The sequence below is a fragment of the Denitratisoma sp. genome, from assembly GCA_032027165.1.
Lineage (GTDB): Bacteria > Pseudomonadota > Gammaproteobacteria > Burkholderiales > Rhodocyclaceae > Desulfobacillus.
In genome coordinates this window covers 2247155-2695745 of the sequence record JAVSMO010000001.1, presented here as the reverse complement: position 1 = coordinate 2695745, position 448591 = coordinate 2247155, and the positions used below count along the sequence as shown (strand labels likewise).

At 65.9% G+C, this 448591-nt stretch carries 425 protein-coding genes, 7 tRNA genes, 1 pseudogene and 1 riboswitch (1 of these 434 only partly in view); of the genes and pseudogenes, 267 read left to right on the top strand and 166 right to left on the bottom strand.

Features of this window, described 5'->3' with window-relative positions; genetic code table 11:
- Nucleotides 1-477: 477 nt before the first annotated feature.
- From ROZ00_13125 to ROZ00_13110, 4 genes are all read left to right on the top strand, one after another.
- The gene (locus ROZ00_13125; GenBank protein ID MDT3737162.1) at nt 478-1059 is read left to right on the top strand and encodes a hypothetical protein; all 582 of its coding nucleotides are present in this window, start codon (nt 478-480) and stop codon (nt 1057-1059) included.
- Nucleotides 1060-1065: 6 nt separating this feature from the next.
- Nucleotides 1066-1875: a hypothetical protein gene (locus tag ROZ00_13120; protein MDT3737161.1), complete on the top strand. Its 810-nt coding sequence runs from the start codon at nt 1066-1068 to the stop codon at nt 1873-1875.
- A 286-nt stretch (nt 1876-2161) separates the two neighbouring features.
- Nucleotides 2162-3541: a hypothetical protein gene (locus tag ROZ00_13115; GenBank protein ID MDT3737160.1), complete on the top strand. Its 1380-nt coding sequence runs from the start codon at nt 2162-2164 to the stop codon at nt 3539-3541.
- Nucleotides 3538-3933: a hypothetical protein gene (locus tag ROZ00_13110; GenBank protein MDT3737159.1), complete on the top strand. Its 396-nt coding sequence runs from the start codon at nt 3538-3540 to the stop codon at nt 3931-3933. The genes ROZ00_13115 and ROZ00_13110 overlap by 4 nt, the downstream gene beginning before the upstream one ends.
- 22 nt (nt 3934-3955) lie before the next feature.
- On the opposite strand, the gene ROZ00_13105 is transcribed toward ROZ00_13110, so the two are convergent.
- The 4 genes from ROZ00_13105 to ROZ00_13090 all read right to left on the bottom strand — a co-directional run bounded on the left by ROZ00_13105 (nt 3956) and on the right by ROZ00_13090 (nt 7661).
- Nucleotides 3956-4645, bottom strand: a complete 690-nt coding sequence (locus ROZ00_13105; protein MDT3737158.1) for an outer membrane beta-barrel protein — start codon at nt 4643-4645, stop codon at nt 3956-3958.
- Between the two features lie 124 nt (nt 4646-4769).
- Nucleotides 4770-5330, bottom strand: coding sequence for a DUF6036 family nucleotidyltransferase (locus tag ROZ00_13100; GenBank protein MDT3737157.1), 561 nt, complete (start codon nt 5328-5330; stop codon nt 4770-4772).
- Nucleotides 5327-6007, bottom strand: a complete 681-nt coding sequence (locus ROZ00_13095; GenBank protein ID MDT3737156.1) for a helix-turn-helix transcriptional regulator — start codon at nt 6005-6007, stop codon at nt 5327-5329. Before ROZ00_13095 ends, ROZ00_13100 begins: the two co-directional genes overlap by 4 nt.
- A gap of 94 nt (nt 6008-6101) precedes the next feature.
- Nucleotides 6102-7661 (bottom strand): Na+/H+ antiporter, encoded by a 1560-nt coding sequence (locus ROZ00_13090; protein ID MDT3737155.1) that lies wholly within the window; start codon nt 7659-7661, stop codon nt 6102-6104.
- Between the two features lie 106 nt (nt 7662-7767).
- On the opposite strand from ROZ00_13090, the gene ROZ00_13085 reads away from it, so the two are divergent.
- Both ROZ00_13085 and umuD read left to right on the top strand, forming a co-directional pair.
- Nucleotides 7768-8352: a LexA family transcriptional regulator gene (locus tag ROZ00_13085; protein ID MDT3737154.1), complete on the top strand. Its 585-nt coding sequence runs from the start codon at nt 7768-7770 to the stop codon at nt 8350-8352.
- Nucleotides 8349-8687, top strand: a complete 339-nt coding sequence (gene umuD, locus ROZ00_13080) for a translesion error-prone DNA polymerase V autoproteolytic subunit (protein ID MDT3737153.1) — start codon at nt 8349-8351, stop codon at nt 8685-8687. The genes ROZ00_13085 and umuD overlap by 4 nt, the downstream gene beginning before the upstream one ends.
- On the opposite strand, the gene ROZ00_13075 is transcribed toward umuD, so the two are convergent.
- Complete coding sequence (locus ROZ00_13075) at nt 8680-9657, bottom strand: homocysteine S-methyltransferase family protein (protein MDT3737152.1); 978 nt, start codon at nt 9655-9657, stop codon at nt 8680-8682. The two genes, umuD and ROZ00_13075, sit on opposite strands and share 8 nt — an antisense overlap.
- 96 nt (nt 9658-9753) lie before the next feature.
- Here ROZ00_13075 and ROZ00_13070 point away from each other — a divergent pair, with 96 nt between their 5' ends.
- The gene (locus ROZ00_13070; GenBank protein MDT3737151.1) at nt 9754-10788 is read left to right on the top strand and encodes a helix-turn-helix domain-containing protein; all 1035 of its coding nucleotides are present in this window, start codon (nt 9754-9756) and stop codon (nt 10786-10788) included.
- Here the strand turns inward: ROZ00_13070 and ROZ00_13065 are convergent.
- The 5 genes from ROZ00_13065 to ROZ00_13045 form a co-directional block, all read right to left on the bottom strand.
- Nucleotides 10785-11678, bottom strand: a complete 894-nt coding sequence (locus tag ROZ00_13065) for a DMT family transporter (GenBank protein ID MDT3737150.1) — start codon at nt 11676-11678, stop codon at nt 10785-10787. The two genes, ROZ00_13070 and ROZ00_13065, sit on opposite strands and share 4 nt — an antisense overlap.
- The gene (locus ROZ00_13060) at nt 11675-12484 is read right to left on the bottom strand and encodes a class I SAM-dependent methyltransferase (protein ID MDT3737149.1); all 810 of its coding nucleotides are present in this window, start codon (nt 12482-12484) and stop codon (nt 11675-11677) included. Before ROZ00_13060 ends, ROZ00_13065 begins: the two co-directional genes overlap by 4 nt.
- A gap of 89 nt (nt 12485-12573) precedes the next feature.
- Nucleotides 12574-14727 carry a molybdopterin cofactor-binding domain-containing protein gene (locus tag ROZ00_13055; protein ID MDT3737148.1) on the bottom strand — a complete coding sequence of 718 codons (2154 nt, stop codon included), beginning with the start codon at nt 14725-14727 and terminating at the stop codon, nt 12574-12576.
- 11 nt (nt 14728-14738) lie between these two features.
- Nucleotides 14739-15191 carry a (2Fe-2S)-binding protein gene (locus ROZ00_13050; protein MDT3737147.1) on the bottom strand — a complete coding sequence of 151 codons (453 nt, stop codon included), beginning with the start codon at nt 15189-15191 and terminating at the stop codon, nt 14739-14741.
- A gap of 41 nt (nt 15192-15232) precedes the next feature.
- Nucleotides 15233-16078, bottom strand: a complete 846-nt coding sequence (locus tag ROZ00_13045; GenBank protein MDT3737146.1) for a crotonase/enoyl-CoA hydratase family protein — start codon at nt 16076-16078, stop codon at nt 15233-15235.
- A gap of 89 nt (nt 16079-16167) precedes the next feature.
- Here ROZ00_13045 and rapZ point away from each other — a divergent pair, with 89 nt between their 5' ends.
- The 5 genes from rapZ to ROZ00_13020 are packed head-to-tail and all read left to right on the top strand — an operon-like array spanning nt 16168 to nt 19139.
- Nucleotides 16168-17007 carry an RNase adapter RapZ gene (rapZ, locus tag ROZ00_13040; protein ID MDT3737145.1) on the top strand — a complete coding sequence of 280 codons (840 nt, stop codon included), beginning with the start codon at nt 16168-16170 and terminating at the stop codon, nt 17005-17007.
- Nucleotides 17004-17381, top strand: coding sequence for a NusG domain II-containing protein (locus ROZ00_13035; protein ID MDT3737144.1), 378 nt, complete (start codon nt 17004-17006; stop codon nt 17379-17381). Before rapZ ends, ROZ00_13035 begins: the two co-directional genes overlap by 4 nt.
- A complete protein-coding gene (locus ROZ00_13030; protein ID MDT3737143.1) occupies nt 17362-17883 on the top strand; it encodes a Gx transporter family protein in 522 nt (173 codons plus the stop codon). The genes ROZ00_13035 and ROZ00_13030 overlap by 20 nt, the downstream gene beginning before the upstream one ends.
- Complete coding sequence (locus ROZ00_13025) at nt 17880-18488, top strand: flavin prenyltransferase UbiX (GenBank protein ID MDT3737142.1); 609 nt, start codon at nt 17880-17882, stop codon at nt 18486-18488. Before ROZ00_13030 ends, ROZ00_13025 begins: the two co-directional genes overlap by 4 nt.
- Before the next feature lie 21 nt (nt 18489-18509).
- Entirely contained in the window at nt 18510-19139 is a 630-nt protein-coding gene (locus tag ROZ00_13020) for an LON peptidase substrate-binding domain-containing protein (protein MDT3737141.1), read from the top strand.
- Here the strand turns inward: ROZ00_13020 and mutY are convergent.
- Nucleotides 19132-20151, bottom strand: coding sequence for an A/G-specific adenine glycosylase (gene mutY / locus ROZ00_13015; GenBank protein MDT3737140.1), 1020 nt, complete (start codon nt 20149-20151; stop codon nt 19132-19134). The genes ROZ00_13020 and mutY overlap by 8 nt on opposite strands.
- A 103-nt stretch (nt 20152-20254) precedes the next feature.
- Between mutY and ROZ00_13010 the strand changes: the two genes are divergently transcribed.
- The 6 genes from ROZ00_13010 to ROZ00_12985 all read left to right on the top strand — a co-directional run bounded on the left by ROZ00_13010 (nt 20255) and on the right by ROZ00_12985 (nt 27884).
- Nucleotides 20255-20779, top strand: coding sequence for a flavin reductase family protein (locus tag ROZ00_13010; GenBank protein ID MDT3737139.1), 525 nt, complete (start codon nt 20255-20257; stop codon nt 20777-20779).
- A gap of 73 nt (nt 20780-20852) precedes the next feature.
- Nucleotides 20853-22610, top strand: coding sequence for an ATP-binding protein (locus tag ROZ00_13005; GenBank protein MDT3737138.1), 1758 nt, complete (start codon nt 20853-20855; stop codon nt 22608-22610).
- Nucleotides 22611-22631: 21 nt separating this feature from the next.
- Complete coding sequence (locus ROZ00_13000) at nt 22632-24011, top strand: sigma-54 dependent transcriptional regulator (GenBank protein ID MDT3737137.1); 1380 nt, start codon at nt 22632-22634, stop codon at nt 24009-24011.
- Between the two features lie 118 nt (nt 24012-24129).
- Nucleotides 24130-25491 (top strand): ethylbenzene dehydrogenase-related protein, encoded by a 1362-nt coding sequence (locus ROZ00_12995; protein MDT3737136.1) that lies wholly within the window; start codon nt 24130-24132, stop codon nt 25489-25491.
- Between the two features lie 45 nt (nt 25492-25536).
- A complete protein-coding gene (locus ROZ00_12990) occupies nt 25537-25881 on the top strand; it encodes a c-type cytochrome (protein ID MDT3737135.1) in 345 nt (114 codons plus the stop codon).
- Between the two features lie 23 nt (nt 25882-25904).
- Nucleotides 25905-27884, top strand: a complete 1980-nt coding sequence (locus ROZ00_12985) for a cytochrome C (protein ID MDT3737134.1) — start codon at nt 25905-25907, stop codon at nt 27882-27884.
- A 222-nt stretch (nt 27885-28106) separates the two neighbouring features.
- Here ROZ00_12985 and ROZ00_12980 read toward each other — a convergent pair.
- Nucleotides 28107-28180, bottom strand: a tRNA-Gly gene (locus ROZ00_12980).
- A gap of 33 nt (nt 28181-28213) precedes the next feature.
- On the opposite strand from ROZ00_12980, the gene thiS reads away from it, so the two are divergent.
- Both thiS and ROZ00_12970 read left to right on the top strand, forming a co-directional pair.
- The gene (gene thiS, locus ROZ00_12975) at nt 28214-28414 is read left to right on the top strand and encodes a sulfur carrier protein ThiS (protein MDT3737133.1); all 201 of its coding nucleotides are present in this window, start codon (nt 28214-28216) and stop codon (nt 28412-28414) included.
- A gap of 7 nt (nt 28415-28421) precedes the next feature.
- The gene (locus ROZ00_12970) at nt 28422-29213 is read left to right on the top strand and encodes a thiazole synthase (protein MDT3737132.1); all 792 of its coding nucleotides are present in this window, start codon (nt 28422-28424) and stop codon (nt 29211-29213) included.
- Here the strand turns inward: ROZ00_12970 and ROZ00_12965 are convergent, their stop codons facing one another.
- The gene (locus ROZ00_12965; protein ID MDT3737131.1) at nt 29214-32678 is read right to left on the bottom strand and encodes an EAL domain-containing protein; all 3465 of its coding nucleotides are present in this window, start codon (nt 32676-32678) and stop codon (nt 29214-29216) included.
- Nucleotides 32679-32827: 149 nt separating this feature from the next.
- Between ROZ00_12965 and trmB the strand changes: the two genes are divergently transcribed.
- Together trmB and ROZ00_12955 are read left to right on the top strand one after the other, a co-directional pair.
- Nucleotides 32828-33502 carry a tRNA (guanosine(46)-N7)-methyltransferase TrmB gene (gene trmB, locus ROZ00_12960; GenBank protein ID MDT3737130.1) on the top strand — a complete coding sequence of 225 codons (675 nt, stop codon included), beginning with the start codon at nt 32828-32830 and terminating at the stop codon, nt 33500-33502.
- Nucleotides 33499-34791, top strand: a complete 1293-nt coding sequence (locus tag ROZ00_12955) for an HD domain-containing phosphohydrolase (protein ID MDT3737129.1) — start codon at nt 33499-33501, stop codon at nt 34789-34791. The genes trmB and ROZ00_12955 overlap by 4 nt, the downstream gene beginning before the upstream one ends.
- Here the strand turns inward: ROZ00_12955 and hemW are convergent.
- The 5 genes from hemW to ROZ00_12930 are packed head-to-tail and all read right to left on the bottom strand — an operon-like array spanning nt 34788 to nt 39196.
- Nucleotides 34788-35969 carry a radical SAM family heme chaperone HemW gene (hemW, locus tag ROZ00_12950; protein MDT3737128.1) on the bottom strand — a complete coding sequence of 394 codons (1182 nt, stop codon included), beginning with the start codon at nt 35967-35969 and terminating at the stop codon, nt 34788-34790. The genes ROZ00_12955 and hemW overlap by 4 nt on opposite strands.
- Before the next feature lie 23 nt (nt 35970-35992).
- Nucleotides 35993-36598: an RdgB/HAM1 family non-canonical purine NTP pyrophosphatase gene (rdgB, locus tag ROZ00_12945; GenBank protein MDT3737127.1), complete on the bottom strand. Its 606-nt coding sequence runs from the start codon at nt 36596-36598 to the stop codon at nt 35993-35995.
- Nucleotides 36599-36603: 5 nt separating this feature from the next.
- Nucleotides 36604-37323 carry a ribonuclease PH gene (gene rph, locus ROZ00_12940; protein ID MDT3737126.1) on the bottom strand — a complete coding sequence of 240 codons (720 nt, stop codon included), beginning with the start codon at nt 37321-37323 and terminating at the stop codon, nt 36604-36606.
- An 11-nt stretch (nt 37324-37334) separates the two neighbouring features.
- Nucleotides 37335-38255 (bottom strand): protein phosphatase 2C domain-containing protein, encoded by a 921-nt coding sequence (locus ROZ00_12935; GenBank protein MDT3737125.1) that lies wholly within the window; start codon nt 38253-38255, stop codon nt 37335-37337.
- A complete protein-coding gene (locus ROZ00_12930) occupies nt 38252-39196 on the bottom strand; it encodes a serine/threonine-protein kinase (GenBank protein ID MDT3737124.1) in 945 nt (314 codons plus the stop codon). The genes ROZ00_12935 and ROZ00_12930 overlap by 4 nt, the downstream gene beginning before the upstream one ends.
- A gap of 118 nt (nt 39197-39314) precedes the next feature.
- On the opposite strand from ROZ00_12930, the gene ROZ00_12925 reads away from it, so the two are divergent.
- Nucleotides 39315-40181: a YicC/YloC family endoribonuclease gene (locus tag ROZ00_12925; protein MDT3737123.1), complete on the top strand. Its 867-nt coding sequence runs from the start codon at nt 39315-39317 to the stop codon at nt 40179-40181.
- Nucleotides 40182-40184: 3 nt separating this feature from the next.
- Here the strand turns inward: ROZ00_12925 and ald are convergent, their stop codons facing one another.
- Nucleotides 40185-41303 carry an alanine dehydrogenase gene (ald, locus tag ROZ00_12920; GenBank protein MDT3737122.1) on the bottom strand — a complete coding sequence of 373 codons (1119 nt, stop codon included), beginning with the start codon at nt 41301-41303 and terminating at the stop codon, nt 40185-40187.
- A 146-nt stretch (nt 41304-41449) separates the two neighbouring features.
- On the opposite strand from ald, the gene ROZ00_12915 reads away from it, so the two are divergent.
- On the top strand, nt 41450-41902 hold the full coding sequence (locus ROZ00_12915) for an Lrp/AsnC family transcriptional regulator (protein MDT3737121.1): 453 nt from the start codon (nt 41450-41452) through the stop codon (nt 41900-41902).
- A 6-nt stretch (nt 41903-41908) separates the two neighbouring features.
- Here the strand turns inward: ROZ00_12915 and ROZ00_12910 are convergent, their stop codons facing one another.
- From ROZ00_12910 to ROZ00_12900, 3 genes are read right to left on the bottom strand one after another with little or no spacing between them, the layout of a single operon-like run.
- Nucleotides 41909-42394, bottom strand: coding sequence for a MarR family transcriptional regulator (locus ROZ00_12910; GenBank protein MDT3737120.1), 486 nt, complete (start codon nt 42392-42394; stop codon nt 41909-41911).
- 7 nt (nt 42395-42401) lie between these two features.
- On the bottom strand, nt 42402-43763 hold the full coding sequence (locus ROZ00_12905; GenBank protein ID MDT3737119.1) for an APC family permease: 1362 nt from the start codon (nt 43761-43763) through the stop codon (nt 42402-42404).
- Nucleotides 43764-43791: 28 nt separating this feature from the next.
- A complete protein-coding gene (locus tag ROZ00_12900) occupies nt 43792-45234 on the bottom strand; it encodes an NAD-dependent succinate-semialdehyde dehydrogenase (protein MDT3737118.1) in 1443 nt (480 codons plus the stop codon).
- A gap of 185 nt (nt 45235-45419) precedes the next feature.
- On the opposite strand from ROZ00_12900, the gene ROZ00_12895 reads away from it, so the two are divergent.
- The 3 genes from ROZ00_12895 to ROZ00_12885 are packed head-to-tail and all read left to right on the top strand — an operon-like array spanning nt 45420 to nt 48689.
- Nucleotides 45420-46784, top strand: coding sequence for an aminotransferase class III-fold pyridoxal phosphate-dependent enzyme (locus ROZ00_12895; GenBank protein ID MDT3737117.1), 1365 nt, complete (start codon nt 45420-45422; stop codon nt 46782-46784).
- Nucleotides 46781-48034: a Tm-1-like ATP-binding domain-containing protein gene (locus ROZ00_12890; protein MDT3737116.1), complete on the top strand. Its 1254-nt coding sequence runs from the start codon at nt 46781-46783 to the stop codon at nt 48032-48034. Before ROZ00_12895 ends, ROZ00_12890 begins: the two co-directional genes overlap by 4 nt.
- A gap of 4 nt (nt 48035-48038) precedes the next feature.
- Nucleotides 48039-48689 carry an HAD-IA family hydrolase gene (locus ROZ00_12885; protein ID MDT3737115.1) on the top strand — a complete coding sequence of 217 codons (651 nt, stop codon included), beginning with the start codon at nt 48039-48041 and terminating at the stop codon, nt 48687-48689.
- 7 nt (nt 48690-48696) lie between these two features.
- On the opposite strand, the gene ROZ00_12880 is transcribed toward ROZ00_12885, so the two are convergent.
- The gene (locus tag ROZ00_12880) at nt 48697-49710 is read right to left on the bottom strand and encodes a helix-turn-helix domain-containing protein (GenBank protein ID MDT3737114.1); all 1014 of its coding nucleotides are present in this window, start codon (nt 49708-49710) and stop codon (nt 48697-48699) included.
- 224 nt (nt 49711-49934) lie between these two features.
- Between ROZ00_12880 and ROZ00_12875 the strand changes: the two genes are divergently transcribed.
- From ROZ00_12875 to ROZ00_12770, 22 genes are all read left to right on the top strand, one after another.
- Complete coding sequence (locus ROZ00_12875) at nt 49935-51083, top strand: amine dehydrogenase large subunit (protein ID MDT3737113.1); 1149 nt, start codon at nt 49935-49937, stop codon at nt 51081-51083.
- Between the two features lies 1 nt (nt 51084).
- Complete coding sequence (locus ROZ00_12870) at nt 51085-51624, top strand: MauE/DoxX family redox-associated membrane protein (GenBank protein MDT3737112.1); 540 nt, start codon at nt 51085-51087, stop codon at nt 51622-51624.
- A gap of 4 nt (nt 51625-51628) precedes the next feature.
- A complete protein-coding gene (gene mauD / locus ROZ00_12865; GenBank protein MDT3737111.1) occupies nt 51629-52261 on the top strand; it encodes a methylamine dehydrogenase accessory protein MauD in 633 nt (210 codons plus the stop codon).
- On the top strand, nt 52258-52791 hold the full coding sequence (locus ROZ00_12860; protein MDT3737110.1) for a methylamine dehydrogenase light chain: 534 nt from the start codon (nt 52258-52260) through the stop codon (nt 52789-52791). Before mauD ends, ROZ00_12860 begins: the two co-directional genes overlap by 4 nt.
- A complete protein-coding gene (locus tag ROZ00_12855) occupies nt 52788-53222 on the top strand; it encodes a cytochrome c (GenBank protein ID MDT3737109.1) in 435 nt (144 codons plus the stop codon). Before ROZ00_12860 ends, ROZ00_12855 begins: the two co-directional genes overlap by 4 nt.
- A gap of 35 nt (nt 53223-53257) precedes the next feature.
- A complete protein-coding gene (locus tag ROZ00_12850) occupies nt 53258-54622 on the top strand; it encodes a DUF1329 domain-containing protein (GenBank protein ID MDT3737108.1) in 1365 nt (454 codons plus the stop codon).
- Nucleotides 54623-54648: 26 nt separating this feature from the next.
- Nucleotides 54649-56484 (top strand): DUF1302 domain-containing protein, encoded by a 1836-nt coding sequence (locus ROZ00_12845; GenBank protein ID MDT3737107.1) that lies wholly within the window; start codon nt 54649-54651, stop codon nt 56482-56484.
- Between the two features lie 90 nt (nt 56485-56574).
- Nucleotides 56575-58935, top strand: a complete 2361-nt coding sequence (locus ROZ00_12840) for an MMPL family transporter (protein ID MDT3737106.1) — start codon at nt 56575-56577, stop codon at nt 58933-58935.
- A 7-nt stretch (nt 58936-58942) separates the two neighbouring features.
- On the top strand, nt 58943-59416 hold the full coding sequence (locus ROZ00_12835) for a TerB family tellurite resistance protein (GenBank protein ID MDT3737105.1): 474 nt from the start codon (nt 58943-58945) through the stop codon (nt 59414-59416).
- Complete coding sequence (locus ROZ00_12830; GenBank protein ID MDT3737104.1) at nt 59413-60369, top strand: YCF48-related protein; 957 nt, start codon at nt 59413-59415, stop codon at nt 60367-60369. Before ROZ00_12835 ends, ROZ00_12830 begins: the two co-directional genes overlap by 4 nt.
- A gap of 51 nt (nt 60370-60420) precedes the next feature.
- Complete coding sequence (locus ROZ00_12825) at nt 60421-61851, top strand: aldehyde dehydrogenase family protein (GenBank protein MDT3737103.1); 1431 nt, start codon at nt 60421-60423, stop codon at nt 61849-61851.
- Between the two features lie 12 nt (nt 61852-61863).
- On the top strand, nt 61864-62208 hold the full coding sequence (locus tag ROZ00_12820; protein MDT3737102.1) for a hypothetical protein: 345 nt from the start codon (nt 61864-61866) through the stop codon (nt 62206-62208).
- A gap of 10 nt (nt 62209-62218) precedes the next feature.
- On the top strand, nt 62219-63304 hold the full coding sequence (locus tag ROZ00_12815) for a cytochrome c peroxidase (GenBank protein MDT3737101.1): 1086 nt from the start codon (nt 62219-62221) through the stop codon (nt 63302-63304).
- Nucleotides 63301-64464 carry a cytochrome c peroxidase gene (locus ROZ00_12810; protein ID MDT3737100.1) on the top strand — a complete coding sequence of 388 codons (1164 nt, stop codon included), beginning with the start codon at nt 63301-63303 and terminating at the stop codon, nt 64462-64464. Before ROZ00_12815 ends, ROZ00_12810 begins: the two co-directional genes overlap by 4 nt.
- Complete coding sequence (locus tag ROZ00_12805; protein ID MDT3737099.1) at nt 64461-66806, top strand: cbb3-type cytochrome c oxidase subunit I; 2346 nt, start codon at nt 64461-64463, stop codon at nt 66804-66806. The genes ROZ00_12810 and ROZ00_12805 overlap by 4 nt, the downstream gene beginning before the upstream one ends.
- A gap of 48 nt (nt 66807-66854) precedes the next feature.
- Nucleotides 66855-67472, top strand: a complete 618-nt coding sequence (gene gmk / locus ROZ00_12800) for a guanylate kinase (protein MDT3737098.1) — start codon at nt 66855-66857, stop codon at nt 67470-67472.
- A gap of 8 nt (nt 67473-67480) precedes the next feature.
- Nucleotides 67481-67687 carry a DNA-directed RNA polymerase subunit omega gene (gene rpoZ, locus ROZ00_12795; protein MDT3737097.1) on the top strand — a complete coding sequence of 69 codons (207 nt, stop codon included), beginning with the start codon at nt 67481-67483 and terminating at the stop codon, nt 67685-67687.
- Nucleotides 67688-67714: 27 nt separating this feature from the next.
- Complete coding sequence (locus tag ROZ00_12790) at nt 67715-69892, top strand: bifunctional (p)ppGpp synthetase/guanosine-3',5'-bis(diphosphate) 3'-pyrophosphohydrolase (GenBank protein MDT3737096.1); 2178 nt, start codon at nt 67715-67717, stop codon at nt 69890-69892.
- Between the two features lie 32 nt (nt 69893-69924).
- Entirely contained in the window at nt 69925-70107 is a 183-nt protein-coding gene (locus ROZ00_12785; protein ID MDT3737095.1) for a DUF3460 family protein, read from the top strand.
- Nucleotides 70108-70158: 51 nt separating this feature from the next.
- Nucleotides 70159-71562, top strand: a complete 1404-nt coding sequence (locus tag ROZ00_12780; protein MDT3737094.1) for an exonuclease domain-containing protein — start codon at nt 70159-70161, stop codon at nt 71560-71562.
- Nucleotides 71555-72295: an rRNA pseudouridine synthase gene (locus ROZ00_12775; GenBank protein ID MDT3737093.1), complete on the top strand. Its 741-nt coding sequence runs from the start codon at nt 71555-71557 to the stop codon at nt 72293-72295. The genes ROZ00_12780 and ROZ00_12775 overlap by 8 nt, the downstream gene beginning before the upstream one ends.
- Before the next feature lie 24 nt (nt 72296-72319).
- Complete coding sequence (locus ROZ00_12770) at nt 72320-73459, top strand: GNAT family N-acetyltransferase (GenBank protein ID MDT3737092.1); 1140 nt, start codon at nt 72320-72322, stop codon at nt 73457-73459.
- Nucleotides 73460-73474: 15 nt separating this feature from the next.
- Here ROZ00_12770 and ROZ00_12765 read toward each other — a convergent pair whose 3' ends face one another.
- From ROZ00_12765 to ROZ00_12750, 4 genes are all read right to left on the bottom strand, one after another.
- Nucleotides 73475-74590 (bottom strand): ABC transporter ATP-binding protein, encoded by a 1116-nt coding sequence (locus tag ROZ00_12765; GenBank protein MDT3737091.1) that lies wholly within the window; start codon nt 74588-74590, stop codon nt 73475-73477.
- Entirely contained in the window at nt 74587-75255 is a 669-nt protein-coding gene (modB, locus tag ROZ00_12760) for a molybdate ABC transporter permease subunit (GenBank protein ID MDT3737090.1), read from the bottom strand. Before modB ends, ROZ00_12765 begins: the two co-directional genes overlap by 4 nt.
- On the bottom strand, nt 75256-76035 hold the full coding sequence (gene modA, locus ROZ00_12755; protein ID MDT3737089.1) for a molybdate ABC transporter substrate-binding protein: 780 nt from the start codon (nt 76033-76035) through the stop codon (nt 75256-75258).
- Between the two features lie 71 nt (nt 76036-76106).
- Entirely contained in the window at nt 76107-76508 is a 402-nt protein-coding gene (locus ROZ00_12750) for a LysR family transcriptional regulator (GenBank protein ID MDT3737088.1), read from the bottom strand.
- Between the two features lie 221 nt (nt 76509-76729).
- On the opposite strand from ROZ00_12750, the gene ROZ00_12745 reads away from it, so the two are divergent.
- The 5 genes from ROZ00_12745 (at nt 76730) to ROZ00_12725 (ending at nt 81933) form a co-directional block, all read left to right on the top strand.
- Entirely contained in the window at nt 76730-77008 is a 279-nt protein-coding gene (locus ROZ00_12745) for a chaperone NapD (GenBank protein ID MDT3737087.1), read from the top strand.
- A gap of 20 nt (nt 77009-77028) precedes the next feature.
- A complete protein-coding gene (gene napA / locus ROZ00_12740) occupies nt 77029-79572 on the top strand; it encodes a nitrate reductase catalytic subunit NapA (protein MDT3737086.1) in 2544 nt (847 codons plus the stop codon).
- An 87-nt stretch (nt 79573-79659) separates the two neighbouring features.
- Complete coding sequence (gene napG, locus ROZ00_12735) at nt 79660-80538, top strand: ferredoxin-type protein NapG (GenBank protein ID MDT3737085.1); 879 nt, start codon at nt 79660-79662, stop codon at nt 80536-80538.
- Nucleotides 80535-81437 carry a quinol dehydrogenase ferredoxin subunit NapH gene (napH, locus tag ROZ00_12730; protein MDT3737084.1) on the top strand — a complete coding sequence of 301 codons (903 nt, stop codon included), beginning with the start codon at nt 80535-80537 and terminating at the stop codon, nt 81435-81437. The genes napG and napH overlap by 4 nt, the downstream gene beginning before the upstream one ends.
- Nucleotides 81438-81480: 43 nt before the next feature.
- Nucleotides 81481-81933: a nitrate reductase cytochrome c-type subunit gene (locus ROZ00_12725; GenBank protein MDT3737083.1), complete on the top strand. Its 453-nt coding sequence runs from the start codon at nt 81481-81483 to the stop codon at nt 81931-81933.
- Between the two features lie 59 nt (nt 81934-81992).
- Here ROZ00_12725 and ROZ00_12720 read toward each other — a convergent pair whose 3' ends face one another.
- The 13 genes from ROZ00_12720 to nosZ all read right to left on the bottom strand — a co-directional run bounded on the left by ROZ00_12720 (nt 81993) and on the right by nosZ (nt 93789).
- Nucleotides 81993-82277, bottom strand: coding sequence for a DUF1330 domain-containing protein (locus tag ROZ00_12720; protein MDT3737082.1), 285 nt, complete (start codon nt 82275-82277; stop codon nt 81993-81995).
- A 10-nt stretch (nt 82278-82287) separates the two neighbouring features.
- Entirely contained in the window at nt 82288-83232 is a 945-nt protein-coding gene (locus ROZ00_12715) for a prenyltransferase (GenBank protein MDT3737081.1), read from the bottom strand.
- An 11-nt stretch (nt 83233-83243) separates the two neighbouring features.
- On the bottom strand, nt 83244-83753 hold the full coding sequence (locus ROZ00_12710) for a TlpA disulfide reductase family protein (GenBank protein ID MDT3737080.1): 510 nt from the start codon (nt 83751-83753) through the stop codon (nt 83244-83246).
- A complete protein-coding gene (locus tag ROZ00_12705) occupies nt 83753-84580 on the bottom strand; it encodes an ABC transporter permease subunit (GenBank protein ID MDT3737079.1) in 828 nt (275 codons plus the stop codon). The genes ROZ00_12710 and ROZ00_12705 overlap by 1 nt, the downstream gene beginning before the upstream one ends.
- Nucleotides 84577-85041 carry a nitrous oxide reductase accessory protein NosL gene (locus ROZ00_12700; GenBank protein MDT3737078.1) on the bottom strand — a complete coding sequence of 155 codons (465 nt, stop codon included), beginning with the start codon at nt 85039-85041 and terminating at the stop codon, nt 84577-84579. The genes ROZ00_12705 and ROZ00_12700 overlap by 4 nt, the downstream gene beginning before the upstream one ends.
- Nucleotides 85038-85919, bottom strand: a complete 882-nt coding sequence (locus tag ROZ00_12695) for an ABC transporter ATP-binding protein (GenBank protein ID MDT3737077.1) — start codon at nt 85917-85919, stop codon at nt 85038-85040. The genes ROZ00_12700 and ROZ00_12695 overlap by 4 nt, the downstream gene beginning before the upstream one ends.
- 32 nt (nt 85920-85951) lie before the next feature.
- Nucleotides 85952-86935: a NapH/MauN family ferredoxin-type protein gene (locus ROZ00_12690; GenBank protein MDT3737076.1), complete on the bottom strand. Its 984-nt coding sequence runs from the start codon at nt 86933-86935 to the stop codon at nt 85952-85954.
- Nucleotides 86932-87816 carry a 4Fe-4S binding protein gene (locus tag ROZ00_12685; protein ID MDT3737075.1) on the bottom strand — a complete coding sequence of 295 codons (885 nt, stop codon included), beginning with the start codon at nt 87814-87816 and terminating at the stop codon, nt 86932-86934. Before ROZ00_12685 ends, ROZ00_12690 begins: the two co-directional genes overlap by 4 nt.
- Nucleotides 87803-89152, bottom strand: coding sequence for a nitrous oxide reductase family maturation protein NosD (locus ROZ00_12680; protein MDT3737074.1), 1350 nt, complete (start codon nt 89150-89152; stop codon nt 87803-87805). Before ROZ00_12680 ends, ROZ00_12685 begins: the two co-directional genes overlap by 14 nt.
- Before the next feature lie 5 nt (nt 89153-89157).
- A complete protein-coding gene (locus ROZ00_12675) occupies nt 89158-90141 on the bottom strand; it encodes a hypothetical protein (GenBank protein MDT3737073.1) in 984 nt (327 codons plus the stop codon).
- Between the two features lie 102 nt (nt 90142-90243).
- On the bottom strand, nt 90244-90975 hold the full coding sequence (locus tag ROZ00_12670) for a c-type cytochrome (protein MDT3737072.1): 732 nt from the start codon (nt 90973-90975) through the stop codon (nt 90244-90246).
- Nucleotides 90976-91101: 126 nt separating this feature from the next.
- On the bottom strand, nt 91102-91416 hold the full coding sequence (locus tag ROZ00_12665; GenBank protein ID MDT3737071.1) for a cytochrome c: 315 nt from the start codon (nt 91414-91416) through the stop codon (nt 91102-91104).
- 81 nt (nt 91417-91497) lie between these two features.
- The gene (nosZ, locus tag ROZ00_12660; protein ID MDT3737070.1) at nt 91498-93789 is read right to left on the bottom strand and encodes a Sec-dependent nitrous-oxide reductase; all 2292 of its coding nucleotides are present in this window, start codon (nt 93787-93789) and stop codon (nt 91498-91500) included.
- A gap of 247 nt (nt 93790-94036) precedes the next feature.
- On the opposite strand from nosZ, the gene ROZ00_12655 reads away from it, so the two are divergent.
- Nucleotides 94037-94462: a hypothetical protein gene (locus tag ROZ00_12655; protein ID MDT3737069.1), complete on the top strand. Its 426-nt coding sequence runs from the start codon at nt 94037-94039 to the stop codon at nt 94460-94462.
- A 76-nt stretch (nt 94463-94538) separates the two neighbouring features.
- A complete protein-coding gene (locus ROZ00_12650; GenBank protein MDT3737068.1) occupies nt 94539-95210 on the top strand; it encodes a c-type cytochrome in 672 nt (223 codons plus the stop codon).
- A 5-nt stretch (nt 95211-95215) separates the two neighbouring features.
- Here ROZ00_12650 and napF read toward each other — a convergent pair whose 3' ends face one another.
- From napF to ROZ00_12555, 19 genes are all read right to left on the bottom strand, one after another.
- Nucleotides 95216-95698 (bottom strand): ferredoxin-type protein NapF, encoded by a 483-nt coding sequence (gene napF, locus ROZ00_12645; GenBank protein MDT3737067.1) that lies wholly within the window; start codon nt 95696-95698, stop codon nt 95216-95218.
- A gap of 63 nt (nt 95699-95761) precedes the next feature.
- Complete coding sequence (locus tag ROZ00_12640; GenBank protein ID MDT3737066.1) at nt 95762-96358, bottom strand: NapC/NirT family cytochrome c; 597 nt, start codon at nt 96356-96358, stop codon at nt 95762-95764.
- 144 nt (nt 96359-96502) lie between these two features.
- Complete coding sequence (gene ccmI, locus ROZ00_12635; protein MDT3737065.1) at nt 96503-97375, bottom strand: c-type cytochrome biogenesis protein CcmI; 873 nt, start codon at nt 97373-97375, stop codon at nt 96503-96505.
- Entirely contained in the window at nt 97372-97845 is a 474-nt protein-coding gene (locus ROZ00_12630; GenBank protein ID MDT3737064.1) for a cytochrome c-type biogenesis protein, read from the bottom strand. Before ROZ00_12630 ends, ccmI begins: the two co-directional genes overlap by 4 nt.
- On the bottom strand, nt 97842-98366 hold the full coding sequence (locus ROZ00_12625; GenBank protein MDT3737063.1) for a DsbE family thiol:disulfide interchange protein: 525 nt from the start codon (nt 98364-98366) through the stop codon (nt 97842-97844). The genes ROZ00_12630 and ROZ00_12625 overlap by 4 nt, the downstream gene beginning before the upstream one ends.
- Nucleotides 98363-100321 carry a heme lyase CcmF/NrfE family subunit gene (locus ROZ00_12620; protein MDT3737062.1) on the bottom strand — a complete coding sequence of 653 codons (1959 nt, stop codon included), beginning with the start codon at nt 100319-100321 and terminating at the stop codon, nt 98363-98365. Before ROZ00_12620 ends, ROZ00_12625 begins: the two co-directional genes overlap by 4 nt.
- Nucleotides 100318-100764 carry a cytochrome c maturation protein CcmE gene (gene ccmE, locus ROZ00_12615; GenBank protein MDT3737061.1) on the bottom strand — a complete coding sequence of 149 codons (447 nt, stop codon included), beginning with the start codon at nt 100762-100764 and terminating at the stop codon, nt 100318-100320. The genes ROZ00_12620 and ccmE overlap by 4 nt, the downstream gene beginning before the upstream one ends.
- A complete protein-coding gene (ccmD, locus tag ROZ00_12610; GenBank protein ID MDT3737060.1) occupies nt 100748-100942 on the bottom strand; it encodes a heme exporter protein CcmD in 195 nt (64 codons plus the stop codon). Before ccmD ends, ccmE begins: the two co-directional genes overlap by 17 nt.
- On the bottom strand, nt 100939-101691 hold the full coding sequence (locus ROZ00_12605) for a heme ABC transporter permease (GenBank protein MDT3737059.1): 753 nt from the start codon (nt 101689-101691) through the stop codon (nt 100939-100941). Before ROZ00_12605 ends, ccmD begins: the two co-directional genes overlap by 4 nt.
- Nucleotides 101688-102371: a heme exporter protein CcmB gene (gene ccmB, locus ROZ00_12600; protein ID MDT3737058.1), complete on the bottom strand. Its 684-nt coding sequence runs from the start codon at nt 102369-102371 to the stop codon at nt 101688-101690. The genes ROZ00_12605 and ccmB overlap by 4 nt, the downstream gene beginning before the upstream one ends.
- Nucleotides 102371-102982: a cytochrome c biogenesis heme-transporting ATPase CcmA gene (gene ccmA, locus ROZ00_12595; GenBank protein ID MDT3737057.1), complete on the bottom strand. Its 612-nt coding sequence runs from the start codon at nt 102980-102982 to the stop codon at nt 102371-102373. Before ccmA ends, ccmB begins: the two co-directional genes overlap by 1 nt.
- 57 nt (nt 102983-103039) lie before the next feature.
- Nucleotides 103040-103561 (bottom strand): SCP2 sterol-binding domain-containing protein, encoded by a 522-nt coding sequence (locus tag ROZ00_12590; GenBank protein MDT3737056.1) that lies wholly within the window; start codon nt 103559-103561, stop codon nt 103040-103042.
- Between the two features lie 99 nt (nt 103562-103660).
- A complete protein-coding gene (locus ROZ00_12585) occupies nt 103661-105919 on the bottom strand; it encodes an MtrB/PioB family decaheme-associated outer membrane protein (protein MDT3737055.1) in 2259 nt (752 codons plus the stop codon).
- 18 nt (nt 105920-105937) lie between these two features.
- On the bottom strand, nt 105938-106906 hold the full coding sequence (locus ROZ00_12580) for a DmsE family decaheme c-type cytochrome (GenBank protein ID MDT3737054.1): 969 nt from the start codon (nt 106904-106906) through the stop codon (nt 105938-105940).
- Between the two features lie 101 nt (nt 106907-107007).
- Nucleotides 107008-107613, bottom strand: coding sequence for a NapC/NirT family cytochrome c (locus ROZ00_12575; protein ID MDT3737053.1), 606 nt, complete (start codon nt 107611-107613; stop codon nt 107008-107010).
- Nucleotides 107614-107840: 227 nt separating this feature from the next.
- Nucleotides 107841-108164: a c-type cytochrome gene (locus tag ROZ00_12570; protein ID MDT3737052.1), complete on the bottom strand. Its 324-nt coding sequence runs from the start codon at nt 108162-108164 to the stop codon at nt 107841-107843.
- A 278-nt stretch (nt 108165-108442) separates the two neighbouring features.
- Nucleotides 108443-109396 carry a helix-turn-helix domain-containing protein gene (locus ROZ00_12565; GenBank protein MDT3737051.1) on the bottom strand — a complete coding sequence of 318 codons (954 nt, stop codon included), beginning with the start codon at nt 109394-109396 and terminating at the stop codon, nt 108443-108445.
- Between the two features lie 187 nt (nt 109397-109583).
- Nucleotides 109584-110477, bottom strand: a complete 894-nt coding sequence (locus ROZ00_12560; protein ID MDT3737050.1) for a U32 family peptidase — start codon at nt 110475-110477, stop codon at nt 109584-109586.
- On the bottom strand, nt 110474-111487 hold the full coding sequence (locus ROZ00_12555) for a peptidase U32 family protein (protein ID MDT3737049.1): 1014 nt from the start codon (nt 111485-111487) through the stop codon (nt 110474-110476). The genes ROZ00_12560 and ROZ00_12555 overlap by 4 nt, the downstream gene beginning before the upstream one ends.
- A 199-nt stretch (nt 111488-111686) precedes the next feature.
- Here ROZ00_12555 and ROZ00_12550 point away from each other — a divergent pair, with 199 nt between their 5' ends.
- Complete coding sequence (locus ROZ00_12550) at nt 111687-113351, top strand: methyl-accepting chemotaxis protein (protein MDT3737048.1); 1665 nt, start codon at nt 111687-111689, stop codon at nt 113349-113351.
- Between the two features lie 80 nt (nt 113352-113431).
- Here the strand turns inward: ROZ00_12550 and ROZ00_12545 are convergent, their stop codons facing one another.
- From ROZ00_12545 to ROZ00_12435, 23 genes are all read right to left on the bottom strand, one after another.
- On the bottom strand, nt 113432-115336 hold the full coding sequence (locus ROZ00_12545) for a propionate--CoA ligase (protein MDT3737047.1): 1905 nt from the start codon (nt 115334-115336) through the stop codon (nt 113432-113434).
- A 147-nt stretch (nt 115337-115483) separates the two neighbouring features.
- Nucleotides 115484-116698 carry an HD-GYP domain-containing protein gene (locus ROZ00_12540; GenBank protein MDT3737046.1) on the bottom strand — a complete coding sequence of 405 codons (1215 nt, stop codon included), beginning with the start codon at nt 116696-116698 and terminating at the stop codon, nt 115484-115486.
- Between the two features lie 48 nt (nt 116699-116746).
- Complete coding sequence (locus tag ROZ00_12535; protein MDT3737045.1) at nt 116747-118369, bottom strand: NAD(P)-binding protein; 1623 nt, start codon at nt 118367-118369, stop codon at nt 116747-116749.
- Entirely contained in the window at nt 118362-119366 is a 1005-nt protein-coding gene (locus tag ROZ00_12530; GenBank protein MDT3737044.1) for a thiamine pyrophosphate-dependent enzyme, read from the bottom strand. The genes ROZ00_12535 and ROZ00_12530 overlap by 8 nt, the downstream gene beginning before the upstream one ends.
- 10 nt (nt 119367-119376) lie before the next feature.
- Nucleotides 119377-120639, bottom strand: coding sequence for a pyruvate ferredoxin oxidoreductase (gene porA, locus ROZ00_12525; protein ID MDT3737043.1), 1263 nt, complete (start codon nt 120637-120639; stop codon nt 119377-119379).
- Nucleotides 120608-121192 (bottom strand): 2-oxoacid:acceptor oxidoreductase family protein, encoded by a 585-nt coding sequence (locus tag ROZ00_12520; GenBank protein ID MDT3737042.1) that lies wholly within the window; start codon nt 121190-121192, stop codon nt 120608-120610. Before ROZ00_12520 ends, porA begins: the two co-directional genes overlap by 32 nt.
- Before the next feature lie 84 nt (nt 121193-121276).
- Nucleotides 121277-122413 carry an HPP family protein gene (locus ROZ00_12515; GenBank protein ID MDT3737041.1) on the bottom strand — a complete coding sequence of 379 codons (1137 nt, stop codon included), beginning with the start codon at nt 122411-122413 and terminating at the stop codon, nt 121277-121279.
- Nucleotides 122414-122549: 136 nt separating this feature from the next.
- A tRNA-Lys gene (locus tag ROZ00_12510) sits at nt 122550-122625 on the bottom strand.
- 57 nt (nt 122626-122682) lie between these two features.
- A complete protein-coding gene (locus ROZ00_12505) occupies nt 122683-123792 on the bottom strand; it encodes a YeeE/YedE family protein (protein ID MDT3737040.1) in 1110 nt (369 codons plus the stop codon).
- Nucleotides 123793-123909: 117 nt separating this feature from the next.
- Nucleotides 123910-124599, bottom strand: coding sequence for a 7-cyano-7-deazaguanine synthase QueC (gene queC / locus ROZ00_12500; GenBank protein MDT3737039.1), 690 nt, complete (start codon nt 124597-124599; stop codon nt 123910-123912).
- A 4-nt stretch (nt 124600-124603) separates the two neighbouring features.
- Nucleotides 124604-125257 (bottom strand): 7-carboxy-7-deazaguanine synthase QueE, encoded by a 654-nt coding sequence (gene queE / locus ROZ00_12495; GenBank protein ID MDT3737038.1) that lies wholly within the window; start codon nt 125255-125257, stop codon nt 124604-124606.
- 53 nt (nt 125258-125310) lie between these two features.
- A complete protein-coding gene (gene ybgF, locus ROZ00_12490; protein ID MDT3737037.1) occupies nt 125311-126048 on the bottom strand; it encodes a tol-pal system protein YbgF in 738 nt (245 codons plus the stop codon).
- 3 nt (nt 126049-126051) lie between these two features.
- Complete coding sequence (gene pal, locus ROZ00_12485) at nt 126052-126579, bottom strand: peptidoglycan-associated lipoprotein Pal (GenBank protein ID MDT3737036.1); 528 nt, start codon at nt 126577-126579, stop codon at nt 126052-126054.
- A gap of 19 nt (nt 126580-126598) precedes the next feature.
- Entirely contained in the window at nt 126599-127873 is a 1275-nt protein-coding gene (gene tolB / locus ROZ00_12480) for a Tol-Pal system beta propeller repeat protein TolB (protein MDT3737035.1), read from the bottom strand.
- Nucleotides 127874-127970: 97 nt separating this feature from the next.
- Nucleotides 127971-128723 carry an energy transducer TonB gene (locus ROZ00_12475; protein ID MDT3737034.1) on the bottom strand — a complete coding sequence of 251 codons (753 nt, stop codon included), beginning with the start codon at nt 128721-128723 and terminating at the stop codon, nt 127971-127973.
- Nucleotides 128720-129124 (bottom strand): protein TolR, encoded by a 405-nt coding sequence (gene tolR, locus ROZ00_12470; protein ID MDT3737033.1) that lies wholly within the window; start codon nt 129122-129124, stop codon nt 128720-128722. The genes ROZ00_12475 and tolR overlap by 4 nt, the downstream gene beginning before the upstream one ends.
- A gap of 31 nt (nt 129125-129155) precedes the next feature.
- Nucleotides 129156-129833, bottom strand: a complete 678-nt coding sequence (gene tolQ / locus ROZ00_12465) for a protein TolQ (GenBank protein ID MDT3737032.1) — start codon at nt 129831-129833, stop codon at nt 129156-129158.
- Nucleotides 129830-130255 carry a tol-pal system-associated acyl-CoA thioesterase gene (ybgC, locus tag ROZ00_12460; protein ID MDT3737031.1) on the bottom strand — a complete coding sequence of 142 codons (426 nt, stop codon included), beginning with the start codon at nt 130253-130255 and terminating at the stop codon, nt 129830-129832. Before ybgC ends, tolQ begins: the two co-directional genes overlap by 4 nt.
- 62 nt (nt 130256-130317) lie before the next feature.
- Nucleotides 130318-131355 carry a Holliday junction branch migration DNA helicase RuvB gene (gene ruvB / locus ROZ00_12455; GenBank protein ID MDT3737030.1) on the bottom strand — a complete coding sequence of 346 codons (1038 nt, stop codon included), beginning with the start codon at nt 131353-131355 and terminating at the stop codon, nt 130318-130320.
- On the bottom strand, nt 131352-132401 hold the full coding sequence (locus tag ROZ00_12450; GenBank protein ID MDT3737029.1) for an AI-2E family transporter: 1050 nt from the start codon (nt 132399-132401) through the stop codon (nt 131352-131354). Before ROZ00_12450 ends, ruvB begins: the two co-directional genes overlap by 4 nt.
- Nucleotides 132402-132430: 29 nt before the next feature.
- Nucleotides 132431-133006 carry a Holliday junction branch migration protein RuvA gene (ruvA, locus tag ROZ00_12445; GenBank protein ID MDT3737028.1) on the bottom strand — a complete coding sequence of 192 codons (576 nt, stop codon included), beginning with the start codon at nt 133004-133006 and terminating at the stop codon, nt 132431-132433.
- Between the two features lie 206 nt (nt 133007-133212).
- A complete protein-coding gene (gene ruvC / locus ROZ00_12440) occupies nt 133213-133734 on the bottom strand; it encodes a crossover junction endodeoxyribonuclease RuvC (GenBank protein MDT3737027.1) in 522 nt (173 codons plus the stop codon).
- A gap of 33 nt (nt 133735-133767) precedes the next feature.
- Entirely contained in the window at nt 133768-134496 is a 729-nt protein-coding gene (locus ROZ00_12435; GenBank protein MDT3737026.1) for a YebC/PmpR family DNA-binding transcriptional regulator, read from the bottom strand.
- Nucleotides 134497-134559: 63 nt separating this feature from the next.
- Here ROZ00_12435 and ROZ00_12430 point away from each other — a divergent pair, with 63 nt between their 5' ends.
- Together ROZ00_12430 and ROZ00_12425 are read left to right on the top strand one after the other, a co-directional pair.
- The gene (locus ROZ00_12430) at nt 134560-136056 is read left to right on the top strand and encodes a DUF853 family protein (GenBank protein MDT3737025.1); all 1497 of its coding nucleotides are present in this window, start codon (nt 134560-134562) and stop codon (nt 136054-136056) included.
- Nucleotides 136056-136943: a DMT family transporter gene (locus tag ROZ00_12425; protein ID MDT3737024.1), complete on the top strand. Its 888-nt coding sequence runs from the start codon at nt 136056-136058 to the stop codon at nt 136941-136943. The genes ROZ00_12430 and ROZ00_12425 overlap by 1 nt, the downstream gene beginning before the upstream one ends.
- A 23-nt stretch (nt 136944-136966) precedes the next feature.
- Here ROZ00_12425 and metF read toward each other — a convergent pair whose 3' ends face one another.
- From metF to metK, 3 genes are all read right to left on the bottom strand, one after another.
- Nucleotides 136967-137794 carry a methylenetetrahydrofolate reductase [NAD(P)H] gene (metF, locus tag ROZ00_12420; protein ID MDT3737023.1) on the bottom strand — a complete coding sequence of 276 codons (828 nt, stop codon included), beginning with the start codon at nt 137792-137794 and terminating at the stop codon, nt 136967-136969.
- 1 nt (nt 137795) lies between these two features.
- The gene (gene ahcY / locus ROZ00_12415) at nt 137796-139229 is read right to left on the bottom strand and encodes an adenosylhomocysteinase (protein MDT3737022.1); all 1434 of its coding nucleotides are present in this window, start codon (nt 139227-139229) and stop codon (nt 137796-137798) included.
- An 82-nt stretch (nt 139230-139311) separates the two neighbouring features.
- Nucleotides 139312-139387: riboswitch (S-adenosyl-L-homocysteine riboswitch) on the bottom strand.
- Nucleotides 139388-139482: 95 nt separating this feature from the next.
- Nucleotides 139483-140649: a methionine adenosyltransferase gene (gene metK, locus ROZ00_12410; GenBank protein MDT3737021.1), complete on the bottom strand. Its 1167-nt coding sequence runs from the start codon at nt 140647-140649 to the stop codon at nt 139483-139485.
- Nucleotides 140650-140843: 194 nt separating this feature from the next.
- On the opposite strand from metK, the gene ROZ00_12405 reads away from it, so the two are divergent.
- The 16 genes from ROZ00_12405 (at nt 140844) to ROZ00_12330 (ending at nt 154983) form a co-directional block, all read left to right on the top strand.
- The gene (locus tag ROZ00_12405; GenBank protein ID MDT3737020.1) at nt 140844-141698 is read left to right on the top strand and encodes a lysophospholipid acyltransferase family protein; all 855 of its coding nucleotides are present in this window, start codon (nt 140844-140846) and stop codon (nt 141696-141698) included.
- A complete protein-coding gene (locus tag ROZ00_12400) occupies nt 141692-142561 on the top strand; it encodes a lipid A biosynthesis acyltransferase (GenBank protein ID MDT3737019.1) in 870 nt (289 codons plus the stop codon). The genes ROZ00_12405 and ROZ00_12400 overlap by 7 nt, the downstream gene beginning before the upstream one ends.
- A 14-nt stretch (nt 142562-142575) precedes the next feature.
- Nucleotides 142576-143007: a CoA-binding protein gene (locus tag ROZ00_12395; protein MDT3737018.1), complete on the top strand. Its 432-nt coding sequence runs from the start codon at nt 142576-142578 to the stop codon at nt 143005-143007.
- The gene (gene dapF, locus ROZ00_12390) at nt 142997-143830 is read left to right on the top strand and encodes a diaminopimelate epimerase (GenBank protein MDT3737017.1); all 834 of its coding nucleotides are present in this window, start codon (nt 142997-142999) and stop codon (nt 143828-143830) included. The genes ROZ00_12395 and dapF overlap by 11 nt, the downstream gene beginning before the upstream one ends.
- Nucleotides 143831-143843: 13 nt before the next feature.
- The gene (locus ROZ00_12385; GenBank protein MDT3737016.1) at nt 143844-144494 is read left to right on the top strand and encodes a DUF484 family protein; all 651 of its coding nucleotides are present in this window, start codon (nt 143844-143846) and stop codon (nt 144492-144494) included.
- Nucleotides 144495-144496: 2 nt separating this feature from the next.
- On the top strand, nt 144497-145402 hold the full coding sequence (gene xerC / locus ROZ00_12380; GenBank protein ID MDT3737015.1) for a tyrosine recombinase XerC: 906 nt from the start codon (nt 144497-144499) through the stop codon (nt 145400-145402).
- 2 nt (nt 145403-145404) lie between these two features.
- Nucleotides 145405-146244 carry a DUF364 domain-containing protein gene (locus ROZ00_12375; protein ID MDT3737014.1) on the top strand — a complete coding sequence of 280 codons (840 nt, stop codon included), beginning with the start codon at nt 145405-145407 and terminating at the stop codon, nt 146242-146244.
- Nucleotides 146241-147434 carry a class I SAM-dependent methyltransferase gene (locus ROZ00_12370; GenBank protein MDT3737013.1) on the top strand — a complete coding sequence of 398 codons (1194 nt, stop codon included), beginning with the start codon at nt 146241-146243 and terminating at the stop codon, nt 147432-147434. The genes ROZ00_12375 and ROZ00_12370 overlap by 4 nt, the downstream gene beginning before the upstream one ends.
- A gap of 10 nt (nt 147435-147444) precedes the next feature.
- Complete coding sequence (locus ROZ00_12365; GenBank protein ID MDT3737012.1) at nt 147445-147777, top strand: hypothetical protein; 333 nt, start codon at nt 147445-147447, stop codon at nt 147775-147777.
- Between the two features lie 65 nt (nt 147778-147842).
- Nucleotides 147843-149240, top strand: a complete 1398-nt coding sequence (locus ROZ00_12360; GenBank protein ID MDT3737011.1) for a TonB-dependent receptor — start codon at nt 147843-147845, stop codon at nt 149238-149240.
- 10 nt (nt 149241-149250) lie between these two features.
- A complete protein-coding gene (locus ROZ00_12355; protein MDT3737010.1) occupies nt 149251-150144 on the top strand; it encodes a zinc ABC transporter substrate-binding protein in 894 nt (297 codons plus the stop codon).
- A complete protein-coding gene (locus ROZ00_12350; GenBank protein ID MDT3737009.1) occupies nt 150141-150914 on the top strand; it encodes a metal ABC transporter permease in 774 nt (257 codons plus the stop codon). Before ROZ00_12355 ends, ROZ00_12350 begins: the two co-directional genes overlap by 4 nt.
- Before the next feature lie 67 nt (nt 150915-150981).
- Nucleotides 150982-152193 (top strand): STAS domain-containing protein, encoded by a 1212-nt coding sequence (locus ROZ00_12345; GenBank protein MDT3737008.1) that lies wholly within the window; start codon nt 150982-150984, stop codon nt 152191-152193.
- A 38-nt stretch (nt 152194-152231) separates the two neighbouring features.
- Entirely contained in the window at nt 152232-152768 is a 537-nt protein-coding gene (hslV, locus tag ROZ00_12340) for an ATP-dependent protease subunit HslV (GenBank protein MDT3737007.1), read from the top strand.
- On the top strand, nt 152765-154099 hold the full coding sequence (gene hslU / locus ROZ00_12335) for an ATP-dependent protease ATPase subunit HslU (protein MDT3737006.1): 1335 nt from the start codon (nt 152765-152767) through the stop codon (nt 154097-154099). Before hslV ends, hslU begins: the two co-directional genes overlap by 4 nt.
- A gap of 8 nt (nt 154100-154107) precedes the next feature.
- The gene (locus tag ROZ00_12330) at nt 154108-154983 is read left to right on the top strand and encodes an AEC family transporter (GenBank protein ID MDT3737005.1); all 876 of its coding nucleotides are present in this window, start codon (nt 154108-154110) and stop codon (nt 154981-154983) included.
- Here the strand turns inward: ROZ00_12330 and ROZ00_12325 are convergent.
- Both ROZ00_12325 and ROZ00_12320 read right to left on the bottom strand, forming a co-directional pair.
- Complete coding sequence (locus ROZ00_12325; protein ID MDT3737004.1) at nt 154980-155516, bottom strand: response regulator; 537 nt, start codon at nt 155514-155516, stop codon at nt 154980-154982. The two genes, ROZ00_12330 and ROZ00_12325, sit on opposite strands and share 4 nt — an antisense overlap.
- A complete protein-coding gene (locus ROZ00_12320; GenBank protein ID MDT3737003.1) occupies nt 155513-156781 on the bottom strand; it encodes an ATP-binding protein in 1269 nt (422 codons plus the stop codon). Before ROZ00_12320 ends, ROZ00_12325 begins: the two co-directional genes overlap by 4 nt.
- 144 nt (nt 156782-156925) lie before the next feature.
- Between ROZ00_12320 and ROZ00_12315 the strand changes: the two genes are divergently transcribed.
- From ROZ00_12315 to ROZ00_12285, 7 genes are all read left to right on the top strand, one after another.
- Nucleotides 156926-157384 carry a copper chaperone PCu(A)C gene (locus ROZ00_12315; protein MDT3737002.1) on the top strand — a complete coding sequence of 153 codons (459 nt, stop codon included), beginning with the start codon at nt 156926-156928 and terminating at the stop codon, nt 157382-157384.
- A 120-nt stretch (nt 157385-157504) separates the two neighbouring features.
- Nucleotides 157505-158755, top strand: a complete 1251-nt coding sequence (locus ROZ00_12310; GenBank protein ID MDT3737001.1) for an exo-alpha-sialidase — start codon at nt 157505-157507, stop codon at nt 158753-158755.
- Nucleotides 158752-159240: a TlpA disulfide reductase family protein gene (locus tag ROZ00_12305; protein MDT3737000.1), complete on the top strand. Its 489-nt coding sequence runs from the start codon at nt 158752-158754 to the stop codon at nt 159238-159240. The genes ROZ00_12310 and ROZ00_12305 overlap by 4 nt, the downstream gene beginning before the upstream one ends.
- Nucleotides 159241-159271: 31 nt before the next feature.
- Nucleotides 159272-161716 carry a TonB-dependent receptor gene (locus ROZ00_12300; protein MDT3736999.1) on the top strand — a complete coding sequence of 815 codons (2445 nt, stop codon included), beginning with the start codon at nt 159272-159274 and terminating at the stop codon, nt 161714-161716.
- 6 nt (nt 161717-161722) lie between these two features.
- The gene (locus ROZ00_12295; GenBank protein MDT3736998.1) at nt 161723-162337 is read left to right on the top strand and encodes an energy transducer TonB; all 615 of its coding nucleotides are present in this window, start codon (nt 161723-161725) and stop codon (nt 162335-162337) included.
- Nucleotides 162338-162384: 47 nt separating this feature from the next.
- Nucleotides 162385-163113: a MotA/TolQ/ExbB proton channel family protein gene (locus ROZ00_12290; GenBank protein MDT3736997.1), complete on the top strand. Its 729-nt coding sequence runs from the start codon at nt 162385-162387 to the stop codon at nt 163111-163113.
- Nucleotides 163114-163127: 14 nt separating this feature from the next.
- Nucleotides 163128-163547, top strand: coding sequence for a biopolymer transporter ExbD (locus tag ROZ00_12285; protein ID MDT3736996.1), 420 nt, complete (start codon nt 163128-163130; stop codon nt 163545-163547).
- Here the strand turns inward: ROZ00_12285 and ROZ00_12280 are convergent.
- From ROZ00_12280 to lysA, 3 genes are read right to left on the bottom strand one after another with little or no spacing between them, the layout of a single operon-like run.
- Nucleotides 163538-166579 carry an efflux RND transporter permease subunit gene (locus ROZ00_12280; GenBank protein ID MDT3736995.1) on the bottom strand — a complete coding sequence of 1014 codons (3042 nt, stop codon included), beginning with the start codon at nt 166577-166579 and terminating at the stop codon, nt 163538-163540. The two genes, ROZ00_12285 and ROZ00_12280, sit on opposite strands and share 10 nt — an antisense overlap.
- Nucleotides 166576-167727, bottom strand: a complete 1152-nt coding sequence (locus ROZ00_12275) for an efflux RND transporter periplasmic adaptor subunit (protein MDT3736994.1) — start codon at nt 167725-167727, stop codon at nt 166576-166578. Before ROZ00_12275 ends, ROZ00_12280 begins: the two co-directional genes overlap by 4 nt.
- A 30-nt stretch (nt 167728-167757) precedes the next feature.
- Nucleotides 167758-169002 carry a diaminopimelate decarboxylase gene (gene lysA, locus ROZ00_12270; protein ID MDT3736993.1) on the bottom strand — a complete coding sequence of 415 codons (1245 nt, stop codon included), beginning with the start codon at nt 169000-169002 and terminating at the stop codon, nt 167758-167760.
- Nucleotides 169003-169214: 212 nt separating this feature from the next.
- Between lysA and cyaY the strand changes: the two genes are divergently transcribed.
- Entirely contained in the window at nt 169215-169535 is a 321-nt protein-coding gene (gene cyaY, locus ROZ00_12265) for an iron donor protein CyaY (GenBank protein MDT3736992.1), read from the top strand.
- Here the strand turns inward: cyaY and ROZ00_12260 are convergent.
- Entirely contained in the window at nt 169532-171859 is a 2328-nt protein-coding gene (locus tag ROZ00_12260) for a penicillin-binding protein 1A (GenBank protein ID MDT3736991.1), read from the bottom strand. The genes cyaY and ROZ00_12260 overlap by 4 nt on opposite strands.
- 279 nt (nt 171860-172138) lie before the next feature.
- On the opposite strand from ROZ00_12260, the gene ROZ00_12255 reads away from it, so the two are divergent.
- The 13 genes from ROZ00_12255 (at nt 172139) to glmS (ending at nt 192191) form a co-directional block, all read left to right on the top strand.
- Nucleotides 172139-173218: a pilus assembly protein PilM gene (locus ROZ00_12255; protein ID MDT3736990.1), complete on the top strand. Its 1080-nt coding sequence runs from the start codon at nt 172139-172141 to the stop codon at nt 173216-173218.
- On the top strand, nt 173215-173820 hold the full coding sequence (locus tag ROZ00_12250; GenBank protein ID MDT3736989.1) for a PilN domain-containing protein: 606 nt from the start codon (nt 173215-173217) through the stop codon (nt 173818-173820). The genes ROZ00_12255 and ROZ00_12250 overlap by 4 nt, the downstream gene beginning before the upstream one ends.
- On the top strand, nt 173817-174500 hold the full coding sequence (locus ROZ00_12245; protein MDT3736988.1) for a type 4a pilus biogenesis protein PilO: 684 nt from the start codon (nt 173817-173819) through the stop codon (nt 174498-174500). Before ROZ00_12250 ends, ROZ00_12245 begins: the two co-directional genes overlap by 4 nt.
- Nucleotides 174497-175024 carry a pilus assembly protein PilP gene (locus ROZ00_12240; GenBank protein ID MDT3736987.1) on the top strand — a complete coding sequence of 176 codons (528 nt, stop codon included), beginning with the start codon at nt 174497-174499 and terminating at the stop codon, nt 175022-175024. The genes ROZ00_12245 and ROZ00_12240 overlap by 4 nt, the downstream gene beginning before the upstream one ends.
- Nucleotides 175021-177141 (top strand): type IV pilus secretin PilQ, encoded by a 2121-nt coding sequence (locus ROZ00_12235; protein ID MDT3736986.1) that lies wholly within the window; start codon nt 175021-175023, stop codon nt 177139-177141. Before ROZ00_12240 ends, ROZ00_12235 begins: the two co-directional genes overlap by 4 nt.
- An 81-nt stretch (nt 177142-177222) precedes the next feature.
- Nucleotides 177223-177750, top strand: a complete 528-nt coding sequence (locus ROZ00_12230) for a shikimate kinase (protein ID MDT3736985.1) — start codon at nt 177223-177225, stop codon at nt 177748-177750.
- A complete protein-coding gene (gene aroB / locus ROZ00_12225) occupies nt 177738-178823 on the top strand; it encodes a 3-dehydroquinate synthase (GenBank protein ID MDT3736984.1) in 1086 nt (361 codons plus the stop codon). The genes ROZ00_12230 and aroB overlap by 13 nt, the downstream gene beginning before the upstream one ends.
- Nucleotides 178816-179937 (top strand): deoxyguanosinetriphosphate triphosphohydrolase, encoded by a 1122-nt coding sequence (locus ROZ00_12220; GenBank protein ID MDT3736983.1) that lies wholly within the window; start codon nt 178816-178818, stop codon nt 179935-179937. Before aroB ends, ROZ00_12220 begins: the two co-directional genes overlap by 8 nt.
- 15 nt (nt 179938-179952) lie before the next feature.
- Nucleotides 179953-182493 carry a PEP/pyruvate-binding domain-containing protein gene (locus ROZ00_12215; GenBank protein MDT3736982.1) on the top strand — a complete coding sequence of 847 codons (2541 nt, stop codon included), beginning with the start codon at nt 179953-179955 and terminating at the stop codon, nt 182491-182493.
- Nucleotides 182494-182780: 287 nt separating this feature from the next.
- A complete protein-coding gene (gltB, locus tag ROZ00_12210; GenBank protein MDT3736981.1) occupies nt 182781-187439 on the top strand; it encodes a glutamate synthase large subunit in 4659 nt (1552 codons plus the stop codon).
- A complete protein-coding gene (locus tag ROZ00_12205; protein MDT3736980.1) occupies nt 187439-188902 on the top strand; it encodes a glutamate synthase subunit beta in 1464 nt (487 codons plus the stop codon). Before gltB ends, ROZ00_12205 begins: the two co-directional genes overlap by 1 nt.
- 110 nt (nt 188903-189012) lie before the next feature.
- The gene (gene glmU / locus ROZ00_12200; protein ID MDT3736979.1) at nt 189013-190368 is read left to right on the top strand and encodes a bifunctional UDP-N-acetylglucosamine diphosphorylase/glucosamine-1-phosphate N-acetyltransferase GlmU; all 1356 of its coding nucleotides are present in this window, start codon (nt 189013-189015) and stop codon (nt 190366-190368) included.
- 2 nt (nt 190369-190370) lie between these two features.
- A complete protein-coding gene (glmS, locus tag ROZ00_12195; protein MDT3736978.1) occupies nt 190371-192191 on the top strand; it encodes a glutamine--fructose-6-phosphate transaminase (isomerizing) in 1821 nt (606 codons plus the stop codon).
- On the opposite strand, the gene ROZ00_12190 is transcribed toward glmS, so the two are convergent.
- Nucleotides 192178-193584 (bottom strand): heavy metal sensor histidine kinase, encoded by a 1407-nt coding sequence (locus ROZ00_12190; protein ID MDT3736977.1) that lies wholly within the window; start codon nt 193582-193584, stop codon nt 192178-192180. The two genes, glmS and ROZ00_12190, sit on opposite strands and share 14 nt — an antisense overlap.
- The gene (locus ROZ00_12185; GenBank protein ID MDT3736976.1) at nt 193581-194261 is read right to left on the bottom strand and encodes a heavy metal response regulator transcription factor; all 681 of its coding nucleotides are present in this window, start codon (nt 194259-194261) and stop codon (nt 193581-193583) included. The genes ROZ00_12190 and ROZ00_12185 overlap by 4 nt, the downstream gene beginning before the upstream one ends.
- A gap of 151 nt (nt 194262-194412) precedes the next feature.
- On the opposite strand from ROZ00_12185, the gene ROZ00_12180 reads away from it, so the two are divergent.
- From ROZ00_12180 to ROZ00_12145, 8 genes are all read left to right on the top strand, one after another.
- Nucleotides 194413-195606, top strand: coding sequence for a TolC family protein (locus ROZ00_12180; GenBank protein MDT3736975.1), 1194 nt, complete (start codon nt 194413-194415; stop codon nt 195604-195606).
- Entirely contained in the window at nt 195603-196133 is a 531-nt protein-coding gene (locus ROZ00_12175; GenBank protein ID MDT3736974.1) for a hypothetical protein, read from the top strand. Before ROZ00_12180 ends, ROZ00_12175 begins: the two co-directional genes overlap by 4 nt.
- A 21-nt stretch (nt 196134-196154) precedes the next feature.
- Complete coding sequence (locus ROZ00_12170) at nt 196155-197288, top strand: HlyD family efflux transporter periplasmic adaptor subunit (protein ID MDT3736973.1); 1134 nt, start codon at nt 196155-196157, stop codon at nt 197286-197288.
- Between the two features lie 2 nt (nt 197289-197290).
- Nucleotides 197291-200395 (top strand): efflux RND transporter permease subunit, encoded by a 3105-nt coding sequence (locus ROZ00_12165; GenBank protein ID MDT3736972.1) that lies wholly within the window; start codon nt 197291-197293, stop codon nt 200393-200395.
- Between the two features lie 30 nt (nt 200396-200425).
- Nucleotides 200426-200875: a hypothetical protein gene (locus ROZ00_12160; protein MDT3736971.1), complete on the top strand. Its 450-nt coding sequence runs from the start codon at nt 200426-200428 to the stop codon at nt 200873-200875.
- A gap of 32 nt (nt 200876-200907) precedes the next feature.
- On the top strand, nt 200908-201474 hold the full coding sequence (locus ROZ00_12155) for a Spy/CpxP family protein refolding chaperone (GenBank protein MDT3736970.1): 567 nt from the start codon (nt 200908-200910) through the stop codon (nt 201472-201474).
- Between the two features lie 43 nt (nt 201475-201517).
- On the top strand, nt 201518-201925 hold the full coding sequence (locus ROZ00_12150; protein ID MDT3736969.1) for a DUF411 domain-containing protein: 408 nt from the start codon (nt 201518-201520) through the stop codon (nt 201923-201925).
- 69 nt (nt 201926-201994) lie between these two features.
- Nucleotides 201995-203479 carry a M48 family metalloprotease gene (locus tag ROZ00_12145; GenBank protein MDT3736968.1) on the top strand — a complete coding sequence of 495 codons (1485 nt, stop codon included), beginning with the start codon at nt 201995-201997 and terminating at the stop codon, nt 203477-203479.
- A gap of 6 nt (nt 203480-203485) precedes the next feature.
- Here the strand turns inward: ROZ00_12145 and ROZ00_12140 are convergent, their stop codons facing one another.
- Nucleotides 203486-204259, bottom strand: a complete 774-nt coding sequence (locus ROZ00_12140; protein ID MDT3736967.1) for a tetratricopeptide repeat protein — start codon at nt 204257-204259, stop codon at nt 203486-203488.
- A gap of 186 nt (nt 204260-204445) precedes the next feature.
- Here ROZ00_12140 and ROZ00_12135 point away from each other — a divergent pair, with 186 nt between their 5' ends.
- The 3 genes from ROZ00_12135 (at nt 204446) to ROZ00_12125 (ending at nt 209022) form a co-directional block, all read left to right on the top strand.
- Nucleotides 204446-204769 (top strand): hypothetical protein, encoded by a 324-nt coding sequence (locus ROZ00_12135; protein MDT3736966.1) that lies wholly within the window; start codon nt 204446-204448, stop codon nt 204767-204769.
- On the top strand, nt 204766-205614 hold the full coding sequence (locus tag ROZ00_12130) for an HDOD domain-containing protein (protein MDT3736965.1): 849 nt from the start codon (nt 204766-204768) through the stop codon (nt 205612-205614). The genes ROZ00_12135 and ROZ00_12130 overlap by 4 nt, the downstream gene beginning before the upstream one ends.
- 153 nt (nt 205615-205767) lie before the next feature.
- A complete protein-coding gene (locus ROZ00_12125; protein MDT3736964.1) occupies nt 205768-209022 on the top strand; it encodes a methylmalonyl-CoA mutase family protein in 3255 nt (1084 codons plus the stop codon).
- 13 nt (nt 209023-209035) lie between these two features.
- Here the strand turns inward: ROZ00_12125 and ROZ00_12120 are convergent, their stop codons facing one another.
- On the bottom strand, nt 209036-209710 hold the full coding sequence (locus tag ROZ00_12120) for a Crp/Fnr family transcriptional regulator (protein ID MDT3736963.1): 675 nt from the start codon (nt 209708-209710) through the stop codon (nt 209036-209038).
- A 209-nt stretch (nt 209711-209919) separates the two neighbouring features.
- Between ROZ00_12120 and ROZ00_12115 the strand changes: the two genes are divergently transcribed.
- The 12 genes from ROZ00_12115 to ROZ00_12060 all read left to right on the top strand — a co-directional run bounded on the left by ROZ00_12115 (nt 209920) and on the right by ROZ00_12060 (nt 225793).
- The gene (locus ROZ00_12115; GenBank protein ID MDT3736962.1) at nt 209920-211884 is read left to right on the top strand and encodes an AMP-binding protein; all 1965 of its coding nucleotides are present in this window, start codon (nt 209920-209922) and stop codon (nt 211882-211884) included.
- A gap of 17 nt (nt 211885-211901) precedes the next feature.
- A complete protein-coding gene (locus ROZ00_12110; GenBank protein ID MDT3736961.1) occupies nt 211902-212690 on the top strand; it encodes an ABC transporter ATP-binding protein in 789 nt (262 codons plus the stop codon).
- Between the two features lie 15 nt (nt 212691-212705).
- Nucleotides 212706-213599, top strand: a complete 894-nt coding sequence (locus ROZ00_12105; protein MDT3736960.1) for a branched-chain amino acid ABC transporter permease — start codon at nt 212706-212708, stop codon at nt 213597-213599.
- Between the two features lie 18 nt (nt 213600-213617).
- Nucleotides 213618-214709, top strand: coding sequence for a branched-chain amino acid ABC transporter permease (locus tag ROZ00_12100; protein MDT3736959.1), 1092 nt, complete (start codon nt 213618-213620; stop codon nt 214707-214709).
- A 79-nt stretch (nt 214710-214788) separates the two neighbouring features.
- Nucleotides 214789-216099 carry an ABC transporter substrate-binding protein gene (locus ROZ00_12095; GenBank protein MDT3736958.1) on the top strand — a complete coding sequence of 437 codons (1311 nt, stop codon included), beginning with the start codon at nt 214789-214791 and terminating at the stop codon, nt 216097-216099.
- Between the two features lie 96 nt (nt 216100-216195).
- Nucleotides 216196-217026 carry an ABC transporter ATP-binding protein gene (locus tag ROZ00_12090; GenBank protein ID MDT3736957.1) on the top strand — a complete coding sequence of 277 codons (831 nt, stop codon included), beginning with the start codon at nt 216196-216198 and terminating at the stop codon, nt 217024-217026.
- Nucleotides 217027-217043: 17 nt separating this feature from the next.
- Nucleotides 217044-218276 carry an AMP-binding protein gene (locus ROZ00_12085; GenBank protein MDT3736956.1) on the top strand — a complete coding sequence of 411 codons (1233 nt, stop codon included), beginning with the start codon at nt 217044-217046 and terminating at the stop codon, nt 218274-218276.
- Nucleotides 218269-219444 (top strand): CaiB/BaiF CoA-transferase family protein, encoded by a 1176-nt coding sequence (locus ROZ00_12080; protein MDT3736955.1) that lies wholly within the window; start codon nt 218269-218271, stop codon nt 219442-219444. Before ROZ00_12085 ends, ROZ00_12080 begins: the two co-directional genes overlap by 8 nt.
- Before the next feature lie 20 nt (nt 219445-219464).
- Complete coding sequence (locus ROZ00_12075) at nt 219465-221258, top strand: adenylate/guanylate cyclase domain-containing protein (GenBank protein MDT3736954.1); 1794 nt, start codon at nt 219465-219467, stop codon at nt 221256-221258.
- A gap of 21 nt (nt 221259-221279) precedes the next feature.
- Complete coding sequence (locus ROZ00_12070) at nt 221280-222131, top strand: hypothetical protein (protein ID MDT3736953.1); 852 nt, start codon at nt 221280-221282, stop codon at nt 222129-222131.
- A gap of 5 nt (nt 222132-222136) precedes the next feature.
- Entirely contained in the window at nt 222137-224881 is a 2745-nt protein-coding gene (locus tag ROZ00_12065; protein ID MDT3736952.1) for a CHAT domain-containing tetratricopeptide repeat protein, read from the top strand.
- Between the two features lie 12 nt (nt 224882-224893).
- On the top strand, nt 224894-225793 hold the full coding sequence (locus ROZ00_12060; protein MDT3736951.1) for an AEC family transporter: 900 nt from the start codon (nt 224894-224896) through the stop codon (nt 225791-225793).
- A 1-nt stretch (nt 225794) separates the two neighbouring features.
- Here ROZ00_12060 and ROZ00_12055 read toward each other — a convergent pair whose 3' ends face one another.
- The 3 genes from ROZ00_12055 to ROZ00_12045 are packed head-to-tail and all read right to left on the bottom strand — an operon-like array spanning nt 225795 to nt 229579.
- A complete protein-coding gene (locus ROZ00_12055) occupies nt 225795-226166 on the bottom strand; it encodes a hypothetical protein (GenBank protein ID MDT3736950.1) in 372 nt (123 codons plus the stop codon).
- 31 nt (nt 226167-226197) lie between these two features.
- Nucleotides 226198-227988 carry an ATP-binding protein gene (locus tag ROZ00_12050; protein ID MDT3736949.1) on the bottom strand — a complete coding sequence of 597 codons (1791 nt, stop codon included), beginning with the start codon at nt 227986-227988 and terminating at the stop codon, nt 226198-226200.
- A 52-nt stretch (nt 227989-228040) separates the two neighbouring features.
- Nucleotides 228041-229579: a radical SAM protein gene (locus ROZ00_12045; protein ID MDT3736948.1), complete on the bottom strand. Its 1539-nt coding sequence runs from the start codon at nt 229577-229579 to the stop codon at nt 228041-228043.
- A 165-nt stretch (nt 229580-229744) separates the two neighbouring features.
- Here ROZ00_12045 and ROZ00_12040 point away from each other — a divergent pair, with 165 nt between their 5' ends.
- Nucleotides 229745-230395, top strand: a complete 651-nt coding sequence (locus tag ROZ00_12040; protein MDT3736947.1) for a response regulator transcription factor — start codon at nt 229745-229747, stop codon at nt 230393-230395.
- A 6-nt stretch (nt 230396-230401) separates the two neighbouring features.
- Here the strand turns inward: ROZ00_12040 and ROZ00_12035 are convergent, their stop codons facing one another.
- From ROZ00_12035 to ROZ00_12015, 5 genes are all read right to left on the bottom strand, one after another.
- Nucleotides 230402-231118: a hypothetical protein gene (locus ROZ00_12035; protein ID MDT3736946.1), complete on the bottom strand. Its 717-nt coding sequence runs from the start codon at nt 231116-231118 to the stop codon at nt 230402-230404.
- Between the two features lie 92 nt (nt 231119-231210).
- A complete protein-coding gene (locus tag ROZ00_12030) occupies nt 231211-231945 on the bottom strand; it encodes a class I SAM-dependent methyltransferase (protein ID MDT3736945.1) in 735 nt (244 codons plus the stop codon).
- Nucleotides 231946-231954: 9 nt separating this feature from the next.
- Nucleotides 231955-235467 carry an indolepyruvate ferredoxin oxidoreductase family protein gene (locus ROZ00_12025; GenBank protein ID MDT3736944.1) on the bottom strand — a complete coding sequence of 1171 codons (3513 nt, stop codon included), beginning with the start codon at nt 235465-235467 and terminating at the stop codon, nt 231955-231957.
- Nucleotides 235468-235583: 116 nt separating this feature from the next.
- A complete protein-coding gene (locus ROZ00_12020; GenBank protein ID MDT3736943.1) occupies nt 235584-236981 on the bottom strand; it encodes an FAD-linked oxidase C-terminal domain-containing protein in 1398 nt (465 codons plus the stop codon).
- Between the two features lie 16 nt (nt 236982-236997).
- Entirely contained in the window at nt 236998-237594 is a 597-nt protein-coding gene (locus tag ROZ00_12015) for a malonic semialdehyde reductase (GenBank protein MDT3736942.1), read from the bottom strand.
- 165 nt (nt 237595-237759) lie between these two features.
- Here ROZ00_12015 and ROZ00_12010 point away from each other — a divergent pair.
- The 47 genes from ROZ00_12010 (at nt 237760) to ROZ00_11780 (ending at nt 270895) form a co-directional block, all read left to right on the top strand.
- Nucleotides 237760-237844, top strand: a tRNA-Tyr gene (locus ROZ00_12010).
- A 49-nt stretch (nt 237845-237893) separates the two neighbouring features.
- Nucleotides 237894-237967: transfer RNA gene (locus tag ROZ00_12005), tRNA-Gly, on the top strand.
- 13 nt (nt 237968-237980) lie between these two features.
- Nucleotides 237981-238055 (top strand) — tRNA-Thr (locus ROZ00_12000).
- A 45-nt stretch (nt 238056-238100) separates the two neighbouring features.
- A complete protein-coding gene (gene tuf / locus ROZ00_11995) occupies nt 238101-239291 on the top strand; it encodes an elongation factor Tu (protein ID MDT3736941.1) in 1191 nt (396 codons plus the stop codon).
- Nucleotides 239292-239343: 52 nt separating this feature from the next.
- Nucleotides 239344-239419, top strand: a tRNA-Trp gene (locus ROZ00_11990).
- Between the two features lie 21 nt (nt 239420-239440).
- Complete coding sequence (secE, locus tag ROZ00_11985; protein MDT3736940.1) at nt 239441-239794, top strand: preprotein translocase subunit SecE; 354 nt, start codon at nt 239441-239443, stop codon at nt 239792-239794.
- Nucleotides 239791-240324: a transcription termination/antitermination protein NusG gene (nusG, locus tag ROZ00_11980; GenBank protein MDT3736939.1), complete on the top strand. Its 534-nt coding sequence runs from the start codon at nt 239791-239793 to the stop codon at nt 240322-240324. The genes secE and nusG overlap by 4 nt, the downstream gene beginning before the upstream one ends.
- A gap of 90 nt (nt 240325-240414) precedes the next feature.
- Nucleotides 240415-240846 (top strand): 50S ribosomal protein L11, encoded by a 432-nt coding sequence (gene rplK / locus ROZ00_11975; protein ID MDT3736938.1) that lies wholly within the window; start codon nt 240415-240417, stop codon nt 240844-240846.
- 1 nt (nt 240847) lies between these two features.
- Nucleotides 240848-241549, top strand: coding sequence for a 50S ribosomal protein L1 (gene rplA, locus ROZ00_11970; protein ID MDT3736937.1), 702 nt, complete (start codon nt 240848-240850; stop codon nt 241547-241549).
- Between the two features lie 266 nt (nt 241550-241815).
- Nucleotides 241816-242313 (top strand): 50S ribosomal protein L10, encoded by a 498-nt coding sequence (gene rplJ / locus ROZ00_11965; GenBank protein MDT3736936.1) that lies wholly within the window; start codon nt 241816-241818, stop codon nt 242311-242313.
- 38 nt (nt 242314-242351) lie between these two features.
- Nucleotides 242352-242732, top strand: coding sequence for a 50S ribosomal protein L7/L12 (gene rplL, locus ROZ00_11960; GenBank protein ID MDT3736935.1), 381 nt, complete (start codon nt 242352-242354; stop codon nt 242730-242732).
- 155 nt (nt 242733-242887) lie between these two features.
- Nucleotides 242888-246961, top strand: a complete 4074-nt coding sequence (gene rpoB, locus ROZ00_11955) for a DNA-directed RNA polymerase subunit beta (protein ID MDT3736934.1) — start codon at nt 242888-242890, stop codon at nt 246959-246961.
- A 90-nt stretch (nt 246962-247051) separates the two neighbouring features.
- Entirely contained in the window at nt 247052-251251 is a 4200-nt protein-coding gene (rpoC, locus tag ROZ00_11950) for a DNA-directed RNA polymerase subunit beta' (GenBank protein MDT3736933.1), read from the top strand.
- 136 nt (nt 251252-251387) lie between these two features.
- Nucleotides 251388-251765 (top strand): 30S ribosomal protein S12, encoded by a 378-nt coding sequence (gene rpsL, locus ROZ00_11945; GenBank protein ID MDT3736932.1) that lies wholly within the window; start codon nt 251388-251390, stop codon nt 251763-251765.
- Between the two features lie 24 nt (nt 251766-251789).
- Nucleotides 251790-252260: a 30S ribosomal protein S7 gene (rpsG, locus tag ROZ00_11940; protein MDT3736931.1), complete on the top strand. Its 471-nt coding sequence runs from the start codon at nt 251790-251792 to the stop codon at nt 252258-252260.
- 99 nt (nt 252261-252359) lie between these two features.
- Nucleotides 252360-254453, top strand: a complete 2094-nt coding sequence (gene fusA, locus ROZ00_11935) for an elongation factor G (GenBank protein MDT3736930.1) — start codon at nt 252360-252362, stop codon at nt 254451-254453.
- A 24-nt stretch (nt 254454-254477) separates the two neighbouring features.
- Nucleotides 254478-255668, top strand: coding sequence for an elongation factor Tu (gene tuf / locus ROZ00_11930; protein MDT3736929.1), 1191 nt, complete (start codon nt 254478-254480; stop codon nt 255666-255668).
- 49 nt (nt 255669-255717) lie between these two features.
- Nucleotides 255718-256029 (top strand): 30S ribosomal protein S10, encoded by a 312-nt coding sequence (rpsJ, locus tag ROZ00_11925; GenBank protein ID MDT3736928.1) that lies wholly within the window; start codon nt 255718-255720, stop codon nt 256027-256029.
- A 97-nt stretch (nt 256030-256126) separates the two neighbouring features.
- Nucleotides 256127-256765 carry a 50S ribosomal protein L3 gene (rplC, locus tag ROZ00_11920; protein MDT3736927.1) on the top strand — a complete coding sequence of 213 codons (639 nt, stop codon included), beginning with the start codon at nt 256127-256129 and terminating at the stop codon, nt 256763-256765.
- A gap of 9 nt (nt 256766-256774) precedes the next feature.
- The gene (gene rplD, locus ROZ00_11915) at nt 256775-257395 is read left to right on the top strand and encodes a 50S ribosomal protein L4 (GenBank protein MDT3736926.1); all 621 of its coding nucleotides are present in this window, start codon (nt 256775-256777) and stop codon (nt 257393-257395) included.
- On the top strand, nt 257392-257697 hold the full coding sequence (gene rplW / locus ROZ00_11910) for a 50S ribosomal protein L23 (protein MDT3736925.1): 306 nt from the start codon (nt 257392-257394) through the stop codon (nt 257695-257697). Before rplD ends, rplW begins: the two co-directional genes overlap by 4 nt.
- A gap of 3 nt (nt 257698-257700) precedes the next feature.
- Nucleotides 257701-258528 (top strand): 50S ribosomal protein L2, encoded by an 828-nt coding sequence (gene rplB / locus ROZ00_11905; protein MDT3736924.1) that lies wholly within the window; start codon nt 257701-257703, stop codon nt 258526-258528.
- 10 nt (nt 258529-258538) lie between these two features.
- On the top strand, nt 258539-258823 hold the full coding sequence (gene rpsS, locus ROZ00_11900; GenBank protein MDT3736923.1) for a 30S ribosomal protein S19: 285 nt from the start codon (nt 258539-258541) through the stop codon (nt 258821-258823).
- A gap of 9 nt (nt 258824-258832) precedes the next feature.
- Nucleotides 258833-259189, top strand: a complete 357-nt coding sequence (rplV, locus tag ROZ00_11895) for a 50S ribosomal protein L22 (GenBank protein MDT3736922.1) — start codon at nt 258833-258835, stop codon at nt 259187-259189.
- Between the two features lie 9 nt (nt 259190-259198).
- On the top strand, nt 259199-260101 hold the full coding sequence (gene rpsC, locus ROZ00_11890) for a 30S ribosomal protein S3 (protein ID MDT3736921.1): 903 nt from the start codon (nt 259199-259201) through the stop codon (nt 260099-260101).
- 5 nt (nt 260102-260106) lie between these two features.
- Nucleotides 260107-260520, top strand: coding sequence for a 50S ribosomal protein L16 (gene rplP, locus ROZ00_11885; GenBank protein MDT3736920.1), 414 nt, complete (start codon nt 260107-260109; stop codon nt 260518-260520).
- 2 nt (nt 260521-260522) lie between these two features.
- Entirely contained in the window at nt 260523-260717 is a 195-nt protein-coding gene (gene rpmC, locus ROZ00_11880; protein ID MDT3736919.1) for a 50S ribosomal protein L29, read from the top strand.
- Complete coding sequence (gene rpsQ / locus ROZ00_11875) at nt 260714-260980, top strand: 30S ribosomal protein S17 (GenBank protein ID MDT3736918.1); 267 nt, start codon at nt 260714-260716, stop codon at nt 260978-260980. The genes rpmC and rpsQ overlap by 4 nt, the downstream gene beginning before the upstream one ends.
- A gap of 186 nt (nt 260981-261166) precedes the next feature.
- A complete protein-coding gene (rplN, locus tag ROZ00_11870) occupies nt 261167-261535 on the top strand; it encodes a 50S ribosomal protein L14 (GenBank protein ID MDT3736917.1) in 369 nt (122 codons plus the stop codon).
- Between the two features lie 11 nt (nt 261536-261546).
- Nucleotides 261547-261864 carry a 50S ribosomal protein L24 gene (gene rplX / locus ROZ00_11865; protein ID MDT3736916.1) on the top strand — a complete coding sequence of 106 codons (318 nt, stop codon included), beginning with the start codon at nt 261547-261549 and terminating at the stop codon, nt 261862-261864.
- 10 nt (nt 261865-261874) lie between these two features.
- Nucleotides 261875-262414, top strand: coding sequence for a 50S ribosomal protein L5 (gene rplE / locus ROZ00_11860; protein MDT3736915.1), 540 nt, complete (start codon nt 261875-261877; stop codon nt 262412-262414).
- Between the two features lie 7 nt (nt 262415-262421).
- A complete protein-coding gene (gene rpsN, locus ROZ00_11855; protein ID MDT3736914.1) occupies nt 262422-262727 on the top strand; it encodes a 30S ribosomal protein S14 in 306 nt (101 codons plus the stop codon).
- Nucleotides 262728-262740: 13 nt separating this feature from the next.
- Nucleotides 262741-263136 (top strand): 30S ribosomal protein S8, encoded by a 396-nt coding sequence (gene rpsH, locus ROZ00_11850; protein MDT3736913.1) that lies wholly within the window; start codon nt 262741-262743, stop codon nt 263134-263136.
- 10 nt (nt 263137-263146) lie between these two features.
- Nucleotides 263147-263680 carry a 50S ribosomal protein L6 gene (gene rplF, locus ROZ00_11845; protein ID MDT3736912.1) on the top strand — a complete coding sequence of 178 codons (534 nt, stop codon included), beginning with the start codon at nt 263147-263149 and terminating at the stop codon, nt 263678-263680.
- Nucleotides 263681-263690: 10 nt separating this feature from the next.
- Entirely contained in the window at nt 263691-264044 is a 354-nt protein-coding gene (rplR, locus tag ROZ00_11840; protein MDT3736911.1) for a 50S ribosomal protein L18, read from the top strand.
- A gap of 12 nt (nt 264045-264056) precedes the next feature.
- Nucleotides 264057-264581 (top strand): 30S ribosomal protein S5, encoded by a 525-nt coding sequence (rpsE, locus tag ROZ00_11835; protein ID MDT3736910.1) that lies wholly within the window; start codon nt 264057-264059, stop codon nt 264579-264581.
- Nucleotides 264582-264584: 3 nt separating this feature from the next.
- Nucleotides 264585-264767, top strand: coding sequence for a 50S ribosomal protein L30 (gene rpmD / locus ROZ00_11830; protein ID MDT3736909.1), 183 nt, complete (start codon nt 264585-264587; stop codon nt 264765-264767).
- Nucleotides 264768-265205, top strand: coding sequence for a 50S ribosomal protein L15 (gene rplO / locus ROZ00_11825; protein ID MDT3736908.1), 438 nt, complete (start codon nt 264768-264770; stop codon nt 265203-265205). It begins immediately after the preceding gene.
- 75 nt (nt 265206-265280) lie between these two features.
- The gene (gene secY / locus ROZ00_11820) at nt 265281-266543 is read left to right on the top strand and encodes a preprotein translocase subunit SecY (GenBank protein ID MDT3736907.1); all 1263 of its coding nucleotides are present in this window, start codon (nt 265281-265283) and stop codon (nt 266541-266543) included.
- A 5-nt stretch (nt 266544-266548) separates the two neighbouring features.
- A complete protein-coding gene (infA, locus tag ROZ00_11815; GenBank protein ID MDT3736906.1) occupies nt 266549-266767 on the top strand; it encodes a translation initiation factor IF-1 in 219 nt (72 codons plus the stop codon).
- A gap of 21 nt (nt 266768-266788) precedes the next feature.
- Nucleotides 266789-266902, top strand: coding sequence for a 50S ribosomal protein L36 (rpmJ, locus tag ROZ00_11810; GenBank protein ID MDT3736905.1), 114 nt, complete (start codon nt 266789-266791; stop codon nt 266900-266902).
- Nucleotides 266903-266968: 66 nt separating this feature from the next.
- Nucleotides 266969-267331, top strand: a complete 363-nt coding sequence (gene rpsM, locus ROZ00_11805; protein MDT3736904.1) for a 30S ribosomal protein S13 — start codon at nt 266969-266971, stop codon at nt 267329-267331.
- Nucleotides 267332-267342: 11 nt separating this feature from the next.
- Nucleotides 267343-267738, top strand: coding sequence for a 30S ribosomal protein S11 (gene rpsK, locus ROZ00_11800; protein MDT3736903.1), 396 nt, complete (start codon nt 267343-267345; stop codon nt 267736-267738).
- 26 nt (nt 267739-267764) lie between these two features.
- Entirely contained in the window at nt 267765-268394 is a 630-nt protein-coding gene (rpsD, locus tag ROZ00_11795) for a 30S ribosomal protein S4 (protein ID MDT3736902.1), read from the top strand.
- A 40-nt stretch (nt 268395-268434) separates the two neighbouring features.
- Nucleotides 268435-269415, top strand: coding sequence for a DNA-directed RNA polymerase subunit alpha (gene rpoA / locus ROZ00_11790; protein ID MDT3736901.1), 981 nt, complete (start codon nt 268435-268437; stop codon nt 269413-269415).
- Nucleotides 269416-269445: 30 nt separating this feature from the next.
- On the top strand, nt 269446-269835 hold the full coding sequence (rplQ, locus tag ROZ00_11785; GenBank protein ID MDT3736900.1) for a 50S ribosomal protein L17: 390 nt from the start codon (nt 269446-269448) through the stop codon (nt 269833-269835).
- A gap of 73 nt (nt 269836-269908) precedes the next feature.
- Nucleotides 269909-270895: a D-cysteine desulfhydrase family protein gene (locus ROZ00_11780; protein MDT3736899.1), complete on the top strand. Its 987-nt coding sequence runs from the start codon at nt 269909-269911 to the stop codon at nt 270893-270895.
- On the opposite strand, the gene cysN is transcribed toward ROZ00_11780, so the two are convergent.
- Genes cysN through ROZ00_11755 form a run of 5 tightly spaced genes read right to left on the bottom strand, consistent with a single transcriptional unit; the run spans nt 270892 to nt 276694 of the window.
- Nucleotides 270892-272172, bottom strand: coding sequence for a sulfate adenylyltransferase subunit CysN (gene cysN, locus ROZ00_11775; protein MDT3736898.1), 1281 nt, complete (start codon nt 272170-272172; stop codon nt 270892-270894). The genes ROZ00_11780 and cysN overlap by 4 nt on opposite strands.
- Nucleotides 272172-273110, bottom strand: a complete 939-nt coding sequence (gene cysD, locus ROZ00_11770) for a sulfate adenylyltransferase subunit CysD (protein MDT3736897.1) — start codon at nt 273108-273110, stop codon at nt 272172-272174. The genes cysN and cysD overlap by 1 nt, the downstream gene beginning before the upstream one ends.
- The gene (locus ROZ00_11765) at nt 273107-273817 is read right to left on the bottom strand and encodes a phosphoadenylyl-sulfate reductase (GenBank protein ID MDT3736896.1); all 711 of its coding nucleotides are present in this window, start codon (nt 273815-273817) and stop codon (nt 273107-273109) included. Before ROZ00_11765 ends, cysD begins: the two co-directional genes overlap by 4 nt.
- A gap of 13 nt (nt 273818-273830) precedes the next feature.
- Nucleotides 273831-275909, bottom strand: a complete 2079-nt coding sequence (locus tag ROZ00_11760; GenBank protein ID MDT3736895.1) for a nitrite/sulfite reductase — start codon at nt 275907-275909, stop codon at nt 273831-273833.
- Between the two features lie 11 nt (nt 275910-275920).
- Nucleotides 275921-276694, bottom strand: coding sequence for a sulfite exporter TauE/SafE family protein (locus ROZ00_11755; GenBank protein ID MDT3736894.1), 774 nt, complete (start codon nt 276692-276694; stop codon nt 275921-275923).
- Between the two features lie 90 nt (nt 276695-276784).
- Here ROZ00_11755 and cysB point away from each other — a divergent pair, with 90 nt between their 5' ends.
- Nucleotides 276785-277729, top strand: coding sequence for an HTH-type transcriptional regulator CysB (gene cysB, locus ROZ00_11750; protein MDT3736893.1), 945 nt, complete (start codon nt 276785-276787; stop codon nt 277727-277729).
- Here cysB and ROZ00_11745 read toward each other — a convergent pair.
- The 6 genes from ROZ00_11745 to ROZ00_11720 all read right to left on the bottom strand — a co-directional run bounded on the left by ROZ00_11745 (nt 277726) and on the right by ROZ00_11720 (nt 283588).
- Complete coding sequence (locus ROZ00_11745) at nt 277726-278541, bottom strand: NYN domain-containing protein (protein MDT3736892.1); 816 nt, start codon at nt 278539-278541, stop codon at nt 277726-277728. The genes cysB and ROZ00_11745 overlap by 4 nt on opposite strands.
- Nucleotides 278542-278550: 9 nt before the next feature.
- Entirely contained in the window at nt 278551-279285 is a 735-nt protein-coding gene (locus ROZ00_11740; protein MDT3736891.1) for an amino acid ABC transporter ATP-binding protein, read from the bottom strand.
- A 14-nt stretch (nt 279286-279299) separates the two neighbouring features.
- Entirely contained in the window at nt 279300-279968 is a 669-nt protein-coding gene (locus tag ROZ00_11735) for an amino acid ABC transporter permease (protein ID MDT3736890.1), read from the bottom strand.
- A complete protein-coding gene (locus tag ROZ00_11730) occupies nt 279968-280708 on the bottom strand; it encodes an amino acid ABC transporter permease (protein MDT3736889.1) in 741 nt (246 codons plus the stop codon). The genes ROZ00_11735 and ROZ00_11730 overlap by 1 nt, the downstream gene beginning before the upstream one ends.
- Nucleotides 280709-280793: 85 nt before the next feature.
- The gene (locus ROZ00_11725; GenBank protein ID MDT3736888.1) at nt 280794-281705 is read right to left on the bottom strand and encodes an amino acid ABC transporter substrate-binding protein; all 912 of its coding nucleotides are present in this window, start codon (nt 281703-281705) and stop codon (nt 280794-280796) included.
- Nucleotides 281706-281767: 62 nt separating this feature from the next.
- On the bottom strand, nt 281768-283588 hold the full coding sequence (locus ROZ00_11720; GenBank protein ID MDT3736887.1) for an ABC transporter ATP-binding protein/permease: 1821 nt from the start codon (nt 283586-283588) through the stop codon (nt 281768-281770).
- Nucleotides 283589-283703: 115 nt separating this feature from the next.
- Between ROZ00_11720 and ROZ00_11715 the strand changes: the two genes are divergently transcribed.
- The 11 genes from ROZ00_11715 (at nt 283704) to ROZ00_11665 (ending at nt 298353) form a co-directional block, all read left to right on the top strand.
- On the top strand, nt 283704-284402 hold the full coding sequence (locus ROZ00_11715) for a TetR/AcrR family transcriptional regulator (GenBank protein ID MDT3736886.1): 699 nt from the start codon (nt 283704-283706) through the stop codon (nt 284400-284402).
- 90 nt (nt 284403-284492) lie between these two features.
- On the top strand, nt 284493-286820 hold the full coding sequence (locus tag ROZ00_11710; protein MDT3736885.1) for an acyl-CoA dehydrogenase: 2328 nt from the start codon (nt 284493-284495) through the stop codon (nt 286818-286820).
- Between the two features lie 13 nt (nt 286821-286833).
- Complete coding sequence (locus ROZ00_11705; protein ID MDT3736884.1) at nt 286834-288114, top strand: acetyl-CoA C-acetyltransferase; 1281 nt, start codon at nt 286834-286836, stop codon at nt 288112-288114.
- Nucleotides 288115-288158: 44 nt separating this feature from the next.
- Nucleotides 288159-289103 (top strand): DegV family protein, encoded by a 945-nt coding sequence (locus ROZ00_11700; protein ID MDT3736883.1) that lies wholly within the window; start codon nt 288159-288161, stop codon nt 289101-289103.
- Nucleotides 289104-289115: 12 nt separating this feature from the next.
- On the top strand, nt 289116-289988 hold the full coding sequence (locus ROZ00_11695) for a hypothetical protein (protein ID MDT3736882.1): 873 nt from the start codon (nt 289116-289118) through the stop codon (nt 289986-289988).
- 18 nt (nt 289989-290006) lie between these two features.
- Nucleotides 290007-291932, top strand: coding sequence for a 3-hydroxyacyl-CoA dehydrogenase NAD-binding domain-containing protein (locus ROZ00_11690; GenBank protein ID MDT3736881.1), 1926 nt, complete (start codon nt 290007-290009; stop codon nt 291930-291932).
- On the top strand, nt 291929-292327 hold the full coding sequence (locus ROZ00_11685; GenBank protein ID MDT3736880.1) for an acyl-CoA thioesterase: 399 nt from the start codon (nt 291929-291931) through the stop codon (nt 292325-292327). The genes ROZ00_11690 and ROZ00_11685 overlap by 4 nt, the downstream gene beginning before the upstream one ends.
- A 92-nt stretch (nt 292328-292419) precedes the next feature.
- Nucleotides 292420-294801 (top strand): 3-hydroxyacyl-CoA dehydrogenase/enoyl-CoA hydratase family protein, encoded by a 2382-nt coding sequence (locus ROZ00_11680; protein MDT3736879.1) that lies wholly within the window; start codon nt 292420-292422, stop codon nt 294799-294801.
- A gap of 11 nt (nt 294802-294812) precedes the next feature.
- Nucleotides 294813-296015, top strand: coding sequence for an acetyl-CoA C-acyltransferase (locus ROZ00_11675; protein MDT3736878.1), 1203 nt, complete (start codon nt 294813-294815; stop codon nt 296013-296015).
- Nucleotides 296016-296074: 59 nt separating this feature from the next.
- Nucleotides 296075-297556, top strand: a complete 1482-nt coding sequence (locus tag ROZ00_11670) for a M20 family peptidase (protein MDT3736877.1) — start codon at nt 296075-296077, stop codon at nt 297554-297556.
- Entirely contained in the window at nt 297553-298353 is an 801-nt protein-coding gene (locus ROZ00_11665) for an enoyl-CoA hydratase-related protein (GenBank protein ID MDT3736876.1), read from the top strand. Before ROZ00_11670 ends, ROZ00_11665 begins: the two co-directional genes overlap by 4 nt.
- Here ROZ00_11665 and ROZ00_11660 read toward each other — a convergent pair.
- Genes ROZ00_11660 through ROZ00_11650 form a run of 3 tightly spaced genes read right to left on the bottom strand, consistent with a single transcriptional unit; the run spans nt 298340 to nt 302431 of the window.
- Complete coding sequence (locus tag ROZ00_11660; GenBank protein MDT3736875.1) at nt 298340-299086, bottom strand: YdcF family protein; 747 nt, start codon at nt 299084-299086, stop codon at nt 298340-298342. The genes ROZ00_11665 and ROZ00_11660 overlap by 14 nt on opposite strands.
- A 1-nt stretch (nt 299087) precedes the next feature.
- The gene (locus ROZ00_11655; protein MDT3736874.1) at nt 299088-300821 is read right to left on the bottom strand and encodes a thiamine pyrophosphate-binding protein; all 1734 of its coding nucleotides are present in this window, start codon (nt 300819-300821) and stop codon (nt 299088-299090) included.
- On the bottom strand, nt 300818-302431 hold the full coding sequence (locus ROZ00_11650; GenBank protein ID MDT3736873.1) for an FAD-binding dehydrogenase: 1614 nt from the start codon (nt 302429-302431) through the stop codon (nt 300818-300820). Before ROZ00_11650 ends, ROZ00_11655 begins: the two co-directional genes overlap by 4 nt.
- 351 nt (nt 302432-302782) lie before the next feature.
- Between ROZ00_11650 and ROZ00_11645 the strand changes: the two genes are divergently transcribed.
- From ROZ00_11645 to ROZ00_11615, 7 genes are all read left to right on the top strand, one after another.
- Entirely contained in the window at nt 302783-303367 is a 585-nt protein-coding gene (locus ROZ00_11645; GenBank protein MDT3736872.1) for a polymer-forming cytoskeletal protein, read from the top strand.
- A 103-nt stretch (nt 303368-303470) separates the two neighbouring features.
- Nucleotides 303471-304757, top strand: coding sequence for an O-acetylhomoserine aminocarboxypropyltransferase/cysteine synthase family protein (locus tag ROZ00_11640; protein ID MDT3736871.1), 1287 nt, complete (start codon nt 303471-303473; stop codon nt 304755-304757).
- A 12-nt stretch (nt 304758-304769) separates the two neighbouring features.
- Nucleotides 304770-305183, top strand: coding sequence for a DUF2802 domain-containing protein (locus ROZ00_11635; protein MDT3736870.1), 414 nt, complete (start codon nt 304770-304772; stop codon nt 305181-305183).
- 10 nt (nt 305184-305193) lie between these two features.
- Entirely contained in the window at nt 305194-305883 is a 690-nt protein-coding gene (locus ROZ00_11630) for an SPOR domain-containing protein (GenBank protein MDT3736869.1), read from the top strand.
- A gap of 26 nt (nt 305884-305909) precedes the next feature.
- Nucleotides 305910-306290 carry a Rid family detoxifying hydrolase gene (locus ROZ00_11625; protein MDT3736868.1) on the top strand — a complete coding sequence of 127 codons (381 nt, stop codon included), beginning with the start codon at nt 305910-305912 and terminating at the stop codon, nt 306288-306290.
- Nucleotides 306290-308311, top strand: coding sequence for an ATP-dependent DNA helicase RecG (gene recG, locus ROZ00_11620; GenBank protein ID MDT3736867.1), 2022 nt, complete (start codon nt 306290-306292; stop codon nt 308309-308311). The genes ROZ00_11625 and recG overlap by 1 nt, the downstream gene beginning before the upstream one ends.
- 67 nt (nt 308312-308378) lie before the next feature.
- Nucleotides 308379-309275, top strand: coding sequence for a cyanophycinase (locus tag ROZ00_11615; protein ID MDT3736866.1), 897 nt, complete (start codon nt 308379-308381; stop codon nt 309273-309275).
- Nucleotides 309276-309307: 32 nt separating this feature from the next.
- Here the strand turns inward: ROZ00_11615 and ROZ00_11610 are convergent, their stop codons facing one another.
- The 5 genes from ROZ00_11610 to ROZ00_11590 form a co-directional block, all read right to left on the bottom strand.
- On the bottom strand, nt 309308-310039 hold the full coding sequence (locus ROZ00_11610; protein ID MDT3736865.1) for a phage Gp37/Gp68 family protein: 732 nt from the start codon (nt 310037-310039) through the stop codon (nt 309308-309310).
- Entirely contained in the window at nt 310036-311208 is a 1173-nt protein-coding gene (gene tcmP, locus ROZ00_11605; GenBank protein ID MDT3736864.1) for a three-Cys-motif partner protein TcmP, read from the bottom strand. Before tcmP ends, ROZ00_11610 begins: the two co-directional genes overlap by 4 nt.
- Before the next feature lie 285 nt (nt 311209-311493).
- On the bottom strand, nt 311494-313278 hold the full coding sequence (locus ROZ00_11600) for an N-6 DNA methylase (protein MDT3736863.1): 1785 nt from the start codon (nt 313276-313278) through the stop codon (nt 311494-311496).
- Between the two features lie 5 nt (nt 313279-313283).
- Nucleotides 313284-314081 (bottom strand): restriction endonuclease subunit S, encoded by a 798-nt coding sequence (locus ROZ00_11595; protein ID MDT3736862.1) that lies wholly within the window; start codon nt 314079-314081, stop codon nt 313284-313286.
- A gap of 414 nt (nt 314082-314495) precedes the next feature.
- Nucleotides 314496-316877: a DEAD/DEAH box helicase family protein gene (locus ROZ00_11590; protein ID MDT3736861.1), complete on the bottom strand. Its 2382-nt coding sequence runs from the start codon at nt 316875-316877 to the stop codon at nt 314496-314498.
- Nucleotides 316878-316936: 59 nt separating this feature from the next.
- Between ROZ00_11590 and ubiA the strand changes: the two genes are divergently transcribed.
- A complete protein-coding gene (gene ubiA, locus ROZ00_11585) occupies nt 316937-317830 on the top strand; it encodes a 4-hydroxybenzoate octaprenyltransferase (GenBank protein MDT3736860.1) in 894 nt (297 codons plus the stop codon).
- A 7-nt stretch (nt 317831-317837) separates the two neighbouring features.
- On the opposite strand, the gene ROZ00_11580 is transcribed toward ubiA, so the two are convergent.
- The gene (locus ROZ00_11580) at nt 317838-318386 is read right to left on the bottom strand and encodes a DUF3617 domain-containing protein (GenBank protein ID MDT3736859.1); all 549 of its coding nucleotides are present in this window, start codon (nt 318384-318386) and stop codon (nt 317838-317840) included.
- A 95-nt stretch (nt 318387-318481) separates the two neighbouring features.
- Nucleotides 318482-319081 (bottom strand): DUF938 domain-containing protein, encoded by a 600-nt coding sequence (locus tag ROZ00_11575; GenBank protein MDT3736858.1) that lies wholly within the window; start codon nt 319079-319081, stop codon nt 318482-318484.
- A gap of 188 nt (nt 319082-319269) precedes the next feature.
- Between ROZ00_11575 and ROZ00_11570 the strand changes: the two genes are divergently transcribed.
- A complete protein-coding gene (locus ROZ00_11570) occupies nt 319270-320568 on the top strand; it encodes an ATP-binding protein (GenBank protein MDT3736857.1) in 1299 nt (432 codons plus the stop codon).
- The gene (locus ROZ00_11565; protein MDT3736856.1) at nt 320540-321151 is read left to right on the top strand and encodes a response regulator; all 612 of its coding nucleotides are present in this window, start codon (nt 320540-320542) and stop codon (nt 321149-321151) included. The genes ROZ00_11570 and ROZ00_11565 overlap by 29 nt, the downstream gene beginning before the upstream one ends.
- A 56-nt stretch (nt 321152-321207) precedes the next feature.
- Here the strand turns inward: ROZ00_11565 and cyoE are convergent, their stop codons facing one another.
- Nucleotides 321208-322104 carry a heme o synthase gene (gene cyoE, locus ROZ00_11560; protein ID MDT3736855.1) on the bottom strand — a complete coding sequence of 299 codons (897 nt, stop codon included), beginning with the start codon at nt 322102-322104 and terminating at the stop codon, nt 321208-321210.
- A gap of 196 nt (nt 322105-322300) precedes the next feature.
- Here cyoE and ROZ00_11555 point away from each other — a divergent pair, with 196 nt between their 5' ends.
- The 6 genes from ROZ00_11555 to ROZ00_11530 all read left to right on the top strand — a co-directional run bounded on the left by ROZ00_11555 (nt 322301) and on the right by ROZ00_11530 (nt 331745).
- Nucleotides 322301-322861 carry a hypothetical protein gene (locus ROZ00_11555; protein ID MDT3736854.1) on the top strand — a complete coding sequence of 187 codons (561 nt, stop codon included), beginning with the start codon at nt 322301-322303 and terminating at the stop codon, nt 322859-322861.
- Between the two features lie 28 nt (nt 322862-322889).
- Nucleotides 322890-324419, top strand: coding sequence for a cbb3-type cytochrome c oxidase subunit I (locus ROZ00_11550; GenBank protein MDT3736853.1), 1530 nt, complete (start codon nt 322890-322892; stop codon nt 324417-324419).
- A 63-nt stretch (nt 324420-324482) separates the two neighbouring features.
- Complete coding sequence (locus tag ROZ00_11545; protein MDT3736852.1) at nt 324483-326867, top strand: heavy metal translocating P-type ATPase; 2385 nt, start codon at nt 324483-324485, stop codon at nt 326865-326867.
- Nucleotides 326868-327310: 443 nt separating this feature from the next.
- A complete protein-coding gene (locus tag ROZ00_11540) occupies nt 327311-328255 on the top strand; it encodes a DNA adenine methylase (protein MDT3736851.1) in 945 nt (314 codons plus the stop codon).
- A 20-nt stretch (nt 328256-328275) separates the two neighbouring features.
- The gene (locus ROZ00_11535; GenBank protein MDT3736850.1) at nt 328276-330363 is read left to right on the top strand and encodes a DUF87 domain-containing protein; all 2088 of its coding nucleotides are present in this window, start codon (nt 328276-328278) and stop codon (nt 330361-330363) included.
- Nucleotides 330363-331745, top strand: coding sequence for a hypothetical protein (locus tag ROZ00_11530; protein ID MDT3736849.1), 1383 nt, complete (start codon nt 330363-330365; stop codon nt 331743-331745). The genes ROZ00_11535 and ROZ00_11530 overlap by 1 nt, the downstream gene beginning before the upstream one ends.
- 121 nt (nt 331746-331866) lie before the next feature.
- Here the strand turns inward: ROZ00_11530 and ROZ00_11525 are convergent, their stop codons facing one another.
- The gene (locus tag ROZ00_11525) at nt 331867-333513 is read right to left on the bottom strand and encodes an AAA family ATPase (protein ID MDT3736848.1); all 1647 of its coding nucleotides are present in this window, start codon (nt 333511-333513) and stop codon (nt 331867-331869) included.
- A gap of 639 nt (nt 333514-334152) precedes the next feature.
- Between ROZ00_11525 and ROZ00_11520 the strand changes: the two genes are divergently transcribed.
- Complete coding sequence (locus ROZ00_11520) at nt 334153-335262, top strand: S-(hydroxymethyl)glutathione dehydrogenase/class III alcohol dehydrogenase (GenBank protein MDT3736847.1); 1110 nt, start codon at nt 334153-334155, stop codon at nt 335260-335262.
- A gap of 2 nt (nt 335263-335264) precedes the next feature.
- On the top strand, nt 335265-336143 hold the full coding sequence (fghA, locus tag ROZ00_11515) for an S-formylglutathione hydrolase (protein MDT3736846.1): 879 nt from the start codon (nt 335265-335267) through the stop codon (nt 336141-336143).
- Between the two features lie 48 nt (nt 336144-336191).
- Here the strand turns inward: fghA and gfa are convergent, their stop codons facing one another.
- Nucleotides 336192-336764, bottom strand: a complete 573-nt coding sequence (gene gfa, locus ROZ00_11510) for an S-(hydroxymethyl)glutathione synthase (protein ID MDT3736845.1) — start codon at nt 336762-336764, stop codon at nt 336192-336194.
- A 164-nt stretch (nt 336765-336928) separates the two neighbouring features.
- Here gfa and ROZ00_11505 point away from each other — a divergent pair, with 164 nt between their 5' ends.
- Nucleotides 336929-338575, top strand: a complete 1647-nt coding sequence (locus ROZ00_11505) for an NAD(P)H-dependent oxidoreductase subunit E (GenBank protein MDT3736844.1) — start codon at nt 336929-336931, stop codon at nt 338573-338575.
- Nucleotides 338572-341259: a formate dehydrogenase subunit alpha gene (gene fdhF / locus ROZ00_11500; GenBank protein ID MDT3736843.1), complete on the top strand. Its 2688-nt coding sequence runs from the start codon at nt 338572-338574 to the stop codon at nt 341257-341259. The genes ROZ00_11505 and fdhF overlap by 4 nt, the downstream gene beginning before the upstream one ends.
- On the opposite strand, the gene ROZ00_11495 is transcribed toward fdhF, so the two are convergent.
- The gene (locus ROZ00_11495; protein ID MDT3736842.1) at nt 341240-341857 is read right to left on the bottom strand and encodes a GNAT family N-acetyltransferase; all 618 of its coding nucleotides are present in this window, start codon (nt 341855-341857) and stop codon (nt 341240-341242) included. The two genes, fdhF and ROZ00_11495, sit on opposite strands and share 20 nt — an antisense overlap.
- A gap of 117 nt (nt 341858-341974) precedes the next feature.
- On the opposite strand from ROZ00_11495, the gene ROZ00_11490 reads away from it, so the two are divergent.
- The gene (locus ROZ00_11490) at nt 341975-342223 is read left to right on the top strand and encodes a hypothetical protein (GenBank protein MDT3736841.1); all 249 of its coding nucleotides are present in this window, start codon (nt 341975-341977) and stop codon (nt 342221-342223) included.
- Between the two features lie 44 nt (nt 342224-342267).
- Here ROZ00_11490 and ROZ00_11485 read toward each other — a convergent pair whose 3' ends face one another.
- Both ROZ00_11485 and ROZ00_11480 read right to left on the bottom strand, forming a co-directional pair.
- The gene (locus ROZ00_11485; GenBank protein ID MDT3736840.1) at nt 342268-343602 is read right to left on the bottom strand and encodes a DEAD/DEAH box helicase; all 1335 of its coding nucleotides are present in this window, start codon (nt 343600-343602) and stop codon (nt 342268-342270) included.
- Nucleotides 343603-343763: 161 nt separating this feature from the next.
- Nucleotides 343764-344669: a diacylglycerol kinase family lipid kinase gene (locus tag ROZ00_11480; GenBank protein MDT3736839.1), complete on the bottom strand. Its 906-nt coding sequence runs from the start codon at nt 344667-344669 to the stop codon at nt 343764-343766.
- A 106-nt stretch (nt 344670-344775) separates the two neighbouring features.
- Between ROZ00_11480 and ROZ00_11475 the strand changes: the two genes are divergently transcribed.
- From ROZ00_11475 to ROZ00_11460, 4 genes are all read left to right on the top strand, one after another.
- The gene (locus ROZ00_11475) at nt 344776-345951 is read left to right on the top strand and encodes a hypothetical protein (protein ID MDT3736838.1); all 1176 of its coding nucleotides are present in this window, start codon (nt 344776-344778) and stop codon (nt 345949-345951) included.
- A 134-nt stretch (nt 345952-346085) separates the two neighbouring features.
- Complete coding sequence (ubiD, locus tag ROZ00_11470) at nt 346086-347549, top strand: 4-hydroxy-3-polyprenylbenzoate decarboxylase (GenBank protein ID MDT3736837.1); 1464 nt, start codon at nt 346086-346088, stop codon at nt 347547-347549.
- Nucleotides 347546-347953: a hypothetical protein gene (locus tag ROZ00_11465; GenBank protein MDT3736836.1), complete on the top strand. Its 408-nt coding sequence runs from the start codon at nt 347546-347548 to the stop codon at nt 347951-347953. Before ubiD ends, ROZ00_11465 begins: the two co-directional genes overlap by 4 nt.
- The gene (locus ROZ00_11460) at nt 347950-348516 is read left to right on the top strand and encodes a phosphoribosyltransferase family protein (protein ID MDT3736835.1); all 567 of its coding nucleotides are present in this window, start codon (nt 347950-347952) and stop codon (nt 348514-348516) included. Before ROZ00_11465 ends, ROZ00_11460 begins: the two co-directional genes overlap by 4 nt.
- A 6-nt stretch (nt 348517-348522) precedes the next feature.
- On the opposite strand, the gene ROZ00_11455 is transcribed toward ROZ00_11460, so the two are convergent.
- From ROZ00_11455 to ROZ00_11440, 4 genes are read right to left on the bottom strand one after another with little or no spacing between them, the layout of a single operon-like run.
- Complete coding sequence (locus ROZ00_11455) at nt 348523-350517, bottom strand: C1 family peptidase (protein ID MDT3736834.1); 1995 nt, start codon at nt 350515-350517, stop codon at nt 348523-348525.
- Nucleotides 350518-350760, bottom strand: a complete 243-nt coding sequence (locus ROZ00_11450; protein ID MDT3736833.1) for a hypothetical protein — start codon at nt 350758-350760, stop codon at nt 350518-350520.
- Nucleotides 350760-352202, bottom strand: coding sequence for a D-alanyl-D-alanine carboxypeptidase/D-alanyl-D-alanine-endopeptidase (gene dacB, locus ROZ00_11445; GenBank protein MDT3736832.1), 1443 nt, complete (start codon nt 352200-352202; stop codon nt 350760-350762). The genes ROZ00_11450 and dacB overlap by 1 nt, the downstream gene beginning before the upstream one ends.
- A 29-nt stretch (nt 352203-352231) precedes the next feature.
- Nucleotides 352232-353533 carry a PAS-domain containing protein gene (locus ROZ00_11440; protein MDT3736831.1) on the bottom strand — a complete coding sequence of 434 codons (1302 nt, stop codon included), beginning with the start codon at nt 353531-353533 and terminating at the stop codon, nt 352232-352234.
- Between the two features lie 427 nt (nt 353534-353960).
- On the opposite strand from ROZ00_11440, the gene ROZ00_11435 reads away from it, so the two are divergent.
- Both ROZ00_11435 and ROZ00_11430 read left to right on the top strand, forming a co-directional pair.
- Nucleotides 353961-354353, top strand: a complete 393-nt coding sequence (locus ROZ00_11435) for an MbcA/ParS/Xre antitoxin family protein (protein MDT3736830.1) — start codon at nt 353961-353963, stop codon at nt 354351-354353.
- Nucleotide 354354: 1 nt separating this feature from the next.
- A complete protein-coding gene (locus tag ROZ00_11430) occupies nt 354355-355056 on the top strand; it encodes an RES family NAD+ phosphorylase (protein MDT3736829.1) in 702 nt (233 codons plus the stop codon).
- A 55-nt stretch (nt 355057-355111) separates the two neighbouring features.
- On the opposite strand, the gene ROZ00_11425 is transcribed toward ROZ00_11430, so the two are convergent.
- The 5 genes from ROZ00_11425 to ROZ00_11405 form a co-directional block, all read right to left on the bottom strand.
- Nucleotides 355112-356137 carry a hypothetical protein gene (locus ROZ00_11425; protein ID MDT3736828.1) on the bottom strand — a complete coding sequence of 342 codons (1026 nt, stop codon included), beginning with the start codon at nt 356135-356137 and terminating at the stop codon, nt 355112-355114.
- Nucleotides 356138-356322: 185 nt separating this feature from the next.
- Nucleotides 356323-357360, bottom strand: a complete 1038-nt coding sequence (locus tag ROZ00_11420; protein MDT3736827.1) for a TniQ family protein — start codon at nt 357358-357360, stop codon at nt 356323-356325.
- The gene (locus ROZ00_11415) at nt 357360-358214 is read right to left on the bottom strand and encodes a TniB family NTP-binding protein (protein MDT3736826.1); all 855 of its coding nucleotides are present in this window, start codon (nt 358212-358214) and stop codon (nt 357360-357362) included. Before ROZ00_11415 ends, ROZ00_11420 begins: the two co-directional genes overlap by 1 nt.
- Before the next feature lie 95 nt (nt 358215-358309).
- The gene (locus tag ROZ00_11410; protein ID MDT3736825.1) at nt 358310-360418 is read right to left on the bottom strand and encodes a hypothetical protein; all 2109 of its coding nucleotides are present in this window, start codon (nt 360416-360418) and stop codon (nt 358310-358312) included.
- On the bottom strand, nt 360415-361212 hold the full coding sequence (locus tag ROZ00_11405) for a hypothetical protein (protein ID MDT3736824.1): 798 nt from the start codon (nt 361210-361212) through the stop codon (nt 360415-360417). Before ROZ00_11405 ends, ROZ00_11410 begins: the two co-directional genes overlap by 4 nt.
- 605 nt (nt 361213-361817) lie before the next feature.
- Between ROZ00_11405 and ROZ00_11400 the strand changes: the two genes are divergently transcribed.
- Entirely contained in the window at nt 361818-362732 is a 915-nt protein-coding gene (locus tag ROZ00_11400; protein ID MDT3736823.1) for a hypothetical protein, read from the top strand.
- Between the two features lie 99 nt (nt 362733-362831).
- Here the strand turns inward: ROZ00_11400 and ROZ00_11395 are convergent, their stop codons facing one another.
- Genes ROZ00_11395 through ROZ00_11380 form a run of 4 tightly spaced genes read right to left on the bottom strand, consistent with a single transcriptional unit; the run spans nt 362832 to nt 366239 of the window.
- Nucleotides 362832-363626: a metallophosphoesterase gene (locus tag ROZ00_11395; protein ID MDT3736822.1), complete on the bottom strand. Its 795-nt coding sequence runs from the start codon at nt 363624-363626 to the stop codon at nt 362832-362834.
- Between the two features lies 1 nt (nt 363627).
- On the bottom strand, nt 363628-364392 hold the full coding sequence (locus tag ROZ00_11390; protein MDT3736821.1) for a metallophosphoesterase: 765 nt from the start codon (nt 364390-364392) through the stop codon (nt 363628-363630).
- Between the two features lie 15 nt (nt 364393-364407).
- Entirely contained in the window at nt 364408-364875 is a 468-nt protein-coding gene (locus ROZ00_11385) for a hypothetical protein (GenBank protein MDT3736820.1), read from the bottom strand.
- 20 nt (nt 364876-364895) lie between these two features.
- Nucleotides 364896-366239, bottom strand: a complete 1344-nt coding sequence (locus ROZ00_11380) for an AAA family ATPase (protein MDT3736819.1) — start codon at nt 366237-366239, stop codon at nt 364896-364898.
- Between the two features lie 421 nt (nt 366240-366660).
- On the opposite strand from ROZ00_11380, the gene ROZ00_11375 reads away from it, so the two are divergent.
- Nucleotides 366661-366903, top strand: coding sequence for a hypothetical protein (locus ROZ00_11375; protein ID MDT3736818.1), 243 nt, complete (start codon nt 366661-366663; stop codon nt 366901-366903).
- A gap of 627 nt (nt 366904-367530) precedes the next feature.
- On the opposite strand, the gene ROZ00_11370 is transcribed toward ROZ00_11375, so the two are convergent.
- Entirely contained in the window at nt 367531-368925 is a 1395-nt protein-coding gene (locus ROZ00_11370; GenBank protein ID MDT3736817.1) for a heavy metal sensor histidine kinase, read from the bottom strand.
- On the bottom strand, nt 368925-369605 hold the full coding sequence (locus ROZ00_11365; protein MDT3736816.1) for a heavy metal response regulator transcription factor: 681 nt from the start codon (nt 369603-369605) through the stop codon (nt 368925-368927). Before ROZ00_11365 ends, ROZ00_11370 begins: the two co-directional genes overlap by 1 nt.
- Before the next feature lie 219 nt (nt 369606-369824).
- Here ROZ00_11365 and ROZ00_11360 point away from each other — a divergent pair, with 219 nt between their 5' ends.
- From ROZ00_11360 to petA, 18 genes are all read left to right on the top strand, one after another.
- On the top strand, nt 369825-371003 hold the full coding sequence (locus ROZ00_11360; protein MDT3736815.1) for a TolC family protein: 1179 nt from the start codon (nt 369825-369827) through the stop codon (nt 371001-371003).
- Nucleotides 371000-371524 carry a hypothetical protein gene (locus ROZ00_11355; GenBank protein ID MDT3736814.1) on the top strand — a complete coding sequence of 175 codons (525 nt, stop codon included), beginning with the start codon at nt 371000-371002 and terminating at the stop codon, nt 371522-371524. Before ROZ00_11360 ends, ROZ00_11355 begins: the two co-directional genes overlap by 4 nt.
- A gap of 21 nt (nt 371525-371545) precedes the next feature.
- Complete coding sequence (locus tag ROZ00_11350; GenBank protein MDT3736813.1) at nt 371546-372778, top strand: efflux RND transporter periplasmic adaptor subunit; 1233 nt, start codon at nt 371546-371548, stop codon at nt 372776-372778.
- Nucleotides 372779-372780: 2 nt separating this feature from the next.
- A complete protein-coding gene (locus ROZ00_11345; protein MDT3736812.1) occupies nt 372781-375927 on the top strand; it encodes an efflux RND transporter permease subunit in 3147 nt (1048 codons plus the stop codon).
- Between the two features lie 22 nt (nt 375928-375949).
- Nucleotides 375950-376429, top strand: coding sequence for a hypothetical protein (locus ROZ00_11340; protein ID MDT3736811.1), 480 nt, complete (start codon nt 375950-375952; stop codon nt 376427-376429).
- 39 nt (nt 376430-376468) lie between these two features.
- The gene (locus tag ROZ00_11335) at nt 376469-378274 is read left to right on the top strand and encodes a copper resistance system multicopper oxidase (protein MDT3736810.1); all 1806 of its coding nucleotides are present in this window, start codon (nt 376469-376471) and stop codon (nt 378272-378274) included.
- Nucleotides 378275-378303: 29 nt separating this feature from the next.
- The gene (locus ROZ00_11330) at nt 378304-379317 is read left to right on the top strand and encodes a copper resistance protein B (GenBank protein ID MDT3736809.1); all 1014 of its coding nucleotides are present in this window, start codon (nt 378304-378306) and stop codon (nt 379315-379317) included.
- Between the two features lie 49 nt (nt 379318-379366).
- Entirely contained in the window at nt 379367-379909 is a 543-nt protein-coding gene (locus ROZ00_11325; GenBank protein MDT3736808.1) for a cupredoxin family protein, read from the top strand.
- Nucleotides 379910-380103: 194 nt separating this feature from the next.
- The gene (locus tag ROZ00_11320; GenBank protein ID MDT3736807.1) at nt 380104-380667 is read left to right on the top strand and encodes a hypothetical protein; all 564 of its coding nucleotides are present in this window, start codon (nt 380104-380106) and stop codon (nt 380665-380667) included.
- A gap of 18 nt (nt 380668-380685) precedes the next feature.
- Entirely contained in the window at nt 380686-380898 is a 213-nt protein-coding gene (locus ROZ00_11315; protein ID MDT3736806.1) for a YHS domain-containing protein, read from the top strand.
- A 204-nt stretch (nt 380899-381102) separates the two neighbouring features.
- Entirely contained in the window at nt 381103-381486 is a 384-nt protein-coding gene (locus tag ROZ00_11310; GenBank protein ID MDT3736805.1) for a cytochrome c, read from the top strand.
- A 21-nt stretch (nt 381487-381507) separates the two neighbouring features.
- Nucleotides 381508-383859, top strand: a complete 2352-nt coding sequence (locus ROZ00_11305) for a heavy metal translocating P-type ATPase (protein MDT3736804.1) — start codon at nt 381508-381510, stop codon at nt 383857-383859.
- A gap of 9 nt (nt 383860-383868) precedes the next feature.
- On the top strand, nt 383869-385233 hold the full coding sequence (locus ROZ00_11300) for an HD domain-containing protein (protein ID MDT3736803.1): 1365 nt from the start codon (nt 383869-383871) through the stop codon (nt 385231-385233).
- Between the two features lie 118 nt (nt 385234-385351).
- Entirely contained in the window at nt 385352-385588 is a 237-nt protein-coding gene (locus ROZ00_11295; protein MDT3736802.1) for a hypothetical protein, read from the top strand.
- A 48-nt stretch (nt 385589-385636) separates the two neighbouring features.
- A complete protein-coding gene (locus ROZ00_11290; protein ID MDT3736801.1) occupies nt 385637-385888 on the top strand; it encodes a DUF2933 domain-containing protein in 252 nt (83 codons plus the stop codon).
- A complete protein-coding gene (locus ROZ00_11285) occupies nt 385885-386511 on the top strand; it encodes an isoprenylcysteine carboxylmethyltransferase family protein (protein ID MDT3736800.1) in 627 nt (208 codons plus the stop codon). The genes ROZ00_11290 and ROZ00_11285 overlap by 4 nt, the downstream gene beginning before the upstream one ends.
- A 115-nt stretch (nt 386512-386626) precedes the next feature.
- Complete coding sequence (locus tag ROZ00_11280) at nt 386627-386869, top strand: SHOCT domain-containing protein (GenBank protein ID MDT3736799.1); 243 nt, start codon at nt 386627-386629, stop codon at nt 386867-386869.
- 31 nt (nt 386870-386900) lie between these two features.
- Nucleotides 386901-387509 carry a ubiquinol-cytochrome c reductase iron-sulfur subunit gene (gene petA, locus ROZ00_11275; protein ID MDT3736798.1) on the top strand — a complete coding sequence of 203 codons (609 nt, stop codon included), beginning with the start codon at nt 386901-386903 and terminating at the stop codon, nt 387507-387509.
- Nucleotides 387510-387600: 91 nt separating this feature from the next.
- On the opposite strand, the gene ROZ00_11270 is transcribed toward petA, so the two are convergent.
- On the bottom strand, nt 387601-387930 hold the full coding sequence (locus ROZ00_11270) for a CzcE family metal-binding protein (GenBank protein ID MDT3736797.1): 330 nt from the start codon (nt 387928-387930) through the stop codon (nt 387601-387603).
- A 108-nt stretch (nt 387931-388038) separates the two neighbouring features.
- Between ROZ00_11270 and ROZ00_11265 the strand changes: the two genes are divergently transcribed.
- Nucleotides 388039-388284: a GDCCVxC domain-containing (seleno)protein gene (locus ROZ00_11265; protein ID MDT3736796.1), complete on the top strand. Its 246-nt coding sequence runs from the start codon at nt 388039-388041 to the stop codon at nt 388282-388284.
- A 10-nt stretch (nt 388285-388294) separates the two neighbouring features.
- Here ROZ00_11265 and cadR read toward each other — a convergent pair whose 3' ends face one another.
- A complete protein-coding gene (gene cadR / locus ROZ00_11260; protein ID MDT3736795.1) occupies nt 388295-388777 on the bottom strand; it encodes a Cd(II)/Pb(II)-responsive transcriptional regulator in 483 nt (160 codons plus the stop codon).
- 81 nt (nt 388778-388858) lie between these two features.
- On the opposite strand from cadR, the gene ROZ00_11255 reads away from it, so the two are divergent.
- The 14 genes and pseudogenes from ROZ00_11255 (at nt 388859) to ROZ00_11190 (ending at nt 402923) form a co-directional block, all read left to right on the top strand.
- A complete protein-coding gene (locus ROZ00_11255; protein ID MDT3736794.1) occupies nt 388859-391000 on the top strand; it encodes a heavy metal translocating P-type ATPase in 2142 nt (713 codons plus the stop codon).
- A gap of 106 nt (nt 391001-391106) precedes the next feature.
- Nucleotides 391107-391343, top strand: a pseudogene (locus ROZ00_11250) (ferredoxin--NADP reductase).
- On the top strand, nt 391340-391702 hold the full coding sequence (locus ROZ00_11245; protein ID MDT3736793.1) for a hypothetical protein: 363 nt from the start codon (nt 391340-391342) through the stop codon (nt 391700-391702). The pseudogene ROZ00_11250 and the gene ROZ00_11245 overlap by 4 nt, the downstream one beginning before the upstream one ends.
- Before the next feature lie 4 nt (nt 391703-391706).
- Nucleotides 391707-392066 (top strand): cytochrome c, encoded by a 360-nt coding sequence (locus ROZ00_11240; protein ID MDT3736792.1) that lies wholly within the window; start codon nt 391707-391709, stop codon nt 392064-392066.
- Between the two features lie 57 nt (nt 392067-392123).
- Nucleotides 392124-392363 carry an SHOCT domain-containing protein gene (locus ROZ00_11235; protein MDT3736791.1) on the top strand — a complete coding sequence of 80 codons (240 nt, stop codon included), beginning with the start codon at nt 392124-392126 and terminating at the stop codon, nt 392361-392363.
- A gap of 193 nt (nt 392364-392556) precedes the next feature.
- Nucleotides 392557-393606, top strand: a complete 1050-nt coding sequence (locus tag ROZ00_11230; protein MDT3736790.1) for a DMT family transporter — start codon at nt 392557-392559, stop codon at nt 393604-393606.
- Complete coding sequence (locus ROZ00_11225; GenBank protein ID MDT3736789.1) at nt 393581-394030, top strand: cobalt-zinc-cadmium resistance protein; 450 nt, start codon at nt 393581-393583, stop codon at nt 394028-394030. The genes ROZ00_11230 and ROZ00_11225 overlap by 26 nt, the downstream gene beginning before the upstream one ends.
- 142 nt (nt 394031-394172) lie before the next feature.
- Complete coding sequence (locus ROZ00_11220; protein ID MDT3736788.1) at nt 394173-395426, top strand: TolC family protein; 1254 nt, start codon at nt 394173-394175, stop codon at nt 395424-395426.
- A 50-nt stretch (nt 395427-395476) separates the two neighbouring features.
- Entirely contained in the window at nt 395477-396706 is a 1230-nt protein-coding gene (locus ROZ00_11215) for an efflux RND transporter periplasmic adaptor subunit (protein MDT3736787.1), read from the top strand.
- A gap of 9 nt (nt 396707-396715) precedes the next feature.
- Nucleotides 396716-399808, top strand: a complete 3093-nt coding sequence (locus tag ROZ00_11210; protein MDT3736786.1) for a CusA/CzcA family heavy metal efflux RND transporter — start codon at nt 396716-396718, stop codon at nt 399806-399808.
- A 16-nt stretch (nt 399809-399824) separates the two neighbouring features.
- Entirely contained in the window at nt 399825-400166 is a 342-nt protein-coding gene (locus tag ROZ00_11205) for a P-II family nitrogen regulator (GenBank protein ID MDT3736785.1), read from the top strand.
- A 101-nt stretch (nt 400167-400267) separates the two neighbouring features.
- Nucleotides 400268-400693, top strand: a complete 426-nt coding sequence (locus ROZ00_11200; GenBank protein ID MDT3736784.1) for a hypothetical protein — start codon at nt 400268-400270, stop codon at nt 400691-400693.
- Between the two features lie 102 nt (nt 400694-400795).
- The gene (locus tag ROZ00_11195; GenBank protein MDT3736783.1) at nt 400796-401476 is read left to right on the top strand and encodes a hypothetical protein; all 681 of its coding nucleotides are present in this window, start codon (nt 400796-400798) and stop codon (nt 401474-401476) included.
- Nucleotides 401477-401802: 326 nt separating this feature from the next.
- Nucleotides 401803-402923, top strand: a protein-coding gene (locus tag ROZ00_11190) for an IS3 family transposase (GenBank protein ID MDT3736782.1) whose coding sequence is annotated in 2 segments (ribosomal slippage) — nt 401803-402061 and nt 402061-402923 — 1122 coding nt in all. Because the reading frame shifts where the segments join, the coding sequence is not laid out codon by codon here.
- A gap of 473 nt (nt 402924-403396) precedes the next feature.
- Here the strand turns inward: ROZ00_11190 and ROZ00_11185 are convergent.
- Complete coding sequence (locus tag ROZ00_11185; GenBank protein MDT3736781.1) at nt 403397-403966, bottom strand: ImmA/IrrE family metallo-endopeptidase; 570 nt, start codon at nt 403964-403966, stop codon at nt 403397-403399.
- Nucleotides 403926-404330, bottom strand: a complete 405-nt coding sequence (locus tag ROZ00_11180; GenBank protein ID MDT3736780.1) for a helix-turn-helix transcriptional regulator — start codon at nt 404328-404330, stop codon at nt 403926-403928. Before ROZ00_11180 ends, ROZ00_11185 begins: the two co-directional genes overlap by 41 nt.
- A 115-nt stretch (nt 404331-404445) precedes the next feature.
- Here ROZ00_11180 and ROZ00_11175 point away from each other — a divergent pair, with 115 nt between their 5' ends.
- The 11 genes from ROZ00_11175 to ROZ00_11125 all read left to right on the top strand — a co-directional run bounded on the left by ROZ00_11175 (nt 404446) and on the right by ROZ00_11125 (nt 414927).
- Nucleotides 404446-404622 (top strand): hypothetical protein, encoded by a 177-nt coding sequence (locus tag ROZ00_11175; protein MDT3736779.1) that lies wholly within the window; start codon nt 404446-404448, stop codon nt 404620-404622.
- An 8-nt stretch (nt 404623-404630) separates the two neighbouring features.
- Entirely contained in the window at nt 404631-404948 is a 318-nt protein-coding gene (locus tag ROZ00_11170; GenBank protein ID MDT3736778.1) for a hypothetical protein, read from the top strand.
- A 31-nt stretch (nt 404949-404979) separates the two neighbouring features.
- A complete protein-coding gene (locus ROZ00_11165) occupies nt 404980-406008 on the top strand; it encodes a CBASS cGAMP-activated phospholipase (protein MDT3736777.1) in 1029 nt (342 codons plus the stop codon).
- Between the two features lie 9 nt (nt 406009-406017).
- Nucleotides 406018-407172: a CBASS cGAMP synthase gene (locus tag ROZ00_11160; GenBank protein ID MDT3736776.1), complete on the top strand. Its 1155-nt coding sequence runs from the start codon at nt 406018-406020 to the stop codon at nt 407170-407172.
- The gene (locus ROZ00_11155) at nt 407165-408856 is read left to right on the top strand and encodes a ThiF family adenylyltransferase (protein ID MDT3736775.1); all 1692 of its coding nucleotides are present in this window, start codon (nt 407165-407167) and stop codon (nt 408854-408856) included. The genes ROZ00_11160 and ROZ00_11155 overlap by 8 nt, the downstream gene beginning before the upstream one ends.
- Nucleotides 408841-409332 (top strand): Mov34/MPN/PAD-1 family protein, encoded by a 492-nt coding sequence (locus ROZ00_11150; GenBank protein ID MDT3736774.1) that lies wholly within the window; start codon nt 408841-408843, stop codon nt 409330-409332. The genes ROZ00_11155 and ROZ00_11150 overlap by 16 nt, the downstream gene beginning before the upstream one ends.
- Before the next feature lie 320 nt (nt 409333-409652).
- Nucleotides 409653-409946, top strand: coding sequence for a co-chaperone GroES (gene groES / locus ROZ00_11145; GenBank protein MDT3736773.1), 294 nt, complete (start codon nt 409653-409655; stop codon nt 409944-409946).
- A 24-nt stretch (nt 409947-409970) separates the two neighbouring features.
- Nucleotides 409971-411620 (top strand): chaperonin GroEL, encoded by a 1650-nt coding sequence (gene groL, locus ROZ00_11140; GenBank protein MDT3736772.1) that lies wholly within the window; start codon nt 409971-409973, stop codon nt 411618-411620.
- A 182-nt stretch (nt 411621-411802) separates the two neighbouring features.
- Nucleotides 411803-412621: a hypothetical protein gene (locus ROZ00_11135; protein ID MDT3736771.1), complete on the top strand. Its 819-nt coding sequence runs from the start codon at nt 411803-411805 to the stop codon at nt 412619-412621.
- Nucleotides 412622-412790: 169 nt separating this feature from the next.
- Entirely contained in the window at nt 412791-413462 is a 672-nt protein-coding gene (locus tag ROZ00_11130; protein MDT3736770.1) for a response regulator transcription factor, read from the top strand.
- Complete coding sequence (locus ROZ00_11125; protein MDT3736769.1) at nt 413452-414927, top strand: sensor histidine kinase N-terminal domain-containing protein; 1476 nt, start codon at nt 413452-413454, stop codon at nt 414925-414927. Before ROZ00_11130 ends, ROZ00_11125 begins: the two co-directional genes overlap by 11 nt.
- On the opposite strand, the gene ROZ00_11120 is transcribed toward ROZ00_11125, so the two are convergent.
- Nucleotides 414928-415236 (bottom strand): hypothetical protein, encoded by a 309-nt coding sequence (locus ROZ00_11120; protein ID MDT3736768.1) that lies wholly within the window; start codon nt 415234-415236, stop codon nt 414928-414930.
- 35 nt (nt 415237-415271) lie between these two features.
- Between ROZ00_11120 and ROZ00_11115 the strand changes: the two genes are divergently transcribed.
- Nucleotides 415272-415886: a tetratricopeptide repeat protein gene (locus ROZ00_11115; GenBank protein MDT3736767.1), complete on the top strand. Its 615-nt coding sequence runs from the start codon at nt 415272-415274 to the stop codon at nt 415884-415886.
- A 97-nt stretch (nt 415887-415983) separates the two neighbouring features.
- On the opposite strand, the gene ROZ00_11110 is transcribed toward ROZ00_11115, so the two are convergent.
- Both ROZ00_11110 and ROZ00_11105 read right to left on the bottom strand, forming a co-directional pair.
- Complete coding sequence (locus tag ROZ00_11110; protein MDT3736766.1) at nt 415984-418074, bottom strand: sodium:solute symporter family protein; 2091 nt, start codon at nt 418072-418074, stop codon at nt 415984-415986.
- A 1-nt stretch (nt 418075) separates the two neighbouring features.
- Nucleotides 418076-418339, bottom strand: coding sequence for a DUF4212 domain-containing protein (locus ROZ00_11105; GenBank protein ID MDT3736765.1), 264 nt, complete (start codon nt 418337-418339; stop codon nt 418076-418078).
- Between the two features lie 491 nt (nt 418340-418830).
- Between ROZ00_11105 and ROZ00_11100 the strand changes: the two genes are divergently transcribed.
- The 5 genes from ROZ00_11100 to grxD all read left to right on the top strand — a co-directional run bounded on the left by ROZ00_11100 (nt 418831) and on the right by grxD (nt 422614).
- A tRNA-Phe gene (locus ROZ00_11100) sits at nt 418831-418906 on the top strand.
- Between the two features lie 130 nt (nt 418907-419036).
- Nucleotides 419037-420290 carry a glutamyl-tRNA reductase gene (hemA, locus tag ROZ00_11095; GenBank protein MDT3736764.1) on the top strand — a complete coding sequence of 418 codons (1254 nt, stop codon included), beginning with the start codon at nt 419037-419039 and terminating at the stop codon, nt 420288-420290.
- A gap of 52 nt (nt 420291-420342) precedes the next feature.
- Nucleotides 420343-421428 carry a peptide chain release factor 1 gene (prfA, locus tag ROZ00_11090; protein MDT3736763.1) on the top strand — a complete coding sequence of 362 codons (1086 nt, stop codon included), beginning with the start codon at nt 420343-420345 and terminating at the stop codon, nt 421426-421428.
- Nucleotides 421425-422228: a peptide chain release factor N(5)-glutamine methyltransferase gene (gene prmC / locus ROZ00_11085; protein ID MDT3736762.1), complete on the top strand. Its 804-nt coding sequence runs from the start codon at nt 421425-421427 to the stop codon at nt 422226-422228. The genes prfA and prmC overlap by 4 nt, the downstream gene beginning before the upstream one ends.
- A gap of 59 nt (nt 422229-422287) precedes the next feature.
- Nucleotides 422288-422614: a Grx4 family monothiol glutaredoxin gene (gene grxD, locus ROZ00_11080; GenBank protein MDT3736761.1), complete on the top strand. Its 327-nt coding sequence runs from the start codon at nt 422288-422290 to the stop codon at nt 422612-422614.
- A gap of 25 nt (nt 422615-422639) precedes the next feature.
- Here grxD and ROZ00_11075 read toward each other — a convergent pair whose 3' ends face one another.
- Genes ROZ00_11075 through argH form a run of 4 tightly spaced genes read right to left on the bottom strand, consistent with a single transcriptional unit; the run spans nt 422640 to nt 427547 of the window.
- Nucleotides 422640-423521, bottom strand: a complete 882-nt coding sequence (locus ROZ00_11075) for a fructosamine kinase family protein (GenBank protein ID MDT3736760.1) — start codon at nt 423519-423521, stop codon at nt 422640-422642.
- Nucleotides 423521-424810 carry a protein kinase gene (locus ROZ00_11070; GenBank protein ID MDT3736759.1) on the bottom strand — a complete coding sequence of 430 codons (1290 nt, stop codon included), beginning with the start codon at nt 424808-424810 and terminating at the stop codon, nt 423521-423523. Before ROZ00_11070 ends, ROZ00_11075 begins: the two co-directional genes overlap by 1 nt.
- A 7-nt stretch (nt 424811-424817) precedes the next feature.
- Nucleotides 424818-426098: a serine/threonine-protein kinase gene (locus ROZ00_11065; protein ID MDT3736758.1), complete on the bottom strand. Its 1281-nt coding sequence runs from the start codon at nt 426096-426098 to the stop codon at nt 424818-424820.
- Nucleotides 426099-426152: 54 nt separating this feature from the next.
- A complete protein-coding gene (argH, locus tag ROZ00_11060) occupies nt 426153-427547 on the bottom strand; it encodes an argininosuccinate lyase (GenBank protein ID MDT3736757.1) in 1395 nt (464 codons plus the stop codon).
- A 36-nt stretch (nt 427548-427583) separates the two neighbouring features.
- Between argH and ROZ00_11055 the strand changes: the two genes are divergently transcribed.
- The 3 genes from ROZ00_11055 to ROZ00_11045 are packed head-to-tail and all read left to right on the top strand — an operon-like array spanning nt 427584 to nt 430902.
- Nucleotides 427584-428594, top strand: coding sequence for a histidine kinase (locus ROZ00_11055; protein ID MDT3736756.1), 1011 nt, complete (start codon nt 427584-427586; stop codon nt 428592-428594).
- Entirely contained in the window at nt 428591-429361 is a 771-nt protein-coding gene (locus tag ROZ00_11050; protein MDT3736755.1) for a LytTR family DNA-binding domain-containing protein, read from the top strand. The genes ROZ00_11055 and ROZ00_11050 overlap by 4 nt, the downstream gene beginning before the upstream one ends.
- Nucleotides 429361-430902, top strand: coding sequence for a mechanosensitive ion channel family protein (locus ROZ00_11045; GenBank protein MDT3736754.1), 1542 nt, complete (start codon nt 429361-429363; stop codon nt 430900-430902). The genes ROZ00_11050 and ROZ00_11045 overlap by 1 nt, the downstream gene beginning before the upstream one ends.
- 22 nt (nt 430903-430924) lie before the next feature.
- On the opposite strand, the gene ROZ00_11040 is transcribed toward ROZ00_11045, so the two are convergent.
- A complete protein-coding gene (locus tag ROZ00_11040) occupies nt 430925-431473 on the bottom strand; it encodes a hypothetical protein (GenBank protein ID MDT3736753.1) in 549 nt (182 codons plus the stop codon).
- Between ROZ00_11040 and hemC the strand changes: the two genes are divergently transcribed.
- The 4 genes from hemC to ROZ00_11020 all read left to right on the top strand — a co-directional run bounded on the left by hemC (nt 431436) and on the right by ROZ00_11020 (nt 435444).
- Nucleotides 431436-432371 carry a hydroxymethylbilane synthase gene (gene hemC, locus ROZ00_11035; GenBank protein ID MDT3736752.1) on the top strand — a complete coding sequence of 312 codons (936 nt, stop codon included), beginning with the start codon at nt 431436-431438 and terminating at the stop codon, nt 432369-432371. The genes ROZ00_11040 and hemC overlap by 38 nt on opposite strands.
- On the top strand, nt 432368-433150 hold the full coding sequence (locus ROZ00_11030) for a uroporphyrinogen-III synthase (protein MDT3736751.1): 783 nt from the start codon (nt 432368-432370) through the stop codon (nt 433148-433150). Before hemC ends, ROZ00_11030 begins: the two co-directional genes overlap by 4 nt.
- Nucleotides 433151-433252: 102 nt before the next feature.
- Nucleotides 433253-434266 (top strand): uroporphyrinogen-III C-methyltransferase, encoded by a 1014-nt coding sequence (locus ROZ00_11025; GenBank protein ID MDT3736750.1) that lies wholly within the window; start codon nt 433253-433255, stop codon nt 434264-434266.
- Nucleotides 434266-435444 carry a heme biosynthesis HemY N-terminal domain-containing protein gene (locus ROZ00_11020; protein MDT3736749.1) on the top strand — a complete coding sequence of 393 codons (1179 nt, stop codon included), beginning with the start codon at nt 434266-434268 and terminating at the stop codon, nt 435442-435444. The genes ROZ00_11025 and ROZ00_11020 overlap by 1 nt, the downstream gene beginning before the upstream one ends.
- A gap of 7 nt (nt 435445-435451) precedes the next feature.
- On the opposite strand, the gene hemF is transcribed toward ROZ00_11020, so the two are convergent.
- The 9 genes from hemF to ROZ00_10975 all read right to left on the bottom strand — a co-directional run bounded on the left by hemF (nt 435452) and on the right by ROZ00_10975 (nt 444803).
- Nucleotides 435452-436348, bottom strand: coding sequence for an oxygen-dependent coproporphyrinogen oxidase (gene hemF / locus ROZ00_11015; protein MDT3736748.1), 897 nt, complete (start codon nt 436346-436348; stop codon nt 435452-435454).
- Nucleotides 436349-436350: 2 nt separating this feature from the next.
- A complete protein-coding gene (gene purD, locus ROZ00_11010) occupies nt 436351-437619 on the bottom strand; it encodes a phosphoribosylamine--glycine ligase (protein MDT3736747.1) in 1269 nt (422 codons plus the stop codon).
- A 7-nt stretch (nt 437620-437626) separates the two neighbouring features.
- On the bottom strand, nt 437627-439210 hold the full coding sequence (purH, locus tag ROZ00_11005; GenBank protein MDT3736746.1) for a bifunctional phosphoribosylaminoimidazolecarboxamide formyltransferase/IMP cyclohydrolase: 1584 nt from the start codon (nt 439208-439210) through the stop codon (nt 437627-437629).
- Nucleotides 439211-439287: 77 nt separating this feature from the next.
- Complete coding sequence (locus ROZ00_11000; GenBank protein MDT3736745.1) at nt 439288-439539, bottom strand: Fis family transcriptional regulator; 252 nt, start codon at nt 439537-439539, stop codon at nt 439288-439290.
- Nucleotides 439536-440543 (bottom strand): tRNA dihydrouridine synthase DusB, encoded by a 1008-nt coding sequence (dusB, locus tag ROZ00_10995; protein ID MDT3736744.1) that lies wholly within the window; start codon nt 440541-440543, stop codon nt 439536-439538. The genes ROZ00_11000 and dusB overlap by 4 nt, the downstream gene beginning before the upstream one ends.
- 110 nt (nt 440544-440653) lie before the next feature.
- Nucleotides 440654-441790 carry an FAD-dependent monooxygenase gene (locus tag ROZ00_10990; GenBank protein MDT3736743.1) on the bottom strand — a complete coding sequence of 379 codons (1137 nt, stop codon included), beginning with the start codon at nt 441788-441790 and terminating at the stop codon, nt 440654-440656.
- The gene (gene pepP / locus ROZ00_10985; protein MDT3736742.1) at nt 441790-443088 is read right to left on the bottom strand and encodes a Xaa-Pro aminopeptidase; all 1299 of its coding nucleotides are present in this window, start codon (nt 443086-443088) and stop codon (nt 441790-441792) included. Before pepP ends, ROZ00_10990 begins: the two co-directional genes overlap by 1 nt.
- A 36-nt stretch (nt 443089-443124) precedes the next feature.
- The gene (locus ROZ00_10980; GenBank protein ID MDT3736741.1) at nt 443125-443808 is read right to left on the bottom strand and encodes a nucleotidyltransferase family protein; all 684 of its coding nucleotides are present in this window, start codon (nt 443806-443808) and stop codon (nt 443125-443127) included.
- A complete protein-coding gene (locus ROZ00_10975; GenBank protein ID MDT3736740.1) occupies nt 443808-444803 on the bottom strand; it encodes a phosphotransferase in 996 nt (331 codons plus the stop codon). Before ROZ00_10975 ends, ROZ00_10980 begins: the two co-directional genes overlap by 1 nt.
- A 559-nt stretch (nt 444804-445362) precedes the next feature.
- On the opposite strand from ROZ00_10975, the gene ROZ00_10970 reads away from it, so the two are divergent.
- Both ROZ00_10970 and ROZ00_10965 read left to right on the top strand, forming a co-directional pair.
- Nucleotides 445363-447693 carry an LPS-assembly protein LptD gene (locus ROZ00_10970; protein ID MDT3736739.1) on the top strand — a complete coding sequence of 777 codons (2331 nt, stop codon included), beginning with the start codon at nt 445363-445365 and terminating at the stop codon, nt 447691-447693.
- Between the two features lie 21 nt (nt 447694-447714).
- Nucleotides 447715-448591, top strand: the 5' portion of a protein-coding gene (locus ROZ00_10965; protein ID MDT3736738.1) for a peptidylprolyl isomerase. Its footprint extends 440 nt past the window's final position; the window shows 877 of its 1317 coding nt (coding positions 1-877); the start codon lies at nt 447715-447717; the stop codon falls past the right edge of the window.

The window sequence follows — 448591 nt, the reverse complement described above, 5'->3', positions numbered from 1 at the left end:
GATGAGCTTCGTCCCGCAGGGCGCCCGCGCGGCCGGCGAAGACCGGCCGGCGGAAAGCGAAGACGGCGCGGCGCGCTGAAAACAAAAGTCAGTCGCCGGGGTACGGCGAAAGCAAGTGCCGCTTCTGGGAAAAACCGCGGCATGTGTATCTAGCTACGGCTGGTCCTCGGCCGAAGCGGTCAGTCAATAGATTAGGCCGGTATGCCGCTTTCGGCCAGGAGCGGACGGTTGTCGGATAACCAGAAAGCGGATTCGGCGATGTCAATCGCATTGCTTACTCCCTCCTTCCGGGGCACAATTGGTCTCCTAGTGATTCATGGGCGCCCTGTCCGTATAAAAATTATATAGGTCGTGAGGCAAGGAATGGACATTCGACAGGCGCTAACGGACGTGGAAAATTAAACAGACACCTATTTCGTTAATTCAAAGTTAGGCAGCACAGACAGAACCGACTAGTCCAGACGGAGGTCGCTATTCATGACACACGCACAATCTGACGACTTCGACATCGCGAAGGCGATCTTCGATCAACTCAAGGATCTCCCGTCCGAGCGCCAGCAGCGAGTCCTCCGTTGGATTGCCGAGGGACTTGGGGTGTCTTCAGCCGCACCGCAGGCCCCTCCTCATGGAAGTAGCGTGCCTACGAATCCAGCAGCGCTACCAGTTCTTCCTCTTGTCGGCAACGCGGGAGCCACGGATATTAAGACTTTCATCGCCGGGAAATCACCAAAGAGTGACCAGCAGTTTGCTGCGGCCGTTGCGTACTACTACCGATTTGAGGCGCCACCCGCAGAAAGACGTGATTCTGTGAACGGTGACGTCCTGCAAGAAGCAGCTAGGCTGGCTGGCCGTAAGCGACCCGCAAACCCTCGCGTAACTCTCAACAACGCCAAGGCGGCCGGGTATCTCGACAGCTCTTCTCCGGGCGACTTCACGATCAACAGCGTGGGTGAGAATCTAGTCGCCATGACTCTTCCTGGCGGCACAGAGGCACCCACTAAAAAGAAGAGACAGACCAAGAAACAGGCTACGACGAAGTCGAAAACTAAGCGCCGGTAACTTTCCGTGTCTGATTTGCACAGCCAGATCGAAGGCGCCATCGCCGAACTGGACCGCGCTCGCAAACTCCTGAGCAAGACCAAGGCGCCCCAGATTCGGAATGCTGAGCAAAAGGACTTTCTCAAAGCTACCGCCCTCAGTTGGTTCCGGACTCGGCGCATGGTGCTCGCTCCGGGTGTGCGCCAGCAGGTGCTCGCTTCCATTGATGATCCCTATCGCACCATTCTCGATGCCACCGATAGGAACTCCGCAAAGAGCACCTATGTCACCGCTGTCAGTCGCGCAAAAGCAGCGCTGCTCGACGCTCGCAATGATGCTCTCGTGGTCACGCCAACGATCCGAACAGGGGATGCCTCGCCAACCTTCGCACCACTTGCCGCTGATCCGCAAATGCAGGCAATCCTGAGTCGCCGCTGGGAGGAGTGCACGCGGTGCCTGCAAGCTAATGCGCCACTCGCCGCAACTGTGATGATGGGCGGGTTGCTCGAGGCGCTCTTCGTATCGAGGGCTAATAAGCTTTTGGACAAAAGCTGTCTATTTCGCTCAAATGCCGCCCCAATTGATGCAAAGACAAGAAAGCCTCTCGATCTGCGCCAATGGACTTTGGCCCCGTACATTGACGTTGGCCACGACCTTGGATGGATTTCACGTTCAGCCAAGGATGTGGCGGTTATCCTCCGCGACTATAGAAACTACGTACATCCAGAGAAGGAGCGTGCGCATGGTGTAACGCTCTCGACAGATGATGCTGCGATGCTTTGGGAGGTAACCAAGACGTTGAGTAAGGAACTGTTGGCGATGAAGGGTGCAACGTGAGCACCACTGCCCAACAAACCGTAGCAGCGGACTGTGCTGCGCGCCGCCGCTGAACCGCGGCGTTGAACGTCCGTATTGGGTCGGTAACGGCGGTTCGCGCTTGAGCGATTGAACTTCCGCTTCGGCCGAGAACCGGCCGATCAATGCAGCCTGCCTGGAATCAACTCTTCGCCGAATTCGCCCACCCGCATCGCCGCCTCGCAGCGACTGACTTTCCCCGCCGCGCCGGCGGCGAGGGGAGTACGATAGCCGCCGTTGGCGATTCCCGAATTTACGAGGAGAGATCATGGCATTCAAGGGTGCCCTGCTGTTTTTGGTTTCCATGCTGGTGACGGTTCCCGCGGCGGCAGGCATCGACAGGCCGGCGCGGGCCGAGGTCATCGAGGAAGTTTCCCGGTTTACCGGGCTTGGCAAAGACGCCGTATCGCTGGTCTTCAACGAGAACCCCGACCTGCTGGCCGGCATGGACGAGGCGGTGTTCGCCATAAAGGTCATCAACGGCTTTTGCGAGGCGCGGGACACCGAAGCCCTGGCGGATCTCCAGGACTACGCGCTCGGCAAGGCCATTGACAAGATGAAGGACAAGCTGCTGCCGCAGGCCATGAACGGCTTCCTGCTGGCGTTCGGCGTGTACAAGACCTCGCTGGAGGTCATGCGCGACTACTACTACATACCGAAGTTCGACGGCAAGATATACCAGGCATACAAGGCGGCGCGCCTGGAGGATTTGCGCCGGGGCGACACCAGCTTCGAGTCGAAGCAGACCGCCTTTTCAAGGGCGACGACGCAGAAGAGCAGCGGCTATTTCGTCGTCAAGGACCAGATGTATGAAAGGATGATCAAGGCCAAGAACTACCAGAAGGAACAGATCGGCGAGAAGCTGGAAAAAAAGCTGCGCAGCCAGATCGACGATTTCTGGCGCGACCGGCTGGAGCTGAAGCTGCAGCAGGAACAGCTCCAGGCGGGCAGGAGCGAGATGATTGCCGCACTGTGGCAGAACAGGAGCGCCCAGGTGGATGCCCTGCGCGCCAAGGCGGGCCGGGCCGCCGGGCCGGAAGGCTTCTTCATCACCCAGCGCGACCTGCCTCCCGGCTGGAAGCTGAATGTGCGCGAAAGGACAAAACCCGAGGAAATGACGCCGCGCAAGCGCTCGGATGGCGCCTTTGCGCAAACGGTCAAGCTGACGCCGACCGGCTACCGGGAGAAGGACGGCCGCTTCTACGATGCGACCGGCAAGAAGATCCTGACCTTCATGCACAACTCCGTCAGCGTTGCGATCGCGCCGGCGGTCCAGACCACGCCGACCGGCTACGTCTTCAGCTTCAAGGAGCGGGTCAAGGAAAACATCCTCAAGAACAAGTCGGATTACGCCAGTGCCGCCAGGATTCTCAGGACTTGGACGGAAAACGGCGTCGAGACGGGATATCTGGCGCTGGAGGACCAGGCCGATTTTCGCCGGGGGGACAAGTACGTCGCCGTCTTCATCAAGGGCAACTGGTATGTGACCATCGAGATTTACGGCTTCTCGCTGCGCGACCTGGAGCGGCTTGCCCAGGACGAGGAGGCGCGCAGCAAGGGGCGGGGAAGCGGATACATCCTCAAGACGCCGGCCAGCGAGGAGACGCTGGTGCATCTCGCCAGGGCCATTGCCGGGAAAATCAGATGACCGGCCTGGCAATGCTGCTCGCCGACGAGCTGGAAGCGTGCGGTTGGCGGGTCGAGCGACGGGACGACATGCTGCTGGCCGAAAAGCAGGCCATCGCCGCCAAATGGTTTCTCGGCAGCCGCAAAGTGAAGCAGCGCATCGTCATCCGGCTGGATGCCGCCAGGCGCGAACTCCTGCTCGAGGAAACCGCCACGGAAATGGCCGCCGGCATTCCGCCGCCGTCCTTCATCGGGGCCGGATGGAAGCAGCAAGGAATGTCTTATGCGGAGGACCGCTCGGACCAGGGCTGGGGCGGGGGCAGCCTCCACTACGGAGAGGCGCGGCAATCGATCGAGGCGCTGTGTGCCCGCGAAGGCTGGACATTCAGGTTGCGAACGGGAACTGCCGCGTGAGGTTGCGCGGAGACTGGATCCTTCAGAAGCGGTAGTTCACCCCGACGCCGAGGAAGTCCATGCGCTGGCGGAAGGGATAGCGGAAGGTGAAGCCGTCGCTGTAGTCGATGGTGACGGTCTTCTTGCCGAAGTCCATGTGGGTGTACTCGGCGAAGGCCGACAGGTGCCGGCCGTAGCGGTGCTCGACGCCGAGGCCGAGCAGCCAGCCGCGGCGCGTCGCGGTGGTGTCGCCGGTGTAGGGCACGCCGAAGAGCGGCGCGGGATCGCTGTCGTCGTGGTTGGTGCGCGTCCACGCGGCGCCGGCGCGCACGTAGCCGAGCGTGTCGGGCCGGAAGAGATGGCCGATGCGCCCCGTCAGCGTCGCCAGCGCGCCGATGTCGTAGGCGACGCGGTCGTTGGGGCCGCTGCCGAAGGGCTTGTAGCGGTGGCTGCCGGTAATGTCCGCCAGGCCCAGCGACGCTTGCGCGCCCCACACCCAGTTGCCGGCCTGCAGGTCGCAGCCGGCCTGCCCGCCGAGCGCGCCGCCGGTGGCGGTCGTCGAGCCGATCGACGGTTGGCCGGGCGGATTCGTGTCGGACCAGCCCTTGAGGTTCGCCCGGCCGTAGCCGGCCTGGCCGCCGGCGAAGCAGCCGCTCCAATTGGCTGACTGGGCCAGCGCCGGCAAGGCGGCCGCCAGGCAGAGCAGGCCCGAAACGATCTTGAGTGTGTGCATGGTCGGTTGTCCCTCGTGCCTTGATTCGCCGGAAAGCGCCATGCTAATGCATTCCGCCGTTCTCCAGCGACTGACTTTTCTCGCCGCGCCGATAGCGAAGCAATGGTGGCGGCCTTTGCTTCGCTCACTCCTCCGGAATGTTGTGACCGGCGTCTCGTACGGCCCGCGCCCATCGGCGAATCGTTGCGCGCAGCGTTCGCTTTTCCTTGTCGTCGACGGGCATGGTCTCCGCCGCCTTCAGCACCTGTGCCGGGGTAACGTAGCCATGCTCGAACAGCGCCATGCAGAACTCGCGGTCCTTCTCGCGTCCGGCCGCGGCTTTCGAGAGGAAGAGGTCGAGCACGTCCAGGCAGTAACCCACCCGACCTTGGGTTCTGTCGTTCTGGACGCGATGCACGCGTTGCATCCAGTCCTTTGGCAGCATGGCGGTACCCGGGGCCACGCCTTGTGCGTAGTAGCCGAATTTCTGGTGGAACGGCGAGCCTTCGCCGATGGCGCCGTCGATCCTGTCGGCCAGTTCGGGAGCCTGGAGCGGATAGATATCGGCCTCCATGGACACCGTGAACACCTTTTCCGGATTGGGAACGGAGCCAAGCATCGACTGGCTTCCGACGATCACGAATTCGTACTGGTCCGTGATGTCGCCGCTGGCGCGGATGATATGTTCGAGTTCTTCTCGCGTCATGACGTCTCCCGGGAATCTTCCCCGTCGCCGATCACGACCCCTTTTTTGAGGTTGCGCACTTGCTTCAGGATGCGCTGGCGCACTTCTTCCGGAAGGATGGTGACGAGCGGCGAGGCCTGCCGCAGTTGCTGTGCATGTCGCGTGCGGCCGAGCACCTTGCGCCAGGCGCCCGCACTCAGAATGCGCTGCCACTCGCGCCAGAGGCTTGCCGAGCGCGCGTCGCCGGTGGCCAGCCAGCGCTTGGTGGTTTCCTGGGCCTGCAGCACCAGGGCCGGGTCGGCCTTGGCCAGCCGTACGGCCTCTTCGTGGAGCACCAGGCTTTGCAGGTCCTGAAGCCGATGCCTTGCGTCGTCCGCCGAAACGCGCACCTGCACGACCGGCGCCGCGCGCCGGGATCGTGCCGCGGCGGAATCCGCCGGCGCCGGCTGCAGGGTGTCTCCGGCCAACAGCGCCAGCTCGCCGCCGATGCCGAGGATGGACATGACGCGCAGGTAGGTGCCGATGGAGGGGGCCGGATCGCCGGCTTCGACTGCCCGCAGGGTGTTGCGGGTGATCCCGGCGCGCGCGGCCATTTCGACCGTGCCCACGCCCTGCGCCTTGCGCAGTCGCTTGAGCCGGTCACCCAGTTGCAGCAACAACTGGCGTTCCAGGATGGCGCTGATTTCCGAAGTGCTCATTTGGTCACAATATTAACCATAATTTCCAATATTGGTCAATATATTGCCCAATTTCTCAGCCCGTCACGCGCCGTGCCGCGCAGACTGACTTTCCCTAGATATGCGCTTCCTGGTAGTCGAGGATTTCCTCGAGGTGGTGCAGCACCTCGTCGCCGATCTCGTTGTCGCGCCAGAGGCGGATCAGCTCGGTGCGCTCGGCGCGCAGCGCGGCTCGGCGCAGGCGCAGCAGCAGCTCGGCCTGCGGGTTGGCTTCGAGGCCCTGCGGTGCGGCCAGCGCGATGCGGCCGCGGATTTCCGCGCGCAGCGGGTCGGCCCAGGCGTCGGGCGCGCCCTCGCGGGCGATGAGGTCGTCGATGGCGGCGATCGCCGCCGCGCCGATGGCCGCGCGCACGCGCTGGCTCTCGGCCTCGATGCGCCAGTCCGAGCCGACCTTGAGGCGGCGGATCAGCGCCGGCAGCGTCAGGCCCTGGCCGACCAGCGTGACGGCGATGACGAAGAAGGTCAGGAAGACGATGAGATCGCGGTGCGGGAAGGCGCCGCCGCCGGGCAGCGTCGCCGGCAGGGCGAGGGCCGCCGCCAGCGAGACGATGCCGCGCATGCCGCACCAGCTGATGATGCCCATTTCGCGCTTGCGCAGCCGCGGCTCGGCCTCGCGCAGGCTGCCGCTCAGCGCGCGCGGCAGGTAGGCGGCGAAATACACCCAGGCGAAGCGCACCAGGATCGCCACCGCGCTGATGGCGAGGCCCCAGCCGATCAGCTGGGCGGCCGAGTAGCGGGCGAGGCGGTCCGGCATGTCGGAGAGCTGCAGGCCGATCAGCATGAAGACCAGGCTGTTCAACAGGAACACCAGCACGTTCCACACCGAGCGCGCCATGATGCGCATCTCGGCGGAGACGATCTCCGGCGCATGGCGCCCGCGCACGAGTCCGGCCGCCACCACGGCGAGCACGCCGGAGACGTGCAGCGATTCGGCGGCGATGTAGGCGACGTAGGGTGAGACGAGGGCGGTCAGCACCTCGATGAAGGGGTCGCCGAGGCGGCGGTGGATGGCGATGAAGGCGTAGGCAAGGCCGACGCCGAGGACGATGCCGCCGGCCGAGACGGCGGCGAACTGCAGGCTGGCCTCGGCGAGCGAGAAGGCGCCGGTGAGCGCCGCCGCGACGGCGAACTTGTAGAGCACCAGGCCGGAGGCGTCGTTCACTAAGCTTTCTCCCTCGAGGATGGTGACGATGCGGCGCGGAATGTTCAGTCGCGACAGGATGGCGGTGGCCGCCACCGCGTCGGGCGGCGAGACGATGGCGCCGAAGGCGAAGGCCGCCGCCCAGGGCATGCCCGGCACCAGCCATTTCAGCGTCGCGCCGACGGCGAGCGTGGTGGCCAGCACGAGGCCGATGGCGAGCAGGCCGATCGGGCGGATGTTGGCCTTGAAGTCGCTCCAGGAGGTGAGCAGCGCCGCCTGGTAGAGGATCGGCGGCAGGACGATGACGAGGATCAGCTGCGGGTCGAAGGGGAACTGCGGCAGCTTCGGCAGCAGGCCGAGCAGCGCGCCGCCCGCCACCAGGGCGATCGGATAGGGAAAACGGAAGTGGCGGGCGACCCAGCCCAGCGCGACGGCGCACAGGAGCAGGAAGAGGACGAGTTCGAGCAGCAGCATCGTTGTTATGGGGGCGGCAAAAAGCCGCCATTATTCATGCTTTCAGGCGGCCCCTTTACAAACGAATGTTCGTTCGCTAGGATGCGAATGAACATTCGGAGGTGCCATGCCCCCAGCCTCACACGATTCGGATTACCTCGGCCGCCTGCAGGACTACTTCGCCGCCCATCGCAGCCTGCCCTCCTTCTCGCACATGGCGCGGCTGCTCGGCCTGCGCTCTGTGGCTTCGGCCCACGCCGTCGCCGGCCGCCTGAAGCTGGCCGGCTTCCTGCAGACCACGCCGGACCGGCGCCTTGCTCCCGGCCCGCGCTTCTTCGACCGGCCGGTGGCCGACTCGGTGCGCGCCGGCCTGCCCGCCGCCGCCAACGACGCCGGCACCGAGACGCTCACCATCGACGAGTTCCTCGTCGACGCGCCGAGCCGGACGATCCTGCTCACCGTGAAGGGCGACTCGATGGTCGACGCCGGCCTGCAGCCGGGCGACTACATCGTCGTCGAGAAAGGCCGCTCGGCGCGCGTCGGCGACATCGTGGTGGCCATCGTCGACAACGAGTTCACCCTGAAGTATCTCGCCCAGGACAAGCGCGGCGTGTACCTCAAGGCCGGCAACCCGGCCTACCCGCCGATCCGCCCGCAGGGCCAGCTGGAGATCTTCGGCCTCGTCACCGGCAGCTTCCGGAAGTACGCATGAGCGACGCATCCGCCGACAACAGCCTCGACCTCAACGAACATCTCGTCGCGCACCGCGAGGCGACCTTCTTCATCCGCGTGCACAGCGAGTCGATGGCCGGCGCCGGCATCCATGACGGCGACCTGCTGGTGGTGGACCGCGCCCTCGAGCCGGCCGACGGCGATCTGGTGGTGGCGGAAGGGGACGGCGGACTGACGCTGAAGCGCCTCTGCAGGCGCAACGGCCATGTCCGCCTGCTGCCGGAGAATCCCTGCCAGCATCCCGCCGCATTCCCCGACGACGCCGAACTGTCGATCTGGGGCGTGGCGACCAGCGTGGTGCACCGCCTCAAATAGCCGCCGCGGGCTCGAGGCAGGCCTCGCAGATCGCCTCGATGTGCCGGTGGTCGGTGCCGCAGCAGCCGCCGACGACCGACAGCCCGGGCAGCAGGCTTCTCAGCGCGTCGTAGGCGAGGCCGAGCTCGCGCGGATCGCCGATGTCGAGGTCGCTGCTCTCGTCGAGCTCGGCATGGCTGCGCTTCGAGGCGTTGGCGCGCAGGCCGCGGATGCGCCGGCGCCACTCGCCGTCGCGCAGCACCGCCTCGAAATGCGTCGGGTGCGCGCAGTTGATCATGTAGTAGGCGGCGTAGCCGTCGGTGTCGTCGTCGGTGCGGCGGATGGCGTCGGCGAGCGTGTCGCCGGAAGGCAGCCGCCCGTCGGTCTCCAGCGTGAAGGAGATCGCCACCGGCATCGCCGCCTCGCGGGCGGCCAGTACGACGCCGACGGCCTCCTCGACGTAGTTCATGGTGAACGCCGCCACCATGTCGGCCGCGGTCTGCGCGAAAGTGCGGATCTGCGGCGCGTGATAGTCGCGCGCCTCCGCCGCACTCATGCGCGATTCGGCGCGGTAGCCGTCGCCGCGCGGGCCGAGGTTGCCGCTGATGACGATCTTCGTCTCGCGCGTCTCGTACGTCTCGCGGATCTCGCGCATCAGGCCGATCGCCTTGCGGTTGGCCTCGGCCAGCGCCGGCGCGTCGTAGCCGAGCTTGGCCGCCCAGTCGGGATTGGCGCGCCAGGTCGGCGCCTCCAGCACGATGCCGAGGCGGCGGGCGCGGGCGATTTCCGCATAGCGGACGTAGTAGCGGCGCAGTGCCGCGGTGCCGGCCGCGTCCTTCAACAAGTCGAAGGCGGCGAAATAGGGCAGGTCGATGCCGTCGTGGAAGATCAGCGTGGTCTCGAGGCCGCCGTCGGTCATGAACAGGTTGCTGCCCAATTGCGGCAGGCGCTGGCGGTACTTGGCGGCGGTGGAGGTCGTCGGGGTTGTCATCGGGTCACCTCTTTGGGTTTAATAGGTGACGTGAAGGTACGCCCGCCGCGCCCGGGCGACCAAAGCCGTTTGCGCAAGAAACCGGACGGATCGGCCATGAACCCTGCCAGCGCCCCGACCCGCATCGCCATCCTCGTCTTCCCCGAGACCAGCGCCTCGGTGGTGTTCGGCATGTACGACCTGTTCATGTCGGCCGGGCGCGACTGGGGCGTGATCGTGGACGGAAAGGCCGGGCCGGCGCTGATGCAGCCGAGCATCGTCTCGGCGCGGGCGGGCGCCGTCACGGTGGGCAACGCCGTGATGGTTTCGCCGCAGGCCGTCCTGGCGGAGTGTCCGCCCCCGGACATCGTCTGCGTGCCGGAGGTGACGATCCCGCCCGGCGAACCGTTGGCGGGGCGTTTCGACGCGGAGATCGCCTGGCTGCGGCAGTGTCACGCCGCCGGCGCCACGCTGGCCACGGCGTGTTCCGGCGCGATCCTGCTCGCCGAGGCCGGCTTGCTCGATGGCTGCGAGGCGACGACGCACTGGGCCTGGTGCGAGGTGATGAACAAGCGCTACCCCGCGGTGAAGGTGCATCCGCAGCGGGCGCTGGTGGTGACGGGCGAAGGCCAGCGCCTCGTCATGGCCGGCGGCGGCACCACCTGGCTCGACCTCTCGCTCTACCTGATCGCGCGCCACGCCGGCGTCGAGGCGGCGATGCAGGTCGCCCGCCTCAACCTGATCGACTGGCACGCCATCGGCCAGCAGCCTTTCGCCCGGCTGGCGCGCTCGCGCCAGGTCGAGGACGCGGCGATCGCCCGCTGCCAGGCCTGGATCGCCGAGCACTATGCCGAGCCCAGTCCGGTCGCCGCCATGGCGCGCCTGTCCGGCCTTCCCGAGCGTTCGTTCAAGCGCCGCTTCCAACTCGCCACCGGCATGTCGCCGCTCGAGTACGTGCACACCCTGCGCTTGGAGGAGGCCAAGCAGATGCTCGAGTCGGGCAACCTGCCCATCGAGGCCATCGCCAACGAGGTCGGCTACGAGGACGCCGGATTCTTCAGCCGCCTGTTCCGCCGCAAGGTCAGCCTGACGCCGGCCCAGTACCGCAAGCGCTTCGGCGGGATGCGCAAGGCGCTGGTCGTCGGCGCCTAGGCGGCGCGCAATCGACCGCCTGAAGCGATCGCTTGCGCGACCAGGGCGGCGAGCACCAGGGCGCCGCCGAACAGCGCGTGCGCCGTCGGCACTTCCCCCGCGCCGAGCCAGGCCCAGACCGGGCCGAAGACGCATTCCGTCAATCCGATCAGCGCCACTTCCGTTGGCGACAGGCTGCGCGCCGCCACCACCGCCAGCGCGCAGGGCAGCGCCAGCTGCAGCGCGCCGAGCAGGGCGAGGATGGCGAGATCCTGCCCACTGGCGAGGAAGGGCCAGGCCAGCGGCAGCGTGACCAGCGCAGACAGGAGGCCGCCGACCAGCACGGCGGGAATCAGGTTTACCCGTGCGCCGGTCTTGCGCATGAGGACGAAATTGAGTCCCGCCGCGAGCGGCACGCTGAGCGCGATCAGGTTGCCGGTCATGCGTCCGCCGCCGGCCTCGCCGCCGAACATGACGAGGATGCCGGCGAAGGCCACGCCGATCAGCAGCCAGGTGCGCAGCGGCACGCGCTCGCCGAGCAGCAGCCAGGCGAACAGGCTGGCGGTGAGCGGCGAGATGCTGGTGAGGATCAGCGTGTTGGCGGTGCTGGTCTGCGTCAGCGCCAGCATGAAGCCGGTGAACATCACGGCCCACAGCGCGCCCGAGGCGAGGCCGACGCGGCCGAGGCGCATGACTTCATCGACGGCGCGGCGGCGGTGCAGCGCGGCGAGGATGACCAGCATCGCCAGCGCGCAGAAGAAGGAACGCCAGAAGGTGGTCTCCCAGCGCGGCGCCTGCTCGACGTGGCGGGTGAACACGCCGGCGATGCTCCACAGCAGCCCGGCGCAGAACATCAGCGCCACGGCGCGGCGGTGGCGGTTCGGCTCGGCGGCCATGACTCGGGCCGTCACGCCGCCGTGGGCTTGCCGGCGACGACGACGTCCTGGTAGGAGAGGTACTTTTTCCGGCCGCACCAGGAGCCGTAGCGCACCGGCGGCTCGACGGCCAGACCGCAACGCTCGAAGAACCGCAGGGCGACCTGCTCGTCGTAGGCGATGGCGGCCTCCGGGTCGGCCGGCTTGGTCGTGAAGTAGCCGTCCATCTCATGCACGAAATCGAGGTCGCTCTTGCCGGCGCGGATCAGGCCGGCGGATTCCCCGTTATGCAGCAGGAAGGTGATCAGGCACTTGCCGCCCGGTTTCATCACGCGGGCGATCTCGCGCAGGTAGTTCTCCAGGTCGGCCGGCACCATGTGGGTGAACACCGAGGTGAGGAAGACGAAGTCGAAGAGATCGTCCTCGTAGGGGAAGCGGTAGTCGCAGGCGCGCACCCGGCCGTCCGGGTTGTAATGCTTGTTGTAGACGTCGCTGTGCTGGAAATGGAAGTTGGGGAATTTCGGCGTGATGCGCTCGCGGCACCAGTCGATGCCTTTCTTGACGATGTCGAAGCCCCAGTAGCCGCCGGCGGGAGAGAGGTACTCCGTCAGCGGGATCGCCATGCGGCCGATGCCGCAGCCGACGTCGAGCACGCGGTGTTCCGGCCGCAGGCCGGCCAGGTCGATGAAGTGCCGGCGGAATTCCCGGCCGATCTTGACGAAGTCGCCCTTGCCGACGAAGCTCATCGACTTCGGCGGGATCATGTCGTTGCGGTAACGCAGGCCCTCGAAAAAGGGTCCCCTCAGGAATTTCGGTACGAACCGCTTCAAACGCTTCTTCAAGGCAAATCTCCGGTGGTTGCGCCGACGGACAGCGGCGAGATTGTGCCATCGTTTTCACGCCGGCCGCTGGCCGTCGGCAAAATTGGAGATTACGCCTTGCGCAAATCGTGGTGCTTCAGGGGCAGGGAACGGATGCGCCTGCCGGTGGCGGCGAAGAGCGCGTTGCAGACGGCGGGGGCGAGCGGCAGGATGGCCGGCTCGCCGTGGCCGCCCCAGAAGCCGCCGGTGGGCACCAGCACCGTCTCCACCTTCGGCATTTCCGATATCTGCGGCAGGCGGAAGTTGCGGAAGTTGGTCTCGGCGATGCGCCCGTTCTTCACGGTGTTCTCCTGGTAGAGGATGGTGCCGAGGCCGTAGACGACGTTGCTCTCGGCCTGGGCACGGCAGGTGTCCGGGTTCACCACGTGGCCGGAATCGATGGCGACCACGATGCGGTGCACCTTGAGCGTGCCCTCCGCGCTCACCGAGACTTCCGCCACCATCGCCGTGAAGCTGCCGAAGCCGTCGGCGACGGCGACGCCGCGGTGCGCGCCCGCCGGCAGCGGTCCGCCCCAGTTGGCGGCCTTGGCCACCGCTTCCAGCACCAGGCGGTTCTTGTCGCCCGCCGGCAGCATGGCCAGGCGGTAGTCGACCGGGTCGCGGCCGGCGGCGACGGCCAGCTCGTCGATGAAGCACTCGCGATAGAAGCCGTTCTGCTGGCCCGGCGCGCGCCAGAAGCCGACCGGCACATGGCCGTTGCGTTTGGCGTATTCCACCCGCTGGTGGGGCACCGCGTAGCAGAGATCGCTGAAGAAGCGCACCGCCGTGAAGTCGATGCCGTCCCGGCCGAGCAGGCGCGGCAGCAGGACCTCGAGGATCGACGGGCAGGCGATCTTCGTGTGAATTGCGACGAGATTGCCCTTCGCGTCGAGGCCGGCCTTCATGCGCACGATGCTGGCCGGGCGATAGAAACCGTGCTGCATGTCCTCCTCGCGCGACCACATCAGCTTCACCGGCACGCCGGGCAGGGCTTTCGCGATGAGCACGCCCTGGCGCACGAAATCCTGCGGGGCGCCGCGGCGGCCGAAGCCGCCGCCGAGCATCATCTTGTGCACCTCGACCTTCTCCGGCGGCAGGCCGGCGGCCTCCGCTGCCGCGGCAAGCGAGGCCTCGCCGTCCTGGGTGGAGGTCCACACCTCGAGGGTGCCGCCGGACTTGAACCAGGCCGTGCAGGTCTGCGGCTCGAGGGTGGCGTGGTTGAGGTAGGGCGAGGCGTACTCCGCCTCGATCGTCTTTGCCGCGGCGGCCAGCGCCGCCGGCGCATCGCCGACATTGCGCGCCAGCGGCAGGCTGGCGGCGGCGAGGCCCTCGCGCAGCATCGCCGCGATGGCCGCGCTGTCGATGCGGCCGTGGCCGGCCTCGTCCCATTCGATTTTCAGTTTCTTCAGCGCCTCGTCGGCGCGCCACCAGCCGTCGGCGACGACGGCGACGAAATCCTTTTCGCGCACGACTTTCTTCACGCCGCGCATCTTCAGGGCTTCGGCCGCGTCGACGTTCTTCACGCTGCCGCCGAACACCGGGCATTGCGCGATGGAGGCGTGCAGCAGGCCGGGCAGGGCGACGTCGACGCCGAACACCGGCTTGCCGAGCACCTTGTCGGGGATGTCGAGGCGGTGCAGCGGCTTGCCGGCGATCTTCCAGTCCTTCGGATCGCGCAGCTTGACGTCCTTCGGCGGCGTGAGTTTCGCCGCCGCCGCGGCGAGCTCGCCGTAGCGCAGTTTCTTGCCGCTCGGCCGGTGGGTGACGACGCCTTTCTCCGCGGCGCACTCGGAAGCCGGCACGCCCCAGCGCGCCGCCGCCGCGGCGACGAGCAGCCCGCGGGCGCCGGCGCCGGCACGGCGCACGTAGTCCTGCGAAGTGCGCACGCCCATGCTGCCGCCGGTGGACATCGAGCCCCAGACGCGGTTGCGGCGGAGGTTCTCGTTGGGCGAGGCGAATTCGGCGCTCACCTTGGCCCAGTCGCAGTCGAGTTCCTCGGCGACCAGCTGGGCCAGCGCGGTGAAGGTGCCCTGGCCCATCTCGGAGCGGGCGATGCGGATGACGACGCGGTCGTCGGGGTGGATGACGATCCAGGCGTTGACCTCGGTGGCCGCCTGGCCGGCGGCGGCGCGGGCCGCCCAGGGGAAGCTGAACTCGAGGGCCAGGCCGCCGCCGACGGCGGCGGACACCTTGAGGAAGTCGCGGCGGGAGAGTTTCGTGCTCATCGTGTTCCCCCTCAGGCCTTCTGCGCGGCGAGGGCGTGGATCGCCGCCCGCACGCGGGCATAGGTGCCGCAGCGGCACAGGTTGGTCATCGCCGCGTCGATGTCGGCGTCGCTCGGCTGCAGCTTCTTCTCCAGCAGGGCGACGGCGGCGAGGATCATGCCGGTCTGGCAGTAGCCGCACTGCGGCACCTCGTGCTCGATCCAGGCCTGCTGCACGCGGTGCAGGCCCTTCTCGGAGAGGCCCTCGATGGTCAGAATGTTTTTGCCGGTGGCCTCCGCCACGGTCACGGCGCAGGCGCGTACCGCGGCGCCGTCGACCAGCACCGTGCAGGCGCCGCAGACGCCGATGCCGCAGCCGTATTTGGCGCCGGTCAGATTCAGGTGGTCGCGCAGCGCCCACAGCAGCGGCATCTCCGGCTCGACGTCGACTTCGCGGACGCGGCCGTTCACGTTCAGTTTCGGCATGCGGGCCTCCTTTGGCTCACCTATTCAATATAGAACATCCCCTATCGCTTCGAGCCCGGGATCGGCTCGCCCGAGTCGCGCAGGCGCACCGCTTCGTGGAAGCCATGCTCCTCGGAATAGGCCTTGAACCACATGCCTTCCGGCGAGTGGCGCGTGATGCCGTCGAAGAGGGTGGCGATCATCTGCGTCGAGGCGAGGCCCATGTTCTCGTAGGCCTGGTTGATCATCAGCTTCTGCATCATGAGCTGGTTCTTCGGCACGCCGGCCATGCGGTTGGCCAGCGCATCGACCGCGGCGTCGAGTTCCGGCGCCGGCACGGCGTCGTAGACCAGGCCCATCTCCTTCGCCGCGCGGCCGTCGATCAGGTCGCCGGTGAGCAGCATGCGCTTGGCCTTCTCGGCGCCGATGCGGAACACCCACATCGCCGTGGTCGGGCAGCCCCAGACGCGCGCCGGCGGGTAGCCGATCTTCGCGTCCTCGGCCATGATGACGAGGTCGGCGCACAGGGCGATGTCGCTGCCGCCGGCGACGGCGTAGCCGTGCACCTTGCAGATCACCGGCTTGTAGGAGCGCCACAGCGAGAAGAAGTCGTCGGTGCACCGCTTCATGAAGCGGTAGTCGACCATCGGGTCCCACGGCATCGACTGCACGCCGGGGTTTTCGCCCTTCGTCTCGGCGAAGGCCTTCAGGTCGTAGCCGGAGCAGAAGCCGCGCCCGGCGCCCTGAAGAACGATGACGTGGATGCCGTCGTCGGCGTTGGCCCGCTCGACGGCGGCGCGGATATCGCCGGGCATCTTCTCGTCGATGGCGTTGAGCCGCTCGGGCCGGTTCAGGGTGATGCGGGCGATGCGGCCGGCGGTTTCGTAGCTCAGGGTCTGGAAAGTCATGCTTGCCTCCGTGGGTTTTTCCAGCGTGGATGATGGCAAGAAGCGGGGCTTTTGGCTATGCTTGGCTTCCCTTTGCAGCGGTGATTTTCATGCAGCTCATCCTCATCAGCGGCCTCTCCGGCTCCGGCAAGAGCATCGCGCTGCGCGCGCTCGAGGACGCCGGTTACTACTGCGTCGACAACCTGCCCGCCACCCTGCTGCCGCCGCTGGTGCGCCAGCTGCGCGAGGAGGGCTATGAGCGGGTGGCGGTGGCCATCGACGTGCGCGCCGGCACCTCCATCGCCGCGCTGCCGCAGCAGCTGCGCGACCTGCAGACGATGGGCATCCCGACGCGCTTCGTCTTCCTCGAGGCGCGCGACGAGACCCTCATCGCGCGTTTTTCGGAGACGCGGCGCGGCCATCCGCTGTCGAACGCGGACACCACCCTGGCCGAGGCCATCGTGCGCGAGCGCGGCATGCTGGAGAACGTCGCCGGCCTCGGCAACCGCATCGACACCAGCAGCCTCAATCCCAACGCCCTGCGCGCCTGGGTGCTCGACTTCGCCGAGACCGCCGTCTCGCAGGGACTGACTTTGCAGTTCGAGTCCTTCGGCTACAAGCACGGCATCCCGCTCGACGCCGACCTGGTCTTCGACGTGCGCTGCCTGCCCAACCCGCATTACGACCCCCAGCTACGTCCGCTCACCGGCCGCGATCCGGAGGTGGCGCGCTTCCTCGAGGCGCAGGCCGAGGTGCGCAAGATGGCCGAGGACATCCGCGGCTTCCTTTACGAATGGCTGCCGGCCTACGTGCGCGACAACCGCAGCTACCTCACCGTGGCGCTCGGCTGCACCGGCGGCCAGCACCGTTCCGTGTACCTCGCCGAGTGGCTGGCCGGCCAGTTCCGCGACCGCGCCCGCGTCCTGGTGCGCCACCGCGCCATCACGTGAAATCCTTCCGGCGCTTCATGAAGCCCGGCGACTGGGCCGTGCTGCTCGGCTTCGCCGCCGCCACCGCCGCGCTGGCGCCGGTCGCCTTCCAGGGCGGCGCGGCCGAGAAGGCGGTGGTGCGCCGCGACGGCGTCGTCGTCGCCGAGCTGCCGCTCACGCGGGCGGCCCGCATCGAGGTGCCGGGCGCGCTCGGCACCAGCGTCATCGAGGTGCAGCCGGGCCGCGCCCGCGTCGCTGCCGATCCCGGCCCGCGCCAGTACTGCGTGCGCCAGGGCTGGCTCAGCCAGCCCAACGCCATCGCCATCTGCGCGCCCAGCCACCTCAGCCTGTCCATCGCCGGCCGCGCCTCCAGCCATGACAGCCTCGCCTATTGAACTGACGCCCACCGCCGACGACCACCGCATCGCGCGCTATGCGGCGGCGGCCATCGCCCTGTCGGTGGTGGAGGCGGCCATCCCGATGCCGCTGCCGGGCGTGAAGCCGGGCCTCGCCAACATCATCACGCTCGTCGTGCTGGCGCGCTACGGCTGGCGCGACGCCGTCTGGGTGTCGCTGCTGCGCGTGGTGGCGGGCAGCCTGCTGATCGGCCAGTTCCTCGCGCCGGGATTCTTCCTCAGCCTGGCCGGCGCGCTGTCCAGCCTCGTCGCGCTGGGCCTCGCCATGCACCTGCCGGCGCGCGCCTTCGGCCCGGTGAGCCAGAGCCTGATCGCCGCCTTCGCCCACATTGCCGGCCAGCTCGCCGTGGCGCGGCTGTGGCTGGTGCCGCACGACGGCCTGTTCTACCTCGTGCCGTTCTTCGCCCTCGCCGCGTTACTATTCGGTCTCGCCAACGGACTCGCCGCGGCGAAGCTGCTCGAGGAAACGCGCCCCGCATGAAAACCGTCGTCGTCGCCTTCACCGGCGCCTCCGGCCTGCCTTACGGCCTGCGCCTGGTGGAATGCCTGATCGCCGCCGGCGTGCAGGTGCAGCTGCTCTATTCGCAGGTGGCGCAGATCGTGGCGCGGCAGGAGATGGACCTCGCCCTGCCGTCGCGCGCCGCCGAGGCGGAGCAGTTGCTCACGGAGCGCTTCGGGCCGGCGCCCGGCCAGCTCAAGGTGTACGGCCGCGAGGAATGGTTCGCGCCGCCGGCCTCCGGCTCGAACCCGCCCGACGCGATGGTGATCTGCCCATGCACCATGGGCACGCTGGCGGCGGTTGCCGCCGGGCTCTCGAAGGACCTGATCGAGCGCGCCGCCGATGTCGTGCTGAAGGAGGGCCGCAAGCTGATCCTGGTGCCGCGCGAGACGCCGTTCTCGCAGATCCACCTCGAGAACATGCTGCGGCTGGCGCGCGCCGGCGCGGTGATCCTGCCGCCCAACCCCGGCTTCTACAACCGTCCGCAGAGCGTCGCCGAACTCGTCGACTTCGTCGTCGCGCGCATCCTCGACCAGCTCGGCGTGCCGCATGCGCTCGCCGCCCGCTGGGGCGAGGGCGGAGACTGATTCCTTACCCGAGAGAACGACTTGGCCATCCTTCCCTTTTCCCCGCGGCGCGAGGCCGCGCCCGAAGCCGCCCTGCTGCCGCTGTTTCCGCTGAATGCCGTGCTGTTCCCCGGCGGCATGCTGTCGCTGAAGGTCTTCGAGCAGCGCTACATGACGCTGGTGAAGAACTGCTTCAAGCAGGACGGCGCCTTCGGCATCTGCCTCATCGCCGAGGGCGCCGAGGTCGGCGCACCGGCCGTGCCGCACCCGGTCGGCACCGAGGCGCGCATCGTCGCCTGGGACATGACCCAGCCGGGCATCCTCAACATCGCGGTGCGCGGCGAGGGGCGTTTCCGCATCCTCTCCAGCGCGGCCGACGCGACCGGCCTGCTGCAGGCGCGCGTCGAGCCGATCGCCGCCGAGCCGGCCTTGCCGGTGCCGGAGGCGCTGGCGGCCCTGGTGCCGCTGCTGCAGGCGATGGCGGCGGATGTCGGCGCGGATCGCCTGCCGCCGCCGCACCGCTTCGACGATGCGGCCTGGGTCGGCTACCGCTTCTGCGAACTGCTGCCGATCCCGGCCATCGCGCGGCAGAAGCTGCTCGAGCTGGAGGACCCAATCTCCCGCCTGGAGATCGTCTTCAAGTTTCTCGCCCAGCGAAACCTGGTCAAGTAATCCCTTGCAGGATCTTCCGGATCGGCGCCGGCAGCGGCGCTTCGTCCAGCTGCTTCAGGCTCAGCCAGACGCCCTCCGGCGCCGTGTCCCGGCGACTGACTTTCATGGCGAGCGGCGCGATGTCGAGGCGGAAGTGCGTGAAGGCGTGGCGCACGACGGGCAGCGGCACTGCATCGGCGTAGCGTCGCGGCAATTTTCCATCGGGCAGTTCGGGCAGCGACAGCAGCCCGCCCCAGATGCCGCGCGGCGGGCGCCGCTCCAGCCGCACGCAGCCGCGGCTGAGCAGCACCAGCACGCGCACCGCGCGCTGCGGCACGGCGCGCCGGGCGCGCGGCTCCGGCAGTTCGCCGACGCGGTCCTCGCGCCGCGCCACGCACTGCGCGGCGAGCGGGCAGTCGCCGCAGCGCGGCTTGCCGCGTGTGCACAGCGTCGCGCCGAGGTCCATCAGCCCCTGCGTATAGGCGACAAGGTCGCGCGCCGGCAGCAGCGATTCGGCCAGCGCCCACAGGCGCGCCTCCACCGCTTTCTCGCCGGGAAAGCCGCCGATGCCGAATACCCTTGCCAGCACGCGCTTGACGTTGCCGTCGAGGATGGCGGCGCGTGCGCCGAAGGCGAACACCGCGATGGCGGCGGCAGTAGAGCGGCCGATGCCGGGCAGGGCCTCGATGTCCTCGATGCGGCGCGGGAAACAGCCGTTATGTTGCGCGACGATCGCTTGCGCCGCCCGCAGCAGGTTGCGCGCCCGCGCGTAGTAGCCGAGCCCGCTCCACAGCGCCATCACCTCTTCCGCCGGCGCCGCGGCGAGTCGGGCGAGGTCGGGAAAGCGGTCGAGGAAGCGCCGGTAGTAGGGGATCACCGTCGCCACCTGCGTCTGCTGCAGCATGATCTCGGAGAGCCAGACGCGGTAGGGATCGGCGCGGCCCCTCTGCTGCCAGGGCAGGTCGTGGCGGCCGGCGGACTTCTGCCAGCGGATCAGGGATTGCGCGAAGCCCGCGGAATTGTCATTAACCATGCATGGAGAGTGGGTTCCCGCCGCCGAACTTGCCTTACCGGCGCCGGGCGGTTAGTCTCATTCAATTCTAAAGTAATCGCAGACTTCGCCCGTAACCCCCTTGATGAACAAGCCTTACGAACCGCAATCGGTCAGCCCGTGGAGCACCGCGGAGGACGGCCATCGCGCCCTGCGCGACACGCTCGGCGCCTTCGCCACCGGCGTCACCGTCGTGACGACGCTCGATCCCGACGGCCGCGCCATCGGCCTCACCGTCAACTCCTTCAACACCGTTTCGCTCGAACCGCCGCTGGTGCTGTGGAGCCTGTCGCTCGCCTCGCCGAACCTCGAGGCCTTCCGCCGCGCCAGCCACTTCGCGGTGAACGTTCTGGCCGCCGACCAGCAGGCGCTGTCGGAACGCTTCGCCCGGCGCGACAGCGACAAGTTCGCCGGCCTCGACTGGCGCGAGGGCCTCGGCGGCGCGCCGCTGCTGCCCGGCTGCTGCGCCGTCCTCGAATGCCGCAACGAGGCGCAGCACGCCGGCGGCGATCATCTCATCTTCATCGGCCGCGTCGAAGGCTGCAGCCGGGAGAACAAGGCACCGCTGGTGTTCCACGGCGGGCGCTACAGGGTTCTGGGCGACGCGTAGCAGCGCCTGCCAAGAGGCGCCAGGCGCTGACTCTCCGTTGTTTCGTCGGGGTGACTCGGGCACACTTCCGGGCATGAGCGCCGTTTCGCCCGCCCGTCCGCCCAAGCGTATCAAGGCCCGCTTCATCGGCCCGCTGGCCGTCACGCTGGCGTTCATCATGTGCGTGTTTGCCGTAGCCATCTACGGCATCGAGACGCGGATCCGCGACCGCGACCTGGCCGAGCGCTCGGCAGCGGTGGCCAAGCTGTTCGCGCAGAAGCTCGACAAGGACACCAATCTGATGATGGCGACGCTGCGCGCCATGATGGACAACGAGGCGATGCAGGCTGCCTTCCGCCGGGGCGATCGCACGGCGCTGGCGCAATTGGGCGGCGAGCTGTTCCGCAGCCTGAGCACGGCACACCGGATCACGCACCTGTACTTCATCCGCCCGGACCTCGTCAGCCTGTACCGCTTCCACAGCCCGGCCGTGTTCGGCGACGAGATTCAGCGCGTCACGCTGCAGCAGGCCAGGGAAGAGCAGAAGCCCGCCCACGGCCTGGAGCTGGGCCCGATGGGAACGCTGACGCTGCGCCTGGTCATGCCCTGGCGGCAAGGCGGCGAACTGCTCGGCTATCTGGAGATCGGCGAGGAGATCGAGCACATGCTCGACGAGATCCGGCATAGCCTGGCGATCGATTTGCTGGTGCTGGTGGACAAGCGCCACCTGACGCCCGAGCAATGGCAGCGCGGCCTGGACCTGATGCAGCGCAGCGGAAACTGGGAGCGCTTCGGCACGCATGCCGTGCTGGCGCAGACGGCGGAGCTGCTGCCGGCAGCACTGGACGAACGCCTGCTGCAGCGACTGCTTGCCGGCCGTACCGCCGAGATAAGCGATTTCGGGCGATCCATCCACCTGGCCGGCGTGCCGATCCGCGATGCCGGCAAGCGCCATGTCGGCGACCTGGTGGTGATGCGCGACATCACCGCGCTGGAGTCCACTTTCCAGTGGTCGATCATCGCCGTGATCCTGATCAGCCTGCTGGCGGCCGGCGGCGTCCTCGGCATCTTCTATCTCGCGCTCGACCGCGTCGAGCGCGATTACCGGCGCCAGCATGATCTCGAGCACCAGCTGCTGCGCCTCGACAGCGAGCATCGCCGCATCCTCCAGCTCGAAAAGCTGTCCGCCGTGGGCACCATGGTCGGCGGCATCGCGCACCAGCTCAACAATCCGCTGGTAGGCGTGGTCAACCTGACCCAGCTGGCCGAGCGCGAGGCCGACGATCCGGCGCGCACGCGCGAGCTGCTGCGGGAAATCCGCAGCGCAGGCGAGGACTGCCGCGACTTCGTCAAGCGCATGCTGGGCTTCTCCAAGGTGTCCTGCTTCGAGAGCAAGCCGACCGACATGGCCGGGCTGATCGAGGACACGGTGCTGCTGTTCCGCCAGGCCGAGAGCCGGCATCTGCCGGTGGAGGTGAAGCTGCCGGAGGCACCGGTGGTGCTGACGGTCGATCCGATCCTGATCCGTCACGCCTTGTTCAACCTGCTGCTGAATGCGGCGCAGGCGACGGCGGAAGGCGAGGGCGTCATCGAGATCAGCCTCGAGCGCGGCGAAGACAAGGAGCGGAACCTGCCCGGCTGGACGTTGGCGGTGACCGACTGCGGCCGCGGCATGACGCCGGACGTCATGAAGAAGGTGTTCGAGCCTTTCTTCACCACACGCAGCGACGGCACCGGCCTCGGCCTGCCGGTCGTGCAGCACGTGGCTTTGCTGCATGGCGGCCAGGTGACGGTGGCGAGCGAGCCGGGACATGGCACGCGTTTTGCAATTTGGTTGCCCGACACGGTTTAAATGCGCCAGAAACGGCCCGACATGCCGCAGAAAATCCTGGTGGTCGACGACGACCGCCACACCCGCATCCTGCTCGACAGACTTCTTGCGAAGTCGGCGAACGTCAGGCTGGCCACCAATGGCGTCGAGGCGCGCCGGCTGTTCGCCGCCGAGGATTTCAACCTGGTGCTGATGGACCAGCGCCTGCCCGACGCCAACGGCATCGACCTGCTGCGCGAGTTCCGCGCGATCAAGCCGCACCTGGTCGGCATCCTCATGACCGGCTTCGCCGAGGTGCGCGATGCGGTGGCGGCGGTGCGCGAAGGGCTGTTCGATTACTTGACCAAGCCCTTCGACGACCTCGAGGCCCTGGAGGCCGTCATCGGCAAGGCGCTCGAGCTCGACCGCGCCTATCGCGAGATCGACGGCCTGAAGGCGCGGTTGACGACCGAGTCGGATGCCCTCATCGGCCAGTCCGCCGCGATGGAGCGCGCGCTCGGCCAGCTACGCCAGGTCGCCGGCCTCGACACCACCGTGCTGCTGGAGGGCGAGAGCGGCACCGGCAAGGAACTCGCCGCCAGGCTGATTCATGCGCTCAGCACCCGCGCCGACAAGCCGTTTCTCGAAGTCAATTGCGGCGGCTTGCCGGAGAGCCTGCTGGAAAGCCTGTTGTTCGGCTACGAGAAGGGCGCCTTCACCGGCGCCAGCCAGGCCAGCGCCGGCTACTTCGAGAAGGCGCACGGCGGCAATCTCTTCCTCGACGAGATCGCCGACATGAGTCCCAAGCTGCAGAGCAGCCTGCTGCGCGTGCTGCAGGACCACAGCTACGTGCGCATCGGCAGCACGCAGCCGCGCAAGGCCGATTTCCGGCTGATCTGCGCGACCAACCGGCCGCTGCTCGACGAGGTCAGGGCGGGGCGCTTCCGGGAGGACCTGTATTACCGCATCGCCGTGGTTTCGATCACCCTGCCGCCGCTGCGCGAACGCGAGGGCGACATCGTCGCGCTGGCGACGCATTTCCTCGACCACTACAACGCCAAGTTCGGCAAGGCCTGCGGGCCGTTCACGCCGGCCGCCATGCGCGCGCTGGAAACCTGCCGCTGGGAAGGGAACGTGCGCCAACTCCAGCACTGCATCGAGCGTGCCGTGGCCCTGCATGCGGGCGGCCCGGTCGAAAGCGTTCACCTGTTTCCATCGGGGGTGCCGAAACAGGCGGAGGCACAACAGACGGGCAGCCATGCGCCGGAAGCCGGCCTGACGTACCAGGAAGCCCGCGCGGAGTTCGAGCGGGAATACCTGCAGCGCCTGCTGGAGGCGACGGGGGGGAACGTATCGGAGGCGGCGCGCCTCAGCGGGATTCCCCGGCAGAATTTCTACGTGAAAGTGAAGCGTTGGGGATTGTCACTAAAAAGCGACAGCTGACATAAATCAGCGACAGTTTTATTGCAGCGCAAGGAGGATTCGCGAAGGGATCGGTGTGGCATAGGGATTGCATTGAAGCGGGTATCCGTACGACAACCTTACTCGAGAGGTGATCAAAATGGGTCAACGCAATGCAAGCTTTTCCGATCTGAAAGTGAAAATCCTGGCGGCCAGCGTGGCCGCGGCCGTCGCCGCCGGGCTCGTGGCCTGCGCCGGCGGGCCGACCCGGGGCGCCGACACGACGGGCATCGACTGGAACAAGGTGCCGGCGACCAAGCTGGTGCTGTTCTATCCGGGCAAATCCTCCTACGAATGGCTGCGCGACCCGGCGGCGCACAAGGGCGCCGCCAGCGAGACGGCGCGCGGCGATTCCTGCGTCTCCTGTCACGACGATGCCAAGGAGGAGCAGCGCCAGGGCGCCAAGATCCTGCGCGGCAACCATCCGCTCGAGCCGATCGCCCTGCCGGGCAAGCCCGGCCACGTCGACCTGAACGTCCAGGCGGCCTACGACGACAAGAACGCCTATCTGCGCTTCCAGTGGAAGACCGAAAGCAAGGAGAGGCCGGGAATCGATTATCCGGGGCGTCGCTTCGACGGCAAGGAGTGGGTGGCCTATGGCGCTCCCCGCCTGAATGCCGCCGCGGTTTCCGGCAAGACGCCGCCGGTCTACGAGGATCGCATGTCGGTCATGCTCGACGACGGCAAGGTGCCGGGCTTCGCCAATCAGGGCTGCTGGCTGACCTGCCATGAAGGCGAGCGCGACCTGAATCCCGCAACGAAGGATGAAGTTGCCGCCAACGCACTGATGAAAGCCATCAAGAAGGGCGACGTGCGCAAGTATCTCCCCGCCACACGCACCAACCCCTCGGACTGGAAGAGCGGCAGGTCGCTCGACGAGATTGCCAGGATCAAGGCCAGCGGGGGATTCCTCGATCTCATGCAGTGGCGCGCCCATCGCTCCAATCCGGTCGGCGGCGCCGATGACGGTTTCGTCCTCGAGTACCGCAACTTCGATGCCGGCAAGAACCATTTTGCCGCGAATTGGGATGCCGCGAAGAAGCAGCCGAAATTCATGTACGACCCCGCCAAGTTCGGCGCCAGGGCGCTTGTCGCCGGGGACTACGGCAAGAAAGAGCAGTTCCTCATCAAGGGCGAGAATGCCGTGCCGTTCGATCCGAATGCCGGATGGAAGGAGGGCGACATCCTGCCGCAATACGTTCTTTCCGCCGAGGACGCCGCCGGTTCCGCCAAGGACAACAAGGGCTTCGGCACATGGAGGGATGGCATGTGGACGGTCGTGATGGTTCGTCCGCTGGCTCTCGCCAATCCCGACGACAAGGCCCTCAAGCCGGGTGGCGTCTACAACGTCGGTTTCGCCGTCCATGACAACAACGTCACTTCGCGCGGCCACCACGTGTCCTATGTCAAGACGCTCGGCATCGGCGCCAAGGCCGACATCGTGGCGGTGAAGCTGCCCTGACCGTGCATGTCAGCCACCCTTGAAACCTGAAATGGAGAATCCGAAATGTCGCACCGCGTTCACCCCCTGATCGCCCTCGTCGCCCTCGCCGGCCTCTGCCTGTCCGTCCCGGCCTCCGCCCAGTTCGATGCCGAAGAGGCGGAAAAGGTGTTCAAGGACAACGACTGCCACAAGTGCCACCACCCGACCAAGGCGAAGAAGGGCCCGGCCCTGAAGAAGATCGCCGCCAAGTACAAGGAGAAGAAGCTCGACGAGAAGGAGGCGATCAAGCACATGACCGCCGGGCAGAAGGTGAAGCTCGACGACGGCAAGGAAGAGGATCACAAGATCATCGACACCAAGGACGTCAAGGTGCAGACCAACGTCGCCCGCTGGATGCTTTCCCACTGAGATAGAAGAAGGGAGGCGGGACCATGAAAAGGGGATCGTTCCTGGCGCTGTTCCAGGCCGGCGCGGCCTGCCTCGCCTTCCTCCTGGCGGCGCCCGCATTGGCCGACGCCGCCAGGCTCGACAATGCCGGCTGCCTCGAATGCCACGACAGCAGCAAGAAGAAGATCGAGGTGCCGGGCAAGGACGACGAGAAGCGCACGCTTGCCCACATCAACGCCGGCAAATTCGGCAAGGGCATCCACGCCGACATGCAGTGCGTGGCCTGCCACAAGGAGATCACCGACAGCAAGGCCAACCACGCCAAGGCCAAGGGCATCAAGCCGGCCAACTGCGTCGATTGCCATCAGGCCCTGTGGGAAGCCGCCCGGCAGGAGAAAGGCGCCGACGAGAAGAGCCGCCTCGGCCTGGTCGTGCGCAACATCGAGGCCTACAAGAACTCCTTCCACGCCAAGCCGGACAAGGACGATCCCTCGCACCCGATGGCGACCTGCGAGGATTGCCACAACTCGCACGAATTCAACGTGCCGCCCAAGGGCAGCGAGCGGCGCACCGTCTGGCACAAGGGCATTCCCGACACCTGCGGGGCGAAGTGTCACGAAGACCAGCTGGAGGCCTATGCCGCCTCCATCCACGGCGAGGAACTGCTCGACAAGGGCAACATGAAGAGCGCGGTGTGCACCGACTGCCACACCTCGCACAACATCGCCGGCACCGCCTCGGAAACCTTCAAGCTCGCCAACGTCAATGCCTGCGGCAGCTGCCACGAGAAAGAACTGCAGAGCTTTGCCGACACCTATCACGGCCAGGTGAACCGCCTCGGCTACGCCTACGCGGCCAAGTGCGCCGACTGCCACGAGAGCCACAAGATCCTGCCGGCCGACCATCCGAAATCGACGATCAACCCGAAGAACCGGCTGAAGACCTGCACCAAGTGCCACAGCGACAAGAAGCCCGGCATGCGCGACGCCACCCCGGGCTTCGTCACCTTCGGCCCGCATGCCAACACGCACGACTTCGACAAGTATCCGCAGATGTACATCGCCTCGAAGTTCATGGTGGGGCTGCTGATCTTCGTCTTCGCCTTCTTCTGGGCGCATTCCGGCCTCTGGTATTACCGCGAGTGGCAGGACCGCAAGGCCGGCAAGCCGCATGCGCGCATCGACACGCGGGGCATGAACCTCGACGAGAACCGGCAGCACTTCCGCCGCTTCCACTGGGGCTGGCGCCTCGGCCACCTGGTCTTCGCCCTCGTCACCATGACCCTGGTGCTGACCGGCACCACCGCGCTGTATGCCGAGAGCGTCTGGGCGCCGGTCGTCGCCAAGGCCCTCGGCGGGCCGAAGATGCTCGGCCTGATCCACCGGGTCTGTGCCGCGCTCTTCGTCGGCATCTTCCTCATCCACTTCGCCTACGTGATGCAGAAGCTGCTGCGCGACAGGAGCTTCCGCTGGTTCGGGCCGGATTCGCTGATCCCGAACTGGAAGGACTTCGCCGACTGCTGGGGCATGTTCAAGTGGTTCGTCGGCAAGGGCCCGAAACCGCTGTTCGACCGCTGGGCCTACTTCGAGAAATTCGACTACTGGGCGGTGTTCTGGGGCGTGAACATCATCGGCTGGAGCGGCCTGATGCTGGCCTTCCCGCACGTGACGGCCACCTACCTGCCGGGCTGGGTCTTCAACGTCGCCACCCTGGTGCATGGCGAGGAAGCCTTCCTGGCGGCGGTATTCCTGTTCACCGTGCATTTCTTCAACAACCACTTCCGGCCGGACAAGCTGCCGCCGCCCGACGTGGTGATGTTCACCGGCACCCAGTCCCTGCGCGAGTTCCGCCACGACCACCCGGCGCACTACCAGCGCATGGTGGATTCCGGCGAACTGCAGAAGTACCTGGTCGAGGCGCCTTCGCCGGCGATGACCCGCGGCTCCAAGATCCTCGGCCTGGCGCTCATTGCCGTCGGCCTGATACTGCTGGTGCTGGTGGGGATCGGGTTCTTCAGCGGCTAACGTCGGCCTGACAGGCAGGAAACGAAAAGGCCAACCTTGCGGTTGGCCTTTTCACATTCTGGAGCGAAGGGATTGGCTACGGCCGCGCCTGCGGCGCTTAACTTGCCGGGCGGCAAGTTAGCCTCCGCTGAAACTCTCTGCGCTCGTTTTCGAACCGGAGGGCTCTCAACCCGACACCCACAACAAGACACAAAAGCCAGCGCGGGGCTGGCTTTTGTGTCTTGGAGCGGGTGAAGGGAATCGAACCCTCGTATGCAGCTTGGGAAGCTGCCGTTCTGCCATTGAACTACACCCGCGAACGGCGCCATTCTACCTGTTAGAATTCCCCCATGGAAATCAGCGTCAACGGCGAGCGGCGCAGCGTCGCGGCCGCGCTTTCGGTGGCGGAACTGCTGCGCGGGATGGGGCTGGAAGGCAAGCGCCTGGCGGTCGAGCGCAACGGCGAGATCGTGCCGAAGAGCGCCCACGCCGCCACGCAGCTCGCCGAGGGCGACCGCATCGAAATCGTCATCGCCGTCGGCGGCGGATAAGGGAATCATGCAGAACGACCAGCTCATCATCGCCGGCAAGGCGTACAACTCGCGCCTGCTCGTCGGCACCGGCAAGTACAAGGATTTCGCGCAGACGCGCGAGGCCATCGAGGCTTCGGGCGCCGAGATCGTCACGGTGGCGATCCGCCGCACCAACATCGGCCAGGAGCCGGGCCAGCCGAGCCTGCTCGACTACCTGCCGCCGTCGAAGTACACCCTGCTGCCGAACACCGCCGGCTGCTACACGGCGGAGGACGCCGTGCGCACGCTGCGCCTGGCGCGCGAGCTGCTCGATGGCCACGACCTGGTGAAGCTTGAAGTCCTCGGCGACGCGCAGACGCTGTTTCCCGACATGCCGCAGACCCTCAAGGCGGCCGAGACACTGGTGAAGGACGGCTTCAAGGTGATGGTGTACTGCGCCGACGACCCGATCCAGGCCAAGCGCCTGGAGGAGATCGGCTGCGTGGCGGTGATGCCGCTCGCCTCGCTGATCGGCTCGGGGATGGGCATCCTCAATCCGTGGAACCTGCGCCTGATCATCGACAACGCGAAAGTGCCGGTGCTGGTCGACGCCGGCGTCGGCACCGCTTCCGATGCGGCCATCGCCATGGAGCTGGGCTGCGACGGCGTGCTGATGAACACGGCGATCGCCGGTGCGCAGGATCCGGTGCTGATGGCCTCCGCCATGAGGAAGGCGGTCGAGGCCGGCCGCGAGGCGTTCCTTGCCGGGCGCATGCCGAGGAAGCTCTACTCCGCCACGCCGAGTTCGCCGACCGGCGGCCTCATAGGCAAAGCCTGATCAGGCCGCCAGCGCGGTCTTCTGCCTGAACAGGGCGGCGAGTTCCGCCGCCGGCAGAGGTTTCGAGAACAGGAAACCCTGCATCTCGTCGCAATCGCTGTCCACCAGGAAGGCCCGCTGCGCTTCCGTCTCGACGCCCTCCGCCACCACCGACAGGCCCATGCTGTGCGCCAGCGCGATCACGGCGCGGGTGATGGCGACGTCGTCGGCATCGTTGGGCACGTCGCGCACGAAGGAACGGTCGATCTTCAGGCAGTTGACCGGGAATCGCTTGAGCACCGCCAGCGAGGAATAGCCGGTGCCGAAATCGTCGATGGCCAGATGCACGCCGAGCAGGCGCAGTTCCTGCAGCATGGCGATGGCGCGCTCGACGTTCTGCGTCACCATGCTCTCGGTGATTTCCAGCTCGAGGTAGTCGGGCTGGAAATCCGGCTGGTCGATGAGGCTGCGGATGCGTTCGGCGAGGTTGCGCTGCTGGAACTGGCGCGGCGAAAGGTTGACGGCGATGCGCAGCGGCGGCAATCCCTGTTCCCGCCACAGCCGCGCCTGGCGGCAGGCGCGTGCGATGACCCATTCGCCGACTTCCAGGATCAGCCCGGTTTCCTCGAGGATGGGGATGAACTTGTTGGGCGGCACCAGGCCCAGCTGCGGGCTGCGCCAGCGCAGCAGGGCCTCCACGCCGGTGATGGCGCCGCTCTTCAGGTCCACCTTGGGCTGGTAGTGCAGCTCGAACTCGTTGCGCTCCAGCGCATAATGCAGCTCCGCGCCGACTTCCAGCCAGTCGGCGGCGGCGCGGTTCATCTCCGGGTCGAAGAAGCGATACTGGCCGCGGCCGGCCTGCTTGGCGGCGTACATGGCCTTGTCGGCGCTCATCATCAGTTCCTGCATGTTCTCGCCGTCCCGCGGATAGAGCGCGATGCCGAGGCTGGCGGCGGGGAGCACCTCGCGGCCGGCGAGCAGGCAGGGCGGCGCCAGCGTGTCGAGCATCTTCTGGGCGACGAAGGCGGCGTCCTCGGCCTTCGCCAGGTCGGTCAGCAGCACGACGAACTCATCGCCGCCCTGGCGCGCCACGGTGTCGCCCTCGCGCAGGCAGCCCGAGAGGCGCCGGGCGATTTCCTGCAGCAGCTGGTCGCCGGCGTCGTGGCCGAGGGTGTCGTTGATGATCTTGAATCGGTCGAGGTCGACGAACACCAGGGCCAGGATGCGGTTGGTGTAGCGGTGGTGGGCCAGACCCTGCTCGAGGCGGTCGTTGAGCAGGTGCCGGTTGGGCAGGCCGGTGAGGGCGTCGTGGCTGGCGAGCTGGGACAGCTTTTCCTCGAAGCGCTTGCGCTCCGAGATGTCCTGCAGGACGCCGACGACGCGGTAGGGGCCCTCGTCGTGGAACTCCACCTCGGCCTGCATGTGCAACCAGCGCATCGTGCCGTCTTCCCACAGGATGCGGTGATCGCACATCACCGAACTGACCCCGCCGCCGCGGGCTGCCTGCAGGCAGCGCTTCAGCTCGGCGCGATCGTCGGGATGGGTGTGCTCGAGGACCAGGCCGAGGCTCGGCGCCACTTCGTCGGCCTCGAAGCCGAACAGGTGGCAGGCCTCCTGCGACCAGCGCACGGCGTCCGTCTCGAGATCCCATTCCCAGCTGCCGACGTGGGCGATTTCCTGCGCGCGGGCCAGCGTCGCCTCGCTCCGGCGCAGGGCCGTCTCGGCCTGCTGGCTGTGTTCGGCGGCACGCAGGGCGCCGATGCCGTAGCCGATGTCGGCGGCGAGGTCATCGAGCAGGGCGCATTCCTCGACACCGAAGGCGTCCTCGGTTGCCGCATAGATGACGAGGACGGCCTGCACGGCGCCCTCGATGCGCAGCGGGAACGCGGCCACCGAGGCATAGCCGCGTTTCAGCAGGATGTCGCGCCACGGCGCGAGGGAGTCATCGTTGGCGATGCTGCGCACGACGACATGGCGGCCGCTGCGGATGGCGGTGCCGGCGGTGCCGCGGCCGGTGGGCGAGTCGTCCCAGGTGACGACCAGCTCGTCGAGGTAGCCGTCCTCGAAGCCGCTCCAGGCCACCGGGTGCACGCTCTTGCGCGCGTCGTTGTCGGCGAAGCCGATGAAGGCGAAGCGGTAGCCGCCGACCTCGATGACGATGCGGCAGAGCGTCTCGAGCAGTTCGACCTGGCTCTGTGCGCCGCGCATGGCCTGGTTGGCGGCCGAGAGCAGGCGCAAGGCGCGGTTTACCCGGCCGATCTCCGTTTCCCGCTGCACGATGTCGCTGACGTCGTGCACGATGGCCGTCACCGTCAGTCCGTTGCGGGTCTGGCGCGGGCCGAGGCTGATGCTGGCGTCGAACTCGCTGCCGTCCTTGCGGCGCGCGCGCAGCGTCGAGGCGTGGCTGAGGCCCATGCGGCGCTGCGCCGGCTTGCCATGGTAGCCGGTGCGCAGCGCCGTGTGGCTGCCGCGCAGGCTGTCCGGCACCAGTGCCTCCACGGCGAGGCCGGCCATTTCGTTTTCGCCGTAGCCGAAGATCTGCTCCGCGCGGCGGTTGGCCATCATGATGTTGCCGGCGCTGTCCGCCACGATGACGCCGCCCGGCGCGGTGTCCACGATGGACTGGTAGCTCTGGCCGATTTCGTCCTTGTCCGCTTCCAGGCGATTGATGCCGGACGCCGCCTCCAGCATGAGCAAGAACAGGATGGCGAAGCCGGAGCCGGCGAAGAGCGCGCCGCCCTCGGCGATGCCGAACCATTGCCTATCGACCCCGAGGACGAACAGCCAGGCGCCGAGGGTGGTGACGACGAAGGCGGCGGGCAGCAGGCGGCGCAGCATGATGCTGCCGGCATGATTCGAGGCGATCGGGCTGTTTTCGTCGTAGGTCGCCAGCAGCATGGCCGCGCCCAGCGCCAGGAAGGCGATCATCGCGGCGGCCGGGGTCGCGGCGAAGCCGCGCATGAGGAGGATTTCCTTTGCCCCGAAGGCATAGGCCTGCATGCCGACCAGTCCCGTCAGGAAAATCAGGAAGGCGGCCCATTCGGCGACATGCCAGGCGCGGCCCCAGCGGAGGGCCGCCAGCAGCAGGGCCGCCCCGGCCAGCAGCAGGTTGAGCGCCGTCTGCGGCGAAGGCGGCAGCTGATAGGGGGGCTCCGGCAGCAGGTTGAAGTGAAAGGCGGGGCTGCCCAGCGCGAATGCCGCCGCAATTTCGGCGCTTTGTGCGGCGCCGACCAGGAACAGACCCGCTGCCGCGGCGAGCGCAACGCGCCGCGCCCCCGCGCCGGGGAGGGCCAATGCGGCGACTGCGATGGCGCCCAGCATCAGGCCGAGCGCCGTGTCCGGCAAAGTCGCCACGCCGCCCAGGAAGCTGCGCTTCAGTTCCTCATGGTCGAGCAGCCAGCCCGCCATAATGGACGCCGCCAGGACGAATACCAGCACGGCGCTGGAGAGCGCGATGCGGGCGGCGAACTGGGGCGTCATGAACATGTGGCGATGCATCCTTTGGCATGTGTGCTGGCGGCGTTCTTGTCCTTTTCAGGAGGCACCGCTAAACTTCGTCCCTGATTTAACGGAAAAAAAATCCCAGACTTGAGGCTTCAAGCTTCTCCGGGCGAACCCCCATCCAGCGCCATCCCATGTCCGATACCCGTCGACCCGTCCGCAGCTACGTGCTGAGGCAGGGGCGCGTTTCCAACGCCCAGGCGCGCGCGCACCACGAATTGCTCCCCCGGTTTGGAATAGCGTATTCAAATCAACGGATTGACCTGAACGACGCATTCGGGCGGACAGCGCCGAAGATCCTCGAAATCGGCTTCGGCATGGGCGAGACGACCGCCTCGATTGCGGCGGCGCACCCAAAAACCGACTATCTGGGCATCGAGGTGCACACGCCCGGCGTGGGCAGCCTGCTCAAGCTGATTGACGAGCGCGGCTTGTCGAACCTGCGCCTGATCCAGCACGATGCCGTGGAAGTGCTGCGGGATATGATCGCGCCGGGCTCGCTCGACGGCGCCCACATCTTTTTTCCGGACCCCTGGCCGAAAAAACGCCACCACAAGCGCCGTCTCGTGCAGACTGACTTTGTCGCCCTGCTGGCGAGCCGGCTCAAGCCGGGCGGCTACCTGCATCTGGCGACCGACTGGCAGGAGTATGCCGAGCAGATGCTGGCGGTCCTGTCGGCCGAGCCGCAACTGGAGAACACGGCGGACGGCTACGCACCCCGCCCCGACTACCGGTCGCAAACCAAATTCGAGACGCGCGGTCTGAAGCTCGGGCACGGCGTCTGGGACATCGTATTCAAGAAGAAATGAACGAACATTACGACGAGCACTACATCAGCAGCGTCACCGCCCTGGGCGACACGCACGAGGTCGTCGCCAGCCAGGCGGTGTTCACGCGCAACGGCATCAAGCTGGTCGAGCGCGGCACGCGCGTCAATTCCGCCCTGCGCGAGAAGCTGCTGCAGCACAAGCTGCAGCCGGCGATCGACCAGTGCCTGAGCGTCGCCGGCGGCGTCACCCAGGCGAGCCTGCGCGACCGCGCCCGCGAGATCCTCGACACCGAGCCGCGCTTCCAGCTGCTGCGCTCGGCCCTGCCCGGTGTCGAGCGCCTGCTCAACGCCTTCTACGCCATGCCGCTGGCGCCGGCGCTGGCCTTCAAGCTGACGGTGGCGCGCGAGAAGCGTCCGGAGGTCTACGAGCACAGCCTGCAGATGACGCTGATCGCGCTGTTCCTCGCCATCAAGAACCGGCTGCCCGACCGCGATCTCGCCACCGTTGCCGCAGCCGGCATGCTGCACGACATCGGCGAACTGCACATCGACCCCGAGCTGTTGCGCCCCGGCCGGCGCCTCGACGCCGCCGAGATGCGCCACGTCTACGCCCACCCGATGACGGCCTACCTGATCCTGCAGGAGTATCCGCAATACCATCCGGAAATCAGTACGGCGGTGTTCGAACACCACGAGCGCCTCGACGGCAGCGGCTATCCGCGCGGCCTGAAGGGCGAGGAGATTGGCCCCATCGGCCAGATCCTCATGCTGGCCGAGGCGGTCACCACGCTGTTCGAGAAGAGCTGGCGCACGCACGGTGCCTCGCGCCTGTCGGTGATGCTGAAGATGAACCGGCGCAAGTTCAACCGCGAGCTGATCGACCACCTGGTCGGCCAGCTGCACGGCGGCGAGCCGGCGGGGTTGGACAGCATGGGCGAGGTCTCGGCCGAGGTGGTGGTGGCCCAGCTCGACCAGCTGGCCGAAATCTTCCGCAACTGGCACGGCGGCTACCAGGCGTGCATGGTGGACACGCCCGAGGTGGCCGAGGCGCCGCTGGTCGATTTCGTGAATCAGCGCATCACCGGCCTCGAGCGCACCCTGCTGGAAACCGGCTTCCATCCCGACGAGCTGGCGGCGCTGACCGTCGGCATCGAGGACGACGCCGTGGCCCTGGCCGAGATGCAGCTGATGGTGCGCGAATCGCGCTGGCAGGTGAGCGACATCATGAACGAAGTCGGCCGCCGCGGCGCCGAACTCTCGGCCGATGCCGCCGGCCGCGCCCTCGTCGACAACTGGACCAAGCGCACCGGGGCGCTGCTGCAGGGCTAGTCCCGCAGGAAAACCTGCAGCAGGTCGTTGAGGAAGCGCCGGCCCCGATCGGTCGGCGCGATGCGCTCCGGCGTCGATGCCAACAATCCCCGCGAGACCGCCTCGTCCAGTTGCGGGCGGATCGAATCCAAAGTCAGTCCCGTCCGATCGGCGAACAGCCGCGGCGGAAAGCCTTCCGTCAGGCGCAGGGCATTCATCATGAATTCGAAGGGCAGGTCGTCCGCGCCGACGGCGTGCTGCTCCTGCACCGCGTCGCCGCGCGCCGTGCCGTCGAGGTAGGCCAGCGGATGCTTGTGCTTCATCTGGCGCACGATGCCTTCGTGCGAGGAAATCTTGCCGTGCGCGCCGGCGCCGATGCCGAGGTAGTCGCCGAACAGCCAGTAGTTGAGGTTGTGGCGGCACTCGGACCCCTTGCGTGCGAAGGCGGAGGTCTCGTAGTGGCCATAGCCGCGCGCGGCGAGCGTCTCCTCGACGGCATCCTGCATCTGCGAAGCGAGGTCGGCGTCGGGCAGCGGCGGCGGCGCGCGGTGGAAGGCGGTGTTCGGCTCCAGCGTCAGGTGGTAGGCGGAGAGGTGCGGCGTGCCGAAGGCCGCGGCCGTCTCGATGTCGGTACGCGCTTCCGCCAGCGTCTGGCCGGGCAGGGCGTACATCAGGTCGAGGTTGACGTTGTCGAAGTGCGCCAGCGCCAGCGCGACGGCGCGGCGCGCCTCATCGGCGTCGTGGATGCGGCCGAGCGCGGCGAGGTGGCGCGGGCTGAAGCTCTGCACGCCGACGGAGAGGCGGTTCACGCCCGCGGCGCGGTAGCCGGCGAAGCGCGCCGCCTCGACCGTGCCGGGATTGGCTTCCAGCGTGATTTCGGCGTCCGGCAATAAAGTCAGTCTGGCGCGCACGGCGCCGAGCAGGGCGTCGACCGATTCCGGCGAGAGCAGGCTTGGCGTGCCGCCGCCGATGAAGACGCTGACGACCGGCCGGCCCCAGACCAGCGGCAGCGACTGCTCCAGGTCGGCGACGAGGGCTTCGAGGTAGCGCGCTTCCGGAATGCCCTCGCGCGCCTCGTGCGAGTTGAAGTCGCAGTAGGGGCACTTCTGCACGCACCAGGGGAAGTGTACGTAGAGCGAGAGCGGCGGCAGGCTCGCCGGTCCGGCCGGCGCGCCGCCGCCTTCGGAAGCGATCGGGATGACGCGGCGCGTCACGGAAGGAATCAGAGTCCCGTGCGCAGGCGCTCGGCGAGCCTGGCGAAGGCGAGGGCGCGGTGGCTGATGCCGTTCTTCGCTTCCGCCGTCAGTTCCGCCGAGGAACGGTTCGCCGAGGGCACCAGGAATAGCGGGTCGTAGCCGAAGCCGCCCGAGCCGCGCGGCGCCGTCAGGATCTCGCCGTGCCACTCGCCCTCGGCGATCACCGGCTGCGGGTCCTCGGCGTGGCGCAGCAGCACCAGCACGCAGACGTAGTGGGCGCGGCGGTCGCTGCGTTTGGCCAGCTCGGTCAGCAGCCTGGCGTTGTTGCGCGCGTCGCGCGTGTCGCGGTCGCCTTCCTTGCCGGCGTAGTAGGCGGAGTGCACGCCCGGCTCGCCGCCGAGCGAGGGCACGCACAGGCCCGAGTCGTCGGCGAGCGCCGGCAGGCCGGAGAGCTTCGCGGCATGGCGCGCCTTGGCCAGGGCGTTCTCGAGGAAGGTGCAGTGCGGCTCCTCCGCCTCAGGAATGGCGAAGGCCGACTGCGGCAGCACCTCGATGTCGAAGGGTGCGAACAGCGCGGCGAACTCGCGCAGCTTGCCGGGGTTGTTGGAGGCGAGGACGAGCTTGTCGAACATCTGGGCTAGATACCGAGGACGGCCTTCTGCGCCGCGACGAGTCGCTCGATGCCGCGCTCGGCCAGGCCGAGCAGGGTGTCCAGCTCGGCGCGGCTGAACGGTGCGCCTTCCGCCGTGCCTTGCAGTTCGATCATGCCGCCGGAGGCGGTCATCACCACGTTCATGTCGGTGTCGCAGGCGGAGTCTTCCGGGTAGTCGAGGTCGAGCACCGGCACGCCGTCGTAGATGCCGACGGAGACGGCGGCGACCAGCTCGCGCAGCGGATGGCGCGCGATGGCGCCCTCGGCGACAAGCTTCGAGAAGGCGTCGTGGGCGGCGACGCAGGCGCCGGTGATGGAGGCGGTGCGCGTGCCGCCGTCGGCCTGCAGCACGTCGCAGTCGATCTGCACGGTGCGCTCGCCGAGCGCCTCGAGGTCGGTGACGGCGCGCAGGGCGCGGCCGATCAGGCGCTGGATCTCCAGCGTGCGCCCGCTCTGCTTGCCCTTGGCCGCCTCGCGCGCGCTGCGCGTGTGCGTCGAGCGCGGCAGCATGCCGTATTCGGCGGTGAGCCAGCCCTGGCCGAGGCCGCGCAGGAAGCCCGGCACGCCCTGCTCGACGCTGGCGGTGCACAGCACCTTCGTGTCGCCGAACTCGACCAGCACCGAACCCTCGGCGTGGCGCGTGTAGTGGCGCGTGATCGTCACGCGGCGCAGTTCGTCCGGATTGCGGCCGCTCGGTCTGTTCATTTGTGAAGTCGTCATTTCGAGAATTTCTTGATGGCCGCGTTGATTTCCTGGATGGCGCGCTCGATGTCCTCGTCCGACAGGTTGGGCAGCGGCTGGGCGCCCTTGCGCGCCTTGGCGAACGCTTCCATCTGCGTCGTGAAGGAGTCGATCGGCATGGTCTTGGTCGACACGCTGCCGAGGGTGTCCTCGGCGTAGCTGTCCTCCCAGCGGATGGCGATGATCGACAGGTTGTCGGCGTTCTCGCCGCCGCGCGCCTCGGCCTGGTTGAGCAGGGCCGGCGAGGCCTGCAGGACGTTGCCGGTGCCCATGGCGCGCGGGATCACGTCGGCGGGCAGCGGGCCCCAGACGCCGTCGCTGCACAGCAGGATCACGTCGCCGGTCATCAGCGGCGTCTTCTTGGAGAAGTCGATCTGCGGCGCGCTGGTGCCGCCGAGGCAGCTGAAGATGCGGTTGCGCGCCGGATGGCGGGTGGCGTCCTCGGCGCTGATGAGGCCGTCCTCGACCATGCGCGCGACGCGCGAGTGGTCGCGCGTCTGGGCGAGGATGCGGCCGCCGCGGAGGGCGTACAGGCGCGAGTCGCCGGCGTGCGCCCAGTAGGCGATCGAGTCCTGCACGATGCAGGCGACGCAGGTGGTGCGCGGCGCATCCGGCAGGAAGCGGTCGGCGGCGTAGTCGAGGATGGCGTGGTGGGCGTTGTTGATCGCGCCGGACAGGAACAGGAACGGGTCCTTCAGGTCCGGCTTGGCCTCGCGCTGGAAGGATTCGGTGATGTACTGCACGGCGATCTGCGCCGCCACCTCGCCGTGCAGGTGGCCGCCCATGCCGTCGGCGACGACCATCAGCAGCGCATCGCGCGAATAGCAGTAGGCGATGCGGTCCTCGTTGGTCGGGCGTTTGCCCGGCCGGCTTTCCTGGTAGATCGTGAATTTCATTTGATCAGCGCCTTGACCTTCTTGCGCAGGTGGCCGAGCAGGGTCTGCCTCGGCACGATGCGATCCTTGTCGGCAAGAGCCTTCTGCAGGGCGAACACGCTCTGCGGCCGCTCCAGGTAATTCAGGTGCATGCACCAGTCGACGGTTTCCAGCAGCTGCCGGGAATACTTGTCCGGCCAGCGCCTGACGGCCGGCACCAGCTGGTCGCGCTCGATGCGCTGGTCGGCCGCCTGCGGCGCCGCCGCCGCCATGCAGGCGTACATGCTGGCGCCGATCGAGTAGATGTCGGTCCACGGCCCGAGCAGTTCGCGCCGGATGCTGTTGTACTGCTCGGGCGCGGCGAAGCCGGGCGTGTACATCGGCTTGAGCAGCGGCGTGTCGGTCGACAGCGTCTGGCGCGCGGCGCCGAAATCGATCAGCACCGGCTGCCCGTCGTTGCGCAGGTAGATGTTCGAGGGCTTGATGTCCAGGTGCAGCAGCTTGTGCGTGTGCACCTCGCGCAGGCCGTTGAGCAGGCGCGCGAAGACGGTGCGGATGAAGCTCTCGCGGATCTCGCCCTTGTGCTTCTGGATGTGCTCCTGCAGGGTGCGGCCGCGCTCGTAGTGCATCACCATGTAGACGGTTTCGTTGGCGCGGAAGAAGTTGAGCACGCGCACCACATTGGGGTGGGAAATCTTGGCCAGCGCGCGGCCTTCCTCGAAGAAGCACTTCATGCCGTAGCGGAAGGTGGCGACGTTTTCCTCGGCGATCGAGGGCAGGGCGTCGCCCGTGGAGCGCAGGGCCAGCGAGTTGGGCAGGTATTCCTTGATGGCGACCGGCGTGTCCTCCTTGTCGAAGGCCAGATAGACGATGGAGAAGCCGCCCAGCGACAGCTGGCGTTCTATGCGGTACTCATCGAGCTGATAGCCCGTCGGCAGCGGAACGTTGGCTTGCGGTGGCATCGGCGGGCGAGGCGGTCGGCCGGGCGATCGCGCGCCCGGCGGCAGTTCAGGTTAAGATTGGGAACCCATTGTCTTTTTTTATCGCCGCGCTGTAAAGCCGCGGATCGAGAACACAGCCATGATCTACAGCATGACGGGATATGCCGTGCAGATGCGCGACATCGGGCGCGGCATTCTCCATCTCGAGCTGCGCACGGTCAATTCGCGCTACCTCGACATGAATTTCCGCATCGCCGAGGAGGTGCGCATCGTCGAGCCGGCGCTGCGCGAGACGATTGCCGCCCGCCTCAACCGCGGCAAGGTCGATTGCCGGCTCAACCTGCTGGCTTCGACGGCGGCGCCGCGCGAGGCGAGCCTCAACCGTGCCCTGCTGCTGCAGCTGGCCGACCTGCAGTCGGGCGTGCGCGACCGGCTGCCCGATGCCGCCCCCCTCAGCGTGAACGAGGTGCTGCGCTGGCCGGGCATGCTCGGCGACGACCAGCTCGCCCCCGACACCCTGCAGGCCGAATGCGCCGCGCTGGCGAAGGCCGCCCTCGACGAACTGATCGCCACCCGCGCCCGCGAGGGCGGGAAGCTGGGGGCGATGATCCTCGAGCGCGTCGAGCGCATGCGCGCGCTGGTGGCGCAGGCCGCGCCCCTGCTGCCGCAGGCGCTGGCCGACTACCAGGAACGCATGGCCACGCGCCTGCGCGAGGCGGCCGCCAGCCTGGACGAGGAGCGCATCCGCCAGGAAATGGGCCTGTTCGCCACCCGCGTCGACGTGGCGGAGGAGTTGAACCGCCTGGTCGCCCACCTCGACGAGGTGGCGCGCGTCGTCGGCAAGGGCGGCGCCATCGGCAAGCGGCTCGACTTCCTCATGCAGGAGCTCAACCGCGAGGCCAACACCCTGGCCTCGAAGTCGGTGTCGACGGAGATCACCGCCATCGCCGTCGACATGAAGCTGCTCATCGAGCAGATGCGCGAGCAGGTGCAGAACATCGAATAGCCGTCAGGCCGCCAGCGCCTCCCGCACCGGCCGGTGCGCCACGCCCAGCGCTTCGGCCACCGCCCCGCAAGTGACCTCCCCGGCCTGCACGTTGAGGCCGTTGCACAGATGGGGGTCGTCTGCACAGGCCCGTCGCCAGCCCTTGTCGGCCAGCGCCAGAACGTAGGGCAGCGTGGCGTGGTTGAGGGCGGCAGTGGAGGTGTGCGGCACGGCGCCCGGCATGTTGGCGACGCAGTAGTGCACGATGTCGCCGACGGCGTAGGTGGGCGCTTCGTGGGTGGTCGGCCGGGAGGTCTCGAAGCATCCCCCCTGGTCGATCGAGACGTCCACCAGCACCGCGCCCGGCCGCATGCCGGCGAGGTGCTCGCGCCGGACCAGCTTGGGTGCGGCCGCGCCCGGCACCAGCACCGCGCCGACGACGATGTCGGCTGCTATGACCGCATCCTCCACGGCCTGGCGGGTCGCATACAGCGTGCGCAGCCGCGCGCCGAACACGTCGTCGAGCCGGCGCAGGCGCGGCAGCGACGTGTCGAGCACCGCGACCTCGGCGCCCATGCCGATTGCGATGCGCGCCGCCTGGGCGCCGGCCGTGCCGCCGCCGAGGATGGCGACGCGCGCCGGCGGTACGCCCGGCACGCCGCCGAGCAGCATTCCGCGCCCCCCGGAGGCCTTCTGCAGGCAGACCGCGCCGACCTGGACCGACATGCGGCCGGCGACCTCGCTCATGGGGGCCAGCAGCGGCAGGCCGCCGTCCGCGCCGGTGACGGTCTCATAGGCGAACGCCGTGCAGCCGGACTGGCGCAGCAGCCGGGCCTGCTGCGGATCGGGCGCCAGATGCAGGTAGGTGAACAGCACCTGTTCCTCGCGCAGCATCGCGCACTCCGCCGGCTGCGGCTCCTTGACCTTGACGATCATGTCGGCGCGCGCGAAGACTTCCTCCGCCGTCCCGACGATCTCCGCCCCCGCCGCCAGATACTGCGCGTCGTCGTATTCCGCGCCGGCCCCGGCCGCGGCCTGCACCAGGACGGCATGGCCATGGGCCACCGCCTCGCGCACGGCCGCCGGCGTCATGCCGACGCGGTATTCATGGTTCTTGATTTCCTTCGGTACGCCGATCCGCATCGCTTCCTCCCGTGGTTGAAAGACCGTGGACGATAATGACGCGGAGCGCGCGCAATGGGCTTGCAATCCGGCCGGCGCAGGCGCGCCGCCATGCAATAATATTGCGTGCCTGACGAAAAAAAGGATGATTCATGCGGCAGATAGACTTGGACAAGACAGATCGTAAGACGCTCGCCCTGCTCCAGGCCGACGGGCGCATGACCAACGCCGAGCTGGCGCAGCGCATCAGCCTGTCGCCTTCGGCCTGCCTGCGCCGGGTGCAGCGGCTGGAAGCCGCCGGCGTGATCGCCGGCTACGTCGCGCTGGTGAGCCAGGAGGCGGTCGGGCGGCCGACCAGCATCTTCGTCGAGGTGACGCTGAAGAGCCAGAGCGAGGAGGCGCTGAAGGCCTTCGAGCGGGCCGTGCGCGCCTGTCCGGACGTGATGGAGTGCTACCTGATGTCGGGCGATGCCGACTACCTGATCCGCGTCGTGGCGGCGGACACGCAGGATTACGAGCGCATCCACAAGCAGCACCTGACCCGCCTGCCCGGCGTCGCCCGCATCCGCTCCAGCTTCGCCCTGCGCGCCGTCTGCAAGCGCACGGCGCTGGACGTCTGAGCCGGCTCAGCCGCCGGTGTCCTCGTCCGGCTGGCGCAATTCCCGGCTGCGCGCCAGGAGGCGGGACAGCGCCTTGTCGAGGACCTTGCGCTCGCGTTCGGCCAGCGCGGACAGGAACCAGGCCTCGGTTTCCCGCGCCGCGGGGATGATCGCCTCGCACATGCCGGTGCCCTTGCGCGTCAGGAACAGCACCAGCCGCCGCCCGTCGCGCGGATCGTCGCGCACGGCGACGAGGTCGAGGTCCGCCAGTCGGCGCTGGGCGCGGCTGACGCGCGCCTTGTCCATGCTGGTGTGCTCGACCAGCTCGTTGGGCGACAGCGGCCCGCAGCTGTGCAGCGCCATGAGGATGCGCCACTCCGGGATCTGGATGCCGTAGCGCTGCTCGAACAGCGAGCCGATCGACTGGCTCAGGCGGTTGGCCACCACCGCCAGCTTGTACGGCACGAACTCCTGCAGCGACAGCCTGGCCGGCTTCTTCCTGGGTGCGGGCATCGGCGTCTCAGCGCTCCTGTGCGTCGTTCTCGTTCAGCGCGCCGGCCAGGTCGGGCCGGAACGGATTGCGCCGCCGGACGAGCAGGGTCCACGCCAGGCTGTAGGCGAGGGTCGCGCCGAGCATGATCGCCACGTTGCGGTAGATCGGCTCCGCCAGCTCGGGCGCGGGCGCGATGTTGAGGAAGACATAGCCCATGCCGAGGATGCCCAATGCCTGCGGCAGCGGGAAGAACGGCGAGCGGAACGGCCGCGCCCGCTGCGGCAGGCGCAGGCGCAGCACGATGTGGTCGAGGTGCACGATGATGTAGGCGACCAGCCAGCAGCCGGCGGCGGCCACCGTCAGGGTGAGGATCGCCGAGGCGTCCATGCCGAGCGGCGCACGCACGGCGGCGATGGCGGCGGTGAACACGGCGAGCGCCCAGGCCGGCGCCCCGCGCGCGTTCTCGCGCTCGAGCCAGGCCGGCAGCTGGCCGCTCTGCGCCATGCCCTGGATCATGCGCGAGACGCTGGCCAGCACGGTGTTGAGCAGGGTCGCGCTGCCGAGGATGGCCAGCACGGCGAAGGCGGTCTTCGCCGCCGGGCCGAAGATGGAGAGGGCGAGGTCGACGTGCGGGGTCGCCGCCGTCAGCTTGTCGGCCGGCAGCATGGCGATGCCGGCGAGGCAGAACACGCAGTACACCGCGACGATGAGGACCAGGCCGACCAGCATGGCGCGCGGCAGGTTGCGGGTGGGGTTGCGCGCATCCGCGATCATCGGGCAGACGAACTCCAGCCCGACCAGGCCCCAGAAGGCCAGCGCCACCAGCGACAGCGCCAGCGAGGCGTCGAAGGCGGCCGGCGCGGCGGCCGCCGCCGCGCCGCCGCCGGACAGACCGGCGAGGCCGATGAGGAACAGGCCGCCGAACATGATGGCGACGAGCGCACTCTGGATGCGCGCGAAAAGGTCGATGCCGCGCAGGTTGAGCAAGCAGAACAGCAGCAGCAGGACCAGGCTCGGGTAGGGCAGCGCCGCGACCAGCCCGGGCGCCACCTGCGCGAGCAGGGTGTCGACCAGGATCAGCTCGGCCGGGATGCCGAGCAGGGCGACGGCGACGTAGCCCGACAGCGTGGCGACGATGGCCAGCCCCGGCCCCAGCGCCGCCTGGGTATACGCGCTGACCGAGCCGGAGCGCGGCAGCATCAGCGCCAGCTCGGCGAAGGACAGCACGTAGGTCAGCGCGAGCAGCGCCGAGACGCCGATGGCGACGAGAAAATTGTATTGTCCGATGCCGGCGCCGTTGAGCATGGTGATCATCGTGCTCTGCACGACGACCACGCCGACCGCGGTGGCGACCAGCGCCGGCAGCGGCAGGGCCTTCCCCTTTTCCATGTCCTCCTCCTTTTGTCCTTGTATGTATTTATGGAATGGCGAAACTGGTCAGCTTGGTGTCGAGATACGCCGCCAGCCCCTCCTGGCCGCTCTCCGAACCGTAGCCGCTTTCCTTGACGCCGCCGAACGGCGTTTCCGGCTGCGAGACGCCATAGTGGTTGACGCCGACCATGCCCGCCTCCAGTCTTGCGGAGACCGTGTGGGCCAATGCCAGGTCGCGCGTGAACAGGTAGGCCGAGAGGCCGTAGGGCAGGGCATTGGCCTGCGCGATCGCCGCTTCGAGATCGTCCCAGGCATTGATGACGGCGATCGGCCCGAACGGCTCCTCGCGCATGATGCGGGCGGTGTCTGAAACATCGACGAGCACGGTCGGCTCGAAGAAGTGGCCGGGGACGTTCAGCCGCCTGCCGCCGCAAGCCAGGGTGGCGCCGCAGGCCAGCGCGTCTTCCACCAGCGCCTCCATGGCGCCGATGCGCCGGGCATGGATCAGCGGCCCCATCCCGGTTTCGCTTTCCAGGCCGCTGCCGACGCGCAGCCGGCGCGCGCCGGCCACGAAGGCATCGACGAAAGCCTTGAACAGCGACTGGTGTACGAGAAAGCGCGTCGGCGAGGCGCACACCTGGCCGGCGTTGCGGTACTTGGCCGCTACCGACTGCAGAGCGACACGGTCTGCATCGGCATCGCCCAGCACTAGCACCGGCGCGTGCCCGCCGAGCTCCGCCGTATAGCGCTTGACGCCGCGGGCGCACAGCTCGCCCAGATGCTTGCCGACCGGGATCGAACCGGTGAACGACACCTTGCGAATGCTTTCGCTGGCGATCAGGTGCGCCGAGACCTGCGCCGGATCGCCGCAGACCAGGTTGAGCACGCCGGGCGGCAGCCCCGCATCGTGGAAGGCGCGCACCAGTTCGATGGCGCTGCCCGGCGTCTCTTCCGCCGGCTTGAGGATGGCGCTGCAGCCGGCGGCGAGCGCGGCGCCGACCTTGCGCGCCGGCAGGTTTATCGGGAAGTTCCACGGCGTGAACAGTGCCGCCGGGCCGACCGGCACGCGCGTGACGGCCTGGGCGAGGACGGTGTCCGAGCGCGGCGGCACCAGCCGGCCGTAGGCGCGCTTGCCCTCCTCGGCGAGGAAATCGATGATGTCGGCGCTGAGCAGCACCTCGCGCCGGCTCTCGGCGAGCGGCTTGCCCTGCTCGAGGGTCATGACGCGGGCGATGGCGTCGGCGCGCTCGCGCAGCAGGCGCGTGGCGCGCGCGATGGTTTCCCAGCGCGCGTGGGCCGGCACCTTCTTCCAGGCCTCGAAGCCGCGGCGCGCGGCGGCGACGGCGAGGTCGAGCTCCGCGTCGCCGGCCAGCGGCAGCAGGCCGAGCACCGATTCATCGGCGGGATTGACGACGGGCCGGCTGCCGGCGCTGCCGGCGTCGAGCCAGCGGCCGTCGATGTACAGGGCGGGGGCGGGATAATCGTTCACGATGTCGTCTCGTTGCAGGGATGCGGCGTGGTGTTGTAACACCGGAAAGTTGCAAATGCAACGGTTTTGCCCAGCACCGCAACGAGCTTTTGAAATTTTCCTCGGTTTGCCGATTTGGGATATTGGTTGCACGGACAACCAATGTAAGCTGGCCGCCCCACGCGTATTGTTTGGCCGGGACGTCCATGACCTACAGCACCGAACAGCTCAAGCGCGCCAACGCGCGCCACCTCTGGCATCCGATGGCGCACCCGAAGGCCATGCTCGACGCGCCGCCCGACATCATTGCGCGCGGCGAGGGCGTCTGGGTCTGGGACATCGACGGCCATCGCATGATCGACGGCGTCGGCGGCCTGTGGAGCGCCAACTTCGGCCACAGCAACCGCCGCGTGCGCGACGCCATCGTCGCCCAGCTCGACGAGCTGCCCTACTACAACACCTTCCGCGGCACCACGCATCCGCGCGCCATCGAGCTGTCCGAGGCGCTGGTGCGCATGATGGCGCCGGAAGAGGTCGGCGCCGTGATGTTCGGCAGCGGCGGCTCCGACGCCGTCGAGGCGGCGCTGAAGATCGCCCGCCAGTACTGGAAGGTGCGCGGCCAGGCCGACCGCACGAAGTTCATCTCGCTGCGCCAGGGCTACCACGGCGTGCACTTCGGCGGCATGTCGGTGAACGGCAACACCAATTTCCGCCGCGCCTACGAGCCGCTGCTGCCCGGCTGCTTCCACGTCGACACGCCGTGGCTCTACCGCAATCCGTACACCGACGATCCCGCCGAGCTGGGCCGCATCTGCGCCGAGCTGCTCGAGCGCGAGATCGTCTTCCAGGGGCCGGACACCGTCGCCGCCTTCATCGCCGAGCCGGTGCAGGGCGCCGGCGGCGTCATCGTGCCGCCGGAGAACTACTGGCCGGCGGTGCGGGAGGTGTGCGACCGCCACGGCGTGCTGCTCATCGCCGACGAGGTGGTGACCGGCTTCGGCCGCACCGGCGCGCTGTTCGGCACGCGCCTGTGGGGCGTCAACGCCGACATCTGGTGCCTGGCCAAGGGCATCTCCGGCGGCTACGTGCCGCTCGGCGCCACCGCCGTCGGCCGGCGCATCGCCGACGCCTTCCTCGAGGCGCCGGCCGGCATCGGCGCCATCACCCACGGCTACACCTACAGCGCCCACCCGGTGGCCGCCGCCGCCGCCCTGGCGAGCCTGACTTTGGTGGAGGAGCTCGACCTGCCCGGCAACGCGGCGCGCGTCGGCGCGCATTTCCAGGCGCGCCTGCGCGAGTTCGTCCGCCACGCCCATGTCGGCGACGTGCGCGGCGTCGGCCTGATGGCGGCCATCGAGATGGTCGAGTCGAAGGCGAGCCGCAAGACCCTGCCGCGCGGCAACGAGCTGCCGCTGAAGGTGGCCCGCGCCGCCTACCGGCGCGGCGCCATGGTGCGGGTGTCGGGCCCCAACATCATCCTTTCGCCGCCGCTCGTCATCACGCGCGAGGAGATCGACATCCTGGTCGACGCGCTCGACGCCGCCTTCGCCGAGGCGGAGGCGGCGGCATGACGACGGACGTGCCGAGAATCCTGCTGGTCGGCACCGCCGACACCAAGTCGGACGAACTGCTGTTCATGCGCGGCCGCATCGAGGCGGGCGGCGGCGAGGCGCTCGTCATGGACGTCGGCATCCTCGGCCACGCGCCCTTCGCGCCGGACATCGCGAATGCCGAGGTGGCCGCCGCGGCCGGCGCCACGCTCGCGCAGCTCGCCGCCCTCGGCGACGAGAACGCCGCCATGTCGCGCATGGCGCAGGGCGCCGCGCGCCTGACCGCAACCCTGCATGCCGAGGGCCGCATCGACGGGCTGCTGGCGATGGGCGGCACCATGGGCACCGACCTGGCGCTCGACGCCGCCGCGGCGCTGCCGGTCGGCGTGCCGAAGGTGGTGGTGTCGACCATCGCCTACTCGCACCTGCTGCCGCCGGAGCGCATCCCCGCCGACCTGGTCATGCTGCTGTGGGCGGGCGGCCTGTACGGCCTCAACGACCTGTGCCGCTCCTCGCTCGCCCAGGCCGCCGGCGCCGTGCTCGGCGCCTGCCGCCTGGCGCAGCCGCCGTCCCTGGCGCGTCCGCTGGTCGGCATCACCTCCCTCGGCTCGAGCGTGCTGTCCTACATGAAGCGCCTCAAGCCGGCGCTGGAGGCGCGCGGCTACGAGGTGGCGGTGTTCCACACCACCGGCATGGGCGGCCGCGCCTTCGAGGACCTGGCGGAGCGGGGGCGCTTCGCCGCCGTCTTCGATTTCAGCCTGCAGGAGCTGGCCAACCACCTCGGCGGTTCCTGCGTCACGGCGGGCGCCTCGCGCCTGACCGGGGCGGGGCGCGCCGGCGTGCCGCAGATCGTCGCGCCCGGCGCCACCGACATGGTGGACTTTCCGGCCTGGGCGCCGCCGCCGGCGCGCTTCGCCGGCCGGCCCAGCCATGCGCATAACCGCCTGATCGCCTCCGGCATGTGCGATGCGGCGGAGCGCCGCGAGATCGCCGGCGAGATCGCCCGCCGCCTGCGCGCGGCGCAGGCGCCCAGCTGCCTGCTGCTGCCGCTGCGCGGCATCGAGGAGTGGGACCGCGAAGGCCAGCCGCTGCACGACGCCGACGGGCTGCGCGCCTTCGTCGACGCCCTGCGCGGCGAAGCGTGGGCGCCGGCCGAATGCGTCGAGGTCGACGCCCACATCAACGATGCGGCGTTTGCCGATGCCGCCCTGGCCGTCTTCGACCGCTGGGCGGCCGCCGGCCGCATCGCCCCGGCGCCCGTGCCGCGCTGACGGCATGACGCAGGCCCTGGTGCTCGACTTCGGCGGCGTCGTCACGCGCACGCTGTTCGAGACGCATGCCATCACCGAGGCGGCGCTGGGCCTCGCGCCCGGCACGCTGAAATGGCGCGGCCCCTTCGACGCGCAGAGCGACCCGCTCTGGCGCGACATGGAGGCGGGCCATCTCACCGAGCGGGACTACTGGCTGGTGCGCACGCGCGAAGTGGGCGCCCTGCTGGGCGAGGACTGGGATCGCATGGAGACCTTCGTCGTGCGCGCGCGCGGCGCCGACCCCGACGCCGTGATCCGCCCCGAGGCGGTCGCCGCCATCGAGGCGGCGAAGGCCGCCGGCTGCCGCATCGCCATTCTCTCCAACGAGCTGGACCTCTTCTACGGCCGCGAACTGCGCAGCCGGGTGGCCGTGCTGCGCCACGCCGACTGCATCGTGGACGCCACCTACACCGGCATCCTCAAGCCCGACCCGCGCGCCTACGCGCTGTGCCTGGAGGCGCTCGGCCTGCCGGCCGCCGCCTGCGTCTTCGTCGACGACCAGCGGCGCAACGTCGAGGGGGCGATCGAGGCGGGGATGTGCGCGGTGCGGTTCGATATCGCCCGCCCGGCCGAATCCTTCCGCCGGGCGCTGGAGCTGCTCGGCGTATCGCCGTGACTGACTTTTAAACCAGCCGCGCCGGGTGCGCGGAGCTGCGCAAGGTTTCCGAGGGCAGTTCGCCGAACATGCGACGGTAGTCGTTGGCGAAGTGGGAGAGGTGCCAGAAACCCCAGCGCGCCGCGATGTCCTGAACGGAGTGGCGCTGCGGGTCGGCCGACTTGAGCATGCGGCGCACGCCGTTCAGGCGCATGGCGCGCAGGTAGCTCACCGGGTTGAGCTGCAGGACTTCCTGGAAGCTGTACTGCAGCGTGCGCCGGCTCACGCCCAGCACGCGGCACAGGTCTTCCACGGTGAGCGGTTCCTCGACGTGCTCGCGCATGTAATCCTGCGCGCGCGAGACGATGGCGTGCCGCGCCGTCGGCGAGGCGGTCGAACGGGCATCGTCGGTGTGGCCGACGGCCTTCACCACGCTGGAGAGCAGGGCGTGCTCCAGCCCCTTCTGCATCGCCGGGTATTGCAGCATCGCCGGCGTGCGCGAGACGGACTCGAGCGCGGTGAGCAGGAAGCCGCGGAATTCGTCGACGGCCGCCTTCGTCGACTGGAGCACCGCGACATCCTGCAGTTCCTGTTCGATGTCGCGGTGTTCGATTTCCCTCGCGTAGCGCGTCAGCACATCCACCGGAACGGAGACGGCGACGATGTCGAAGTGTTCGGGCGCGCGGAAGTCCAGTTCGTCGCCGCCGCGCATGGTCATGATGGCGTCGGGCGCAATCGGCCGGCCGCAGAAATAGCCCTGGCCTTGCATCGCCACCGGCACGCCGAGGACGCGCTCGCCGGCGCGCATCAGGCCTTCCTCGTGCACCGACTGGTTGGTGACTTCGCGGAAGAGCTGGATGCCGCGGAACCAGATTTCCATGAAGCGGCCCTCGAACTGCCCGGGCGAGAGCTGCTCGTAGACCTGGTCCCAGTCGCGCAGGCAGGCCGCCTGCTCGTCGGCGTCGCGCGTCTCGCGACGAACCAGCGAATAGAGGGCATTCTCGTCGAATGCGCCTAGCGAGTCGGTGAGGGCGGTTTCCATACCTTTCCCTGAAGGGCATTGGGCGATGGCGATGGCGCAGTAAAGCGGAATGCCGATCCGTTTGCAAGGGGCTGACGGCAACTAAATGCTGAATAACCAACATTTTTGTCCGGCTTGCCGATTTGGGCTAACGGCCCCAGCGGAACCCTGCCTAGAATCCGCTCCCATTGCATGCCGCAGACTCATCGAAAACAAATATTGCGGCGCAACAAGGAGGAGCCATCTTGTCGCGTTTAACCCGCGTCGTCGTCGCTTTTGCGTCCACCGCCTGCATGGCGACCGTCGCCATGGCCGAGCCCAGGTACGAGACGCTCACGGTTGCCAAGCTGCCGGAGCCGACGCCGCATCGCCTCTACATTTCCGACATCGCCATCAATCACATCATCGATGGACGGCTGCACGTCATCGACGGCGACGGATTGAAATACCTCGGCATGATTGCGACCGGCTATGCCGGCAACGCCACGCTCTCGCTCGATCGCAGGGAAGTCTACGTCGCCACCACCTACTATTCGCGCCTGTCGCGCGGCGAACGCACCGATGTCGTGGATATCCACGATGCCCAGACGCTGGAGCACAAGGGCGAGATTGCCATTCCGGCGCGGCACGCCCAGGCCTTGCCCTACAAGGGCCTGAACCGCCCTTCGTCCGACGGGCGCTGGCTGTTCGTGCAGAACGCCACGCCCGCCTCCTCGGTGACGGTGGTGGATCTCAAGGCGCGCAAGTTCGCCGCGGAAATCCCCACGCCGGGCTGCTGGATCGTGATTCCGTCGCAGACCGACGGCAGCCGCTTCGCCACCCTGTGCGGCGACGGCACCTTGCAGAGCATCGTCCTCAACGACAACGGCAGCGCGAAGTCGCGCACGCGCAGCGCGCGCTTCTTCCATCCCGACGAGGACCCGGTATTCGTGCACACCGACAACATCGGCGACCGGCACTACTTCGTTTCCTACAAGGGCAAGGTGTACGCCGCCGACCTGTCCGGCGACGAGCCGAAGGTGGAGGCGCCGTGGCCGCTGGCGAGCGGCGCGGAGGCGCGCAAGGGCTGGCGTCCGGGCGGCTATCAGCTGCTCGCCCTGCATCGCAAGACGGGGCGGCTCTTCGTCGGCGTGCATGCCGGCGGCGTGGAGGGCAGCCACAAGAATCCGGCGAAGGAGATCTGGGTCTTCGACCTCGAGAAGAAGAAGCGCGTGGCCCGGCTGCCCGGCCACAACGCCATCGCCATCGCCGTCAGCCAGACGGATCAGCCGAAGCTCTTCGCCATCGACGGCATGAACATGGGGCTGGCGGTCTACGACGCCGGCGACAAGCCGCGCTTCCTCAAGCGCATGGAACAGATCGGCGAGGCCGCCACGCTGATGGAGCTGCACTGAGATGGATGCGCTGGATCCGACCCTGCCGCACATGTTCGCCGCGCTGCTCGCGATCGTGTTCCTCGGCGGCGCCTGGCAGAAGCTGCGCGACATGGACGGCTTCGTCATGGCCGTCGAGCAGTACCGCCTGCTGCCGGCGTCGTGGGCGATGCCGGCCGCCTGGGCCTTGCTCGCGGCGGAGGCCGTCGCCGGCCTGCTGCTCCTGCCGCTGGCGACGCGAACCGCGGGCGCCGCGCTCGCGCTGGCCGTGCTGGCGGCGGTGACGCTGGCGGTGGCGATCAACCTGCTGCGCGGGCGCCATGCCATCGACTGCGGTTGCGGCGGTCCCGAGGGCGGGCAGCATCTTTCCTGGGGGCTGGTGCTGCGCAACGGCCTGCTCGGCCTGGCGGCAGTGCTGTCGCTCGCCGCCGAGGCGCCGCGCGACCTGGTCTGGCTGGACGGCCTCACGCTGGTGGCGGGCACGCTGGCGCTGTATGGGCTGTACGCGGCGGCCAACCAGCTGATGGCGAACCGGCCGCGCCTGATGAAACTGAGGGGTTGAACGCATGATCGATGCACTCGCCGTATCCAACGTCATTCTCTGGGCTGTCGTGCTGGCGCTGCTGGTGGCGGTCTTCGCCCTGGCGCGCCAGGTCGGCATCCTTTACGAGCGCGTGGCGCCGATGGGCGCGCTGATGATCGATTCCGGCCCGGCCGTCGGCGAGGCGGCGCCGCGCTTCGACCTGCCGGCGCTGGGCGGCGGCCGCGTGGCCGTCGGCGCGGCGGCGGCGCGCAGCCAGCTCCTCTTCTTCCTCTCGCCCACCTGCCCGGTGTGCAAGAAGCTGCTGCCGATCCTCAAGTCGATCGCCGCCGCCGAATCGGCCTGGCTGGACATCGTCTTCGCCAGCGACGGCGAGGCGGAGGAGCACGCGGCCTTCCGCCGCCGTGCCGCGCTGACTGACTTTCCCTACGTGCTGTCGGCCGAGCTGGGCATGGCCTTCCGGGTGGGCAAGCTGCCCTACGCGGTGCTGCTGGACGAGGCCGGACGGGTGCGCGCCAAGGGTCTGGTGAATTCGCGGGAACAGCTGGAAAGCCTGTTCACCGCCAAGGAAATGAACGTGGCCTCGGTGCAGGAGTTCGTCGGCGGCCAGGCCGGAGCCGGAGCCGGAGCCGGGCAAGGAACAGGAACGGGAATATGAAATGGCTTGACGAATTCTTCGAGCGCTCGAGCCGCCGCGCGGCGCAGCGCGTGTCGCGCCGCAGCGCGCTGGTCGGCATCGGCCGACTGCTGGTCGGCGCCGCCTTCACGCTGCCGGTGCTGCCCTTCGACCGCATCGCGCGTGCCGCCGCGGGCGGTTCCGGCGGCAAGAAGAAGGAGCCGGACGTCTACCAGTGCGACTACTGGCGCTATTGCGCGGTGGACGGCTTCCTCTGCTCCTGCTGCGGCGGTTCGATGTCCACCTGCCCGCCGGGAACGGAAGTGTCGAAGGTCGCCTGGATCGGCACCTGCCGCAACCCGCAGGACGGCAAGGACTACCTGATCAGCTACAACGACTGCTGCGGCAAGACCGCCTGCGGCCGCTGCCTGTGCAACACCAACCTCGGCGAGCGTCCCGGCTACCGCATGGGCCTGCACAACGACGTCAACTGGTGCATGGCCAATACCAGCAGCACCATGTTCCATTGCACCACCGCGGTGCTGATCGGCCTGGCGGAGAAGGATTCGTGAGGCTCGTGCTGCTATCGGGGCTCGCGATGATCGCGGCGACGGCGGCTTGCGCGCAGGATCGCGGCGCGGCGCTGTTCGAGCAGCACTGCGCCGTTTGCCATCAGCAGAAGGGCGAGGGCATTCCCGGCTTCGCGCCGCGGCTGGCAGGCAACCTGGCCGAGCGCGCGAAAAAGCAAACCGGCCGCGCCTACCTCGCCCAGCTGGTGGTGAGCGGGATGATGGGCCCGATCGTCTCGGGCGGCGAAAAATTCAACGATGCCATGCCGCCCTTTGCGGCGCTCACCGACGAGGAGATCGTCGCCGTGGTTGGCCATGTCCTCGGGGATTTGAACGGCGTGCCGGCCGAACAACGCGTTACGCCGCAGGACGTGGCGGCCGCCCGCAAGCGGGCTTTGCCGCCGAACGAAGTGCGCCGCCTGCGAGAGCAGTAGGCGTCGGAAGAATCGTTTCAAGAGGAGGAGCACGGATGAAGTCGATTACAAGAACGACGATTGCAGCATGCCTGGCCTGCGCCTGGGGACTGGCGGCCGCCGCCGCGACCGACGCGGAGGTCGCCCGCCTCGGCAAGGACCTGACGCCGGTTGGCGCAGAGAAGGCCGGCAACAAGGACGGCTCCATTCCCGAGTGGACCGGCGGCATCACGAAACCGCCGGCCGGCTGGAAGGCGGGGCAGAAGCGCATCGACCCCTACAAGGACGACAAGCCGCTGTTCTCGATCGACGCGGGCAGCGCGGACAAATACAAGGACAAGCTGTCCGAGGGCCAGATGGCGCTGCTGAAGACGCTGAAGGGCTATCGCATGGATGTCTATCCGACGCGGCGCTCCTGCGGCTTCCCCGACTTCGTCTACGAACGCACGAAGACCAACGCCAAGGAGGCGAAGCTCGCCGCCAACGGCTGGGGCCTGGAGAAGGCGATCGGCGCGGCGGTGCTCTTCCCGATTCCCAAGGCCGGTGCGGAGGCCATGTGGAACCACAAGCTGCGCTACCAGGGCGAAGGGCGCATCGAGTACTACTCGACCATCTTCTCCAGCAAGTCGGGCGACTTCACGCCGCTGGTGCAGGACCAGTGGGTGACGATCCCCTTCCACAGCCGCAACAACAAGGGCGTGGATGAGGTCGGCGGCGTCGAAATGAAGCTGCTCAATGCGGTCGTATCCCCGGCGGCGCGCACCGGCGAACTGATCCTCGCCCACTGGTCCATGAACGCGGCGAGCGACGCCTGGCTCTATTTCCCCGGCCAGCGCCGCGTGCGCCGTGCGCCGACCTTCGCCTACGACAACCCGGTGCCGGGCTACGAGAACCTGGAGACGGTGGACCAGTACCCGATGTACGCCGGCGCCATGGACCGCTACGACTGGAAGCTGGTCGGCAAGCAGGAGCTGTACATCCCCTACAACAGCTGGAAGTGGGTGGACAAGGGCCGCAAGTACAAGGACATCTACGGCCCGGACTACGTCAACCGCGACCTGGTGCGCTACGAGCTGCACCGCGTGTGGAAGGTGGAGGCGACCCTCAAGGAGGGCATGCGCCACATCTTCCCGAAGCGGATCTTCTATCTCGACGAGGACAGCTGGGGAATCATGGTGGTCGACAACTACGACGCCCAGGGCAAGGTCTGGCGCGTGCAGGAGTCGAGCCTCATCGTCGCGCCGGAAATTCCGGCCTGCGTCGCCCAGGAGAACATGGGCTACGACCTGAACGTCGGCCGCTACATCGCCGAGAACGCGACGCAGGAGCGCCCGGAAACCGACTGGCTGGCCGGACGCGAGGGGCGCATCGAGAAGAGCCGGTTCAATCCGGATGAACTACGCCGCGTCGGCGACCGCTGAGCGCGACGACACCAGAGGAGGAGAACATGAAAAAGAGCCAAAAAGGCATCGGAACCAAACGCAGGGCGGTCCTGGCGGCGACGCTGGGCGGATTGGGTCTGCTCGCCAGCCAGCCGGCGGCGGCGTTCAAGTTCGAGGGCGAATCGGTGTCGGGCAGCTTCGACTCCACCATCTCCCTCGGCTTCCGCCAGCGCCTGGAGTCCACGCATTGCAGCGTGATCGGCAACGACAACGGCGGCTGCACTCCCGTGACGGGCACGCTGGGCGAGAAAATGTTCGGACCCGGCGGCGGCATCGCTTCCCCGCCCGACTTCAACTACCTGCAGTCCGACAACGGCAACCTCAACTACAAGAAGGGCGACGTCGTCTCGGTGGCGCTCAAGGGCACGCACGAGCTGTACCTGAAGGCGCCGGCCGGCCTCACCGCGCTGGTGCGCGCCTCCTGGCTGAAGGACTTCAAGGCCGACGATACGCGCCGCACCCCGCTCTCCGACGAGGCGAAGGATCTGGCCGTCAAGAACTGGACCTGGCTGGACGCCTGGATCGCCAAGGAGTTTCATATCGGCGACCGGCCGGCCAAGGTGAAGCTCGGCAACCAGGTCATCAGCTGGGGCGAGGACGTCTTCATCTACGGCGGCGTGAACATCACCAACGCCATCGACCTGCAGCGCTTCAGCATTCCGGGCACCCAACTGAAGGAAGTGTTCCGGCCGGCACCGATGATCTCCCTCAACGCCTCGATGACCGACAACCTCAGCTTCGAGGGCTATTACCAGTGGAAGTGGAACGCCTTCCAGTTTCCGGCCGTCGGCACCTTCTTCTCGCCGGCCGACGTGCTCGGCAAGAGCGCCGGGAACGCCTACGTGCCGACCTCGATCGCCAACAACTTCGGGCTCCCGGGCGCGCCATTCCCGAACGGCACCGTCGGCGACCCGGGCGGGCCGCACGGGCTGACCGATGCCCAGCTGGCGAACCCCCTGTTCAACCCGGCCTATGGCGCAGTCGGCACGGGCTCCGTCGCCTACCGCGAGGGCGTGCGCGATCCGAAAGGCGGCCAGTTCGGCGCGGCCTTCCGCTACAAGTCCGATGCGCTGCACAGCGATTTCGGTTTCTACTACATCCGCTACCACGACAAGATTCCCTTCATCGGCTTCCGGAACGCCGGCTCGCCGACCAACCTCCTCGGCGTCACTTACTTCGAGGACTACGGCGAGAAGCGCAATCTTTTCGGCGTCTCGATGAACACCAACATCGGTCCGGTCGCGGTCGGCGCGGAGCTTTCCTACCGTCCGAAGGACAGCGTCGCCGTCGATCCGACCGTGCCGGCTGCCGGCAAGTACTCGGTGTTCGAGTACGCCGGCAAGGTGGCGCGCGGTTTCACCACCGAGCGGAAATGGCAGGCGCACCTGACCGGCTTCTACCTGGTGGCCCCCTCCAGCCCGCTCGGCGCGGTCATGACCGGCCTCGGCGCGGCGGAAGGCTACATCCTGGCGGAGGCGGCGGTGGCCTACTATCCCGGGCTCGACCGCTCCGGCAACGTGCCCTACCTGCTGTCGAACTACGAGATCCCGAACAAGACCTCGTGGGGCTACGTCGTGTCGATGGGCCTGACCTATCCCAACATCTTCGGCAGCGGCTGGAACATGCTGCCCCAGCTCGATTTCACCCATGACGTGAACGGCACCACGCCGAACGCCCTGCCCTTCGTCGAGGGGCGCAAGTCGGCGGCCTTCTCGCTCAACTTCGACCGCGAGAGCCGGTGGAAGGCCAATCTCGGCGTGACGCGCTACTGGGGCGGCGGCAACAACAACACCATGCGGGACCGCGACTTTGCCTTCGGGAGCGTTTCCTACACCTTCTGAGCAGGCAGCGGCATTGCATGATCGGCCCGATGGCCCGGGGCGGCTGAACGCCCCGGGCGCATTCCGCCCTCCTTCCGGTAACACATCAAGATGATCGCATCACTGGTCCAACGGCTCGAAGACCTGTTTTTCGGGCGCCGCGCGCTGACGCTCGGAACGCTGCTCGCCTTCACCCTGCTGATGGCGTTGTTCGCCGTCCAGCTGAAGATGGACGCCGGTTTCGACAAGCAGCTGCCGCAGGGCCACGAGTACATCCAGACCTTCAACCAGTACCGCGACGAGGTGTTCGGCGCCAACCGCATCATCGTCGTGGTGCATCCGCGCCAGGGCGATATCTGGACCGCCGAGGGGCTGCAGCGCCTGCACGAGGTCACCCAGTCGGTGATGTTCCTCGCCGGCGTCGACCGGCGCACCGTCTCCTCGCTATGGACGCCGACCACCCGCGTGCTGGAGGTCACGGAGGAGGGCTTCCGCGCCGAGGACGTCATCGGCGGCGACATCACGCCCGACCAGCTCACGCCGGACAAGATCGCGCGCATCCGCAACAACGCCCTCGTCGGCGGCTACATGGGCAGCCTGGTCGCCAACGACAGCCGCGGCGCCATGGTGGTCGCCGACCTGCTCGAGCACGACCCGAAGAGCGGCGAGAAGCTCGACTACCTGGCCTTCGCCAAGCGGCTGGAGCAGGACGTCCGCGCCCGCCACGAGGATGCCGGCTTCGAGATCCAGATCATCGGCTTCGCCAAGCAGATCGGCGACATCGCCGAGGGCGCCAAGAGCGTGGTGCAGTTCTTCGCGCTGGCCTTCCTGCTCACCGCCGCCGCGGTGTTCTACTACTCGCGCTCGCTGGCGCTGACCGTGCTGCCGATGGCCTGCTCGCTGGTCTCCCTGGTCTGGCAGTTCGGCACGCTGCAGCTGCTCGGCTACGGCCTCGACCCGCTCGCCGTGCTGGTGCCCTTCCTGGTCTTCGCCATCGGCGTCTCCCACGGCGTGCAGCAGATCAACTACATCTCGAAGGAGGTCTGCGCCGGCAACGACGTCGGCACCGCGGCCCGGCGCAGCTTCAGCGGCCTGTTCATCCCCGGCACCATGGCGCTGGTGACCGCCTTCGTCGGCTTCGCCACGCTGACCCTGATTCCGATCCCGATGATCCGCGAGCTGGGCATCACCGCGTCGATCGGCGTCGCCTACAAGATCGTCACCAACCTGATCATGCTGCCGGTGGCAGCCTCGTATTTCAGCTTCGACCAGCGCTTCATCGACCGCGCCCTGCGCCTGCGCGAGCAGCGTGCCCGCATCATGGCCTTCTTCGGCCGCATCGCCACCACGCGCAACGCCGCCATCGGCACGCTGGCCAGCGTCGTCCTGTTCGGCATCGCCTTCCACGAAAGCCAGAGCCGCCACGTCGGCCACCTCATGCCGGGCGCGCCCGAGCTGCACGCCGATTCGCGCTACAACCGCGACGCGGCCGAGATCGTCAAGCGCTTCGACCTCGGCCTCGACGTCCTGACGGTGGTCTTCGAGACGCCGCGCGACGGCTGCTACCAGACCGAGGTCATGGCCCACATCGACCAGTTCGCCTGGCAGATGTCGAACGTGCCCGGCGTGCTCTCCGTCGCCTCCGTCGCTCAACTCGGCAAGCAGGCCTATGCCGGCACCAACGAGGGCCATCCGAAATGGACCGCCCTGGCGCTCGACGAGCGCTCGCTGGCGAATTCCGTCGGCCTGATCCCGGAGGGCACCGGCCTGCTCAATCCCGGCTGCACGGTGCTGCCGGTAAACATCTACCTGACCGACCAGAAGGCCACCACCATCAAGGCGGTGGTGCAGGCGGTGCGCGACTTCCGCGAGCGCGAAACCCAGGCCGACGTCAGGCTGCGCCTGGCGAGCGGCAACTCCGGCGTGCAGGCGGCCACCAACGAGGTGCTGGAGAGCACCGAGCTGCCGATGATGCTCTACGTCTACGCCACCATCATCGTACTGGTGCTGCTGACCTACCGCGACTGGCGCGCCATGCTGGCCTGCTGCCTGCCGCTGACGCTGGCGACCTTCCTCGGCTACTGGTTCATGAAGGCGCTCGACATCGGCCTGACTGTGGCCACCCTGCCGGTGATGGTGCTGGCGGTGGGCATCGGCGTCGACTACGCCTACTACATCTACAACCGCCTGCAGATCTACCTGGCGCAGGGCGTGGACATCGCGACCTCGTTCCGCCAGTCGCTGATGGAGTCGGGCATCGCCACCTTCTTCACCGCGGTGACGCTCTCGGTCGGCGTCGCCACCTGGTCGTTCTCTGAGCTGAAGTTCCAGGCCGACATGGGCCTGCTGCTGACCTTCATGTTCATGGTGAACATGCTGATGGCGATCACCCTGCTGCCCTCGCTGGCGGTGATGATCGACGTGCTGATTCCGCGCACGCGTCCGGTGCGCGCACCGTTCCTGGCCCACTGAGTTCCCTATGCCGAAGAAATCCCTTCTCGAGAAGCTGCGCGGCGCCCCGGCTGCGGCGCCGTCTTCCCTGCCCTATCCAGCCATCGACCTGGCGGTGGCGGCGCTGCTCGTCGAGGCGGCCCAGGTCGACGGCGCCATTCCGCCCGCCGAGCGCGAGCTCATGCATAGCCTGATGCGCGAGCGCCTGCGCCTGCCCGAGGAGGAGACGGCGCAGCTGCTGCGCATCGCCGAGGGCGAGTTCGCCGCCGCGCTCGACGACTGGGTGTTCACCCAGACGGTGCGCGAGCACTATGCGACGGAAGAGCGGCAGCGGGTGCTCGAGATGATGTGGCGGGTAGTGTATGCCGACGGCCGGCTGGCGAGGCTCGAGGATGCGCTGATGGGTCGCGCCGCCGCCGCGCTCGGCCTGACTCAGGCGCAGGCCGACGCGGCGCGGATGCTCGCCTATGCGCGCTCCAGCAGGGGCGGGGTGGGAGCATGATGCGCGCGGCGCATCTGCTGGCCGGCTGCGCCCTTGCGCTGATGGCGTGCGCCTCGACGGCGCAGGAGAGGGGCGCGCAGTCCGGTTTCCGCGACACCGAGGCCTACCAGGCTCCCCTTGCGCAGCGCGCACCGCTCATGGCGGCCGTGCGTGCCGGCGAGCGGATTGTCGCGGCGGGGGATTTCGGCACCATCCTGGTTTCCGACGCCGGCGGACGCAACTGGCGCCAGGCGCCGACGCCGACGCGCGCCACGCTGACCGCGCTCCACTTCATCGACGCGCAGCACGGCTGGGCGGCCGGCCACGGCGGCGTGCTGCTGGAGACGCGCGACGGCGGCGCGCGCTGGACGCGGCTTGCCAGCCTCGGCGCCGACGTGGTGCCGTTCGACCTGCATTTCGAGGACGAGCGGCGCGGCATGGTCGTCGGCGCCTTCGGCTTCGCCGCCATAACCGAGGACGGCGGCAGGAACTGGAAGCCGGTCCGCATCAGTGCGGGCGAATACGCCGACCAGCACCTCTACGCGATCTTCTCCGGCCCGGACAGGCGCCGCTGGATCACCGCCGAGGGCGGCGGACTGTACCGCGCCGAGGGGGATGCCTTCATGCCGGTTTCGTTGCCATACAAGGGATCGATCTGGGGCGGCATGACCCTCGCCGACGGCACCGTGCTGGTGTGGGGCATGCGCGGCAACGTCCTGCGCAGCGAGGACGGCGGGCGCAGCTGGCTCGGCGTGGCCAGCGGCACCCGGCAGGCGCTGACGGCCGGCGTGCAGCGGGCCGGCGGCGAGGTCGTCCTCGCCGGCCTCGGCGGCGCGGTCGTCCGCAGCAAGGACGCCGGCCGCAGTTTCGGCGCCCAGACCCGGCCCGAGCGGCAATCGCACACGGCGCTGGTCGAGGCGGGCGAGTCGCTGCTCAGTTTCACCCTCGCCGGCATCGGCGGGGACATCAAGTGACGCAGGCGGATCACGTGTGACGTAGTTCAACCAACGCAAGGGAGCGAGCTCATGAACACCTATCTGAACACCATCAACGGCAAGGCCGTCGGTTCCGACAAGACCTTCGAGTCGATCAATCCCGCCACCGGCGAGTCGATCGGCCGCGTGCCCATCTCCAGCCAGCAGCAGGTCAAGGACGCCATCGCCGCGGCGCGCGCCGCGCAGCCGGCCTGGGCGGCGCGGCCCGACGCCGAGCGCAAGGCGCTGATGATGAAAGTGGCCGAGGTCATCAACAAGAATTCCGCAACCCTCGCCGAATGGGTGACGCGCGAGCAGGGCAAGCCGCTCGGCGGCGTCGGCCCCGACCAGGTGCCGGGCGCGCGCTTCGAGGTGTGGGGCTGCGAAGTGTGGACCCAGGTGCCGGCCAGCCTCGACCTGCCGGTGGAACTGGCCTTCGAGGACGACACGCGCCGCGACGAGGTGCACCGCAAGCCCTACGGCGTGGTCGCCGCCGTCGCGCCGTGGAACTGGCCGCTGCTGATCGCCATCTGGCAGATCATCCCCTCGATCCGCGCCGGCAACACCGTGGTCATCAAGCCTTCCGAGTACACCTCGATCGGCACGCTCGAACTGGTGCGCCTGATCAGCGAGGTGCTGCCGGCGGGGGTGGTGAACACCGTGAGCGGCCCGGGCGAAGTCGGCGCCTGGCTCACCTCCGATCCTGGCATCGACAAGGTGATGTTCACCGGCTCCGGCCCCACCGGCAAGAAGATCGCCGAGGCGGCGGCGAAGAACCTGGTGCCGGCCACGCTGGAACTGGGCGGCAACGACGCCGCCATCATGCTGCCGGACGCCGATCCGAAGGCGATGGCCATGGGCCTGTTCTGGGGCGCCTTCATCAACATGGGCCAGACCTGCGCCTGCGCCAAGCGCCTCTATGTGCCGGAAAACCTGTTCGAGCCGACCGTGCAGGCGCTCAAGGAACTGGCCGAGATGATGCCGATGGGCGACGGCCTGCAGGAAGGCATGGTGATGGGCCCGATCCAGAACAAGATGCAGTACGACAAGGTGGTCAAGCTGGTGGAGAGCGCCAAGCAGCAGGGCGGCACCATCGTCTGCGGCGGCGCGCCCAAGGGCGGCCCCGGCTACTTCTATCCGCTCACCCTGGTGACGGGGCTGAAGGACGGCGACCGGCTGGTCGACGAGGAGCAGTTCGGCCCGGTGCTGCCGATCATCAAGTACCGCGACATCGACGAGGCCATCGCCAGCGCCAACCGGCTCGACGTCGGCCTCGGCGCCTCGGTGTGGTCGACCGACGTCGAGAAGGCGAAGCAGGTGGCCAGCCGCATCCAGGCCGGCACGGTGTGGATCAACCAGCACGGCATGATCCACCCGATGGTGCCCTTCGGCGGCGTCAAGGGCTCGGGCTACGGCGTCGAGTTCGGCCTCGACGGCCTGAAGGCCGTCACCCAGCCGCAAGTAATAAGCATAAAGAAGTGAGGTAGCGCCGGTGTGATCGCCGTGCTGGGGAGACTGACTTTTGCGGCGGCGCTGCTGGCGCCGCTGGCTGCCTCGGCCGGCGAGTCCGCCGCGACCCTCTACGCCCTCAACTGCATGGGCTGCCACCAGCCGCCCGACGAGGCGAAGAAGCTGGCACAGCCCCTGCGCGGCCAGTTCGCCCACAGCGACACCGGCCGCGTCTTCTTCATCAGCGTCCCCGCGCCCGGCGCCCGCCCGCTGACGCCCGCCGAGGACGCGCGCCTGCTGAAGGAAATCCTCGACTGGAAGCGCAGCTGCAGCGTGATCCTGCAGCAGGCGCCGCTGGTGCGCTACGGCGGGGAGGCGCACGTCAAATGAGGCACGCCAAATGACCTGGCTGCGGCGCATCCTGCTGCCCGGCGCTCTGGCCGTCGCCGCCGCATCGGCATCCGCCGCCGACATGCGCATCGTCCCGCTGCCGCCGCCGGCGCCGGTGAGCGCGGCGCTGGCCGAGTTCGGCCGCCACCTGTTCTTCGAGACCCGCCTGTCGGGCGACGGCAGCCGCAGCTGCGCCAGCTGCCACCTGCCGGAGAAGGGCTTCGCCGACGGCCAGCCGCTGTCGCGCGGCTACAACGGCACCGAGCACTTCCGCAACGCGCCCGGCCTGCTCTCGGTGCGCCTCAGGACGCGCCTGATGTGGGACGGCCGTGGCACGGACCTCGCCGGCGCGGTGCGCGAAATGGTGCTCGACGCCCAGTTCATGAACGGCGAGACGCGCATCATCGCCGAGCGCATCCGCCAGATCCCGCCCCTCTTCAACCTCTGGCGGCGTGCCTTCGGCGAGAAGGCCGAGCTGCGCGGCGAGCAGGCCTTCGAAGCCATCGCCGAATACCTGAAGACGCTCGATTTCGGCGAGAGCGCGGTCGACCGCGCCCTGCGCGGCGAGGCGGCGCTCGAACCGCTGGCCGAGGAGGGCCTGCGGCTGTTCGCCGGCCGGGCCGGCTGCATCCAATGCCACCACGGGCCGCTGCTCAGCGACGGCAAGCCGCATCGCCTCGGCGTGCCCGAGCACCCGGCGATCGCGCGCGAGCCGCTGCGCGCCATCAGCCTGCTGCGCCACCACGCCGAGCGCGGGCTGCCGCAGCCGATGGCCGAGCGCGGCGACGTCGGCGCCTACGCCGTCAGCAAGAACCCGGCCGAGCGCGGCGGCTTCGTCACGCCGCCGCTGCGCGGCCTCGCCCACACCGGGCCCTACATGCACAACGGCCGCTTCGCCAGCCTCGAGGACGCGATCGACTTCCACGACCGCGGCGGCGGCCCCGGCAGCGTGCTGCGCCCGCTCGACCTGAGCGCGCGCGAGCGGCAGGCGCTGGCGGCCTTCCTGCGCGCGCTCTCCGCACCGCTGGCGCCGGTGGCGGAGCCGCCGGCCTACGATTACGGCAGCGTCGCCAACGCTGGAAGGGTGCGGCGATGAGGCGCCCGCTGATCCTGTCCCTGCTGGCTGCCGCCGTGCTGCTCGCCGGCGCCTGGGCGACCCTGACGCCGGCGCCCGCGCATCCGCCGCTCGCCTCCCTGCCGGCGGTGCCGGTGCCGGCAGGCAACCCGATGAGCGAGGACAAGCTGCGCCTCGGCCGCATGCTGTTCTTCGATCCGCGCCTCTCCGGCGACGCCTCCACCTCCTGCGCCTCCTGCCACGTGCCGCAACTCGGCTGGACGCACAACGACGCGCTGGCGCGCGGCTATCCCGGCCATCGCCTCTGGCGCAACAACCCGACGGTGCTCAACGCTGCGCACTACACCCGCCTGATGTGGGACGGCACGCTCGACAGCCTGGAGATCCAGGCGCGCTCGGCGATGCAGGCGCCGGTCGAGGGCAACGGCAAGGCCTCGATGGTGGAGATGCGCCTGCGCTTCATCCCCGAGTACGTCGCGCTGTTCCGCCAGGCGTTCGGCGACGAGTGGCCGCAGCTCGACCACGCCTGGCAGGCCATCGCCGCCTTCGAGCGCACGCTGGTGTCCGATCCGCGCCAGGTGCCCTTCGACCGTCATCTCGCCGGCGACGCCTCCGCGCTCTCCGAATCGGCGCGCCGCGGCCTGGCGCTGTTCGAGGGCAAGGCCGGCTGCATCCAGTGCCATCACGGTGCGCTCGCCAGCGACGAAGGCTTCCACGCCCTCGGCGTGCCGCGCCAGCCGCTCTACGATTCCCATCCGCTGGTGCAGATCGCCGTGCGCTGGCAGAACGTCCAGCGCGACGTGCCGCAGGCGGTGTATCGCGGCCACGAGGAGGACCTCGGCCGCTACTACCGCACGCGCGAGCCGGCCGACATCGGCAAGTTCCGCACGCCGACGCTGCGCGAGCTGAAGTACACCGCGCCCTACATGCACAACGGCGCCTTCGCCACGCTGCGCGAGGTCGTCGACTTCTTCGACGCCGGCGGCGGCAGCGTGCCGAACAAGTCGCCGCTGCTCAAGCCGCTCGGCCTCAGCGAGGAGGAGAAGAACGACCTGGTGGCCTTCCTCGAGTCCCTCAGCATGGAGCGGCCGCTGATCGTCGAGGCGCCGGTGCTGCCGCCGACCCTGCCGCTCGACGGCAGCGGCGAGCAGTGCGAGCAACCCGTGCAAGGACGCATATGATCGAAGGCGCATTCGAGAAGATCGGCGGCATGTGGAACCGCCTGGTGATGAACCGGCGCAACTGGTGGCTGCCGCTGGCACTCGTGCTGGCCGTCGGCCTCGGCAGCATGATCTACGTCGGCACGCGCACCTACCAGGACGCGCCGCCGATCCCGGATTTCGTGACCGAGTCGGGCGAGACCGTGGTGGCCGCCGCCGCCGTCACGCGCGGCCAGCTGGTGTTCCTCAAGTACGGCCTGATGAACCACGGCTCGATGTTCGGCGACGGGGCGGGGCGCGGCCCCGACTTCACCGCCGACGCCCTGCAGGCCATGGCGCGCGCCATGCGCGACCACCATGCCTCGCGCGACGGCGTTGAGCCGGCCGCCGCCCTGGCGCTGGCCCAGGCCGAGATCCGCCGCAACCGCCACGACGCGGCGAGCAACCGGGTGACGGTCGGCGAGGCGCAGGCCTACGCCTTCCGCGAACTGGAGCGCCGCTACGCCGCCATGTTCCGCGGCGAGGGCGCCGAGGCCTTCCACCCCGCCGGCTACATCACGGATGCCGGCGAGCTCTCCGATCTGGCCGCCTTCTTCTTCTGGGGCGGCTGGGTCTGCGGTGCCCAGCGGCCCGGCGAAGAGTACAGCTACACGCACAACTGGCCCTACGACGAGCTGGCCGGCAACCGGCCGACCGCGCCGACCCTGATCTGGAGCGTGGCAGCGGCGCTCGGCCTGATCGCCGTGCTCGGCGTCGTGCTGTTCCTCTACGGCCGCTACAGCGGACTGGCCGGCTGGCGCCAGACCGGCCAGACCGACGAGATGGCGCGCCTCGCCGCCCTGACGCACGTCGAAGCCTTCGATCCGGGCGCGCTGCAGCGCGCCACCTACAAGTTCTTCGCCGCCGCCGCGGCGCTGTTCGTGCTGCAGATCGCCGCCGGCGTGCTGACCATCCACGATTTCCTGCGCTTCACCCATGTCTTCGGCGTCGATCTGGCCGAGGCGCTGCCCATCACCATCGTCCGCGCCTGGCATCTGCAGCTGGCGCTGATGTGGATCTCCGCCTGCTGGGTCGGCGCCTCGATCTTCGTGTTGTCCACGGCGCGGCGCGAGGCGCCGGCGGGGCTGCTGCGCGAGATGAATCTGCTCTTCGGCCTGTTCGTCGTCTGGGTCGCCGGCAGCCTGATCGGCATCGCGCTGGGCAGCAAGGGCCTGCTCGGCGAGCACTGGAACCTGCTCGGCAACCAGGGCTGGGAATTCGTCGAGATGGGCAAGCTGTGGCAGGGCGTGCTGTTCGGCGTCTTCGCGCTGTGGCTGCGCATCGTCTGGCGCCTCGCGCGCGGCGTCTGGCGCGAGGGCGACGCGTGGACCCTGCCGAAGTGGCTGCTCTACGCGGTGGCCTGCGTGCTGCTGCTGTTCGTCTCCGGCTTCGTCGCCCGCCCCGAGACGAACTTCGTCGTCGCCGACTTCTGGCGCTGGGCGGTGATCCACATGTGGGTGGAGGCCTTCTTCGAGGTGTTCACCACCGCGCTGCTGGCGTACTTCATGGTGCTGATGGGCTTCGTCAATCATGCCGCCGCCTCGCGCATCGTCTATCTCGCCACGCTGCTGTTCCTCGGCTCGGGCCTGCTCGGCATCTCGCACAACTTCTACTGGAACGCCAAGCCGGTGGCGACCCTGGCCATCGGCAGCATCTTTTCGACCCTGCAGGTGGTGCCGCTGATCCTGCTCACGCTGGAAGCCTGGCAGTTCCGCAACGCGCCGCAGCGCGCGCTGGCGGCGGGCGCCGGGGCCGGCCGGCCGGCGGCCTTTGGCCAGGCCGAAGCCTTCCTCTTCCTGCTCGGCGTGAACTTCTGGAATTTCCTCGGCGCCGGCGTGTTCGGCTTCATCATCAACCTGCCGATCGTGAACTACTACGAGCACGGCACCTACCTGACGGTGAACCACGGCCACGCCGCCCTGATGGGCGTCTACGGCAACCTGGCCATCGCCGCCATCCTGTTCTGCAGCCGCTACCTGGTCGCGGCGCAGGCCTGGGATGCTCGCCTGCTGCGGCGGGCGTTCTGGTCGCTCAACCTCGGCCTGCTGCTGATGGTGGCGATCGACCTGTTCCCGGTCGGCATCGCGCAGCTGAACGACGTGCTGGCGCACGGCCTGTGGCACGCCCGCTCGCAGCAGTTCGTGCAGGGCAGCCTGTTCCAGACGCTGACCTGGGCGCGCATCGTCGGCGGTGCCCTGTTCGTGCTGGGCGGCGTGCTGCCGCTCGCCTGGTTCATGCTGAGCCGGCTGGCGGCGCTCAAGCCGGCCGCCGCCGCGCGCGACGCCGCTCCCGCCGGAGCCGGAGTGGCGCCGGCCCTCGACTGATTATTTCGCGGCATCGCTCCGGCCGCCGGGGATCGGTACAATTCGGTCATGAGCGGAAACCTATTCATCGTCGCAGCCCCCTCCGGCGCCGGCAAGACCACGCTGGTGAAGATGCTGCTCGAGCGCGACGGCGGCATCCGCCTGTCGGTTTCGACCACCACCCGCGCGCCGCGGCCCGGCGAGGTGAACGGCCGCGAGTACCATTTCGTCGATATTCCGACCTTCCTCGCCATGCGCGAGCGGGGCGATTTCCTCGAGAGCGCCGAAGTGCACGGCAACTTCTACGGCACCTCGCGCCGCTGGATCGTCGAGCAGATGGAAGCCGGGCAGGACATCCTGCTCGAGATCGACTGGCAGGGCGCGCAGCAGGTGCGCGGGCTGTTCCACGGCTGCACCGGCATCTTCGTCCTGCCGCCCTCGGTGCAAGAGCTCGAGCGCCGCCTGCGCGGGCGCGGCCAGGACAGCGACGAAATCATCGCCCGCCGCGTGGCCGCCGCCGTGGACGAAATGCGCCATGTAAACGAGTTCGATTATGTTATTATTAACAACACGTTGCCGGAGGCCATCGAAGACCTCCAGACCGTAGTGCGTTCGGTTCGTTTGCGCTACGCCTCGCAGCTGGACCGCCACCGCGCGCTTTTCTCGTTTCTCGAACAGGACATTTAGGAAAAACCATGGCCCGCATCACCGTAGACGACTGCCTCAAACGAATCCCCAACCGCTTCCAGCTCACCCTGGCCGCCACCTACCGCGCCCGCCAGCTGACCATCGGCGCCTCGCCCCTGATCGAGGGCGAGAAGGACAAACCGACCGTCGTCGCCCTGCGCGAGATCGCCGCCGGCCTGGTCGGCCTGGAAGTGCTCAACCGCGGACAGGCATAGGTTCCGTTCGGGAGAGGATGGTGAGCCATGCATGCCGCCGCATCTTCTCCCGGCCCGCAAACCCCGCAAGCCTACGACACTGAGTTCACCCTCCAGCTCGAGAAGCTGAAGGAGCTGCTCGGCACCTACCTCAAGCCCGAGGACATCGAGCGCGTCGCCGACGCCTTCCGCTTTTCGGCGGAGGCGCACAAGAACCAGTTCCGCATCAGCGGCGATCCCTACTTCTCGCACCCGCTCGCCGTCGCCGGCATCCTCACCGGCTGGCACCTCGATGCCCAGGCGCTGATGGCGGCGCTGCTGCACGACGTCACCGAGGACACCGAGATCGGCAACAAGGAGATCGGCGAGCGCTTCGGCAAGGTGACGGCCGAGCTGGTCGACGGCGTCTCCAAGCTCGACAAGATCGAGTTCCAGTCGATCGAGGACGCCCAGGCCGAAAACTTCCGCAAGATGCTGCTGGCGATGGCGCGCGACGTGCGCGTCATCCTCATCAAGCTGGCCGACCGCCTGCACAACATGCGCACGCTCGACACGCTGCGGCCGGACAAGCGCCGCCGCATCGCGCGCGAGACGCTGGAGATCTACGCGCCGATCGCCAACCGGCTGGGGCTGAACAATCTCTACCGCGAGTTGCAGGAGCTGGCCTTCCGCCACGTCTTCCCGCTGCGCTACCGCGTGCTGTCGAAGGCCATCAAGGCGGCGCGCGGCAACCGGCGCGAGGTGGTGAGCAAGATCCTCGGCGGCATCAAGGCGCGTCTCGAGGAGGCGCAGATCGAGGCCGAGGTGATGGGCCGCGAGAAGCACCTGTTCGGCATCTATCGCAAGATGCGCGGCAAGTCGCTGTCCTTTTCGCAGGTGCTCGACATCTACGGCTTCCGCGTCATCGTCAAGGACGTGCCGACCTGCTACCTCGCGCTCGGCGCGCTGCACAGCCTGTACAAGCCGGTGCCGGGCAAGTTCAAGGACTACATCGCCATCCCCAAGGGCAACGGCTACCAGTCGCTGCACACCACCCTGATCGGCCCCTACGGCACGCCGGTGGAAGTGCAGATCCGCACCACCGAGATGCACCACGTCGCCGAGTCGGGCGTCGCCTCGCACTGGCTCTACAAGGACGACAAGAGCCTCTCCGAGCTGCAGCAGCGCACGCACAAGTGGCTGCAGTCGCTGCTCGAGCTGCAGTCGGCCTCGGGCGACTCGGCGGAATTCCTCGAGCACCTCAAGATCGACCTCTTCCCCGGCGAGGTGTACGTGTTCACGCCGAAGGGCAAGATCCTGCCGCTGCCGCGCGGCTCGACGGCGGTGGATTTCGCCTATGCCGTGCACACCGACATCGGCAACCGCTGCGTCGCCTGCCGCATCAACCACGAGCTGATGCCGCTGCGCACCGAGCTCCGGAACGGCGACCAGGTCGAGATCATCACGGCGACGCATGCCAATCCGAACCCGGCCTGGCTGTCCTACGTCAAGACCGGCAAGGCGCGCTCGCAGATCCGCCACTTCCTGAAGACCATGCAGTTCGAGGAATCGGCCGCCCTCGGCGAGCGCCTGCTGGCGCAGGCGCTGCGGCCGCTCGAGCTGTCCGCCGAGCGCATCGGCGACGTCGTCTGGGACAAGTTCGTGCTGGAGTGCGGCGCCAAGTCGAAGATGGAGGTGCTCACCGACATCGGCCTCGGCAAGCGCCTGCCGGCCATCGTCGCGCGCCGCCTGGCCGAGGGCATCGAGAAGGACGAGCCGGCGGCCGAGCCGAAGCCGCAGGGACCGATCCTGATCCGCGGCAGCGAGGGCATGGCGGTGCAGCTGGCCCACTGCTGCCGGCCGATCCCCGGCGACCCCATCGTCGGCGTCATCAAGAAAGGCCAGGGCCTGGTGGTGCACCTGGCCGACTGCCCGAGCATTTCCCTGCGCGGCCGCGGCGAGCGGGCCAAGTGGGTCGACGTCGAATGGGAGCGCGACACCGGCAAACTGTTCGAGGCGGCCATCAAGATCGAGGCGGAAAACCGCCGCGGCGTGCTGGCCAAGGTCGCCGCCGAGATCGCCGAGGCCGGCTCCAACATCCAGCACGTCACCATGGACGACGAGCACGGCGTATATACCGCCCTCTACTTCGTCCTGCAGGTCTCCAACCGCGTGCATCTGGCGCGCATCCTGCGTGCCCTGCGCCACATCCCGGAAGTGGTGCGCATCTCCCGCGTGCGGGAGTAAAATTCGCCTTTTCCGAACCGAAGAGCATCGACATGGCCCAGTACGAATCCGAGCATACGAAGTTCATGCGCGAGTGGTTGGCGCAGCACCCCGAGGAAGTCGAGGAGCAGAAAAGCGGCCGCGCCCTCTGGTGGGACAAGGCGCCGCAGACGCCCGACGAACAGCAGCGCCTGAAGGAATCGCGGCTGCCGCAAAAGCCCTACGTCTACCGATAAGGAAAAGTCAGCCGCCGTGCCGCGGCGACTGACTTTTGCCTGACACCCCGCTTGCTCGACTCCCCCCTCGTTTTCGTCGACCTCGAGACCACCGGCGCCAATCCGGCGTTCGATCGCATCATCGAGGTCGGCATCGTCAAGGTGACCGCCGGCCGGCTCGAGTACGAGTGGTCCACGCTGGTCGACCCGGGCGAATCCATTCCGCCGGTCATCCAGGGCTTCACCGGCATCACCAACGACATGGTGCGCGGCGCACCGTCCTTTGCCGACATCGCCGACGAGGTGTTCGAGAGGATCGAGGGCAGCCTCTTCATCGCCCACAACGCGCGCTTCGACTACGGCTTCCTCAAGAACGAATTCAAGCGCCTCGAGCGCGCCTTCCAGCCTCGCGTGCTGTGCACCGTCAAGTTCTCCCGCGCCCTCTACCCCGAGCATCACCGCCACGGCCTCGACGCGCTGATCGCGCGCCACAACCTCGGCTGCGACGCGCGCCACCGCGCGCTGGGCGACGCGCGCGTGCTGTGGGACTTCGTGCGGCTGGTGCATGCCGAGAAGCCGCCCGAGGCGATCCGCGCCGCGCTGAAGAAGGCCATGAAGGCGCCGAGCCTGCCCTCGGGCCTCGAGGCGACGGCGGTCGACGCCGTGCCGGAAGCGCCGGGCGTCTACCTCTTCCACGGCGAGAATGAACTGCCGCTCTACATCGGCAAGGGCGTCAACATGCGCGCGCGCGTGCAGTCGCACTTCGCCGCCGACCACAGTGCCGGCCGCGCCATGCGACTCGCGCAGGAAACCAAGCGCATCGACTGGATCGAAACCGCCGGCGAGCTGGGCGCCCTGCTGCTGGAGGCGCGCCTGATCAAGGATAAATCGCCCATCCACAACCGCCACCTGAGGAAGAACGCCGAGCTGTGCGCCTTCCGCCTGAAGGAGGGCGGCGACGTTGCCCTCGAGCTGGTGCCGCTGGCCGGTGCGGCGCCGGAAGAACTCGGCGGACTCTACGGCCAGTTCAAGTCGAAGCGCGAAGCCAACAACACCCTGCGCGAGCTGGCCGCCGAGCACGGCCTGTGCCTGAAGCGCCTCGGCATCGAGCAGGGCAAGGGCCCCTGCTTCAACCACCAGATCAAGCGCTGCAAGGGTTTCTGCGTGGGCAAGGAAAACGCCCTGACGCACGACCTGCGCCTGAAGGCGGCGCTGGCCGTGCTCAAGCTGCGTGCCTGGCCCTTCCCCGGCCGCATCGCCATCCGCGAGCGCGACGAGGCCGGCGCGCGCTGCGAGTGGCACCTCTTCGAGCACTGGTGCCACCTCGGCACCGCCAGGAGCGAGGCCGAGCTGTTCGATGCCGCGCAGACGCGCTTCGACGCCGCCTTCGACCTCGACACCTACCGCATCCTGCGCCGCGAGCTGGAGAAGCGCGCCGGCTCGGCGGACATAGTGAGACTGGAACGCCATGAGTGACGACGGCAAGGTCCGCATTTCGAAACTGATGTCCGAGCAGGGCCTCTGCTCGCGCCGCGAGGCCGACGCCTACATCGAGCGCGGCTGGGTCTTTGTCGACGGCGTGCGCGTCACCGAGCTGGGCAGCCGCGCGCTGCCGACGCAGATAATCACGCTGAGCAAGGAAGCCAGGTCGAACCAGCTCGCGCAGGTGACCATCCTCCTCAACAAGCCGGTCGGCTACGTCTCCGGCCAGGCCGAGCAGGGCTACAAACCGGCGGCGACGCTGGTCACCGCCGCCACGCATCACGACGCCGACCGCTCGCCGCAGCGCTTCAACCCGGCGCACCTGAAAGGACTGGCCCCGGCCGGGCGCCTCGACATCGACTCCACCGGCCTGCTGGTGTTCACCCAGGACGGCCGCATCGCCAAGCTGCTCATCGGCGAGGATTCGCGCATCGAGAAGGAATACCTGGTGCGCGTCGAAGGCAAGCTCGACGCCAAGGGCCTGGCGCTCCTGAATCACGGCCTCTCTCTCGACGGCGCGGCGCTGAAGCCGGCCAAGGTGAGCTGGCAGAACGAGGACCAGCTGCGCTTCGTGTTGCGCGAAGGCAAGAAGCGCCAGATCCGCCGCATGTGCGAGCTGGTCGGCCTCAAGGTGACGGGCCTCAAGCGCGTGCGCATCGGCAGCGTCAAGCTCGGCGACCTGCCGCCGGGCAAGTGGCGCTACCTGCGCGAGGATGAGCGCTTCTGAACCGTTGCCCACCGCGGAGGGAGAATGCAGCCGGAAATCCTGCACGGCGCACTGGACCTTGCCGAATCCGACTGGCAGCGCCTCGCCACCGATAACGATCCCTTCGTCAGCCGCGCCTTCCTCGGCGCCGCCGAGCAGACCGGCGCCGCCGGCGAGCGGATGGCCTGGCGGCCGATGCATCTTGTGCTGCGCGACGATGCCGGCCGCCTCGCCGGCCTGCTGCCGCTCTACCTGCGCGAACACTCCTTCGGCGACTTCTCGCGCGACTGGAACTGGCCGGCGGCCTGGGAAAGGAGCGGCCGCGCCTACTACCCGAAGCTCGTCACCGGCGCGCCCTACACGCCTTCGCCCGGGCCGCGCCTGCTCGCTGCGCGCGATGCCGACGCGTGCGTGAAACCTGCCCTCGTCGAGGCCGCGCTGGCGCTCACCGCAGAGCTCGGCGCCTCGTCCTGGCAATGCCTGTTCGTGCGTGAGGCGGAAAGTCAGCCGCTGCGCGACGCCGGCCTGCTCCTGCGCCGCGGCGTGCAATTCCACTGGCTGAACCGCGGCTATCGCGACTTCGCCGACTTCCTCGATGGCTTCACCGCCGAGAAGAGGAAGAAGCTCAAGCGCGAGCGCCGCGCGGTGGCGGAAGCCGGCCTGCGCCTCGAGGCGCGCCACGGCGACGGGATCGACGCCGCGCTCTGGCCGGCCATCCACCGCCACTACCGCGACACCTTCCGGCGCCACGGCAACCATCCCGCCTTCCCGCCCGAGTTCTTCCAACGCGCCGCCGCCGCGCTCGGCCGGCGCATGGTCGTCTTCCTCGCCTGGCAGGACGAGCGGCCGGTCGCTTCCGCCATCTGCTACCGCGACGACACCGCGCTCTACGGCCGCCACTGGGGCGCCGACATCGACTGCCCCGGCCTGCACTTCGAGCTGTGCTACTACCGCGGCATCGAGTACGCGCTCGAACACGGGCTGCAGCGCTTCGAGCCCGGCGCGCAGGGAGAACACAAGCTTGCGCGCGGCTTCGAGCCGGTGCCGACCTGGTCGGCCTACTGGATCGCCGACCCGCGCATGCGCGATATCGTCGCGAATTTCCTCGCGCGCGAGGGCGAGGCGATGCAGGACTACGAAGCGGAGACGGCGCGACACCTGCCGTACAAAAGTCAGCCGCCGTGACGCGGCGCGCGGTTTCTATTCCCCCCGTGTTTCAGCGGGCGCTTCCCACGGCATGAGGTGAATGCTCCCGGCGAGCAGGGTGACGCGCGCCGCGGCGCCGGGGGCAATGTCGTTGCGCTCGGCGACGTGGGTGGGCACGGAGAAGGCGAGCGGTTCGCTGCCGCCGTCGGGCAGCAGGCGGATCTGCGTGAAGGGGCCGAGGCGCAGGCAGTCCTGCACGGTGCCGGAAACGGGGTTCTCGGCTTCGCCGCGCGAGGGACGCTCGCGGCGGTGCAGCAGCACGCCCTCGGGCGGGATCACCCAACTGACGCGCTCGCCGGGCTTGCCGGCGCTGCGCGCGACTTCCAGCGTGCGCCCGAGCCATTCCAGCCGCGTCGCGCCGCCATCCTCGACCAGCGTGCCCTCGAAGAGATTGTGCAGGCCGACCAGGCGGGCGATGGCGGCGCTGGCCGGCCGCGTCATCACCTCGTCGGGCGTGCCGGCCTGGAGCGTCCTGCCCTTGTGCAGGATGACCATGCGGTCGGCGAGCATGCGCGCCTCGTCGAGGTCGTGCGTCACCAGCAGCATCGGGATGTTGAGGTGGGCGCGCAGGCGCGCCAGTTCCTGCTGCAGCTTGCGCCTTGTGACCTGGTCCACCGCCGAGAAGGGCTCGTCGAGCAGCAGCACCGCGGGATCGCGCGCCAGGGCGCGGGCGACGGCGACGCGCTGCTGCTGGCCGCCGGAGAGCTCCGCCGGCTTGCGGTTCTCCAGGCCGTCGAGATGCACGCGGGCGAGCAGCGCGCGCGCCCGCGCCGCGCGCTCGGCCAAAGTCAGTCCGCCCAGGGCGGCGGCGACGTTCTCCAGGGCGGAGAGGTGCGGGAAGAGGCCGTAGCTCTGGAAGACGAAGCCGATGCGGCGCGCCTGCACCGGCCGGTTGGCCGCGGCGGCGGCATCGAACCAGGTCTCGCCGTTGCAGCGGATCGTGCCGTTCTCCGGCGCGTGCAGTCCGGCGATGCAGCGCAGGATCGTCGACTTGCCGCTGCCGGAAGGCCCGACCAGCGCCAGCAGCTCGCCCGGCGCGCAGGCGAGTTCCGCGTCGAGGGGGATCGGTGCGCGCTGGCGCAGCTGCACCTGGAGGCCGGTGGCGCTCACTGTTCCTTCTTCCCGATGCGATGGGTGAGGAACTGGATCAGCATGATCGCCGCGAAGGAGAACGCCACCAGCATCGCGGAAAGGATGCCCGCCGCGCGATCCTCGAAGGCCTGCACGTGGTCATAGATGGCGATGGAGACGGTGCGCGTCTCCTCGGGGATGTTGCCGCCGATCATCAGCACCACGCCGAATTCGCCCAGCGTGTGGGCGAAGGTGAGCACGATGGCGGTGAGCAGCCCCGGCCAGGCCAGCGGCAGCTCGATCTTCCACAGCGTCTGCCAGCGCGTCAGGCCGCAGCACCAGGCCGCCTCGCGCACCTCGCGCGGGATGGCTTCCAGCGCGCGCTGCACCGGCTGCACGGCGAAGGGCAGGTTGAAGACGATGGAGGCGGCGAGCAGGCCGTCGAAGGAGAACACCAGGCTGCGCCCGGTGAGCGTGTGATAGAGCTGGCCGAGGGCGGCGTGCTGGCCGAAGGCCACCAGCAGGTAGAAGCCGAGCACGGTGGGCGGCAGCACCAGCGGCAGGGCGATCAGGCCTTCCGCCACCAGCCGGGCGCCCGGGCGCATCGTCAGCAGCGGCCGCGCGATCAGCACGGCGAGCGGCAGCAGCAGCAGCGTCGTCGCCGCCGCCAGCTTGAGCGAAAGCGTCCAGGCCGAGAAATCCATCTACGGCGACGCGTAGCCGTGCTGGCGCAGCAGCGCCTGCGCCTGCGGCCCGAGCAGGAAGTCGTAGAAGCGGCGCGCCGTCTCGCCGGCGCCCTTGATCAGCACCATGCGCTGGCGCAGCGGCGCGTGCCAGGACTCCGGCACCGTCGCCCAGGCGCCGCGCGCCTTCAGTTCGGGGCCGGCGGCGAGCGCCAGCGGGATGAAGCCGGCCTGCGCTTCGCCCGTGGCGAGGAAGCGCGCCGCCTGGCCGACGTTCTCGCCGAGCACCAGCTTGCCTTTCACGCTGCTCCAGAGATCGACGCGCTCCAGCGCCTCGCGCGCGGCGCGGCCGTAGGGCGCGAGCTCGGGATTGGCGATGGCGAGGCGCTTCAGCCGCCCGTCGGCCGCCGCCGCGCCGAGGTCCTTGAGCTTGTTGTCGATGCCGACGGGCGAACCTTGCGGCACGTAGAAGGCGAGGCGGCCGACGGCGTACACCGCGCCGACGCCCTCGGCATGGCCGTCCTTTGCCAGCGCCTCGGCGTATTCCTCGTCCGCGGAGAGGAACAGCTGGAAGGGCGCGCCCTGGGCGATCTGGCGGCGGAAGTTGCCGGACGAGCCGTAGGCGATCTTGACCCTGCGGCCGGTGGCCTGCGCGAAGGCCTCGACGACCGCCGGCATCGCCGCGCTCATGTTGGCGGCGACGGCGATGTTGGGCGCGTCCTGCGCGGACGCCGGCTGCGCCAGCGCGGCGGCGGCCAGCCACAGCGCGGCCAGCGCCTTGCGCAAGAATGGTGTTCGCATGCGATCCCCTTTGCGTTTCGTTATGACGTAGCGACTATAACGAGAGCGCCGTGCAGCGTCAATCGGGCGGATCAATCCTTCGCCGGCGGCGCGGCGAGGCGCTGCAGCGCGCGCAACTCGGCCTGGATGGCCTTCGCCGCCTTCGCTTCCATGTTGCGGTAGTGCGCCAGCACTTCCTCGCCGTCCGGCGTCAGCCGCGCGCCGCCGCCGCGCGCGCCGCCCTTGGCGGCCTCGACCAGCGGCCGGCGGAAGCAGCGGTTCATCGATTCGACCATTAGCCAGGCGCGCTTGTAGCTCATGCCCATCAGCCGTCCGGCGGCGGAGATGGAGCCCGTCTCGCGGATCCGTTCGAGCATCTCGGCCTTGCCCGGGCCGAGCGCGATGTCCGGCTCGAGCACGAAGCGCAGCCGGGCGCGCAGGCTACCCGCCTTTTTATCGGCGCGCGCGGGAGGGGTTGTCCGTTTGGGCGACATCTTTCGCGATGAAATTGGTTGACCAAATCAGTCGGCGAAACTGTAGCACGCGCGAGTTTTTTATTTCGCGATCATGCCTTTGGGTGTTACCGGGCCGCTGCGGCCGGACCGAATAAGTATTTGTACCAAAAATTGACATTTATCAACGAATCGCGTGTCGATTGAGGAATAGCATGTCGTAAATTCCCTATGGGGCGTGAGGATTTTTCTCCGCGGGCAGCATGAACATCTCCAGCATCATCGTGAACGCGAAGCCGACCAAGCTCCCGTCGGTGCGCGGTGGTCTAGAGCAGATTTCCGGCGTGGAAATCCACGCCGCCACGGACGACGGCAGGCTCGTCGTCACCATCGAAGCCGCATCCGACGGCGAGACCACCGGCATCTTCGATCGCATCAATGCGATGGACGGCGTGCTGTCGGTCGCCATGGTCTATCACCAGTTCGAATCCGATCCCGAAAACGAAGTATCTGTGCAGGCCAACCGCGAGGTTGCGCCCTAACGAAGAAAAGGAGGCCTCAAATGTCTACCACCATGACGCGACGTGATTTCATCAAGGCGAATGCGGCCGCCGCCGCCGCAACCGCCGCCGGCATCGCCCTGCCGGGCGGGCAGGCCCTGGCCCAGGCCAACGACGGCGTGCGCTGGGACAAGGGCGCCTGCCGCTACTGCGGCACGGGCTGCGGCGTGCTGGTCGGCGTCAAGGACGGGCGCATCGTCGCCACCCAGGGCGACCCCGATGCGCCGGTGAACAAGGGCCTCAACTGCGTGAAGGGCTACTTCCTGGCGAAGATCCAGTACGGCAAGGACCGCCTGACGCAGCCGCTGCTGCGCATGAAGGACGGCAAGTTCGACAAGAACGGCGAGTTCCAGCCGGTTTCCTGGAATCAGGCCTTCGACATCATGGAGCAGAAGGCCAAGGAGACGCTCAAGACCATGGGTCCGACCGGCATCGCCATGTTCGGCTCCGGCCAGTGGACGGTGTGGGAGGGCTATGCCGCCGCCAAGCTGATGAAGGCCGGCTTCCGCACCAACAACATCGATCCGAACGCGCGCCACTGCATGGCCTCCGCCGTGGCCGGCTTCATCCGCACCTTCGGCATCGACGAGCCGATGGGCTGCTACGACGACATGGAGCACGCCGACGCCTTCGTGCTGTGGGGCTCCAACATGGCGGAGATGCACCCGATCCTCTGGTCGCGCATCACCAACCGCCGCCAGACCGCGTCCCACGTCAAGCTGATGGTGCTGTCCACCTTCTCGCACCGCTCGACGGAGGGCGCCGACGTCGAGCTGCTCTTCAAGCCGCAGTCCGACCTGGCGATCCTCAACTACATCTGCAACTACATCATCCAGAACAACGCGGTGAACAAGGACTTCGTCGCCAAGCACGTCAATTTCGCCAAGGGCGTCACCGACATCGGCTACGGCCTGCGCCCGAACGACCCGCGCGAGCAGGCGGCCGGCAACAACGGCTATCCCGGTCCCGACGGCAAGCCCAAGGGCGATCCGAACAAGGCGGCGCCGATCAAGTTCGAGGACTTCGCCCAGTTCGTCTCCGAGTACACCCTCGACAAGGCGCACCAGATCTCCGGCGTGCCGAAGGACAAGCTGGAGGCGCTGGCCAAGGTCTACGCCGACCCGAAGACCAAGGTCTGCTCCTACTGGACCATGGGCTTCAACCAGCACACCCGCGGCACCTGGGTGAACAACATGATCTACAACGTGCACCTGCTGGTGGGCAAGATCTCCGAGCCGGGCAACGGCCCCTTCTCGCTGACCGGCCAGCCTTCCGCTTGCGGCACGGCGCGCGAGGTCGGCACCTTCGCCCACCGCCTGCCGGCCGACATGGTGGTGATGAATCCGAAGCACCGCGAGATCTGCGAGAAGGCCTGGAACATTCCCGCCGGCACGATCCCCGACAAGCCGGGGTACCACGCGGTTCTGCAGTCACGCATGCTGAAGGACGGCAAGGTCGGCTTCTACTGGACCTCGACCACCAACAACATGCAGGCCGGTCCCAACGTCAACGGCGAGATCTATCCGGGCTGGCGCAACCCGAAGGCCTTCGTCGTCGTCTCCGACGCCTATCCGACCGTCTCGGCCATGTCGGCCGACCTCATCCTGCCCTGCGCCATGTGGATGGAGAAGGAAGGCATGTACGGCAACGCCGAGCGGCGCGGCCAGATGTGGCGCCAGCAGGTGAAGGCGCCGGGCGAAGCGAAGTCCGACCTGTGGCAGTACCTCGAGTTCGCCAAGCGCTTCAAGACCGACGAAGTGTGGCCCGCCGAACTGCTCGCCAAGAAGCCCGAGTTGAAGGGCAAGACCTTGTACGAGGTGCTCTACGCCAACGGCGTCGTGAACAAGTTCCCGAAGGGCGATGCGGCGAAGGTGAATGCGCATGCCTGGGCCGGCTACACCAACGACGAGACGGAACACTTCGGCTATTACGTGCAGAAGGGCCTGTTCGAGGAATATGCCGCCTTCGGCCGCGGCCACGCCCACGACCTGGCCGACTTCGACACCTACCACAAGGTGCGCGGCATGCGCTGGCCGGTGGTCAATGGCAAGGAGACGCTGTGGCGCTTCCGCGAAGGCTACGACCCGTACGTGAAGGCCGGCGAGGGCGTGCGCTTCTACGGCAAGCCCGACGGCAAGGCGGTGATCTTCGCCCTGCCCTACCAGCCGGCCGCCGAGCCGCCGGACAACGAGTACGACCTCTGGCTGTGCACCGGCCGCGTGCTCGAGCACTGGCACACCGGCACCATGACGCGCCGCGTGCCCGAGCTCTACCGCTCCTTCCCGGACGCCGTGGTGTTCATGCATCCGAAGGACGCCGACAAGCGCGGGCTCAAGCGCGGCGACGTCGCCAAGGCGATCACCCGCCGCGGCGAAATCCAGGTGCGGGTCGAGACCAAGGGCCGCAACAAGACGCCGGAAGGCCTGGTGTTCATCCCCTTCTTCGACGAGCACCGCCTGGTGAACAAGCTGACGCTGGACGCCACCTGCCCGATCTCGAAAGAGACCGATTTCAAGAAGTGCGCGGTCAAGCTCGTCAAGGCCTGATCGAAAAAGGCATCAGGGAGCGCCCGGGCGGGCAGCCAAGGTGGTTGGACCGTAACTGCCCGCCCGCCAGCGTGACCGGAATTCATCATGGAAGCCGAGAAACCGAGGAAGGCGTCCGCCGCAGCCACGCGGCGGCAGTTCCTGCTCGACTCAGCCCGCATGGCCTGCGGCGTCGGGCTGCTCGGCATCGGCATCGGCCTCTACGCCAAGCAGGCAAAGGCGCTGCCGCCGCTCGCCGTGCGCCCGCCCGGCGCGCTGGCGGAGAAGGACTTCCTCGGCGCCTGCATCCGCTGCGGCCTCTGCGTGCGCGACTGCCCCTACGACATCCTCACCCTGGCCAGGCCGGAGGAGCCGGTGGCGACGGGCACGCCGTATTTCGTCGCGCGCCAACTCCCCTGCGAGATGTGCGAGGACATTCCCTGCGTCAAGGCCTGCCCGACCGGCGCGCTCGACCATTCGCTCACCGACATCAACCAGGCAAAAATGGGCCTGGCGGTGCTGGTGGACCAGGAGAACTGCCTCAACTTCCTCGGCCTGCGCTGCGACATCTGCTATCGGGTCTGCCCGGTGATCGACAAGGCCATCACGCTCGAACCGCGCGTGAATGCCCGCACCGGCAAGCACACGCTGTTCATTCCGGTGGTGCATTCGGACGCCTGCACCGGCTGCGGCAAGTGCGAGAAGGGCTGCCCGCTGGAAGTGGCGGCGATCAAGGTCTATCCGACCGAGCTGGCCAAGGGCGAGCCGGGCCAGCACTACCGCCTCGGCTGGGTCGAGAAGGAAAAGGCCGGCGGCAGCCTGGTCGCACCCGACGTGCAGCACCAGTACAACCTGCCGGAGGGCATGCGCTACGAGTCGGGCAAGGGCCTCCTGCCCGGGGGCGCGGCGCCGGCTGCGCCCCCGGGCTCCGCCGCGCCCGGATCGCAGCCGGTCCTGCCGAAGGCGCTGCAGGGAGGTCAATTGTGAGCACCGAGCGCATCGGCGCCGAAGCCGTAGTTGCCAAGGGCTGGCTGGGCGCCCACAAGTGGCTGCTCCTGCGGCGCGTGTCGCAGCTCTCCATCCTGGCCCTGTTCCTGCTCGGGCCGCTGGCAGGCGTGTGGATCGTGAAAGGCAACCTGAGCTTCAGCTACACGCTGGATGTCCTGCCGCTGACCGACCCCTTCGTCCTGCTGCAGACGCTGTTGACCCGGCATATGCCGGAGGCGAAGGCCTTCGTCGGCGTCGCCATCGTGCTGGCGTTCTACATGCTGGTGGGCGGCCGCGTCTTCTGCTCGTGGGTCTGCCCGGTGAACATGGTCACCGATGCGGCGGCCTGGCTGCGCAGCCGCCTCGGCATCAAGGGCGGCGCACACGTCTCGCGCAGGACGCGTTACTGGATTCTCGCCATGGCGCTGGTGCTGGCGGCAGCCACCGGCACGCTGGCCTGGGAGCTGGTGAACCCGGTGTCGATGTTTCACCGCGGCATCATCTTCGGCCTCGGTTCGGTGTGGGCCGTGATTCTCGCCATCTTCCTGCTCGAACTCTTCGTCATGCAGGACGGCTGGTGCGGTCGCCTTTGTCCGATGGGCGCTTTCTACAGCCTGCTCGGAAAAATCAGCCTGGTGAGGGTGTCGGCGCTGAAGCGCAGCGCCTGCAACGACTGCATGGACTGCTTCGCCGTCTGCCCCGAGCCGCAGGTGATTCGCCCGGCGCTCAAGGGGGTGGATGGCGCCGGGCCGGTGATTCTGGCGGCGAACTGCACCAACTGCGGGCGCTGCATCGACGTCTGCTCGAAGGATGTGTTCGCCTTCGGCACGCGGTTCGGCAACAAGGCGGAACGGGGCTCGTCGCCGGTCAAATCCATGACGCCGGCGACGTGCAAATGAGTGGGCTGGATTTTTTCAACTTTTGACGTGAAGGGAGACGATCATGAATAGGACCGTCAAGGCAACAGTGGCCGCGGCGCTGGCCGCGGTGGTGTTCGGATGCGCCCAGTACGGCGGGGTGTCAACCTTGCGTGGCGCCGACGTGGCGATGGCCGACAAGGCCCCCGACTCATCGCTGGAGTACGTCGGCAAGAAGCCCGGCCTGCAGAAGCCGATCGAGCGCACCTTCAGCACGCAGCCGCCGCTGATCCCGCATGCGGTGGCGAACTTCGACGAGATCACCGTCTCCGAGAACCAGTGCCTCGACTGCCACAGCCTGGAGACCTATCGCAAGAAAAACGCGCCCAAGATGGGCGACAGCCACCTGGCGTTCAGCAAGGACGGTATGAAGAAGGTGGTGACGATGGACCGCTACCAGTGCAACAGCTGTCATGTGCCGCAGGTGGACGCCAAGCCGCTGGTGGACAACACCTTCGTCGGCAACGTCCAGAAGTAAGCCAGACGACCCTTCGCGCCCCAGCAGGGCCGCGGCCGGCCGCGCCGGCTGCGGCCTTTTTACGTCTCGTAGCCGACCAGCACCACGTCGGCGGCTTCTTCGCGCAGGGGAATCAGGGCCTGGTAGGCCGGCGAGTCGAACCAGCGGCGGACGGCGGCCGGATCGGGGAAGCGGATGACGACGGTGTCGGCGTGGGGGTGCGTGCCGCTGAACACTGCGAATTGCCGTCCGCGAAATACCAGTTCGGCGCTCCACGGCGCCAGCGTGGCCGGCACCTGGCTGCGGTAGGCCTCCCACTTCAGCGGATCCTTGATGGCGATATGGCCGATCACGTAGGCAGCCATTGCGACGCCTTCAGTGCAGTCCGGCCAGGCGCGCGGCGACCAGGCCGACGGCGAGGAGTATGCCGTGCAGCATCGCCGCGCCGATGGTGGCGCGGATGGCCGGCACCAGCTCCGCCGGCTTTGCGGCATGGGCGAGCAGCTGCTTCGTCGCCGCCAGTGCCGGTGCCAGTGCGACCAGGGCGAGCAGCGCGGTCCACGGCAGGGCGCCCAGCGCCACCGCGCCGGCCAGCCAGCCGTAGGCGACGCCGACGATGAAGGGATAGCCCCAGCGCGCACGCATGGGGCCGAGGCGCACCACCCAGTTGCGCTTGCCGGCGGCGGTGTCGGCGCGATAGTCGGGAAACTGGTTGATGAAGAGCACGTTGGCGACGTGCAGGGCATAGGGCAGGCCGGCGACGAAGGGCAGGGCGGAGAAGGCGCCGCGCTGCACGTAGTCGGCGCCGACGACGACGATCAGCCAGCCGCAGGCCACCGCCAGCTCGCCGAGGCCGCGGCTCATGAACTTCAGCGGCGGCGCCGAGTAGGCCCAGCCGACGAACATTCCGGCCAGGCCGATCAGAATCAGGCCGCCGGCCGAGGTCCACGCCAGCCACAGTCCGGCGGGAATCACCGAGGCGAGCAGGGCGTAGCCGAAGAGGCCGGCGGCGCGCAGGCTGAGCACGCCGTTCTGGATGAAGCGGCTGCCGCCGGTGAACGGGAATTGGCGCTCGGTGTTGGCGGCGTCGCTGCCGTTGAGCGCATCGTAGTAGTCGTTCAGCACGTTGATGCCGGCGTGCGCCACCAGCGCGAAGAACACCGTGAAGAAGGCTGCGGCCGGGCGCAGCATGGCGCCGTCGAGTGCCGCGGTGGCGAGCCCGACCAGGCAGGCGGCGAAGGTCACGCTGAGGAAGGGCGGCCGCGTCGCCGCGAAATAGCGCAGGAAGGGGTTGGGGAAGGCGGCGAGCGTCGGTTCCATCGGCGGCGGCATCATTGGGCTCCCAGAAGCTGTTTCGCGGCAGCCTCGATTTCTTCATGGCTCATGGCGCCGAGTTTACTGCCGATGACATTGCCCTTGCGGTCGATGACGAGGGTAAACGGCACCACGGCCTTGGGGTTGCCGCTGGCCTGCATGAGGGCGATGCCGCCTTCCTTGGCGAGCAGGCCGGTGTAGCGCATTTCGTAGGCCCTGGCGAAATCGCGCACCGCCTCGACCTTGTCGTCGAGGGCGATGCCGACGACGACCAGCCCGCGCTTCGCATGTTTGTCGTGCGCGGCGGAAAGTTCCGGGATCTCCGCCCGGCAGGGGCCGCACCAGCGCGCCCAGAAGTTCACGATCAGCGGCTTGCCGCGCAGCTGTGCGAAGGCGAATGGCTTGTCGTCGGCGTCGTGCAGCGTGGCGGCGAAGAGCGCCGCGGCCGAAGGCTGGGCGGGCGCCTGCGCCCAGGCGGCCGGCGCGAGCAGGAGCAGCAGGCTGAGCAGGACGGACAGCCGGGCCATCAGGGCAGGTCGCCGCGCCGGAAGAACAGGTAGCCCGCGCCGGCGCACAGCGCGCCGACCGCGACCGGATACAGCACGGCGAAGAACCGGTAGCCGGTCGCGCCGAAATTGTCGAGGATGACGAAGGCCGAGGGTCCCAGCACGATGAGCTGCGGGTCGAACAGCGCCAGCGCGGCGGTGCGGAACACCTGCAGCGGATTGGCCAGCGCGATGCCCACCGCCACCTCGGGCCGAACATGCTCCTGGATCATGACGCCGAGCAGGATCAGGTCGAGGAACAGCAGCAGCGTCAGCCAGACCATGAAGGCCATGCCCTGGGCGACGTCGGTGCTGCGCGCCAGCGCCGAGATCAGCATGCCGATGCCGAGGAAGCACCAGCCCATCGCGGCGAGCAGCGCCGTGTAGTAGGCGAACATGCCCCACGGCACTTCGATGCCGCGGATCAGCGCCCACAGCACGGCGCCGGCCATGGCGGCGAACACCGGCAGGAAGATGATCAGGTAGCGGCCGACGATCTTGCCCCAGAACCAGGCGGCCAGGCCGACCGGCAGGGAGAGCAGGTACTCGAAGACGCCGGCCTCGCGGTCGCCGGCCACCGAGCGCACCGTGGTGATGAGCACGAAGATCGGCAGGATCGCCATGGTCAGCTGGATGAAGGTGACGAGCAGGCGCGACAGGCCGATGAAGCCGAGCACGCGCGACTCGGTCAGTCCGAAGAGGAAGAGCAGCGCCACCAGGCCGCCGAAGACCAGGCAGTAGATGGCGAACCAGCGTGCGCGCAGCGATTCGACGATGTCCAGTTTCGCGGTGAGCCAGAGTTCTTTCATTTCCCTTTGGCGAGAATTTGCTCTCGCATCACAACATAAGTCACGCTGCCGGGAGCGGCATCGCGCACGGCGGCGAAGTTGTAGCCCATCGGCGAGAGCCGGCCGCCCAGGTAATGCGCCTGGCGCGCGTCGAGCCAGGTGGTGCCGCTCATGTCGGTCGAGTCGGCCACCCACATGCGCGTGGCGGGCTCGGCCATCCAGGGATACTGCGCCGCCTTGTCGCGCAGCCAGAAGACGAGGCAGCCGACGTCGTCGAACTTGAATGCCGCGTTCTTCTCGCCGCCGCGCATCTGGGCGGCGAAGCGCGGATCGCTGATGACCATGTTGCAGCGGACGCAGGTGTCGCGGTCCCACTTGATCTCGGCCATGCCCTCCGGCCAGCTTTCCTTCCGTCCGCAGGCCGCCAGCGGCGCGAGCAGCAGGCCGCCGGAAAGCAGCAGGAATTCCCGGCGGCCGATCATGCCGCCGTCTCCGGGAGACTGACTTTTTCCGCCTCGCTGAGGGAGAGGTCGGCGATCAGGGCGACGTAGCGGCTGGTCATGCCGAGGAAGCGCAGGCGGTCGGGGCCGGCCACCTCGCCGGTCCATTCGAGGCCGTCCGGCGAGGCGCGGAAGTCCCAGGCCGACAGCGCCTTGTCGAAGGCGGCATCCGCGCGCTTGATGCGGATGCGGCAGTCGAGCAGGCCGGAGAGCGAGACGTCGTCGGCGACGCGGTCGTCGAGCACCACCTTGCCCATGTCCAGCTCGACGACGCGGTTGACCAGCGCGGCCACCTCGTTCAGGCGATGGCTGGAGATCAGCATGGTGGTGTCGTGCTGGCGCTCGGCGAGCAGCTCGAAGAAGATCTTGCGCGCTTCCGGGTCGAGGTTGGCGGCCGGCTCGTCCATCACCAGCACCTTGGCGTCGCGGCCCAGGGCGATGGCGATGAGGATCTTCTGCTTCTGGCCGCCGGAAAGCTTGACGAAAGGCTGCTGGCGCACGCGCTCGACGTCGAGGCCGAGGCGCAGGGCCAGCGTGGCGATGCGCTTCTCGTCGGAGTGGCACAGCGCGGCGGCGAAGCCGATCAGCTGGCCCACCGGCATCTTCAGCGGCGGCGGCAGCTGCGGCACGAAGCCGACCGAGGCGAGCACGCGGGTGCGTTCGGCGCGCGGCGACCGGCCCTCGATGGCGACCGTGCCCTCGTGGGTGTACTCGCCGAGCAGGCAGCGGATCAGCGTCGTCTTGCCGGCGCCATTGGAGCCGATCAGGGCGACGCGCTCACCCAGCCCGATGTCGAGGCCGATGCCGTCGAGGACGCGGTTGCGCTTGAAGGTCTTCGAGACGTTCTGGAAATGAATCATGGACAGCGGATTATAAGGGGACCGGGCGGCCGTCAGAGCAGTTTGGAGAGCCCCTTTATGTCGTAGGTCAAAGAGCCGGTCGGGCAGACGTCCACGCACAGGCCGCAGCGCGTGCAGTCCGGGCCGATCGGCACCTCGGTGTGCACGGCGCGGCCCTTGATCACGGTGTCGAGGACGTGCGGCACCAGGCAGACCTTGCGGCAGTTGCCTTCGTGGAAGCAGCCCTCCAGCGTGTACTTGATGCGCACCGGCGAGAGGATGCCGACGACGCCGTAGGTCAGTCCGATCGGGCAGGCATAGCGGCACCAGGCGCGGCGTACGAAGAAGACCTCGAACACCAGCAGGGCCAGCACCCACAGCAGGGCCAGGCCGGGGCCGTAGATCAGCGCGCGCGAGACGATGCCGGTCGGCGAGATCGACTCGTACACCGTGTAGCCGGTGGCGAAGGCGAGCAGGGCGAAGACGATCCAGAACACCGTGCGCAGGCGGCGGTCGACCGGCTGGTCGATCACCAGCTTCTTCTTCACCAGCCAGAGGTGGATCTTCTCCGCCCACTCGGCGAGCAGGTGGTAGGGGCAGACCCACGAGCAGAAGGTGCGGCCGCCGAAGAGGACCCAGAGGACGAGCACGGTGCCGGTGCCGATCAGCAGGTTGGTGATGATGTGCTTGTGCGCCAGCATCACCTGCAGCGCCGAATTCAGGTCGATCAGGTGGAAGCCGATGAAGCGCGAGGCGGTGAGCGCGCCCTCGAGGATCTGGATGTCGAAGTAGAAGGAGACGACGAACAGCAGGTTGGCGGCAAGCAGCACCGCCCAGCGGCGGTTGCGCCACTTGTGCGAGGTGCTCATGTGCGCTTCGGCGTGCGCCGCCGCGGCCTGCAGCTTTTCCTTGTTGCTGGTGCGTTTGAGCAGGTGGATCTGCTTGGCCGGCTCGCTGACGGCCTCCGGCTTCTTCGGCTCGCGGCCGAACATCACCAGGATCTGTTCAAGGAAGCGCTTCTTGAGAATCGAGTTCATGTTCTCCATACCTCCCTGGGAACGATTTCGATGCTGGCGGCCTCGGTCGGGCAGATCATCTCGCAGACGCCGCAGCCGACGCAGGGCTCGTGCACCACCGGCGACTTGCGCTGGCTGCCGTCCGGGGCGTAGACCGTCTCGATGGAAATGGCGCCCTTGATCGGGCATTCGCGCACGCAGAGGTCGCACTCGGCGACGTCGTAGGGATGCTCGGCGACGGGGATCGGCTTCCAGCGGTCGACCGCCATGTAGCGCATGCGGCCCTTGAAGTCGGCGCCGCGCGCCTGGCCCTTGAAGCCCTTGCCCTTGATCGCCAGGCACAGTTCCGGCCGCGTCAGGCGCGCCACGCCCATACGCTCGGTGAGGTTGATGGTCGGTTCGGGATCCTTTTCCTTGGCGAGCAGGACCGGCTTGGTCGCCAGCGCCGCGCCGGCCCGCACCTGGAAGAATTCCGGCTTCCTGTAGGTGAGCGAGCCGGTCGGGCAGGCGAGGACGCACTGCACGGCGTCGCAGGAGAAGTCGCAGGCCTGGTCGCGCGCGTCGATGTAGGGCACGCCGACGCCGAAGCCGTCCACCAGGTCGGCCAGCTTGATGGCTTCCACCGGGCAGACCTGCACGCACTGGCCGCACTTGATGCAGGAGGCGAGGAAGTCCTTCTCGTCCAGCGCCCCGGGCGGACGCAGGCGCTGCCTTCGTGCATAGAGCATCGGCAGAAAGCCCGAGAGGCCGGCGCCGAGCACGCCGCCGGTGAGCAGCACGGTGCGCAGGAACTTGCGCCGCAGCTCCTGCCGCTTGCTGCGGGACAGCGGCGGCGGCTTGACCTTGCCGCCGGGCTTGGCGGCCGGGGCGGCGGGTCCCTCGGGTTTGTCAGCTTCGCTCATGGCCATTCCTTTCGGACTTCTTGAAGCGCGGTGCCTCGTCGCGCAGCATCAGCTCGGGCGAGGAGAAGGGCGCCAGGCGCTCGAGAAAGTCGAGCAGTTCCAGGGCGGGCGAGGTCTTGAAGAAGCGCGCCTGGGGGATTTCCATCCAGATGCGGTCGGCGAAGGCGTACAGCTCGTAGGGCGTGTCGCCCGTGCCGTCGCCGTCGCGGTCAAAGCCCTGGTAGTCGTCCCAGTGGTTGCCGCGCCACAGGTTCAGTCCGCCGGTGTTGCGGCCGGCCTGGGCGACGTGGGTGAGGTTGCCCTCGAAGGCGTTCCCCGTCGCGACGTTGCCGCCCAGCTCGGAGGTGAACAGCATGCCGATGCCGTTGTAGGCGATGCGGTTGCCGCGGAACTCGATTTTCGTGCCGGGCTGGAAGGGCGACAGGTCGGACTGCACGCCGACCGCGCAGTAGATGATTTCGTTGCCCTCGATGACGGCGTCGGAGGCTTCCTTGAAGCCAATGCCCATGCCGGTGGCGCCGGTGGCGTGGGAGATCACGTTGTTGCGCACGCGCACGCCCTCGGTGTACATCAGGTACACGCCGACGGCGTTGTCGTAGAAGCGGTTGCCCTCCACGGTGTTGTTGTCGGCGAACATGAAATGGATCGAATAGCGGCTGCGGCGGCCGAGGTTGTTCCTGAACAGGTTGCCGTTGGAGTACCACACCACCATGTCGCGCGAGTCGATGACTTCGTTGCCCTCGATGCGGTTGTCGCGGCTGTACCACAGGCGCAGCGCGTCGCCGCGCACGCCAAGCGGGAGGGGCTTGGAGGAGATGCGGTTGTTGCGCACGAGATTGGCGTTCGATTGCTTGAGGTCGATGCCGAACAGGCAGTCGGCGATGACCAGCGACTCGAGGGTGTTGCGATGGCCGCGCACGTCGAGACAGGAATCGTCGGTGTCGTGCGAGTCGCCGGAACCCTGCAAAGTCAGTCCGCGCAGCACGGCGTCGCTGGTTTGCAGCAGGAACACCGTGCCCTTGCCGCCGGCGTCGATGGTCACCTGCCCGCCGCCGTCGATGACGAGCGGCTTGTCGAGGTGCACCGGGCCGGCATAGCTGCCGGCGGGCGGCTTCAGGGTCGAGCCGGCCGGGGCGGCGTCGACCAGTTCCTGGAAGGGCTTGAGGCCGTGCACGCGCTTGTCGCGCTCGTGCAGCATGAAGACCGGCTTCGGCCGGTCGACGTCGGCGCGCACGCCGCCATGGGCGGCGGCGTCGACCTTGCGTTCGGGTTCCTCGCCGTTGCCGAGGGCCGTGGCGGCCACGGCCATCGTCAGCAGCGCGAACAGGCGCCGCATGGGCCCTACTCTACCGCGCCTTCGCGCAGCTGCTTGCGGCGGATGAGCAGCGCCAGCATCAGCGCGGCGAACACCACCAGCAGGAGGGCGTAGCCCCAGTAGGGATAGGAATAGGTGGAGAACTGCGCCACCTTGCCTTCGCCGAAGACGGTCGGCATGAAGGGTTTCACGGTGAAGGCGCCCCAGGGGTGCAGGTTGTGGCCGAAGAACCACAGCCAGCCGGCGTAGGTTACGACGAAATACACCGGCAGCAGCGCCGGCACCAGGGCCAGCAGCAGCTGGAAGCCGCGGACCTTCGCCACGCCGGCGACGACCACCGCCATGACGGCGACGAGACCGGCGATGACGATGTGGGTGATCAGGGTCACGTTGTCGCCCCAGGCCTTGATCCGCTCGGGCTCCTTGAAGAAGGTGCCGGCCTCGCGCACGTATTCCTCGACGTGCGTGGCCAGGTGGCCCAGCACATACTGGTCGACGATCATCCAGGCGGCGGTGGCGGCGAAGCCCGCGCCCAGCACGACCAGGCGCAGCTTCTTCTGCGCCACGGCGAAGGCCAGCATCATGGTGGCGAAGAAGGCGAAGAAGAACTTCGCCAGCGGCTTCTCCACCGGCGCGCCGGTGGCGATGGGAAACATGCCGACGTAGTGGTTGATGGTGTTCATCTCGTGCACGCAGTCGAGGCCTTGGGCGCCCTTGTCGTGGGCCTTGCCCTTGTCGAGGATCGGGTTGTAGCGTTCATCCTCGTGGGAAAGATCCTTCTGGATGATCTCTTCCGCCATGCGGCTGCCCTTGCCGGCGGCCTTGCAGCCGTTGTAGACGCCGTCGAAATGGAAGTGGATGCGGATGCCGTCGGGGAAGGCGTCCTTCGGGTAGTTCGGCGCGGTGAGCGACACCCACCAGATCGGCGCGAAGTAGGCGGCGATCATTGCCACGAGGGCGATGCCCGTCAGTGCGGCGACGATGAGGTTCGGATTTTTCTGGGCTGGCATGATCGGTTCTCTGTCAGGTAATGCCGCCCGGGGCCGGGGCGTTCCCGGCCGCGCGGCTTTGTAGACCTGCCGCCCGAGCGAGCGGGCGGCAGGAATGCAGCGTTACTTCTTCTTGGCGGCGCCCTTCGGCTTGCACATGGCGCCGGGCATGGAGAGGCTGGACTGATAGGCGGAGATCGCCACCAACTGGTCGTTGGTGTAGGGCTTGATGACCTTCACCATGTCCGGGTTGGCGTTGCGGCGGTGGCCGTCGCGGATTTCGGTCATCTGGCGCAGCAGGTACTTGTAGTGCTGCCCGGCGATGACGGGATAGAACTTCTCCTTGTTGCCTTCGCCGTTCTTGCCGTGGCACTCGACGCACTGCTTCTCGTAGAGGGCCTTGCCGGCGGCGATCTGCTTGGCGGCGTCGGCGCCTTCATACTTGCCGTGGTCGATCGGGATGCACAGGCTCTGGATGTAGGCCGAGGTGTCGGCCAGGTCCTGCGGGTCGGTCATTTCCTTGGCGAAGGGATACATGGTCGGGTTGTCGCGCAGGCCCATGCGGATGTCGGCCATCTGCTTGATCAGCACCGTGGTGTGCTGGCCGGCGAGCTGCGGGAAGGTGCCGTCGGGGCGGCCGGCGCCGGTCGGCAGGTGGCAGGCGCCGCAGATTTCGTAGGTGTCCTGGCCGCGCTTGACGTCGCCCTTCTTGGACAGCGCTTCCTTGAATTCGCCTTCCATCTTCGCCCACTGGTAATCCTTGGACTCGATGCCGGCGGCTTTTGGCGCGGGCGGACCGGCTAGTGCCAGCGCCGAAGACAAGGCAAGCGACAAGGCCAATGCGATTTTCTTCATCACGATCTCCTACAATGGAATATTAGGAATGCCTGAATTATCGCCGAACTGGGGAATGGGACATTGACTTGAGTCAATGGAAGACGGCCGCTCACAGGCGGCCGTCTAGGTCGGGCGGGCGGCGAATTACTTCAGCTTTGAAAGATACTCGGCGAGCGCCTTGATCTCTTCGTCGCTGACCAGATGCATGACGCCCTTCATGGCGGCGCTCTGGCCGTTGGCGCGGGCGCCGCTCTTGATGTCCTTCATCTGCTGTTCGGCATAGGCGGCGTTCTGGCCGGCCAGCTTCGGATAGTTCGGCGTCAGCGGCTTCTTGGCATCCTTGCCGTGGCAGGCGACGCAGGTCTTTTCCTGGTAGAGCTTGGCGCCGTCGAGGGCGAAGGCGTTGCCGGCACCGAAAGTCAGTCCCGCCAGCACGGCGAGCACGGTCGATCGTTTCATGTGGTATCTCCTGATTCGAATGTGAAGAAAACGGGGAGCATGTTGCCATGCTCCCCGTAACGGGTCTACCCGAAGATCGGTTTACTTGACCTTCTTGGCGCCGGCCTGCTCGAGGTAGGTCTTGGCGCGCAGGCCGAGGTCGGCCGCTTTCACCTGGTACTGCCAGACCTGCTCGGCCCAGAGGTTGGCCTGTTCCCAGTCCTTCTTCTTGGCGGCGTCCTCATGCTTGGCCTTGGCGTCCTTGATCTTGTTCAGCTGATCGGTGGCGTCCTCGACCATGGCCACGACATCCGGGAAGTCCTTGTAGTTCACCGAAGTGATGTAGCCGACCACGGAGTCGATCACCGCCTGGGTGTCGGCGATCTTCTTCAGCTGCTTCTTGTAGTCGTCCTCGGTGTAGGACTGCTTGGCGAGCGTCGTCTTGGTCGGCTTCCAGCCCTTCGGCTTGACCAGGAGGTAGCCCTGCATCTCGAGGTGCAGCGCCGAGCAGAACTCCGTGCAGTAGTACGGATAGACGCCTTCCTTGTCCGCCTTGAACTTCACCGTCACGGTCTTGCCCGGCTCGACCGAGGCGTGCGTGTTGTAGGTCGACACCGTGAAGCCGTGGGTTTCGTCCTGGGCGCGCTCGAGGTTGGTCAGGTGGATGGTGATCTCGTCGCCCACTTCCGCCTCGATGGTCTCGGGCGTGATGTGCGAGCGGATCAGCGTGCCCCAGACCGTGACCTTGTTGCCCTTCTTCTCGGTCTTCTCCTCGCCGGCGCGGACGGCGCCCGGGTGCGGCTTGTCGGTGCGGCTGTCGGTGCCGACCTTGTAGCGCACGCCCGGCTTCAGCTTGGTGGCGGCGATGGAGACGGCATAGTGCGGCTCGCCCAGCGGCAGCGGCATGTCGTAGAGGAGCTGCATCTTGTCGTTGCTGATGTCGATCAGCTGGTGGTTCTGCGGATGCAGGGGCCCGACCGGCACGAAGCGATCGATCGCCAGCTTGTTCAGCGCGACGAGGTACTTGCCGGCCGGCTTGGCGGAATCGCCTTCCATGGTCATCAGGTGGCCGATGTTGTAGTGCACGCTGATCTTGTCGAGCACCTTGCCTTCGCAGTAGTTCCACTTGGCGACCTGCGAGTCGACATACAACGAGGTGTAGGCGACGCAGGCTTTGGAGTCGTACTGCGTGTGCAGCGGGCCGAGGCCGAGCGGCACCTGTACGTGCACCGCATCCTTGAGGCCGATCACCGGAATGCCATACGGGTCCTTCGACTCGAACTTGCCGGCCTTGATGGCCGCCTGGATCTTCTCGAAGCTGTACACCGAGACATGGGTGTCGAGCTTGCCGGAGACGACCATGAACTTGCCGTCCGGGGTGACGTCGACGCCGTGCGGGGACTTCGGCTCGGGCACCAGGAAGAGGATGCCTTCCTTGACGGCCGTGTCCATCATGATCACGTTGTGGCCGTTGATCTTCTTGGCCTTGCCGGCCTTGACGATCTCGGCGGCCTTCTTCCAGTTGATCACGTGCAGGTAGTCGGTATCCTTCGCCGAGCAGCCGGCCTCATAGGGCGGACGGCCCTTCTCGATGCCGCCGACGTAGCGCTCCGAGCAGAAGGAGTTGGTGAACGACCAGCCGTCCGACGGGCCCTTGCCGAAGTCGGAAAGGTCCTGCGAGTAGGGCGGCAGCTCGAGGGAGAAGGACTCCTTCGCGTCGATGCGGCCTTCCTTGCGGTCGAACTTCCAGTAGGTGACGCCGCCGCGGTACTTCTCGTTGAACTCCTCGAGCGGGAAGAACTTCTTGTTCTCCAGCGGGGCGGCATATTGGGCGGCCTCGATGACGTAGTCGGTGTTCGGGCTGACGAAGGCGCCGCCGTGCTCGGACTTGAAGATCGGGTTGACCACGATCTGCTTGGTCTCGAAGTCGCGCAGGTCGATCACCGCCAGGCGCGGGTTGGCCTTGTCGTTGATGAAGAGGAACTGGCCGTCGTATTCGCCGTTGGTCTCGGAGATCGCCGGGTGGTGGGTGTCGCCCCAGGTGATGTCCTTGCCGTCGATCCTGCCCTGCGCCAGCACCGCTTTCGAGTTCTCGTCGTAGCCATAGCCCTGCCAGGGCTCGGGGGTGAACACGCCGATGTACTTGAGGATGCGCATCGACGGCACGCCGTAGACGATGATCTGGCCGCTTTGGCCGCCCGAACTGAAGGTCACGAATTCGTCGCGCTTGCCGGTCGGTACGTAGGTTTTGGCCGCAGCCAGCAGGTCCTGCTGCGACAGGTTGCGACGCTTCAGGACGTCCTGCAGCGTTTCCGCCGACCACGCGGCATTGGCGGTCATGCCGACGCCGGCCGCGAGCAGCAGCGATATCGCCCGCTTACTCATCTTTTTCATAGAGATTCTCCCTAGAGGACAACAACTTGATAATTTCTTACACTGCAACCAAGGCACTGGGCCGACGGGCACTTTAGCAGACATGTGCGACAAATCGACGCTGCGACACTTTGCCGCATCACTTTATTCCAGTAGCGTGCCAAATCCTTGACGAATGTCAAATAAGTTCCGAGTGCCGGGCAATGACAATGTCCCCATGGCAGGCATAGTTCTCGCTGTGAGCGACAAAAGAAATTTTTATCCACCCGTGGTGGTCATCGTGGCGATGCTGGTCGCTGCGGCGGCGGGCCTTTTATGGCTGCCGCGCGCCGACGTGCCCTTGCCGCTCGTGGAAGACTGCCGCCTGGATCGGCAGGCATGTTCGGCCGCCTTGCCCGGCGGCGGGCGCGTCGGGATGGCGCTGGAGCCGAGGCCGGTGCCGACATCGAGCCCGATGCGCGTCATCGTGACGGTCGAGGGTGCGCAGGCCGAGCGCGTGACCGTCGACTTCGAAGGCGTGGACATGAACATGGGCCTGCACCGCCTGCCTCTGGCTGCCAGCGAAGGCCGCCATGTCGGCGAAACCACCCTGCCCGTGTGCGTGACCGGCAGGATGGTGTGGCAGGCCACCGTGATGCTGGAGGTCGGGCGTAAGAACATCACCGTGCCGTTTCGTTTCGAAAGCGGCCATTGACCCCAATCAAGTCAACCCGAATCGGGTTTGAGCAGAATGACAGCCCTTCGGAAAACTCCACGAGTTCCCTGACATCATGCGCAGCCCGGCAGTCCGTTTCCTCGTTTTGCTTTTTGGGCTGAGTGTCGCCGCCAGCCATGCGCCTGCCGCCGAAGAGGACAAGGGCAAGGAGATCAATGGCGTCTGTGCCGCCTGCCACGGCGAGTTCGGCCAGGGCGGCAAGCGTGGCGAATATCCGCGCATCGCCGGCCAGCGGGCGGCCTACCTGAAGGACCAGCTGAAGTCCTTCCGCGCGCGCAAGCGCATCAACCTGCCGATGTATCCCTACACGCAGGAGCGCGAACTGCCCGACGAGGACATCGAGGCCGTTTCGGAATACCTGGCAAGGATCCAGCTGCCGACCAGGCCGCCGGCTTTCAAGGACAGCGACGATGCGCTGACCCGCCTGCTGGCGATGGAAAAGGTGATGATCGTGCCGCGTGCCGAAGGGGACATCGAAAACGGCAAGGCCATCTACCAGAAGGATTGCGCGTCCTGCCATGCACGGGACGGCCGTGGCCGCGGCAAGTTTCCCATGCTCGTCGGCCAGTACACCAATTACCTGAAGAAACAGGTCGACAGCTACCTCAAGGGCGAACGCCCGCACGACGAGGATGGTCCGGCGGGCATCCTCAACACGCTCAAGGAAAAGGATATCCAGGACGTCCTGGCCTATCTGACGAGCATTCAGGACCCCGGGAAGGAATAAGCGCTTCAGGCGATGCGGATCGCCTGCGCCGGACACGGCGCATGGCAGGCGCCGCAGCCCGTGCACAGTGCGTTATCCACCTCCGGCTGCGCGGCCGCCATCACAGCCGGGCGAAAGCGGATGGCCTGCACCGGGCAGACGTCCCCGCAGACGCGGCACACCACGTTGGTCCTGGCCAGGCAGTTGCTCTGAATCAGCGCCTTGAGCCGCCAGGGCGGCGTGCCTTCGCGTTTTTCGAGCGCCTGCGGCTGGCAGGCTTCCGCGCATTTGCCGCAGAAGGTGCACTCGCCGCGGCCGAAATCCACCGTCGGCCGCGCCTCCCGGTCGAGTGTCAGAATATGTTGCGGGCAGACATTGACGCAGTCGCAGCAGCGCGTGCAGGCGGCGACGAACGCCGCCTCGGGCCGCGCCCAGGGCGGGCGCGGCGGCGCGGTTTTTCTTCCGGAGAAATCGCCGCGCAGGAACTGGCGGCGGCTGATGTCGGCCATTTGCAAATTTTAAATAAAAAGGCGGAACCGGAGTTCCGCCTTTTTTATACCGGAGGAGAGCGCTTACTCCTCGTCGTCTTCCTTCATGCCCTTGGGCTTCTGGTGGGCGATGCCCTTGTGGCAGTCGATGCAGGTCTCGCCGTCGCGCTGCGCCAGCTCGTGCTGCTTCCTCGCCCGCGGCTTCTGCACCTCGCTGTTCATGCCCTCGAAGCCGTGGCAGTTGCGGCACTCGCGCGAGTCCGACGCCTTCATGCGCCGCCATTCGTTCTGCGCCAGCTCCAGGCGCTTGGCCTCGAACTTCTCCGGCGTGTCGATGGTGCCCATCGCCTTGCCGTAGAGCTCCTTCGTGGCCTGGATCTTGCGCGCCACCTTGTGCACCCAGTCCTTCGGCACGTGGCAGTCGGAGCAGATGGCGCGCACGCCGGTGCGGTTCTGGTAATGGATGGTCTTCTTGTATTCCTGATAGACCGTGTCGCGCATCTCGTGGCAGGAGATGCAGAACTCCAGCGTATTGGTCGCCTCCATCGCGGTGTTGAAACCGCCCCAGAAGACGATGCCGGAGAAAAAGCCGACCACCAGCAGGGTCAGCAGGGAGTATTTGGCGCTGGGGCGCTTCAACGCGTTCCAGCAACGTCCGATCATGCCTTGGTCTTCGGCCATGCTTGCTCCTTGTTCGTCGCTCCGCTTGTGGTGCGAGCTAACTGTAGGACTTTATTGGAAAAGCTGGCCGAATGATGGTTTATATGCTGCGCTGCGGCATTGATTTAGCGCAAACTTTCACCCAATTCCTGAAAAATTCTGGGGTTATGGGGCCTTGCCCGTCGCCGGCTTTTTCCTGGATTGCTTCTGTGCCAGGGCGCGGGCCTTCTTGATGCTGTCCGACAGGGATTGGGCGTCCTCCGAATCCGGCGGCAACTGCTTGAGCAGGCGTTCCCAGTAGGCCGCGGCCGCGGCATAGTCCTCGCGCTCGTAGGCGGCGGTGCCGGCGAGGACGAGGCCATCCGGGAACTCCGGATCGAGTTTGAGGGCGCGCGCGATCAGTTCGCTGGGGCGCCCACGCAGTGAGCCGCCGGTCGACAGGGCGAGCGCTTCCGCATAATCGGTCAGCAGATTGGGATCTTCGTTCACAAGCTTTTCGGCCTTGCCGAAGGCGCGCGCCGACTCCTCGTAGCGCCCCATCGCCTTGTAGGAACGGGCCAGCATGACCCAGCCCTTCGGATCGCTGTCCGGGTTCTGCTCCATGCGGGCGGCCAGGCGGGCGACCATGTCCTCGATCTCCTTGGCCGTGACCTTCGGCGGCTGCGCACTCTCGGGCGACAGCCCCGCCACGTTGCCCAGCGCGAAATAGATCAGGGCGCCGGCAAGCGGCAGCGCCAGGCCGATCAGCAGGGCGCTCTTGCGGGCCGGCTGCGCCTTGGCGCCGGCCGTATCGCCGCCGCCCGCGTCCTCGAGCAGGCGGCGCTGGAGCTCGCGCCGGCTCTCCTCGTAGTCGGCCTGGGTCAGGCTGCCGGAAGCGAAATCACCCTCCAGTTCCGACAGTTCGTCCCGATAGATGCCGGCATTGATGGCGGCGCGCGAAGCTTCCGCGCCGGGCGCGCGCTGCCTGAGCAGGGGCGGCAGCAGCAGCAACAGGGTGACGGCGACGAGGATCGCCGCGGCGATGAGGAATACGGTCATGGCCGGTTCTCGCTTTCGCCGAGCTTGAGCAGCGCCTCGGCTTTTTTCTGCTCATCGGCGCTCAGGCTGGCCTCGACGACGCGCTTGCCGCGCCGGCGCAGGTAGAGCACCAGGCCGATGACGCCGGCGACCAGCAGCAGGAACGGCCCGAACCAGAGCAGCAGCGTGGTGCCCTTCAGCGGCGGCCGGTAGCGCACGAAGTCGCCGTAACGTCCGACCATGAAGTCGAGGATTTCCTTGTCCGACTTGCCCTGGCCGATCTGCTCGCGGATCTCGCGGCGCAGGTCCTGCGCCAGATCGGCGCGCGAGGCGGCGAGGGATTCGTTCTGGCAGACCAGGCAGCGCAGTTCTTCGGAGATCGCCACCATGCGCTTTTCCACCGCCTCGTCCTGCGCCAGCGGCGCGGCTTCCTTGGCGAAACCCAGGCTGCTGGCAGCCAGGCAAATCAGGGCGAATGCGAGACGCTTCATTTCTGCAGTTCCTTCACCAGCGGCAGGATGGTCTTTTCCAGCACGTCCTGGGTGACCGGGCCGATCTGCTTGTAGCGGATGACGCCGGCCTTGTCGATGACGTAAGTCTCCGGCACGCCGTAGACGCCGTAGTCGATGCCGACGCGGCCCTCGACGTCGGCGATCGACAGCACGTAGGGATCGCCGAACTGCTTCAGCCACTTCAGCGCGTCGTCGCGCGGATCCTTGTAGTTGAGCCCGTAGATCGGCACGATGCCGGACTTGGCGAGCTCGACCAGGATCGGATGCTCCTGCCGGCAGGAAACGCACCAGGAAGCCCAGACGTTGAGCAGCCAGACCTTGCCCTGCATGTCCTTCGGCGCGAACTTCGCCTCCGGCTGGTGCAGCTGCGGGAGCTCGAAGGCCGGCGCCGACTTGCCCACCAGGGGCGAAGGCACTTCGCGCGGGTTGAGGTTGAGGCCGACGGCAAGGAAGGCCACCAGCACGACGAAGATGCCCAGGGGCAGCATGTAGCGCATCATGCCGGTGCTCCTTGCGCGGCGACCTTGCTCGCCGCAGCCTTCTTCAGTCGGTAGCGCCGGTCGCTGAGGGCGAGAAAGCCGCCCAGCGCCATCAGCAGGCAGCCGCCCCAGATCCAGTCGACGAAGGGCTTGTAATACACGCGCACGCTCCAGGCGCGCTCGTCGATCGGCTCGCCGAGCGAGACGTACACGTCGCGCAGGATCCCCGCGTCGATGGCGGCCTCGGTCATCGGCATGGCCGAGGAGAAGTAGCTGCGCTTCTCGGGGTGCAGGATCTTCAGCGCCTTGCCGTCCTTCAGGAGCTCCACTTCGCCGATCATGGCGCGGTAGTTCGGCCCCATGTCCGGGCGCACGCCGACGAAGCGGAAGGTGTAGCCGCCCACCGTCACCGTGTCGTCCGGCTCCATGCGCACGTCCTTTTCCTCCTGGTAGGCCGACACCAGGGTCACGCCGATGACGAAGGCGGCCACGCCGACATGCGCGAGGTGCATGCCCCACCAGCTGCGCGGCTGCGCGAAGGGCCCGCCCTGGCTGCCGCGCAGGCGGGCGACGATGCCGGCGACGCTGGCGCCGACGATCCAGGCGGCGAGCGCCAGGCCCAGCGCCACCAGCGGCGACCAGCGGCCGTAGGCGAAGGGCACGGCAACGGCAAAAGTCAGTGCCGCCAGCGCGGCGGGCCACAGCTGCTTCATGACGTCGCCGGCATTGCCGTGCTTCCAGCGCATCAGCGGCCCCGGCGCCATGAGCAGCAGTGCCGGCACCATCAGCGGCACGAAGACGGCGTTGAAGTAGGGCGGGCCGACGGAGAGCTTGCCCATGCCCAGCGCGTCGATGAAGAGCGGGTAGAGCGTGCCGAGCAGCACGCTGCCGGCGGCGACGACCAGCAGCACGTTGTTCATCAGCAGCAACGATTCGCGCGAGACGAGGCCGAAGGCGCCGCCGAGGCCGACCTTCGGCGCGCGCAGGGCGAAGAGGAACAGCGAGCCGCCGATGACCACGACGAGGAACAGCAGGATGAAGATGCCGCGGCGCGGATCGGTGGCGAAGGCATGCACGGAAGAGAGCACGCCGGAGCGCACGAGGAAGGTGCCGAGCAGCGAGAGCGAGAAGGCGGCGATGGCGAGCAGCACCGTCCAGTTCTTGAAGCCGCCGCGTTTTTCGGTGACGGCCAGCGAGTGGATCAGCGCCGTGCCGACCAGCCAGGGCATGAAGGAGGCGTTCTCCACCGGATCCCAGAACCACCAGCCGCCCCAGCCCAGCTCGTAGTAGGCCCACCAGGAGCCGAGCGCGATGCCGAGCGTGAGGAAGACCCAGGCCGCCGTGGTCCACGGCCGCGACCAGCGCGCCCAGGCCGCGTCGAGCTGGCCCGACAGCAGGGCGGCGATGGCGAAGGCGAAGGCCACCGAGAAGCCGACGTAGCCCATGTAGAGCATCGGCGGATGGAAGACCAGGCCGGGGTCCTGCAGCAGGGGATTCAGGTCGCGGCCGTCCTCGGCCGCCGGCAGCAGGCGATCGAAGGGGCTGGACGTCAGCAGGATGAAGAGCAGGAAGCCGGCGGCGACCAGGCCGAGCACGCCGAGCACGCGCGCCACCATGGCGTCGGGCAGGTGGCGCGAGAGGAAGGACACCGCCACCGTCCAGCCCGAGAGCATCAGCATCCACAGCAACAGCGAGCCCTCGTGGCCGCCCCAGACGCCGGAGATGCGGTACATCAGGGGCAGGTGGGAGTTGGAATGCTGGGCGACGTATTCAACGGAGAAATCGTTGGCGACGAAGGCCCAGGTGAGGCAGCCGAAACTGAACGCGACGAGCAGGAACTGCGCGCGCGCCGCCGGCCGCGCCAGGGCGATCCACGGCAGGCTGCCGCGCGCGGCTCCGGCCAGTGGCAGCGTGCCTTGGAACAGCGTGACGACGAGCGCCAGGATCAGGGCGAAGTGGCCGAGTTCGGGGATCATGGCTTTACCGTCTTCTGCGCCTTCTGCGCCTGGTCGACTGCATGCTGGGCCTCGGGCGGCATGTAATTTTCGTCGTGCTTGGCCAGAACCTCGCTGGCCGTGAACAGGCCGTCGGCGCCGAGCTTGCCCTGCGCCACGACGCCTTTGCCCTCGCGGAACAGGTCGGGCAGGATGCCCTGGTAGGCGACGGGGAACTCCTTCGCCGTGTCGGTGACGATGAAGCGCACCGTCAGGCCGTCGGGCTGGCGCTGCAGGCTGCCCTCCTTGACCATGCCGCCGATGCGGAAGGTCTTGCCGGTGGGCGCCTCGCCCGCTGCCACCTGGGTCGGCGTGAAGAAGAATACCAGGTTGCTCTGGAAGGCATTGAGCACCAGCACGGCGGCAATGCCGAGCACGGCGAGGCCGCCGCCGATGAGGGCGAAGCGTTTATGACGTGGTTTCATCTTGGGATTCGTTTCGGGCGCGGATCTCGCGCCGCAGTTCGTTGATGGCCTGGCTTCGACGCATCCTGGCGAGGATAGGTTCCACGATCATCAGGGCCGCGCAGGCGCCGAAGGAACCCCAGACGTAGAGGGCGTGGCCGCCCATGGCGAAGAATTCGGAAGCGCTGCCCCAGTTCATGGCTGTTTGATCTCCGTCAATTCCTCGACCCAGCCGGCGTGGCGCTCCCGTTCCAGGATGATGGCGCGCACGCGGGTGAGCGACACGGCGATCGAATACATCCAGAAGGCCAGCGCCATCAGCAGCATGCCCCACAGCATGGTCTGCGCCATCGAGGGCGACCGGGTCAGGCTCACCGAGGCGCCCTGGTGCAGGGTGTTCCACCACTTCACCGAGAAGTAGATGATGGGGATGTTGACGACGCCGACCAGCGCCAGCACGGCGCCGGCCTTGTCGGCGCGGCGCGCATCGTCGATGGCCGACTGCAGGGCGATGAAGCCGAGGTAGAGGAAGAACAGGATCAACTCGGAAGTGAGCCGCGCGTCCCACACCCACCAGGTGCCCCACATCGGCTTGCCCCACAGAGCCCCGGTCCACAGCGAGAGGAAGGCCATCAGCGCGCCGGTCGGCGCCAGCGCCGAAGCCATCATGCCGGAGAGCCGCGTGTTGAAGCCGAGGCCGAGCGCCGCCCAGAAGGCCATGACGAGGTAGATGAACATCGACATCCACGAGGCCGGCACGTGGATGAAGATGATGCGGTAGCCCTCGCCCTGCTGGGCGTCGGTGGGCGCGACGAAGAAGCCGATGTACAGGCCGGCAATGCCGAAGACCGCCGTCAGCGCCCAGAACCAGGGAATCATCTTCCCCGCCAGCGGATAGAAGGTCTGCGGCGAGGCGAACTTGAACCAGTTGATGAGGCGATTGTTCATTCCAGTGCGATTCTCAAAGCCACCGTCGTTGCCCACGGTCCGAAAAACGCCGCCAGCGCCAGGAAGGCCGCCAGCAGCGACAGGTGCGCCGTCGCGCCCAGCCCGCCGATGTGCGATTCCACCGCGCCGGCGCCGAAGATCAGCACCGGCACGTAGAGCGGCAGCACCAGCAGCGACACCAGCACGCCGCCGCCGCGCACGCCCAAAGTCAGTCCCGCCCCTACGGCGCCGATCAGCGACAGCACCGGCGTGCCGATCAGCAGCGCCAACACCATCACGCCGAGCGCGTCGGCGGGCAGGTCGAACTGCAGGCCCAGCACCGGCGCCAGCAGCGCCAGCGGCAGGCCCGACAGCAGCCAGTGGGCGAGGATCTTCCCCGTCACCAGCACGCCGAGCGGCACGGCGGAGAGCGCCATCTGTTCCAGCGTGCCGTCGGCATGGTCCGCCGCGAACAGCCGCGGCAGCGACAGCATGGTCGCCAGCAGCGCCGCCACCCACAGCACGCCGGGGGCGATCTGCCGCAGCATCGCCATCTCCGGCCCGATGCCGAGCGGGAACAGGCTGACGACGATGACGAAGAAGAACAGCGTCGTCAGCACATCCGACTTGCGCCGCAGGGCGAGCAGCAGGTCGCGCCGGATCACGGCGGCGAGGGCGGAAGAAAGGCTCGCCTCGGCCATCAGTCCAGCCGCAGATGCTCGACCCGCCCGGCGAGCGGAAGGTCCTGGTGGCTGGTCAGCACCGCCATGCCGCCGCCGGCAAGGTGCGCGTCGATGACGCCGCACAAATTCGCCACCGCCGCCTTGTCCAGCGCCGTGAGCGGCTCGTCGAGCACCCACAGCCTGCGTTTCTCCAGCAGCAGGCGGGTGAGCGCCACGCGCCGCTTCTGCCCGGCGGAGAGCACGCGCGCCGGCAGGTCCTCGCGGCCCTTCAGGCCCAGTTGCCGCAAGGCGGCCCGGGCGGCCTCCTCGTCGACCGGCGCTCCGGCCAGCGTGGCGCCGATGCGGGCGTTCTCCAGCGCCGTCAGTTCGTCCTTCACCGCGCCGGCGTGGCCGCAATACAGCAGTTTGCCGCGGTAATCCTCCGCCAGCCTGCGGATCGGCTCGCCGTTCCAGCGGATTTCGCCGGTTGCCGGCGGCGACAGGCCGCAGAGCATGCGCAGCAGGCTGGTCTTGCCGCTGCCGTTGGCGCCCTGCACCATCAGGCAGGCGCCGGCCTCGAGGCGGAACGACAAGCCGCGAAACAGGCTTTTCTCGCCGCGTACGCACTCCAGGTTGCTGGCTTCAAGCATGGGGAATTGTGCCTGTCCCCGCGCATGCGGGGCTTGCGAAAGATCAAAAACGCGATTTTATCTGCCGGACGGCCCCAGTCGCAGCCTGAGCAGGGCCAGCAGGCGGGCGGGGTGCAGAGAATCGGGGTCGAGGCGCGGCCAGTCGATGGCGTCCAGCGTGTTCTTCACCAGCAGGCCGAGGTCGGTATCGCCTTCCATGAGCAGGCGGCGGCTGAAGAACAGGGTGTCGGGGTCCTCCTCCCGCAGGGCGAGGGCAATGAAGTCGCGCGCCTTGGCGGAGATCATCAAATCCGGCTTGGCGCTGCTGACGGCTGGGCGAAATCCCTTTTCGGTCAAGGTGAAATTCAGGGTCAAGCCGCCGTCGGTGACGCGCAGGCAGACCAGCTTGCCGGTCAGCGGCTCGAGGGTCGCGCGCGGCAGGATGCGGTCTAGGGCAAGGTTTAGCGCCGTGGTCAGCCCCAGTGTGGGCGGCAGCTGCGGCAGGCGGGCGTTGATTGCGCCGATCGGCTTGGGCAGTTCGAACTGCGGCAACTTCAAGCCGCCCTTGAAAACGGCGCGGATTTTGTCGAGTGGAGTCATCAAATAATTTTAACACCTTGCCGTATCGCCGGCCCGCAGCCGGTGGCAGACGTAAAAACGCCCGCCAGGGCGGAAAGCCGTAGCGGGCGAGGAGAGGGATTACTGGAAGCGGTAGGAAGCGGATACGCCGATGAAATGCACCCTGTAGTCCGGACTCTCCTGGTTGGTGCCGATCACGTTGGCCATGCTGTTCGTCAGCACATTGTCGTAGGCCCAGTCCTTGGAGCGGAAGCGCTCGTAGATGTACTTCACGTTGACCGACACGTCCTTCTTCACCCAGTAGCGGCCGAACAAGTCTACCCGGTTGAGGCGGGAGGTGACGTCCGGCAGGGGCATCGCAGCGGGTACGGCCGCTGTACCTGACGTTGTGACCTTGATTTCCCCGTTCGAGTGGGAGTGCGAGAAGTCGCCGCCGAACTCGTAGCGTCCGCCCGGCTTGACGCGGAAGCCGAGGCCGACGGTGAGGGTCTGGTCGGAGATATCGGCTGTCCAGCGCCTCGCCGGGTCCGTATATTGTGTTCTGTCGGCGGCCAGCTGTACCGAGCGCTGGTCGCTCCCGTAATTTTCGAACGAGGCGAAGGCGTGGCCGGTGACGGCGTCGGTGGCCTGCAGGTTGGCGTCGATGTTGGCCGCCCAGCCCTTGGCGTGCCTCAGGCCCAACTCCGAGTCGTGATAGTTGTCGTCGTTGTAGTCGACGCCGAACTGCAGGTCCAGGCGCTCGTTTGGCGAGACGTTGGCGTGGGCGCGCAGCTTGTCGCGTTTGCGCGGGGCCAGGAAGAATTTCTTCTGGGTCGGCACGTTGTCCCAGCGCTGGTTTACTGGGAGTGTGGCGATATAGGCGGCGCTGGTATAGCTGGCAAGGAAAGGAGAGCCAGCGTTGTAGTTGGAGGTGTTACGGTCGGAATAGGCGTAGCTGACGCCAGCCGAAGCCATCTCGTTGAAGCGGTGGTCCACGCCGGCTTTGACCGTGTGTTCACGCTCCCAGTCGATGGCCTCGTAGGTCTTCTTGACCCAGTCGTACTCGTAGCCGAGCTTCAGCTTGGTGTGCGCGGCGAGCTTGTAATCCAGCTCGGCATGGGCCTGCTGCTTGGTGCTGCTGCCCGGCAGGTTGGTGCGAACCTTGCTGGTGCCGGCGGCGGCCTGGGTCTGCGAATCGCCGCCGATGTACCAGTACTGCGCCTGCGGCGTGTTGTTGTCGCGGTCGTCGTAGCGGTAAGCCGCCGTGAAGTGCAACTTCGGCATCAGCTTCGAGGTGAGCTTGAGGTCGGCGTGGGTGGTGTTGATCTTGCCGTTGAGCGAGGAGCGCGGCATCGGCGTGCCGATGGCCAGGGCCGGATTCACCGAGTAGGGCAGGAAAGTGTCGTCCTGGGTCATGCGGCCGAAGCTCAGGTTGCCGGCGATGCGCGTGTCCTTGCTGTAGTTGTAGCCGCCCGAGGCGTGGATCTGGTGGAACTGGTTGTCCGGCGGCAGCCCGATCTGTCCGAACCCACCTCCTGCATAGCCAACTGCGGCATTGCCCCATGTGGTACCTGCTGCATTGGCATAGGGGTTCTGCCAGGCCAAGGCGGCGTTGTCGTTCCGGAAGAAGGAGCCGTAGTAGCCGAACTGCAGCTGCAGCTTGGGCGTGGTGTAGCGGGCGATGGCCTCGAACTGGTCGGTCGTGTAGTCGACCGGCTCGGGCAGGATCGCTGCGCGCGGGTTGCCGCCGGAGTTGCCGATGACCGCGCCGATGAAACGGTTGCCGTCTTTCTTCTCGCGCTTGAAATTGACCGAGACGTCCCAGCCGGCCGGCAGCAGCTTGGTCAGGCCGAGGCCGATCGACTTGCGCATGGTCTCGACGTCGAAGGAGCGCATGCTGCTGTTGAGCCGGGCCATGCCCGGTGTCGTGTTCGACGCGACCCAGCCGGCCGGCAAGACCAGTCTGTTATCGCCGGGGTTTACAAAAGGCGTCTGGTAGCTGTCGGAGAACAGCTTGGGCAGCTGGTCGTACTCGAAGCGCAGGCCGAAGTTGCCCTGCTGGCCGCCCTCGACCTTGATGCTGCGCGAATCCAGGCCGAGATTGCGTGCATCGATTTCAAGATAGCCGGGATCGTTCTCGCCGCGGCGGGTGACGCGGACGTTGCCGATCAGATTGGTGCCGGTGTGGTCGAGGCCGGTGAAGTCGCCGAACTTGTTGTTGCCGTCGGAGGAAAGGTGGCCGACGCCCAGCTCGATTTCGCTGTCCGGGCGGATCAGGCGGCGTACCTCTTCCTCGCCCTCGTCAGCCCAGGCGGCATTCATTCCGGCATTCATTCCGATGGCCGCGATGGAGACGGCCAGGACATTGCGCGCGAAACGCTTTTCGATATTACGTGTCATGTCGGTTCTCCCTTGCGGTTAGCGGGTGTAGCGCGCACCGGACGGATGGTTCGTCCCGTGGACCTGGGTGTGGCAGTTCAGGCAGGCCCGCAGCAACTGCTGCTGGGCCGGCGCGACGCCGCCCTCGCTGATCGGCAGGCCGCGCCCGCTGTAGGCAGTGCTCGGATGGTGCGTGAAGTCGTGGCACTGCTGGCACAGGTAGGGCGGCTTCGTCTTCAGCAGCGAGTTGTGGTTGGAGCCGTGCGGCGTGTGGCAGTTGAGGCAGTTGTCGCTGGCCGGCGGGTGCTCCCACAGGAAGGGGCCGCGCTTCTCGGCGTGGCAGGTGTAGCAGGTCTCGACCACGGTGTTCTTCTGCAGCAGCTTCGGGCCGGTCGAGCCGTGCGGGTTGTGGCAGTCGGCGCAACCGACCTTGCCTTCCTTGATCGGATGGTGCGAGGCGCGGAAGGACTGGGCGCGCTGCTCCTTGTGGCAGGTGTAGCAGACTTCGCCCTGGGTCTTCTTGTCGCGCACCTTGTCGTGCTGGGTGTGCATCTGGTGGCAGGAGGTGCAGGCGACGTCGCCGCTGGCGTGCTGGCTGCCCGCCCAGTGCATGCGCTTGCCGCCCTGGTGGCAGCTCATGCAGGCCTCGTTCTGGACTTCGACAGGTGTGGTCGTGCCCTTCTTGAAGTTGCGGTCGACCTTGGGTCGATCCTTCAGTCCCTGCGGGTTTTCCTCGTGGGCCTTGCTCTCGCCGTGGCAGCTGGTGCAGGTCGGCGTGCGTCCGTCGGCCTTGACCCCATGCTTGGTCTTGCCGATCGACAGTACCGGATAGGCTTCGGTCTCGTCATGGCAGCGCGTGCACTTGGCATCGCCCTTGAGAACCATGTCAACGGGCGCGGCTTTCTTCTCGTCCGTCTTGTCCGCAGCGTGGGCGGCCGCTGAAATGCCGAACGCCAGGACCACGGCCTGGAGTGCGGCGACGAGCGGATGTCGCAGCTTTATGTTCATTTATTTACCCCCCAAGAATTGCCTTTTTCCACTACACCAAAAAAGTCCGCACGCTCTGGAACGCGCGGACAATCCCTTTTAAGTTCAAGTACAGAAACCGCTTACCTTTTTGCCAGTCTTTCTTGCTTCAATTCCTGCGGACCGGGGCCGCCCTCCGGCTCCTGGTGCGCGATGCCGAAGTGGCAGTCGATGCAGGTCAGGCCTTCCTTTTGTGCCTTCACATGGCGTGCCTTGGCCTTGTCGGACTGGCGATCCGGGTCCATCTTCTTGTCGTTGTGGCAGTAACGGCACTCGCGCGAGTCGTTATCCTGCATGTAGGTCCATACGCGCTTGGCCAGCTCGTAGCGCTTGGCCTCGAACTTTTCGGGCGTATTGATCGAGCCGGTGACGAAGTGGCCCCAGAGGTCGTTGACCGCGCCCATCTTGCGCACGTAGAGCGGAATCGGATCCTTCGGCACATGGCAGTCGCTGCAGGTGGCGCGCACGCCGGTGCGGTTCTTGTCGTGGATGGTGTCGCGGTGCTCGTTGGCGTTGTGGCTCATCTCGTGGCACGAGCTGGCGCAGAAGGACTCCGTATTGGTCCACCACAGGGCGGCCGAACCGGTGCTGAACAGCAGCATGCCGACACCGAGGCCGACGAGCAGCACCGTTATCGAGGCCTTGCCTGAGCACCAGCGACCGAGTGCGTTCCTGATCTTTCCTACCACCTGCCTCTCCTCCTTCGTGCAACCCGTCCCCTTGACCGGGGCGGATCAATATCTGATTGTTCGTTTTTCTCTCTGGAAGCTGGATCCGGCGCTTGGTCGTGGGCGGATCTGGCGGGCACGTTCCCGTGACGGACGCGCCTCTATTTATTGCTGCGTATCATCCGGCGGAGCCAGGCCGGAGCGATGCTGCCTGGGGCGGCCTCGGGGTCGCCCCAGGCGTTCTGCGTTCAGAGCGACAGGATCCAGCGCAGCGTGTTGCGGATATCCGCTTCACTGCCCTTGATGGCCTTGTGCTCTTCCTTCTTGCCGTCGATCTCGACCATCGGGCTGGTCGTCACGTGCTTGAACAGCTTTTCCTCGGCGTCGGCCTTGCCCTTGTGTTTTTCGGCCACCTTCTTGTAGGCGGGGCCGTCCTTCTTCTTGTCCATGGCGTGGCACTTGAAGCAGTCGTTCTTTTTCAGCATTGCCTTGGCGGCGTCGGCATCCACATCGGCGGCAAGCACCGGGGTGGACAGAAGGGCTACCGAGAAAATCAGGCTCAGTTTTTTCATGGGCTTGGATTCCATTCGTCGTGGTAATTTGGCTTTGCCGCAAGCAGCAAGCCCAAAACATCGCTTTATGGGCAGACAGTGGTTCTTGATGGGCGAAGATTAACTGCCGCCAGATGCGACGTCTTGTCGCGGAGTGCACGGGGCTTTGTCTGAAAATGCTCGCAACCTAAATGAAATGGCGCAAATTTTCAGGGTGCTGACGGCGGGAAGGCAGCCGGCGTCGGGGCGCTTGCGTCGGTCAGGCCGTCAGGCGCAAGGCATGTCCTGCGGAGGGAGTGCTACTGCTCGGCAGGGCGGGTGTCGGAGGGCCGGACTTCCCGTGGAGACAGGCCGAACTGCTTGCGGAAGCTGCGGGTGAAATGGGCGTGGTCGCTGAAGCCCCAGGCGTAGGCGACGTTGGAAACGGACTGGCGCGGATTTCCCTTGAGTTGGGCGTAGGCGCGCTCCAAGCGCTCCTTCATGATCCAGCGCATGAGCGGCTGTGGCTCGTCCTCGAAGAGGCGGTGCACGTAGCGAGGCGACAAGCCGACGCCGGCGGCAATGTAATCCACGTCGAGCGACGGCAGGTGCAGGTGGGCCAGGGCAAAACGTTTGACGCGTCCCAGATGGTAGGCCCTGAGGCCAAGGGACATGCCGGCTTCGCCGCCCTTCAGGGTTTGCAGGGTGGCGCGGACCAGGCCGATGGTGAAGGAAGTCAGTTCGTTGGCGCCGGGCTGGACGAGCACCTCGGAGTGGCCGGCGAGGGAACGCAGGTGGTCGGCGAGCACCGCCGCGGTCCCCGAATCCGTGGGAATGGCCGCTCCGGCAAGGCGCGACCAGTCCTTGAATTCGGATTCGAGCGACGCTTCGGGCAGCACGGCACAAATCTGCCGGTAATCGTCGTGGAAGTGCAGGTCGTTCGATTTGCTGACCCGGTGCAGGGTCATGTCCCCCGGCTTGAGCAGGGCCTCGCGCCCTTCCGCGCGGACGGTGCAGTGGCCTTCGATCTGGAGATGGACGACGACCTTGGCGTTGCCGTCGCTGTCGCTGCGACGTTCTGCACGATGTGCGCTGCCCTGTCCCTTGAACAAGACCAGCGGTTCGGCGTACTCGAGGGACAGCTCCATGTTGAACGGCGCCTGCCGGTCGGGCTCGATCCGGTACTGGGCGCCGAACAGCTCGGTGGCGCGCTCGTGCCACCATTCCACGCGCTCGTCGGGCGCGATCGATTCCGTCGTCAGCAACGCCGCCATTGCCGATCCTTCCTCCAAGGAAAAGATTTGCTACACCTACCCGTGTGGCCCTATCCGCTTGTCGCCCCGCTTACGCGGGAACTTTCTCTATGTGCGCCGTTCGCTGACCTGATACGGATAATTATGGAGCGCGGGAGATTCTGTCAAGGAATTTCCGGCGTTGCTGTATGCCGGAATGATTTAAGCTTCAAGCGGCGATCAGGTCGAGACCGGGTTTGCCGTACCAGAAGCCGTTGCAGGGCGCCGCCACTTCCAGCGCGGCCATGCGGCTGCGCGCCGCCGGCACGTCGAGCGTGCCGGTGAGGCGGGCGCGGAAGATGTCGATCAGCTCGGCGGTGTGGCTCGACTGCGGGCTGATGCGCAGCACATCGACGCCCAGCTCACGCAGGGCGCCTACTTCGCCGATCAGGCTGTACACCTTCGATGACTGCGTCTGGATGCCGTTCAGCGTGAGGAACTCTTCGCCCTCGCGCGTCTTGATGAGCAGGCCGTCGGGGAACTCCAGGCACTTGAACTGGCAGTCGTCCTTCTGCAGGTTGAAGTGGCGGGCGGTGAAGCAGCGTGCCGAGAAGGCCAGCGGCAGGCGGCCGTAGGCGAACACCTCGGTTTCCAGGCCGGCGGGACGGTTCGCCTGCAGGTCGCGCAGGGCCTCGGCCGACATTTCCACCGGCATCACCCAGCGCGTGGCGCCCAGTTTCGCCATCAGGCCCAGCGTGGCGCTGTTGAAGATATTGAGGAAGGGGCCGGCGACGAAGGGTCGCTTTTCGGCCGACAGCAGGCGCACGGCGCCCATGTCGTTGGCTTCGGTGAGGTAGCCGGTTTCGTCGATGACGCGGCGCAGGGTCTTCAGGTCGGACTCGGACTCGATCAGCGTCTGCGTGCCGAGGACGGCCTGCTTGCCGGCGGCGACGAGTTTTTTCGCGATGTCGGCCCAGTCCTGCACGCGCAGTTCGTGGCGGCGGGCGCAGACTGTCTCGCCGAGGTAGACGATGTCGACCGGAGCGCTCGCGATGGCCTCGTAGAAATCGAAGACCTGCTGGCGCGGCCAGTAGTACAGCAGGGGGCCGAGAGCTAGTTTCATTTCCAGGGCCGGTAGTAGGCGCCCAAGGTGTGCATGTTGCCTTCAGAGACCTTGTTCAACTCCGCCATCCAGGCGTCCCGCACGGCGTAGCCCTGGCGGTTGCGCAGCGCCGAGTCGATCGCCTCGCGCCACACTTTCGTCACCTGCGCGACGTAAGCGGGGCTGCGCTGGCGGCCCTCGATCTTGACGGCCTTGACGCCGATCTCCATCAGCTTCGGCAGCAGCTCGATGGTGTTGAGGCTGGTCGGCTCCTCGATGGCGTAGTAGGTCTCGTCGTTTACCTCGAAGCGGCCCTTGCACAGCGTCGGGTAGCCTGTCTTCTCGCCCTCGGCGAAGCGGTCGATGAGCACGCCGTTGAGGCGCGTCTCCATGCCGCGCTCGGTCTGCTCGTAGCGCACCGCCTTGCCCGGCGAGCAGACGCCGACGGTGTTGGGCGAGTCGCCGGTGACGTAGGCGGACAGCGCGCAGCGGCCTTCCACCATGACGCAGAGGCCGCCGAAGCCGAACACCTCGATCTCGACGGGCGTGCTCTTCACCACATGCTCGACCTGGGCCATCGCCAGCACGCGCGGCAGCACGGCGCGCTGGATGCCGAACTGCTCGTGATAGAAATTGATCGCCTCGTAGCTGGTGGCCGATCCCTGCACGGAGAGGTGCAGGCGCAATTGCGGATGCTTCGTCTTCGCGTATTCCATCAGGCCGGGGTCGGCGAGGATGATGGCGTCGACGCCGAAGTCGGCGGCCTTGTCGACGGCGGCGGTCCAGCGGGACCAGGTGGCGGTCTGCGGGTAGGTGTTCAACGCCAGCAGCACCTTGGCGCGGCGGTCGTGGGCGTAGCGGATGCCCTCGCGCAATTGCGCGTCGTCGAAATTCAGTCCCGTGAAGTTGCGCGCGTTGGTGTTGTCCTTGAGGCCGGTGTAGACGCAGTCGGCGCCGTTGTCCACGGCGGCTTTCAGGGCGGGCAGGGCGCCGGCCGGGCAGACGAGTTCGAAGGGTTTGCCGGTGAGCATGGGGGCGTGCGCTTTCGGAGAGTTGGAAGTCTATGGGCGGCCGGGCCGAACCGGCTTGACGTGGATCAACCCCTGTCGGCAAGTGGACTTGCCCCCTCATTGGACAGGGTTAAAGTCCCGCCGCCTTATGCCGATAAACCATGCTCAAAGGCCGGCACGCGTGTTGCCGATGTAGTTGAAGACAAAAGGAACAACAATCATGTTTGCGCTGATTCGCAGGACGGGCGTGGGTTTCCGGCTGTGGCTGCTGTTGGGCGTGCTGGTCGGTTTCTGGGTCATCGGGTTTACCCTGGGCATGTACGGCATGGCCCGCATCGAGGACAGCCTGAAGACGGTATTCGAGGATGACACGGCGCCTGCGGCCGATCTGGCACGGATTCTGGAACTGCGCAGCGACAACGCGGCACAACTGCTGCTCGCCTTCCAGCACAATCCGGCCCATGGCTATGCCAAGCTGCACGACCATCCGGTGAGCGAGCACCTCGATCGCATTGACGCGAACGTGCAGGAGATCGATCGCCTGTGGAAGAAGTTCGTGTCCCACGGCCTGGATGGCGAGGAGAAGCAGCTGGCGGACGAATTCGAACGGTCGCGCGCGGAATTTGTCGGCGGCGCCCTGCTGCCTGCAGCGAAGGCGGTGCGGGGCGGGGACTATTCGGATGCGAACATCGCGAGCTTCCTGAAAGCGGCGCGGGGGCCGGGCAAGGAGATGCTGGACAAGCTGCGAGCCCTGTTTGATCAGCAGGTAAAAATGGCCGGGGAGGAATATGCCGACGCACGCTCTTCGCAGGCGCTGGTGCGCAACCTTGCCCTGGTCGGCATGGCCTGCGCACTGGGCATCGGCTTGTTCCTCGCCTTCATCATCGTCCGTTCCGTCGCCCTGCCGCTGGCCGAACTGCGCAAGACCATGCTGGAGATCGCCGACCAGGGAGACCTGACGCGGCGCGCCGGAACCGACGGCAACGACGAGGTCGCCCAGACGGCGACCGGCTTCAACACCCTGGTGGAGTCGCTGCAGCGCGCGGTCAACAATGTGCGCGGCAGCGCCGAGCAGCTGACGACCGCCGCGACGCACCTGGTGACGAACTCGGACGAGGTGGCGCGTGCCTCCGCCGAGCAGAGCGACACCGCCTCCGGCATGGCCGCCTCGGTCGAGCAGATGACGGTCAGCATCACGCACATCTCGGACGGCGCCAAGGACGCCAACGCCATCTCGCAGAAGGCGGGCGACGATGCGCGCCAGGGCGGCGAAGTGATCGGCCAGGCGGCCGGCGAGATGGAGCAGCTGGCCCTGACGGTGAACAAGGCGGCGCGGACCATCGAGCAGCTCGGCGTGCAATCCGACCAGATCTCGGCCATCGTCCAGGTCATCAAGGATGTCGCCGATCAGACCAACCTGCTGGCGCTGAATGCCGCCATCGAGGCGGCGCGCGCCGGCGAGCAGGGACGCGGCTTCGCCGTGGTGGCCGACGAAGTGCGCAAGCTGGCCGAGCGCACCGGTTCCAGCGCCGGCGAGATCACGCGCATGGTCGAGGCGATCCAGAACAACGCCCGCCAGGCCGTCGCCGAAATGGAGACCTCGGTGGAGCGCGTGAACGAGGGCGCGCGCCTGTCGCAGGAAGCCGGTCAGTCGGTGACCCAGATCAAGGAGGGCGCCGCCCACGTCGTCGCGGTGGTCAATGATATTTCCAGCGCCCTCGTCGAGCAGAGTTCGGCCGCCACCGACATCGCCCAGCGCGTCGAGCGCATCGCCCAGATGTCGGAGACGAACAGCTCGGCCGCCAGCGAGGCGGCGGGCGAAGCCCGCAAGGTCGAGGAACTGGCGGTCGGCCTGCGCAACTCGGTGTCGCGCTTCCGCTGCTGAGCCGGCAGCCGCCCGATGAAAAAAGGCCCGGCAACCGCCGGGCCTTTTTATTGAAAAGTCAGTCCCTGCGGGACGGCGATTTATTTGCCCGCGACCGCGTCCTTCACCATCTGGATGCCGACCGGATCGTCCAGCGTGGTCAGGTCGCCGGGGTCGCGGCCCTCGGCGATGGCCTGGATCGAGCGGCGCAGCACCTTGCCGGAGCGCGTCTTCGGCAGCTGGTTGATGAAGTGCACGTTCTTCGGCCGGGCGATGGGGCCGAGCAGGCCGTCCACCGTGCCCATGACTTCCTTCTCCAGGGCGGCGCGCAGTTCCGGCGTGGCGATCTTCGCCGGGTCCTTGACGACGGCGAAGGCCATCGGCATCTGGCCCTTGAGCGGGTCGGCGACGCCGACCACGGCGACTTCGGCGACGGCGGCATGGGCGCTGATGGCCTCCTCGATCTCGCGCGTGCCGAGGCGGTGGCCGGCGACGTTGATGACGTCGTCGGTGCGGCCGAGGATGAAGTAGTAGCCGTCCTTGTCGCGGATGCCCCAGTCGAAGGTGGTGTAGATCTGCTTGCCGGGGAAGGAGGTGAAATACGTCTGCACGAAGCGCTCGTCCTGGCCCCACACCGTCGTCATGCAGCCGGGCGGCAGCGGCGGGATGACGGCGACGACGCCCTTCTCGTCGGCGCCGACCTCCTGGCCGGTGGCCTCGTGCAGCAGGCGCACGTCGTAGCCGTAGGCCGGGAAGGAGGGGCTGCCGAACTTGGTCGGATGCGCCTCGATGCCGGGCAGGCCGGTGAGCAGGGCCCAGCCGGTCTCGGTCTGCCAGTAATGGTCGTAGATGGGTTTGCCGAGCGCCTCGGCGATCCACTTCGCCGTCGGCTCGTCGAGCGGTTCGCCGGCGAGGAAGAGGTGGCGCAGCGACGAGAGGTCGTACTTCTTGAGGAAGGCCGGGTCCTGCTTCTTCAGCACGCGGATGGCGGTCGGCGCCGAGAACATCACCGTGACCTTGTGGTCCTGCACGATCTTCCACCAGATGCCGGCGTCGGGACGGATCGGCGTGCCCTCGTACACCACCGTGGCCATGCCGTTGATGAGCGGGCCGTAGACGATGTAGCTGTGACCGACCACCCAGCCGATGTCGGAGGTGGCGAAGTAGGTCTCGCCCGGGTTGGCCTGGTACACATGGCGCATCGAGGCGGCCAGCGCCACGGCGTAGCCGCCGGTGTCGCGCTGCACGCCCTTCGGCTTGCCGGTGGTGCCGGAGGTGTACAGGATGTAGGACGGATGCGAGGACTCGACGAAGGTGCACGGCACCTGCGCGTTCATGTGCTGCGCGCGCAGCTCGGCGTAATCGAGGTCGCGTCCGGCGACGCGCGGCATCTCCTTGTCGAGGCCGCGGTTGACGATCAGCACCTTCAGCGGCGGCGTCGCCGCCAGGCGCAGCGACTCGTCGACCAGGTGCTTGTAGGGCACCGCCTTGCCGCCGCGCATGCCGGCGTCGGCCGTGACCATCACCTTCGGCTGGGCGTCGTCGATGCGGGTGGCGAGCGAGTTGGCGGCGAAGCCGCCGAACACCACGGAATGGATGGCGCCGATGCGCACGGTGGCGAGCATGGCGAAGATCGCCTCGGCGATCATCGGCATGTAGATCAGCACGCGGTCGCCCTTGCCGACGCCGAGGCTCTGCAGGACGGCGGCCATGCGCTGCACCTCGGCGTGCAGTTCGGCGTAGGTGTAGGTTTTCTCCTCGCCGGTCTCGGTCGAGAGGTAGATCAGCGCCGGCTGGCCGGCGCGGTCCTTCAGGTGCCGGTCGACGGCGTTGTGGCAGAGGTTGGTCTCGCCGCCGACGAACCACTTGGCGAAAGGCGGCTTGCCATAATCCAGCACCTGGCCGAACGGCTTGTGCCAGTCGATCAGCCTGGCCTGCTCGCTCCAGAAGGCGTCGCGGTCCTCGATCGAGCGGCGGTGAAATTCCTGGTATTTCGTCCCCATCATCCCCTCCTTCTAGCAACTGGCTGCCAACGGCCGCTTATGCGCGGAAAAGCGTCAATTATAGGGGGACTGCCGCATGGAAGAATGCCGTTTAAGCGACACAGACCGGGATGCGAGGGTGAAACGGGTCTTATAGAGGAGTCGGCGGGTTCAGAGGAATCTCATCGGATCGATCTGCCACTTTTCCGGCAGCTCATGGCCGGTGATGCGGTCGGCGCCGCCCCGGCCCATCGGTTTCGACAGGTCTACGTCCTCGGGCTTCAGGTAGTAGTTGCGCCTGGCGTCGAACACGACCCGCACCAGCGGCTGCAGCATGCTTGCTTCGCGCTGCTCGACCACCACCGCCAGCCGTTCGCTTTCCAGGCGGACCAGGACGCCCACCGGGTAGATGCCGACCGCCTTGGCGAAGGCGTGCACCAGCTCCGGGTTGAAATGGAACTTGCTCCATTCGAACAGCTTGCGCAGGGCCTCGGTGGGGGCCATGCCCTTGTGGTACACCCGATCCGAGGTGATGGCATCGTAGACGTCGATGATTGAAGCCATCTGGCCGATGCGCGAGATCTCGTCGCCCTTGAGCCGGTTCGGGTAGCCGCTGCCGTCGTAGCGCTCGTGGTGCTGCGCCGCCACCTGCAGCGCCGTCTGCGAGATGTTCGGCGTGATCTCGAGGATTTCCCGGCTCGCCACGACATGGTGGCGCATGACGACGAACTCCTCGTCGGTGAGCTTGCCCGGCTTGTTGAGGATGCCGTCGGGCGTCCGCATCTTGCCGACGTCGTGCACCATGCCGCCGATGCCGGCCTGGTGCAGCGTCTCCTCGTCGAGGCCAAGCCCGCGGCAGAAAGCGATCAGCAGGGCGGCGACGCCGACGGAGTGCTGGAAGGTGTATTCGTCCTTGTTCTTGATGCGCGTGAGGGAAAGCAGCGCACCGCTGTTGCGCAGGATGGAGCTGGCCATCTTGTCCACCAGCGGCGCCATCTGCTCGACGTGCACCTGCCTGCCCAGGCGCACGTCGTGCATGACGCTGCGCATGATGAGGTTCGCCTCCGAGTGCACCTTGTGGGCGCGGCCCAGTTCCTCGCGGGTGGAGGCGCGCGGTGTCGCCGCCGATTCTTCGGCGATCTGCTGCAGCTTGCCGTCGAGTTCGCCGCGCACGTCGGCCGTCGTCGGCGCATCGGAAACGTCCGGTCCGAGGCCGGTGTCGATATACACCTCGCGGATGCCGGCCTCGACGATTTTCCGGAGGTCCTTGCCCGACTCCAGCTTGAAGCGGGTGGTGAGGAAAGGATGGTCCATCCAGCCGCAGTTGAGGTCGTGGATGAACATGCCCGGCTCGAGGCGGGCGACGGCAATTTTCTTGATGGGCATGGTTAACCGCTTGTGTCTCAAGCGGTTAACGGCTTGCCCGGAGGAAGCTTAAATGGTTTCCGGTTCGGTCCGGATGGCTCCGCAGGGGCACTCGGCGACGCAGATGCCGCAGCCCTTGCAGTAGTCGTAGTTGAAGCGGAAGCGCTTGCCCGGGCCGAGCTTGATGACGGCGTTGTCGGGGCAGACGCCGTAGCAGTTGTCGCATTCGAAGCAGTTGCCGCAGGAGAGACACCTTCTGGCCTCGAACAGGGCGTTGCCCTCGTCGAGCCCGCCCAGCACCTCCTCGAAGGTGCCCTGGCGGCGGATGATGTCCAGCACCGGCTGCACGGTCTTCGGCGCGTCCGCGTAGTACCAGGTGTTGAGCTTATCGAAGGTGGCGACCTCGTGCCTGGGCGGCGGAGCATAGGTTTCACCGCGCAGCCAGGCGTCGATGTTGCGAGCCGCCTTCTTGCCGTGGCCGATGGCCACCGTCACGGTGCGATCGCCCGGCACCATGTCGCCGCCGGCAAAAATCCCTGCATGGCCGGTCATCATGCCGGCGTCGACCACGACCGAACCGCTGTCGAAAGTCAGTCCCGGTACCACGGCGAGGAGCCCCAGGTCGACGTCCTGCCCCAGCGCCAGCACCAGCGAATCGGCCTCGATGGTCTCGAATTCGCCGGTCGGCTGCGGAAAGCCGTTCTCGTCGAGCGCCATCTTCTCCACGGTGAAACTGGCTTCGCCGGCTTCCTTGATGGTGGACAGCCACTTCATCATGACGCCTTCGTCGAGCGCTTCCTGCACCTCGAAATCATGTGCCGGCATTTTCTCGCGTGTGCGGCGGTAGACGATTATGGCCTCCTCGGCGCCCATGCGCTTGGCCGTGCGTGCCACGTCGATGGCGGTGTTGCCGCCGCCATAGACCACCACGCGGCGGCCGAGCAGCGGCTTCTCTTCGCCTTCCATGCCGCGCAGCACCGAGACCGCATCGAGGATCTTGTCGGCATCGCCGGCCGGGATGTAGGCGCGCTTGGCGAGGTGTGCGCCGACGGCGAGGAAGCAGGCATCGAAGCCCCCCGTTTCCATCGTCGCCAGCAGGTCGTCGACCTTGCTGTTCAGCTTCAGCTCGATGCCCAGGTCGAGGATGCGCTGGACTTCGGCGTCGAGCACCTTGCGCGGCAGCCGGTACTTGGGGATGCCGAAGCGCATCATGCCGCCGCTTTGCGCGTTGGCTTCGAAGATCGTCACGGCGTGTCCGGCGAGACGCAGGTGCCAGGCGGCGGCAAGTCCGGCCGGGCCGGCGCCGACCACCAGCACGCGCTTGCCGGTGTCGGGGCCGGGCGCGACGGTCCAGCCGCGCTTCAGCGCCTCGTCGCCGAGGAAGCGCTCGACGGCGTGGATGCTCACCGACTCGTCGAGCTGGCCGCGGTTGCAGGCGGTCTCGCAGGGGTGGTAGCAGACGCGGCCCATGACCGCCGGCATCGGGTTGTTCTTCACCAGCTCGCGCCAGGCCGCCTCGTAGTCGCCCGACTCGGCATGGAACAGCCAGCCCTGGATGTTCTCGCCGGCCGGACAGGCGTGGTTGCAGGGCGGCAGGCGGTCGACATACACCGGCCGCACGGTGCGCCAGGAGCCGGTGCGGTTGGCGAGCGAGGAGCCGGGATCGAGGGTGATGGCGAAGGGTTTATCCATGGCGGCGTTCATCCACCAAGCGATATTTGCGGATGTTGCGATCGGCCATGGCCTGGATGCGGGCGATGGTGTCGACAGCCTCGGTCTTGCCGAAGAGGTGGGCGAAGCGCTTCTGCGGCTTCAGGTATTCCTCCACCGGCACACGGCGGCGGATCGGCGTCGAGTGGGTGACTTCGCCGTGCTCGGCCTCGAAGAGCGGGAAGAGGCCGGTCTCCACGGCGAGCCGCGCCAGCCTGATGGTGTCGTGGGGCGCGGCGCCCCAGCCGAGCGGGCAGGGCACCAGGATGTGGATGTAGCGCGCACCCCGCGCCGTCATGGCGCGACTGACTTTCTCCTCGAGGTCGCGCAGGTAGGCGACCGAGGCGGTGGCGACGTAGGGAATGCCGTGCGCCATGGCGATCTCCGGCACGTTCTTGCCCTGGCCGAAGGCATTGCCCGGCGCGGCGCCGACCGCCATGGTGGTGGCGGTGCGCGCCGCCGGCGGCGTCGCCGAGGAGCGCTGCACGCCGGTGTTCATGTAGGCCTGGTTGTCGTAGCAGATGTAGAGCACGTCGTCGTTGCGCTCGAACATGCCGGAGAGGCAGCCGAAGCCGATGTCGGTGGTGCCGCCGTCGCCGCCCTGGGCGATGACGCGCACCTCCTTGCGGCCCTTGACCTTCATCGCCGCCGCCACGCCGGTGGCCACCGCCGCGGCATTGCCGAAGAGCGAATGGATCCAGGGGATCTGCCAGGAGGTTTCCGGGTAGGGCGTGGAGAACACCTCGAGGCAGCCGGTGGCGTTGCAGGCGATGACCTGGTTGTCCGCCGCGCGCATCGCCGCGTCGATGGCGTAGCGCGCGCCGAGCGCCTCGCCGCAGCCCTGGCAGGCGCGGTGGCCGGAGTTGAGCGAGTTGGTGCGCGCCATGTTGGCCTGCACGCTGCGCTGATCGGCGTCTAGCAGGCGGTTGCCGACGGTGAAGGTGCCGGTCTGGTAGAACTTGATCTGCTGCATTTCCATCGTGTTCTCCTCAGCGTATGCCCAGGTCGCGCAGGATGTTTTCCGCGGAAGGGCCGGAACGCCGCTGCGCCTTTTCGCGTGCCAGCTCGCGGTCGATGGCGGCCTGGTTGAGATCGAGGAAGGTGAGCGGTTCCAGCTCGTCGCGCAGCGCGCGCTCGAACAGGCTGCGCAGGCTGGCCTTGGTGATGGCGCGCCCGCCCAGCCCCGCCACCACCGTGTAGGCGTGCAGCGAGATGCCGGACAGCGCCATGCGCAGGTTGTGCGAGACGATGCCGCCGATGCCTACCGCCAGCGACTTCTCGATCACCACCAGGCGCTTGGCGTGCGAGAGCAGCTCGTGCAGCTCGTCGCTCGGGAAGGGGCGGAAGGAGACGATGGCGGCGGCGCCGATGGCGTAGCCTTCGTCGCGCAGCTCGTCGATGACGTCCTTGATGGTGCCGTTCACCGAGCCGAGGGCGACGACGATGGTCTTGGCGTCCTCGGCGCGGTAGGTGCGGATGAGGCCGCCGGAGTCACGGCCGAACACTTCCTTGAATTCCTGCGAGAGCCGCGGGATCAGCTCGAGGGCGCGCATCTGCTTGTGGTGGGCGAGGTAGCGCACCTCCATGAAGGCCTCCGGGCCGACCATGGCGCCGATCGAGACGGGTTCGCGCGTGTCGAGCACCTGGCGCGGCTCGAAGGGCGGCAGGTAGGCGTCGACCTGTTCCTGCGCCGGCACGTCGATGCGCTCGTAGGCGTGGGTCAGGATGAAGCCGTCGACGCACACCATGACCGGCATCGACAGCTCCTCGGCGAGGCGGAAGGCCTGGATGTGCAGGTCCGCCGCCTCCTGGTTGGTCTCGGCGTAGAGCTGGATCCAGCCGGCGTCGCGCATCGACATGGAATCGGTGTGGTCGTTCCAGATGTTGATCGGCGCGCCGATGGCGCGGTTGCCGATGGTCATGACGATGGGCAGGCCCAGCCCCGCCGCGTTGTACACCGCCTCGGCCATGAACAGCAGGCCCTGGCTGGCGGTGGCCGTGTAGGTGCGCGCGCCGGCGGCCGAGGCGCCGATGGCGACGGAGAGCGCGGCGAACTCCGACTCGACGTTGATGAACTCGCAGTTCTTGAGCTCGCCCGATTTCACCATCTCGCCGAGCCCCTCGACGATGTGGGTCTGCGGCGTGATCGGGTAGGCGCAGATCACCTCCGGCCGGCACAGGGCGACCGACTCGGCGATGGCGTGTGAGCCTTCCGTCTGTTTAAGCATGATGGCCGGCCTCTTCGCGTTCATGCATGACGATCTCGTAGGCCTCGCGTGCGGCGGCGACGTTGCCTTCTGCCACTTTGCCTGGAAATTTCTCGCGGATGGCGGCGAATACCGATTCCAGCCGGACCTGGCCGCACACCGCGGCGAAGCCGCCCAGCAGCGCCGCGTTCGGCAGCGGCCGGCCGACGTGTTTCAGCGCCAGCTCGGTGGCCGGCACGGTGCACAGCAGGTCGGGATGGAAGCCCTCGACGAACTCGCCGATGCCCAGTTCGGCGAAGCTGCGCGTGGAATTGATGAGGATCAGGCCCTCGGTGGTGACGCCGCTGAAGAGGTCGACCTGATGCAGCAGCGTCGGGTCCTGGATGATCAGCGCGTCGGGCGACATGACCGGCTCGCGCAGGCGGATCTCGCGGTCGGCAATGCGGCAGAAGGCCATCACCGGCGCGCCCATGCGCTCCGAGCCGAAGCTGGGGAAGGCCTGCGCGTGCTTGCCCTCGAGGAAGGCGGCGACCGAGAGCATTTCCGCGGCGGAAACGACGCCCTGCCCGCCGCGGCCGTGGATGCGCACCTGGAACATGTTGCCTCCTTGCCCGGAAGATACTGCGATTATGGGCGGGGAGCGCCCGAGGGGCAATTGCGGTTGACCGCCAGGCCCGGGATGTCAGGCGGCCTGCCGGGTGCGCAACGGGTCGCCGAAGAGGTTGAGGAGGTCGAGTCGGGTGATGATGCCGGCCAGGCGGCCGTCGGCATCGGTGACCGGGACATGGTTGATGCCGTGCGTGGCGAAAGTGCCGAAAAGCTCGGCGACGTGCGTCTCCTCGCCCAGCGAGATGACCGGCGCGGTCATGATGTCGGCGGCCGCGGCCGGATTCTTCCGCGCCGAGGCCAGCAGGCAGCGCAGGCGGCCGCGGCGGTTCCAGTCCCAGTCGGTGTTCTTGAGGAAGTCCGAGATGGCCACCATGCCGACGACGCGGCGCCCCTCATCCACCACCGGCACGCCGCGGATGTTGCGCTGGCGCAGGACGCCCCAGACCGCCGGCAACGGCGTCTCCGGCGATACCGAGGTGACGTTGCGGGTCATGATGTCGCGACAGAGGATGGAACCGAGGCTGCGCTTCTGACGGTTGATCGTCGCCAGAAGATAGATCCGCTCGAGGTCTTCCTCCGCCACGTCGATGAAGGCGTCCATGCTCTTCAGCGCGGCGACGATGTCATCGTGTTCCGGCCGCATGTCGCGCCCGGCCGGTGCACCGGCATCGGCCGGGGCCGGTCGCCGCATCGGATAGCGCCGGCCCGGCAGCAGGTTGTTGAGGACCATGGCGATGGCGATCAGCAGGGCGACATTGATGCCGACCACGGAGAAGACATAGCCCCAGCCGAGGGACTGGATGGGCTGGCCGCCGATGACGGCGAACACCGTCGTGGCGCCGGCCGGCGGGTGCAGGCAGCGCAGCCAGTGCATGGCCAACATGGACAGCCCCAGTGCGGCTGCCGCGGCCATGACGGGGTTGGGGATAGCCTGGGCGCAGGCTACGCCGATCGCCGCCGATATCAGGTGCCCGCCCACGACTGCCCAGGGTTGGGAGAGCGGGCTGTGGAAGACGGCGAACAGCAGGACCGCGGAGGAGCCCATGGAGGCGATCACGAACGGGCGGTGTTCCGCATGCGCGAAGAGCTGGCTGACCCAGATGACCAGGCCGATGGCCGCGCAGGCGGCCAGGGCGGAAATGACTTTTTCCCGCCGGCTGATCGGGGCTTGTTCGGGAAACAGGAATGAAGCAAGGGGGTCGAACCGCATCACATTTTCCGGGCTTGGCGGGCTGCACATCCTAGCGGGAGGCTTCTGCCGGGAAAATAACCTGAAGGGAGTACCCCGATCTCCTGCAGCGGGAAAGGAAAAGGGCCTGAGATTGCTCCCAAGCCCTTGTATTCCTTGGTAGGCCGTGGCGGATTCGAACCGCCGACCAACGGATTAAAAGTCCGCTGCTCTACCAGCTGAGCTAACGACCCCCGAAAGAGCCGCGCATTATAGAAGCCGGTATGCGCGGTGTCAATTTTTCAGGCGCCTCAAGCCTCCCGCATCATGCGCCAGTACTGGAGCTTCATGGTCGCGGCTGCGCCGGCGACGATGGCGATGAAGGTCAGGAAGGAGCCCATGGCCAATGTCGATACGCCGGTGATGGCCTGGCCGACGGTGCAGCCCATCGATAGCACGCCGCCGATGCCCATCAGCACGGCGCCGATGGCATGGTTGAGGAAGTCGCCGCCGGAGACGAACCACTCGAAGCGGAAATTGCCGCTGAGAAGCGCATACAGGAAGGAACCGACGATGACCCCGAGCAGGGCCGTGATGCCGAAGTTGATGTTGGCGAAATCGCCCGGGCTCATCAGGTAGCGGACGCTGTCGCCCATCGGGCTGATGAAGGTGAAGGACTGCACCTCGACGCGGCTCGGCACGGTGTCGGCCATTTCCGCCCATTCCTTCCAGGCCGTGCCCGTCGGGCCGGCGGTCAGGTACCAGCCGATGACCACGGCCAGGCCGATGATCACGCCGGCGAGGATGTTGTCGAAGCTGCCGCGAAACTCCTTCGAGGCGAAGGCGAAGCCGGCCAGGACCAGGCCGAGCACGACCCCGGTGGCGACTTGGGGGGTTATGCCGGCGCCGAAGAATTCGCTGACCGCTTGGCTCTGCATGCCCGACTTGCCGAGGTCGACAGTGGTGGCGGCGATCCAGGAATTGAAGACCTGGGCGTAGAAGTCGGTCCACAGCATGAGATAGGCGCAGACCGAGGCGATGACCAGGACGACGAGCGACTTGAGGTTGCCGCCGCCGATGCGCACCAGAGTCTTGTTGCCGCAGCCGGAGGCCAGCGTCATGCCGATGCCGAACATCAGTCCGCCGAGGAGATAGCGCAGCCAAGCGAAATTCGGCGTGCGGTAGGGCGGGAAGGTGCTGTTGCCGATGCTGGCCAGGCCCATGCCGGCCATGGCGGCCACGCCGAGCATCGCCACGGCCATGGCCAGCAGCCAGGCGCGCAGGCGTCCGGTGTCGCCCATGTTGACCCAGTCGGAGACGGCACCCATGGTGCAGAAGTTGGTCTTGTTCGCCACGGCGCCCATGACGATGGCGATGACGAAGACGGCCGTCAGCACCTGGTTGTGAATCGTGAATTCCATGCTTCCTCCTCGGTGTGCGCCTGACTTTTTCCGGCACAGTCAGCGGATTCTAAAGAAACAGCCGTCGCAGTGGATTAGTCTTGTTTCACTGCATATAACCAGCGTGAATTTCAGCCCTCAAGCAGTCATGTAGCGGGTTGGATCGGGCAACCCGGCCGCCTCGAAGCCGGCACGCCGCAGGCGACAGGAGTCGCACAGGCCGCAGGCCGCCCCCGAAGCATCGGCCTGGTAGCAGGAGACGGTGAGGCCGTAGTCAACGCCGAGGCTGCTGCCGCGGCGGATGATCTCGGCCTTCGACAGGGCCATGAGGGGGGCGTGGATGGAAAGCCGCGCGCCTTCGACGGCTGCCTTGGTCGCGAGGTTGGCCATGGCTTCGAAGGCGGCGATGTATTCGGGGCGGCAGTCCGGGTAGCCCGAGTAGTCGACAGCGTTCACGCCGACGAAGATGTCGCGGGCACCCAGCACTTCGGCCCAGGCCAGCGACAGCGACAGCATGACGGTGTTGCGCGCCGGGACGTAGGTGGCAGGAATGCCCGGCTGGACGCCGTGCATCGGCACGTCGATATTGCGGTCGGTGAGCGCCGAGCCGCCGAATTGGCCGAGATCGACATCGACCACACGGTGTTCGCGTGCGCACAGTGCCGCGGCGATGTTGGCAGCCGCGGCCAGCTCCGCCGCATGGCGCTGGCCGTAGGCCACCGACAGGGCGTGGCAGGCATAGCCCTCGCTGCGGGCGATGGCCAGGGTAGTGGCGGAATCGAGACCGCCGGAGAGCAGCACTACTGCACGCTTTTCCTTGTCCGTCATCCGTTCATCGCCCTCTCTCCGCCCCCCAGATGAGCTTGTGCAGTTGCAATTGCACGCGTACCGGGAGGCGGTCGCGCAACACCCATTCGGCGAGCTGCTTCGGATCGAGTTTCCCCGCCACCGGCGAGAGCAGCACCGGGCAGATCGCCTCCAGATTGCGTTCGCGGATCGTTTGGCGCGCCCATGCGTAGTCCGCCTCGTCGGCCAGCACGATCTTCAGCTCGTCGCGCTCGGTGAGCCGGGCCAGGTTCTCCCAGTGGTTCTTGTCGGCCTCGCCGGAGGCCGGTGCCTTGAGGTCCATGATGCGCGAGACGCGCGGATCGACGGCGGCGATGTCCAGCGCGCCACTGGTTTCCAGGGAGACCGAGTAGCCGGCATCGCACAGCGCGGCGAGCAGGGCCAGGCAGGCCTTCTGCGCCAGCGGTTCGCCGCCGGTGACGCAGACCTGGCGGGCACCGTGCCTGGCCACCTCGATCAGCACGTCGCCGAGCGTCATGGTTTCGCCGCCGCTGAAGGCGTAGTCGGTGTCGCACCAGGTACAGCGCAGCGGACATCCGGTCAGCCGCACGAATACCGTCGGCAGGCCGGCGCGGGTGCTCTCGCCCTGCAGGGAATGGAAAATTTCGCTGACGCGCAGCTTGGCGGAATGGTCGGTCACGCTGCGGGGGCGGGGATCGTGGGAACAATGTCCCGGCCGAACGCGGCTTGCGCCTATCGCCTCTTCGCGAGGCGCTGCTTGGCGACCGTGGCAGCGGCGCTGGCGGGGTACTTGGCGACAAGGGCTTCCAGCGTCTTGCGCGCCCCCCTGGCGTCGCCGGATTCCTGCTGGCAGTTCGCCTGTCCGAGCAGCGCATCCGGTGCCTTGGCGTCGTCCGGCCAGGTGGCAGCCAGCCTTCCGAAGAGCTCCATGGCCTTCTTGTACTCGCCGAGCTGATAGTGCGCGCTGCCGGCCCAGTAGTGCGCCGAGGGCAGGAAGGGACTGGCCGGATAGGCCTTGATGAAGGCGAGGAAAGCAGCCAGCGCGTCCTTGTGCTTGCCGGCCTTGAAGAGATTCAGTGCGGCTTCGTAGTCGCGCGTTTCCGCCGCCGGGTCGGCCGCCGGCCTGGCTTCGGCGGGCTTGCCCTCGGCGCCGGCCTGCGGCTCCAGCTTGCGCAGCCGGTTGTCGAGATCGACGTAGAAGTCCTTCTGCCGCTTCTGCGCCGACTCAATCTCGTAGGTCAGCACTTCGACCTGGCCGCGCAGCTTGGCCACCTCCGCCTTGAGCGCCTCGATCTGGTTGGCCAGTTCGATTTGTCCGCGCGAAGCTGCTTCCAGTTTCTCCATCCTGGCGGAGACTTCCGCGCGCAGCGCCTCGACGCGCTTGCGCGCCTCTTCGTCGTCGAAGAGGGCGCCGCGCGCCGGCAAGGCGGCCACGAGGACCAGCAGGGGCAGCAGGCGTCGGATGCGCATTGCTCAGAACTCGCCGGTGTAGAGCATGTCGTCGCGGCGGTTCTGCGACCAGCAGGCCTCGTTCGCCTCGCTGCAGCGCGGCTTTTCCTCGCCCAGGCTGACGGCCTCGACCTGCTCCTCGCGGGCGCCGAGCAGGGTGAGCATCTTCTTCAGTGCTTCGGCGCGTTTCTGGCCGAGCGCCAGGTTGTACTCGCGGCTGCCGCGCTCGTCGGCATTGCCCTGGATGAGCATCTTCACCTTCGGGTTGGCGACGAGGAACCTGGCGTGCGCCTCGACCAGCGACTTGAACTCGTCCTTGATGACGTAGCTGTCATAGTCGAAGTACACGCTGCGCTTGGCCAGCTCGCCCTGCCGGGTGGCGGCCAGTGCCGTGCCCATCTGGTCGTCGGCCGTCACCGGCTTGACCTGGGCACCGTCGATTCTTTTCGCGCTGCGGTCTTCCACATCCGCGCCGGGCTGTTCCGGCCCGCCGGTGGTGCCGCAGCCGGCGATCAGGGCGGCGCCCAGGATAATCATCAGTTTTTTGCGCATCGTCATCTCCACTAGGCAATCAATGTTTCAAAAAAGGGCCCCAGGCCGGTTCGCGGACGTCGCCTGCCTGGACCGAAAGCTTCTGCTTGACGCGCCCGTCGCTGGAAACGGCCGCGAGCACGCCGCGCCCGCCGATCTCGGAGGCGTAGAGGATCATGCGGCCGTTGGGCGCGAAGCTGGGCGACTCGTCCTTGTCGGAATCGGTGAGGACCTGCGTCTGGCGCGTGGCGAGATCCATCAGGGCGAGCTGGAAGCGCCCGCCGTTGCGCGTGACGAAGGCCATGCTCTTGCCGTCCGGCGACAGGCGCGGCGTGACGTTGTAGCTGCCCTCGAAGGTGATGCGCTGGGCGGCACCGCCGCTGGCCGGCACGCGGTAGGCCTGCGGGCTGCCGCCGCGATCCGAGGTGAAATAGATGAACTGGCCGTCGGGCGAGAAGAAGGGTTCGGTATCGATGCCGCTCGAGGAGGCCAGGCGCACCACGCCGCTGCCGTCGGCATTCAGGGAATACAGCTGCGAACCGCCATCCTTGGTCAGCACCACGGCCAGCTTGCCGCCGTCGGGGGACCAGGCCGGCGCCGAGTTGGAGCCCTTGAAGTTGGCGGCGACGTGACGCTTGCCGGTGGCGAGCGAGTGCACGTAGACCACCGGCTTCTTCGACTCGAAGGAGACGTAGGCGAGGCGGCTGCCGTCGGGGGACCAGGCCGGCGAGATGATCGGTTCGCGCGAGGCCAGCGCGGTCTGGGCGTTCATGCCGTCGGCATCGGCAATCTGCAGCTCGAAACGGCCGGCGCTCTTCACGACGTAGGCGATGCGGGTCGAGAAGATGCCCGGCTCGCCGAGCAGCTTCTCGTAGACGTAATCGGCGATGCGGTGGCCGGTGGTGCGCCCCTGCTGGGCCGTCATCAGGTAGGCGAGGCCGCCGAGGGAAGCCTGCTTCTGCACGTCATGCAGGCGGAAGCGCACCTCGAAGCGGCCGTTGGCGGCAGGCTGAACGCTGCCGACGACGAGGGCGTCGGCGCCGCGTGCCTTCCAGTCGGCGAAATTGACCGCGGCATTCTCGGTCAGGGGGGTGCCGGCCTCGACCAGCTTGAACAGGCCGCTGCGCTCGAGGTCGGCACGCACCACCATGGCGACGGCGCGGGCGACGCCCGGCTCGCCGGCGAAGTCGGCGATGGCGACGGGGATGCGGTTGGCGCCGGCGCCGGTGATCTCGATGGTGAGCTGGGCGCGCGCGGCGAAGGACAGCGCGAATACGACAAGGGCAAATGCGGCGCGGGTGAAGACGGTCATCATCGCTAGTCCGGCAGAATAATCGTGAAATTATACATTTTCGCTACGGCTGCCACGCCTGGCCTGTCTGCGCACGGCCGGCCTGCCTGAAACTGCGCGCTCATTCTTCCTCCAGCGGCCGGAATTTCAGTTCCAGACTGCGGCTGAAGAGGTCGCCCTGCGCGGGCTTCGGCAGCGGGCTCGACTTGAGGATGGCGCGCTCGATGGCATTGTCGTAAGCGGCATGGCCGCTGGATTTTTTCAGTTTGACGCTGAGGATCTCGCCGCTCGGAAGCTGTACGACATCGAAGATCGCCTCGGGGTTCCCCCTGATGTCGGGCGGCAGCACGATGTTGCCCTTGATCTTGCCCTTGATCTTGCCGATGTAGTCGGCCGTCGCCTTGCTGCGCGCAACCGCGGCCTGATCCGACTTGAGCTGTTCCAGTTCGCGTGCGGCCATCTGCTTTTTTCGCTGCGCCTCAAGGTCTTTGAGCTCCCTGTCCAGCAGGGGGTCGACCTTGCGGGGCTTCGGTTCGGCCTTCGGCACGGGCTTGGGCTCCGGCTTCGGCTTCGGCTTCTCCTTTTCCTTGAGGGCGATGTCCGGCTTGGCCGGCGCCTCGGGTTTCGGCTCGGGCCTGGGTTCCGGTTTTGGCTCGATCTTCGGCGGCGGCGCCGGCTCGGGTTCCGGCGGCGCGACGGCGGCAGGTGCCGGAATGGCGCGCACCAGTTCCACCTCGATCGCCTCCGGCGAGCGCGTCTGCCAGCGGACGCCGTAGACCAGCAGGACGATCAGCGCGACATGCACGGCGGCGGCCAGCGCCGCCGAGGCCTTCTTGCCGGGGTCTTCCCTGTCCTCGAAAAAAACCGCGTTCATTTGCCCTGCTGCACCAATAGCCCGACGCGGGCGACCTGCTGCTTCTGCAGATCGTCCATCACCTGCATGACGGCCTCGTAGCGGACGCTTTTGTCGCCGGCGACGACCACCGGCTGCTGAGGATTCTTCTTCTGGGCTTCCGCCACCAGGCGCAGCAGCTCGTCGCGTGAGACGTCGCGCGGCGTGGCGTTCGGCGTGGCACGGAAGGCCAGCGTCTGGTCGGCCTTGACGATCACCTGGATGGGGTCGGCCGGCGCCTGGGCGGCCTTGCCCACCGTCGGCACGTCAACCGAGGCCACCTGGATCAGCGGCGCCGTCACCATGAAGATGACGAGCAGCACCAGCATCACGTCGATGTAGGGCACGACGTTGATCTGGTTCATGAGGCGGCGCTGCCTCATGGGCGTTCCCCCTGAGCGGCTTCGCGCCTTCTCATCTCAACTGCCTTTGAAGAATGTTCGAGAACTCCTCCATGAAGCTCTCGAAGCGGATGCTGACGCGGTCGATGTCGTGGGCGAAGCGGTTGTACGCGACGACCGCCGGAATCGCGGCGAAGAGGCCGATGGCGGTGGCGACCAGCGCCTCGGCGATGCCGGGGGCGACGTGCGCCAGCGTGGCGGAACTGACGTTGGCCAGGCCGCGAAAGGCGTTCATGATGCCCCACACCGTGCCGAACAGGCCGACGTAGGGGCTGACCGAGCCGACCGAGGCGAGGAAGGCGAGGTGCGCCTCGAGGTGGTCCATCTCGCGCTGGTAGGTAGCGCGCATGGCGCGGCGCGAACCGTCCACGATGCTGGCCGGATCGAGCGACTTCTGCCCGCGCAGCTTGGTGAATTCGCGATAGCCGGCCTCGAAGATGCGTTCGAGGGCGCCGGCGCTGTGGCGGTCGTTCACCGCGCTCTGGAAAAGGGCGTTGAGGTCGCCGCCGCTCCAGAAGTCGCGCTCGAACTGGTCGGTCTTGGCGCGCGCGTCGCGGATGGCGAACCACTTGCGGAAGATCCAGTACCAGGACATGAAGGACACCGCCGCCAGCAGCAGCATGACGCCCTTGACGAGCACGCTGGCGTTGGCGATGAGGGAAATGATGGACAGGTCGGTGGTGACGTTCATTGCGCTCCCATCTTTCTTCTGATTACTTCCGGCAGGGCGGCCGGCTTCATTTTCTTCGCGTCCAGGCAGGCGACGCGCACGGTGGCTTCGACCAGGGTCTCGCCGCCGCGTTCAATCCATTGCTTGAGCGTGACCTGGGCGCGGCCGGCCAAAGTCAGTTCCGTCAGCACGGCGAGTTGGTCGTCCAGGCGCGCTGGCTTGAGGTACTCGATGTTGAGCGAGCGCACAGCGAAGACGAGACCGGCCTCTTGTGACAGGCGCAACTGCTCGACGCCCAGCGCCCGCAGCCATTCGGTGCGCCCACGTTCGAGGTAGCGCAGGTAATTTGCGTAGTACACGACTCCGGCCGTGTCGGTGTCCTCGTAATACACGCGCACCGGAAAGGTGAACGGTCCGGGCGCTGATTGGCTGACAGGCGGCATGGCGGCATTTTACCCCAGAGGGTGGCTCATGCCCGGTAAACGCCGACGGAAATGAAAAGGGGTTACTGGCCCCAGAGTTCGCCGCTGCCGTTCTGGCCGGGCGCGGCCAGGCCGAAGTGTCGCCAGGTGGCGACAGTGGCCATGCGGCCGCGCGGCGTGCGCTGCAGATAGCCCTGCTGGATCAGGTAGGGCTCGAGCACGTCCTCGATGGTGTCGCGTGCCTCGCCGATGGCGGCCGCCAGGTTGTCGAGGCCGACCGGACCGCCGGCGAACTTCTCCAGCACGGCGCCGAGCAGCTTGCGGTCCATGATGTCGAGGCCGACGTGGTCGACGTCGAGCATGGTCAGCGCCGCGTCGGCGACCTTTTGCGTGATGGCGCCCTCGGCCTTCACTTCGGCGAAGTCGCGCACGCGGCGCAGCAGGCGGTTGGCGATGCGCGGCGTGCCGCGGGCGCGGCGGGCGATCTCGAAGGCGCCTTCCGCGGCGATCTCGACGTTGAGCAGTTGCGCCGAGCGCGTGACGATGCGGGCCAGCTCCTCCGGCGTGTAGAACTCCAGGCGCGAGACGATGCCGAAGCGGTCGCGCAGCGGGTTGGTCAGCATGCCGGCGCGGGTGGTGGCGCCGACCAGGGTGAACGGCGGCAGGTCGAGCTTGACCGAGCGCGCCGCCGGTCCCTCGCCGATCATGATGTCGATCTGGAAGTCCTCCAGTGCCGGGTAGAGGATTTCCTCCACCACCGGCGAGAGGCGATGGATCTCGTCGATGAAGAGGACATCGTGCGGCTCGAGGTTGGTCAGGATGGCGGCGAGGTCGCCGGCGCGCTCCAGCACCGGGCCGGAGGTGTGGCGGAGGTTCACGCCCATCTCGTGGGCGATGATGTGTGCCAGGGTGGTCTTGCCCAGGCCCGGCGGGCCGAACAGCAGGACGTGGTCGAGCGCCTCGCCGCGCTTCCTGGCCGCCTCGATGAAGATGGAGAGCTGGTCGCGAATTTTCTGCTGGCCGACGTATTCCTCCAGCTTGCGCGGCCGCAGCGCGCGCTCGATCTGCGCTTCCTGAGAGGATTCGGGCGCGGCGGAGATCAGGCGGTCGGTCTCGATCATTCGCGCTCCGCGAAGGCCGAGGGGGCCGTCGTCCATTTTTCCGCCAGCACGAGACCGAGCGCCAGGAGGACGGGACCGAGGAAGATGCCGATGAAGCCGAAGGCGAGCACGCCGCCGAAGACGCCCAGGGCGATGAGCAGGATCGGCAGGCTGGCGGTGCGGCTGATGAGCAGCGGCTTGACGAAGTTGTCCACGCTGCTGATGACGGCCAAGCCGTAGACCGCCATGAAGATCGCCCAGCCGGTCTGGCCCTGGTCGTAGAGCCAGAAGGCGGCGCCGCCCCAGATCAGCGGCGGGCCGACCGGGATCATGGAGAGGAAGAAGATCGCCGCAGCGAGCAGCATGGCGCCCGGCACGCCGGCGATGAGGAAGCCGACCAGGGCCACCAGGGATTGCGCGGCGGCGGTGCCGACGATGCCGACCATGACGCCCATCACCGTGCTGCGCGCCAGCGCCAGCATCTGCCCGCCCAGCTCGCCGCCCAGCCGGCTGCTGCTGTCCTCGAGGCGCTTGCCCAGCGCCGGCCCGTCGCGGTAGAGGAAGAAGGCGATGAACAGCACCAGGACGATCTGCAGCAAGCCCTCGCCGGTCAGGGCGACGGTCTTCAGCAGCACCGTGCGCGCCGGGTCGTAGAGCTGCTTGAGCAGCTTGTTGAACTCCTCACGGCTCTCGGCGAGGCTGTGCCAGTAGGCATCGAGCTGGCCGCCGACGAAGGGAATCTTGCCCAGCCACTCCGGCGGCCCCATGGCGGCGCGCTGGACCACCCCGCGCAGCTTCTCGACCAGCGCCGGCACCGCATCGGCCAGGCTGATGGCGAGAAAGACCATCGGCACCAGCACCACCAGCATCAGCAGCAGCGTGGTCAGCGCCGAGGCGAGTGCCGGCCGGCCGCCCAGGCGGGCGAGCAGCCAGGCATGCAGGGGCCAGGTGGTGACGCAGACGATGGCGGCGAACAGAATGGCGGCGATGAAGGGCTGCAGGATCAGGAAGCAGCCGAGCGCCAGCAGCGTGACGAGGGCGATGCGGGCGAGTCGTTTGTTGTCCATGCGGTGGAGATTGTATCCGTATCCGCCGTTCAGGCCTTGGACAGCGACTTCAGCGCCTGGCGGATGCCGTCGGAGACGGACACGTCCGCGGGCAGGGCCTTCAATGCCGCCTGCGCCTCGCGCTCGTTGTAGCCGAGCGCGAGCAGGGCGTTGAGGATGTCGCCGGAGGGCGAGGCGGCCGCGGCCGGGGCGACGGCGACGATGCCTTTCATCCTGTCGCGCAATTCCAGCAGCAGCCGTTCCGCCGTCTTCTTGCCGATGCCGGGGATTTTCGTCAGGCGGCCGGCTTCCTGCGCCGCCACCGCCTGGGAGAGCTCGGCCACCGAGAGGCCGGAGAGCACCGCCAGTGCCGTGCGCGCGCCGATGCCGGAAATTTTCAGCAGCTGGCGGAAGGCGGCGCGCTCGGCTTCCGTGGCGAAGCCGAAGAGCTGGTGCGCGTCCTCGCGCACCGCCAGGTGGGTATGCAGGGTCACCTTCTCGCCATTGGCGGGCAGGTGGTAGAAGGTGCTCATGGGCACATCGACCTCGTAGCCGACGCCGGCCACGTCCAGCGTGATTTGCGGCGGGTTCTTTTCGACGAGGATGCCGGTGAGGCGGCCGATCATTGCCGAACTCCGAATGGGAAGGGGGCCATTGTAGCCGCGGGGGCAAAAAAAAGCGCCCTTGCGGGCGCTTGGCACACGGACGGCGTGTGTGAAAACTTGCAGGGGAGGAAGTACTTTCCTGCAAGCGCATTAGACCCGAATCCGGGGGCGGCGCGCATCATCCATTCGGATGATGTCTAAGGTAATAGGACTGTAATTTCCGAAAGCTAGCGCAGACGGCCGCGGCGCACGCTCAGGCCGGCGGTGGACAGGGTGCCCAGTCCCTGGCCGCCATGGGCGTGGCAGATGGCGCAGGCCAGCGCATCGGCGGCATCCGGGCTGGGGTCGCCCGGCAGGGCGAGCAGACGCCGCACCATGTGCTGCACCTGTTCCTTGGCGGCATGGCCGTTGCCGACGACTGACTGCTTGACCTGCAGGGCGGTATATTCGGCCACCGGCAGGGCGGCGTCCACCGCCGCGCAGATGGCGGCGCCGCGCGCCTGGCCGAGCAGCAGCGTGGATTGCGGATTGACGTTCACGAAGACGATCTCGACGGCGACCTGCTGCGGTTGATGTACGGCGATCACCTCGCGCAGGCCGTCGAGGATGGTCTTCAGGCGCAGCGGCAGGCCGCCGTCCTCGGGCGTCTTCACGCAGCCGCTGCTGAGGTAGGCGAGCCGGCTGCCGGTTTTCTCGATGATGCCGAACCCCGTGATCCTGAGACCGGGGTCGATGCCGAGGATGCGGATGGGCGAAGCGGCGGACGTCTCGCCGGCCACGACTCAGCCTTCGTTCATGACGGCAGTCGTGTAGACCTCCTGCACGTCGTCGAGGGCGTCGAGGGCGTCGAGCAGCTTCTGCATCCTGGCGGCGTCCTCGCCGGCGAGTTCGGTCTCGTTGAGCGGCTTCAGGGTGATGTCGGCGACTTCCGCCTGGAGGCCGGCCTCCTCCAGTCCGGACTTGACGGCATGGAAGTCCTGCGGGGCGCAGATCACCTCGACGCTGCCGTCCTCGTTGGCGAGCACGTCCTCGGCGCCGGCCTCCAGCGCCGCCTCCATCACCTTGTCCTCGCCGGTGCCGGGGGCGAAGACGAACTGGCCGCAGTGCTTGAACTGGAAGGCCACCGAGCCTTCCGCGCCCATGTTGCCGCCGTTCTTGGAGAAGGCGTGGCGCACCTCGGCCACGGTGCGCGTCTTGTTGTCGGTGAGGCAGTCCACCATCACCGCGGCGCCGCCGATGCCGTAGCCCTCGTAGCGGATCTCCTCGTAGGTGACGCCCTCGAGCTGGCCGGTACCGCGCTTGATGGCGTTGTCCATGGTGTCCTTGGGCAGGCTCTGCGCCTTGGCCTTGTCGATGGCCAGGCGCAGGCGCGGGTTGCCGTTGGGGTCGCCGCCGCCCATCTTGGCGGCGACGGTGATTTCCTTGATGAGCTTGGTGAAGATCTTGCCGCGCTTGGCGTCCTGGCGCCCCTTGCGATGCTGGATGTTGGCCCATTTGGAGTGGCCGGCCATGATGAACCTCTCGTCGAATCGCTGCTGATAAAATGCGATTTTACACTTACGGAGAGCCTGCCGATGGTCCCGCCGCTCGTCATTGCGAAATCCGGCGAACTCGATCTGGCCCTGCTGCCGCAGATGGCCAACCGCCACGGCCTCATCACCGGCGCCACCGGCACCGGCAAGACCGTCAGCCTGCAGACGCTGGCCGAGCACTTCTCCGGCATCGGCGTGCCCTGCTTCATGTCGGACGTCAAGGGCGACCTTTCGGGCGTCTCGCAGCCCGGCGGCGGCAACGCCAAGGTGGAGGAGCGGGTGGCGATGCTGAAACTCGAAGGCTTCGAACACCGGGGCTACCCCGTCACGCTGTGGGACCCGTTCGGCGAGTCCGGCCATCCGGTGCGCGCCACCGTTTCCGACATGGGGCCGCTGCTGCTCGGCCGCATGCTCGAGCTCAATGAAACGCAAAGCGGCGTGCTCAACCTGGTGTTCAAGGTGGCCGACGACAACGGCCTCCTGCTGCTGGATCTCAAGGACCTGCGCGCGATGCTCGCCTTCGTCGGGGAAAACGCCAAGCAGTTCACCACCGAGTACGGCAACGTCTCCGCCGCCTCCATCGGCGCCATCCAGCGCGGCCTGCTCGCGCTCGAATCGCAGGGCGGCGAGCAGCTCTTCGGCGAACCGATGCTCGACATCGCCGACCTCATCCAGACCGACCGCGGCCGCGGCATCATCAACATCCTCTCCGCCGACCGCCTGATGCAGGCGCCGAAGATGTACGCGACCCTGCTCCTGTGGCTGCTCTCCGAACTGTTCGAGAACCTGCCCGAGGCGGGCGACCTCGACAAGCCGAAGCTGGTGTTCTTCTTCGACGAGGCGCACCTGCTGTTCGCCGACGCACCGGCGGCGCTGGTCGACAAGATCGAGCAGGTGGTGCGGCTGATCCGCTCCAAGGGCGTCGGCGTCTATTTCGTCACGCAGAACCCGGCCGACGTGCCGGACAAGGTGCTCTCCCAGCTCGGTAACCGCGTGCAGCATGCCCTGCGCGCCTTCTCCGCGCGCGACCAGAAGGCAGTCAAGGCGGCCGCCGAGACCATGCGCGACAACCCCAGCCTCGACGAAGTCGCCGCCATCACCGAACTCGGCGTCGGCGAGGCGCTGGTCTCCTGCCTCGACGAGAAGGGCCGTCCCGGCGTGGTCCAGCGCGCCTTTGTCGTGCCGCCGCAGGGCCAGATCGGCCCCATCACCGATGCGCAGCGTCGCCAGCTGATGCAGAACTCCCTCGTCGCCGGCGTCTACGAGAAAGCGGTGGATCGCGAATCCGCCTACGAGATCCTCAAGGCGCGCGCCGCGCAAGCCGCCGCCGCGCCGCCGCCCCAGGCGCCGCCGCAGCAGCCAGGCGGTGGCGGCCTCCTCGGCGGGCTGGGCGACCTGCTCGGCGGCGGCTCGGGCCGGCGCCGCCAGTCGGTGGCCGAGGCGGCGGTGACGAGCGCTGCCCGCGCCATCGGCTCCAACCTGGGCCGGCAGATCGTGCGCGGCGTGCTCGGCTCGATACTGGGCGGCACCCGGCGCTGATGACATTCGGCGCCGGCAATGCCGGCCTGCTGCTGGCGGTGCTGTCGGCCGTCGCGTTTTCCTTCAAGGCCATCTTCGTCAAGCTCGGCCTCGCCCACGGCGCCGACGCCGTGACGTTGCTGGCGCTGCGCATGGGCTTCGCGCTGCCGGTGTTCCTGGTCATGGCCTGGCGCAGCGGCGCCGCCGGCCTGACGCAGCGAGACTGGCTGTGGCTGGCGGCGCTGGGCCTTGTCGGCTACTACCTGTCGAGCCTGTTCGACTTCCTCGGCCTGCAGTACATCAGCGCCGGCCTCGAGCGGCTGATCCTGTTCACCTACCCGACGCTGGTGCTGCTGTTCTCGGCGCTGTTCCTCGGCCACAAGATTCGCCCGGCGGCCTGGGGCGCGCTGGTGCTGTGCTACGCCGGCATCGGCCTCGCCGTGTCGCACGACCTGACTTTTGCCGGCGCGTCGCGCAACCTGATTGTCGGCAGCCTGTGGGTGTTCGCCAGCGCGGTGAGCTATGCGCTGTTCTGGATGGGCTCGGGCCACGTCGTGGCGCGCATCGGCGCGATGCGCCTGTCGGCCTTCGCCTCGATCTTCGCCTGCCTGTTCGTGCTCGGCCACTTCGCGGCGACGCGCCCGCTCGCGGCGCTGTCGGTGCCGCCGCGCGCGTACCTCGACGGCCTGGCCCTGGCCCTGGTGTCCACCGTGCTGCCGATCTGGCTGCAGGCCGAGGCGCTGCGCCGCATCGGCGCGCCGACCGCGGCGCTGGTCGGCACGCTGGGGCCGGTCATCACCATCTTCCTCGGCTGGGCGATCCTCGGCGAGGCGATGTCGCCCAGCCAGCTCGCCGGCGCGGGGCTGGTGATCGCCGGCGTGCTGCTGGTAAGCGTGAGGAAGGGTTAGCGCCGTACTGCCGAGACTGACTTTTACAAACCGAGCCGCTGACAGATCGTCGACGTCAGGCCGGCCTGGTTCAGCGTGTAGAAATGAAGGCCCGGCGCCCCGCTGGCCAGCAGCCGCTCGCACAGCTCCGTCACCACGTCGAGACCGAAGGAGCGCACCGACGCGCTGTCGTCGCCGAAGCTCTCGAACTTTTTACGCATCCAGCGCGGGATCTCCGCGCCGCAGGCGTCCGAGAAGCGGGCGATCTTGCTGAAGTTGGCGATCGGCATGACGCCCGGCACGATCGGCACGCTGACCCCCAGCGCCTGTGCCGCCTCGACGAAGTGCGCGTAGGCATCGGCATTGAAGAAGTACTGCGTGATGGCCGAATCGGCGCCGGCGTCCACCTTGCGTTTGAAGTTGAGCAGGTCCTCGCGCGGACTCCTCGCCTGCGGGTGGTACTCCGGATAGGCCGCTACCTCGACGTGGAACCAGTCGCCGGTCTCCGCCCGGATGAATTCCACCAGTTCGTTGGCGTAGCGGAACTCGCCCGGGTCGGCCATGCCCGAGGGCAGGTCGCCGCGCAGGGCGACGATGCGGCGGATGCCGGCTTCCCTGTAGCGCGCCAGCACGGCGCGCACGTTCTCCCGCGTCGAGCCGATGCAGGAAAGGTGCGGCGCCGCCGGCAGGCCCTCGGCCTGGATCTCCAGCACCGTTTCCAGCGTGCGGTCGCGGGTGGAGCCGCCGGCGCCGAAGGTGCAGGAGAAGAAGGCCGGCTTCAGCTGGGCAAGCTGGCGCCACGCGGCGCGCAGCTTGTCCATGCCTTCCGGCGTCTGCGGCGGGAAGAACTCGAAGGAAAGCGTCCTTTCCATCTCAGTACCGGTAATGCTCCGGCTTGTACGGGCCGTCCTTGGCCAGGCCGAGGTAAGTGGCCTGCTCGTCGGAGAGCTCGGTCAGGTGCGCGCCGATCTTCTTCAGGTGCAGGCGCGCCACCTTCTCGTCGAGGTGCTTCGGCAGCACGTAGACATTCTTCTTGTATTCGCCGCCGCGCGTGAACAGTTCGATCTGCGCCAGTACCTGGTTGGTGAAGGAGTTGCTCATGACGAAGGAGGGATGGCCGGTGGCGCAGCCGAGGTTCACCAGGCGGCCCTCCGCCAGCACGATGATGCGCTTGCCGTCGGGGAAGATGACGTGGTCGACCTGCGGCTTGATGTTCTCCCACCGGTACTGGCGCAGCGAGGCGATGTCGATCTCGGAATCGAAGTGGCCTATGTTGCAGACGATGGCGTTGTTGCGCATCGCCTTCATGTGCTCGTGGTCGATCACGCGCAGATTGCCGGTGGCGGTGACGAAGATGTCGGCGTGCGCCGCGGCCTCGTCCATGGTGACGACGCGGTAGCCTTCCATCGCCGCCTGCAGGGCGCAGATCGGGTCGATCTCGGTGACCCACACCGTGGCGCCGAGGCCGCGCAGGCTTTGCGCGCAGCCCTTGCCGACGTCGCCGTAGCCGGCCACCACGGCCACCTTGCCGGCGACCATCACGTCGGTGGCGCGCTTGATGCCGTCCACCAGCGACTCGCGGCAGCCGTAGAGGTTGTCGAACTTCGACTTCGTCACCGAGTCGTTAACGTTGATGGCCGGGAAGGGCAGGCTGCCCTCGGCGGCCATCTGGTAGAGGCGCTTGACGCCGGTGGTGGTCTCCTCGGTCACGCCCTGGATGCCGGCGAGCTGCTTCGAATACCAGCCGGGATGCTTGGCGAGGCGCTGCCTGATGGAGGCGAACAGCGCCGTCTCTTCCTCGTTGGTCGGGTGGGCGATCACCGAGGGGTTCTGCTCGGCCTTGGCGCCGAGGATCAGGAGCAGCGTGGCGTCGCCGCCGTCGTCGAGGATCATGTTGGCGCCCTTGCCGGCCGTCTCGTGGCCGGGCCACTCGAAGATGCGGTGGGTGTAGTCCCAGTACTCCTCCAGCGTCTCGCCCTTGTAGGCGAACACCGGCGTGCCGCTGGCGGCGATGGCCGCCGCGGCGTGGTCCTGCGTCGAGAAGATGTTGCAGGAGGCCCAGCGCACCTCGGCGCCGAGCGCCTTCAGCGTCTCGATCAGCACCGCAGTCTGGATGGTCATGTGCAGACTGCCGGTGATGCGGGCGCCGCGCAGCGGCTGGGTGGCGGCGAATTCCTCGCGCACGGCCATCAGGCCGGGCATCTCGGTCTCGGCGATGGCGATTTCCTTGCGGCCCCATTCGGCCAGATCGATGTCGGCGACCTTGTAGTCGGTAAAGCCGGAAACGGCTTTGGCTGTTGCGGTCATGCTTGGCTCCTTGTCAAAGCAGCCGGGGGGGGAGATGGGGGAGGGGTTTCGCACTCACCTGCCATCCCGTGCCCGGCACGGGTTGAGGTGAGCGCCGTTGAAACATTACCGAGCCTGGGGGCCGACTGATGCGGCGCCTCGCAGCGCTCCTCGGAAGCGGCGCATTATACGCCCGTACCGGCTTGGACAAAACCCCGGCGCGGGCAAAAAAGAAGCCGCCCGAAGGCGGCTTCTGCATTCCATGAAATGGGCATTACAGTCCGGCGTCGGCCTTCAGCGCCGCCACCTTGTCCAGCGCTTCCCAGCTGAATTCCGGCTCGTCGCGGCCGAAGTGGCCGTAGGCGGCGGTCTTCAGGTAGATCGGGCGCAGCAGGTCGAGCGACTGGATGATGCCCTTCGGCCGCAGGTCGAAGTGCTTGCGGATCAGTTCCTCGATCTTTTCCTCGGCGATGCGGCCGGTGCCGTAGGTGTGCACCATCAGCGACACCGGCTTGGCGACGCCGATGGCGTAGGCGACCTGCACCTCGCAGCGGTCGGCCAGCCCCGCCGCGACGACGTTCTTGGCGACGTAGCGGCAGGCGTAGGCGGCCGAGCGGTCGACCTTCGAGGGATCCTTGCCGGAGAAGGCGCCGCCGCCGTGGTGGGCGGCGCCGCCGTAGGTGTCGACGATGATCTTGCGGCCGGTGAGGCCGCAGTCGCCGTGCGGGCCGCCGACGACGAAGCGGCCGGTCGGGTTGACCAGGTAGCGCACGTTGCCCTGGAGCATCTCCTTGGGCAGCACCGGCTTGATGATCTCCTCGATCACCGACTCGGAGAGCTGGGCGTGGGAGACGTCGGGGTCGTGCTGGGTGGACACCACCACGGTGTCGATGGACACCGGCTTGTCGTCGACGTATTTCACCGTCAGCTGGCTCTTGGCATCGGGCCGCAGCCAGGGCAGGCGGCCGTCGCGGCGCACCTCGGCCTGGCGCTGCATGATGCGGTGGGCGTAGTAGATCGGCATCGGCATCAGCTGCGGCGTCTCGTTGCAGGCGTAGCCGAACATCAGGCCCTGGTCGCCGGCGCCCTGCTCGAGGTCGAGGCCCTGGCCTTCGTTGACGCCCTGGGCGATGTCGGGCGACTGGCGGTTGATGGCGGCGAGCACGGCGCAGGACTTGTAATCGAAGCCGATGTCGGAGTTGTCGTAGCCGATGCGCTTGATGGTTTCCTGGGCGATCTCGCGGTAGTTGATGTGCGCCGTGGTGGTGATCTCGCCGGAGATCACGACGAGGCCGGTGGATACCAGCGTCTCGCAGGCGACGCGGCCGTGCTTGTCGACGGCCAGGATGGCGTCGAGGACGGAATCGGAAATCTGGTCGGCGACCTTGTCGGGATGGCCTTCGGAAACCGATTCGGACGAAAAAAGAAACTCTCTGGACATGTGTCCTTCTCCTGGTGCGTTATTCCCGGTGCTCCGACGTTACCGGCCCCGGGAAAACGAGCAGGTGACGCTTTAGCAGAATTTGTTAACCGCCCTGCAAGTTGTCCTGGGGAACTCGTGAAGTCCCATTAACTCGGCGGAAACGCAATTATAATTTTCGATCCTTGCCGGGTCAAACCAAGGTATTTTGTCGAATGTCATTGCTTTTCCGTCTGCTGGGCCGCCTTCCCCTCCGCCTGCTGCATGCCCTCGGCGCCCTGTTCGGCTGGGCCGCCTGGCTCGCCTCGCCGACCTACCGGCGCCACACGAAGGAAAACCTGGCGCTGGCCTTTGGCCCCGCCGAGGCCGCGGCCATCCTGCCGGCGGCGGTGGCCCATGCCGGGCGCGGCGTGCTGGAACTGCCGTACTTGTGGACGCGGCCGAAAGCCGAGGTGCTCGGCCTGGTGAGGGAAGCCGCCGGCTGGGAACTGGTCGAGGCCGCCCTGCAGCGCGGCGACGGCCTTCTTTTCTTCACGCCCCATCTGGGCTGCTTCGAAATCACCGCCCAGTACATTGCCGTGCGCACGCCGATCACGGTGCTCTACCGCCGGCCGAAGCAGGCCTGGCTGCAGCCGTTCATCGAAAGCGGACGCGGCGGCGGCACCCATCTCCACCTGGCGCCGGCCGACCTGTCCGGCGTGCGCCTGCTGCTGAAGGCGCTCAAGCGCCACGAGGCGGTGGGCATGCTGCCCGACCAGGTGCCGGGCATGGGCGAGGGCCAGTGGGCGGACTTCTTCGGCCGGCCGGCCTACACCATGACCCTGGGGGCGCGCCTGAGCGAAACAGGCCGGACGACGGTGCTGCTGGTCTACGCCGAGCGCCTGCCGGGCGGCCGTGGCTACGACCTGCGCTTTTCCGCGCCGACGCAGCCGATCGCCGGCACGCAGGCGGAGCGCGTGGCGGCGATCAACCGGGCGCTGGAAGACCTCATCCGCAGCTGCCCGCAGCAATACCTCTGGGGCTACAACCGCTACAAGGCGCCGCGCGGCGCGGAGCCGCCGCCATGCTGACGAGAATCGGCCTCGGGCTGATCTGGCTGCTGCATTTCCTGCCGCTGAAGCGGCTGGCGCCGATGGGCGAGCTGTTCGGCGGCCTGCTCTTCGCCTTCGGCCGGGAGCGCCGCCACATCGCGCTGACCAACCTGCGCCTGTGCTATCCGCAGATGGCCGAGGCGGAACGCGAGCAACTCGCCCGCGCCCATTTCCGTGCCTTCGGCCGCAGCTTCCTCGAACGGGGCCTGCTGTGGTGGTCGCCGCCGGAGGATATCCGCCGCCTGGTGCGCGTGGACGGCCTGGAGCGGGTGCGCGGCCTGGCGGGCAGGCCGGTGATCCTCTTCGTGCCGCATTTCGTCGGCCTCGACATGGGCTGGACGCGGCTCACCCTGGAACTCGACATGGTGAGCATCTATGCCCAGCAGAAGAATTTCTACTTCAATGCCGCGCTGTACAAGGGCCGCCTGCGCTTCGGCCATTCGAAACTGCTGTCGCGCCAGGAGGGCGTGCGCCAGGCCATCCGCGGCATGAAGGCCGGGCAGCCCTTCTATTACCTGCCGGACATGGACTACGGCCAGCGCGACACCATCTTCGTGCCCTTCTTCAACGTTCCGGCGGCGACCATCACCGGCCTGTCGCGCCTGGCGCGCATGACCGGTGCCGCGGTGATCCCCTGCATCACGCGCATGCTGCCGGGCGAGGCGGGCTATGTCGTCGAGCTGGGCGAGCCGTGGCCGGACTATCCCGGCGAGAGCATCGAGGCCGACACGCTGCGCATGAATGCCTGGATCGAGCAGCGCATCGCCGAGATGCCGGAGCAGTACTACTGGGTGCACAAGCGCTTCAAGACGCGCCCCAAGGGCGAGAAGCGACCCTATTAAGGTAAGATTGCGGAATGTTCCGCAACCCCGATCCCGAGGCGATCTGCGCCCTGTTGCGCGAGGTGAAGACCATCGCCGTCGTCGGCCTGTCGCCGAATCCCGCCCGTCCCGCCTTCCGCATCGCCCGCGCCCTGCAGGGCTTCGGCTACCGCGTCATCCCGCTGCGGCCGAAGGTCGAGTCGGTGCTGGGCGAAAAGGCCTACGCCTCGCTCGCCGAGGTGCCCGAGAGCATCGACCTGGTGGACGTCTTTCGCGCGCCCGAGCATGTCGGCCGGATCGTCGACGAATGCCTGCAGCTCGGAATCAAGCGCCTCTGGCTGCAGGATGGCGTGATCAACGATGAAGCCGCCGCAAAGGCGGTCGCCGGCGGCATGACGGTGGTGATGGACCGCTGCATCTGGCGGGATTACACCAGCCTGTGCCCGGAGACGGCCGATGCGGATTAAGTTCACCAAGATGCACGGCCTCGGCAACGACTTTGTCGTGCTCGACGCCGTCACGCAGGCCATCGACCTGTCGCCCGGGCAGGCGCGCTTTCTTGCCGACCGCCACTTCGGCGTCGGCTGCGACCAGATCCTCGTCGTCGAAAAGTCGGCGCGGCCCGATGCCGACTTCCGCTACCGCATCTTCAACGCCGACGGCGGCGAAGTCGAGCAGTGCGGCAACGGTGCGCGCTGCTTCGTGCGCTTCGTGCACGAGAAGGGCCTGACGGCGAAGCGCGCCATCCGAGTCGAGACCCGGGGCGGCCTCATCGAGCCGCGCCTGGAGGACAACGGCCTCGTCACGGTGGACATGGGCGTGCCGCGCTTCGAGCCGACGCGCGTGCCCTTCGTCAGCGAAAGCGATGCGCTGGTGCAGCCATTGCAGCTCGACGGCGCCAGCGTCGACATCACCGCCCTTTCGATGGGCAATCCGCACGCGGTGCAGGTGGTGGCCAACGTCGATACCGCACCGGTCGCCGAGCAGGGCCCGCTCATCGAGAACCATCCGCGCTTCCCGCAGCGGGTGAACGCCGGCTTCATGCAGGTGGTCGACCGCCATGCGATCCGCCTGCGCGTCTTCGAGCGCGGCGCCGGCGAGACGCTGGCCTGCGGCACCGGCGCCTGCGCCGCCGTCGTGGCCGGCATCGCCCGCGGCCTGCTCGATTCGCCGGTGCGGGTGGCGACGCGCGGCGGCGAACTGGCGATTGCCTGGGGCGGGCCGGGACGGCCGGTGCTGATGACCGGCCCGGCGGTGACGGTGTTCGACAGCGAAATCGAAATTCAATAAGGGGAACACAAGAATGAAGGCCGACGAAATCGCCCGCTACCTGCAGGACCACCCGAAGTTCTTCGAGGAGTACGCCGACCTGCTGGCGCAGCTCTACATCCCGCATCCGCACGGCGGGCGCGCCATCTCCATCACCGAGCGGCAGATCCTCACGCTGCGCGAGAAGGCCAAGCTGCTGGAGGGCAAGCTGGGCGAACTGATCCGCTTCGGAGAGGAGAACGACGCCATCGGCGAGAAGGTGCACCGGCTGGCGACGGCACTCGCCGGCGCGGCCGACTTCGCCGCGGCGAAGCAGGCGTTGCTCACGCATCTGGGCGAGGACTTCGCCGTGCCGCACGTCGCCTTCCGCCTGTGGAATGTGCCGGCACAAGCCGGGGCGACGGAGTTCGCCGAGGTGAATGAACAGACGCGCATCTTCGCCGCCGGCCTGGCACATCCCTTCTGTGGCGCCAACGCCGGCTTCGAGGCGGCCGCCTGGTTCGGCGAGGCCGGCGAGCACGTGCGTTCGGTGGCGCTGGTGGCGTTGCGGCGCGATGCCGAGACGGTCGGCCTGCTGGCCCTCGGCTCGGAGGACGTGCAGCGCTTCTATCCCGAGATGGGCACGCTGTATCTCGGCCATATCGGCGATCTGGCGAGCGCGGCCTTGCTGAGAACGCTGGAGTAGCGATGTCCGGGCTGGCAGGCGAGGAAGCCAAGACCGCTGCGGCGGCCTGGCTCGACGAGCTGGCCCACCAGCGTCGCGTCAGCCGGCTGACCCTCGAAGGCTACGGCCACGACCTCGCCGCGCTGCTGGACCTGGCCGGCGCTGCCTCTCTCGACAAGCTGAAACACCACGACATCCGCCGCTTCGTCGCGCAGCTGCACGCGCGCGGGCTGTCGGGGCGCTCGCTGGCCCGCGTGCTGTCGGCCTGGCGCGGCTTCTTCAACTGGCTGGCGAAGCATCGCGGCCTGGAACAGAACCCCTGCCTCGCCGTGCGCGCGCCGAAGTCGAAGAAGGCCCTGCCATCGGTGCTCTCGGCCGATCAGGCGAATGCGCTCCTGGGAATGCAGGCCGACGGCCTGTTGGAACTGCGTGACAAGGCCATGTTCGAGCTGTGCTACTCGTCGGGCCTGCGCCTGGCCGAGCTGGCGGGCCTCGACTGCAACATGGCGCAGGACATGGCGGCGGGCGAGGTGACCGTCACCGGCAAGCGCGCCAAGACGCGCAGCGTGCCGGTCGGCAGCAAGGCGCGCGAGGCGCTGGCGGCCTGGCTGTCGCGCCGCGGCGAAATCGCCGCCGCCGACTGCCCGGCGCTGTTCGTCAGCCGGCGCGGCACGCGCCTGTCGATGCGCATGATCCAGCTGCGCCTCGAGCGCTGGGCGAAGAAGGCCGGCCTCGGCGCCCACGTCCATCCGCACATGCTGCGCCACTCCTTCGCCTCGCACGTGCTGCAATCCTCCGGCGACCTGCGCGCCGTGCAGGAGATGCTCGGCCACTCCAGCATCGGCACGACGCAGGTGTATACGCATCTGGACTTCATGCACCTGGCCAAGGTCTACGACGCCGCCCATCCGCGGGCCAGGAAAAAGTGAGCATGGCCCCCCCGGTACGCACATGGCTGCGCGAAGCCGCACGGCGCATCGATATGGCGCTGGGCCCGGCGCGCGTGAAGCACGTCGTGCTGCCGCCGCTGGTCGACCAGCCGGGCAAGGAGGGCGAGTTCTGCGCCGTGCAGCTCGACGACGGCAGCGTCGGCCTGGCGTTTACGCTGCTGGACGGCACGCTGGCGGCGCTGCATGCGCGCGGAGCGGATTCGGGCCGCGCGGCGATGGACCTGGTGCGCGGCTATGCGGAGGGCGACGGCGCCGCGCGCGCCTTGGGGCTGGCGACGATCAACGCCCTGACGCGCCGCCTCTTCGACCGCTCAGGCTTCGTGCCCGACGATTCCATCGACTCCTTCGGTTCGCTTGCCCTCCAGCCGGGCGACCGCCTCGGAATGGTCGGCCATTTCACGCCGCTCATCGCGCAGGCGCGGGCGCTCGGCATTCCGGTCACCGTGCTGGAGCTGAAGGCCGAGCTGGTGCGCGAGGAGCCGGGTCTGGTCGTGACGCTCGACGCGCAGCGCCTGGCCGGCTGCAACAAGGTCGTGTCGACCAGCACGCTGCTGCTCAACGACACCTTCGAGCGGGTGAGCGGGGCGTGGCGCGGGGCGGAGGCGGTGGCCATCGTCGGCCCCTCGGCCGGCTGTCCGCCCGATCCGCTCTTCGCCGCAGGCGTCTCGACGGTCGGCACCGCCTGGATCGCCGACGCCGACGCCTTCCTCGCGCGCGTCGCCGCCGGCGAGAAGTGGGGTGCGGCGTCGCGGAAAGTCACGCTGACGCCGCAACGCTATCCCGGGCTCGACGCCCTGCTCGCGAAAGTCAGTCGCCCGTGAGCGCCGCGGTCATCCTCAAGCCCGGCAAGGAGCGTTCCGTCATGCGCCGCCATCCCTGGATCTTCGAAGGTGCGGTGGCCCACCTGAAGGGCCGCGCCCGCGCCGGCGACACGGTGGACGTCTTCGCCGACGACGGCCGCCCGCTCGGGCGGGCGGCGTTCAGCCCGCACTCGCAGATCCGCGCGCGCATGTGGACCTTCGATAGCGAAGAAACGGTGGACCATGCCTTCTTCAAGCGCCGCATCAAAGCCGCCGTCGCCGCGCGCGCGGCGCTGCCGGAACTGCGCGATCAGCAGGGCCTGCGCCTCATCCACGGCGAGTCGGACGGCCTGCCCGGCGTCATCGCCGACCGCTATGGCGACACGGTGGTGGTGCAACTGAACAGCGCCGGCGCCGAGAAGTGGCGCGACGCCCTTGCCGCCGCGCTGGTCCAGGCGACCGGCTGCGCGAGCGTCTTCGAGCGCTCGGATGCGGACGTGCGCCGGCTCGAAGGGCTGGAAGCCCGCACCGGCTTCCTGCACGGCGCGGCACCTGCCGGCGGGCTTGTCATCGAGGAGCACGGCGTCCGCCTCGAAGTGGATATCGCAGGCGGCCACAAGACCGGCTTCTACCTTGACCAGCGCGAGAACCGCCTGCTGGCGCGCCAGCTCGCTGCCGGCCGCAGCGTGCTCAACTGCTTCTGCTACACCGGCGGCTTCAGCCTGCAGGCGCTGGCCGGCGGCGCGGCGAGCGTGCTCTCCATCGACAGCTCCGGCCCGGCGCTGGAGGGCGCGCGGCGCAACCTGGCGCTCAATCCGCAGCTCGACGCCGCGCGCGCCGAATGGCGCGACGCCGACGTCTTCGAGGCGCTGCGCGCGCTGAAGAAGGCCGGCGCGCGCTTCGACTTCATCATCCTCGATCCGCCCAAGTTCGCGCCCTCCGCGGCCCACGCCGAGCGCGCCGCGCGCGCCTACAAGGACATCAACCTGCTCGGCTTCCGCCTGCTCAATCCGGGCGGGCTGCTGATGAGCTATTCCTGCTCGGGCGGCATCGGCCTCGAGCTGTTCCAGAAGATAGTTTCCGGCGCGGCGGCCGATGCCGGCGCGGACGCGCGCATCCTGCGCCGGCTGGCGGCGGCGCCCGACCACCCCGTTTCGCTGGCCTTCCCGGAAGGCGAGTACCTGAAGGGCCTGCTCTGCCAGGCCGTATAATGCGCGTCCGATGTCCTTTTACCGCAGGCTGATTGCCGTCCTTGCCGTGCTGTGCCTTACCGGGGCGCAGCAGGCGGCGTTCGCCCATTGGGCGGCGCACCTCGGCGCGCCGGCCGAGGTCGGCCTCGAGTCGAGCGACGGCGAGCATGCCGCGGCAGCCGTCCTCGGCCAGTCCTGCACCAGTTGCGCCGCCTTCGCCGGCTTCGATGCGGCGCTGCCGGGCGCCAGGATCGGCCTCCCGGTTGCGACGACGACCGCCCCTTACGATGTGCCCGTACCGCCGGAAAAGTCAGTCCGCGCGATACGGCGCTACGATTCCCGCGCTCCCCCCGCCGTTCTCTGAAGCCTGGTTGTCGATCGTCCGCTGCGCCGTGCGCGGCGGCCGTTCCATTTGCTTTGGAGAATTCCATGTTACGCATTGGATTGCTTGTCGCCGCTGCATCGCTGGCCTTGCCGGCCGCCGCGGCAGATGAAGACCTGAAAGCCCTGCGCGAGGAAATCGCGCAGATGAAGAAAGCCTACGAATCACGCATCGAAGCGCTCGAGCAGCGGCTGGCCGCCGCCGAGCCGGCGCCCGACAAAAGTCAGTCGCCGCAGGACGGCGGTACGCGCGGTGCCGCCGCCGGCGGCTTCAATCCCGAAGTCTCGCTCATCCTGCAGGGCCAGTACCGCCGCTTGAAGGAGGTGCCCGAGCGCAACATCGCCGGCACCTGGCCGGCCGGTGGTCACGGTCACGGCGACCATGATCACGGCTCCGACGAGCGCGGCTTCTCGCTCGACCATTCCGAACTGGTCGTCTCCGCCAACATCAACCCGTATTTCCGCGGCCTGATGAACGTCGCCCTGAAGGATGGCGATGCCGAGGTCGAGGAGGCGTATTTTCAGACCCTGGGCCTGGGCCAGGGCTTCACCCTGAAGGGTGGCCGCTTCCTCTCCGGCATCGGCTATATCAACGAGCAGCATCCGCATGCCTGGGATTTCGCCGACGCGCCGCTGATGATGAAGGCGCTGTTCGGCGAGCACTACGGCCAGGACGGCCTGCAGTTGAAATGGGTGGCGCCGACGGACCTCTTCATGGAGTTCGGCGCCGAGATCGGCCGCGGCGCGGGATTTCCCGGCACCGACCGCAACAAGAACTCGGCGGGCGCTTCCGCGCTCTTCGCCCATGTCGGCGGAGACGTCGGCCGCTCGCACGCCTGGCGTGCGGGCCTGTCCTGGCTGACGACGCGGGCCAGGGAGCGCGAGGCGCACTTCGAGGACACCGACGCCGCCGGCCCGAACGAGGTGGAAGGCCTGTTCTCGGGCAGAAGCCGTACCGTGGTGGCTGACTTTGTCTGGAAGTGGGCGCCGGACGGCAACCCGAGAGAGCGCAACCTCAAGCTGCAGGCGGAAGTGTTCCGCCGCACCGAGCACGGGGACCTGGCCTGCGCCTCGGATGTCGCGACCTCGCCTTGCGTCGGCGGCCTCGGCCTGGGCAATCTGCGTTCCGCGCAGACCGGCGGCTATGCGCAGGCGGTGTGGCAGTTCATGCCGCGCTGGCGCGTCGGCTACCGCTACGACTGGCTGAACGCCGGCTCGAAGCGCTACGACCCGGCCACCGTGTTCGCTGCCCTCGACCCCGCCAATGCCTATTTCGCCCGCTACCGGCCGCAGCGCCACACGCTGATGGCCGACTGGTCGCAGGACGAGTTCTCGCGCCTGCGCCTGCAGTTCGCGCGCGACCGATCGATGCAGGGCGTCACCGACAACCAGGTGTCGCTGCAGTACATGATGAGCCTGGGCGCCCACGGCGCGCACAAGTTCTGAGGAGAATCCGATGATTCGAACCATCCTGTTTCTGGCGGGACTGGCGGCGGCCTGGCCGGCCGCCGCCGCCCTCAACGTCTTCGCCTGCGAGCCCGAATGGGCGGCCTTGGCGAAGGAGCTGGGCGGCGACAAGGTGAGCACCTACTCTGCCACCCATGCCCTGCAGGACCCGCATCGCGTCGAGGCGCGGCCTTCGCTGATCGCGAAAGCGCGCAGCGCCCGGCTGGTGGTGTGCACCGGCGCCGAACTGGAGGCGGGCTGGCTGCCGCCGGTGCTGCGCGAATCCGGGAACGCCGCCGTGCAGCCGGGCCGGCCGGGCTACTTCGAGGCGGCGCAGTTTGTGACCCGGCTGGAGATCCCGGCCAGGCTCGACCGCAGCGAAGGCGACGTGCATGCCGCCGGCAATCCGCACATCCAGCTCGATCCGCGCAACCTGCTGGCGGTGGCCGCGCCGCTGGCGAAGCGCCTGGGCGAACTGGACGCGGCGAACGCCGGCCACTACGCCGAAGGACACCAGGCCTTCGCTGAAAAAATGCGGCAGGCCATCGCACGCTGGGAGCAGGCGGCGGCGCCGCTGAAGGGCATGCGCGTGATCGCCCAGCACAGGAGCTTCAGCTATCTGTTCAACTGGCTCGGCCTGGTCGAGGCCGGCACGCTGGAGCCCAAGCCCGGCATCGAGCCGGGCAGCGCCCACCTGGCACAGCTGGTGGCGCAGGCGAAGACACAGCAGGTCCGGCTGATCGTGCGCACGCCCTTCGACTCGCCGCGGCCGGGCGAGTGGCTGGCCGAGCGCGCCGGGATTCCGCTGGTCATCCTGCCGTTCACCGTCGGCGGCAGCGAGCGGGCGCAGGATCTCTTCGGCCTCTTCGACGACACGCTGGTCAAGCTCAAGGGCGCGCCATGAACGAATTCGTCGCCCAGCTCGACCTGCTCTGGCCGGCCTTTGCCGCCGGCGTCATCGTCCTCGCCACCCATGTGCCGCTGGGCATGCAAGTGCTGTCGCGCGGCATCATCTTCATCGACCTGGCCGTGGCGCAAGTGGCCGGCCTCGGCGCCTTGGCGGCGCACCTGGCCGAGCGGGGGGACAACCCCTGGGTCGTGCAGGGCGCGGCGGTCGGCGCGGCACTGGCAGCGGCGCTGCTGCTGCAATGGAGCGAGCGGCGCTGGCCGCAGCTGCAGGAGGCGCTGATCGGCTTGCTCTTCGTGCTGGCGGCCAGCGGTACGGTGCTGCTGCTCTCGCACGATGCGCATGGAGGCGAGCACCTGCGTGACCTTCTGGTCGGCCAGATGCTGTGGGTGTCGCATGACCAACTGCTGGCCGCGGCTGCAGCCAGCGCCGTGCTCCTGCTGGTTTGGCGGGCATTGGGCCGGCAGGGCAGCGGCCTGGCGTTTTACGCGCTGTTCTCCGTGGCCGTAACGGTTTCGGTACAGCTGGTCGGGGTGTATCTGGTTTTCGCCAGCCTGATCGTTCCTGCGCTCGCCACTCATGGCATGCTGCGACGGCGGCTGGCGGCCGGCCTTGGCCTCGGCGTGGCGGGGTATACTGCGGGCCTGTCCCTGGCGGCGCTGGCGGATTTGCCGGCAGGGGCAACCAGTGTCTGGATGCTGGCTGCGGCGGGTCTCGTGTTCGTGTTCATCCGCTTCAGCGTTGCGCCTCCCCGGCCGATATGCTAAAAGCGATATCCGGTCCTGCCGCCTGGCCAAGCCGGGTTGGCACACTTAGACATTCCTGACAGAGATCGTGGCCTTTTCACTTTTCGGCAAGAAACCAGAGCCGCCGGCCAAGCCGGCAGCCAAGAAACCGGCGCCCGCCGCGCCGGCGCGCCCGGCTGCGCCCAAGCCGGCGCCCGAACCGCCGCCGCCACCGAAGGAAGAACTGGAATCCCTGGATTTCACCGCCCCCGGCGCGATCGAGGTGCATGAAGAGGACCATCCCGGCCACGTCGAGATTCGCGAAAGCTCGGCGACCATGCATCCGGTCGTCGAGGAGGCGGCCATCCTGTTCGCCAATGGCCAGGACGAGGTGGCCCTGGCAACGCTGGAAGCGGCGGCCGATGCCGGCGGCCTGGGTGCGGCAGCCGACCAGGTGTGGGCCATGCTGTTCGACCTCTACCAGATCGTCGGCAAGCGCGACCTGTTCGACAAGCGCGCCCTCGACTACTCGGTGAAATACGAGAAATCGCCGCCGACCTGGGTCGAACAGGCGAAGCAGTCGCTCGGGCCGGCGCTGACCACCGGCGGCACGGCCTTCGTGGCCTTTACCGGTGCGTTGGGCGAGAGCGCCGACAAGGCGGTCAGGCAATTGGAAAAGATCGTTGCCGGCAACCCGGTGGCACGCGTCGAATTCGGCAAGCTGCAGACTGTCGACCCGCTGGGTGCGGAGATGCTGCTGAAGGCGATGCAGGCGGCGCGCAAGGCCAAGTGCGAACTGGTGATGAGCGGCGCCGAAAAACTGGCCGAACTGCTGAAAGGCAAGCTCGAGGTCGGCAAGCGGGAGGACGAGCCGCTCTGGATGCTGCTGCTGGAACTCTATCAGCACATGGCGCAACAGGATCCCTTCGAGGAGTGGGCGGTGAATTACGCCATCACCTTCGAGGTATCCCCGCCGTCCTGGGAGAACCGGCCGCCGCCGAAGAAGCCGGCGGCGATGGCTGCGCCGGCGGCCTCGGCCGAGCCGGATGCCTTCCCCCTCGCGGGCGAGATGTACAGCGCCGGCTCCGACGCCTTCCGCCAGTTGGTGGATTTCGCGACCGGCCGCGAGCACGTGCTCATCGACTGCAGCGCGCTCAAGCGCATGGATTTCGTCAGCGCCGGGCTGTTCCTCAACACGCTGACCAACCTGCAGATCACCGGCTGCAGCGTGACGATCCGCAATCCCAACCAACTGCTGTACGCCCTCTTCGGCGTGCTCGGCATCAATCAGGTGGCCCACGTCGAACGGCGCAAGTTCTGACGTTTCCCCCGTTTTCCGCTTTTCTATCGGGCAGCCCCATGGAGCAATATCACGGCACCACCATTCTTTCCGTGCGCCGCGGCGCGTCGGTCGCCCTGGGCGGCGACGGCCAGGTGACGCTCGGCAACATCGTCGTCAAGGCGACGGCGCGCAAGGTGCGCCGCCTCTACCAGGAGAAGATCCTGGCCGGCTTCGCCGGCGGCACCGCCGACGCCTTCACGCTGTTCGAGCGCTTCGAGGCCAAGCTGGAGAAGCACCAGGGCAACCTGCTGAGGAGCGCAGTCGAGCTGGCCAAGGACTGGCGCACCGACCGCATCCTGCGCCGGCTCGAGGCCATGCTGGCGGTGGCCGACCGGCAGAGCTCGCTGATCATCACCGGCAACGGCGACGTGCTGGAGCCCGAGCAGGGCATCGTCGCCATCGGCAGCGGCGGACCCTACGCGCAGGCGGCGGCGCGCGCCCTGCTGGAGAACACCGACCTGGCGCCCGAGGAGATCGTCAAGAAGGCACTGACCGTGGCCGGCGACCTGTGCATCTACACCAACCAGAGCCACGTCATCGAGGTGCTCGAATGAGCACGATGACGCCGCAGGAAATCGTCCACGAGCTGGACAAGAACATCGTCGGCCAGGGGCGCGCCAAGCGCGCCGTCGCCATCGCCCTGCGCAACCGCTGGCGCCGCGCCCAGGTGGCCGAGCCGCTGCGCTCGGAGATCACGCCGAAGAACATCCTCATGATCGGCCCCACCGGCGTCGGCAAGACCGAGATCGCGCGCCGCCTGGCGCGGCTGGCCAACGCGCCCTTCATCAAGATCGAGGCGACCAAGTTCACCGAGGTCGGCTATGTCGGCCGCGACGTCGACACCATCGTGCGCGATCTCGTCGAGATCGCCATCAAGGACGGCCGCGAGGCGGCCATGCGCGCCGTGCGCGACCGCGCCATGGACGCCGCCGAGGATCGCGTGCTCGACGTGCTGCTGCCGCCGGCGCGCAGCGTCGGCTTCCATGGCGATGCCGAAGCCACGGAGGAGACTGCGACGCGGCAGAAGTTCCGCAAGAAGCTGCGCGAGGGCGAGCTTGACGCGCGCGAAGTCGAGATCGAGGTGGCGGCGCCCGCCGCGCAGATGGAGATCCTCGCCCCCCCCGGCATGGAAGAGCTGACTTCGCAGATCCAGGGCATGTTCCAGAACCTCGGCGGGGGCAAGCGCAAGACGCGGAAGATGAGCATCAGGGAGGCGCTGAGGGCCATTGCCGACGAGGAGGCTGCGCGCCTGGTGAACGACGACGAGATCAAGCTGGCCGCCGTGCAGGCGGTCGAGCAGAACGGCATCGTCTTCCTCGACGAAATAGACAAGATCGCGTCGCGGTCGGAGATGCACGGCGCCGACGTCTCGCGCCAGGGCGTGCAGCGCGACCTGCTGCCGCTGGTCGAGGGCACTACCATCGCTACCAAGTACGGCATGGTGAAGACCGACCACATCCTGTTCATCGGCAGCGGCGCCTTCCATCTGTCGAAGCCCTCCGACCTGATTCCCGAGCTGCAGGGCCGCTTCCCCATCCGTGTCGAGCTGGATTCGCTTTCCGTGGAGGATTTCGAGCAGATTCTCACCGGCACCGACGCCTGCCTGACGCGGCAGTACGAGGCGTTGCTCGCCACCGAGGACGTCGAGCTGGAATTCAAGACCGACGGCATTCGCCGACTCGCCGAGATCGCCTTCGCCGTGAACGAGAAGACCGAGAACATCGGTGCGCGCCGGCTGTATACGGTCATGGAGAAGCTGCTCGAGGAAGTCGCCTTCGATGCCGGCAGCCACGGCAAGGCGGCGTTGGTCGTCGACGCCGCCTACGTCGATGCGCGCCTGAAGGATCTGGCGCAGAGCGAGGACCTCGCCCGCTACGTCCTCTGAGCGGTTGCATGCTGCTCAGGATCGTCTCCATCATCTTTCCGCTGTTCGCCATCGTCATGGCGGGCTGGCTCTACGGCCGCGCGCGGCGGCCGGACATGTCCTTCGCCAACGAGATCAACATGGACGTCTTCGTGCCGGCGCTGGTGTTTGCCACGCTGGCCGGCAAGTCTTTCGACCTGGCGAGCTATCAGTCGCTGGCGTTGGGTGCGCTCGCCGTGGTGCTCGGCTCGGGGCTGCTGGCCTGGCCGCTGGCGCGGCTGATGGGGGTCGAGGCGAAGACCTTCGTGCCGCCGATGATGTTCAACAACTCCGGCAACATGGGCCTGCCGCTGGCCGTGCTGGCCTTCGGCGAGGCGGCGCTGCCGGCGGCGGTGGTGCTGTTCCTGGTCGAGAACCTGCTGCACTTCTCGCTCGGCATCTACATTCTCGACCATCGTGCCCGCCTGGCAAGCCTCTGGCGCATGCCGGTGGTGCTGGCCGCCCTGGCCGGCCTGGGCATCAGCGTTTCGGGTATCGAACTGTGGCCGCCGCTGCTGACGGCCATTCGCATGCTCGGCGAGATCTCGATTCCGCTGCTGCTGTTCTCGCTCGGCGTACGCCTGACCGACGCCAACTTCCACACCTGGCGCATCGGCGTCGCCGGGGCCGCGGCGCGCCCGCTGATCGGGATGGCCATCGCCTGGGTCGCGGCGCGCCTGCTCGGGCTCGATGCGCAGCACAGCGGCATGCTGCTGATCTTCGGCGCGCTGCCGCCGGCGGTGCTCAACTACGTCTTCGCCGAGCGCTACCGGCAGGAGCCGGAGAAGGTGGCCTCGATCGTCATGATCGGCAACGTCGCCGCGCTGCTCTTCATCTCGATGGCCTTGGCCATCGCACTGGGCTAACTCTTCACGGGGCGCTTCATCAGTTTGCGCTGCAGGGTGCGCCGGTGCATCTTCAGCGCCCGGGCAGTCGACGAGATGTTGCCGTCGTTTTCCTTGAGCACGCGCTGGATGTGCTCCCATTCCAGACGGTCTATCGAGAGCGGCTCGCTGGGCGGCGTGAAATCCGCCTGGGGCGCCTTCGCCTCGAAGCCGGCCAGGATGGCGTCCACATCGGTCGGCTTGGCGAGGTAGTGCGTGGCGCCGAGCTTGATCGCCTCGACGGCCGTGGCGATGCTGGCATAGCCGGTCAGCACGACGATGCGGCATTCCGGGTTGGCGGCCAGCAGCGGCGCGATCAGCGCCAGGCCGGAGGTGCCGCCGATGTTGAGGTCCAGCACGGCGCGCGCCGGGCGCGTCGCCGGGATGAGCGCGGCGGCTTCCTCCGCGCTGCTGGCACTGGCGACGTCAAAGCCGCGACTCTTCAGCGCGCGGCTGAGCACGCGGTTGAAGGCGGGATCGTCGTCGATGACGAGGATTTGCGGGGTTTCGGTCATGCTTTTTCTGCCCTGATTTTTTCCAAAGGAAGCTCGATGCGGGTGACGGCGCCGCCGCCCTCGCGGTTGGCCAGCACGATGCGGCCGCCCAGCCGCTCCACCGCGGCGTGGGCGAGGAACAGGCCAATGCCGGTGCCCTCCGCCCGTGTCGTGACGAAGGCGCGCCCGGCGGCGAGCAGGACGCTTTCGTCGAAGCCCGGGCCGCGGTCGCTGACCTCCAGCTGCAGCCGCCCGCCATCCCATTCCGCCTTGATGTCGATTTCACCGCCACCGGCGTCGGCGGCGTTGTTGAACAGGTTGAGGAGGGCCTGCTCGAGGGTGGCTTCGCCGACCACCCGCGGTGCCGGCGCCGTGCCATGGAGGCTGACTTTTGCCTCGGCGTGCGGCCGCAGCTGGCGCCAGCGGGCGATGACCTGCTCCAGCCAGCGGTCGAGGTCGATGGCGCCGCCGCCCTCGGCGCGCGTCTGTCCGGCGCGCGCAGCCAAGCCCGTGATGATGCCCTTGCAGTGCTCGACCTGCTCGCGCAGCAGGGCCAGGTCCTCCTGCGTCTCCGGGCCCAGGTCCGCATTGCGGCCCAGCTCGCCGGCGAGGATGGCCATGGTCGCCAGCGGCGTGCCCAGCTCGTGCGCGGCGCCGGCGGCCAAGCTGCCCAGCGCGATCACGCGTTCGTTGCGCAGGGCTTCCTCGCGTGCGGCGGCCAGTTCCAGGTCGCGGCTGCGGATGGCGGCGGCCATGCGCGCGACGAACCAGGCGATGAGGGCGGCGGAGGCGACGAAGATCAGCCACATGCCGGCCAGGTGCAGCCGCGTGGCGCGCTCGGCGTCCGGCACCGGCAGGGGAACGTTCCAGAACACCAGCAGCGAATAGGCGGCGACGCCGAGGAACACGACGCCCCAGGCGAAGCGCCCCGGCAACACCACCGCGGCGATGGCGATCGAGGGCAGGTAGAGGGAAACCAGCGGATTGGCGGCGCCGCCGCTGAAGAAAAGCAGCAGGGTGAGCGCCGTGATGTCCACGCAGAGCTGGGCGAACAGTTCGCTGTCGGCGACAGCCCCGCTCCGCGCCAGGCGCTGCCGCGTGGCGAGGTTGAATCCGGCGAGCAGGGCCACGATGGCCAGCATCGGCGCCAGCGGCAATTCGATGTCGAGCAGGGGCCGTGCCGCCGCGATGAGGGCAAGCTGCCCGGCGACGGCGAACCAGCGCATCAGCATCAGGCGCCGCAGGTGGTCGGCGCCCTTCTCGTGTGGGGTGGCGGCAGGGCTCATCGATTCGATCTTTCGCGGCCGATTCTAGCCGATGGCGCCCCCGTGCCGTGCGGCAATTTGCCGCAGGACGGCGAAAGGGACGCGCAATGGCAACCGGCGTAGAATCGACCCTGTGGAATTGGCTTAAATCTGGAGGCAACGAAAATGCGCAATACGACACTGGCCCTCTCCCTCATGCTCTTCGGCGCGATGGCGCAGGCCGAGGTGACCATCAAGGATTCATGGGTGCGCGGCACCACCCCGGCCCAGAAGGCGACGGGGGCGTTTTTTGAAATCACCAGCAGCGAGGCGGCTTCGCTGCTGTCGGCCAGCAGCCCTGTGGCCGGCGTGGTCGAGATCCACACCATGAAGATGGAAGAGGGCGTGATGAAGATGCGCGCCATCCAGAAGCTCGAGTTGCCGGCCGGCAAGGGCGTGAAACTGGCCCCCGGCGGCAACCACGTCATGCTGATGGACCTCAAGCAGCAGTTGAAGAAGGGCGACACGGTGCCCATCACGCTGAAGGTCGAGGGCAAGGACAAGAAAGTGCAGACCCTCGAGATCAAGGCCGAGGTGCGCGATCTTGCCGCGCCGGCGACGATGGACCACGGCCACAAGCACTGAGAGCATCTTCCGTTTCTCAAGACGGCGCCTGCGGGCGCCGTCGCCGTTTCTGCGACGATATGTCGCACGCTCGTCGCGCCGCATTTCGCTATTCTTCCCGGCTTTCCCGGGAGGCATTTCATGCGGTGGCGGACAGGTCGAATCGGTGTGCTGGCGATGGCGTTGCTGCCGCTTGTCGCGGCGGCCCAGCAGCACGCCGGCCACGCGTCGCAGGCCGACGATGCCGAGGCGCGCCGCCAGCGTGCCTGGGAAGCGCGCCTGGCGGAGGCCTCCCCGCTTTCCGTTGGCGCTACGCTCGATTCCCGTGGAAGACTCTGGCTGGCACGAGTGGAGAACCGCCACCTGCTGGTGTCGCACTCGGTCGATGGCGGCCGAAGCCATTCCGCTTCCGTCCCCGTCACGCCGCAGCCGGAAGCGGTGATGGCCGATGCCGAGAACCGGCCGAAGATTGCCGTCGGCGCCGACGGCACGGTGCATGTCTCGTGGACGCAAAGCCTCGGCAAGCCGATGTCGGCGCACATCCGCTACGCCCGGTCGACCGACGGCGGCCGCACCTTCACGCCGCCGATCATCCTCAACGACGACCGCCAGGTCATCAGCCACCGTTTCGATTCGCTCGCCGTCGATGGCCGCGGCCGCGTCGCCGTGGTTTGGCTCGATGCGCGCAGCCGGACCGACAAGACGGTCAAGAAATCCCCGCAGACCGACGTCGGCCTCTATGCGGCAGTCTCGGAGGATGACGGCGCGAGCTTCGGCCGCAATCGCAAGATCGCCGACCACAGCTGCCAGTGCTGCCGCACGGGCCTGACGTGGACGGCCGCCGGGCCGATCGCCTTTTGGCGCCACGTCTTCGGCAGGAACATCCGCGATTTCGCGATTGCCAACCTGAACGGCGGCCCCGTCCTGCGCGTCACCGACGATACATGGGAAATCGACGGTTGCCCGCACCACGGCGGCGGCATCGCCGTCGACGGCCGCGGCAACCTGCACATCGCCTGGTTCACCAACGGCGAGAAACGCAAGGGCATTTTCTATCGCCGCATTGCCGGGACTGACTTTTCGAAAGCGGATGCGCGCCTCGACATGAGCGCGCCGTTGCCGCTGGGCGATCCGGCGCGCCAGGCCGGACATCCCGCCGTGGCAGCGGCCGGCGACCGCATCCTTCTGACGTGGCGGGAATTCGACGGCCAGCGCTTTTCCGCCTGGGCCATGCTGTCGCGCGATGCCGGAACCAGCTGGAGCGCGCCGCAGAAGCTCGCCGAGGCGGCGCAGCAGGCCGACTACGCGCTGCCGCTCATCGACGCGCGGCAGGCGCTGGTGGTGTGGAACACGGCCGCCGAGGGCCTGCGCGTGCTGGAGGTCCGGCCGTGAGGCGCTTTGCCGCAGTACTGGCCGCGCTCTGGTTGGCGTTCGCCGCGGCCCCCGCCGCAGCCGGCGAACTGCACCCCTTCACCGGCGACAGCCTGCTGACGATCCAGAAGCAGTTCGCCGGGCGCCCCTTCATCCTGACCCTGTGGTCGCTGACCTGTCACCACTGCGTGAAGGAGCTGCAGACTTTGGGCAAGCTCGCCCGCAGCGAACGCAACCTGCCGCTGGTGATCGTCTCCACCGACACGCCTTCCGATGCGCGCGAAATCCGTGCCGCCCTGAAGCGCTTCGGGCTTGAGCGCTTCGACACCTGGGTGTTCGCCGACGGCGTGCCGGAACGCCTGCGCTACGCCATCGATCCGGCCTGGCGCGGCGAGCTGCCGCGCAGCTACCTGTTCGACCCAGCACACCGGCGCGAGGCGCATTCAGGAATGTTGAGCGAGGCACAGATCAGGAACTGGCTGCGGCAGAGCCGCCAGGCGAGGTAATCGGATTTCATTGCAATCACTGGGAAGCAACATGAGAAAGAAGAACAACGAGTTTCGGGGGAAGGGAAATGCCCGCGCCGACGGACGGCATGCTGCGACGGGCGGAATCGCGCTGGTTGTCGCACTCGCCTTGAACATTCCGCAATGCGCGCTGGCGGAAGAAGAGAAGCAACTCGACGAAATGCTCGTCAAGAGCGACAAGCCGGCGGTGCCGGCCCATGTGCCGTCGACCACCGAAAGCTTTACGGCCAGGCAGATCGCCGAGAGCGTCAACTCGGTCTCCTCGGCCGGCGCCCTGCAGTACGTGCCGAGCGTCCATGTCCGCGAGCGCTTCATCGGCGACGTGAACGGCGGCTTGGCGATGCGGATGTACGGCGTCAATTCCAGCGCGGAGACCATCGTCTACGCGGACGGCCTGCTGCTCTCGAACTTCCTGACCAACAGCTGCTGCCCCGGCCCGCGCTGGGGCATGGTGTCGCAGCACGCCATCGACCGCGTAGACGTCATGTACGGCCCGTTCTCGGCCCTGTATCCCGGGAACTCGGTGGGGGGCGTGGTGCTGATGACCACCCACATGCCGACCAGGTTCGAGGCGCATGCGCAGCTGGACGCCTTCACCGAGAACTTCAAGCTGTACGGCACTGACAAGAACTTCACCGGCGTGCACGGTGCCGCGACCGTGGGCAGCAAGGCCGGCGCCTGGTCGTTCTGGCTGAGCGCCGATCGCCTGGACAACCGCAGCCACCCGACGGACTTCACGTCGGCGACGGCCAAGACGGGCGCGCCTGCGGCGGCGGGGCAGTATACGGTCGTCAGCGGTGCGCATTTCGATCGGAACATCGCTGACCGGCCGAGGGTCATCACGGCCGCCACCAGCATGGACCATACGGTCAAGGACGACGCCACCCTGAAGATCGGCTACGACTTCACGCCGACCGTCCGCGCGGTCTACACCTTCAACGTCTGGCAGAACACGTCCGACAAGCGGGTCGAAAGCTATCTGAAGGATGCGGCCGGCAATCCAATCTACGGCACGAGCACGGCGGCGGGCCCCTACCGCTATGTCCGCATCAACGGCAGGGACTACTCCGTGACGGCGCCGAGCGCCAGCCACGCGGAGGCCGAGTATTTCATGCACGGATTGTCGGTGAAGTCGCAGACCGGCGGGACCTGGGATTGGGAACTGACCGGCAGCATCTTCAACCAGAACAAGGATGTCACCCGTGCGTCGTCGGGCAACTTCGGCACAACTCCGAGCTCGGCGGCGACGGCGGGGACGATTACGTTTGCGGACGGAACGGGCTGGCAGAACCTGGACCTGCGCGGCGAATGGCGTCCGGGCGGCAACCTGCGCAGCGAACACCAGGTCAGCTTCGGCTTCCACACCGACACGTATACGACGAAGACGGACCAGTACCGGCTGGGGGCGGGCAACTGGGAGACCAGCAGCCCCGCCACCTTGAACACGAATTCGAGGGGGGTCACCTCGACGGATGCGATCTACCTGCAGGACGCCTGGCAGATCTCGCCGAGCGTGAAGCTGGTCGTCGGGGGGCGGGAGGAGCGATGGGAGGCTTCCGATGGCAGCAACTATGCGAACGGGAGAAACGTCAGCTACCGGGACAAAACCCTGCGGGCCTTCTCCCCCAAGGGCTCGCTCTCCTATCAGGCGTCCGAGGTGCTGGCGCTGCGGGGCTCCGTCGGCCGCGGGGTCCGCTTCCCGACCGTCGGCGAGCTGTTCAAGAACGTCGGCATTACCCGTGTCGGCGGCGGCGCGCCGACTGCCGCGGAGATCGCTGCGTTTCCGGCACCCTACAACGTGGCGCTGACCAACAACCCGAACCTCAAGCCGGAGACCGCCGATTCCTGGGAACTCGTCGCCGAGCGGTTCCTGCCCAATGGCGTGTGGAGAACCTCGCTGTTCGGGGAGGAGAAAAAGGATGCGCTGGTTTCGCAGGCCGACATCACGACGCTGCCCGGGTTCAGCATCAGCAGCGTGCAGAATATCGACAAGGTTCGCACCTATGGCATCGAATCGTCGCTCCAGGTCAACGACCTGTTGGTGCGCGGCCTCGATGTCTATGGCAGCGTCGCCTACATTCATTCGAGAATCGCAAAAAACGTTGCGAACCCGGGGCTGGAGGGCACGCAGCTGCCGCTGATCCCGGTCTGGCGCGCCTCGCTGCTGGGCGTCTACCATGCGTCGGATGCGCTCTCGTACAGCCTGGGCTGGCGCTACAGCGGGCGGCAACACAGCGGGCTCTACGACACGGCAGCCGGGCGGTACCCGGACCCCAATCCGGACGTCTACGGCGGACGCAGCAATTTCAGTGTGTTCGACGCCAAGGTGCTCTACAAATTCTCGAAGCAGGGGACGGCTTCGGTCGGCATCGACAACATCGGCAACGTCAAGTACTTCACGCTGTACCCGTATTCGCAGCGGACCTTTTTCGCCGGTCTGAAGCTCGCCTTCTGACACGCGGTGGAAACGATCAGGAAACTCGGGGCGGAGCGCGCGGCGGGACTGCTGTTCGTCCTGGCCGCGCATGTCGTCGCCCTGTGGGGCCTGTGGAGCCACCGCATCCTGGTAGTGCCGGACGAGGTGGTGACGCTGTTCGTCGACACCATCACGCTGCCGCCGCCCCCGCCAAAGGAGGCGCCGAAACCGGCCCGACTGGAAAAGCCGCGGCCGATGGAGAAGCCGCAACCGCAGCAGCTGGTCGCCGAGGCGCCGGCCAACGCGCCGGGGGACGTGGTGGCGCCGCCGCCCCAGCCTCCGGCTGAGGCGGCGCCGGCGCGGCCGGCGGGACCGGTCTCGCTCGGCACCGAACTGGCCGTCGCCTGCCCGGAGCGCAGCGCGCCAGCCTACCCGCCGCTGTCGCGACGCCAGGGCGAGGAAGGCAAAGTGGTGCTGCGCGTGGAGCTCGACGAGCAGGGCGGCGTCGCCGCCGCGCGCATTGTCACTTCCAGCGGCTTTGCGCGCCTCGACGAGGCGGCGCTGTCCGCCGTGAAGACCTGGCGCTGCAACCTGGCGCGGCGCGACGGCCAGCCGGTGCGCGCGGTGGCCTTGCAACCGTTCAAGTTCGTGCTCCAGTAAGGATCGCCGTGTCACGCAGACTGACTTTTTCGCATTGAGGATTTGCCATGAATGAAAGCCTCGGCTTCGCCCATTTTCTTTCGCAGACCGATGCCGTCGGACGCATCGTGCTGTTCCTGCTGCTCGCCCTCTCGGTGGCGAGCTGGTACCTGATCCTGACCAAGGGGCTGGCGAATGTCCTCGCCGGCCGCCGCGCGGCGGCCTTCCTGCGGCAGTTCTGGGCCGCCGGCTCGCTCGCCGAAGTGAGCGCCATGCTGGCGCAGCGGCCGCTCGACAGCGCCTTCGCCGAGCTGGCGCAGCAGGCGCTGGGCGCCGCCGACGACAACAGCCAGCAGGGACTGCAGCGGCTCGCCGCCGCCGGCGGGCCGGGGGAGTTCCTCACGCGCGTGCTGCGCAACGGCATCGACCAGGAGGCGGCGCGCGTCGAGCAGGGCCTGACGCTGATGGCCTCGGCCGGCTCGGCGGCGCCCTACGTCGGCCTGTTCGGCACGGTGTGGGGCATCTACCATGCCCTGGTGCAAATCGGCATGAGCGGGCAGGGCACGCTGGACAAGGTGGCCGGCCCGGTCGGCGAGGCGCTGATCATGACGGCGCTCGGTCTTGCCGTGGCGATCCCGGCGGTGCTCGCCTACAACGCCTTCAACCGGCGCAACCGCATCTGGCTGGCGAAGCTGGATGCCTTCGCCCACGACCTGTATGCGCTGATGACCGTCGGCGCCAAGCGCAACAGCTCGGCGGGCGAAGTGCGCGCATTGCGCGCCGTGGCGCCGCGCTGAACGGAGGAAACGCGATGGCAATCGGAAGCTTCGACGGGCGCGGCCAGCAGGGACCGATGGCGGAGATCAACGTGGTGCCGCTGGTAGACGTGATGCTGGTGCTGCTGGTGATCTTCATCGTCACGGCGCCGCTGCTCACGCACTCGGTGAAGATCGACCTGCCGAAGGCTTCCAGCAGCCCCAACCTGACGCGCCCCGAGCATGTCCAGCTCGGCATCCGCGAGGACGGCAGCCTGCATTGGAACGGCGCGGTGGTCGCGCTGGAAGAGCTTGAATCGCACTTCTCTGCAGCGGCGATGCAGCAACCGCAGCCGGAACTGCACATTCGCGCCGACCGCCTGGTGCCTTATGAACGCGTCGCGCAGGTGATGAGCAAGGCCGCCAAGGCGGGCCTGGTGCGCATCGGCTTCGTCACCGATCCATCTCAGCGCTGACTGCGGCGCGATTCCACCAGGGAGTACACCGCCGGCACCACCACCAGCGTCAGCAGCGTCGAGGAGATCATGCCGCCGATGACGGCGATCGACAGCGGCTGGTTGGTCTCCGCGCCGGCGCCCAGGCCGAGGGCGGCGGGAAAGAGGGCGAGGATGACGGTGGCCGAGGTCATCAGCACCGGCCGCATGCGCGTCGGGCAGGCATCGCGCAGGGCCGCATCCACCTGCATGCCGCCCTCGCGGCGCTGGTTGGTGAGATCCACCAGGAGAATCGAGTTCTTCGCCACCAGGCCGATCAGCAGCACCAGGCCGATCATCGAGTAGATGTTGAGCGTCTGGCCGAACAGCCACAATGCCGCCACGCCGCCGATGATGGCGAGCGGCTGCGCCAGCATGATGATCGCCGGCTGCAGGAATGAGTTGAACTGGCTGGCGAGCACCATGTAGAGCAGCACCAGCGCCAGCGAGAAGGCGAAGGCCATGTATTTCTGCGTCTTGCCGAACTCCTCCGCCTGGCCGACGAGCTTGACCTGGTAGCCGGCCGGCAGGATCTCGGCGGCGACCTCCCGCAACTTGGCGACGGCCTCGCCGAGGGGGATGGTCGGCGAGGCGTAGAAGGTGGCCGCGTATTGCAGGTCGAAACGCCCGATCACCGCGGGGCCGAGGCGCTCGCCGAACGAGGCGACGCTGTCTAGGCGCACCAGCTTGCCATCCCTGGCCCGCAGCCAGATCTTCGACAGGTCGGACGGCTGCGTGAACTCGCCCTCGCGGGCCTTGACGCGGATGTCGTAGCGCTGGCCGTCGCCCGGCTCGTCGTTGAACTTGGCGATGTCCACGCCGCCGGTGAGCATGTTGACGGCGAGCGCCACGTCCTGCGAATTGAGCTGGGCGGCGGCGATGCGTGCGCGGTCGGGCTGGAAGACCAGCTGGGGCAGGTCGAGCTGCAGGTCGGTGTCGAGCCGGCCGATGCCGGCGACCTGCGACAGGCGCTGCTGCAGCTCGCGCGACAGGCGACCCACCTCCTGCAGGTTCTCGCCGGCCAGCACGAACTGCAGCGGTTCGCCGCGCTGGCCGCCGACGATCGGGTAGGGCGCTGCGAAGACGAAGGCGCCCGGCACGGTGGCCAGCTCCTTGCGCAGCTTCGGCAGCAGGTCCTGCTGCCGGACCCTGCGCTCCTGGCGCGGCGCCATGCGCACGACGACCAGTCCCTGGTTGACCTGGCCGGCCGAACCGAAGCCGATCAGCGCGAACTCGGTGACGATTTCCTTGTGGCGGTCGAGGATGGCCTCGACCATGCGCAGGCGCGAATCCGTGTACTCGATGCTCGAGCCGAGCGGCGCGCGCAGGCGCACCAGAAAGCGGCCCTCGTCCTGTTCGGGCGTGAAGGTCTTGCCGATGCTGGTGAAGAAAAAGGTGCTCGATGCGACTGCCATCGCAGTCAGCCCGACCACCTTCCAGCGATGGGCCAGTGAGGCATCGAGCAGGCGACGGTAGAACCGCTCCATGCCGCCGAGGATGCCGTCGAGCAGGTGGTAGATGCGGCCGTGGGACTTCTCCACCTTCAGGTAACGCGAGCACAGCATCGGCGTCAGCGTCAGCGAGACGAACAGCGACACCATCACGCCGAAGGTGACGACCACCGCGAAGGAGCGGAAGAACTGGCCGATGATGCCGGAGAGGAAGATCACCGGGGCGAAGATCGACACCAGCGACAGCGTTGCCGCGATGACGGCGAAGACCACTTCGCGGCTGCCGTTGACGGCGGCGGCGATCGGGTCGGGATCGATTTCCTCGCGATGGCGGAAGATGTTCTCCAGCACCACGATCGCGTCGTCCACGACGACGCCGATGAGCAGCAGCAGCGCCAGCATGGTGAGGGAGTTCAGCGTGTAGCCGAAAAAGTAGATGACGGCGATGGCGCCCATCAGCGAGACGGGAATCGCCAGGGCGATGATCAGGGTGGAACGCAGCGAGCGCAGGAAGAACCACACCACCAGCGAGGCGAGCAGCGTGCCCTCGATCAGGTGCTCCTTCAGCGAGCTGACGATCTCCTGGATGAAGACGGCGTCGTTGGAGACGATCGTGATGCGCATGCCCGGCGGCAACTGCGGGCGGATCTCGTTCTCCAGCCGTGCCAGCACTGCCTCGGTGATGGCGACCGTGTTGGTGTTGGCCACCTTGACGATGCCGAGGCCGACGGTGGTCTCGCCGTTGAAGCGGGCGAGCTGGCGGTTGTCGGCGAGTCCGTCCTCGACCTCGGCCACGTCGGCGAGCCGGATCGGATAGCCGCCCTTGTAGCCGAGGATCATGCCGGCGAGGTCCTCGATGCGGTGGAACTCCAGGTCGAGCTTGACCAGCGCCTCGGTGGCCTGGCCGACGACGAAGCCGCCGGCGAGCTGGACGTGCTCCTTGGCAAAGGCCTCGTTGATGTCCTGCGCCGTGATGCCGTGGGCGGCCATGCGCGCGGGCAGGAGGTTCACCCGGATGGTACGGTCGCGCCGCCCGCCGAGGCGCACCTCGCCGACACCGTCGATGCTCTCCAGACGCTTCTTGACGACGTTGGCGGCGTACTGGTTGAGCTGCTGCTGGGTGCGGTCGCCCTGAAGCGCCAGCCACATGATCGGCTGGGTATTGGTCTCCACCTTGGCCACCACCGGCGGGTCGGCGTCCTTCGGCAGCCGACGCAGCACCTGATTGAGCTTGGCCTGCACCTCGTTGAAGGCGATGTTGACGTCCTTCTCCAGCGCAAAGGTGATGTTCACCTGCGAGACGCCCGGCGACGAGGTGGACTGGATGTGCTCGATGCCCGGCACGGTGTTGGCGGCCGACTCGACGAGGTTGGTGACGCTGGCGTCGACGATGTCCGGGTTGGCGCCCTTCACCGTCGTCGTCACCGAGATGACGGGAAACTCGATGTAGGGAAAGCGGTCCATGCCGATGCGCTGGTAGGCGATGAGGCCGAACAGCACCAGCACGGCATTCAGCATCCACGCCAGGACGTGGCGCTTGATCGAAAGCTCCGGCAGCGTCATTTCTTGGCGTCGGCAGTTGCCTGGGCCGTGGCGGCGTGCTGCGGGGACTGACTTTCGGCAGGCTTGCCCGTGGCCGGCTTGTCGCGCTCCTGCACGGTGACCCGCGCGTCATGCGTCAGGAAGCCGGCGCCGTCCAGCGCGACGGTGGTGCCGGCCTGAAGGCCCTTGAGGACTTCCACCATGCCGGCGCGCCTGGCGCCGGCCTCGACGACCTGCTGGACCGCCTTGCCGTCCGCAATTGCGTAGACGACCTTGCCGGCAGGCCGCAGCACGATGCTCTGCTCGGGCACCTGCACGACATTCTCGCGGCTGTCGACGACGACGGCTGCATTCACCGTGCCGCCCGGGCGGAATTCCCCGGGGTTGTCGACGTCGACAATGACGTCGATCGCCCGGCCGGATTCGGAAACGCTGGGCTTGATGTCGCTGACGACGCTGCGGATTTCACGGCCGGTTTGCTGCGGCGAAGTGAGGATCGCAACCTGCCCTTTTCTCAGTCTCGCCGCAATCGACTCGGGAAAGGGCAGGTGGGCGCGCAGCTTCTGGCTGGAGACCAGCTGGAACAGCGGGTCGCCGACCTTGACGTAATCGCCGATCGAGGCGACCTGCGCCTCGACCACGCCGTCGAAGGGCGCGACGACACGCGCCTTGCCCCGGCTGCGCCGGCTCATGTCGCCGCGGGCGCGGGCGGCGGCGAGCTGCTCGCGCAGGGCGTCGCGCTGGGCGCGGGCATCGTCGGCGGCATTCTGCGAGATGAAGCCCTTCTGGACGAGCTGCTGCTGCCGCTCGACGACGCGCTCCTGTTGCGCCAGAAGCGCTTCGGTGCGCTTGTGGTCGGCTTCGTCGGCGCGATTCTGGATGGCGAAATCGGTGTCGTCGATGACCGCCAGCAACTCGCCCTTCCTGACGGCCTTGCCGGCGCCGGCAAGCACCTGGACGACCTTGCCCGCCACTTCGGCGCCGATCTTCGGGTCGATGACCGCTTCCAGGGTGCCGAGCGTCTCCTCGGTGATTTCCATCGCGCCGGCCCTGGCCTGGGTGACGGTGATCAGGGCGGGCGGCGGGCCGGAGGGTTTCTTTTCCTCGGCTTTCTGGCAGGCCGCAAGCGCGAGGGCGGCGGCCAGAACGGCAAGACGGCTTCTATGCATGAGATTGCGGAATGGGGTGCTCGGGTTCGATCAAGGAAGGACACGCTCGCCGGCGAAAAGTTGCTCGATCCGCTCGCGTTCGCGCACGAGGTAGGTTTGGCTTCCGTCGACGATCACCTCCGCGGCGCGCGGTCTCGTGTTGTAGTTCGAGCTCATCGCCATGCCATAGGCGCCGGCCGACATCACGGACAGCAGGTCCCCCTCGGTCACCGCCAGCGCGCGGGCGTGGCCGAGAAAGTCGCCCGACTCGCACACCGGCCCGACCACCTCGTATTCCGCCGTTGCCCCGGCAGCCTGCCGCACGGGCAGGATGTCGTGCCAGGCATCGTAGAGCGCCGGCCGCATCAGGTCGTTCATGGCGGCGTCGACGATGGCGAAGTTTTTTTCCTCGCCGTGTTTGAGGTGTTCGATGCGGGTGAGCAGGACGCCGGCATTGCCGACGAGGGCGCGGCCGGGCTCGAACAGGATTTTTTCCTTGCGCCCGGCCAGTTGCGCCAGGATCGGCGCCAGATAGCCGGCGACGGACAGCGGCGACTCGTCGCGATAGCGGATGCCGATGCCGCCGCCGAGGTCCAGGTGGCGCAGGACGATGCCTTCGGCGGCCAGCCGGTCGGCGAGGACGAGTATCTTTCCCGCCGCCTCGGCGGCCGGCGCCGGATCGAGCAGTTGCGAGCCGATGTGGCAGGCAATCCCGGCGATGTCGACGTTCGGCAGGGCGCGGGCGCGGCGGTACAGACCGAGTGCTTCGGCATAGGCGACGCCGAACTTGTTGCTGCGCAGGCCGGTGGAAATGTAGGGGTGCGTCTTCGGGTCGACGTCGGGGTTCACGCGCAGGGCAATCGACGCCCTCTTGCCGGCCTGGCCGGCGACTGCGTCGAGCCGATCCAGTTCCGCTGAGGATTCGACGTTGAAACAGAAGATGCCGGCCGCCAGGGCCTGAAGCATTTCGTCTTGCGTCTTGCCGACGCCGGAAAAAACCACTCTGGCCGGATCGCCGCCGGCGGCGATGACGCGCGCCAGTTCCCCGCCTGAAACGATGTCGAAGCCGGCGCCGGCGCGGGCGAACAGATTCAGGATGGCCAGATTCGAATTGGCCTTGACGGCATAGCAAAGCAGGGCGTCCCGCCCGGCCAGGGCCTGGCGGAACTCCTCGAAGCGCGACAGCAGCGCGGCGCGCGAATAGACATAGCAGGGCGTGCCGTGGGCGGCGGCAATCTGCGGCAACGGTACGTCCTCGGCATGGAGCATGCCGTCACGGTAGGCGAAATGGCTCATCGCGCAGCAGTGCCGCCGGCTTTGCTATCATCGGCAGCCGGTGTAGGTGTCGGTGCCGCTGGGGCGGCCTGCGTGGTGCCTGCCGGTGCCGGCCGGGGCGGAAGGGTAAGCGAGGTCCTGGTGCCGCAGGCGCCAATAAGCAGTAGAGCGAGTATTGTCCCGAAGGTACGCATGATGCCGGCAAAAATCATGATGTTAGCAGAAGGCCTGTAATGGAAGAAACCGAGTTCAACACCCTGGCCGGGGCGACGCTGGAAAGGATCGAGCAGGCGCTGGACGCCTGTGCGGCCGACATCGACTATGAGTTGCAGCCTGGCGGCGTACTGGAGTTGGAGTTCGGCGATGGCAGCAAGATCATCATCAATCGTCATGCGGCCGCACGCGAGATCTGGGTGGCGGCACGCTCTGGCGGCTTCCATTTTCGCCATGAGAATGGCCGCTGGATCGGCACGCGCGACGGAGCGGAACTTTTTGCTTGCCTCGAGCGCTTGGTTTCCGAGCAAGCGGGAGAACCCGTCTCCCTGTCAGGTTAGCCCGATGTGTTCATTGGAGGGTTGAAGAAATTTGGCGTTCCGCCGGACTCGCCGCTTTCAGGTGGGGCCGGTGGCAGGCTTTCCTTATAGATCAATTCCGAACCCTTGCCGGCGGTTTCTCCTGCGCCGCCCGCCGGAATCGTGACAGTGATCAGTCCCGGCGGGGTTGGCATGAAGGTTTCCGGCACATTCTTCAGGGCCTTGTCCATATAGCCGATCCAGATCGGCAGGGCGGCGGAACCGCCCGTTTCCCCGTTGCCCAGCTTCTTCGGCTGGTCGAAGCCGATCCAGGCGACGCCGACGATGGCGGGCTGGTAGCCGCAGAACCAGGCATCGACGAAGTCGTTGGTGGTGCCCGTCTTGCCGGCCAGGTCGCCGCGCTTGAGTTGCAGCGCGCGTGTTGCCGTACCGCGGCGGACCACATCATGCATCATGCTGTCCATCAGGAACGCGTTGCGCGGATCGATGACGCGCAGGCTCTCGTCGCCGGCCGCGACAGGCTGGGCCTCGGCCAGCACATTGCCCCTATCATCGAGTATCTGCTTCACGATGTAGGGCTGGATGCGATAGCCGCCGTTGGCGAAGACGGCATAGCCGGTCAGTTGCTGCCAGGGCGTCACTGAGCCGGCACCCAGGGCCATGGTGAGATAGGGAGGGTGCTTGTCGGCATCGAAGCCGAAGCGGGTGACGTAGTCCTGCGCGTACTGCGTGCCGATCGACTTGAGGATGCGGATGGAGACCAGGTTCTTCGATTTCGCCAGGCCCGTGCGCATGGTCATCGGCCCTTCGAACTTGCCGTCGTAGTTCTTCGGTTCCCACTCCTGGCTGCCGGTTTCGGCAGCGGAAACGATCAGCGGCGCGTCCTCGATGATGCTGGCCGGCGTGAAGCCCTTCTCCAGCGAAGCGGAATAGATGAAGGGTTTGAAGCTGGAACCCGGCTGGCGCCAGGCCTGGGTAACGTGGTTGAATTTGTTGCGGTTGAAGTCGAATCCGCCCACGAGAGCACGGATGGCGCCGTCCACGGGGCTGGCGGCGACGAAGGCGGCTTCGACCTCCGGCAGTTGCACGATCTGCCAGCTGTTGTTTTTGGTGTCCTTTTGCACATGGATGATGGCGCCCCGGCGCAGGCGCTTGTTGGCGGGCGCCTTTTCGTCAAGCATGCGCTGGGCAAACTTGAGGCCTTCGCCGGTAATTTGAACCGTTTCGCCGCCGCGCCGGTAGGCCTTCACCAGTTTCTGTCCGGCCTCGAGAATCACCGCAGCATAAATGTCGTCGGAATCGACTTCATCTTGCAGCGCCTCTTCCAGTGCCTCGTCCAGGGCCGTGCCCGACTGCCCAAGATCGACGTAACCCTTTGCGCCCCGATAGCCGTGCCGCCTATCGTAATCGAGCACACCGCGTCTCAGGCTGGCATAAGCCGCCTCCTGGTCCGCCTTGAGAATGGTGGTGACGACGCGCAGACCGCGCGTATAAGCCTCCTCCTGAAAGCGCTCGTAGGCCATCTGCCGGGCCATTTCGGCGACGTGGTCCGCCCTTACGGCGAACTCATTGACGTCGCGCTTGATGTGGAGATCCTGTTTCTGCGCCTGGGCCAATTGTGCGTCATTGATGAAATTCAGTTCATGCATCCGGCGCAGGACGTACAGCTGGCGCAGCTTGGCCCGCTTCGGATTGGCCACCGGGTTGAAGCTGGAGGGGGCTTTCGGCAGCCCCGCCAGCATGGCAGCCTCCGCCAGGCTGATGCTCTTCAGCGACTTGCCATAATAGATCTGCGCAGCCGCGGCGAAACCGTAGGCGCGCTGCCCGAGGTAGATCTGATTGATATAGAGCTCGAAGATCTCGTCCTTGGACAGGTTGCTCTCGATCTTGAAGGCGAGCAGCGCCTCATAGACCTTGCGCGAGAGGGTCTTTTCGCTCGACAGGAAGAAATTCCGTGCCACCTGCATGGTGATGGTGCTGGCACCCTGCCGCTTGCCGCCGCTGGTGAAATTGGCATAGGCGGCGCGCAGTACGCCAATCGTATCTACGCCGGGATGCTGGTAGAAGCGCTCGTCTTCTGCTGCCAGGATGGCCTGCTTCATGATGTCCGGCACGTCCTGGAAGCGCACCAGGGCTCGCCGCTCCTCGCCGAACTCGCCTATCAAATGGCCGTCTGCGGTATAGATGCGCAGCGGAATTTTCGGCTGGTAGTCGGTCAGCACCTCGAGCGAGGGCAACTGAGGGTAGGCCAGCACGACGATGATTGCCAGCAAGGCGATGCCTATGAGGGCAAGGCCTGCCAGAAAGAGAACCGGATAGGCGATCCAGCGCAGGGCGGTGGGCAAGGATGGGCTCGATGCAATTAGAGAAAGCGCGCAATTATATGCCTACCCAGTCGGCGATTGATTATCCAGAGAATTTGCCGTGACCTGCCCTGACAGGACCTCAGAATTACACGATTACAATCAAGTAGTTGGAGTCATCCCGGGAGGAGCCACGTGGCGTGTCGGGGAAAAGCGACACGCCACGGGAAAAAAAACTTTACACAGGCCATAGTTGTTGCTAGGATTTAATGTAAATTATCTGTATTGCGCCTAACTAACGAGAATTCAAAAGGATTTTCCTTGCAGATAGATCTCTCGATATTCAACCCGAAGGCCCGCCCGTTGTTTGGGCTCGATATCAGTTCGTCATCGGTCAAGATGGTCGAGCTGGCCGAGGCTGCGAAAGGGAGCTACCGGATCGAGCGCTACGCAATCGAGACGCTGCCACGCGACGCGGTGGTTGATGGGAACATCACCAATCTTGAGGCGGTGGCCGATGCGGTCAAGCGGGCGTGGAAGCGCATGGGCACGTCGACCAAGTTCGTCGCCATGGCCCTGCCGGCGGCTGCCGTGATCACAAAGAAGATTATCGTCCCGGCCGGATTGCGCGAGCGCGAACTGGAAGTCCAGGTCGAATCGGAAGCGAATCAATACATCCCGTTCGCGCTGGACGAGGTCAATCTGGATTTCCAGGTGGCTGGGCCGGCGCCGAGCAGTCCTGAGGAGGTGGAGGTTCTGATTGCGGCCTCGCGCAAGGAGAAGGTGGAGGATCGGGTGGCCGTGGCGGAGGCGGCGGGATTGAAGCCTTTGGTCATGGATGTCGAGTCTTATGCTGCGCAGGCGGCATTCGAACTGGTCGAGAGCCAGCTTCCCGGAGGGGGCAAGAACCAGACGATCGCGTTGGTTGATATCGGCGCGAATGTCATGAATGTCACGATCCTGCGCAACGACCAGCCTGTCTATGTGCGCGAACAGGCTTTCGGCGGCAGCCAACTCACGCAGGACATCGTCCGCCAGTACGGCATGAGCCAGGAGGAAGCCGAAACCGCGAAACGAACCGGCAACCTCCCCGAGAACTTCGAATCCGATTTGTTGCGGCCTTTCCTGGACAACCTTGCACTGGAAGTTTCGCGGGCACTGCAGTTCTTCTTTACCTCAACCCAATACAACCAGGTTGACCACATTGTTCTGGCGGGAGGATGCGCCGTGATTCCCGGCGTTGATGAAGCCGTGTCCGGGCGCACCCAGATCAGCACGGTCGTCGCCAATCCCTTTGCCAGCATGGCGCTTTCTCAACGAATCCGCCCGAAGAACCTGGCGACGGATGCGCCATCCCTGATTGTCGCCTGCGGGTTAGCGCTGCGGAGGTTCGACCAGTGATCCGCATCAATCTACTGCCTTACCGCGAGGAGAGGCGCAAGGCGCTGCGCCAGCAGTTTTTTGCGTTGTCCGGCCTGATTGCCATATTGGCGGTGGTGATCGTCATCATGGTGCATGGCGTGATTTCCGGCTATATCAGCCAGCAGGAGAGCAAAAACGCATTCCTCAAGAAAGAGATCGCCGCGCTGGACAAGGAAATAGACGAAATCAAGCGCCTGAAGGAACAGACCAGTGCCCTGCTGTCGCGCAAGGGGGTGATCGAAACTTTGCAGAGCAGCCGGGCCGAAACCGTCCAGCTGTTCAACGAGTTGGCGCGACAAATTCCTGCGGGCATATACCTGAAGGCGCTGAAACAGACTGGAGCCAGAGTCAACCTGACCGGCATCGCCCAATCGAATGCCCGGGTGTCCACTCTGATGCGCAATCTCGAGGCCTCTCCGCTGCTCGAAAGACCGGATCTCGTCGAGATCAAGGCAGTCAACCAAGGCAACCGACGCTATGCGGAATTCAGTTTGAATGTCGTTATTTCGAGGACTGCCCCAGCAGCCGACAAGAAACCGGCACCCGGTGCGCAGCCGCCCAAGCAGGACAAGAAAGCATGAAGAAGCCCAACATGCCCCAAATGCCCGCGGTACCGAAAATCGACTTCAAGGCGCTGGCCGAGGATTTCAAATCCCTAGACCCCAAGGACATCGGCACTTGGCCGCTCCTGCCGCGCGTGACCGTGCTTCTGGGTATTTTCGCCGCACTGCTGGTCGGCGGCTGGTGGTTTGACTGGAAGTCCCAATTGGAGGAACTGGAAGGCAAGCGGCAACAGGAAGCCAAGCTCAAGGATGAGTATCTCGACAAGAAGCGGCAGGCGGTCAACCTTGAAGAGCACCGCAAGCAGCTTGCCGAAATCGACAAGACGTTTGGAGCGTTGCTCAAGCAGTTGCCCAACAAGGCCGAAATGGAGGCATTGCTGATCGACATCAACCAGGCCGGGCTGGGGCGCGGCTTGCAGTTCGAACTGTTCAAGCCCGGCCGGGAAACGACCAGGGATTTCTATGCCGAATTGCCAATCACACTGAAGATCACCGGCACGTACCATGACCTGGGCGCCTTTTCCGCCGACGTCGCAAAACTGTCCCGCATCGTCTCCCTGACCAACATTGCCGTCGTGCCTGAGAAGGGGGGGCAACTCAAGATGGATGCCACTGCGATGACATACCGCTACCTCGACGAGGAAGAACTGGCAGTACAGCGCAGAGCCAAGTCCAAGGCCAAAGGAGCGAAGAAATGAGGCGGGCAGCCATCTTCCTGACTTGCCTCGGCCTGACTGCGTGCGGCGGCGAGGAACATCAGGACCTTCGGCAGTGGATGAAGGAGTCGACCAAGGATTTCAAGGGCAAGATCCCGCCACTTCCGGAAATCAAGAGCTTTCCGGTTGTCGCGTATGAACCGGGAGATCTGCTCGACCCCTACAATGCCGCGAAAATCGAACCCGAGCGGAAGGCTGGCGGGGGCGCTCTCAAACCTGACCTTGACCGCCGCAAGGAGCCGCTGGAGGCCTATCCGCTGGAGTCCCTCAAGATGGTGGGCGCGCTGATCAAAGGGAAAATGGTCCACGCCCTGATCCAGGCCGACAAGAATCTGCACCAGGTGAAGATCGGGAATTATTTGGGACAGAACTTCGGAATCATTACGGACATAACCGAAACCGAGGTCAAACTGAAAGAGCTGGTTCCCGATTCCCTGGGGGACTATATGGAACGCACGAGCACATTGCAATTGCAGGAAAAGCAGCAGCCGGAGGGCAGGAAATGAATACAGCCAAGACCATCATCAGACGATTGTTACTCCCGCTGTGCATGCTGCTGACGCAGTCAGCATGGGCACAGAATGCCATTGAGGCCCTGGGGGTAAGCCAGCAAGGCAGCGACCTCGTCCTGAAACTGACGACCACACAGCCGTTGGCCGCCGTGCCGGCGAGCTTCAGCGTGGCCAACCCGCCACGGATCGCTTTCGATTTCCCTGGTGTGAAGAATGCGTTGGGCCGGAATTCGCAGACCGTCAACGAGGGCGATTTGCGCAGCGTCAGTCTCGTGGAGGTGGGCGATCGCACGCGGGTCGTGCTGAATCTTAAGCAGGTACGCCAGGCGGATGCGCGCATCGAGGGGAAGGATCTGTTCATCACACTCGGTGGCGTCGCGGTCGGTACAGCGGCGAAGGCCGAGCAGGCCAGTACCCAGCACTTCGCAGAGGTCAAGCCGTCGGTAGAGCAAAGCAGTATTCGTGACATCAACTTCCGTCGCGGGACCAACGGCGAGGGGCGCGTCATCGTCGACCTGTCCGATAGCAATGTGGGCATCGACATTCGCCAGCAAGGCTCGAATCTGGTGGTCGAATTTCTGAAAACCACGCTCCCGGAAAGCTTGCGTCGACGCCTGGATGTGACCGATTTCGCGACGCCGATCACGACGGTGAATACGCAACCGCAGGGCGAGAATATCCGCATGGTGATTGCACCGAAAGGGCTGTGGGAACACAACGCCTATCAGAGCGACAACCAGTTCGTGGTCGAAGTGAAGCAGATGATTGAGGATCCGAACAAACTCGTACAGGGCGGACGCAAGGGCTACCAGGGAGAGAAATTGTCCCTGAATTTCCAGAACATCGACGTACGCGCCGTTCTGCAGGTGATCGCCGACTTCACGGACTTCAATATCATTACCAGCGACACCGTGGGTGGCAGCCTGACGCTGCGACTCAAGGATGTTCCGTGGGATCAAGCGCTTGACATCATTCTGCAGGCGAAGGGCCTGGACATGCGCAAGAACGGCAATGTCATCTGGATCGCTCCGCGCGACGAACTGGCCGCCAAGGAGAAGCTGCAACTCGAATCGCGTCAGCAGATCACGGACCTGGAGCCGGTGCGGACCGAGACCTTCCAGCTGAACTATCACAAGGCCAAATCGGTATTCGATTTCCTCAAGAACAAGGACCAGACAGCGCTCTCGAAGCGGGGATCGGTTATTGTCGATGAACGCACGAACAAGCTCTTCGTAACAGACTCGCCTTCCCGTCTGGATGATGTGCGCAGGCTGATTGCCGAAATCGACATCCCGGCTCGCCAGGTGATGATCGAGGCGCGCATCGTGGAGGCGGAGGACAACTTCACCAAGAACGTGGGAGCCAGGATCGGCTATCACGACATGAATCCTACAAGGTCGGCCAGCAGAATCGGCAACGTGGGATATACGCTGGGCGGCCGGGTAACTGTTCCAGGTTTCCATACCGGACAAATTGCCAGCCCGATACCGGATTTCACCACTGAATCTTTGGGGGTTAACCTCCCGGCAACCTCAATTGCAGGAAAGCAGGCCGGGCAGTTCTCTTTTGTCCTGTTCAATACTGCGGCCACGCGCTTCCTGAATCTGGAAATCAGTGCGCTTGAAGCCGACGGCAAGGGCAAGATCATTTCCAGTCCGCGCATCGTGACAGCCGATCAGGTCGAGGCACTTATCGAGCAGGGTGTTGAACTGCCATACCAGCAGGCGACCAGTTCCGGCGCTACGAGCGTTTCCTTCCGGAAAGCGAACTTGGCCCTGAAGGTCAAGCCGCAGATCACCCCGGACGGGCGGGTCAACCTGACCGTCGACGTCAACAAAGACTCGCCGAACACGCAGATTGCCACTGGCGCGGGCGTCGCCATCGACACCAAGCATGTCAAAACCGAGGTGCTGGTTGATAACGGCGGCACGGTCGTGATCGGGGGCATTTATACGCAGGATGAACGGAACATCACGACCAGAGTACCGGTTCTTGGAGACATCCCGTACGTTGGCTTCCTTTTCAAGCACAACGAGAAAAAGGACAACAAGACCGAGCTGCTGGTCTTCATCACCCCGAAGATCATCAGCGAATCGCTCAGCATGCGCTGAGCCTGCTGCAAAGCACTTCAGGGCCGGCTTTGCCGGCCCTTTCTTTTTTACGCCGGCACTGCCGCCTGATAAAATTCATTGGTGAAAACCTGCGACAACATCTATTTCGTGGGCATGATGGGCGCGGGCAAGACGACGATCGGCCGGCAGCTGGCGAGGCGCTTGAAGAAGCGCTTTGTCGATTGCGATCATGAAATCGAGGCGCGCACCGGTGTGCGTATTCCGGTGATCTTCGAGATCGAAGGGGAGGCCGGCTTTCGTCGTCGCGAGTCGCAGGTCCTGCATGCCCTGTCAGGAGAGCACGATCTGGTGCTGGCCACGGGTGGCGGGGTGGTGCTGGACCCGCAGAACCGCAAGCGTCTGGCAGAAACCGGACTGGTGATCTACTTATGCGTGCAACCGGATGAACTGTTTGCAAGAACGCGGCATGATCGTAACAGGCCCTTATTGCAGGTGGCGGACCCACTTTCGAAAATCCGGGAACTCCACGAACAGCGAGATCCGCTATATCGGGAAATAGCCGACATCGTGTTGGAGGGCGGAGGCCGGACGCCTCTGGCCGCATCGCGCCAGCTCGAACAGGAAATACGGAAACGATGCGAACCCTGAAGGTCGCGCTCGATGCGCGCAGTTACCCCATTCATATCGGAGACCGCCTGCTGGGGAGGGCCGACCTCATCCTGCCGCATCTGAAGGCGCCAATCGCAGCCATTGTCAGCAATGAGACAGTAGCCCCCCTCTACCTCCCTGCCCTGGCTGGTCCACTGCGGGCGGGTGGGGTGCGGGTCACCGAGATCGTCCTGCCGGACGGCGAAGAGCACAAGAACTGGCAGACACTCAATCGCATCTACGATGCGCTGCTGGAAAATCGCTGCGAACGCGCAACGACCATTATCGCCTTGGGTGGCGGCGTCATTGGCGATCTGGCCGGGTTTGCCGCAGCAACCTACCAGCGGGGGGTCCCCTTCATCCAGGTGCCGACCACCCTGCTGGCGCAGGTTGACTCGTCGGTTGGCGGCAAGACCGGGATCAATCACCCGCTCGGCAAAAACATGGTCGGTGCCTTCTACCAGCCGCGCCTGGTACTGGCCGATACGGCCACCCTGCAATCCCTTCCCGATCGGGAACTGTGCGCCGGACTGGCTGAGGTGATCAAGTATGGCCTGATCCGTGACTTGCCCTTCTTCGAGTGGCTGGAAGGGAACATGGAGCGCCTCCGCGCACGCGATCCCGAGGCATTGACCCACGCCATCGAGCGATCCTGCAGCAACAAGGCCGACCTAGTGGCGGCCGATGAAACCGAATCCGGCGTGCGTGCCCTGCTCAATCTCGGCCACACCTTCGGCCATGCCATAGAGGCCGGCCTTGGTTATGGGGAGTGGCTGCACGGGGAGGCAGTCGCTGCAGGAACAGTGATGGCAATGGAGCTTTCGCGCCGCCTGGGTTGGCTGAACGAAGCGGACCTTGCAAGAACCGTCTCGCTGCTCAAGCGGGCCGGATTGCCCGTGCAAGGCCCGAGCATGGGCGCAGCCCGCTACATGGAATTGATGGCGCTGGACAAGAAAGTGGCCGCGGGCAAGCTGCGCTTAATCCTGCTGGAAGCGATGGGTTGCGGCGTGGTCAGCGCCGATGCCCCAGAGTCGGAGATTTGCGCTGCCATCGAGGCTTGCTGCCGTGGCTGAACTGGCTCCTTATGCCGTATCAGAGGCACACTCGAAAGGGCGCCGCCATCCTGAGCCGACGCCTGCCGCGCGCAGTGAGTTCCAGCGGGACCGAGATCGCGTCGTGCACTCGACGGCGTTCCGCCGTCTCGAATACAAGACCCAGGTCTTCGTCAATCATGAAGGTGACCTGTTTCGCACACGCCTGACACACAGCATCGAGGTCGCGCAGATCGCGCGCACGCTGGCGCGTGCGATGAAGTTGAACGAGGATCTGGCGGAAGCCATTGCGCTGGCCCACGACCTGGGCCATACGCCGTTCGGCCACGCCGGCCAGGATGCGCTGAATGCCTGCATGCGGGACCATGGCGGCTTCGAGCACAACCTGCAGAGCCTGCGCACGGTCGATCTTTTGGAAGAGCGCTACGGCGCCTTCGACGGCCTCAACCTGACCTACGAGACGCGCGAAGGCATCCTCAAGCATTGCGCGCCGAAAAAGGCTCACGAGCTGGGTGAGCTTGGCCGACGCTTCATCGAGGGTACGCAGCCCTCGCTCGAGGCGCAGCTGTGCAACCTGGCCGACGAGATCGGCTACAACAACCACGATGTGGACGACGGCCTGCGCTCCGGCCTGATCACGCTGGAACAACTGGAAGAAGTGGGCATCTGGGTGCGTCACGCCGCCGAGGTGCGCCGCACTTACCCGCAGATCGGCGGCCGCCGGCTGATTCATGAGACGGTGCGCCGCATGATCAACTCCCTGGCGGTCGACCTGATCGAGGAGACAAGGCGCAACATCACGGCAGCGGGCGTTGAATCCGTCGAGGACGTGCGCAAGGCTGGGCCGCTGGCCGCCTTCAGCACCGCCATGCATGCCGAGCACAAGGAGCTGAAGCACTTCCTGCGCATGAATCTCTACCAGCACTACCAGGTGCTGCGCATGACCAACAAGGCGCGGCGCATCATCAGCGACCTGTTCGGGGCGTTCATGGAGGATCCGCGCCTGCTGCCACCCCAGTACCAGCAGATGGCCCGCACCGACAAGCCGCGGGCCATCGCCGACTACGTCGCCGGTATGACGGACCGCTACGCCATTCGCGAACACCGGCGGTTGTTCGCCGTGGGGGAAATCTAGCCGGCACCGTCGCACGTGAAGACCCCGCAATTTGCCCCGACCACCGGCCTGCCGGAACTCGATGCGGTCTTGTGCGGTGTGCAGCGCGGCGACAACATCGTCTGGCAGATCGAGTCGCTGGAGGACTACCTTGCCTTGGTAAGGCCCTATGCCGACGCCGCCCGGGCCACCGGCAGACGATTGATCTATTTTCGCTTCGCCGACCATCCGGCACTGCTGAATGATGCCGAGGCCCATTACCCCGATGCGGAATCCGGGTTCGACGTGTTTGTCGACCAGGTGCACTCGGTCATCGAAGCCGCGGGTCGGGAAACGTTCTATGTGTTCGACTGCCTCTCCCATCTGGCCGACGTCTGGCAGTCGGACCGCAAGATGGGCAATTTTTTCCGCCTGACCTGTCCGCGCCTGTTCGACCTCGACACGGTCACCTATTTCGGCGTCTATCGCAATCGCCACGCGAAGCCGGCCATGGGGGTGATCACCAACACCACCCAGTTCATGATCGACGTCTTCCGTTGCCGCGCGCGGCTCTATCTGCGCCCGATCAAGGTGCAGCATCGTTCGGCGGCCGCAATGAACCTGATTCATGCCTGGGAGCCGGAAGGCCGGTTCCGCCCGGTGCGGGACAGCGGCACGGTCGCCGAGATACTTGCCAACTCGCAGTGGCCGGGCCTGGAGGACAACCAGATCGCCAGCCACTGGCAGAAGCAGTTTGCCGCGGCGAAGCCGGTGGCGGCCGCGCGCCGGGCGGGATTTCCCGATCCGGCCGAATGGGAATGGTTTGCGCGCCTGAGCCGCCTGCTGTTCGTCGACGACCCGGCGATGTCGCGCCTGATCGACGAGTACCTGACGCTCGACGATCTGCTGACGGTGCGCAGCCGCATGATCGGCACCGGCACCATCGGCGGCAAGGCGCTGGGCATGCTGCTGGCGCGCGCGGTGCTGCGCCGCGACGCGCCGCAGCTCGACGCCCGACTCGAGGCGCACGACTCCTTCTACATCGGCACCGACGTGTTCGACACCTTCATGGTGCATAACGAGCTGTGGTGGATCCGACGCCGGCAGCGCGACCCGGCGGTTTTTCTCGAGGAGATCGACGAGGCGCGCCGGCGCGTTCTCGCCGGCACGTTCTCGCCGACGACGCTGCGCCAGTTCGAGGGCATGCTCGAGTACTTCGGGGAGTGGCCGTTCATCGTGCGCTCGAGTTCGCGCCTGGAGGACCGCTATGGCAACGCTTTTGCAGGCCAGTACGACAGCGTGTTCTGCGCCAACCGCGGCCCGTGGGAGGAGCGCATCGGCGACTTGCTCGCCGCCGTCCGCCAGGTCTATGCCAGCGCCATGAGCGAGCAGGCGCTGCGCTACCGCGAGCGGCGCGGCCTGCTGGGGGAAAACGAGAAGATGGCGGTGCTGATCATGCGCGTGTCGGGCACCGCCGGCGGGCGCTACTTCCATCCGCATGCGGCCGGTGTCGGACTGTCGGTGAATCCCTATCGCTGGAATCCGCGCATCGACATGAAGGCCGGCGTGATCCGGCTGGTGGCCGGGTTGGGCACGCGCGCGGTGGACCGCAACGACGATGACTATACCCGCCTGGTGGCGTTGAACGCGCCCGAGCTGCGCCCGGAAACCAGTTTCGGTGACATCGCCCGCCATGCCCAGCGACGCATGGATGCCATCGACCTGCAGGAGAACAAGATCATCAGCGGCCCTTTTGCCGAGATGGTGCATGACCACCCGGATTTTCCGCTCGACTTGTTCACCACGCGCGAAGACCTGGGCAAACCCGCTTTTCTGACCTTTGATCGCCTGATCAAGGAAACCCCATTCGTTGCCGACCTGCGTGCCATGCTGGCGCAACTGCATGCCGCCTATCGTTATCCGGTGGAGATCGAGTTCGCGCTGAATGTCCTGGCGGACGGCAGCTATCGGATCAACCTGCTCCAGTGCCGGCCCCTCCAGGTGCGCAGCCTGGACGGAACGGTCAGCGTCGAGCCGCCTGCGGATGCGCCGCACCTCTTCGATGCGCAGGGCGCGGTGATCGGCCCCAGCCGGGTTGTCCGGCCGGATCGGCTGATCTACGTCGTCCAATCCCGCTACGCTGCGTTGGGACAGGGAGAGCGCCTCGATGTCGCCCGCCTGATCGGCGCCCTCAATCGCATCAGCGCAGACCGGACCATGGTGGTGCTCGGTCCCGGCCGCTGGGGCACCCGCGATCCCTGGCTGGGCGTGCCCGTCAGCTTCAGCGAGATCAATCACGTTGCCGCTCTCTGCGAGATCGTCGCCATGAACGAAAACCTGGTGCCGGATGTCTCGCTGGGCACCCATTTCCTCAACGAGCTGATCGAGGCGGACATGCTCTACTTTGCGTTGTTTCCGGGCAGGGCCGGCAACCGCATCGACGAGGCCGGAATGCTGAGTCGCCACAACCGTCTCCTGGAACTGCTTCCCAACGCCCGGCAATTCGAGAATGTCGTGCGGGTGGTCGATTTCAATCAGGATTCCGTCACCCTTTTTGCGGATGCCGAAAGGCAGCGCGTGGTCATGACCGGTTCGTAGCCGAAACCGGAAATCACGCCCCAATTTGGTGCGTTCCCGTGGTCGAAATGGTTTCCTGTGCGACAATGGGAATGGGAGCCTTCCGCATTGTCCGGTAACCGGGCAAGTTGATCTTGAAAGAGGGGGTGTTTCTGGGTATATTTCCCGGTTCGCCCGAAAGGTTTCATGAGAAGGCCGGTGCGCATGACCCAGCACCGGCTTTTTATCGACCACGGCCCGCATGCCGACCCGGCATGGGCCGGGCGACCCGGCCGACATGCCGGTGCACTAGTGTCGAGGAAACTGAGATGGACCGCCCCCGGAAAGAAGGCCTCTACGACCCCCGCAACGAACACGACGCCTGTGGCGTCGGCTTCGTGGTCAACATCAAGAATCGAAAGAGCCATGCCATCGTCGAGCAGGGCCTGCAGATACTGAAAAACCTCGAGCACCGCGGTGCCACCGGCTACGATCCGCTGCTCGGCGACGGCGCCGGCATCCTGATCCAGACTCCGGACGCCTTCTTCCGCGAGGAGATGGCCAAGCAAGGCGTGACGCTGCCACCGGCGGGCGAGTACGGCGTCGGCATGGTGTTCCTGCCACGAGATGAAGCCAGTCGCCGCGCCTGCGAAGCGGCGATCGAGCGCACCATTCGCTATGAGGGACAGACGCTGCTCGGCTGGCGCGACGTCCCGCGCGACAACCGCGGACTGGCCCAGGCGGCGAAGGACATCGAACCGTCCGTGCGCCAGGTCTTCATCGGCCGCGGCCAGGGCGTCGCCGACGCCGATGCGCTGGAGCGCAAGCTCTACGTCATCCGCAAGGCGGCCGGCCATGCCGTGCAGGCGCTCAAGCTGCCCGAGGGGAAGATGTTCTACGTGCCGTCGATGTCGGCGCGCACCGTGGTCTACAAGGGCATGCTGCTGGCCAACCAGGTCGGCGAGTACTACCTCGACCTGCAGGATTCGCGCCTGGTGACGGCGCTGGCGCTGGTGCACCAGCGCTTCTCCACCAACACCTTCCCGACTTGGGATCTGGCCCATCCCTTCCGCATGATCGCCCACAACGGCGAGATCAACACCCTGCGCGGCAACGTCAACTGGATCCGCGCGCGGCAGAACGGCATTTCGTCGCGAGTGCTCGGCGAAGATCTCGAGAAGATCTGGCCGCTGATCTACGACGGCCAGTCCGATTCGGCCTCATTCGACAACGCGCTGGAATTGCTGGTGATGGGCGGCTACAGCCTGGCCCACGCCATGATGATGCTGATCCCCGAGGCCTGGGCGGGCAACCGCCTGATGGACGAGGAGCGGCGCGCCTTCTACGAATACCACATGGCTCTGATGGAGCCGTGGGACGGACCGGCGGCGGTGGCCTTCACCGACGGCCGCCAGATCGGCGCCACGCTCGACCGCAACGGCCTGCGCCCGGCGCGCTACCTGGTCACCGACGACGACCTGATGGTCATGTCCTCGGAAATCGGCGTGCTGCCGATCCCGGAGGAAAAGATCGTCAAGAAGTGGCGCCTGCAGCCCGGCAAGATGCTGCTGATCGACCTCGAGCAGGGCCGCGTCATCGACGATGCCGAACTCAAGCAGTCCCTCGCTTCCGCCAAGCCCTATCGCAAGTGGATCGAGCAGTCGCGCTATTTCGTGGACGACCTGCCCGAGGTCAAGCACAGTGAGCCGCTGTCGGGGCCGCTGCTGGACATCCAGCAGGCCTTCGGCTACTCGCAGGAAGACTTCAAGTTCATCCTCGAGCCGATGGCGACCCAGGGCGAAGAGGCAACCGGCTCGATGGGCACCGACACGCCGCTGCCGGTGCTGTCTGAAAAGAACAAGCCGCTGTTCAGCTACTTCAAGCAGCTGTTCGCCCAGGTGACCAACCCGCCGATCGACCCGATCCGCGAGGAAATCGTCATGTCCCTGATTTCCCTGGTCAGCCCCAACCCGAACCTGCTCGGCATCGACGACGAAGAGCCGACGCCGCGGCTGGAAGTCATGCAGCCGGTCGTCTCGCCGGCGGACATGGCCAAGCTGAAGCAGATCGACCGCCTGACCAAGGGGGCATTCCGCTCCATCGTGGTCGACATCACCACGCCTGCCGCCGAAGGAACCTCCGGCATGAGCCGCTCGCTCTACCGCGTGTGCACCCGCGTCGAGCGGGCGGTGCATGAGGGCTACAACGTGATCATCCTGTCCGACCGGGCCGTCGACAGGGGGCATGCGCCGATCCCGGCGCTGCTGGCCTGCTCGGCCGTGCATCAGCACCTGGTGCGGACAGGGCTGCGTACCTCGGTCGGCATGGTGGTGGAGACCGGTGCGGCGCGCGAAGTGCACCATTTCGCCACGCTCGCCGGCTACGGCGCCGAGGCGATCCATCCCTGGCTTGCCTTCGAGAGCATCGCCGCCATCGCCGACCGGTTGCCCGGCAAGCCGGGCGCCAAGGAGGCGCAGAAGCGCTTCATCAAGGCCATCGACAAGGGGCTGATGAAGGTCATGTCCAAGATGGGCATCTCCACCTACCAGTCCTATTGCGGCGCGCAAATCTTCGAGGCGGTCGGCCTGTCCTCCGATTTTGTCTCCCGCTATTTCACCGGAACCCCGACCCGCGTCGAGGGTATCGGCCTGAAGGAAGTGGCCGAGGAGGCGTTGCGCACGCATGCGGCGGCCTATGGCAACGACCCGGTGCTGGCCGGCGCGCTCGAGACCGGCGGCGAGTACGCCTGGCGCGTGCGCGGCGAGGACCACATGTGGACGCCGGACTCGATCGCCAAGCTGCAGCATGCGACCCGCTCCGGCAAGTACGAGACCTACAAGGAATACGCGCGCCTCATCAACGACCAGACGAAGCGCCACATGACGCTGCGCGGCCTCTTCGAGGTCCTGCCGGCCGGCGCGCCCGTGCCGCTGGAGGAGGTAGAGCCGGCCAAGGAGATCGTCAAGCGTTTCGCCACCGGTGCCATGTCGCTTGGCTCCATCTCGACGGAGGCGCACACCACGCTGGCCATCGCCATGAATCGCATCGGCGGAAAGTCGAACACCGGAGAGGGCGGCGAGGATGCGATGCGCTATCGCCCGGTGAAGGGCGGCGAAACGCTGTCGGGACTGATCGGCAAGAACCGCATCGCGCGCGACCTCACGTTGAAGGCGGGCGACTCGCTGCGCTCGAAAATCAAGCAGGTAGCCTCGGGGCGCTTCGGCGTCACCGCCGAGTATCTGGCTTCCGCCGACCAGATCCAGATCAAGATGGCGCAGGGCGCCAAGCCCGGCGAGGGCGGCCAGTTGCCCGGCCACAAGGTGTCCGAATACATCGGCTTCCTGCGCCATTCCGTGCCCGGCGTCGGCCTCATCTCGCCGCCGCCGCACCACGACATCTATTCGATCGAGGACCTGGCGCAACTCATCCATGACCTGAAGAACGCCAATCCGCAGGCCTCCGTCTCGGTGAAACTGGTATCGGAAACCGGCGTCGGTACGGTTGCCGCCGGCGTGTCGAAGGCCAAGGCCGATCATGTGGTGATCGCCGGCCACGACGGCGGCACCGGCGCCAGCCCGATCTCCTCGATCAAGCATGCCGGCACGCCGTGGGAACTCGGCCTCGCCGAGACCCAGCAGACGCTGGTGCTCAACCGCCTGCGCGGCCGCATCCGCGTGCAAGTCGACGGCCAGATGAAGACCGGCCGCGACGTGCTGATCGGCGCCCTGCTCGGCGCCGACGAGTTCGGCTTCGCCACGGCGCCGCTGGTCGTCGAGGGCTGCATCATGATGCGCAAGTGCCACCTCAACACCTGTCCGGTGGGCGTGGCCACGCAGGATCCCGCACTGCGCAAGAAGTTCACCGGCCAGCCCGAGCACGTCGTGAATTACTTCTTCTACGTCGCCGAGGAAGTGCGCGAACTGATGGCGCAGATGGGCATCCGCAGGTTCGACGACCTGATCGGCCGCGCCGACCTGCTCGACATGCGCGAGGGCATCGCGCACTGGAAGGCCCGCGGCCTCGACTTCACGCGCATCTTCCACATGCCGAAGGTACCGGCCGAGGTGGCGCGCCGCCACGCCGAGGCGCAGGATCACGGCCTCGCCGGCGCGCTCGACCACCAGTTCATCGCCAAGGCAAGAGCGGCGCTGGAGAAGCGGGATAAAGTCGTCATCGAAAGCGCCATCCGCAACGTCAACCGCACCTGCGGCACCATGCTCTCGCACGAAGTGGCGAAGCGGCACGGCCATGCCGGCCTGCCGGACGATACGATTCGCATCAAGCTGGCCGGCACCGCCGGCCAGAGCTTCGGCGCCTTCCTGGCGAAGGGCATCACGCTGGAGCTGACCGGCGAGGCCAACGACTACGTCGGCAAGGGCCTCTCCGGCGGACGCATCGTCGTCAAGCCTTCGCCCGCCTTCCGCGGCAAGCCGGAAGAGAACATCATCATCGGCAACACGGTGCTCTACGGCGCGATTTCCGGTGAGTGCTACTTCCGCGGCGTCGCCGGCGAGCGCTTCGCCGTGCGCAACTCGGGCGCCACGGCGGTGGTCGAGGGCCTGGGCGACCACGGCTGCGAATACATGACCGGCGGCACGGTGGTGGTGCTTGGCCAGACCGGCCGCAACTTCGCCGCCGGCATGTCCGGCGGGGTCGCCTACGTGCTGGACGAGGATGGCGGCTTCGCGAAGCGCTGCAATCTCTCCATGGTGGCGCTCGAGCCGGTTCCCGAGGAAGAGGCCGTCAGCGAGACCGGCGAACTGGAGTCGCACGGCAAGGTGGCGGTGCGCCACCTCGGCCGTGCCGATGACGAGCTGCTGCGCTCGCTCATCGAGAAGCATGCGCAGCTCACCGGCAGCGTCAGGGCGAGAACGGTCCTCGACAAGTGGGCTTCCTATCGCGGCAAGTTCGTCAAGGTGATGCCGCACGAGTACCGCCGCGCGCTCAAGGAAATGGCAGCGCAGAAGAAAGAGCTGGAGGCCGCGTAATGGGCAAGCCTACCGGATTCATGGAGTTCAAGCGCCTCTCGGAGGCCTACGAGGCGAAGGACGAGCGCGTGCAGAACTATCGGGAGTTCGTCCACCACCTGACCGACGAGCAGGCCGCCCAGCAGGGCGCGCGCTGCATGGACTGCGGCATTCCTTTCTGCTCGAACGGCTGCCCGGTGAACAACGTCATTCCCGACTGGAACGACCTGGTCTACCGTGGCAACTGGAAGCAGGCCATCGAGGCGCTGCATTCCACCAACAACTTCCCGGAAGTCACCAGCCGCGTCTGCCCGGCGCCCTGCGAGGCGGCGTGCACGCTGAACATCAACGACGACGCGGTCGGCATCAAGTCGATCGAGCGCGCCATCATCGACAAGGCGGGCGAGAACGGCTGGGTGCTGCCTCAGCCGCCGGCGAAGAAGACCGGCAGGAAAGTGGCGGTGGTCGGCTCCGGCCCCGCCGGCCTGGCGGCGGCGCAGCAGCTGGCGCGCGTCGGCCATGACGTCACCGTGTTCGAGAAGAGCAGCCGCATCGGCGGCCTGATGCGCTACGGCATCCCCGACTTCAAACTCGACAAGCGCCTGATCGACTGGCGCATGGCTCAGTTGGAAGCCGAGGGCGTGAAGTTCAGGACCGGCATGATGGTGACGAAGGCGGCATTGCCTCAGGGCGTCGCCAGCGACGCCGCCAAAACGATCGAGGCCGCCAGGCTGGTCAAGGATTTCGACGCGGTGGTGCTGGCCGGCGGCGCCGAGCATCCGCGCGACCTGCCGATTCCCGGCCGTGACCTGGCGGGCGTGCACTTCGCCCTGGAATTTCTCATCCCGCAGAACAAGGAAGTGGCCGGCGACCGCAAGAACCCGATTTCCGCTGCGGGCAAGCACGTCGTCGTCATCGGCGGCGGCGATACCGGTTCCGACTGCGTCGGCACTTCGAACCGCCACGGCGCCGCCTCGGTCACCCAGTTCGAGCTGCTGCCGCAGCCGCCGAAGCAGGAGAACGGCGAGCTGACCTGGCCCTACTGGCCGCTGAAGCTGCGCACCTCCTCCTCGCACGAAGAGGGCTGCAGCCGCGACTGGTCCATCGCCACCAAGGAGTTCATCGGGGAGAACGGCCGGCTGAAGGCACTGAAGGCCGTGCGCCTGGAGTGGAAGGACGGCAAGATGGCAGAGATCCCCGGCAGCGAGTTCATCGTCAAGGCCGATCTGGTCTTCCTTGCCATGGGCTTCGTTTCCCCCGTGGGCGGCGTGCTCGAGGCGTTCGGCGTGAGCAAGGACGCCCGCGGCAATGCCCAGGCGACAACCGATGGCGACGGCTGCTACCAGACCAACGTCGGCAAGGTCTTCGCCGCCGGCGACATGCGCCGCGGACAGTCGCTGATCGTCTGGGCGATCCGCGAGGGCAGGCAGTGCGCACGTGCTGTCGACGAGTACCTCATGGGCAGCTCGACCCTGCCGCGCTGATTCCCAGCAAGGCTGATTAGCGGACAAGGGCGGCTGCGGTCGCCCTTGCTTTTCCGGGCATCGACGGGCCGCGTGTTAAAATTTCCCATCGACATCCGGATTCCTGCGTCATGAACGTCGTCATACTCGCCGCCGGCCAGGGCAAGCGCATGCGCTCCGACCGGCCCAAGGTGCTGCACCGCCTGGGCGGCCGTCCGCTCCTGGCGCATGTCCTCGACACGGCGCGCGAGTTGGGCGCCGGAAAAATCTGCGTCGTCCATGGCCACGGCGGCGAATCCGTGCGCGAGGCCCTCGACGCCGCCGATCTCGTCTGGGTGAAGCAGGAGCCCCAGCTCGGTACTGGCCACGCCGTGCTGCAGACACTGACTTTCCTCGACGATGGCGTTCCCACGCTGGTGCTCTACGGCGACGTGCCCCTGATCGGCGCGGCCACCCTCGCACGGCTGGTCGAGGCGGCCGGCAGCGGGCTTGGCGTGCTGACCGAGGAGCTTGATAATCCGAGCGGCTATGGCCGCATCGTGCGCGACGGCGACGGCAACGTCCTGCGCATCGTCGAGGAGCGCGACGCTTCCGATGACGAGCGCGCCATCGGGGAGATCAACACCGGCTTCATCGCTGCGCCGACGGCGGCGCTCCGGCGCTGGCTGCCGGCGCTGGGCAACGACAACGCGCAAGGCGAGTACTACCTGACCGACATCGTCCGGCTGGCCATCGGCGAGGGCATGCCGGTGGCGACCGCCCAGCCCGACGAGGCCTGGGAAGTGCTCGGCGTGAACAGCAAGGTGCAGCTGGCTCAACTGGAACGCATCCACCAGCACCGCAATGCGCTGCTGCTGATGGAGCAGGGCGTCACCCTGCTCGACCCGGACCGAATCGACGTGCGCGGCGAGATCGACTGCGGGCGCGACGTGACGATCGACGTGAACTGCGTCTTCGAGGGCCGCGTCGTGCTCGGCGAAGGCGTCGAGGTCGGCGCCCACTGCGTGTTGAAGAACGCCGTCATCGGCGCCGGCACGCGCATCGCCCCCTTCAGCCATATCGAGGACGCCGAGGCCGGTCGCAACTGCCTCATCGGACCGTACGCGCGCCTGCGCCCCGGCACGAAACTCGGCGAGGATGTGCACATCGGCAACTTCGTCGAGGTGAAGAACAGCACGGTGTCCGACAAGTCGAAGGCCAACCACCTCGCCTACGTCGGCGATGCCACGGTGGGCAGGAACGTCAATGTCGGCGCCGGCACCATCACCTGCAACTACGACGGCGCCAACAAGCACCGCACGGTGATCGAGGACGACGTCTTCATCGGCTCCGACACCCAGCTGGTGGCGCCGGTCACCGTCGGGCGCGGCGCCACGCTCGGCGCCGGCACCACATTGACCGAGGATGCGCCGCCGGACAAGCTGACCATCACGCGCGTCAAGCAGCTCACCGTGCCGGGCTGGAAGCGCCCAATGAAAAAGAAATAACCATGTGCGGAATCGTCGCCGCGGTCGCCGACCGCAACATCGTCCCCATCCTGATCGAGGGTCTGCGCAAGCTCGAATACCGCGGTTACGACTCGGCCGGCCTCGCCGTGCATAATGGCGGCATGCATCGCCTGCGCGCCGTGGGGCGCGTGGCGGAACTGGCGACGCGGGCCGAGGGCCTTTCTGCCGGCACCGGCATCGCCCACACGCGCTGGGCCACCCACGGCGTGCCCTCCGAACGCAACGCCCACCCGCACGTCTCCGGCGGGCTGGCGGTGGTGCACAACGGCATCATCGAGAACTACGCCGAGATCAAGGCCCGCCTGGCCGGCCTCGGCTACGTCTTCACCTCGGAGACCGACACCGAGGTCATTGCCCATCTCATCGAGCACAAGCTGAAGTCGCAGGCCGATCTCCTCGCCGCCGTGCGCGCCGCCTGCGCCGAGCTGGTTGGCGCCTACGCCATCGCCGTGCTCTCCGAGAAGGAGCCGCAGCGCGTTGTCGTGGCGCGGCACGGCGCGCCCCTGCTTCTCGGGCTCGGCGAGGATGGCCATTACGCCGCCTCGGACACCGCAGCACTCCTGCAGGTGACGCGCACCCTGATCTACCTCGAGGACGGCGACATCGCCGAGATCGCCCGCGGCGGCGTGCGCATCGTGCGCGCCGACGGCTCGCCCGTCGAGCGGCCGAGCCACGAGAGCACGCTTGCGGCCGACGCCGTCGAGTTGGGGCATTTCCGCCACTACATGCAGAAGGAGATCTTCGAGCAGCCGCAGGCGCTCGCCAACACGCTGGAGATGATCGGCACGGCACAGTCGGCGGCGCCGCAGCTCTTCGGCGCCGGCGCAGAGGAAATGCTCGCCGACGCCAAGAGCGTGCTGATCCTTGCCTGCGGCACCAGCTTCCATGCGGGACTCACGGCGCGCTACTGGATCGAGCAGCTCGCCGGCCTGCCCTGCAGCGTCGAGATCGCCAGCGAGTACCGCTACCGCAGCTCTGTGCCGAATCCGGAGGCGCTGGTGGTCGCCATCTCGCAGTCGGGTGAAACCGCCGACACGCTGGCGGCGCTCAAGCACGCGCGCGTGCTCGGCCAGTCGCGCACCCTGGCCCTCTGCAACGTGCCGGAATCTGCCATCGTGCGCGAGGCTGCCCTGAAGTTCCTCACCCGCGCCGGACCGGAGATCGGCGTGGCGTCGACCAAGGCCTTCACCACCCAGCTGGCGGCGCTGTTCCTGCTGGCTGTCACGCTGGCGAAGGTAAATGGCCGCATCGACGCGCGCGAGGAGGCGGCGCACCTCACCGCCATGCGCCACCTGCCGCTGGCGGTGGGTCGCGTGCTCGAACTGGAAAAGGGCATCGCCGCCTGGGCGAAACAGTTCGCCGGCAAGCATCACGCGCTGTTCCTCGGCCGCGGCCTGCACTACCCGATCGCCCTCGAGGGCGCGCTGAAGCTGAAGGAGATCTCCTACATCCACGCCGAGGCCTATCCGGCCGGCGAACTCAAGCACGGCCCACTGGCGCTGGTCGACAAGGACATGCCGGTGGTTGCCGTGGCGCCCAACGACGCCTTGCTGGAGAAGCTCAAGTCCAACCTGCAGGAAGTGCGCGCCCGCGGCGGCGAGTTGTTCGTCCTCGCCGACGCCGGCAGCGAGATTGCCGAGTCGGAAGGCGTTCGCATCATCCGCATGCCCGAGCACTATGGGCTCCTGTCGCCCGTGCTACACGTCGTGCCCCTGCAGCTGCTGGCCTACCATGCCGCTCTGGTCAAGGGCACCGATGTAGACAAGCCGCGCAATCTGGCCAAGTCGGTCACGGTGGAGTGACGGCCGGGAACGCCATCTCGAATCGCGTCAGGCCATTTGCCGATGCCACGGCGATTGTTCCGCCGTGCGCTTCGACGATCGATCGGGTGATGGCCAGACCCAGGCCGGCGCCTTCATGCGATCTGTGCCGGGACGCGTCGGCCCGGTAGAAACGGTCGAACAGGCGCGGCAGGTGCTCGGGCGGAATCGTCTCACCGGGGTTTTCGATCGCCAGGCGGATTCTTCCCGGGGCCGGCCGGTCGATGCGAACTTCGATCGTGCCGCTGCGCGGCGTGTGGCGAAGAGCATTCGAAAGCAGGTTGCCGAGGGCGCGGCGAAGCATCAGCCGGTCGCCCTGCACCACCGCCTCGCCGGCTAGAGCCAGGCGAACTCCTTGCTCTTCCGACAGCGCCTCGTAAAACTCGAAAAGCTGCCGTACTTCCTCCGCCAGATCGATGGGCTCGCTGCGCGGCACGATCAGGCCGTTGTCCGCCTTGGCCAGGAACAACATGTCGCCGATCATGCGGGCGAGCCGGTCGTATTCCTCCAGGTTCGAATAGAGCACTTCACGATACTCTTCGGCCGATCTTGCCCTGGAGAGGGCCACTTCCGTCTGGGTCATCAGGTTGCTGATAGGAGTGCGCAGTTCGTGGGCCAGATCCGAGGAGAAATCCGACAGGCGCCGAAAGGAATCCTCCAGGCGGGCCAGCATGGCGTTGAAACCGGATGCCAGTTCGACCAGTTCCACCGGCACGCTATCGAGCGTCAGGCGGCTTTCAAGGCGGCTGGCCGAGATGCCGTGGGCCACCCGCGCCATGTCGCGCACCGGCACCAGCCCCCTGCGCGCGGCGACCCAGCCGAGCAGCCCTGTCAGCAGGATGCCGATGGCGACGGCCAGCCACAGGCTCTGGCGGAATGCCGCCAGAAATTCCAGGTGATGGCCGATGTTCAGGGCGAGGGCAACTGTGAAGAGGGGAGCCCCGGGAATTTCCGACGCCGCCGTGGCGACGATGCCGCGATAGGTCTGCCCGTCCTGCAACCACACCCTGGGCTTTGGCGATCCGGTTGCCTCGCGGTCGGCCCGGTCGTTCAGCAACGGAGCAAGAAGTGCCGCATCCGGCGTCGCGAACAGCATTCGCTTCCCCGGCCAGATGACCGAGACGGAAAGGCCGTGATGCCCGACGAGGGCGTCATCGAGCCGCTGGGTCGCGGCATCCAGATCGTTAGGCGAGTGCACCTTCGACAGAGTGTGACGGACCAGCGCCAGCTTGCCTTCGAATTCGTGCACATCCTGTTCCTCGAAGTGTGTTTCCACCGCCGCGCCGACCCAATAGCCGATCACCATCAGGACCAGGGTAGAGGCCGTGGAGAAGAACAGCGTGAGCCGGAAGGTGATCGACCGGGAGCGCTTCATTTCGCCTCGGGTTTTTCGAGGACGTAACCCATGCCGCGGACGGTGCGGACCAGCTTGGGCTCGAAATCGTCGTCGATCTTCGCCCGCAGCCGTCGCATGGCAACCTCGATGACGTTGGTGTCGCTGTCGAAATTCATGTCCCAGACCTGGGAAGCGATCAGCGAACGCGGCAGTACTTCGCCCTGGCGGCGCAACAGCAATTCGAGCAGGGCGAACTCCTTGGCGGTGAGATCGATGCGCCTGCCGCCGCGCGATACCCTCCGCCGCAGAAGGTCGAGTTCCAGGTCGGCCGCGCGCAGCGTTTCCGGTTCCTTCGATTTTCCGCGCCGCAGCAGCGTGCGCACCCGCGCCAGCAGTTCCGAGAAGGCGAAGGGCTTGACGAGATAGTCGTCGGCGCCCAGTTCCAGCCCCCTTACGCGATCTTCGACCTGGTCGCGTGCGGTCAGGAACAGGACAGGCATGTGTCGTCCGGCCTGGCGGATTTCGTGCAGTACGTGCCAGCCGTCGAGCCCCGGCAGCATGACGTCGAGCACCACAAGGTCGTAGTCTTCGGTCAGCGCCCGATGCTTGCCGTCGACGCCGTCGCGCACGAGATCCGCCACGAAGCCGGCTTCCGCCAGCCCCTGCCTGAGGTATTCGCCGGTCTTTTGCTCGTCCTCGACGATCAGAATTCTCATGTTCCTTCCTGTAGCCGACCCCGGATGCCGCCATTGTGCATGTCCGCCGCCGCCTTTTCCCGAAGATTACAAACTTGTAATGCCTCTGTCAGCTGTCTGTCGGGCGCCCGAAAGCATCATGGCAGCCATGTGGAAACGAGGACTGATCCCGATGAGCAAGCTGCCTATCCTGCTGGCCGGGCTGGCGGTGGTCCAGCCGGCTTTCGCCCAGACCCTTGGCGAAGCACTGGAGCAAGCCTGGGCGCGCCACCCCCAGGCCAGCGCGATTTCCGCGCGCGAGGACGAGGCGCGGGCACGCGCCGAACTGGCGGACAGCATCACGCCGGGACCGGCGGCGCTGTCCCTCTCCAGCCTGAACGACCGCCTCAATCGGAACCGCGGCAAGCAGGAATGGGAAGCCGAAATGGCCGTGCCCCTCTGGCTGCCCGGGCAGCAGACGGCACGCGAAGCCGAGGCGGAAAGTGCCTTGGCGGAAGTCGCTGCGCGAAGCAGGGCCCTGCGCCTGCAGCTTGCCGGCGAGGTGCGCGAGGCATGGTGGTCGGTGGCTGCCGCACGCCAGGCGCGAGACCTGGCAAGGCACCGGGCGGAAACCGCCCGCGCCCTGGATGCCGACGTGCAACGCCGCTACAAGGCCGGGGATCTGGCGCGCATCGATGCCAACCTTGCGCAAAGTGAGCGTCTCGCCGCCGAGGCGGAGGCCATCGAAGCGGAAGCCGCGCTGCTCGCCGTCGAGCAGGTCTGGCGCAATCTTACCGGCGCGCCGCCGCCGGCCCTGCTGCCCGAGGAGGGCACGGTCGCCTCGCATGAACCTTCGGACGACCATCCCCGGCTTGCCGCCGTGGCCGCCGCGGCCCGAACGGCCCGCAGCCATCTGCGCGTCGCCGAGGAAACCCGCCGCGACGCCCCGGAACTCGCCGTGCGCGTGGTGCGCGAACGGGGAGGGTTCTCGGAACCCTATGCGAATTCCGTCGGCGTTAAGCTGACGATTCCCTTCTCCTCCGGCCCGCGCGTGCGCCAGGAAAACGCGGCTGCCCGCGCAGAGAGCGCCCAGGCCGATGCGGAGCTGGTGCTGGCCCGGCACCGCCTGCAACTCGACGCGGGGAAGGCCCGGCTTGATCTCGCCGCGGCGCAACGTCAGCTCGCCATGGCACAGGAACGGCGGGCGCTCGCCGCCGACAACCTGCAGCTCACCGAGAAATCGTTCGCGCTGGGCGAGGCCGACCTGACCGTTCTGCTGCGCGTGCGCGCTGCGGCCTTCGAGGCCGAGACCTTTCTCAACCGTCAAAAGGTCGCGCATGCCGCGGCCCAGTCCCGTCTCAAGCAAACCCTTGGAGTCCTGCCGTGAAATACCTGATCCCGTTCATAGTGAGCGCTTTTCTTGCCTTCTCCGCCTGGGCGCATGGCGGCGAGGATCACGGCGACGGACCGGCGCCGGCGGCTGTCGCCGACATTGCGCCGCGCGCCGTGGCGCAAAGCGAAGACTTCGAACTGGTTGCCGTGCTGGCGGAGGAGAAGCTGACCCTTTATCTCGACCGCTACGCCGACAATGCGCCCGTGCCCGACGCCGAGCTCGAGGTCGAGAGCGGCGCCTTCAAGGCTGCCGCGGTCCAGATCGCGCCCGGCGTGTATTCGGTGCCGGGCCAGGCCTTCTCCCAGCCCGGCAAGCATCCGCTGACGATCTCCGTGCAGGCAGGCGATGCCGCCGATCTGCTCACAGCCACGCTCGACCTCGCTCCGCCGCTTGCCGGTGACGAACATGCCCGCGATTGGACCGAATGGACGGTATGGAGCGCCTCGGGCGTGCTTCTGCTGACCGGCGCGGGTCTCGTCGCCGTGCGCCGTCGCAAGATGAACAGAAAACAACACAACTAAGGGATGACATCGATGCCTCGAATGAATCTCGCGGCCGTCGTTACCGCCGCGTTATTGGGGCTTGCCGCCGGGCGCGCCATCGCACACGGAGGCGAGGATCACAGCCAGGACAAGAAGCCCGCCGCCAAGACCGCTGCGGCCGGGACGCTGCCCGCCGAAGCGACTGCGGCGCAGCGCCTGCCCGACGGCAGCCTGTTCGTGCCGAAGACCGTGCAGCGCCAGCTCGGCCTGCGCCATGTGCTGGCGGAAGTCGGCGAGCTGGCGGCCACCGTCGAGTTCAACGGCAGGGTCATCGCCGATCCGAGCGCCGGAGGCCGCATCCAGGCGACCCAGGCCGGTCGCATCGAGGCCGCCCCCGGCGGGCTGCCGACGCTGGGGCAGAAGGTGGCCAAGGGGCAGCTGCTGGCATACCTTCGTCCCGTGGCGAGCAGCATCGAACGCGGCAACCAGCAGGCGCAGCTTGCCGAGATCGACGCACAGCTCGCGATCGCCGAACGCAAGCTGGCCCGCTACGAGCAGCTCGAGGGCGCCGTCGCCAGATCCGCCATCGAGACGGCACGCTTCGAGGCCGAGGCACTGAGGAAGCGCCGCGCCGCCGTCGGCGCCAGTATCGGGGCGCCTGAAGCCTTGCGCGCGCCGGTATCCGGCGTGATCGGCGCCGCCAGCGTCGTGGTCGGCCAGGTGGTCGAGGCGAAAGAGATTCTCTTCGAGGTGATCGATCCCGCACGCCTCGCGGTGGAGGCGTTGGCCTACGACGCGGCGCTGGTCGAGGGCATCGCGCGTGCCTCGGCGCCGCTGCCCGGCGGGACGCTGGAACTGGCGTTCGTCGGCGGCGGCCGCCAGCTGCGCGAGCAGGCGCTGCCGCTGCTGTTCCGCGTCAAGTCGGCCAACGCGCCCGTCGCCGTCGGCCAGCCGCTCAAGGTGATCGCCCAGACCTCGCGCACCGTTAAGGGCGCCGCAATGCCACAGGCCGCGCTGGTGAAAGTCAGTGCCGGCGAGACGGCGGTATGGGTGCGCGACGGCGCCGAGCGCTTCGTCTTGCGCAGGGTCGGCGTGGCCCCGCTCGATGCGGACCGCGTTGCGGTAGTCAAAGGGATTCAAGACGGCGAACGCGTCGTCACGGAAGGCGCTGGCCTGTTGGCCCAGGTGCGCTGATCATGTTCGACGCCATCATCAACACGAGCCTGAAGCAGCGGCTCATCGTCCTCGGCGTGTCGCTGCTGCTGGTGATCTACGGCGCACTCACCGTGCGCCAGATGCCGGTCGACGTCTTTCCCGACCTCAACAAGCCGACCGTGACGCTGATGACCGAGGCCGGCGGCATGGCGCCGGAGGAGGTCGAGCAGCTGATCACGTTCCCCATCGAGTCGAGCATGAACGGCATGCCCGGGGTAACCCGCGTGCGCTCCGTATCCGGCGTCGGCTTGTCCATCGTCTATGTCGAATTCGAGTGGGGCTCGGACATCTACCGCAACCGCCAGCAGATCAGCGAGCGCCTCAACCTGGTGCGCGAGCAGTTGCCCGAAGGCATCGTGCCGCAACTCGGGCCCATCTCCTCGATCATGGGGGAGATCCTGCTCATCGCCCTGCCGGCCGATCCGGCCAAGGCGAGCCCGATGCAGGTGCGCGAGTACGCCGACTGGGTAATGCGGCCGCGCCTGCTGACCATCCCCGGCGTGGCCCAGGTGATCCCGATCGGCGGCGAGCTGAGGCAATACCGCGTCGAGCTCAAGCCGGCGCAGCTGGCGGCACTGGGCATCGAACGTGAGCGGCTGGAGTCGGCGCTGAAAGATTTCGGCGCCAACACCAGCGGCGGATTTCTCGAGGCGCAGGGACGCGAATACCTGATCCGCCAGATCGGCCGCACCAGCCGCCTCGAGGACCTGCAGAACCTGGTGGTGGCCATGAAGAATGGCCAGCCCATCCTGTTGAAACAGCTTGCCGAAGTGAAGCTGGCGTCCGCCATCAAGCGCGGCGATGCCGGCTACAACGCCAAGCCGGCAGTCATCCTCTCGGTGCAGAAGCAGCCTGCCGCCGACAGCGTACGACTGACGCGCGAGGTCGAACGGGCGTTGGCCGAGCTCGAAAGGGGGCGGCCTGCCGGCATCGAGGCGCCGCAGTTCCTCTTCAAGCAGGCAGACTTCATCGAACACTCGGTAAGCAACGTCGAGGAGGCGCTGCGCGACGGCGCCATCCTGGTGGCGGTGATCCTGTTCCTGTTCCTGCTCAACGTGCGCACCACGCTGATCTCGCTCACGGCCATCCCGCTCTCGCTGTTGGTGACGGCGCTTGTGTTCCGCTATTTCGGCCTGTCGATCAACACCATGACGCTGGGGGGGCTCGCCATCGCCATCGGCGAGCTGGTGGACGACGCGGTGGTCGGCGTCGAGAACGTGCTGCGCCGGCTCAAACTCAACCGCGCTCACCACGAGCCGCGGCCGGTGGCGGAGGTGATCGCCGCAGCGACTCTGGAAGTGCGCTCGGCCATCGTCTACGCCACCTTCATCATCGTCCTGGTGTTCGTGCCGCTGTTCGTCCTGCCCGGCATCGAGGGGCGCCTGTTCACGCCGCTCGGCGTGGCCTACATCGTCTCCATCCTCGCCAGCATGATCGTCTCGGTCACCGTCACGCCGGTGCTGGCGTATTACCTGCTGCCCCGCATGAAGCAGCTGCATGCCGGCGACAGCCCGCTGGTGACCCGCCTCAAGCGCTGGGACGCGAAGCTGCTGCACTGGTCCTTCACCCGCAGCCGAACCCTGCTTGCCGGCGCCCTGGTCGCGGTGGCCGCCGCTGCCGCCAGCATTCCCTTCTTCCCGCGCTCGTTCCTGCCGCCCTTCAACGAGGGCACGCTGACCATCAACGTCCTGCTCAATCCCGGCACATCGCTCGCCGAGTCGAACCGCATCGGCGCGGCCGCCGAAGCCCTAGTCGCGCAGGTGCCCGAGGTGATCCAGGTCGGCCGCCGCACCGGCCGCGCCGAACTCGACGAACACGCCGAGGGCGTGCATTACACCGAGATGGACGTCGACCTGAAGCCTTCCGAGCGTAGCCGCGAGGCGATCATCGGCGACATCCGGGCGCGGCTTGCCGTGCTGCCGGCATCGAGCAGCGTCGGCCAGCCCATCTCGCATCGCCTCGACCATCTGCTCTCCGGCGTGCGCGCACAAATCGCGCTGAAGGTGTACGGCGACGACCTCGACACCCTGCGCGGACTGGCTTCCGATCTGCGTGCGCGCCTGGCGAGGATACCGGGCGTCACCGACCTGGCGGTCGAGAAGCAGGTGCTCATCCCGCAGATCAAGATCCGCCTCGATTACGAGCAGGCGGCGCGCTACGGCGTGGCGCCGGGCGCGCTGCTGCGTTCGCTGGAGCAGATGATCGAGGGCGAGCGCATCACCCAGGTCGTCGAGGGCAGCAAACGTTTCGACCTCGTCGTGCGCCTGCCCGAGAGCGACCGCGGCTTGCAGGCGCTCTCCGGCCTGCTCATCGAGACGCCGGGCGGCCCGGTGCCGCTGGCGCGCCTGGCGGCTATCGAGGACGGCGAGGGGCCGAACCAGGTCAGCCGGGAGAATGCACGCCGCCGCATCGTCATCTCCGCCAACACCGACGGCCGCGACATGTCGAAGGTGATCGCCGACATCCGCGCCGAGCTCGCCGCGCGGCCGATGCCGGAGGGCTACTTCACCGCGCTGGAGGGCCAGTTTCAGGCGCAGGAGGACGCGGCGCGCCTGATCGCCCTGCTGGCGGCGGTTTCGCTGACCATGATTTTCCTCGTCCTCTACAGCCGCTACCGCTCGGCGGCGCTCACCGCGATCATCATGGGCAACATCCCGCTGGCGCTGGTCGGTAGCGTCGTCGCCCTGTGGATCTCCGGCCAGCCGCTCTCTGTGGCGGCGCTGGTCGGCTTCATCACGCTGACCGGCATCGCCACGCGCAACGGCATCCTGAAAATCAGCCATTACATCAACCTGTGCGCCTTCGAGGGCGAGCAGTTCGGCGACCGCATGATCGTGCGGGGCTCGCTGGAGCGCCTCACCCCCGTGTTGATGACGGCGCTGGTGGCGGCCTTCGCCCTGGTGCCGCTGCTGGTCTCGGCCGATGCGCCGGGCAAGGAAGTGCTGCATCCGGTGGCGGTGGTGATCTTCGGCGGCCTGGTCAGCTCGACGCTGCTGGATACGCTGCTGACGCCGGTGATGTTCCGCCTGTGGGGAGAGAAGCCCTTGCAGCGGCTGTTGGCATTGAAGGATCAACAAAGTTTCTGAACCCCGTGGTCTATTGTGAAAGGAGATTAAATGAAACACCTCAAGACGACCGCCGTCCTGCTGGGACTGACTTTTGCGGCGGGCGCCGTTCTGGCCCACGACGACGCTTATCTCGACACGCAGAAGGCGCCCAACGGCGGCCAACTGCGCATGGCCGGGCCGTATCACTACGAGCTGGTGGTAGTGAAGGACAGTAAGGAAGCGAAGGAAAATCCGGTCTTGGTATATGTAACAGACCATGCAGGCAACAAGGTTTCCAGCGCTGGTGCGGCTGGGACGGCTACTCTGCTGTCTGGGAAACTAAAGGCTTCGGCTACGCTCAAACCGGACGGCGACAACCGGCTGAAGGGGTTTGCCAAATATCCCTCGACTGCCGACATGAAAGTGGTGGTTTCGCTGGCCTTCCCGGGCAAGTCGGCGGAGCAGGCACGCTTTACTCCGCTGGCCGCGCCGGCCAAGCAGGCGCACGGCGGCCACTGACTGTGTCAACCTCGACTAGGAAGGAGAGACCGATGAGCACGATTCGCAAAGTAGCAGCGGTTGTAATGGTGGCGGGCATGGCTTTGCCCGGGCTGGCGATGGCCGACCCTTCGCGAGGCGGCATGATGGGCGGCTACGGCGGCATGGGCCCCGGCATGATGGGGGGGCAGTACGGTCCAGGGATGATGGGGGGGCAGTACGGTCCAGGGATGATGGGGGGCGGCTATGGCCACGGCATGATGGGAGGCTACGGTCCCGGCATGATGGGCGCGCAGGGCGGCCTCTTCGGCATCGAGCTCGACGACAAGCAGCGCAAGTCCGTCAACGCCATACAGGACGAGCTGCGCCGCAAGCGCTGGGAGCTGATGGGGCGCACGATGGACGAGCAGAGCAGGCTGCGCGACTTGTACGACGCGGAAAAGCGCGACCCCAAGGCGATCGGGGCCGCCTACCAGCGGATTTTCGACTTGCGCCGCCAGATGATCGAGGCGACGGTCGCCGCGCACAACCGCATCGAGGAACAATTGACCCCGGAGCAGCGCAAGACGGCACGCGATTACTGGGGGCGGAGTTGGCGCGGCCGCATGATGGGAAATTGACGCTATGGGGAAGACATTGCGAGCCGCCGTTGCCCTTGCGGCAATGCTAGCCGCCTTCGGTGCCGGCGCCGAGCCGCTGCCGGAGGTGGTGATGCACAAGGACCCGAACTGCGGCTGCTGCGGGAAGTGGGCCGAGCATCTGGAGGCGAACGGTTTCCGCGTGAAGACCGTGATGGAACGCGACATGCAGGCGGTGAAGGGACGCTTCGGCGTGCCGCAGCGGCTGGCTTCCTGCCACACGGCGAAAGTGGGGGGCTATGTCATCGAGGGCCACGTGCCGGCCTCGGCGATCAAGAGGCTGTTGCGCGAGAAGCCGGCTGTGACGGGACTGTCGGCGCCGGGCATGCCGTCCGGCTCGCCCGGCATGGAAGTGCCGGGCCGGAAAGACCCCTACGACGTGGTCTCCTTCGACGGCGCCGGGCGCAGCCGCATCTTCGAGCGCTACCGCTGAGCGCCAGTCGCATGGTTAAATCTGCGCTGGCGGATATTCCGCCAGCCGATCCACTCGAGGAGGGATGTCATGCACTTCGGAGTGCCGCTGATCGCCCTTGCCGCCGCGTTGCTGGCCGGCTGCGCAACCGTGACGAACCCGGTCACCGGGCAGCGCGAACTGACCGTCATGGACGAGCGCAGCGAGATCGCCGAAGGCCGCAAGGCGCACGAGGAGGTGTTGCAGGATTACGGCGTCTACGCCGACCCGCGCCTGCAGGCCTACGTGAATGAGCTGGGCCAGCGCCTGGCGAAGCAGTCCCACCGCAAGAACCTGGAGTGGCATTTCACGGTGCTGGACAGCCCGGAGGTGAACGCCTTCGCGTTGCCCGGCGGCTATGTCTACGTCACCCGTGGCCTGATGGCCTACATGGAGAGCGAGGCCGACCTGGCCGGCGTCATCGGCCACGAGATCGGCCACGTTACCGCCCGTCATGGCGCCCAGCGTGCCACGCGCCAGCGGACGGCGGGCCTCGGCGTGCTGGCCGCCACCGTCCTCGGCGCCGTGCTCGAGGTGAAGGGCGTGAGCGGCGCCACCGACATTGCCAGCACGCTGTCGCAGGGCGTGGCGGCCGGCTACATCGCCTCCTACAGCCGCGATCAGGAAACGCAGGCCGACCAGCTCGGCGCGGAATACTTGGCGCGCAACAACTACGATCCGAAGAACATGATCGATGTCATCCGCGTGCTGAAGAGCCAGGAGCAATACGTCTCCGACACCGCGCGCGCCGAGGGGCGCACGCCGACGGCCGGCGCGGGATGGCTGGCCTCGCACCCGAGCAACGACAAGCGCCTGCAGGACATCGCCCGGTTCGCCGCACAGTACAAGGGCAAGTACGGCGACGAGGGCCGCGCCCGCTACCTGCAGGCCATCGACGGCATGGCCTTCGGCGAGAGCCGCGAGCAGGGCGTCACGCGCGGACGGAACTTCTACCATGAGCCGCTCGGCATCGTGCTGACCGCGCCGGAGGGTTGGCGCGTGCAGAATTCTCATGAGGCAGTGGCGCTGGTGAATAGCGCCGGGGATGCCGGCCTGGTCGTGCAGGTGGTGCCGCCGAAGGCCGGCAATTCCCACGACGAGATCATCCGCAATGTCTTCCGGCTGGAGCAAGGGCGTACCGAGCGGCTGGCATTGGGCGGTTTTCCCGCCACCCACTTCGCCGGCATTGCCCGCAACCGGCAGGGACAGGCGCAGGCGGTCGAGGCGACCGTGGCGACCGGACCCGCCAACCGGTATTTCCTGCTGTTCTACGGCGCCCGTGATGCGCAGGCGCTTGCCCGCGCCCGCGGCCAGTTGCGGCAGGCGGAGGCCTCGTTCCGCGCCTTCACTGCGGCGGACCGGGCGGCGGCGCGCCCCTGGGCGCTGAAGACGGCGCCCTACCGGCGCGGCGCGTTCGGGCAGCTGGCGCGGCAGTCGCCGCTGGGCGGCAACGCCGAGGCGCAGCTGCGCCTGCTCAACGGCGTCTATGCCGGCGGGGAGCCGCCGGCCGGACAGCCGATCAAGGTGGTGGAGTAGGCGGGGTCAGCGCCGCAGCATGTAGCGCAGCGCCTCCTCCTGGCGCGGATCGAGCTGCAGCACCTGCCTGAAGGCGTCCAGCGCCTTGCCCCGGTCGCCGGTTTCCCAGTAGGCCTTGGCAATGTTCAGGTAGGCCTGCAGGTTCCTTGCGTCGTACTTGAGGTACTCCCTGAGCAGGTCGATCGACTCGCGGTGCCTGCCGCTGGCGAAGGCCTGCACGCCGCCGTCGAGGAGCTGGCGGACCAGCTCCTGGCGTTCCGCACCGCCGCCGGCGGCCAGCCCCTGGGCGAAGGCGCCGAGCGCCTGGCGGAAATCCTTCTGGCCGAGGTAGGCCTTGCCGACGTTGAGCCAGGCCTGGGTACTGCCGGGCTCGAGCTTGAGGTATTCGACGAAGAGGTTCACCGACTCGGCGAAGCGGCCGTTCTTCAGCGCATCGGCGCCGCCGCCGAAGAGGGCCTGGACGAACACCGGCAGCGTTTCCTTGTCCTTCGGCGCGAGCTCGAAAGCCTTGCGGCCGTTGGCGATGGCGTCGCCCCAGTTGCCCTTGGCGATGAAGGCGCGCGCCGCCCACAGGTAGGCCTGCCAGTAGGCGGGATCCTTGCCGATGACGATGACGAACTTGTCGATGGCCGCGTCGTATTTCTTTTCCGAATAAAGCTGCTGGCCTTCCTTCATCAGGCCGTCGATCTCGCTTTGCAGGGTCAGGCCGGCGCAGGCGGCGAGCAGGGTCGCAACCAACAGCAGCAGGGTCAGCCGGGTAAGCAGCAGCTTGGCAGTCATTGCTTGCTCCTCGTGTCGGAGTGGGGTAATAGGCATCATAGCCCTATGGCTTTCGCCAACCAAGGCGAGGTCAAGTTATGGCCGCATCCTGCCGATAAACCCATATGAAAGATGCTAAAAAGAATATGGGTTTGCCGCCTTTGCCAGCCGGACGAATGCTGGCGGGGTCTCATCGGAGGAGGCGCCATGAAAACGCGTCGGCTGGTCGTGCCGATCCAGGAAGCGCAAGCGGGCATGCGGCTTGCCGAGGAGGTGCGCAATGCCGCCGGTGCCGTATTGCTGACCGCCGGGACTGAACTCGACGATGCCGTCCTGGCCGGCTTGTGCCGGCGCGGCGTCGAGTGCATTGTCGTGGACAGGCCCGATCCGCGCTCCGAAGCCGAGATCGCCGATGAACTGGCGCGCATGGAAGCGCGCGTCCAGCACCTCTTCCATCGTCATCGCGGCAATCCGGAAATGCAGTCGCTGATGCAGGCCGTCCTCGACTACCGGCGGAAGGCTTTGGCATGAGCCCTGTCCTGAGCCGCGAAACCGTGCTGTCCCGGATCGCCGATCTGCCGGCGCTGCCGGCCGTGGTGGGCGACATTCTCGGCGCCATCGAGGACGAAACCGAGACCGTCGAACGGCTGGTCGGCCGCGTCAATGCCGATCCGGTCCTGGTTGCGCGCATTCTCGGTGCCGCGAATGCCGCCGCGCAGGGAGGACGGCAGCGCATCGGCAGCCTCATGGATGCAATCACCCTGCTCGGCTTCAATCGCGTGCGCCAACTCGTCCTCATGACTGCGCTGGTGCGCCAGTTTCAGCCTTTGGCGCCGGGGTTCGATCCGACCGCCTTCTGGCGGCACAGCTTCGCCGTCGCGGCATGTGCCGGTGCGCTGGCGCGGGAAACCGCCTTCGACGAGGAACTGGCGTTCAACGCCGGCCTGCTGCACGACATCGGCCAGCTGCTGATCGTGGTTGCTTTCCCGCGCGAATTCGAGGAGATCCTTGCCCGCATGGCGGCGCTCGACACCGACACCGACACCGTCGAGGCCGAGCGCGAGGTCCTCGGCCTCGACCATGGACAGGTCGGCAGCATCCTGGCCGGATACTGGCGTCTTCCCGAGGCGTTCGTCGAGGCCATCGATGGCCACCACCAGCCGGATGTGACGAACTACGAGGCTTATTCGAACATCGTGCACGTCGCCGAAGTGCTGTCCTACGCCCTGGACATCGGCACGGTGCCGCGCAGCGTGGTGCCGGCGCTTTCGGACTTCGCCCGCGCCCACCTGGGCGTCTCCTGGCCGGCCGTGGCCGGACGGTTCGGCGAAATCGAAGCCAGGTATCGCGCCGCCTGCCTGGATTTCGGGTTTTGAATCGTGGCCATGCCCCTGCCGCGCCTTTTCGGGGGATTGTCGTCGTTGCGACAAACCCCTTGCTCGACAGACACTTGGCTGCGGGCCCAGGTTGACGTTGACGTCAACGTCAGATAGATTGCCCTTTCCCTACTCGCTGCCAGAGTGCCCGCCATGACCGATTTGAGCGTGAGCCAGAAGATCAGTCCCTACAAGCCGAAGCACAAGGTGCGCTTCGTCACCGCCGCCTCGCTCTTCGACGGCCACGATGCCTCGATCAACATCATGCGGCGCATCCTGCAGTCCACCGGCACCGAGGTGATCCACCTCGGCCACAACCGTTCGGTCGAGGAGATCGTCACCGCCGCGCTGCAGGAGGACGTGCAGGGCATCGCCGTCTCCTCCTACCAGGGCGGCCACGTCGAGTACTTCAAGTACATGGTGGATCTGCTGAGGCAGCGCGGCGGCGAGGGCATCAAGGTCTTCGGCGGCGGCGGCGGCGTCATCGTGCCGGCCGAGATCCGCGAGCTGCACGACTACGGCGTAGCGCACATCTACTCCGTCGAGGACGGCCAGAAGATGGGCCTGCAGGGCATGATCAACGACATGGTCGCCCATTGCGACTTCGACCTGACCCAGGCCGCCCCGCGTGACCTGAAGGCGATCGAATCCGGCGACCGCCGAGCGCTCGCCCGCCTGATGACCGCCTTGGAGAACGGCGCGGTGGACGACAAGCTGAAAAGTCAGTTGCTGCAGGACGGCGCCAAGGCCAAGGTGCCGACGCTCGGCATCACCGGCACCGGCGGCTCGGGCAAGTCGAGCCTCACCGACGAACTGATCCGCCGCCTGCGCCTCGACCAGGACGACAAGTTGAAGATCGCCGTGGTGGCGGTCGACCCCTCGCGCAAGCGCACCGGCGGCGCGCTGCTCGGCGACCGCATCCGCATGAACGCCATCGGCCACCCCAACGTCTTCATGCGCTCGCTGGCCACCCGCGACACCGGCTCGGAGATTTCCGCCGCGCTGCCGGAAGTCGTCGCGGCCTGCAAGCTGGCCGGCTTCGACCTCGTCGTCGTCGAGACCTCGGGCATCGGCCAGGGCGACGCCGCCATCGTGCCGCATGTGGACGCCTCGCTCTACGTCATGACCCCCGAGTTCGGCGCCGCCAGCCAGCTCGAGAAGATCGACATGCTGGATTTCGCCGACTTCGTCGCCATCAACAAGTTCGACCGCAAGGGCGCCGAGGATGCCTTCCGCGACGTGCGCAAGCAGGTGCAACGCAACCGAGAGCTGTTCGCCGTGCCGCTCGAGGAGATGCCGGTGTTCGGCACCATGGCGGCGCGCTTCAACGACGACGGCGTCACGGCGCTCTACCAGGCGCTGCTGGCGAAGCTGGTCGCGCTCGGCCTGAAAGCCGCGCCCGGCAAGCTGCCGAAAGTGGCGGTGAAGCAGTCCTCGCGCGGCCGCGCCATCGTGCCGGCCGAGCGCGTGCGCTACCTCGCCGACATCGCCGATTCGGTGCGCGGCTACCACAAACATACCGCCGAACAGGCGACCATTGCCCGCGAGCGGCAGAGCCTGCGCACGGCCAAGGCGCTGTTCGAGGGCTGCGGCAAGGATGCGGCACAGTTCGACGAGCTGATCGCCTGGAAGGACGGCCAGCTAGATCCGCGCGCCAGGAAGCTGCTCGAGATGTGGCCCGACATGCAGCGCGCCTACGCCGGCGACGAGTACGTGGTGAAGATCCGCGACAGGGAAGTGCGCACCGGTCTGGTCTACGAGAGCCTGTCCGGCACCAAGCTGCGCAAGGTGGTGCTGCCGAAGTTCGAGGACGAGGGCGAGACGCTGCGCTTCCTCATGAAGGAGAACGTGCCCGGCTCCTTCCCGTATACGGCGGGCGTGTTCGCCTTCAAGCGCGAGAACGAGGACCCGACGCGCATGTTCGCCGGCGAGGGCGACGCCTTCCGCACCAACCGCCGCTTCAAGAAGGTCTCCGAGGGCATGCCGGCGCACCGCCTGTCGACCGCCTTCGACTCGGTGACGCTCTACGGCTGCGACCCGGACCTGCGGCCGGACATCTACGGCAAGGTCGGCAACTCGGGCGTGTCGATTGCCACGCTCGACGACATGAAGGTGCTGTATTCCGGCTTCGACCTGGTCTGCCCGACCACCTCGGTGTCGATGACCATCAACGGCCCGGCGCCGGTGATCCTCGCCATGTTCTTCAACACGGCGCTCGACCAGCAGCTCGACCGGTTCCGCGCCGACAACAAGCGCGAGCCGACCGAGGACGAGGCCGACAAGATCCGCGAGTGGGTACTCTCCAGCGTGCGCGGCACGGTGCAGGCCGACATCCTCAAGGAGGACCAGGGCCAGAACACCTGCATCTTCTCCACCGAGTTCGCCCTCAAGATGATGGGCGACATCCAGGAGTACTTCGTCCATAACGACGTGAAGAACTTCTACTCGGTGTCGATCTCCGGCTACCACATCGCCGAGGCCGGGGCGAACCCGATCTCGCAGCTGGCCTTCACGCTGGCCAACGGCTTCACCTACGTGGAAACGTATCTCGCGCGCGGCATGCACATCGACGACTTCGCGCCGAACCTGTCCTTCTTCTTCAGCAACGGCATGGACCCGGAGTACACGGTGATCGGCCGCGTCGCCCGCCGCATCTGGGCGGTGGCGATGAAGAACCGCTACGGCGCCAACGAGCGCTCGCAAAAGCTCAAATACCACGTGCAGACCTCGGGCCGCTCGCTGCACGCCCAGGAGATGGCCTTCAACGACATCCGCACCACCCTTCAAGCGTTAATTGCCATCTACGACAACTGCAACTCGCTGCACACCAACGCCTACGACGAGGCCATCACCACGCCGACCGAGGAGTCGGTGCGCCGCGCCATGGCCATCCAGCTCGTCATCAATCGGGAATGGGGCCTGGCGAAGAACGAGAACCCGAACCAGGGCGCCTTCGTCATCGACGAGCTGACCGACCTGGTCGAGGAGGCCGTGCTGAAGGAATTCGAGGCGATTTCCTCGCGCGGCGGCGTGCTCGGCGCCATGGAGACCGGCTACCAGCGCGGCAAGATTCAGGAGGAGTCGCTCTACTACGAGCACCGCAAGCACGACGGCTCCTACCCGATCATCGGCGTGAATACCTTCCGCAACCCGAAAGGCGACGCCCAATACGAAATCGAGCTGGCGCGTTCGACGGAAGAAGAGAAACAGTCGCAACTGAAGCGGCTGGCCGATTTCCAGCAGCGCCATGCTGCCGAAGCGGGCCCGATGCTGGCGCGCCTGAAGCAGACGGCCATCGAGAACGGCAACGTCTTCGCGGTGCTGGTTGAGGCGGTGCGCTGCTGCTCGCTGGGCCAGATCACCCAGGCCCTCTTCGAGGTGGGTGGGCAATACCGCAGGAGCATGTGATTCATCGGCGCCGTCAGGCGCCGAAGTTCCGCAGGCCGTCGAGGTCGAGCACGGTGATGCCGCCATACTCGACGCGCAACAGGCCGGCCTTCTCCAGGGCCTTCAACGCCTGGTTGGCGCGCTGGCGCGAGAGGCCGGCCAGGTAGCCGATTTCCTCCTGCGAGATCTGCAGTTGCGGACCGATGCCAGGGTAGAGGTGGGGGTTGAACATGGCCGCCAGGCTGCGTGCCACGCGGGCGTCCGGCTCGAGCAGGCGATCGTATTCCACCATGGCGATGAACTGGCCCAGTCGTTCGTTCAGCTGTACCAGCAGGAAACGGTTGAATTCGATGCTGGTGTCGAGCAGCCGATTGAAAGTGGACTTCGGCATGTAGGCGACGTGGCTATTGCGCAGCGCAACAACGTCGTAGCGGCGCGGTTCATCCTTGAACAGCGAGCCTTCGCCGAACCAGCCGCCGGCAGGCAGGCCGGTGAAGGTGGTAGGCTTGCCGTCGGCCGACAGGTTGGTCATCTTCACCAGGCCGTCGATCACCCCGACCCAGTGTTCGACCGGCTCCCCCTTGCGGCAGACGAAGCCGCCCGCCGGGATCTGGCGGGTGACGATCTCGCTTTCGATCCGCCGCAACTGTTCGGGACTGAGGGAACGCGACCAGAGGCTGGCCTGCAGCATTTCGCCCAAGGTAAGCATGAAACGCAGTTTACAGGATTGTCTGTCGGATGACAGCGCGGGAGAGGGTGCTTCAGTAACCTAGCTCGTTTATCGGGTACTGGTCCCGAACAGCCGCCCGGTTTGACTCGGCGGTGCGTCCGATGGAGAATCATCGGCCGCTGCATTGAACAGAACAGCGCCGGGCGGATTGCCGTCCAAGGCGCCAGCGCAAGCAACAGGAGGAGTCCATGTCGGACAACGTTCGACTGTCGTCGCTCAGCACGTTTCCTCGCCTTCTGAAACATCACGCCCAGGTGCGGCCGAACCATCCGGCGACGCGCGAGAAGGACATGGGCATCTGGCAGACCTGGACCTGGTCGCAGGTGGCCGAGGAAGTGCGCGCCATGGCCTGCGGCCTCGCCGAGCTGGGCTTCAAGCGCGGCGACAACCTGGCCATCATCGGCGACAACCGTCCCCGCCTGTACTGGGCAATGTATGCCGCGCAATGTCTCGGCGGCGTGCCCGTCCCCCTGTACCAGGACGCCGTGGCGGCCGAAATGGTCTTCGTGCTGCAGGATGCCGGCATCAAGTTCGCCATCGTCGAGGACCAGGAGCAGGTCGACAAACTCCTCGAAAACATGTCGCAGTGCCCCGACCTGCAGCACATCCTTTACGATGACCCGCGCGGCCTGCGCCATTACAATCAGGCTTTCCTGCACGGCCTCGACGAGGTGCAGGAGATGGGGCGCATTCACAACAGCAACCACCCCGAGTTCCTCGACGGCGAGATCGAGCTGGGCAAGTCCGAGGACGTCGCCGTGATGCTGTACACCTCGGGCACCACCGGCAAGCCGAAAGGCGTCTGCCAGACTCATGGCGCCTTCATTGCGGCGGCGCAGAGCGGCTGCGAGTTCGACAAGCTCGGGCCCGACGACAACATCCTTTCCTATCTGCCGATGGCCTGGGTGGGCGACCACCTGTTCTCCTTCGCCCAGGCTGCGTATGCCGGCTTCACCATCAACTGCCCGGAGTCCGGCGACACGGTGATGACCGACATGCGCGAGATCGGCCCGAGCTACTACTTCGCGCCGCCGCGCGTGTTCGAGAACCTGCTGACCCAGGTGATGATCCGCATGGAGGATGCCGGCGCCCTCAAGCGCAACATGTTCCACTATTTCATGGGCGTGGCGCGTCGCTGCGGCGCCGAGATCCTCGACGGCAAGCCGGTGAGCGGTACGGACCGACTGCTCTATGCGCTCGGCAACCTGCTGGTGTACGGGCCGCTGCGCAACGTGCTCGGCATGAGCCGCATCCGCGTCGCCTACACGGCCGGCGCCGCCATCGGACCCGACCTGTTCCGCTTCTACCGCTCGATCGGCGTGAACCTCAAGCAGCTCTACGGCGCGACCGAGACCTGTGCCGCGGTCTGCCTGCAGCCGGACGGCCAGATCAAGTTCGACACCGTCGGCCCGCCGGCTCCCGGCGTCGAGGTGAAGATCGACGACTCGGGCGAAGTGCTGGTGCGCGGTGCGGTGATGCTCAAGGAATACTACAAGCGTCCGGACGCCACCGCCGAATCGATCGACGCCCAGGGCTATTTCCACACGGGCGACGCCGGCTTCTTCGACGAGGACGGCCACCTGAAGATCATCGACCGCGCCAAGGATGTCGGCAAGCTCGCCAGCGGCGCCATGTTCGCGCCCAACTACATCGAGAACAAGCTGAAGTTCTTCTCCCACATCAAGGAAGCGGTGGCTTTCGGCGACCGCAAGGACGAGGTGTGCGCCTTCATCAACATCGACATGGGCGCGGTCGGCAACTGGGCGGAGCGCCGCAACATCGCCTATTCGGGCTATACCGACCTGGCGCAGAAGCCCGAGGTGTACGAACTGATCCGGGAGTGCGTCGAGCAGGCCAACGCCGAACTGGCGCACGACGCCATGCTCTCCGACTCGCAGGTGCACCGCTTCCTGATCCTGCATAAGGAGCTCGACCCGGACGACGACGAGCTGACCCGCACGCGCAAGGTGCGGCGCGGCTTCATCGCGGAGAAGTACGGCGTGCTGATCGACGCCCTGTATTCCGGCAAGGCCACGCAGTTCATCGAAACCGAGGTCAAGTTCGAGGACGGGCGCAAGGGCAAGGTCAGCGCCGACCTGCGCATCATGGAAGCGAAGACCTTCCCGTCGCAGGCGGCGAAGAAGGCGGCATAAGGACACTTAGGGAAATCATGAGCGAAGGCAGGCAGATCGGCGAGGTGATCCTCGACCTGAAGAACATTTCGCTGCGTTTCGGCGGGGTCAAGGCGCTGACGGACATTTCCTTCGATGTGCGCGAGCATGAAGTTCGCGCCATCATCGGCCCCAACGGCGCCGGCAAGAGCTCGATGCTCAACGTCATCAATGGGGTTTACCGGCCGCAGGAAGGCGACATCGTCTTTCGCGGCAAGCACCACCGCGACATGAACACCTACGCTGCCGCCAAGGCCGGCATCGCGCGCACCTTCCAGAACATCGCGCTGTTCAAGGGCATGACGGTGCTCGACAACATCATGACCGGCCGCAACCTCAAGATGAAGTCCAACTTCCTGCTCGACGCCCTCTACTGGGGCCCGGCGCAGCGCGAGGAGATCGCCCACCGCAGGAAGGTCGAGGAGATCATCGACTTCCTCGAGATCCAGCACATCCGCAAGACGCCGGTCGGGCGCCTGCCCTACGGCCTGCAGAAGCGCGTCGAGCTGGGGCGGGCGCTGGCCGCGGAGCCGTCGATCCTGCTGCTCGACGAGCCGATGGCCGGCATGAACGTCGAGGAGAAGCAGGACATGTGCCGCTTCATCCTCGACGTCAACGACCAGCTCGGCACCACCATCGTGCTCATCGAGCACGACATGGGCGTGGTGATGGACATTTCCGACCGCGTCGTGGTGCTCGATTACGGCAGAAAGATCGCCGACGGCACGCCCGAAGAAGTGCGTTCCAACCAGGACGTCATCGACGCCTACCTCGGCGTCGCTCACTAAGCAAGGCGAACGAAGATGCAATTCTTCCTCGAAGTTCTCATCGGCGGCCTGCTCTCCGGCGTGATGTATGCGCTGGTGGCGCTCGGCTACGTGCTGATCTACAAGGCCTCCGGCGTGTTCAACTTCGCCCAGGGCGCCATGGTGTTCTTTGCCGCGCTGACCACCGTCGGCCTGGTCGACTCGGGCATGTCGTTGTGGCTGGCGGTGCCGCTCACCATGGTGGCGATGGTCGTGCTCGGCCTGCTGACGGAGAAGATCGTGCTGCGCCCGCTGGTGGCCCAGCACGAGATCACCCTGTTCATGGCCACCATCGGTCTGACCTTCTTTGTCGAGGGTCTGGCCCAGGCGATCTGGGGCGCCAATGTGCGCAGCCTGGACCTCGGCATCGAAGACGTGCCGCTGGAATGGCTGCTGGAAAACGCGAACATGGCCGTCTCCCAGTTCGACCTCATCGCCTCCGGCATCGCCGCGGTGCTGGTCACCCTGCTGGCGATCTTCTTCTCGAAGACCAAGATCGGCCGGGCCTTGCGTGCGGTGGCCGACGACCACCAGGCCGCGCTGTCGATCGGCATCCCGCTGCAGCACATCTGGGGCATCGTCTGGGCGGTCGCCGGCTTCGTGGCGCTGGTGGCCGGCCTGCTCTGGGGCGCGCGCAACGGCGTGCAGTTCGCCCTGACCTTCGTTGCCCTGAAGGCGCTGCCGGTGCTGATCCTCGGCGGCTTCACCAGCGTGCCCGGCGCCATCGTCGGCGGCCTGATCATCGGCGCCTCCGAGAAGCTGGCCGAGGTGTATATCGGCCCGCTCGTCGGCGGTGGCATCGAGGGCTGGTTCCCTTATGTGCTGGCGCTGCTGTTCCTGCTGGTGCGGCCCGAAGGACTCTTCGGCGAAAAGATCATTCGCCGCATCTGACGCGAGAAGACGGACACTATGCTCTACAGAGAAGCCGGCCAGTTCAAGGCCACCTACGCCGAAGACAGCCAGATCTTCCCGATCCGGCAGGACAAGATCGGCATCGCGATCATCCTCGCCGCCGCCTTTGCCGGCGTCCCGCTGCTCTCGGTGATGGGCATCCTCTCCGACTACTCTTTTACTGCCATCCTGACGCCTTTCCTCATTTTTTCGCTGGCGGCGCTCGGGCTGAACATCCTCACCGGTTATGCCGGCCAGCTGTCGCTCGGCACGGCGGCCTTCATGGCGGTGGGCGCCTTCGCCTCCTACAATTTCATGCTGCGCATCGACGGCATGCCGATCCTGGTGGCTTTCATCCTCGGCGGCCTGTGTGCAGCGGCGGTCGGCATCGTCTTCGGCCTGCCCAGCCTGCGCATCCGCGGCTTCTACCTGGCGGCGGCGACGCTGGCGACGCAGTTCTTCATCGTCTGGTGCCTGACCAAGGTGGGCTGGTTCACCAACTACAGCTCCTCCGGCGTGATCACCGCGCAGAAGATCCAGATGTTCGGCTACACCTTCGACACCGCCTTCAGCAAGTACCTGTTCGTCCTCTCCGTGGTGTGCGTGATGGCGCTGCTGGCAAAGAACATGGTGCGCACCAACGTCGGGCGTTCCTGGATGGCCATCCGCGACATGGACATGGCGGCCGAAGTGATCGGCTTCCGGCCGATGCGCACCAAGCTGATGGCCTTTGCGGTGAGTTCCTTTTACTGCGGCGTGGCCGGCGCGCTGTTCGCCTATGCCTACCTCGGCACCGTGGAGCCGGAGGGCTTCAACCTCGATCTGTCGTTCCGCATCCTGTTCATGGTCATCATCGGCGGGGTCGGCAGCATCCTCGGCTCCTTCTTCGGTTCGGCCTTCATCGTGCTTCTGCCGATCGGCTTGAACGTGTTCATCCATTTCCTGGAAACGTCGGTCGGCATCAACCTGCCGTCCGGCATTTCGTCGAGCATCGAGCTGATGGTGTTCGGCGCGCTGATCATCTTCTTCCTGATTGTCGAGCCGCACGGCCTCGCGCGACTGTGGCAGATCGGCAAGGAGAAGCTCAGGCTGTGGCCCTTCCCGCACTGAGTGATCCATGTTCTAATAAATCGTTGTTACTACAATAAGTTCGGAAGTTGGTTCGTTTCACACACACTGGAGGTAGACAATGAAGTTCATGAAAAAAGCATTGGTGGCGGCGGCCTTCGCGACAGCGGCGCTGTCTGCTTCCGCCCAGGAGCAGTTCTTCCCGGCTCTGTCCTACCGCGTCGGTCCGTATGCGGCAGGGGGATCCGGCTTCTTCGGCGGCGTCATCGACTACCTGAGCCTGATCAATGCCCAAGGGGGCATCAACGGCGTCAAGATGGCCTGGGAGGAGTGCGAGACCGAATACAACGCCACGCGCGGTGTCGAGTGCTATGAGCGCCTGAAGAAGGCCCGTGGCGGCGCCACCATGGTCGAGCCGTTGTCCACCGGCATCGCCTATGGCCTGCTCGACCGAGTCGCGCAGGACAAGATCCCGATGACGACCCTCGGCTACGGCCGCTCCGATGCCGCCGACGGCCGCGTCTTCCCCTTCGTCTTCCCGCTGATCACCAGCTACTGGAACCAGGCCGCCGGCATGATGAAATACTTGGGCGACAAGGAAGGCGGGCTCGACAAGCTGAAGGGCAAGAAGATCGTGCACCTGTATCACGACTCGGCCTACGGCAAGGAGCCGTTCGCGGTGTTCGAGGCCTACGCCAAGCAGTACGGCTTCGAGCTCATCAAGCTTGCCGTGCCGCATCCGGGCAACGAACAGCAGTCGCAGTGGCTGCAGATCCGCCAGGCCAAGCCGGACTACGTGATCCTTTGGGGCTGGGGCGTGATGAACGCCACGGCGCTGAAGACCGCCCAGCGCAACGGCTATCCGAGCGGGAAGATCCTCGGCGTGTGGTGGGCCGGCTCCGAGGAGGACGTGATCCCCGCTGGTTCCGCCGCCAATGGCTACACCACCATGACCTTCAACACGCCGGGCAACTATCCGCTGCTCGACGAAATCAAGAAGAAGGTCTATGCCGCAGGCAAGGGCAACCTCGAGGACAAGAGCCGCATCGGCTCCACCTACCACATGCGCGGCGTGACCGCGGCGATCCTGTGGGTCGAGGCCATCCGCAAGGCCCAGGAGAAGTACGGCAAGGGCAAGGTGATGACCTCGGAACAAGTGCGCTGGGGCTTCGAGAACCTCAACGTGGATGAGGCTCGCCTGAAGGCGCTCGGCGCGCTCGGCATGATGCCGCCGGTGAAGACCACCTGCCTCGACCACGAGGGCTCGGGCGCCGTCAAGGTGCAACGCTGGGACGGCAAGGCCTGGAAGGCCGTTACGCCGAACTGGGTGGTCGGCGACAAGGCCATGATCCGCAAGATGCAGGAAGAATCGGCTGCCAAGTACGCGGCGGAGAAGAAGATCACGCCGCGCGACTGCTCGAAGGAGGGCTGATAGCAACAGCCAACCCTCTCCCTCGCGGAGAGGGTTGGCGTGAGGGAGCGGGCAGACCTGTTCCCTGACGCCAACCCAGCAAGACTCAGTCTCGACATGACCGCGCACACCGCAACCCAGACGGCCCCGGCCTACCTGTCCGTCAACAACGTGGAAGTGATCTACGATCACGTCATCCTGGTGCTCAAGGGCGTCTCGCTGGACGTGCCGGAAGGCAAGATCGTGGCCCTGCTGGGTGCCAACGGCGCCGGCAAGAGCACCACGCTGAAGGCGATTTCCACCCTGCTCAAGGGCGAGCGCGGCGAGGTGACCAAAGGCTCGATCGCCTTCCGCGGCGAGCGCGTGGATCAGCTGACGCCGAACGAACTGGTGAAAAAGGGCATGGTGCAGGTGATGGAAGGCCGCCACTGCTTCGGCCACCTCACGGTCGAGGAGAACCTGCTCACCGGCGCCTATACGCGCAGCATTTCGCGCGCCGAGCTGAAGGAGAGCCTCGAGCGCGTCTACCATTATTTTCCGCGCCTGAAGACGCGCCGCAACAGCCAATCCGGCTACACCTCCGGTGGCGAGCAGCAGATGACCGCCATCGGCCGTGCGCTGATGGCCAAACCGACCATGATCCTGCTCGACGAGCCGTCGATGGGACTTGCGCCGCAGATCGTCGAGGAGATCTTCGAAATCGTGCGCGACCTCAACCAGCGCGAGAAGGTGAGCTTCCTCCTGGCCGAACAGAACACCATGGTGGCGCTGCGCTATGCCGACTTCGGCTACATCCTCGAGAACGGCCGCGTCGTCATGGAAGGGGATGCCAAGGAGCTTGCCGCCAACGAGGACGTCAAGGAGTTCTACCTCGGCCTGTCGTCCGGCGGCCGCAAGAGCTTCCGCGACGTCAAGCACTACCGCCGCCGCAAGCGCTGGCTCGCCTAACAGCCGCGATCGTCCTGATGAAATATTTCGATACGCTGGAAACCCGCGACCCCGAACAGCGCGAGCGGGACCTCTTCGCCGCCCTGCCTAATCAGGTGGCACACGCCATGCAGCACGCCCCGGCCTTCGCCGAGCTGTACAAGGGCGTCGATGCGAAGCAGGTGAGCAGCCGCGCGGCGCTGGCTCAGCTGCCGGTCATCCGCAAGCACGAACTGATCGAACGGCAGAAGGCCCTGCCACCTTTCGGCGGGCTGAATGCCACGCCGGTGGGCCGGCTCGGCCGGGTCTTCAGTTCGCCTGGCCCGATCTACGATCCGGAAGGCACCGGCGAGGACTGGTGGCGCTTTGCCCGCTCACTCCACGCCGCCGGCTTCCGCGCCGGGGATCTGGTGCACAACACCTTCTCCTATCACTTCACGCCGGCCGGCTTCATGACGGAAGGCGCTTTGCGCAAGATCGGCTGCGCGGTGTTTCCCGCCGGCGTCGGCCAGACCGAGATGCAGGTGCAGGCCATCGCCGACTTGAAGCCGACGGGCTACATCGGCACGCCGTCCTTCTTGAAGATCATCCTCGAGAAGGCCGACGAGCTGAAGATGGACGTCTCCAGCCTGAAGAAAGCGGTGGTCTCCGGCGAAGCGTTCTTCCCGAACCAGAAGGCGCTGTGCGCCGAGCGCGGCATCAACGCGCTGCAGGCCTACGGCACGGCCGACCTCGGCCTTGTCGCCTACGAGACGGAGGCGCGCGAGGGCCTGGTGCTGGAGGAGTCGCTGATCCTCGAGATCGTCCGTCCCGGGACCGGAGACCCGGTGGCGGCGGGCGAGGTCGGCGAGGTGGTGATCACCAGCTTCAACCCGGACTATCCGCTGATCCGCTTCGGCACCGGCGATCTGTCGGCGGTGCTGCCGGGCATCAGCCCCTGCGGCCGCAGCAACGTGCGCATCAAGGGCTGGATGGGCCGCGCCGACCAGACCGCCAAGGTGAAGGGCATGTTCGTGCACCCGAGCCAGGTGGCGGAAGTCGTCAAGCGCCATCCGCAGGTGACCAAGGCTCGCCTGGTGGTGGACAACGAGACCGGCCAGGACCGCATGACCCTGCGCTGCGAAATCGCAGGCGCGCCCGACGGAGTTGCCGAGGCGCTTGCCGCCAGCATCCGCGACATCACCAAGCTGCGCGGCGAGGTTGCGCTGTGCCGCCCGGGCGAGTTGCCCAACGACGGCAAGGTCATCGACGACGCTCGCAAGTATGACTGAGTCCCGCGCCAAGCCGCTCGCCGGCCTGCGCGTGCTCGACCTCACCCGGCTGCTGCCCGGCCCCGTCGCCACCCAGCACCTCGCCGACCTCGGCGCCGACGTCGTCAAGATCGAGGACACCGGCGAGGGCGACTACGCCCGTACGATGGGCGCCCGGCCAGGGGAAACCAGCGCCTTCTTCAAGCTCGTCAACCGCAACAAGCGCGCGCTGCGCCTCGACCTGAAAAAACCCGAGGGTGTCGCCGTGTTCCGGCGACTGACTTTGTCGGCGGACGTCGTCATCGAGGGCTTCCGCCCCGGCGTCATGGACAAGCTCGGTATCGGCTACGCGGCGCTTGCCGAGATCAATCCGCGCATCGTCTTCTGCTCCATCAGCGGTTACGGCCAGGACGGCCCCTACGCCCAGCGCGCCGGCCACGACATCAACTACATCGGCTACGCCGGCGTGCTCGACCAGATCGGCGCGGCCGGCGGGCCGCCCGCCGTGCCCAACTTCCAGATCGGCGATCTCCTCGGCGGCGCGCTGGCGCCGCTGGTGGGACTGCTCGCCGCGGTGATCGATGCGCGCGCCACGGGCCGCGGCCGGAAGGTCGATGTCGCCATGACCGACGCGGTGTTCGCGCATGCCGTGTTTCCGCTGGCGGGGCTCCTGGCGCGTCTGGCGCCGCCGCCGCGCGGCGCGGACCTGCTCTCCGGCGGGGTGCCCTGCTACGGCGTATACGCCACCGCGGACGGCCGCCACATGGCGGTCGGCGCGCTGGAGAAGAAGTTCTGGGAGCGGCTCTGCGACACGCTCGGGCGGCCCGACCTCAAGCCCTCCCATCTCGCCTTCGGCTCCAAGGGCGAGCAGGCGAAGCGGGAGCTCGCCGCCGTCTTCGCCGGCCAGCCGCAAAGCCACTGGATCGAAAAATTCTCCGGCGTCGACTGTTGCGTGACGCCGGTGCTCACCATCGCCGAGGCGCTCGACAACGAACAGCTGCAGGCGCGCGGCATGGTGGTGGAGGCCGATGGCCTGCCTCAATTGGCGCCGCCCTACAAGCTGTCCGAATACGACTTCACCATCGAGCGCAGCGCGCCGGCACCGGGCCAACACAGCGATGAGATCCTGCGCGAGGCCGGTTATGTCGACGCGGATATCGACAGCCTGCGCGCGCGAGGCATAATCTAGTTTTTTCCGGCTGGAGGACCATGTCGGTCTCTCAGTCTTCCCAAGGCGGCATCCATGCAGTGCAGTTGCGCGTCGGCTTTGCGCTGGCGCTGCTCGTCCTGCTGGCCGCGCATTTCTCGCCGCCGGCGCGCCTGCTCGAGCTGAATTGGCTCGACCTGCAATTCCGCCTGCTGCGCCAGGTCGCGCCGCTGCCCGTTGCGCAGGAAGTGGTGGTGGTCGGCATCGATGACGCGACGATGCGGGAGATGAATCTGCCGCTCGCCACCATGCACGTCGAATTGGGCCGCTTCCTGGAGGCGATGGCGATGGCCAAGCCGCGCGCCGTCGGTCTCGACGTGACGTTCCCGCAGACCAGCTACGATGCCCTCAAGCCGGGCCTCGATGCCGCCCTGCTGCGCGGCATGCTGCGACTGCGCAGCGTGGCGCCGCTGGTGCTCGGCATCACCGTCGATGCCGCCGGGGCCGCCCGTCCGGTGCACCAGCCCTTCCTTACCGTGGCGGGGCGCGAAGGCGTCGGCTATGTCCTGGTGCAGCTCGACGAGGACGGCACCATCCGGCGCTTCGACGAGCGGCTGGGAGAGGGCGGCGCCGTCGTGCCGACCCTGGCCGGGCAGCTGGCCCGCCGGCTGGACGTGCCGGTCGAGTACGGACTCGTGCAGTTCGCCCTTGGCCCGGGCTTCGGCTACGTGCCGCTGCGCGAAGTGCTGGCCCTGCAGGCGGCCGGCGACGCCGCCGCCCTGGAGCGGCAGTTCGGCGGCAAGGTGGTGATGCTCGGCACCGTGCTTCCCTACGAGGACCAGCTCAAGCTGCCGGTCAAGCTGGCGGCCTGGGACCAGGATCGCGAGACGACGCATGGCGTGCTCATCCATGCCCAGCAGATGCGCAGCCTGCTCGAGGGGCGGGTGGTGAGGCCGCTGGACGGGACGGTCGCGCTGCTGCTGGTGTGCGCGGCGTCGCTGGTCTGGTGGTTGCGCCCCGGCGCCACCGGCGCGTTGCTGTTGGGGCTGGCGCTGCTGGCGGCGCTGGCGCTAGAAGCCCTGCTGCTGGTGCGCGGCGTGCACGTGCCGCTGGCCTGGCCGACGCTGGCTGCCGCGCTGGCTGCCTCGTCGCGCGCGGCCCTCGAAGCCTGGTTCGCAACGCGCGAGAAGCGCTGGCTGCGCGCGGCCTTTGCCGGCCTGGTCAGTCCCGCGGTGCTGGGCGAAATCCTCGGCGGGCGGCTGCAGCCGCAACTGGGCGGCGAGCGGCGCGAGATCTGCCTGCTGTTTTCCGACATCCGCGGCTTCACCACCTTGTCCGAATCGCTGCCGCCGGAAGAGGTGACGCGCCTGCTCGACCGCTATTTCAGCCGCATGGTGGCGGCGATCCATGCCCACGGCGGCACGCTCGACAAGTTCATGGGCGACGGCATCATGGCCTTCTTCGGCGCGCCGCAGCCGCGCGGCAATTCCTGCGCCGACGCCTTTGCCGCGGGGCAAGCGATGCTGGCTGCGCTGGCGGAATTCAATCGGGAACTGGCGGCAGAGGGCCACGCGCCGCTGGCGATCGGCATCGGACTGCATTACGGCGCGGCGGTGGTGGGGTATATTGGCGCAGCCGACCGGCACGAATACACGGCCATCGGCGATGCGGTCAACACCGCCTCGCGCATCGAGGGGCTGACCAAGGAAGCCGGCTATCCGCTGCTCGCCTCGCGCGCCGTGCTCGACCGGCTGCCCTGCCGCGACGGCTTTGTGCCGCTTGGCGAAAGGGCCGTGAAGGGCCGCGCTGCCGTGGAAGTGTACGGCTGGCGTCCCGCACCGTATTCTGCGGACTGACTTTTGATTGAGGAGATTGAAATGCTCAATGTCGTTCGGTTTTTCATTGCAGGACTGGGCGGCCTGATGGCACCTGGCGTCCTTGCCGCCGGCGTTGCCATGATCACGGATGCCAATGGCCGCATCGAGGCCGAGCAGGACGGCAGCGTTCTTGGCGTATTGGCCGAGTTGGAGGGTGGCGCCAGGCTGCGTCTTGCCCAGGGCGCTACCGCGACGGTGCTTTATCTGGCCAGCGGCGAGGAATACCGCCTGAAGGGGGCCGGCCGCTACCAGATCGGCGACAAGGCGCCATCCGCCCTGCAGGGGGCGAAGCCGGAGAAGCACAAGCTGCCGGTGGATGCCATTCCGCCGGTGCGGGTGAAACCGGCCTCGGTGCAGCAGGCAACCATCGTCATGCGCAGCCTTGGGCCGGCGGTCAACGTCAAGCTGCTCGAGCCGGTGTCGGTGCGGGTGCCGGAAGAGCGACCGCCCTTCCGCTGGACAGCCGTGCCGGGGGCGGAGACCTATCGCATCCAGATCATCGACAGCGCGGGCCAGCCGGTGGCGGAATTCGAGCAGAAAGGCGAGACGGGGCAACTTCCCGCGGGCGTGCGACTCAAGGCCGGCGAAGCCTACTCCTGGAGCGTCGAGGCGCGCCTGGCCAATGGACGTCGCATCAGCCGCAGCGCCGATTTCGCCGTGCTGGACGTGCAAACCTGGGCCAAGCTCAAGCGGCTGCAACCGGCCGCGAGTGCAAAGTTTTCCGATCGCGTTGCCTATGCGCTTGCGCTCGAACGCCATGAGGTGTTCCATCTGGCCCGCGAGGAATGGCGCAAGCTGCATGCCGAGCGCCCTACCGAGCCCCTTCTCAAGGAACGCGCCGGCAGCGAGTAGCCCAGATGCCGCGCCACCTCGGCCTCGTCCTTGCCTTGTGCGGCGCGATCTTGGCGACGCCCGCCGACGCCCAGCGGGGCCGGCGCGGCGGCGAATCCGGCATGGCGTTCCCGCGTGCCGCCGCCGAAATCCAGAACCAGCTCAAGGCCGGCGAGGTGGTGCGCGCCGAGGAGCAGTCGCGGCGCCTTCTGGAGCGGGCGCGCGAACGAGCCGGGGGCGAAAGCGGGCCGGTTGCGATCGGCCTCATCCTTCTCGGCAGCAGTCTGCACCTGCAGGGCCGCTACGAGGAAGCCGCCGTCGCCGGCAAGGAGGGCGTCGAGATATGCCAGCGTGTGCGCGGCGAGAATGCGACGCCCTGCGTGCGCGGGCTTTCGCAGTACGCCCAGACGCTCTACAAGCTGGGCCGCCTGAGCGAAGCGGAGGCGGCTTTGCGTCAGGCGCTCGCCTGGGCCGACGAACTCCCGGAAGAAAAAAGGCCGTTGCGCGTAACCATCTTCACGGGCGCGGCGCACGCCTTCGGCGACATGGGGCAGCAGCGTGAAGCCGGTTCACTGCTCGAAAAAGCCCTCGCCCTGACCGAAGGGCGCGACGAAGCCGCCTTGCGCAAGGTGCGCGCCGGCACCCTGTTCTTCCATGGTCGCCTGCAGATGCAGCAAAAGAACTTCGAGACGGCGGAGCGCAGCCTGCGCGAGGCGCTGCGTCTGAACGAGGAGTTGTTCGGCGACTCGCACCGGCTGACGGCGCGCACCCGCTACCAGATCGGCCACTTGCTGATGCTGCAGAATCGCCCCGAAGCGGTCGAGCAACTGCAGGCTGCCACCGAGCAGCTGATCCAGCGCGCGGGCGAGCGGGTCGAGGCGACCACCGGTGCCATGTCGGTACTGGCCCTGGCGCTCGAGGCGCAGGGCAGGATGAAGGAGGCCGAGCAATGGCACCGCCGCGCCGTCGACAACGCCCGCAGCAACGGCACGCCGTTTTCCCAGGCGCGCTTCGGACAGCGCTATGGCCGCTGCCTCGCGCAGCAGGGACGGCTGCCCGAGGCGATCGCCGCCTACCGCGAGGGCGTGGCCGCGGCGGAAAGGCTGTTCGCCCAGACGCGCGGCCTGCCGGAAGAGTTGCGGCACGGCGTGATCGGCCAGTTCCTGCTGATGTACCGGGAGTTGACCAACCTGCTGATGCGCCAGCACCAGCGCGAGCCGGCGTCCGGCCATGATCGCGAAGCGTTCTCCGTCACCGCCCTCACGCAGAGCCGCATCTTCAGCGAAATGCTGCGCCAGGCGCAGGTGAGCGAGTATGGACGCAGCGAGCGTTTCCGCAGCCTCAGGGCGCGGCGGGATAGCCTGCTCGACCGTCTGGAGGCGCTACGTCAGGGGGGGCGCCCGGAGGTGTCGGCCATCCTGGCCGACACCGAGGATGAGGCGATGTGGCCCGAGGGGCGGACGCCCGGCGCGAACGGGCGACAGCCGGATATCGAAGCGGCCCTGGCCGCGGCCGAAGCCGAGTTGTGGCGCGAGTTCCCGCAATACATGGAGCTGGTGGCGCCGCGCCGGATCGAGGCGGCGCGAATCCAGGCGCTGTTGCGGCCGGGCGAGGCGCTGCTGAGCTTTGCGCTGTTGCGCCAGCGCAGCGCGCTCTTCGTGATGACGCGCGAGCGCTTTGCCGTCGTGTCGATTGCGCCGGGACGGACCGCAGTCGCCGAGCGCATCCGCAACCTGCGCGCGCCGCTCGAAGCGGTTGCCGTGCAGGGAGATCTCGCCAGCCTGCAAGCCCTCGATCCGGAACCGCTCCACGCGCTCTACCGCGACCTGTTCGAGCCCGCCGCCGGGCTTCTCGGCGGAGTCTCCCGCCTCATCGTCGTCGGCGACGGCCCCTTGCACACCCTGCCACTGGGCATGCTGGTGGAGCGCTACGGCGAGGAGGAGCGCCGCCGTTTTGCCGCGGGACGGGTGGCGGGACCGCCGTTCGCCGAATACGCCGTACTGCCCTATCTGGGCGACCGCTACCGCATCGGCTACCTGCCCTCGACTGCCGCGCTGGCCGCACTGCGCGAGGCGCCGTCGTCGCCCCGGCGGCATGCGGAGCAACTGGTGGCCTTTGCCGATCCTCGCTTCGGCAAGGGTGCCGGCGCGCCGGCACCCTTGCGCGGCGGCCTGGCGCCACTGCCGGAAACGGCGGAGGAGGCGCGGCGCATCGCCGGCATCCTCGATGGCGCACGCACGCGCCTGCTGATCGGCGAGGCGGCGCAGGAACATGCGGCGAAGCAGCCGACGATGGCCGATGCCCGCTACGTTCTCTTCGCCACGCACGGCGTGCTGGGCGGCGAGTTCGTCGAGGAAACCGAAACCGCCGCACAGCAGCCGGCGCTGGCCCTTTCGACGGCGGGCGATCTGCGCGGCGAGGACGGCTGGCTGACCATGCGGGAAGTCGTCGAGGAGGTGCGCCTCGGCGCCGACCTGATCGTCCTGTCGGCCTGCAACACGGCGGGGGGCGCCGGCGGCGGCGAGGGCTTTGCCGGGCTCACACGCGCCTTCATGTATGCCGGTGCGCGGGGACTGGTCGTCAGCCACTGGGCGGTGGAGAGCGCCGCCACGCGCGACCTGATGGTGGAGATGTTCCGACGGCTGCGCGCCGGCGCCGATGCTTCCGTGGCGCTGGCAGAGGCGCAGCGTGCGTTGCGCGCCGGCGCCGGCCAACAGTTTTCGCGGGCCCATCCCTTCTTCTGGGCGCCGTTCGTGTTCGTCGGCGACTGAAGGCAAGGATATATGTCCTCCGTCCTGCTCCTGCTGCCCGACTTCGCCCTGATCCTGCTCGGCTTCGGCCTGCGCCGGCTGATGCACCTGGGCGACCATTTCTGGACCGGCCTGGAGAAGCTGATCTACTTCGTGCTGTTCCCGGCCCTGCTGTTCCATGCCATTGCTCGCACGCGCATCGACTTTGCCGCCGCCGCGCCCTTCGTCGCCAGCGGCATGGCGGCGATGTGCGGGGGCATGCTGCTGGGCCTGCTGGCGCGGCCGTTGTTCGGCCCGCGCCCGATGGTGTTCGCCTCGCAGTTCCAATGCGCATACCGCTTCAACTCCTACATCGGCCTGGCGGTGGCGGCCAAGCTGCACGGCGAGGCCGGCATCGCGGCGATGGGCATCCTCATCGGCGCCATGGTGCCGATGGCCAATCTCGCCTCGGTGTGGATGCTGGCGCGGCATGGCCAACTCGGGGTGATGCGCGAGATCGTGCGCAATCCGCTGATCCTCGCCACCTTCGCCGGCCTGCTGTTCAACCTGAGCGGCGCAACGCTGCCGGAAGTGGCGGGGCAATTCCTGGGGCGCCTGTCCGAGGCGTCGATCGCGCTCGGCCTGCTGGCGGTGGGTGCGGCGCTCAAGCTGCGCGGCGAATCAGGCAATCATCTGCCCTCGGCCTTCCTGCTTGGCGTGAAGCTGCTGGCCGTGCCGGCCATTGCCTGGATGGCGGCGCGCGCCCTGGGCCTGAAGGGCGTGTATTTCGACGTGGTGGTGATGTTCGGCGCGCTGCCGACGGCCAGCTCGGCCTACATCCTGGCGATGCGCATGGGCGGGGACGGCGCCGGCGTGGCCTGGCTGATCTCCGCCACGACCCTCGGCGCCATGCTGACGATGCCGGTCTGGCTCGTCGCGCTGGGCGCAGCCTGAACTAAGGTTTCTTCTTGCCTTCTTCCGGAGCGGTCTCCGGGGCCGATGCGGCGCCCGGCTGCATCATGTTCCACGGCCACAGAGAGGGATTGGCGAAGGGGTTGGCGTTCGCCTCGGGCGAGCTCGCCGACTGGCTGATCGCCTGCATGGCGGCGAGCGTGGCGCGCTGCATTTCCAGTCCTTGGATGCTCATCTGCAGCATGTTGAGGTTCATGCGCAGCCAGCCCTCTACGGTCTTCAGGTCGGCGATGCGCTTGTCGAGTTCGTTCACATCCAGCGTCGGCGTCACCATGCCGGGCACGGCGAACCCCATGCTGCTCCACATTCCCTTGAGGAATTCGAGCGGGTCGGCGTTAGGGTTTTCTGCGGACATGGGCTGCCTCTCCGTGTGCGATTGGCGAATCTTACGCCTGAAGCGTGGCATTGAGCAGGCTGCGCAACTTGGCCGGCATGACCGGCTTGAGCAGCAACTGGCAGCCGAGTGCCTGGGCTGCACCGGTGAGCAACTGCGACGTGCTGCCGGTGATGATGATGGCCGGGACCGGCTTTCCGAAGTACCCTCGCACTGCGAGGATGGCATCGGCGCCGACCATGCCTTCCTGCAACTGGTGGTCGGCGATGATGATATCGGGCGCGCGCCCGAGCCCGGCTATTCCGGCGAGCGTATCAGCCATGCCGGCGCAGGCAATCACTTCCGCCCCCCAGCCTCCGAGCAGGGTGCGCATGCCTTTCCGCACAGACTCGTCATCGTCGATCACCAGGATCAGGCGTCCGTCGAATCCGACCGGTGTCAGAGCCGCCTCTGCCGGGTGGGCTTCGGGTGCCGGCGCGCACGCCGCCGGCAACTCGAGTGTGAAGACGGTGCCGCGGCCCTGCCGCGAACGCAAGGCGAGGGTGTGTCCCAGCAGCTCGGCAAGACGACGGACGATGGACAGGCCGAGGCCGAGGCCCTTGCGGCGGTCGCGCTCCGGATTGCCGACCTGGTAGAACTCGTCGAACACCTTGTCGGCCTGCTCCGGCGCGATGCCGATGCCGGTGTCCCAGATCTCGATGCGCCAGTTGGCGCCGTGCCGCCGCACTCCGACCAGGATGCCGCCGCTTCGTGTATAGCGAATGGCGTTGTCGATCAGGTTGCGCAGCACCCGCTCGAGCAGCAGCGCATCGCTGCACACCGTAGCCCCGCTCCGGCGAACGCGAAAATCGAGCCCCTTCGCTTCCGCCTCTGCCTTGAAATCGATGCGCAGCCGTTGCAGCAGGGAATTGAGAGCGAGGGTCTCGGTTTTTGGGCGGATGGCGCCGGCATCGATCTTGGAGATGTCGAGCAGTTCGTTGAACAGCGCCTCCAGTGCGTCCACAGAGGCGTTGATGCTGGCGACCATGTTGCGCACCTCGCCGTCGAGTGCCTTGTCGGCCAGGGCGGCGGCGAAGAGCCCCATCGCATGCAGGGGCTGGCGCAGGTCGTGGCTGGCGGCGGCGAAGAACTGGGTCTTGGCCCGGCTCGCCAGTTCGGCGGTGTTGCGTGCCTCCTCCAGCTCCGTGTTCTGGATGGCCAGCTGCCGGGCCATGGTTTCGTTCTGGAAACGGCTGCGCAGCGATTCGGTGAGGAGTTGGTTGTACTTGCGGCCGAAGGAAAGGATGCCGAGCGTTACGGCCAGGCAGACGAAGGCCAGGATGATGTGGAGCTTGTCGACCACCAGCGCATTGCGCGCGATGATGGGCAGCAGGGCCGGGAAGATGAACACGTAGAACGAGGGAATGTGCGAGGCGATCAGGGGGGTTGCGCCTGCGGCGACGCCGAAAATCAGGATGGTCATGACGGCCAGGTGCAGCGGCGAATCGGCGGGGGACATCAGCAGGTATCCGCCCCCCCACAACACGCCGGAAACGCCCGATCCGATCGCCCAGATCCGGAGCGCACGCTCGACACTCGTTCCGCCCAGGCCGATGCGCCTGAAGCGCAGGCCCAGGAAGAGACGCCAGCCTTGGTTGGCGCACACCAGAGCGAACCATGACCAAAGCAACAAGGGGCTGACGACGCCGGCCAGCGTGGCGACGAACAAGCCGGCGCCGGCCATGGTTCCCGTGACGGAAACCATCAGCTGACTGTAGAGCATGTGCGCCTGCTCCGATCTGACGCGGGCATTGAGTTCGCCTTCCTGTTCGGACAGCTTGCTACCGGGGGCGGCTTGGCTCATGAGGCGGCCTTTTCTTCAGGTTGAACGCGAACGTCATTATGCATGCCGGACATCACGCCGGCGCAACGGCTGCGGTTCTGCGCGGCTTGACGGGGGCCTGCCGCGAAGCATGCCACTGCGGCAGAACACGGCCAAGCGCGTCGGTCACCCGCATCGGACTCAATATATCCTCCCGCTCCGCCTCGGAAGAGAAGTCGTCGCCCTGGAATGGAATCCGGCCGTATTCCGGATGCGGTAAATCCGTACCCGCCAGGAGGCTGCGGCCGGGCGCGATATGCGGGCTTTCCGATGCCAGTTCGACGAGGTCGTAGAGCAGGGGCATCAGCCGGCCGCGGGGGAGGAATTGCGCCGCATCATGCAGCAGCTTGCGCAGCCGGGCTCCCGGGGAAAAGATCGTACGTGTCAATTCGCGATAGGCGCCGACGAGGGCTTCGGGTGTGCAGTGCAGCGGCCGTGTGACCAGCGTGTAACCGTTGAAGTCCCGCAGCAGCGCGTTGGGCATGAATGCCGGTTCCGCTTCCCGGGCGAGGCGATGGAAGTGCGGCGTGCCCGGGAAGGGCGTCTCGAAGGATACGTAGGCCGGAACATGGAGGCCGGACTCCCGCAGCCGCCGCCCTATGCTGGCGATGTAGGCGAGGTCGTCCACGCGCGGACTGAGCATCAGGCCGGCAAACAGCAGCATGCCGTGTTCGTGGCAGCGGTCGACCGACTGGCGAACCTCGCGCAGCAGGTTCTGATGCTTGCCCATGTCCCGGATGGCGGCCGGATTGAAGCTCTCGAGACCGACGAAGAGGGCGCGGCAGCCGGCCTGGGAGAGGCGCCCGAGCAGATTGTCGTCGCGCAGCACGTTGAAGGTCGCGCACGCGCCCCAGTAGATGCCGAGCGGTGCCAGGGCGTCGCACAGGCTGCGCAGGTGGGTGAAATTGCCACCCAGGTTGTTGTCGTAGAAGATCACGACATTGCGCTTGTGCCATGCGGCGAGACGGCCCAGGGCCCTGCGCCCGGCGCGGATGTCGCGGATGACGGAGTGCGCCGGGCGGACGAGATGGCGCGTGCCGACGCCGGTCAGCGTGCAGAAGTCGCAGGTGAACGGGCAGCCCCGGGTTGCTTCGATCCCGATGGGCAATACCTGCCTGGCCAGAACGAGGTCGTAGCGCGGCGCCGGCGTTGATGCCGGATCGTAGGGTCCGGCGACATAGAGCGGTTGCAGCCGGTTCAGGCGGAAATCGGAGTAGAGGGCGGGCACCGTCGATTCCGGGTCGCCCACCACGACCGCATCGAAGTAACGGGCGCACTGATCGGGGTAGGTGCTGGCGACGATCCCGCCCAGGACGGTCTTGGCGCCGCGCCGGCGCCAGAAATGCGATATTTGGCGGGCGCGGTCGAAATCCGAATGAAGACAGGACAGAAAGAGCAGGTCGTAATCACGAAGCCAGTCCGGATCCTCCCAGGTATCGTTAACAACGTGGATATCGGCATCTTCCGGCAGCAGGGCGGCAATCAGCGGGCCGATCTGGGGTTGCAGTATTCCGCGGTGGTGACGGCCGCAGCGGTGGTAATCCGTAAATACCGAAATAATTCCAACCTTCACCTTCCACCCCCCCTTTTTTTGTGGTCAGCATAACGCGGGCGGCCGTCAATGTGCCCCTTTTCGGATCAGTTGGCGCAAGGGCAGCGTTCCCGTATCATTTGGCCCAGCATAAAACCAATAAACAGCGCGGCGCCTTGAACAACGCGTCGCCTTGAGGGGGGAAGGGTGCTGCTAAGACTGCTGGTGATCGACGATCACGCCATGGTCCGCGAGGGCCTGCTGCAGATCCTGCGCAAGCTCGGTCCGAATGTCGTCCAGTACGAGGCGCAGGACGCCGAGAGCGCCCTGCTTCTGCTGGAAACGGAGGAGGAGTTCGATCTCGTCCTGCTCGACCTCATGCTGCCCGGCACCAACGGTTTGTCGCTTCTGGGCATCCTGCGCAAGCGTTTTCCTGCCATTCCGGTAGTGATCCTCTCAGCACTCGATGATCTCGATACCGTCAACCGCGCCATGCGACTGGGCGCCTCTGGCTACGTAACCAAATCCGGCGACGGCGAGACGCTGCTGGACGCGCTGAAGCGGGTGCTGGCCGGCGAGATATATCTACCTGCCCATCTGCACGACAAACTGTCGGTCTCCCTCAGCAGCGGGCTCGGGCGCGGCCGCACGCCGGCCGACCGCTACGGACTGACCGAAGGCCAGCGCCGTGTGATGGAGCTTCTGAGGGAAGGCAAGTCGAATCGCGAGATCGGAGACTTGCTCGGCCTGACCGAGGGCACGGTGAAGGTTCACATCTCGAAGATTTTCCGCAAGATGGGCGTCGTCAGCCGCGCGGAAGCCATCGCCCAGCTCCAGCGCCAGCGCGGCAGGCTGTAATCCGCTTCAGTGCCGTGTCGGGCTGGCGCTGTCGAAAGCCTCGGCGGCGGAGGGCGCCGCTGACTCGTTCATGTTCTCCCCGGCCGCCTCGTCTTCGTTTTCCTCCTCGGGCGCTTCGCAGGCGACCTCCAGCATGTCCAGCACCGTGTAGGCCAGCGCGCGGCAGGCGTTGCCGAGCGGCGTCGGCAGCTTGTCGGGGATGTTCTTTTGCAGCAGCAGCTTGCTCGCCGAGAGGGTGTTGATCGGCTGCAGGAGGCGGTCGGCGTACTTGCCGAGCTGCTCGCGCATGGTCTTTTCCGCCGCCTCCTGCTGCCATGGGTTGGTCGGCCACTGCGAAGGAATCGCCCAGGCGCGCGGGAAGGTTTCCAGGTCCTGGATGACGGTGCGGATGTCCTCGTGCGAATCGCGGAAGGGCAGCAGCACCAGATTGGCCAGGCCGTAGAGCTTGCGGTCCATCTCGCTGCGGTTGCCGCCGCCGTCGATGACGCCGAGCCAGCCCTGCAGGGTGCGGATCTTGTCTACCACCTTGCCCAGCGCCTCGCGCGTGCGCGCGTCGGCGACCAGGTAGCGCCGCCCGTCCGGGCTGAGCGGCTCGCGGTGAGTGTCGGTCAGCACACAGACGGATCGCTGCCCGAGCAGTCCCATGCCCTGGCACAGCATGTGCGAAAGCGTGGTCTTGCCGGTGCCACCCTTGTTGCCGATGATGCAGACGATTTCGGCCATATTGCCTCCTTGCCGCGAATTATTCCCCGGAGGATGGAATTCCAATATGGCGAATTGCGCGGAAAATTGCCAGCTTTTCTCCGGAAGGGAAGTTACATCCTGTAGCAGTACAGCCTTGTGCCGCGCCGGTCAGCCACCTCGACCACTTGCTCAGGGGGCGTATCCGGGACCGGAAAGCAGCTGCTGACCAGCAGGGTGCCTGGGCGCATTTCGGCTCGGGCCTTCTCCCACAGGCGCGGCATTACCCGGGGCGACAGAAAGGCGAAGACAACGTCCTGACCGGCGAGCGGGCGGCGCCACAGGTCGCTGCGTTCGATGACGAGGTTTCCCATTCCGCGCGCGTTCAGCCGGGCAGCAAGATAGGGCAGGGGCGCATGCTCGATGCCGGTGAAGCGGGCATCCGGGCGCGCCTGTGCCAGCCGCCGCAGCAGTCCGCCTGTACCGGCGCCGAGGTCGACGACCTGCAGGCCGGCGTGCTGCGGCAACAGGGCGAGCAGGGCGTCGGCAGTGGCGCGGCTGGAGAGGAACAGCGGCACTTCGCCGCGAAACGTCGTCCAGAAAACAAAAGTCAGTCCCGCCAGCACGGCGAGCGGGAACGCCGGTGGCAGATCCAGCCGCAGCGCGGCGACGAGCGCCGGCGAAAAGACCAGATGGATGGCGATCCACCAGCGTTCCGACTTCATCAGGACACCGATGCTCACGGCGAGGGCGCCCTGGAGGGCGGCCAGAGACAGCGACGGTGCGAGCGGCCGGCCGAGGGCGATGCAGCCCGCGGCGACCAGCAGCCAGGCCAGCAGTTGTGCAGCTAGCGCCTTGAGTGTCGCCAAGCCTGTTCCTCAGGCTGCTTTGGCGGTGGTTGCCGCCGCTCCATTCAGCCAGGCCAGCAGCGCCTCGCGCTGATTCCGCGCGGCCTCCACCGAGCGCAGCTTGACGTGGCCGAAGCCGCGGATCTGCTCGGGCAGGGCGGCCAGCGCGACGGCGGCGTCGAGGTTTGATGCATCGAGTCTGGCCAGCGCTGTGGCGATGTCCCGTTCGTACTCGGCGATCAGTTCCCGCTCCAGGCGGCGTTCCACCGTCTTACTGAAGACGTCGAGCGCGCCGCCGCGCAGGAACTTCAGCTTCGCCAGCCAGCGGAACACTCCGAGCATCCACGGCCCGTAGGCGCGCTTCAGCGGCCGGCCCGTGACGGGATCCGCCTTAGCCAGCAACGGCGGCGCCAGGTGGAAGTGGAGCGTGTAGTCGCCCTCGAAGGTGGCGGCGATTTTGGCGTGAAAGGCCGGATCAGCATGCAGCCGCGCCACTTCGTACTCGTCCTTCACCGCCAGCAGCTTGAAGTAGTTTTTCGCCACCGCTTCGGTGAGCCGTGTCGAGACGAGTGGCGTTTCCGCTGCGCGCACCTTGTCGACCAGCGCCCGGTAGCGCCCGGCGTAGCCAGCGTCCTGGTAGTCGGTGAGGTAGGCGGTGCGCCGGGCGACGAGATCGTCCAGCTTCTGCTCCCTCGGCAGTTCGACCACCGCGGCCGGGCGGGCAAAACGCTCTACGGCGGCACGGTCATGGGCGGCGCGCCGGCCCCAGAGGAAGGCCTTGAGGTTGGCTTCCACTGCCACGCCGTTGAGCTCGATGGCCTTGTGAACGGAGGCGAGGGAGACCGGCACCAGGCCTTGCTGCCAGGCATGACCGAGCAGGAACAAGTTGCCGAAGATGGCGTCGCCCATCAGCGCGGTGGCCAAGCCGTTGGCGTCGATGAAGTCGGCGCGCCCCTCACCGGCTGCTTCCACGATGGTTTGTTGCATCTTCTCGAGCGGGAACTGCCAGTCGGGATTGCGGATGAACTCGGCGGTCGGCGTCGCCGCGCAGTTGACGACGGTGCGTGTGAAGCCGGCCTTCATCTTCGCAAGCGCCTCGGGGTTGGCCGAGACGACGATGTCTCCGCCGATCACGGCGTTGGCCTCGCCCGCCGCCACGCGCACGGCGTGGATGTCCTCCGGCCGTTCGGCGATGCGCACGTGCGAGAAGACGGCGCCGAACTTCTGCGCCAGCCCCGTCATGTCGAGCGCGGTGACGCCCTTGCCGTCGAGGTGCGCCGCCATGCCGATCATGGCGCCGAGGGTGATGACGCCGGTGCCGCCGACGCCGGTGATGAGGATGCCCCACGGCTCTTTCGTTTCGGCGATGCGCGGCTCGGGCAGGGCGGCAAAGCCGCTCTCGTCGACCGCAATGGCCTTGCCCTTCTTCAGGCGGCCGCCCTCTACGGTGACGAAGCTGGGGCAGAAGCCCTTCAGGCAGGTGTAGTCCTTGTTGCAGGCGGACTGGTCGATGGCGCGCTTGCGGCCGAATTCGGTGTCCACCGGCACCACCGACAGGCAGTTGGATTGCTCGGAACAGTCGCCGCAGCCCTCGCACACCGCCTCGTTGATGAAGACGCGCCGCGCCGGGTCGGGGAACTTGCCGCGCTTCCTGCGGCGGCGTTTCTCCGCTGCGCAGGTCTGGTCGTAGATCAGCGCCGAGATTCCGGGAAACTCCCTCAGCTCGCGCTGGACGAGGTCGAGCTCGTCGCGGTGGCGCATCGGCACGCCCTGCGGCAGGTCGGCCGCCGTGTAGGCGCGCTCGGTGCCGTCGGTGACGACGACGATGCGTTTCACGCCCTCGGCCGCGAGCTGGTGCGCCATCTGCGGCACGCTGAGGCTGCCGTCCACCGGCTGGCCGCCGGTCATGGCGACGGCGTCGTTGTAGAGGATCTTGTAGGTGATCGGATGCCCAGCCGCCACTGCCTGGCGGATCGCCAGCAGGCCGGAATGGAAATAGGTGCCGTCGCCGAGGTTGGCGAAGACATGGCGCGTCTCGGTGAACGGCGCCTGGCCGACCCAGGCGGCGCCCTCGCCGCCCATGTGCGAGAAGGTGGCGGTGGAGCGGTTCATCCAGGTCGCCATGAAGTGGCAGCCGATGCCGGCCAGCGCGCGACTGCCCTCGGGCACGCGCGTCGAGGTGTTGTGCGGGCAGCCCGAGCAGAAATGCGGGATGCGCTGCGTGGCGACGGCGGTCTTCGCCAGCGCCTGTTCCTTGGCTTCGAGGAAGGCCAGGCGCGCCTGGATGCGCTCCGAGGTGACGTAGCGACCGATGCGCGCGGCGATGACGCGGGCGATCATCGCCGGCGTCAGTTCGCCGCAGGCCGGCAGCAGCCATTCGGCGTGGGGCTGCGCCCACTCGCCCTTTTCGTCGAACTTGCCGATGACGCGCGGGCGCACGTCCTCGCGCCAGTTGTAGAGCTCCTCCTTGAGCTGGTACTCGAGCAATTGGCGCTTCTCCTCAACGACAAGGATCTCCTCCAGCCCCTCGGCGAAATGTCGCACGCCCTCGGACTCGAGCGGCCACACCATGCCGACCTTGTAGAGGCGGATGCCGATCTCGGCGGCGAGCCGGTCGTCGATGCCGAGGTCGTCGAAGGCCTGGCGCACGTCGAGGTAGGACTTGCCGCAGGTGATGATCCCCAGGCGCGGGTTCGGGCTGTCGATAACGATCTGGTTCAGTTTGTTCGTACGGGCGTAGGCCAGCGCGGCGTAGAGCTTGTGGTGCAGCAGGCGCTCTTCCTGCACCAGGCGGTCGTCGGGCCAGCGGATGTTGAGGCCGCCCGGCGGCAGCGGGTAGTCCGGCAGCGCGATGCCGACCCGGTGCGGGTCGACGTACACCGAGGCGGAGGACTCGATGGTGTCGGCCACCGCCTTGAACGCCACCCAGCAGCCCGAGTAGCGCGACATCGCCCAGCCGTGCAGACCGAGGTCGAGGTAGTCCTGCACGCCGGAGGGCGCCAGCACCGGCATCATGACCGCCTTGAAGATGTGCTCGGTCTGGTGCGCCACGGTGGACGAGCGCGCGGCGTGGTCGTCGCCGGCCACTGCCAGCACGCCGCCGAACTGCGACGTGCCGGCGGCGTTGGCATGGCGGAAGACGTCGCCGCAGCGGTCGACGCCCGGCCCCTTGCCGTACCACATCGAGAATACCCCGTCGTATTTCGCGCCGGGGAAGAGGTTGACCTGCTGCGTGCCCCAGATGGCCGTCGCGGCGAGGTCTTCATTGACGCCCGGCCGGAACCGGATGTGGTGGGCGTCGAGGTGCTTCCTCGCGCGCCACAGCGTCTGGTCGAGGCCGCCCAGCGGCGAGCCGCGATAGCCGGAGATGAAGCCGGCAGTGTTCAGGCCTGCGGCGCGATCGCGTTCGCGTTGCATCATCGGCAGGCGGGCGAGCGCCTGGGTGCCGGTGAGATATACGCGGCCGGATTCCAGGGTGTACTTGGTGTCGAGCGTGGTGTCGCTTGTCGGCTCTGAACGAACCGGGGTGGCGGTCTCCGCCATGGGATGTCTCCTCCGCAAAAATCGTGTTTTTGACGTGGGGCCGTTTGTGTGGCTCCGACCGGTCGGAGATCTTGTGGACTCCGCCGCGGCGAAATTCTACACGCAGTGATGCTCTGCTAGGGGAGGATCTTGCCCGGGTTGAGCAGGTTTTCCGGATCGAGGGCATGCTTCAGTGCGCGCATGACGTCGACCGCACCCTCGCCGTGTTCCGCCACGAGGAATTTCTGCTTGCCGATGCCGACGCCGTGCTCGCCCGTGCAGGTGCCTTCCATGGCCAGCGCACGCTTGACGACCGCATGGTTGATTTTCTCGGCCTCCGCCACCTCCTGCGGGTCGGCCGGATCGATGAGCACGACTAGATGGAAGTTGCCGTCGCCGACATGGCCGAAGAGGGGGATGGGGATCGAACTGCGGGCGATGTCCTCGTTGGTGGCGCGGATGCATTCGGCCAGGCGCGAGATCGGCACGCAGACGTCGGTGGGGAAGGCGCGCGAGCCGGGCTTCAGCTGCAGGCAGGCGAAGTAGGCGTCGTGGCGGGCTTGCCAGAGTCGGGTGCGATCCTCCGGGCGGGTGGCCCATTCGAAATTCATGCCACCATGGCTGGCGGCGAGTTCCTGCACCAGGGTTGCCTGCTCCTCGACGCCGGTGGGGGAACCGTGGAACTCGAAGAACAGCATCGGCGCTTCCTTCAAGTCGGTCTTGCTGTAGCGGTTCACGGCGGAGATGGTGAGGGCGTCGAGCAACTCGATGCGCGCCACCGGCACGCCGAGCTGGATCGTCTGGATCACCGTGTCGACGGCGGCATCGACGCTCGGGAAAGCGCAGACCGCACTGGAAATCGCCTCCGGCACGGGGTACAGCTTCACGGTCAGTTCGGTGATGATGCCTAGCGTACCCTCCGAGCCGATGAACAGGCGCGTCAGGTCGTAGCCGGCGGAGGATTTCTTCGCCCGTCCGCCGGTACGGATGATGCGGCCGTCGGCCAGCACCACCGTCATGCCGAGCACGTTCTCGCGCATGGTGCCGTAGCGCACGGCATTGGTGCCGGAGGCGCGCGTGGCGGCCATGCCGCCCAAGGAAGCGTCTGCGCCGGGGTCGATGGGAAAGAACAGGCCGGTGTCGTGCAACTCGGCGTTCAACTGCTTGCGGGTGACGCCGGGCTGGACGGAGGCGTCGAGGTCCTCGGCATGGATGGCGACGACCCGGTTCATACGCGTCAGGTCGATGCTGACGCCGCCTCGGATGGCGAGGAAGTGGCCTTCCACCGAACTGCCGGCCCCGAAGGGGATGATTGGTACCCGGTGTTCGCGGCACAGGCGGACTGCGTCTGCGACCTCCTCGGTGGATTCTGCAAAGACCACCGCGTCCGGCGCCGCCGTCGGATGCACGGATTCGTCACGCCCATGCTGGTCGCGCACAGCCTGGCTGATCGAGAACCGCTGGTCGAACCGTTGCGACAAGGCCTCGGCCAGGGCCGCCGGAAGAGGAGGATGGGGTGGGTAAGGGTGATTCATGAATGAGTCCTCACTCTTACGCAATGCTGCATGCTTCATGGAATTCCAGCCTCGGGCTGCGCGGGAATAGGGCGGTGGGATCGCCATAGCCTAGACTGCAGATGAAGTTCGACTTGGTCCGGCCGTCCGGGAAGAACTCGCGGTCGACGATTGCGTTGTCAAAGCCGGACATGGGGCCGCAGTCGAGCCCGAGCGCCCGGGCGGCGAGCATGAAGTAGGCGGCCTGCAGCGTGCCGTTGCGGAACGCGGTGGTGGTGGCGATGGTTTCCTTGCCGGGACCGACGAACCAGGCGCGGGCGTCGGTATGCGGAAACAGCTTGGGCAGCAGATCGTAGAACCGGCTGTCGTTGCCGAAGATGGCCGTCACTGGGGCTGCCATTGTCTTCGCCCGGTTGCCTTCCATTAGCGCCGGTTGCAACCTGGCTTTGGCTTCAGGGGATTTAACGAACACAACCCGCATCGGGCTGCAGTTAGCCGAGGTTGGCCCCATGCGGGAGATGTCCCAGACCTGCTTCAACAGGGTGTCGTCGACCGGCTTGTCCTGCCAGGCATTGTGGGTGCGGGCCTGAAGGAACAGGCTGTCGAGGGCGGAAGAGGGGAGCGGAGCAGCCATTTTCTCTCGATTCAGAAGGGGATGAACGATTCTACGCTGTAGAAGAATAAGAACGTATAAGCAGCGCATTTCGACTGGTTTATGGCCCTTTAAGCGATTTTCTTGCCTGCGAGCTACAGCTGTTTGACTTTTCTGGTGAAAACAAGCAAAATCCGCTGTTTCGCTGGAGGGGTTCCCGAGCGGTCAAAGGGAACAGACTGTAAATCTGTCGGCTCTGCCTTCGAAGGTTCGAATCCTTCCCCCTCCACCAGCAAATTCGGAGACCTCCTAGGCAGTGCGGGCTCCAAGGGTGACGGCGGGCGGCGGTAGTTCAATGGTAGAACCTCAGCCTTCCAAGCTGATGACACGGGTTCGATTCCCGTTCGCCGCTCCAGTAGCAGTTAACTGCCCATGTAGCTCAGTGGCAGAGCACTCCCTTGGTAAGGGAGAGGTCGCGTGTTCAATCCACGCCATGGGCACCAGTGTAATGCAGCATTTTGATTTGACTTTTATATACGGGTAACGACATGGCCAAAGGCAAATTCGAACGTACGAAGCCGCATGTGAACGTGGGGACGATTGGACACGTTGACCATGGCAAGACGACGCTGACGGCGGCGATCACGACGGTGTTGTCGACCAAGTTTGGTGGTGAGGCGAAGGCCTACGACCAGATTGATGCGGCGCCGGAGGAGAAGGCGCGCGGCATTACCATCAACACGGCGCATGTTGAGTACGAGACGACGAACCGGCATTACGCCCACGTCGATTGTCCGGGCCATGCCGACTATGTGAAGAACATGATCACGGGTGCGGCGCAGATGGACGGTGCGATTCTGGTGGTGTCGGCGGCTGACGGCCCGATGCCGCAGACGCGCGAGCACATTCTGCTGGCCCGCCAGGTTGGTGTGCCCTACATCATCGTCTACATGAACAAGTGCGACATGGTGGACGATGCCGAGCTGCTCGAGCTGGTGGAGATGGAAGTGCGCGAGCTGCTCAGCAAGTACGACTTCCCCGGCGACGACATTCCCATCGTCAAGGGTTCGGCGCTGAAGGCACTCGAAGGCGACAAGGGTGATCTGGGCGAAGGCTCCATTCTCAAGCTGGCCGAGGCACTCGACTCCTATATCCCCGAGCCCAAGCGCGCCATCGACGGCCCCTTCCTGATGCCGATCGAAGACGTCTTCTCGATCTCCGGCCGCGGCACCGTGGTGACGGGTCGGGTTGAGCGCGGCATTGTCAAGGTTGGCGAGGAAATCGAGATTGTCGGCCTGCGGCCGACCGTGAAGACCACCTGCACCGGCGTCGAGATGTTCAGGAAGCTGCTGGACCAGGGTCAGGCGGGCGACAACGTCGGCGTGCTGCTGCGCGGCACCAAGCGCGAGGAAGTCGAGCGCGGCCAGGTGCTGGCCAAGCCGGGCTCGATCACGCCGCACACCCACTTTACGGCCGAGATCTATGTGCTGGGCAAGGACGAGGGTGGTCGTCACACCCCGTTCTTCAACGGCTATCGTCCGCAGTTCTACTTCCGCACCACCGATGTTACCGGCTCGATCGAGCTGCCGGCGGGCACCGAGATGGTGATGCCGGGCGACAACATCACCATTACGGTGAAGTTGATTGCGCCGATCGCCATGGAAGAGGGCCTGCGCTTTGCCATCCGCGAAGGTGGTCGCACCGTCGGCGCCGGCGTCGTGGCTAAGGTGATCGAGTAATCAGTGCGTGAACGAGAGGCGCCACAACCCGGCGCCTCGCAGTCTCTGCCGCAGGGGCATAGCTCAATTGGCAGAGCGTCGGTCTCCAAAACCGAAGGTTGGGGGTTCGAGACCCTCTGCCCCTGCCAACAGAACTTAAGGCGAGATTAATGGCCGACAAAATCAAGTTCGCGCTGTCGCTGTTGCTGGTGGCCGCAGGCGTGGCGGGATTCTACCTGCTGGGCGAGGCGGCGCTGATCCTGCGCATTCTGTCCGTTCTGGCGGGCGTGGCGGCGGGTGCGGCAGTGGCCTGGTTTACCGAACCGGGGCAGCGCTTTTTCGTCTTCAGCCAGGAAGCCTGGACGGAGACCAAGAAGGTGGCCTGGCCATCCCGCAAGGAAACCGTGCAGACCACGGGCGTCGTGTTCGCCTTCGTTGTCGTCATGGCGATCTTTCTGTGGCTGACCGACAAGAGCCTGGAATGGGTTTTTTACGACCTGATCCTGGGATGGAAGAAATCATGACCAAGCGCTGGTACGTTGTGCATGCCTACTCGGGCTTCGAGAAGTCCGTGCAGCGCACGCTGGCCGAGCGCATCAGGCGCGCCGGCATGGAAGAAAAGTTCGGCCAGATTCTGGTGCCGGTCGAGGAAGTGGTCGAGATGAAGTCCGGCCAAAAGAGCATCTCCGAAAGAAAGTTTTTCCCCGGTTACGTTCTGGTGGAGATGGAGATGGATGACGACACCTGGCATCTGGTGAAAAACACCGCCAAGGTGACCGGATTCGTCGGTGGCACGGCGACCAAGCCGACGCCGATCTCCGAAAAGGAGGTCGCCAAGATCATGCAGCAGATGCAGGAAGGCGTCGAGAAGCCGAAGCCCAAGGTGCTGTATGAGATCGGCGAGATGGTTCGGGTCAAGGAAGGCCCATTCACCGACTTCAACGGCACGGTGGAAGACATCAACTACGAGAAGAGCAAGTTGCGCGTGGCAGTCACCATTTTTGGCCGTTCGACGCCCGTGGAGCTGGAGTTCTCGCAGGTCGAGAAGGCTTAACGCAGTGCGGGACCGGACCCGACAAGCCGGAAAGAGGAGCGCAAGTAGGGCGACTGAACGCGCGTTACCACTCACTTAACAGGAGCCATTATGGCCAAGAAGATCGTCGGCTTTATCAAGCTGCAAGTGCCGGCAGGCAAGGCGAACCCCTCGCCCCCGATCGGTCCCGCGCTGGGTCAGCGCGGCCTCAACATCATGGAATTCTGCAAGGCGTTCAATGCCCAGACGCAGGGTGTCGAGCCGGGCCTGCCGATCCCCGTGGTGATCACCGCCTACGCGGACAAGAGCTTTACTTTCGTGATGAAGACGCCGCCGGCGTCCGTGCTCATCAAGAAGGCCGCCAAGATCGACAAGGGCTCTGCCAAGCCGCACACCGACAAGGTGGGCAAGCTGACCCGTGCCCAGGTCGAGGAAATCGCCAAGGCCAAGATGAAGGACCTCACTGCTGCCGACCTCGAGGCTGCCATGCGAACCGTCGCTGGCAGCGCCCGCAGCATGGGCGTCACCGTGGAGGGCATGTAACATGGCCAAACTCTCCAAGCGCACCACGGCGCTGCGCGCCAGAATCGACCGCAACAAGGCGTATCCAGTTTCCGAGGCGCTTGCCCTCGTCAAGGATTGCGCCACCGCCAAGTTCGACGAGTCCGTCGATGTCGCCGTGAACCTCGGAGTCGATGCCAAGAAGTCCGACCAGCTGGTGCGCGGCTCCGTCGTGCTGCCGGCCGGTACCGGCAAGAAGGTGCGTGTCGCCGTCTTCGCCCAAGGTGACAAGGCCCAGGCCGCCAAGGATGCCGGTGCCGACATCGTCGGTTTCGACGATCTCGCTGCCCAGGTCAAGGAAGGCAAGATGGACTTTGACGTGGTCGTCGCCACGCCGGATGCCATGAAAGTGGTCGGTGCCCTCGGCCAAATCCTCGGCCCGCGCGGCCTCATGCCGAACCCGAAGGTCGGCACCGTCACCATGGATGTTGCCGGCGCCGTCAAGAATGCCAAAGCGGGCCAGGTGCAGTACCGTACCGACAAGGCCGGCATCATCCAGTGCACCATCGGCCGCGCTTCGTTTTCGGTCGAGCAGCTGCAGCAGAACATGGTCGCGCTGATCGATGCCCTGAACAAGGCCAAGCCGGCCACCAGCAAGGGCCAGTATCTAAAGAAGATCTCCGTCTCCAGCACCATGGGAGGGGGCGTGCGCGTCGATCAGGCCAGCCTGTCGGCGCAGCAGTAAGGAATCAAGTCCTCGCTCTATGCGGGGAAAGGACTTTGGGACGCCGGTGAAGCGTAAGCCGAACCGGCGGATCGTCAAAGACCGCAGGTGCCCCAGGGGGTTGCATGCCCCGGAGGCTTAAGCGTGAAAGCGGCCTGCGCAGACGGTGCACCCAGACAGGATTCGTCCGCTGCCTGACCGCTGCGGACAGCACTCCTGATCCAGGTCGCCGTGGGTGCGGCGGAGCGATTTCCGCCGCGTGTTGACTTGAAAGGAGAAAGGACCTCATGGGCCTCAATCTTGAAAGCAAAAAAGCCATCGTGGCGGAGGTGTCGGCACAGGTAGCCAACGCCCAGACCATCGTCGTGGCCGAGTACCGCGGCATCGAAGTGGGCGATCTCACCGCGCTGCGTGCGAAGGCCCGCCAGTCTGGCGTCTATCTGCGTGTGCTGAGGAACACTTTGGCCCGTCGTGCGGTCGCCGACACTGCTTTTGCGGTCCTCGCCGACCAACTGACCGGACCGCTGATCTACGGCATTTCGAACGATCCGGTTGCTGCGGCGAAAGTGCTGAACGACTTCGCCAAAGGCAACGAGAAGCTGGTGCTCAAGGCCGGCGCCTATGCCGGCAAGGCATTGGACAAGGCGGGCGTGCAGGCGCTGGCCTCGATTCCGAGCCGAGAAGAGCTGCTCGCCAGGTTGCTCGGTGTGATGCAGGCACCGGTTTCCGGCTTTGCCATCGCGCTCGGCGCGCTGGCCAAGCAGCGCGAAGCGGCTGCCGCCTGAACGATCCCTTACCAATTTCGAATCTGGAGTAATTGAACATGGCAATCAGCAAAGAAGACATCCTCGAAGCCGTCGGCAACATGACGGTGATGGACCTGAACGACCTGGTCAAGGCGTTCGAAGAGAAGTTCGGCGTTTCCGCCGCCGCGATGGCGGTTGCCGCCCCCGGCGCCGGTGGCGGTGCTGCCGCGCCGGCCGCCGAAGAGAAGACCGAGTTCACCGTCGTTCTTGCCGCCGCCGGCGACAAGAAGGTCGAGGTGATCAAGGTCGTCCGTGCGGTGACCGGCCTCGGCCTGAAGGAAGCCAAGGACCTCGTCGACGGCGCGCCGAAACCCGTCAAGGAGGCGATCCCCAAGGCCGACGCCGAGGCGATCAAGAAGCAGTTGGAAGACGCCGGCGCGAAAGCCGAGATCAAGTAAGGCTGTATTGGCAGGATGGGCTGGCGGTTTTGGGCCGCCAGCCCTTTGCCTTTACAGAAGTTGCCAGTTTCCAGTTGCCAGTTGCCCGGAAACGGCCGTTTGTAGTGCCGCAGCAACTGACAACTGAAAATTGATTTCTCACCCCCGGAGCCGATATGACGTACTCCTATACCGAGAAAAAGCGCATCCGCAAGAGCTTCGCCAAACGCGCAAGCGTACTGGACGTGCCTTTCCTGCTGGCGACACAGCTGGAGTCCTACCTGGCCTTTTTGCAGACGGATATTCCGCCGGCACAACGCCGCAACCAGGGCCTGCAGGCTGCCTTCACATCGATCTTTCCGATCTCCAGCCACAGCGGCAATGCGCGACTGGAGTTCGTTTATTACGCTCTCGGCGAGCCGGCCTTCGATGTCAAGGAATGCCAGCAGCGCGGTCTGACCTTCGCCAGCCCGCTGCGCGCCCGTGTGCGACTGGTCATCATGGACCGCGAAGCAGCGAAGGAAACCATCAAGGAAGTGAAGGAACAGGAAGTGTATATGGGCGAAATTCCGCTCATGACCACCACCGGCTCCTTCGTCATCAACGGCACCGAGCGCGTCATCGTTTCCCAATTGCACCGTTCGCCGGGCGTGTTCTTCGAGCATGATCGCGGTAAAACGCATTCCTCCGGCAAGCTGCTGTTCTCGGCGCGTATCATTCCTTACCGCGGTTCGTGGCTGGACTTCGAATTCGATCCGAAGGATTACCTCTACTTCCGTGTCGACCGCCGCCGCAAGATGCCGGTGACGATCCTGCTCAAGGCCATCGGCCTGACCCCCGAGCAGATCCTTGCAACCTTCTTCGAGTTTGACTGCTTCCATCTGTCCAAGAAGGGCATCCAGTTCGAAGTGGTGCCTGAGCGCTTGCGCGGCGAGGTTGCTCGCTTCGACATCACCGACAAGGCCGGCAAGGTCATCGTCGCAAAGGACAAGCGCATCACCGCCAAGCATATCCGCGAACTGGCGGACGCCGGCATCAAGAAAATCAACGTACCGGAGGAGTTCCTCGTCGGTCGTGTAATCGGTCGCAATGTCATCGATGCCGAAACGGGCGAAATTCTCGCCAATGCCAACGAGGAAATCACCGAGAGCCTGCTCGGCAAGCTGCGCGAATCCGGCGTGGCGGAATTGCACACGCTGTACACCAACGATCTCGACCGTGGCGCCTACATTTCCTCGACGCTCCGCACGGACGAGACTGTCGACCAGATGGCCGCCCGCGTGGCCATCTATCGCATGATGCGTCCGGGCGAGCCGCCAACCGAGGATGCCGTTGAGACCCTGTTCCACGGCCTGTTCTACTCGGAGGAGCGTTACGACCTTTCTGCCGTCGGCCGCATGAAATTCAACCGCCGTGTTGGCCGTGAGGAACTGGATGGTGCCGGCACCCTGTCCAATCAGGACATCATCGACGTCATCCGCATTCTTGTCGAACTGCGCAACGGCCGTGGCGAGATCGATGACATCGATCACCTTGGCAACCGCCGTGTGCGCTCGGTGGGCGAACTGGCCGAGAACCAGTTCCGTGCCGGCTTGGTGCGCGTCGAGCGCGCCGTGAAGGAGCGCCTGTCTCAGGCAGAGTCCGAGAATCTGATGCCGCACGACCTGATCAACGCCAAGCCCATCTCGGCGGCAATCAAGGAGTTCTTCGGGTCGAGCCAGCTCTCGCAATTCATGGACCAGACCAACCCGCTGTCGGAGATCACGCACAAGCGCCGTGTCTCCGCCCTCGGTCCGGGCGGTCTGACCAGGGAGCGTGCCGGCTTCGAGGTGCGCGACGTTCATCCGACGCACTATGGCCGTGTTTGCCCGATCGAGACGCCGGAAGGTCCGAACATCGGCCTGATCAACTCGCTGGCGCTGTACGCCCGCACCAACCAGTTCGGCTTCATGGAGACGCCGTACCGCAAGGTGGTGGACGGCCGCGTCACCGACCAGATCGACTATCTGTCGGCGATCGAGGAAGGTCATTTCGTGATCGCCCAGGCCAATGCTCAACTGGACAAGAAAGGGAAGCTGGTCGACGAACTGGTTTCGTCCCGTCACAAGAGCGAGTTCACCCTGGTTACGCCGGACCAGGTTCAGTACATGGACATTGCGCCGGGGCAGATCGTTTCGGTAGCCGCTTCGCTGATCCCCTTCCTCGAGCACGACGATGCGAACCGGGCGCTGATGGGTGCCAACATGCAGCGTCAGGCGGTGCCTTGTCTGCGCGCCGAGAAGGCGCTGGTCGGTACCGGCATCGAACGCACCGTGGCTGTCGACTCAGGTACCGCCGTGCAGGCGCTGCGCGGTGGGGTGGTGGATTACATCGACGCCAACCGTATTGTCGTGCGCGTGCATGACGACGAAACCGTGCCGGGTGAGGTCGGTGTCGATATCTATAACCTGATCAAGTACACCCGTTCCAACCAGAACACCAACATCAACCAGCGTCCGCTTGTGAAGGTAAACGACATCATCGCCAAGGGCGACGTCATTGCCGACGGCGCCTCGACAGACATGGGGGAACTGGCGCTCGGCCAGAACATGCTGGTGGCCTTCATGCCATGGAATGGCTACAACTTCGAGGACTCGATTCTGATATCCGAGCGCGTGGTGGCCGACGACCGGTTTACCTCGATTCACATCGAGGAGCTGACGGTGGTTGCGCGCGACACCAAGCTTGGCGCCGAGGAAATTACCCGCGACATCGCTTCGCTGGGCGAGGCGCAACTTTCGCGCCTCGACGAGTCTGGCATCGTCTACATCGGCGCCGAGGTGGAGGCTGGCGACGTGCTGGTGGGCAAGGTGACGCCGAAGGGTGAAACCCAATTGACCCCGGAGGAAAAACTGCTGCGCGCCATTTTCGGCGAGAAAGCCTCCGACGTGAAGGATACCGGTTTGCGTGTGCCGTCAGGCATGTCCGGAACGGTGATTGATGTCCAGGTATTCACCCGCGAGGGCATCGAGCGCGATAAGCGTGCCCAGCAGATCATCGATGATGAGTTGCGCCGTTACAAGACGGATTTGGCGGATCAGATGCGCATCGTTGAGCGCGACACCTTTGCCCGTATCGAACGCCTGCTTGCAGGAAAGGTCGCCAACAAGGGTCCGAAGAAGCTGGCCAAGGGAACCAAACTGACCAAGGCCTACCTGGAGTCGATTGATCCGCATCATTGGTTCGACATCGGCTTGGCTAGTGATGAGACGGCCCAGCAGTTGGAGAACCTGCGCGAAAGCATCGAGCAGACGCGCAAGGACTTCGATCAGGCCTTTGAGGCCAAGAAGAAAAAGCTGACTCAAGGCGATGAACTGCCCCCTGGAGTGCAGAAGATGGTCAAGGTTTACCTGGCCGTCAAGCGCCGTCTGCAGCCCGGCGACAAGATGGCAGGACGTCACGGCAACAAGGGCGTCGTTTCGCGTATCGTGCCGATCGAGGACATGCCCCACATGGCCGACGGTACGACGGTCGACATCGTGCTGAACCCCCTGGGTGTGCCGTCACGGATGAACATCGGACAGATTCTGGAGACCCACCTGGGATGGGCCGCCAAGGGCCTTGGCCTTAAGATCGGCGAGATGCTGAAGAAGCAGACTGCCGTAGCCGACCTGCGCAAATACCTGACCAAGATCTACAACTCGAGCGGCAAGGGCGAGGATATCGATTCGCTGTCCGACCAAGAGGTTCTCGAGCTATCAAACAACCTCAAGCATGGCGTACCATTTGCCACGCCGGTATTCGACGGTGCTCATGAGGAGGAAATCAAGAGCATGCTTGAACTGGCGGGAATGCCGACTTCGGGCCAGGTTACGCTTTTCGACGGCCGTACGGGCGAGCAGTTCGAGCGCCCCGTGACAGTGGGATATATGCATGTGCTCAAGCTGCATCATCTGGTGGACGACAAGATGCACGCGCGTTCCACCGGCCCATACAGCTTGGTGACCCAGCAGCCGCTTGGCGGCAAGGCGCAGTTCGGCGGCCAACGCTTCGGCGAGATGGAGGTGTGGGCGCTAGAGGCCTACGGCGCCTCCTACACGCTGCAGGAAATGCTCACGGTCAAGTCCGACGATGTGTCTGGACGCACCAAGGTTTACGAAAACATCGTCAAGGGCGAGCACAAGATCGATGCCGGCATGCCGGAATCCTTCAACGTGCTAGTCAAGGAAATCCGCTCCCTGGCGATTGATATCGACCTCGAGCGGTATTGACAACCGGATGCTGGCAGCTCCGCCGGCGGTGATCGGCGAAGAATTTTGTAATTTTGATTTTGAAGTTTCACCCCTTGCAGGAGTGAAGACATGAAAGCACTACTCGATCTGTTCAAGCAGGTAACTCAGGAAGAAGAGTTCGACGCCATTACCATCGGTCTCGCCTCGCCTGAGAAAATCCGCTCCTGGTCCTATGGCGAAGTAAAAAAGCCTGAGACCATCAACTACCGTACCTTCAAGCCGGAGCGCGACGGCCTCTTTTGCGCCAAGATTTTCGGACCTGTGAAGGACTACGAGTGCCTCTGCGGCAAGTACAAGCGCCTCAAGCACCGTGGTGTCATCTGCGAAAAATGCGGCGTAGAAGTCACACTATCGAAGGTGCGCCGCGAACGCATGGGCCACATTGAGCTGGCCTCGCCGGTTGCGCACATCTGGTTCCTGAAGAGCCTGCCCAGCCGCTTGGGCATGGTGCTCGACATGACACTTCGCGACATCGAGCGAGTGCTTTATTTCGAAGCCTATGTAGTGGTTGACGCCGGCATGACGCCACTGAACCGCGCACAACTTCTTTCCGAGGACGACTATCTCGCCAAGGTTGAGGAATATGGCGATGATTTCGCCGCGGTGATGGGCGCCGAGGGCATCCGCGAACTGCTGCGCACCCTTGACGTAAACCACGAAATCGATGTGCTGCGCAAGGAACTCGAGACGACTGGCTCTGAAGCCAAGATCAAGAAGATAGCCAAACGCCTTAAGGTGCTGGAAGCCTTCCAGCAATCCGGCATCAAGCCGGACTGGATGATTCTCGAAGTGCTGCCCGTCCTGCCGCCCGATCTGCGTCCGCTGGTGCCGCTGGACGGTGGCCGTTTCGCCACTTCGGATCTCAACGACCTTTATCGTCGCGTCATCAACCGCAACAATCGCCTGAAGCGCCTGCTGGAACTGAAGGCGCCCGAGATCATCGTGCGCAACGAAAAGCGCATGCTGCAGGAAGCAGTTGACTCGCTGCTCGACAACGGCCGTCGCGGAAAAGCCATGACGGGAGCCAATAAGCGCCCGCTGAAGTCCCTTGCCGACATGATTAAGGGCAAGGGAGGTCGCTTCCGTCAGAACCTGTTGGGCAAGCGCGTCGACTACTCCGGCCGCTCGGTCATCGTTGTCGGCCCCCAATTGAAACTCCATCAGTGCGGCCTGCCAAAGAAGATGGCCCTCGAGTTGTTCAAGCCATTCATCTTCAACAAGCTTGAATTGCTCGGCCTTGCCACCACTATCAAGGCGGCCAAGAAGCTGGTAGAGCAGGAAGTACCTGAAGTGTGGGATATCCTCGAGGAAGTTATCCGCGAGCATCCGGTGATGCTCAACCGCGCGCCGACCCTGCACCGTCTCGGCATCCAGGCCTTTGAACCGACGCTGATCGAAGGCAAGGCGATCCAGTTGCACCCGCTGGTCTGCGTGGCTTTCAACGCCGACTTCGACGGCGACCAGATGGCCGTTCATGTGCCGCTGTCTCTGGAAGCGCAGATGGAGGCGCGGACCCTGATGCTGTCCTCCAACAATATCCTCTCGCCTGCCAACGGCGAGCCGATCATCGTTCCTTCGCAGGATATCGTGCTCGGGCTCTATTTCGCTACGCGCGAGTACATCAACGCCCGTGGCGAAGGGATGGCCTTTGCTGACATTCCCGAGGTGAAGCGTGCCTATGAGTCTGGCAAGGCGGACCTGCATGCCCGCGTCCTGGCGCGGATCAAAGAATACGAGGTGAGTGAAACCGGCGAGAAGCGCGAGAAAATCACGCGCTATGAGACTACGGTCGGACGTGCAATGCTGTCGGAGATACTCCCCGCCGGCCTGCCTTTCTCGATCATCAACAAGCCGCTCAAGAAGAAGGAAATCTCGCGCCTCATTAACGCCTGCTTCCGACGTTGCGGGCTGAAGGAAACGGTGATTTTTGCAGACAAACTCATGCAGGCTGGTTTCCGCTTGGCTACGCGCGCCGGCATTTCGATTTCGATCGGAGACATGCTGGTGCCTCCGCAGAAACATGAAATCATTTCGGCTGCAGAGCATGAAGTGAAGGAAATTGAAAAGCAATATACTTCCGGCCTGGTGACCGACGGCGAGCGCTACAACAAAGTGGTGGATATCTGGGGGCGCGCCGGGGACCAGGTAGCGAAGGCCATGATGGAGCAGCTTTCCCATCAGGAAGTCACCGACCGGAACGGCAAGAAGGTAGCGCAGGAGTCCTTCAACTCCATCTATATGATGGCCGATTCGGGTGCCCGTGGTTCGGCAGCGCAGATCCGCCAATTGGCGGGTATGCGCGGTCTGATGGCCAAGCCGGACGGCTCGATCATCGAGGTACCGATCACCACAAATTTCCGCGAAGGCCTCAATGTTCAACAGTACTTCATCTCGACGCACGGTGCGCGCAAGGGCTTGGCTGATACTGCGTTGAAAACTGCCAACTCGGGCTATCTGACCCGTCGTCTGGTGGACGTAACGCAGGATCTTGTGGTGACCGAGGACGATTGCGGTACCAGCAATGGCTTCGCCATGAAGGCTCTGGTAGAGGGCGGGGAGGTTGTCGAAGCGCTGCGCGAGCGCGTACTTGGCCGCGTTACTGTTTCCGATGTGCTCCATCCAGAGACGCAGGACGTGCTGTTTCCGACTGGTTTCCTTCTCGACGAGGATGCGGTCGATCTTATCGAGATGCTTGGTGTCGATGAAGTGCGCGTACGCACTCCCCTCAGCTGTGAGACGCGTTACGGTCTATGCGCCAAGTGCTACGGGCGCGACCTAGGTCGTGGCGTCCTGGTCAATTCGGGCGAGGCGGTCGGTGTCATCGCTGCACAGTCGATTGGCGAGCCGGGCACCCAGCTCACCATGCGCACGTTCCACGTCGGTGGTGCGGCCTCGCGCGCAGCTGCGGCTTCACACATCGAGGCCAAATCTGCAGGGACGATCCGTTTCACGCAGAATATGCGTTATGTCACCAACCCGAAAGGCGAGAAGGTAGTCATTGCGCGCTCAGCCGAAGTGCTGGTGACTGACGACCATGGCCGGGAGCGAGAGCGGCACAAAGTGCCCTATGGGGCCATGCTGGCGGTGGACGATGGTAAGCACGTTAAGGCCGGCACTCAGCTGGCCACATGGGATCCGCATACCCGTCCCATCGTTACGGAATACGCCGGTATAGTGAGATTCGAGAACGTTGAGGAAGGTGTCACAGTCACCAAGCAAATCGACGAGGTGACAGGACTCTCAACGCTGGTCGTCATCGACCCGAAGCGCAAGGCAGGCGCTGCTGCCAAAGGCCTGCGCCCGCAGGTCAAACTGCTGACGCCCTCTGGAGAAGAGGTGAAAATCCACGGCACAGACCATTCAGTGACCATCACCTTCCAGGTTGGCTCTATTATCACCGTGAAGGACGGTCAGGAGGCAAGCGTTGGCGACATTCTGGCGCGCATCCCGCAGGAATCCTCGAAGACTCGCGACATCACGGGCGGCCTGCCGCGCGTGGCGGAACTCTTCGAAGCCCGCTCCCCCAAGGACGCCGGCATGCTGGCGGAAGTTACCGGCACGGTGTCCTTCGGCAAGGACACCAAGGGCAAGCAGCGCCTCGTGATTACCGAGCCAGATGGTACAGCGCACGAGTACCTCATTCCGAAGGACAAGCACGTCATGGCCCACGATGGCCAGGTTGTTAACCGCGGTGAAGTGATTGTGGACGGACCGGCCGACCCTCACGACATTCTGCGTCTGAAGGGGGTCGAGGAACTGGCCCGCTACATCATCGACGAGGTGCAGGACGTGTACCGCCTGCAGGGCGTGAAGATCAACGACAAGCACATCGAGGTGATCGTGCGCCAGATGCTACGTCGCGTTGTCATTACTGACCCGGGCGATACCCACTTCATCCGGGAGGAGCAGGTGGAACGGGCGGAGGTGCTGGACGAGAACGACAAGGCGATCAACCAAAACAAGCGCCCGGCAGAATACCAATACATGCTGCTAGGCATCACCAAGGCTTCGTTGTCGACAGACTCCTTTATCTCGGCAGCTTCCTTCCAAGAGACTACGCGCGTGCTGACCGAGGCGGCGATCATGGGCAAGCGGGATGAACTGCGCGGCCTCAAGGAAAACGTCATCGTGGGCCGGCTCATTCCAGCGGGTACTGGATTGGCCTATCACCGTACGCGGCGCATGCAGGCCGTGGGAGAGGATATTGCCGCGAATCGCGAATTGGTGGTCGAGGAAGGGGCGGCGCAGGAAGATATTCAAGCTGGTTGACGCTGATTTGAAAAACCCCTTATAATCCGGCCTCTTTGCGAACGGCGTGGCAAAACCGCGCGCTGCGTAAGAAATAAACGAATCCCGGGGCGGCGTAGCCATAATTGCCGCCTCGGTTTTTTGGAAATTCGAGAATATGCCAACAATCAACCAGTTAGTGCGGAAATCGCGCAAGGCCCCGGTTACCAAAAGCAAGGTACCAGCGCTTGCCAATTGCCCTGCCAAGCGTGGTGTATGCACCCGCGTTTATACGACGACGCCAAAGAAGCCGAACTCGGCGTTGAGAAAGGTCGCCAAGGTGCGGCTGACCAACGGTTTTGAGGTGATTTCCTACATCGGCGGCGAAGGCCACAATCTGCAAGAGCACTCTGTGGTGTTGATTCGCGGCGGCCGCGTTAAGGACCTGCCGGGCGTGCGCTATCACATTGTGCGCGGCAGCTTGGATACGCAAGGCGTCAAGGATCGCAAGCAGTCTCGCTCGAAGTACGGTGCGAAGCGGCCGAAGGCTGCGTAACTGGAAGAATTGGAGTAAGAGAATATGCCACGACGCAGAGAAGTTCCGAAACGCGACGTTCTGCCGGATCCTAAATTCGGCAATCAGGACGTGGCCAAATTTGTCAATGTGCTGATGGTGAGCGGCAAGAAATCGGTTGCCGAAAGCACGCTGTATCGTGCCTTCGATCAGATCAAGAGCAAGTCTGGCAAGGATCCGCTGGAAGTGTTTACGCAGGCGGTCAGTAACGTCAAGCCGTCCGTCGAGGTGAAGAGCCGTCGCGTTGGTGGTGCCAACTACCAGGTTCCTGTGGAAGTGCGCCCGGTGCGCCGAGCTGCTCTGGCGATGCGCTGGATACGCGAATCGGCGCGCAAACGTTCCGAAAAGTCGATGGGTGCCCGGCTAGCCGGCGAACTGCTGGAGGCAGCCGAAGGTCGCGGCGGCGCAGTGAAGAAACGTGAGGAAGTGCACCGCATGGCCGAGGCCAACAAGGCCTTCGCGCATTATCGGTTCTGATGAGCGGCCGGGATTCCCGGCCTTGACAGGGAAAATGTCCGCCACGGTGTCACGTTGAGACGCCTTGGCGGTTTGGTTTAGATAAGGCAGGTAAGCAAAGTGGCGCGTACGACCCCGATTGATCGCTATAGAAACATAGGCATCAGTGCCCACATTGATGCTGGCAAGACCACGACCACGGAGCGCATCCTGTTTTATACGGGCGTCTCGCATAAGCTTGGCGAAGTTCACGATGGCGCAGCCGTCATGGACTGGATGGAGCAGGAGCGCGAGCGTGGCATTACCATCACGTCTGCTGCTACCACCTGCTTCTGGAAGGGAATGGACGGCAGATTTCCCGAACATCGCATCAATATCATCGATACCCCGGGCCACGTTGACTTCACCATTGAAGTGGAACGCTCCATGCGTGTGCTCGATGGTGCCTGCATGGTGTACTGCGCGGTGGGTGGTGTGCAACCGCAGTCGGAGACGGTTTGGCGCCAGGCCAATAAGTACAAGGTCCCGCGCCTGGCTTTTGTGAACAAGATGGACCGTCAGGGCGCCGATTTCTTTAAGGTCTATGACCAGATGAAGCTGCGCCTGAAGGCCAATCCTGTGCCGCTGCAAGTGCCGATCGGTGCGGAGGATACCTTCGAGGGCGTGGTCGACCTGATCCGCATGAAGGCGATTTTCTGGGAAGATGCAAGCCAGGGCATGAAATTCGAGCTTCGCGACATTCCCGCCAACCTAGCCGAAAAGGCGAAGGAATGGCGCGAGAAGATGGTCGAAGCGGCAGCTGAAGCCAACGAAGAGCTGATGAACAGGTACCTTGAAGAGGGTGACCTCTCCGAGGAGGACATCAAGATGGGGCTGCGTCTGAGGACCATTGGTAGCGAAATCGTGCCGATGCTGTGTGGCTCCGCTTTCAAAAACAAGGGCGTTCAGGCCATGCTGGATGCCGTCATCGAATTGATGCCGGCGCCGACTGACATTCCTCCGGTCAAAGGCCATCTGGAAAACGAGCAAGAAGGTGAACGCAGGGCCTCAGATGAGGAACCGTTTTCCGCTCTTGCCTTCAAGATCATGACCGACCCCTATGTCGGGCAGCTGACTTTCTTCCGCGTCTACTCGGGTGTAATCAATTCCGGCGATACGATCTACAACCCGATCAAAGGCCGCAAGGAGCGCATCGGCCGCATTCTGCAGATGCACGCTAACCAGCGTGAGGAAATTAAGGAAGTGCGCGCCGGCGATATTGCCGCCGCAGTCGGCCTGAAAGAAGCGACCACCGGAGAGACGCTGTGCGATCCGGACAAGGTGATCACTCTTGAGAAGATGGAGTTCCCCGAGCCGGTGATTCACGTTGCCGTCGAACCGAAGACCAAGGCCGACCAGGAGAAGATGGGCATCGCCCTTAACCGCCTGGCGCAAGAGGATCCTTCATTCCGCGTGCGTACCGATGAAGAGTCCGGCCAGACCATCATCTCCGGCATGGGCGAATTGCATCTGGAGATCCTTGTTGATCGCATGAAGCGAGAGTTCGGCGTTGAGGCTAATGTTGGCGCTCCTCAAGTTGCCTACCGCGAGGCAATCAAGAAGAGTGCCGAAGTCGAAGGCAAGTTCATCAAGCAGTCGGGTGGCCGTGGTCAGTATGGCCACGTCTGGTTGCGTATGGAGCCGAACGAGGCCGGCAAGGGTTTCGAGTTCGTCGATGCCATCAAGGGTGGTACTGTGCCGCGTGAATTCATTCCGGCTGTGGAAAAGGGCCTGATTGACACCTTGCCGAATGGCGTGTTGGCTGGCTTCCCGGTGGTGGATGTGAAGGTCACCCTATTCGATGGCTCCTACCACGATGTAGACTCGAACGAAAATGCCTTTAAGATGGCGGCCTCCATTGCTTTCAAGGACGGCATGCGCAAGGCCAGCCCGGTCCTGCTTGAGCCGATGATGGCGGTCGAAGTCGAGACCCCCGAGGATTTCATGGGCAACGTCATGGGCGATCTCTCAGGTCGCCGTGGTATGGTGCAAGGAATGGAAGACCAGGTCGGCGGCATCAAGCTGGTCAAAGCGGAGGTGCCGCTGGCCGAAATGTTCGGCTATTCCACCCAGTTGCGCTCGCTTACGCAGGGTCGCGCCACTTATTCGATGGAATTCAAGCATTATTCCGAGGCGCCGAAGAACGTCGCCGAGGCGATCATCAACAAGAAGTGATTTGTTCTTTAGGGGAATAGAAACATGGCCAAAGGCAAATTCGAACGTACGAAGCCGCATGTGAACGTGGGGACGATTGGACACGTTGACCATGGCAAGACGACGCTGACGGCGGCGATCACGACGGTGTTGTCGACCAAGTTTGGTGGTGAGGCGAAGGCCTACGACCAGATTGATGCGGCGCCGGAGGAGAAGGCGCGCGGCATTACCATCAACACGGCGCATGTTGAGTACGAGACGACGAACCGGCATTACGCCCACGTCGATTGTCCGGGCCATGCCGACTATGTGAAGAACATGATCACGGGTGCGGCGCAGATGGACGGTGCGATTCTGGTGGTGTCGGCGGCTGACGGCCCGATGCCGCAGACGCGCGAGCACATTCTGCTGGCCCGCCAGGTTGGTGTGCCCTACATCATCGTCTACATGAACAAGTGCGACATGGTGGACGATGCCGAGCTGCTCGAGCTGGTGGAGATGGAAGTGCGCGAGCTGCTCAGCAAGTACGACTTCCCCGGCGACGACATTCCCATCGTCAAGGGTTCGGCGCTGAAGGCACTCGAAGGCGACAAGGGTGATCTGGGCGAAGGCTCCATTCTCAAGCTGGCCGAGGCACTCGACTCCTATATCCCCGAGCCCAAGCGCGCCATCGACGGCCCCTTCCTGATGCCGATCGAAGACGTCTTCTCGATCTCCGGCCGCGGCACCGTGGTGACGGGTCGGGTTGAGCGCGGCATTGTCAAGGTTGGCGAGGAAATCGAGATTGTCGGCCTGCGGCCGACCGTGAAGACCACCTGCACCGGCGTCGAGATGTTCAGGAAGCTGCTGGACCAGGGTCAGGCGGGCGACAACGTCGGCGTGCTGCTGCGCGGCACCAAGCGCGAGGAAGTCGAGCGCGGCCAGGTGCTGGCCAAGCCGGGCTCGATCACGCCGCACACCCACTTTACGGCCGAGATCTATGTGCTGGGCAAGGACGAGGGTGGTCGTCACACCCCGTTCTTCAACGGCTATCGTCCGCAGTTCTACTTCCGCACCACCGATGTTACCGGCTCGATCGAGCTGCCGGCGGGCACCGAGATGGTGATGCCGGGCGACAACATCACCATTACGGTGAAGTTGATTGCGCCGATCGCCATGGAAGAGGGCCTGCGCTTTGCCATCCGCGAAGGTGGTCGCACCGTCGGCGCCGGCGTCGTGGCTAAGGTGATCGAGTAAATTATCGCCTGGCGCGAGTGCGCCAAGCATCGCTCTTTAGGGAATTGACATGCAAAACCAGAAAATCCGCATCCGTCTCAAGGCATTCGACTATCGGCTGATTGACCAGTCGGCCCTCGAGATAGTGGATACGGCCAAGCGCACTGGTGCCGTCGTGCGCGGTCCCGTACCGCTGCCTACCCGTATCGAGCGCTTCAACGTGCTGCGCAGCCCGCACGTGAACAAGACTTCGCGCGACCAATTCGAGATCCGTACTCATCTGCGCCTAATGGACATTATCGACCCGACCGACAAGACGGTGGATGCGTTGATGAAACTCGATCTGCCCGCAGGTGTCGACGTCGAGATCAAGTTGCAGTAACGATTTGTGTTGCGGCCAGAGTATCGGCTGCCATGTTGTTCCAGTTGTTGTTTGTTAATAAGTCCCGGTCAATCGCAACCGGGGATAGGAGAATAAAATGAGTCTGGGCCTTGTCGGACGCAAGGTCGGCATGACGCGCATCTTTACCGATGATGGTGAAACCATCCCGGTGACGGTGCTTGACGTGTCGAATAACCGCGTCACGCAAATTAAGACACCTGAAGCTGACGGATACGCCGCAGTGCAGGTGACCTACGGCAAGCGCCGCGCGAGTCGCGTGAACAAGGCGGCAGCGGGGCATCTCGCCAAGGCCGGCACCGAAGCCGGCCATGTCCTCAAGGAGTTCCGTGTCGCAGCCGGTGATCTGGCGAATTTCAAGCCAGGCGACATCATTGCCGCGACGATTTTCCAGGCAGGCCAGAAGGTCGATGTGACTGGCACTTCGCAGGGGAAGGGTTTCACCGGCGTCATCAAGCGTCACCATTTTTCATCGAACCGGGCCAGCCACGGCAACTCCGTGTCCCACAACAAGCCCGGCTCGATCGGACAGAATCAGGATCCGGGCCGCGTCTTCCCTGGCAAGCGCATGGCCGGTCATATGGGAAACGTTCAGCGCACTACGCAGAATCTGGTAGTCGTTCGCGTCGACGAAGCACGTCAACTGTTGCTCGTCAAAGGCGCTGTGCCAGGCAGCCGTGGCACTGACGTCGTGGTCCATCCGGCGATCAAGGGTTAAGGGGACGCGATGGAACTTAAACTGATCAACGAACAAGGCAAGACCGCGTCGACCCTGCAGGCATCTGATGCGCTGTTCGGCCGTGACTACAATGAAGCCCTGGTGCACCAGGTTGTTGTCGCCTACCAGGCCAACGCCCGCTCAGGTAATAGGGCACAGAAGGATCGCGGCGAAGTCAGCCATACGACCAAGAAGCCATGGCGCCAGAAGGGTACAGGACGTGCCCGCGCCGGTATGTCCTCCAGTCCGCTGTGGCGTGGCGGTGGCCGCATCTTCCCGAACCGACCGGACGAGAATTTCAGCCACAAGGTCAATCGCAAGATGTACCGCGCCGGTTTGGCGGCGATCCTCTCGCAGTTGGCCCGCGAAGATCGCCTGGCCGTTATCGAGAACTTTTCCGTCGAATCGCCGAAGACCAGATTGTTGGCCCAGAAAATCAAGGGCATGGGCTTGGAGTCCGTGCTGGTGATCACCGACAACTTGGACGAGAACCTGTATCTGTCCTCGCGTAATCTGCCCAACGTGCTGGTGCTCGAGGTTAATGAGACTGACCCGATCTCATTGGTCCGTTTCAAAAACGTGCTGCTGACCAAGGGCGCGGTGGCAAAGATGGAGGAGATGCTGGGATGAAAACCTTCAACCAGGAACGCCTGATGCAGGTCCTCGTCGCGCCGCAGATCTCCGAGAAGGCGACGTACGTTGCTGACAAGAACGAACAGGTGATCTTCATTGTCGCGCCGGACGCGACCAAGCCGGAGATCAAGGCCGCAGTCGAGTTGCTCTTCAAGGTGCAGGTCGATTCGGTGCAAGTCTCCAACCTGAAAGGCAAGGAAAAACGCCACGGCCGCTTTGTCGGCCGACGCAACGACGTGAGGAAGGCCTACGTCTGCCTGAAGCCAGGTCAGGAAATTAACTTTGCGGCGGGGGAATAATCCATGGCACTCGTCAAAGTCAAACCAACTTCTGCCGGTCGCCGCGCTGTGGTCAAGGTCGTCAACCCCGACCTGCACAAGGGTGCGCCTGTCGCTGCGCTGGTCGAAAAGAAGAACAGCAAGGCAGGCCGCAACAACCACGGCCACATTACTACGCGCCACAAGGGCGGCGGGCACAAGCAGAACTACCGCATCGTCGATTTCCGTCGCAATAAGGACGGTATTCCGGCCAAGGTCGAGCGGCTTGAGTATGACCCGAACCGCAGCGCCAACCTGGCCCTGCTCTGCTATGCCGACGGCGAGCGTCGTTATATCGTGGCACCCAAGGGAGTGGCAGTGGGCACGCAATTGATTAGCGGTTCTGAGGCCCCGATCAAGCCGGGTAACGCCCTGCCGCTGCGCAACATCCCGGTCGGTACCACCATCCACTGCATCGAGATGGTTCCCGGAAAGGGCGCCCAGCTGGCGCGCGCAGCCGGCACTTCTGTACAGCTATTGGCGCGTGAAGGCAGCTATGCGCAGTTGCGCCTGCGTTCCGGAGAGATTCGCCGCGTGCACGTCGAGTGCCGCGCGACAATCGGCGAGGTGGGCAATGAGGAAAACAACCTGCGCTCAATCGGCAAGGCTGGTGCCCAGCGCTGGCGCGGTATTCGTCCGACGGTGCGCGGTGTGGCGATGAACCCGATCGACCACCCGCATGGCGGCGGCGAGGGCAAGACCGCCGCTGGCCGTGATCCGGTCAGCCCGTGGGGTACGCCGACCAAGGGCTACCGTACACGCCGCAATAAGCGCACGGACAGCATGATCGTCCAGCGCCGGCACAAGAAATAAGAGGTGAAGCATGGCACGCTCAGTTAAGAAAGGCCCGTTCGTCGACGCCCACCTGGAAAAGAAGGTGGAAACGTCGCGCGCTACCAACGACAAACGCCCGATCAAGACGTGGTCGCGGCGCTCCACTGTCCTGCCGGATTTCGTCGGCTTGACCATCGCCGTGCATAACGGCAAGCAGCACATTCCGGTGTACATCTCGGAAAACATGGTCGGCCACAAGCTCGGCGAGTTCGCCCTGACTCGCACGTTCAAGGGGCATACTGCCGGCACAAAAAAAGCCGTGGTCAAGAAGTAAGGAGAGATGATGGAAACCAATGCAATTTTGCGTGGCGTCCGCCTCTCGGCGCAGAAGGGAAGGCTTGTCGCCGACCAGATCCGCGGCCTGCCGGTGGACCAGGCGCTCAACGTCTTGACATTCTCGCCGAAGAAGGGCGCCAAGATCATCAAAAAGGTGCTTGAGTCGGCGATTGCCAATGCTGAGCACAACGACGGTGCAGACATCGATACGCTCCAGGTCAAGACGATCCATGTCGAGCGAGGCATGATGCTGAAACGCTTCATGCCTCGCGCCAAGGGTCGCGGCTTCAAGATCCTCAAGCCGACCTGCCATATCTATGTCACCGTCGGTGACGCGCCAGCGAAGAAATCCGGAAGGAAGTAAGGAGAAACTATGGGACAGAAGATACATCCGACCGGTTTCCGCCTCTCGGTCACGCGCAACTGGAGTTCGCGCTGGTACGCCAACAGCAAATCGTTCCCACAGATGCTCAATGAAGACATCGAGGTGCGCGACTACCTGAAAAGGAAGCTGGCGCATGCCTCGGTCGGCCGCGTGGTCATCGAGCGCCCGGCCAAGAACGCCCGCATCACGGTGTATTCAGCCCGCCCCGGCGTTGTCATCGGGAAGAAGGGTGAGGACATCGAGCATCTGAAGGCCGATCTGCAGAAGATCATGGGCGTACAGGTCCATGTCAACATTGAAGAGATCCGCAAACCTGAGACAGATGCGCAGCTGATCGCCGATTCGATTGCCCAGCAACTGGAGAAGCGCATCATGTTCCGCCGCGCCATGAAGCGCGCAATGCAGAATGCCATGCGGCTCGGTGCTCAAGGCATCAAGATCATGAGTTCCGGCCGCCTGAATGGCGCCGAGATTGCCCGCCGCGAGTGGTATCGTGAAGGCCGCGTGCCCCTGCATACCCTGCGCGCTGACATCGATTACGGCACTTCGGAAGCCAAGACCACTTACGGAATCATCGGCATTAAGGTGTGGGTGTTCAAGGGCGAAACGATGGCGCGAAACGAGCAGCCGGCGGTTGCTCCGGAAGGCGCGCCCGCAGAGGAGCCGGCGAAGAAGATGCGCAAGGCCCCTGCCCGCCCGACTGCCAGGGCTGAAGGCGAGGGAGAGACCAAGCCGGCAGCCAAGCCGCGCACACCGCGCAAGCCCGCCACCAAGTCAGCCGAAGCCAAGCCGGATGCCGCCGCCCCTGCGGGCGAGGCAGCCGCGCCGGCCAAGACGCCTGCCAAGCGCGTGCGCAAGCCTGCCGCGCCCAAGGCGGAAGGTAAGGAGTAAGAGCAATGCTGCAACCAGCACGCAGGAAATATCGCAAGGAACAGAAGGGCCGCAACAAGGGCATTGCAACGCGCGGCACCAAGGTGAGTTTCGGCGAATTTGGCCTCAAGGCCATCGGCCGCGGCCGTCTGACAGCGCGTCAAATCGAGGCTGCCCGCCGTGCCATGACCCGCCATATCAAGCGCGGCGGCCGTATCTGGATCCGTATTTTCCCGGACAAGCCCATTTCCCAGAAGCCCGCAGAGGTGAGGATGGGCAATGGCAAGGGCAATCCCGAGTACTACGTTGCCGAGATCCAGCCAGGCAAGGTGATTTACGAAATGGACGGGGTGGACGAGACGTTGGCCCGTGAGGCATTTGCGCTGGCAGCGGCCAAGCTCCCGATTGAGACGACCTTCGTCGTGCGCCAGGTGGGGTGATCATGAAAGCGAAAGAACTCAGGGCCAAAGACGCGGCCGACCTGAACAAGGAACTGATGGAGTTGCGCAAGGCGCAGTTTTCGCTGCGCATGCAGGTGGCAACCCAGCAACTGCAAAATACCAGCCAGCTCGGCAAGGTGCGCAAGGACATTGCGCGCGTGAAAACCCTCTTGCGTGAAAAGGCGGCAACGAAATGAACGAGGCAACTCAGAAAGTGCGACGGACCCTAACAGGCCGCGTCGTCAGCGATAAGATGCAGAAAACCGTCACCGTACTAGTTGAGCGGCGGGTTAAACACCCGATTGGCAAAATTGTCACCCGTTCGCGCAAATACGCGGCCCATATCGAAGGCCTAGAGGCTGGCGCTGGTGATGTGGTGCAGATCGAGGAGTGCGCCCCGGTCTCCAAGACCAAGGCCTGGCGCGTGACACGTGTGGTGGAAAAGGCGCGCGCGATATAATTTAATTCGCCAAGCCTGTTTACTCGGCCGGCGAATACCGATACAATTGCCGGCTATTTTCCTCGTTCAGTACTGCTGCCAGTATTGAACGAGCTTTATGCCTGACTGGTCAGCTGGTCGGGTCCAACCCGGACGGGTTCCAAGACTGACCGCGGCACACGCTGCGATTAAGTTGGAGATTGAACAATGATTCAAATGCAGACGGTGCTGAATGTCGCCGATAATACTGGCGCACGTTCAGTCATGTGCATCAAGGTGCTGGGCGGCTCAAAGCGCCGCTATGCCGGCATCGGTGATGTGATCAAGGTGAGCATCAAGGATGCTGCACCGCGCGGCCGCGTCAAGAAGGGCGAGGTTTATAGCGCAGTGGTGGTTCGTACCGCCAAGGGTGTGCGCCGTCCAGACGGTTCGGTCGTCAAGTTTGACGGGAATGCCGCGGTGCTGCTCAACAATAAGCTCGAGCCGATCGGCACGCGTATCTTCGGTCCGGTGACGCGTGAGCTGCGTACCGAGCGCTTCATGAAGATCGTCTCGCTGGCGCCCGAAGTTCTCTGAGGATTCTGGCCATGAACAAAATTCGCAAGGGCGACAACGTCATCGTCATCGCCGGCAAGGACAAGGGCAAGCGTGGTGCCGTGCTGCGCAGCCTTGAGGACGACCGCGTGCTAGTAGAGGGCGTGAACAAGGTCAAGCGGCACACCAGGCCAAATCCGGTCAAAGGTCAGCCCGGTGGCATCCTGGAGAAGGAAATGCCGATTCATGTTTCGAACGTGGCGCTGGTCAACCCCGCGACGCAAAAGGCCGACCGAGTCGGCTTCAAGACGCTGGACGATGGCCGTAAGGTCCGCGTTTTCAAGTCGAATGGCGAAACTGTGGAAGCGTAAGGAAGGATTTATGGCGCGCTTGCAGGAATACTACAAACAGACCGTGATGGCCGAACTGACCAAGAAGTTCGGCTACAAGTCAGTCATGGAAGTGCCCCGCATCACCAAGATAACGCTCAACATGGGCGTGGGCGAGGCGGTCGGCGACAAGAAGGTGCTCGAGCATGCGGTGGGCGACATGACCAAGATCGCTGGCCAGAAGCCGGTCACGACAAAGTCGAAGAAATCGATTGCCGGCTTCAAGATCCGTGAAGGCTACCCGATCGGCTGCATGGTTACGCTGCGTGGCGGCCGCATGTACGAGTTCCTCGATCGCCTAGTCAGCATCGCCCTGCCGCGCATCCGCGACTTCCGAGGCATTTCGGGCAAGGCCTTCGATGGCCGCGGCAACTATAACCTGGGTGTCAAGGAGCAGATCATCTTTCCGGAAATTGAGTACGACAAGATCGACGCCCTGCGTGGCATGAACATCAGCATCACGACAACCGCGAAGACCGACGAAGAAGCCAAGGCGCTTCTCGCCGCCTTCAAATTCCCCTTCAAGAACTGAGGGAACCATGGCGAAACTTGCACTCAAGAATCGCGAAGCCAAGCGCGCCAAAACGGTGGCTAAGTACGCCGCCAAACGCGCCGAACTGCTCGCCATCATCAACAATGCCAAGCTCTCCGACGAGGAGCGCATGGAGGCGCGGCTGAAGTTCCAGCAGTTGCCGCGCAATGCCAGCCCGGTCCGCCAGCGCAACCGTTGCGAATTGACCGGCCGTCCGCGCGGTTATTTCCGCAAGTTCGGACTTTGCCGCAATAAGCTGCGCGAAGTGGCCATGCGAGGCGAAGTGCCAGGCATGATCAAGGCCAGCTGGTAAGAGGAGATCGAGAATGAGCATGACTGATCCGGTCGCCGATATGCTGACGCGCATCCGCAATGCGCAGATGGCCCAGAAAAACTCCGTTGCCATGCCGTCTTCCAAGCTCAAGGTGGCTATTGCCGCCGTGCTGAAGGACGAGGGCTATATTGATGATTTCGCCGTGCGCGAGACCGAAGGCAAATCACAATTGGATATCGCCCTGAAGTACTACGCCGGGCGCCCTGTGATCGAGCGCATCGAGCGAATTTCGCGCCCTGGACTGCGTGTCTACAAGGGATCTGGTGATCTGCCGCGCGTGATGAATGGCTTGGGTATCGCCATCGTTTCGACGCCGAAGGGCGTTATGACTGACCGTCGCGCGCGCGCCACCAATGTCGGTGGCGAAGTGCTGTGCATCGTGGCGTAAGGAGGAAACGATGTCACGTATTGCTAAATATCCTGTTGAGTTGCCCAAGGGCGTTGAAGTATCGCTGTCAGCGGCCGAAGTCAGCGTAAAGGGTCCCCTCGGTACGCTCAAGCAGGCTGTGCATCCGTCGGTCAGCATTGAGCGTGACGGTGATAAGCTCCAGTGCAAGGCAGTAGCAGGCGCCGAGCTTGGCAGTGCCCATTCCGGCACGATGCGTGCCTTGCTGTCCAACATGGTGACGGGTGTTACCAAGGGGTTTGAAAGGAAGCTGACCCTTGTCGGCGTCGGATATCGCGCCCAGGCGCAGGGCACCAAGCTCAACCTGACGCTCGGCTTCTCCCACCCGATAGTGCATGACATGCCGGCTGGCATCAAGGTAGAGACGCCCTCGCAGACGGAAATCATCATCAAGGGCATCGATAAACAAGTTGTGGGTCAGGTGGCGGCTGAAGTGCGCGGCTATCGTCCGCCAGAGCCTTACAAGGGCAAGGGCGTGCGCTACGCGGACGAAGTCATCGTTCTGAAAGAAACGAAGAAGAAGTAAGGGTACCGCAATGGACAAAAAGCAGGCGCGTTTGCGCAGAGCTCGCAAAACCCGAGCCAAGATTGCCGAACTCAAGACGGTGCGCCTTTGCGTGCATCGTTCCAACAGCCACATCTATGCCCAGATCATCGACGGCAACGGCGCGAAGGTACTGGCTGCCGCCTCGACTGTCGAGGAGGGTGTGCGAAAGCAGGCACCCAGTGGCGGCAACGTCATGGCGGCAACCTTGGTCGGCAAACTGATCGCCGAGCGGGCCAAGGCCGCCGGTGTCGAGACGGTCGCGTTCGACCGTTCCGGCTTCATGTACCACGGTCGCGTAAAGGCGCTGGCCGAAGCCGCGCGTGAAGGCGGACTCAAGTTCTAAGCGAGGTTAGCAATGGCAAAACCGCAGACGAGAAAACCGCAGACGTCGGAGGAGCGTGACGACGGCCTGCGCGAGAAGATGGTCTCCATCAACCGCGTTACCAAGGTGGTGAAGGGCGGACGCATCCTTGGCTTTGCCGCGCTCACCGTGGTCGGTGACGGTGATGGCGGCATCGGCATGGGCAAGGGGAAATCCCGCGAGGTACCTGTTGCCGTGCAGAAGGCCATGGAAGAGGCGCGTCGCAAGATGGTCAGGATTTCACTCAAGAATGGCACCCTGCAGCATGCCGTTATCGGTGAGCATGGCGCATCGCGCGTGCTGATGCAGCCCGCCTCGGCCGGTACCGGCATCATCGCCGGCGGTCCTATGCGTGCAGTCTTCGAAGTGATGGGCGTGACTGACGTGCTGGCCAAATGCCTGGGCTCGACCAATCCTTACAACGTAGTGCGTGCGACGCTGGACGGTCTGACCAAGATGAGCACTCCAGCCGAAGTGGCAGCCAAGCGTGGCAAGACCATCGAAGAGATTCTGGGGTAAGCCATGGCCGATAAGAAAGTCAGAGTTACATTGGTGAAGGGCCTGATGGGCACCAAGCAGGATCACCGCGCCACCGTGCGCGGCCTCGGACTCAAGCGCCGCAATCATACGGTCGAACTGATTGACACGCCTGCGGTGCGCGGCATGATCAACAAGGTCGCCTACCTCGTGAAGTGTGAGGGTTAAATGGAACTGAACAATCTCAAACCTGCTGCGGGCGCCAAGCACGCCAAACGCCGCGTTGGGCGCGGTATCGGCAGTGGTCTCGGCAAGACGGCCGGCCGTGGCCACAAGGGCCAGACGTCCCGTGCCGGCGGTTTCCACAAGACCGGCTTCGAGGGTGGCCAGATGCCATTGCAGCGCCGCCTGCCCAAGCGTGGCTTTGTCTCGCTGACGCGCACCCGCAACATCGAAGTGCGCCTGTCCGACCTGGAGAGACTCCCGGTTGGAGAGGTCGACCTGCTGGTGTTGAAGCAGGCCGGCGTGGTGCCGGGCGATGCGCTGTCTGCCAAGGTCATCCTGTCGGGCAAGCTGACCAAGAAAGTTGCGCTGAAGGGGGTTGGTGCCACCAAGGGCGCCAGGGCCGCCATTGAAGCCGCCGGCGGCAGCGTAGCGGCGGAGTAATCGGGAAGCGCCTTGGCCAACGAAACTGCAACTCTGGGCAAGACTGGAAAGTTCGGCGACCTGAAGCGCCGGCTGATGTTCCTGCTCGGCGCGCTGATCGTCTATCGCATCGGTGCGCACATTCCCGTACCGGGTATCGACCCGGTGCAGCTGGCCGAGCTGTTCCAAGGCCAACAGGGTGGCATTCTTGGCATCTTCAACCTGTTTTCCGGGGGCGCCCTTTCGCGCTTTACCATCTTTGCGCTGGGCATCATGCCCTACATTTCTGCTTCGATCATCATGCAACTGATGACGGTGGCGTTGCCATCGATGGAGGCGCTGAAGAAAGAAGGTGAGGCTGGTCGGCGCAAGATTACCCAATACACCCGCTATGGCACGGTCGCTCTGGCCCTCGTGCAGGGTCTTGGCATCGCCATAGCGCTTGAATCACAGCCCGGTTTGGTGCTCGATCCTGGCATCTTGTTCCGTGTCACCTGCGTGACGACGTTGCTGACCGGCACCATGTTCCTGATGTGGCTGGGCGAGCAGATCACCGAGCGCGGCTTGGGCAATGGCATTTCGATCATTATTTTCGCCGGCATCGCGGCAGGCCTGCCCAGTGCCATCGGCGGGCTCCTTGAGTTGGTGCGCACTGGAGCCATGCACGCCCTGACGGCGATCTTCATCATTGCACTGGTATTCCTGGTAACCGGCTTTGTCGTTTTTGTGGAGCGCGGCCAGCGCAAGATTCTGGTGAACTACGCCAAGCGTCAGGTCGGTAACAAGGTATATGGCGGCCAGAGCTCGCATTTGCCGCTGAAGCTGAACATGTCTGGCGTTATCCCGCCGATCTTCGCTTCCTCGATCATCCTGTTTCCTGCCACCGTGGCCGGCTGGTTCGGTTCTGGCGAGGGCATGTTCTGGCTGAAGGACATTGCAGCAACGCTCTCACCTGGCCAGCCCATCTACGTGATGCTGTATGCCGCAGCAATTGTCTTTTTCTGCTTCTTCTACACGGCGCTGGTCTTCAACTCGAAGGAGACAGCAGACAACCTGAAGAAGAGCGGTGCCTTCGTCCCCGGCATTCGCCCTGGCGATCAGACGGCCCGATACATCGACAAGATTTTGATGCGACTGACGCTGGCTGGTGCAATTTACGTCACCCTGGTCTGCCTGATGCCGGAGTTCCTTATCCTGAAGTGGAATGTGCCGTTCTACTTCGGCGGAACCAGCCTGCTGATCATCGTTGTAGTGACCATGGATTTCATGTCGCAGGTGCAGGCCTACGTCATGACCCATCAGTACGAGAGCCTGTTGAAGAAGGCGAATTTCAAGGGGGCGGGGTTCCCCGGCAGATAGGGCGCATGGCCAAGGAAGATGTCATCGAGATGCAGGGCGAGGTTCAGGAGAATTTGCCCAATGCAACCTTCAAAGTGAAGCTTGAGAATGGCCACGTGATCCATGCATTTATATCAGGCAAGATGCGCATGCACTACATCCGCATCCTGCCGGGCGACAAGGTGACGGTGCAGATGACGCCATACGACCTGACCAAGGGTCGCATCACCTTCCGCGCCAAGTGAGGAGCATTACGGGAGAAAAACATGAAAGTTCTCGCATCGGTCAAGAAGCTATGCCGCAACTGCAAGGTCATCCGCCGCAAGGGCGTGGTCCGCATCATTTGCAAGGACCCTCGCCACAAGCAGCGCCAAGGTTGATCAGGCAGGACGGCTCAGATATAATTTACGGTTCCGCTTTTTTGGGGTGACGAAAGGTCTACGCTTATGGCCCGCATCGCAGGGGTAAATATTCCCAACCATCAACATACCGCAATCGCGTTGACCGCGATCTACGGTATTGGCCGCACGCGCGCGCAGAAGATTTGCGATGCCGCCGGCATTGCACACGCGACGAAGATCAAGGATTTGACCGACACGCAGATGGACAAGCTGCGTGAGGAAGTCGGCAAGTTCACTATCGAGGGTGATCTGCGCCGCGAGGTGACCATGAGCATCAAGCGCCTGATGGATCTCGGCTGCTATCGTGGCGTGCGCCATCGCAAGGGCCTGCCCTGCCGTGGGCAGCGCACGCGGACCAATGCTCGCACGCGCAAGGGACCGCGCAAGGCGATCCGTGCGACGAAGTAAGGAACTGACAGATGGTTACGAAATCCAGCGCCACCAAGGCGCGCAAGAAGGTCAAGAAGAACGTTGCCGAAGGTATCGCGCACGTTCATGCCTCCTTCAACAATACGATCATCACGATCACCGACCGCCAGGGTAATGCTCTGTCGTGGGCGACGTCCGGTGGTGCCGGCTTCAAGGGCTCGCGCAAGAGCACGCCGTTTGCCGCGCAGGTTGCCGCCGAGCATGCCGGCAAGGCCGCGCAGGAATGCGGCGTGAAGAACCTGGAGGTGCGCATTACGGGCCCTGGCCCCGGCCGCGAATCCGCGGTGCGCGCGCTCAACGCCATCGGCATGAAGATCACCAGCATCACCGACATCACGCCGATTCCCCACAACGGCTGCCGCCCGCCGAAAAAGCGCCGCGTCTGAGAGCCAGAGAACATCAGGAGTAAACCGTGGCCCGCAACCTAGATGCCAAATGCCGCCAGTGCCGTCGGGAAGGCGAAAAGCTCTTCCTGAAAGGCGAAAAATGCTTCACTGACAAGTGCGCCGTCGAGCGCCGTTCCTACGCCCCCGGCCAGCATGGCCAGAAGTCCGGCCAGCGTCTGTCCGGCTATGGGGTGCAACTGCGCGAGAAGCAGAAGATTCGTCGCACCTACGGCGTGCTCGAGCGCCAGTTCCGCAAGGTGTATGCCGAGGCCGACCGCCGCAAGGGACAGACTGGCGAGAACCTACTGCAGTTGCTGGAAAGCCGACTCGATACCGTTGCCTATCGCATGGGATTCGGCGCTTCCCGTGCGGAAGCGCGCCAGCTGGTGCGCCACAATGGCGTGCTTGTCAATGGCAAGCGCGTGAATATTCCCTCCTATGACCTGCGCCCCGGCGATACGGTGGAACTCACCGAGAAGACACGCGGCCACTTGCGTGTCAAGGCTGCGCTGGAGGCCGCCGAGTCGCGCGGCTTCCCGGAGTGGATCGAGGTCGACGCCAAGGCCGGCAAGGGTGTGTTCAAGTCCTATCCGGCGCGCACCGATTTGCCGGCGACGATCAACGAAAGCCTGGTCGTCGAATTGTATTCGCGCTAACCCGACGTCTCGCAGACGCAACGAACCTGAAGGGAAACAGATGCAAGCGACTTCGCTGCTGAAACCGCGCATCATCGATGTGCAAACCCTCTCCCCGGTGCATGCCCGCGTCGTCATGGAGCCGTTCGAGCGCGGCTATGGCCATACGCTCGGCAATGCCCTGCGCCGCATCCTGCTGTCCTCGATGCCCGGCTCGGCGCCGACCGAGGTCAATATCGAGGGCGTGCTGCACGAGTACTCCACCCTCGACGGCGTTCGTGAGGACGTCGTCGACCTGATGCTTAACCTGAAGGGTGTCGTGCTCAAGATGCACAATCGTGGCGAGGCGATCCTCACGCTCACCAAACAGGGCGAGGGCGTCGTTACAGCCGGCGACATCGAGGCCGGCCACGATGTCGAAATCATCAATCCGGATCACGTCATCGCCCATGTCGCCCCCGGCGGCAAGCTGGAGATGCAGATCAAGGTCGAAAGCGGCCGCGGTTATATCCCCGCGAACGCCCGGCCGGCAACTGGCGAAACCAAGGGCATCGGCCGCATCATGATCGATGCCTCGTTCAGCCCGGTGCGCCGGGTCGCCTACACGGTCGAGTCTGCCCGTGTCGAGCAGCGCACCGACCTCGACAAGCTGATCATGGACATCGAGACCAATGGCGCCATCGAGCCGGAAGAGGCTATCCGCTACGCCGCGCGCGTTCTGATGGAACAGCTCTCCGTCTTCGCCGACCTCGAAGGGACGCCGATCGCCGTCGAAGCGCCGCGTCCCAGCCAGGTCGATCCGATCCTGTTGCGCCCGGTGGACGATCTCGAACTGACGGTGCGCTCGGCCAACTGCCTGAAGGCCGAAAACATCTATTACATCGGCGACCTGATCCAGCGCACCGAGACGGAGTTGCTGAAGACGCCGAACCTCGGCCGCAAGTCGCTCAACGAGATCAAGGAAGTGCTGGCCTCCCGCGGCCTTACCCTGGGCATGAAGCTCGAGAACTGGCCCCCGATGGGCCTGGAAAAGCTGTCGTAACCCCGGCAGCATTAGAACAAGAGGTATCCAATGCGCCACCGTCACGGTCTTCGCAAACTCAACCGCACCAGCAGCCATCGCCTGGCCATGCTGCGCAACATGACCAACTCCCTCCTGCTGCATGAGGCGATCAAGACCACGCTGCCCAAGGCCAAGGAACTGCGCCGCGTCGTCGAGCCCATGATCACGCTGGGCAAGAAGCCTTCGCTCGCCAACCGCCGTCTGGCCTTCAACCGCCTGCGCGACCGCGACATCGTCACCAAGCTGTTCGACGAGTTGGGCCCGCGCTTCGCCAACCGCAACGGCGGCTACCTGCGCATCCTGAAGTTCGGCTTCCGCCAGGGCGACAACGCGCCGATGGCGCTGGTCGAACTGGTGGATCGCCCGGAGCCGACCGCCGAGGCGCCCGCCGCGGAATAAGGCGTCACCGCTTCATGACAAGGCCCGCTTCGGCGGGCTTTGTCGTTTCTGCGCCGGCTGCTAAGCTGAGCCCATGGACCTGTCCCGTTTCCCGCACGTTCCCCTGGCCGGCCTGCCGACGCCGATCGAGCCGCTGCCGCGGCTCACGGCTTATCTGGGCGGGCCGCGGCTCTTCGTCAAGCGCGACGACCTGACCCGCCTCGGCCTGGGCGGCAACAAGCTGCGCAAGCTGGAGTTCCTCCTCGGCGAGGCGCGGGCGCAAGGCGCCGACACCGTACTCACGGTTGGCGCCATGCAGTCCAATCATGCGCGGCAGACTGCGGCCGCCTGCGCCCGACTGGGGCTCGATTGCGAACTGATTCTGCGCCGCGGCAGCCATGCAACGGAAGCCTATCTCGACAGCGGAAACGTGTTGCTCGATCGCCTGTTCGGCGCGTGCCTGCACGTGCTCGCAGCGCATGAAAGCCGCGACGCCTTCATGACGACGCGCGCCGAGGTGCTGCGCGGAGAGGGGCGCCGGCCCTACTGCATCCCCGTCGGCGGCAGCTGCGGCCTGGGCAACCTTGGCTATGCCGTCTGCGCTCAGGAAATCCTTGCGCAGGCAAATGCCGAAAAAATGAGGTTCGACGCGGTTGTGGTCGCCACTGGCAGTGGCGGAACGCAGGGCGGGCTGGTTGCCGGCATGAAGCTGCTTGGCGGAGTGCCAGTGATCGGCGTGGCCGTCGAGGGTGACCGGCGGGAGCAGGAAGCGCTGGCGTACAGGCAGGCGGAAGAGGCACTGCGCCTGCTCGGCCATGCAGGCACTGACACGGCCGCCGGAGTTGTCGTGATGGACGAGTTCGTCGGGCCCGGTTATGCCAGACCGACCGAATCGATGCGTGAGGCGCTCTCGCTGGCGGCCCGCTTCGAAGGACTGGTGCTTGACCCGGTCTATACCGGCAAGGCGTTCGCCGGCCTTGTCGCGCTGGCGCGCAGCGGCCGCTACGGCAAGGACCAGTCCCTGCTGTTCGTACACACCGGCGGCAGCCCCGGCCTGTTCGGCTACCCGGAAAGCCTTTAGACAATCATGCCGGCGCCGACGGTGTTGTTCGTCTGCTCGTCGATGAGGATGAAGGCGCCGGTGGCGCGGTTCGATCGATAAGGGTCGACAAACAGCGGCTGCGCCAACTTGAAGGTCACGCTGCCGATATCGTTCATTTCCAGCCGGCCGCCTGCGACGTGCTTCAGTTCGTTGATGTCCTGCCGGTACTCGATGGCCGCCACCAGCGCCTTTGTCTCGCGCGTCGTGTGGCGAACGACGTACTTGTGGCCGGGTTCGAGCGGCGTCTCGGCCAGCCAGCAGACCATCGCCTCGATCAGCTTCGTCGCGTTCGCCGTGCCGGCGGGACTGACTATCATGTCGCCGCGCGAAACGTCGACCTCGTCCTCGAGCAGCAGCGTCACCGAGCGCTCGCTGCCGGCTTGCGGCAGGGAACGGTCCAGCAGACGGATGTCGCGCACGCGGGTCGTGCGGCCGGAGGGCAGAACCTGCACTTCGTCGCCGACGGCAATCTCGCCGGACTCGATGCGCCCCATGTAGCCCCGGAAGTCGTGGTGCTCGGGGGTGCGCGGGCGGCAGACGTATTGCACCGGGAAGCGGAACGGCTTTGGGGCCTCGTTGTGTGCAGGGGGTGACGTTTCGAGCAACTCCATCAGCGTCGGCCCTTTGTACCAGGGTAGGCGGTCGCCGCGTTCGACGACCATGTCGCCCGCGAGGGCGGAAATCGGGATGAAGCGCACGTCGCGGATGCCGAGCGTCGCGGCAAAGCGCAGGTAATCCTGCCGGATGCGATCGAAGAATTCCTGCGAGTAATCGACCAGGTCCATCTTGTTGACGGCCACCACCAGGTGCGGGATGCCGACGAGGTGGGCTATGTAGGAGTGTCTCCGCGTCTGCGTCAGCATGCCTTTGCGCACGTCGACGAGAATGACGGCGAGGTCGGCGATCGACGCCGCCGTGACCATATTGCGGGTGTACTGCTCGTGGCCGGGCGCGTCGGCGATGATGTACTTGCGCGTGCCGGTCGAGAAGTAGCGGTAGGCGACGTCGATGGTAATGCCCTGCTCGCGCTCGGCCTGCAGGCCGTCGGTGAGGAGCGAGAGATCCGCCGTCTCCAGACCGCGCTTCCGCGAAGTGCGCTCGATGGCGTGCAGGGTGTCGGCGAGGATCGACTTGCTGTCGTAGAGCAGGCGTCCGATCAGCGCGCTCTTGCCGTCGTCGACGCTGCCGCAGGTGAGGAAGCGCAGCAGGCCATGGTCCTCGATCTGCCTCTGGGGCAGGGGTTCGCGGGCGGACATCAGAAATAACCCTCCTTCTTGCGCTGCTCCATCGACGCCTCGGACGTCTGGTCGTCCAGGCGCGTGGCGCCGCGCTCGGAAACGGTGGTGACCGCGGTCTCGGCGATGATCTTCTCCAACGTGTCGGCGGCGGATTCCACCGGCGCCGTGCAGGTGATGTCGCCGACGGTGCGGAAGCGCACCGAGACCTGCTCGACCGGCTCGCCTTCGCGCGGCGGCGTCAGGGCCGTCACCGGCACCAGTGCGCCGTTGCGGCGCACGACCGGGCGGCGGTGGGCGAAGTAGATCGAAGGCAGTTCCAGTCCCTCGCGGGCGATGTATTGCCAGACATCCAGCTCGGTCCAGTTGGAAATCGGGAAGGCGCGGATGTTCTCGCCCGGATTGATGCGGGCGTTGTAGAGGCTCCACAGTTCCGGCCGCTGGTTCTTCGGGTCCCACTGGCCGAAGTCGTCGCGGAAGGAGAACACCCGTTCCTTGGCGCGGGCCTTTTCCTCGTCGCGGCGGGCGCCGCCGATGCAGGCGTCGAAGCCGAACTCGGCGATGGCCTCGAGCAGCGTCACCGACTGGTGCTTGTTGCGCGATTCATTGGGCGACTTCAGCACCACCGTGCCGCGCGCCATCGAGTTCTCGACCGAGCGCACGATGAGGCGCTCGCCGAGCTCGGCGGCGCGCTTGTCGCGGAAGGCCGTCACCTCGGGATAGTTGTGGCCGGTGTCGACATGCAGCAGGGGAAAGGGAAACCGGCCCGGGCGGAAGGCCTTCTCCGCCAGGCGCAGCAGGCAGATCGAGTCCTTGCCGCCGGAGAAGAGCAGCACCGGGTTGCTGCACTGGCCGGCCACTTCGCGCAGGATGTGGATGGCCTCGGCCTCCAGCCAGTCGAGGTGGTCGAGAGCGGGCGCGGCGGCGCGGGCGCGCTCCTGCAGCAGCACGTCCGTCATGCCGCCTCCTTCTCGCGCCTGGCCGGATGCAGCCCGCATTCCTTGGTGGCGGGATCCTCCCACCACCAGCGGCCGGCGCGGAGATCCTCGCCGGCGGCTAGCGCGCGGGTGCACGGCGCGCAGCCGATGCTGGGGAAGCCGCGCGCGTGCAGTTCGTTATACGGAACGCCGTAGGCATGGATATAGGCCCACACCTCGGCCTCGCTCCAGGCGGCGAGCGGGTTGAATTTCTCGATGCCGTGGGCGGCATCGAACTCGCGCTCGGGCAGGTCGTGCCGCGTCACCGCCTGCTCGCGGCGCAGGCCGGTGATCCAGGCCGTCTTGCCCGCCAGCGCCCGGCCGAGCGGCTCGACCTTGCGGGCCTGGCAGCAGGCCTTGCGCTGCTCGACGCCCTCATAAAACCCATTCACGCCGTGCGCCGTGGCGTACTGCTGCACCGCCTCCGGCTGCGGGAAGTAGACGCGCAGCGGCTGGTCGTAGCGGTCGGCCACCTGCTGCATCAGGCGGTAGGTCTCCTCGTGCAGTCGGCCGGTATCGAGGGTGAACATCTCGATTCCGGGCGCGTGGCGGGCGATCAGGTCGGTGAGCACCATGTCCTCGGCGCCGAGACTGTTGGCGAAAGCGGCCGGGGCGAACCCGGCCTCGATGCGCTTGAGCAATGCGACGGCTTCGTCGATGCGCTGCTGCGGAAGCTTTTCCAGGCTCATTTCGTGTCCTCTTTCAGGCTGCGGCCAGTTCGGTCTTGCGGACGGCAGGCACCGCGGGCAGGGCGCCGCGCAGGTCGAGCTGCGGGTCGTGCGCCTGGCACAGGGCGGCGGCGTCGACGATCCAGCGGTCGATCTCGGTGAATATTGGCTTGACCTCGGCTTCGGCGGCCTCGACCAGGCCCGCCAAGGCTTCGGCAATCCGGCCGAGCCGCTCGCCCAGCGCTTCGGCAAAAGTCAGTCCCTGCAGCACGGCGGCGATGTCGGCGAGCTCCTTCGCCTTGTCGCCGCCGAGGAAGCCGGCCAGCCCCTCGCCGACCAGCCTGAGCTGCGCCTCGGCGCAGGCTGCCGCATCTTCGAGCTTGCGCTGGAACACGAAGGCTTCTCGGTACCCGCGCTCGTGCGCGGCGTCGAAGAAGGCGCGGCCGATGGCGACGTCGGTGGCCGAGGCGCACTCGCCGCCGCCGAGCGAGACGACGCGGAAGTCCGCCGCGTCGCCGTGGTCGCGCGAGAGCTTGGCCAGCTCGAAGCGCGAGACCTGGGTCAGGTCGGCCAATAGTGACTGGAAACGCGCGGCGCCCTGGCGCTGCGCCCAGCCGAAGAAACGCTCGCCTTCGACGCGCTCCTCGTCGAAGGCCTTCTGCACGCGCGCGACGGCCTGTTCGATGCGGGCCGACGGGACCGACGGCCCCTTCAGGGCGATCGATCCGCAGGCGCTGGTGCCGTCGCCGCCGAAGTACAACTGGTAGTGCGGGATCAGCTTGCCGTGCTGGCGCTTGCCCTCGCCGTAGAGGCCGATGTCGCCCGACTCCGGCTGGGCGCAGCCGTTGTGGCAGCCGGAGACGCGGATGCGCAGGTCGTGCCGGCCGCCGGAGAGCTTCGGCGCGGCATGCATCGAGGTGGTGATGCCGAGGCGGCAGGTCGACGCGCCGGGGCAGGCGACGACGTTGTCGCCCGCCCGCGGCGTCTTCAGGCCGAGCTCGCCCAGGCGCGCGGTGAGCGCCGAGATCTGCGCCGCCGGCACGTTCAGCACGATCAGGTTCTGGTCCTGCGTCGTGCGCACATCGTCGAGGCCGAATTCGCCGAGCAGCGCGGCGAGACCGGCGAGCTGGGCGGCCGTGAGCTGGCCGAGCGGTGCGGACACGGGCACGACATGCAGGCCGGCCTGCTTCTGCGCGAAGAAGACGCGCGGCGCGCCCGGGCCCGGCACCGGGCCGCGCGCGGTGGCGCGCCATTCGCCCCGCGGCGCCGGCTTGCCGGCCAGCGCCGCACGCGTGCGGGCGAACTCCTCGTCGAAGCGCGCGATGAAGCCGGCCTCGCCGAAGCGGTCGACCAGGAACTTGATGCGCGACTTGGCGCGCTTGCTGCGGTCCGAGTACTTGTTGTGCAGGGTGATCACCGCTTCCATCGCCGGCAGCAGGTCCTGTTCCTCGATGAACTCGGCGACGGTGATCGCCTCGTGCGGCTTGTGGCCGAGGCCGCCGCCGGCGAGGACGGTGAAGCCGCTGCGCTCGCCCTTTCGCGTGGCGACGAGGCCGAGGTCGTGGATCAGTCCCTGGGCGCAGTCGGCCTCGCAGCCGGAGAAGCTGACCTTGAACTTGCGCGGCATCTGCTGGTTGAGCGGGTTGCGCAGGAAGTGCGCGACGGCGCCATCGAGATGCGCAGTGACATCGGTGTGCTCGCGCGGGCAGGCGCCGGCGAGCGGGCAGGCGGTGATGTTGCGGATGGTGTTGCCGCAGGCCTCGCGCGTCGTCACGCCGTCCTCGGCCAGGCGGCGCAGCACGGCGCCGGTCTCGGCCAGCGGCACGTGGTGCAGCTGGATGTCCTGCCGCGTCGTGACGTGCGCCACCTGCTGCGGCACGTGCTTCTCGGTGACCTCGGCGATGGCCGCCAGCCGCGCCGGATCGAGGCGGCCGCCGGGCAGCTTGATGCGCACCATGTTCACGCCCTCCTGGCGCTGGCCGTACACGCCCTGCTGCAGGCGCAGGGCGGTGAAGCGCTCGGCGTCGAGCTCCAGGTCGAGGTAGCGGGCGAGCGCCTCTTCGTAGTGGGCGATTTCGTCGGCGTCGGCGAGGGGGGCGAGTGGGGTCGTCATGATGCTTCCTTTCAAAAAACCAGTTTTGTTCCGATAAGAACCAGCAGCGCGGCGAGGCCCGAGCGCAGCCAGCGCTCGGGCACCTTCACGGCGAAGTGGCTGCCGAGCCAGATGCCGGGCAGCGAACCGAGCAGCAGGGCGCCGAGCAGGCTCCAGTCGATGTTGCCGAGCAGCCAGTGGCCGAGGCCGGCGACCAGGGTCAGCGGCACGGCATGGGCGAGGTCCGAGCCGACGATGCGCACCGCCGGAAGCTGCGGGTAGAGGAACAGCAGCGCCGTGACGCCGAGCGCGCCGGCGCCGACCGAGGAGAGCGAGACCAGCACGCCGAGCAGCGCGCCGACGGCGACCGTCGCCGGGCCGACGCGGCGCGTGTGCCAGGCGTCGGACAGGTGGGCGAGGGCGAAGCGCTGCACGCGCGCCTTGAAGACGAGGGCGGCGGCAGTGAGCAGCAGCGCCACGCCCAGCGCGCCCGAGATCAGGTGCGAGAAGAGGGCGTGATCGATGTCGAAATACCAGACGGAAGCCAACGTCAACGCCGCCGCCGGCAGGCTGCCGGCGGCCAGCCGCCCGGTGATGCGCCAGTCCACCGTGCGGTGGCCGGCGTGCACCGCCGTGCCGCCGGCCTTGGTGAGGGCGGCGTAGAGCAGGTCGGTGCCCACCGCCGTCGCCGGGTGCACGCCGAACAGCAGCACCAGCAGCGGCGTCATGAGCGAGCCGCCGCCGACGCCGGTCAGACCGACGATGGCGCCGACGACGAATCCCGATAGTGTGTAGGCCGCATCCATGGTGAGGCGCATGGTAAAGACGGCCTATAGAATTGAAAAATACTTTGATGTTAGTATTAAATAACCATTGGCTATATAGACCGGCTTTCCATGAACCTCCAGCAACTGCGCTATGTCCTCGAGGTCGCCCGCAGCGGCCTCAACGTCTCCGAGGCCGCGGCCGCCCTGCATACCTCGCAGCCGGGCGTATCGAAGCAGATCCGTCTATTGGAAGAAGAGCTCGGCGTGGATGTCTTCGTGCGCCAGGGCAAGCGCCTCACCGCCGTCACCGACCCGGGGCGCGAAGTGCTGAAGATCGCCGAGCGCATGCAGCGCGACCTCGACAATATGCGCAGCGTCGGCAAGGAATTCGGCGCGGAGGAGGCCGGTACGCTGACCCTCGCCACCACCCACACCCAGGCGCGCTATGTCCTGCCGCCGATCGTGCGCGAGTTCATGCGGCGCCATCCGAACGTGCGCGTCAGCCTGCGCCAGGGCAGCCCGACCGAGGTGTGCGAGCTGGTGCTGGCGGGCGAAGCGGACCTCGCCATCGCCACCGAGGCCATCGCCGAGCAGGACGAGCTGGTGATGCTGCCCTGCTACCAGTGGAACCGCTGCGTCATCGCCCGGCCGGACCACCCCATCCTCAAGGCGAAGCCGCTGACGCTGGAGGCGATCGCCAAGTACCCGATCGTCACCTACGACTTCGCCTTCACCGGCCGCAGCCAGATCAACAAGGCCTTTGCCGCGCGCGGGCTCGCGCCCAACGTGGCGCTGACGGCCATCGACGCCGACATCATCAAGACCTACGTGGCGCTCGGGCTCGGCATCGGCATCGTCGCCTACATGGCTTTCGATCCGGCGGCGGACAAAAACCTGCGCGCAGTCGACGCCGCGCACCTCTTCGAGTCGGCCACCACCCGCCTCGGCATCCGCCGGAACGCCTGGTTGCGCGGCTACGCCTACACTTTCATCGAACTCTTCGCGCCGCACCTGACGCGGAGGATGGTGCAGTCGGCGCTGGCGGGGGAGGTGGGGAGCGATCCGGGACTTTAGGAAGACACCACGCGTACGATGTAGTTGCTGGATTTCTCGTCGCGTTGTAATTCAATCAGTTTTCGTGCCTTGGCCTCTTCAAGCAACTGGCCAAACGATTTGAAGCCGTAATAAGACTCGCTAAAACCAGGTTTGCGGCGTTTGATGGCCGGCTTGATCATGGACCCCCATATTGGCTCTCCGGCACGTTCTGCAGCGAGAGCTTCGATGGTCTCCAAGACCAGATCGATTGCTTCCTGCTTGCGATCTTCCTCGTCTGCCGATTCTCCCCCTTCTTTCTTCGGCGTAGCCTTCGGCTTAGCTGGTGATTTCTTCGTGGTGCGTTTCTTGGTCTCCTCCTCGCGCACCAGGTCGTCGTAGTAGATGAACTCGTCGCAGTTGGCCATGAGCAGGTCGGAGGTCGACTTCTTCACGCCGACGCCGATCACCAGCTTGTTGTTCTCGCGCAGCTTGGAGACCAGCGGAGAGAAATCCGAGTCGCCGCTGATGATGACGAAGGTGTCGACGTGCGCCTTGGTGTAGCAGAGGTCGAGGGCGTCGACCACCATGCGGATGTCGGCGGAGTTCTTGCCCGACTGGCGCACGTGGGGGATCTCGATCAGCTCGAAGGCGGCCTCGTGCATCGGCGCCTTGAAGTCCTTGTAGCGCGCCCAGTCGCAGTAGGCCTTCTTGACGACGATGCTGCCCTTCAGCAGCAGGCGCTCGAGCACCTTGCGGATGTCGAACTGGGCGTACTTGGCTTCCTGCACGCCGAGGGCGACGTTCTCGAAGTCGCAGAACAGCGCCATGTTCTTGGTTTCGGTCTGGGCCATGCCGGCTCCTTAATGGTGGAGGATCTTGGAGAGGAACTGCTGTGCGCGCTCCGAGCGCGGGCTGCCGAAGAAAGCTTCCTTCTTGTCGTCTTCCACGATTCTACCTTGGTCCATGAAGACGACGCGGTGCGCGACCTTCCGCGCGAAGCCCATCTCGTGCGTCACCACCATCATGGTCATGCCTTCCTGCGCCAGTTCGACCATGACGTCGAGCACCTCGTTGATCATCTCCGGGTCGAGCGCCGAGGTCGGCTCGTCGAAGAGCATGCAGATCGGGTCCATGGCGAGCGCGCGGGCGATAGCGACGCGCTGCTGCTGGCCGCCGGAGAGCTGGCCGGGGAACTTGTCGGCGTGGGCGCGCAGGCCGACGCGGTCGAGCAGCTTGAGGCCGCGTTCGCGGGCTTCGTCCTTGCCGCGGCCGAGCACCTTCACCTGGGCGATGGCGAGGTTCTCCGTGATCGACATGTGCGGGAACAGCTCGAAGTGCTGGAACACCATGCCGACGTGGGCGCGCAGCTTCGGCAGGTCGGTCTTCGGGTCGCCGACGGAAATGCCGTTGACCCGCACCTCGCCCTGCTGGAAAGGCTCGAGGCCGTTCACGCACTTGATCAGGGTCGACTTGCCCGAGCCGGAGGGACCGCAGACGACGATCACCTCGCCCTTTTCGACCTGGGTGGTGCAGTCCGTCAGCACCTGGAACGTGCCGTACCATTTGCTGACGTTCTTCATCTCGATCATGGGCATGATGGCTTTCCGGATTAGCGGACGATGGCGATGCGCTGCTGCAGTTTCCTCACCAGCATCGACAGGCTGAAGCTGATGACGAAATACAGCACGGCGGCGACGAGGTAGGTCTCCACCGGCCGGTTGAAGTTCTTGCCGGCGACCTCGAAGCCCTTGAGCAGGTCGTAGGCGCCGATGGCGTACACCAGCGAGGTGTCCTGGAACAGGATGATGGTCTGCGTCAGCAGCACCGGCAGCATGTTGCGGAAGGCCTGCGGCAGCACGACGAGGCCCATGGTCTGGCCGTAGCTCATGCCGAGGGCGTAGCCGGCGGCGACCTGGCCGCGCGGGATGCTCTGGATGCCGGCGCGCATGATCTCCGAGTAATAGGCCGCCTCGAACAGGGTGAAGGTGATGACGGCCGACACCTCCGCGCCGAGCGGCCGGCCGATCGCCAGCGGGATGAGCAGGAAGAACCAGAGGATCACCATCACCAGCGGGATGCTGCGCATGGTGTTCACGTAGGCGGCGGCGGGCAGTACCAGCCAGGGCTTGCTCGACAGCCGCATCAGCGCCAGCACCGTGCCCAGGGCGATGCCGCCGAGCATGGCGACGAGGGTGAGCTGCAGCGAGAAGACGAAGCCCTTCAGCACGTAGCCGGAGAGGACCTGCGGGGTCAGAAAAGCAAAATCGAGATTGAGCATCAGTGGCCGCCCCCGATCATGCCGGGCACGCGCACGCGGCCCTCGATGAAGTGAAACACCCGGTTGAGGGCGAAGGCGGAGAGGAAGTAGAGACCGGTGACGGCGAGGTAGATCTCGATGCCGCGCGCCGTCTCCTCCTGCGCCTGCAGGGCGAACAGCGTCAGCTCGGAGATGCTGACGGCGAAGGCCACCGCCGAGTTCTTGACGATGTTCATCGCCTCGCTGGTGAGCGGCGGGATGACGATGCGGAAGGCCATCGGCAGGATGACGTGGCGGTAGGTCTGCGGCAGGGTGAAGCCGAGCGCCAGGCCGGCCATGCGCTGGCCGCGCGGCAGCGACTGGATGCCGGCCTTCACCTGCTCGGAGATGCGCGCCGAGGTGAACAGGCCCAGCCCGAGCACCACCAGGATGAAGCTCGGCACGCCGCGCAGCGGCGGGATCAGCGCCGGCACGACGTGGTACCAGAGGAAGATCTGCACCAGCAGCGGGATATTGCGGAACAGCTCGGTCCAGGCGTTGCCGAGCAAAACCAAACCGCGATTGGGCGCGGTGCGCAGGATGCCCATGATGGAACCGAAGGCCAGCGCCACCAGGAGCGCCAGCAGCGATACCGACAGCGTCCAGCCCCAGGCCGAGAGCAGCCAGTCGAGGTAGGTGACGTCGCCGGCGCCGCCGAAGCAGCGCGGCACGATCTCGCCGTCGATGGTGTCCTTGCAGAAGACCTGCCAGTCCCAATTCATGAACCACCTTCCCCCGCCCCCCTTCCCGCGGAAGGGGGTGACGGTTGCCCGCCGCTGCGCAGCGCGATGTTTTGGGCGCGAAGGGTTACTTCTTCGCGTAGTCTTCCATCGGCTTGTCGTTCGGGTTGGCCCAGGCCGCCTTGGTGGCCTCGGAAGCCGGCAGGCCGATGCGGGTGTTGGCCGGCGGAATCGGCTGCATGAACCACTTGTCGTAGATCTTCGCCATCTCGCCGGACTTCATCAGCGCCTTGAGGCTGTCGTCGACCGCCTTCTTGAAGGCCGGGTCGTCCTTGCGGATCATGATGGCGATCGGCTCGACCGAGAGCACCTCGCCGACGATTTTGAAGTCGGCCGGGTTCTTCGACTTGGCGATGTTGCCGGCGAGGATCTGGCCGTCCATGACGAAGGCGTCGGCGCGGCCGGACTCCAGCAGCAGGAAGCTGTCGGCGTGGTCCTTGCCGAAGACCTCCTTGAAATTCACGCCGGCGGCGCGCTCGTGCTTGCGCAGGTGCTGCACCGAGGTGGTGCCGGTGGTGGTGGCGACGTTCTTGCCGTTGAGCTGGGCAATCGAGGTGATGCCGGAATTGGCCTTGACGGCGATGCGGACTTCCTCGACGTAGGTGGTGACGGCGAAGGCGACGTCCTTCTGGCGGGCGGCGTTGTTGGTGGTCGAGCCGCACTCGATGTCCACCGTGCCGTTCTGCACCAGCGGGATGCGGTTCTGCGAGGTGACCGGCTGATACTTGATGTCGAGCTTCGCCAGACCGAGCTGCTTCTGGACGTCGGCCAGGGCGCGCTGGCACAGCTCGACATGGAAGCCGGCGAACTTGCCGTCGCCGAGGGTGAAGGAGAGGCCGCCGGAGGATTCGCGCACGCCCATGGTGGCGGCGCCGCTGTCCTTGATTTTTTTCAGCGTGCCGTCGAGGGCGAGGGCCGGCAGGGCGGCCAGCAGGCCGGCGGACAAAGTCAGTGCCTGCAGCACGGCGATTTTTCGCATGGAGGTCTCCTCTGGGTGGGTTGTTCTTGGAGTGGGCATTCTAAGCCCGCCCCAGCGCTTTGTTAAGCCGCTTCCTGCTCCGCTTCTTCCTGCTGCTGCAGCGCCCACATCTGGGCGTAGGCGCTGCCGCGCTCGAGCAACGCGCGATGGGTGCCGCGCTCGACGATGCGGCCCTGGTCGAGCACGAGGATCTCGTCGGCGTTCATGACGGTCGACAGCCGGTGGGCGATCACCAGCGTGGTGCGGCCGACGCTGATGCGCTCCAGTTCGTCCTGGATGGCCTTCTCCGATTTCGAGTCGAGCGCCGAGGTGGCCTCGTCGAAGATCAGGATCGGCGGGTTCTTCAGCAGCGCCCGGGCGATGGCGACGCGCTGCTTCTCGCCGCCGGAGAGCTTGAGGCCGCGCTCGCCGACGCGAGTGTCGTACTTCTCCGGCAGCGACTCGACGAAGTCGTGGATGTGGGCGGCCTGCGCCGCGGCGATGACGTCCTCGCGGCCGGCCTCGGGGCGGCCGTACTGGATGTTGTAGTAGATCGACTCGTTGAAGAGCACCGTGTCCTGCGGCACGATGCCGATCGCCGCGCGCAGGCTGGCCTGCGTCAGGCGGCGGATGTCGGTGCCGTTCACCTTCACCGCGCCCGATTGCACGTCGTAGAAGCGGAACAGCAGGCGCGACAGCGTGGACTTGCCCGAGCCCGAATGGCCGACTACCGCCACCGTGCCGCCGGCGGGAATGGCGAAGTCGACGTCGAAGAGGATCTGCCGCTTCGCCTCGTAGGAAAAGCCGACGTGCTCGAAGCGCACCGCGCAGGGGCCGGCGGCGAGCGGCGCGGCATCGGGCGCGTCGGCGATCTCGCGGTGCTCTTCCTTCAACGCGAACATGCGCTCGATGTCGGTGAGCGCCTGGCGGATCTCGCGGTAGAGCACGCCGAGCCAGTTGAGCGGGATGTAGAGCTGGATGAGCAGGCCGTTCACCAGCACGATGTCGCCCACCGTCATGGCGCCGCTGGTGACGCCGACGGCGGCGCGCCACATGATCAGCGTCACCGTGACGGCGATGATGGCGGCCTGGCCGAGGTTGAGGAAGGACAGCGAGACCTGGCTCTTCACCTGCGCCGCCTCCCACTTCTGCATCTGCTGGTCGTAGCGGCGCGCCTCGTAGTCCTCGTTGTTGAAGTACTTTACCGTCTCGTAGTTGAGCAGGCTGTCGATGGCGCGCGAGTTGGCGGCCGAGTCGATCTCGTTGACCTCGCGCCGCAGCTGGGTGCGCCAGTTGGTCACCAGCACGGTGAAGGCGATGTAGATGACGAGGGCGCCGACGGTGATCCAGGCGAAGCTGGCCTCGTAGCGCGAAGCCAGGATGCCGATCACCAGGCCGACCTCGACCAGCGTCGGCAGGATGCTGTAGATGGTGTAGCTGATCAGCGTGCCGATGGAGCGCGTGCCGCGCTCGATGTCGCGCGTCAGGCCGCCGGTCTGCCGCTCGAGGTGGAAGCGCAGCGAGAGGGCGTGCAGGTGGCGGAACACCTGCAGGGCGATGTTGCGCACCGCCTGCTGGGTGACGCGGGTGAACAGCAGCTCGCGCAGCTCGGTGAACAGCGACATCGAGAAGCGCAGCAGGCCGTAGGCGGCGAGCAGCGCCAGCGGCACGGCGAGTGCGGCCTGCTGTGGCGTTCTTTCCGCCGTGAAGGCGTCGATCACCTCCTTGAACACCAGCGGCACCGCGACGTTGGCCAGCTTGGCGGCGATCAGGCAGGCCAGGGCGAACAGCACGCGGCCGCGGTAGGCCCAGATGTAGGGCAGCAGGCTGCGGACGGTCTGCCAGTCGCGGCGTTCGCCGGTGGCGGGGGCGGGCAGGGGAGCGGTGGTGGCGGTGCGGCGCATCATTCAATTCTAAATTACTTATGGCCCTAGGGCGGCGCGCCTAATTCCCCGCTTGACATCGCCTGAAACGAACGTATCATTCAAACAACCGTTTGAAACGAGCGTTCCCTTTTTTATGCGTGCGATCGACAGCAAGCAGAACCCCGACACCCGCGAGCGCATCCTCGATGCCGCCGAAGCCCTCTTCGTCGAGCACGGCTTCGAGGCGACCACCATGCGCCTGATCACCGGCCGCGCCGGGGCGAACCTCGCCGCCATCAATTACCACTTCGGCAGCAAGGAAGCCCTCATCCAGGACGTCTTCCGCCGCCGGCTCACCTGGCTCAACGAAGAGCGCCTGCGCGCGCTGGAGCGCTTCGAGAAGGAAGCGAAGGGCGCGCCGCTCAAGCCGCACCAGATCGTCGAGGCCTTCTTCGGCGTCTCGCTGCGCATGGCGGCCGACACCGAGCACGGCGGCCACACCTTCATGCGCCTGCTCGGCCGCACCTACACCGAACCGTCCGCCTTCGTGCGCCAGTTCCTCGCCGACGAATACGCCGCCGTGGTGCCGCGCTTCAAGCAGGCGCTGTTCCGCTCGCTGCCCGACGTGCCGCCGGAGGAGATCCTCTGGCGCTTCCACTTCATGCTCGGCGCCATGTCCTACGCCATCGCCGGCACCGACGCCCTGCAGCTGGTGGCCGAGCACGAGCTCGACGAGAAGGACCCCGAGGCGCTGGCGCGCCGCCTGATGCCATTCCTGCTCGGCGGCCTGCGGGCACCGCTGGCCGGACAGGCGGTCAAACCGAAAGAGAAGAGCCCGCGCAAGGCGGCCTGATCCGCATGCCGCCGTGCCGGCGGGACTGACTTTTCAGTGTTTACAAGGACACGGCGGAAACATCCGCCGGGAGAGTGAAAGGAGAACAGCATGACCTGGACCATCCTGATAGCCCTGCCGCTGGCGGCCCTCGTGGCGCTCTTTGCCATCCGGCCGCTGCGCCGCACGCTGGTGACGCGGCCGCTCTTCGCCGTCTATCGCAAGATGCTGCCGCAGATGTCGCAGACGGAGAAGGAGGCGCTCGAGGCCGGCAGCGTCTGGTGGGAGGGCGAGCTGTTCCGCGGCCGTCCCGACTGGGCCAAGCTGCTCGCCTATCCGCAGCCGAAGCTGACGCCCGAGGAACAATCCTTCCTCGACAACGAGACCGAGGAGCTGTGCCGCCTCTCCGACGACTGGGTTTCCTCGCACTACGACCACGACCTCTCGCCGGAAGCCTGGAAATGCCTCAAGGAGAAGGGCTTCCTCGGCATGATCATCCCGAAGCAGTACGGCGGCGTCGGCTTCTCCGCCTATGCCCATTCGCAGGTGGTGACGAAACTCTCGACGCGCTGCGCCGCCTCGGCGGTGTCTGTGATGGTGCCGAACTCCCTGGGGCCTGCCGAACTGCTGCTGCACTACGGCACCGAGGAGCAGAAGAACCACTACCTGCCGCGCCTCGCCAAGGGCCTCGACATCCCCTGCTTCGCGCTGACCAGCCCGTGGGCCGGCTCGGATGCCGCCTCGATCCCCGACCAGGGCATCGTCTGCAAGGGCCTGTGGCAGGGCAAGGAAGTCGTCGGCATGCGCGTCACCTGGGACAAGCGCTACATCACCCTGGCGCCGATCGCCACGGTGGTCGGCCTCGCCTTCCGCCTGTTCGACCCCGAGCATCTGCTCGGCGACGTGGACGACATCGGCATCACCTGCGCGCTGGTGCCGGCGAATCACCCGGGTGTGGAAACCGGCCGCCGCCACTTCCCGCTCAACGCCGCCTGGCACAACGGCCCGACGCGCGGCAAGGACGTCTTCATGCCGCTCGAGTTCATCATCGGCGGGCCGAAGATGGCCGGCCAGGGTTGGCGCATGCTGATGGAGTGCCTCGCCGCCGGCCGCTCGATCTCGCTGCCGGCCTCCAACACCGGCATGCAGAAGCTCACCGTGCGCACCGTCGGCGGCTACGCCCGCGTGCGCAGCCAGTTCAAGACGGCGATCGGCAAGTTCGAGGGCATCCAGGAGCCGCTGGCGCGCCTGGGCGGCAACCTGTATCTCTGCGACGCCGCCCGCGTCATGACCGCCGGTTCGATCGACCTCGGCGAGAAGCCCTCGGTGGTCTCCGCCATCGTCAAGTACCACGTCACCGAGCGCGCCCGCCAGTCGGTGAACGACGGCATGGACATCCTCGGCGGCAAGGGCATCTGCCTCGGCCCCTCGAACTTCCTCGGCCGCGCCTACCAGCAGGTGCCGGTGGCCATCACCGTGGAAGGCGCCAACATCCTGACGCGCAGCCTGATCATCTTCGGTCAGGGCGCCATCCGCTGCCATCCCTACGTGATGGCGGAAATGCAGGCGGCGCAGGCCAACGACCTGGTTGCCTTCGACAAGGCGCTGTTCGCGCACATCGCCCATACCGCGGGCAACGGCCTGCGTACCCTGCTCACCGGCCTCACCGGCTCGCACTTCGTCGGCGTGCCGGCCAACGTCGCGCCGGAGACGCGCCGCTACTACCAGCAGCTGACGCGCTTCTCATCGGCCTTTGCCTTCCTCGCCGACGTCTCGATGCTGGTGATGGGCGGCGACCTCAAGCGCAAGGAGAAGCTCTCGGCGCGCATGGGCGACATCCTCTCGCTGATGTACCTGTCTTCCGCCGTGCTCAAGCGCTACGAGAGCGAAGGCCGCCAGCAGGCCGACGCGCCGCTGATGCACTGGGCCATCTGGGACTCCATGTTCAAGGCGCAGAACGCCTTCGAGGGCGTCGTTTCCAACTTCCCCAGCCGGTTCGTCTCGATGCTGCTGCGGCGGGCCATCTTCCCGCTCGGCCGGCCCTACGTCGTGCCCTCCGACCGCCTCGGAGGCCAGGTGGCGGATCTGCTCATCGCCCCCTCGGAGACGCGCGACCGCCTCACCGCGGACATGTACATTCCGCGCGACGAGCAAGACCCGGTCGGCGTCATCGAGCTGGCGCTGGAGGCCACCCTTGCCGCCGAGCCGATCCAGGCCAAGCTGCGCGCGGCGCAGAAGGACGGCCGCATCGACGGCCGCAGCGCGCAGGAACTGGAAAGTCAGGCGCTGGCGCACGGCGTCGTCACCAGCGCCGAGCACGCACTGCTGGTGCGCGCGCGCGAACTGACGGGCGAGGTCATCAAGGTGGATGATTTCCCCTTCGACCTCGGCCTGCAGCGCAGCGAACCGAAACCGGTCGCGCACCGCGCCGCGGCCTGAACACGGAGGCAGCATGAAACCGGTCTACATCATCGACGGCGCCCGCACGCCCTTCCTCAAGGCGCGCAACGCCCCCGGCCCCTTCTCGGCGGGCGACCTCGCCACCGCCGCCGGCCGGGCGCTGCTGGTGCGCCAGCCCTTCGCCGCCGAGGAGCTCGACGAGGTCATCCTCGGCTGCGCCTCGCCCTCGCCGGACGAGGTGAACATCGGCCGCGTCGCCGCGCTGCGCATGGGCTGCGGCCTCAAGGTGCCGGGCTGGACGGTGATGCGCAACTGCGCCAGCGGCATGCAGGCGCTCGACTCGGCCATCGCCAACATCAACTCCGGCCGCTCGCAGCTGGTGCTGGCCGGCGGCGTAGACGCGCTGTCGCACGCGCCGCTGCTGTACTCGAAGACCATGGTGTTGTGGTTCGCGAAAATGGCGCAGGCGAAGACGGCCGGCCAGAAGGCCGCGCTGTTTGCGAAACTCAAGCCCGGCGCCCTGCTCTCGCCGGTGATCGGCATCATGAAGGGCCTCACCGACCCGGTGGTGAACCTGCTGATGGGACAGACGGCGGAGAACCTCGCGCACCGTTTCGGCATCACGCGCGAGCAGATGGACGCCTTCTCGGTGCGCAGCCACCAGCGCGTCGCCGCCGGCCAGGACGCCGGCCATTACGGCGAGGTGGTGCCGCTGGTCGGCCGCGACGGCGCGGTATACGCCGCCGACGACGGCGTGCGGCGCGATTCCTCGATGGCGGGCCTGGCCAAGCTGAAGCCGTTCTTCGACCGCAAGTACGGCAAGGTCACGCCCGGCAACAGCTCGCAGATCACCGATGGCGGCGTCTGGCTGGTGCTCGCCTCCGAGGAGGCGGTGAATCGCCATGGACTGCAGCCGATCGGCCGCATCGTCGATTCGCAATGGGCCGGCCTCGATCCGGCGCAGATGGGCCTCGGCCCGGTGCATGCCGCGACGCCGATCCTGCAGCGCCACGGCCTCGGCCTGAACGACCTCGACGCCTGGGAGATCAACGAGGCCTTCGCCGCCCAGGTGATCGGCTGCCTCGAGGCCTGGAAGGACGCCGCCTACTGCAAGGAGCAGCTCGGCCTCGACGCACCGCTCGGTGCGCTCGACGAGGAGAAGCTCAACGTCGACGGCGGCGCCGTCGCGCTCGGCCATCCGGTCGGCGCCTCCGGCGCGCGCATCGTGCTGCACCTGCTGCACGTCCTGCGTCGCAGCGGCGGCAAGCGCGGCATCGCGACGATCTGCATCGGCGGCGGCCAGGGCGGCGCCATGCTGGTGGAAACGGTTTAGAGCGGCCCAAGTCGCCATTTCATCAACCAGGGGAGGAGCAAATCATGAGGATAGGCATTGTGGTGGACTCGGCGTGCGACCTGCCGAAGTCCTTCATCGAGGAGAACAACATCGTCGTCATGCCGATCTCGGTGCGCGTCGGCGACATGACCTTCGTGGACCGGCGCGACCCGCAGGAGACCTGGTCGTTCTACGCCAGCCATCTCGACACGCGCACGGAAGACCACGCCGAGTCGATCCCGTGGACGCAGCAGCAGATCGAGGACCTGTTCCTCGACCGCATGGTGCTGGAGTACGACCACGTCTTCTGCCTGACCATCACCAGCGCGCGCAGCCTCATCTACGACCATGCCAACAAGGCTTCGCTCAACATCATCGGCCGCTACAAGGAGCGCCGCCGCCAGGCCGGCGTGCAGGGGCCGTTCAGCGTCGCCGTCATCAACAGCCGCACCATGTTCACCGGCCAGGGCGTGCAGGCCGCCGAGGTGATCCGCCTGATCCGCGAGGGCGGCACGCCCTCGCAGATCGGCAACCGCATCCGCCAGCTCACCGAGGAGACCTACGCCTTCCTCATGCCGGCCGATCTCTTCCATGTCTACAAGCGCGCCTCCAAGCGCGGCGACAAGAGCATCAACTGGGGCACGTATACCCTCGGCCAGATGCTCGACGTCAAGCCCATCCTCTGCTCGCACCGCGACCAGACCGGCCCGGTGGGCAAGGTGCGCGGCTTCGACACCGGCGTCGAGAAGCTGTTCCGCAACACCGCGGCGCAGATACGCAAGGGGCTCAAGGCGCCGCAGGTGTGCATCAGCTACGGGGGCGATCCCGAGCAGGTGAAGGCCATGCCCGGCTACGAGGAGCTCGACCGCGCCGCGCGCGAGCATGAGGTCGATGTCATGACCTCGGTGATGAGCATGACGGCGGCGGTGAACGTCGGCTCCGGCGCGCTGTCGCTCGGCTATGCGGCCGGGCCGCACGGCTTCCACTGAACCGGGCGGATCGTGAGCCGGGAAATCCATCTCGACTTCCGCGCGCGCCCCTCGGCGCTGGCCTTCATGGTCCGCGCCGTGCGGCCCTCGCCCGGCCTGCGCAAGGGCGTGCCGGCGATCTCGGCGCGCTGGCGGCACCGCGTCGATGCCGCCGAACTGAAGCGCTTCCACGCGCTCTCCGGCCTGCCGGAGGGCGACACGCTGCCGCTGCTCTACCCGCACGCCATCGGCTTCCCCCTGCAGATGGCGATCCTGACGCAGCCGGCCTTCCCGGTGCCGATCTGGAAGATCCTGCAGGTGCGCAACCGCATCGTCCAGCATGCGCCGCTGGCGCGCGACGCCGCGCTCGACATTCGCGTCAAGGTCGCCGGCCACCGCATCCTGGAGAAGGGAGCGGAGTTCGACCTGCACACGACGGTGGACGACGGCCGCACGACCGCCTGGGAAAGCGTGAACACCTTCTACATGCGCGGCCGCTTCGGCGCGCCGACGGCGGATGCCGTGCCGGAGGCGCCCAAAGTCAGTCCCGGCGAGACGGCGGCCTGGCGCATGCCGGCCGGCGGCGGCTGGCATTTCGGCGGCCTGTCGGGTGACTACAACGGCGTGCACATGTTCGGCTGGTATGCGCGCAAGCTCGGCTTCCCGCGCGCCTTCTTCCATCCGCCGCGCGTGCTCGGCCAGTGCCTGGCGCGCCTGCCGCAGGCGGAGGCGGGCCTGCCGCTGCGGCTGGACGCCTGGATCAAGGGGCCGGTGTTCTACGGCGCGCCGGTGAAGATGCGCAGCGAATCCGGCGCGGACGAGGCGGTCTTCGCCCTGCATGTGAACGAGGACGAGCGGCCGGCCATCGTCGGCCGCCTGCGCCGCGGCGACGGCGGCATTTTGTGAACTTTCCACGAGGTTGAAATGACGGAGCTGAAGCACTGGCGCATCGAGCGCGAACCCGGCGGCCTGGCCTGGCTGACTTTCGACAAGGCGGGAGAGTCCACCAACACGCTCTCCGCCGAGGCCCTGCGCGAGCTCGGCCTGGCCCTGGACGAATTCGACCGCGAGCCGCCCAAGGGCCTGGCGATCCGTTCCGGCAAGAGCGCCGGCTTCATCGCCGGCGCCGACATCGAGGAGTTCACGAAAGTCGCCTCCGCCGCCGACGCCAAGGCGCTGGTGCAGCGCGGCTGGGACCTCTACAACCGCCTCGCTGCCGTGAAGTACCCGACGCTGGCGCTCATCCGCGGCCACTGCATGGGCGGCGGCACCGAGCTGGCGCTGGCCTGCCGCTACCGCATCTCGGTGGACGAGCCGGGCACGCGCATCGCCCTGCCGGAAGTCATGCTCGGCATCGTGCCGGGCTGGGGCGGCATGCTGCGCCTGCCGCAGGTGATCGGGCCGGCCGCCGCGCTCGACATGATGCTCACCGGCCGCGCCCTCGACGCGAAGAAGGCGAAGCGCCTCGGCTTCGCCGACGAGTGCGTGCCGCCGCGCGTGATGGAGAACGCCGCGCGCATGCTGGTGCTCTCGGGCCAGCCGCGACGCGAGCTGCCGTTCATGCAGAAGCTGATGAACGGCCCGCTCAAGGGCGTCGTCGCCGCGCAGGCGAGGAAGCAGGTTGCCGCGCGCGCGCGCCCCAAGCACTACCCGGCGCCCTACGCCATCCTCGACATCTGGGCGAACTACGGCGGCAACGCCCTCGCCGTGCCGGCCGACAAGCCGAGCTCGATGGAAGCCATCTACGGTTCGCCGACGACGCGCAACCTGGTACGCGTGTATTACCTGCAGGAGCGGCTGAAGGGCTTCGGAAAGGACGGCGACTTCGCGCCGAAGCACCTGCACGTCGTCGGCGCCGGCGTCATGGGCGGCGACATCGCCGCCTGGGGCGCGCTGCGCGGCCTCACCGTCACGCTGCAGGACCAGAACATCGAGCGCATCGCGCCGGCCATCCAGCGCGCCGCGACGGCCTTCAAGAAAAAGCTGCGCGACGACGCCCAGGTGCGCTTCGCCCTCGACCGGTTGATCCCCGACCCGACCGGCCAGGGCGCGCGGCAGGCCGACGTGGTGATCGAGGCCATCTTCGAGAACCTGGAAGCCAAGCAGCAGCTATTCGCCGCCATCGAGGCCATCGCCAAGCCGGAGGCCGTGCTGGCCAGCAATACTTCGAGCCTGAAGCTGGAGGACATTGCCGTGGCATTGAAGAATCCGTCGCGGCTGATCGGCATCCACTTCTTCAATCCGGTGGCGAAAATGCCGCTGGTCGAGGTGGTCGAGGGCAAGGAGTCCGACCCGCAGATGTTCAAGAAGGGCCTCGCCTTCGTGCGCAAGATCGACAAGCTGGCGCTGCCGGTGAAGAGCGCGCCCGGCTTCCTGGTGAACGCCGTGCTGGCGCCCTACATGCAGGAGGCGATGCGCTGCGTGGACGAGGGCATCGCACCGGAAGCGGTGGACGAGGCGGCGCTGGCCTTCGGCATGCCGCTTGGTCCGATCGAGCTGGCCGACACTGTCGGCCTCGACATCGCTGTCGCCGCCGGCCAGCAGCTGGCGAGCGGCATCGCCGAGCCGCCGAGGAAGCTGATGGAGCTGGTGAATGCCGGCCACCTCGGCCGCAAGACAGGCCGCGGCTTTTACACCTACAATCAGGGCAAGCCGCAGAAGGGCACGGTGGGGCAAGTGCCGGCGGGGCTGGCCGAGCGCCTCGTCAAGCCCTTCCTGGCGGCCGCGCAACGCTGCGTCGACCAGGGCGTCGTCGCCGACGCCGAGCTGGCCGACGCCGGCGTGATCTTCGGCACCGGCTTCGCTCCGTTCCGCGGCGGGCCGATGAACTACTTGAAAGAAAATGCATGAGTGAGCAGCCGACGCAGCTGCCGGACAAGCAGCCGACCCTGCGCGTGATGCCGATGCCGGCCGACGTGAACCACGCCGGCGACATCTTCGGCGGCTACATCATGGCCAATGTCGACCTGGCCGGCGGCATCGTCGCCATCCGCCGCGCGCGCGGCCGCGTCGCCACCATCGCGGTGAACGAATTCCTCTTCAAGCAGCCGGTGTCGGTCGGCGACGTGCTGTCTTTCTACGCCGAGGTGATCAAGGTCGGCCGCACCTCGATGACCATCAACGTCGAGGTGTATGCCGAGCGCCATCCCACCAATCCGCTGGTGGTCAAGGTGACCGAGGCGCAACTGACCTACGTCGCGCTCAACCCGGACGGCAGCAAGCGCGAGGTACCGCCCGAGCAGTAAATTCGTTCCGGCTGCGGAGATGCGGGGCGGTGGCTTACCTCCCCAATCTTCCCGCATTTTCGCGGCCACCCCATTCAACCAGGAGAAGCATCGTGAGCAACTTCATCGTACGCAAAGTCGCCGTGCTCGGCGCCGGCGTCATGGGCGCGCAGATCGCCGCCCACTGCGCCAACGCCAACGTGCCGGTCGTGCTGTTCGACCTGCCGGCGAAAGAGGGCGACCCGAACGGCATCGTCAAGAAGGCCCTCGACGGCCTCAAGAAACTCGAGCCGACGCCCTTCGCCACCAAGGACCGCGTCGCCTACATCGACGCCGCCAACTACGACTCGGGCCTCGAGCAGCTGCGCGGCTGCGACCTCGTCATCGAGGCCATCGCCGAGAAGATGGAATGGAAACTCGACCTCTACAAAAAGGTCGCGCCCTTCGTCGCCGGCCACGCCATCTTCGCCAGCAACACCTCCGGCCTGTCGATCAACACCCTGTCCGAGGCACTGCCCGAGGCCCTGCGCGGCCGCTTCTGCGGCATCCACTTCTTCAACCCGCCGCGCTACATGCAGCTGGTCGAGATCATTCCCTGCAAGGCGAGCGAAGCATCGATGCTCGACGACCTGGAGACCTTCCTCACCACCACCCTGGGCAAGGGCGTGGTGCGCGCGCTCGACACGCCGAACTTCGTCGCCAACCGCGTCGGCGTCTTCTCCATGCTCGCCGTGATGCACCACACCGAGCGCCTCGGCCTCGGCTTCGACGTGGTGGATGCACTGACCGGCCCGTCCATCGGCCGGCCGAAGAGCGCCACCTACCGCACGGCGGACGTGGTCGGCCTCGACACCCTGGCGCACGTCATCAAGACCATGCAGGACACGCTGCCGGCCGACCCCTGGCACAAGTACTACGCCGCCCCGGCGTGGCTGACTTTCCTCATCGGCAAGGGCGCGCTCGGCCAGAAGACCCGGGCCGGCATCTACAAGAAGGAAGGCAAGGCCATCCACGTCGTCGACCTGGCGACGCAGGGCTACCGTCCCTCGGGCGGCGAGGTCGACGCCGAGGTCGCCGCGATCCTCAAGATCAAGAATCCGGCGGAGAAGTTCGAGAAACTGCGCGCACATGCGTCGCCGCAGGCGCAGTTCCTCTGGGCCATCTTCCGCGACATCTTCCACTACTGCGCCTTCCACCTCGAAGCGATCGCCGACAACGCGCGCGACGTCGACTTCGCCATGCGCTGGGGCTTCGGCTGGAAGGAAGGCCCCTTCGAGACCTGGCAGGCTGCCGGCTGGCAGGCCATCGCCAACGCCGTGAAGGCCGACATCGAGGCCGGCAAGGCGATGAGCGCCGCGCCGCTGCCTGCGTGGGTGTTCGATGGAAGGCAGGGCGTTCATGGCGCGACCGGTTCGTATTCGGCGAGCGCGAAGAGCGACAAACCGCGTTCCGCATTGCCTGTCTATGCCCGTCAGGTCTTCCCCGAGCGCGTGCTGGGCGAGGCCGAGGAACGCGGCACGACCGTCTTCGAGAGCGAGGGCGTGCGGATGTGGACGGCGCCGAGTGACGCCGACATCGCCGTGCTGTCCTTCAAGAGCAAGGCCAACACCCTCGGCCCCGACGTGCTGGAAGGCATCATCGAGGCGGTGGCGCGCGCCGAGCGCGACTACAAGGGCCTGGTGATCTGGCAAACGCGGCCGCCGTTCTCGGCGGGCGCCAACCTGGCGGCGCTGGCGCCGGCCCTGCAGGCGAAGGACTTTGCCGGGCTGGAGAAGGGCGTGGCCCGCTTCCAGCAGATGAGCCAGACCCTGAAGTACGCCCAGGTGCCGGTGGTCGCCGCGGTGAACGGCATGGCGCTGGGCGGCGGCTGCGAGGTCGTCATGCACTCGAGCCGCGCCGTGGCGGCGCTGGAGTCCTACCTCGGCCTGGTCGAGGCCGGCGTCGGCCTCATCCCGGCCGGCGGCGGCTGCAAGGAGTTCGCCCTGCGCGCCGCCGAGGCTGCGGCGCGCACCGCCGGCGGCGATGTCTTCCCCTTCCTGCAGCCGGTGTTCCAGACCGTCGCCATGGCCAACGTCTCGAAGAGCGCGCTGGAGGCGCGCGAGCTCGGCTTCCTGCACGACTCCGACCCGGTGGTGTTCCATGCCGGAGAACTGCTGCACGTGGCGCGGCAGACGGCGCGCGCGCTGGCGGAAGCCGGCTGGCGGCCGAAGCTGCCGCCGCGCGGCGTCAGGGTGGCCGGCCGCAACGGCATCGCCAGCCTGGAGATGATGCTGGTGAACATGAAGGAGGGCGGCATGATCTCCGCCCACGACTACCGCGTCGCCCGCGGCGCCGCCAGCGCGCTGTGCGGCGGCGAGGTCGAGACCGGCACGCCGGTGAGCGAGGACTGGCTGCTCGCCGTCGAGCGCCACGAGTTCGTCGAGCTGCTGAAGACCGAGAAGACGCAACAGCGCATCGCCCACATGCTGGAAACCGGCAAGCCGCTGCGCAACTAAGGAGAACCGAGATGAGCAAACAGGTACAGGACGCCTACATCGTCGCCGCCACGCGCACCCCGGTCGGCAAGGTCCGCGGCGCGCTGAAGAACGTGCGCCCCGACGACATGCTGGCCCACGTCATCAAGAACGTCATGGCGCGCGCGCCCGGCCTCGATCCGCAGCTGATCGGCGACGTCGTCGTCGGCTGCGCCATGCCGGAAGCCGAGCAGGGCATGAACGTCGCCCGCATCGGCCTCCTGCTGGCCGGCCTGCCCAACAGCGTGCCGGGCATGACCATCAACCGCTTCTGCGCCTCCGGCGTGCAGGCGGTGGCGCTCGCCGCCGACCGCATCCGCCTGGGCGAGGCCGACGTCATGATCGCCGCCGGCACCGAGACCATGAGCATGATGCCGACCATGATGGGCAACAAGGTCTCGCTCAACCCGGCGGTGTTCGAGAAGGACGAGAACGTCGGCATCGCCTACGGCATGGGCCTCACCGCCGAGAAGGTGGCGGCGCAGTGGAAGGTCACGCGCGAGGACCAGGACGCCTTCGCGCTCGCCAGCCACCAGAAGGCCTCGGCGGCCATCGCTTCAGGAAAATTCAAGGCGGAGATCTCGCCCTACACGGCGCGCGGCCATGTGCCGGATTTCAGGAGCGGCGCCGTGAAGATCGTCGAGCGCGTGATCGAGAACGACGAAGGCCCGCGCCCCGATTCCTCGCTGGAGGGACTGGCCAAGCTGCGGCCGGTGTTCGCGGCGAAAGGCTCGGTCACCGCCGGCAATTCCTCGCAGATGTCCGACGGCGCCGGCGCCGTGCTGCTGGTCTCTGAGAAGATCCTCCAGCAGTTCAATCTCAAGCCGATCGCCCGCTTCCGCGGCTTCGCCGTCGCCGGCGTGCCGCCGGAGATCATGGGCATCGGCCCGATCGAGGCGATCCCGCGCGTGCTCAAGCAGGCCGGCGTCAGCCAGGCCGACGTGGACTGGATCGAGCTCAACGAAGCCTTCGCCGCCCAGGCGCTGGCCGTCATGCGCACGCTGGAACTCGACCCGCAGAAGGTGAACCCGCTGGGCGGCGCCATCGCGCTGGGCCATCCGCTCGGCGCCACCGGCGCCATCCGCACCGCCACCGTGATGGCGGCGATGCAGCGCGGCGAGGCGAAGTACGGCATGGTCACCATGTGCATCGGCACCGGCATGGGCGCGGCCGGGCTGTTCGAGTCCGTGGTGTAAACTGGCTTGTCCGTCACGGGGCGCTGCGGCGTCCCGTGACGTTTCAGGGAGGCGAAAACATGCTGAAAAAAATCGCCCTGGCTCTGCTGTCCTTGTGTGTGCTGCTGGCCGCCGTCGTGGCGGCGAACACCCTGCGCCACGGCTCGCGCCAGATCGACGCGGCGCCGGCGCCGCCGCTCAAGCTCGACGAAAACGCAGCGGCCCAGCGCCTGGCCGCCGCCGTGCGCCTGCGCACCCTCTCCTTCGACGGCGGGTCGGCCGCCAGCGCGGCCGAGTTCCGCAAGCTGCACGCCCTGCTGAAGAAATCCTTCCCGCGCGCCCATGCCGTTCTCAAGCGCGAGACCGTCAACGAGCTGAGCCTGCTCTACGCCTGGCCGGGCAGCGATCCGGCGGCGAAGCCGATCATGCTGATGGCGCACCAGGACGTCGTGCCCATCGCCCACGGCACCGAGCGCGACTGGCTCGCCGACCCCTTCGGCGGCGTGATCCGAGACGGCTTCGTCTGGGGCCGCGGCGCCTGGGACGACAAGGCCAACCTGTTCGCCATCTTCGAGGCGATCGAGACGCTCGCCGCTTCGGGCTTCAAGCCGCGCCAGACGATCTACATCGCGGCCGGCCACGACGAGGAGATCGGCGGCGAGCAGGGCGCCAAGGCCATCGCCGCGCTGCTGCAGTCGCGCGGCGTCAGGCTCGACTTCGTCGTCGACGAAGGCCTGCTCATCACGGAGGGCATCCTCAAGGGGCTCGACCGGCCGGTGGCCCTGATCGGCACCGCCGAGAAGGGCTATCTCACGCTGGCCATCGAGGCGAAGGCCCGCCCAGGCCATTCCTCGATGCCGCCGCCGGAGACCGCCATCGGCATGCTGAGTGCGGCGCTGGCGCGGCTGGAGGACCGTCAGATGCCGGCGGCGATCCGCGGCGTCGCCGCCGAGATGTTCGACACCCTCGCGCCGGAGATGGGCGGATTGAACCGCGTGCTCCTCTCCAACCTCTGGCTGTTCGGCCCCGTCGTGAAGGGGCAACTGGAGAAGGCCGCCAGCACCAATGCCATGCTGCGCACCACCACCGCGCTCACGGTGGTGCAGGCCGGCAACAAGGAGAACGTGCTGCCCGGCCATGCCGAGGCGAAGGTGAACTTCCGCATCCTGCCGGGCGACAGCATCGACGGCGTGACGAAGCATGCGAAATCGACGGTGTCCAACCCGGCGATCTCCGTCGCGCCCAGCGGTCACGCCAACGAGCCGACGCCGGTTTCGCCCTCCACCGCGCCGTCCTACCGGCTGATCGCCCGCACCATCCGCGAGCTGTTTCCAGGCACCGTCGTCGCGCCCGGGCTGATGATCGCCGCCACCGACTCGCGCCACATGGCGCCGATCGCCGACGCCATCTACCGCTTCTCGCCGGTGCGCGCGAAAAGCGAGGACCTGTCCCGCTTCCACGGCACCAACGAGCGCATCTCGGTCGCCAACCATGCCGAGCTGATCCGCTTCTACCATCGCCTGCTGCACAACGCGGCATACAAACCAGAGGAAAAGAAATGAACGAACAGGTCCTGCTGGACATCCGCGGCGCCATCGCCACGCTGACCCTGAACCGTCCGCAGGCGATGAATTCGCTCGGCCTGGAAATGGGCCGGGCCTTCCTCGCCCGCACGCAGGAATTGCAGAAGGCCGAAGGCGTCAAGTGCGTCGTCGTCACCGGCGCCGGCGACCACTTCATGGCCGGCGGCGACATCAAGGAATTCCACACCATGGTCGGCGCGGCGCCGGCCGAGCGCGAGCGCGCCTTCGGCCGGCTGATCGGCGAACTGATCAACCCGGCTGTCGAGATCCTGCGCGGCCTGCCGGCCCCGGTCGTCGGCAAGATCCGCGGCGCCTGCGCCGGCTTCGGCTTCTCGCTGATGGCCGGCTGCGACCTCGCGTTGGCGGCCGACAGCGCCTATTTCACCACCGGCTACTCGCTGCTCGGCACCACGGCCGACGGCGGCGGCACCTACTTCCTGCCGCGCCTGGTCGGTGCGAAGAAGGCCGCAGAGCTGACCCTGCTGGCCGAGCGTCTCGATGCGCAGCAGGCCCTCGCCCTGGGCCTGGTGAACCGCGTCGTGCCAGCGGCGGAACTCGACGCGGCTTGCGAGGCGCTGGCCATCCGTCTCGCCGCGGGGCCGGCCTTCGCCTACGCCAATGCCAAGCGCCTGCTCAACCATTCGCTGACCGCCAGCCTGGCCGACCAGCTGGCGGCGGAAGCGGCATCGTTCGGGCGCTGCAGCGCCACCGCCGATTTCGCCGAGGGCGTCACCGCCTTCGTCGAGAAGCGCAAGCCGGCGTTCAAGGGGAAGTGACCCGCTGCACGAGCTGGCCGAGCAGTTCGTTGAGGGCGATGCGGCCGGCCTGCAAGCCCCTCGGTCCGGGTAGCCAATCGAGCAGCGTGTAGGGCGCGCTTGCCTCGTAGCCGGTCGGCGCGGCGACGATCTCCAGTCGTTCGGCGACGAACGCCTCCTGCGCACGGCGCATGTGCCAGGCATGGGTCACCAGCAATACGCGCCTGATGCCGGCCTCGCGCAGCAGCGGCGCACTGTAGCGCGCGTTCTCCCGCGTATCGGCGGAACGGTCCTCGACCCAGCGCACCTTCACACCGAAATCCCGCTCCAGTGCTGCGCCCATGCTGCGACCGTCCGGCTCCCCGCCCAGCGGCGCGCCGCCGGTCACCAGCAGGGGCAGGCCGGTCTCGCGCTGCAGGCGCGCCGCGTAGCGGATGCGCTCGAGCGACCAGCGGCTGACCGTGTCGCCGCCGTATTCCGGAGCGGCGTGATAGCTGCCGCCGCCGAGCACGACGATGGCCTGCGCACTCTTTGCCAGTGAGGGGTCCAGCGGCGGCACATCCTCGACGGCGGCGAGCATCGGTTTCGTTACGGCCGGCGTGGCGAGCAGCCACAGCAGGACGAGGCCGCTCCAGGCCAGCGACTTGCCGAGGCGCGGCCGGCGCCGCATCAGCAGCAGACCCAGCGCGGCGAGCAGCAACGGTCCGGCCGGCGGCAGCGCCAGCGCGGTGAGGATTTTCTTAAGCAGGAACACCTCAGCCGGTCACCTTGCGCACCAGCGCGCGGCTGACCATGCGCAGGCGCTGCGCCAGCGGGAAGCGCTTGAAGTTGGTCTTCACCGCGCCCTTGGTGAAGGCGCTGCGCTTCGAGTAGTCGATGTTGACGTCCACCACCACCGGCCGGCCCTCGGCGGCGAGGCGGCGCGCCTCGGCGATGCAGCCGGCGATGGCGGCGTCGTTTTCCATGCGCAGGTAGGCGGCGCCGGTGGCCGTCGCCACGCCTTCGAGGTTCACCGAGCCGAGCACGGCGCAGGGCTTGCGGTTGTAGGGGATCTCCTGCGCCTGGGCGATCTGCGACAGCTCGCCGTCGTGGAAGACGAAGTAGGCGATGCCCAGCCCTTCCTTCGACGCCGTGAGCATCTCCATGCAGGTCATCATGAAGGCGCCGTCGCCGACGATGGAGAAAACCTCGCGCTGCGGCTGGGAGAGCTTGGCGCCGACCGCCGCCGGCACGGCGTAGCCCATGCAGTTGAAGTCGGTCGGCAGGATCAGGGCGCGGCTGGCGTGCACCGGGTAGAGCTCGGCGGTGAGGAAGGTGTGGTTGCCGTCGTCCACCGTGGCGATGGCATCGTCCGGCATCTGCTTCCTCACCTCGTCGAAGAAGCGCGCCGGATTGACGCGGCCCTTCGAGTCGTGGCCATACCACTCTTCGCGGTAGGCTTGCTTGTCGCGGCGGATGCTCTCCTGCGGGCCGCTGCCGGCCGGGCGCGCCGCGCCGCGCGCCTTCAGTTCGAAAGTCAGTCCCTGCAGCACGGCGGCCGCGTCGCCGGCGAGGGCGACCTTCGCCGGGTAATTGACGCCGATCACCTCGGGATTGATGTCGACATGCACCAGGTTCTCCGGCACCGGCGCGCCGAAGCTGCCGGTGGCGAGCTCGCCGAAGCGCGTGCCGACGGCGAGCAGGGCGTCGCACTCGGCGAAGGCGTTGCGCGCGGCCGGCGCGGCGTGCGGGCCGAAGCTGTAGCCGGCGTGCAGCGGATGGGTGTGCGGGAACACCGACTGGCCCTGCAGCGTGGTGGCGACCGGCGCCTGCAGGAACTCGGCCAGCTCGACGAGCTGGGGCAGGGCGTCGACGGCGCCCCAGCCGACGAAGAGGCCGGGCCGCTTCGCCGCCAGCAGGAGGTCCGCCGCGCGCGCGATGTCGGCCTGCGCCGGCAGCGGTGGCGCCGCGGGCGGCGCGAAGGCGGGCAGCTCGCCCACCTCCTCCGGGAAGAGCTGCAGGTTCACCGGCAGCTCGACGAACACCGGCCCCGGCACGCCGCTGGTGGCGATGCGATACGCCTCGTAGAGCGCCGGCACCACCTCGGCGTGCGACTTGACGTGGAAGGTGGCCTTGGTCAGCGGCTTCATGAAGGCGTGCTGGTCGATCTCGTGCAGCTGGTAGCGCTTGCCCAGGTCGGTGCGGATGCCGCCGGTGATGACCAGCATCGGCACGCCGGCGAGCAGCGCCTCGGCGATGCCGCTCGCCGCGTGGGTGAGGCCGGCCGCCGGCACGATGGCCAGCGTGCCGACGGTGCCGGAGACGCGGCTCACCGCGTCGGCGATGAAGGAGGCGCTGCCCTCGTGGGTGACGAGGACCGGCGCGATCTGCTCCGACTTGTTCAGCTCGTCGTAGAACTCGGTGTTCTGCACGCCGGGGATGCCGAAGGTGTACTTCACGCCGAGCTGCTCGAGGGCATGCACGGCGAGCCAGGCGGCGGTCTTTTTCATGCTTTTCTCCCTGCAATGGATCGTCCGGCGATGCGGCCGGAGAGGACGCAGCCGCCGAGGAAGGTGCCTTCGAGGGCGCGCAGGCCATGCATGCCGCCGCCGCCGAAGCCGGTCGCCTCGCCCGCCGCCCACAGGCGCGGAATCGGGTTGCCGGCGGCGTCGAGCACGCGGCCCTCGAGGTCGGTCTGGATGCCGCCGAGGCTCTTGCGGCTGATGATGTGCTCGCGGATGGCGATCAGCGGCAGTGCCTTGTGGTCGTGGATCTTCTGGAACTTGCAGGTGCGCACGCGGTCGCCCTTCCACTGCCGCAACTGGGCGAGGCGCTGCAGCTGTTCGTCCTCGAAATGCGCCGGGCCGCGCGCGACCTGCGCGTCGTAGCGGCTGATCGCCTCGCCCAGCGCTTCCAGGTCGACCGCGTTGTCGCCCTGCAGGGCGTTCATCTTGTCCACCAGCGCCGGCAGCGTGTCGGCGACGACGACGTCCTCGCACTTCTCGATCAGCGTGTCGACCAGCCAGCGGTTGCCGAGCAGCAGGTCGCGCAGGAAGGCGAGCTTCTTCTTGTCGCGGATCGAGGGGTTGAACTCGGCGCCGGAGACGGCCAGCTCCTTCAGGGCGATCCTGCGGTTGAGGATCTGCCAAGAGTACTGCCGCTCGGTGGCGCAGACGCGCGTCACCAGGTCGCGCGTGTCGAAGCCGGTCACCAGCGGCGGCGCGAAGCGGCGGCCCTGCCAGTCCACCCACAGCGCCGAGCGCGGCGGCACCACGGAGAGGCCGTGGTTGGGCTTCCTCGGCTGCCAGTGGCGCACGCCGGCGGCGTAGTCCCACATCTTGTCGAGGTGGGTGAGGTTGCCGCCGGCACCCGCGACGGCGTCGTGCAGCCGGCCGTCGGCGAACTTGTGCGAGCCGTTGAGCAGCGTCGGCGGCGGCGTGCGCCAGTCGGCGTGCCAGTGCCGGCGCACCTTCTCCAGGTCGCCGCCGTTGATGCCGCCCGAAGCGACGACGACGGCCTCGCCGAAGGCCTCGAAGGGCTCGCCGCCCGCTTCCAGCACGCCATTGCAGCCGCTGATGCCGCCCATCAGGGTGGTGAAGCCCTCGACGCGGTGGCCGAAGTGCACGGCCAGCTTCGCCGCATTCGGGTGGTTGCGCAGCCGCGCGATGAGCTGGATCGCCAGCTCGCGGCCGGTGCCCCAGACGATGTGGAAGCGCGCCACCGAATTGCCCGGCACGTGCAGGCCGCGCTCGATCCAGTGCGGCACCGGGAAGAAGCCGATGCCGTTGGCCTTGAGCCACAGGTAGACCTCGTCGTGGCAGCGTTCGGTGTAGGCCTCGGCCCAGCGCCGCGGCCAGTGGTCCGCTTCGCCGAACTCGGCGAAGGCGCACCAGTCGGCGAAGGCCTTGGCCGGGGTGTCCTGGATGCCGTTCTTCTTCTGCTCGCGGCTGCCGACGACGAAGATGCCGCCGAAGCTCTCCTTCGCCAGGCCGCCGAAATTTTCCTCCTCGTCGCGGTCGAGGATGGTGACGCTCCTGCCGGCATCCAGCAGCTCCAGCGCGGCGCAGATGCCGGCCAGGCCGCCGCCGATGACGACGGCGTCGCTCTTGTAGGTTCGCATGCTTTCTCCTCCATGCCGGGAAGGATTCCCGGTGCGTGCGCCGGTTCGATCTTGCGTCGCTGCGCGCCCGCGAAACGAAAGCATAGCGCAACGCGGTGTGCATGAGTCGTTCCGCAACGACACGCCAAGTCCTTGCTGCGCAAGGGTTCGTCTCGAAGAATCGAATTCGCGTCGGCAGGGGACGACAGAATTCATTGCAGCGGCCGCCGGGGCAACACCGGGCCGGTGCCCCATCCGTTTGATCCTAGGGGAGAAATGCGCCCTGGCATGGCGATTGCGTTGACCACCGCGGGCGCCGCCGGCGTTACGCGGCCCCACAGTACCGCGAGTCATTTCAAACAAGGAGTCACTATGCTCGACAAGATGCAGCTCTTCGGCAAACACAACGACCCCCAGCCCCAGCAACGGCCCGGCGCCCCGACCATCCGCAAGCCCGGCGAGCCGGTCGCCTCGCCGCCCCGGCCCGAGCCCGTGCCGGCCGCGACGGCCGCCAGGGCGGAGGCCAAGCCCGACACCCTGCAGGGCAGCCGCCTCATCGTCGGCCCCGACATCAAGCTGAAGGGCGCCGAGATCAGCGATTGCGGCACGCTCGTCGTCGAAGGGCGGGTCGAGGCGGTGCTCGACAGCCAGGCCATCCAGATTGCCGAGCAGGGCGCCTTCTCGGGGCGCGTCGTCATCGACGTGGCGGAGATCCACGGGCGTTTCGAAGGCGACCTGCTCGCGCGCAAGAAGCTGGTGGTGCATTCGACCGGACAGGTCACCGGCAAGATCCGCTACGGCAAGATCGTCATCGAGGAGGGCGGCGAAGTCTCCGGCGACGTGCGCTCGCTGGCCTCCGAGCAGGCCGCCCCGGCAGCGTCGTCCGCCCCCGATGAAACCAAGCGGCCCGAGCTGGTCGGGCTGGATGCCGCCGCTCCCCGACCCCGCGCCGCCTAACAGAAATAAACCCGCCCTCCTCCTGATTGGGGCGCCGCAAGGGCGCCCGTTTTTTTATGCCGGGCTGGCATAATGGAAGCCGACACGGACTTCGGCGAGCACCATGCCCGACAGGAAATACGGCTTCGAGACCTTGTGCCTGCACGCCGGCAGCCAGCCCGACGCCGCCACCGGCGCGCGGGCGGTGCCGATCTACCAGACCACCTCCTTCGTCTTCGACTCCGCCGACCATGCCGCCAGCCTGTTCAACCTGCAGACCTTCGGCAACGTCTACTCGCGCATTTCCAATCCGACGGTGGCGGTGCTCGAGGAGCGCGTCGCCGCGCTCGAAGGCGGCCGCGCCGCGCTCGCCGCCGCCAGCGGCCAGTCGGCGCAGATGGTGGCGCTGCTGACGCTGTGCGAGGCGGGCGACCACATCGTTTCGGCCAGCACGCTCTACGGCGGCACCTTCTCCCAGTTCGACTTCAATTTCCGCAAGCTCGGCATCGACACCACCTTCGTCGATCCCGACGAGCCGGAGAACTTCCGCCGCGCCATCGGGCCGAAGACGAAGTGCCTCTACGCCGAGACCATCGGCAACCCGCGCGGCAACGTGCTCGACATCGCCGCCGTGGCGGCCGTCGCGCGCGAGGCCGGCCTGCCGCTGGTGATCGACAACACCTTCGCCTCGCCGTACCTGTGCCGGCCGATCGAACACGGCGCCGACATCGTCGTGCATTCCGCCACCAAGTTCATCGGCGGCCACGGCACCACCATGGGCGGCCTCGTCGTCGAGTCGGGCAAATTCCCCTGGGACAACGGGAAATTTCCGCAGATGACCGAGCCCTCGGCGGGCTACCACGGCGTGCGCTTCTACGAGACTTTCGGCGACTTCGGCTTCACCATGCGCGCCCGCTTCGAGACGCTGCGCACGCTGGGGCCCGCGCTTTCCCCGCTCAACGCCTGGCTGCTGCTGCAGGGCCTGGAGACGCTGCACGTGCGCATGGAGCGCCACGTCGCCAATGCCCAGGCAGTGGCGGAATTCCTTGCCGCGCATCCGCGCGTCGCCTGGGTGAACCATGCCGGCCTGGCGGACAACCCGTATCATGCGCTGGCGCGGAAATACCTGCCGAAGGGCGCCGGGTCCATCTTCACCTTCGGCATCCAGGGCGGGCGGCGCGCCGGCGAGAAATTCATCGAGGGCGTGCAGTTCCTCTCCCACCTGGCCAATGTGGGCGACGCCAGGACACTGGTGATCCATCCGGCGTCGACGACCCACCGCCAGTTGAGCGAGGAGCAGCAGGCGAAGGCCGGCGTCTCGCCCGACATGATCCGCCTGTCGGTGGGGCTGGAGACGCTCGACGACATCCTGTGGGACATCGACCAGGCGCTGGAAAAAAGCGCCGCCTGAGAAAGAGGGAACATGGAGTTTTTCGAGAATTTCGGATTGCACGAGCTGGTGATCGGCACCGCCGTCCTGCTCGGCATCTATTCCGGCATCGTCATCATCCGCCTGGCGCGGATGTCGCGGCCGCGCTCGCCCGAGCCGGTCTGGAAGCAGCCGCCGACCCAGTTCGGCGAGCAGGTGCTGAAGACCGGCATCGAGGCGGAGCTCGCCGAGCTGCGCGGCGAAGTGGCCGCGCTGAAGGACGAGGTGATCCTGCTGCACGAGGAAGTCAGGCTGCTCAAGGCGGCGCGCAACGTCTCGCCGCAGTATGGCGAGGCGGTCGCCCTGGCGCAGAAGGGCCTGGATGCGCCGCAGATCGCCGAGCGCTGCGGCATCTCGGTGGCGGAGGCCGAGATGGTGTGCGCCCTGAGCCGCAGACAAGCCGAATAGGAGGGGAGCGATGGCCGGGCCGGAACAGGATGACCAGGACGAGCTGAAGAAGAAACTGGTGCGCCGCGTCGGCATCGCCGGCGTGCTCATCGTCGTGCTGCTCGGCGGGCTGACATTGCTCGAGGACGTCCTGCTCGAGAAACCCGCTGCGCCGCCTGCCCCCGGCGCCGCCGCGCCGGCACCCCCGCCGGCCCAGGCCGAACCGCAGAAAACGGAAGCCCCGCCCGCCGAGGAGAAGAAGGAAGAAGCGAAGCCGGAGGAGGAGAAGAAGGAAGAGCCCAAGGCCGAACCGGAAAAGACCGAGATGCCGCTGGCGCCCGCGCCGGTTCCCGAGCCGCGGCCCGCCTCGCGCGTCGTCATCAAGCCGCCCGCGGCCGCACCCGCTCCGGCTGCACCGGCGAAGCAGGCCGCGCCGGCCAGAGTCGAAAAGGTCGAATCCGCCGCGCCGGCGCCCGCGCCGAAAGCGGATCCCGCCGTCGCGCTCGCGCGCAGCTACCGCCTGCAGATGGGCGTGTTCACCAGCGCGTCGAACGCCGAGGAACTGCATGCCAAGCTGGAGAAGGCCGGCATCCCGTCCTATGTCGAGTCGCGCGTGCATGTCGGGCCGTTCAAGACGCAGAAGGAGGCCGACGCGGCGCGCCGCAAGCTGAAGGAACTCGGCCTCGGCCCCGGCCTGCTGATCCCGCCGCAGAAACGCTGAAACTGCCGCTGAAAAGGAAAAACGCCATGAGCAAGAAGATCATCGCCACCGCTGCCGCGCCTGCCGCCATCGGCCCCTACTCCCAGGCCGTGCAGGCCGGCAACACCGTCTACCTCTCCGGCCAGATCGGCCTCGACCCGGCCACCATGCAGATGGCCGAGGGCATCGACGCGCAGGTCGCCCGCGTCTTCGACAACCTGAAGGCCGTCGCCGCAGCGGCCGGCGGCTCGCTCGCCGACGCCGTCAAGGTGAACATCTACGTCACCGACCTCGCCAATTTCGCCAGGGTGAACGACGCCATGGCGCAGGCCTTCAGCCAGCCCTATCCGGCCCGCGCCACCGTGCAGGTGGCGGCGCTGCCGCGCGGCGCGCTGGTCGAGATCGACGCGGTGCTCGTGCTGGGGTGATTGCCGGCGTTACCCAGGCGACTGCGGACAAGCTCGACAAGCTCGGCATCCGCACCCAGGACGACCTTGTCCTCCACCTGCCGCTACGCTACGAGGACGAAACCCGCCTCACCGCCATCGCCGACTTGCGCCCCGGCCTGCCGGCCCAGGTCGAGGCCGAGATCGTCGAATCCTCCGTGCAGTACCGCCCGCGCCGCCAGCTGGTGGTGCGCGTGCAGGACGCCGGCGGCGGCGAGCTGGTGCTGCGCTTCCTGAATTTCTACGGCAGCCAGGTGAAGCAGCTCGCCGCGGGGCGTCGGCTGCGCATCTTCGGCGAGCCGCGCGGCGGCTTCCTCGGCGACGAGATGGTGCATCCGCGCTACCGCCTGGTCGGCGCGGACGAGGCGCTGCCGGAAGCGATGACGCCGATCTATCCGACCACCGCCGGCCTCTCGCAGCTGGCGCTGAGGAAGTGCATCGACCTCGCCCTGAAGCAGGCCGACCTCGGCGAGACCCTGCCCGAGCCGCTGCGAAAGAAACTGCGCCTCGCCCCCTTTTCCGACAGCGTCGAACTGCTGCACCACCCGACGCCCGCCGTCTCGCTGGCCGAACTCTCCGACCGCGACCATCCGGCCTGGCAGCGCATCAAGTTCGACGAGCTGCTCGCCCAGCAACTCTCCCTGCGCCGTGCCCACGAGGCGCGCCGCGCCAAGACCGCGTCGCCGCTGCCGGCGCGCAACAATTTGACGCAGAAGCTGCTCGTCGCGCTGCCCTTCCGGCTCACCGCCGCCCAGCAGCGCGTCTGGCGCGAGATCGCCGCCGACCTCGGCGAAAAACATCCGATGCAGCGCCTGCTGCAGGGCGACGTCGGCAGCGGCAAGACGGTGGTCGCCGCGCTGGCCATGCTGCAGGCCGTCGAGAACGGCCACCAGGCCGCGCTGATGGCGCCGACCGAGATCCTCGCCGAGCAGCATTACCGCAAGCTCTCGCAATGGCTGGCGCCGCTCGGCCTCGAGATCGCCTGGCTCTCCGGCAGCCTGAAGAAGAAGGACAAGGCGGCGATGGCCGAAGCAATCTCATCAGGCCGAGCGCCGCTGGCCATCGGCACCCACGCGCTGATCGAGGAGGCGGTGGATTTTTCCAAGCTGGGCCTCGCCATCATCGACGAGCAGCACCGCTTCGGCGTGCGCCAGCGACTGACTTTGCGCGAGAAGGGCGCCAACCCGCACCAGCTCATGATGTCGGCGACGCCGATTCCGCGCACCCTGGCCATGAGCTACTACGCCGACCTCGACGTCTCGGTGATCGACGAACTGCCGCCCGGCCGCCAGCCCGTCCTCACCAAGCTGGTGTCGGAGGCGCGCCGCGACGAGGTCATCGCCCGCATCCGCGACGCCTGCGCGGCGGGGCGGCAGGCCTACTGGGTCTGCCCCTTGATCGAGGAGTCGGAGAAATTGCAGCTGCAGACGGCGGTGGACACCTTCGAGCGCCTGCGCGCCGAACTGCCGGAGCTGGCCGTCGGCCTGGTGCACGGCCGCCTCAAGGGCGAGGAGAAAGCGCAGGTGATGGGCGACTTCGCCGCCGGACGCGTGCAGCTCCTCGTCGCCACCACGGTGATCGAGGTCGGCGTCGACGTCGCCAATGCCTCGCTGATGGTGATCGAGCACGCCGAGCGCTTCGGCCTCTCGCAGCTGCATCAGCTGCGCGGCCGGGTCGGGCGCGGTGCCGACGACTCGGTGTGCATCCTGCTCTATGCCCACCCGCTCGGCGAGACGGCGCGGGCGCGCCTGAAAGTGATCTATGAAAACGCCGACGGTTTCGAGATCGCCCGCCAGGACCTGCATCTGCGCGGCCCCGGCGAATTCCTCGGCAGCCGCCAGAGCGGCGTGCCGCTCCTGCGCTATGCCGACCTCGAGGCCGACGCCGGCCTGCTCGAGGCCGCGCGCGAGACGGCCGAGTGCCTGCTGCGCGAGTTTCCGCCGGCCGCCGACCGCCACGTCGAGCGCTGGCTGGGCGGGCGGAAGGAATTGCTCAAGGCCTGACCATCCTGGCCCGAAGCCGCACTACAATTCGCCGCACTGGAGCGTTCCCTCGGAAGGACTTTGAAACATGCGCAACTTATCCCTGCGGCGGCTGCTTTCGATCGGCTTCTGGCTGATCTGTTCATGCGCCGTCCAGGCCGCCGAGGAGGGAAATTACGAGCCCCTCGGCAGCCTGATCATCGTCGGCGGCGGCGACACGCCGCTGCTCGTGCATGAACGGCTCGTCGAACTGGCCGGCGGACCCGGCCAGGCGAGGATCGCCGTGTTGCCGATGGCCGGCACCAAGTTCGACGAAGAAGCCCGGGAAGTCATCGACGATCTGAAACAGCTCAAGGCCGAGGCCGTGCTGGTCAACATCAACCGCGAAGAGGCCAAGAAGGAATCGACCGCGAAGGCGCTCGAAGCGTTCACCGGCTACTGGTTCCTCGGCGGCGACCAGTTGCGCCTGGCCGCCACGCTGCTGGGAACGCGCGCCCTGGAAGCCATCGAGCGCCGTTTCTGGGAAGGCGCCGTCGTCGGCGGCACCTCGGCCGGCGCCGCGGTGATGTCGAATGCCATGCTGACGGGCCGGGGGCGCCGCCTCAAGGGCCCCGAGGCGGTGGAGCTGAGGAAGATCGCCCGCGGCATGACGGATGTCGGCCTCGGCTTCGGCTTCTTCCCCGGCGCCATCGTCGACCAGCACTTCATGCAGCGCGCCCGCTACAACCGCCTGTTGAGCGCGGTGCTGGACCACCCGCAGCTGCTCGGCGTCGGCATCGACGAGGAGACGGCGCTCCTGGTGCGCCCCGACGGATTCTGGGAAGTGCTGGGCAGCCACTACGTCAAGATCTTTGACGCCAGGCGCGCGCGCATTCTCGAGGACGACGACACACTGGCCGGCGCAACCGACATCCGGATGCACATCCTGCCCGCCGGCAGCCTGTTCAACCCGAAGCGGCGCCACGCCCTGCTGCCGGGGCGCTGATTATTCCGGCCGGGGAGGGGTGTGAGGAATGGTTACGCCGGCATTGCATCCCATACCCGGCCTTTGTAGGTGCGGCCGTTGGTCTTCTTCGAGCGCTTCTGTCCGTCCGGCCCCCAGGCGCCCCACTGTTTGAAGAAGAACGGCACGCCGTACTTGTCGCACTGGCGCTTGACGCCGTCCACCCATTGCCGCTGCATCGGCCGGGCCTTGCTGCCCGACTCGCCGCCGACGATGACCCAATGGATGCCGCGCAAATCGGGCTTGCCGAGGTCTTCCAGCAGCGGCTCGACGGAAAGGAAGCGCACCATGACGTCGATGCTGCGCAGCAGCTTGATGCGGGGCAAGCCGTGCTTCCGGTCTTCGACCGACACCCCCAGCCAGACGTTGGGCGGAATCGCCTTGCCCCGGCAGTAGTCGGCCATGCGTACGGCGCGCTTGGTCAGAACCTGAAACGTGTGCTGGTGCGCACGCCTCATCACGTCGAACACCTGGTCGATGTACTCGAAGGGCACATCCTCGTGAAACAGGTCCGACATGGAGTTCACGAAGTAGATCGTCGGCTTGCGGCGCTCCAGCGGCTCGGCAAGCCGCTCCGGCATCAGCGACAGGCTGAAGCCGTTTTCATAACCGCGCATGCCCATGGCCTGCAGGCGCATGGCCATTTTTTCCGCATAGCAATGTTTGCAGCCCGGGGAAATCTTCGTGCAGCCCACCGTCGGATTCCAGGTCTGCTCCGTCCATTCGATTTTGCTCTGTGTGCTCATTTCTGTTCTCTCGTCAGTTTCAGACGATCTCCCTTATCCCAATGCAAAGGTCGCTTAGGGCGCCTTCTGGGAGCGTCTAGATTGACCACCTCGCCAGAATCGATGAGGCGAACGAGTGAATCCTGGAAATCCCCTGGAAACCAGTTGGTCTCCTCAAGAATGTCTGCGAAGTCGCTTTCGCCGATTCGTTTTGGCCCGCCGACCAGGTAATCCCTCCAGAAACGATCGACAGCCTCCGGATCAATGCGATCTTTTGAAAGATCGACGAGGCTATCGGCACCGAAAAGATCCTGCATCCCAGTCTTGTTTGATCGTGTCTGATCCTTCTTTGTGGCTCTTACCTGCTTTTGAACCAAATCGAGGTCGTCGGAAATTTCCATAAACTCGATAACGCCGCGAGGATGGCTGGTCAGGTAGACCAAGTGGTACTTCGCACGCTCCTTTTCCGGATCCAGTACCCGAACGTACCCTGATCTTGCTGGAAAATTATTCGTTGAAGGGATTTTAGACTTCAAATTTTTCCTGTAGGTGTTAACAAGATGCTTTTCCCGGTCTGAGGAAGGCATGCCGTCAACATTGACATCCTCGCCCAATAGTTCCGCAATTTCCTGTTTCCAAGCCGCCATCGATGCGGTGCGATTGACGAAGTCGTACTGAAAGTTGATGAGAAATTCAGATTGCTGTCGAGCCATCAGGGGCCGCAGCGTATCTACGGTTACCGTCGACCACCCTTTCGGATCGATGAAGAAGAAAACAAACGCATTGCGCCCACACCATTTCAGGATATCGGGTCGTAATGCAACGAAATCTCCTTGCATCGCTTCGGCCTGAACCCGTCCCGATGGCCGCTTAGCCAAAAAGGCTTGGAGCCGTTCAAATGCCTTCGGGCTTTCTTCGATATAAAGCGCCCGGAATTTCGGGCCAAAACCATGGCTGCCAAGCGTTTCACGGCATTTTTCCAGAATTTTCAGAGAAATGGCTATGGAAGTGCCGGCAAGATCTTCGCTGTCATCGGACCATGGCCCAGCGAAGCAGTCGACGTAGCAAAATTCAGTGATGCCAAGCTTGCGCGCGCTCATTCCAACGATGAGGAAGAGTTTTTCAAGGTAACTCTCCAGCAACCGATGTTTGATGAATGCCTGTTCGCGCCCTCGATAGGTTTCGGGCACGGTTCTGCTCCTCTTGGACATCATCTCCTACCCCGGCAGACGAATGATCATTCGTTATCGTAGGCTGTTGTTTTCGGATAGTCAATATCCATCTGTCCTGAAATTAAATCTTTCCGCGCCCTTCTTCTACACGATTTTACGCAACGGGAAGCTTTCGCCAGTCAAATGGCTTGAGCACGCGGCTGATCGCCGTGCTGTGCAGACTGACTTTTCCTGGATAGGTGTTGAAGCAGCGCTCGCCGAGGAAGGCGCTGTCGAGGATGGCGGGTTTATCGGAGCGCTACGCTACAGCAGCGCCCGCAGCCGCTCCATCGCTGCATCCACCTCGCGGCCCTTTTCGGCAATCGCCGCCAGCAACTCTGCCGGAGTGCGATTGTCGAGAACCTTCTTCTCGCGCGGATTGACGGCCTTCAAGTCGTAGGCCGCATCCTCGATGGTCTGCGCTTTCGAGACGGACTCGCGCGCCTGCTTCTCGGCCGCTTCGATTTCGGGCATGAGCGCGTCGGCGAGAGGCGCTTGCCCGGCCTTTCTGTGGGCCTTCGCCTGTTCGCGCAGCGCGGCCGCACGTTCGCGCTGCGCATCCGCCTCGCGCCGGTGCGGCGCGGCTTCCTCCGCGGCACGGTGCTTGCGTTCGGCGAAATCCACCGTCCAGCTGTGCTCGGTCTCGGCCTCGGGCGTGCCGCGCTTGTCGAGCAGCTCGAAGAACTTCTCGAATTGCAGCATGGTCAGCGGCGTCTTCTTGCCCACCTTGATGTGCGAGAGGTCGTAGTACCAGATTCGCTCGGTCTTGCGGCCGCGCGTGAAGAAAACCAGGTTCGTCTTCACGCCCGCGCCCGACCCGGTGAAGGCCCCGCCCGGCAGGCTGACGATGCACCACAGGTCGCACTCGTCGAGCAGCTTGCGCTTGGTCTTGACGAAGGCCTCCTCGTTGGTGCGGTACAGCAGTCCTTCATCGAGCACGATGCCGCAGCGTCCGCCGGGCTCGAGAATCTGCATCACGTACTGCACGAACAACGCCTGGGTGGCGCGGGTCTTGAACGGGAAGGGGCTTTGCGCCTCCTTCCCTTCCTTGCCGCCGAAGGGCGGGTTGGTCAGCACCACGTGAAAGCGCTCCGGCGCCCCTTCCCACAGCCCGCCATACACCGTCTGCCTCGATAGCGTGTTGCCGTGCCACAGATGCGGTTCGTCGATGCCGTGCAGCATCAGGTTGGCGAGGGCGATGGGATAGGCCAAGTTGTCTTTCTCGCGGCCGTAAAACGTGCGGTGCCTGAGGGTGTCGAGCGCCTCCGCCGTCAGCTCGCCGCCGCGCGAACGCATGTGCTCGGCCGATTCCGCCAGAAAGCCGCCGGTGCCGCAGCAGGGGTCGCACACCGTCTGGCCGATGCGCGGATTCACCGCGCGCACCATGGCACGGATCAGCTCGCGCGGCGTGTAGAACTGTCCGCCGTCGGAATTCTTCTCGCCCATCTTGAGCAGCAAGCCCTCATACACCTGCGACAGCATGAACTGGTGCTGGGTGTCGGTGCCGGCGAGGCGCAACGCATGCACGCGGTCGAGTACGTCGGCGAAGTTGCTCTCGGTGTCGATGCGCACCCGCTCGATGGGGGAGATGATCTCGCTGATGACTTTCTGCTTGGGCGACGCGCCGGGTTGGTCGCGCAGGCCGCGCAGCCAGGGCAGCAACTCGCCATTGACGAAGGCGAAGTAGTCGCCGCGCTTGCCCTCCTGCAAGGCGCGGCGCTTCCAGCCCAACGGCCGGCCGTCGTCCGTCTGCGGCGCATCGGGCTTGTCCGACCACGGCGCCGCCCAGTCCTGCCAGCGATAGGGCGCGGCCAGGGAGGGCGCATAGTTCAGGCCGAGCGCCTCGGCTTCCTCGCGTTCAATAGCCTCCTGCTCGTCCAGCACACGCAAGAAAAGAATCCACGTGAGTTCCGGCACGTATTGCAGGGCGCTGCCGCAGTTGGAGCGGCGCAGCACGTCGCAGATTTGCCAGACGGCCTGGTTGAGGGCCTGCGGCCCTGAGAGGCCGACGGCGGGGGTACTAGTTTTGTCTTTTTTGGGTCTTGGCATGAAAGTCAGTGTTGGTGGAACGCCGCGGCCAGCAGCCGCTGTGGCAGACGCTCGATGTCGGCGAGCCGGGCTTTGAGACTCGCGTTGAGCGTTTCAGCTGCGGCCAATCGTTCGCGAAGCGTGCGCGCGATGCGCCGCTGCTCGTCTATCTCAGGTGCGCAGATATGAAAGGACTCGATGACCGACATATAAATGGTCTTGATTACCGATCCGCTGCCCAGCTCGCGGAGATACTCGTGTGATGCCATGAAGGCATACATCAGAAATTCGGGATCGAGGTCAGGCCCGCAAATCCAGTTGCAGAAATGCTGGCTGGTCGCCATGGGCTTGCCGAGGATGGTGACGTAGCCGATGGAAGCATCACGACAAAGGCAAACCGTGCCGGGCGGCAGAAGCCGTGCCGAGGAATTGGCGAGACCGGCATCGTTGGTGTTCTCAGTCGTCTCGTAGGCGTATTTGCCGTGCAGCCTGCGGATGTCGGGCAAGGCCAGCCATGGCACATGTCCGCCCCACCATTCCGGATGGCGACGGCTGGGCGTGTGGCCGGATTCGAGGCGGGCGAGGTCGGTGAGGCGGTGCCACCGCCAACCGTGGGCCGTTTTTAAGAGCGTTGTGTCGGCGCTGATTGGTACCCCGTTATGAAAGCAATCAAAGAGGGTCCGCTCTTGGAGCTGAAGCGATAACGCTTCTTGCTCCGTGCAAGAAGCCAGCGCTGAGCGCGCGGCGGATATGCCTGAAAGAAGTCGCTTCGACACAGACACTTGTTCATCGGGCGAAAGCAATTCGATTTTCGTGGAAAGCACCTGGCGGTCTGTTACGGCTGGATAGTGAGCGCCGTGAGCAAGTGACGACAATCCGCTAATAAACGCTGGCGACTGTACAAAGCAGAACAGATAGTCCGGGACCAGATCTTCGCCACAACGGAGAACCGTAAATGCAGAACTGCACACGGCTCCATCCAAATCAGCGGTTACTCTCGCCACTGCGTTCAAATTTGGCCTGACATTTGAGACGAGAATGTCATCCGTCGAAACGATTGTTTGCGCTCGGCTGGGAGCATCGCCAATGCGAACTCTCTTTGGACTGCTGATCGTCTTGGTTGATGTGTCTATGGACGACACGTCGATATAGACAAAAGAGTCCGCTTGCCGAGTCTCAGGTCTAAACGTAACGATGGACCTGTTACACAGATCGGCTAGTGGTTTCTGTGCCATGACTTACGCTGAAAACAGCCTCGTCTTCGCGTCGTGCAACGCATCCAGCGGCTTGCCGAGTCCGCGCAACGCTGCCAGGCCGCCCGCTAGCTGAATCGCCGGCACGCGCCAGATCTCCCTGTTCTCCAGCGCTTCGGTGCCGTTGCGCTCGAACTGGCCGGCGATGCCCAGGATCACACCCTTTGCAGGCGAGGGCATGGCGTCCAGCCAGGATTCGTTCTTGAAGCGGAAGGCGAGGCTGCGGTCGAGCCGTGTGCGCGGCTTCACCGCGTAGCCGAGTTCGGCGAGCACGTCGTACAGGTCGTAGTCCTGCTTGGCATCGACCATCTGGATCATGGTCGGCGAGCCGTGGGCGGAAACCAGCGCCGCCATCAGTTCCTGGCGCTCGGGCGGGGTGATCCAGCGTTCGCGGAATTCGGCGAGGCTGGCCGCCTCGTGCTTGAGGCGCGCGGCGAGTTCTCGCTTGTATTCCTCGTAGGCCACCGGCACCAGTCTGCCGTCCCTTTCACCCAGGACGAAATGCCCTCCCCGCTCGACCCGGACCGAGAAGCCGCCGGCAATCAGCGTCGGTTCGGTGTCGTCGTCGCCGCCACCACCTCCGCCGCCGGGTCGCGGCGGCGGGGTGATAAAGTCGCGGCCGAACAGACGGATCATGTTGGTGTAGTCGTAGAGCCGGAACATCAGCTTGCCGCTGGCCTCGTCGATACGCGTGCCGCGGCCGACCATCTGGTGAAACACGATGGCCGATTCGAGGTAGCGAAAGAACACGATGTTGCGCACGCAGGGCACGTCGACGCCGGTGGAGAGCAGGTCCACCGTCGTGGCGACGAACCAGGAGGACAGCGTGCCGCGCAGATCGGCAACCATCTTGTTGCCGCTGCTCATGGACGTGCACTTGAATGCGTAGGGCTCGGCGCGTGCGCGGCCGTTGGCCTTGCACCATTCGGCGTAGCGGTTGTTCAAGTGTGCCGCGACGCGGTCGGCGTGGGTATCCGCCGCGCAGAAGACAATGGTTTTCTGCTCCGGTCCGCCGGTCTCCAGCAGATACTGAAACAGGTCGTCGCACATGGCGATGACGCGCTCGGGGATTTGCAGTTTGGCGTCGTAGTCGCTCGCGCTGTAGACATCGCGGACTTCGTTGGGCTGCGCCCGCTGGCCGGTGTCGACGCGTTTGGCCTTGTGGGCGATGACTTCCTTCTTGATCAGCGTCTTTTCGTCGATGCTGACGCGGCCCTGCTTGATTTCGCAGGGGGCGAGATAGCCGTCCTCGATGCCCTGCGCGAGGGAATAGTCGTAGACCGGCTCGCCGAAGTGACGGATGTTGTCGGCGGAAATCTCATGGTCTTCCTGCGAGCCGGTGAGTTCGCGCGGCGTGGCCGTCAAGCCGATCTGGAAGGCTTCGGGGTTGCGCGTCAGCACTTCGGACCAGGTACCCCAGGCCGAACGGTGGCACTCGTCGATAAGGATGTGGCTGAAGTGGTTCTCGGGGTAATACCGCCGCAGGAAAGAGGCGTCGCCGTGCTCGTGAATGCCCAGCGACTGGTAGGTGGCGATGTGGATGCGCGCGTTCTTGGCCTCGTTTCCCCCGTCCGACCCCTCGCGCACGATCTTGGCGTCGGAACCGAATACGTTGTGGAAGCGCGTGAGGGCCTGTTCGCGCAACTCGTCCCGGTCCACGAGAAACAACGCCCGCTTGAGTTGCCCGCCGTCCGATAGCCGCTGCAGCAACCCGACGGCGATGCTCGTTTTGCCGGCGCCTGTGGCAAGCGACAGCAGCGCCCGCTTCTTTTCCTTGCCGCCGGCCGCTAGGGCGGCGCGTTCGAGAACGGCGCGAATGGCGGCGTCCTGATAGTAGCGTGGCCGGTCGCCGGCGACGCTGTAGGCGGTGAGCAGGGGGCCGACGGCCGCTGCGTCCGGGTCGAGACCGGTGGCGGAAAACCAGCGCTGGCGCAGCTCGGCCGGTGTCGGGAATTCGGCCATCGGCCGGGGGTCGGTGGTCTTGCCGGTAGTGGTGTCGTATTCGACAAACAAGTGGCCATTGGTCGAGTAGACGAATTTAACCGCGTGGCGCCGGGCATATTCCTTAACTTGCTCCAGCCCCTGGGTGGGCGGCAGTTTTTCCTTCTTCGCCTCGATGAAGGCGAGCGTCAGCGGCTGCTCATGATGTTCGATGTAGGCTCGCAGCAGGTAATCGACGCGGCCGCGTCCCCGCTTGAGCGGCTTGCCGTCCAGGATGTCAATCCTGATGGCGCTCTGCTCCCGGTGAATCTCGCCATGCGTGGCGCGATGCTCGTCCTTGACCAGCTCGATCCACTGGCGGGCATGCAGTGCCGGATCGATCAGCTTGGCGCGGGTGTCAGCTTCGTTGTAACCGGGGGGTGCCATGACGTAATGATACCGGGCCAAGCGCTTTGCTGTCAGGCGTACGGTGTAAAATCCGCCCCATGTCCGAACTCACCCTGCGCCAGCGCCTCGACGCCTACGAACGCCTGATGCGGCTCGACAAGCCGATCGGCACGCTGCTGCTCCTGTGGCCGACGATGTGGGCGGTGTGGATCGCGGCGGAGGGCGCGCCGAGCCTGTTCATCGTCTGGATATTCGCGCTGGGCACGCTGCTGATGCGCTCGGCCGGGGTGGTGATGAACGACTACGCCGACCGCCACTTCGATCCGCATGTCGAGCGCACCAAGAACCGGCCGCTCGCTTCAGGCCTCATCCGCGAGGGCGAGGCGATCGGACTGGCGGCGGTGCTGACGCTGTGCGCCTTCCTGCTCATCCTGCCGCTGCACAAGCTGGTGTGGGCGCTCTCGGTGGTGGCGCTGTTCCTCGCGGCGAGCTACCCGCTCACCAAGCGCTTCCTCGCCATCCCGCAGGCGTATCTGGGAATCGCCTTCGGCTTCGGCATCCCGATGGCCTTCGCGGCGCAGCTGTACACCGTGCCGCCGCTGGCCTGGGCGATGCTGGCGGCGAACATCTTCTGGGCCATCGGCTACGACACCTGCTACGCCATGGTGGACCGCGACGACGACCTGAAGATCGGCATCAAGACCTCGGCCATCACCTTCGGCCGCTACGACGTGGCGGCGGTGATGATTTGCTACGCGATCACGCTGGCGATCCTCGCCTGGGTCGGTGCACAGGCGGGGCGCGGCATTCTCTTCCATGCCGGGCTGGCGGTGGCGGCGGGGATGATGCTAAGGCATTACTTCTGGATCCGCGGCCGCGAGCGCATGGCCTGCTTCCGCGCCTTCATGGACAACAACTGGGTCGGCGCGGCGATCTTCGCCGGCCTTTTCGCCGACTACGTGCTGCGCTCCGGCCGCTGGCCGACCCCCTGATTCCGGCTTATTTGCGCCGACCGGCGCCGACCGGCGCCAGGCCCTTGCAGTCCGACCCGAGATAGGTCATCTGCGACTCGGTCTGCATGGTGTGGCGGCCGGAGGCGTCCATCGTCACCATGTCCATGCGCGAATGCACGCTGTTGCCGGAGAAGGTGCTCTCGCCCTTGCCCTGCGAGCGGCGCCCGTCGACGTTGCAGTCGATCTCGTAGCGCAGGGTGTTGCCGCTGCGGCTCATCTTCGTCGGCTGGCAGCGCCCGTCGGGATCGACCACCGGCGCATCGCGCTTCGCCATTTCCTCGCTGATGCACATGCGCGTGGCGCCGCCGGGGCCCATGCTCACGCCCTGCTTGTTCATCATGGCCTCCATCTGCCGGCGCTGCTCGGGCGGCAGGCTGGCCATCTGCTGCTGCATCTGCTGCATCTGCGCGCGCATGTCCTGGCCGTCGACGACCTGCTTGAGGGTCTTGACCTCCCACAGGCCGGCTTTCATGTCGCCGGCGAGGGCGGGGGCGGCGAGCAGGGGAAGGCTCAGGGCGAGAAGAATTTTTTTCATGGCGGGCTCCTTTCTGTTGGCGGCCGGAAATGGCGGCATCATCGAAGGCGCATTGTGCCAGAACCGGCGCAGGCCGTATCGGGCGGCGGCCCGCGCTATCCCCGCCGCTCCCGGCGCCAGACCAGGCAGCGGTTGTTCGACGGCATGGCGCGGTCCTCGGCCAGCGCCAGTCCGGCGCGGCCGGCCAGGTCGTTCACCGCCTCGAAATCGCGCAGTCCCCGCCGCGGGTCCTGCTCCTTCAGCCAGGCATCGAAGGCCGCATTGCTCTCGCTGGTGAAGCGGCCGCCGTAATTGAAGGCGCCGTAGACGACGAGGGTGGCGTCGCCGGCCATGGCATCGGGCAATCGGGCGAACAGCCTCTCCACCTCTTCCCAGCCCAAGATGTGCAGCGTGTTGGCGGAGAACACCGCGTCGAAGCGCCGATCCGGCCAGTCGCCGCTCACGTCGAGCGCGAAGGGCGGCGGGGTGTTGGGCAGGGACGCTTCGCCGAGCCAGGCCCGGATGCCGGCCAGGTTCTCCGGCCGGTCGGTGGCCTGCCAGACCAGGTGGGGCAGGGCCGCGGCGAAGCAGACCGCATGCTGGCCGGTGCCGCTGCCGATCTCGAGCACGTTGTGCCGATCCGCGAAATGCTCGCGCAGCACGGCGAGGATCGGCTCGCGGTTGCGGGCGCAGGAGGGAGCGTCGGGTTTTTCCATTTCTCGAAGCCGGCCGTTGCCGCGGGCCATGAAACGCCAAATCTGCAATACTGGTGCCCGAAGCAAGCTAGCAGAACGGTTCGGCGCGGCAATTAGGGAGTTTACCTAGCCGGCTGGAGGTTATCCCGGATTGATCGGGCCGGAGGGGTTGCTATGTTCGCCTTGGACAACGGAGCAAGGGCGCAAGGATGAGCGGCGCAAGCGAAGCGATGTGGTTGGGATTGGTGCTGCTGGTCGGCAGCCTGACGGTCGCCATCATCGCGTCGGTCTACCTGCTGTTGCGCCTGCGCGAGGCGGAAGCGCGCCTTCACGAGAAGGAAGGCCAGCACCAGGGCATGCTCGACCGCCTGCAGGAAAACGAATACCGGCTGCGCACCATCATCGAGTCCGAGCCGGAGTGCGTCAAGCTGCAGGCCGCCGACGGCACGGTGCTGGAGATCAACCCGGCGGGGCTCCGGCTGCTGGATGCCGGGCGTCCGGAGGACATCATCGGCACGAAGATCTACGACGTCGTCGCGCAGGAATACAAGGGCATCTACCGGGAAAACATGCGGCGCGTCTTCGCCGGCGAAGCCGTGGTCTACGAGTTCAAGTCGATCACCCTCAAGGGCCGCGTCTGCTGGATGGAAACGCATGCCGTGCCCTTGCGCGATGCGCGCGGCGCCGTCTATGCGCTGCTCGGCATCACGCGCGACATCACCGAGCACAAGTGGGCCGAGGAACAGGGGCGGCGCCACCAGACCGAGCTGGCGCGGGTGGCGCGCCTGTCGACGATGGGCGAAATGGCCACCGGCCTGGCCCACGAGCTGAACCAGCCGCTCTCGGCGATCGCCAACTTCGCGCGCGGCTGCATCCGCCGGCTGCGCAGCGGCGACGTGGCGCCGGCCGACCTGATCGAGCCGCTCGAGGAGGTCTGCGAGCAGGCCGAACGCGCCGGTGAGATCATGCGCCACGTGCGCGACTTCGTCCGCAAGAGCGAGCCGAGGATGACCGCCGTCGACATCAACCTGGTGGTGCGCAGCGTCGTCAAGTTCACCGAGCACGAGGCGCGCCAGAACGAAACGGTCGTGACCCTGCACCTGGCGCCCCAGCAGCCCCGGGTCTGGGCCGATTCCATCATGGTCGAGCAGGTGGTCTGCAACCTCGTGCGCAATGCCATGGAGGCGATGGCCGAGACGCGCACCCTGCGCCGCGAGATCATCATCCGCACCGTGCAGCATGGCGGCGATGTCGTCGAGGTCGAGGTCATCGACACCGGGCCCGGCATCGACGGCGCCGTCATCGACCAGGTCTTCGACCAGTTCTTCACCACCAAGCCGGAGGGCGTCGGCATGGGCCTGTCGATCAGCCGCTCGATCGTCGAGTCGCACGGGGGCAGCATCCGTGCCGAATCGCGGGCGGGCGGCGGCGCCACGTTCCGTTTCACCCTGAAGGCCATTCCGATCCGGCTGAACCGCGATGAGCGACGCTACAGTCTTCATAGTTGACGACGACCAGGCCGTCGCCCGCAGCCTGCGCTGGCTGATCGAGACGGTGCGGCTGCGGGTGGAGACCTTCGCATCGGCCCAGGCCTTTCTCGACGGCTACGACGCATCGAAGCCCGGTTGCCTGGTGCTCGACGTGCGCATGCCCGGCATGAGCGGGCTGGAACTGCAGGAGCGCCTGGCGGCGCGGCGCAGCTACCACGTGCCGATCATCTTCATCACCGGCCACGGCGACGTGCAGATGGCCGTGCGGGCGGTGCAGGCCGGCGCCTTCGACTTCGTCGAGAAGCCCTTCAACGACCAGGACCTGCTCGACCGCATCCAGCGTGCCATCGCCCACGACGCCGGCCGGCGCGGCAAGGAAGCGCAGCGGGCGCAGCTGCGGTCGCTGTTCGCCGGTCTGACCCCGCGCGAGCGCGAGGTGCTCGACCTGGTGGTGGAGGGGCTGTCCAACAAGGCCATCGCCAATGCCCTCGGCCTGAGCGCCAAGACGGTGGAGGTGCACCGCGCCAAGGTGATGGAAAAGCTGCACGCGCGCTCGCTCTCCGACCTGGTGAAGATGGCCATGCAGAACCAGGCCGCCTGAAAAAAGAAGGCGAGGCGGCGCGGAGGAAAGTGCGCCGCCTCGCCAAGGCTGACTTTTTATTGCAGGTAGTGGTCCGCCAGCAGTGCGGCGAAGAGCAGGAACAGGTAGGTGATCGACCAGCGGAAGCTGGCCTGCGCGGCGCGGTCGCTGTAGCGGCGCAGCAGGCGCCAGGCGTGGGCGATGAAGACGCCGTTCAGCGCCAGCGCCGCGACGAGGTAAGGCCAGCCGCTCATGCCGATGGCGAAGGGCATCAGCGTCACCGCGGCCAGTCCCAGGGTATAGGCGAAGATGCAGCGCAGCGTATAGGTGCGGCCGTACACCACCGGCAGCATCGGCAGTTTGGCGTCGGCGTACTCGTGGGCGCGGTAGAGCGCCAGCGACCAGAAGTGCGGCGGCGTCCATACGAAGACGATGAGGAACAGCAGCCAGGCCTCGCCCGGCGCCTGTCCGGTGACGGCGGCCCAGCCGAGCACCGGCGGCATGGCGCCCGAGGCGCCGCCGATGACGATGTTCTGCGGCGTGCGCGGCTTCAGGACCACCGTGTAGACGATGGCGTAGCCGACGAAGGTGGCCAGCGTCAGCCACATGGTGAAGGGGTTCACGAACACGTTCAGCAGCGACAGGCCGACGCCGCCGATGAGGCCGGAGAGGAGCAGCGTCTCCAGCGAATTCACCTCGCCGCGCGGCAGCGGCCGCCCCTGCGTGCGCGCCATCGCGGCGTCGATTTCCTGCTCGATGAGGCAGTTCATGGCGGCGGCGGCGCCGGCCACCAGGGCGATGCCGAGCGTGCCGGCGAACAGCGCCTGCAGCGGCACCATGCCCGGCGCGGCGAGGAACATGCCGATGACGGCGCAGAACACGATCAGGGTGTTCACCCGCGGCTTGGTCAGGCGCAGGTAGCGGCGCAGGCGCTCGGCCGGGCCGGGGCGGGCGGCGAGGATCGTTTCGGCCATTAGCGGAGACCTCCGGTGTCGTTGATGGCCGGCCCAGTCTAGCCCCCCTGCCGCCCCGTTCAATCAGGAACATCCGCAGTGTCCCTAGGTAAACATCCTGATTGCCCCTCCCGGTGCCGCGGCCTATCGTTCGCCTACTACAAGAGCGGCCGGGCCATCCGGCCGTACCGATAAATCAGAGGAGGAGGCATTCGCCATGTTGGACTACGTCTATACCGGCTGGGGCGCGTTCTGGGTGACCATGTTCATGTTCGTCCCGTTTGCCCTGATGGCGTACTGGGTCATCCGCAGGAAAAGCCTGGTCGATACCGGACCCACCCAATTGCAGCCCAGCGAGTTTGCGCCCATAGAAGGCGTCTGGCTGACGTTCGCATTCATCTTCTTCGTGGTCGCCAACCTGGCCAGCCTGAAATTCATCCCGTGGGCCGCCGCCTCCGGCGCGACCGACGGCGAGGCCGAGGTGCAGGTCGACTTCACGGCGAAGTCCTGGTCCTACGACATTTCCAACCGCCAGATCGTGGCCGGCAAGCCGGTGCGCTTCTCCGGCCGGGCGAGCGACACCCAGCACGGCTTCGCCGTCTATCACCCGGACGGCAGGGTGCTGTTCACCATGCTGATGATGCCGGGCACCACCAAGCCCACCTCGGTCGTCTATACGTTCAAGGAGCCGGGCAAGTACGCGGTGCGCTGCCTCGAGTACTGCGGCGTCGCCCACCACCGCATGCAGGACGAACTGACCGTCGTCGCAGCCAACTAAGCGCCCCGCCCCGAGGAGGAGAACCCAAATGAGCATAGCCACCACCATCGTCAAGAGCACGCCGGTCTTCGGCAAGATGTTCGCGGTCGACAAGAGCACCGGCCTGGAGGAGATCAACGCCTGGCCGGCGCTGATGATCATGAGTTCCTTCGTCTGGCTCGTCGTGGCCGGCCTGCTGGGCCTGGTCATGCCGGCGACGCAGATCTTCGATCTCAGCTCCGACCACTTCTACACCACCCTGACGCTGCACGGCGCGGCGCTGACCTTCCCCTTCTCGTTCCAGCTCATGATGGGCGTCGGCCTGCACCGCTCCGGCGGCTGCGTCGGCAAGGCCATCACCGGCTGGCTGCCGGCGCTGGCCTGGCTGTCGATGAACCTCGGCGGCGCCATCCTCACCGTCGCCGTCCTCATGGGCCTCAAGGTCAGCGTGGTGGTGATGTTCCCGCTGCCCCTGGTCGGCGCGCAGATGGGCGTCTGGAGCATGGAGTCGGTGATCGTCGGCTTCACCGGCATCTACCTGGTGCTCTCCTGCATGATCCTCTGGTACCCGCTGCTGGTGCTGAAGATGATGTTCTTCGGCAGGAAGCGCGCGGAGCTCGTCCTCTCCGAGCGCTCGCTCAACGAGCCGGGCATGCTGGGCATGCTGCTCGCCGCCGCGACGCTGCTGCTGACGGGCCTGCCGCTGGTGGTGGTCGGCACGACGCTGCTGCTGGCGCTCTACAAGATCCTGCCCATGTCGCTCGCCGCCTGGGCGGCCGACCCGGTGGTGTTCCAATACACCTTCTATCTCTTCGCCCACAACCTGATGGAGGCGATGGCGCTGATGGTGGCGAGCGCGATGTATGCCACGCTGCCGCTCTACCTGGCCGACGGCTCGCGCAAGCTCTACAGCGAAAAGCTGGCCAACCTGGCCCTGTGGATCCTGCTGGTGACGTCGGTCACCTCGGGCCTGCACCATTTCATCACCTTCTACCCGAACCAGCCGGCGGCCCTGTCCTACTGGGGCAACATCATGAGCTGGGGCACCGGCATGGGCGCGGCGATCAGCATCTTCACCGTCCTCGCCACCATCTGGCAGCACGGGCTGAAGCCGGAGCCCGGCATCGTCGCCGTGCTGGTCGGCTGGGCGCTCTACATCCTCGACGGCGCCAGCGCCATCGTCACCTCCAACATCGCCTGGACCTACCAGCTGCATGGCACCATGTGGCAGAGCGGCCACTTCATGACGGTCATCCTGGCCATGTCCATGATGTGGATGGGCGTGCTGTACCACCACTATCCGGTGATCACGGGCCGCAAGCTCGACCCGGCGCTGGGCAACCGGTACGTCAAGATGATGACCGTCGGCAGCTTCGGCGCGGCGATCACCATGCTGGCGGGCGGGGCGGCCGGCATGCCGCGGCGCTTCGCCGACTGGCACCCGGAAGGCTGGATGCTCTACGGCAACCTGATCCTGGTCTTCGGCCTCATCCTCGGCGCCTCGTTTGCCGTATATTTCTACAACCTGATGAAGTCGCGCGACATCTCCGCGCCCATGGGCGAACTGGCCCGGGCGTAAGACGATTCGGCAAACCGGAGCGTCCGCAGCGATGCGGACGCTTCTTTTTTTAGTGCCATCCCGATGCCCTGCACGCTCTGCGGCCTGCCCCTGCCGAAACCGCCGGTGTCCGACGCCGGCCACGACTTCTGCTGCATCGGCTGCCGCGAGGTGTACCGCGCCTTCGGCGAGGACGCCCTAGCCAACCGCGCGGCAAAAGTCAGTCCCCGCAGCACGGCGACTCCCGCGGAGGGCCGCGAGGCCTTCCTGTGGATCGACGGCATGCACTGCGCCTCCTGCGAATTCCTCATCGGCAAGCTCGCCCTGAAGCATCCCGGCGTGCTCGACGCCGCCTCCAGCTACGCCACCGCCACCGCGCGCATCGTCTACGACCCGACGCAGGTGAAGGAAGCCGAACTGCCGCGGCTCCTCAGCCGCCACGGCTACCGCGCCCGGCTGCGCGGCGAGCCGGCGCCGGAGCACGAAGAGGGGCTCGACCTGCTGCGCCTGGTGTCCGGCGTCACCGCCGCCTCGCTGGTGATGATGCTGACCTTCATCTTCATCTACCCGATCCATGGCGGCTGGCTGACGGTGGAGGACTACGGCGCGATGCGCCGGCTCGCCTTCGAGGCCGTGCCGATCTTCCTGCTCTTCCTGACGACGATCCTGGTGTTCTTCGTCGGCTGGCCGATCCTGCGCGGGGCCTGGATCGGCCTGCGCGCGCGCCTGCCCAACATGGACCTCCTGCTCGCCCTGGCCATCCTCGCGGCCTACGGCTACAGCGTCATCCAGTTCTTCAACCGCTCCATCGACCTCTATTTCGAGGTGGCCGGCACCCTGGTCATGATCGTCACCATCGGCCGCCACCTCGAGCGTGGCGCGCGCGCGCGCGCCACCGAATCGCTCAAGTCCATCATGCGCGTCTGGGCGCCGCGCGCCTGCGTGCTGCGCGGCGGCCAGTATCTCGACTGCCCGCTCGACGAGGTGCAGCCGCACGACCGCGTCTTCGTGCGCCAGGGCGAGGCCATCCCCGTCGACGGCAGCGTCGTCGCCGGCCGCGGCGCGGTGGACGAATCGCTCATGACCGGCGAGCCCTTCCCGGTGTCGCGCGGCGAGGGCGAGAAGGTGCTCGGCGGCAGCCGCCTGCTCGAGGGCAACCTGGAGATCGACACCGGCCCGCAGGTGGAAAGCCGCATGGCCAGCCTCGCCCGCATCCTCTGGAACACGCAGAGCGCGAGCACCGGCCTGCAGGCCCGCGTCGACCGCCTCTCGCGCCGCTTCGTGCCCGGCGTGCTGGCGCTGGCGGCGCTGGTCGGCATCGGTTTCCTCGCCGCCGGCGCGGGCGCCGAGAAGGCGCTGCTCGCCGCGCTCGCCACGCTCATCGTCTCCTGCCCGTGCACCTTCGGCCTGGCCATTCCGCTCACCACCGCGGCGGCGATCGGCGCGGCGCTGCGCCGCGGCATCGTCGTCACCGGCCCCGACCTCTTCGAGAAATCGCCGCGCGTCGACGTCGTCGCCCTCGACAAGACCGGCACGCTCTCCAGCGGCGAGATGGCGGTGGTCGAGGTGATCGGCTCGGCCGAGCTCGCCGCCCGCGCCGCCGCCGTCGAGCGGCACTCGCCGCACCCGGTGGCGCGCGCCATCGCCCAACTCGACGCCGGCCGCAGCGCGAGCGAGGTCGCGCTCCACCCGGGGCGCGGCGCCGTCGCCACGGTCGGCGGCAAGCGCATCGCCGTCGGCAGCCGCACGCTGTTCGCCACGCTCGGCTGGACGGTTCCCGAATCGCTGTCCGCCCGCGCCGAGCGGAGCCGCCACGGCGAGGCCGTCGTCTCCTACGTCGGCTGGGACGGCGCCGCCGAGGGCGCCATCCTCACGCGCGACCGCTCGCGCCCGGCCTGGGACCGCGTCGTCGAGTCGCTGCGCCGCCACTGCCGCGTCGTGCTGCTCACCGGCGCCGAGCATCCCAACGGCTACCGCCAGCATGTCGACGAGGTGCACGCCGGCGTGCCGCCCGAGGCCAAGGCCGCCGTCATCCGTCGCCTCAAGGCGCAGGGCCGCGTCGCCATGATCGGCGACGGCAGCAACGACGCGCCGGCGCTGGCCGAGGCCGACCTCGGCATCGCCTTCGGCGCGCCCACCGCGCTGGCGGCCGAGGCCGCCGACATCGTCATCCCGGGCAAGCGCCTCGAGCGCGTGCTCGAAGCCTTCCTCCTCATCGGCGTCACCCGCCGGCGCATCCGCCAGAACCTCGGCTGGGCGCTCGCCTACAACGCCATCGCCATCCCGCTGGCGGCCACCGGCATGCTCAGCCCGCTCGTCGCCGCCGCGGCGATGTCGGCGAGCAGCATCCTGGTGGTGATGAACGCCGCGCGCCCGATCCTCGGCAAGGACCCGTTCGAGGGCGAGGGCGAAGACGAGGGCGGCGAACGCCCGGCGCCCGTCCCCGGCGCGCCTTCCTCGGCGCGCTAAACCGTCACTGCGGTTTCGAGAACGCCCAGGCAGAGCCCGGCGGGCGCCTGCCCGCAGGCTTGCGGAGCGGGAAAGTCAGTCTCTGCGATACGGCGCGGGGGGTTGCATGGGGCCGGTGATCGGCCTGAGCGGACTGAAATTTCACTTGAGAGCAGCCGTCCAAAACCGTCCGCTCTCGAATTTTTCATTGCAGTTGTCGGCAAAAGGCGGCCATCCAAGGGCTTGTGCGGCGGTGATCACGGGCGGCAGCTGGCCGATCACAGCCTAGCCAGCAGAACCTGCCGAGGGCACGTTGCTCGGCTACAGCGGCGAACGCCCAAATATACTGATAACATTCCCATCCACAGACAATTGTGCGGTTGTGGCTCAATAGCATGCGGCCAGGAAGCAAATGTGTAGTGGCAGCTGGTTGTGCTACAACAAGTCCAAGAGGAGAAGTCAAGATGCCTTGTGAAGGCCAGCGAGCGCAATTCGCCGGCTTTTTCGCCAGCCCACTGCGGTATCCCGGTGGGAAGGGACGGCTGGGCCCGTGGTTGGCTAGCGTTATCGAACAGAATGCCTTGCGGGGTGGTTGGTACGTCGAGCCGTACGCCGGCGGCGCCGGTGCGGCACTCTACCTGCTGCTCCAGAACTACGTGGAGCACATTGTCATCAACGATGCCGATCCACTCATACACGCGTTCTGGCAATCTGTGGTGCACCACTCCGATGAGTTCGTGCAAAGGATTCGGGAGATGCCGGTAACCATGGAGACGCGGGCAGCCTGCCAAGCCATGGTGGCTAACCCCGCCAAGCATTCGCAGACCGAGTTAGGGTTCGCGGCATTCTTTCTTAACCGTACGAGCCGTTCAGGAATCCTTACTGGCGGAGTCATCGGCGGCAAAGAGCAGGCTGGAGCTTACAAGCTCGACGCACGCTACCAGCGAGACGATCTGATTGCTAGGGTGCGCGCGATTGGAGCGATGCGTGAGCGCATCACGGTCGTCGGCATGGACGCGCTTGACATGCTCGTAGACAGCGGCCCCGGCTTACCGGACAAGACCCTGATTTACATGGACCCACCCTACTACGTGAAGGGTAGTCAGCTATACCTGCATCACTATCAGCATGGGGATCATGAGGCGATCGCTCACTATGCGTCGCTGACCGAACGCCCACTACTTATCACCTATGACAACTGCCCAGAAATCCGGGAACTCTATAGCGGGATGGAGGCAACAGAGTTCTCGCTTCAGTACTCGACCCACCTAGCGCGCCCGTTGGCTACTGAAGTGCTGTTCTACGCGAACCTTATGCTGCCGACGCCTCCGCGGCTGACACGTGGCGCCCAACTGACCGCACGGCGCGAAGCGAGCCGCACAGCGAAGGCCGAGGTGCCGAGCACATAGTCTGCAGAAGAGGAGGAACCGTGAACACGGTATTGCGCACCGTCATTTCAGACAACCCGCTCACTCGGCTGATTGGCGATGTGGATCAGGCCTTCGTTGGCTATGTCTACAGCCTCAAGTACGACGAGTGTTTCGTTCAGACGAACGACGCCTTCAAACACGCGGTGAACGGCCTGCCTCATAACTCCTTTCTGCTCGCGGCGGGCTTTGATCCGGCGCGCTTTGATGCCGCGTCGCCGATAGACCAGGAAGTCGTGCTGTTGCGTGTGCTCGGCCCTGCGTCGCTGCCCCAAGACGCCGATATGGTCCGCACGCGCATCGAGCATCATCAACGCCGGCGCGATACGGAGCGGCTGCCGGGTGACGTGAACGATGGCCTCGACCCCATGACGGCGAGTGAGCTGCAGTGGGGAGGCATGCGCTGCCGCGTGCTCGGCACGTTCTTCATGGAAAACGGCGAGCTGCGGCTCGGTAGCGACATCGAAAACTTCATGAGCTTGTCGCGCATGCGCGCGTTCAAGCCGCGCGGTGCGTCGCTCGAGATGATCGTTAACCACGTGAATCCAGAAGTGCGCGCGAAGGCGCGCGATGAGGCGCTCAAAGCCGGGTTCAAAGACACCCCCAAGCCCATCGACGTGGGGACAGTGCGCTTCACGTCCACCGCTCGCCTGCATCGCGGAGCAGGCGAGCCTCAGGTGAAGGTGCAGATCCAGCCGGCTGACTTTCTGGCGCGTCGGACCGCCGTGCTTGGGATGACGCGCACCGGTAAGTCGAATACCGTGAAAACAACGGTCTCTGCCGTCGCGATTGCCGCCCTCAAGTCTGGCATCAAGGTCGGTCAGCTGATCTTCGATGTGAATGGCGAATATGCCAACGCCAACCACCAAGACGACGGCAGCTCGATCGCGGATGTCTTTGGCGATAGCGTAAAGCGTTATCGTGCCATCGACACGCCGGGGTTCAAGGACCTGCGCATCAACTTCTACGAGCAGCCCGATGTCGCGCTCGGTCTCTTGGAGCAACTTTCTCGGGATACTCGAGGCTCAGCGCAGGACATAACGACGTTTCTGACGAGCTCACTGGATGAACCTGACCAGAACGGGGACCGGGGGGAGCACAACCGCTGGCAGGTTCGGCGCGCTGCCTTCTGCTGCGTGCTGAACGCGGCGCGCTATCGCGCGCCCCAGGACTTCACGGTTGACTTCCCTGTAAGCAAGGCCGTTCTTGATGCGGTCAAGCCCAAGCTTCCGGATGATTTTCCAGCACCGGTGGTTCGCGGAAATAACCAGCAGTACCTCAGGCTCAATCTCATACAGGCAACGGTGTGGTTCACGGCTGCTCGCGCTACCAACCTTGCGACTCCGCTACCTGGCAGCAGCAAGGGCAGCAAGTGGGTGGATGCCTCCCTAGAGGCGACGCTCAATGTGCTTTGCAACGCGAGCTCGGGTGGCGGGTACATACGCGGCTATCGTCAGTTGCAGGAGTACACCGACTACCATTCGTGGCGCCGCCAGGGAGACGTCGTCAAGGAGATTCTCGGCTTCCTCTATCAAGGCCACATCATCATCCTTGATCTATCTGCAGGGCCGGTCTCTATCCGCAAGACCCTATCTGACCGCGTGGCACGGGCCGTCTTCGATAGACAGTTCGACGTTCTCAATCGTGGTGACAGCCCGATGAATGTCGTGCTCTACGTCGAGGAGGCTCACAACCTCATCGGCAAGCAAGCAGAGCTGACGGATACCTGGCCGCGGATCGCCAAGGAGGGCGCCAAGGCGAAGATCGCCTTCGTCTACGCGACTCAGGAGCCCTCGTCGGTACACGCGAACATCCTGGCCAACACGGAGAACTGGTTCGTCACACACCTGAACAATGACGACGAACTGCGCACGCTCGGCAAGTTCTACGACTTCGCCGATTTCGTAGGGTCGCTCAAGGCTGCCCAGGATGTCGGTTTCGCTCGCATCAAGACACTGTCGGCACCGTTTGTGATCCCAACCCAAATCAACCGCTTCACACCCGAAGAGATCAAACGCGAGCTTGCGGCGTTGGCGCCCGGCGACTCCGACTCCGACAAGTCGCGATCTGGCGTCGAGGATCTGTTCTGATGCCGTACGCACGCGAAACGGCCGGCAAGGGTGGCCACGCCGACTTCGTACGCAATCCGGACGTTCAAACCTTCCTCAAAAATTGCACCTACCTGCGTGAGCCCTCGGATGCTGAGGCTCTAGAGCTCGCGTCGCGCTTCGTGCGCGCTCCGGCCGGAGACCCACCGAAGCTTCCGCGCTACGTCTTGGCCTCCGATGCTAGTAAAAGCGACGCGCCGATCAGCGACAAGCTACCGAGCACGCAAGTCGGCTTTTTGAAGGTCAGCCATGTGCTAGTCGACATGGCGAAGTATGCGGGCCTTGTTGACCCGGTCAATCGATTCGTCGACCCGTTCAAGGTCGCCGAAATGCATCGTTCGGCCTCGCCCATCACCTTCACGATGCCTGGCAGCAACATTCGGTACCGCGGCATCGACAATGTCCGGGATGGCTTTCGGCGAGCGCTGTTCGATCAGCTGACTATCGACCGCAGCGAAACGCAGAACGGCCAGGTGCTGGCTCGAATGCTCGTGGTACTGAACGACAACTCGCTGACGCTCTCTAGCTGCCCCTGTTGCGGTGGGTCCCCTGGTCCCACGTTCGATCGTGCCGCACTCAAGCGCGCATGTGGCGCTTGCGGCGCCGAGGTCTACGCGTCTGACTTCCTACGGCTTCACGAGGGCATCAGCGACTTTGGCGATAACGCCAGCGCGATGACCCGGATGATGAATGCCATGGAGCACCTCATGCTCGCAGGCTTCATCCTCCAAGTTTTTGAGGCGCAGCCGCAGGCGCTGTCGGATATCACCTTCGTTCTCGACGGTCCGCTTGCGCTGTTCGGTGAGCCGGCCAAGCTGCATCCGCGCCTCCAGAAGCTGATATTCCGCGTGAACGAGCGCCTTGCGAAGATGGGGCTGGAGCCCATGCTTGTGCTCGGGCTGCAAAAGACTGGTGGAGTCATGGACCATGCCCGGCTGCTTGAACGTTTTCTGCCGGACGGCGTGCTCCGCGTCATCGACGACGACTACCGAAATCAGTTCATCACTGGTGGCGACTCCCCGGCGGCGAACTTCGGCAACGAGACGTACTACGGGCAAGATTTCCTGTTCAAGACCGAGCGAGGGCGCATCTTCAACTTCGCAATCCCTTATCCATTCGAGGACAAGACCTTCGGCGGTGGCGGCAAGGGATTCGCGAAAGCCAAAGTCGATCTCGCGCACTATGGATCATTGATTGAGCGAGCGTGCGACTTGATCCGCCACTTCGAGATGGACCTGTACGACAACGCGCTGGTACCAGTGGCGCTGGCGCACAGGCATGCATCAATCAGCCTCGTACCCGGCGGCAAAGTGCTCGACCTGCTAGTACGGAGTGGTCTTCAGCCCAACAAACAGGAGAAATAGGGCACAATCAGCGCCCGCTACGTCAGCAGGGAGCAACCACTCCTGCAATTGGTCGGCATCTCCGCCAGACTGACCAATAGCTATACGCGGTAGGGATCGGCGATCCGTTCGGCCAGTCTGTTCAAGCAGCTGGATGCACAACGCGAATCGCCCGAATTAGCTCTTCCTCGAAGTCATTAACCAAAAGGCCATTCTCGGCAATCCATAGATCGACAAGGCCCCACTCTTCGATCAGCGCCAAGCGTCGCGAGAACCATGCCTTCGCGGGTCCGCGCTCGCCGATGCGCACATCCGGATCGTCGAGCAAGTGTTCTTTGAGGTAGTCGCTACTCAATCTCTTCGCTTGAAGGGCTGCCCATGTCTCCTGGTGGCTGCTCGGGTCATCGATCAATGATTCGATGAATCGATAGAGGATGAGCTCCGGAGTTGGCTTATCCCCGTTTGCTGCCATGCCAGGCAGGCGGACGACATTGCGCTTTCCGCGCAGCTTTTTATTCTCAACATCGGCGTCGACGAGGATCACGACACTCTTGAAATAGTCATCGGCTTTGTACAGATTGAGGAGATTGTTATGGCCCATCTTGAGAGACAGAATCTTCAAATTCACGCCCGTCGCTCTCATGATCCGCAACTTGCGCGCCCCCCGCAGCAAACGCTCGCCATAGAACTGTGCCTCGTCGTCTTCGGCATAGAGCATGACAACTGGCTTCTTTGGAGCAACCGTGTCCGGCGGTCGAACATGCATGTCATCCCGTATCTGATCGAACGACCAGCCGCCACACAGGTGTGGGTTGCGGGTGTCCTGTATGTAATTCACCCGATCAGGCGAATGTTCTTGAGGCGCCCTTGAGATTTGTTCATGCAGCGCCTGAATCAGTATGAGCGAGTGAGTCGTGGCGATGACTTGGAGATCGAGGTCTGCAGATTCGTTCTGCAAGACACGCAGCAGCTTGCATTGCGTCCGAGGGTGAAATCCGGCGTCAAGTTCGTCCACGATCAAAAGACCACCAGGATAGTTGTTTCCCATTTCCCGCTTCAGTTTCTTGAACGATGCCAGCGCGGTTACGACACAACTGAGGGAGTCTTGTCCAAGCGAGATAGCACGGCTATCGTAGGCATAATCCGCGTGCTTGGACACTTTCTTTGTATGCGCAATGCTCTGATGGGTGATCGAGCTCGCGGTGCTCTTTCCAGTGTCGATAAGTTCGTTCGTGATCTTCTGGATGTACGCCCGGTCCTCGGCGTGCATGGTCGTATCGCTCGACTTACGAATGTGCAGTCGTTCGCTTTCTCCGATTGGGATCATCCTAAGCATCCCGAGATATATGGTCGGCCAGGGCACCTTTGCATCACGCCCGAATGCTATGCCCTCGTGGTCGAAATCCTCTTTCGGGTCGTTTCTCGGGACAACGCGAAAAAGACTCTTACCTCTGCGCGTGACATTGCACTTCTTTACGAGCGTCTGACCGCCGATGTCGTAGGTGATCAAGACATAGGGCTTGCTATCGACATCGTGAACGTAGTCATGCTCAACAGTGAGGTGGATGATTTCCTGAAAGTTGGCTTGCACCGACCGATTGAAGTAGCTGACGTATTCCTTTTCGGAAAGCCCTGAGCCATTAGCCAAAAAAGCCAGAATCGTTGATTTCCCAGTTCCGTTATGCCCGGCAATCAGGGTAACGCGTTCTGCAATAGGGATGATCAGCGATTTGAGCCGGCGGAATGGAATAGTGGAGAATTGAATCGATCGAATGCGGATTGCGGCCATACGTTTGATATGGTTCTAAATCACCTACAAGCGCCGTTCTGCCTCTGGTTCATCAATTGAATTGTGCCTTGACAGGATCAGTCTGACAATGACTTCTTCATGAGCAATGGCAGCTATCCGCAAGGGGGCTGGCTGCTTATGCGGCCGTTAAGGACGGCCAATTGAGCGTTCCGAGTAGCTGGTTCGGCCGAGTACTTCCGTAGGCCGTCAGGCAGGTTCCAGAGTGAGGCAGCCGCACAAATGGCAGGTCAGCGGCGTTCCTGAAGATCGGTTTGGGTCGACAACTGCAATTGCGCTTGTAAGCGCGGAAGACCGCTTAGGCCGAGTTCGAGACGTCAGAAATCCCTCACTGAATTTCCTCCCATTGATTTTGCCGCCCCAAGTCATTTGGGCGATCAGGCTACTCGGCTTGGGCGAGTTCCGTTTCCCGGGAAAAGTCAGTCTGCGTGGTACGGCGTTGCCCATCTCCCTAGCCCTCTCCCCAGCGAGTGGGGAGAGGGGACTGTTCTAAGGGATAACCCCTAGCCTCCACTGGAATGATCCGGATTCCGCGCCTGTGCGGAGTTGGATAAATTCCAGCGACAACCTCCGGAGGGGAATCCCGCCCGATCCGGCATCGAAATCACCAAGGAGCGAACCATGGACGTACGCGCAGCCGTGGCCTGGAAGGCCGGCGCCCCCCTGACCATTGAAACGGTGCAGCTCGAAGGGCCGAAGGCCGGCGAGGTGCTGGTGGAGATCAAGGCCACCGGCGTCTGCCACACCGATGCCTTCACGCTCTCCGGCGACGATCCGGAGGGATTGTTTCCGGCGATCCTCGGCCACGAGGGCGCCGGCATCGTCGTCGAGGTGGGCGCGGGCGTCACCAGCGTCAAGCCGGGCGACCACGTCATCCCGCTGTACACGCCGGAATGCCGCCAGTGCGAATACTGCCTGTCGCAGAAGACCAACCTCTGCCAGGCGATCCGCTCGACGCAGGGCCAGGGCCTGATGCCCGACGGCAGCAGCCGCTTCAGCATCGGCGGCAAGAAGCTGTTCCACTACATGGGCACGTCGACCTTCGCCAACTATTCGGTGATGCCGGAGATCTCGGTGGCGAAGATCCGCGAGGACGCGCCCTTCGACAAGGTCTGCTACATCGGCTGCGGCGTCACCACCGGCATCGGCGCGGTGATCTACACGGCCAAGGTGCAGCCGGGCAGCAGCGTGGTGGTGTTCGGCCTCGGCGGCATCGGCCTCAACGTCATCCAGGGCGCGCGCCTGGCCGGCGCCGGCATGATCGTCGGCGTCGACCTCAACCCGGCGCGCCAGGCGCTGGCGGAGAAGTTCGGCATGACCCACTTCGTCAATCCGAAGGAGGTCGAGGGCGACCTCGTCGCGCATCTGGTGAACCTGACCAAGGGCGGCGCCGACTACACCTTCGAATGCGTCGGCAACGTCAAGCTGATGCGCCAGGCGCTGGAGTGCTGCCACAAGGGCTGGGGCGTCTCCACCATCATCGGCGTCGCCGGCGCCGGGCAGGAGATCGCCACGCGGCCGTTCCAGCTCGTCACCGGGCGGGTGTGGAAGGGCTCGGCCTTCGGCGGCGCGCGCGGCCGCACCGACGTGCCGAAGATCGTCGACTGGTACATGGAAGGCAAGATCAACATCGACGACCTGATCACCCACGTCATGCCGCTGGAGCGCATCAACGAGGCCTTCGACCTGATGCACGCGGGCAAGTCGATCCGCTCGGTGGTGACCTTCTGAACATGACGCTGACCACCGTCTCGCAGAACCTGTGCTTCGGCGGCGTGCAGGGCGTCTACAGCCACGCCTCGCCCGAAACCGGTTGCACCATGCGCTTCGGGCTGTTCCTGCCGCCGCAGGCGAAAGACGGCCTGGTGCCGGTGCTCTACTGGCTGTCGGGGCTGACCTGCACCGAGGAGAACTTCATCGTCAAGGCGGGGGCGCAGCGCGTGGCGGCGGAGCTCGGCCTCGCCATCGTCGCGCCGGACACCAGCCCGCGCGGCGAGGGGGTGCCCGACGACAAGGACAGCTACGACTTCGGCCAGGGCGCCGGTTTTTACGTGGACGCGACGCAGGAACCCTGGCGAAAGCACTTCCGGATGTATTCCTACCTGACGGAGGAGTTGCCCTGGCTGGTGGCGTCGAATTTCGCCGTCGATCCGGCGCGGGCCGGCATCTTCGGCCATTCCATGGGCGGCCACGGCGCGCTGGTGCTGGCGCTGCGCAATCCGCAGCGCTTCAAGTCGGTTTCTGCTTTTGCACCCATCTCGTCGCCGATGCGCTGCCCCTGGGGCGAGAAGGCGCTCGCCGGCTATCTCGGCGAGGATCGCGACGCCTGGCGCCAGTACGACGCCACCGCCCTGATCGAATCGCGCGGCTGGAAGTGGCCGCCGCTGCTGGTCGACCAGGGCACCAGGGACCAGTTCCTCGACACCCAGCTCAAGCCGGACCTGCTGCGCGAAGCTTGCGCGAAGGCCGGCGTCCCGCTCGACCTGCGCCTGCGCGAGGGCTACGACCACAGCTACTTCTTCATCGCCACCTTCATCGAGGAGCACCTCAGGTTTCACGCCAAGGCACTGGCCGTGCGCCAGCCTAATCAGGCGAACGCACTGCAGCAGTAGGAAACTCCCTCTCCCCGGTGGGGAGAGGGTTCGGGTGAGGGGTAGTCCCTACGCCGCCTTCTTGCTCTTGGCGACGTGCGTCGAGATCGCGTCCATCAGCGCCGGCGACAGGCAGTCGTAGGGCTCCAGCCCGAGCTGCTTCAGCCGTGCGCGCACGTCGGCCATCTGTGCCGGATCGGTTCCCGTCTCGATGATGGAGGAGACGAAGGCGGCGAACTCCGGCGGCGACCAGCCGCTGCTGTCGGACAGCTCTGTGTGCACGAAATCCAGGCCGTAGAAGGGGTGCGCCTTGTTCTCGATGCGGCCGTACATGTGCACGCCGCAGCCGGTGCAGGCATGGCGCTGGATGACGGCGTTGGGATCGACGACCTTCAGCTTTTCCGCATGGGCGGTGACCTTCAGCGCGTCGCGCGAGACGACGGCGACCTGCGAGAACAGGGCGCCGGCCGGCTTCCAGCACTTGCTGCAGCCGCAGGCGTGGTTGTGCGCAGTCTGCGCGGCGATGGTCACCTCGACCTTGTCGGTGGGGCACTTGCAGTACAGCTTGCCCCCGGCGAAGCCGGGCGCCGCCGGCTTGATGCCGGCCTCGATCGACGGATGAATCGTGAAAGCGTTGCCCATGAGTCGTTTCTCCTTTTCGGCGGGATGTGTTGCGAACGGAATGCCTGGGCAAACTTAAACCGCGCGCCGCGCAGGGACAATCGGGATGTTTACCTAGCGGCATGGTGGTTGTCCCTGAGGCGCGCGGGATTGTTGAAGCGCGATCATTCCTGCACAATCTCCGCATGTCCCGCCGCCATGTCCGTCCCGTCCCCGCCGCCGCGCTGGAAGAAGTCCGCAGCCTCGTCGGCGGGGCGCCGCGCCGCGATCTGCTGATCGAATACCTGCACCGCATCCAGGATGCGCACGGCCATATCGACGCCGGGCACCTTGCCGCGCTGGCGCAGCTGATGAAGCTCGCGCGCGCCGAGGTGTACGAGGTCGCCACCTTCTACCACCATTTCGACGTCGTGCACGAAGGCGGGGCGCCGCCGCCTCCGCTGACTGTGCGGGTGTGCGACTCGCTGGCCTGCGCGATGGCGGGGGGCGAGGAGCTCATCGCGGCATTAAGTCAGTCGCTGGGGGACGGCGTGCGCGTGCAGCGCGTGCCCTGCGTCGGCCGCTGCGAGTGCGCGCCGCTGGCGGTGGTGGGGCGGAATCCCGTCGAGGAGGCCGACGCGCATGCCGTGCGCTACGCCCTCTCGGCCGGCGCCACCGAGGCGCCGCTGCCGGAAGGCGCGCGCCGCCTGAACGACTACTGCGCCGCCGGTGGCTACAAGCTCTATGAGGATTGCGCGACCGGCTGCCGCAGCGCCGAGGACATCATCGCCGCGCTGGAGCACGCCAACCTGCGCGGCCTCGGCGGCGCCGGCTTTCCGGCCGGGCGCAAGTGGCGCGTCGTGCGCGATCAGCCCGCGCCGCGCCTGATGGCGGTTAACATCGACGAGGGCGAGCCGGGCACCTTCAAGGACCGTTACTACCTCGAGCGCGAGCCGCACCGCTTCCTCGAGGGCATGCTCATCGCCGCCTGGGCGGTGGGCATCGAAAAAATCTACGTGTACCTGCGCGACGAATACGCCGGCCTGCGGGCGCTGCTGGCGGAGGAGCTCGACGCGCTGCGCGCCGCCTTTCCGCAGGCGCCGGAGATCGAGTTGCGGCGCGGCGCCGGCGCCTACGTCTGCGGCGAGGAATCGGCCATGATCGAATCCATCGAGGGCAGGCGCGGCCAGCCCCGCCTGCGCCCGCCCTTCGTGGCCGAGGTCGGGCTGTTCGGCCGGCCGACCCTCGAGCACAACATGGAGACGCTGTACTGGGTGCGCGAGATCGTCGAGCGCGGCGCGGCGTGGTTCGCATCGCAGGGCCGCCACGGCCGCAAGGGTCTGCGTTCCTTCTCGGTGAGCGGGCGCGTGGTGAAGCCGGGGGTGCATCTCGCGCCGGCCGGCATCACCCTGCGCGAGCTGATCGACGAGTTCTGCGAGGGCATGCTGCCCGGCCACGAGCTGTATGCCTACCTGCCGGGCGGCGCCTCCGGCGGCATCCTGCCGGCGCGGCTGGCCGATGTGCCGCTCGACTTCGATACGCTGCAGGAACACGGCTGCTTCATCGGCTCGGCGGCGATCGTCGTGCTCTCGCAGCAGGATTCCGCGCGCGCCGCGGCGGTGAACGCCATGCGCTTCTTCGCCCACGAGTCCTGCGGCAAGTGCACGCCCTGCCGCGTCGGCACGCAGAAAGCGGCGACTTTGATGGCGCGCGAGGCGTGGGACACCGGCCTGCTGAAGGAGCTGGCGCAGACCATGCAGGACGCCTCGATCTGCGGCCTCGGCCAGGCGGCGCCGAATCCGCTGCTCTCGGTGTTGAAGTTCTTCCCGCACGAGCTGGAGAAGAAGCCGTGAGCGCGGTCAAATTCACCCTCGACGGCCGCGAGATCGAGGCGAGCGCGGGCGAGAGCATCCTGCAAGCGGCTGCGCGCCACGGCGTCGACATTCCGCACCTCTGCTGGAAGGAGGGGCTGCGCGCAGACGGCAACTGCCGCGCCTGTGTGGTCGAGATCGCCGGCGAGCGCACGCTGGCGCCGTCGTGCTGCCGCGCGCCGAAAGAAGGCATGCAGGTGCAGGCGCAGAGCGCGCGCGCCGTGGCGGCGCAGAGGATGGTGCTGGAGCTGCTTGCTTCGGACATGCCGGCCGAGGCGGTGCGCGCCGATTCCGAGCTGGACGACTGGGCGCGCCGCATGAACGTCGGCGCGCCGCGCTTCCCGCGCCGCGCACAGCCCGAAGCCGACGCCTCGCACCCGGCCATCGCCGTGCGGCTCGACGCCTGCATCCAGTGCACACGCTGCCTGCGCGCCTGCCGCGAGATCCAGATGAACGACGTCATCGGCTACGCCGAACGCGGCGCGATCGTCTTCGACTTCGATGACCCGATGGGCAAGAGCAGCTGCGTCGGCTGCGGCGAGTGCGTGGCGGCCTGCCCGACGGGCGCGCTGCTGCCGAAGGCGGAGGCCGTCGCCGAGCAGCGCATCGACTCCCTCTGCCCCTACTGCGGCGTCGGCTGCCAGCTTACCTGGCGCGTGCGCGACAACGCCATCGTCGGCGTCGACGGCCGCGACGGGCCGGCCAACCATGGGCGGCTGTGCGTCAAGGGCCGCTTCGGCTACGACTACGTGCGCCATCCGCAGCGCCTGCTGAAGCCGCTGATCCGCAAGCCGGGCGTGGCGAAGTCGGTCGACAACACGCTGGCGGATTTCCGCGAGGCGAGCTGGGCGGAGGCGCTCGATTGTGCCGCCGACGGCCTCAGGCGCATCCTCGCCCGCGACGGCAAACAGGCGCTGGCCGGTTTCGGCTCGGCCAAGGGCTCGAACGAGGAGGCCTATCTCTTCCAGAAGCTGGTGCGCACGGGCTTCGGCAGCAACAACGTCGACCATTGCACGCGGCTGTGCCATGCCTCCTCGGTGGCGGCGCTGCTGGAGGGGATCGGTTCCGGCGCAGTGTCGAATCCCGTTGCCGACGTGGCGCACGCCGACGTGATCGTGGTGATCGGCGCCAACCCGACGGTGAACCACCCGGTGGCGGCGACCTGGATGAAGAACGCGGTGGAGCGCGGTGCCACGCTGATCGTCATGGACCCGCGCGAGACCGAGCTGGCGCGCCATGCGACCCATGCCCTGCAGTTCAAGCCGGACAGCGACGTGGCGCTGCTGAACGCCATCGCGAATGTCGTCGTGACCGAGGGACTGACGAACGAAGCCTTCATCGCCGAGCGCACCGAAGGCTTCGAGGCCTTCCGCGCCAACGTGCTGGCGGCCACGCCGGAGGCGATGGCGCCGGTGTGCGGCATCGACGCCGAGACGATACGTGCCGTCGCACGCACGTATGCCCGATCCCCCGCGGCGATGATCTTCTGGGGCATGGGCGTTTCCCAGCACACCCACGGCACCGACAACGTGCGCTGCCTGATCGCGCTGGCGCTGATGACCGGCCAGATCGGCCGCCCCGGCACCGGCCTGCATCCGCTGCGCGGCCAGAACAACGTGCAGGGGGCGTCGGACGCCGGCCTCATCCCCATGATGCTGCCCGACTACGGCCGCGTCGCCGACGACGCGGTGCGCGCGCGCTTCGAGGCGCTGTGGGGCGCGCCGCTCGACCCGCAGCCCGGCCTCACGGTGGTGGAGATCCTCGACGCGGCCTGCCGCGGCGAGATCAAGGGGATGTACGTCATGGGCGAGAACCCGGCGATGTCCGACCCCGACCTCGCCCACGCGCGCGCCGGCCTGGCGGCGCTCGAGCATCTGGTGGTGCAGGACCTCTTTCTCACCGAGACGGCGGCGCTGGCCGACGTGGTGCTGCCGGCCTCCGGCTTCGCCGAGAAGACCGGCACGTTCACCAACACCGACCGCACGGTGCAGCTCGGCCGCGCCGCCATCGCGCCGCCGGGCGAGGCGCGCCAGGACCTGTGGATCGTGCAGGAGATCGCGCGCCGGCTGGGTCTGGCGTGGAACTACGCCGGCCCGCGCGAGGTGTTCGAGGAGATGCGCCGCGCCATGCCGTCCATCGCCGGCATCTCGTGGGAGCGCCTGGAGCGCGAGGACGCGGTGACCTATCCGTGCAAGGACGCGGCCGACCCCGGCCAGCCGGTGATCTTCACCGAACGCTTCCCGACGGCGAACGGGCGCGGCAAGTTCGTGCCGGCGCAGTTCCGGCCGGCGGCGGAACTGCCCGACGCCGACTACCCCTTCGTGCTCATCACCGGGCGCGTGCTCGAGCACTGGCACACCGGCGCCATGACGCGCCGCTCGGCGGCGCTGGATGCGCTGGAGCCGGAAGCGCACATCGATGCGCATCCGGACGATCTGGCGGCGCTGGGCTGGAAGACGGGAGAGTTCGTTACGCTGGAGACGCGGCGCGGGAAAGTTTCGGCGCGGGCGCGTGCCGACGCGGGACTCGCGCGCGGCACGCTGTTCATGCCCTTCTGCTACGTCGAGGCAGCGGCCAACCTGCTCACCAATCCGGTCCTCGATCCCTTCGGCAAGATTCCCGAGTTCAAGTACTGCGCGGCCAAGCTCAGTTGCAGCGGGCGTTGACGACCTTTACGGTGCAGGTGACTTCGCGGTCCGGTGCGCCGGACGCGGCTTGCTGGGGCTGGAAGGGCACGTCCTGCGGCCAGTCGGCCGGGCGCAGCGCCTGCATGATGATCTCGCCCGATTCCTCGCGCAGCGCCTTGAAGCCGAGGCGTTCGGCGAGGATGAGCATGGGCCGGTTGTCGCGCAGGCTGGAGAGCTGGATGCGCTTCAGGCCGCGCGTCCAGGCGTGGCGCAGCAGATAGTCGAGCAGCGCCCGGCCGACGCCCTTGTGGCGCAGCTGGTTCGAAACCGCAATGCCCAGTTCGGCGCAGGAGAGGGCGCCGGGGCGGTTCTCCGCGCACATCTCGCTGCCGGGGATGGCGGAGAGCTCGGCGACGCCGACCAGGCGCTCGCCGTAGAAGGCGCCGAAGACCACGCAGCCGTTCTCGAAGCGCATCTGCGCCACGTAGGCGTGCACCGTCATCGGCGTCATGGTGCGGAAGAAGCGCCAGTAGAGGGCGATGTCGTCCATTTCCTCGAGGAAGAAGCGCTCGACGGCCTCGCGCTCGCCGGCGGTGAGCGTGCGGATCGTGATGGGCGGGGATGCTTCGGTATTCATGCGCGATTTGCCACTCCCGTGAACAGGGTTTTCAGGCCTGCTGCTTGCACTCTAGGACGTTTTGACTATTCTGGGAAGGTACCGGCTTCGCCGGGACCCACAGAGAGAGGAAACCATATGAAAATTTCAAAAATTGCATTGCTGGGCGGACTGGCCCTGGCCGGCAGCCAGGCCTTTGCCTTCCATTGCCCGATGGACATGAAGAAGATCGACGAGGCGATGGGCAAGAACCCGAAGCTCTCCGCCGAGCAGATGGCCGAAGTGAAGAAGCTGCGCGCCGAGGGCGAGACCCTGCACAAGGCCGGCAAGCACCAGGAGTCGGTGGACACCCTGGGCAAGGCCATGAAGATCCTCAACGTCCAGTAATCGGACATCACGAAAAAGGCCGGCGCATGCCGGCCTTTTTCATTTCAGCGGCCCCGCGAACCGGAGTGATGCTGGGCGGCGTTGCCGCGCGCCGGACCGCCGCGCTGCGGCGGCTTGCCCTGGCGTTGCGGCGCGCCCGGCTTCGGCGCGTTGCCCTGGCGCTGGCCGCCCTTTGATTGACCTGCACGCTGGCCGGATCGCTGCCCCGAGCGCTTGCCGTTCTCGATCGGCTCCGGGCGGATGCTCGGGTCGGGCTCGAAGCCGGGCAGCACCACCTTCTCGATCGGCTTCTTCAGCAGGCGCTCGATGTCGCGCAGCAGGCCGTGCTCGTCGACGCAGACCAGCGAGACGGCATGGCCGCTGGCGCCGGCGCGGCCGGTGCGGCCGATGCGGTGCACATAGTCTTCCGGCACGTTGGGCAGCTCGAAGTTCACCACGTGCGGCAGCTGGTCGATGTCCAGTCCGCGCGCGGCGATGTCGGTGGCCACCAGCACGTTGAGCTTCATGCTCTTGAAGTCGGCCAGCGCCCGCGTGCGCGCGCCCTGGCTCTTGTTTCCGTGGATGGCCGCAGCGCTGATGTCGGCCTTGTTGAGCTTCTCGGCCAGCGTGTTGGCGCCGTGCTTGGTGCGCATGAAGACGAGCACCTGGTGCCAGTGGTGGTCGTCGATGAGCTTGATCAGCAAGTCGCGCTTCTTCGCCTTGTCGACGGGGTACACGCGCTGCGTCACGAGGTCGGCGGTGGCATTGCGCGGCGCGACCTCGACCAGCTGCGGGTCGCGCAGCAGGCCGTTGGCCAGGCCGCGGATCTCGTCGGAGAAGGTGGCGGAGAAGAGCAGGGTCTGCTTCTGCTTCGGCACCAGCGCGAGCACCTTTTTGATGTCGTGGATGAAGCCCATGTCGAGCATGCGGTCGGCCTCGTCGAGGACGAGGATCTCGACGGCGGAGAGATCGGCGGTCTTCTGGCCGACGTGGTCGAGCAGGCGGCCGGGCGTGGCCACCAGGATGTCGACACCGCTCTTCAGCGCCTTGATCTGCGGGCCCATGCCGACGCCGCCGAAGATCAGCGTGGACTTCAGCGGCAGGTAATGGCCGTAGGTGCGCACGCTCTCCTCGACCTGGGCGGCCAGTTCGCGCGTCGGCGTCAGCACCAGCACGCGCGGCTTGCCGCGCTGGGCGGCGGGACGCGTGCTGAGCAGCTGCAGGATGGGCAGGGTGAAGCCGGCCGTCTTGCCGGTGCCGGTCTGGGCGGCGGCCATCAGGTCGCGGCCCTGCAGGACGGCGGGAATCGCCTTGGCCTGGATCGGCGTCGGCTCGGTGTAGCCTTCTTCGGCGATGGCGCGAAGGATTTCGGCACGCAGGCCGAGTTCGGTGAATTGCATTTTATGTTACCTGGACCTGCCTCGCCGTGGCGGCGATCAGTCTGGGCGGGATCTCGTTGGGGGAAATAAGACGCGAAGGGAATTACGCGGCGCGCGGCAGACAGACTGATGGAAGGCCAGCGCGGCGCGCAGTGTAACAGCTAGAGGGGTGCAGCGGGGGATTATTTCGGCTGGGCGAGCACGCGCAGCGCGCGCGGCAGAATCGTGAAGCGCACCGGCGCATGGCCGATCAGCTCGCCGTCGGCCTCCACCGGCACCGGCCCGGCATCCACCCGCGCCTCCGCCTCGCGCAGGGCGATCACCTTCGGGTGGCCGAGCAGCGTCCCGTCGAACAGCTTGCGCAGGCTCTTCAGCACCTCCCAGCGCGACAGCGCCTGCACCAGCGTGATGTCGAAGAGGCCGTCGTCCACCTCGGCCAGCGGCGCCACGTTCATGCCGCTGCCGCAGTAGCGGCCGATGGCGAAGAACAGCACGAAGGCGCGGGTGTCGATCTTGCGGTCGGCTAAAGTCAGTCCCAGCGACACGGCGTCATAGGAGAGCAGGCCCTTCGCCAGGCCGACCAGGTAGGCCAGCGGCCCCAGCGTGCGGTCGGGCAGGGACGCGACGACGTGGGCGTCGAAGCCGAGGCCGGCGACGTTGACGAAATGCCGGCGCGAGCCGTCGCCGAATTCGGCCACGCCGACGTCGTGCAGGCGGCTTGTTCCCGCCGCCATCAGCGCGGCGACTTCGGCGTAGTCCTTCGGAATGCCGTGGGTGCGCGCCCAGTCGTTGCCGGTGCCGATGGGCATGACGCCGAGCGTGACCCCGGATGTCGGCGCGGCCTGCTGGCGGAAGATGCCGTTGGCGCACTCGTTAACCGTGCCGTCGCCGCCGACGGCGAGGACCTGCCGGCAGCCGCCCTCGACGGCGCGGGCAACGAGGTCGATGGCATGCCCCGGGTGTTCGCTGATGACGAAGTCGAACGCGATGCCGTGACGCCGCAGCACGGCCTCGATCTCGTGGCGATGGTGCATGGCCCGGCCCTGGCCGGAGATGGGGTTGGCGATGACGAGCCAGCGTCCGTTCATGTCCCTGATCCTGCGCGTTGCCCGGCTCCTGAATCCCGGGCGGAGCCTTTTTCGCTGTCTATAATGGATTGTCGCAACGCCCAACAATAAACCAAAGGAGGCGGTCATGCGCAATACCCTGAGCCTGTGTCGTGGAGTGCTGTTGTCGCTTGCCTTGCTGATGATGCCCGGCGCCGTGGCGGCGAGCGGTTTTTCCGACAAGCTGGCCGAGAAGGTGACGAAGGACCGTGAGACGCAGGAGCAGATCAAGAACGCCTTCGACACGGTCGAGTCCGAACTGGAGAGCTTCGCCAGCAAGGGCGAAACCACCCGGGGCGCCAGCGGGCCGATGATGCAGCTGCTGTACAGCAGCGACAGCCTGATCTGCGGCGCATGGATCATTTCTTTCCGCCAGGAGCTGCAGCGGCTTGTCGTCAGCGACTGGCTCGATCCGCCGCTTTCGCTGATACGGGCTGCGCAGGATCTGCTGAGCAGGGTCGAGCGAGCCTGCATGCCTGTGCTCGACCCGGATTCCGCGGAAGCATTGAAGGCGGGCGGGCCGGCCTCGGAAGGCGCCGCGCCCGCAACCGCGAAAGACGAGCCGGCAGGCGGCCGGCCTTTCGTGCCCCGCCCGGGCTGGACGATCACCGACGAGATCTGCGCCCGGCAATGCGAAAAGGAAAGCGCAGCTGCATTCCGCGCCGACTGGAACCAGTATCGCGCCGAACAAAACGAGAAAACCGCCCGCGATCGCCAGACCGCGGCGGAGCGCGAATTGGGAGCCGAACGCGAGAACCTGGCCAGGGCCGAGGCACGCCTGCAAAGTGCCCGCTCCAACTTGCAAAGACTGGAGGATTTCAACAGGCGGGCCGGGGGTACCCCCGCCAAGGGGAGCGGAAGCGCCTTGAACCTGTCGAATGCACGCGCCAGGGTCAGGGACGGCGAGCGGGAAGTCACCCAGCAGCGCAGGCGCGTCGAAACGAAGGAGCAGGAAGCTGCGGCGGCACGCAGGGCAGCGGATCAGGCGACGGCCGCCCGCGAGCGGGCCGTGAGCGAGGCGAAGGCGGCGCACGACGCGCTCGAAGCCTGCCTGCGCGATTGCTACCGGCGGGCAGCGGCCGCCTCCGGCACATCCTCGGGCACTGCAGGCGGCACCGCCTCGACGGGCACGTCCTCGAGCGGAACGTCCTCAACGGGCACGTCTGCCGGAGCGACCACAAGCACCGGGACTTCAACAGGATCATCATCCGGCACCTCAACGGGTACATCAGGCTCACATCTTCCGCTTGGCGGCGGTTACTGATTGCGAACGGCTTGCCGGTTTTTTGATCCTCCTGCAGGAGGCTGGCGCAACAACTGGCCAGCGATCCGCCGGGACGAAAGGCGAACGGGATGCTTCCGATATAATCGGCCGCATCCCATTCTTTCTTCGCACCCATGAAATACCGCGATCTGCGCGACTTCATCGCGCAACTGGAGAAACTCGGCGAGTTGAAGCGCATCGGCGCCGAGGTCGATCCTCGCCTGGAAATGACCGAGGTGTGCGACCGCGTGCTGCGCGCGGGCGGGCCGGCGCTGCTGTTCGAGAAGCCGAAGGGCCACGCGGTGCCGGTGCTCGGCAACCTGTTCGGCACCACCCATCGCGTGGCGCTCGGCATGGGTGCCGAGTCCGTGGCGGCGCTGCGCGAAGTCGGCGCGCTGCTCGCCACGCTGAAGGAACCCGAGCCGCCGCATGGCCTGAAGGATGCCTGGGACAAGCTGCCGCTGCTCAAGCAGGTGCTCAACATGGCGCCGAAGGAAATCTCCTCCGCGCCCTGCCAGGAAACGGTGTGGGAGGGCAAGGACGTCGACCTCGCGCGCCTGCCCATCCAGACCTGCTGGCCGGGCGACGCGGCGCCGCTCATCGCCTGGGGCCTGACCGTCACGCGCGGCCCGCTGAAGGCGCGGCAGAACCTCGGCATCTACCGCCAGCAGGTGATCGCCCGCGACAAGGTCATCATGCGCTGGCTGCCGCACCGCGGCGGCGCGCTGGACTACCGCGACCATTGCCTGAAGCATCCCGGCCAGCCCTTCCCGGTGGCGGTGGCGCTCGGCGCCGATCCCGCCACCCTCCTCGGCGCGGTGACGCCGGTGCCGGATGCGCTCTCCGAATACCAGTTCGCCGGCCTGCTGCGCGGCGCCAAGACGGAAGTCGTCAAATGCCTCGGCTCGGACCTGCAGGTACCCGCCGCCGCCGAGATCGTGCTGGAAGGCGTGATCCACCCGGGCGAGACGGCGGCCGAAGGCCCCTTCGGCGACCACACCGGCTACTACAACGAACGGGCCGAGTTCCCGGTGTTCACCATCGAGCGCATGACGATGCGCCGCAACCCGATCTACCACAGCACCTACACCGGCAAGCCGCCCGACGAGCCGGCCATGCTCGGCGTCGCGCTCAACGAGGTGTTCGTGCCGCTGCTGCAGAAGCAGTTCCCCGAGATCGTCGACTTCTACCTGCCGCCGGAGGGCTGCTCCTACCGCCTGGCGGTGGTGAGCATGAAGAAGCAGTACCCCGGCCACGCCAAGCGCGTGATGTTCGGCATCTGGAGCTTCCTGCGCCAGTTCATGTACACCAAGTTCATCGTCGTCGTCGACGACGACATCGACGTGCGCGACTGGAAGGAAGTGGTGTGGGCGCTGACGACGCGCGTTGACGCCGCGCGCGATACCCTGATCGCGCAGAACACGCCGATCGACTACCTCGACTTCGCCTCGCCGGTGGCGGGGCTGGGCAGCAAGATGGGCATCGACGCTACGAACAAGTGGCCGGGCGAGACCAGCCGCGAATGGGGCCGCGCTATCGCCATGGACGAGTCGGTGAAGCGGCGCGTGGATGAATTGTGGAAGGAATTGGGACTATGACCGACATCGATCACGCGAGTGGACTGTCCCGGCCGCCGCAAGGGCTGGTGACGCTGACCCACGTCATCTACGGCCTGCATGCCTTCAGCGCCGTGACCGGCCTGCTCGGCACCGCGTTCATCGTCACGGCCTTCCTCACCGGCTGGCCCTCGCTCATCGCCGTGGTGCTGAACTACATCAAGCGCAGCGAGACGCGCGGCACGTATCTCGAGTCGCACTTCCGCTGGCAGATCCGCACCTTCTGGTTCGCCCTGCTGTGGGTGGCAGTCGCCGTGCTGGCGGGACTGACTATCGTCGGGCTGCCGTTGGCGTGGGTCGTCGCGCTCGGCGCCGGACTGTGGGTGCTCTACCGCATCGCGCGCGGCTGGCTGCGGCTCGTCTCGGAAAAGGTCATGCCGCAGTGAGCGAAGGAAAGGTGGCCGGCGAGCGCTTCTGCCTCTACGACACGGCCGCCGTCGAGGCGGTGCTCGACCGCATGGCGGCGCAGGCGGCGACCTTCCTCGCCGGCGAGGCCGATCCGCTGCTGCTGGGGATACTCCGCCGCGGCCTGCCGCTGGCGGAACGGCTGCAGGCGCGGCTGAAATCGAAGCACGGCCTCGACGTGCCGTGCTATGGCCTGCGCCTCAAGCGCTACGCCGACGACCTGACGCTGCTGCATCCGGAGACCGAGCTTACCGAGAACGCCGAATTCTCGGCGCGCGACCTCGCGCGCGCCACGGTGCTGGTGGTGGACGACGTGCTCTACGAGGGGCATTCGCTGGCGCGCGTGCTGGCCTATCTCTCGCGGCGCGGCGCGCCGACGGTGCGCATCGCGGTGCTGGCCGACCGCTGCGTCGCCGCGCTGCCGATCCGCGCCAACATCGTCGGCGTCAAGCTGCAGATCGCGATGGGCGACGTCGTCGAGTGCAACGTGCCGCCCTACGAGGACACGCTGAAGATCGAGTTGCTGCGGCCGGCGCTGGCCTGAACCCGCTCAGGACAGGCGCTTGCGCAGCGCACGTGCCGCCGCGCTCGTGCGGCCGCCGGCCGCCGGTTCGACGGGCGGATGGCCGAGAATGCGGTGCAGCGTGGCGTTCAGCGTCACCGGCTCCTCGTCGATATTGGTGTGTTTCGTCGCCCGCGAGGCATCGGGCGAGTCGGGTGGCTTCTGGTTCGGCGCCACCACCCAGTCGGCCGCGCCGGCGAACAGTTGTGCCAGTTCGGCGTCTTCCCGCACGTATTTCTGCATGCCGAGCAGCGGCCCGCCGTCGGGCCGCAGCAGCGGGATGCGGTGCGGCTCCTCGCCGGCGTTCGACACCAGGTAGAGCAGCGACTTGTTGTAGATGCCGGCGCAGTCGTCGTCCTGCTCCTTCTGGTCGCTCAGGGTGTACAGCGCGAAGCGGCCGATGCCGCCGGCGCGGATGACCGGCAGGTAGGTGTCCTTGAACAGCTCGATGCGGCAGGCCGGCGCCCACAGCGTGCACGTCGCCACCTTCACGCCGAGCCCGGCTTCGCCCGCGAGCGGGCCGCTGCCGATGGGGCCGCCGGCCGACAGGTATTGCATCAGCGGCGCCTGGAATACGCCGCCGGCGCTGTGGGCGAGCGCATGCACCTCGAGGCCTGGCTCCTTGCCGTGCAGCTCGCGGATGCGTTCGGCGACGAAGCGCGCGCCGCCGTCCTGGCGCTGCGTGGCGAGGAGGGCGTTCTCCTTGACCTCGTCCCACAGCTTCTTGCCGCCGAGCGCGCGCGCCAGCGCCTCGAGGCCGTCGTCCACCCGGTCGAGCAGGAAGTCCTTCGAGGCATCGAGCGCGCCTTCCGGCCGGCGCCGGCGCAGGGCGTCCTCGAGCAGGTCCTTCAGGATGCTCCAGAAGTCGGTGTGCCAGATGAAGTGCAGGGGGTAGATCTGGTTGGCGAGCAGGCGCGGCCGCTCGCGGGCGATGCGCTCGACCGCTTCCTCCTCGCCCACCAGGCCGCCGTGGGCGTACAGCAGCAGGCGCTTCTTCGGCCAGTTCTTGGTGATCTCGGTGAAATCATTCTCGAAGATCTCGCGCACGTCGGCCGGCGAGGTGCCGTACTGGCCCCTGGCGGAGAGCCGGCCGTCGTTGCCGATGCTGACGATGTGCGGGCGCAGGTCGGCGCCGGCGTAGGCGCGCGAGCCGCGGCTGCCCGCGCCGTGCAGCACGGCGCTGCTCTTCGCTTCGGCCAGCTCGATCGGCGCGCCGAGGCGCGCCACCCAGGCGTCGGTGCCGTTCTCCAGCCAGTCGTCGTAGCTCAGTCGGCCGAAGCCGCCCCTGCCCCAGTCCGTGCCCCAGGAATTCTGCAGCCACAGGCCGTGCTCGTCGTAGGCGACGATGGCGAAGGCGTGGCCGCCGCGCAGCGGATGGGGTTCGCCGTTCGCGTCGTTGCGGGATATCACGCCGTCGCTGCCGACGGCTTCCCAGCCGGCATGCACCGCGGCGGTGGCGTAGAGGATGCCGACCTCGCTGAGCGCCGCGTGCATTGAAACGATGTCGCGGTGGTTCACGCGCAGGTAGGCGCCGAGCGGCCGCTGCAGCGCCTCGCGGGCGCGCGCGCCGGTGAGGACCTCCCCGTCCCGGCCGGGGGCGTAGGGCCAGGCCTCCCCGCTGCAGATGCCGTGCTTGTGCCAGCCCTTCATGGCGCCGCGCGCACTGGAGCCGGAATAGTCCTCGCCGCTCCATTCGTCGTAGCGCCGCGCCATCTCGTAGAGCATGCGCGGGCTGACCGGCCGCGTGTCCGGGTCCACCTTGCGCGTGCGCAGCAGGTAGTGCACCACCGTGGCCAGGCCGAAGCCGGTGCAGGCGCCTTCCTCGCCCTGGTCGAGCACCGGCACCTTCGCCATGCGGTAGTCCTCGAGGCTGCGCCGCAGCGGCACCTCGACCAGCGTCGGCTCGTACAGGCGGTCGCGGAAATCCAGCGTGTCGGGACGGGCGTCGTACTTGCGCTTCACCGCAGTCTTCTTCCTGGCCACTTATTGCCTCCCTTGGGGTCGATTGTCCTCAGGCAGCATGCAGGCGGCCTTGCCGCAGTCCTTGCGGAACATGGAAAGGTGTCGCCACCAGATCCAGGCCAGCAGCGGCAGCGCGCCGATCAGCGCGTAATCGAGCATGCCCAATGCCGCCTCGCCGCGCCACCAGGCGACGGCGGCGCGCACCGCCTCGATGAGCAGCACCATGTAGGCGAAGCCGGCGGCAAGGAGCGCGAGGCGCCGCATCAGCAGCTCCGCTCGTAGACGCAGGCGAGCAGCGCGTCCTGCGCCGCTTTGGTGGCGGCGGCATTCGGATGGTTGGCGAGGAACACGACGATGACGCGCTTGCCGCGCCGGTCGAGCACGTAGCCGGCCAGCGCGCGCACGCCCTCGAGGTAGCCGGTCTTGACGTGCGCCTGGCCGGCGACGCCGTTGCCGTTGAGGCGCTTGCGCATGGTGCCGTCGATGCCGGCCAGCGGGAGCGAGGCGATGAACTCCGGCATCACCGGGCTGGCATAGGCCGCCAGCAGCAGGCGACCGAGGTTCTCGGCGCTGATGCGGTCGCTGCGCGAGAGGCCGGCGCCGTTCTCGATGACAAGCTCGGGCATGCGCAGTTCCTTCTGCGCCAGCCAGGTGCGCACGGCCGCCTCGGCGTCGGCGCTGCGCGCCGGACGCTTCGCCGTCTCCACGCCCAGCGTGAGCCAGAGCTGGCGCGCCATGACGTTGTTGCTGAACTTGTTGATCTCGCGCACCACTTCCGCCAGCGGTGGCGACTCGCCGCGCGCCAGCAGGCGCGCCCCGGCGGGGACGGCACCGTCGCGCACGCCGCCGCCGAAAGTGCCGCCCAGTTCGCTCCACAGCTGGCGGAAGACGCCGGCGACGAACTGCGGATGCTCCAGAACGGCGACGTGGCGGCTCTTCTCGCCGCAGGCCGCCGGGTAGCTGCCGGTGAGGATCAGCCGCGCGCCCGCGCCGGCCGCGACGAGATCCATGCGGATCCCGTCGTACCAGGCGCTGCCGCAAGCACCCTCGCCGAGCTTGACGAGACTCACCACGTCAAGCTGCGCGGGCGCCGGTTCGGCGCTGACGGCGACGCTGCGCGATTTCTCGTCGGGCACGAAGCCGAGACGAATCGATTTGTAATTGAGGAGCAGGGCGTCCGGCCCGACGTTGTAGGGGCGCAGCGGCTCGTTGTCGAAGCGCGCCGGGTCGTGTTGGTCGGGCGCGAAGTGGCTGCGGTCGAGCACCAGGTCGCCTCGGATCTCGCGCAGGCCCTTCGCGCGCAGCTGGCGCATCAGCAGCCAGAACTGCTCGAAGCCCAGCTTGGGATCGCCGTAGCCCTTGAGCAGGAGGTCGCCCTCGAGCACGCCGTCCTTGAGCGGTCCCGTCGCCCAGGCCTCGGTCTTCCAGGTATAGGCCGGCCCGAGCAGCTCGAGCGCGGCATAGGTGGTGAGGAGCTTCATCACCGAGGCCGGGTTCATCGGCTGGGCGGCATTGTAGCTGGCGCGCGGCAGGCGCGCATCGACGTCCTGCACGACCACCGCCACCGCCGGGGCCGGCACGCCGGCCGCCTTCAGGGCGCGGGCGACGGGAACGGGCAGGCGCTCGTCCGTCTGCGTACGCCCCGTTGCCGGCGCCAGCAGCGCGGCGAGCAGCAGGAGGCCAATATGGAATACGGGTGCGCGCATGCCGCCATTGTAGCGGCTGCGTGCCGCACCTAGCCGGCGCAGGCCGCGCCGACGCGGTTGCGGCCGTCGCGCTTGGCCGCGTACAAGCAGGCGTCGGCCTTCGAGATGAGGTGGTCGAGGCCGGTGATGTCCCCACCGATCTCCGCGATGCCGAGGCTGACGGTGACGCCGATGTGCCGGCCCTCGTGCTCGATGGCCAGCCCGGCCACCGCCTTGCGCAGGCGTTCGGCGACGGCGGCGGCCACCTGCAGGGGCGGCTGCACCAGGGTGATGGCGAACTCCTCGCCGCCGAGCCGTCCCATCAGGTCGCCCTCGCGCAGCATGTCCCGGCAGGTGCCGGCGACGCGGCGCAGGACTTCGTCGCCGGCGGGGTGGCCATGACCGTCGTTGATGCGCTTGAAGTGGTCGACGTCGAGCATGATCAGCGCCAGGGGCTGGCCGTAGCGGTGGGCGCGGCGGATTTCCTTCTCCGTCGCGTCGAGGAAGGCGCGGCGGTTGAGCAGCCCGGTCAGGTGGTCGGTGGTGGCGAGGCGCTCCAGCGTCGCCTGGTGGTTCTTGCGCTCGGTGATGTCCTCCTGCAGCAGCACCAGGCCCTCGGGCGCGCCCTCGATCAATACTGGCGCGCCCATGACGCGCAGGCTGCGTCCGTCCGGCCGGGTCAACTCGACCACGTGTTCCTGGAAGCCGCCGATGATCTTCAGCCGCCTGCTGACATGGTCCTCGATTTCGCCGGGACCGTAGATGCCGTTGCGGGCGATCTGCCTTACCACGTCTTCCATCGGAATGCCCTGGCGGACGAAGCCGGGCGGCAGATCGAACAGGGTTTCGCTCTGGCGGTTCCAGTAGCGGCAGCGGATGGTTTTGTCCACGACCATCATGCCGAAGGGCAGGTGGTCGAGCACCGCCTGCAGGAATGACGCGGTGCGGCGCACTTCCTCTTCTGCGCGCTTGCGCTCGGTCATGTCGGTGTAGATCGAGACGAAGCCGCCGTTCGGCAGCGGCCGTCCGCGGATCTCCAGCACCGTGCCGTCGGGCCGGGTCCGCTCGAAGACGTGCGGCAGCATCTTGGCGGCGCGCGCGACCAGGGCCCGGGCCTGTTCTTCCGGGTCGCCCGGCCCGTATTCGCCGCGCCGCGCGTTGAACAGCGCCACCTTGGAAAGTTCGGGGGGATTGTCGGGATCGAACAACTCGTCGGGGAAGTTGAGTAGTTCCTTGATTTCGGAATTCCAGGCGACAAAGCGGAGATCCCTGTCCATCAGCGTCACCCCGCTCGGCAGGTTGTCGATGATGGTCTGGAATACCCGCAGCAGTTCGCCTTCGCTCAATGCCATCCACTCCCCCTTTTTCAAATACGTTGGCTGCACCGGTGCCGGCGAGCAATCATTTGCTTTTCGGAAAGATATACGACCCGCCAGCCCCTTGCCTTGAGCGGGATCGCTTGTAGCCGGATATCGCGGGCGCTGGAAAAATCCGGTGTCGGGCATCAAAAATAACTCCCGACACCATGTATTTAAATCAATAGGTTAGCGGAAATCCATCAAAAATAATTCTCCAAATCCCTCAGATTAAACTCCCGTCTGGGTGGGTTTCATCATAAATAAATCTTTTATTTATTTCAATTAGTTAGAAATCATTCCGGTTTATAGATAGCTCTGGCAAGCAACCGGAAAGAGATATATCGGCCAGCAATGTAGCAATTACACCAAATATTGTTATAATTAACTCAAGCCAAGTGAGATGTATAAAAAGGAGGGAGTTATGGCTATCCAGGCCGCTGTTACCCACAGCGAGGCCGACCGTGGCGCCGTCGCCAAAATGCTCATGAAACTGTTCGAGCATTGGCAGCTTACAACCGAGGAGCAGTTGAATATGCTGGGATTGGCGCTGGACAATCGATCCGCCCTGTCGCGTTACCGGAAAGGGGCTCCGATTGCGGCAAGCCGCGACATGGCCGAGCGCGCCGGCCATCTACTGGGGATTCACAAGAACCTAAGGTTGTTGTTCCCCCACAACCGGGACTTGGCTTATGCATGGATGCGTAGCCGAAACCGCGCCTTCGAGGGGCTCACTCCGGCCCAAACCATCAGTGAATATGGTTTTGCTGGATTACTGATGGTGCGAGCTTATCTGGACCGCGCCCGCGGGCATTGATTTGGACAAGCTCTTCTCCAGCCTGGTTATCGCGGATACTCACGATGATCTGTACCGCAACATCGTTTCTCTGAGGGTTTCAGAGGATCTTTTCGACGACCTGAGTGACGACCCGGGTGAGCGTCAAGCCGCTCAGAACCTGGAGATGGAGTGCAAGCCGCCACCCTTCGAATCGAGCGTCCCGATTATTCATCGGCCGTTCGAGGAGGCCGTCTGGAACGAGGCGATTGGCTACCCTTTTCGCAACTGGATGCGCAGCCGGTACTCGGACGGAACGTTTGGGATATGGTATGGCGCAGACCAGATCGAAACTACTGTCTTCGAAACGGTTCATCACTGGAGGCAACAGCTTCTGGACGATGCCGGTTTCAATAAACCCGGTGTCAAGGTCGACCGGAAGGTGTACCGGGTCCGTTGCGATGCGGCGCTGCTGGATTTGCGCAAGGCGGTTAGTGTTTATCCTGACCTAATCCATCCGTCAGACTACACCCTTACTCAGCAGGTTGGCGCACGCATGCATAGGGAAGGGCATCCAGGCCTTCTATCGCGCTCAGCACGGTGCGACGGGGAGTGTTATGCCATTTTGAACAAGACAGTCCTTTCGAATCCTCGCCAAGTCTGCTATCTGACCTACATCACAACGGAAACTGGGATCGCTGTTGAAAGAACCCCGGGCGAGAACTGGATGACAATTCCTCTGTAGGGATAAATTCAAATATACACACCCTGTATATTTCCCAAATCTTGAGGCATTACGGTCAAGGAGATGAAATCTCCGCAGACGCATTCAAATCTACAGAATCACGAAGTACATGCTCACAGCCGAGGCCTATCGGGTCGATTTTGGCCAAGTAAGATTTAGCAAAGGTAATCCACTCGTTTAGGGTGCCCAATTCTTTATTGTCAGAATCAGCAAGACGCCTTTCGATAGCTTCAACATAAGACGAAATCTTTCTGTAACGATGCCAAACCTCTGCATGTGCTTCGAGGTCGGCGATTAACTTTCTCTCAGTCTCCTGAGGGCTTTCACCGTTCGGCGAGGACATTTCTGTAACAGGCAATTCGTTCCCCGTCTGTTGGAGCGCATGCTTTGCAATTGCGGCCGCATGCAACCCGACCATGATTTCAGCCAGTCTTGACTCCAGACGAAACCTTGGAGTGTCGCGCCAGAGACGGGTGATACCTGCAGGAAGATTTTCCAGGATATGGAACTCGAAATGGCCGGAGCCGACACGCTTTCCCTTCGAAGCCTTCCGGCGTTTGTTACCAGACCTCAAGCGTGTTCTTTCGATTAGCTGGACCGCAAGGGTCTCGCCCAAGATGTGAACAACGGTAGCGCTCCCGCATATCGACGTCGTGATGCTTCGCTGCGAAAGGGCTTTGATCAGTGCGTCCATCAAACATAGCGCACGGTTGATCTCACGACGTGAAACTCGAATATCCAAGTGATCCTGCCGTACCTGCTCGATAAGCCCAGTGTGACCGATCACGGCTCTTTTAAAGGCTTGAGCAGTTAGGTTGATCAGGGGATCCGGTTTGTCAAGGGTGCTTGAAACAGAAATGCTCTGTCCCAGTTCACGTTCGAGCGCATATGCTTGACCGGCAGCCGCAATTAAGGGATGCGTGACCGAATGCTGCTCTGGCTGTGGAAGCCATATGAGTGGGTTTTGCTCTGGATTCAGAAGAGGGGTCGAGGCAATGCATTGCCCAGCCTTGATCTTGGCCCAGTGCCCTCTCGGTGGCGTGGGGATATTGTGCCTTTTGCAGATTTTGAGAAAGGCCACATCCGATAGGTTGTGCTTTACGGAGAGGTCTCGTATGGGGGATGACCACACCAGGCGGTAGAGCTCTTGCCGCGTGCACGGTTGCCTTTCGAGTCTAAATCGTATCCTTGAAGGTATGCGTTGGGACCACTGATGGTTCCTGGAATCTGCAGGTATATCCGATGAGTCCGGTTGTTGTTCTTTCACTACGCGTCCTCCGTAAAGTCAAATTCCATTTGCGCCGAAACTATGGCAGGTAGCTTTGAATGGTGAATCGTTTTCCATATGTTCCGAATCTCGAATTCAAAGGCCGTGCGTACAAATCCCAGTCCTGAATCGTCCATGTCATTAATCAGGTAAGAATGAATGGAGCCGAACCATTGCTCCATCAAGCTATTTGCCTTTCCCAGGCCCGAATGTCCGACCAGATCCCGTAGCGTCTTCAGATACAAATTCGGCCAGGCAATGAGATACGAGTAGGCGGCCTCGAGTATTCGGCGTGTTTCAAAGACGGTGTAACGACGCCGTGATTGACCGGCGGGCCTGCTCCCCCTGCTGGGGAGATAGACGCCCAAGTACCATAGGAGCTTGCACAGCCCGTCCAGCGACAGGTCCGACAGCCGATCAGCAATAAGGCCGGGTAGATGGATGGAAACGGGCTTCAAATCCGAAAAGAAACGCTGCAGTAGGCCGGCAACGAAGATCTCGAATTCGGTAGCCTCCTGCGTAACGATTCGGGTCAAGGGAAACCCGCATTGGCAGTGCAACAACGAAGACCGGAGTCCGGCAATGTTATGCAAGCAGGCGGGGCAGCGATCTTCGAGCAATACTTCGTGGATGGGGCAGGCATTCGACAGTGTCAGATCCCACGCTTGGCGTGCGTAGCAAAATTCGCCCAAGCATTCGGGGCAAATACGTGCGGTTTTGCCGGTCAGGAAATAATCTTTGGAAATACGTTGGTTTCCCAACTGAAAGGTGCGAATCCCCCGGCTATCGCGGGACATTCTGATCGCAAGAATTCCGAGCAGTCCCGGATCGCACGAGCAGGTTTCGGACAAGGGTAGCAGGTCCTTCTCCAGAAGATTCGGAGGCCCTTGCGGGCGCAGCATTTCCAGTATGTGTTTGGGGTGGCTTAAGTGGTTCCGTTCTGCAATGCGCATCAGAAGGCCACGGCCGGACTCATCAATGTACGGTTCGACTTCGACAGGCAGGAAATACCTGATATCGACCGAATGGCTTTTCACTATGGTTTGGCCAGAAATGGGTTGGCTATGCCCGAGCCGGACCCGAATACAGTTGAATGCGCCTGGGCCAGGATCTCACATGTGAGAGATGTACCTTGTCGAACGGCCAGCGGAATGCCCCCCATGGTCAGCTGCTTGAGGCGAGACAGGTTGCCCATGGTGCTCACATGGATCTTCAACGCCATTCCTGGCTCGCCAAGAGGCGATTCCTTTTCCAGAGGCAGGGCCTTGGCAAAACTTGCCAACAGGGATTGCCATAAAGAATCGCGACGGAAATTGTCGAATTGAATGCGAGTCGGGAGACGCACAGATATCTCGGGAAAACCGTGGATCAGGCGGTCCAGTGAGGGGGCGCCGAGAAGGGCACAGGGCAGTCCTCGCAGTTCATACACACGACAAACGAAGTTGGCAAACGCTCGCTGTACCTGTGTCCCGGCTTCGACAATCAGGTGCGCGTTTTCCAGGACGATTAGCCTGACGCCGCAGGCGATGGCAAGGTTTGCAAATGCCTCGATAGGGTTGATAGAACGGTCCAGATGCCTGGCCGGATAATTCAGGTGGCCCAATAAGGGGGTGACCACGTCATCCAGCGATGGAAGCTCGCGTAGGTCGAGTGTGAGAACTGGTATCGAGATATGACTGCCGGCAAGGCTCCGGGGGTATTCTTCAAGAAGTGCCTGGATAAAGAAGCTAATGCCGCCCCCGGCAGGTGAGGTTAATACAAGGCCACCTGGCTGCCGGAGAAGCGTGGCAAGGGGCATGAGGCTCTTGGCCGCTTGCATCGCCTCCTTCCACTTGGGATGAGGCAGCCGAATCGACTCGACGTAGCGCAGACGCATTTCGTCGGAACCCACCAGTGCCTGCTCGCGTGTCGGAACAGTCAGGAAGCTGTGGGATGAGGATGCCGCGAACCTTCTCTGAAAGGGGAGGACGGAACTATTCATGGTTGTTAGTAGAGGGCCACATCGGAGTCCAGCAGGACGATCTTGTCGCTCGGCACCATGAATTCCGTTGTGGTGTCGGGCAGTATGAGCGGGCTAGAGGGTGATGCGACTGACAGAGCCGATTCCGTACCAAACGCGCCCGCCACAGTGGCAGGCCTTCCAGCTAAGACCATCGAGCTGCTGATGACAGTCTGCTGAGCCAGCTTCTTGACTGTGGCGGAGGTATTCCTTTCCAGTTCCTCAGCGACGACAAGGCGTATCTGTTCCTTGGCGCGCGCAAGCCGATCGATAACATCTGGGGTCCAGTATTTGATCTTGGCAACCTTCTTGAAAATGCAGTGCTGCCAGCGGGTCATGCCACGATGCACATATGATCGGTCGTAGGTCTCGACTTCAATAAATTCATGCGTTCCCGGGATTTGCACAAAGATTCTTGACAGATCGTTATCGAGGAAGCGGAAACGTACCTCGAAGCCAGGACCATGCTTTTCCCGGAGCGAGACAAGTTGTGGTGAGTTGTAACGAATGTAATCTTTTGTGATTCCTTCGACTTGCAGGGTGCCCTTGTCATCCTGTGCGCAGATCAGTGCCAACTCGATAGGGCAAGCCGCATAGCGCGGAGGGGCATATTCGATTTTCTCCATCCAGCCCTGATAAGGGGAGAACTTCCGTCTCCTCTGGGGGGTCTGGTTATAGACATCAATAATCCATTTGAAAACCAGAAATACGAACGTGGAAAAACGCAGGATGGTGTCCTTTTCCGGATCGTAATCGGATCTATCTAGCAGTCCTTTGATGCCACCTGGCAGGCGATTCTCGAACTCTCGCTGCTGCTGCCCGATGTAGCCCTCGATGCCGCCCTTTAACCAGGGGCTACGGACTTTGGTGTAAATCAGGTGAGAATAGAGTTCCCGCATCATGCGCCTGAAGACGACACCATGATTGCACCGCTCGTTGTCCGAGATGAGATGCTGCATGACGCCTTCAGCTGGCCAGGGAGACTCGATGAGCCCAGCGTAACGATCCAAGATGCGATCCTTGGGAAGGATTGACTCATAAATCGTGGACAGGGCAACGAATGTTGAGGGACGGGCGAAGCTCAGGTAATAACCGGTAACCAAACCGGTTCCCTTGCATCTGCAAACAGCAACAACGGGCCTTCCCATCGGCAGAAGCATCTCGTCGTCCAGCAGGAAGGTATTGGTCCAAGCGAAGTCGAATTCCACAAATTCGTTGGGTCGCTTAGCAAAATTCTCGTGTTGAGTGCTCCTATGCACTCTGATCGCGTAATCTCTTCCATATCTCGCTTCAAGACGTTCGAAATCGGGAATTTGCTTGATCCGTCTCTCAAGGGTCGAGATTGAAGGAAGAACCAGTTCCTCCAGCGGGTAGTCTGTGCCGTTGGTACTACCAGCAGACTTTCTTACCACCCATTCCGCCTTTAACTTGGCATTCTCGGCGTTGATGAGGTTTCGAAGATGCGTGTGAGTATCCGGAACCGTATTGCGGTCCGTGTTCATATATATCTTGTCGATGGCCTGGTCCATGAGCTCCAGCACCGGACCCGTGAATCCCTTGCGGCCTCGTAGATGGTACTTGTCGATCACCTCATGCACGTCGCCCGCCGCCCTCAATTCTTCATTGAGCCATTCGCTGACCGCCCAGCGTGACGGCGGATGCCGTTCCTTTCCATTGGAGCTTTTATCCGCATACTCCGGTTCAATCGCTGGAGCCACTTCGGCGATGACGGCAGCGATCTTGTCGTGCTGCCCACTCGAGATGCCAAGTTTCTTACAGGCGGCGATGTACTCGAATTTACGGTCCAGGTCTTGTAGTTGTTTTTCCGAATAGCCGGACAAGCACCTTAGCTTCTTTTCTTCATCTATCTCGGCTAGCAGCTCTTTCGTATTCACAGTCGCCGGGATAATGATGATTTTCCTTTGATCGACGAGATCGAAAAACTCTCGCTTGGCGAAGTTAATGACCTCGCCGGTTATTTCCGAGACAAATTGGTGTCTCCAGTCCCGTTCATCTTTCTTGATGACACGCTCGTAACGCCAGATATCGTCGCGATACTTGATGACCAGATCGCGGGACAGACTGAATGCTCTCATTTGATGGGACCTCCCTCATGCTCAATGCGGGCGCTCAACGGATCGAGCAGAGAGGGCGTGGATTGTTGCTTGGGCGTGCCGATCAGATCATAGATGTGGATCTGATCTTCCGCGTTAAAGGATGGTTGGATTAGCCAATCCTTGGGGAGGGGGAGCGACAGGTCAACTTTGAGATGGCCATTGGCAATCAAGGCGTAGCAGTGGTCCGCACGTCCGTCGCAAACCGCATTTCTGAAATCGTTGAATGGGATGCAGGATGTGTTCAGGAAAGCCTGTTGCGTCCGATTGAGCAACTCGGGGGTTATCGGGATATAGCGGTAATTGGTTATGAGGGAAATATTCGAGTAACGCGGCTCCAGTTCGATCGCAAGATCGGTTAGCACGACATAGCGGGTATCGAATTGAATCTGGATGGCTTGCTGAATTCTTTTCAGGCGTATTCTGTTTTCCTTTTTATTGAAGATTTCATAAGGTTTGACCTCTACGAAAATCACCTCACCGTTGTGCAGAGTGATCCTGAAATCGGGGAAGGCTCTTTCTTCACCGAAATAATCTGAAAATGTGATCTCCTCAGCTTGTTCCTGGAGCGCTTTTACTTGCGGGTAGGATGAGATCAGCATGATCGCCTTAGGCTCGAGTTGCCCTTCGGCATGGATCTCGTCCCCCTTGAGATGCGGGTAGTTCATCACCTCAACATTCTTTTTGGGCCCGCGATTGATGATTTCCCGCTTACGCCCTCCTTTCGCAGCGGTTTTGTGCTTTGGCTTCTTAGGGTTACTCTTGCTCCTGGCCATGTTTGGGTATCCCCCTCGTTCTCGAGGATGAGTCAGTTCCGGGCTGATCGTATTCACGACAGCCGGATCGAGAGAGGAAACCAGGAAGGACTTGACTTGATAGGGGAGTCGGGCAATACTTTCCCTGCCACAGGTGTAGCCCAGCTGCACCCAAAACCGGACAGGCCTTCCTGGTTGTCCGGTTTTTTATTTGTCCATAACGCCTCCTTTCCTACTCCCTTCTGAAAAAGACTCGCTTGCGGTGGGACATCCCGTTCCGGGCAGGCGCATCAACCAGGCAGCAACGTCGGTGGTTAGGGCGTATTTCCCCTTCCTGCCGGACACGGGAAAAACACGTACCTCGATGTGATTGAGACGTAGTGCTCGGCGGAAAGCCGAGGCAGATCGATAGCCGAGCGCCCTCCGAAGAGCTTCGCCTCCCAGCAGGGGGCCAAACTCTTTAATAAGCGTTTCGGCCAAGGATGTTGAACAGTTCCGCATGAGTGGCAACTGCGCGTTGTTAGCAACTAGTGGCAACTAATATCAAAAACTGATCGTTCTGAACAGGTTCAAAATCAGTACCCGATTTCGAACCCAAATTAACCGCAAAAATATGGGAGAAGCCAATGGGAAGTCGGAAAAGTATTCAGGCAGGCTCAAGACCAGCGGAAAGAATGACAAATAAAGCGGTTCAAGCGCTTAGAGTTAAAACGTGGCACAGCAAGGTCAAGTCGCTATGCAACTATTCGAATTATCGACTTGACCTTATCTTCGATCTTGAATACCTCGCCGGGAAACGTACTGCGGAGGAACGCCAGAAAATATTTGAGAGTGCAATGGCAGGAAGGATGAGTGCGAAGCATCTCTATCCTTCCGATGGCCCAAATCTGATCCAGAGAGTAGATGAACACCCCCAGTTTGCTGGAACGGCGAGCATTTACTATTCTCCATTGTGGCTGCTGCTAGACGCGACCTCCATGAATGTATCGGAAGCGGCGGGCATAGTAGCCAATTGCTTTAACTTGCTTGGGTTGTATCGGCCAACGAGTGTAATTTGGGAACTGACCCCGCTAATTAGAATGGTTGGTAGGAACAACCCGGCTTCTGACGAGTGGTTGCAGAAGAAATTACCTACCTATGTTCGTTTAGCATTAGCACAAAAGGGGGGGAACCTCGATACTTTGGCGCTCGTTGGCGCCCTATTCAGAGAGGCATATCTCTCCTGTGTGCTTCCGGCTGCCTTGGGGTACGAGAAATTATTCTCGGAGCTACTCGATGAAGTCAGCAACCAACCTTGGTTAAAATCGACTATTCGAGACTTCTTGCCGCTTGTTGAGGAACGGGTTTTGTTCTGGCATGCCCCGCCAAAACGACAAAAGAATTTAAAAGACAAGAAAGGCTCGTCACCACCCTATGACGATTGGGAGTTCATTGTGGTCCAAAGACCCGTCTTCATTCGGGATGAAGTGATTCAGTATTTCATCGACAATGAAAATATGTTCCTAAAAGAACATCTTGATGAACTCCGGAAGCTTGAGTGAAAACCAGCTGGATCAAGCGAGTCTTGATTGTGTGCATACCAGTGGCACTCGCTTCGAAAAAATGAGGGTTGTACATCCGAAAGGGTGAGATGGGCCCATTTACATCCGAATCACCAAGGATGGACTGAAATCGCCCACCATCTCCCCCGGAACATACCCCCGCGGATTGCTTATCACCCGCGTTCCTTCGATCTCATAGACCGTCGCCAGGTGCGTATGCCCATGCACCCACAGCCGCACACGCTCCTCACCCATCAGATGATCCAGATTCGAAGCGTAAGCCGCGTCCAGCAGCCAGGAAGGCTCCTGGTAGGTGAGACTTCTCGCGCTCGGCGCGTGATGCGTCACCACCACGGTCGGCCCGTCGTGGGGCTTGAAGAGCTCCGCCTCCAGCCAGGCGCGGCTCTCTTGGTGGCGGGTGATCGCCATCCGCGGCGTGAACGGAATCAGCTTGTTCTTCCCGTAGCCCCTGTCCCGGCGTCCCGCCATGATCCGATGGAAGTCGCCCATCTTCATCCCGGCCTCCTCCATCGCCCGGACGTTCCGCTCCTCTTCATCGAAGAGCGCGAAATCCGTCCATAGCGTGCAGCCGAGGAAACGCACGCCATCAATCACCACGGCGTCGTTCTCCAGCAAATGCACCTGCGTACCCCGGCACTTCTCCCGCGCCGCTGCGAGCAGCTCCGGCATCAGCCGCTGGCCGTAATACTCGTGGTTGCCGAGGACGTAGACCACCGGCCGGCGGAACGAGGAGAGGGCCCAGGTAATCCCCTGCAGCCCGACGCCGATGTCGCCGGCGAGAACCGTGACATCGGCGTCGGTCGCATTGGCATCGATCTCGCGCGGCCAGCGGGCGAACTCTAGGTGGAGGTCGTTCAGGACGTGAAGCCGCACCCTATACCTCCACGATGAGTTCCGGATTCCAGCCCGTCCTCTCTAGCGCCCGGCCGTCCCGCACATAGCCGCGCGGATTGCACACCACCCGGCAGTCCCCCACCCGGTGGTCGGCGAAGGCGTGCGTGTGCCCGTGCAGCCACAGGTCGGCCCGGGCCACCAGGGGGTCGAGGTTGCTGGCGAAGGCCGCCGTCAGCAGGTCGTTCTGCCACCAGGGGGCGATGCTCGCCAGGCTCGGCGCGTGGTGGGTCACCACCACGGTCTTGCCGGCGAAGGGCTCGGCGAGCTTTCCCTTCAGCCATGCGCGGCTCGTCCGGTGCAGCTCCACCGTCTGCTCGGGCAGCAGATAGCCGCCCGTGCCCGTGCGGATCGTCCTGAAGTCGTTCATCGAGCGCGCCGCTTGCCGGCGCGCGGCGAACGCCGCCTCGGGCCCGAACAGATCGAAGTCGGTCCACAGGGTGCTGCCGAGGAACCTTACGCCCCCGACGACCACTTCGTCGTTGTCCAGGAAGTCGATGCCCAGATCGAGCGCCGCCTTGCGCATCTGCGCCGCCAGGCCCCGCAGGTGGGCGAAGTAGAACTCGTGATTGCCGGCGACGTAGACGATCCGTTTGTCGGCGAACGCTGTCCTGGCCCACTCCAGGCCATGGGTGTGCCGGCAGATGTCCCCGGCCAGCACGACGAGGTCCGCCGCCGCCACCGTGGAGGGCGTGGGCATCCAGTTGCTCATCTCGAGGTGCAGGTCGCTTACCGCGTATATCCTCATGATTCTTCCTTTCCTTCAATCCTCTTCCATGACCCGGGACTCGACGTGGCGGTCGCAGGCCGTCACCAACCAGCCGTCCCCGCGTCGGCGCAAAGTCCCCGGCGCACCACAGATCTGGCAGCGCGTGGAGGCCTTCTTCGCCGCCTCGGCGACGATCCCGGCGATGCGCTCGCGCGTCTGCTCGGACAATCGTGGCCGCTCTGGCTCGACCACGATGTGCGCCAGGCTGTCCGGACCGATGAAGTCGAGGTAAACCCCGCCCTCGTTCCAGTACATGCGCAGCCCGCCGAACTTCTCCTTGATCTGCCGCCAGCGGAACAACGCCTTCTCCTCGTTCGTGAGGAGGGCGTCGATCCGCCGGCAGGCCTCCTCGATCGGCCCGAACCAGCCCGGATCGATGGAGATCATGTAGTTCGGCAGATCCTCGAACTGCTCCGGGAAGCGCCGCTTGAGCAGCGCCGCCCGGTTCTTCCAGGTATTCATGGGACACCTCTCGTTTCCGTTCAAATGAACCCCATGCGTCGGGACTCCCGGCGCATCTCCAACTCCAGTCCCTCGACCCGCACGGCCTTGCCCGCCAGGCGGTCCCGTGCCATGCGGCCGATGGCCGTCTGCAACACGAGACCCAGCTCGCGCGGGCTGGCCACGGCGCCCTCCAGGAGCGCCGGCGGCGGTTCCCCAGGCAGCTGCCCGCCGAGGCCGTAAGTCTCGATCAGCCGCCGGTACTGCCTGCGGCCGATCTGGCGCAGCTCGCAAGCGGTCGGCCGGCGCACTTCGAACACCACCAGGCGGCTTTGGATCGGCGCCGGCAGGCGCTCGAGATCGTTCGCCGTCGCCACCCAGGAGAACCAGCCGGCGTCGATCGGCAGCTCGGCGAACTCGTCCGTGAAACGCCGGGCGCTCTCCGCTTCCAGCAGGGCGTAGAGACAGCCCAGCGGGTCGTACCTGGAGGACTCCACCGCCTTGTCGATCTCGTCCAACAGGAAGACCGGGTTCATCTCCCGCCCCAAGAGCAGGGCGTCGAAGACCGCCCCCTGTTTGCCGTTGCCCCAGAAGCTGGACAGCCCGCCCAGACTCCCGCCCTGCGTGGCGTGGCCGAAGGCCACCTCGAAGCGGCGCACCCCCAGGACCTCGGCCAGCCGCTGCGAGAAGGCCGTCTTGCCGATGCCGGCTTCTCCCAGAAGCAGCACCGGCAGCAGGCGCAGCCGGCCGTTGCCCAGCTTTGCGATGGCCACCTGGGCGGCGTAGTGCTCCGCCACCGGCGCGAAGTTGGGAAACTCCTCGGCGAGAAGCTCGATCGCGGCCGGTTCCGGCGCCTGCGCGAAGCGTCGGTTGAATCCCGAGCGCGGGACGTGGCCGGCGATCAGGTTCTTCCGGTCGGCGTGATCGCTGTTGCTCGACCGCGCGACGCGTTCGGCCGCGTCCAGCCAGTCGCCGAAGTCGACCCAGGGCAGCTCTCCTTCGCCAGGCGTCCTCCGGACCAGATGGGCGAGCCTGCGCACCAGCGGATAGCGCCAACCGGCCTCGCGGAACTTCTTGATGCCGATAGCCGTGACCTTCTGCAGCAGAGCGGCCGCGTCCTCCTCGTCGTCGAGGAGAACGCGTGCGATGCGGGCGGGGTTCGCTTCGCCGTGGGCCCGGCTGTCTGCGTAGAGATAGGCGGCGAGAAGATGGCGCAGGGTCTCGTCCTCGGGCGCGCCGAGGACGCGTCCGGCGAGCTCGAGCAGGCCCTGCCAGCCCTTCTCGTGGGAGACCAGGAGGCGCGTCTTCTCGCCATTGCCGAGATCGACGCGCGCCACCGTCAGCCGGCGCGGCAGCCAGCCCGGTTCAACCCGAAAGCGTTCCATCTTCTTCTCCCCGGCCTTGTGGGCCTCAAACGGACGACGGCCATGGGTAACAGCCGTCGCCAAAAACAAAAAACCCCGCGACATGCGCGGGGTTCTCTGGAAAAAACTTCTCCTATGCGATCACGTCACCCCGGCGGACGCGCGCGAGCCGGCACCGCGACGATGACAGTCGCGGCGCTGAGCGGATTGGATTTGAAGTTGATGCACATGCGAAACAAGATACCGGATCGGCGAAGGCGCGCGCAAGGAATTTGTGCCGGGAATCCGTCTTCGCGATCGAAATACAACAATCGACTGATAGCATATGCTGTCAACCGATATCGTCGGTCGCCGGCATTGGAAATCGATGCGTTCGCGCATCGGGAACTCGGGACGGCGGGACGCGATCAATCCTGCACCTACTCGACAACAAGGAGCGAACATGAAGAACAGGATGCCGAAACTCTTTATACAGAGCGGGCGTGAAGTGAAGGAGCTGAGGCAGAAGCTGCGCCTCAACCAGTTGGAGTTCTGGGGACCTCTTGGCGTGACCCAGTCGGGCGGCTCGCGCTACGAGTCCGGGCGCGATATGCCGAAGCCGGTGCGGATGCTGCTGCATCTGGCTTATGCACCGGAGAAACAGGCAGGGGCGATGTTGGAGTATTTGAGAGGGCGCGGAAAATAGAAGAGCTTATCTAAATGAAGCCAACCATGCACCCACTACATCCGGGCTGCTAGGCCGCAGGTCACTCGAATAAATCGTCTTGATCTACATGAGATCGCGGTGGTTTCCTGTACTCGTCAGGAACTTGATCGAGTTGGTCAGCATAGAGGGTTTCACCCTCTATGGATTCGCAGAAGTAAGGTGGCGTGGGCCGGGGAGATGTCGCAACGACAAATCGACCGCGGTCGAGCTATCGATTACGCCATTAAAAGGGCGTACTTCGAAACTGTAAATCGCAAAAAGGGCCTGCAGGCGCAGGAGCCTCAAAATCAGTATTCTAACCAGGCAGCTCCGCCTGGATTGCTTAGCGATTTGTGGCGATTGATCAAGCGCTGGCTTGGTTATTGATGCCGTGGAGATGCATGGTTCTATGTTGTTGTATATCAAGCGGCAAGGTTATGCACCACAAATCAATAACTCGGCATAGATATGCTTCTTGGCGTTTGGCAAAAAATATCCTACGGAATTTAAATTCCCTAATTCGGCAACGATATGGTTCCGATTGCCGGCAAGAATATAGTTCCCGGGACATGCAATGCGATTCCGGTCGAGCATCGGTCCTGTTTCTTCAGAAACTCTTTGGAACCCTCAGCTTGCCGGCAACACTATCTCGAAACGAGTCAAACAATTTACCGATCTGACGCTTATCGTACCCTGATGCGCCTCGACAATTGACTTGGCGATAGCTAACCCCAACCCGGCGCCTTCATGCGTCCTTTGACGAGACGCGTCGACCCTATAGAAGCGGTCAAACAAGCGGGGTAGATGTTCGGGCGGAATTGTTTCACCCGGATTCTCGATTGCCAGACGGATATTCCCCAGAGCCGGAAGGTCAATGCGCACATTGATTGCGTTGCCGCGCGGTGTATGCCGAATGGCATTCGAAAGCAAGTTGTCGAGCGCACGGCGTAGTATCGATTTGTCGCCCCGCACCAAACCATCGCCTTCGAGTTCGAGATGAACTCCCCGCTCTTCCGACAGCGCGCTGTAATAGTCGAAAAGCTGCCGCACTTCCTCGGCAAGGCTGACCGGCTCGCTTTGCGGTACGATCAGACCGTGATCCGCCTTCGCCAGGAACAGCATGTCGCCGATCATGCGGGCGAGCCGGTCGTATTCCTCCAGGTTCGAATAGAGCACTTCACGATATTCATCGGCCGAGCGTGTCTTGGTAAGGGCTACCTGGGTCTGGGTCATCAAATTGCTGATGGGTGTGCGCAGTTCGTGGGCCAGATCCGAGGAGAAATCCGACAGGCGGCGGAAGGAATCCTCGAGCCGGCCGAGCATGTCGTTGAAGGCGACCGCCAGCTTCGTCAATTCGGCCGGTACGGTATCGAGCGGCAGCCGGTTTTCCAGCCTGCTGGCGGAAATGCCGTGCGCCACGCGCGCCATGTCGCGCACCGGCGCTAGTCCCCGGCGCGCTGCGGTCCAGCCCAGCAGCGCCGTGAGCAGGATGCAGACGACGACGGCAAGCCAGAGGCTTTTGCGGAATGCCGCCAAAAACTCCAGGTGGTGGCCGATATCCAGAGCGAGGGCGACCGTGAAGGGGGGGGCATCCGGCATGCCGGTCTGCGCCAGTGCGACGATGCCTCTGTAAGTCTGTCCTTCCGATGACCACACATGCGGCTTCGACGGCTTGCCGGCTTCCTGGCCGGCGCGGCTCTGCATGAGCGGGGCGAGCAGCGCCGCATCCGGCGTGGCGAACAGCGTTCGCGGTCCCAGCTCGGCGACCGAAACGGTAAGACCGTGGTGCCCGACGAGGGCATCTTCGATGCGTTGGGCGGTGGCGGCCAGTTCGTCCGGCGAGTGCGCTTTCGAGAGGGCGTGTCGGATCAGCGTCAGTTTGCCCTCGAATTCGTGCTGATCCTGCTCCTCGAAATGCATCTCCACGGTGGCGCCGACCCAGTAGGCGATCGCCAGGAGGACGAGAGTCGAGGCGGTTGAGAAGAACAGCGTGAGCCGGAAGGTGATCGACCTCGGGCGCATCACGCCGCTTCCGGGACTTCGAGGACGTAACCCATGCCGCGGACGGTGCGGATCAGCTTGGGCTCGAAATCGTCGTCGATCTTCGCCCGCAGCCGCCGCATGGCAACTTCGATGACATTGGTGTCGCTGTCGAAATTCATGTCCCAGACCTGGGAGGCGATCAGCGAACGTGGCAGCACCTCGCCCTGGCGGCGCAGCAGCAGTTCGAGCAGCGCGAATTCCTTGGCGGTGAGATCGATGCGCTTTCCGGCGCGCGTCACCCGGCGCCGCAGGAGGTCCAGATCCAGGTCGGCAACCTGGAGCAGTTCAGGTTCCTTGGATTTGCCCCGGCGCAGGAGCGTGCGCACCCGCGCCAGCAGTTCCGAGAAAGCGAACGGCTTGACGAGGTAATCGTCCGCGCCCAGTTCCAGTCCCTTCACCCGGTCTTCGACCTGGTCGCGGGCGGTCAGGAACAGCACGGGCATGTGCCGCCCCGCCTGCCGGATTTCCCGCAGCACCTGCCAGCCGTCCAGTCCCGGCAGCATGACATCGAGCACCACCAGATCGTAGTCGTCGGTCAGCGCCAGGTGCCTGCCGTCAACCCCGTCGCGCACCAGGTCCGCCACGAAGCCGGCCTCGGACAGGCCCTGCTTCAGGTAGTCGCCGGTCTTTTGCTCGTCTTCGACGATCAGGATTTTCATCGCATCCCTTGTGGACGTGGTCACGTGGGCCAATTGTGCATGCGCGGACCCCCGGTTTTCGAAGATTACAAACTTGTAATGCTCCTGTCAGCTTTTAGTTGGGTGGCTGAAAGCATCATGCCCACCATGAACAAGGGAGGACAAGCCCCGATGAAAACGCAGTTTCAGAGAAGACTCATGCCCGCTTGCGGGCGTGATGTCGGAACTAAAACAATACCGATGCTGCTGGCCGGGCTGGCAATCGCCTGGCCGGTGTATAGCCAGACGCTCGGCGAGGCGCTGGAGCAGGCCTGGACACGCCACCCGCAGGCAGCCGCTGTCTCGGCACGCGAGGATGAAGCGCGGGCCCGCGCCGACGTGGCGGCCGGTATCACCCCCGGCCCGGCCTCGCTGTCCCTCTCCAGCCTGAACGATCGGCTCAATCGCAATCGCGGCAAACAGGAATGGGAGGCCGAAATGGCCGTTCCGCTCTGGCTGCCGGGGCAGCAGTCGGCGCGCGTCGCCGAGGCGGAGAGTACGTTCGCGGAAGTCGCCGCCCGCCGCGCTGCCCTGCGTCTGCAGATCGCGGGTGAGGTGCGCGAAGCCTGGTGGGCCGTTGCCGACGCTCGCAATGCCCGCGACCTGGCCAGGCGTCGGGCGACGACGGCCGGCGCGCTGGAGGCGGATGTGCTGCGCCGCTTCAAGGCCGGCGATCTGGCGCGGATCGATGCCAATCTGGCGCAAGGCGAACGCCTTGCCGCGGAAGCGGAATCGATCGAGGCGGAGGCCGCGCTGCTGCAGGCGGAACAGCTCTACCGCAATCTCACGGGCGCCGCCGCGCCCTCCGTGCTGGCGTCGGAGGCCGTCATTGCGGCGCGCGAGCCGGCGGAAAACCATCCGCAACTGTCTGCAGTTGCCGCATCGGCCCGGACGGCACGCGCCAAACTCAGGGTCGCCGAGGAAACCCGCCGCGATGCCCCGGAGATCGCGCTGCGCGTGGTGCGCGAGCGGGGAGAGTTCTCCGAGCCTTACGCCAACATGATCGGCGTCAAGCTGACGATCCCCTTCTCCTCCGGCGCGCGCGTGCGCCAGGAAAACGCCGCCGCCCGCGCCGAGGCATCCCAGGCCGATGCCGAACTGGCGCTGGCCCGGCTCAGGCTGCAGCTCGACACGGAAAAGGCCCGCCTCGATCTCGCTGCCGCGGAGCGCCAGTTCGCCATGGCAAAGGAACGCCGCGAACTGACTGCCGACAACCTGCGCCTCGCCGAGAAGGCCTTCTCGCTCGGCGAATCGGACCTGACGACGCTGCTGCGCGTGCGCGCCGGCGCCTTCGAGGCCGAGGCCTTCCTCAACCGTCAGCAGGTCGCGCGCGCCGCGGCCCAATCCCGTCTCAAACAAATTCTGGGGGTTCTGCCTTGAAGCACTTCATTTCATTCATTGCGGCGGCTTTCCTCGCGTCGGCCGCCTGGGGGCATGGCGGCGAGGATCACGGCGAGGGCGCCGCGCCCGCCCTGGCAGGCGATGTCGCGCCGCGCACGTCCGCCCAGTCCGAAGACTTCGAACTGGTCGCCGTGCTGGCGGCGGGGAAGCTGACTCTCTATCTCGATCGCTACGCCGACAACGCGCCCGTGCCCGACGCCGAAATCGAGATCGAAAGCGGAACCTTCAAGGCCGTCGCGGCCCAGGTTGCACCGGGCGTGTATTCGGTGCCGGGCCAGGCCTTCTCTCAACCCGGCAAGCACCCGCTGACGATTTCCGTGCAGGCGGGCGATGCCGCCGACCTGCTCACCGCCACGCTCGACCTCGCCCTGCCGGCAGCCGGTGTCGAGCATGCCCACGGCTGGGGCGAATGGACGGTGTGGGGCGCCTCGGGTGTGCTGCTGCTGGCCGGCGCCGGCCTCGTCGCCGTGCGCCGTCGCAAGATCAACCGCAAACACTGAGGGATGGAAGCGATGTCTCGAATGAATCTTGCGGCCGTTGTCACGGCCGCCCTATTGGGGCTTGCCGCAGGGCGGGCCATCGCCCACGGCGACGAGGATCACAGCCAGGACAAGAAGCCCGCGGCCGCCGTCAAGCCCGCTGCGGCCGGGGCGCTGCCCGCCGAAGCGACGGCGGCGCAGCGGCTCCCCGACGGCAGCCTGTTCGTGCCGAAGGCGGTGCAGCGCCAGCTCGGCCTGCGCCATGTGGTGGCCGAAATCAAGGATCTGGCGGCGACCGTCGAATTCAACGGCAAGGTCATCGCCGACCCGAACGCCGGCGGGCGCATCCAGGCGACCCAGTCCGGCCGCATCGAAGCCGGGCCGAAAGGACTGCCGACGCTGGGACAGAAGGTCTCCAGGGGACAGGTGCTCGCCTTCCTGCGCCCCACGGCATCGAGCATTGAGCGCGGCAACCAGCAGGCGCAGTTCGCCGAGATCGATGCGCAGCTCGCCATCGCCGAGCGCAAGCAGGCCCGCTATGAGCAGCTTGAGGGCGTCGTGTCGAAAGCGGCCATCGAGACGGCCCGCTTCGAGGTGGCGTCGCTGAAGAAGCGCCGCGCCGCCGTCGGCGCCAGCATTGGCGCAGCGGAACCGCTTGTCGCGCCGGTGTCCGGCGTGATCGGCGCCGCCAGCGTGGTGGCCGGCCAGGTGGTGGAGGCGAAGGAGATCCTGTTCGAGGTGATCGACCCCGCGCGCCTGGCGGTGGAGGCGCTGGCCTACGATGCGGCGCTGATCGAGGGCATCGCCCGTGCCTCCGCGCCGCTGCCCGGCGGCGCGCTGGAATTGCAGTTCGTCGGCGGCGGCCGGCAATTGCGCGAACAGGCCATTCCCTTGCTGTTCCGCGTCGTTCCCCCTCACCCCCAGCCCCTCTCCCGCGAGGGGAGAGGGGAGCACCCCAAGGGTACTTCCTACGGGGCGCGTCGTGAGTCGCTGCGCGATTCCAATTGGACGGCTCCGGTGGCGGTCGGCCAGCCGCTCAAGGTGATCGCCCAGACCTCGCGTACCGTCAAGGGCGCGGCGCTGCCGCAGGCCGCGCTGGTGAAAGTCAGTGCCGGCGAGACGGCGGTGTGGGTGCGCGACGGGGCGGAACGCTTCGTTCTGCGCAAAGTGAGCGTGGCGCCGCTCGACGCGGCCCGCGCGACGGCGATTTCCGGAATCAACAACGGCGAACGCATCGTCACCGAAGGCGCCGGCCTGCTCGCCCAGGTCAGATAGCCATGTTCGAACATATCATCAACACCAGCCTGAAACAGCGGCTGATCGTCGTCGGCGTGTCGCTGCTGCTGGTGATCTACGGCGCGCTGACCGTGCGCCAGATGCCGGTGGACGTCTTTCCCGACCTCAACAAGCCGACGGTGACGCTGATGACCGAGGCCGGCGGCATGGCGCCAGAGGAGGTCGAGCAGCTCGTTACCTTCCCCGTCGAGTCGAGCATGAACGGCATGCCGGGCGTCACCCGCGTGCGCTCGGTCTCCGGCGTCGGCCTGTCCATCGTCTATGTCGAGTTCGAGTGGGGCTCGGACATCTACCGGAACCGCCAGCAGATCGCCGAGCGCCTGAACCTGGTGCGCGAGCAGCTGCCCGAAGGCATCGTGCCGCAGCTTGGGCCGATCTCCTCCATCATGGGAGAGATTTTGTTGATCGCCCTGCCGGCGGATCCGGCCAAGGTGAGTCCGATGGCGGTGCGCGAATACGCCGACTGGGTGATGCGGCCGCGTCTGCTGACCATACCCGGCATCGCGCAGGTGATCCCGATCGGCGGCGAGGTGCGGCAGTACCGCGTCGAGCTCAAGCCGGCGCAACTGCAGGCGCTCGGCGTCGAGCGCGAGAAGCTGGAGGGCGCACTGAAGGACTTCGGCGCCAACACCAGCGGCGGCTTCCTCGAGGCGCAGGGCCGCGAATACCTGATCCGCCAGATCGGCCGCACCAGCCGCATCGAAGATTTGCAGAATCTGGTGGTGGCGGTGCGCAGTGGCCAACATGGTGGCCAGCCGATCCTGCTCAAGCAGGTCGCCGAGGTGAAGCTTGCACCGGCCATCAAGCGCGGCGACGCCGGCTACAACGCCAAACCGGCCGTGATCCTTTCCGTGCAGAAGCAGCCCGCCGCCGACAGCGTCGCCCTGACGCGCGAAGTCGAGCGCGCCATGGCCGAATTGTCGAAGTCCTTGCCGCAGGGCGTCGAGGCGCCGCAGTTCCTCTTCAAGCAGGCGGACTTCATCGAGCATTCGGTGACCAACGTCGAGGAGGCGCTGCGCGACGGCGCCATCCTGGTGGCGGTGATCCTCTTCCTGTTCCTGCTCAACGTCCGCACCACGCTGATCTCGCTGACGGCGATCCCGCTGTCGCTGCTGGTGACCGCGCTGGTGTTCCGCTATTTCGGCCTGTCCATCAACACCATGACCCTGGGCGGCCTGGCCATCGCCATCGGCGAACTGGTGGACGATGCGGTGGTGGGCGTGGAGAACGTCCTGCGCCGGCTCAAGCTCAATCGCGATCTGGCCGAGCCGCGACCGGTCGCGGAAGTCATCGCCAGGGCGACGCTGGAAGTGCGCTCGGCCATTGTCTACGCCACCTTCATCATCGTGCTGGTGTTCGTGCCGCTGTTCGTCCTGCCCGGCATCGAGGGCCGCCTGTTCACGCCGCTCGGCGTGGCCTACATCGTCTCCATCCTCGCCAGCATGATCGTCTCGGTCACCGTCACGCCGGTGCTGGCCTACTACCTGCTGCGAGATGCTGGAACCGCCGCACACGGCGGCGGTTGGATGAAGCAATTGCACGCCGGCGACAGTCCGCTGGTCACCCGGCTCAAGCGCTGGGACGCGAAGCTGCTGCATTGGTCCTTCGGCCGCAGCCGCGCGCTGCTCGCCGGCGCGGCGGCGGTGGTCGTACTCACCGCCGCCAGCATTCCGCTCTTCCCGCGTTCCTTCCTGCCGCCGTTCAACGAAGGCACGCTGACGGTGAACGTGCTGCTCAATCCCGGCACCTCGCTCGCCGAGTCGAACCGCATCGGCACCCTGGCCGAGAGAATCGTGGCGGGCGTGCCCGAAGTCACCAAGGTCGGCCGCCGCACCGGGCGGGCCGAATTGGACGAGCACGCGGAGGGCGTCCATTACACGGAAATGGACGTGGACCTGAAAACGTCCGAACGCAGCCGCGAGGCGATCATCGGCGACATCCGCGCGCGCCTGGCCGTGCTGCCGGCGGTGAGCAATGTCGGCCAGCCCATCTCGCACCGCCTCGACCATCTGCTCTCCGGCGTGCGTGCCCAGATCGCGCTCAAGGTGTATGGCGACGACCTCGACACCCTGCGCGGCCTGGCGGCCGACCTGCGCGCGCGGCTGGCGAAGATCCCCGGCGTCACCGACCTGCAGATCGAGAAGCAGGTGCTGATCCCGCAGATCAAGATCCGCGTCGATTACGAGCAGGCGGCACGCTACGGCGTGGCGCCGGGTAATCTGTTGCGTTCCCTCGAGCAGATGATCGAGGGCGAGCGCATCACGCAGATCGTCGAGGGCAATCGCCGCTTCGACCTCGTCGTGCGTCTGCCCGAGAGCGGGCGCGGGCTGCAGGAGCTGCCGAACCTGCTCATCGAGACGCCCGGCGGGCATGTGCCCCTCTCCCGCCTGGCGGCGATCGAGGACAGCGACGGACCGAACCAGGTCAGCCGCGAGAATGCGCGCCGCCGCATCGTCATTTCCGCCAATACCGACGGCCGCGACATGTCGAAAGTCATCGCCGACATCCGCGCCGAGATCGCCGCGCGGCCCCTGCCCGAAGGCTACTTCACCGCCCTCGAAGGCCAGTTCCAGGCCCAGGAGCAGGCGGCGCGCCTGATCGCCCTGCTGGCGCTGGTGTCGCTGACGATGATCTTCCTGGTGCTCTACAGCCGCTACCGTTCGATGGCGCTGACGGCCATCATCATGGGCAACATTCCGCTGGCGCTGGTCGGCAGCGTCGTCGCCCTGTGGATTTCCGGCCAGCCGCTTTCGGTGGCGGCGCTGGTCGGCTTCATCACGCTGACCGGCATCGCCACGCGGAACGGCATCCTCAAGATCAGCCATTACATCAACCTGTGCGCCTTCGAGGGCGAGCAGTTCGGCGACCACATGATCGTGCGCGGCTCGCTCGAACGCCTGACGCCGGTGCTGATGACGGCGCTGGTGGCCGCTTTCGCCCTGGTGCCGCTGCTGCTCTCGGCCGATGCGCCGGGCAAGGAAGTGCTGCATCCGGTGGCGGTGGTGATCTTCGGCGGCCTGGTGAGCTCCACGCTGCTGGACACGCTGCTGACGCCGGTGATGTTCCGGATGTGGGGCGAGAAGCCCTTGCAGCGGCTGCTGGCCATGAAAGAGCAGGAAAGTTTTTAACCGCAACATGAAAGGAGACATCATGAAACGCATCGGATTCCTCGCCGTCCTGACGGGACTAGTGCCAGTCCTTGTTTCTATGGTACTGACTTTTGCCGCAGGCGCCGCCCTGGCCCACGACGACGCCTATCTGGATACGCAGAAAGCCCCCAACAGCGGCCAGTTGCGCATGGCCGGGCCCTACCACTACGAGCTGGTGCTGGCGAAGAACGCCACGGCGGCGCAGGAAAATCCGGTCGTGGTCTACGTCACCGACCATGCCGGCGCGAAGATCTCCACCGCGGGCGCCAGCGGCAGCGCAACGATCCTTGCCGGGAAACTAAAGGCCACGGCCACGCTCAAACCGGAAGGCGAGAACATGCTGAAAGGCTTCGCCAAATACGCGTCGTCGCCTGACACGAAGGTGGTGGTGTCCGTCACCCTGGCCGGCAAGCAAGCCGAACAGGCGCGCTTCACCCCGCTCGCCGTCGCCAAGGACGGGCATACCGACCACAAGCATTGATGCCCCGGCAACGATGAACCGATTTGAGATTAGACCCGCATGAAACCTGATTATTTGCCGGTTACCCATTTGCCGCGCCGCCGATTCGTGCAAGGCTTGGCGGCGGGCGGCGTTCTGCTCGGCTTGTCGTCTGTCGTCAAGCCGGGCTGGGCAACCAGCACCAAAGCGACCAGCCGCGGCGCACCGGTGCTCAGCGGCACCGAATTCAATCTTGTTATCGCAGAATCAACGGTTAATTTCACCGGCAATCTGCGCATGGCCACCACCATCAACGGATCGATCCCGGCGCCCACGCTACGCTGGCGAGAAGGCGATACGGTCACGATACGCGTGACCAACAATCTGCGCGAAGATACTTCCATTCACTGGCACGGAATCATCCTGCCGTTCCAGATGGACGGCGTGCCAGGTATCAGCTACAAGGGCATCGCACCGGGAGAAACCTTCACCTATCGGTTCAGGGTCGAGCAGAGTGGCACCTACTGGTATCACTCGCACTCCGGCACGCAGGAACAGACCGGAATGTACGGCGCCATCGTCATCGAGCCGTCCGGTGGCGAGACGATTAAGGCCGATCGCGACCACGTGATCCATCTGTCGGACTGGACTGACGAAGATCCGATGCGTGTCTTCGCCAAGCTGAAGATGCAGAGCGATTACTACAACTATAACCGGCCAACAGCGGCGGACTTCTTCGGGGACGTGTCACGCAATGGCCTCAAGGCTGCGATCGACAAGCGCAAGATGTGGAACGAAATGCGCATGAGTCCGACCGACCTGGCCGATCTCTCGGCCGTGACGCTCACTTATCTGATGAATGGCACGACACCCGCCGGCAACTGGATCGGGGTGTTCCGTCCGGGCGAGCGGGTTCGGCTGCGCTTTATCAACGGCGCGGCCAATACATTCTATGACGTACGGATCCCCGGGCTCAAGCTCACCGTGGTGCAGGCGGATGGCCAGTACGTCGAGCCGGTGACGGTCGACGAATTCAGATTTGGGCCGGGTGAAACCTACGATGTGATGGTGGCGCCGAAGGACGATGCCTACACGGTGTTTGCCCAGACGATGGATCGCACGGGTTTCGCGCGCGGCACCCTGGCCGTCCGCGAGGGGCTTGAGGCGCCCGTGCCCAAAGTCGACCCTGCTGAATGGTTGACCATGACCGACATGATGGGCGCGATGGGTGGAGGCATGGCCAGCATGAGCCATGGCGGGTCAGATGGAATGGGTGGCATGAACCACGGCGGAATGGCCATGGACCACAGCAAGCACGCCATGCAAGCCGGGATGGCCATGGGCGGTAAACTGGCCAAGCCGAGTACGCAGGCGCGCCACGCGAAAACCGAATATGGCCCCAGCACCGACATGCGGGTGGACATGGCGCGCACCAATCTGGATGACCCCGGGGTTGGCCTGCGCAACAATGGGCGCCGCGTGCTGACGCTAGCCGATCTTCACACCGTCGACGGTTCGTTAGACTCGCGTGGCCCCGAGCGCGAGGTCGAACTGCACCTGACCGGCAACATGGAACGTTACACATGGTCGCTCGACGGCCTTGAGTTCGGCCGGTCCACGCCTCTGCATTTCCGCTATGGCGAGCGGCTGCGGGTCATTCTCCACAACGACACCATGATGACCCATCCCATGCACCTGCACGGCATGTGGAGCGAACTGGAGCAAGACGGTGGGGGCTTCCAGGCACGCCGCCACACCATTCCCGTGCAGCCGGCGCAACGTATCAGCTTCCTCGTCACCGCCGACGCGCTGGGCCGCTGGGCCTGGCATTGCCATCTGATGTTCCACATGGATGCGGGCATGTTCCGCGAAGTGGTGGTGGCATAAGCGCTGGCGGAAACGATAGGAATATGAAAATGACAAACAAGCGAATGAAAGTCCTGGCTTTGGCAATCATCGGCCTTGGCGTGACGCCCGTCTGGGCGCAAACCGGTCCCGCCGCCGAGACGATGAACCCTCGGCATCAGGGTGCTACGTCTGACGCGGTCAAGCTCAAGGCGGCCCAGGATGCGATGCCAGCAATGGACCACAGCGGGATGGATCCCAGTGCGATGCCCGGTATGAAGCCGGGAAAGATGGAAACCGTCGGTGAAATGCCGGGCATGGATCACGGTGAAATGAACATGCAGGGTGGATCGGCTCCGCCCGATGCGCGTGACCCGCATGCCTATGCGGGCGGTTACACGCTTGAATCGGGGCCGTATGCGCTCCCCGGGCCACGCGCCCTGCGCCTGTCCGACGAGCACAACTTCGGCGCGCTCCTAATCGATCGGTTGGAACGAAGCCACACCCATGATGGCAATGGCACGTCCTATGATGCCCAAGCTTGGTTCGGCCGTGATTATGACCGCCTGGTCGTCAAGGCCGAGGGCGACGTCTCCAAAGGCAAATTGCAAGAGGCCCGGACCGAGTTGCTATGGGGCCATGCCATCGCCACTTTCTGGGATACGCAGCTGGGTGTGCGATACGACAGCGGCGTGGGCCCCGATCGCGGCTGGCTGGCCTTCGGCGTGCAGGGCATCGCCCCTTACTGGTTCGAAGTCGATGCGGCCGCCTACGTGGGCAATCAGGGCAGAACTGCGTTACGCCTGGGTGCGGAGTACGAGTTGCTGCTCACGCAAAAGCTCGTTTTGCAGCCGCGCGTCGAGGTCAACTGGTACGGCAGGCGAGACAAAGCGCGCGATACCGGCGCCGGGCTGTCGGAAGGTGTGGCGGGCTTGCGCCTGAGATACGAATTCACGCGGGAGTTCGCCCCTTATGTCGGCGTCGAAAGGGTCGCAAAATTTGGAGGGACGGCCGACCTGGCCCGCGCTGCGGGCGAAAGGACAGATGAAACACGCTGGGTTGCCGGCGTGCGCTTCTGGTTCTGATGTATTGCAACGGTTCTCGAATCACTCAACCCAACAGGAGACATAAAATATGAAATTGATGACACTTTCGATTCTGATTCTTGGCGCACTGCCGGCTATTGCCCTGGCGGCAGGGGACCCCGCCGGTGGCCATGGCATGGAGGGCCACCAGATGATGCAAGGCCATGACATGTCCGCTATGCAGAAGGCAGCGCCCGCGTCAATGGCAGGAAAGCCTGGCGACCCGGCCAAGGTGAGCCGCACCATCGAAGTCACCATGGATGACGCCATGCAATACACGCCGGACAAAATCAGCGTCAAGGCCGGCGAGACAGTCCGGCTGTTCGTCAAGAACGCCGGCAAGACTCCGCATGAAATGGTGATCGGCACGCTGGGTGAGCTCAAGGAGCACGCCGAAATGATGCGCAAGATACCCGGCATGCAGCATGACGAGCCGAACATGGTCACGCTGAAGGCCGGCCAGCGCGGCGGTATCGTCTGGCAGTTCGACAAGCCGGGAACAGTGGATTTTGCCTGCCTGGTGCCCGGCCATATGGAGGCCGGCATGACTGGACGCTTCTTCATTGAGCCTCTTGCAAAAAACGGAAACTAAAGGCCGCCGCGGCGCTCAAACCGGACGGGGACAACCGCATGAAGGGTGTCAGTACGCGTCGACGCCGGACATGAAAGCAGTGGTGTCCTTCACCCTGGCCGGCAAGCAGCCCGAACAGGCGCGCTTCACGCCGCTGGCCGTTGCAAAAGATACGCATACCGACCACAAGCACTGAACTTTTTAGGAGAACGACCATGAACAAATTCGTACCACAGAAACAAAGGCTGGCATTGACCATGACAGCGATCGCCGCTTCGCTTGCGTTTGCGGCCCCGGTGTTTGCCGACGACGCACACCATCCAGAGAAAGCGCAAGAGGCGAAGGCCGCGCCCGCCAAACCCGAGCAGACGGTCAGGAAGATGCAGGACAACGTCAAGAAGATGCAGAACCAGCTCGACCGCGTTTCCAAGGCGAAGACCGACGAGGAGCGCCAGAAGGCGATGGCCGAGCACATGCGGACCATGCAGGAGAACATGCAGATGGCGCGCGGCATGCAGGCCGGCATGATGGGCTGCCCGATGATGGAAGGCGGCATGATGGGCAAGGGCGGCATGGGCATGATGGGCGGCGGCATGATGGGGGAACACATGGGCATGATGGGCGGCCAGGGCATGATGGGCGGCCAGGGCATGATGGGAGACGGCGGCATGATGACCAAGCGCATGGACATGATGGAAAAACGCATGGACATGATGCAAATGATGATGCAGGGCCGCATGGGCATGCAGCCGGGCGAGCCGGCCAAGCCGGGGAATTGAGGCCGATCCAAAGGAGCAATGATGAAGCACCGTCCGGATGACAGAAGTTACAAGGACCCGGTTTGCGGCATGGTCGTCAGCCGTCTCACCGCGGTTGCGGAAGCCGAGCATCAGCGCAAGACGTACTATTTTTGCGCCCAGGCATGCAGGGATGCATTCCTTGCAGACCCGCAGCGCTATCTTCGTGTGCACCGTCAGCATGGCGTGCTGCCCAGGCAGCCGCCTTGCTGATTCCGGCACGAAAGACAGTTCATGCTGCCGGCCGTTTGCTCCGATTCGCCCTGAAACAACATGCTGGCCTGGCTGAAAAAGCAGTGGGCGGCATTCAGAGCCTGGCGGCGCGCCAACGAGGAAGCGCATGAGAAAGCGCCCAATCGTGCGTGCTGCGCGTCGACACCGCCCGGCGCAGGCCGCCACGATGGCAAGGGAGGCTGAATGACATACTTGAAGCACTCGTCAATGCTGTTCGCTGTCGCCTTCATCGGCCTGCCGGCAGCAGCTCAAACCGTGCAGATACCGAAGCCCAGCCCGGGCCTGATGCCCAACCCTTCGGTGGGCAAGCCCCTGTACGAGAAGAACTGCGCGAGTTGCCATGGCCCGGATCTCAAAGGTACGGACAAAGGTCCACCGTTCCTGCACCGGGTTTACGAGCCTTCGCATCATGGCGATGCCGCTTTCCAGCTGGCTGCCAGAAACGGTGTGCGGGCGCATCACTGGAAGTTCGGCGACATGCAGCCGGTGCCGGGCCTGACACCGGACGATGTGGCCCACATAACGGCCTTTATCCGTGCCCGGCAGCGGCAGGTGGGCATTCGATAACACGACAGAGGTCCGTTCGCCATGGTCGACCCTCATCATCACCACGCGGATCACGGCGGTCTCCACGTCGCGGGTGCGCAGCGAACGCCGCCGGAGCCGGCCGCCGACAAAGACCCGGTCTGCGGCATGACGGTGAAGCCGGATTCTCCGCATGCGACGGTGCACGCCGGCCATACGATCCGCTTTTGCAGCGCCAAGTGTCTGGCCAAATTCGAGGCCGAGCCGCAGCGTTATCTGGCGCCCGCGCCGGCGCCGGCGCAAGCCGCAGCGCCGGGCGCGGAGTACACCTGTCCGATGCATCCGGAAGTGCGGCAGATCGGTCCCGGCACCTGCCCGAAGTGCGGCATGACGCTGGAGCCGGTGCTGCCCGAACTCGAAGAAGGAGAAAACCCGGAACTTGCCGATTTCCGCCGCCGTTTCCGGTGGACGCTGCCGCTGACGGTTCTGGTCACCTTGATTGCCATGTCGGGTGGCGCCTTCGACGCGTTGTTGGGCACTGCGCGGCCCTGGGTGGAACTCGCCCTGGGCACGCCCGTCGTGCTGTGGGCGGGCTGGCCGTTCTTCGTGCGCGGCGCACAGTCGGTGAAGAACCGCAGCCCGAACATGTGGACCCTGATCGGCCTGGGCACCGGTGCGGCCTGGGTTTATAGCGTAACAGCCACCGTTCTGCCGGACCTCTTTCCGCCCTCGTTCCGCATGAATGGTCATGTCGCCGTGTATTTCGAGGCCGCCGCCGTCATCATTTCGCTCACCCTGCTGGGCCAGGTGCTGGAACTCAAGGCGCGCTCGGAAACCGGCGCCGCCATCCGCGCCCTCCTGGGACTCGCGCCGAAGACGGCGCGGCGCATTCGTGAGGACGACAGTGAGGAGGACATTCCGCTCACCCATGTGCATCCCGGCGACCGCCTGCGCGTGCGGCCGGGCGAGAAGGTGCCGGTCGACGGCGTGGTCCTCGACGGCGACAGCGCGGTGGACGAATCCATGCTCACCGGAGAGCCGATGCCGGTCGCCAAGTCCGCCGGCGACAAGCTGATCGGCGCCACGCTCAACACCAGCGGCGCGTTGATCATGCGCGCCGAGAAAATCGGCGCGCAGACGGTGCTGGCGCAGATCGTGCAGATGGTGGCGCTGGCGCAGCGCTCGCGCGCACCGATGCAGCGCATGGCCGACGTCGTCGCCGGGTATTTCGTCGTCGGCGTCGTGGCGATCGCGCTCATCACGTTCTTCGGCTGGGGCTTCTTCGGCCCGCAGCCCTCCTGGGCCTACGGCCTCATCAACGCGGTGGCCGTGCTGATCATCGCCTGCCCCTGCGCGCTCGGCCTGGCGACGCCGATGTCGGTGATGGTCGCCACCGGCAAGGCGGCCACCCACGGCGTGCTGTTCCGCGACGCGGCGGCGATCGAGAACCTGCGCAAGGTCGACACCCTGATCGTCGACAAGACCGGCACGCTGACCGAGGGCAGGCCGGCTTTCCATGGCGTCGTCGCGGCGGCCGGCAACAGCGAAGCCGAAGTGCTGCGCCTTGCCGCCAGCCTCGACCAGGGGGCCGAGCATCCCCTGGCGCAGACCATCGTCGCCGAGGCGCGCAGACAGAAACTCAAGCTCGACGCGCCGGAGAAATTCGAATCCGCCTCGGGCATCGGCGTGCGCGGCGTCCTCCAGGGACTGACTGTCGCGCTCGGCAACACCGCGCTGATGGAGGAAGACGGCGTCGACTGGCATCCGCTGGCGCAGCAGGCCGAGGCCCTGCGCGAGGAAGGCGCCAGCGTGATGTATCTCGCCGTGGCCGGTCGCGCGGCCGGCCTCGTCGCGGTCTCCGATCCGGTCAAGCGCTCCACGCCGGAGGCGCTGGAGGCGCTGCGCGCCGGCGGCCTGACCATCGTCATGGCCACCGGCGACGGCCTCACCACGGCCCGCGCCGTCGGCCGCCGGCTCGGCATCGAGGAAGTTCATGGCGAGGTCAAACCGCAGGACAAGAACGATCTGGTGGCCCGGCTGCAGGCGCAGGGCCGCATCGTCGCCATGGCCGGCGACGGCATCAACGATGCGCCGGCGCTGGCGCGCGCCGACGTCGGCATCGCCATGGGCACCGGCACCGACGTGGCGATGAACAGCGCCCAGCTCACGCTGGTTAAGGGTGACCTGCGCGGCATCGCCGTCGCCCGCCGCCTGTCCGAGGCCTCGGTGCGCAACATGCGCCAGAACCTGGCCTTCGCCTTCCTCTACAACGCGCTCGGCGTGCCGATCGCGGCCGGTGTGCTCTACCCCTTCTTCGGCCTGCTGCTGTCGCCGCTTATCGCGGCGCTGGCGATGAGCTTCAGCTCCGCGTCGGTCGTCACCAATGCGCTGCGGCTGCGGCGGGCGGCTATCTGAGTGCCGGCCATGACCACAGCCGCCGAAGCCTGCGCAGAGTTGCCCGCGTCGCGCAAAGCACCGGCGCGAGGCGGGGGGAGGCGTTTTTTTCGGGGCATTCACCGCGTTGTCGCGAAACGGCTGGCCATCGCCTGGATACTGCTTTCCCTGGCGGTCGGCGGCGCAGCGACCTACCTGGAATTGCGGCGAATCGACGATCTGGCCACGGGGCTGGCCATCGCCGCGTCGGATGCGTTTCGCAACCATGTCAATTCGGTCGGCATCGAACATGCGGAGTCGCTGAATGGGGCCATGCAGCCGTTGCTCAAGCAGAATTTCGCGCACGTTCAGGTGACCGATGCGGCAGCGCGCGTCGTTGCCGAAGCCGCCGCACCCGATGGGGCCGGACTGATGGACGGGCTGGCTGGGGCCGGCAGCCACCGGACGGCATGGCGGGCGGGCGAGTTGCTCGTCTGGGTCAGCGTCCCCCTCCAGTACCGGGATGGAACCGCGATCGGCGGCTTCCGCGGTGTTTATCGGGTTGACGCCGCGACGCGCCGGCATGCTCGCGCGGATCTTGTCCGCAACGTTTCGGTTCTGCTGCTGGCAATCCTCGCCACGGCCATCGTGCTTTACCCGGTCATCATCGGGCTGAACAGGGGCGTGCTGCAGCTTTCCGCCGGACTGATGCGCAGCAACATCGAGCTGATGGAAGTGTTGGGCAGCGCGATCGCCAAGCGGGATTCCGACACGGATCTGCACAACTACCGCGTTTGTCTCTACAGCATCCGCTTTGCCGAGGCGCTCGGCCTGGCGGAGGATGATATCCGCGCCATCGTCGCCGGGGCGTTTCTCCACGACGTCGGCAAGATCGGCATCAGCGATACCATCCTGCTCAAGCCGGGCAAGCTGACCGAGGCGGAGTTCGCGGTGATGAAGACGCACGTGCAGCTTGGAATGGACATCGTTGCCAGGTCGGGCTGGCTCCGGGGTGCGCGGGAAGTGATCGAATTCCATCACGAGCGCTTCGACGGTAGCGGTTACCAGAAGGGCCTGAAGGGCGAGGCCATCCCGCTTGCCGCACGAATTTTCGCCATCGTCGATGTGTTCGACGCCCTGACTTCACGCCGTCCCTACAAGGAGCCGTTGCCCTTTGACAAGGCCATGGACATCCTTGCCGAAGGCCGGGGAAGCCATTTCGATCCGCGTTTGTTCGATGTTTTCGCAGACTTGGCAGTCGGACTGCATGCGGAACTTGACGGACTTGCTGAGCAGGCGCTTAGAGACCGCTTGCACGGACTGGTGACGAAATATTTCTTCGAGGGCCGCGATTTCTGGCAGCAGAGCGGCTGTCCGGCCTGGTTGGCCGAGCAATGCGCCAAGCGAGATGCCTGAAGATCCAGTCCGGCCGGGATGTGACGGAGAAAGTTGACGGAACCGTAATCATCGCGTCATCTTGCGCACAGGCGCCTCAGCGCAAACTGACCCTGCCCATTCTCACCATGAGATCATCATGAAACGCAATGCCATACTTTTCGCCGGCCTGTTCGCCGCCGCACTGCCGCTGGCCGCCTCGGACAAGGCGGTCGAAACGCAGGCGGCGCCGGCCGCGGCAGCACAGCCGGCCAAGCCGCATTCCCATGTCGAGGAAAAGACCGGCGTGCCGCAGAAGGCGCCCGTCAGGCAGGCGGCCAGGAAGAATCCCGCCATGGACATGAGCAAGCACTACCATCCGCGCGACGGTAAATAAGACGCGCCCCTCTCCGCCGAAAGCAGAGAGGGTTCCCGGGGAGGCGCCATGGAATCGACGCAAGACAAAGACCATTCGCACGGTCACGCCAACGGCAGGGGGAAGTGGGTTTTCCTGGCCTTCGCGGCCATTGCCGCTTTTTTCCTGCTCACGGAGCACCGTGCCCATTTCTTCGGCATCCTGCCTTATCTGCTGCTGCTCGCCTGCCCGCTGATGCATCTGTTCCATCACGGCGGACATGGCGGGCATGAAGGCCACGGCGGCGAGTCGCGCGACCAGACGGAAGGAAAGCCGAAATGAACGAGCCCGCCGCTTACGGCCTGTGGCCACTGGTCATCCTCAACTCGGCGATCTTCATCATCTTCGCCTTCAGCTTCGCCAAGCCGCAGAGCACGCGCGACTGGCGTTCCTTCGGCGCCTTCTCGGCCTTCCTCGTCGCCCTGTTTACGGAGATGTACGGCTTTCCGCTGACCATCTACCTGCTTTCCGGCTGGCTGACGAGCCGCTTCCCCGGCGTCGACTGGCTGGCGCACGATTCCGGCCACCTGCTGGAGATGATCTTCGGCTGGAAATCCAACCCGCACTTCGGGCCCTTCCACATCCTCAGCACGCTGTTCATCTTCGGCGGTTTCATCCTGCTGTCGTCGGCCTGGAAGGTGCTCTACGCGGCCCAGCGGGCGCATCGCCTGGCCACGACCGGGCCCTATGCGCGGATTCGGCACCCGCAGTACGCCGGTTTCGTTCTCGTCATGTTCGGCTTTCTGCTGCAATGGCCGACGCTGGTGACGCTGGCGATGTTCCCGGTGCTGGTACTCATGTACTGGCGGCTGGCAAGGCGCGAGGAGCGCGAAGCGGAGGCTGAGTTTGGCGGGGAATACGCGCGCTATCGCGCGCAGACCCCGGCGTTCCTGCCTTTTCGATGAAAGCGATGCAACAGTGGTTCGGTAGGGCGGAACCAGGGCGAATTCGGGGTGTCTTCAAGACATGAGAGACAAGTCTGCGCCGCTCTAAGCGAGGAGGACGACGATGTGGGGAAACATGGGTGACTGGAGCGGCTGGGGATGGGGCGGCATGGGTTTCGGCGTGATCGGCATGTCGCTGTTCTGGATTCTGCTCGTCGTGGCAATCATCGCGCTGGTGAGGGGGATGTGGGCTTCGGGCGCATCGTCGGCAGAAAGGCGCCAGGAGAAATCCGCCCTCGACATTCTCAAGGAGCGCTATGCCCGCGGCGAGATCGAACGCGAAGAGTTCGAGCAGAAGAGGCGCGACCTCTCGACCTGACGGCATGCCTGGCGGACACGGAATAGCGGCCATGAATGACGACGGCGGGGGTTATCCCGAAGCCGATGTCGTACGCCGCCGCCTGGTAGTGGCGACTTCGGCCCTCGGCGGCATGGCGGTCGTTGCCGCCGCGATTCCATTTGTCGCGAGCATGGCGCCGAGCGAAAGAGCACGCTCCGCCGGTGCGCCGGTCGAGGCGGACCTGTCGAAACTGGAACCCGGGCAGTTGGCGACGGTGGAATGGCGCGGCAAGCCGGTATGGATCCTGCGCCGCACGCCCGAGATGATCGAGCGCCTCGGGCGCATCGACCGCCTCCTGCTCGATCCCGCCTCGGCGCGGCGGCAGCAGCCCGATTACTGCAGGAACACTCTGCGCTCGGTCCGGCCGGAATGGTGGATCGCCGTGGCGTTGTGCACCCATCTGGGCTGCGTGCCGTCCGTGCGTAAGGACGTGGCGCCGGCCGATCTCGGCGCGGACTGGCCGGGCGGCTTCTACTGCCCCTGCCACGGCTCGAAGTTCGATTTCGCCGGCCGGGTGTTCAGGAACGTGCCGGCGCCGCTCAACCTCGAAGTGCCGCCGCACAAATATCTTTCGGATGGCGTCGTGCTCGTCGGTGAAGACGAGGCCGGGCAGGGATGAGTGCGATGAACGGTGCGTGGCCCTCCCTCCCTCCCTCCGCGGCGCCGTCCGATTGACTGCGCCGCGGAAGCCGGGCACGGCCGGGGTCGTGTTATTCGCCGCTGAGCAGGCTGGGATCCTCGGCGACATAGACCATGATGTTTCCGCCGCCAGCATCCTGCGGCGCGATCTCGCCGAGCCTGAACGGTGCGGTGCCGAGCGTATCGAAGCGCCAGGTGAAGCTCTTCCCGGCGACGTTGATCCTGACCGTTTCGTTGCGCGTGACATTGAGGTACTGTGCGCCGTCGGCCAGCGTGACTTCGCGGTCGGCGATGCCCGACTGAACCGACATCCCGCGATGGGTATGCGCCAATGCTGGAAGAGATAGGGCGGCTGAGAATGTGGCGATGCCCGTGAGTGCAATGAGTTTACGAATGTGCATGGTGCTCTCCTGAAGAGGTTAATGATTTGGCTCGCTATAAGAACCCCCGTCTGTATTGACGGTGGAGTTATGTTATTCATGTGATGTCGACAGCAAGGTGACTGGACAATTACGTTACTGAAAGCTTTGTTGTCAGTAAGCAGCGTGATTCTGGAATCGATCCTGACTTGTCCGGAATGCGGTTTTCTCAAAACCGAGATCATGCCCACCGACGCCTGCCTCTGGTTTCATCAGTGCCATGCCGTGCTCAAGCCCAAACCCAAACCCGGAGACGGCTGCATCTTCTGCTCCTATGGCACCGTGCCGTGTCCGCTGGTGCAGGAGTGCATGGTTCCGCCACGCCGGCCTGTTTAGCGCACGGCCATCATGTATCTCGCTTTAAAGGTTGTCCTGCCGCGCGGTATGCGCCGGGAGCCCCTGTGGGAGCAGGATGGCAGGCACAAGCCTCCCCGTGAGCAGCCGCCACCAGCTCATGCAGGATGCCGCATTCGGCGGCGACATGCCCCGTGTCGCAGCGCGCCCGCAGCGCCGCGAGCTGCTTCTCCAGGGCGCGCATGGATTTCAGCCGCGCCCGCACCCGGACGAGTTGCGCATCGATCAACCGGTTGATGTCTCCGCAATCGGCATCCGGATGGACGACGAAATCGAGCAGCCGCTTGATTTCGGCCAAGCGCATGTCGAGCGCCCGGCAGTGCCGGACGAAGGCCAGCCGCTCCAGGTGCGCCGGGCCGTAGGCGCGATAGCCATTTGGCGCCCGCGCCGGCTTCGGCAACAGTCCCTGCTTCTCGTAATATCGTATGGTTTCGATATCCACGCCGGCCGCCCGGCCGAGCTCTCCGATGCGCATGTCGCCTCCGTTTGCCTGCACTCGCCCGCTTCATTGTAGCCGCTTGACCCTGGAGCGGCTACAGGGTTTTCAATGCGCGCCATGCAGACCCGGAATTCAGAAATGAAGCAATCGGTATTCGTCATCGGCAACATGGACTGTCCGACGGAGGAGGCGCTGATCCGCAAGCGCCTCGGCGCAGTGCTGGGCATCGGCGAGCTGTCCTTCGACCTGATGGCGCGCCGGCTCACCGTCGGCCACACGCTGGCCGACGAGGAGCCCATCCTGCAGGCGCTGCGCGAGGTTGGCATGCAGGCGGACTCGCCGCCGCCGCAGTCCGGCGCCTGCACCCGCTGCGCGGCGGACGAGGCGCCTGCCGTCCCGGCGAAGACTTGGGCGCTGATGGCCGTCTCGGGTGTTGCCGCCGTCGGTGCGGAAATCCTCGCCTGGTCGGGCGCCGCGGAGGCTTCGGCGCCGGTGGTCGCGCTGGCCCTGCTGTCGATCGCCACGGGCGGCCTCGGCACCCTGAAGAAGGGCTGGATCGCGCTGAAGACCTTCACCCTCAACATCAACTTCCTGATGAGCATCGCCATCATCGGCGCGGTATCCATCGGCGAGTGGCCGGAGGCGGCGGTGGTGATCTTCCTGTTCGCGCTGGCCGAACTCATCGAGACGCTGTCGCTGGAGCGAGCCAGGAACGCGATTCGCGGCCTGATGGCGATGGCCCCCGAAACGGCGACGGTGCGGCTGGAGAGCGGTGAGTGGGTCGAGCGCCCGGCCGCCGAAGTGCGCATCGGCCAGTCGGTGAAAGTGCGGCCGGGCGAGCGCATTCCCCTCGACGGCGTGTTGACGGCGGGCGCGAGTGCCGTGAACCAGGCGCCGATCACCGGCGAGAGCATGCCGGTGGAAAAGGCGCCGGGCGATGCGGTTTTCGCCGGCACGGTAAACGAGCGCGGCGCCTTCGAGTTCCGCGTCACGGCCAACAAGGGCGGCACTACCCTGGACCGCATCATCCGCGCGGTACAGGAGGCGCAGGGGCAGCGCGCGCCGACGCAGCGTTTCGTCGACCAGTTTGCCCGCTACTACACACCGGCCGTCGTGGTCTTCGCCCTCCTGGTGGCGACGGTGCCGCCGCTCTTCTTCGGCGCGGCCTTCGCGGACTGGTTCTACAAGGCGCTGGTCATGCTGGTGATCGCCTGCCCTTGCGCCCTGGTGATTTCCACGCCGGTCACGGTGGTGAGCGGCTTGGCGGCGGCGGCCCGCCACGGCATCCTCGTCAAGGGCGGCGTGCATCTGGAAAACGGCCGCCGCATCCGCGCCGTCGCGCTCGACAAGACCGGCACGCTGACGCACGGGCGGCCGGTGCTGACCGACGTCATCCCGCTGGTCGATCGGACGGCCGACGAACTGCTGCAGCTGGCCGCCAGCGTCGATGCGCATTCCGAGCATCCGGTCGCGGCCGCCATTGTCGCCGCCTGGCAGGCGCCCGGACGGCCCCTGCTCGACGTCGCCGGCTTCGAGGCGCTGACCGGCCGGGGAGCGAAGGGCATCGTGGCGGGCCGGCTGCATTTCGTCGGCAACCACCGCCTGGTGGAGGAGCTCGCCATCTGCGGCCCGCAGGTCGAGGAAATGCTCCAGCGCCTGGAGCGGGAAGGCAAGACGGCGGTGGTGCTCGCCACGGAGCAGACGCCGCTGTGCGTGCTCGGCGTGGCGGACACGCTGCGCGGCCACAGCGCCGAGGCGATCCGCGATCTCCATGCGCTGGGCGTGGTCTCGGTCATGCTCACCGGCGACAATCCGACCACCGCCCGCGCCATCGCCGACCAGGTCGGCATCGACGACGCGCGCGGCAACCTGCTGCCCGAGGACAAGCTCGCCGCCATCGACGACCTGATCGCCCGCCACGGCGGGGTCGGCATGGTGGGCGACGGCATCAACGACGCGCCGGCGCTGGCCCGGGCCTCCATCGGCTTCGCCATGGGCGCAGCCGGCACCGACACCGCCATCGAGACCGCCGACGTGGCGCTCATGGACGACGACCTGCGCAAGCTGCCGCGCTTCATCGCGCTCTCGCGCAGCACCTCGCAGGTGCTGTGGCAGAACATTTCGCTCGCCCTGGGCATCAAGGCGGTGTTCTTCGTCCTAGCGCTGGCCGGCCAGGCAACGCTGTGGATGGCGGTGTTCGCCGACATGGGGGCGAGCCTGCTGGTGGTCGGCAACGGCTTACGGTTACTGCGTCGATGACAGCTACTCACTTCTCCCCAATCAGGGAACCATTATGAGCAAACTCGGAATCGAACGCGTTTTAAGCGTCCGCCACTGGAACGACATGCTTTTCAGTTTCAAGACCACCCGCGAGCCTTTCAGCAACCAGGGGCGGCTGACGGAACTTGTCGAAAGCGGAAAGCTGTTCGAGGACATCGGCCTGCCACCCCTTGATCCGGCCGTGGATCGGGCGATGATCTGCGGCAGTTCGGCGATGTTGAAGGACTGCTGCGACATGCTGAATGTACGTGGTTTCCGAATATCACCTCATATCGGAGCGCCAGCCGACTATGTGATCGAGCGGGCCTTCGTGGAAAAATGAAGCTCGCGCGTCTGTTTCTCTTGTTTGTCCTTGTGACCTGCGGCTCCCGAGCAGCGTGGGCTCAAGACTGGCGATCCGGCCGCCAGCAAGACGGTTGGGGTGGCGGCTGGAACAAACTGGAGATGTGCCATGGTTGCCACGACATGGGAATGCGGGGCGGCATGGGCATGGGCATGGGCATGGGCATGGGTGAGACTGCTCCTAAGCTCGGCGGGCAGCATGCCGCGTATCTGGAAAAAGTCCTTCGAGCCTATCGTTCCGGCGAACGTCGGCATCCGGTCATGAACCGCATGGCCAATATGTTGTCTGATCGAGACATTACCGGCGTTGCCCATTTTTATGCCTCGGCGAAGGAGTAAGGGAATGAAATCGCCATTGCCGGTAGCGTTGTTCCTGCTATTTTTAACCAACGCGGCCTTGGCAGCCAGCGAACCGTCACCAAGCGTACTCAAGGCCCAACAAGTCTGTGCAGCCTGTCACGGAAAGGATGGCAACAGCCCATCCGACCAGTTTCCCCGGCTTGCCGGGCAGCGCGAGGCCTATCTGGTGGCCGCGTTGCGCGCCTATCGCGCAGGCCGGCGAGGCGACGCGGTGATGCGTCCGCAGGCAGAAAAGCTGTCGGATCGGGATATAGAGCAGCTCGCCGCGTTCTACGCTGCGCAAACGGGGCTGACCGTCAAGCAGCCGAGGCGGGGAGAGCAATACCATCGCGGCGGCTGGTAATGTGGAGGCGGGGCGCTGCGGACGCCCGAAGTTGTTTTTTTTGGGAGTGACACGGTGATGTGGGATTACAGCATGGGACATTGGTGGGGCTGGTTCGGGATGGGGTTGTTCTGGCTGGTCCTCCTCCTGCTCGTCCTGGTGGCCGTCAAGTACCTCACTTCCAACTCCGCGCCGCCAAGCGATTCTTCAAGGGGAGCAGGCAAGACCGCTGCGGATTATCTGGAGGAATCTTATGCCAGGGGAGAAATCTCCCGTGACGAATTTCTGCAGAAACGCGAAGACCTCAAGCGCCGGTAAGTGGCCCCTCCGGGGCCACGGGGTGCGTGTTTGAAACCGCAAAGAAGAAGCGAAATGAGAACACGATCTTGGCAGCTGCGTTGTCCGCAGCCGTACTCTCATCCATGCCCGCTCTCGCTCAGCAGACGCCGGTCGCCCGGCGAAGCCGGCGGCACACAACGTACAGGAATTCGACAAGCAGTTGGATCAATACATGCCTATGCAGACAAAGAGGCTGCCGGGGGTGGCGGCGGCGCTTGGCGCCGCAGTGCTGTTCGGGGCCGGTACGCCGTTCGCCAAGCTGCTGCTGGGCACGGTCAGCCCATGGCTCCTGGCGGGGCTGCTGTATCTGGGCGCCGGCCTCGGCCTCGGCCTGACGCGGCTCGTCCGGCGCGCGCCCGCGGTACGGCCGGCGGCGGGCGACTGGCCGTGGCTTGCCGGGGCGATTCTCTCCGGCGGCGTCGCCGGGCCGGTGTTGCTGATGTACGGCCTGTCGGCCATGCCGGCTTCCGGCGCATCGCTGCTGCTGAACGCGGAAGGCGTGTTCACCGCGCTGCTCGCCTGGTTCGTCTTCCGCGAGAATTTCGATCGCCGCATCGCGCTCGGCATGGCGTCCATCGTCCTTGGCGCTCTTATTTTGTCCTGGCCCGGAGAAGCCCGTTTCGGCGCGGCATGGCCGGCGCTCGCCGTGCTCGGCGCCTGCCTCGCCTGGGCGCTCGACAACAACCTCACGCGCAAAATATCGCTGACCGATGCAACCTGGATTGCCGCCTGCAAGGGCTGGACGGCCGGCGCGGTCAACCTCGCCATTGCCGCAGCGACGGCGGATCGCTGGCCGCCGTTGTGGGCCGTGTTGGTATCGGGCGGTCTGGGATGGGTGTCCTATGGGGTGAGTCTGGCCCTCTTCGTGGTCGGCTTGCGCCACCTCGGCACGGCGCGCACCGGCGCCTATTTCTCGGTGGCGCCTTTCGTCGGCGCGCTGATCGCGGTGCCGCTGCTCGGCGAGCCGGTGACGGCGCGCCTGCTGCTTGCCGGCGGCCTGATGGGGCTGGGGGTCTGGCTGCATCTCACCGAGCGGCATGCGCACGCGCACGGCCATGCGCCACTGGAGCACGCGCACGAGCATGAACACGACGAACACCACCGGCACGAACACGGGCATCCGGTGGCGCCGGGTACGCGCCATACGCACTGGCACCGGCACGCGCCGCTGACGCACGTGCATGCGCATTTCCCGGATGCGCACCATCGTCATGATCATTGAGCGCCGCAGCAGGGAGCGCCGCAGCAGGGAGTTGCCCCGAAGTCCTGTTGCAGATACAATCTTTGCCGAAATGAGAAAACTGCTCGCCGTCCTTATGCTGCTCGCCCTGCCGCTCCAGTTCTCCTGGGCGGTTGCGGCAAGCTATTGCCAGCATGAGGAAGGGCAGGCCGTGCAGCACTTCGGTCACCACCATCATCAGCATCAGCAGGTATCGGCGGACGGCAAGGAAGCCGGCGGAAAGTCGCCGCTGCAAGCGCATGCCGATTGCAGCGCCTGCCATCTGAGCTGCCCCGCGGCGGCCGCCTCGTCTGCGGCGGTGTCCGTCGTCGCTCCGGCATCGCTCGTCGCCGGCGATCCTCCCGGCGCGTTGCCTTCCGTAGTACCCGAGAGCCCCGAGCGGCCCAAGTGGATGCGTTTCGCCTGATCCGGCGGAACGCCTGCGCTTTCCCTTTGATGTCGTTTCCCCGCGCTGCGGCGCGGCGGCGTTCCGTCGGATTTCTCCCAGATTCATCAACCGGAGATTTCGACGAATCATGTTTTCGATCACGCATGGAACCCGCGGGCGCATGGCCCGCATCGCTGCGGCGCTGGCGCTCTCGCTGCCGGCCCTGGCCGCGCCGGCGGCTGAACCGCCGCTGACCCTGGAGCGCGCCTGGCAGCTCGCCGAGCAGGCCCATCCCGCCCTCAAGGCGGCGCAGGCGAACCTCGCTGCCGCCGAAGGGCAGCTCGACGACGCCCGCGGCCTGCTCTGGAACAACCCGCAGCTCGCCGCCGAGCGCGCGCGGCGGCGGGCGCCCCAGCCCGGCCTCGGCGACGACACGCAGCGCGAATGGCGGGCGGAATTGAGCCAGGCCCTGGAGATCGCCGGCCAGCACGGCCATCGGCGCGAAGCGGCCGAGCAGGAGCTGGCGGCGCTGAAGGAACACGTCGAGGAGACGCGCCACCAGGTGCGCGCCGAGGTCGAGCAGAAATTCGTCCGCGTGCTCGGCCTGCAGTCGCGCGCCGCCATGGAGGCGGAACTCGTCGCCCTGATCCGGGACAACGTCGGTGTCGCCCGCAAGCGCTTCGCGGCAGGCGAGGACACCCGCCTCGAAACCAATCTCGCCGAGGTCGAACTGGGCCGCTCGGGCAACCAGCTCGAGGCGGTGCGCGAGCAGCTCATCCAGGCCCGCGCCGAGCTCGCTGCCGCCCTGCAGCTGCCGGCGCAGGCACTGCCGGAAGCGCAGGGGACGCTCTCGGCCGACGGCGCCTTCCCCTACACCCTGGATCAACTGCTCGCCGCCGCTGCGGCACGGCCCCGCCTGCGCGCCCTCGACCACCGCGAACAGGCGGCCCGCAGCCGCCTCGGGCTGGAGCGCGCCGCCGCCTACCCGGACGTCACCGTGGGACTGTTCTCCGGCCGCGAAGGCCCGAATGATGCGCGCGAGCGGATCAGCGGCATCTCCCTCTCGCTGCCCCTGCCGCTGTTTCGCCGCAACGCGACCGGTATCGGCCGGGCGACGACGGAACTCACCCAGGCCCAAATTGAACGGCAGGCCGCCGCCCGCGACACCCAGGCGACGGTCCTCGCCCTCTGGCAGAAGCTCGGCAGCGTGCGAGAACGGGCCAAACGGCTGGAGCAGTTCGTCCTGCAGCGCCTGCAGGAAAACCAGCGCCTGTCCGCCGCCGCCTACCGCGCCGGCGAGATCGGCCTGACGCAACTTCTGTTCGCCACCCGCCAGGTGCTCGACACCCGGCGCGAGGTGCTGGAGGCGGCCACCGATTTCGCCCTGACGCGCATCGAGCTGGAACAGGCGGCGGGCTGGCGGAGCGGGAAATGAAACGCCCCGCCGCGCCCCTTCCGGACAACACGAACCACGGAACCGATTTCATGAAGAACCTTCCCGCATTCCCCCGGGCCGCCCTGCTGGCCCTTTGCCTCTCGACCCTGGCGCTCGCCGGTTGCGGCCAAAGTCAGTCCCCGCAGGACGGCGCGCAAAAGAGCGCCGCCGCCGACAAGCCTGCCAACACCACCGAAAAACCCGGCGAACACGGGTCAGGGCACGGCGAGGAAGAACAACTCAAGCTCGGCGCCGAGGAGATCGCCGCCGCCGGCATCCGGACCGAGGAACTGCAGGAGCAGGAAATCAGCGAGCAGCTGACGGTGACCGCCACCATCCGCCCCAATCAGGACCGCATCGTCCACGTGGCGCCGCGCGTGCCGGGGCGCGTCGTCCGGGTTCCCGCCAATCTGGGCGACGCCGTCAAGGCCGGGCAGACGCTCGCCGTGCTCGACAGCCTCGAAGTGGGCGAGGCGCATTCGGCCTGGCTCCAGGCGCGGACGGCGCAAGCGCTGGCCAAGGCGGATTTCGAGCGCGCCGAGGCGCTCCACGGCGAGCAGATCATCGCCCGCAAGGATCACCTGCGCGCCCACGCCGAGTACGAGAAGTCGAAGGCGGCGCTAGCCGCCGCCGGAGACAGGCTGCGCATGCTGGGCGTGGGCCCGGCGCCGGCTGTCGACGGCCAGGCGGTGTCGGCCTTTCCGCTGACGACGCCATTCGCGGGAACGGTGATCGAGAAGCACGCCATCCTCGGCGAGCTGGCCCAGCCGGACAAGCCGCTGTTTACCGTCGCCGATCTCTCCAAGCTGTGGATCGAGGCCAACCTGTTCGAGAAGGATCTCGGCCGGGTGAGCGTCGGGGCGCAGGCCGTGGTCACCGTCGCCGCCTATCCCGACGCCACCTTCGCGGGCAAGCTCACCTACATCGCCGCCGTGGTCGACAAGGAGACGCGCACCGTGCAGGCGCGGGTCGAGGTCGTCAACGCCGACGGACGGCTCAAGCCCGAGATGTTCGCCACCGCGGCAATCCGTACCGGCGGCAAGGGCAAGGGATTGCTCCTGCCGGAGGAGGCGGTGGTGCTGATGCAGGGCCAGCCCACGGTCTTCGTCGAGGAGCACGGCGGCTTCGAACCGCGCGCGGTGGAGCTCGGCGAGAAGCTGCGCGGCCGCGTCGTGGTCAAGGCCGGGCTCGCGGCGGGCGACAAGGTGGTGACGGCGGGAACCTACGCCCTCAAGGCGCGCATCCTCAAATCGCAGCTCGGCGAAGGCCACGCTCACTGAGGAGGGGACATGCTGAACCGTATCGTCGATCTCTCGCTCCGCTACAAGCTGCTGGTGCTGGTGGGCTTCGGCCTCGTCGTCTTCCTCGGCGTGCGCGCCTTCCTCGCCGTGCCGGTGGACGCCTTCCCCGACGTGACGCCAAACCAGGTGAACGTCTACACCGAGTCGCCCGGCCTCGCCGCCGAAGACGTCGAGAAGCTCTTGACGGCGCCCATCGAGACGGCCATGGCGGGCCTGCCCGGCATCGAGCAGATCCGCTCGGTGTCGCTGTTCGGCCTGTCCTACGTCGGTGTCTATTTCAAGGACGACGTGGACATCTACTTCGCGCGGCGCCTCGTCGGCGAGAAGCTGCTGGAGGCCAGGGAGCGCATCCCGCAAGGCTACGGCGAGCCGAGCCTCGGGCCCAACAGCTCCGGCCTCGGCCAGGTGTTCTGGTACACGGTGGAGTCGGCCGACAAGAAGCTCTCCGCCATGGACCTGCGCACTCTGCACGACTGGAACGTGCGGCTCATGCTGCGCACCGCACCGGGGGTGGACGACGTCACCACCTGGGGCGGCTTCGAGAAGCAGTACCAGGTGCAGATCAACCCGCAGAAGCTCATCAAGTACGGCCTCTCCTTCAAGTCGGTGATGGAGGCGCTGGCCGCCAACAACCGCCAGGTCGGCGGCCAGTACGTGAATCTCGGCCAGGAGCAATACCTGGTGCGTGGCCTCGGGCTGGTGGCCAACACCACCGACATCGGCAACATCGTCGTCGCCGAGCGCGAGGGCGTGCCGATCCACGTGCACGAGGTAGCCGAGGTGAAGGAAGGGCCGGCGCTGCGCTTCGGCGCGGTGACCCGCGACGGCAGGGAGGTGGCGCTGGGCATCGCGCTCGCCCGCATCAACGAGAACGCCAAGAACGTGGTGGATGGCGTCAAGCGCAAGCTCGAACTCGCCCGCCAGGCGCTCCCCGCCGGCGTCACCCTCAACCCGGTGTATGACCGCACCGAAATCGTCGAGAAGGCGCTCGGCACCGCGGAAAGCGCCCTGGTCGAAGGCTCGATCCTGGTGGCCATCGTGCTCTTCCTCTTCCTCGGCGAGGCGCGTTCGGCGCTGGTGGTGATCGTCACCCTGCCGCTGGCCATGCTGATCGCCTTCCTGCTGATGCAGCACTTCGGACTGTCGGCCAACCTCATGTCGCTGGCGGGGCTGGCCATCGGCATCGGCATGATGGTGGACGGCGCCGTGGTGATGGTGGAAAACGGCTTCCGCCTGCTCTCCCATCAGGCGGGGAAAAGCGTGAATCGCACCCACGTCATCCTGGAGGCGGCGCGCGAGGTGATCAATCCCATCGCCTTCGCCATCCTCATCATCATCGTGGTGTTCCTGCCGCTGTTCTCGCTCACCGGCCTGGAGGGGAAGCTGTTCAAGCCGATGGCGCTCACCATCACCTTCGCCATGGTCGGCTCGCTCGTTTTGACGCTGACCCTGGTGCCGGTGCTCTCGGCGCTGATCCTCAAGCCCAAGGAGGAAAAGGACACCTTTCTGGTGCGCTGGGTCAAGGGCGCCTACCTGCCGCTGCTCGACCGGGCGCTGGAGAACAAGAAGCGGGTGATCGTCGCGGCGCTGGCCCTGCTGGCGGCGGCGCTCGCCGTCTTCCCCTTCCTCGGCAAGGAGTTCATGCCGACGCTGCAGGAGGGTGCCATCATGTTCCGCGTCACCGGCATCCCCTCCACTTCGCTGGAGGAATCGGTGCGCGTCTCGCAGAAGATGAACGCGGTGCTGAAACAGGAATTCCCGCAGACGAAATCGGTGCTGGCCACCATCGGCCGCGCCGAGAAGGGGGAAACCACCGACGCCAACTACATGGAAGTGCTGGTGGACGTGAAGCCGCGCGACGAGTGGCCGGAGAAGCTCTCCATGCCGGAGCTGTCCGACCGTATGAAGGAGGCGCTGGAAAAGGCCATCCCGACCGTCGTGCTTGGCAACACCCAGCCGATCCAGATGCGGGTCGAAGAGCTGATCTCGGGCGTGCGCGCCACCCTCGCCCTCAAGCTCTATGGCCCCGACCTCGCCACCCTCGACCGCCTCGCCGCGCAGATCAAGCCGGTGCTGGGGCAGGTGAGCGGCGTGGCCGACCTCTCGCTGGAAGCCAACAAGGGCAAGCCGCAGATCGTGGTGAAAGTCAGGCGCGAGGAGGCGGCGCGCTTCGGCATCAACGCCGACGAGATCCTCGAGGTGGTGCAGGCCGGCATCGGCGGTAAGGCCGTCAGCACCCTGCTCGACGGCGTGCGCCGCTTCGACATCCAGGTGCGGCTCGACCCGGCCTTCCGCGACAGCCTGCAGGCGATCGGCGACATTCCGCTGCGCACCCAGGCCGGGGCGCTGGTGCCGCTCTCGCGCGTCGCCACGGTGGAGCTGGACGAGGGCTACACCTTCGTCCGCCGCGAGCAGTTGAGCCGCTACGCGGTGCTGCAGATGGACGTGAAGGGCCGCGACGTGGACGGTTTCGTCAGGGAGTCCGACGCGAAGATCAGGAGCCAGGTGAAGTTGCCCGAGGGCTACTGGATCGAGTGGGGCGGCGCCTTCGAGAACCAGCAGCGCGCCATGGCGCGGCTCGCCCTCATCGTGCCGCTCACCATCGGCCTCATCTTCCTGCTGCTCTACACCGCCTTCAACTCGCTCACCCATGCCGCGCTGATCATCGCCAACGTGCCTTTCGCCATCATCGGCGGCGTCTTCGGCCTCGCCATAACCGGGCAGTACGTCTCGGTGCCCTCCGCCATCGGCTTCATCGCTGTCTTCGGCGTGGCGATGCTGAACGGCATCGTGCTGGTGTCCTTCCTCAACGACCGGCGCCGCCAGGGCCTGTCGATCCGCGAGGCGGTGCGCGAAGGGGCGAGCCTGCGCCTGCGGCCGGTGCTGATGACCGCCTCGGTGGCCATCCTCGGCCTGATTCCCATGCTGCTCTCGCAGGGTGTGGGCGCGGAAACGCAGCGCCCGCTGGCCACCGTGGTGGTGGGTGGGTTGTTCACCTCCACGGCGCTGACCCTGCTGCTCCTGCCGCTGATGTACGAGTGGGTGGAAACGCGGCGCGAGCGCAGCCGTACCACCCTTTGACCGAAGGAGAACCAGCGTGAAAGAGATCAAGGCATTCATCCGCCAGCACCGCATCGCCGACGTGCTTCAGGCGCTGCGGGAGTCCGGTTTGTGCGACCCGGGCATCGCCGGCGCCGGCTGTCACAACATTACCGTCTCCCAGGTGCAGCGCCCACTCGCGGGCGCCGAGCCGGCGCAGCAGCATTACTCGATGGAACTGGCCGAAGCGGTCGTCGCCGAATATCGGCTGGAGCTGGCATGCCCGGACGAGGCGGCCGACACGCTGGTCGACACCATCGCCAGAGCGGCGCATACCGGACAGCCTGACGCAGGCTGGATCTTCGTCAGCGAGATTCAGCGTGCGGTTGAGATTCATTGAGGTGCGCGATGAGCCGTGCGCGCCCCGGGCAAGACTACATACCGAGGAGGAAGTCGGCCGGTTGCAATTGGAATCCGTTGCGTTGCTGAAGGAGCTAATCCATGAAACTCATAATCAATCGTTGGGTCATGAGCTTCGTTCTGTTCTCGCTCGCCGGGTGCTCGCAAACTCTGTTGCTTCAGCAGATGGCCGGTAATTCAGCGACGGCCACGGTCGAGAGTCCGCCCCTCCATTCCGGCGCCGCTCGACTCACCGTAATGCTGGACGGCAAGACGTACGCGGGGAGCGCTGGAGAAACTCACGAGGATGCCACTGGAGAACAGGCGCGCCGCTTCGGCTGGAGCAAGGATCACAAGCATAAGTGGATAAAGCAGGAAATGGAGTTCCTTGTCGGCTCCACCGTGCTGGTGGCCGCCGACGGAGCGCGCCTGGAATGCGACCATCTGCGGCATGGGGGTGATTGGCGCTTGCGATGCAAGCGGAGCGGCGGCGGAGAGATTCAGCTGCAACCCGCTGGTCGGCAATGACGGGCTGAATGTTGCATGCTGCTAGACGCCGTTTGCGGCGAAGAACGGTCTGGTGCCATAGGGGTGCTGGGCAACATGAATGGTCTTGAGTAGGAGTCTGCCATGAAGCGAGTTCTGAAATTGTGTGCGCCAGTATTGATGGCCCTTTCCGGCTGCAGCACTCTGTCGGACCTGCCGCCGGGATACCGGCTCGGCGCAACGGACACCGAAGGCTTGGCTATCGTTTCGCTGACGTTGTCGGGCAGGGATATTGCGGCGGTTTCCAGTTTTGTCTATCGCGCGCGCGAGTCAGCCGGCGATAAGATGGAGCAGGCAATAAGGCGCCCCTATTTCGATTCACCCCGCCAGCATGCGAGATCGGTGCAGAACAAGAATGCCCAGGATTCCGCAATGACAAGCGCGAGATTGATCGTCAAGGAACCGGCCTCAAACGAACCGCTCGATGTCATCGAGTCTGGGCGTGCCGTAGGCCGCGTCGCGGTTCTTCGGCTGCCTGCAGGCAATTATGAACTGTACGACTGGAAGCTGGTGGTGCCCAACCAATACGGCGGGAACGAGTTCCGTCCGAATCAGGCGCTAGCGTACCGTTTTACCATCGAAGCGGGCAGGGCGATTTACCTAGGCAACCTGGATCTGCATATAACTGAGCGGGATGCGTACAAAATCGTCGTGGAGAACAAGGCGGCACGAGACCTTCCGCTGCTGGCGAGAAAACTGCCGTCGATAAGCGTCAAGGACATGATCTATCGGCCGATCGCAATGCAGTCTATCCAACCAAAGTGATAAGGCGGTCCGGTAACCGGTATGACTTGGGATTTGACACCGCGCTATAAGCGGCGGGTTCCGCAATGAGAAATAACCGAAACGGTAGCAATGACATCTCTGGCCGGGTTAGCGGCCGGTTTATAGCTTGCTTCCCCCAATCGCCCGAGGAATGGAAGGCGCTTCGCTCCATTGAACTACCGGGAAGCGTGTCGAAGGATGGGTATGTGCAGCTGCTGATTACGATTCGGGCGATTGGGGGGAGTACGGGGCGGTGAGTGACCTGCTCCCCATTTTCAGTACCAGCCTGAAGTTAGTAAAGTCCGCTTTTGAAGGGAGAAGCGGGCATGAAGAAGCGGTTCACGGAAGAGCAGATCATCGGGTACCTCAAGCAGGCGGAAGCCGGGGTGGCGATCAAGGATCTGTGCAGGAAGCATGGCTTTAGCGATGCGGCCTTCTACACCTGGCGGCGCAAGTTCGGCGGCATGGACGTGGCGGATGCCAAGCGGCTGCGCGAGCTGGAGGCGGAGAACGCCAAGCTGAAGAAGCTGCTGGCCGAATCGATGCTCGACATCGAGGCGCTCAAGGTTGTTGTCAAGGGAAAGCGCTGACCCCGCAGGCCAAGCGCCAGGCGGTTGCCGTGATGCAGGAGAAGACGTCCATCTCCCAGCGTCGCGCCTGCCGGCTTGTGGGGGTATCGCGCACGGTGTTGAACTACGAAGCCAAGACCGACCCGGCCAACCAGGCGCTGGCCGGGCGGATGGTCGAACTGGCCGCCGAGCGGCGCCGCTTCGGCTACAGGCGTCTGCATGTGCTGTTGCGGCGGGAAGGCCATCAGGCGAACCACAAGCGGGTGTTTCGCCTGTACCAGGGCGCGGGGCTGGCGGTGCCCAAGCGCAAGCGGCGCAAGGGGGTGGCGATGGAGCGCCAGCCGCTGACCTTGCCCGAGGCGCCGAACCAGGTCTGGTCGATGGATTTCGTGATGGATGCGCTGTCCTCGGGGCGGCGCCTGAAGTGCCTGAACATCGTGGATGACTGCACCAAGGAATCCGTGGATATCGTGCTCGACCACAGCATCAGCGGGCAGTATGTGACGCGCGTGCTGGATCAGGCGGCGCGCTTCCGCGGCTTGCCGGCGGCGATCCGCACCGACCAGGGGCCGGAGTTCACCAGCAAGGCGCTCGACCAGTGGGCTTATCGGAACGGTGTCGAGTTGAAGCTCATCCAGCCGGGCAAGCCGACGCAGAACGCCTACATCGAGTCGTTCAACGGCAAGTTCCGCGATGAGTGCCTGAACGAGCATTGGTTCACGAGCTTGGCCGAAGCGCGGGTGCGGGTGGCGGCCTGGCGGCGCGACTACAACGAGTGCCGGCCGCATAGCGCACTGGGGTATCTCACGCCGGCGGAGTTCGCGGCGCGCTGTCGGGCAAGCTTGCCCGACAGCGCAACAGAACTGGAAATCGGATAGATTTATGTTTCGGATTTTACTAACCACGACCTGGCACTAAAGACGGGGGCAGGTCATGAGGCGAAAAGATCAGGGCCACCGGCCAGTAGAAAATTTAATCATGAACCGCTCAAGGGAGGAAACATGGCGTCATTTTCTGTAAGGGGCCCCTTCCAAGCTCCAGTGGAGAAAATGCCAGCAGGAAGGATCATTGGAAACCAAAGAAGGAAAGCTCTTCTGGAAAAAGCATCCTGGCCTAGCTATCGAAGTCGGGTGCTACGTGTTTGCCAACAGTTCGAGAATGTTTGCTTATTTAGAGCTGCACTAGGAGCTGTATGCGTGTGCGGTCTTTACTTGAGCGCAAACGGCACTTGCTGGGGCTTCACTTTGCTATCTACGATGTTAGGAACAATTTGAGCGCCGTCTTCAGTCCAGCAACATCTGGTATTTCCTCTGTTTGCTGCCAACCGAACATTGGGAGTTACCGGTTCTAACTATCTAGATTTGCATCGGCCAAAGATAGTCTGCGCTCCACTGACGCGGAGCCGATAGCGGATCATCGACTCACTGACTGCGTAATATGCTGCGGCATCTGAAATAGAATGGTTGTTGAAGAGAATCTTCATGGCGGCGGGTTGTGGAACAAGGATAGCGCCAGCTAACCAGTTAGCTTCGGCCTCAACTTCAGCATTTCGATTGCGCTTTCCGTCGTCGTCAGCAAGGGGCGAGGGGAAGTGGCCCAGAAGTGCGTGGGCGAGTTCGTGAGCGATAGTGCTGTTTAAGCGGACGTCTGCATGGGCGTCATTATAGAGAATTAGGCGACATGTCCCATGGTGGATCGTGACCCCTGAAAAAACTTCCGGCTCAATGTGCCGAAAGTGTACAAGATGAGTATCGGGAACATAATCGGCGAGCGCTGATAACGGCACAGCCGGAATGGCGAGCCATTCGGCCAGCGCAAAGACGTCGATTGGAGCGTGATGTAAGAGACCGAGTTCGTCTCTGAGCTCTAGCGCCCACTCCTCAGCTTCCTTCTTGAACCCTCTTCTTAACTTTGTGGCCACTCGTCGAAATCATTTCGAATTGTTTGTATGCCGCTGTGATTATATGATCTAAAGCGGTGACAGACTCCTTCGATAGATTTGGATCTGCCCGCAGGTAAGTGAGGATTTGATTTAGGCCGCCAGGTTGAACGGGGCGCACATCCTTGTCCATGACGAAGTCTGCCGGGTTTAAGCCTGACCACGCTGCTAGCATGGCAAGACTGTCTGCGTCGGGATTCTTGCCTTGGGCAAGGCGTGTAAGCGTAGAAGCGCTGACTTTAGTTGCCTGACTTACTTGCTTCCATGTCAGGCTCTTATTTCCTCTGATGTTGTCTAGTGCACGGTAATAGCTGTCGCTGTCGAAGTGGCCGCGGATTGCTGCCATCGCGTTCCTCCTGAAAATTGCTAAATAGCAATTGACAACCCATAAAGAAATGACTAGGCTATCATTGCTATTTAGCAATTATAGGTCATTTTCGAGCCTTGGCTAGGAGAATGTGATGGCGAAGAATCCCCCGATTGGCGATGGCCACCGCGCAGGCGCGGTGAAGCGCCGCAGCCAGACCCAAACGTCTTCCGGCAAATGGGTTAAGCGCGACACACAGACTGGTCGTTTCTTAGACGTCAAGACGTCGGATCCCACACCCTTTAAGGGCGTGCGTCGCGAGAAAAAGTAGGAGGGGCCATGTTGGATCGTTTCGTCGAATTCTTTCTCTTACACCCCAAAAGGCTGGTGGCCGTAGGTGAAATACTTTACACAGTTGCATCGGCCCTAGTCGTGCTCGGCGCCTGCACGAATGTGTATACGGGCGCCATCAACGCGATAAATCGTTTGAGCCGTCAAGCCCGATCGCAATCGGCACTCGCCGACCTTCTTCCGGGCTTTCCGACATGGTGGGTGCCCGAGACATTTGTTGGTCTGGTCTTTGTCATCGCCATCGCCATCGTCGGTGCCGTGATTGCCCGTGAAGGCCGTAATCTTGAGCGATTCTTCGCTAATTGACTTTTCAGGCCCACTACAAACTGTTTGCCCTATGCAAAACGAGACCCCCTCCGCTGAAAAGGACTTCTGGATTCTTGCCCTCTCTGGCGGCGGGTACCGCGGATTGTTTACTGCGACGGTGTTGCAGGAGATGGAAAAGCGCTGCGGCGTTCCACTGGCAAAAAAATTCGACTTGATCACAGGAACTTCGGTTGGAGGCATGTTGGCTGCAGCATTGGCCAAGGAAGTCCCTGCTGACCGACTTCCCAAGCTGTTCCGTGAGCATGGCAAGACCATCTTCCACGGCGGGTGGAAGCAGTGGCCACTGCTGAAGATATTCAATTTAGGTTTCTTCTCCGCCCGCTATGGCACCAAAGGCTTGAATTCGGTCCTGTCCCACAACGATCTTCTGGGCAATACCATTTTCAACGCCTTGGAGCACCGCTTGATGATCCCTGCCGTCAATTTGTCAAAGGGCTCGGCACAGTTTTTCAAGACCCAGCATTGCGAGGAATACCGCCACGACGGCGCTGTGCTCCTCAAAGACGCAGTAATGGCCTCCGCCGCTGCTCCGACCTTCTTCCCGGTACATCGGTTTAATCAGAACCGCTATGCCGACGGGGGGTTGGTTGCCAATTCGCCAGCGTTGGTTGCGTTCCATGAAGCTGTACACAAGCTTGGCACTCCGCCTGATCGAGTCCATGTCATCTCGATCGGGACAATGAATAAATCCGTCACGATGGACCCGCGCACCCCCTTGAATATCGGCCTACTTACTGGCGGTGGGTGGCGTTTCTGGAAGGGTTGGCGACAGAGGGTCTTTGAGGTAACTCTAGCCGCCCAGGAACAGCTGTCCGAGGATATGCTCAGGCACATTCTCAACAGCAGGGTACTCCGCATCGATGTTCCACTTGAGCCTGACCAGACTGCCGTCGTCAGTCTTGACGCAGTGACAGATGCGGCTAATGAAGTCCTGGAAGGTCAAGCCAGGGAAGCGGCCAAGAAGGAATTGACTGGGCCGATCTATGAGCGCTGGATGAGTTATACCGCCTCCCCAGCACAATTTTTCAACCGAGGCTGAGGAGTTGTCATGCCGAATTTCCACCATATCTTCGAGAAACGCACGGAACCGCGCTGCTATAGGCAGTCCATCACGCCGACTGAGCCCGATAAGAAGCGGCTCTTCGAAGCAAAAGATAAGGTGCGACGCCATCTTCTCGAGGTGATCCCGCAGCTGACCGAGAAAGCCTTCGGTAAGGAAGGCAGGGCGACGCCCAAGTTCTACGTTCAGGGCTCCTGGGCCTATGGCACTTGCAATGCTCCGTGCCACGACGATCAGGAGATGGATCTAGACTACGGGGTCTACCTTCCCGTCAGTGCCTGGGAAGACAGCGGCCTGCCACCCCAGACCGCCGCTCCGGCCTATTTCAAGATCATGGAGCATGCCCTCTTACCCCTCATTCAGAAAGAAGGATGGACGTTAATCGAGGATAAAGATACCTGTGTTCGAATTCAGATCAAGGGGATCCATGCCCACATCGATGTCCCGCTCTATGTCGCTCCGGACGCCGCGTTCAAACGGCTCGTGGAAGCAAGAACGCATGTCGCCAAAGCGGCGCTCACCGCTGACATCGTTTTTGCCGAAAGCGAAATCGATGAGCAGCAATGGCATGACTTCGAGAAAATTGCTCTGGCCATGCGAGATGGAACCTGGAAACCATCCGATCCGCGCAGAGTGTCCGACTGGTTCACTACCAATGTGCAACGTCACGGTAGCCAACTGCGGCGGATCTGCCGGTATCTCAAGGGGATGCGAGACTTCCACTGGACCACTGGCGGACCTTCCTCGGTCCTGCTCATGATTTGTGCCTGTCAAAATTGGCGAGGCTTCGAGGAGCGGGATGATCTTGCTTTGCTACATGTCCTCGAAAAGATTGGTCCGGTGCTTCTCGGCCCAGTCTATTGCCCCGAAATTTCTGACGAGGATTTCAACCGGATCAAGGAAGCAGAGCGTTTTGCAGCAAAGCAATGGGCCGATACTGCGGCACTCGTTTTGCAGGACGTCATCAACAACTCGCGGATGCATCAGCTTCACGAGGCATTCCGCAAACTGCAATCAACAATTGATCAACGCATTCCCACAGCGCCCGAATTGGTCGGAGTAGACAGCACGCCGGCTAGCATCCGTACTTACGCTCCAGCCATCGTTCCGCAGAAGCGGCACGAGGAGTCTCGCGCTGGCTAACCACATCATCCACGCTCGTGCGCAGGTTTCGGAGTACCTAGGCGCTGTTGGGTTCAGGGCCTGCGCCGTACCTACTTGGATAGACAATCATCGAGCACTCGCCTTCGAGGGTACCCTGGGCCAAGGCAAGCAAGTCGAGCCCGTCCAAATAGTCATCACCGACTGGGACTTCGTCACTCCCCCCAAGTTCTTTCTACGCCAAGACTCCGAGCTGCTAAAGAACCCGACGAATCCGCATATCGGGCTTCACGGGCAGATCTGCTATCGGACCCAAGGCGTCGGAATCCTCAATGCGTACGCTCCGCAGAATGCCGTGGCAGCCTGCCTGCATGAGGCCGAAGACGTTATGGCACAGATCAAGGCCGGTGGGGCGTGGGCGGATACCGAGATACAGCGCGAATTCGAAGCGTACTGGAACGGATTTCCGCTAATCTCGTGCGGGCTCGACTTTACAAAGAAGAGCGCTGAAGTCTTTCTCCCCGAGGGCGATACGCCCTCACACGGTTGGATTTATCAGGATGTCGAACGCGCAAGAGCTATCGCCCGTTCTATGGGGGTAGAACCGGAAGCAGGAGGAAAGGTTTATCTGCTTAAAGCGAGAAGGCCGCTATCGATTGGCGGCGCGGGGGAAATTCCTGGAAATACCAAATCGCTACTGAATTGGCTTCGCAGTTGGGATAACGCTGTGCATCGGGAGATCATTAGCCTGATCTCGCAGAAGGAGTTCTTTCAGGAAGGTTCGCCCCGCATTATTATTCGGGCTGATAACGCCACCATCGGATTCAGAATCCTGCTCGATGCGAATGCGCTGAAGGCATTTAAAGACAAGGCAAAGGAGTTCCCCCATCGCTTGAGTCATCCATATCTTCCCCCCATTAATATCCGTCGCTACAGTGTGTCCGATGCCAGCCCTGAATTCATTTACTCACGGAATGGCCAGCAGTCGTTGGGGGGGAAGAAGATTCTCTTGATCGGCGCGGGAGCCATTGGTGGGTACTTGGCTGACAATCTGGTTCGCATGGGAGCTGGCTATGCCGGCGGACGGCTTACCATCATTGACTCGGATACTCTTCTCCCCGAAAACCTCAGTCGCCACCGACTGGGCATGGATAGTGTCCTCAGTTTCAAGGCGGATGCCTTGGCGAAGCGACTCGGCACAGAATTTCCCTGGCTGGATATCAAACCGATCCATGAAGATGTTCTCAGGTACCGAGGGGTATTCCAGTCGGACCTGGTTATCGATGCGACTGGCGATGAAGCACTTGGGAGAGCCATCAATCGCCAGCATCAGGCACTCCCAGCCGAATCCAGCCCCCCTGTTCTGTACTGCTGGATTGCCGGGGCAGGAGATGGAGTACAAGTTATTTGGGTTGACGCTGACAGAAAGCATGCCTGTCTGGAATGCCTGTCTCACCACGATAGTCATGGAAATTGGACACCGCGGTTTCAATTTCTCCGTAGCAAGGCAAAATTAATATTCGTCGGCTGTGCCGCCGTCACGCCATACGCAGTGAGTTCGTCTATGAAAGCCGCCGCCCTGGCCTCGGAAATGATAGGTGACTGGCTAACTGGCGATGTAAAGCCGCGATTTAGGTGTCGTGCGCGCGCGCATGGCGAAACTCACGACATCGCTGACTCATCTCCAGATCGGTTGAAGGAATGTCCCGCATGTCGCAGGACATAATCTACTCACATAGCGAGGATGATCCCAGCCGCGTACTGATCCCTTCCGTTATCGTCGATCAGCTCAACCAGTTCCAACAAACCGGGCTGCAGGATCTAGAGGCCGGTGGTCTGCTCCTTGGGCTGCGTCGTGGCCCGCACATTGAGATCGTCAGGATCACATCCCCACTCCAGAGCGATATCCGTACGAGGACATCATTCCATCGGCGCGATTTGGGTCACTTTGAACTGGCCGACCAGCACTGGATGGACAGTCAGCACACCGTTGGATACGTCGGCGAGTGGCATACCCACCCCGAGCCGCTGCCTACTCCGTCCCTCATCGATGCAACTGAATGGCGCAGGGTGATGCGTACCGAGAAACGAGCCACAATTTTCCTGATTGTCGGAACCTGTAATTGGTTTGTTGGGCGAGGCCCAGTCCGAACCATGCTGTGGCCACTTCCACAGAAATGGGAGCGCCTAAGAAGAGTGTGAGGCACATGCCCAAAAACCTGTAGCCCGGAAACGCCTGTTAAAGACGCCATTGTGCTGCTGACAACAATGTGCGGCTTACTGGGGCCGGATTCCTGTTTTCCGCTTTGATTTGCTGTGAAAGGAAGTAGACGGGATTTATTTTTGACGGGACGGGATTTATTTTTGACGGCCGACATCCGGCGCACCCCTTGAATGTCTCGACAAACACCCCTATTATTAGCACTCGTTAGCAATGAGTGCTAATGCAAGTTTCAGGAATATCTTAATGTGGGCACTCGCTCACTTTCGTCAAATTCGATCTGTAGAGAGGAGATAACTCTATGAAAATTCGTCCTTTGCATGACCGTGTGATCGTCAAGCGCCTCGAAGAGGAACGCAAGACGGCCTCCGGCATCGTCATTCCCGACACCGCCGCCGAGAAGCCCGATCAGGGCGAGGTCATGGCCGTCGGTCCCGGCAAGCGCGACGACAACGGCAAGCACATCGCTCTCGACGTCAAGGTCGGCGACAAGGTGCTGTTCGGCAAATACGCCGGCCAGACCGTCAAGGTGCAGGGCGAGGAACTGCTCGTCATGCGCGAAGAAGACATCATGGGTGTCGTTGAAGGCAAGTAACGGAACACATAGAGGAGAAACGCAATGCCTGCTAAAGAGGTCAAATTTGGTGATTCCGCCCGCCACCGCATGGTGGAAGGCGTCAATATCCTGGCCGACGCGGTCAAGGTCACGCTTGGCCCGAAGGGCCGCAACGTCGTGCTGGAGCGCTCCTTCGGCGCCCCGACGGTGACCAAGGACGGCGTCTCCGTCGCCAAGGAAATCGAGCTCAAGGACAAGTTCCAGAACATGGGCGCGCAGATGGTGAAGGAGGTCGCCTCGAAGACTTCCGACGTGGCCGGCGACGGCACCACCACCGCCACCGTGCTGGCCCAGTCGATCGTGCGCGAGGGCATGAAGTTCGTTGCCGCCGGCATGAACCCGATGGACCTGAAGCGCGGCATCGACAAGGCCGTCGTCGCCGTGGTCGACGAACTGAAGAAGCTGTCGAAGCCCTGCACCACCTCCACCGAGATCGCCCAGGTCGGCGCCATTTCCGCCAACGCGGATTCGGACATCGGCAAGATCATCGCCGATGCCATGGACAAGGTCGGCAAGGAAGGCGTCATCACCGTCGAGGACGGCAAGTCGCTGCAGAACGAACTGGAAGTCGTCGAGGGCATGCAGTTCGACCGCGGCTACCTGAGCCCCTACTTCATCAACAACCCGGACAAGCAGATTGCCATCCTCGACAATCCATTCGTCCTGCTCTATGACAAAAAGATCTCCAACATCCGCGACCTGCTGCCGGTGCTGGAGCAGGTGGCCAAGGCCGGCCGTCCGCTGCTGATCATCGCCGAGGACGTCGAGGGCGAGGCGCTCGCCACCCTGGTGGTGAACAACATCCGCGGCATCCTCAAGACCTGCGCCGTCAAGGCGCCGGGATTCGGCGACCGCCGCAAGGCCATGCTGGAAGACATCGCCATCCTCACCGGCGGCCAGGTCATCGCCGAGGAAGTCGGCCTGTCGCTCGAGAAGGCCACGCTGAAGGATCTCGGCCAGGCCAAGCGCATCGAGATCGGCAAGGAGAACACCACGATCATCGACGGCGCCGGCGAGGCCAAGGCCATCGAGGCCCGCGTCAAGCAGATCCGCGCGCAGATCGAGGAAGCCACCAGCGACTACGACAAGGAGAAGCTGCAGGAGCGCGTGGCCAAGCTGGCCGGGGGCGTGGCGCTGATCAAGGTCGGTGCCGCCACCGAGGTCGAGATGAAGGAGAAGAAGGCCCGCGTCGAGGACGCCCTGCACGCCACCCGTGCCGCGGTGGAAGAGGGCATCGTCCCCGGCGGCGGCGTGGCGCTGATGCGCGCCCGCGGCAGCGTCAAGGTGAAGGGCGACAACCACGACCAGGAAGCCGGCATCAAGATCGTGCTGCGCGCCCTGGAGCAGCCGATGCGCGAGATCGTCGCCAATGCCGGCGACGAGCCGAGTGTGGTGGTGAACAAGGTCACCGAGGGCAAGGGTAACTTCGGCTACAACGCCGCCACCGGCGAGTACGGCGACATGGTGGCGATGGGTGTGCTGGATCCGACCAAGGTCACCCGCACCGCGCTGCAGAACGCCGCCTCCGTGGCCAGCCTGATGCTGACCACAGACTGCATGGTGGCCGAGCTGGTGGAAGACAAGCCGGCTGGCGGCATGCCCGGCGGCATGGGCGGCATGGGCGGCATGGGTGGCATGGACATGGGCATGTAATCGGCGAAGCCGATTACATGGCTTTTTGTGGAACGGGGGAAACGCAGGTTTCCCCCGGCCCCCTTCCTACCAGGACAGACCCCGCTTCGGCGGGGTTTTTCCTTGATGAATGACAAGCTTTTTCGAGAATGGAGCCGCGTGCTATAGTGGTATCACTAAAGTAGAACCAAAGGGAGATGTAAATGGACCTAAAAGCCGTTTACAAAAAAACCCAAAAAGGTCTGGAGGAGATGGCCCAGCGCACCGTGCTCGGGATGCGTGAACGGACTCTTCTCGTGATGGTGGACGGCAAAACGACCGCCGCCGACCTGCTTGCCAGGGCGCAACACATGCCCGACCCGCAAGGGCTGATGGCGAAGCTGATCGAGGGCGGTTTCATTGCGGTCGATGCTTCTGCCGCAGCTGCGTCTGCGGCATCAGCGCCGACAGCGGCATCAGCGCCGGCAGCCGCCACGCCGCAGGACCAGCGCATCATGCAGGACACCATGCGCTACGCCGAGCGCTTTCTCGACGAGGTTCTGGGCCCCGAAGCGGACCTGCTTGCGGAAGCCATCGGCAGGTGCAAGACCATGCCTGAGTTGCGCACCAGGCTCGAAAAGACGCGCGACGCGATTGCCGGGATGGGAAAGAAACGCAGGGCCGAGGAGTTTTGGGCGAATGTCGAAGCCCGTCTCGAAGGCCGCCCGCCGCCGGCTCCTGCCGCACCGGCAGTTCCTCCCGCGCCAGCCACCAGCCCGGCATCGCCGCCTCCCGCCCAGCCTGCAACTGCTGCGCAGCAGCAGCCTTCTGTTCAGGAGGCGGTCCGTTTTGCCCGGCGCTTCGTCCTCGATGCCCTGGGGCCCCAGGGCGACGCACTGGTGGAGGCCATCGAGAAATGCAGGACATTGCCTGAATTGCGGCTAGCGTTGGGAAAGAGCCGGGATGCCCTGCAGGTGGGGGCGGGAAAACGCAAGGCCGATGAGTTCTGGAGCGGCGTGGAACAGCGCCTGCCCGAGTCCTGAGTTAGGCGTTACCTGGAAAAAAACGGCAGGGAGCGGAGCGGTGTGACCGTCCGCCCCCCAGGGCATGCCGGCGCTGCCGGCCAGCCCCCTAAGACCGAGTAAAAGGAGAACAGCGGAAACAGGCTAAACTGGGAGGCTTACAGTTGCCTTACACCGCGCCGGTTTTCCCATGCACATCCTGCTTGCCGAAGACGATCGCATCATTGCCGACGGATTGTTGCGCACGCTGCGCAAGTCCGGCTACGCCGTCGACCATGTCGCCAATGGCAGCGATGCGGATGCGGCCCTGCTCTCGCAGCAATTCGATCTGTTGATCCTCGATCTCGGCCTGCCCAGGCTGAATGGCATCGAAGTTCTCAAGCGCCTGCGTGCGCGCAAGTCGCCCATGCCGGTGCTGATCCTTACCGCCGAGGACGGCCTGGAAGATCGCGTGCGCGGCCTGGATGCCGGCGCCGACGACTATCTCACCAAGCCCTTCGCCCTGCCTGAACTGGAAGCGAGGGTGCGCGCGCTCACCCGGCGCGGCACGGGCAATCCGACGAAAATCGAATTCGGGCCGCTGACTTACGACCAGACCGAGCGCAGCGCCAGGCTGGATGGCCAGGCTGTTGACCTTTCGGCGCGCGAACTGGCCCTGCTGGAGATACTGCTCCTGCGCGCCGGCCGCCTGGTGAGCAAGGAACAACTGGTCGACCATCTTTGCGGCTGGGGCGAGGAAGTCAGCACCAACGCCATCGAGGTCTACGTGCACCGCTTGCGCAAAAAGCTGGAAGACAGCGGAGTGCGCATCAGCACGGTGCGGGGACTCGGCTACTGCCTGGACCGGCCCAATGGCGCTTAGCGACCGGCTGCTGCGGCGCCGGCAGGACGAAGGCGAACGTCAGTCGGTTTTCGGCGAGATCCTCGACTGGATGCTGATGCCGCTGCTGCTGATCTGGCCGCTCAGCGTGATCCTCATCCAGGGCGTGGCCAACAACATTGCCGACGACCCCTACGACAAGGCCCTGGCGGAAAATGCCTTGGCCATTGCCGGTCTCGTCAGCGTCAGTGGCGGCCGGGTCAGGGCCGACATCTCGGCCCAGGCGCGCAGCCTCCTGCAGCGTGACGAGCTGGACATCGTGTACTTCCAGGTGCTGGGCTTCCGCAACGAACTGGTGGCGGGCGAGGCCGCCATCCACTGGGTCGAGCCGCCCCTGAAGATAGAGCCCGGCAAGCCTTATTTCCGAGACGACGAGATCCACAGCGAACCGGTGCGCATCGCCTATCTCTACCTCAAGCCGCAGCACGACAAGGAGCCGATCCTGGTGCAGGTGGCCGAGACGCGCAACAAGCGAAACGCCCTCTCCTCGCGCATCATCTCCGGCGTCACCCTGCCGCAGTTCGCCGTGATTCCGCTCGCCGTGCTGCTGGTGTGGTTCGGCCTCTCTCGCGGCATCGCGCCGCTCAACCGGCTTGGCCGGGCGATCCGCCGACGCCTGCCGACCGATCTTTCGCCGATCCCGACGGCCGGCGTGCCGGAGGAGGTCAAGCCGGTCATCCATGCCTTCAACGACATGATGGCCCGCCTCGAGCAGAACCTGCAGGCGCAGCAGCGCTTCATCGGCGATGCCGCGCACCAGATGCGCACCCCGCTTACCGGCCTGAAGATGCAGACCGAGCTGGCGCTGACCGAGACCGATCCGGAGAACATGCGCATCCTGCTGCGGCAGATCGCCGAGAGTACCGACCGTGCCGCCCACCTCATCAGCCAGCTGCTGGCCCTGGCGCGTGCGGAATCCAGCCATGAGAAGACGCATGCCATCGAGAACGTCGATCTCGAGGCGGTGGCGCGCGAAGCGACGCAGGAATGGCTGCCGGCTGCCATGGCCAAGAAGATCGATTTCGGCTTCGAGGGCACCGGCTGGCCGCTGCAGGTCAGCGGCAACCCGCTGCTGCTGCGCGAGCTCGTCGTCAACCTGATCGACAACGCCGTGAAATATACGCAGGTCGGCGGCCGCATTACGGTGCGCACCCGGGCGGCGGAATTCGCCGTCCTCGAAGTCGAGGACGACGGGCCGGGCATTCCGGAAAACGAGCGCGACCTGATTTTCGAGCGATTCTACCGGGTGCTCGGCAACGAGGCGCCGGGCAGCGGCCTGGGGCTGGCCATCGTCCGCGAGATCGCCGAGCTGCACCGCGGCAGCGTGCAGTTGAAGCTCGGTCCGGAAGGGCGCGGCACGCTGGCGCAGGCCGTTTTCCCGCGCAGCCGCTTCACCGTTTCGGCGCTGCTGGCGCAGCAGCCGGAGAAGTTCCAGCCAACCTTGTGATCAGCAGGCGGGCGGCAGGCCGCTCATCACGCACAGCTCGCGCTTGACCCAGGCCAGCAGGATCCAGACCCAGAACAGCAGGAAGAAGGCGACGAAAGGCAGGTGCTTGTCGATGATCACCTTCGGGGCGATCCAGCGGCAGATCCTGATGACCGGGCTGGTGATGATGAGAAAAAGCTTGTACACGAAATTGGTGTGGCGCCGCCCGCCCGCCAGCAGGGCCAGCACGCCCTGGCCGATGAGGGCCAGCAGGGCCACCTCGACCAATGCGCGCAGGACGGAAACGAGGAACAGATCGATCTGAGTCATGGTATTGTCTTGGCCTTCCGATTCGAGGTGCTGCAATGGATTTTGAACACTTCCGCCATTATGCCCGCGGCTGGCTGCTGCATTTCTTCGGCCAGGAAGAAAAAGCCTTCAACGAATATGCCGCCGCCTATCGCCTGCGGCCCGACAACGTGCAGGCTGCGCGCAACCTGGCCTTCATCGCCGCCCGCAGGAAGCAGTACGACGTCGCCGACAAATGGTTCATCGAGGCGCTGCGCCTGGCGCCCGGTGACGCCGGCATGCATTTCAACCATGGCTACGTGCTCGAGCAGGGGGGGCGCTCGGACGAGGCCATCGCCGCCTTCGGCGAAGCCGTGCGCTTGAATCCCGCCCTCGACCTGGCCTGGTACGGCCTGGGCATGGCGCAGGCCCGCCGGGGCGAGCATGCCGAGGCCGCCGCCGCCTTCGCCAAGGCCGCCGAGCTTCAGCCGATGAACGGCGAGGCCTTCTACCAGTGGGCCATGGCTTGCCACCATGCCCACCAGCCCGACCAGGTCACCCAGATCGCCAAGCGCCTCGCCGGATTCGAGCCGAAGCGCGCGATGAAGCTGATCAAGGATGCCGAACGTCCGGACCTGCGCCATCTGGTGCCTGCCGAAGTGCAGGAGTTCTTCGAAACTTACCGTTCGTAACCAAGCTCTTTTTTTGAGGACTCCGGGAGCCCTCAAAAAAAGAGCCCGCCAATCGGCGGGCTCGACAAGGGGGTTCCCCCCCTCCTCCTCGTAGTTCTTAGCGACCGGACGTGTCGATGTCGCCCGCCAGGTTCGGGTAGCGGACATGGTCGACCAGTTCCTGCACTTCCTTCGACGGCGCCGGGGAAATCAGCGAGCCGATGATCACGCCGATGAAGCCGGCGGGAATGCCGAAGATGCCCGAAGAAATCGGGGCGATGTCCCACCAGAGCGGGGCATTCACGCCGAAGAACGGGTAGGTCAGGTACATGTAGTAGCCGCAGACGAACAGGCCGGCCGACATGCCGATGATGGCGCCGAGCTTGTTGGCCCGCTTCCAGAACACGCCCGCCACCAGCGCCGGGAAGAAGCCCGAGGCCGCCAGCGAGAACGCCGCGCCGACCAGGAACAGGATGTTGCCCGGCTTGAGCGAGGTGACGTAGGCCGCGAGCAGGGCGACCACCAGCAGCAGGCCCTTCGACACGGCGATGCGGCGCACCGTCGGCGCGTTCGGGTCGATCATCTTGTAGTAGAGATCGTGCGAGAGCGCGTTGGCGATGGTCAGCAGCAGGCCGTCGGCGGTGGAGAGCGCCGCAGCCAAACCGCCGGCCGCGACGAGGCCCGAGATCACGTAGGGCAGGCCGGCGATTTCCGGCGTGGCCAGCACGATCAGGTCGCCGCCGATGGTCAGTTCCGCCAGCTGCACGATGCCGTCCTTGTTGAAGTCGGTGACCGCCATCAGCGTCTTGTCCACCGCCGCCCAGTTGGCGACCCAGCCCGGCAGGGCCGAGAACTGCGAGCCGATGACGTTGCTGTACACCTCGTATTTCACGAGGATGGCCAGCGCCGGCGCGGTGAAGTAGAGCAGGAAGATGAAGAACAGCGACCAGCCCACCGAGATGCGCGCTTCCTTGACCGACGGCGTCGTGTAGTAGCGCATCAGGATGTGCGGCAGTGCGGCCGTGCCCACCATCAGGCAGAGCACCAGGGCGAGGAAGTTCTTGCGCGCCTTGTTCTGCGCGGCCTCGTCCTTGCCCGGGAAGGGATCGGCGTGGGCCTTGACCGCAGCGGTCTTGGCGGCTGCGCCAGCCTTCTCCTTGGTCCAGGCGGCCTTGGCGGCTGCCGGGTCGGCCGGGAAGTCCTTGAGGGCCTTCTCGGCGGCTTCGACGGCCTTGATGTCGGGCGCGGCGGCGCCCTTCAGCTCGGCCACCTTGGCGGCCATCTTGGCCTTTTCCTCGGCGAGGAAGGCGGCGCCGCCGGTCTCCAGGCCCTTCAGCTTGGCGTCGGCTGCGGCGACCTTGTCGCGGAAGATCTGGCGCACCGAATCCTCGGCGGCGCCCTTCGGCGTGCTCTTGTCGTTGAACTCCTTCTCCAGCGCCGTCACCTTCGGCAGGGCCGTGGTGTAGGCGGAGATCTGCGGGATGGGAATGCCGGTGTGCTTCACCGACAGCCACACCACCGGGATCATGTAGGCGACGATCAGGATGATGTACTGGGCCACCTGGGTCCAGGTCACCGCCTTCATGCCGCCGAGGAAGGAGCACACCAGGATGCCGGCGAGGCCGACGAACACGCCGATGCCGAACTCCAGGCCGGTGAAGCGGCTGGTGATGATGCCGACGCCGTAGATCTGCGCGATCACGTAGGTGAAGGAGCAGGTGATGGCGACGATGATGCCGACGAAGCGCGGGATGTTGCCGCCGTAGCGGGCGCCGAGGAAGTCCGGGATCGTGAACTGGCCGAACTTGCGCAGGTAGGGTGCGAGGAACAGCGCCACCAGGCAGTAGCCGCCGGTCCAGCCCATGACGAAGGCGAGGCCGTCGAAGCCGGCGTGGTAGAGGGTGCCGGCCATGCCGATGAAGGAGGCGGCGGACATCCAGTCGGCGCCGGTGGCCATGCCGTTGAAGAGTGCCGGCACGCGTCGTCCCGCCACGTAGTACTCCGCCACTTCCGCCGTCTTCGACATGAAGCCGATGCCGGCGTAGAGCAGGATGGTGGCGAAGAGGAACATGTAGCCGAGCACCTTGTTCGGCACGCCGAGCTGCTCGAGGATGCCGACGATGATGACGAAGGTGATGAAGCCGCCCGTGTAGAAGGTGTAGTACTTCTTCAGGTTGGCGTAGAACTGGGATTGGGTAACCTGGGACATATTAGTCTTCCTCCCCTTCCTGGACGCCGTACTCGTTGTCCAGTTTGTTCATGGTCTTGGCGTAGAACACGATGATGATCACGTAGATCGCCAGTGAGCCCTGCGCGGCCATGTAGAAGCCGAGCGGCCCGATGAAGGTGATGCTGTTCAGTTCACGCGAAAACCAGCCCGTGACGAAGGTGAAGACGAACCAGACCACGAACAGGATGCTCGTGATTTTCAGGTTTCGACTCCAGTACTCCTTGTGCTTTTCGGTAAGTTGCATGGAAGCGACTCCTCCTTTTTTGACAAGCGCCGCAGACATTGCCCGCTTGGGGCGGACGGTGGCTGCGGCCGTTTTCGGTGCGCCCGGGGGTTTCCCCTCTTGCACGCACCGCTCTCCTCACCCAGAAGTCGTAGAGCAGAATTCTCCGGGTAGCCCACATTATCGTCTCTGAAAACTGACAGATTGCTTACAGAAAACGAGACCGATGAAAGGCAAACATCCAGGCAGGATCAGGATGGTGCGCCGCATCATTTTTGTAATCGGATGATTTGCTTGAGTCTCTGGATTTGGATTGGGGGATATCGGGGAAAAATTGCTACGTTGCAGCGAAGCAAACAAAAGTGATAGATCGCGGAGGGGATGCGGCAGTATTTCGGGATAACCCGGGCGGGCCGGGTATTGCCGGAAGGCCATTTTGCGAACAACGCCGAAAACAGTATAATCCCGCCTCTTTCGCAGGCGGCTTGCGTCGCGGCGGAAACAGATTCTCAGGCCAGGTAGCTCAGTTGGTAGAGCAGCGGATTGAAAATCCGCGTGTCGACGGTTCGATTCCGCCCCTGGCCACCAAATTCTTCTGGAACGGCCCTCCACTCGGAGGGCCGTTTCCTTTCTGGCTTTGGATTGATCTGTGTCAGCCCTTTTGGCCGTAGGGCTAATGCTATAATTTCCTTGGAAAATTCCGACAGAACCGCTTCCGATGCAGCTCTACGCCTTAGGCCTCAACCACCACACCGCGCCGCTTGCCGTTCGCGAACAGGTGGCGTTCGATCCATTGCGCCTGCCGCAGGCCCTGGTCGAATTGACGCATGGCCGGGAAGTGCGCGAGGCGGCGATCCTGTCGACCTGCAACCGAACCGAACTGTATTGCGCCGCCGAGGCGCCCGAGGCGGCCGCACAATGGCTGGCCGAATACCACCGGCTGCAGCCGCAGAACATCTCGCCGTACCTCTACACATTGCCCAGCCGCGATGCCGTGCGGCACATGTTCCGCGTTGCCAGCGGCCTCGACTCGATGGTGCTCGGCGAGCCGCAGATCCTCGGCCAGATGAAGCAGGCGGCGCGCGTGGCGGAGCACGCCGGCACGCTGGGCACGCTCCTGCACAAGCTGTTCCAGAGGACCTTTGCCGTGGCGAAGGAGGTGCGCTCCACCACCGCCATCGGCGCCAACATCGTGTCGATGGCGGCGGCGACGGTGCATCTGGCCGAGCGCATCTTCGAGAACGTGGCGGAACAGAAGGTGCTGTTCATCGGTGCCGGCGAGATGGTCGAGCTGTGCGCCGCGCATTTCGCCGCGCAGAAGCCGAAACGCATTACCGTGGCCAACCGCACGCTGGAGCGGGGCGAGGCGCTGGCGGTGCGCTTCTCCGGCGACGCCATGCGGCTCGACGAGATCGGCGAGCGGCTGTTCGAGTACGACGTGATCGTCTCCTGCACGGCGAGCCCTCTGCCGATCATCGGGCTGGGCATGGCCGAGCGCGCCATCAGGGCGCGCCGCCACCGGCCGATGGTGATGGTGGATCTGGCCGTGCCGCGCGACATCGAGCCGGAGATCGCCCAGCTCGACGACGTCTTCCTGTACACGCTGGATGACCTCGGCGCCATCGTCGAGTCCGGCCTGGAGTCGCGCGAGAAGGCGGTGGTCGAGGCCGAGGCGATCATCACCTCGCGCGTGGACGGCTTCCTGCACTGGCTGGAGTCGCGCGAGACGGTGCCGACCATCCGCGCGCTGCGCGACACGGCCGAGCGCGCGCGCCGTCACGAGGTCGAACATGCGCTCAAGCTGCTGGCCAAGGGCGAGGATCCGCAGCGTGTGCTGGAGGTGCTCTCGCATGGCCTCACCAACAAGCTGATGCACGGGCCTACCGCCGCGCTGAATCAGGCCGACGGGCCGAACCGCCACGACTTGGCCGACCTGATCGCCCGCATCTACCACCTGCATCCCGAAGAGTAGCTGCCGAGACGCTCCCCTGCGCCGGCCGCAGGGCGGGCCGTTTACCATTGCCATGAAAAAAAGCATCAGCGACAAACTTGAGCACCTGAGCCGCCGCCTCGCCGAGCTCGACCTGCTGCTGGCCAGCGAGACGGCGACGAAGGACATGGACGCCTACCGCAGGCTGACGCGCGAGCACGCCGAGATCGCGCCGGTGGCGGCGCTCTTTGCCGCCTGGCGCAAGGCGGAGGCGGGCATGCAATCGGCGCAGGCCATGCTGGCCGATGCCGAGATGAAGGATCTCGCCGAGGAGGAGATCCGCGCCTGCCGCGAGGAGATGGCGCGCCTCGAGGACGAACTGCAGCGCGCCCTGCTGCCGCGCGATCCCAACGACGAGCGCAACCTGTTCCTGGAAATCCGCGCCGGCACCGGCGGCGACGAGTCGGCGCTGTTCGCCGGCGACCTGTTCCGCATGTATGCCCGCTACGCCGAGCGGCAGCGCTGGAAGGTGGAGGTCATCTCGCAGAATCCGTCCGACCTGGGCGGCTACAAGGAGGTGATCCTGCGCATCGTCGGGCAGGGCGCCTACTCGAAGCTGAAGTTCGAGTCGGGGGGGCATCGCGTGCAGCGCGTTCCCGCCACCGAGACGCAGGGGCGCATACACACCTCGGCGTGCACCGTGGCGGTACTGCCCGAGGCGGACGAGGTGGCCGACGTCGTCATCAATCCGGCCGAGCTGCGCATCGACACCTACCGCGCCAGCGGCGCAGGCGGCCAGCACGTGAACAAGACCGACTCCGCCGTGCGCGTCACGCACCTGCCGACCGGCATCGTCGTCGAGTGCCAGGACGACCGCTCGCAGCACAAGAACAAGGCGCAGGCGCTCTCCGTGCTGGCGGCGCGCATCAAGGACCAGCAGACGCGCGCGCAGCAGGCACAGATCGCCTCGACGCGAAAGTCGCTGGTCGGCAGCGGCGACCGTTCCGAGCGCATTCGCACCTACAACTTCCCGCAGGGCCGCATCACCGACCATCGCATCAACCTGACGCTGTACAAGATCGACGCCATCATGGACGGAGACCTCGATGAGCTGGTCGGCGCGCTCTCTGCCGAGCATCAGGCCGAGCAGCTGGCGGCTTTGTCGGAAGAGGCGGCGTGAACGTCGCCGCGGCGCTCGAGGAAGCGCGCGCCGCGATTCCGCTGCGTGAGGCGCGCCTGCTGCTGTGCCATGTCCTCGGCGTGTCGCATGCCGCGCTGGAAGCGCATCCGGAAGGAAAAGTCAGTCTCCAGGATACGGCGAGGTTTCGCGAATTGGCGGCACGCCGCGCCGCCGGCGAGCCGCTCGCCTACCTCACCGGCCAACGCGAGTTCTACGGCCTGGACTTTCACGTCACGCCCGCCGTGCTGATCCCGCGCGAGGAGACCGAACTGCTGGTGGACATCGCTCTCGAGCGGCCGGCGCGGCGCATCCTCGACCTCGGCACCGGCAGCGGTTGCCTCGCCATCGCGGTGGCGAAATCGCTGCCGCAATCGGAAGTGACGGCGGTCGACGTCTCCGCGGCGGCCCTCGCCGTGGCGCGGGTGAATGCCGCGCGCCATGGCGTGGCGGTGCGCTTCCTGCAGGGCGACTGGTTCGCGCCGCTGGCGGGCGAGCGTTTCGACCTGATCCTGGCGAACCCGCCCTATGTGGCCGAGGCCGATCCACACCTCGCGCAGGGCGACGTGCGCTTCGAGCCGCACAGCGCGCTGGCCGCCGGGCCCGAAGGCCTCGACGACATCCGCCGCATCGTCGCCGGCGCTGGCGCGCATCTTGCGCCCGGCGGACGGCTGTATTTCGAGCACGGCTACGACCAGGCCCGGCCGGTGGCGGCCCTGCTCGATGCGGCGGGCTTCGTTGCCATCGAGCATCGCCGGGATCTGGCCGGCATCCTGCGCGTGACCGGCGGAACGCGGCCTTGACGGCAAGTATCAGCAAACGCTAAACTTGACAAAATTAGTAGGCTTTTAAAGGAAAGACCATGGAAGACGTTCAGCAACTCCTCAAGGAACAAGTTTCGACCCACCCGGTGGTGCTCTACATGAAGGGCACGCCGACCTTCCCGCAGTGCGGCTTCTCCGCCAAGGCGGCGCAGATCCTCAAGCTGTGCGGCGTGAAGCAGTATTACTCGGTGAACGTGCTGGAGCATCCCGGCATCCGCGCCGGCATCAAGGATTTCTCCAACTGGCCGACCATTCCGCAGCTCTACATCAAGGGCGAGTTCATCGGCGGCTCGGACATCATGAGCGAGATGTACCAGGCCGGCGAGCTGCAGAAGAAGCTGGAAGGCATCGCCACTGCGGCGTAAGTCGCCGTTCTGCAGCGACTGACTTTTATCCGTGCAATTCCGCGAGGAGCCTGTCGATCATCCGCTCGGCCTGGCGCAGGTAGCCGGCGCCGAACAGGTTGAGGTGGTTGAGGACGTGGTAGAGGTTGTAGAGCGTCTTGCGCGACTCGTACCCTTCCGCCAGCGGCCAGGCCTCGCAGTAGGCGGCGTAGAAGGCCTCGGGAAAGCCGCCGAAGAGTTCCGTCATCGCGAGGTCCGTCTCTCGGTCGCCGTAATACACGGCCGGATCGAAGACGGCCGGCGCGCTTCCGCACATCGCCGCGTTGCCGTGCCAGAGGTCGCCGTGCAGCAGGCTCGGTGTCGGTCGGTAGTCGAGAAAGAAGGCCGGCAGTTTCGAAGCCAGGCTCTCCCCCTTTTTCCGCAACGCGTAGCCATGGGCCGCGGCCCGCTCGAGTTGCGGCAGCAGCCGTGCGTCGGCGAAGAAGCGCGCCCAGTTGCCGCTCTCCGTGTTGGTCTGCGACGTGGCGCCGATGAAGTTGTCGCGATGCCAGCCGTAGCGTCCTCCGGCCGTTCGGTGCAGGGTGGCGAGTGCGCGGCCGCTGGCGATGGCGCCGGCGCGCTCGGCGACGGGCATCAGGTCCAGATGTTCCAGCACCAGATACGCCTGCCCGCCGACGAGTCCGCAGCACAGCGGCCGCGGCACGCGGAAGGCACCGGCTGCGGCCAGCGCCGCCAGACCGTCGCGCTCCGCCTCGAACATCGGCAGGGTTTCTCCTGAATTCAGCTTGACGAACCAGCGTTCGCCATCGCCCTCCAGTACCAGCGCGCGATGGATGCAGCCGCCGCCGGTTTCACGACTGGAAACGGTGCGGAAGGGGCGGCCCAGGGCACGGCTGATTTCAGCAGAGAGCGATTCGCCCAGGGGCATCAGACCGCAGCGAGACGGGCGTTGGCCAGCGCCAGGCGGTTGGCCAGCACTTCGAGAAAGGCGGCGTAGAAATGCATGCGGCAGACTTCGGAGGCCTGCCGCAGCGCGTCGCCGCGGATGGTGATGACCTTGGCCGGCGTCTGGGCGATGACGTCGGCGTTACGGCTGCTGCTCGACTTGCTGATGACGGCCATCTCGCCGAAGCAGTCGCCGGGGGTGAGGATGCCGAGGATGCGGCCGCGCTTGGCGATCTTCACCTCGCCCTCGGCGAGGAAGCAGAAGTAGTCGCCGGGCTCGCCGTCCTTCATGATGACGGTCTCGGGCGCCACCTGGTCCCAGTCGGAGAAACGCACCACTTCCCAGATCTCGACATCGCTGAACTCGGCGAAGAAGGGCAGCTCGCGCAGCGTCTCGAACTTCTCCGTGTCGGCGAAGTCGCGTTCGCGCGCCTTCAGCTGCTTGTTGCGGAAGGCCTGCGCCAGGTCGTGCGAGAACTCCTCCCAGCTGGCGTAGCGTGCGCCGAGGTCCTTCTGCATGGCGCGGGCGACGACGGCATCGAGGTTGGCCGGAATCTCGCGGCGGAAATCCGAGGGCGGCGGCGGCTCGACATGGGTGATCTGGTACACCATGCTGTAGTTGTTGCTGGCCTGGAACGGCAGTCGTCCCGTGAGCAGCTGGTACATGACGACGCCGAGCGAATAGATGTCCGTCTGGTGGTTGAGCGGCATCTCGCGCACCTGCTGCGGCGACATGTAGGCGGGCGAGCCGATGCCGGACACCTGGGTGCGCGTCTGCTCCGCGCTGGAGAACAGAGCCGCGCCGAAATCGGAGATCTTGATGTCGCCGCCGGAGGCCAGCAGGATGTTGGCCGGCTTGATGTCGCGGTGGGTGATGCCGAGGTGATAGGCGTAGTCGAGCGCCCGCGTGCACTTGAAGACGATCTCGACCAGGCGGTCGAGCGGCAGCAGGTTGTCCGGCGAGCAGAAGGGCTCCAGCGTGCCGCCGCCCACGTACTCCATGACGATGTAGCTCTGCGCATCGTCGACGACGGCGTCGTAGATCTGCACGATGTGCGGATGCATCAGCTTGCCGGCAAGCGAGGCTTCGTTGACCAGCAGGTGGCGGTAGAGCCGGCCGCGCTCCTTGTCCTGCAGCACCTCGGGCGAGATGACCTTGACCGCCACCTCGCGCTGGGCGAACGGATCCCAGGCGAGCCAAACGGTGCTGGTGGCGCCCTCGCCGAGGCGGCTGCGCACCTCGTACTTGCCGATCCTTTCGGGGGATTCCATGACGCCGTTATACCGAGGTCAGGCGGGTGTTGGCAAGCGACAGGCGTTCGACCAGGATGCGCAGGAAGGCGCGGTCGAAGCTGTGCCGGCAGGCGTCGGAGGCGCGCCGCAGCGCCTCGGTCGGCACGGTGATGACGGTGGCCTCGCTCAGGGTCGACACGTCGGCACCGCGCACGCCGGCCTCCTCGCCGAGGTAGGCCATCTCGCCGAAGCACTCGCCGGCGGAGAGGATGTTGAGCAGCTTGGCGTTCTTGGTGACCTTGACCTCGCCCCTGGCGAGGATGCAGAAGTTCTCGCCCGGCTCGCCTTCGTGCATCAGGACGGTGCCCGGCTTGGCGCGCGCCCACTCCGAGAAGCGCAGCACCTCCCACAGCTGGACGTCGCTGAAATGGCGGAAGAAGGACAGGCCGCGCAGGGTGTTGAATTTCTCGCTGTCGGCGATTTGCGTGCGCGTCTCGGCCAGCTGTTCGCTGCGGAAGGCCTCGGCCAGGTCGAAGGAGAAGGCGTCCCAGCTGGCGTAACGGTCCTCGAGCGACTTTTCCATCGCCTTCATGACGACGGCGTCGACCACCGGCGGGATGCCGGCGCGCAGGGCCGAGGGCGGCGGCGGCCGGGTGTTGAGGATCTGGTAGACGATGCTGCCGTTGTTGCTGCCCTGGAAGGGCAGCTGTCCGCTGAGCAGCTGGTACATGACGACGCCGAGGGAGAAGATGTCGGTGCGGTGGTCGAGCGGCCAGTCCTGCACCTGCTGCGGCGACATGTAGGCGGGCGAGCCGATGCCGGAGATCGCCGTCTGGTCGCTCGAGGTGGTGATGGCGGCGCCGAAATCGGAGATCTTGACGTCGGTGCCGGAGGTGCCGCCGCGCAGGATGTTGGCCGGCTTGAGGTCGCGATGGATGACGCCCAGCCGGTAGGCGAAATCCAGCGCGCGCGAGCACTTGAAGACCATCTCGACGACGTCGGCCAGCGGCAGCAGGCGGTCCGCGGCGCAATACGGCTCCAGCGTGCCGCCCTCGACGTATTCCATGACGATGTAGCTGGGATCGGCGTCGGCCACAGCGTCGTAGATCTGCACGATGTGCGGATGGTTGAGCTTGCCGGCGAGCGAGGCCTCGGTGACGAAGAGCTTCCTTGCCAGCTTGCCGCGCTCGCCTTCCGAGAAGACGCTGTTGGCCACCACCTTGATGGCGACGTCGCGCGCGGCGAAGGGGTCGTGGCCCAGGTAGACGACCGACGTGGCGCCTTCGCCGAGCTTGCGGATGACCTGGTATTTGCCGATCTTGTCCATGGAATGTGCGAGCCTGCCGGGGCCCGTCTGGCAGGCCTGCCCCGGTTCAGAAATTCAAAGAGCGCTTCTTGCCCGGGCGATGGCGGCGCGTACCTGCTCGGGCGCGGTGCCGCCGACATGGGCGCGCGAGGCGAGCGAGCCTTCGACGGTGAGCACGGCGAGCGCATCCTCGCCGATCAGCGGCGAAAATCGGCGAAGGGCGTCGAGACCGAGATCGGGCAGGTCGCAGCCCTTCTCCTCGGCGGCGCGCACGGCAAGGGCCACCGCTTCGTGCGCGTCGCGGAAGGGCAAGCCCTTCTTCACCAGGTAGTCGGCGAGGTCGGTGGCGGTGGCGTAGCCCTGCCGCAGCGCGGCGCGCATGGCCTCGGGTTTCACGCGAATGCCGGCAACGAGGTCGGCGAAGATGGCCAGGGTGTCGCGCACGGTGTCGACCGTGTCGAAGAGCGGCTCCTTGTCTTCCTGGTTGTCCTTGTTGTAGGCGAGCGGCTGGCCCTTCATCAGCGTGAGCAGCCCCGTCAGGTGGCCGTAGACGCGGCCGGTCTTGCCGCGCGCCAGCTCCGGCACGTCCGGGTTCTTCTTCTGCGGCATGATGGACGAGCCGGTGCAGAAGCGGTCGGCCAGGTCGATGAAGCCGACGCGCGGGCTCATCCACAGGATCAGCTCCTCGGAGAAGCGCGAGACGTGGGTCATGATCAGCGCCGCGGCGCCGGCGAATTCGATGGCGAAGTCGCGGTCGCTGACGGCATCCAGCGAGTTGCCGCAGACGCCGTCGAAGCCCAGCTCGCGGGCGACGAACTCGCGGTCGATCGGGTAGGAGGTGCCGGCCAGGGCCGCGGCGCCTAGCGGCAGGCGGTTTGTCCGCTTGCGGCAGTCGGCGAGGCGCTCGCGGTCGCGCGACGCCATCTCGAAATAGGCCATCAGGTGGTGGCCGAAGGTGACCGGCTGCGCGACCTGCAGATGCGTGAAGCCCGGCATCGGCGTGGCGGCGTGCTGCTCGGCCAGGTCGAGCAGGGCCGACTGGTAGGCGCGCAGCAGGCCGTCGAGGCCATCGATTTCCTCGCGCAGCCAGAGGCGGATGTCGGTGGCCACCTGGTCGTTGCGCGAGCGGCCGGTGTGCAGGCGCTTGCCGGCGTCGCCGACGAGCGCAGTCAGGCGCTTCTCGATGTTGAGATGCACGTCTTCGTCGTCGACCGACCACTGGAATTCCTCGGTCTCGATTTCGTGCTTGATGGCGGCCATGCCGCGCTCGATGGCGGTCAGGTCGTCCTGGCCGATGATGCCCTGCTTTGCCAGCATGCGGGCATGGGCGAGCGAGCCGCGGATGTCATGCAGGGCCAAGCGCCGGTCGAACGACACCGAAGCCGTGTAGCGCTTGACGAGTTCGGCCACCGGTTCGCTGAAGCGTCCCGACCAGGCCTTGCCGCTGGAATCGTTGCTGTGATCTGTCATAATCGTTTCAATCATTGCGGATACGCAAAGCAACGAATGAGTATACGGCAAAACCCCCAGCCGACGCGTCTGCCGAACTTCGGCAACCTGGGCGTCATGCTGCGCAGCCTGCTGGCGGTGAACCTGATGGCCTTGTGTGCGGTGCTGGCGCGCAATTCCGACCTGGCCCGCCTGCTGCAGGAGCTGGTTGAGTTCGCCGCCGCGGTCGAACCGCCGCTGATCGCCTGCGTGGTGCTGTTTTACGTGACGGCAGGCTGGCTTGCGCGACTGCCGTACAACGCGGCGCTGGGCATCGTGGCGGCGGCCAGCGCCCTGATCTCGGCCCTGTTCCATATCCTGTTCAGTCCGCCTGGCCTGCCGCCGGCGGACTGGCCGCGCGCCGCGATGTGGGGCGCCGCGGCGGCCCTGGCCCTCATGTTCTATTTCGACCTGCGCAATCGCGCCTTTTCGCCGGCCCTGGCTGAGGCGCGCCTGATGGCGCTGACGGCGCGCATCCGGCCGCACTTCCTCTTCAACAGCCTGAACGCGGTGCTCGGCGTCATCCGCTCCGATCCCCGCCGCGCCGAGCAGGCGCTTGAGGAGCTGTCGGACCTGTTCCGCGTGCTGATGCGAGAGAACCGGGAACTGGCGACCCTGGGCGACGAGTTTGCACTATGCCGGCAGTATCTCGAACTGGAACATCTGCGCCTGGGCGAGCGGCTGCACGTAGCCTGGGATGTCGACGCCTGCCCGTCGGATGCGCTGGTGCCGCCCCTCATGCTGCAGCCCCTGCTGGAGAATGCCGTCTATCATGGCGTCGAACCTTCCCCGCAACCGGCGACCGTGACGATCCGGGCCGTGCGCGAAGACGAGGAGATTCGCATCGAACTCTCGAACCCGTACCATGGCGAGAACGCTCACCACGCCGGCAACCGCATGGCGCTCGACAACATCCGCGAGCGGCTGATGCTGTTCTACGATCTGGAGGCGCGGCTGGAAACCGGGGCGAAGGAAGGCCTGTTCCGGGTCACGATCCGGCTGCCTTACCGGAAAGGAGTCGCCGCGTGACCGATGCGCTGCGCGTGTTCATCGTCGATGACGAGGCGCCGGCACGGGCCCGCATGAGGGCCCTGCTGGCGGACATTGCCGCCGAACAGCCGAATGTCCTCGTCGGCGAGGCGGCCAACGGGGTGGAGGCGCTGGAGCGGCTGGCGGATGCGCCGGCCGATGTGGCGCTGGTGGACATTCGCATGCCACGGATGGACGGCGTCGAGCTGGCGCGCCATCTTGCCGCTGCCGGCAACTCACCGACGGTGGTGTTTACGACGGCCTACGATGAGTACGCCGTGCAGGCTTTCGAGTTGAATGCGGTTGACTACCTGGTCAAGCCGGTTAGGGCGCAGCGGCTGGCCGCGGCCCTGGAGAAGGCGCGCCGCGCCGTGCCGACGGCGCGCGAGACGCTGGCGCGGCTGGCGCCCGAAGCGCGCCGCCACCTCTCCGTCACCGAGCGCGGCCGCATCCTGCTGGTGCCGGTTTCCGAGATCCTGTATCTCAAGGCGGAGCTCAAGTATGTGACGGCACGCACCCGCGAGCGCGAACACCTGCTCGACGAATCGCTCACCCATCTGGAGCAGGAGTTCGCCTCGCGCTTCGTGCGCGTGCACCGCAACTGCCTGGTGGCGCGCGAGGCGATCGCCGGTTTCGAGAAAAGCACGGCCGAGGACGGCGAGACGCACTGGACGGTGCTGCTGGCGGGACTGGAGGAGAGGCTGCCGGTGTCGCGCCGGCAATGGCCGACGGTGAAGGCGGCGTTCGCCGGCGATGGGAGAGCGTGATGCATGAACTGATGCTGTCGGCCTGGGGTTTCTTCTGGCGCGCGGAGTCGCCCTACGTCGTGTCCGCGGCACTGCTGCTGGCCGGGCTGCTCTGGCATCTGCGCCCGGCCGACCGGCGTTCCGTCGGCTACACGCTGGCCGTCTTCGCGCTCTGCCTGGGCGGACAGTTTCTCGCCGGCGTGCTCGACGCGCGCGGCCTGCGCACCGGCGCGGCGGCGGCGCACGAGATTTTCGTCGTCGGTTCCGGCATGGCGCTGATCCGCCTCGCCGGCCTGTGCCTGTTCCGCGCGCTGCTGCCGGCCGCCGGGCTGCGGCCGCCGCGCATCGTCGAGGACATCGTCGTCATCCTGGCCTATGTCGGCTTCGCCCTGGTGCGCATGCGCCTGGCCGGCGTCGACCTGTCGGGCATCGTCGCCACCTCGGCGGTGATCACCGCGGTGGTGGCCTTCTCGATGCAGGACACGCTGGGCAACATTCTCGGCGGCCTGGCGCTGCAGCTGGACAGTTCGATCGAGCTGGGCGACTGGGTGAAGGTCGACGACATCGCCGGGCGCGTGATCGACATCCGCTGGCGCTACACGGCGATCGAGACGCGCAACGGAGAGACCATCGTCGTGCCGAACAGCCTGCTCATGAAGAGCAAGTTCACCGTCATCTGGAGCCCGGAGCAGGCGACCCAGCCATGGCGGCGCTGGATCTGGTTCAACGTCGACTACAGCGCTCCGCCGGCGCAGGTGATCGAAGCGGTCGAGCAGGCCGTGAGCAGCGCCGACATCCCGGACGTGGCGCGCGTTCCCCGGCCCAACTGCGTGTTGATGGAGTTCGGGCCGAGCTATGCGCGTTACGCCCTGCGCTACTGGCTGGCCGATCCGCGGGTGGACGACCCGACCGATTCCGCGGTGCGCAGCCATGTGCTGGCCGCGCTGCAGCGTGCCGGACTGCGCATCGCCGAACCCGAGTACTCGGTGCACATGATCAAGGAGAACGAAGCCCACCGCGAGGCGGTGCATGCGCGCGAGCTGGTCCGCCGACTGAAGGCCCTGCGCGGCGTCGGCATTTTCGCCTCGCTCAGCGAGGATGAGCTGAAGGCGCTGGCCGAGCGGCTCGTCTACGCGCCCTTTGCCCGTGGCGACGTGATCACGCGTGAGGGCATGGTGGCGCACTGGCTCTACATCCTGGTGGCCGGCGAGGCGGAGGTATGGCTGGAACAGCAGGGCGAGCGCCGCCTGCTGACGACGCTGCCGGCCGGCAAGGTGTTCGGCGAGATGGGCATGCTCACCGGCGAGCCGCGTCGGGCCACCGTTACGGCGAAGAGCGACGTCGAGTGCTATCGCCTCGACAAGGCCGGCTTCGAGGAAGTGATCCGCTCACGCCCGGCGATCGCCGAGGAAATGGCCGCCATCCTCACCGAGCGCAACATGCAGCTTGCGACCGCGCAGGAGGCGCTCGGCGCCGAGGCGCACGCCAGGGAGCGCCAGCGCCAGCACGCCAGCCTGCTCGGCAAGATGCGCACCTTCTTCCGCCTCGGCGAATCGAAGTAGGCGCGCCCGGCAGGCTGAAAAGTCAGTCCCTGCGGGACGGCGATCCCAGGCGTGCCAGGCCTTCCTCGATGGCACGGTTCACGTACTCGGCATAGAAGTCGGCCAGGCGGAAGCCGACAATCGGTTCGGCCAGGCGCTTGCCGTCGGGGCCATAGACAACGAGGGTCGGGGTCAGGCGCACGCCTTCCTCGGCGGCGAAGCGGCGGTGGGTGGCACTCCTGCCGGCAAAGTCGGTCAGCGGCGCATCGTTGTCGAGCGCGACTTCGCGCAGGACGACGCGCCTGGTCGAGGCGGGATCGCCGGCAAGCGGAAGGAGAACCTCGTTTCTGGCGCGCTCGCACCAGCGGCAGCCGGCCTGGCTGAAGAGCACCAGCATGACGGTGCCCCGCGCCCGCATGTCGCGGGCATCGGCGGCGAGATCCTGCGCCGGAGGGAGAGACGACCCGGCCGCGGCAAGGGCCGGGGGCAGCCATGATAAAATCAGCGCAATTGCGCGCAAGCAGCGCACCACAACCGTCTCCGAGAATCCAACCGTGAACCAGCCGCAACCCGAGCGCATCGTCATCGCCACGCGCGAATCCCGCCTGGCCCTTTGGCAGGCCGAGCACGTGCGCGACCGCCTGAGGGCATTATATCCACGCTGCTCCGTCGAGCTGCTCGGCATGACGACGCGCGGCGACCAGATCCTCGACCGGCCGCTGGCCAAGGTCGGCGGCAAGGGCCTCTTCGTCAAGGAGCTGGAAACCGCCCTGCTGGACAAGCGTGCGGACATCGCGGTCCACTCCATGAAGGACGTGCCGATGGTGATGGAACCAGAGTTCGCCCTGGTGGCCATCTCGGCGCGCGAGAATCCGCTCGACGCGCTCGTCTCGAACAAGTACGCCTCGCTCGACGACATCCCGCCGGGCGGCGTCGTCGGCACCTCCAGCCTGCGCCGCGAGGCGCAGCTGCATGCGCGATACCCCTACCTGTCGGTGACCAGCCTGCGCGGCAACCTCGACACGCGGCTGCGCAAGCTCGACGAGGGGCAGTACGATGCCATCATCCTGGCGGCGGCCGGCCTGACCCGCCTCGGCCTCGCCGCGCGCATCCGCGGCGTGCTGCCTGCCGAATTGTCGCTGCCGGCGGCCGGGCAGGGTGCGCTCGGCATCGAGGCGCTGGTGAGCCGACCCGAGGTGGCGGCGTGGATGGCGCCGCTCGCCGATGCCGGCACCGCCGCCTGCGTGCGCGCCGAGCGTGCCGTCTCGCGGGCGCTGGCGGGCAGCTGCGAGGTGCCGCTGGGCGCATTCGCGGAGACCGAGGGCGGGCGGCTGCGCCTGCGCGGCTTCGTTGCCGCGCCCGACGGCAGTCGCATGGCCAGTGCGGAATTGCGCGGCGACTTGGCGGACCCGGAGGCCTTGGGCCAATCGCTGGCCAATGAATTGCGGGCGCGCGGCGCGGAAGAGATTCTGGCCGCGCTGGGGGGATGAATTCCGCCCTGGCGGGCCGGCGCATCGTCGTGACGCGGCCGGCGGAACAGGTCGACAAGCTGGCCGGGCAGATCGAAGCGCGCGGCGGCATCGCGGTGCGCTTCCCCGTGCTGGCCATCTTCGATGCCGACGATCCCCGGCCCCTGCTGGAGGCGGCACAGAACCTCGAGGCCTATGATTTCGCCGTCTTCGTAAGCCCGAATGCGGCCGAGAAGGCGCTCGGTGTGATCACTGCCCAACGCCCTTGGCCCGGGCGGGTCGTCGCCGCGGCGATGGGAGAGACCAGCGCACGGGCCATTGCCCGCTTCGGCGTGACGCGCATCGTGACGCCGGAGAACGGCCGCTTCGACAGCGAGGCCCTGCTGGAACGGCCGGAATTCCAGCCCGAGGCCCTGCGCGGCAAGCGCGTGGCGATCTTTCGCGGCGACAGCGGCCGCGAACTGCTCGGCGAAACGCTGGAGTCGCGCGGAGCGCTGGTGGAGCGCATCCCCTGCTACCGGCGCGGCAGGCCGGATATCGATGCGGCGCCGCTGCGTGCCCTGCTTGCGCAGGGGGCAGTCGATGCCGTGACGATCACAAGCAGCGAAGGCCTGCGCAACCTCCTGGCGATGGTCGGCGCGGCCGACGAGGCGGCCCTCAAGGCGGTGGCGCTCTTCGTTGCCCACCAGCGCATCGCCGAGGAGGCCCGGCAGATGGGCTTTGCCGAGGTGACAGTCACGGCGCCGGGCGATGCCGGGCTGCTGGCGGGCCTGGAGAAGCACTTTCGCGGCAGAGCATGAACCGATGGCGGATCGACAATGGAACAGGACGCATTGACTTCCCCGGCCAGGCCGGGTTCCCTGCAAAGGACATTGGCGGCCCTGCGGCAACCCGCGATTTGGGTGGCGGTCGCAGCACTTGTCCTGCTGGCCTGGCAATGGCTTGAGACGCGCAGCCGACTGGCCGACCTGCAGCAGGAAGTGGCCCGCCGCCTGGCGGCGGGCGATGCGGTGGCCAGCGAGGCGCGCATCGCCGCCCGGCAGAACCTGGAGGCGCTGGCGGCCTTGCAGGCCAAGGCGGGCGCGCTCGAAGCGAAACTGGCCGAGTCGCAGAGCCAGCAGGCCGCACTCGATGCGATGGTGCAGGAGCTTACGCGCAACCGCGACGAGCGGCTTCTGGCGGAGGTCGAGCAGGCGCTCAATACTGCCGTGCAGCAACTGCAACTTGCCGGCAATGTCGAGGCGGCCCTGATTGCGCTGCAGGGCGCGGATACGCGCCTCGGCTCAGCCGGGCGCGCCCAATTCCTGCCGTTGCGCAAGGTGATTGCGCACGATATCGAGCGCCTGAAGGCGCTGCCGTTGGCCGACGTGTCCGGCATTGCCCTGCGCATCGAGAGCATTGCCGGTACTGTTGATGCCATGCCGCTCGCCTTCGAGGCCCGGCCGCAGGCCGGACCATCGGGCCCTTCGTTCGTTCCCGCGGTTGCGCCCGGCTATTGGGAGAAGCTGCTGAGCGAACTTTGGCAGGAACTGAAGAGCCTGGTCCGCGTCGACCGGCTCGACCGGCCCAATCCCGCCCTGCTGTCGCCGACGCACGCCTTCTTCCTGCGCGAGAACCTCAAGTTGCGTCTGGTGAACGCCCGCTTGGCGCTCCTGCAGCGTGACGGCAAGTCATTCCGGCAGGACATCCAGCAGGCGCAGGCCTGGGTCGAGCAGTATTACGACACGCGCGCCAAGCCGGTGCAGGCGGCGCTGGCGACCCTCCGGCAGCTGGCCACAGCCGATGTCGGGCTGGCCATGCCCAACCTGTCGGAGAGCCTGACCACCCTGAGAAACCTGAAGGTGGCCAAGGACAGGGACTTTCCGCCTGCTGCCGCCCGCCCCAAGAGCGGCGGCACGGCCTCCGGGGGCAACTGATGCGCATCCTGCTCTGGCTGCTGGCGCTGTTCGCCCTGGCCGTCGGCGTGTCGCTGGCGTTCGGCTACAACGAGGGTTATGTCCTGCTTGTCCTGCCGCCTTGGCGCATCGAGCTGTCGCTGAATCTCTTCGTCGTGCTGGTAGTCGGCGGTTTCCTGCTGGGCCACCTGCTGCTGCGCGTGGTGTCGCACACCCTGCGCCTGCCGCAGGCGGTGCGGGCGTTCCGCGAGCGCAAGCGGCGCGAGAAGGGCGTGCGTGCACTGCGCGAGGCGGTGCAGCAGCTTTTCGAGGGCCGCTATGGCCACGCCCTGAAGAATGCCGCGTTTTCCTACGGCGCCCACGAGGCGCCGGCGCTGTCGGCGCTGGTGGCGGCGCGCGCCGCCCATTTCCTGCGCGACGAGCGGCGCGAGGCGGAGTGGCTCCAGCGTGCCGCCGGGCATGATGCCGAAGCGCATGCCGCGCGCCTGATGACCGAGGCGGAACTCCATGTAGATGCGAGACGCTTCGATGCGGCGCTGGCTGCCCTGGATGCCCTGCAGGCAGGCGGCGGACGGCATATCGCCGCGCTGCGCATGGCCCTGCGTGTGCACCGCGGCTTGGGCCGCTGGGACGATGTCCTGAAGGTGGCGCGCCAGCTTGAGAAGCACCGCGCCCTGACCCACGAAGCCGCGGCCCCGCTCAAGCAGCGCGCCCATCTGGAGAACCTGCGCGGCCGCGAGGGAGATGCACGCGCGCTGGCCGCCTACTGGGAAACCGTGCCCGCCGAGGAGCGGGGCGCATCCCGTCTGGCGGCGGCGGCGGCGCGGGCTTTCATCGCTGCGGGCGACGGCGCAGCTGCGCAGCGCATCATCGAGCAGCACATCGAGGGCGAATGGAATTCCGAGCTCGCCGGACTGTATGCCGAGTGCCGCGGCGGCGACACGCTGGGGCGCATCGCCCGGGCGGAGAAATGGCTTGAGAAACATCCGCAGGATGCGCGCCTGCTGCTGGCGCTCGGCCGCCTGTGCCGGGAGCAGCAGTTGTGGGGCAAGGCGCAGAGCTATTTCGAGGCCTCGCTGGCGATCCAGCCCAGCCAGGATGCGCACGTCGAGCTGGCCACCCTGTTCGCCCAACTCGGCCGCAGCGAGGAATCCAACCAGGCCTATCGCAGCGCAGCGGCGCTGTGCCGGCAGGGTTGAACAGGCCCTAGGCCCAGTCCCTGGGCTTGAGAAAATCCGTGTAGAGCTTATTCTCGGCGCTGCCCGCCTCGGGTTTCCAGTCGTAGCGCCACTTCACCACCGGCGGCAACGACATCAGGATCGATTCGGTGCGCCCGCCCGACTGCAGGCCGAACAGCGTGCCGCGGTCCCACACCAGGTTGAACTCGACGTAGCGGCCGCGCCGGTAGGCCTGGAAGTCGCGCTCGCGTTCGCCGTAGGGCACGGCACGCCGGCGTTCCGCGATCGGCAGGTAGGCGTCAAGGAAGGCGTCGCCGACCGCCTGTGTCAGGGCGAAGCAGCGCGCGAAGCCACCTTCATTGAGATCGTCGAAGAAGACGCCGCCGACCCCGCGCGGCTCTTTGCGGTGCTTGAGGAAGAAGTACTCGTCGCACCACTTCTTGTAGCGCGGATGCACATCGTCGCCGAATGGCGCCAGCGCCTGCTTGCAGGTGGCATGGAAATGGCGTGCATCCTCCTCGAAGCCGTAGTAGGGCGTGAGGTCCATGCCGCCCCCGAACCACCAGATCGGATCCTCGCCTTCCTTGCGGGCGATGAAGCAGCGCACGTTCATGTGCGCCGTCGGGCAGTAGGGATTGCGCGGATGCAGCACCAGCGAGACGCCCATCGCTTCCCAGGCGCGCCCGGCCAGCGCGGGACGGGCGGCGCTGGCCGAAGGCGGCAGGCTGCTGCCGGTGACGTGGGAGAAATTGACGCCGCCGCGCTCGAAGAAATCGCCTTCCTCGATCAGGCGGGTGATGCCGCCGCCGCCTTCGGGCCTGTCCCAGGCGTCGGTATGAAATGGCCTGCCGTCGAATGCTTCCAGTGCAGCGACGATGCGCTCCTGCAGGCCGCGGAGATAGCCGAGGACTGCCGTCGTTTCCATCGCTAGCGCCGGATGGCGCGATGACCGATGTCGCGCCGCATCTGCATGCCGGCGAACTCGATCTGCTCGGCGATCTCGTAGGCGCGCATCTGCGCCGCCTTGACGTTGTCGCCCAGCGCGGTGACGCAGAGCACGCGCCCGCCGGCGGTGACGACGTCCTTGCCGGCGAGCGCCGTGCCGGCATGGAAGACGTGGTAGTCGTTTCCCTCCGGCGGCAGGCCATGGATGACGTCGCCCTTGCGCGGCGACTCCGGGTAGCCGGCCGCCGCCATGACGATGCCGAGGGCGACGCGGCGGTCCCATTCCGCCTCGATGTTCTTCAACTTGCCGTGGATCGCCGCTTCGACCAGGTCGACCAGGTCGCTCTTCAGGCGCAGCATGATCGGCTGCGTTTCCGGGTCGCCCATGCGGCAGTTGAACTCCAGCGTCTTCACCGCGCCGTCGGGCGCGATCATCAGCCCGGCGTAGAGGAAGCCGGTGTAGGGGATGCCGTCCTGCGCCATGCCGTTGATGGTCGGCATGATGATCTCGCGCATGACGCGGGCGTGCACCGCCGGGGTGACCACCGGCGCCGGCGAATAGGCGCCCATGCCGCCGGTGTTGGGGCCGTCGTCGCCGTCGCGCAGGCGCTTGTGGTCCTGGCTGGTGGCGAGCGGCAGGGCGTGCGTGCCGTCGCACATGACGATGAAGCTGGCCTCCTCGCCCTGCAGGAATTCCTCGATCACCACGCGCGCGCCGGCGTCGCCCATCTTGTTGTCGATGAGCATCTGGTCGATGGCGGCGTGCGCCTCTGCCGAATCCATCGCCACCACCACGCCCTTGCCGGCGGCGAGGCCGTCGGCTTTGATGACGATGGGGGCACCCTGCGCATCGACGTAGGCGTGCGCTTCCTCGGCGTTGCCGAAAGTGGCGAAGGCGGCGGTGGGGATCCTGTGGCGCTGCATGAAGCGCTTGGCGAAGTCCTTGGACGACTCCAGCTGCGCCGCCTCGCGCGTCGGCCCGAGGATCGGCAGGTTCTTCGCCCGGAAGGCGTTCACCACGCCGGCGGCGAGCGGCGCCTCGGGTCCGACCACGGTGAGGTAGATCTGCTCGCGTTCGGCGAAGGCGACCAACTCGTCGACGGACGCGATGGGCACGTTCTCCAGCCCGTTTTCGCGTGCCGTGCCGGCGTTGCCGGGGGCGACATAGACCTTCTGGATGCGCGGCGACTTCGCCAGCCGCCAGGCCAGCGCATGCTCGCGGCCGCCGGAGCCGATGACGAGGAGTTTCATGTTCGGCCTAGTGGCGGAAGTGGCGGAAGCCGGTGAACACCATGGCGACGTCCTGTTCGTCCGCCGCGGCGATCACCTCCGCGTCGCGCACCGAGCCGCCGGGCTGGATCACCGCCGTGGCGCCGGCCTTGGCGAGCACGTCGAGACCGTCGCGGAAGGGGAAGAAGGCATCCGAGGCGACCACCGAGCCGGCCACCGTCAGGCCGTTGTTTTCGGCCTTGATGGCGGCGATGCGGGCCGAGTCGACACGGCTCATCTGGCCGGCGCCGACGCCCATGGTCATGCCGTCCTTGCAGTACACGATGGCGTTCGACTTGACGTACTTGGCGACGCGCCAGGCGAAGAGGAGGTCGGTCATCTCCTGCGCCGTCGGCGCGCGCCTGGTCACCACCTTGATGTCGGACTCGCCGATGCGCGCCATGTCGGCCGTCTGCACCAGCAGGCCGCCGCCGACGCGCTTGTAGTCATAGACGTTCTCGGCACGCCCGAGTGGTACGACCAGCACGCGCAGGTTCTGCTTGGCGGCGAAGATGGCACGGGCATCAGCCGTGATCTCGGGGGCGATGATCACTTCGGCGAACTGGCCGGAGACCGCGTCCGCCGTCGCCTTGTCGATGGCGCAGTTGAAGGCGATGATGCCGCCGAAGGCCGAGGTCGGGTCGGTCTTGAAGGCCTTCCGGTAGGCCTCCAGCGCCGTCGGCGCGATGGCGACGCCGCAGGGGTTGGCGTGCTTGACGATGACGCAGGCCGCCGTGTTGTTAACTGAGTCAAAGGCCTTGACGCATTCCCACGCCGCATCCGCGTCGGCGATGTTGTTGTAGGAGAGTTCCTTGCCCTGCAGCTGCTCGTAGTTGGCGATGCTGCCCGGCACCGCCACCGGTTCGCGGTAGAACGCCGCCTGCTGGTGCGGATTCTCGCCGTAGCGCATGGTGTCGACCTTGTCGAAGGCGAGCTGCAGGCGCTCGGGGAAGGCGGCCGGCTTGTTGTCGGCATCCAGGCTGGTCAGCCAGTTGGCGATCGCCGCGTCATAGCGTGCGGTGTGGGTGAAGGCTTTCTTGGCGAGGGCGAAGCGGGTGGCGTAGGAAAGGGCGCCGCCGTTGGCCTTCAGCTCCCCGACGATGGCGGCATAATCTTCGGGGTCGGTGACGATGCCGACGCCGCTGGCCGCGTTGCCGTGGTTCTTGGCCGCCGCGCGCACCATGGTCGGGCCGCCGATGTCGATGTTCTCGATGGCATCCTCCAGCGTGCAATCCTTCTTCGCCACCGTCTGCGCGAAGGGATAGAGGTTCACCACCACCAGGTCGATCGGCGGGATATCGTGCTTCTGCATGGTCGCCGCGTGCTCGGCGTTGCCGCGGATGCCGAGGATGCCGCCATGAACTTTCGGATGCAGGGTCTTGACGCGGCCGTCGAGCATTTCCGGGAAGCCGGTGTAGTCGGAGACTTCGGTGACGGCGACGCCCGCCTCGCGCAGCATCTTCGCGCTGCCGCCGGTGGACAGGATCTTGACGCCGAGGTCGGCGAGGGCACGGGCGAAATCCACGACGCCGCGCTTGTCGGAGACGCTGATGAGGGCTTGGGTGATTTTCATGTCGGTAGAAATGGCGTTGACGACGGATTGCACGGACTACGCGAAGCGGCCATGCCGCCGCGCGGCGATTCTCTTCACTACAGAAGCTTGTGCTCGACGAGCTTGCGCCGCAGGGTATTGCGGTTGATGCCGAGCATCTCGGCGGCGATGGTCTGGTTGCCGTCGGCCTCGCGCATGACGACCTCCAGCATCGGCCGCTCTATGTTGCGCAGGACCATGTCGTAGATGGCGCAGGGCTTTTCGCCGTCGAGATCCTTGAAGTAGCGGTCGAGCGAACGCCGGACGCATTCGGCGATTTCGCTGCGGCTGGGGGTGCTGGCGCGGCTCATGCTGCGAGCTCCTCGATGTAGTAGAGACGATCGTTCTGCGCGGCGAGGCCGAGGAAGAATTCGTCGACCGCGGCGAGCTGGGCGTCGATCGTCGGCAGCTGGTTCATGGCATGGCGGAATTGGGCCGATCCCGCCAGCCCCTTGGTGTACCAGGAGATGTGCTTGCGGGCAACGCGCACGCCGGTCTCGGCGCCGTAGAAGGCGTAGAGCTCGGCGAGGTGGCCGCGCAGCACTTGGTGTATCTCGTCGACGCGCGGCGCCGGCAGTTTCTCGCCGGTGGCGAGGTAGTGCTCGATCTCGCGGAAGATCCACGGCCGGCCCTGGGCGGCCCGGCCGATCATGACGGCGTCGGCGCCGGTGGCGTCGAGCACCCGCCTCGCCTTCTCCGGCGAAGTGATGTCGCCGTTGGCGACGATGGGGATGCGCGCCTCGGCCTTCACCGCAGCGATGGTCTCGTACTCCGCGTCGCCGGTGTAGCCGCAGGCGCGCGTGCGGCCGTGGACGGCCAGCGCGCGGACGCCGGCGCTCTCGGCGATCTTCAGGATCGACAGCGCGTTGCGATGGGCCTTGTCCCAGCCGGTGCGGATCTTCAGCGTGACGGGGACGTCGACGGCGCGGACGACGGCATCGAGGATGCGGCCGACCAGCGGCTCGTTCTGCAGCAGCGCCGAGCCGGCCATGACGTTGCAGACCTTCTTCGCCGGGCAGCCCATGTTGATGTCGATGATCTGCGCGCCCTGGTCGACGTTGTAACGGGCGGCCTGCGCCATCATGACAGGGTCGGCGCCGGCGATCTGCACGGAGACCGGCTGGACCTCGCCTTCGTGGTTGGCGCGGCGTTTCGTCTTGGCGCTGCCGTACAGCAGCGAGTTGGAGGTGACCATCTCCGAGACGGCGAGCCCGGCGCCCATGCGCTTGCACAACTGACGGAAGGGGCGGTCGGTGACCCCGGCCATGGGCGCGACGAACAGGTTGTTGCGTAGCGTGTAGCCGGCGAATAGCATCGGGCGCTCTGCGTTCGGGGGTCTGGGGAAGGCGCGAATTGTAACCCAATTCGCCGCATGCCGGCATCAACTGTCGTGAAGGCGGAAGTGCGGGATTTTATCGGCGCCGACTACCAGCCGCGGGCGCCGTACATCATGCGCCGCGCCAGGAAGCGGCGCGCCGTCGGCAGCAGGTCGAGCGCCAGCAGGCCGGCGCCGCGTGCATGGCCGGAGATCGCGCCGCGCAGGCCGAACAGGCGGACCAGGCCGTCGGTGAAGCCGATGGCGCCGCGCCGGTCGAGTTGCCGCGCTGCGGCATGGCGTGACAGCAATTCGGGATTGCCGCAATCGCTTGGACTTTCCTGCAACAGTCGGGCCAGCTGCATGACGTCGCGCAGGGCGAGATTGAAGCCCTGGCCGGCGACCGGATGCAGGGTCTGCGCGGCATTGCCCAGCCAGACGGCGCGCGCGCCCACTGGCGTTTCGCGAAAGCGCAGGCCGAGCGGGAAGGCGGAACGCTTGCCGGCGGCATTGAACTCGAGCCGCCCTGAGAATGCCTCGCGCAGGCACGACAGGAACGCCCGCTCCTCAATCATCAGCAATGCCGCTGCGGCGGCATACGGCACGGTCCATACGAGGGCGTGGCGATCGCCCAGCGGCAACAGGGCGACGGGGCCGGATGACGTGAAGCGTTCGTAGGCGACGCCGGCCGGCGATCCGTGTGCCTGCACGCTGGCGACGATCGCCTGCTGGCCGTAGTCGCGGCGAACGACGTCGCGCTCAGCGCCGACGGCGCCCTCGGCCCAGGCGATCAGCTGCGCGGCGATGTCCGTCGTGCCTTGCGGCGCGGCGCATAGCAGCCGCACGCGGTCCGCAGCCGCGTCGCTGTCCCTCACCTGCGTCTGGTGGCGGATGGCCACGCCGGCCGCTGCGCAGGAATGGGCGAGCTCCGTGGCGACCCGGCCTGCCTCGGCGACGTAGCCGAGCGCCGGCACGCCGGCTTCGCCGGCCTCGATCAGCGTCCGGCCGAAGCGGCCCTGCTGGGACACGTGGATGGTCGAAATGGGCGTTGCGCCGATCGCTGCCCAGGCGCCTAGGCGCTCGAGGATCTGCCGCGAGCCGTGCGAGAGGGCGAGCACGCGGCGGTCGTCGCGCGGGGCGCCGGCGGGCCGCGCATCGAGCACTTCGCAACCGATGCCGGCATGGCGCAGCGCCAGCGCCAGCGCAAGGCCGACCGGGCCGCCACCCACGATGGCGACGGGAAGCATCAGTCTGGTTGCGCCATCAGCGCTTCGATGTCGTCGACGGTTTTCGGTGCGTCGTCGGTGAGGATTTCGCAGCCTGCGGCCGTGACGAGCGCATTGTCCTCGATGCGGATGCCGATGTTCCGCAGGGCCGGCGGCACGTCGTCGTCGGCACGGATGTAGCAGCCTGGCTCGACAGTGAGCGTCATGCCGGGGGCGAGCGGTCGCCATTCGCCGTCGACCTTGTATTCGCCGGCGTCGTGCACGTCCATGCCGAGCCAGTGGCCGGTGCGATGCATGTAGAAGCGGCGGTAGGCGCCGGACTCGATGACGCCGTCGACGCTGCCCGCCAGCAGCTTGAGGTCGAGCATGCCCTGCACCAGCACGCGTACCGCCGCCTCGTGCGGCGCATCCCAGGGCCTGCCCGGTGCGATCTCGGCGATCGCCGCGCGCTGGGCGGCGAGCACGAGCTGGTAGACGTCGCGCTGCGCCGGCGAGAACTTTCCGTTCACCGGAAAGGTGCGCGTGATGTCGGCGGCGTAGGAATCGATCTCGCAGCCGGCGTCGATGAGCAGCAGGTCGCCGTCCCGCAGCGGCTGACTATTGCCGACGTAGTGCAGGATGCAGGCGTTGGCGCCGCCGGCAACGATGGGGGAGTAGGCCGGCGCCTGGGCGCCGCTGCGGCGGAACTCGTGCATCAGTTCCGCCTCGATCTCGTATTCGAAGCGGCCGGGCGCGGCGATGCGCATGGCGCGGCGGTGCGCGGCCGAGGAGATGGCGGCGGCGCGGCGCATGTCGGCGATCTCTTGGGCGTCCTTGAGCAGGCGCATCTCGTCGAGTTCGACGCGCACGTCGCGGATCTCCGCCGGCGCATGGGCGCCGCTGCGCACGTTGGCGCGCACGCGGTTGAGCGCGGCGACGAGGCGGTTGTCCCAGCCGGCATCGTGACCCATCGAGTAGTGCAGCACGGGCTGGCCGGCGAGCAGCTCGGCGAGTTTCTCGTCGAGGCTGCCGATCGGGTAGGCGGCGTCGAAGCGGAACGCCTCGCGCGCCGCCTCCGGTCCGTGGCGGAAGCCATCCCAGATTTCCTTTTCGGGGTCCTTCTCGCGGCAGAAGAGCAGGGAGCACGGTTCGTCGCCGGCGACCAGCACGACGCAGGCTTCGGGTTCCGCAAAGCCGGAGAGATAGTAGAAATAGCTGTCGTGGCGGTAGGGGTAGTTCGAGTCGCGGTTGCGCACGCGCTCCGGGGCGGTGGGAACCACCGCGATGCCGCGACCCATCGCCTTGAGCAGGCGCGCGCGGCGGTCGACGAAGGCTTGGATGTCCACGGGCGAAACCGGTCGTTGAGGTTGGAACAATTATAGCGCCGAGAGGAGCCGGTCGAGTTCGGACAGGCGCTCGGGCGTGCCGACGTCCATCCAGCGGCCGCTGTGCAGTTCGCCGCTGACGGCACCGTCGCCCATCGCCATGTGCAGCAGCGGGGCGAGCTTCGCCTTGGCGCCGCGGGCGATGCCGGCGAAGAGCCGCGGGTCGTAGAGGCCGATGCCGGAAAAAGTGAGCTTCGGCTCGCCTTCGGCCAATACCCTGCTGTCGCGCAGGGCGAAGTCGCCCTGCGGATGATGCGGCGGATTGGGCGCCAGCACCAGGTGGGCCTGCAGGTGGCGGTCCGGCATGGCGCGGGCAATCGCAGGCAGCCGTGCATAGTCGAAGTCGCAGGCGATGTCGCCGTTGATGACGGCGAAGGGCGCGTCGCCGAGGAGCGGCAGCGCGTTGGCAATGCCGCCGGCTGTCTCCAGCGCTTCGCTCTCCGGCGAGTAGCGGATGGTTGCGCCGAAGCGGGCGCCGTCGCCCAGCGCGGCTTCGATCATGCATCCGAGGTGGGCGTGGTTGATGACGATCTCGCGGATACCGGCGCGCACCAGCGCTTCGATGTGCCAGACGATGAGCGGCTTGCCGCCTGCGATGAGCAGCGGTTTCGGCGTCGCGTCGGTGAGTGGGCGCATGCGCTCGCCGCGTCCGGCGGCGAGGATCATGGCCTTCATCAGAATGTGTATCCCACCTGCGGCGCGCGCTGCTCGAGCTCGTCGAGGAGGCGCGCCAGCGGCGCGAGCCGGACGTAGCGCGTGGCGGCATGGCGCACGTATTGCAGGAAGCGCGGCGTGTCGGCCAGGTACTTCGGCTTGCCGTCGCGATAGTTGATGCGGGCGAAGATGCCGAGTACCTTGAGGTGGCGCTGCAGGCCCATCCACTCCATGTCGCGGTAGAAGGCGCCGAAGTCGGCGTCCACCGGCAGGCCGGCGCGCTTCGCCTTCTCCCAATAGCGAACCGCCCAGTCGAGGATGCGCTCCTCCTCCCAGCTGATGAAGGCGTCGCGAAAGAGCGAGGCGACGTCGTAGGTGATCGGGCCATGCACCGCATCCTGGAAGTCGAGCACGCCGGGGTTGTCGGCGCACACCATCAGGTTGCGCGGCATGTAGTCGCGGTGCACATACACCTTAGGCTGGGCGAGGATGTTCTGCATCAGCAGGGCTTGCACGCCTTCGAGCGCATCCTGCTGGGCCGCGGTGAGCGGCGCGCCGAGATGGCGTGTGACGTACCAGTCGGGGAAGAGGGCCAGTTCGCGCCGCAGCAGGGCTTCGTCGTAGGGCGGCAGCTCGTTCGGCCGGCTGGCAAGCTGCCATTTGACGAGGGCGTCGACGGCGTCACGGAAGAGGTCGTCGGCGTTCGATTCTTCGAGCGCGTCGAGATAGGTGGCGTGGCCCAGATCGGTCAGCAGGAGCAGGCCGCGATCGAGGTCCTGGGCGAGGATTTCTGGCGCATGCACGCCGGCGCCGCGCAGCAGGCCGGCGACATGGATGAACGGCCGGCAGTCCTCGTGCTCGGGCGGGGCGTCCATGACGATGCGGCTCGAGCCGTCGTCGAAGGTGACGCGAAAGTAGCGACGAAAGCTGGCGTCGGCGGAAGCCGGGGCAATCGAGTGCGGCCGTCCGGGGAACAGTCCGGCCAGCCATTGATGGACCAGTTCGAGGCGCTGCATGGCCGTTTGGCGCAGGTTTCGAAAGCCGTGCTTGGTGATAAACTATGCAATTCTACCATTGGTGCTGCAGCCTCCCTCCGGTACGGTCGCGGCGAATAAGAAAAGACACCCTGAAATGCACGCCTCGGCGCGGCTTGCTCTAGTTTTCGCTCTCGGCTTGTCCGGCAGCCTGCGTGCTGCGGAGAATCTGCCGCTGCTGCGCGTCGATCCGGCCTTGCTTGGTGCGGGTACTGCGCCGGCCAAGCCCGTGCGCCCGGTGGAGTCGCCCGCCGCCGAGGTTAAACCGCTTCCCGTATCCGCTCCTGAAGTGCAGCCGGCACACGAGGCTGCTGCGACCGCGCCGGCGAAGCCGGAAACGGAAAGGGCGCCTCCTGCCGCAGCAGCGAGGGAGGCAAGGCCTGCCGCCAGGCCGGCTGCACCTGCCCCGGCTCCGAAGGCGGCGACTGCGGCTGAACCCGAGCGAACCCCGCCCGAGCCGCTACAAGCGGCCCAGCCGCCGCAAGTGGATGAGCGGCCTGCATTGCCGCCCCTGTATTCCGCATACGCGGATGCCGGTCTGGTGCCTGCCCTCAAGCCGACCGGCCAGATTTCGCCGCTCCAGGTTGACAAGGACGCCGCCTACCCCACCTTCATCGCCGCCTCGCGCATCGACGGCCGCAACGACAACGAGGTCGTGGCGCAGGGCGATGCGGAACTGCGCCGCACCACCACCGCACTGACAGCCGACCAACTGACTTACTGGAAGGTCGAGGATGAGATGGAGGCGGTGGGCAACGTCCGCTATACGAAGGAAGCCGATCGCATGTCCGGGCCGAAGCTGCGCCTGAATCTGTCCGAGAACACGGGCTTCTTCGAGCAACCCAGTTATTCCGTCACGCGCCCGAAAAAGGAACAGAAGCAGGCCTATTCCACCGCACTCGGTGCGGCGGCCCAGCCGGTGCGGAAGCTTCCCTCGTTCCTGCCGCGGGACAAGGAACAGAAAACCGCGGTCGCCACCATCGCCGGCGAAGTGGTGGATGCTGGGCAGAACCTGACGACGGCCTCGGGCAAGGCGGACCGGCTCGAGTTCCAGGGTGAGAACCGCATGCGGATGACGAACGCCACCTACAGCACTTGTTCGGCGGAAGACCCCGACTGGTATGCGCGGGTGGCGGAACTCGATCTCGACTACGACCGGGAGGTCGGCGAAGGCCGCGATGCCACGGTGGTGTTCAAGGGCACCCCCCTTTTCTACTCCCCCTGGATCAGCTTCTCGCTCAACAACAAGCGCAAGTCCGGTTTCCTCGCGCCGACCTTTGGTACCAGCTCCAAGTCGGGACTTGAGTTTACGCTGCCCTACTTCTGGGACATCGCGCCGAACATGGACGCGACAATCGCGCCCCGGCTGATGTCGAAGCGCGGCCTGCAGATCAATACGGAATTCCGCTACCTGAATTACGACTACCAGGGCCGTGCGCAAGTCGAATGGCTGCCGAATGACCGCTTGGCCGGCAAGAGCCGCTACGGCTACACGCTCTACCACCTTCACCCCAACCTCGGCCACGGCTTCAGCGGGCTGGTGAACGTCAGCGGCGTCTCGGACGGCACCTACCTGCGCGACCTCAGCACGCGCATTACCGAGGCTTCGCAGGGCAACCTGCTGCGACAGGGCGTCCTGAGTTACGGCGGCGGCTGGTGGTCGGCAACGGCCAATATGCAGGTCTATCAAACGCTGCAGGATCCTGCGCTGCCACCCGTATCCAAGCCCTATGAACGGGTGCCGCAATTGCTCCTGACGGCAAGCCGGCCGGATTTTGTCGGCGGCACGGCTTTTGCGTTCAACGGCGAGTACGTGGTCTTCGACCACCCCACCCTGGATACCGCCCGCCGCCTGACCTTCTACCCGCAGCTGTCGCTGCCGCTGCTGACGCCGGCCTGGTATGTTACGCCGAAGATCGGGCTGCATTCGACGCGCTATGACATCGAGCGGCGCTCGAGCGTCGGGCCCGACAGCGTCGTGCGCAACCTGCCGGTTTTCAGTGTCGATGCCGGCATCGCTTTCGAGCGCGACCTGAATTGGTTCGGCAAGGGCCTGACGCAGACGCTGGAGCCAAGGCTGTATTACCTCCTCGTGCCGCAGCGCACGCAGGACCAGATTCCCGTCTTCGATTCAGGTCAGGCCGACTTCAATTTCGCTACGATCTTCTCGGACAACATCTATTCCGGCGTCGACCGCATCGCCGATGCCAATCAGCTGACCGCGGCGCTGACTTCGCGGCTGATCGACCCGCAGACCGGCGAGGAATATGTCCGCGGCATGGTCGGGCAGCGCTATTACTTCGCCAAGCAGCATGTCACGTTGCCGGGAGAATCGGCCCGGCCCGGCGGCACGTCCGATTTCCTCGCGGCGCTGTCGGGCCGCCTGATGCCGCGCACCTTTGCGGATGTTGCCTGGCAATACGATCCGCGCGACGGCGAGACCGAGCGCTTCGTCGTCGGCGGTCGCTGGCAGCCGGACTTTGCCAAGGTGCTGAATGCCAGCTATCGCTATACGCGCGACCATACCTTCAGCGGCGGTACGCCAGGGATACGCCAGGTGGACTTCTCGGGCCAGTGGCCGCTGGGGCGCGGCTGGTATGGCGTCGGCCGGTTCAACTACTCGCTGAAGGAAAGAAGGATCATCGAGACGATCGGCGGGCTGGAATACAACGGCGGCTGCTGGGTGGGCCGCCTCGTGCTGCAGCGTTATGCCTCCGCCACGGGGGACACCAACACGGCCCTGTTTGTCCAGCTGGAGTTGAACGATTTCTCCAAGATCGGCTCCAACCCGCTCGAATTGCTTTCACGGAGAATTCCGGGTTACGGACGGATCAACCAGATGCCGTCTGACCCCGTGTTCGGCTACGACTGACGAATTGGGAAAGGTGCCGGGGTGAGTCGCAAATCGGTTCGTGCGGGTGTTGTTCTTGTCGCCATGGCCGCCTGCCTGCCTGGCGGGTGGGCGCTCGCGCAGGGGCGTGCGGCGCAGGCGATCGAGGCCGATCGCATCATCGCGGTAGTCAATGATGAAGTGATCACGCTGCATGAGCTGAAATCCCGCGCCGCGTTCACGGAGCGGCAACTCAGGCAGCAGGGAACCCAGATGCCGCCGCGCGACGTCCTCGAAAAGCACATTCTCGAGCGCCTCATCGTCGATCGGGTGCAGCTCCAGTTCGCCAAGGAAACCGGCTTGCGCATCGACGACGCGCAGCTCGACCAGACGCTCGTGCGCATTGCGGAGGGCAATCGCATGGGGCTGGCCCAGTTTCGGGCCAATCTGGAACGGGACGGTATTCCCTGGGCCAAATTCCGCGAGGACATACGCGACGAGATCGTCATCGGCCGCCTCCGGGAGCGCGAGGTCGACAGCAAGATCGTCGTCACGGAGGGCGAAATCGACAACTTCCTCGAGACCGCCGGCGCGATGGGCAATGAGGAATTCAACCTGGCGCACATCCTCCTGCGTGTGCCGGAACAGGCAAGGCCGGAGCAACTGGCCCGCCTGCAGGCCCGCGCCGAGGACATCGTTGCCCAGCTCAGGCGCGGTGCCGATTTTGCCCAGTTGGCGGCGAGCAATTCCGATGCGCCCGATGGCCTCTCCGGTGGCGTGATGGGCTGGCGCCCGCTCGAGCGTTTGCCGACCCTGTTCGCCGAGGTGGTGCCGAAGCTGAAGCCGGGCGAAGTGTCAGATGTTCTGAGAAGCCCGGCCGGGTATCACATCCTCAAGCTGCTGGATCGCCGCGGCGGCGCCATCAAGGCGCAACCGGTGG

What these genes read in the sequence shown, in the direction of transcription:
- ROZ00_11635 (MDT3736870.1), top strand. Translation starts at nt 304,770, where the DNA reads ATGGAGTTTTTCGAGAATTTCGGATTGCACGAGCTGGTGATCGGCACC.
- ROZ00_11385 (MDT3736820.1), bottom strand. Translation starts at nt 364,875, where the DNA reads ATGAATACCTGGAAGAACCGGGCGGCGCTGCTCAAGCGGCGCTTCCCG.
- ROZ00_12955 (MDT3737129.1), top strand. Translation starts at nt 33,499, where the DNA reads ATGAACGAACATTACGACGAGCACTACATCAGCAGCGTCACCGCCCTG.
- ROZ00_11045 (MDT3736754.1), top strand. Translation starts at nt 429,361, where the DNA reads ATGCATGAACTGATGCTGTCGGCCTGGGGTTTCTTCTGGCGCGCGGAG.
- groL (MDT3736772.1), top strand. Translation starts at nt 409,971, where the DNA reads ATGCCTGCTAAAGAGGTCAAATTTGGTGATTCCGCCCGCCACCGCATG.
- ROZ00_12120 (MDT3736963.1), bottom strand. Translation starts at nt 209,710, where the DNA reads ATGCTTACCTTGGGCGAAATGCTGCAGGCCAGCCTCTGGTCGCGTTCC.
- rph (MDT3737126.1), bottom strand. Translation starts at nt 37,323, where the DNA reads ATGAACAGACCGAGCGGCCGCAATCCGGACGAACTGCGCCGCGTGACG.
- rplR (MDT3736911.1), top strand. Translation starts at nt 263,691, where the DNA reads ATGGACAAAAAGCAGGCGCGTTTGCGCAGAGCTCGCAAAACCCGAGCC.
- ROZ00_11115 (MDT3736767.1), top strand. Translation starts at nt 415,272, where the DNA reads ATGGATTTTGAACACTTCCGCCATTATGCCCGCGGCTGGCTGCTGCAT.
- rplK (MDT3736938.1), top strand. Translation starts at nt 240,415, where the DNA reads ATGGCCAAGAAGATCGTCGGCTTTATCAAGCTGCAAGTGCCGGCAGGC.
- ROZ00_12475 (MDT3737034.1), bottom strand. Translation starts at nt 128,723, where the DNA reads ATGAACGCGGTTTTTTTCGAGGACAGGGAAGACCCCGGCAAGAAGGCC.
- ROZ00_12245 (MDT3736988.1), top strand. Translation starts at nt 173,817, where the DNA reads ATGAAGAAGCCCAACATGCCCCAAATGCCCGCGGTACCGAAAATCGAC.
- purH (MDT3736746.1), bottom strand. Translation starts at nt 439,210, where the DNA reads ATGAAAATCACCCAAGCCCTCATCAGCGTCTCCGACAAGCGCGGCGTC.
- ROZ00_11675 (MDT3736878.1), top strand. Translation starts at nt 294,813, where the DNA reads ATGAGCAAACAGGTACAGGACGCCTACATCGTCGCCGCCACGCGCACC.
- ROZ00_12700 (MDT3737078.1), bottom strand. Translation starts at nt 85,041, where the DNA reads ATGATCGGCCGCCGGGAATTCCTGCTGCTTTCCGGCGGCCTGCTGCTC.
- ROZ00_13000 (MDT3737137.1), top strand. Translation starts at nt 22,632, where the DNA reads ATGCCGCAGAAAATCCTGGTGGTCGACGACGACCGCCACACCCGCATC.
- ROZ00_12995 (MDT3737136.1), top strand. Translation starts at nt 24,130, where the DNA reads ATGGGTCAACGCAATGCAAGCTTTTCCGATCTGAAAGTGAAAATCCTG.
- ROZ00_12060 (MDT3736951.1), top strand. Translation starts at nt 224,894, where the DNA reads ATGTCCTCCGTCCTGCTCCTGCTGCCCGACTTCGCCCTGATCCTGCTC.
- ROZ00_11520 (MDT3736847.1), top strand. Translation starts at nt 334,153, where the DNA reads ATGGACGTACGCGCAGCCGTGGCCTGGAAGGCCGGCGCCCCCCTGACC.
- ROZ00_11645 (MDT3736872.1), top strand. Translation starts at nt 302,783, where the DNA reads ATGCTCGACAAGATGCAGCTCTTCGGCAAACACAACGACCCCCAGCCC.
- ROZ00_11105 (MDT3736765.1), bottom strand. Translation starts at nt 418,339, where the DNA reads ATGCAACTTACCGAAAAGCACAAGGAGTACTGGAGTCGAAACCTGAAA.
- ROZ00_12355 (MDT3737010.1), top strand. Translation starts at nt 149,251, where the DNA reads ATGATTCGAACCATCCTGTTTCTGGCGGGACTGGCGGCGGCCTGGCCG.
- ROZ00_11550 (MDT3736853.1), top strand. Translation starts at nt 322,890, where the DNA reads ATGAGCATAGCCACCACCATCGTCAAGAGCACGCCGGTCTTCGGCAAG.
- ROZ00_11130 (MDT3736770.1), top strand. Translation starts at nt 412,791, where the DNA reads ATGCACATCCTGCTTGCCGAAGACGATCGCATCATTGCCGACGGATTG.
- ROZ00_12540 (MDT3737046.1), bottom strand. Translation starts at nt 116,698, where the DNA reads ATGCCCATCAAGAAAATTGCCGTCGCCCGCCTCGAGCCGGGCATGTTC.
- ROZ00_12870 (MDT3737112.1), top strand. Translation starts at nt 51,085, where the DNA reads ATGGATGCGCTGGATCCGACCCTGCCGCACATGTTCGCCGCGCTGCTC.
- ROZ00_12805 (MDT3737099.1), top strand. Translation starts at nt 64,461, where the DNA reads ATGATCGAAGGCGCATTCGAGAAGATCGGCGGCATGTGGAACCGCCTG.
- ROZ00_12625 (MDT3737063.1), bottom strand. Translation starts at nt 98,366, where the DNA reads ATGATGCGCTACATGCTGCCCCTGGGCATCTTCGTCGTGCTGGTGGCC.
- ROZ00_12375 (MDT3737014.1), top strand. Translation starts at nt 145,405, where the DNA reads ATGGCCCCCCCGGTACGCACATGGCTGCGCGAAGCCGCACGGCGCATC.
- ROZ00_11485 (MDT3736840.1), bottom strand. Translation starts at nt 343,602, where the DNA reads ATGCAATTCACCGAACTCGGCCTGCGTGCCGAAATCCTTCGCGCCATC.
- ROZ00_11380 (MDT3736819.1), bottom strand. Translation starts at nt 366,239, where the DNA reads ATGGAACGCTTTCGGGTTGAACCGGGCTGGCTGCCGCGCCGGCTGACG.
- rplE (MDT3736915.1), top strand. Translation starts at nt 261,875, where the DNA reads ATGGCGCGCTTGCAGGAATACTACAAACAGACCGTGATGGCCGAACTG.
- modA (MDT3737089.1), bottom strand. Translation starts at nt 76,035, where the DNA reads ATGCGAACACCATTCTTGCGCAAGGCGCTGGCCGCGCTGTGGCTGGCC.
- ROZ00_11410 (MDT3736825.1), bottom strand. Translation starts at nt 360,418, where the DNA reads ATGAGAGCATTCAGTCTGTCCCGCGATCTGGTCATCAAGTATCGCGAC.
- prfA (MDT3736763.1), top strand. Translation starts at nt 420,343, where the DNA reads ATGAAAAAAAGCATCAGCGACAAACTTGAGCACCTGAGCCGCCGCCTC.
- ccmB (MDT3737058.1), bottom strand. Translation starts at nt 102,371, where the DNA reads ATGGCCGAGGCGAGCCTTTCTTCCGCCCTCGCCGCCGTGATCCGGCGC.
- ROZ00_11725 (MDT3736888.1), bottom strand. Translation starts at nt 281,705, where the DNA reads ATGCGAAAAATCGCCGTGCTGCAGGCACTGACTTTGTCCGCCGGCCTG.
- ROZ00_11125 (MDT3736769.1), top strand. Translation starts at nt 413,452, where the DNA reads ATGGCGCTTAGCGACCGGCTGCTGCGGCGCCGGCAGGACGAAGGCGAA.
- glmS (MDT3736978.1), top strand. Translation starts at nt 190,371, where the DNA reads ATGTGCGGAATCGTCGCCGCGGTCGCCGACCGCAACATCGTCCCCATC.
- rpsJ (MDT3736928.1), top strand. Translation starts at nt 255,718, where the DNA reads ATGCAAAACCAGAAAATCCGCATCCGTCTCAAGGCATTCGACTATCGG.
- ROZ00_11555 (MDT3736854.1), top strand. Translation starts at nt 322,301, where the DNA reads ATGTTGGACTACGTCTATACCGGCTGGGGCGCGTTCTGGGTGACCATG.
- ROZ00_11350 (MDT3736813.1), top strand. Translation starts at nt 371,546, where the DNA reads ATGAATCTTGCGGCCGTTGTCACGGCCGCCCTATTGGGGCTTGCCGCA.
- ROZ00_12580 (MDT3737054.1), bottom strand. Translation starts at nt 106,906, where the DNA reads ATGAACATAAAGCTGCGACATCCGCTCGTCGCCGCACTCCAGGCCGTG.
- hemF (MDT3736748.1), bottom strand. Translation starts at nt 436,348, where the DNA reads ATGGAAACGACGGCAGTCCTCGGCTATCTCCGCGGCCTGCAGGAGCGC.
- ROZ00_12065 (MDT3736952.1), top strand. Translation starts at nt 222,137, where the DNA reads ATGCCGCGCCACCTCGGCCTCGTCCTTGCCTTGTGCGGCGCGATCTTG.
- ROZ00_12115 (MDT3736962.1), top strand. Translation starts at nt 209,920, where the DNA reads ATGTCGGACAACGTTCGACTGTCGTCGCTCAGCACGTTTCCTCGCCTT.
- hslU (MDT3737006.1), top strand. Translation starts at nt 152,765, where the DNA reads ATGAGCACGATGACGCCGCAGGAAATCGTCCACGAGCTGGACAAGAAC.
- ROZ00_12070 (MDT3736953.1), top strand. Translation starts at nt 221,280, where the DNA reads ATGCTCAATGTCGTTCGGTTTTTCATTGCAGGACTGGGCGGCCTGATG.
- ROZ00_12275 (MDT3736994.1), bottom strand. Translation starts at nt 167,727, where the DNA reads ATGCATAGAAGCCGTCTTGCCGTTCTGGCCGCCGCCCTCGCGCTTGCG.
- ROZ00_11225 (MDT3736789.1), top strand. Translation starts at nt 393,581, where the DNA reads ATGCGCACCATCGTCATGATCATTGAGCGCCGCAGCAGGGAGCGCCGC.
- ROZ00_13030 (MDT3737143.1), top strand. Translation starts at nt 17,362, where the DNA reads ATGACAGCCTCGCCTATTGAACTGACGCCCACCGCCGACGACCACCGC.
- ROZ00_12165 (MDT3736972.1), top strand. Translation starts at nt 197,291, where the DNA reads ATGTTCGACGCCATCATCAACACGAGCCTGAAGCAGCGGCTCATCGTC.
- ROZ00_12675 (MDT3737073.1), bottom strand. Translation starts at nt 90,141, where the DNA reads ATGCCAGCCCAGAAAAATCCGAACCTCATCGTCGCCGCACTGACGGGC.
- ROZ00_11685 (MDT3736880.1), top strand. Translation starts at nt 291,929, where the DNA reads ATGAGTGAGCAGCCGACGCAGCTGCCGGACAAGCAGCCGACCCTGCGC.
- rapZ (MDT3737145.1), top strand. Translation starts at nt 16,168, where the DNA reads ATGCAGCTCATCCTCATCAGCGGCCTCTCCGGCTCCGGCAAGAGCATC.
- ROZ00_12505 (MDT3737040.1), bottom strand. Translation starts at nt 123,792, where the DNA reads ATGGAATTCACGATTCACAACCAGGTGCTGACGGCCGTCTTCGTCATC.
- ROZ00_11270 (MDT3736797.1), bottom strand. Translation starts at nt 387,930, where the DNA reads ATGCACATTCGTAAACTCATTGCACTCACGGGCATCGCCACATTCTCA.
- ROZ00_12910 (MDT3737120.1), bottom strand. Translation starts at nt 42,394, where the DNA reads ATGCCCGCACCCAGGAAGAAGCCGGCCAGGCTGTCGCTGCAGGAGTTC.
- ROZ00_11720 (MDT3736887.1), bottom strand. Translation starts at nt 283,588, where the DNA reads ATGCGCCGCACCGCCACCACCGCTCCCCTGCCCGCCCCCGCCACCGGC.
- ROZ00_10980 (MDT3736741.1), bottom strand. Translation starts at nt 443,808, where the DNA reads ATGAAGGCCATGATCCTCGCCGCCGGACGCGGCGAGCGCATGCGCCCA.
- ROZ00_11670 (MDT3736877.1), top strand. Translation starts at nt 296,075, where the DNA reads ATGCTGAAAAAAATCGCCCTGGCTCTGCTGTCCTTGTGTGTGCTGCTG.
- rplC (MDT3736927.1), top strand. Translation starts at nt 256,127, where the DNA reads ATGAGTCTGGGCCTTGTCGGACGCAAGGTCGGCATGACGCGCATCTTT.
- rpoC (MDT3736933.1), top strand. Translation starts at nt 247,052, where the DNA reads ATGAAAGCACTACTCGATCTGTTCAAGCAGGTAACTCAGGAAGAAGAG.
- ROZ00_12770 (MDT3737092.1), top strand. Translation starts at nt 72,320, where the DNA reads ATGCAGCCGGAAATCCTGCACGGCGCACTGGACCTTGCCGAATCCGAC.
- ROZ00_11665 (MDT3736876.1), top strand. Translation starts at nt 297,553, where the DNA reads ATGAACGAACAGGTCCTGCTGGACATCCGCGGCGCCATCGCCACGCTG.
- ROZ00_12905 (MDT3737119.1), bottom strand. Translation starts at nt 43,763, where the DNA reads ATGGAAAAGGGGAAGGCCCTGCCGCTGCCGGCGCTGGTCGCCACCGCG.
- ccmA (MDT3737057.1), bottom strand. Translation starts at nt 102,982, where the DNA reads ATGCTTGAAGCCAGCAACCTGGAGTGCGTACGCGGCGAGAAAAGCCTG.
- ROZ00_11230 (MDT3736790.1), top strand. Translation starts at nt 392,557, where the DNA reads ATGCCTATGCAGACAAAGAGGCTGCCGGGGGTGGCGGCGGCGCTTGGC.
- ROZ00_11435 (MDT3736830.1), top strand. Translation starts at nt 353,961, where the DNA reads ATGGCTATCCAGGCCGCTGTTACCCACAGCGAGGCCGACCGTGGCGCC.
- ROZ00_12840 (MDT3737106.1), top strand. Translation starts at nt 56,575, where the DNA reads ATGATCGCATCACTGGTCCAACGGCTCGAAGACCTGTTTTTCGGGCGC.
- ROZ00_12720 (MDT3737082.1), bottom strand. Translation starts at nt 82,277, where the DNA reads ATGGCTGCCTACGTGATCGGCCATATCGCCATCAAGGATCCGCTGAAG.
- ROZ00_12015 (MDT3736942.1), bottom strand. Translation starts at nt 237,594, where the DNA reads ATGGCTGCTCCGCTCCCCTCTTCCGCCCTCGACAGCCTGTTCCTTCAG.
- cysB (MDT3736893.1), top strand. Translation starts at nt 276,785, where the DNA reads ATGAACCTCCAGCAACTGCGCTATGTCCTCGAGGTCGCCCGCAGCGGC.
- ROZ00_12095 (MDT3736958.1), top strand. Translation starts at nt 214,789, where the DNA reads ATGAAGTTCATGAAAAAAGCATTGGTGGCGGCGGCCTTCGCGACAGCG.
- dapF (MDT3737017.1), top strand. Translation starts at nt 142,997, where the DNA reads ATGCGGATTAAGTTCACCAAGATGCACGGCCTCGGCAACGACTTTGTC.
- aroB (MDT3736984.1), top strand. Translation starts at nt 177,738, where the DNA reads ATGCGAACCCTGAAGGTCGCGCTCGATGCGCGCAGTTACCCCATTCAT.
- ROZ00_12140 (MDT3736967.1), bottom strand. Translation starts at nt 204,259, where the DNA reads ATGACTGCCAAGCTGCTGCTTACCCGGCTGACCCTGCTGCTGTTGGTT.
- ROZ00_11710 (MDT3736885.1), top strand. Translation starts at nt 284,493, where the DNA reads ATGACCTGGACCATCCTGATAGCCCTGCCGCTGGCGGCCCTCGTGGCG.
- ROZ00_11235 (MDT3736791.1), top strand. Translation starts at nt 392,124, where the DNA reads ATGTGGGATTACAGCATGGGACATTGGTGGGGCTGGTTCGGGATGGGG.
- ROZ00_11175 (MDT3736779.1), top strand. Translation starts at nt 404,446, where the DNA reads ATGGCGAAGAATCCCCCGATTGGCGATGGCCACCGCGCAGGCGCGGTG.
- ROZ00_11295 (MDT3736802.1), top strand. Translation starts at nt 385,352, where the DNA reads ATGAAACGCAATGCCATACTTTTCGCCGGCCTGTTCGCCGCCGCACTG.
- ROZ00_11330 (MDT3736809.1), top strand. Translation starts at nt 378,304, where the DNA reads ATGACAAACAAGCGAATGAAAGTCCTGGCTTTGGCAATCATCGGCCTT.
- ROZ00_11505 (MDT3736844.1), top strand. Translation starts at nt 336,929, where the DNA reads ATGTCCCGCCGCCATGTCCGTCCCGTCCCCGCCGCCGCGCTGGAAGAA.
- ROZ00_12405 (MDT3737020.1), top strand. Translation starts at nt 140,844, where the DNA reads ATGTCATTGCTTTTCCGTCTGCTGGGCCGCCTTCCCCTCCGCCTGCTG.
- ROZ00_11370 (MDT3736817.1), bottom strand. Translation starts at nt 368,925, where the DNA reads ATGCGCCCGAGGTCGATCACCTTCCGGCTCACGCTGTTCTTCTCAACC.
- ROZ00_11490 (MDT3736841.1), top strand. Translation starts at nt 341,975, where the DNA reads ATGAAAATTTCAAAAATTGCATTGCTGGGCGGACTGGCCCTGGCCGGC.
- grxD (MDT3736761.1), top strand. Translation starts at nt 422,288, where the DNA reads ATGGAAGACGTTCAGCAACTCCTCAAGGAACAAGTTTCGACCCACCCG.
- rplQ (MDT3736900.1), top strand. Translation starts at nt 269,446, where the DNA reads ATGCGCCACCGTCACGGTCTTCGCAAACTCAACCGCACCAGCAGCCAT.
- queC (MDT3737039.1), bottom strand. Translation starts at nt 124,599, where the DNA reads ATGACGGACAAGGAAAAGCGTGCAGTAGTGCTGCTCTCCGGCGGTCTC.
- rpmC (MDT3736919.1), top strand. Translation starts at nt 260,523, where the DNA reads ATGAAAGCGAAAGAACTCAGGGCCAAAGACGCGGCCGACCTGAACAAG.
- ROZ00_11570 (MDT3736857.1), top strand. Translation starts at nt 319,270, where the DNA reads ATGAGCGGCGCAAGCGAAGCGATGTGGTTGGGATTGGTGCTGCTGGTC.
- ROZ00_12590 (MDT3737056.1), bottom strand. Translation starts at nt 103,561, where the DNA reads ATGACTCCACTCGACAAAATCCGCGCCGTTTTCAAGGGCGGCTTGAAG.
- ROZ00_11730 (MDT3736889.1), bottom strand. Translation starts at nt 280,708, where the DNA reads ATGAATTGGGACTGGCAGGTCTTCTGCAAGGACACCATCGACGGCGAG.
- ROZ00_13005 (MDT3737138.1), top strand. Translation starts at nt 20,853, where the DNA reads ATGAGCGCCGTTTCGCCCGCCCGTCCGCCCAAGCGTATCAAGGCCCGC.
- ROZ00_12080 (MDT3736955.1), top strand. Translation starts at nt 218,269, where the DNA reads ATGACTGAGTCCCGCGCCAAGCCGCTCGCCGGCCTGCGCGTGCTCGAC.
- ROZ00_11480 (MDT3736839.1), bottom strand. Translation starts at nt 344,669, where the DNA reads ATGAACGGACGCTGGCTCGTCATCGCCAACCCCATCTCCGGCCAGGGC.
- ROZ00_12545 (MDT3737047.1), bottom strand. Translation starts at nt 115,336, where the DNA reads ATGATGGGGACGAAATACCAGGAATTTCACCGCCGCTCGATCGAGGAC.
- ROZ00_11475 (MDT3736838.1), top strand. Translation starts at nt 344,776, where the DNA reads ATGCGCAATACCCTGAGCCTGTGTCGTGGAGTGCTGTTGTCGCTTGCC.
- ROZ00_12085 (MDT3736956.1), top strand. Translation starts at nt 217,044, where the DNA reads ATGAAATATTTCGATACGCTGGAAACCCGCGACCCCGAACAGCGCGAG.
- ROZ00_12930 (MDT3737124.1), bottom strand. Translation starts at nt 39,196, where the DNA reads ATGCCACCGCAAGCCAACGTTCCGCTGCCGACGGGCTATCAGCTCGAT.
- umuD (MDT3737153.1), top strand. Translation starts at nt 8,349, where the DNA reads ATGAGCGACGCATCCGCCGACAACAGCCTCGACCTCAACGAACATCTC.
- ROZ00_12880 (MDT3737114.1), bottom strand. Translation starts at nt 49,710, where the DNA reads ATGGAAACCGCCCTCACCGACTCGCTAGGCGCATTCGACGAGAATGCC.
- ROZ00_12110 (MDT3736961.1), top strand. Translation starts at nt 211,902, where the DNA reads ATGAGCGAAGGCAGGCAGATCGGCGAGGTGATCCTCGACCTGAAGAAC.
- ROZ00_12620 (MDT3737062.1), bottom strand. Translation starts at nt 100,321, where the DNA reads ATGATCCCCGAACTCGGCCACTTCGCCCTGATCCTGGCGCTCGTCGTC.
- ROZ00_13105 (MDT3737158.1), bottom strand. Translation starts at nt 4,645, where the DNA reads ATGCACACACTCAAGATCGTTTCGGGCCTGCTCTGCCTGGCGGCCGCC.
- ROZ00_13090 (MDT3737155.1), bottom strand. Translation starts at nt 7,661, where the DNA reads ATGCTGCTGCTCGAACTCGTCCTCTTCCTGCTCCTGTGCGCCGTCGCG.
- ROZ00_11290 (MDT3736801.1), top strand. Translation starts at nt 385,637, where the DNA reads ATGGAATCGACGCAAGACAAAGACCATTCGCACGGTCACGCCAACGGC.
- ROZ00_13095 (MDT3737156.1), bottom strand. Translation starts at nt 6,007, where the DNA reads ATGAGCACTTCGGAAATCAGCGCCATCCTGGAACGCCAGTTGTTGCTG.
- ROZ00_13025 (MDT3737142.1), top strand. Translation starts at nt 17,880, where the DNA reads ATGAAAACCGTCGTCGTCGCCTTCACCGGCGCCTCCGGCCTGCCTTAC.
- porA (MDT3737043.1), bottom strand. Translation starts at nt 120,639, where the DNA reads ATGAACGCGAAGAGGCCGGCCATCATGCTTAAACAGACGGAAGGCTCA.
- ROZ00_12310 (MDT3737001.1), top strand. Translation starts at nt 157,505, where the DNA reads ATGCGGTGGCGGACAGGTCGAATCGGTGTGCTGGCGATGGCGTTGCTG.
- rplN (MDT3736917.1), top strand. Translation starts at nt 261,167, where the DNA reads ATGATTCAAATGCAGACGGTGCTGAATGTCGCCGATAATACTGGCGCA.
- rpoZ (MDT3737097.1), top strand. Translation starts at nt 67,481, where the DNA reads ATGGCCCGCATCACCGTAGACGACTGCCTCAAACGAATCCCCAACCGC.
- secY (MDT3736907.1), top strand. Translation starts at nt 265,281, where the DNA reads ATGTTCCTGCTCGGCGCGCTGATCGTCTATCGCATCGGTGCGCACATT.
- rplJ (MDT3736936.1), top strand. Translation starts at nt 241,816, where the DNA reads ATGGGCCTCAATCTTGAAAGCAAAAAAGCCATCGTGGCGGAGGTGTCG.
- ROZ00_11120 (MDT3736768.1), bottom strand. Translation starts at nt 415,236, where the DNA reads ATGACTCAGATCGATCTGTTCCTCGTTTCCGTCCTGCGCGCATTGGTC.
- ROZ00_11525 (MDT3736848.1), bottom strand. Translation starts at nt 333,513, where the DNA reads ATGGCCGCAATCCGCATTCGATCGATTCAATTCTCCACTATTCCATTC.
- ROZ00_12025 (MDT3736944.1), bottom strand. Translation starts at nt 235,467, where the DNA reads ATGGCGGAGACCGCCACCCCGGTTCGTTCAGAGCCGACAAGCGACACC.
- ROZ00_12565 (MDT3737051.1), bottom strand. Translation starts at nt 109,396, where the DNA reads ATGGCGGCGTTGCTGACGACGGAATCGATCGCGCCCGACGAGCGCGTG.
- ROZ00_12895 (MDT3737117.1), top strand. Translation starts at nt 45,420, where the DNA reads ATGACCTACAGCACCGAACAGCTCAAGCGCGCCAACGCGCGCCACCTC.
- ROZ00_11530 (MDT3736849.1), top strand. Translation starts at nt 330,363, where the DNA reads ATGCCGTACGCACGCGAAACGGCCGGCAAGGGTGGCCACGCCGACTTC.
- ROZ00_12985 (MDT3737134.1), top strand. Translation starts at nt 25,905, where the DNA reads ATGAAAAGGGGATCGTTCCTGGCGCTGTTCCAGGCCGGCGCGGCCTGC.
- ruvA (MDT3737028.1), bottom strand. Translation starts at nt 133,006, where the DNA reads ATGATCGGCCGCCTCACCGGCATCCTCGTCGAAAAGAACCCGCCGCAA.
- ROZ00_12810 (MDT3737100.1), top strand. Translation starts at nt 63,301, where the DNA reads ATGAGGCGCCCGCTGATCCTGTCCCTGCTGGCTGCCGCCGTGCTGCTC.
- ROZ00_12845 (MDT3737107.1), top strand. Translation starts at nt 54,649, where the DNA reads ATGAAAAAGAGCCAAAAAGGCATCGGAACCAAACGCAGGGCGGTCCTG.
- ROZ00_11565 (MDT3736856.1), top strand. Translation starts at nt 320,540, where the DNA reads ATGAGCGACGCTACAGTCTTCATAGTTGACGACGACCAGGCCGTCGCC.
- napG (MDT3737085.1), top strand. Translation starts at nt 79,660, where the DNA reads ATGGAAGCCGAGAAACCGAGGAAGGCGTCCGCCGCAGCCACGCGGCGG.
- ROZ00_12705 (MDT3737079.1), bottom strand. Translation starts at nt 84,580, where the DNA reads ATGAAAGAACTCTGGCTCACCGCGAAACTGGACATCGTCGAATCGCTG.
- metF (MDT3737023.1), bottom strand. Translation starts at nt 137,794, where the DNA reads ATGGAAAGGACGCTTTCCTTCGAGTTCTTCCCGCCGCAGACGCCGGAA.
- ROZ00_12555 (MDT3737049.1), bottom strand. Translation starts at nt 111,487, where the DNA reads ATGCTCACCGGCAAACCCTTCGAACTCGTCTGCCCGGCCGGCGCCCTG.
- ROZ00_11715 (MDT3736886.1), top strand. Translation starts at nt 283,704, where the DNA reads ATGCGTGCGATCGACAGCAAGCAGAACCCCGACACCCGCGAGCGCATC.
- ROZ00_12235 (MDT3736986.1), top strand. Translation starts at nt 175,021, where the DNA reads ATGAATACAGCCAAGACCATCATCAGACGATTGTTACTCCCGCTGTGC.
- ROZ00_12725 (MDT3737083.1), top strand. Translation starts at nt 81,481, where the DNA reads ATGAATAGGACCGTCAAGGCAACAGTGGCCGCGGCGCTGGCCGCGGTG.
- ROZ00_11465 (MDT3736836.1), top strand. Translation starts at nt 347,546, where the DNA reads ATGACCGACATCGATCACGCGAGTGGACTGTCCCGGCCGCCGCAAGGG.
- rplF (MDT3736912.1), top strand. Translation starts at nt 263,147, where the DNA reads ATGTCACGTATTGCTAAATATCCTGTTGAGTTGCCCAAGGGCGTTGAA.
- ROZ00_12320 (MDT3737003.1), bottom strand. Translation starts at nt 156,781, where the DNA reads ATGAGCCCTGCCGCCACCCCACACGAGAAGGGCGCCGACCACCTGCGG.
- ROZ00_12365 (MDT3737012.1), top strand. Translation starts at nt 147,445, where the DNA reads ATGTCCTTTTACCGCAGGCTGATTGCCGTCCTTGCCGTGCTGTGCCTT.
- ROZ00_12520 (MDT3737042.1), bottom strand. Translation starts at nt 121,192, where the DNA reads ATGTTCCAGGTGCGCATCCACGGCCGCGGCGGGCAGGGCGTCGTTTCC.
- ROZ00_11000 (MDT3736745.1), bottom strand. Translation starts at nt 439,539, where the DNA reads ATGAGCCGCGCCAGCACCCCCAGCCGCAGCGAAATCGCCGAATGCGTC.
- ROZ00_12550 (MDT3737048.1), top strand. Translation starts at nt 111,687, where the DNA reads ATGTTTGCGCTGATTCGCAGGACGGGCGTGGGTTTCCGGCTGTGGCTG.
- ROZ00_13100 (MDT3737157.1), bottom strand. Translation starts at nt 5,330, where the DNA reads ATGACGCGAGAAGAACTCGAACATATCATCCGCGCCAGCGGCGACATC.
- ROZ00_13010 (MDT3737139.1), top strand. Translation starts at nt 20,255, where the DNA reads ATGAACAAGCCTTACGAACCGCAATCGGTCAGCCCGTGGAGCACCGCG.
- ROZ00_12790 (MDT3737096.1), top strand. Translation starts at nt 67,715, where the DNA reads ATGCATGCCGCCGCATCTTCTCCCGGCCCGCAAACCCCGCAAGCCTAC.
- rpmD (MDT3736909.1), top strand. Translation starts at nt 264,585, where the DNA reads ATGGCCGATAAGAAAGTCAGAGTTACATTGGTGAAGGGCCTGATGGGC.
- ROZ00_11495 (MDT3736842.1), bottom strand. Translation starts at nt 341,857, where the DNA reads ATGAATACCGAAGCATCCCCGCCCATCACGATCCGCACGCTCACCGCC.
- ROZ00_12240 (MDT3736987.1), top strand. Translation starts at nt 174,497, where the DNA reads ATGAGGCGGGCAGCCATCTTCCTGACTTGCCTCGGCCTGACTGCGTGC.
- ROZ00_12970 (MDT3737132.1), top strand. Translation starts at nt 28,422, where the DNA reads ATGCAGAACGACCAGCTCATCATCGCCGGCAAGGCGTACAACTCGCGC.
- ROZ00_12385 (MDT3737016.1), top strand. Translation starts at nt 143,844, where the DNA reads ATGAAGGCCGACGAAATCGCCCGCTACCTGCAGGACCACCCGAAGTTC.
- ROZ00_12125 (MDT3736964.1), top strand. Translation starts at nt 205,768, where the DNA reads ATGACCGATTTGAGCGTGAGCCAGAAGATCAGTCCCTACAAGCCGAAG.
- ROZ00_12185 (MDT3736976.1), bottom strand. Translation starts at nt 194,261, where the DNA reads ATGAGAATTCTGATCGTCGAGGACGAGCAAAAGACCGGCGAATACCTC.
- nusG (MDT3736939.1), top strand. Translation starts at nt 239,791, where the DNA reads ATGACCAAGCGCTGGTACGTTGTGCATGCCTACTCGGGCTTCGAGAAG.
- ROZ00_10975 (MDT3736740.1), bottom strand. Translation starts at nt 444,803, where the DNA reads ATGCAGCGCCTCGAACTGGTCCATCAATGGCTGGCCGGACTGTTCCCC.
- rplB (MDT3736924.1), top strand. Translation starts at nt 257,701, where the DNA reads ATGGCACTCGTCAAAGTCAAACCAACTTCTGCCGGTCGCCGCGCTGTG.
- rdgB (MDT3737127.1), bottom strand. Translation starts at nt 36,598, where the DNA reads ATGTTCGACAAGCTCGTCCTCGCCTCCAACAACCCCGGCAAGCTGCGC.
- ubiD (MDT3736837.1), top strand. Translation starts at nt 346,086, where the DNA reads ATGAAATACCGCGATCTGCGCGACTTCATCGCGCAACTGGAGAAACTC.
- ROZ00_11280 (MDT3736799.1), top strand. Translation starts at nt 386,627, where the DNA reads ATGGGTGACTGGAGCGGCTGGGGATGGGGCGGCATGGGTTTCGGCGTG.
- ROZ00_11545 (MDT3736852.1), top strand. Translation starts at nt 324,483, where the DNA reads ATGCCCTGCACGCTCTGCGGCCTGCCCCTGCCGAAACCGCCGGTGTCC.
- ROZ00_11375 (MDT3736818.1), top strand. Translation starts at nt 366,661, where the DNA reads ATGAAGAACAGGATGCCGAAACTCTTTATACAGAGCGGGCGTGAAGTG.
- ROZ00_12665 (MDT3737071.1), bottom strand. Translation starts at nt 91,416, where the DNA reads ATGAAACGATCGACCGTGCTCGCCGTGCTGGCGGGACTGACTTTCGGT.
- modB (MDT3737090.1), bottom strand. Translation starts at nt 75,255, where the DNA reads ATGGATTTCTCGGCCTGGACGCTTTCGCTCAAGCTGGCGGCGGCGACG.
- ROZ00_11150 (MDT3736774.1), top strand. Translation starts at nt 408,841, where the DNA reads ATGTCGCAGGACATAATCTACTCACATAGCGAGGATGATCCCAGCCGC.
- ROZ00_11065 (MDT3736758.1), bottom strand. Translation starts at nt 426,098, where the DNA reads ATGGACAAGATCGGCAAATACCAGGTCATCCGCAAGCTCGGCGAAGGC.
- ybgF (MDT3737037.1), bottom strand. Translation starts at nt 126,048, where the DNA reads ATGCGCATCCGACGCCTGCTGCCCCTGCTGGTCCTCGTGGCCGCCTTG.
- cysD (MDT3736897.1), bottom strand. Translation starts at nt 273,110, where the DNA reads ATGACGGACGTGCTGCTGCAGGAGCGCGCCCGCGCCGCCGCGCCCGCT.
- argH (MDT3736757.1), bottom strand. Translation starts at nt 427,547, where the DNA reads ATGACAGATCACAGCAACGATTCCAGCGGCAAGGCCTGGTCGGGACGC.
- ROZ00_11220 (MDT3736788.1), top strand. Translation starts at nt 394,173, where the DNA reads ATGGCCCGCATCGCTGCGGCGCTGGCGCTCTCGCTGCCGGCCCTGGCC.
- ROZ00_12300 (MDT3736999.1), top strand. Translation starts at nt 159,272, where the DNA reads ATGAGAAAGAAGAACAACGAGTTTCGGGGGAAGGGAAATGCCCGCGCC.
- ROZ00_12180 (MDT3736975.1), top strand. Translation starts at nt 194,413, where the DNA reads ATGAGCAAGCTGCCTATCCTGCTGGCCGGGCTGGCGGTGGTCCAGCCG.
- dacB (MDT3736832.1), bottom strand. Translation starts at nt 352,202, where the DNA reads ATGCGCGCACCCGTATTCCATATTGGCCTCCTGCTGCTCGCCGCGCTG.
- ROZ00_12710 (MDT3737080.1), bottom strand. Translation starts at nt 83,753, where the DNA reads ATGGCCCGGCTGTCCGTCCTGCTCAGCCTGCTGCTCCTGCTCGCGCCG.
- ROZ00_11325 (MDT3736808.1), top strand. Translation starts at nt 379,367, where the DNA reads ATGAAATTGATGACACTTTCGATTCTGATTCTTGGCGCACTGCCGGCT.
- rpsQ (MDT3736918.1), top strand. Translation starts at nt 260,714, where the DNA reads ATGAACGAGGCAACTCAGAAAGTGCGACGGACCCTAACAGGCCGCGTC.
- trmB (MDT3737130.1), top strand. Translation starts at nt 32,828, where the DNA reads ATGTCCGATACCCGTCGACCCGTCCGCAGCTACGTGCTGAGGCAGGGG.
- ROZ00_11160 (MDT3736776.1), top strand. Translation starts at nt 406,018, where the DNA reads ATGCCGAATTTCCACCATATCTTCGAGAAACGCACGGAACCGCGCTGC.
- tuf (MDT3736929.1), top strand. Translation starts at nt 254,478, where the DNA reads ATGGCCAAAGGCAAATTCGAACGTACGAAGCCGCATGTGAACGTGGGG.
- ROZ00_11240 (MDT3736792.1), top strand. Translation starts at nt 391,707, where the DNA reads ATGAAATCGCCATTGCCGGTAGCGTTGTTCCTGCTATTTTTAACCAAC.
- gmk (MDT3737098.1), top strand. Translation starts at nt 66,855, where the DNA reads ATGAGCGGAAACCTATTCATCGTCGCAGCCCCCTCCGGCGCCGGCAAG.
- ROZ00_12450 (MDT3737029.1), bottom strand. Translation starts at nt 132,401, where the DNA reads ATGGACAACAAACGACTCGCCCGCATCGCCCTCGTCACGCTGCTGGCG.
- gltB (MDT3736981.1), top strand. Translation starts at nt 182,781, where the DNA reads ATGGACCGCCCCCGGAAAGAAGGCCTCTACGACCCCCGCAACGAACAC.
- ROZ00_11170 (MDT3736778.1), top strand. Translation starts at nt 404,631, where the DNA reads ATGTTGGATCGTTTCGTCGAATTCTTTCTCTTACACCCCAAAAGGCTG.
- ROZ00_12680 (MDT3737074.1), bottom strand. Translation starts at nt 89,152, where the DNA reads ATGCGGCGCCTGTTCGCGCTGCTGACGATGGCCGTGGCCGCCACGGCC.
- ROZ00_12150 (MDT3736969.1), top strand. Translation starts at nt 201,518, where the DNA reads ATGCTAGCCGCCTTCGGTGCCGGCGCCGAGCCGCTGCCGGAGGTGGTG.
- ROZ00_12145 (MDT3736968.1), top strand. Translation starts at nt 201,995, where the DNA reads ATGCACTTCGGAGTGCCGCTGATCGCCCTTGCCGCCGCGTTGCTGGCC.
- ROZ00_12325 (MDT3737004.1), bottom strand. Translation starts at nt 155,516, where the DNA reads ATGACCGAAACCCCGCAAATCCTCGTCATCGACGACGATCCCGCCTTC.
- ROZ00_12430 (MDT3737025.1), top strand. Translation starts at nt 134,560, where the DNA reads ATGGTCCCGCCGCTCGTCATTGCGAAATCCGGCGAACTCGATCTGGCC.
- rpoB (MDT3736934.1), top strand. Translation starts at nt 242,888, where the DNA reads ATGACGTACTCCTATACCGAGAAAAAGCGCATCCGCAAGAGCTTCGCC.
- ROZ00_11590 (MDT3736861.1), bottom strand. Translation starts at nt 316,877, where the DNA reads ATGGCACCCCCCGGTTACAACGAAGCTGACACCCGCGCCAAGCTGATC.
- ROZ00_11055 (MDT3736756.1), top strand. Translation starts at nt 427,584, where the DNA reads ATGAGTATACGGCAAAACCCCCAGCCGACGCGTCTGCCGAACTTCGGC.
- napA (MDT3737086.1), top strand. Translation starts at nt 77,029, where the DNA reads ATGTCTACCACCATGACGCGACGTGATTTCATCAAGGCGAATGCGGCC.
- ROZ00_11360 (MDT3736815.1), top strand. Translation starts at nt 369,825, where the DNA reads ATGCTGCTGGCCGGGCTGGCAATCGCCTGGCCGGTGTATAGCCAGACG.
- xerC (MDT3737015.1), top strand. Translation starts at nt 144,497, where the DNA reads ATGTCCGGGCTGGCAGGCGAGGAAGCCAAGACCGCTGCGGCGGCCTGG.
- ROZ00_12290 (MDT3736997.1), top strand. Translation starts at nt 162,385, where the DNA reads ATGAATGAAAGCCTCGGCTTCGCCCATTTTCTTTCGCAGACCGATGCC.
- ROZ00_12155 (MDT3736970.1), top strand. Translation starts at nt 200,908, where the DNA reads ATGAGCACGATTCGCAAAGTAGCAGCGGTTGTAATGGTGGCGGGCATG.
- ROZ00_12170 (MDT3736973.1), top strand. Translation starts at nt 196,155, where the DNA reads ATGAATCTCGCGGCCGTCGTTACCGCCGCGTTATTGGGGCTTGCCGCC.
- ROZ00_12050 (MDT3736949.1), bottom strand. Translation starts at nt 227,988, where the DNA reads ATGAGCCAAGCCGCCCCCGGTAGCAAGCTGTCCGAACAGGAAGGCGAA.
- ROZ00_11075 (MDT3736760.1), bottom strand. Translation starts at nt 423,521, where the DNA reads ATGCCCCTGGGCGAATCGCTCTCTGCTGAAATCAGCCGTGCCCTGGGC.
- ROZ00_11340 (MDT3736811.1), top strand. Translation starts at nt 375,950, where the DNA reads ATGAAACGCATCGGATTCCTCGCCGTCCTGACGGGACTAGTGCCAGTC.
- ROZ00_11245 (MDT3736793.1), top strand. Translation starts at nt 391,340, where the DNA reads ATGAAGCTCGCGCGTCTGTTTCTCTTGTTTGTCCTTGTGACCTGCGGC.
- tolQ (MDT3737032.1), bottom strand. Translation starts at nt 129,833, where the DNA reads ATGAACGTCACCACCGACCTGTCCATCATTTCCCTCATCGCCAACGCC.
- rpsM (MDT3736904.1), top strand. Translation starts at nt 266,969, where the DNA reads ATGGCCCGCATCGCAGGGGTAAATATTCCCAACCATCAACATACCGCA.
- ROZ00_11165 (MDT3736777.1), top strand. Translation starts at nt 404,980, where the DNA reads ATGCAAAACGAGACCCCCTCCGCTGAAAAGGACTTCTGGATTCTTGCC.
- ROZ00_13050 (MDT3737147.1), bottom strand. Translation starts at nt 15,191, where the DNA reads ATGCCGAAACTGAACGTGAACGGCCGCGTCCGCGAAGTCGACGTCGAG.
- ROZ00_12750 (MDT3737088.1), bottom strand. Translation starts at nt 76,508, where the DNA reads ATGTCGCCCAAACGGACAACCCCTCCCGCGCGCGCCGATAAAAAGGCG.
- ROZ00_12425 (MDT3737024.1), top strand. Translation starts at nt 136,056, where the DNA reads ATGACATTCGGCGCCGGCAATGCCGGCCTGCTGCTGGCGGTGCTGTCG.
- ROZ00_11365 (MDT3736816.1), bottom strand. Translation starts at nt 369,605, where the DNA reads ATGAAAATCCTGATCGTCGAAGACGAGCAAAAGACCGGCGACTACCTG.
- nosZ (MDT3737070.1), bottom strand. Translation starts at nt 93,789, where the DNA reads ATGAAAAAGATGAGTAAGCGGGCGATATCGCTGCTGCTCGCGGCCGGC.
- ROZ00_12075 (MDT3736954.1), top strand. Translation starts at nt 219,465, where the DNA reads ATGTCGGTCTCTCAGTCTTCCCAAGGCGGCATCCATGCAGTGCAGTTG.
- ROZ00_12925 (MDT3737123.1), top strand. Translation starts at nt 39,315, where the DNA reads ATGATCTACAGCATGACGGGATATGCCGTGCAGATGCGCGACATCGGG.
- ROZ00_11405 (MDT3736824.1), bottom strand. Translation starts at nt 361,212, where the DNA reads ATGGCCAGGAGCAAGAGTAACCCTAAGAAGCCAAAGCACAAAACCGCT.
- ROZ00_12535 (MDT3737045.1), bottom strand. Translation starts at nt 118,369, where the DNA reads ATGGATAAACCCTTCGCCATCACCCTCGATCCCGGCTCCTCGCTCGCC.
- rpsK (MDT3736903.1), top strand. Translation starts at nt 267,343, where the DNA reads ATGGTTACGAAATCCAGCGCCACCAAGGCGCGCAAGAAGGTCAAGAAG.
- secE (MDT3736940.1), top strand. Translation starts at nt 239,441, where the DNA reads ATGGCCGACAAAATCAAGTTCGCGCTGTCGCTGTTGCTGGTGGCCGCA.
- ROZ00_11300 (MDT3736803.1), top strand. Translation starts at nt 383,869, where the DNA reads ATGACCACAGCCGCCGAAGCCTGCGCAGAGTTGCCCGCGTCGCGCAAA.
- mauD (MDT3737111.1), top strand. Translation starts at nt 51,629, where the DNA reads ATGATCGATGCACTCGCCGTATCCAACGTCATTCTCTGGGCTGTCGTG.
- ROZ00_12035 (MDT3736946.1), bottom strand. Translation starts at nt 231,118, where the DNA reads ATGGCCGAAATCGTCTGCATCATCGGCAACAAGGGTGGCACCGGCAAG.
- ROZ00_13110 (MDT3737159.1), top strand. Translation starts at nt 3,538, where the DNA reads ATGACCGGCCTGGCAATGCTGCTCGCCGACGAGCTGGAAGCGTGCGGT.
- ROZ00_12585 (MDT3737055.1), bottom strand. Translation starts at nt 105,919, where the DNA reads ATGACACGTAATATCGAAAAGCGTTTCGCGCGCAATGTCCTGGCCGTC.
- ROZ00_12435 (MDT3737026.1), bottom strand. Translation starts at nt 134,496, where the DNA reads ATGGCCGGCCACTCCAAATGGGCCAACATCCAGCATCGCAAGGGGCGC.
- ccmE (MDT3737061.1), bottom strand. Translation starts at nt 100,764, where the DNA reads ATGAAACCACGTCATAAACGCTTCGCCCTCATCGGCGGCGGCCTCGCC.
- ROZ00_12530 (MDT3737044.1), bottom strand. Translation starts at nt 119,366, where the DNA reads ATGGAAATGCAGCAGATCAAGTTCTACCAGACCGGCACCTTCACCGTC.
- ROZ00_11255 (MDT3736794.1), top strand. Translation starts at nt 388,859, where the DNA reads ATGCAGACCCGGAATTCAGAAATGAAGCAATCGGTATTCGTCATCGGC.
- ROZ00_11540 (MDT3736851.1), top strand. Translation starts at nt 327,311, where the DNA reads ATGCCTTGTGAAGGCCAGCGAGCGCAATTCGCCGGCTTTTTCGCCAGC.
- ROZ00_13125 (MDT3737162.1), top strand. Translation starts at nt 478, where the DNA reads ATGACACACGCACAATCTGACGACTTCGACATCGCGAAGGCGATCTTC.
- ROZ00_11780 (MDT3736899.1), top strand. Translation starts at nt 269,909, where the DNA reads ATGGACCTGTCCCGTTTCCCGCACGTTCCCCTGGCCGGCCTGCCGACG.
- ROZ00_12020 (MDT3736943.1), bottom strand. Translation starts at nt 236,981, where the DNA reads ATGAATCACCCTTACCCACCCCATCCTCCTCTTCCGGCGGCCCTGGCC.
- ROZ00_13045 (MDT3737146.1), bottom strand. Translation starts at nt 16,078, where the DNA reads ATGACTTTCCAGACCCTGAGCTACGAAACCGCCGGCCGCATCGCCCGC.
- ROZ00_12745 (MDT3737087.1), top strand. Translation starts at nt 76,730, where the DNA reads ATGAACATCTCCAGCATCATCGTGAACGCGAAGCCGACCAAGCTCCCG.
- infA (MDT3736906.1), top strand. Translation starts at nt 266,549, where the DNA reads ATGGCCAAGGAAGATGTCATCGAGATGCAGGGCGAGGTTCAGGAGAAT.
- ROZ00_11655 (MDT3736874.1), bottom strand. Translation starts at nt 300,821, where the DNA reads ATGAAAAAGACCGCCGCCTGGCTCGCCGTGCATGCCCTCGAGCAGCTC.
- ROZ00_12130 (MDT3736965.1), top strand. Translation starts at nt 204,766, where the DNA reads ATGAGCCCTGTCCTGAGCCGCGAAACCGTGCTGTCCCGGATCGCCGAT.
- ROZ00_12205 (MDT3736980.1), top strand. Translation starts at nt 187,439, where the DNA reads ATGGGCAAGCCTACCGGATTCATGGAGTTCAAGCGCCTCTCGGAGGCC.
- ROZ00_11110 (MDT3736766.1), bottom strand. Translation starts at nt 418,074, where the DNA reads ATGTCCCAGGTTACCCAATCCCAGTTCTACGCCAACCTGAAGAAGTAC.
- ROZ00_12965 (MDT3737131.1), bottom strand. Translation starts at nt 32,678, where the DNA reads ATGTTCATGACGCCCCAGTTCGCCGCCCGCATCGCGCTCTCCAGCGCC.
- ROZ00_11580 (MDT3736859.1), bottom strand. Translation starts at nt 318,386, where the DNA reads ATGAAAAAAATTCTTCTCGCCCTGAGCCTTCCCCTGCTCGCCGCCCCC.
- gfa (MDT3736845.1), bottom strand. Translation starts at nt 336,764, where the DNA reads ATGGGCAACGCTTTCACGATTCATCCGTCGATCGAGGCCGGCATCAAG.
- ald (MDT3737122.1), bottom strand. Translation starts at nt 41,303, where the DNA reads ATGCGGATCGGCGTACCGAAGGAAATCAAGAACCATGAATACCGCGTC.
- ROZ00_11575 (MDT3736858.1), bottom strand. Translation starts at nt 319,081, where the DNA reads ATGGAAAAACCCGACGCTCCCTCCTGCGCCCGCAACCGCGAGCCGATC.
- ROZ00_11755 (MDT3736894.1), bottom strand. Translation starts at nt 276,694, where the DNA reads ATGGATGCGGCCTACACACTATCGGGATTCGTCGTCGGCGCCATCGTC.
- rpoA (MDT3736901.1), top strand. Translation starts at nt 268,435, where the DNA reads ATGCAAGCGACTTCGCTGCTGAAACCGCGCATCATCGATGTGCAAACC.
- ROZ00_11610 (MDT3736865.1), bottom strand. Translation starts at nt 310,039, where the DNA reads ATGAGCACACAGAGCAAAATCGAATGGACGGAGCAGACCTGGAATCCG.
- ccmI (MDT3737065.1), bottom strand. Translation starts at nt 97,375, where the DNA reads ATGACCGTATTCCTCATCGCCGCGGCGATCCTCGTCGCCGTCACCCTG.
- ubiA (MDT3736860.1), top strand. Translation starts at nt 316,937, where the DNA reads ATGTCCGAACTCACCCTGCGCCAGCGCCTCGACGCCTACGAACGCCTG.
- cyoE (MDT3736855.1), bottom strand. Translation starts at nt 322,104, where the DNA reads ATGGCCGAAACGATCCTCGCCGCCCGCCCCGGCCCGGCCGAGCGCCTG.
- ROZ00_13070 (MDT3737151.1), top strand. Translation starts at nt 9,754, where the DNA reads ATGAACCCTGCCAGCGCCCCGACCCGCATCGCCATCCTCGTCTTCCCC.
- ROZ00_12100 (MDT3736959.1), top strand. Translation starts at nt 213,618, where the DNA reads ATGCTCTACAGAGAAGCCGGCCAGTTCAAGGCCACCTACGCCGAAGAC.
- rplA (MDT3736937.1), top strand. Translation starts at nt 240,848, where the DNA reads ATGGCCAAACTCTCCAAGCGCACCACGGCGCTGCGCGCCAGAATCGAC.
- ROZ00_11210 (MDT3736786.1), top strand. Translation starts at nt 396,716, where the DNA reads ATGCTGAACCGTATCGTCGATCTCTCGCTCCGCTACAAGCTGCTGGTG.
- ROZ00_12670 (MDT3737072.1), bottom strand. Translation starts at nt 90,975, where the DNA reads ATGAAGAAAATCGCATTGGCCTTGTCGCTTGCCTTGTCTTCGGCGCTG.
- ROZ00_11650 (MDT3736873.1), bottom strand. Translation starts at nt 302,431, where the DNA reads ATGCGAACCTACAAGAGCGACGCCGTCGTCATCGGCGGCGGCCTGGCC.
- ROZ00_13085 (MDT3737154.1), top strand. Translation starts at nt 7,768, where the DNA reads ATGCCCCCAGCCTCACACGATTCGGATTACCTCGGCCGCCTGCAGGAC.
- ROZ00_11760 (MDT3736895.1), bottom strand. Translation starts at nt 275,909, where the DNA reads ATGACGACCCCACTCGCCCCCCTCGCCGACGCCGACGAAATCGCCCAC.
- ROZ00_11735 (MDT3736890.1), bottom strand. Translation starts at nt 279,968, where the DNA reads ATGCTCAATCTCGATTTTGCTTTTCTGACCCCGCAGGTCCTCTCCGGC.
- metK (MDT3737021.1), bottom strand. Translation starts at nt 140,649, where the DNA reads ATGTCCAGAGAGTTTCTTTTTTCGTCCGAATCGGTTTCCGAAGGCCAT.
- ROZ00_12935 (MDT3737125.1), bottom strand. Translation starts at nt 38,255, where the DNA reads ATGAAATTCACGATCTACCAGGAAAGCCGGCCGGGCAAACGCCCGACC.
- ROZ00_12560 (MDT3737050.1), bottom strand. Translation starts at nt 110,477, where the DNA reads ATGAAACTAGCTCTCGGCCCCCTGCTGTACTACTGGCCGCGCCAGCAG.
- ROZ00_12105 (MDT3736960.1), top strand. Translation starts at nt 212,706, where the DNA reads ATGCAATTCTTCCTCGAAGTTCTCATCGGCGGCCTGCTCTCCGGCGTG.
- ROZ00_11070 (MDT3736759.1), bottom strand. Translation starts at nt 424,810, where the DNA reads ATGGAATCCCCCGAAAGGATCGGCAAGTACGAGGTGCGCAGCCGCCTC.
- ROZ00_11135 (MDT3736771.1), top strand. Translation starts at nt 411,803, where the DNA reads ATGGACCTAAAAGCCGTTTACAAAAAAACCCAAAAAGGTCTGGAGGAG.
- dusB (MDT3736744.1), bottom strand. Translation starts at nt 440,543, where the DNA reads ATGCTATTCGCCGGCTACACGCTACGCAACAACCTGTTCGTCGCGCCC.
- tolR (MDT3737033.1), bottom strand. Translation starts at nt 129,124, where the DNA reads ATGAGGCAGCGCCGCCTCATGAACCAGATCAACGTCGTGCCCTACATC.
- ROZ00_12350 (MDT3737009.1), top strand. Translation starts at nt 150,141, where the DNA reads ATGAACGAATTCGTCGCCCAGCTCGACCTGCTCTGGCCGGCCTTTGCC.
- ROZ00_13075 (MDT3737152.1), bottom strand. Translation starts at nt 9,657, where the DNA reads ATGACAACCCCGACGACCTCCACCGCCGCCAAGTACCGCCAGCGCCTG.
- rpsG (MDT3736931.1), top strand. Translation starts at nt 251,790, where the DNA reads ATGCCACGACGCAGAGAAGTTCCGAAACGCGACGTTCTGCCGGATCCT.
- ROZ00_12160 (MDT3736971.1), top strand. Translation starts at nt 200,426, where the DNA reads ATGAAACACCTCAAGACGACCGCCGTCCTGCTGGGACTGACTTTTGCG.
- ROZ00_12395 (MDT3737018.1), top strand. Translation starts at nt 142,576, where the DNA reads ATGTTCCGCAACCCCGATCCCGAGGCGATCTGCGCCCTGTTGCGCGAG.
- thiS (MDT3737133.1), top strand. Translation starts at nt 28,214, where the DNA reads ATGGAAATCAGCGTCAACGGCGAGCGGCGCAGCGTCGCGGCCGCGCTT.
- ROZ00_12885 (MDT3737115.1), top strand. Translation starts at nt 48,039, where the DNA reads ATGACGCAGGCCCTGGTGCTCGACTTCGGCGGCGTCGTCACGCGCACG.
- rplV (MDT3736922.1), top strand. Translation starts at nt 258,833, where the DNA reads ATGGAAACCAATGCAATTTTGCGTGGCGTCCGCCTCTCGGCGCAGAAG.
- ROZ00_11200 (MDT3736784.1), top strand. Translation starts at nt 400,268, where the DNA reads ATGAAACTCATAATCAATCGTTGGGTCATGAGCTTCGTTCTGTTCTCG.
- ROZ00_12785 (MDT3737095.1), top strand. Translation starts at nt 69,925, where the DNA reads ATGGCCCAGTACGAATCCGAGCATACGAAGTTCATGCGCGAGTGGTTG.
- rplO (MDT3736908.1), top strand. Translation starts at nt 264,768, where the DNA reads ATGGAACTGAACAATCTCAAACCTGCTGCGGGCGCCAAGCACGCCAAA.
- ahcY (MDT3737022.1), bottom strand. Translation starts at nt 139,229, where the DNA reads ATGACCGCAACAGCCAAAGCCGTTTCCGGCTTTACCGACTACAAGGTC.
- ROZ00_11215 (MDT3736787.1), top strand. Translation starts at nt 395,477, where the DNA reads ATGAAGAACCTTCCCGCATTCCCCCGGGCCGCCCTGCTGGCCCTTTGC.
- ROZ00_13055 (MDT3737148.1), bottom strand. Translation starts at nt 14,727, where the DNA reads ATGAGCACGAAACTCTCCCGCCGCGACTTCCTCAAGGTGTCCGCCGCC.
- rpsE (MDT3736910.1), top strand. Translation starts at nt 264,057, where the DNA reads ATGGCAAAACCGCAGACGAGAAAACCGCAGACGTCGGAGGAGCGTGAC.
- pal (MDT3737036.1), bottom strand. Translation starts at nt 126,579, where the DNA reads ATGCGCAAAAAACTGATGATTATCCTGGGCGCCGCCCTGATCGCCGGC.
- tolB (MDT3737035.1), bottom strand. Translation starts at nt 127,873, where the DNA reads ATGATGACCGTCTTCACCCGCGCCGCATTTGCCCTTGTCGTATTCGCG.
- ROZ00_11030 (MDT3736751.1), top strand. Translation starts at nt 432,368, where the DNA reads ATGAATTCCGCCCTGGCGGGCCGGCGCATCGTCGTGACGCGGCCGGCG.
- rplP (MDT3736920.1), top strand. Translation starts at nt 260,107, where the DNA reads ATGCTGCAACCAGCACGCAGGAAATATCGCAAGGAACAGAAGGGCCGC.
- rpsN (MDT3736914.1), top strand. Translation starts at nt 262,422, where the DNA reads ATGGCGAAACTTGCACTCAAGAATCGCGAAGCCAAGCGCGCCAAAACG.
- ROZ00_12715 (MDT3737081.1), bottom strand. Translation starts at nt 83,232, where the DNA reads ATGGAACCGACGCTCGCCGCCTTCCCCAACCCCTTCCTGCGCTATTTC.
- rplX (MDT3736916.1), top strand. Translation starts at nt 261,547, where the DNA reads ATGAACAAAATTCGCAAGGGCGACAACGTCATCGTCATCGCCGGCAAG.
- ROZ00_11310 (MDT3736805.1), top strand. Translation starts at nt 381,103, where the DNA reads ATGACATACTTGAAGCACTCGTCAATGCTGTTCGCTGTCGCCTTCATC.
- ROZ00_12605 (MDT3737059.1), bottom strand. Translation starts at nt 101,691, where the DNA reads ATGAACAATCGCCTCATCAACTGGTTCAAGTTCGCCTCGCCGCAGACC.
- rplD (MDT3736926.1), top strand. Translation starts at nt 256,775, where the DNA reads ATGGAACTTAAACTGATCAACGAACAAGGCAAGACCGCGTCGACCCTG.
- ROZ00_11390 (MDT3736821.1), bottom strand. Translation starts at nt 364,392, where the DNA reads ATGAGGATATACGCGGTAAGCGACCTGCACCTCGAGATGAGCAACTGG.
- ROZ00_12285 (MDT3736996.1), top strand. Translation starts at nt 163,128, where the DNA reads ATGGCAATCGGAAGCTTCGACGGGCGCGGCCAGCAGGGACCGATGGCG.
- fghA (MDT3736846.1), top strand. Translation starts at nt 335,265, where the DNA reads ATGACGCTGACCACCGTCTCGCAGAACCTGTGCTTCGGCGGCGTGCAG.
- ROZ00_11020 (MDT3736749.1), top strand. Translation starts at nt 434,266, where the DNA reads ATGCGCATCCTGCTCTGGCTGCTGGCGCTGTTCGCCCTGGCCGTCGGC.
- rpsL (MDT3736932.1), top strand. Translation starts at nt 251,388, where the DNA reads ATGCCAACAATCAACCAGTTAGTGCGGAAATCGCGCAAGGCCCCGGTT.
- ROZ00_12400 (MDT3737019.1), top strand. Translation starts at nt 141,692, where the DNA reads ATGCTGACGAGAATCGGCCTCGGGCTGATCTGGCTGCTGCATTTCCTG.
- ROZ00_12990 (MDT3737135.1), top strand. Translation starts at nt 25,537, where the DNA reads ATGTCGCACCGCGTTCACCCCCTGATCGCCCTCGTCGCCCTCGCCGGC.
- ROZ00_11600 (MDT3736863.1), bottom strand. Translation starts at nt 313,278, where the DNA reads ATGCCAAGACCCAAAAAAGACAAAACTAGTACCCCCGCCGTCGGCCTC.
- ROZ00_12570 (MDT3737052.1), bottom strand. Translation starts at nt 108,164, where the DNA reads ATGAAAAAACTGAGCCTGATTTTCTCGGTAGCCCTTCTGTCCACCCCG.
- ROZ00_11180 (MDT3736780.1), bottom strand. Translation starts at nt 404,330, where the DNA reads ATGGCAGCAATCCGCGGCCACTTCGACAGCGACAGCTATTACCGTGCA.
- ROZ00_12280 (MDT3736995.1), bottom strand. Translation starts at nt 166,579, where the DNA reads ATGACGCTGCCGGAGCTTTCGATCAAGCGCCACGTCCTGGCGTGGATG.
- rpsS (MDT3736923.1), top strand. Translation starts at nt 258,539, where the DNA reads ATGGCACGCTCAGTTAAGAAAGGCCCGTTCGTCGACGCCCACCTGGAA.
- napF (MDT3737067.1), bottom strand. Translation starts at nt 95,698, where the DNA reads ATGGCCGACATCAGCCGCCGCCAGTTCCTGCGCGGCGATTTCTCCGGA.
- ROZ00_12685 (MDT3737075.1), bottom strand. Translation starts at nt 87,816, where the DNA reads ATGAGCGAAGCTGACAAACCCGAGGGACCCGCCGCCCCGGCCGCCAAG.
- glmU (MDT3736979.1), top strand. Translation starts at nt 189,013, where the DNA reads ATGAACGTCGTCATACTCGCCGCCGGCCAGGGCAAGCGCATGCGCTCC.
- ROZ00_11745 (MDT3736892.1), bottom strand. Translation starts at nt 278,541, where the DNA reads ATGGCCCAGACCGAAACCAAGAACATGGCGCTGTTCTGCGACTTCGAG.
- ROZ00_13115 (MDT3737160.1), top strand. Translation starts at nt 2,162, where the DNA reads ATGGCATTCAAGGGTGCCCTGCTGTTTTTGGTTTCCATGCTGGTGACG.
- ROZ00_12690 (MDT3737076.1), bottom strand. Translation starts at nt 86,935, where the DNA reads ATGAACTCGATTCTCAAGAAGCGCTTCCTTGAACAGATCCTGGTGATG.
- ROZ00_11335 (MDT3736810.1), top strand. Translation starts at nt 376,469, where the DNA reads ATGAAACCTGATTATTTGCCGGTTACCCATTTGCCGCGCCGCCGATTC.
- ROZ00_11320 (MDT3736807.1), top strand. Translation starts at nt 380,104, where the DNA reads ATGAACAAATTCGTACCACAGAAACAAAGGCTGGCATTGACCATGACA.
- rplW (MDT3736925.1), top strand. Translation starts at nt 257,392, where the DNA reads ATGAAAACCTTCAACCAGGAACGCCTGATGCAGGTCCTCGTCGCGCCG.
- rpsC (MDT3736921.1), top strand. Translation starts at nt 259,199, where the DNA reads ATGGGACAGAAGATACATCCGACCGGTTTCCGCCTCTCGGTCACGCGC.
- ROZ00_11740 (MDT3736891.1), bottom strand. Translation starts at nt 279,285, where the DNA reads ATGCCCATGATCGAGATGAAGAACGTCAGCAAATGGTACGGCACGTTC.
- ROZ00_11625 (MDT3736868.1), top strand. Translation starts at nt 305,910, where the DNA reads ATGAGCAAGAAGATCATCGCCACCGCTGCCGCGCCTGCCGCCATCGGC.
- ROZ00_12890 (MDT3737116.1), top strand. Translation starts at nt 46,781, where the DNA reads ATGACGACGGACGTGCCGAGAATCCTGCTGGTCGGCACCGCCGACACC.
- rpmJ (MDT3736905.1), top strand. Translation starts at nt 266,789, where the DNA reads ATGAAAGTTCTCGCATCGGTCAAGAAGCTATGCCGCAACTGCAAGGTC.
- cysN (MDT3736898.1), bottom strand. Translation starts at nt 272,172, where the DNA reads ATGTCCGCCCGCGAACCCCTGCCCCAGAGGCAGATCGAGGACCATGGC.
- ROZ00_12835 (MDT3737105.1), top strand. Translation starts at nt 58,943, where the DNA reads ATGCCGAAGAAATCCCTTCTCGAGAAGCTGCGCGGCGCCCCGGCTGCG.
- ROZ00_12695 (MDT3737077.1), bottom strand. Translation starts at nt 85,919, where the DNA reads ATGATTCATTTCCAGAACGTCTCGAAGACCTTCAAGCGCAACCGCGTC.
- ROZ00_11705 (MDT3736884.1), top strand. Translation starts at nt 286,834, where the DNA reads ATGAAACCGGTCTACATCATCGACGGCGCCCGCACGCCCTTCCTCAAG.
- cadR (MDT3736795.1), bottom strand. Translation starts at nt 388,777, where the DNA reads ATGCGCATCGGAGAGCTCGGCCGGGCGGCCGGCGTGGATATCGAAACC.
- hslV (MDT3737007.1), top strand. Translation starts at nt 152,232, where the DNA reads ATGGAGCAATATCACGGCACCACCATTCTTTCCGTGCGCCGCGGCGCG.
- ROZ00_11450 (MDT3736833.1), bottom strand. Translation starts at nt 350,760, where the DNA reads ATGCGGCGCCTCGCGCTCCTTGCCGCCGGCTTCGCCTACATGGTGCTG.
- ROZ00_11640 (MDT3736871.1), top strand. Translation starts at nt 303,471, where the DNA reads ATGCCCGACAGGAAATACGGCTTCGAGACCTTGTGCCTGCACGCCGGC.
- rplL (MDT3736935.1), top strand. Translation starts at nt 242,352, where the DNA reads ATGGCAATCAGCAAAGAAGACATCCTCGAAGCCGTCGGCAACATGACG.
- ROZ00_11440 (MDT3736831.1), bottom strand. Translation starts at nt 353,533, where the DNA reads ATGGCATTGAGCGAAGGCGAACTGCTGCGGGTATTCCAGACCATCATC.
- ROZ00_11315 (MDT3736806.1), top strand. Translation starts at nt 380,686, where the DNA reads ATGATGAAGCACCGTCCGGATGACAGAAGTTACAAGGACCCGGTTTGC.
- ROZ00_12630 (MDT3737064.1), bottom strand. Translation starts at nt 97,845, where the DNA reads ATGAAGCGTCTCGCATTCGCCCTGATTTGCCTGGCTGCCAGCAGCCTG.
- mutY (MDT3737140.1), bottom strand. Translation starts at nt 20,151, where the DNA reads ATGGTTAATGACAATTCCGCGGGCTTCGCGCAATCCCTGATCCGCTGG.
- ROZ00_12090 (MDT3736957.1), top strand. Translation starts at nt 216,196, where the DNA reads ATGACCGCGCACACCGCAACCCAGACGGCCCCGGCCTACCTGTCCGTC.
- ROZ00_12135 (MDT3736966.1), top strand. Translation starts at nt 204,446, where the DNA reads ATGAAAACGCGTCGGCTGGTCGTGCCGATCCAGGAAGCGCAAGCGGGC.
- ROZ00_11345 (MDT3736812.1), top strand. Translation starts at nt 372,781, where the DNA reads ATGTTCGAACATATCATCAACACCAGCCTGAAACAGCGGCTGATCGTC.
- rpsH (MDT3736913.1), top strand. Translation starts at nt 262,741, where the DNA reads ATGAGCATGACTGATCCGGTCGCCGATATGCTGACGCGCATCCGCAAT.
- ROZ00_11195 (MDT3736783.1), top strand. Translation starts at nt 400,796, where the DNA reads ATGAAGCGAGTTCTGAAATTGTGTGCGCCAGTATTGATGGCCCTTTCC.
- ccmD (MDT3737060.1), bottom strand. Translation starts at nt 100,942, where the DNA reads ATGAACTGGGGCAGCGCTTCCGAATTCTTCGCCATGGGCGGCCACGCC.
- ROZ00_12360 (MDT3737011.1), top strand. Translation starts at nt 147,843, where the DNA reads ATGTTACGCATTGGATTGCTTGTCGCCGCTGCATCGCTGGCCTTGCCG.
- lysA (MDT3736993.1), bottom strand. Translation starts at nt 169,002, where the DNA reads ATGAGCCATTTCGCCTACCGTGACGGCATGCTCCATGCCGAGGACGTA.
- petA (MDT3736798.1), top strand. Translation starts at nt 386,901, where the DNA reads ATGAATGACGACGGCGGGGGTTATCCCGAAGCCGATGTCGTACGCCGC.
- cyaY (MDT3736992.1), top strand. Translation starts at nt 169,215, where the DNA reads ATGGAAGAAACCGAGTTCAACACCCTGGCCGGGGCGACGCTGGAAAGG.
- ROZ00_12830 (MDT3737104.1), top strand. Translation starts at nt 59,413, where the DNA reads ATGATGCGCGCGGCGCATCTGCTGGCCGGCTGCGCCCTTGCGCTGATG.
- hemA (MDT3736764.1), top strand. Translation starts at nt 419,037, where the DNA reads ATGCAGCTCTACGCCTTAGGCCTCAACCACCACACCGCGCCGCTTGCC.
- ROZ00_11285 (MDT3736800.1), top strand. Translation starts at nt 385,885, where the DNA reads ATGAACGAGCCCGCCGCTTACGGCCTGTGGCCACTGGTCATCCTCAAC.
- ROZ00_12860 (MDT3737110.1), top strand. Translation starts at nt 52,258, where the DNA reads ATGAAATGGCTTGACGAATTCTTCGAGCGCTCGAGCCGCCGCGCGGCG.
- ROZ00_11615 (MDT3736866.1), top strand. Translation starts at nt 308,379, where the DNA reads ATGCGCAACTTATCCCTGCGGCGGCTGCTTTCGATCGGCTTCTGGCTG.
- ruvB (MDT3737030.1), bottom strand. Translation starts at nt 131,355, where the DNA reads ATGATCGAGACCGACCGCCTGATCTCCGCCGCGCCCGAATCCTCTCAG.
- ROZ00_12775 (MDT3737093.1), top strand. Translation starts at nt 71,555, where the DNA reads ATGAGTGACGACGGCAAGGTCCGCATTTCGAAACTGATGTCCGAGCAG.
- ROZ00_11630 (MDT3736869.1), top strand. Translation starts at nt 305,194, where the DNA reads ATGGCCGGGCCGGAACAGGATGACCAGGACGAGCTGAAGAAGAAACTG.
- ybgC (MDT3737031.1), bottom strand. Translation starts at nt 130,255, where the DNA reads ATGCCGCCTGTCAGCCAATCAGCGCCCGGACCGTTCACCTTTCCGGTG.
- ROZ00_12825 (MDT3737103.1), top strand. Translation starts at nt 60,421, where the DNA reads ATGAACACCTATCTGAACACCATCAACGGCAAGGCCGTCGGTTCCGAC.
- ROZ00_11400 (MDT3736823.1), top strand. Translation starts at nt 361,818, where the DNA reads ATGGGAAGTCGGAAAAGTATTCAGGCAGGCTCAAGACCAGCGGAAAGA.
- ROZ00_12515 (MDT3737041.1), bottom strand. Translation starts at nt 122,413, where the DNA reads ATGCGGTTCGACCCCCTTGCTTCATTCCTGTTTCCCGAACAAGCCCCG.
- ROZ00_10990 (MDT3736743.1), bottom strand. Translation starts at nt 441,790, where the DNA reads ATGCTTCCCGTCGCCATCGTGGGTGGCGGCCCGGTCGGCCTTGCGCTG.
- ROZ00_12315 (MDT3737002.1), top strand. Translation starts at nt 156,926, where the DNA reads ATGCGCAATACGACACTGGCCCTCTCCCTCATGCTCTTCGGCGCGATG.
- ROZ00_12650 (MDT3737068.1), top strand. Translation starts at nt 94,539, where the DNA reads ATGCGCAGCCCGGCAGTCCGTTTCCTCGTTTTGCTTTTTGGGCTGAGT.
- ROZ00_12330 (MDT3737005.1), top strand. Translation starts at nt 154,108, where the DNA reads ATGCTGCTCAGGATCGTCTCCATCATCTTTCCGCTGTTCGCCATCGTC.
- ROZ00_12190 (MDT3736977.1), bottom strand. Translation starts at nt 193,584, where the DNA reads ATGAAGCGCTCCCGGTCGATCACCTTCCGGCTCACGCTGTTCTTCTCC.
- tuf (MDT3736941.1), top strand. Translation starts at nt 238,101, where the DNA reads ATGGCCAAAGGCAAATTCGAACGTACGAAGCCGCATGTGAACGTGGGG.
- ROZ00_11700 (MDT3736883.1), top strand. Translation starts at nt 288,159, where the DNA reads ATGAGGATAGGCATTGTGGTGGACTCGGCGTGCGACCTGCCGAAGTCC.
- ROZ00_12055 (MDT3736950.1), bottom strand. Translation starts at nt 226,166, where the DNA reads ATGTCCGCAGAAAACCCTAACGCCGACCCGCTCGAATTCCTCAAGGGA.
- groES (MDT3736773.1), top strand. Translation starts at nt 409,653, where the DNA reads ATGAAAATTCGTCCTTTGCATGACCGTGTGATCGTCAAGCGCCTCGAA.
- ROZ00_11765 (MDT3736896.1), bottom strand. Translation starts at nt 273,817, where the DNA reads ATGAGCCTGGAAAAGCTTCCGCAGCAGCGCATCGACGAAGCCGTCGCA.
- ROZ00_11690 (MDT3736881.1), top strand. Translation starts at nt 290,007, where the DNA reads ATGACGGAGCTGAAGCACTGGCGCATCGAGCGCGAACCCGGCGGCCTG.
- purD (MDT3736747.1), bottom strand. Translation starts at nt 437,619, where the DNA reads ATGAAACTCCTCGTCATCGGCTCCGGCGGCCGCGAGCATGCGCTGGCC.
- ROZ00_11305 (MDT3736804.1), top strand. Translation starts at nt 381,508, where the DNA reads ATGGTCGACCCTCATCATCACCACGCGGATCACGGCGGTCTCCACGTC.
- ROZ00_12815 (MDT3737101.1), top strand. Translation starts at nt 62,219, where the DNA reads ATGACCTGGCTGCGGCGCATCCTGCTGCCCGGCGCTCTGGCCGTCGCC.
- ROZ00_12640 (MDT3737066.1), bottom strand. Translation starts at nt 96,358, where the DNA reads ATGGCCGAAGACCAAGGCATGATCGGACGTTGCTGGAACGCGTTGAAG.
- ROZ00_12850 (MDT3737108.1), top strand. Translation starts at nt 53,258, where the DNA reads ATGAAGTCGATTACAAGAACGACGATTGCAGCATGCCTGGCCTGCGCC.